Here is a 461373-nt window from a genome sequence, read left to right as displayed (position 1 = left end):
TACACCCGCGGCGCGGACTGCACCGGGCCGCCGTGGTTGATCAGCGCACCGCCGATGACCGCCGGTGCGGCGTTGTGCGGCCTTGGCTTGAGCGGGTGCGTGTCGTGCTGCGGAGTCGCGGCACCGGCTGCCGGAGCGGCGGCACCGGCGGCGACCGTCAGTACCAGGGCGCCGGCACCCACGCAGACCCGGGAGAGGGTCCTGCGGGTGGTGCTACCGCCTCGGCCGAGGAGTTTGAACGACCTGCGTAACATGGATAGGCCTCTCTGCCCACCGACCGGTGGACGCCTGGAGATTGCGCGGCAGCGGAGGGGTCGGCATGGCCGGCTGCGATGCGTCTGCCGGATGCGAACTGCCGCAAGGGGTTGAGCCGGTGGACCGGAAGAACGGCACGGATCGGGAACCCGCCGCCTGTTGGGAGCGCCCACGCGGCATTCGGTCAACGTACCGAGCCGCTCCGCGGGCGTCAGCGGGCGTGAACCACACGATGGGATCAACAACTGTGGTGGAGCCACACCTTGTGCCGGCGCACAGCGCCACGGGTGGTGGACTCGGGGTCCACCGCCGCACAGCGACAGGGCCGGTCGGACCGGCGTGATGCCTGTCCGACCGGCCCTGTCCGGTCGAGTGGGCGAGCCCAGCACGCTGGCGGGCGTGCTCAGTTGACGCTGAGGGCGGTGTCGTCGAGGACGAAGCTGGTGGTGCCGCCGTTGGCGTCGGTCTCGGTGCCGGTGAACTTGAGGGTGACGGTCTGGCCGATGTAGGGCGTGAGGTCGGTGGTGTGCTGGGTGTAGCCGGTGTTGTGGTTGAGGTTGCTGTAGGAGTTCAGGGTGGCGAGGAGGGTGCCGGTGGAGTTGAGGAGTTGGACTGTGAGGGTGTCGGGCGTGGCGGTGCCGGTGTTCTCGGTGGTGTCGGTGTGCAGCCAGTAACTGAGGCTGGCGGTGGTGCAGTTGGCGGGGATGGTGACGCTCTGGGCGAGCGTGTCGGTGTCGGGCTTGCCGTCGCCGTTGAGCCAGGCGGTCCAACTGCCGCTGTGGGCGGGCTCGTCCGCCGTGTCGTTGTTGACGGGGGATTGGCCCAGGGTGGAGGTCTGGGTCCAGGGGGCGGGGTTGGCGCCGTTCTCGAAGCCGGGGTCGGCGAGGAGTTGGGCCGGGGTGCAGGTGTTGGTGCCGCCGCCGCTCGCCGGGCTCCAGTAGTCGCCGGCCATCACCAGGTAGACCAGCGTCTTGATGGTCTCGCCGTAGTAGCCGTCACCGAACGGGTTGGTCGCCAGCTGGTTCCAGATGGCGTCCGTCCAGGCCTGGTCGCCGGCGGCCATCGCGGCCGGGCCGACCGAGTCGCCGGCCTCCTCGGCCTGGTCGCTGGTGCTGAACGGCGTGCAGTTGAGGTTGGTGTGCGGGTAGACGTTCTGCGGGTTGCCGCCCGACTCCTTCTTCAGGCAGGCGGATTCGAGCTTGGCGGTGGTGTACGAGGTCGCCGCGGTGGTGCTGCCGTTGAGCAGCGCGTCGGTGCCCAGGTGCCACGGCACCCGGATGGAGTTGTAGCCGACGATGTTGTCCGGCTGGTCCTCCTGGTAGTTGGCGGGCGCCGGCTTGGGGCTGGTGGTGTCGGCGTTGACGACGAAGTCGGAGAGCAGGCCGTCGCTGGGCGAGTACGAGGCGGTGAACTCGGAGATCACCGCCTCGGTGCGGGTGATCACCTTGTTCCAGTCGTGCGCGGTGTCGTACGCGGCGAAGGCGCGCAGGTGGTCGAGCATCTGGTCGGAGGGCCGGGTGTCGGTGTTCGGGCCGTCGTCCTCACACTTCAAGTGCCCGTCGGGCGCCACGTCATGGGCGTAGAAGTTCGCCAGCCAGGCCTTGGCGTCGGCGGTGTAGCCGCCCCACTGCTTGTCGGCCAGGATCAGGCCGTAGCCGATGTCGAGGTCGCCGTCGGTGGCGCCGTCGGGGGTGCCGCTGCTGTAGTACTTGCAGGTCTTGCCGTCGAGTTGCCACTGCATCAGGCCGTACTGGTCCTCGTGGTCCTTGACCAGTTGCCACAGGCCGTTGAACTCGGTCTGCGCGTTGGCGTCGTAACCGGCCATCAGGGGAACGATGTTCATGCCGTAGCCCTGGCCCTCGGAGACCGGGCCGTTGTTGCTGGCGTCGGAGTCGCCCTTGGTGGAGACGTAGTACTCGTTGGAGGCGCAGCCGTGCACCAGGTAGGTGGACTTCCAGGAGTTGTACTGCTTCTCCACCGCCGCGTCGCGTGCTGACTGCGAGGCGGAGGGCATCACGCCGACCTGGTAGGTGACATGGGCGGGGAACGGTCGCGCCACGCTCGCGGCCTGCGACGGTGTCGCGCTCAGCACGGCGAACGAGAAGGAGACCAGGGCTCCCGCGACCACCGGGATCAGTGGTCTGGTCCAGCTGCTACGGATCTTGCGCACGCGAACTCCTTGTGGGGGGAGCGGACTTCGAGTATTAGTTAGGAAAGCTTCCTTACTTAATGCTGTCAAGAGTGCGCGCGTCGGTGCCGTGCCCTGCTGTTCGCAGCGGCTCTCAGTGTCTCTCGGCGGCTCTCAGCGCTCCTTGAACTCCTCGATGGCCGCCCGGACCGTCTGGCGCATCGCCTCGCTTCCGACGTGCCCGGAGTCCTCGAAGATGTGGAGCCGCGCGTCCGGCCACACCTTCGCCAGTTCCCACGCCGTCTGCACCGGGCTGCCCATGTCGTGGCGGCCGTGCACCAGCACCCCCGGGATCCCGGCCAATCGATGGGCGTTGCGCAGCAGTTGGTCCTCCGCCAGCCACGCGCCGTTGCTGAAGAAGTGGGCGCAGATCCGTACGAACGCAATCTGCGCGTCGACCTCCTGATTGCTGTACATGCCGGGCAGGCCGTTGGGCTCGTCGGAGATGACCGCGTCCTCCCAGGTGAGCCAGTCGGCAGCGGCCTTCTCCCGGATCGCCCGGTCGGGGTTCTCCATCAGCCGCGCGTAGGCCGCAAGCAGGTCGCCGTCCCGCTCCTCCGCGGGGACGCCGTCGCGGAACCGGTCCCACGCTTCGGGGTAGAACCGCCCGGCACCCCGGTAGAGCCAGTCGATCTCGCCGGCGCGCGTCATCGTCACCATCTGGATGATGATCTCGCTGACCCGCTCGGGGTGCTGCTGCGCATAGGCCAGGACGAGAGTCGAGCCCCAGGATGCGCCGTTCAGCAACCACCGTTCGATGCCCAGGTGTTCGCGCAGCCGCTCCATGTCGTCGATCAGGTGCTGCGTGGTGTTGAGACTCATGTCCGCCGCCGGGTCGCTGGCGTGCGGGGTGCTGCGACCGCAGTTGCGCTGGTCGTACTGGATGACACGGTAGCGCTCAGGGTCCCAGGCCGTAATCGGCCGCGACGGCGTGCCCGCCCCCGGGCCGCCGTGGACGTACAGGACGGGCTTGCCTTCCGGGTTGCCGAGCTGCTCGTAGTAGATGCGGTTGCCGTCCCCGGTGTCGAGGATTCCATGACCGTAGGGGCTGGTGGGAGGGTAGGGAGTAGTCATAACCGTCGATCCTAGGGCGCCGGCGTGGTCGAGTACCGTGATTTTCTGCCAACCTGCCTCATGGACACGGGCGTTGAGCTGGGGACTGGTCGACGGGGAGCAGCTGGCTGGTGGCCGCGCCGACCAGGGCGGCGATGCCGGTCTGCAGGGTCAGCCGGGCGTGCGGGCGGAACTTGGGGGAGTGGTTGGCGGGCAGCGCGGCCAGCTTCTCGGCCGCCGTGCTGCCGGGGGTGGCGGCCCACTGCTCGGGGCCGACCATGCCGAGCATCCAGTACGCCGTGCGCACGCCCGCCACGCCGTGCAGCGCGAGTCCGGCCGCACCGAACAGCGGGAAGTCGTCGGTGGCCAGCGCGGGCGGCCAGCCGGTCACCCGCCGGGCGCCGAACGCCTCCTGGTGCGCCGCGCGCACCGCCGCCGTCAGGTCGAGGTCCGGGAGGTTGACCCCGGAGCGGGAGACCACCCGCACCGTCGGCTCCTGCGGGCACCCCGAGGCCGCCGCCTGCCCGTGCACGATCCGCCGCACCGCCGCCGTGACCCGTTCCAGGACGTGCTCCGAGAAGCCCCGGACGGTCACCCGCAGGGTCGCCCGGTCCGGGATGATGTTGGCCTGGCTGCCCGCCTCCAGCGAGCCGACGCTGAGCACCACCTGCTCGGCGGGGCTGGTCTCCTGCGCGACCACCGACTGCAGCCGCAGCACCACCGAGGCCGCCGCCACCACCGGGTCCACCGCGAGATGGGGCGCCGCCGCGTGCCCGCCCCGGCCGTGGATCACCACCTCCAGGGTGACGCTGCCCGCCGTCATCGGGCCCTCGCCGTGCGCCACCATGCCCGCGGGCAGCGGCGCGGTGTGCTGGGCGAGCACCACCGAGGGCGGCTCGAAGCGCTGGTACAGCCCGTCGGCCAGCATCGCCCGCGCGCCCTGCAGGGTCTCCTCGGCGGGCTGGCCCACCACCAGCACCGTGCCGCGCCAGCGCTCGGCGTCGGCCGCCAGTTCGGCCGCCGCGCCGGCCGCGCAGGCCAGGTGGACGTCATGGCCGCAGGCGTGCATCACCGGAACCGTGCGCCCGTCCGGTGTGCGGGCTGTCCGGGTGCTGGCGTACGGCAGTCCGGTGCGCTCCTCGACCGGCAGGGCGTCCAGTTCGGAGCGCAGCATCACCACCGGGCCCGGGCCGTTGCGCAGCACCCCGGCCACGCCGTGGCCGCCGATCCCGCTCTCCACCCGGTAGCCGGCGGCGGTCAGCCACTCGGCCAGCCGGGCGGCGGTGCGTTCCTCACTGCCCGAGAGCTCGGGGTTGCGGTGCAGATCGAGGTAGAGCTCGGCGGCCCGTGCCAGAGCGGGCGAGGGGGCGGGCGAGGGGGCGGGTGGCGGTGCGGAGGTGGTCATCGAGTCGGGCTCCCATCCGGGTGTCAGTTCCGAGCGTCAGTTCCGGGTGTCAGTGAGGTGACAGCGGGAGGCGGCCGGTTCTGCCAGCGCCCTCCCGTACAACTGTGCTGTGGGGCAGACGGGTTCGCACAGTCCTGACCCGCTCCCCGCCGGTGCGACCGCGACGGTCGCGCCGCTCCCCGGTACCTGAAGGAGCTCCCATGGCCGCGCTCAACTCCGACAGCACCCTTGCCTCCCTCGCCCAGGAGATCCTGAACCTGGAGTCGGAGACCTTCGAGATCAGCGACTACTCGGACGCCAGTGAGGTCATGCTCGGCTCGTCGACCAGCTGCTCCAGCACCAGCACCTGCTCGTCGACCACCAGCACCACCAGCTGCACCGCCTGATCCTCCAAGCGGTCGCGCACTGCGGCGGACTCCTGCGGGAGCCCGCCGCAGTGCGTGGTCACGGGAACGGGTGCGGCACCCGCCGCAGCTCCCGCTCCGCCAGGTCCGTCGCCCGCAGGCCGCCGCGCCGCGGGGCCGTGCGCAACCGCGGCATCCCCAGGGCCCGTTGGCGCGACCAGCCGAAGTCGATCGGCAGCAGGCCCGGCACCAGGGTGCACACCGTCCGCAGGCCCAGCCGCCGTTGCTCCGGGGACGTCTGGTCGACCACCACCACGTCGAAGCCGGCCCGGACCAACTCGTCGCGGCAGTACCGCAGATCATCCAGCAGATCGCAGGACTGCGGTCGCTCCTTCAGCCAGCCCGCGTAGAGCTCGTCCAACGGGCGCACCGCGGCGGGCCGCAGGTAGTCCTCGGCATGCCGTGCCATCTCCGGCAGGCCGAACAGCGCGGCGTGGTCGGGCAGTCGGCGCACCAGGTCGAAGTCCTCGGCCATCGCGGCGAGTTCAGACGGCCGCTCGCTCACCTGCCGGGGCAGGTGCGGGAGATAGGTGAGGATCTCCGAGACCGCCGACTCCACCGCGCTCTCCGGGTCGAAGCCGGCGCCGGCCGCGAAGGCCAGCGTCCCCGGGCCGCCGTCACGGCGCACCGCGAGGCCGGTGACCACCGGGATCGCCAGGTCCACCCGGTTGTCGAAGGCGTGCACGTCGTAGCCTTGCAGGGCCGCCCGGTCGACCATCGCCTGCAGCGCGGGCGCGGTGCACGAGGCGAGGTCGATCTCGGTCAGCCGCAGCCCGCCGTACCAGCCGAGCAGGAACGAGTCGCGCTCGATCAGCTCCAGCAGGCCGAACAGGATCGCCTCCTCCAGGCAGCTGCCGATGGCGCAGCCGTTGGAGCACTCGAAGACGAAGTTGTCGGCCGCCAACCCGGCGCTGTAGTAGCAGAGTCGGGCCGGCACCAGGAGCGGGCGCTCGTCGCGCAGTGACCAGCCGCGCACCCACGGGATGGCCCGGTCCGGGTCGAACGGGCTGAGCATCGGGTCCTCGCGGTAGGTCCGCGGCTCGTACAGGCCGCAGTCGCGCGGGTCCACCGCGCCGCCGGCCAGGTTGCGGTACGAATCCACCACCAGCGGTTCGGTGCTGCGGCGGTGGGTGCCCGCGTAGCGCTCCAAGCCCTCCAGGAAGGCGAGTTCGCGACTGCGCCGGAAGGCATTGGCCTGGCCGCTCCAGGTCACGTCGGTCAGTCCGGCGTAGCCGCGCATGAAGACGCTGCCGGCCACCGGCGCGGTGGTCGGCGAGGTGACGTCCGACCAGGTGCCCGCCCCGAGCACTCCGCAGACCGGGTTGGCCAGTGCCTCGGCGGGCAGCGCGTACGACTCCGGGGTGCGCAGGCGGTAGGTGTTCGGCGCCGGCTTGGGGCGCGCGACGAGCGGCAGCACGGGCTGCTCGGGCTGTTCGCCGGTCGGTGCCGCGCAGTGCGGGCAGAGCGGTTCGGGGAGCAGCGGGAACGTCCGGACCTGCAGGCTCTCCAGGTCCAGCCGGGAGACCTGCGCCGTCACCGACCGCGCCCCGCCGAGCAGTTGGTGCAGCGACCAGAGCGCGTCCACCGCGAAGTCGGTGACCACCGGCCAGCCGCCGTCCACCGCCGTCATCGCCAGCCCGGTCTCCAGCGCCTCCCGCTCGGTGCGGCTGCGCAGTCGCTGCCAGCGCATCGCCAGGCAGTTGCCGCAGGCCGCCGCGCCCGGCGCGCCTCCCCACGGTCCCACCAGCACGGCCTGCGCGGTCAGATGGACGGTGGCCCGGGCCCGCAGCAGCGTCCCCGCGCCGCCCAGCACATCGACGTCCCCGAGCGCCACGACCTGCGGTCCGGCGCCGCCTGCCCGCTCCGTGAGCCGGCGCTCCAACAACTCCCGCGCCGCCGCCAGGGGCAGCGGATCCAATGCCACCAGGGTCATGACCGGTTGCTCCAGCGGAAGGACTTGGCGGCCAGCAGCCCGAACAGCGCGGCGAACACGGCCAGTGCCAGGCAGGCCAGCGCCGGACCGCCGAGGCCGCCGCGTCCGCCGAGGGCATCGGTGAGGCCGTCGTCGAACCAGCGCAGCGGCAGCACCCGGGAGAAGGTCTGCAACCAGCCCGGCATCAGGTCGATGGGGTAGAACGCGCCGGAGAGGAAGGCCATCGGGACCATCACGCAGTTGGCGATCGCCGCCACCGCCTCCGGCGTGTTCGCCAGGCCGCCCACCACCAGGCCGATCGCGGTGAACGCCGTGACGCCGAGCAGCAGCACCGGCAGCGCCAGCGGCCAGGAGGAGGAGACGTGCAGGCCGAAGACCGGCAGCAGGGCCACCGCGGTGAACAGCAGGGCCTGGACGATGCCGGTGCCCAGCGCGACCGCGTAGCGCGAGGCGAGCACCGAGGGCAGCGGGGTCGGGGTGCGCCAGATCAGCCGCAGCAGGTCGTCCCGGCGCCAGTGCATCAGGGTGAACGCGACACCGAACAGCGCCGCGTTGCCGATGCCCCAGGCCAGCACGCCGGGGGCGATGTAGTTGATGTAGGCCAGGCCGCCGTTGACCGACTGGCCGTGGAAGATCAGCCCGAAGACGACCAGGAAGAGCAGCGGGAAGGCGAAGGTGAAGAAGACCGAGGTCCGGTCCCGGACGTACGCCAGGTAGGTGGCCTTGGTCATCGCGGCGTAGGCGCTCACGAGCGGTGCTCCGATGCGGTCGTTGCGGTGGTCCGAGCGTCTTGGGTGGTCCCGGCGCTCTCGGTCGTGAGGCGCAGGTAGGCGTCCTCCAGGGTCGCGGTGCGGGTCTGGATCACGTCCATGCCGACCAGCGCGCCCGCGCTGATCAGCACCCGGTTGGCCGACTGGGTCTCGATCACCAACTCGCCGCCTTCGACCGTTACTTGGTCCACCCCCTCGATGCCCCGAGCGTCCTCGACGGAAAGCCGGTCGGCCGGGATGAAGAGCCGGGCCGGGGCGCCCAGCGCCCGGATCAGGTTGCCGGGAGTGTCCAGTGCGGCCACCGAGCCGCGCGTCACGATGGCGACCCGGTCGCAGAGCGCCTCGGCCTCGTCCAGGTGGTGGGTGGTGTAGACGATGGTGCGGCCCTCGCCGCGCAGCGAGCGCAGCACGCCCCAGAGCGAGCGCCGGGCCTGCGGGTCGAGGGCGGCGGTCGGCTCGTCGAGGAAGATCAGGTCGGGCTCGTGGACGAGTGCCGTCGCCAGCGCGAGCCGTTGGCGCTGGCCTCCCGACAGGTTGTCGACCCGGCTGCGGCCCTTGTCCACCAGGTCCACCAGCTCCAGGGCGCGCCGGGCGGCGGCCCGGTCCAGGCCGTAGAGGGCGGCGACGGTCTCCAGGTGCTCGGCGGCGGTCAGCCGGGTGAAGAAGGCCGAGGTCTGGGTCTGCACTCCCAGACGCCGCAGCAGCGCGGTGTTGCGCGGCGACGGGCGCTCGCCCAGCACGGCGACCGTGCCGGTGTCCGCCTGGCGCATCCCGACCATGATCTCCACCAGGGTGGTCTTCCCGGCGCCGTTGGGGCCGAGCACGCCGAAGAACTCGCCTTGCTCGACCGTCAGCGACACCCGGTCCAGCGCCTGGACCTCCCCGTAGCGTTTGGCCACGCCGTCGAGCACCACGGCGGGGCCCGACCTGGTTCCAGCTGGACTCATCCGTGCTCTCCGTTGCTGTTGCTGGTGCGGTTGTGCGTTCGGGATGTGGTGCCGGGCGTGGTGTCGGGCGTGCGGCGGGCCTTGGCGACCAGGCCGACGGCCCACAGCGCCAGCGCCGCCCCGGCCGTCAATGCGGGTGCGTAGCCGGCCAGCTGGGACTCGGCGGCGGGTAGCAACCGGCGGCAGAGCGGGCCGGTGGCGGCGAGCGCGGCCCCGGCCAGGGCGGCGCAGCCGAGCGCGTAGCCGCCGTACACCACACGCAGCCGGACGGGGTAGTCGCTCAGCGCGCCGGTGTCGCGGCGGACCGCCACGCGGGCCAGCCGGGCGGCGAACCGACGGCTGTCGGTGGCCAGTTGGACGCTGCCGACGGCGTGCCCGAGCATCTTGTAGCCGTCCAGTGGGGGCAGCGGCAGCAGGTTGGCCAGGGCCAGCAGGGTGCCGAGCAGCAGCAGCCCCGCGCAGAACGGCCGGGCCTGCGCATGCGCCGGCAGCAGTGCCCAGACCGGGTAGCAGGGCAGCAGGAAGACCAGGTTCATCAGCACGCCCGCACCCGCGGTGGCGATCTGCTCGCGGCGGCGCGCGAAGAACTGGACGTCCTCCACCTCGCAGTAGAGGTAGGTCGTCAGCAGCCGCCAGCGCAGGCCGATCTCGGTGGTCCGTCCGCCGAACGCGCGGCCGACCAGCCCGTGCGCCAGCTCGTGCAGTCCCAGGCTCACCCAGAGCACCGCCCCGGCCGCCGCCAGCGCCACCGGCTGGTGGAAGAGGCGGTCGGTCTCCCGGACGAGCTCGCCGAGTTGTACGACCAGCGCCACCAGCAGCGCGGCCACCAGGGCCAGCAGCGGCACCAGGAACCCCGCCCGGCGGGCGAAGCCGATCGCCTGGTGCAGACGGTCCACCAGCGCGGGCGCGTCGGCGACCAGCCGCACCCGGCCGCTGAGCAGGCTGGACGGGCTGCCCGTTGAGCGTGTCGCCGGGGCCGGCGCGGGCTCTGCCGGACCGCCGCCCGCGAGCAGGCCCCGCGCGTACAGCAGCCGCAGCATCTGCTGCCACTGCGCCTCGCCCAGCCGGACCCGGAACTCGCGGGCGTACAGCTCGCCGATCTCGTCCAGCGTCCGGCTGCCGTCCAGCCGGGCGATGATGAAGTGCTCCTTGACCCCGACCTCGAGGCGGCGCCCGCTGACCGGGTCCTTGAGCAGATGGATCGGGACGGCGCCGCGCAGCAGCGCCCGGCTGATCCGGATCTCGGGGCGGATCCGGGGCCGGTGGCCGAGCACTCCGGTATCGCTCACGGCGCTGCCGCGGTCTGGGAGTTCGGCTGCGGCGAGCGCAGCGCGCGAGCCAGTACATACGAGAGGTACGCCTCGTCGCGAACCGTCACCGACAGCCGGTTGTTGGTCATGTGCAGATAGGGCGAGAGCAGCATCGGCAGTGCCTGCGCCGGGTCGGTGACCGGCAGGTCGCGGGTGCCGTCCCAGGAGCGGAACACCAGCTCGCCGCGTTCGGTGAGCTCCAGCACGCGTTCGCGCAGCTGCAGGCAGTGCATGGCCCAGTCCCGCAGGAAGCTCGGCAGCCGGTCCGTGGCGCCCTCGCCGACGGTGGCCCGGATCACCTGGAAGCGCCGGGGCAGCGAGGTGTCCATGCTGCCGTAGGCGCGGTCGTAGCCGTCCTGGGCGGTGTAGTTGGTTCCCGAAAAGGCGCCGTTCCAGAACTCGTGATAGCGGTCCAGGAAGGCCAGCAACTGCGCCTCCTCGTGCAGGAAGCAGCCGGACATCACCATCATCAGCTGAGCGGCGAGCCCGAGCACCACCGTGCGCAGGTGCACGTTCATGGTGCGGGCCGCCTCGATCACCAGGTCGCTGGAGCGTTGGAAATGCCACTCCGCCAGCGCGATGCCGGCCGGGCCGCCGTACTTGCCGTACTCGGGTTCGTAGGGCTCGATGCTGAAGGTGTTGTTCTCCCGCAGTCGCATCCGGCCGTCCGGGCCCAGCAGTCGGCCGCGGTCCTCCTGCGGGTACTCCAGCTCGAAGAGCGTGTTGTAGAGCTCGGCGAGGAACCCGCCCTTGACCTCGTACAGCGCCGGTCGCCTGCGCAGGAACTCGGCGATCGCCTGCTCGGCGCGCTCGCGCACCTGGTCGGCCGCGGCGGCAGAGCAGGGCTTCAGGCGCAGCCGCAGATGCGGGCCCTCCAGCCAGTAGTTGATGAAGAAGTACCCGGCGAGCAGGCCCTCCTCGGTCAGGGCGTCGACCAGCGGCCGGACGCACTGCAGCAGCATCGGACGCGGGCTGGCGGCGTAGAAGATGTGGAAGGCCGTCCAGTCGCCGGGTGCGGCCTGCTCGGGTGTGGTGTCAGTCATGGCTCCGCTCTCCGCTGGGGGGCGCTGTGTCCGGGGTGATCTCCAGGGCCAGTTCGGCGACATGGCGGCCGCCGGCCGAGCGGACGGACAGCGCGTCCGCGCCCGGAAGCATCTCCTCGAAGACGACGTCGGCCGCCCGGCCCGCGATCAGCCCGTCCAGGGCCAGCAGCGACAGCGGGCTGTCGAAGTCGACGTACTGCGGTTTGGACGTGCCGAACCAGCCGCCGCCCGGGCCGTCCCCGGCCTGCGGGCGGACCCGGGCGAAGACCTGGTCGGGCAACCGGTGCCCGCGCTGCCACCGCCGCCAGCGCAGGAAGCGCTCCGACTCGTCCTCGCCGGGCAGCGCCGCCGGTAGCGTGTCGGATCCGGCGGTCCAGCAACGGCGTTGCAGGATCAGGTCGCCCAGTCGTACCCGGGGGCGGTGGGTGACACCGTCGATGGCGGGCCCGGTCGGCACCCCGCGCCAGACCTCCGGGGTCACCCGGGAGGTGGGCGAGAAGAGCAGCAGGGTACGCGGGATCTCGGGCAGCACCATCGGGACCAGGTAGCCGAGGTAGAGCGGCACCACCTCCCGCTCCAGGCGCCGCGAGCGCAGTACCAGGCGGTCGGCGCCCGGTTCGTGCTCGACATAGAGGTCGTCGAGCTGGATCCGGTCTTCCTCGGGGGCGGTGCTGGTCTCGCCCGGGCAGCAGATCTCGTACCTGGTCAGCCGCGTGTGCAGGTTGAGGTTGGTGGTGGCCGAACCCGCCGTGACCTCCGCGAAGACGGCGCCCGGCGGTTGCAACTCCTCCAGTGAAGAGCGTAGTTCGGCCGGTAGGCCGTGCTCGGAGTCGAAGCAGTGGGTGAAGCGGGTGAACGGGAAGCACAGGCCGCCGTAGGAGCTGTTGAGCACGCCCAGCGGCGCTGTCCCCGGCTGCTCGCCCTCGCGGCGGGCGAGTTGCACGAAGTGGCTGTGCGGGGCGAACCCGCGCCCGAGCGGCGCCAGTTCGGCCGCGACGGCGGCCACCGCCGACTCGTCCAGCACCAGCTCCTCGGCGCTGTCCGGCCGATCCGCCCACAACTGCCGCATCCGCGTCGAGAGTTCGCTGCGGGCCCGGTCCAGTGCGGTGACCTCCGGCATGCCCAGCCAGTTCTCCTCGGCCGGGTAGCCGCCGTCCTGCCCGGTGGCCGGCTTGGTGGCGGTGAACTGGAGGTACTGGTGGAAGATGTCCTCGTGGAAGTCGTGCACCAGTTGGAGCAGGTCCTCGCAGCGGCCGCCCTTGCCGTGGCGGACGAGGAAGAAGCCCTTGAGGGTGAGCCGTTGGGCCAGCGCCACATCGAAGGCGGGCAGGATCCGGGTGAGCGAGCGTAGCGACTCGGCGGCTGGTTCGACCCAGGCGGACGGCAGTTGCACCGGCCCGCCGACCACGTCCTCGTACAGCACGGTCTGCGGCAGGGAGGGCGACTCGGCGCCGAGTTCGCTCTGCAGGGCCAGCAACTCCCGGCGCAGCGAGGCCAGCAGGGCGCGGCGGGTGGGCACGTCGGCGCCCGGGTAGCGGGTGAGGCAGGCGGCTGGGCCCGCCAGCCGCAGCGCGATCCCGTCGGCCCACGGGCACTGCAGCGAGCGCAGCGCCCGCTGGAAGGAGTTCAGCGGGTCGTGGCTGTGCACATCGGTTGCGAGCAGCGGGAGTTGGAGCATGCCAAGATCGATCAGCGCCGTCAGGTAGTGCTCGGCCTCCTCGGTGCTGGCGCCGGCCCGGCCGCTGAGCAGGGCCGACAGCTCGCGGTGGCGGATCAGCGACCGGGTGCGGAACAGCTCCAGCATCTGTTCGAGGGCGTCGCTGAGCCGCAGGAAGAAGAGCCGGTCCTGTGCGGCGTCGAAGCTCACGGCGGCGCTGTCGTCGCCGGCGGTCACCGACCGGCGGACGTAGCGGACCCGCTCCTCGTCCAGCACCCAGCCGGAGGCGAGGGCGACCGGCAGGTCGCGGCGGCGCTCCGGATCGGCGGCGATCAGCTCGGCCAGCCGGGCCAGTACCACCACGTTCAGCCGTGGGTGGCCGGTCGACCGCGTGTCGAACTCGGCGCTGTCGGTGAACGTTCCGGGCGCCACCGTGGTGAAGGTGCTGAACGGGCTGGTCTTGCAGGCCGTCCGGTACAGGTACGACAGCAGCGAGCGCTCCATCTTGCGGGCACGCTTGTCCGGGGCGGTGGAGGGCGCGGCGACGAAGGCGTCGAGCTTGCCCTCCAGCGTCGGCGAGGCCAGCAGCAGGCCGAGATGCAGCTCGTCGCGTCCGGCCAGCTTCCTCAACTCGGCTCGACTGGCGTTGAGTTCCTCGGCGAAGAGCGAGCTGCCGGCCGCCCGCAGCTCGTCCAGTCGGACCCGCGCCTCCAGCCACTGCGCGAGCAGCCCGCCGGCCTGGCCGGTGAGCGGGTCGGTCAGTGTGCCGGTCAGTGTGCCGGCCAACGTGTCGGCCAGCGCCCGCGCCGGGCCGAGTTCGCGCGGCAGCCGGTTGTTGAAGACCTGCCGCCGAAGGGTGAGCAACTGGCGGCGCTGCTGGTCGTCGGTGGCGGCCTTGACCAGTTCGGCGAGCGGATCGCTCAGCCGGGCGCCCAGATCGGCCAGCCGCTCCTCCTCCGTGAGCAGCTCCTGCGCCCAGCGCCGGGAACCCGGGCAGCGCAGCCCGTGCACCGCCTCGATGGGCAGCGCGGCCACCCGCAGCATGAACCGGGGACTCAGCCCGCCGCTACCGCCCATCGCCGGCTCCTTCCGCGTTTGCTGCATCGTGAGAGTCAGCTAGCAGGAAGCTGAAGTCCGCAGGCTGCGGGCGCTCGTGGCCGATCATCATGATCAGCAGCGGCACCTCCGCGGCTCCGTCGAGCGCGGGCCCCTCGCCTTCGAGCCCGAGCTCCTCGATGTAGGAGAGGCAGTCGAAACCGAGGGCGACGCCGCAGCCGAGACCGAGCGCGGACGCGGCGGTGTAGAGCGCCTGCGACACCGCGCCGACGGCGGCGTTCACCAGCCGCAGGCCGCGGTCGCCGACGGCGTCCAGGACGGCGGCGGTGGGCGCGGTGGGGACGATCACCGCGGCGGCCTGCTCCAGGTTGTAGTTGGCCAGGAAGTAGTTGCGCTGCAGGAACCCGCCCTGCTCGCCCGCCCGCAGCAGCCGCAGTGCACCGCTCGCCGCGTCGTAGCCGTAGACCCCGGCGGGAACGCCCGCGACATGGTTGACGAAGACATACAGCCGGGTCGTCGCCGGGCCGTCCGGGCTCTCCACGTCGCTGTCCAGGCGGCCGCCGGCCGCCGCGGCGGCGAGCGCGGCCGCGAGCTGGTCGGCGCCGATCGGCGTGGTGGCGGTGAACCTCCCGAAGCTGCTGCGGCGTTCACGCAGCGCCTGGCGGACGCCGAGCGCCAGCGGCGCGGGCCGGGGCAGCGCCACCAGCTCCCCGGCCGCCGGCGCCGATGGCGACGACGATGGCGACGACGATGGCGACGGTGACGGTGACGGCGATTGCGACGGCGACGGCGACGGCGATTGCGACGGCGACGGCGACGGCGTCAGCGCCTTGGCCACGACGGCGGTCGGCGGCCGCTCGGCCGCGCCCTCCAGCGTCGCCGCGTGGATCCGCTGGACGGTCTCGAAACCGAACACCCGGCGCGAGCGCTCCTGATCGACCAGCCGGACCCGGCCCGCGCCCACGCTGGTACCAGGCCCCAAGCCGGGGCCGCCCTCCCAGCGCAGCGGTACGACAGCGAAGACGCCCTCCTCCTGCGACGACAACCCCAGCAGCCGGCCGAGCCGCTCCTCGTCGAACCAGAGCGCGGGCCCCAGGTGCAGCCCCCGCGCCCGCGCCCAGATCCGCCAGGTCTGCACAAGCGCGCCGATGTCCATCGTGACGACGTGGTACGAGAAGCTGTTGTACTTGAAGGCGTTCTGCCAGAACTTGACGCCCAGCACCAGGAATTGGTCGCTGCTCTGGTGCACCGTGGCGTCGTCGCCCAGCGCCCCCCGCACCTCCGCCGTGACATCCCCGGCCAGCAGCCGCTGCATCGCGTGGTGCGGCGTCGCGTAGTGGTAGACGCCGGGGGTCAGCGGCCCGCTGGGCCCGGCCACCCAGTGGATGCCGATCGGGTAGAGGCCGCCGCCCGAGGCGGTGCCGCGCGACCAGTTGGCGTGGGTGTAGAACGGCAGCGTGCCCAGATCGGAGTTGGCCTGGATGGCCAGCCGGCGGCCGGTCAGCCCGTAGGAGTCCTTGAGCATCCCGCCGAGCAGCGGCAGGGTGAACTCGCCCTCCCCGCGCGGCCCGAACAGCCCCTGCTGCACGGTGGCCGCCGCCGGGCAACCGCCCTCCGGCAGCGGGAAGTACGGCGCGCCGGGGAAGTGCTTGCCCTTCCTGGGCCGGTCCGCCCAGTCGGGGACGAAGTCCGCGGGTTCCATCGGGAATCTGCCCCGGCGCATCACCGCGGTCGCGTACGCGTGGGCATAGCCCATGGTCGGTCCTTTCACCGGAGGGACGGGTCAACGGAGCTGTGGATCAACGGAGCTGTGAGTCAACGGAGTTACGGGAACGGATGCGGAGCCGGGTTGAGCTCCTCCGCGCGCAGATCACGTTCGCGCAGGCCGGCCTCCCGTGGGGCGGTGCGCAGCCGGGGCATCCCGAGCGCGCGCTGGCGGCGGTGGCCGAAGTCGATCGGCAGCAGGCCCGGCACGATCACGCTGGCTGTGTGGAAGCCGAGTTGGCGCTGCTCGGGCATGGTCTGGTCGACCACGACCACGTCGAAGCCCGCGCCGGTCACCGCCTCGACGCAGCGCCGCAGATCCTCCCGCAGGTCGTCGCCCGGGGGGATGGCACCCGCCCCGCGCAGCCGGTCCAGCGGTTGCGGCGGGCGGCCGCGCTCGGCCAGCAGGAAGTCGGCGTACCCGGCCATCTCCGGCAGCCCGTACACCAGCGGGTGGTCGTGCAGCACCTGGATCCGGTCGAAGTCCTCGGCCATCGCCCGCAGCCGCCGCTCCTCGCGCACGGTACGCCCACGCAGGTTGACGGCGTCGGTGGCGATCTCGCAGAGCCCGGCCGCCAGCGCGGCCTCGGGGTCCAGGCTCGCGCCGGCGCCGAAGCAGAGCCGGCCGAGACCCCCGTCGATCCGCTCCGCGACGGCCGTCACCACCGGGATCGGGAAGCTGATCCGGGTGTCGAAGAAGCGCGCGCGGTAGCCGTACATCTCCAGCCGGTCGACCATCGTGCGGGTCTGCGGCCGGGTGCTGGAGCGCGCGTCCAGCTCGGGCAGGTCGAGCATGCCGTACCAGGCGAGCAGGAAGGCGTCGCGCTCGACGGCCTCCATCAGCCCGAAGTAGACAGCTTCCTCCAGGCAGCCGCCGGACGCGCAGCCGTTGGAGCTCTCCTGGACGAACCGGTTCGCCAGCCCGCCGGGGGAGTGGTAGTAGGTGAGGATCTCCGGTACCAGCACCGGCTGCTGGTCGCGCAGCGAGTACCCCCAGACCCAGGGGATCTCGCGGTCCGGCGCGAACGGGGTGATGCCGGGCTCGGCGCGGTAGAAGGTGTCCGCGTAGAGGCCGCAGACCCGCGGGTCGACGGCCGGCCGGCCGCCGAGCCGGTCGAAGGCGGCGACCACCGTGGTGCGCCGGCCCCGGGCCCGCATCCCGGCGAAGCGCTCAAGGCCCTCCAGCAGGCCGACCCGGGTGCTCGTCCGGTAGCTGGCGTCGTGGCCACCCCAGAAGCACTCCCGCAGATAGCTGCCCGAGCGCATGGTGAAGCAGCCGACGGTGGAGGAGGTGGAGGCGGAGAGCAGATCCGGGACGACCGAGGGCCCGAGCATCCCCGCGACCGGGTTGACGAACGCCGCCAACGGCAGCTCGTACTCCTCGATCCCGTGCAGCCGGAACTCCAGCGTCGCGGCCTTCGGCCTGCTGCGCAGGATCAGGCGGGCGGCCTCGGCGCTGTCGTCCTCGCGGCGGTCGCAGCGCGGGCACTCGGCGTCCGGCACCAGCGGGAAGCCGCTGATCCGCAGTGTCTCCAGATCGAGTAACTGGACGCTGGGGAAGGGCTGTTGCCCGGTGTCGCCGCGTTCCTCGCGGGCGGCCAGCAGGGCGGCGACGGCGTCGGCGACGAACGGGACGGCCCACGGCGGGCTGCCCGCCGCGCGGGTGTCGCCGCCTGCCTCCAGGGCCTCGCGCAGCGACCCGGAGCGGACCGCCTGCCAGCGCCGGGCCAGGCAGCGCGGGCAGGCCCGCTGCCCGTCGCCCGGGTGATCCGGGCCGATGATCGCGTGGTGCCCGTAGAGGTGCACCACGCCGGCCCCGGCATCGGCGCCGGCCGCTGTCGGCGTGTCTTGCACTTGCACCGTGAGCTCGTCGCGCGCTCCCAGCATCGACACCTCGGCCCGCAGCTCGCTGCCGAGCCGGGCCAGGCCCTGCGCCAGCTGCCCGGCCAGCGCTTCGCAGGTGTCGGTCCAGGGCCCGGTGAAGCCGGTGGCCGCGAGCGGCGCGCGGTGCCGCGGGAGTGGCTCAGTGAGCACCGGGCGTCCCGTCCGCGAGCAGCACCCGAACGACCTCGATGCGCCCCGCCCGCAGGTCGGCCGCGCCGGCCGGTGCCACCAGGACGTCCCGCCCGGCTGCCCGCAGCCGCTCCAGCACCTCGTGCCGCGCGCTGCCGGTGCCGCTGCCGGTGCCGGAGTCGGCGCCGGAGTCGGTGGTCTCGCCGCTGATGGTGAGCACGGCCGGGTCCAGCTCCAGCAGCAGCGGGTCGCCCGGATCGACGGCGACCTCCCGCTCCCGGCCCAGCTGGCTGCGCCCGAGCAGGTCGCGGACCGCCTCGACTGCGGCCTGACGCATCGTCAATGCGCATCCGATCGCCCAACTGCCCAGCCCGGTGAGCGGATCGACGGTACGGGCCAGCAGCACCGGGAGCGGGTGCCGGGCCTGGTCGCTGCCGCCGAGTCGCAGCAGTTCGAGCTCCAAGCCGAGGTTCTTGGCGGACCGGGTCAGGAAGGTGAGTTCCGCCTCGTCCTGCAGCGAGTCCAGCGAGTCCGACGCATCCAGGGCGTCCAGGGCGACCAGCGCCGTCGGTGCCGTCCCCCGGACGGCCGCGCGCAGTGCGTCGTACGCCAGTGCGGTCCGCAGCCCGCGTGCGGTGGCCGCCTGCCACGTGCCCCCCGCGCCGGTACCGGCGGCGGTGGCCTCGAAGGCCCGGTCCCGGTTGGCCGCGCCGAAGGTGCGCAGCGCGGCGGCGGGCACCAGGACCTCGGTGCCGGTCAGCAGCGAGCGCGCCGTGCACCAGGCGGTCACCTCGGCTGCGGTGCCGGCCGTGCCGCTGGCGGTGCCGAGCGCCGCCGGTGCGACCAGCGGCCATCGTCCGTCCGTCAACTCGGCATCGCCCCAGTGGAATTGGCGAGTGAGTGGAACCACGTGCTCGGCATAGACCTCGGCTGCCCGGTACAGCGCCCGCAGCCGGGCACCCGCCACATGATGCACATCGAACGCGGAGATCTCCCGCCGCACCCCGGGTCCGAGGCCCAGGCCCACGGTGCTGACCTTGAGCGGTGTCTGGTTCCACGCGTCGTCGGCGAAGCGGGTGAACACCCCGGCATGCGGACGGACCAGCACCGCCCGGGCGTCGAGTTCGGCCAGCGCTGCCCGCCCTGGGTCCTCCCCCTCTTCCTCCTCCCCCTCCTCGTACGACACCGACCCCGCTGCCGGTGCGACCTCGGGCTCGGCGCAGCGCGGGCAGCAGGGGTGCGGGAGCAGCGGCTCGGTGACGACATCCAGCGAGTCCAGGTCCTGGATGATCAACTGACCGTCGGTCTCGGCGGGCAGCGCCCCCGTGGTGAGCCGGAAGACCTCGTACCCCAGCAGGTTGCCGAGCATCGCGGCGAGCGGACGGCTCAGCCGCCGGTCGCCGGGGCTCAGCGGTGCGAGCGGCGCGACGCTGCTCCACAGCTCGGCAACCGGGCCGGGCTCGGTGTTGGCCCCCAGCCGCAGCGCGGCGCAGACCCAGCAGCCGTCGGTGTCCGGCGACATCAGCGGGCCGACCACCGCGCGATCGCCGAGCAGCCAGGCCGGCAGCAGCCGCCGTCCGGCGGGGATCCCGGACTCCAGCAGCCGGACGACCTGGCGCGGTCCTGCGCCGCCGCTGGTCACCACGACCAGGTCGAAGCCGTCCAGATCCGCCCAGTCCAGCCCGGCCTCGCCGGCGTCCGGCCCGGTGCCGCCGATCCGACTGAGCGATACCGGGCAGCCGGACTCGACCAGCGAACGCACCTCGGCCTCGACCTCGCCGAAGTCGTTTCCGGTCCGGTCCACCCCCGCGAGCACGCCGACGTCGGCGCAGCCGTTGCGCACCAGGCTCAGCACGCACCAGCGCGCGAGCAGGTCGTCCCCCAGCACGGCCACCCGGGTCTCGCGGTACTGCCCGAAGCGTCTGAGCGCGTCTCCCACATAGTGGTCGACGTAGTCGATCTGCGGCGCGAAGCGCTCCGCGACCTCGGGCGGCAACTCCACCGCCGTCGCCGGCCCGGCATCGCGGGCGAACTCCCGCTTGTAGAGGGCGCGGACGAGCTCGACGACCATCGCCTGCTGCGAGGCGCCGAGCCCCTGGCAGATCTCCTCGACGCTGTGCTGCCCGTTGAGGTGCGGCACGATCAGCGAGGCGAACCGGTATGCGTCCTTGGTCGTGAGGTTGAACCCGCCGTGGGCGTTGTGGAACAGCACCCCGGTCGGTGTCCGGGTGAACAGCACGTCACGCCGGATCCGCGGACGGGTCTGCATGATCTCACCGGTCTGCGCTGCTTCACCGGTCTGTGCTGCCTCACGGCTCTGCGCGGCCTCACGGTTCTGGGCGAGCTCCTGGTACGCGGCCATTTCCCTCACTACCTCTGTCGAACGCAGCGGAGCGGCTGTCTGCCGCCGGGGGAGTCGAAGTTGCTGGGCGAAGCGCGGGGTGTCACGGCTCCGCGGGGCGATCGGCCGGCGCCCGGGCCCGGCTGCCGGCGGCTGCGAGCGTGAAGGCCCGCAGAAGTTCGTGGACGCGGTACCGCCCGTGCGGCACCTCCTCCAGCAGCCCGGCCCGGACCAGGCTCTCCAGCACCAGCGCGCCACTGGCCGGACCGCTCACCCCACCGGCGGCGCCGGTTTCCACGGCGGGCTCGCCCGCCGGCTGCTCCGGTATCGACTCCCCGCGCAGGATCGCGAGTTCGAGGCGCTGGAGGTCAGGGCCGGGGTCGACGCCGAGCTCGTCCAGCAGGTGTTCCTTCACCCTGCGGTACTCGGCCAGCGCCTCGGCCCGTCTGCCGGTCCGGTAGAGCGCCTCGATCAGCTGCTCCCAGAACCGCTCGTGCACGGGGTGCGCGTGGGCGGCGGTCCAGAGCTCGACCAGCACTTCGCGACATCGGCCGAGCGCCAGTTCGATGTCGTAGATCCGCTCGGCGGTGCGCAGCCACTCCTCGGTCAGCCGGGGGACGTCCTCGCGGTGCAGCGACTCGGAGTTGACGTTGCTGAGCACCGGTAACCGCCACAGCGCCAGGGCCGAGCGGAGCAGTTCCAACTCGGCGGCCGGGTCCGGCGCGGCGGCGGCCCGGCTCAGCAGCGCGCGGAACTGCAGCAGGTCCAGGGTCCGTTCGTCGGCCGCCATCCGGTAGCCGCCGGGCACTGCCTCGATGGTGTGACCCGAGATCCCGTACTTGCCGAAGAGCCGGCGAAGTCGCAGGACACAGGTCTGCAGAGCGGCCTTCGCGGTGGCCGGCGTCTCGCTGCCCCAGATCACGCGTTGCAGCGATTCGACGGACACCACGGAGTTGGGATTGACCAGCAGGGCGGCTAACAGCGCGGCCGGCTTGGAGGATTGGAGGACGGCGACCTCGCGGCTGTCCGCGATCGCGAGCAGCCCGAGTACCGTGAAGCGGGCCGGGGTGACATCGTCGGGAATCCCCTCGGCCTCGCCCACATGTGCCTCCCGGTGTCGTACATATGCCGCACGGACCTCGGCGGACTCGACATCGCCCCGCAGGTGGGCGGTTGCCGCCGTCTTGACCTGGCGGCGACAACATCCTTGGGCCCAGAACGTACGGGCTGCCGTTCGGACAAGTCAACGCTGCGGATGGTCATTTCCGTTAACATTGGCCCAAGAACCCGATGATTCCACCCTATTGAGACGCCAGGTCAGCGGAACTCGAGCGTGATTCGAGCGCCACTCCAGCATCCGGGCACGCCGTCTCTCTGCGGTCCGTCCCTCGGGAGTCCGTCTCTCAGCGCTCCGGTGCGGCGCCGTCCAGCGCGGCGGTCAGGCGCGCGAGGACCGCGCCGGCTGCCTCGCGGGTCACCGGGTCGGGGTCGTCCAGGCGGGCGGCGATCAGCTCGGCGGCCGCCGCGATGACCGGGATGGGAAGCACGGCCTCGCGCAGGTGCAGCAGTTGGGCGGCGGCCCGCTCGCCGGGCGTGCTGACGGGGAACTGCGGGATGAGGGCGGTCAGGCCGCGCGGGCCCGGGTGTGCGCTGGTCATCGGGCCATTGTGCAGGTTCCGGACCGGCGCCTCGGCTCCCTCGGTGGTGAGCGCGCCGTGCGAACGGCGGTGTCGGGCAGGCCGGACGAGGCGGCCGCGGCGGGTGGGCACCCGCACGGCCGCCGGGTCGTCCGATCGGGACGGCTGCCTACTTGCCGGATCCCGCCTTGGCGAGCGCCGCGTACAGGCCACGCGACGGGCGCTGGGCGCGGTTGGCCTTGACGAGGCGCTCCAGCAGCGCGCGCACCGCCTTGACGTCACTCTCCGCGCGCCCGAGGGCGACGGTGACCTCGGTGGCCCGCAGGGCTCCGGTGGCCTCGGCGAGGACCTTCAGGGCGTCGTCCGAGACCCTGGTGGCCCGCTTCTCCGCCTTCGCCTCAACCGGCACCGCCACCGCTACGGGTTCCGGAGCCGGCTCCGGCACGGCCGCCGGCGCGGGCTTCGCGGCGGGCGTGGCCCGCTTGCGGCGGACGGGCTGCGCCGCGCGCTGGGCGGGCACCGGAGCCTTCGGGGTGCGCTTCCTGGCCGGCCGGGCGGCGGCCGGCTCGACCGCCGTTTCAGCCACGGCCGTTTCAGCCGCGGCCTGTTCGACCGCGGCCTGCTCAACTGCCGCCGGTTCCCTGGCCGCAGGGATCTCGATGGCCGGCCCGTCCTGCACGAGCGGCGCTGCGGCGAGCGAGCGCAGGCTGCTCAGTGCGCCGCGCACCGCATCCAGACGCTCGGTTACCGCAGCCAACTCCTGTTCCAGCGTGTGCTGTTGACCCTCCAGCCGCGGAAGCTCCGCCTCCAGCAGAGCAACGGTGGATTCGACGCTGCTGTGTGTCCCGAACGTGATCGCCAAGGTGTCCTCGCTTCACTCACGACACGACCACATTTGCGGTCGCCTCCAACGACTGTACGGCTTCTACCCGGTGGACACCGGCCGTTGCCATACGACATCCAATTTTTTCCACATCGGACCGTCGCATCAGCGCACCAAGGACACTCGAAAGAGCTAAACACGCCGACTGTGCGAGAGAAGTCGGCGGATTCGACCTGCTGTTCACACCCAGGTCCGTGGCCAGCTCCTGCCCCTGCCTGTGCCCCTGCCTCCCTTGCTTCCCTGCGACGCGACCGCGGTGCTTCCTACGCCACCAGCACCCCGAACGTGCCCATCGTCCTCGTGCACCGGGGTGATCGACTCCGTCCCGTCGGCCCGGCTCCGCGCAGAACCCCCGCGCTGGACGAGGATGGGGGGAGAGGAGGGGCGAGGAAGGGAACGGTGATGTCGTGACGACTCCGGTTCTGCCGGGTGCGCTGGCCCCGCTGGCGCCGCTGCTGGAGAACTACGGCTATCTGGCCGTGGGGACGCTGGTCTTCCTCGACAACTGCCTGGTGCCGGTGCCGGGACAGACCGTCATGATCGCGGCCGCGGTGTACGCGGGCGCGGGTCGGCTGAGCATCGCGGCGGTCGTCGCAGTCGCCCTCACCGCGGCGATCGCGGGCAACAGCCTGGGCTACCTGATCGGCCGCAGCGGCGGACGGGCCTTCGTCCATCGCTACGGCCGCTACGTCCTGCTCACCCCGGAGCGGTTCGCCAAGGCCGAAGGGTTCTTCCAGCGCAACGGCGGCAAAGTCGTCGTCGTCGCCCGCTTCATCGACGGGCTGCGCCAGACCAGCGGCGCGCTGGCCGGGATCAGCGGCATGCGCTGGCGCAGATTTCTGGCGTTCAACACACTGGGCGCCGTCCTGTGGGTGGGCGTCTGGTCCGGACTCGGCTATGCGGCCGGTACCGACATCGGCCCGATCTACCGGCAGGCCATCCGCTTCCAGGTCTACCTGCTGATCCTGGTCGGTGCGGTCGTCCTGGTGCTGCTGATCCGCTACCTGCTGCGCCGCCGCCGTGCCCCGGAGTGAGGGCGGGGTAGCAGGGGCCGGGTCCGGTGCTCAGGCCTGCCCGGTGTCGAAGCGGCTGACCTTGCCGTCGGAGACGGTGAAATGCCACTTGGTACGCATCTCACCCCAGGTGTCGTTGCGGTAGCGGGCGACCAGCGACCGCCCGTCGGCGCTCTGCGACTCGATGTCCATATGGCCGCGGGAGGCGAAGATCTCGTGGTCCGACCACTGGCCGAGGTCCCGGTCCGCGCCGTCGTCGGACATGGTGGCGTCGGTGGTCAGCGCCCCTTGGAAGGCAGCACGGTCGTTCGCGTTGATGGCGGTGACCAGGGCGCGTACGGCCGGGTCGGACAGCTGGTCGGTGGGGATCACGGGACGCTCCTCGTGGGGTGCAGGGGTTTGGTGCAGGGGTTTGGTGGAGGGGTCTGATCGGGCCGGTGCGGCGAGCTGCTCACGGCCTCAAGCCGTCACCGTACCCGGGCGCCCGACGAGGTGGCGGGACGTCAGTTCCCGGCGTGCCAGGCAGGCTCAACCGCCGCCGCAGGCCGCTGTTACCGTACCGCTGTGCACACCACCATCGATGAGATCGGGCGCTCCGGAGCCAGGCTCGGCGCGTCCGTCGCCGCGCTGAGCGACGCGGACCTGCGCGCGCCCTGCGCGCTGCCCGGCTGGACCCGCGGCCACGTCGTCGCCCACGTGGCCCGCAGTGTCGACGCCTACCTCTGGCTGCTCGCGCTGGCCCGCACTGGTGCGGAGCCGGCGCCGCGCCAGGGCGCCGACGCGATCACCCGGGCCGTCCAGGACGGCGCGGGACGCCCCGCCGCCGAGCTCACCGCCGACCTGGGCAGTCGGCTCGCCCGCCTGGCCGAGGAGTGCGTGGCGATGCCCGCCGACGCCTGGGACACCCTGGTCCCGGCCCTGGCGGGCTGGCTCCACCCGGCCTGGTACACGCTGCACCGCGCCTGGCGCGAGTTCGAGACCCATCACGTCGACCTCGATGTCGGCTACCGCACCGCTGACTGGCCTGCCGAGTACGTGGCGTGGGCTCTGGACGACACCGCCGCCGCGCTGCGGGCACGCGAGTTCCCGGTCGCCCGGATCGAGGCCGTCGACCTCGGCCGGGCCTGGACACTGTCCCCGACCGGCCCGCAGGTCAGCGGCCCAGGTCACGCCGTCCTCGGCTGGCTCAGCGGCCGACTGCCCGACACCGCGCTCGCCGCGGCCTCCGCCGACCGTCTGCTGCCGACGCCGCCCAGCTGGCCGATGCCCCCGTCGCCGGCTTGGACCTGACACCCGAGCTGGACCTGACACCTGACTGGGCCAGACGGCGAGCTGGACCTGACCCCGGCCGGCCCGGGACCCGCGCTCTTCGGCCCGCGCGAGACTGCCATGCCCCCGTAACACGCGTCCATTGACCGCACGCCGCGACCGCGCCAGCATCGGCGCATGACCTCACCGACCTGTTCCGGCAGCCGGTAGCCCCGCCCGCCGCTCGCCGGCGGCGCCCGTGGGCCACCGGCGCCGCTGCCGCCCCCGCCGGAACGTCGACCGAGGACTCGCCGATGCCGCTCGCTCTCATCGCCACGCCCGTACCGCAGGCCGGGCCCGAACAACCCGACGGCGCAGCCGCCGTGCTGCGTGCCGCGCTGCACCGGGGTCCGCTGGCCCGTTCGGCCATCAGCCGGGAGACCGGACTCAGCCCCGCCTCGGTCTCCCGGCACGCCGCCGAACTGCTCGCGCTCGGCCTGGTCCACGAACCGCCGCCGCCGGCCCGCCAGCCGCCCCGGCCCGGCCGTCCCCGGGTGCCGCTGGACATCGACACCGCGCACCACCTGGCTGCCGGCGTGCACATCGCGGCCCCGCGGCTCACCTTCTCGCTCACCGACCTGCGCGGCCGTGTGGTGGCTCAGGAGCAGGGACCGCGCCAGGCCGAGGCGCCGGATGTCCTGCGTGACATCGCGCGCCACCTGCCCGGGTTCCTGGCACGCCATGCGACCGGCCGCTCGGTGCTCGGGCTCGGCGTGGTCACCGGTGGGTGGGTGGATCCGGACGCCGGGACGCTGGTGGAGAACGCCGCCCTCGGCTGGCGCGACGTGCCGCTGCGCGCCGTGCTCGCGCGCCGCATCCGGCTGCCGATCCACATCGACAGCCACGCCCGCGCGCTGGCCCGGGCCGAGACGCTCTTCGGCGCGGCCCGGCACGGCGATCTGGTCCACCTGTTCGTCGGCAACGTCGTGGATGCCGCGATCGCCGCCGGCGGCAGCCTGCTGCGCGGACGCCGCAACCGGGCGGGCGGCATCGCGCACCTGCCGGTGCCTGGCTCGCGACAGGTCTGCCCGTGCGGACGCACCGGCTGCCTGCAGGCCACGGTCTCGGACCGAACCCTTGCCGAACGCGCGGCGCGCGGCCGGATCATCCCCCGCCCGGAGCTGGGCCTGCTGCTCGACGCCGCGCGCGGCGGCGACGCCGACGCGCTGGAGCTGTGCCGCGAACGCCTACGCCTGCTCGCGCACGCCGTGGGGCTGCTGCTGGACATGATCGGACCGGACGTCCTGGTGCTGACCGAAGCCGTCACGACGTACCTGCCCGAACTGCTGGCCGAGTTGCACCACGAACTCGGCCCGGGTGCCGAACAGGTGGTGCTGGCAGGCTCGTTCGGCACTCAGGCGCTGGCCGTCGCGGCCGGTGCGCCGGTGCTCGCCAGTGTGCACCAGGACCCGTTGGCTCTGCGTACCAGCGGGAGTTACTTCCACACCGTCACAAATCATTGCCCACCAGGGCACATCACGGCAGGCTGAACCCATGGACGCACAGCAGAAGGCGATGAACCGGGCAGCCGCAGGCCGGCACCCCGTCAACGCCTTCCGCCTGCACCACTTCGCCGGGCTGGGCTGTTTCCGCCCGTTCAAGTCCCGCTGACAGCGCTCGTGGCCGTTCCGAGCCGCTGACCCGCCCTCCGCCACCACATCTCCGCCACCACCCCTCCGCCACCACCTTTCTGCCACCACCTCTCTGCGACCCCGGAGCCCCTTCAGCATGTCCGCATCCCGCAGGCAACTGCACCTGAACCTCTTCCTGATGGGCGTCGGCCACCATGAGGCCGCCTGGCGCCACCCCCGCACCAACCCCGCAGACCTGGCCGACATCCGCCACTTCCAGCGGCTGGCGGCGACGGCGGAGGCGGCCGCGTTCGACTCGGTCTTCCTCGCCGACGGCGTCGAGGGCCCGAAACCGGGCACCAACGCCTGGGTGAGCCACTTCGAGCCCTTCACCCTGCTCGCCGCACTCGCGGTGAGCACCGAGCGGATCGGCCTGATCGGCACCGTCTCCACCGGCTTCACCGAGCCGTACAACCTGGCCCGGCAGTTCGCCTCGCTGGACCACCTCTCGCGCGGACGAGCGGGCTGGAACATCGTCACCTCGGCCGGCGACCGCGCCGCCCGCAACTTCAACCGCACCGCGAACCAGGAGCACGCGGCCCGCTACCGGCGAGCGGCCGAGTACCTGGAGGTCGCGCAGAGCCTCTGGGACAGCTGGGAGGACGACGCCCTGCTGCTGGACCGGGCCACCGGCACGCTCACCGCACCCGACCGGCTGCACGAGATCGACCACTGGGGTGAGCACTTCCAGGTGCTCGGCCCGCTCAACATCCCTCGCCCGCCGCAGGGTTACCCGCTGCTGGTGCAGGCCGGCTCCTCCGCCGACGGCCGGGGCTTCGCCGCCCGCTTCGCCGAGGCCGTCTTCACCGCCCAGCAGACGCTGGCCGAGGGCCAGTCCTTCTACACCGACCTTAAGCGCCGGGCCGTGGGCTTCGGCCGCGACCCGGACCACATCAAGGTGCTGCCCGGTGTGGTGCCGGTGCTCGGCTCAACCGAGGCCGAGGCAAAGGAGTTGGACCAGGAGCTTGACCAACTGATCAGCCCGGCAAGGGCAGTGGGAACGCTGTCCACGATGCTCGGGGTGGACCTCAGTGAGCACCCGCTGGACCAGCCGCTGCCGCCGCTGCCTCCGGTCACCGTGATCAACGGCGCGAAGAGCCGCTTCGAACTGGTCCGCGACCTGGCCGAACGCGACCGGCTGACGCTGCGTCAGCTCATTGGCCGACTCGGCGGCGGACGAGGCCACCAGGTGGTGGTGGGCACGCCCGAGCAGCTGGCCGACCACATCGAGCTCTGGTTCACCCAGGGCGCGGCGGACGGCTTCAACGTGATGCCGCCGATCCTGCCCGATGGCCTGGAGTTGTTCACCGAGCACGTGGTGCCACTGCTGCGCGAGCGCGGCCTGTTCCGCACCGAGTACGAGGGCGCCACCCTGCGCGAGCACTACGGCCTGCCCCGCCCCGCCAACCGCTACACCACCCACGACGCCAATCGCCGCACCACCACCCCTCACGTCCCCGAAGGAACGCGATGAGACGCGCAAAGCCCCGCCGTGCCCCGCTCGCCGCGACCCTCGCGGCACTGCTCCCGCTGCTCCCGCTGCTCGCGGCCTGTGGTGGCAGCGCCACAGCCGACGGAGCGGCGAAGTCACCTGGCCGGGTGACGCTGCGGATCGGCGACCAGGGCAAGGACTTCCAGACCCTGCTGGCGAGCTCCCACGCCCTGGACGGCGCCGACTACAAGGTGGTGTTCGACCAGTTCAACAGCGGCCCGCTGGTCAACCAGGCCTTTGCGGCCGGCGCGATCGACCTCGGTGTCATGGGCGACACCCCCGCCATCTACGCGGCGGCCGCCGGGCTGCCGGTGGACGTGGTCGCGGCCAGCCACACGGTCGGCGCCGGCTACACCCTGGTGGCCCGCGCGGGATCCGGCATCCACAGCCTGGCCGACCTCAAGGGCCGCAAGGTCGCGTACTCCAAGGGCACCGCCAACCAGGGCTTCCTGATCCAGGCGCTGGCCACCGCGAAGCTCAAGCAGTCGGACATCACCGCGGTCGACGTGCCACTGCAGAACGTCGGCCAGGTGCTGGAGTCCGGCACGGTGGACGCCGCCACCGCCGCCCCGCAGGATCTCGTCAACTACGACGCCGACCACCCCGGCGGGGTCCAGCTGATCAACGGCCGGCAGGTCTCGTCCGGTTACAGCTTCTGGCTGGCCTCGCGCGCCGCACTGGCCAAACCCGCCGAGCGCGCGGCGGCCGAGGACTTCATCGGACGCGTCATCAAGGCCACCAGCTGGTCGACCGCCCACGCCGACGCCTGGATCGCCGCGTACTACGTCGGCGTCGACAAGCAGACACCTGCGGCCGGCACGTTGATCTGGCAGGCCTCCGGCGAGAGCCGCTACGCCGTCCTGGACGGGACCGTCCGCAGCGCCCAGCAGCGCCAGGCCGACCTGTTCCTGGCCAACGGCCTGCTCCCGGCCAAGCTCGACGTCGGCGCCGAGTTCCCGGCCGATGTGGTCAAGGACTTCGGCGCTGTCGTCGCCCCCAACCAGCAGTAACCCACACACCACCAGAAGGGAATTGCCATGACCGAGTCGACCAATGCGACCACCGATGCGACCACGTCGATCACGTCCACCGATGCGACTGGGCTGACCGTACGCCGGGTGGCCGGCCACATCGGCGCCGACATCGAGGGCGTCGACCTGAGCCTCCCCCTGTCGGACGAGAGCGTGGCGCTGATCCGCCAGGCCCTGCACCGCCACAAGGTGGTCTTCTTCCGCGGCCAGACCCTGGACCACGCCACCCAGATCGCCTTCGCCCGCCAGTTTGGCGAACTCACCTACGCCCACCCGCACGACGACACCCCGCCCGAGGAGCACCCCGAGATCTTCACCATCGACCCGCGCCGCTTCGAGGAGCGCTACGGCAAGGACTTCCTCGACGACTACCGCAAGACCCGCTACTCCTACTTCGACGGCTGGCACACCGACGTCACGGCCGCGGTCAACCCGCCCGCCGGCTCGATCCTGCGCGCCGAGCACGTGCCGGAGTTCGGCGGGGACACCCAGTGGACCAACCTGGTCGCGGCGTACGAGGGGCTGTCGGCGCCGGTCCGCGCCTTCGTCGACACGCTGCGCGCCGAGCACCGCTACGGCGGCAGCCGAAGGGTGGGCGGCGACAGCGACTACGCCAAGCGGATCAACGGCAACCTGCTGGTGGCCGTGCACCCGGTGGTGCGGGTGCATCCGGAGACCGGCGAGCGGGCGCTCTTCGTCAATCCGGGGTTCACCAGCCACATCGTGGGTGTCAACGCCCGCGAGAGCAAGCTGATCCTGGAGCTGCTCTACGCGGAGATCACCCGTCCCGAGTACACCGTGCGGCTGCGCTGGGAACCGGGCCAGGTCGCCTTCTGGGACAACCGGGCCACCGCGCACCTGGCCCCGCGCGACCTGGAGCACCTGGACGTCGAACGCCGGTTGCACCGGGTGACTTTGATCGGCGACGTGCCGGTCGGCCCCGACGGGCAGGAGTCGGAGTTGGTCGCCGGGCGCCCGTTCACGGCCGACCACCGGGTCGCCGTCACCTCCTGAGCCCGCCTCCTGGAAGGGAAAACCGTCATGGCGTCCACCACTGTGCCCACTGCTGTGCCCACCGCTGCGGCCCCCGAACTCGCCCCCGGAACGGTCCCCGGCGCCCAGGCGTCCGCGACACTGGTGGACGCCTCGACGCTCAGCCGTTCCTCCCGCTCGGCCCGCTCGGCCCGCTCGGCCCGCTCGGCCCGCTCGGCCCGCTCGGCCCGTCTGTGGATACCGCTGCCGCGCGGCGTGCGGCGGCTGGCCGGCCCGGTCCTGGTCCTGCTGAGCTGGCAGGCGCTGGGCATGCTGGGGCAGATCAATCCGCGAATCCTTGCCACTCCGGGGCAAGTCATCTCTGCTGCCTGGCAGTTGACCAGGGACGGTGAGCTGCAGAGCAACCTGCTGGCCTCGCTGCAGCGGGTGGTCGAGGGTCTGGCCATCGGGGTGAGCCTGGGCGTCCTGCTCGCCGTACTGGCGGGGCTGTTCCGGCTGGGCGAGGATCTGGTCGACTCGACCATGCAGGTCATCCGGGCGCTGCCTGCGCTGGGCCTGCTGCCGCTGGTGATCATCTGGTTCGGAGTGGGCGAGGCGCCGAAGATCGCCCTGGTCGCCTTCGCCACCGCCTGCCCGGTGTATGTGAACACCTATGCCGGCATCCGGGGTGTGGAGAACCGGCTGGTCGAGGCGGGCCGGGTGCTCGGTCTGGGGCGGGCCGGACTGATCCGGCACGTGATCCTTCCCGGCGCGGTGCCCGGCTTCCTGATCGGCCTGCGGTTCGCGCTGACCAGCGCCTGGCTGGTGATGATCATCGCCGAGCAGCTGAACGCGACCAGCGGGATCGGCTATCTGATGAACCAGGCGCAGGCCTGGTACCGCACCGACATCATCGTGCTGGGCCTGCTGATCTACGGCCTGCTCGGCCTGGGGGCGGACGGGTTGGTACGGCTGCTGGAGCGGCGCCTGCTGGTGTGGCGGCGCGGATTCGATGGAGGGTGACAGTGACTGAACTGGCGGTACTGGGCAGGGACATCCGGCGGTCGTTCGACGGGCGCGCGGTGCTGGCGGGGGTCGACCTGGAGATCCGGCGGGGTGAGTTCCTGGCACTGCTGGGCCGAAGCGGCTCCGGCAAGAGCACGCTGCTGCGGGCCATGGCCGGACTTGACCCGGAGTACGACGGCGAACTGCTGGTGCCACGGCGGCGCTCGGTGGTCTTCCAGGACCACCGGCTGCAACCCTGGAAGCGCGTGCTGGACAACGTCGTCCTCGGCCTGCCGAAGCAGGGCGCTTGCCAGGCGGGTCTGACGGCATTGGAGGAGGTGGGCCTGGCCGACCACGCCCGCGCCTGGCCGGTCACCCTCTCCGGCGGCGAGGCCCAACGCGTCTCCCTGGCCCGAGCGCTGGTGCGCGAGCCGGAGCTGCTCCTGCTCGACGAACCCTTCGGCGCCCTGGACGCCCTGACCCGGATCAGGATGTACGCCCTCCTGCGTGACCTCTGCCGCAAGCACCGCCCCGCCGTCCTCCTGGTCACCCACGACGTCGACGAGGCCGTCCTCCTGGCAGACCGCGTCATCGTCCTCACCGACGGCCGCCTCGGCCCACCTCACGAGGTCGCGCTCCCCGCCCCGCGCCCGCGCACCCACCCGGACTTCGCCGCACTGCGCTCCGCACTGCTGGGGGAGCTGGGTGTGCAGGAGGCGGCGGCCACGGCTGTCAGCTGACAGAATCTGCCATCTGGTATCTGCTACCTGTCGACTGTCATCCGTTACCGGTTCGGGCATCGAGCCGGAGGTGACAATCAACTGACCGATATCAGAATCTGTCAGCCGTCAGCCGTCAGCTGCCGGCCAGGTGGTGCTGTCGAGGTGGTCCAGCAGCGAGCGGTCCGCTGCGCGCTGGCGGCGGTCGAGGACGTCGTGTGGGGCGTCATCGATTGCGGTACGCACGCTGTCCAGGAGTTCTTCCAGCGGTCGGGCGTCCTGGCAGTACTCGGGTTCGGGGGCCCAGAAGGTCATGTCGTCCATGGTGGCCCCGCCGTGCTCGCGTGGTCGGCTCACTGGGCCGACCGGGTGAGCGAGCGGCAGGACCGGCGGTCAGCCCTGCTCGGCGGGTCGACCGGCCACTCGCCGTACCAGCTCGGCTGCGGTGTGCCGCATCCGGGCCAGGGCCCGGCGCATCGGGCGAAGAGTCATCGTGGTCAACTCCCTGTCCAGCAGAACATCCAGTCGTGCCATCGCCTCGATCTCCTGCAACCTCTGCCGTTCCTGCGCCGTCAGCGGAGCGCCGTCCATGACCGACATCGCACACCTCCACCCACCAGTCCCTCTCCCCCTCGCCTGCCCGCCGCAGGTGGCCTCCACACCCACCGAATTGCCCTCCAGTGGCGACGGCTCGCCTGGTGCGAAACGCTTCATGGGGAGCCTTTCGGCCAGTGCGGGAGTGCAGACTGCAGTGGTGCTGACTGCGGCAGTGACGCGCGTGGAGGCAGAGGAGAGCGGCCATGCAGAAGATCACCACGTTCCTGTGGTTCGACTCGCAGGCGGAGGATGCGGCGAAACACTACACCTCAGTTTTCGACGACTCCAGGGTTCTCGAGGTGCACCGTTACGGCGAGGCCGGCCCAGGGGAGGCCGGCGCGGTCATGACAGTCGTTTTCGAACTCGCCGGGCAGCGCTTTATCGCGCTCAACGGTGGCCCGCTGTTCACGTTCAGTGAGGCGATCTCGCTCCAGGTCGACTGCGCGGACCAGAACGAGGTCGACGACCTCTGGGCCAAGCTCACCGACGGCGGAGAGGAGGGCCCGTGCGGCTGGCTGAAGGACAGGTTCGGCCTGTCCTGGCAGATCGTGCCCCGGCGGTTGCCCGAGCTGCTCAGTGACCCCGATCCGGTGAAGGCGCAGCGCGTCATGGAGACCATGATGAAGATGAAGAAGATCGACATCCAGGCCCTGGAGGATGCCGGCTAACTAATCCCCGCCGCACCCCGCAGGCCCCCGCAGGCCCCCGCCGACCCCGGGGGCGGGGGCACCGCTGAGCCCGCTCCTACGCCGGCGCGCTACCCGCCGCCGGCGCGCGCAGCGCCAGCCACTCCTGCAGCTCGATCAGATTCCCTTCCGGGTCCTCCAGGTATGCGACCCGTATCCGTTCGCCCATCGGGCCCGGGGCTCGGGTGAACTCCGCTCCCCGCGAGGTGAGTTCGGCGTGGGCGGCGTCGAGGTCGTCCACTCGCAGTACCACCAGCGAGCGGTAGCCCTCCGGCTCCGACCCCAACTGCCCCAGCACGTCGGCCAGCTGCGCCCGATCCTGCAGCGCGATCGCGGCGTGTCCGGTATCGGGACTGAGCTTGGCGTACGGGCCGCTCTCGGCCTCGAACTGCGGCTTGAGCCCGAGCACATCCCGGTAGAAGCGGTAGACGGCGGGGAAGTCGGAGACCAGCAGGCGTATCTGGGTGAGTTCCATGCCGACCTTTCTAGCCCAGTTCTGACTCCGGTTCTGACTCCAGGTCCGATCCGGTTCCGAATCCGGTTCCGGCTCGATCGCGATCTCCGCGCGCCTCGCTGCAGTTCCAACGGCGCACACTCAGTGGCCGGCCAGGTTGAAGGCAGCGCTGGCTATCCCGTACTGGGCGGCGAACGACGCGCCGTTGCGGCTGGTCGGGGTGAGCGAGTAGACGAGGTCGCGGGCCGCGTCCTGGGTGGCGAAGATGCCGCTGCTGTAGCCGGGGCGGCTCCCGGTCTTGCCCCAGAGCACCACACCGTCGGACGGGCTGAACCGCATCAGTCCGGTGCTGAAGCAGGCGTGCCCGGCGGTCGGGCCGAGGTCGCAGTTCGGGTTCTGGAAGTTCGGCACGTCCGGTACCGAGTACAGCTCGGCCTGCTGCGCGGGAGGCAGCAGCCGGCCACGCAGCAGCGCGGTCAGGAAGCGGTCCAGGTCGGGTGCGCTGGAGATCATGCCGCCCTCGGCCCACGGCCACGGGCTCTGCCGGGTGACGTCGACCTGAGTGGTCGAGCCGTCCGGCCGGGTGACGGTCAGGTAGGCGTGCGCGGTCGGGTCCGGCAGCCGGGTGTCGTCGGCGGCCGGGAGCGAGGTGTCGTGGAGCCCGAGCGGGCGCAGGATTCGCGCATTCACCTCCTGCGCGTAGGAGTGGCCGGTGACCTGCTCGACCAGCAGACCGGCCAGGTAGTAGTTGAGGCCGTTGTACTGCTGGGCGGTGCCCGGCTGGAACTGCATCGGCTGGGTGCCGGCCTCGGCCACCACCTGCTGCGGCGTCCAGCCCTCGGCCTTGTGGTCGACGAACCACTGCGCGCTGCCGTCGTCCCCGCCGAGGTCGCCGCCGGTGGGCAGGCCGCTGGTGTGGTTGAGCAACTGACGGACGGTGATCAACGGATAGGAGGCCGGCAGGACACCGGGCAGGTACTGCTGGATGGCGTCGTTCAGGTCCACCCGCTGCTCGGCTGCCAGCTGCAGCACCACGGTGGCGGTGAAGACCTTGGAGATGCTGCCGATCCGGAACCGCCCGTCGGCCGCCACCGGACGGCCGGTAACCAGGTCACCGGTGCCGGAGGTGCCCGACCAGTGGCCGTTCTTGCCGTCCACCAGGACCACCGCGCTGGTGAGTTGAGCGTTCGGCAGGCCGGCGATCGAGGCGCGCAGGGCCTGGGCGTTCGGGGGCGGTAGCGTGCCGGCGGCCTGGGCATCGGTCGCGGCCCCGGCGGTGAGCGCGACCACCAGCGCGCCGATCGCTCCCGCGCCGGCCCAACCGCGTTGGGCGGAACGGCGGTTTACGGCGGTGATGGTCATCTCGGTACTCCCTGGCAGTGGTTCGTGGCCCAGTTGCTGACACCGAGAATTCTGTTGGACCATGCCCGCCCGGCCATCCGGGATCCACCCTGACCGGGCCCTGACCAGGCCCTGAGCCGGCCCTGACACCACCCCTGACGCCGCCTCTGCCCACGCCCCCGAGAACCGGACTGAAGGCGCGCTCGGTCGGGTGTGCTGCGCCCTCCTCCGGTAAGTCGGCGCGGACGTGCTGCGGGTTCCGGCTTGTGCTTGCCGCTGCGTCAACTCATACGGTCATCTCTGTGGCCGGAGAGACTGGCCCGGTGATGGGAGGCCCAGTGATGGGAGGCACGGCGATGGCCTGGTCGATCGCGGATGTGGCCCGGATGTCCGGGGTGACGTCCCGGACGCTGCGGCATTACGACGAGATCGGTCTGCTGCCGCCCGCGTGGATCGGAAGCAACGGGCACCGCTACTACGAGGAGGCCGATCTGCTGCGGCTGCAGCAGATTCTGCTGATGCGGGAGTTGGACCTCGGGTTGCGTGAGATTCAGGCGGTTCTGGACAGCCAGGTCGATCAGCTCGCCGTGCTGCGCGAGCACCATCGGCGGCTTCTGGGCGAGCGGGACCGGCTGGACACGCTCGCTCGTACGGTCGGGCGCACCATCGCCGAACTGGAGGAAGGCAAGGACGGAAACGACATGGCAAAGATCAACAGGCCGGAGAACCTCTTCGAGGGATTCGAGCCCTCCGCTGCGGACGCCGCCCGCGAGGCCGAGGTGCGCGAGCGCTGGCCCGAGGCATGGGAGCAGTCCCGGCAGGCCACCGAGGCGATGACCGCCGAGGACCAGGAGCGGTGGCAGCGTGAGGCGACGGCGCAGATGATCCGCATTGCGGAGTTCATGGTGGCCGGCACACCGGTTGCCGATCCCGCGGTGCAGGCCGAGGTGGACGCCCACTACCGGAGCGTCTGCCGGTTCTGGACCCCGAACGCGGCGGCCTACAAGGGGCTGGGCCAGACCTACGTCGACGACCCGCAGTTCCGTGCGAACTACGACAAGATCACCGACGGACTGGCCGTCTACCAGCGCGATGCGATGGTCGTCTACGCCGACGCCCGGCTGAGCTGACCCACGGGAGCACGAAACGACGAGGGACCCGGCCGCGATGCGGTCGGGTCCCTCGGCTGCCATGGCGGGCGAGCGCGAAGACTAGGTTTGCCGGCGAGTATGTGGGCCTGGTGTCTTGGGGACGCTGCCATGGCAGCTGTCAGCCCGGTTACCGGTTCTGCGCGAAGCCCTGGCTTCGGACGGGTCCGTTGCCGGTAGCATCGCCCGATGCGAATCCTGTTCACGTTCATCGGTGGCAGCGGTCACTTCCGCCCTCTCATCCCCGTGGCCCGAGCAGCTCAAGCCGCAGGTCACACGGTCGCCATTGCCGGTGCGGGCGGGAGGGGGCCCGAGATCGCAGCCGCCGGGTTCACTGCCTTCGCCACGAGCGAGCCGCGCAGACGCGCGGAAGCCGCGGACCGCCGGACGTTGGAGATACCCGATCCGGAAGCGGATGTTCGGCAGCTCGCAGAGGGCTTCGCCCGGCGCGGGGCTCGGCGGCATGCTGCGGCGGTTCTTGAACTTGCCCGTGCGTGGAAGCCCGATGTCCTGGTGCGTGACGAGGTCGACTTCGGCACCGCGATCGCGGCCGAATCGCTCGCACTTCCCTGCGCGACTGTCCTTGTGCTCGCGGCCGGGGGCTTTCTGCGCAAGGAAGTCGTCGCCGAGCCACTGCACGAGCTGCGATCCGCATACGGCCTGCCGCCGGACCCCGAACTCGCCATGCTGGACCGGCACCTGGTTCTGTCGCCGTTCCCGCCGAGCTTCCGAAACCCGCGCTTCCCCTTGCCGGCACGCACCTTCTCGTTCCGACAGACAGCCATCAGTCCAGCTGACGCCACGCCGCGCACGCCCACTGTGTACTTCACCCTCGGCACCGTGAACAACACCACTGACCTGTTCTCCAAGGTCATGGCCGGGCTCCGGGAGCTTCCCGTGAACGTGGTCGTGACCGTCGGTGAGCGCGTCGACCCCGCAGAGCTCGGGCCGCTGCCCGACCACGTCCGGGTCGAACAGTTCGTTCCGCAGGAGCTGCTTCTGCCGCAGTGCGATCTGGTCGTCTCGCACGGAGGCTCCGGCAGCCTCATGGGAGCGCTCGCCCACGGCCTGCCGTCGGTCCTGCTCCCCCTGGGTGCGGACCAGCCGTACAACGCGCAGCGGTGCGTCGAACTCGGTATCGCCCAGGTCCTGGACCCGGTCACTGTCACCTCGGAGGAAGTGCGCATGACGGTATCGGCTGTGCTCGCCGACGGCGCCTACCGCCGCGCCGCCGAGCGGGTCCGAGAGGAGATCAACGCGCTACCGGGAGCCGAGCAGACGATTCCCCTGCTCGAAGGGCTCCACCGATGAACCCAGCAGCGAAGCCGAAGTCCATCGAAGTGAGTGTGCGGAAACTCCGGATAGCCCTGAACCCGCGCTGACTGCCTGCGCGCGTGGAAGGAGGGAGTCCAACGTCGGTGTGTGAAGACTGACTTGGACTCCCTCGCGACCGCACTCCCTGTGATGACCGACGACCTCTCTCTCTCTCTCTCTCTTGAAAATGACGTGCGCTGGCGCGCAACAGCGCAGTTCAGACGGCTTCCTCGTGGGGAGTGACGGTGACGTTGAGGCCGAGGGCGGTGAGTTGCGCGAGCAGGCGTCGGGTCTGGCGTTCCTTGCCGAGCCGGTTGGTGAAGTGGTCGGGGCCGAGATCACGGTAGGGGACGAGGTCGTGCAGGATGTGCCAGGTGGCGACCAGGATGGAGTGCCCGACCGCAAGAGTTGCGCGTTTCGCGCCGCGGTGCGGGACCAACCGCCGGAACTGGGCGCCCAGGTAGGTGCTCTTGCTGCGGGCGGCGCTGGCGCCGGCCATGAACAGGGCGGTCTTGAGCCAGGTGTCGCCGTGACGGGTCCGGCCGCTCAGGCGCTTGCCGGCAGACTCCTTGTTGCCCGGACACATCCCGGCCCAGGACGCGAGGTGTCCGGCGGTGGCGAAGCGGCCCATGTCGACGCCGACCTCGGCGATCAGGACCTGGGCCAGCGTCAGGCTGATGCCGGGAATGGTGATCAGCAGGTCCACCTGCTGCCGCAGTGGCCGCAGCTGCCGGTTGATCTCCTCGCTCAGGCGGATGATCCGGTCGTCGGCCTCGTCAATGGCTCGCAGCATCGCGGCGACCATGAACGCGTGGTGCCCGCTGAAGCTGCCGGTCAACGCCCGGGTCAGCAGCGGGACCTTGCCCTGCAGCTTGCCCAGAGCGAGGTCGGCCAACACGTGCGGGTCGCGTTCCCCCGCCACCAGGGCATCCAGCATGGCCCGTGCCGAGCGCCCCGTGATGTCGCTGACCACGGAGGACAGTTTGATCCCGGTGTCCTCCAGGAACATCGCCAGCCGGTTCACGTCGCGGGCGCGATCACGGACGGTCTCGGTGCGGTATCGGGTCAGATCCCGCAGTTGTCGGATGTCACGAGGGGGCACGAAGCTGGGGCGGACCAGGCCGTACTCGACCAGCCGGCAGATCCACTGACAGTCCTTCACGTCGGTCTTGCGCCCGGGGACGGTCTTGATGTGCTGGGCGTTCAGCAGCCACGGCTCGATCCCCTCGGTCGCCTCCAGCAGGTAGAACAGCGGTTTCCAGTACGACGCCGTCGCCTCCATGCCCAGCCGGGTGACCCTGTTCTCCACGAGCCAGTCCCGCAGCTCCAACAGGCCGTCGTTCATGGTCGAGAACGTGCGGACCTCGTAGCGGGCACGCTTTCCGGTGCCGGGCACCCGAATGCACACCTTGACATCCGCTTTGCTCAGATCGGCGCCCCCGCACCGTTCCTCCAGCACATCCATGCCCGCCCCTGCCTCTCATCCCCAACATCGGTGGCGGTGTCCGTCCATCCGGGGCCACAGGATTCGAAGACTCTCTCTTGCGTGCTCAAGGCAACATCACTGGACTCCTGCACTCGGCCCCCGCGTCCGACTACTCAGCGGGCTCGACGTTCGGCACCAAGGACCATCGACGTCATCCGGACGGACACCGCCCCAAATTTTCCCGGCCACGGGGCGGGACCGAAAGGGCCCGGGATGACTACTCAGGGATTCCCCGCAGCTCGCTCCCTGGCGGCCGACGGTGGGTATCGCCCCACAGCTCGGTGACGCGGAGCGGGTGACGCTGGCGATGGTGCAGGCGATGCTCGGTTTCACCTCCAAGGCCCGCTGGCTGAGGCACGCCGACGCCCACCTGCGTTACCTGTTCCCGTACCTGCTGAAGCAGCCCGGCTACATTGCGCGGTGCTGCGCTAGCCGCCCCAGGGGGTCGGGCGGATCTCGAAGCCCACCAGTCCCTCGGGCTCCTCCTCGTGGACGCGGACACCGGCGACCACGGCCGCGTACGGGCCGCGCCGTGCCCACGTGACCAGCCGCTCGACGGCCGTGGCCTCGCCCTCGAACACGGCCTCGACCGTTCCGTCGGGGAGGTTGCGCACCCAGCCGGCCACGCCGTGCTCCCGCGCCGTGCTCCGGCAGGTGTCACGGAAGTAGACGCCCTGGACTTCGCCGGAGACGATCAGTCGACTGCGGATCATGCCTGCCTCACCGTCAGGTGCTGCGGCGTGCGGCTCACCGTCCGGCCGGCCCTGGCGGCCGCTCGGGCGAAGGCGACGGCGTCCAGGGGAGCCGCACCGCCGAGGTCGTTGTTGAAGTACGCGTACACGTCTGCCTCATCCGACCAGGCCTCGGAGACCCTCGCCACCCAGGTGGCCAGCGACTGCCGACCGTACCGGGGCGGCGGCTGCGCCAGCCCGGCGTGGAAGCGCAGGTAGCCCCAGTCGGCGGTCCGCCACAGCGGGGTGACCGGACGTCCCTGCCGGTCCGCCCAGCAGAGGGCGGCGCCGTGCCGTTCGAGCACGGCTCGGATCTCCGGCACCCACCATGAATCGTGGCGGGGTTCGACCGCCACTCTCACCCCGGCTGGGAAGCAGCTCAGGCAGCCGTCCAGGAGGTCGGCGTCCGCCCGCAGGGTGGGCGGGAGCTGGAGCAGGACCGGTCCGAGCCGCGGGCCCAGCCCCTGGGCGGCCGACAGCAGCCGCTGCACCGGCTCCTGCGGGTCGTGCAGGCGCTTGATGTGCGTGAGATAGCGGCTCGCCTTGACCGCCATCACGAACCCCTCCGGCGTCCGCTCCTGCCAGCCGGCGAAGGTCTCCGCCGTGGGCAGCCGGTAGAAGGAGTTGTTGTTCTCCACCGTGGCGAATCCTTGGGTGTACTCCTCCAGCCAGAGCCGGCGCGGCATCCGCGCCGCGTACAGGACGCCACACCAGTCGTCGTACTGCCAGCCCGAGGTGCCGACATACAGGACCACAACTCCATGGAACCACGGGGCATGCCTGCCCACCGGCGGAGGGCCCTGAGGCAGGTCGTCGCCGTAGGCGCGGGTGTCGTGGAAGGGGGGGGGCTGACTGCGTGCGCTGGCCCGGCCGGTCCGACGGTAGCCAACGCCGGCCCCGCAGCGGCCTCGGGACTTGTCTGACGATGGGACAGCTTGGCTTCCCACTCAGCCCCCTGACGCTTGGCCGAAGCCGAGAGCGAGTCCAAGAGGGCGAGTCAAAAAGAGGTGGTGCCCGCCAGTGCTGCTCCTCTACGCTGTAGAAGTCTTATACGCCGTAGAAGAGCGGAGCGGGCATGTCCCAGGCTGAGCGCAGAACCGATCGATGGCTGATCCTCGCCGTCATCTGCCTCGTGCAACTCGTCGTGGTGCTCGACAACACCATCCTCAACGTCGCGATCCCCTCCCTCGGGCGGGAGTTGGGCGCCACCACCGCACAGGCCCAGTGGGTCGTCGGCGCCTACTCGCTCGCCCAGGCGGGGCTGCTGATCGCGGCCGGCGGGCTCGCCGACCGCTATGGGCGCAAGAAGGTGCAGCTGCTCGGGCTCGCGCTGTTCGGGGTCGGCTCGCTCGGTGCTGCGTTGGCCGGGAGCCCGGGGGAGTTGATCGCGGCGCGCGTGGGGATGGGCGTCGGTGGCAGCCTGCTGCTGGCCACCAGCCTCGCCCTGGTGGTGCGCACCTTCGACCCGGCCGAACAGCCCAAGGCGATCACCGCGCTGACCGCCGTCGCCTCGCTCGGCTTCGCGCTCGGACCGGTGATCGGCGGGCTGCTGCTGGCGAACTTCTGGTGGGGCTCGGTCTTCCTGGTGAACCTGCCGGTCGCCGCGCTGGGCCTGGTGGCGGTCGCCCGGCTCGTCCCGGAGTCCAAGGACCCGCGGGGCGACCGGCCCGACCTGCTCGGCGCGGCGCTGTCGACGGCCGGCCTGGTCGCGCTGGTGTACGCGATCATCCAGGGGCCCGGCACCGGTTGGACCGGGCCGCGCACCCTGCTGACCGGCGGGCTCGGGCTGCTCCTCCTGCTGGCCTTCGCGCTCTGGGAGCGCCGGATCGAGCACCCGCTGCTCGACCTGGGGTTCTTTCGCAACGCCCGTTTCCGTGGCGCGATCTCGGGCGGCGTGCTGGTGAGCTTCGGGATGGGCGGCTCGCTCTTCCTGCTCACCGAGCACCTCCAGTTCGTGCTCGGCTACGGTCCGCTCTCCGCCGGCCTGCGGACGGCCCCGATGGCGCTCACCGTGGTCGTGCTCAACCTCACGGGTACGGGCATGCGCCTGACCATGAAACTCACGCCCCCGGTCGCCGTCGCCGGTGGCCTGGCCCTGCTGGCGGCCGGCCTCGCGGCGATCGCCGAGTTCGGGCACAGCGGCTCCTACCCGGGCATGCTGCTCGGGCTGGTGCTGATGGGTGCGGGGGTGGCCTGCGCGCAGCCCGCGATGGCGGGCGCGGTGATGAGCTCGATCCCGCCGGAGAAGGCCGGCATCGGCTCGGGGCTGATGGGCACGCTCAGCGAGCTCGGCAACTCGCTGGGCGTCGCCGTCCTCGGCGCGGTGCTCACCGGCGGGTTCGCCGCCTCGCTGCCGGCCGGTCTGCCGGCTTCGGCGGCGCGCTCGCTGCCGGACGCGCTCGCCGCTGCCGGACCGTCCGCCGTCGCGCACGTGCGTACTGCCTTCGCCGACAGTCTGACGACCAGTCAACTGATCGGCGCCGTCGCGGTGCTGGTGGGAGGCCTGCTCGCGGGCCGACTGCTCAGCCGGGCCGCCGCGAAGCCACCCGTCCCGAGCCCGGCGCAGTCGGCCGAGTCGACCGCGGGGCCGGTCGCCGGGCCGACCGCCGGGCCGGTCGCCGATCGCGGCTGACCCGCCCTCTACGATCGCTGCACGGCCGGTGCTCCCGGCCGTGCAGCGAGAGCAGAAGGACAGCGCAGATGACCGACACACCCCGCGACCCGAGCGCCAGCATCTGGGTGGCCCCGCCCAAGGGGCGCAAGCGGGGCAGCGCGCCTGCCGGCCTCAGCCGTGAGCGGGTCATCCGCGCCGCGGTCGCGCTGATGGACGCCGAGGGCCTGCCGGCCTTCTCCATGCGCAAGTTGGCGGCCGAGCTGGACGTCACACCGATGTCGGTCTACTGGTACGTCGACACCAAGGACGCCCTGCTCGAACTCGCCCTGGACGAGGTGGTCGGCGAGATCCGCATCCCGCCGCTGGAGGACCACGGCGACTGGCGCCGGCATCTGCGCACGCTCGCTCACGAGTACCGGCACTGCTTCCAACGCCACCCGTGGGCCGGGCAGTTGGTCGGACAGTTCCTGGCCATCGGGCCGAACTCGATGCTCTTCTCCACCAGCGCCGTCGCCGCGGCGACGCGCAGCGGTCTCACCGGTGACCAACTCGGCGGGGCGCTCGGCCTGATCTTCCAGTTCGTGTACGGGTTCGCGCTGGTGGAGGCGCAGTGGTCGCTGCGGGTGCGGGTCTCCGGGCTGGGCGAGGACGAGTTCCAACGGGCCGTCTTCGGGATCGCCGAACAGGCCGACCCCCGGTTCGTGGAGAACACCGACCTGGTGGCGCAGCAGCTGGAGGGCGGCGTCGCCAAGGCCCGCGACCGGCAGTTCGAGGTGGGCCTGGATATCGCGATGGCCGGCATCGACGCCACCCTCGCGCAGTCGCAGTCGCAGTCGCAGTCGCAGTCGCCGGCCTAGGAGTCGGCGTAGGAGTAGGAGTAGGAGCGCGAGTCGCTCAGGCGCGGTACTCCGTGAGGTCGATGCTGTGGATGCTCAGCGGATGGCCGTACGCCGGGTGGACGGTGTCGCGCTCATGCTTCATGCCCAGCTTGCGCATCACGTTCTGCGAGGCGGCGTTGTCCACTCGGCTGACGCTGATCAGGCGGTCGAGGCCGCGGTCCTCCAGCGCGAACTCCATCGCGGCGTGGGCGGCCTCCGAGGCGTAGCCCTGGCCCCAGAACTGGCGGCCGAGCCGCCAGCCGATCTCGATGTCGGGCAGCACCTCGGGCAGGAAGGTGGGCACCGAGAGACCGGTGAACCCGGCCAGCTCGCCCGAGCCCAGCAGCTCGACGGCGAAGAGGCCGAAGCCCTCGTCGTCCCACTCCTCCTCCCACTTCTCGATGGATTCCGCGGTCTGCTCCAGGTCGCGAACCGAGCCGTCGCCGATCCAGCGCATCACGTCGGGGTCAGCGTGGATCTCGGCCATCGCGGCGAGGTCGTGGTCGCTCCAGCGGCGCAGCAGCAGTCGGGGTGTGAGGATCTCGGTCATGCGCCCATCCTAGGCGCGGAAAGTCATCTTTTTTTCGAGGCCAATGTGGACGGCCTTACAAGGACGGGCGGGGGGACGGGCGCGAGGACGGGCGCCCGCCGGGCCGGGTAGCGCCCGCCGAGGCGCTGGCGACCGCGGCGATGCCGATCCACTGCACGGCGGCGAGCCGCTGGTCGAGGAAGAGCAGGCCGACCACGGCACCCAGGGCGGGCTCCAGGCTGGTCAGGATGCCGAAGACGCCCGCGGGCAGCCGCCGGATCGCCTCGAACTGGAAGGAGTACGGCAGCACGCTGGAGAGCACCGCCACCGCCAGGCCGAGCGCCAGCACCCAGGGCTTCAGCAGCGCCGTGCCGCCGGAGGCCAGGCCGAACGGCAGGCTCAGCAGGGCGCCCCAGGTGACGGCGAGCGCGAGCGCGCCCCCGTCGCGTACCCGGTGGGCCAGCCGGGCCGAGACCAGGATGTAGCCGGCCCAGCAGGCTCCGGCCACCGCAGCGAAGCCGAGACCCACGGCGTTCAGGGCGAGCCCGCCGCCGCCCAGGAGCGCCACGCCGGTCAGTGCGAGCAGCGCCCACGCCAGGTCGGCGCCGCGCCGCGAGCCGGCCAGCGCGAGCGCGAAGGGGCCGAGGAACTCGACGGTGGTGGCGGCGCCCAGCGGGAGTCGGGCCACCGCGTTGTAGTAGGTCAGGTGATGGATCGCCAGCAGGGTGCCGGCGGCGGCGATCAGGCCGAGGGTGCCGGGCTCCCGGCGCAGGCCGGTGCCGCGCTCGCGCAGCAGCCCGGGGCGCCAGAGCGCGCAGAGCACGGCCGCCGCCAGGCAGAGCCGCAGGCTCACCACGCCGCCGATGCCGACGGCCGGGTAGAGCCGGGTGGCCAGGGCGGCGCCGCCCTGCAGTCCGCACAGGCCGGCCACCACCAGGCCGCCGGCGGGAGCCCGGCCGAGCGTCCGACTGACCACTCGGCCGACCGCGCCGCCGGCGACCGCGCCGTCGGAGATCACAGCTTTGGCGATCACAGAGTCGCCGACCGCAGCGTCGCCGACCGCAGAGTCGGCGACAGCGGGTCCGGCCGGCTTACGATCGGCTAACTCTCCTGCGGTGCAGGCGAGTTCGACTGAGGTGGTCTCGGGCTGGGAGATTTTGGGATTCCATCCTGAAAGGGGGCCGGAACAGGATGCCTTGACCCCTTCGCTCTCACTGCAGGGTAACGATCTTGTGCATCCCCTGGAAGGAGTGCGAGAAGCCGAGCTGCTCGTCGGGTACCAGGCAGAGCAGCGCGTAGCTGCCGGGCTGCAGGCCGTGGGCCTGGATCGAGGCACTGCGCTCCGGCGAGATGGCGCCGAAACCGGTCGCCGGGCCGGTGAACGGGGAGGCCGGCTGACCGCCTGCCGCGAGCTGCGAGAAGTAGATCCGCAGGTCCTCGTCGGTGGTGCCGGCCGCCACCGGGCGCAGCTGCAGCTCGTGGATCTCCTTGGAGCTGTTGCGCACCAGATAGGCCAGGTGGGCGTGGTCGACAGCCTCGGTCTGGAAGCGCGGACCGGCCGCCTCGTCGTGCTCGATCACCATGCCGTCGTCGTAGCGGACCTGGTTGGCGCTCTGGCCGTTGGTGCCGACCAGGTTCAGCTGCTTGACCACCGGGTGGGTCGGGTCCGCCGCGAAGGCGGTGAGGTCCAGCAGGTAGACGGCGCCCGGTGTGACCTCCTCGGTGAACTGCTCGTGCACGTCGGGCGTCACCAGTGCGCCGCCCAGCGCGTCGGACTCCGTACGGACCGCCCGGATGCCCGCCGCGGCGGTCGTCCCGGTCGGGCTGAACGAGTCGGCGAGGTCGTGCAGCATCTGGTCGACGCTGACGCCGTCGTGCGGGCGCAGCAGTTGGAGCTGGCGGCCGTTCTTGTCGTCGGTGCGGACCCGGAAGCTGACCAGGCCGCCCTGCGCGCTGTCCGGCGCCTGGATGCCGTCGGCGCCCAGGGAGACCTCGATCGGGTGGTCCTCCGGCGAGGTCGCGCCGACCGGGCCCGCGGTGCCGACCGCGGCGGCCAGCGTGAGGGCGGTGACGGCGGCGGCCCGGCTGACGCGGCTGACCAGGTGTTTCGACATGACAGTCCTTTCGACGGGTGATCCCCGGTGGATCCCCCGCCGTGCCCCTGCCGGTGCGGCTTGCGTACAGAAGCGAACCGATTGGGCTACAGCCACTCGTCCTCGTCCGATTCGTACGAAGGGAGCAGCTCGGGCTCGGCGACCCAGCCGGCGCCCAGGACCAGCCGCGAGGTGCGGTGCACGACGAGGAAGCCGAACGGGTGGTCGAAGCGGGCGTCGATCCGGCGCACGCGGTACGGGTAGCGGGGCATCGCGCCCCCACAGGCGACCAGCGAGGTGACCGCCGCCGAGCGGAAGCCGCGGGCACCGAAGGTCGCCGTCATCGCCTGAGCGGCGCACTGCACGGCGAGCGGCGGCGAGGCGCTGATGCCGGGGAAGTGGCCACGCGAGGTGTCGGCCGCCGTCGCCAGTCCGAACAGCGCCGGCTGCCCCAGCAGGTCGACCTCCCCGCTGAGCTGCTCATGGATGCCGGCGGGCAGAGCGGTGGCCCAGCGGGCGGTGAGCGCGTTGACGGCGCGAATGGCGGTACTGCTGGTCATGGGTGCGGGTCTCCGCTCAGAAGCCGATGGCGTTGTGCGGCGCGCGGGGCTGGGCGAACATCGCGGTGGCCCGGGCGAGGGCGCCGCTGACGTGCTCGTGCACCAGGCCGGCGGCGGCGAGTGAACCGAGCGGGGTGGCGCCCAGGTAGGCGGACCCGAGGGTCGCGGCGTCCAGTGAGAGATCGGGCCGCGCGCCGGTCACCGCGCGCGTGCAGTGGGCGCCGTCCGGGCCGCCGTCCAGTACCCAGCAGCCCTCGTTCCAGGGGCAGAAGGGGTCGGTGACCTCGATGACCAGCCTCCGGGACACCTGGTACGTGCGGCCGGCCAGGGCGGCGGGCAGGTCGACCAGGCGCACCCACAGGTCGTCGCTCTGCCGGGTGATCCGCAGCGCCCGCGAGTCGGCGAGCTGCCAGCGCAGCGGCTCGTCGACCGGCCGTTTGGCCGCGACCACGCGCTTGGTCAACTCCAGGGTGGTGAGGAACGACCACAGGTCGGTGTAGGCCCCGGCGGACGCCGCCTCCAGCCGGTCGACCTGGACGGTGCCGGCAGTGGCCGGGTCCGGCGACCACGGGGTGCGGTAGTCGGCGGCGCCGTCGACCCGGCCGGCGGCGTCGTAGTGCAGCAGGAACTGGCTGTCCTGGCTGCCCCGGTGGTCCCAGAAGCCGGGGTACGCGCTGACCTCGCCGATCCGGGTCGCCCGGACCTGGTCGTGCAGCGCAGCGAAGGCGGCCAGGGCGGTGGCGGCGTCCACCAGCTCGATGCGGCCCAACCGGTCCTGCGGGCGGGCGAGTCGGGCGCCCGGGCGGTCCAGCTCCCAGCGGATCGTGTAGGTGGCCGGGCCGAAGCCGTACCGGCCGTAGATGCCACCCGAGCTCGCGCTGAGCGCGGCCAGCGCCTCGCCGCGCTCGCGGCAGTCGTCGAGCATCGCGCGCATCATCGCGGTGAGCAGCCCCTGCCGCCGGTACGTGGGCAGCACGCCGACGCAGGTCACCCCGCCCATCGGCACGGGTCCCGCGCCGGGGACGGTGAGCCGCAGCGAGAGTAGCTGCGAGGTGCCCACCATCCGCCCGTCCGCGTAGGCGGCCTGCGTACGGTCCAGGTCGGTGAACCTGGCGGCTGCAGCGCGCAGTTGGTCCTCGCCGGCGCGGGAGCCGAACGGCGGCGCGACCCCGACTCCCGCGTGCCACGCGGCCGGCTCCGGTTCCCAGTTGGGGGTGCCGGCGTAGGACGGCACGATGCGCAGGAAGTCGACGGTTTCGGCAGCGGTGATGGGTCGGATCTCGGCGTCGGTCACAGCGCCGGTTCTATCAGCCGCCGTCGGGCGCGTCGACGGAGTTTCCGTGCGCGGCCGGCTCGCCAGGCGCCGTCCCGAAGGCGTCGGCGAGGGTGGGTCAGACCGGTGGGACGAGGGTGAAGTAGCGGTCCAGGACGGCCTGGTCGCCCTTGGTCTCCAAGCGGGCGGCGGGGATGCGCTGCCAGAGGAAGAGCATCAGCTCCTCGGCCGGGCCGGCCAACTCCACGTCGCAGGAGCCGGTTTCGCCGTCGGGGCGGGCGTCGGGGCGGGCGTCGAGGTGGACATCGGGGCCGTCGAAGTGCGCCGTCCAGGTGCCGGGGCCGTCGGTACGGCGCAAGCGGATGCGCTCGCCGGAGCCGGGCGGGGCCTGGCGCAGGCTGCGGCGGGCGGGGGCCATCACCTCGAAGGTCTGGGCGATGGCGTCGGCGGCGAGGTCGGGGTCGATCGGCTGGGTGTCGCCGAGCGCGTGCTCGGCGTCCCAGCGGTGGACGGCGGCCTCGATGGCCTGCATCCGCAGCCAGAACCCGGCGCTCTGCTCCGCCGACCAGGTCCACACCGGCTCGCCGGGCGGGGTGCTCGCGAACAGCGCGGCCAACTCCTCGGCGCCCTGCGCGAACCAGTCGGCCAGGCCGGGCGGCACCGGGGCCCGGTTGGGGGCATGCTGCGGGTCCGGCCAGCCCGTGGCGTCGGCGGGGAGGTGGAGGATGGCGAGGTCGGTGCTGTCCGGCGGCTCCTGGAGCCGTCCGCGCAGCACGTGGGCGACGTATCGGTGCACCCCGCCCAGGTGCATGGCCAGGTCGCCGATCGCCCAGCCGGGGCAGGACGGCACCAGCAGGGCCGTCTCGGCGGCGGCCGCCAGGCGGATCGCTGCCTCGAAGGCCAGGACGTCACGACGAAACCGGAGCACGTAATCCATGCGTCCACCTTGCCATCGACGCACCGGGCCCGGCAGCGCATTTCGGCGACTGCTGCGACCAGGGCCCGGACCGGCCCTGGCGGCCGGTCGGCGTGCGGGACGCGTGAACCCCGGCAGAATCGACGTGCGGGGCTGTTCCCAGGGCGCCGCGCTCGCCGATCCGAGAGGACCTGTCATGCCTGAGTTCCACCCGAAGCATGATCACCTGATCGTCAAGCCGATCGAGAACGGCTCGGGGCAGGGGGACGCGGAGACGCGCACGGGGGAGGTGATGGCGGTGGGCCCCGGCCGGCTGCTGGGCGGCGGCAAGCCGCACCCGGTGGACGTCAAGGTCGGCGAGAAGGTCCTCTACAACACCTTCTCCGGCGTGGACTTGGACGTGGACGGCGTTGCCTACGCCGAGATCCCCGAGGACGAGATCCTGGCGGTCACCGCCGAGTAGCCGACCCGACACTACTGCCGTCCCTCACCCGGTGCTCGGGCCGGTCACCCGGTGCTCGGGCCGGTCGGCCGCTGCTCGTTTCCACGCCGCAGCAGGCCGTACGCCCAGCGCTCGTTCAGCCCGGCGAGGAAGCCGACGCTACCCCAGAAGAACCAGGCCTTGATCAGCGCCTGATGCCCGGCTGGGGTCAGCGGTGCGCCGCCGCAGAGGCCGTCCGGCATGGCGGGAGGGGTGAGCAGGGTGAGAATGCCGCCGTTGATCAGCAGAAAGAGCGAGGTGGCCAGCAGCCAACCGACCACCACCCGGTACCAGCCCTCCTGGCGCATGGCCTGTGCCAACGGTCGGTGTCGGGCCTCTGGGCCCTCTGGGCGGGGGCGGCCGCGGTCTCCCGCAGGCCGACGCGCACCACGTACTCCAGAGCCCGGCAGACGTCGACGCGCGTGCGCCGCTCGAAGGCGCGCTGTGCCGCCGTGTGCAGGCGTTCGATCCGGACGAGCTGCTGCGGCTCCGCCTGCCGCAGGCGGACCAGCTCGGGAGCGTCCTCGGGGAGGCCGAGCGCGTCGGCCAACGTCCTCGGCTCGGTTGAGGCAGCCCCCAGAAACCATTCCATGACCAGCTGTGCCCGACCTGCGCGCTGTCCACCCATGTCTGTCCCTGCCCCCTCGGTTCCAGGAGCAGTTGTACCGTCACACAGCCCTCGGGCGGAACCCGGAGCCAGGGGTGTCAGCGTCGGCGGGTCGGATCAGGGCGACTGCGGCAGTTCCTCGCCGTCGTCGAACCGGGACCCCAAGGCGCGGGTGAGCCGGAACACCAACTCACTGGCTGGGCCGGTTGACGCGGATGAGTGTCTGCTGGCCGTTGGCGACGAGCTTGCGCTCACCGCCTGCCTGGACGCTGAGTGAGAATCCGCCAACACTGATGAGACCGAGCCGGGCGCTCACGGGCCGGGTTCGCGCAGGCCGCGCCAGACGGGGTGGCGCAGCCGGCGCTCCGGCCTGGTCCACTCCTGGTACTGCACCTCGGCGCCGAGCACTGGGCGCACCCAGTGCACGACGTCGCCGCGCCGAGGCGGCGGCAGCGTGCCGATGAACGGCATCCGGGCGCTCTCCAGGCGGCGCAGCACGGCGGCCAGCGCCCGGCGCTCGGCCTGGGCGAAGCCGGTGCCGACATTGCCGACGTAGCGCAGGCCGCCGCGCTCGGGCACCCCGCACAGCAGGCTCTTCACCAGCGCGCCGTCCGGGCCGCCGGGGATCCAGCCGCCGATCACGATGTCCACCGTGCGCACGTGCTTGACCTTGATCCAGTCCGCAGTGCGGGTGCCGGGCGTGTAGCGGGACTGCAGCCGCTTGGCGACGACGCCCTCCAGGCCGTGCTCCGCGGTCCAGGCGAAGGCCGCCGCGCCGTCCTGCGTCCAATGCGGCGGCGCCTTGATCCGGGCGCCGCCCAGTTCGAGGCCGGCCAGCAGTTCGCGGCGCCGTACGTAGGGCAGCTGCAGGGTCGGCTCCTCCAGATGCAGGACGTCGAAGACCACGAAGGTCACCGGCCGGGCCCGGGCCAGCCGCTGCACGGCCTCCGGGCGGGTGAGGTGGATGCGCTGCTGCAGCAGCGAGAAGGAGGGGCGGCCCTGCTCGTCCAGCTGGACCAGCTCGCCGTCCAACGTCGTGCGGTCGAGGGGGAGTTCGGCGAGCGCGGCGGCGATCTCCGGGTACCGGCCGGTCAGGTCGCCGCCGTGCCGCCCGCTCAGCCGCACACCCGCGCGGCTGATCCGGGCGATGCACCGGATCCCGTCCCACTTCGCCTCGGCCGCGAACCCGCGGTCCGGCGGGAGCGTGGTGGAGGGGGTCGCGAGCATCGGCTCGACGACGGGCAGGTCCACCGCGTGGTCCATCCGGGGCACCTCTCTTGTTTCAGGTGCTCCCATCGCACCGCGCCAAGGCACCGCGCGCATCCCGGCAGCGGTCGGGCCGTGGCGTGCCGAGCACCAGATAGGCGCCGGCGAGGAGCAGGCAGCCGGCGGCCATCACCATCCACAGCCAGCCCACCCCGGCCCGTGCGAGCAACTGGGTGCCCAGCACGGGAGCGGCGACGCTGGCGATGCCCCAGCTGGTGCCGTACACGGAGAGGTAGCGGGCGCTGGCACCGGGTGGCGCGAGCGCGGCGACGACAGCGAAGGCGCGTCCGAGCAGCAGCAGATCGCCCAGACTCCACAGCACGGTCCAGGCCAGGAAGGCGGGGAGGCTGCGGGCGATCGCGTAGCCGGCCAGGCCGGCCGCCAGCAGGAGGTGCCCGAGGGCGAGGGCGGTGGGTGCCGAGAGCGCGGCGGCCTGCCTCAGCCGTAGCAGCGGTTGCCCCGCGATCACCGTCACGGCGGAGACGGCGAGGACCAGTCCGGTGTCGGAGGCGGGCAGTCCGCGGCGGATCAGGGAGAGCGGCAGCGCGATCATGATCTGCATATAGACCAGTGCGAAGACCGTGCCGCCGGCGAGCATCGCGAGCAGCGCCGGGTCGTGCCAGGCGGACCGGTCGCCCTCGACGGGTTGCTCGCTCTTGACGGGCCGGTCGGCGGGCAGGACGCACTGCACGGTGACCGCGCAGGCCAGGCAGGTCAGCGCGTCGACGACGAAGAGCCAGCGCAGATCCCACCGCCCCAGCCCGGCGGCGATCAGACCGGCGCCCAGCCCGCCGGCGGCCAGCGCGGCGTTGAGCGCGCTGTAGGCGCGGACGTGCTCGGACGGGTCGACGGCATCGGCGATCATCGCCTGGCTCGGCGGCTCGTAGAGCTCGAAGACGAGCCCGAGCAGCACGGCGCAGAGTGCCGCTGTGAGCAGCGAGTGGGCTGCTGCGATGGCGAGTTGGGCGAGTGCGCAGCCGCTGAGGCCGAGCACGATGGTGCGGCGGCGGCCCAGCCGGTCGGCCAGTCGGCCGCCGATCAGCCGGGAAGGGATGGTCGCCAGCCCGAAGCCGGCCGAGACCAGGCCGGCGGTCGCCACGCCGGCGCCGAAGTCGGTGGTGATCAGCACGGTGAGGAAGGGGATGGAGAACGCGCCGAGCCGGTTGACGGCGCGGGCCGCGATCAGCAACCGCACCCGGCCCGGCAGCCGTCGTCCGCCTTCCCCGACCCCGCTCTCCCTGCCCACTGGCCGCGCCTCCGCATTCTGACATCCGTGACTGGCAAAACTGATATCGTCAGTGACGAACGCTAGATCCGAGAGGGGTGACTGGTCAAGTGATGTTCGATAGTCACGTGGCGACGCTGCTGGACGTGGCGGTCGCCCTCGTCAACTCCCTGACGGACGGCGACGAGCGCGGCCGGCCCTACACGGCGCCGCGCGACGCCGACCTGCCGGCCGCACTCGACGCCCTGCTACCCCGCGCGAACGACGCCCGCGCGAACGACACTCCCCGCACGATCGACCAGGGCCAGGCGGCCTACCTCGCCGCCACGGCGCACCGGATGCGTACGGTCTTCGAGGCGGCGAGCGCCGGTCGGATCGGCGAAGCGGCCGCCACGCTCAACGCGCTGCTGGCCGCCACCGGTGCCCGCCCGCGGCTGGACCTCGTCCCGGGCGAGCCCTGGCAGGTCCACTTCCACGGCTCCGACGACTCGCTCGCCATCGGCTGGAGCGCGGGCTGCGCGACCGCGCTCGCGCTGGCGATCGGCAGCGAGCTGGCGGGTCGGCTCGGCGTCTGCCAAGCCGACCGCTGCGACCGGGTGTACGTCGACGGCTCGCGCAACGCCGCCCGCCAGTTCTGCTCGACGGCCTGCCAGAGCCGGACCAAGGCAGCCGCCTTCCGCGCCCGCCAGGCAGCGGCGACGCCCGCCCCCGGCACATAGCGCAGCGCCGACGCCGGCGTTAGCTCGGCCCGAGGGAGCCGCTTGAGCGGCTGTGGTCAGATCAGTCGCTCGCGGATGCCGCCCTCGAAGGCTGCCCACTCAGTCTCGGTGAGCCGGAGGGCCACCAGGTGGGGGTTCTTGGAGTCGCGGACGGCGACGCCGCCGTCCGGCAGGTTGGTGATCTCAACGCAGTCGTTGTTGTCCTGGCTGAGGGGCGACTTGCGCCACTGTGCGCCGGCCAAGTCCACGGCGTATATCTCAATGGCTAGCGCAGGTAGGTGCGCTGCCAGTCGGCCAGCGACATGGTCTGCGCTGCGTCGGCCAGCAGGATGGCAGACGGCAGCTCGAGCTTCGCTCGTGTACTGTCCACCCACTCCTGAGCTGCGGGGTAGCCCTGCTGGAGGTACTCAAGTCCTTGGATCATGCACTCGAGCTTGTCCGCGTCGTGGGCTACCTGGACCTCCAGAGAGTCCCCGTTCTCGTAGTCGCGAACGATGGCGCTGATCCCCTCGGCCACGGCCGGGTAGCTGTCGGCTACCTGATCGGCGGTCACCGCTTCGTTCGACGCGGTCTGGATGTACCGGCGGCCGATCCACGGGATGTCGCCGATGCGAGTCTCCTGGGTGTCGTGGAACGTGCAGAGCAGTGCGACCCGCGCGGGGTCGGCGCCTTCCATCATGGCGAGGACCGCCCCGATCACGGCCGTCCTCCAGGAATGCTCGGCAATCGTCTCGGGATCCTTGACGCCGGCGATCCACCACCCGCTCCGCTTCGCGCGCTTCAGGGCACCTGCCTCCAGGAGGTAGCTGACGGTGCCTTCGGCTTCCTGACGGTCGTTCAACTTTGAATGTCCTTCCTGAAGATCGGCTGGTCAGTCTCAGACCGTAGTGCACGGATTCGAGCTCCTGCCGCGCCTGCGTCGAGCTTCCGTCGGACTTGAGCAGCGTCGCCACCTCCGCTTGGAGAGTCCGACGCAGGTCGGGATCTGCGACCAGGAGACCACGGCGGCGAGAACATCTACCCGCGCGAGATCGAGGAGTTCCTCTACCGGCACCCCGACGTTCTGGACGCCAAGGTGATCGGCGTCCCGGACGAGAAGTACGGCGAGGAGCTGATGGCCTGGATCCGCCAGCGCCCCGGTGCGCCGGAGCTCGCGGCGGAGTCACTGCGGGCCTACTGCGCGGGCAAGTTGGCGCACTACAAGATCCCGCGCAACGTGCACCTGGTGGACGCGCTCCCGATGACGGTGACGGGGCAAGGTGCGCAAGGTCGAGATACGCGAGGAGGCGTTCCGCCTGCTGGGGGAGGGGAGGGGAGTGAACGCGGCACACTGAAGTGACGGATGTGCCGAATCCCCGCCACCGTGCGTACTGGTGACGGGGATTCAGTCCGACGCAGCGCCGGTCAGACGGTCCCGAACTCGCCGGCCTTGACGGCGGCGACGAACGCGGCGAAGGCGCTGGCGGGGAAGACGAGGGCAGGACCGGACGGGTCCTTGGAGTCCCGGACGGGGGTGACCCCGGGGAGGCCGTCGGCTACCTCTACGCACGCGCCGCCTTGCTGGCTGTAGGTCGATTTCCGCCACTTGACGCTGGACATGTCCATACTCACCTAAGTTCCTTCCGAGCAGCGCGAATGAGTTCGAGGGACGCGGTCTCGCACAGCGCGCCCACCTGTAGCCGATGGTAGTTCCTCTCCCAGGTGGTAAGGATGTTGGGATTGCGCTGTGGGTGCCCCTGACCTTCAGACTCCGAGTACCCGATCAGGCTTCGATCAGCAAGCGTCAGCAGGTGTACTGGTAGGGCGAACGGTCGGTCCTCGCCCATGGGGAACGGGGCAACTTGAAGGATCACGCCCGGCCTGCCGGCTTGCTTCTCCAGCTCGGCGAGTTGGCCGTCCATCACGTGACGGCCGCCCACCGTGCGGCGTACGCAACTTTCGTCCAGGACCGCATGTACTAGCGGTGCAGTGGGCAGAGCAAGGCGGCGTTGCCGAGTGAGCAAGTATGCGACTCGTTCATCAGCCTCCTCCTGGGTGATGGTCCCGCGCCTGACCTCAGCGCCCGCCAGTGCCCCCGCGTACTCCGGCGTCTGAAGCAGTCCAGGGATCACGCCCAGTTCGAATACGCGGATCTCTCGGGCCAGCGCTTCCTTTGCGGCGTACTCCTCGAAGCCATCGAGCAGGGATGCACTTCGAACGTCGCGATACCGATCTACGAACTGAGTTCCGATACCGAACGCAGCGTCAGCTTTCTGAGCAAAACGGATGGTTGGAGGTTTCCGGCCAGTTTCAACGGCTGAGATATGCACCGCTGAGTAGTCCATCCGCTCGCTGAGTTGTTCCTGCGTCCAGCCGCGTTCCTCTCGTGCGCTGCGGAGTTGTGCGCCGAAGGCAGCGCGCGGAGACGAGTCCGGGTCGAGCTCCCGACGGTTCATGATCCGCTCTTCCTTCTGTTTTGGGAGGTTGAAGATGTCCCTGACTGTAGAGGACAGTTGGAGCTCCTGGTAGCCGAATAGCTACAGAGAGGAACTGACTCATGTCCATCCTGAGCCGGCATATCCATGCCCAACACCAGCAAGCACGCATCGCAGTAACGAAGTTGACCGCTGCCCTGACTCGTGCAGGGTCGCCGCTTCCATCCGTCGGCATCGACCCAGCGTCCGCCCTGACTGGCACCGTCCTGGTCGACCTCGGTCGGGCCCGGTCGGATGTGGTCATGGCGATCGCCGAACTGATCCTTGAGGGACTGGACGCCCGTGACAAGCAACAGAGTTGAGTCCCAAGAGGCCCGGATGGTCCGCGAGCTCCGCGAAGCCGCGCAGCGGGCCGTCGACGCGCTGGTGGACGCGTTGGAGCTCAACGGCCTGCCGCCGCTGCCCGGTCTGGAGGGGGGAAGGGTCACCCTCCACCCGCGTGGCGTCCACATCGAGATCGGCGGGTGCAATGTGCGCACCGTGCAGGCGATCGCCGATTTTCTCAAGGATCACGCGCGCTGCTCGGGCCGCGTTCTCCCCGGTACGGTCGTCGTGCCCACTGGACTGGCCGAACTGCCCGCTGTGCGAAAGGAATTGAGCGAATGATCAGCACCAGCACCAGCGCCGCCACCCCCGACGACGTCCCCCCGACCGGCTCCTACGTCGTCGACCGCAAGTCGCTGCGCATCCTGGTCGTCATGGACAACCGCCACGGCGAGCTCTACCTCCGCCCACCCGGCGGCGGCATCGAGATCACCCGCACACCGGACCAGATCCGCCCCGCCGACCGCAGCGAAACCCTGCGCGGCCGAGTGGCCAAGGCCAACCTGGACGCCGAACACGGCTGCGCCGGCTGACCGACGCCCCGCACGACGAGCTCCAACTGACGCTGGTAGCACTGTACTTGGCAGGCAAGACGGCCCGAGCGACAGCGGCTTCCATCGAGGTGCACGAGAGGACGCTGAGCTGCTGGTTCGCCAAGTGGGGTGTCCAGACCCGCATTGCCGATGTCTTGGCAGAGAGCAGGCCAGACGCTCTGGCTTGACGCGCCGCGGCGTCCGGCCTGGGGATTGACCTGGCCTGACCCGCGGGCCAGGGCAGCCGTCGGCGTCAGCTCAGCCCGAGGGTGGCCAGTGCGGTGGTCCAGTTCGCGGCGATCGCCTGCTGTGCGGGCGCGAGGTCGACCTGGCCGGCGCAGACCGCGCGCTTGAGCGCGTTCTCCACGCTGTCCTTGCTGTACGAGGTGCCGCCGCCCACGTTGGCGTGCGGCTCCGGCCAGAGGTTCAGGGGCGAGGTGGGGGAGCCGCCCAGCTCCAGCGGTATGAAGTGGTCCTCCTCGTAATCCGACATGTTGGTGTCGCTGTAGCCGTAGGCGATGATGCCCTGGGCCTTCAGCCGGTTGGTGTAGGAGGTCGGCGGGCGCACGGTGGTGGTCCAGCCGGAGACGCAGATGGTCGAGTCGATGGTGCTCTGCGTGACGCTCGGGTTGAGCGCGCCGGGGGTGCAGGTCGGATCGGGGAGCGGCAGGTAGGCCTGCGAGCAGGTCGCCGTCGCCTGCGGCACCCATGTGGCGGCGCGCGCGGTCGCGGCCGGTGCCGTCACCAGGGCGAGCGGTACGGCGGCGAGGGTGACCGCGGCCGCCGTGGTCGTGAGTCTGACGCGCAGTGAACTCATGGTGACTCCAGGGAAGTTGACCGTTTGCTGAATGGGTGTGCCCATGACAGCAGTCAGTCGGTATCCCTAGAAGGGGGTGTGCGGTGAACGTTTGGTGACGCGCGTAGAACGAGCGCGGCGGCGAGCCCGCCCGCAGAACAGGCGGCGTAGTACCGCGGTACCACGCGCAGCCCCCCGAATCCGTCCGCGGTACCGCCGGATCAGCCCCTCCCCGTTCCTACAGTGGAGCTCACGGCGCCGGGCACAGGCAGGCGCAGCTCACCGGAACCGAGGGCCCAGCGATGATCGAGATCAACAGGTTGGTCAAGCGTTACGGCGACAAGACCGCCGTGGACGGCCTGGACTTCACCGTCCACCCCGGCCGGGTGACCGGCTTCCTCGGCCCGAACGGGGCCGGCAAGTCCACCACGATGCGCATGATCGTCGGTCTGGACGCCCCCACCAGCGGCTCGGTCGCCGTCAACGGCCGTCGCTACGCCGAGCACCACGCCCCGCTCCAGGAGGTCGGCGCGCTGCTCGAGGCCAAGTCCATCCACCCCGGCCGCTCGGCCTTCGACCACCTCAACGCGCTCGCGCTGACCCACGGCATCCCGCGCCGCCGGGTCGTCGAGGTGATCGAGCTCGCCGGGCTCGGCCAGGTCGCCCGCAAGCGGGCCGGCGCGTTCTCGCTGGGCATGGGCCAGCGCCTGGGCATCGCCGCGGCGCTGCTCGGCGACCCGCAGACCGTCATGCTCGACGAGCCGGTGAACGGCCTCGACCCCGAGGGCGTGCTGTGGATCCGCAACCTGCTCACCGGGCTCGCCGCCGAGGGCCGCACCGTCTTCGTCTCCTCGCACCTGATGAGCGAGATGGCGCTGACCGCCACCGACCTGATCATCGTCGGCCGCGGCCGGCTGCTCGCCAACACCACCGTGCGGCAGTTCGTGCAGGACGCGGGCGGCAACAGCGTCCGGGTCGCCAGCGCGGACCCCGCCCGGCTGCGCGAGCTGCTGGTCGGCCCGGACGTCGAGATCAGCGGCGAGGCCGGCTCCGAGGTGCTGCAGATCACCGGCCTGACGGCCCGTCAGATCGGTGCGACGGCCGCCGAGCACGCCATCGCCGTCTACGAACTCACCCCGCAGGCCGTCTCCTTGGAGGAGGCCTTCATGGAACTGACCCGCGACAGCGTCGAGTACCACGGCAGCGCCTCCGCCGCCGACCTCTCCGCTGCCACCTCCTCTGTTCGGAGCGCCGTATGAGCACCCTCAGCACCCTCACCGCCCCCGCCGCGCCGGCCACTCGCCCCGCTCTCAAGGTCACCGGGCCGCGCGTGCTGCGCGCCGAGTGGGCCAAGCTCTGGTCGCTGCGATCGACCTGGATCACCCTGAGCGTCGGCGTGCTGCTGCTCGTGCTGGTCGGCACGATCGCCTCCGCCAGCTACTCGCCCGGCCAGGTCGTCGCGCACGGCCCGGCCGCCGACGCCAAGGACGCCGTCGGCTTCGCGCTGGGCGGCATGGGCTTCACCCAGCTCGCGCTCGGGGTGCTCGGCGTGCTGATCACCGCCGGCGAGTACTCCACCGGCATGATCCGCTCGACGCTGGCGGCGGTACCGCGCCGGCTGCCGGTGCTCTGGTCGAAGGCCTCGATCTACGCCGTGGTCGCGCTGGTGCTGGGCACCGCCGGTGCCTTCGCCGCCTTCCTGATCGGCTCCGGCTACCTGCACGGGACGCCGATCGCGCTCACCCTCTCCTCCTCCGGCGTGCTGCGCTGCCTGTTCGGCGCCGGGGCGTACCTGGCCCTGGTGGGCGTCATGGGCGTGGCGCTGGGCGCGCTGCTGCGCTCGGTCGCGGGCGGGATCTCCGTCCTGGTCGTCTCGCTGATGCTGCTGCCCGCGCTGGCGGGCCTGCTGCCCAGCGGCCTCAAGGACGACATCAGCCCGTACCTGCCGGGCAACGCGGGTGACTCGATCTTCGCGCTGACCCACGCGGCGCACACCCTCACCCCGGGCGCGGGCCTGGCCGTCTTCGCCGGCTGGACCGCCCTCGCGCTGGCCGGCGCCGCCTGGCGGCTGCGCCGCAGCGACGTCTGATGCCCAGGACCGACGTCTGATCCTTGCAGAGACAGGGGAGCCCGACCTCCCCGGCCGCCGCCTCCCACCGCCGTACAGTGACGGTGGGGGGCGGCCTCCGACTTTTCGGAACCCTGCGGAACCTTCGGACCTTTCGGAAACCAGGTGCTGCCGACGTGATGACTACGACCGCTCCGGAGCCCGACCCGCTCTGGGTGCACCCGGCGGCCCGCAGCCTGGTCCGCCGCGCCCGGCGCCTGCGCCAGGCCGACCAGGACCACCCGTGGCGCCTGGACGCGCTGCTGGCGGCGGCCGTGCTGATGCTCGGGCTGGGCGATCTGATCCGTGGCGACCAGGGGCTCGTCATCGACAGCGCCCAGTCGCTCCCGACACCCGGCGTCCTCGCGGTGCTGGTGGGCCTGGGCCTGCCGCTGGTGTGGCGCCGCCGGGCCCCCACCGCCGTCTTCGCCGCCGTGCTTGCGGTCTGCACCGTCCAGTGGTCGCTCGGCCTGCTCGTGCACAGCGACCTCGCGCTGCTGATCGCCCTCTACGGCATGGCCCGCTACGCGCCGATGCGCCGGCTGCCGTGGGCCGCCGGCGCCACCTTCGGGGTGCTCGCGCTGGCGGCCTTCCGGGTGAACCTGATCAGCCAACCGCTGGTCGCCCTCTTCTTCCTCTGCGGCACGGCGACCGGTGCGATCGCGCTGGGCCTGGCGGTGCGCATCCGCAAGGCGCAACTCGCCGCGCTGGCCGACCGGGCGACCCGGCTGGAGATCGAGCGCGAGCAGCGCGTCCAACTCGCCACCGTGGCCGAGCGCGCCCGCGTCTCCCGCGAGATGCACGACATCGTCGGCCACAACCTGGCCGTCATCATCGGCCTCGCCGACGGCGGCGCCGCGCTGGCCGCCAGTGACCCCGCGCGCAGCGCCGAGGCCCTGCGGATCATCGCCGGCACCGGTCGGCAGGCTCTGAGCGAACTGCGCCGCACGCTCGGCGCCCTGCGCGAGAGCCCGACCCAGGACGGCGCGGGCGAGCAGATCGAACTGAGCCCGCAGCCGGGGATCGCCGACCTGGACGCGCTGCTGATGCGGATCCGGGCCGCCGGGCCGCACGTCGCCTACCGCACCGCGGGCGACACCGCCGCGCTGCCGCCCGGCGTGCAGCTCGCCGTCTACCGCATCGTGCAGGAGGCGCTGACCAACTCCCTCAAGCACGCCGGTCCGCAGACGAGTGTGCAGGTCAGCGTGCGGGCCGGCGCGCAGGCCGTGCAGGTCAGCGTCCAGGACACCGGACCCGTCGAGGGCCCACCCGCCGGCCGCCGGCTGGGTCATCTCGGGCACCCGCACGGGCACCCGCACCCTCACCCGCACCCGCCCCAGCAGGGGGAGGGGCAGGGGCTGGTCGGCATCCGCGAGCGCGCCGCCCTCTCCGGCGGCACCGCCAGCGCGGGACCGCGCCCGGCGGGCGGCGGCTGGAGCGTACGGGCGGAGCTGCCCCTCCCCGCACCCGCCGCAGCCGCCAGCACCGAAACCCCCAGCGAGGAGGAGCGAGCGTGACCACCGTCCTGATCGTCGACGACCAGCCGCTGCAGCGGTTCGGCTTCCGGATGCTGCTCGACAGCAGCCCGGGCACCACCGTGGTCGGCGAGGCCGACCACGGAGCCGACGCCGTCCGCAAGACCGCCGAGCTGCGCCCCGATGTCGTGCTGATGGACATCCGGATGCCCGGCATGGACGGCATCGAGGCGACCCGCCGGATCGTCGCCGCCGGCGGCCGCTCCCGCGTCCTGGTGCTGACCACCTTCGACCTGGACGAGTACGCGTACGGCGCGCTGCGCGCGGGAGCCAGCGGGTTCCTGCTCAAGGACGCCCTGCCGGACGAGCTGCTCGCCGGAATCCGCGCGGTCGCGGCCGGTGACGCGGTGGTGGCCCCGGCCCTGACCCGCCGGCTGCTCGACACCTTCGCCGACCGCCTGCCGCACGACCAGGCCCGTGCCGCCGCCGACGCCCGCCTCGAGGCCCTCACCGAGCGCGAGCGCGAAGTCCTGGTGGCCGTCGCGGGTGGTCTGACCAACGGGGAGATCGCCGAACGCCTGGTGCTCTCCGAGTCCACCGTCAAGACCCACGTCAGCCGACTCCTCGCCAAGATCGGCGCCCGCGACCGCGTCCAGGCCGTGATCACCGCCTACGACGCGGGCCTGGTCCGCCCCGGGTAGCTGATCCGGCACCCGCTACTACCGGCCGATGTCCTCGTGCCAGAGCTCGGGCCGGGCGGTGATGAAGTCGCGCATCAGGGCGACGCACTCGGCGTCGTCCAGCACGGTGACCTGTACGCCGTGCTCGGCCAGCCAGTCGTGGCCGCCCACGAAGGTCCGGGCCTCGCCCACCACCAGGCGGCCGATGCCGAACTGGCGCACCAGGCCGCTGCAGTACCAGCAGGGCGAGAGCGTGGTCACCATGGTGGTCCGCCGGTAGCCGCGCAGTCGCCCGGCTGCGCGGAAGGCCGCCGTTTCGGCGTGCATGGACGGGTCGTCGTCCTGCACCCGCCGGTTGTGGCCGCGGCCCAGCAGCTCGCCGTCCGGGCCGAAGAGCGCCGCACCGATCGGGATACCGCCCTCGGCCAGGCCGAGCCGGGCCTCCGCCAGCGCCACCGTGAGCATCGCTCTCGTATCAGTCGTCATGCCGCAACTCTCGGCGCAGCGGGGCTCCGGCGCCAGGATGTGGCCTGCTTCACTCGCGAGGGGTGTCCGGATTATCCGGATATAAGCGTGACGTCAGGTGGTGCTGACGCTGGGTCGACAATGTGGTGGGCCTCACGGGTGGTTGGCGGTGACCGCGGCCACATTCGGGGGCCGGGGGTGGGTCGCGGGCCGGTGTTTTCGGGGGTTCGGGGCGTGCTGTACTGCCGGTAACCGGGCGTTGACCTGGGTGTTTGGGTCGAAGTCTTGTGGCCTGTGGGGGGTTTCCGTAGCTTCGTTTGCAGCGGTGAGCAGCACGAGTCGCCGTTACTTCCCCGAACGACACCGCTTTGCGGGCTTGGTTCCGTCTGCCCGCGTCCGGTACTTCCGAGAGGATCCACATGACCTTCCGTAACGAGAACGCCGCCGCCGCTTCTGCCGCCACCACCCCCGCCGCCGGTCGCAAGCGCAACCGCGTGCGGATCGCCGTCCTGGGTGGCGCGCTGGCTGTGCTGCCGGTCGCGGGTCTCGTCACGGCCACCGCCTCGTCGGCCGCGCCGGCGAGCACGTGGGACAAGGTCGCGCAGTGCGAGAGCACCGGGAACTGGAGCATCAACAGCGGCAATGGCTTCTACGGCGGCCTGCAGTTCACCTCCTCCACCTGGGCGGCCTTCGGTGGCACCCAGTTCGCGCCGCAGGCCAACCAGGCCACCGCGGCCCAGCAGATCTCCGTCGGCGAGAAGGTGCTGGCCGCCCAGGGCCCCGGCGCCTGGCCGATCTGCTCGGTCAAGGCCGGCCTCTCCTAAGGCCCCAGAGCTCAAGCCGTAAAAGCGTCGGAGGCACCGCGATCACGCGGTGCCTCCGACGCTTTTGCGCGTACTCGGGCCGACACTCTGGGGCGCGCGGTGTGCGAGTTGTCCCTACCATCGGTCTGAAGCGAAAGTGATCCGCTTGCGCGTAGGAGGCATCGTGGTCACCACCGACCCCCGTCCCGGACCGTCCCTTCCTCGCACCCTGGAGGACGTCCCGGGCTGGTTCTGGCCGCTTGACCAGCAGCTTTTCGGCTGGCTGCTGGCCCGCCAGACCGCTGCCGGGATGTACGGCGACCTGCTGGAGCTGGGCAGCTACCTGGGGCGCAGCGCCATCCTGATAGGCGGCCACCTCCAGACCGGCGAGACCTTCACGATCTGCGATCTGTTCGATTCCGAGGCGCCGGACGGCAGCAACGCCGCCGAGATGTCCATGTCCTACCGCGAGACGCTCACCCGGGTCGCCTTCGAGCGCAACTACCTGGCCTTCCACCCGGCCCTGCCCACCATCGTCCAGGCGCCCACCTCGGTGCTGTCGGACGGCCGGATCGCCGTCGACAGCTGCCGCTTTGTGCACATCGACGCCTCCCACCTCTACGAGCACGTCGCCGCCGACATCCAGACCGCCGCCACCGTGCTGGCCAAGGACGGCATAGTCGTGCTGGACGACTTCCGCTCCCAGCACACCCCGGGCGTGGCCGCGGCCACCTGGGAGGCGGTCTTCCGGCACGGTCTGCGGCCGATCTGCGTCACCGCCGAGAAGCTCTACGGCACCTGGGCCGACCCCGGGCCGCTGCAGCGCGAGCTGCTGGAGCTGGACGGCGACGTCCCGGACTGCAACATGGACGTGGACGTGATAGCCGGGCAGCGGATGGTCCGGCTCTCCGGCCGAGGCATCGCCAAGCTCATGCCGCCCGAGCCCGAGCAGCCGGCGCCCGAGGCCGAGCAGCAGCCCGCGCAGCGCTCGGCGGCCCGGCGACTCGTCCTGGACCTGCTGCCGCCGATCGCCACCCGGGCGGTCCGCCGCCAGTTGCAGCAGCGCCGCGACCGGAGCGGATAGCCGAACGCGGCCGCTCCCGTGGGTACGGGGGCGGCCGCGCGGGTGAGGACTCAGTGCGTGGGGGTCGGGGTGGGCGTGTCGGTCGGCGTGACGGTTGCCGACGGGGTGGGGCAGGACGGGCTCGGCGAGCCGGGCGCCGCGCCGGGGGGTGTCGCCGTGGGTGTCGGGGTCGGGGTCGGGGTGGGCGTGGGGGTCGGCGTCGGCGTCGGGGTGCCCGTGCCGGTGGGCGTCGGGGTCGGCGTCGGGGTGGGGCAGCCGGTCGGCGTGGGCGTCGGCGTGGGCGTCGGCGTCGGCGTCGCGGTGGGTGTGGGGGTCGGCTTGGGGGTCGGAGTGGGCGTGGGGGTCGGCGTCGGCTGCACGGGCCGCGGGGTCGCCGTCGGCGTGGGCGGCGCCACCGGGGTGACCGGAACGGGGACGGTCGTCGGCGCGGTCGTCGGCCCCGGCGTGCCGGGGGTGGCCGGCAGGGGCGGACCGTCCGGCGCGCTGGTGGCACCCGACTGGAAGGTCGCCATCCAGCTCTTCACCGTGCGCAGGTAGTCCTGCGAGTCGTTGTAGCCGAGGATCGCCTGGTCCAGCTGCGCCGGAACGGAGAGATCGCGGCCACTCGAGCACAGGTAGCGCCCGGCGGCCAGCGCCGCGTCGTGGATGTTGTTGGGATCCGCGATGCCGTCGCCGTTGCCGTCGGCGCCCCAGATCGCCCAGGTGGACGGGAGGAACTGCATCGGGCCGACGGCGCGGGCCCACACCGTGCTGCCGTCCCACTTGCCGCCGTCGCTGCTCGGAATCGCGGCCACGCCGTTGCCGTCCAGCACCGGGCCGAGGATCGGCGTGTACGTCGTGCCGTTGGCGTCGACCCGGCCGCCGTCCGCCTGGCCCGACTCCACCTGGCCGATCCCCGCGAGCAGCTGCCACGGCAGGTGGCAGCCGGGCTCGGACACGGCGAGCACGGACTGCGCGTGCAGATACGCCGTGAACACCGTGGCCGGCAGCGAGGCCCCGGAGCCGGTCGGCAGCGTGAGCAAGGGGTCGTTCGGACCCGGAGTTCCCGTCGGGGGGACGGGAACGGTCGGCGGCGGGGTCAGCGCGAGGGTGCCGCCGCCGTCCACCGGCAGCTGGCCGGCCGGCGGGACGGCGGGCGCCATCGCGGTGCCAGGCGTCCCGGCCGGTGTCGGGAGTGCCGCCAAACCCTGGGCGGGGACGGCCGCCTGTGATCCTGTCAGCGCCGCCACGGCAACGAGGGTCATCGCCGCCCCCGCCGTCCGCTTCAGCGCCGCTGCCCGTATTCGCACCATCATCCGCAAGTGTCCCCTCCGATAGCCTGTCTGGACCTGTACGAACCTACGGCATGTCAGTGACGAGTCAACCGACTAAGGGTGGACATTCGCGCCGCCGACCGGCTGGTCCTGCCCCAACGGGCGATCGCGCGGCGGCCGGGCTCGGTTCGTCGCGCCGCAGGCGCTCTTGCGAGAATCGGAGCAGCTCAGGCACCAACCGCCCCCGCAGATCGGAACGAGAACCAGGATGTCCACGGCCCACCCCACCCACCCGCTGGACAATCCGGTGCGCGCCGCACTGACCGGCCCGCACGCCCACTTCGCCCGCCGGCAGGGCCGGTTGCTGAGCTACCCGGCGGACATGACGGCCTTCCTCGGGATGCCCGACCGGCCGCGGGCGGACGACTGGGCCGACGTCGCGGCGCTCCTCGGCCCCGGCGGACACGCCGTGACCCTCGGCGTGTCCGTTCCGCCGCCGGCCGACTGGGAGGCGACGTTCGAGGTCGAAGGCGTGCAGCTGGTGGGCGAGCGCGTGGTCGGCGCGCACGACCCGCACGCGGTGCGGCTCGGGCCGGCCGACGTCCCGGAGATCCTCGCGCTGGTCGAACAGGCCCGCCCCGGGCCGTTCTTCGCGCGCACCATCGAGCTCGGCGACTACCTGGGCATCCGCGAGGGGGGCGCGCTGATCGCGATGGCGGGGGAGCGGTTGCACCCACCGGGCTTCACCGAGATCAGCGCGGTCTGCACCGACCACGCCCACCGCGGCCAGGGCCTGGCCGGTCGACTCATCCGCGCCGTCGCAGCCGGGATCCAGGACCGCGGCGAGACCCCGTTCCTGCACGCCGCCGCCGACAACACCGGCGCGATCGGGCTCTACCAGGCGCTGGGCTTCCGCCTGCGCCGCACGGTCACCTTCCGCGGCGCCCTCGTCCCGCAGCCCTGACGTACGCCCTTGGCGGTGGGATCCGGACGGGTGGTGTTGCCCGGTGGGCTGCTGCGCCGTGCGGGTGGGTGGACCGGCGTCGCCTTTCATGTGAGAGCGCCTCACCTGAGGGCGCTGCGCCGGTCCGCCGGGCCGGCCCGCTGGACGAGGAGCAGGAGAGAGCAGATGGCAGACCGGGACGACCGACGACCCCGCGGAGCGCGCGGAGTGCTGATCCGAGGAGCCCTGCGAGTGACTCTGCGAGGTGCCCTGCGAGCGACGCTGGGCGCGGTGCTGCTGACCGCGGCCGCGCTGCCCGCGTACGGGGCGGCGCCGCGCGCGCTGCCGCCGAGCACGCAGTTCACGCCGCTGACGGCCTCGACGATCACCCGACCCGCGCCGTTCAACGCCTCCGACGGCAAGGTCCACCTCTCCTACGAGCTGTTCACCACCAATGCCCTGGGCCGCCAGACCCCGGTGCGGATCGACAGCATCGAGGTCCAGGACGCGCGGACCAAGCGGGTCATCGGGTCGCTGAGCGGCGACGCGCTGGCCGCGGCCGCCAACCCGATCGGCGTCCCGCTGCCGGGCGAGGGGACGGACGCCGCGCGGCAGGTCGCCGTGCCGGTCGCCGTGCCGGTCGTCGCGAGCTCCGAGCAGTGGGTGATCTGGCTCGACCTGGCGCTCGATCCGGCCGAGGCCGTCCCCGCGGAGCTGGAGCACCACCTGACCGGCGCCGTCCTGGCGCCGTCCGGCCCGGCGGCGTTCGAGGAGACCGTCGCCCGTACGCCGCTCTCGCGTACGGCACCCCTGCAGCTCGACTCGCCGGTGCAGCCGGGGAGTTGGTACGCCAGCGAGAGTTGCTGCGGCAACACCCACCACCGGCGCGGCCTGGCGCCGATCAACGGCGGGCTCTACGTCCCCCAGCGCTTCGCCATCGACTGGTTCCGGGTCGGGGACCACAACCAGACCTGGGAGGGCGATCCGAGCCGACTGGACAGCTACCTGAGCTTCAGGCAGCCGGTGGTCGCCGCGGCCCGCGCCAAGGTGGTGGAGGTGCAGGACGGCCTCGCGGACAACCCGCCGCCGGTCCCGCCGACCGTGCCGCCGATCCAGGACACCGTCGGCAACCACATCACCCTGGAGGTCGCACCGGGCCAGTACCTGCTCTACGCCCACCTGGAGGACGGCAGCCTGACCGTGCACGAGGGCGACCGCGTCGAGCCCGGCCAGATCCTCGGGCTGATCGGCAACAGCGGCAACTCGACCACCCCGCACCTGCACTTCCAGGTGATGACGACCCGCGAGTTCTTCCCGACCGACAGCCCGCCGTACACCTTCCGCTCCTTCGACATCCTGGGCCACGTCGCGCCGCGGATCTGGGACGACAATCTGGGCCTGCGGCCCACCGGAGTGCTGCCCGTCGACGAGTCGCCCTTCGCGGGTCCGCACACGGACGAACTCCCGCTCGACCGCAATGTGATCCGCTTCTGACCGATGTCTGTCCTTCAGCGGCCAGAGACGCGGTCGGCGAGGCGGGCCGCGCGGTCGCTGGTGGGGCTGGCGTTGGCCAGTTCGCGGCGGTCGGCGCCGCGGTAGACGGAGTAGAGGCCGTGGACGCCGATCCAGCGCAGGGGCTCCGGCTCCCAGCGGCGCACGGGGTGGCCGACCCAGGGGAGGGCGGTCAGTTCGGTGGCGCCGCCCTCGCCGGAGTCCGCGAGGACGAGGTCGCGCAGGGTGCGGGCGGCCAGGTTCGCCGCCCCCACCCCGCTGCCGACGTAGCCGCCGGCCCAGCCCAGGCCGGTGGCGCGGTTCAGCTCCACCGCGGCGCACCAGTCGCGCGGGACCCCGAGCACGCCGGACCACGCGTGGTCGATCGCCGCGTCGGCCGTCGCGGGGAAGAAGCGGACCAGGATCTCCCGCAGCGCCCGGATGGTGGCGTCCTGGGTGCGCCCGTCGTTGTCGGTGCGCGAGCCGAAGCGGTACGGGACGCCGCGCCCGCCGATCGCGATCCGGTCGTCGGCGGTGCGCTGGGCGTACATGTAGGCGTGCGCCATGTCGCCGAGGGCCTCGCGGCCCTGCCAGCCGATCGCGTCCCAGACGTGCTGCGGCAGCGGCTCGGTCACGATCATGGAGGAGTTCATCGGCAGCCAGGTCCGCTTCTGGCCCTTGAGCGAGGCGGTGAAGCCCTCGGTGCAGCGCAGCACGTAGGGGGCGCGGACGGTCCCGTGCGCGGTGACCGCGCGCTGCGGGCCGATCTCGGTGACGGTGGTCGACTCGTGGATCCGCACCCCGAGGCCTTCGACGACGCGCGCCAGGCCCTGCAGCAGTTTCACCGGGTGGATCCGGGCGCCGTGCGGGCTCCAGGCGCCGCCGAGGGTGCCGGCGACCTGGATCCGCTGGGCCGACTCGCTCGCGTCCAGCAGCAGCCGGTCGTGCTCGCCGAAGCTGACCTCGGTCCGGTGGAAGGCCTCAAGACGGGCGAGTTGGGCGGGGGTGTAGGCCACCTCCAGCACCCCGCCCTGGTGGACGTCCGCCTCGATGCCCTCCGCGGCGGCGACCTGGACCACCTCGTCCACGGTCCGGTTCATCGCCTGCTGCAGCGCCACGGCGGCCTGGTGGCCGTGCAGCGCGGCGTAGCGGTCGCGGCCGGCGATGCCGTTGTAGAGCCAGCCGCCGTTGCGGCCCGACGCGCCGTAGCCGCAGAACTGCTGCTCCAGCACGGTGATCCGCAGCGAGGGCAGGGCCTTCTTCAGGTAGTACGCCGTCCACAGGCCGGTGTAACCACCGCCGACGATGCACACATCGGCTGTCGCGTCGCCCGGCAGCGCCCCGCGCGGGGTGGGGATGCCGGTCTGCGCGTACCAGAACGCTATGTCGCCGTTGACGGTGGTCATGCTGCCCCTCGGTGCTCAGTTCTCAGTGCTCAGTGCTTGGTGCTTGGTGTTCAACGCATCGGATCTGGTGCATCGGATCCGGTGCGTCAGATCTGGGCGGTGATCTCGCCCGCCACCCGGACGCCCGACGCCACGGCCGCGTTCAGGGTGGCGTTGTCGACGTCGGTGTGCTCGCCGGCGAAGTGGATCCGCCCCTCCTGGACGGCCTCGTAGCCCGCGAACGAGGTGTACTGGCCGACCTTGTAGTAGTGGTAGGCGCCGAGGTGCCACGGGTCGAGGGACCAGTGGTCCTCGTACGCCCGGCCGTTCCAGGCCGCGGTGGTGCCAGGGTAGACCTGCTCGATCTGGCTGAGGAAGCCGTTGACGTCGGCGGTCGGGGCCGGGCCGTGGGCCGCTCCGGTGAGGGTGTTGCGTGCGCCGTCGCCCCCGGGGAAGTTGACGAGCAGGGCCGGTGCGCCCGCCGCGCCGAGGTTCACCGAGCCGTCCCAGGCCGTCTGGTAGCCCAGCGGGCCGGTGTTGGAGACGCCGTTGTAGCCGAGGGCGGGCCAGGTCTTGGTGGTGAGCTGGCTGACCAGCTTGGCGTTCTGGCCCATCCCCTGCTGGTTGATGGCGGTGAGCTTCAGCGCGGACAGACCGGCGCCGGAGAGGTCGACATTGCGCAGCGTGCTGAACGGCAGGGCCAGCACCACGTGGTCGGCGGGAACGCTGACGGTGCTGCCGGCGTGGTCGAAGGTGCAGGTGTAGCTGCCGTCGCTGTTACGGGCCAGCGCGATCAGCTGGTAGCCCTGCTTGACGGTACCGGCCGGCAGCTGTCCGACCATCCCGCTGACCAGTTGGTCGTTGCCGCCGACCAGGTGGTACTTCTCGTCGAAGCCGCTCGCGTTGTCGAAGGTGCTGGAGGCGCCGAGGAAGCCGATCATGCCCAGCGCGGACGACTGCGCGGGCTCACCGCCCGACTGGAGCTGGATGGACTGGATCAGCTGGCCGAGCGAGGAGCTCGCGGGCAGACCGATCTCGGCGAGGTAGTCCAGGCAGGAGAGCTGGTCGAGGCGGGCGGCCTCGGCGGTGTGGCTGTTGTAGCGCGGGGTGCCGATGGCCTGGTAGGAGGCGCTGAAGGCAGCGAACGCCTCGGCGGTCCAGTCGCTCTGCTGCTGGGCCGAGTTGTAGAGCGCGCCGTTGATCCAGGCGGCGTAGCCACCGGAGTTGAGCGCGCCGCCGTTGGCGTACTCGCGCTGCAGGCCGAGGCTGTTCGCCAGGCTCAGCACCGCCGTGTCGGTCGAGCTGATGAACGAGCCGCCGTGCTCGCTCACTTGGCCGCCCGCGAAGAAGCCGCGCAGCGACCAGCAGCGGCCGCCGACGTGACTGGTGTCCGCCTCGTAGACGGTCGCGGCCACCGGCTGGCTCCGGTTCCACAGCTGGTGGGCGCAGCGCAGACCGGCCAGTCCGGCTCCGACCACCACCACCCGGGGCGCCGTCGCGGCGGCGGCCCGGGAGGGGTTGAGCAGCGCGGCGGGTACGGTGGCGGCGGCGATCGCGGCCGCTCCGGCGAGGAGCCGGCGGCGGCTCAACCCGAGCTCGGCCCGCTCGGCCCGCTCGCCGGCCACCTCCGCGACGGGCATCCGGCGCCGGCGAGCCTCGGCGTGGATGGAGAAGACGGCGCGCAGCGGGTCGGGGATGCCCGCCCGGTTGACGGAGCCTGACGGAGTGCGGGCCGAGCGCGAACGTGGGGTGTCGCGGTTCAAGTGGGGCCTCTTCTCGGGCTGGTGGCCGCTGGTGGTCGCCGGTGGGGGCCGGCGCACTGCGGCGTTGCAGGGGAGTGAAGCGCTGGCGCAGCGGTGTTGTCAACACTGTTGCGCCAAGCCGCGAAAACCCGCGAAAAGACATCTCGCCAGCTGACGTGGCGTCAGGTCTCGCGACCGGCTCCCCGTACGGCCTCGGCCCGCCGCTCGATCGCGGTGATCAGCGCCTCCACCCTGGCCTGGAAGATCTGGTCGTGCGTCACCTCGGCCAACTCCTGGCCCAGGCGGGTGATGTTCGGGAACCCCTGGGCGTCGACCAGCCGGTACTCGCGACTCCACGAGGACTCGTCGGCCGCCCGGACCTCCGGATCGAAGAGCAGGTAGGCGGCCCGCTGGCCGACGTAGGCGAGCAGCGAGTCGCCGACCATCCGGTAGTGGACGGCCGCGTCGGCGCCGTCCAGGCCGGCCTCCATGACCGCGCCCAGGATCAGCTCGACGATCCGGAACTCGTTGCCGCGCCTGGTGGTCCGGCTGGCCATGATCGAGCTGACGGCGGGGTACTTGAGCGCGACGGCCAGCGATCCGGCGGCCAGTGCGCGCAGCCGGTCCTGCCAGCCCAGGCCGTCGGGGATGCTGTCGAGCACCTCGCCGAGCGTGCGGTCCGCGACGGAGAGCAGCAGCTCGTCCTTGTCGCGGAAGTGCCGGTAGACGGCGGTCGGATCGGCGCCCAGTTCCTCGCCGAGGCGGCGGACCGTGAAGGCGTCGGCGCTGCCGCGGGCGGCGATGCGCAGGCTCGCCTCGATGATCGCCTCGGGTGTCAGTTGGGCGCCGACGCGCTTGCTGCGGGCGGGTGTTACGGATGCGTTCGACATGGTGCTTCATTCTATCGATGCGGGACCAAGGTTGCGCAACAGTGTTGACAACGCTGTTGCGCTGCCGTTCACTCCTCCTCAACAACACGCCGTGCGGGCTGAGTCCGCCGAGCTGGAGGAACCGTTGATGGCAGATACCGGGCAGCGCGCCGACACCGTCTTCCTGGGGGGCCGGGTCTTCACCGCGACCTCGGCGGCGCCGATCGACGCCGCTGTGGCGATCGGCGGCGGCCGGATCCTGGCCGTCGCCGACGAGGCGGACATCCGGGCGCTGATCGGCGCCGACACCGAGATCGTCGACCTCGCGGGCGGGCTGCTGGTCCCCGGGTTCCAGGACGCGCACGTCCATCCGGCGGTGGCCGGCGTCCAGATGCTGCGCTGCGACCTGTCCGCGCGGCACTCGCTGGAGGGCTACCTCAGCGCGGTCGCCGACTACGCCGCCGCCCACCCCGAGGCCGAGTGGATCTGCGGTGGCGGCTGGTCGATGGACGTCTTCCCCGGCGGCGTCCCCACCCGGGCCATGCTGGACGCGGTCGTGCCGGACCGGCCCGTGCTGCTCACCAACCGCGACGGCCACGGCGCCTGGGTCAACTCGGCCGCGCTGCGCCTGGCGGGCGTGGGCCGGGACACCCCCGACCCCGCGGACGGCCGGATCGAGCGCGAACCGGACGGCAGCCCGATCGGCACCCTCCAGGAGGGCGCCATGGACCTGGTCGCCGCCCATGTCCCGCCCGCGACCGCCGACGAGGCACTGGCCGGTCTGCTCGTCGCCCAGCAGCACCTGTTCTCACTCGGGGTGACCAGCTGGCAGGACGCCATGATCGGCGCCTTCCCCGGCAACCCTGACAACTACGACGTCTACCGGCGCGCGGCCGCCGACGGCTCGCTGCGGGCCCGGGTGGTCGGCGCGCTCTGGTGGGACCGCGAGCGCGGCCTGGAACAGCTCCCCGAGTTGGAGGAGCGCCGCCGGGGCGGACAGCTGGGACGCTTCCGTGCGACCTCGGTGAAGATCATGCAGGACGGCATCGCGGAGAACTTCACCGCGAGCATGCTGGAGCCCTACCTGGACCGCTGCGGCTGCCCCACCGCCAACTCCGGCCTCACCTTCGTCGGTCCCGAGGTGCTGACCGAGGCGGTCTGCGCGCTGGACCGCGCGGGCTTCCAGGTGCACTTCCACGCGCTGGGCGACCGCGCCGTCCGCGAGGCGCTGGACGCGCTGGCCGCGGCGCTGGCGGCCAACGGGCCCAGCGACAACCGCCACCACCTGGCGCACCTGCAGGTGGTCCACCCCGACGACCTCGCACGGTTCGCCCAGGTGGGGGCCGCCGCGAACATCCAGGCGCTGTGGGCCGCGCACGAGCCGCAGATGGACGAGCTGACGATCCCCTTCCTCGGCCCCGAACGCTCGGCCCTGCAGTACCCGTTCGGCGATCTGCAGCGGCTCGGCGCCCGGCTGGTGGCCGGCAGCGACTGGTCGGTGAGCAGCCCCGACCCGCTGTGGGGCATCCACGTCGCGGTCAACCGGGCGGTGCCGGACGCCGGACGCCACGACCACCCGCCGCGCGAGCCGTTCTACCCGCAGCAGGCCCTGACGCTCGCTGAGGCCCTCACCGCGTACACCGCCGGAAGCGCCTGGGTGAACCACCTCGACGAGGTCACCGGGACCATCGAGGCGGGCAAGTACGCGGACCTCGTCGTGCTGGACCGCGACCCCTTCGCGCACCCGGCCGAGGAGATCGGCCTGACCCGGGTGCGCCGGACCTACCTCGACGGGCAAGCGGTCCACACCGCGGCCTTCTGAACTCCCCCCACCCGCGACAGCCCGCTCGCGACACCCCAGGAGTCTCCATGACGAAGTCAAGACCCGTCCCGCGTACCCGTCGCACCCTGGCAGCCGGCGCGCTGGCCGCCGCCGTCCTCGCCACCAGCGCGTGCGCCGGCACCGCCCACCCGGCCGCCGGCGCCGCGTACCAGCTGACGGACGCCACCCCCGCCGCCGCCGGCCCGATCGACTCGTTCACCTGGTCGCTCTTCGGCGAGCCGACCTCGATCGACTACGCCTACTCCTTCGACTTCCCGCCGAACCAGATCCTCGCCAACGTCTGCGAGAGCCTGCTGCGTTGGAACCCGGACCTCACCACCTCCCCGAGTCTGGCCACCTCGTACAGCAACCCGACGCCCACCAGCTGGGTCTACCAGATCCGCCCCGGCGTGCACTTCCACGACGGCACGGTGCTCACCGCCGACGACGTGGTGGCCTCGCTGCGCCGCAACCTGGACCCGGCGGTGGCGGGCGACTGGACCTCCCCGTACCGCAATGTGAAGTCGGTCGACAAGACCGGCCCGCTGCAGGTCACCGTCACGCTCAACACCCCTGATTCCACCTTCAACAAGTACATGGCCGCCAGCCCCGGCACCGTCGAGTCCGCCGCCACCCTGGCCAAGGACGGCAAGAACTACGGCAATCCGGCGGACGGGGTGAACTGCACCGGTCCGTTCGCGTTCTCCTCCTGGACCTCGGGCCAGTCGCTGGTGCTCAAGCGCTTCGACGACTACTGGGACCCGCAGCTCAAGGCCAAGGCCGCCCAGGTGAAGTTCGTCTTCCTCTCCGACCCGACCACCCGGGTCAACGCCTTCCGCACCGGCGAGGTGGACGGCGGCTGGATGGTGCCGCCCGACGCGTACGGGCAGTTGCGCTCCAGCCCGGCCGGCACGCTCTACTTCGGCCAGAACACCACGGTCTCCGACGAGGTGGTCAACAACCTCAAGGGCCCGCTCGGCGACGTCCGGGTGCGCCAGGCACTGCTGATGGCCATCGACCGCAAGGGCATCGTCAAGGCCGGCGCCGGCGGGGTGGGCGAGGTGGCGAACTCGCTGGTGACCGCCAACAACTGGAGCGGCGCGCCGGGCACCGCAGCCGCCGACGCGCTCAAGGCGCTGCCCGCCTACCCCTACGACCCCGCCAAGGCCAAGGCGCTGGCCGCGCAGGCCGGGGTGGCCGGTCAGAAGATCGTGATCGCGACCAGCCCGCTGGACTCGCAGACCACGATCATCACCCAGGCCGTCGCCCAGGCCGCCACCGCGATCGGCCTCAAGCCGGAGATCGACACCATCTCCGCGGACAAGTACACGGCCCTGTTCACCGACCCGGCCGCCCGCCAGGGCATCGACCTCTTCCTCACCTTCTGGTACACCTCGATCACCGACCCGCTGGACATGTACGCCGGGCTGCAGACCGGGGCGTTCAGCAACTACGGCGGCTGGTCGAACCCGCAGTTCGACGCGGCCGTCAACCAGGCCGTCGGTGCCTACGACCCGGCCGCGCACGCCGCGGCCACCGAGCAGGCCCAGCAGACCGCCATGACGCAGCTGCCTTGGCTGCCGCTCTACACCGAGCCGGTCAGCGTCTTCCTCGGCAAGCGGATCACCGGCGTCCGGCCGTCCATCGCCTACCTCTACTACCCGTGGGCCGCCGAGATCGGGGCCAAGGGATGACCGCCGACGTGACGGCCCCCGCGGCGGCGGCCAACGCCGTGACGGCCCGCGCCGTCACCGCGCGGCTGGCCTCGGTCGCCGGGTCGGCGGTGCGCAGACTGCTGGGCATGGCGGCGACCCTGCTGGTCACCTCCTTCCTGGTGTTCTCCTCGCTCTACCTGGCGCCCGGCGACCCGGCGAGCTTCCTGGTGCGCGGGCGCAGCCCCAGCCCGCAGGAACTCGCCGCGATCCGCCACCAGTACGGCTTCGACGACCCGTTCCCGGTGCGCTACTGGCACTGGCTGGACGGCGTGCTGCACGGCGACTTCGGGCGCTCCTACCTCTTCCACCAGAGCGTCTGGGAGGTGCTCTGGTCGCGTCTGCCGGCCACCCTGCTGCTGGTCGGGGTGTCGACGCTGATGATCGCCGTGGTGGGGATCGGCGCCGGGATCGTGGGCGCGCTGCGCAACGGCACCCGGACCGGCTCCGCGGTGCTGCTACTGGTCACGGTCGGGGCGGCGGTGCCCTCGTTCGTCGCCGCGATCATGCTGCGCTCGGTGTTCGGGGTGCGGCTGGGCTGGTTCCCCACCATCGGCAATGGCGCCGGGGTGCTGGACCGGCTGCACCACGTCGTGCTGCCGGCGATCGCGCTCTCGGTGACCTTCATGGCGCTGGTCACCCGGGTGACCCGCTCGGCGATGCTCGACGAACTGCGGCGCGAGCACGTCGAGGTGGCGCTGAGCCGGGGCGTGCCGCGGCCCACGGTGATCCGGCGCCATGTCCTGCGCAACGCGCTGGGCCCGATCACCACGGTCTGCGGGCTGCTGATCTCGGGGATGCTGGTGAGCACCGCGATCGTCGAGACCGCGTTCGGGATGTCCGGGGTGGGATCGCTCCTGGTGCAGTGCGTGGACGAGCTGGACTTCCAGGTGGTCCAGGCGATCGTGCTGCTGGTGGTCGCCGCCTTCGTCGTCGTCAACACCCTGGTGGACCTGGTGTATCCGCTGATCGACCCGCGCGTGCGCACGGCAGGAGGAGCCCGATGAGCGCCACGGACGCTGGTTTGACGGACGCTGCTTCTACGGATGCTGGTTCGACGGACGTTGGTTCGGCGAGCGCTGCTTCGATGGGCGCGCGCCCGGCGCGGCGGCGCGGCCGCGGTCCGCTGGCCTGGCTGCGCCGGGTCGGCGGCGGCCGGCTGGTGCGGCTCTGCGTGCTGGTGCTGGCCGGGTTCGTCCTGGTGGCGCTGCTCGCGCCCTGGCTCGCTCCGCAGGACCCGACCTACGGCGACCTGGGCAACACGCTGGTCGGACCCGGCGCCGGCCACTGGCTCGGTACCGACAACGGCGGCCACGACACCCTCTCGGCGCTGATCGAGGGCACCCGCACCAGCCTGGTCGGACCGCTGGCCGTGGTGATCTTCTCCACCGTCCTCGGCATCGCGGTCGGCCTGTTCGCCGCCTGGCGCGGCGGCTGGGTCGACACCGTGATCGGCCGGGTGCTGGACATCCTCTTCGCCTTCCCGGCGCTGCTGCTGGCGATCCTGGCCGTCGCGCTGTTCGGCAAGGGGCTGACCGCGCCCGTGCTCGCCATGGCGGTGGCCTACCTGCCGTACACCGCGCGGCTGGTGCGCGGCCTGACCGCCCAGGAGAAGGTGCGGCCCTACATCGCCGCCTACCGGGTCCAGGGCCACTCCGCGGTCTTCATCGCACTGCGCCGGCTGCTGCCCACCATCACGCCCACCGTGCTCGCCCAGTCGACGGTGAACTTCGGCTACGCGCTGCTCGACCTGGCCGCGCTGTCGTTCCTGGGGCTCGGCGTGCAGCCGCCCACCCCGGACTGGGGCGCGATGATCAACCAGGGGCAGGTGGCCCTGCTGCAGGGCCAGCCGCTGTCCGCGATCGTTCCGGCGGTCGCCGTCGTGCTGGTCGTGGTCGCCTTCAACGTCGTCGGGGAGCACCTCGGCGACCGGCTCGCGAGGAGAGAGTCCTGATGCCGCCGATCGACCCGCCGATCGACCTGCCGATCGACACGCCGATCGACCCGCTGTTGCTCGCCTACCAGGAGCTGAGCGTCACGCTGCCCGGGATGGCCCGGCCCCTCCTGGACGGCGTCAGCCTGAGCGTCGCCGCCGGGGAGGCCGTCGCCCTGGTCGGCGAGTCCGGCTCCGGCAAGTCGGTGACCGCCCGCGCCGCCCTCGGCCTGCTCCCGGCCGGGGCCGGCACCGGCGGGCAGGTCCGCGTCGACGGCCTGGAGGTGATCGGCGCGGACGCGGCGACGCTGCGCGCGGTGCGCACCGGCAAGGCGGCGATGATCTTCCAGGACCCGCGGGCCGGGATCAACCCGGTGCGCCGGGTCGGCGAGTTCCTCACCGAGGCGCTGCGCGTGGTCGGCGACCGCGGCAGGGCGGCGGCCGAGCTGCGCGCCGTCGAGCTGCTGGACGCTGTCGGCCTGCCTGACCCGCGCCGCCAACTGCGGCAGTACCCGCACCAGTTGTCCGGCGGCATGCTGCAACGCGTGATGATCGCCGGAGCGCTCGCCAGTGATCCGGGGCTGCTGCTCTGCGACGAGCCGACCACCGCGCTGGACGTCACCACCCAGGCCGAGATCATGGCCATCCTGCGCGGGCTGCAACGCGAGCGCGGCCTGGGCCTGCTGCTGATCACCCACGACCTCGACCTCGCCGCCGCCTGCTGCGACCGGATCTACGTGATGTACGCGGGCCGGATCGTGGAGACCGCCACCGCCGCCGACCTGCTCGCCGCACCCCGCCACCCGTACAGCGCCGGCCTGCTCGGCTCGTCCCCGCCGTTGCACGGCGCCCGGGAGCGGCTGCGGCCGATCCCCGGCGCGCCGATGGGCTTGCTGGAGAGCGCTCCCGGCTGCGGCTTCGCACCCCGCTGCCGCTTCGCCCGCCCCGGGCTCTGCGACCGGACGCCGCCGCCGCTCGTCCCGGCCGTGCCCGGCCCGGGCCTGGTGGCCTGCCACCTGGCCGAGGAACTGACCGATGCACTGACCGATGCACTGGCTGCCGAAGCGGCCATCACACCTAAGGAGCAGGTCAGTTGAGCGCCGAACCCGTACCGCTGCTGCAAGCCGTCGGCCTGCGCAAGACCTACCCGACCGGCGGCTCCCCGCTGGTCGCCGTCGACAACCTGTCCTTCGCGCTGTACGCCGGGGGAGCGATCGGGGTGGTCGGCGAGTCCGGCTCGGGCAAGACCACCACCGCGCGGATGCTGGTCGGCCTGGAACGCCCCGACCAGGGCGAGATCCTGGTGCAGGGCGCCCCGCTCGCCGCGCGGGCCCGGGGACGAGCGGCGCGGCTGGCCCGCGCCAAGGCCGTGCAGATCGTCTTCCAGGACCCCTACCTCTCACTGGACGCCCGGATCGCCATCGGCGCGACCCTGGACGACGTGCTGCGCCTGCACGGCTGCTCCGACCGCCCGGCCCGGGCCGCCCGGGTCCGCGAACTGCTCGCCCAGGTCGGCCTGGGCGAGCGCGAAGCGGCCGCGCTGCCCCGCGACCTCTCCGGCGGACAGCGCCAACGGGCGGCGATCGCACGGGCGTTGGCCGTCGACCCGGCCGTCCTGGTGCTGGACGAGGCGGTCTCGGCCCTCGACGTCTCGGTGCAGGCACAAGTCCTCAACGTGCTCTGCGACATCCGCCGCGACACCGGCATCGGCCTGGTCTTCGTCAGCCACGACCTGGCGGTGGTGCGCTACGTCTGCGACGAGGCACTGGTGATGTACCGGGGGCGGACCGTGGAGCACCGCCCGGTCGAGGAGCTGCTCACCGCGCCCGGCGACCCGTACACCCGCCTGCTCCTGGCCTCCCTCCCACACCCGGGCTGGGACCCCGACACCATCGGCACCCGGCGCCGCGACCTCGCCGCGGGCATCTCAGGACCAGCCCTGACGGCGCACCCGCCAAGCCTGCGCCTGGCGGGCGCAGTTACCGGCCGAAGGCGATAAGAAGGCCAGGGCTCTCAGCTGAAGGAGAGCGGACATCGGGGGGACCCTGCTTTCGCCGGTGACGGTCGGACGGGTTGGCGCCCGTTTGGTAACCGACGCCAGCGACGACAGCGAAACGGGCCGTCCGGGTGAGTGCCTTCCGAGTTGCCGGGCACCCTGGGCGGGGAGACGCTCGAATGTGGTGGCTGGAAACCATATCCGGCCCTTCGTCCAGTAAGGGAAGAATATGTCGAAGCTGTTTGCTTCCTGGGTTCCCGGCTATGCGACGGTCCCCCAGGTCATGGGGAGTCCCGGACTGAATTTCAACGGGCAGAACTACACCGACGTCAACGGCTTTCGCGAGGGCTTCGGGGTGACGTTCCATCAGCAGGGCCGCCAGGAGAACTGGTACCACACCCCCATCCCGACGCCGGTCATCGTCGAGGACCGCCGGGCGACTCTGGTTCGCGTCATCGTGCTCTTCAGGCTCCCGGATACCGCCACCCTGAAAAGGGTCAACGTCTGGGACGGTCAGACGGAGATCTTCGCGAACAACGGCCTCTCCATCACCGGGGAGCACAGCCTGACCCTGGATGACGAGAACACCTATGACGTCAATCGCGACGGCATCAGGTTCGGCGTGGGAGTCTCGCTCCTGATTTCGACGATCGAGGACTCCGACATCTTCTTCGGCGGCGGTGGAGGCGACTTCCAGCACGACATCTGAGCTCAGTGAGCGCTCTCCCGGGACGGTACCCGCCGCAGGGTGGCGGGACAGTACGCGCCCGGTCCCCGCGAGGGGGGCCGGGCGCTTCGCCGTCAGCAGTACTGGTCCGGCCTACCCGCGGAGGCGCTGGAGCTCGGTGTCGATGGCCTCCGCCATCAGTTCGCGCGCGTGGTTGAGCGGGAGGCTGCCGCTGAGCCAGCGGACGCTCAGGCCCTCAAGGAGTGCGGTCAGCCGCTCGGCGGAGGCGGCCAGGGTCGCTGCTCCGGCCATCGGGTGGACTCGGCCGAGCAGTTCGGCGGTCTCCTGGACCCAGATGAGGGTGGCCCGGGCCAGGTCCTCCCGCAGTTCGGGGTCGAACACGGCGCTGGCTCGCAGCTCGCCCCAGGCGATGCTGTTCTCCCGTACCGAGGGGGTGTCCTGGAACTCCAGCAGCAGGGTCTGCTCCAGCTCGCCCCGGGCGTCCAGTGGCGCGGCGTCGCTGCTTCGCTCCGTGGTGTAGCGCTCGGCGCGGTCGCTGATGAACTCCAGCGTCGCGCGCAGGATCCCCGTGCGGTCCTTGAAGTGGTAGTAGATCAGCGAGGTCGACACCCCGGCCTCCGCGGCCAACTCCTCCACCCGCAGGCCGCGTACCCCGCGCCGGGCGATCACCCGCGCCGCCGCCTCCATCATTGCCGTTCTGCGATCAGCCACAAGCCGACACCCTACCTGCCGGGCATCGCCCCAGGCCCGGCCCGGGGGCACAGTAGGAGGGTGGGAGGGGAGAGCCGCGGCGAGGACTGCGAGGGAGCCGGCGATGGGCGAGGACGTGATCGAGCTCAGCGCGCTCACCAAGCGCTACGGCCGCACCGTGGGCGTCGAGGGCCTGGACATCGCGGTCGCACGAGGCGAGGTGTTCGGGTTCCTGGGCCCCAACGGCGCGGGCAAGACCACCGCCATCCGCTGCCTGGTCGGCCTGCTGCGCCCGACCGCCGGGCGGGTCCGGGTGCTCGGCCTCGACCCGGTCGCCGACCATCTCCGGCTCGCCCGCTTCCTCGGCTACCTGCCCGGCGAACTGCGCTTCTACCCCGAGCTGACCGGCGCCCAGACCCTGCGGCTGCTGGCGGACCTGCAGGGCGCCCCGGCACCCCGGGGGCCCGAGCTCTGCGAGCGCCTGGCGCTGTCGGCGGCGGACCTGGGACGGACCGTCCGGCAGTACTCGCGCGGTATGAAGCAGAAGCTCGGCCTGGTCCAGGCTCTGCAGCACGACCCCGAGTTGGTGGTCCTGGACGAGCCCACCGAGGGCCTGGACCCCCTTGTCCAGGAGACCTTCTTCGAGCTGCTGGACGAAGCCGCCACCGCGGGGCGCACGGTCCTGCTCTCCAGCCATGTGCTGCCCGAGGTCCAGCGCACCTGCGGGCGGGTGGCGATCGTCCGGGCCGGCCGCCTGGTGACCGTCCAGTCGGTCGCCGCGCTGCGCGAGGCCCGGGCCCGGCGGGTCCGGCTCGGCTTCGCCGACGGCCTGGGCGCGCGCCCGCTCGGCGCCGCCGAGGCCTGGTCGCCGCGCTGGCAGGGCGACCGGGTCACCCTGCTGATACCCCCCGACCAGGTGGTCGCCGCCCTGCGCGGCCTGCTCGCGCTGCCCGTCGCGGACCTCACCGTGCAGGAGGCCGGGCTGGACGAGGCGTTCCTCGATCTCTACCGCACCCCGGTGCGGAAGCCAGCCGGGGAGGCGCAGCCGTGAGGGAGCGCTACCCGCTGCTGTGGCTGGCGCTGCGCCGGCGCCGTCGGATGCTGGTCGCGCTGACCGTCGGCATGGTCGTCTTCGAGGCGCTGATCGTGGTGATCGCCAGGACGGTGCCGCCCGCGCAGCTGTTCCCCGGTGGTGCCCGGACGCCGCCCAGCGCGTTCAAGGCCTTCAGCGGTTCCACCGGCGACGTCTCGATCGCCAGCTACCCCGGCCTGCTGGGCGGCGGCCTGGTCCACCCGTTCTGGATCGCGCTGCAGCTCACCGTGATCGGCTCGCTGGCGGCCGCGGCGGTCGCCGCCGATGTCGAGTCCGGGACCATCGAACTGCTGATGGTGCGTCCGGTCTCCCGCTCCCGCCTGCTGGCCGAGCGGACGGCGGCGCTGCTGCTCGCCTCGCTGCTGCTCACCGCGGCCGCCACCCTCACCGTGGCCGCCGGGGTCGCGCTCTCGCCGCGGCTGCATGCCACCGTGCCGCTCAGCGGGGTGTTCGCGGCGGGTCTGCTGGGCATCGGCTTCGCGTTGAGCTTGGCCGGGCCCTCGCTCGCGGTCTCGGCCGGCGGCCGGCGAAAGGCCCATGTGGTGGGGACGACGGTGGCGATCGGCGCGGTCGGGTTCGCGATCAACTTCATCGCGCTCGCCTGGTCCAAGGCGGCGCCGCTGCGGTTCGTCAGCCCGTTCCACTACTACACGCCCGGTGACGCGCTCGCCCACGGCACGGTGCCCTGGACCTCGTTCGGCGTGCTGGTCGGGGTGGGCGTGGCGGGGATCCTGGCGGCATTCGCCCTGCTCGCCCGCCGCGACCTGGCGCCCTGAGGCGGGCGGGTGAGCGCGGTGAAGGCACTGAGGTGAGCGCGGATGAAGGCACTGAGCTACCAAGGCCCCGGGCGCAGCAGCTGGGGCGAGGCCCCCGACCCGGTCGTCCTGCACCCCGAGGACGCCGTGGTCAGGGTGGCGCTGACCTCGATCTGCGCCATCGACCCGGACATCCTGGGCGGCGGTGTGCCCGAGGTCGCCGCGGGCCGCATCCTCGGTCACGAGGCCGTCGGCACCGTCACCGCGATCGGGCCGGGCGTCCAGCGGGTGGCGCTGGGCGACCGGGTCCTGGTCTCCTGCGTCTGCGCCTGCGGCCGGTGCGCGGCCTGCCGAACACTTGCCTACGGCCGGTGCACCGGGGGTGGCGGCTGGCTGCTGGGCCACCTGATCGACGGCACCCAGGCCGAGTACGTCCGGACGCCCTTCGCCGACGGGTCGCTGCACCGGCTGCCCCGGGGCGTCGGCGACGAGAGCGCGCTGCTGCTCGCGGACCTGCTGCCCACGGCCTTCGAGGTCGGCGTCCGCAGCGGCGGGGTCGGCCCGGGTGACACCGTGCTGGTCGTCGGCGCCGGGCCGACCGGCCTGGCCGCGATCGCCACCGCCCGTCTCTACAGCCCGGGACGGATCATCGCCGTCGACCGTGCGGAGGGTCGGCTGGCCGTCGCCGAACGGATCGGCGCGGACGTGGTCCTGCCGGCCGACCGCGTCGACGCCGAGCGTGTCCGCGCCCTGAGCCCCGACGGGTTCGGCGCCGACGTCGCCATCGAGACCGGTGACCTTCCCGGGGACTGGGCGCTGGGGCTCTGCACGCGCGCGGTGCGCCCCGGCGGCCGGGTCGCGCGCGTCGGACCGCACGGCAGAGTCGCTCCCGGCTACCCAGATCCAGATCCGCGCCGCCCCGACGAGCTCCGGGCCGGTCACCTCACCGTCACCGCCGGCCTCGTCGACACCAGCAGCACCCCGCTGCTCCTGGGCATGCTCGACGCCGGCCGGCTGGACGTCGCGGGCCTGGTCACCCACCGCTTCGCCCTGGACGAGATCGGGCGGGCCTACGAGGTGCTCGCGCATGCCGGAGGAGAGAGCGGAGTGCTGAAGGTCGCGCTGGCCGGCTGAGCTCAGCGACCGCGACCTCGCGTGCGACTCGCTCGCTGCTACTGCGGCTCCAGCACCACCCAGACCTGCCCCGGGTGGAAGTTCAACGGCTGCCCGGCGTAGCTGAAACTGGTGCCGCTGTTCGGGTCGGTCCGCGACCAACTGCCCTGGTACGCCTTGCCGTCCCGGAGGATCGTCGCCGCACCGCTGCCGACAGTCGGCGCGTACGGGGAGAGCACGCCGGGGGAGTCCATGAAGCCGCGCGGGGAGGTGGTCTCGGCCACCTTCTGCACCACGATGGTCGGCGCGCCCATCTGCCCGGCGTCGGTGGTCATGGCCGCCTTGCCGTCCATCGCCACCAGGTACTTGCCCTGCGCGGCGGACCAGGTGAAGGTGAACGAGGCCGCGGGCATCCGCGCGGTGAAGGTGTCGGTCGGCGTTCCGCCCTCCGGCGCCGGGCCGAAGCGGAAGCCGATGTCCTTTGCCGGTGCCGCGTCCGGGAAGTCGTGCAGGATCCCGGAGGGCCGCACATACAGGTTGTACGGCGCTATGTTGTTCGAGCCGCGGAAGTACGAACTGTCCTGCTGGGGCGAGGCGTTGAAGACATCCGCAGCAGCCAGCACCGGCAGGAACCTGGTCAGCGCCCCGGAGTAGGCGAAGTCGACCTTGCCGTACTGCTGGAGGATCGGCAGATCGCTCTCCCGGGCGCTGCGCACCGGGCCGATGGCGTCGCCCGGCGGCAGGTGGTTGGAGTCGTAGACCGCCAGGAAGCGGGAGATGCCGCCCTCCACCTCGATCGCGTAGACCACGGCGGCCGAGTTGACCCCGGTCTGCGGGCGGGCGTTGACGATGTTGTCGATCTTGACTGCGAGGATCCGGCCGGCCTGGCCGGGCAGTCCGGTGAGCGGCGAGACCTGGCTGCCGGTGGATGCGGGCGCCGACGCGGCAGAGGGCGTGGGCGACGGCGTGGGGGGCGATTTCGTGCTCGTGCCGCACGCGCTGACGCCGATGAGCAGCAGCGCGAAGAGTGCGGCCACCGGAGCGGCCGACCTGCGCCGCGAAACTGTCGGCATCCGGGACCACCTCCTGCCTCCGCTCCACTGTAGTTCGCCCGTTCGGCCCAGGCGCGGGCAACCGCCAAATCCGCCGCGCCCCCGCCGCCCCCGCCGCTCTTACCTCGTGATCGCCTTCCCCGCAGCGATTTGTCGGGGGCGGCCCGGCGGACGGGGTGATGGCGCTACGGTGCTGGGATGACACCGGATGAGACGCTGCGGGCCCTGGCCGCGCTGGAAGCGGCCTGGCTGCGCGACGAACGGGCGCTGTCGGCGCTGGCCGAGCGCAGTCCAGGCGAGCTGAGCCTGCCGGTCCTGGTCGCCGCCTACGGGGATCAGATCCTGGACTCCCTGGTCTCACTGGCCTGCGGGATCCGGCCCGCCGACGACAGCGACCCGGAGGGGCAGGCGGCCGCGGAGGAGCGCAAGCAGACCGCCGTCGCCGCCCGGATGACCGCCGTGGTCGGCCGGACCCTGACGACCTGGGCCGCCAGCGCGCCCGAGAGCGCGTCGGGCGACATCGGCCGTGCCGTCATCGACGCGGTCCTCAACTTCACCGCCGGCACCGGTGAGAAGCACGTCCTGCCGTTGCTGGCCGCGCTGCGTTCGAGCGCGCTGAACCGGACCGCGCCATGACGGAACCGGACCGCGCCATGACGGAACCGGACCGCGCCCTGACCGAACCGGACCGGGCCACGGCGCCGGCGTTCGAGGACTTCGTTCGCACCGCGACAGGTCACGCCCCCTACCCCTACCAGGCCCGGCTGGCCGGCGAGGGGCTGCCGGAGCTGCTCGCGGTCCCGACCGGAGCGGGCAAGACCCTTGCCGCCGTGCTGCCCTGGCTCTACCGCCGCCTGGTCGGCGCGCCGCAGCGCACGCCCAGGCGGCTGGTCTACGTCCTGCCGCTGCACAGCGCGGCCGAACAGACGTACGCGCGGGTGGGGGAGTGGCTGGAGCGGCTCGGTCGCGCCGAGGAGGTCGGGCTGCACCTGCTCGCGGGCGGGGTGACGTACGGCGGCGACTGGCGGCGCCGGCCGGAGCGGACGGCGGTGCTGATCGGCAGTCACGACCTGCTGATGAGCCGGGCGTTGATGCGCGGGTACGCCGAGTCGTCGCAGATGGCGCCGGTCACCTTCGGCCTGCTGCACAGTGACACCCAGTGGGTCTTCGACGAGCGGGGGCTGCTCGGCCCGGCGCGGTCCACCGGCGCCCGGCTCCAGCTGCTGCGCGAGCGGCTCGGCACGCCCGCGCCGACCGCCACGATGTGGATGGACTCGACCTCGGGTCCGACCGGGTTGCAGGACCGGCAGGACTCGCAGAACGCGCTCTCCCGGGTGGAGTTGAGCGAGGCGGACCGCCGGGGAGCGATGTCCGGGCGGCTGAACGCGGTGCGCCGGATCCGCAGGCTGGCGATCGACCCCGGGCACTATGTCCAGGGTCTCGCCCAGGCCGTCGACTCGGCGCACCTGCCCGGCACGCGGACCATCGCCGTGCTCAACTCAGTAGAGCGGGCACGGGAGTTGTACCGCGCGCTGCGCGAGGCGACTCCCGGCCGGGAGGTGCTGCTACTTCAGCCGCACGTCCGGGCCGCCGGCCGCCGCGACCTGCCGCCGCAGCAGGCAACGGGCGACCAGATCATCGTCACCACCCGGGCGCTGGAGGCCGGACCCGACCTCTCCAGCCGCACCCTGCTGACCGAACTCGCGCCCTGGAGCTCGATCGTGCAGCGCGCCGGACGCTGCAACCGCTACGGCGAGTACCCCGACGGGGGCGACCTGCTCTGGTGCCGCCCCCCGGACGACACCCGAGCCGTCGACTCCCTGGATGACTCCTCGGTCGAGGACGCCGCGCGCTGGCTCACTCTCCACAACGAACAGGCCGTCACCGCCGCGCAGTTGCAGCAGGCCCCGATCAGCTGCCAGCCGGATGCCGGGCAATCCCTGAGCCAGAGTGACCTGTTGGAGCTCTTCGACACCAACTCCGACGCCCAGCCGACCCGCTGGATCTGCGACCCGGCCGACCACACGGTGCTGATCGCCTGGCGCGACTGGGAGTCCGGCCGGCCGCCGCAGGACGAGGCCGACCCGGCCCGTGACGAGCTCTGCCCGGCTCCGCTCGCCGACGTGCGAGCGCTGCTCGACACCCGGCGCGGCTGGGTACGCGACCAGCTCGACTGGCAGTGGCGGCCCGTGGTGGCCGAGGACCTGCGTCCCGGCGCCGCGCTGCTGCTGGATGCCCGGGACGGCGGCTACCTCCCGGAGGAGGGCTGGGCCCCTGACAGCCGCACGCCCGTCCAGCCGTGCGGTGGTGGCCCGGCCGTGCCGCGGAGCTTCAGCTGCACCGCGTGGGTCAGCCTGGACCAGCACCTGATGGAGACCGAGGAGGAGGCGCGCCGACTCGTCGACGCGCTGCCCGGCCTCGCCCCGGACCAGCAGGAGGCGGTTGCCCGGGCGGCCCGCTACCACGACCTCGGCAAGTGCCACGACGCCTTCCAGGCGATGCTGCGCGGGGGCGGCGGCGACCCGCCGGACGGACTGCTGGCCAAGTCCAAAGGCCCGTACAACACCGGCACCAACAGCCGGCCGTACTTCCGCCATGAGCTGGTCAGCGCGCTGATGCTGCTGCACGGCCAGCACTGGCACAGCAACAAACACTGGCACGGCGAGCAGTTCGATCCCCGGCTGGTGGGCTACCTCGCCGCCGCGCACCACGGCCACGTCCGGATCTCGGCGCGCCCGCGCGGCGACGAGGCGCCGCTGCTGCTCGGCGTGCGCGACGGCGACCGCACCCCGCCGGTCGAGCTCTCCAGCGGCGAGCGCTTCCCCGGTCAGCGCCTGCAGACCACCGTCTTCACCACCGGGGCACCCGGCTCCTGGACCGAGCAGGCACTCGCCCTGCGCGACCGCGCCGACCTCGGACCGTTCCGGCTGGCCTACCTGGAAGCCCTGGTGCGGATCGCCGACTGGCGCTCCAGCGCCCGCCACGACGGCCCGGTCGGCCCGGTCGGCCCGGTTGAGCCCTTGCCATAGCCCCTTTTCGCCGAACCCGCCTCGCTCGTGGCGGCGTTGTGCGAGGCTCGGTGGATGATCACGAAGCTATCGGACGAGGCCGAGACGCTGGCCGCGCAGGCCCTGGAGTGGCTCCTGGGGACCGCCCGGGATACCGGAACCGGCTTGGCCTGGGCCACCAGACCGAGCGAGGACGAGCTCGACCCCACGCTCTACAGCGGGGCTTCGGGCATCGTGGCGGCCCTGCTGGAGGGCCGGCGGCACTTCGGCGACGACCGGTACGGCGACGCCGCGCTGCGCGCCGCCCGAGGCATCGAAGCCGCCGTGGAGGGGTGGGAGCACAGCTCGCTGCACTTCGGGCTGACCGGGATGGCCGTCGCGTTGCACGCCGTCCACGAGCAGCTGGGCGACGCCGCGGCCGGCGCGGCCGCGCGCCGCACCCTGGACCTGGTGCGCTCACGCTTCGACGGGACGCGCTGGGCCGCCCTCTTCGAGCTGATGGGCGGCAACGCCGGTATCGCGCTGGGTGCGCTGGCCGCCGGCGACCTCGAGTTGGCGCTGCTCGCGGTGACGCCCTATCTGCGCACCGCGGAGCCGACGGCGGGCGGCGTGCACTGGGAGATCAAGGTCGGCGAGCCGTCCCGGCTGCACCACATCTCCCACGGCACGCTGGGCATCGTCCACGCCCTGGCCGCCGTCGGACGGGCCGCCGGCCGCCCCGACCTGGTCGACCTCGCGGCGGCCGGCGCCGCGGACGTGGTGTCCCGCGACGAGGCCGGCCCGGCGGGCTTCCTGGTCCCGCACTCCGATCCGCAGGACCGGCCCGAGCTCATCGAGCGCTACAGCTACGGCTGGTGCCACGGCCCGGCCGGTGACGCCCAGGTCTTCCGGCTGCTGCGCGATCTGCCGGTGGGCGAGGCGGCGGCCTGGTCGGCGCTCGCCGACCGCTGCTGGCACACCGTCACCCGCTCCGGCCTGCCGCAGCGGCTGCGCCCCGGCTTCTGGGACAACAGCGGCCGCTGCTGCGGGACGGCGGGCGTGCTGGCGCTGGCCTGCGACCGGCTCGTCGAGCAGGGCGACGGGCGGGAGTTCGCCGACGTCCTGGTCGCCGACCTCAGCGCGCGGGCGACGGTGGACGCCGACGGCGCGCGCTGGTCCAACACCGAGCACCGCAAGACCCCGAGCGAGCTGGAACCGATGCCCGGTTGGGCCATGGGCAACGCCGGCATCGTCCGCGAGCTGCTGCGCTACGCCCGGGCGACCACCGGGCGGGACCCGTCCTACGCGCTCGACTGGCCCGACCACCCGCCCGCGGCGACCGGCAACCCACCCCGCTGAAATCCCGGGAGCGCCCGCGAGGTGCCGGCGAGGTGCCGCCGAGGTGCCCGAGGTGCGCTCCTGCGGTAGCCGCGTTTGACTTCCCTCAGGGCACAGCTGCCCCACCCACCAGCCAGTGGCGAAGGAGCGCGCGATGAGACCCTGCGTCACCGTCGGGGTCGACGGCACGGATGCCAGTCACGACGCCCTCGACTGGGCCGCCGACGAGGCATGGCTGCGCCGGCTGCCGCTGCACGTCGTGCACGCCTGGCCGGGCGAAGCGCAGGACGCGCCGATCGCACCCGGCGCCCGCTCCGCCGCCGACGTCGGCGAGGAGGCCCTGGAGGCGGCGCGCGCCCAGGTGCTGATGCGCCACCCGGACCTGGAGGTCGCCACCCGGCTGGCGGACCGCGCCGCGCGCGAGGCGCTGCTGGACGCGGCGGCCGACACCGACCTGCTGGTGGTCGGCGCCCGGGGCTCGGGCGGCTTCCCCCGGCTGCTGGTCGGCTCTACGGCCCTGCACGTGGCGGCCAACGCGAGCTGCCCGGTGGTCGTCGTGCACGGCTCCGGCTACCAGGAGGCGGCCGGTGGCGTGCTGGTGGGCGTGCACGGTCGGGACGCCGAGGAGGAGGTGCTCTCGTTCGCCTTCCGTGCGGCGGACAGCCGGCAGCTGCCGCTGGAGGCGCTGCACGCCTGGAGCTACCCGCTGGTCAGCGGGCCCGGCCACGCGTTCCCGCCGGTGTACGAGGCCGCTCATGTCGCCGCCGAGCAGAGCCGGCTGCTCGCCGAGGTGCTGGCCGGCTGGTCCGAGCGCCACCCGGGGGTGCCGCTCTCCGAGACGGCTGTCCGGTCCAGCCCGGCGCGGGAGCTGGTCGCGCTGTCGGAGACCCGTCAGCTCCTGGTGGTCGGCCGGCACGGCACACCGCGCGGCCCTCTGCGGCGCCTGGGCTCGGTGAGTCAGGCAGTGGTCCAGCACGCCCAGTGCCCGGTCGCCGTCGTCCCGGTGACCGTTGTGCCGGTGGCCGAAACGTGACCGCCGCCGTCTGGCACGGATCCTCCGGTGGTCCGAAAATAGCCGTGCGAATCAAGCCACCAGGTCCGACGATCCACACATTCAAGTGAGATGAGTCAGGTGTCGAATCCATCCGGAGATTCCGCTGCCACCGGTGTGACGCTCGAACACGGCTCGGGCGCGGGTGAGAAGGGGCTCAAGGCCGGTGCACTGGGGCTGTTCTCCTCGGTGGCGATCGGCATCGCGTCCACCGCCCCGGCCTACAGCCTGGCCGCGACCCTCGGCATCATCGTGGTGGGCGTCGGCCTGCAGGCCCCGATCATCACCATCCTCGCCTTCATCCCGATGCTGCTGATCGCCTACGCCTACAAGGAGTTGAACGCCGCCGACCCCGACTGCGGGACCACCTTCACCTGGGCGGCCCGCGCGTTCGGCCCGCGCACGGGGTGGATGGGCGGCTGGGGCATCATCGTCGCCGACATCATCGTGATGGCGAACCTCGCGCAGATCGCCGGTGTCTACGGCTTCCGACTGCTCGGACTCGACTCGTTGGCCGGCGACAAGACGTGGACCACCCTGGCCGGCGTCGCGTGGATCATCGTGATGACGATCATCTGCTACGTCGGCATCGAGATCTCCGCCGCCCTGCAGCGCTGGCTGCTCTGTGTCGAGGTGGTGATGCTGGTGGTGCTCTCGGTGACGGCGCTGGTCAAGGCCTACAGCAGCAGCGCGCCCGCCACGGCCATCCACATCTCGGCGTCCTGGTTCAACCCCTTCAACGTCGCCTCCGCGAGCGCCTTCACCTCCGGGGTGCTGGCCGCCGTCTTCATCTACTGGGGCTGGGACACGGCCGTCTCCGTCAACGAGGAGACCGCCGACAGCGCCCGCACGCCCGGCCGGGCCGCCGTCATCTCGACCGTCCTGCTGCTGGCCATCTACGCCCTGGTCTCCACCTCGGCGCAGGCCTTCGCGGGCGTCGGCACCAAGGGCATCGGGCTGGCCAACCCGGACAACGCCGGGGACGTGCTGTCCGGGCTCGGCGGCGCCGTCTTCGGTGACAAGGGCCTGGGCTGGTTCCTCACCAAACTGCTCATCTTCATGGTGCTGACCTCCTCCGCGGCCTCCACCCAGACCACCATCCTGCCGACCGCCCGCACCAGCTTCTCGATGGCCGCCCACAAGGCCATCCCCTCCCACTTCGCCCGGGTGGACCGCCGGTTCCTCACCCCCTCCTGGTCGACCGTCGGCATGGGCCTGGTCTCCATCGCCTTCTATGTGATGCTGACGGCGGTCAGCGGCAACGTCCTGGCCGACAGCATCGCCTCGGTCGGGCTCGGCATCGCCTTCTACTACGGTCTGACCGGCTTCACCTGCACCTGGTACTACCGCCGGGTGCTCACCCGAAGCACCCGCGACTTCGTCTTCAAGGGCCTGCTCCCCGGTCTCGGCGGCCTGATGCTGCTCTACTTCTTCTGCTACGCCGCCTTCGACGTGTACGCCGACCCGCACTACGGCGCCACCTCGATCAATCTGCCGGTCTTCGGGGCCACCGGCGGGGTGAGCGTGATCGGCGTCGGGGCGCTGGTGCTCGGCGCCGTGCTGATGCTGATCCAGTGGGCGATCCAGGGCTCCTGGTTCCGCGACCCGGATGTGCCCGTCAGCGCCCACTCCCCGGACGAGGCCTGACGACCCCGCCGCACCCCGCCGCACCGGTCCACCGGAAGCCGGGTAAGTTACCGGGCGATTTCTGTTATCCGGCCCGCTCCCCGGGGTCTTCCAGTGGCGGGGAGCGACGAGCCGGAACGAGCGAGGACTGCGAATGCGGATGCACGGTGCAAGCGATGCGGAGACGGTCGCCGCGGCGCAGGCCGGGGACGCGGCGGCGCGGGAGCGGCTGATCGCGGATCATCTGCCGCTGCTGTACAACGTCGTCGGCCGCGCCCTGGACGGCCATGCGGACGTGGACGACGTGGTGCAGGAGACCATGCTCCGGGTGGTCCACTCGCTGGACGGGCTGCGCGAGCCCTCCTCGTTCCGCTCCTGGCTGGTCGCCGTCGCGATGAACGAGATACGCCGGCGCTGGGCGGCCCGGCAGGCGGCGCCCGTGCCGGGGCTGCAGGAGATGACGGAGGTCACCGATCCGGCCGCCGACTTCGTGGATCTGACGATCCTGCGGCTCGGCCTTTCGGGTCAGCGCCGCGAGGTCGCCGAGGCCACCCGCTGGCTGGACGAGCGCGAGCGCGATCTGCTGGCGCTCTGGTGGCTGGAGGCGAGCGGCGAGCTGACCCGCGCGGAGCTGGCGGCGGCGCTGGACCTCACCCCCCAGCACGCCGCGGTGCGGGTGCAGCGGATGAAGGAGCAGCTGGACACCGCCCGCGCGGTGGTGCGCGCGCTGGCGATGGAGCCGCGGTGCGCGGAGCTGGCGGTGATCACCTCGGGCTGGGACGGGCAGCCGGGCGCGCTGTGGCGCAAGCGCACGGCTCGGCACCTGCGGGGCTGCCCGTACTGCTCGGGGCACTGCAGCGACCTGGTGCCGGTCGAGGGTCTGCTGGCCGGGCTTCCGCTGCTGCTCCCGCCGTCGCACCTGGCCGCGTTCACCCCGACGGCCGCGCAGCTCGCGCTCCCGCACGCGGCCGCCGCCCACCCGGGTGCCGCCGCCCACACCGCGGCTGCCACCCACCCTGGTTCCGTCGGCCACCCCGCGGCTGCCGCCCACCCCGGGGCCCCGGCGCACGGCGCCGGCGTGCCGCGCCCGCGCCGCCGACTCGGCGGTCACCGGCCCGTCCAGCTGGTCGGCGCCGTCGCGCTGTCGGCGGCGGCCGTCCTGGGCGTCGTGCAGCTGCTGCCGAGCACGCCGAGCAAGCTGGGCCCGGTCGTGCCGGACGCCGCCTCGGCCCCGCCGTCCAGCGCGGCCGCCACGCCGTCGCTCCTCCCGCCGCCCGCACCGGCCAGCTCCGCGCCCGCCACGGTCGCTTCACTGCCCAGCGCGCCGGCCGCCGCCACCGCGTCGCCCAGTCGGTCGGCCGCTCCACGCAGTCTCGAACAGCAGCTGATCGACCTGATCAACCTCCAGCGCGGCAAGGCCGGTTGCGGTCCGCTGCGGGTGGACCCACGGTTGCACGCCGCCGCCCAGGGGCACTCCGACGAGATGGCGGCGGACGGCTACTTCGACCATGTGGACCCGCGCGGCGGCCAGGCCGCCGACCGGATGACGGCGGCCGGCTACCCGTGGACCATGTGGGGCGAGAACCTCGACAAGGGCACCAGTTCGCCCGCCGGCGTGGTCAAGGACTGGACGGACGACGCCGTCCACCAGGAGAACATGCTCAACTGCCAGTACGCCGACGCCGGGGTCGGCACCGCCTCCTCCTCGGGCGGCATGCTCTGGACGCTCGACCTGGGCCGCGCCGACTGATCAGCCGTGGTCAGCAACTCCCCTGCGCCGCACAGCTGTTCTCCCAGTCGTGGGCGCCGCTGCGGCGCCTTCCGGTCGACCCGGCGGGGGCCGGCGAGGTGGCGCTGTCGGAGACCAGGCGGAGCACGAAGGCGTCGATCACCGGTCGCGGGTCGGCGCCGACGAAGTTGTCGACCAGCAGGGCGAAGGCGAGCGTGTGCCCGTCCGGGCGCTCGACATAGCCGGCCAGCGTGTCCACGCCCGTCAGCGAGCCGGTCTTCGCGTGCACCCGGCCCTCGGCGGCGGTGCCGCGCAGCCGGTCCTTGAGCGTGCCGCCGACCATCCGGCGGGCGTCGCCGGCCACCGGCAGCGCCTGGTAGAAGGTGGCAGACCAGGGCTGCCGGCGGGCGAACTCCAGGAGGTCGCACAGCCGTTGGGCGGTCAGCAGGTCCTGCCGCGACAGCCCCGAGCCGTCCACCTGGCGGGCCGGGGTGCTCTCCAGGCCGGCGCGCCGCAGGAAGCCCTCGACCTGGTCGAGCCCGGCCGCCCAGCTGCCGGCCCCGGACTTCACCCGGCCGATCTCCTTGACCAGGTGCTCGGCGATGCCGTTGTTGCTGAGCTTGAGGAAGGGCACCATCAGCTCCGAGAGCGGCTGCGAGTCATGGGCGGCCAGCACCACCGCATCGGCACCCGCGACCGCGCCGCTCGCCCCGTCGTGCACCCCGTCGCGCACCGTGACCCCGTGCCGGGCGAGGGCCGCCGCGAAGACCGTGGCGGCGAGCTTCGCCGGGTCCTCGACGGTGACCCACTCCTCGTGCGGACCGCCGCCGGCGGGCAGGCTGCCGCTCAGCACGATCGCGTTGCCGCCCGGCCGCCGGCTGGTCTGCACCGTGTAGTCGCCGCCCGCCGCCCCGGTGGCGACCTGGCCGCCGACCTGCACCGGCGCGTCGGGGGGCGTGAGCCGCACCGTGGCCGGCTGCCCGGGCGACGGGTCGGGGGTCAGGGTGAGGCGTACGGTCCCCGGGTCGTAGTCGGTGTCGGTGGTGAGGGTGAGTGCGGAGATCTGCGGGCTGTAGTAGGCGGCCTGGTCGTCCCACGCCCAGTCGGCGCCGAGCGGGACGTCGTCGTACCGGCTGCTGTCGGCCGCAACCGCCCCCGCCACCGTGGTGATCCCGGCGGCGGCGACCTGCCCGGCCAGGGCGTCCAGGTCGGCCGGCAGCAGGGTGGGGTCGCCGCCGCCGCGCAGCACCAGGTCGCCGTCGAGCTCGCCGCCCGCGCGCGGGCCCGCCGCCAGCACCTGGGTGCTGAACCGGTGGTCGGGGCCGAGCAGTTCGAGCGCGGCCGCCGCCGTGACGGTCTTCAGGGTGGAGGCGGGCAGCACCAGCGCGCCCGGGTCGTGCCGGTAGAGCACCTCGCCGGTGGTGGCGTCGGTGACCAGGCCGGTGACCTCGGCCCCGGTCAGCCGGGGATCGGTCAGCAGCCGGTCCAGGTCCGCGGCCAGCGGCGCCGGGGGAGCGGGCGCCGGCCCGGAGCCGGTCAGCAGCAGGGTGGCCAGGACGGTGGCGAGGACGGCGGCGAGCGGCGCGGCCGGCCGCCGGGGCGCGAGGGGGTGTTGGCTGCTGATCGTGGAGTGTGCATAAGTGTGCTTGAGTGTGCGGGAGTTATCTCCGAGGTTCATGTCCCTGGTGTCCAATTCGGCGATGTTTGACTTGGTTTGACGGTTTGTCGGTGGTTGTGCTTATGCTCGGTCTGCCCGGTGGATGAGGGAGGTGGTCGGGTGTGACGGAGAAGAGGAGGCCGCGCCCGATTGGCTCGCCGTTCGTGGTGGTCGGTCCGAGCGGGGTGACGGTGCGTTATCGCCTCAGGGGGCTGACGGCGGAGGATGAGAGGGTGCTGCGGCTGGTGGGCGAGCATCTGGCGGGTGCGGGTGGTGCGCGGGGGCCGCAAGCTGCTGAACACCCGGCACCACCTCGCCGCCGCCAACCTCACCGAGCCACAGTGGCGGGCCCACTGGCAGGCGGCGCGCTGGTTCCTGTCCGCCGACGGCGAGTCGGGCAAGCGGTACGGCAACGAGACGATCCGCGTCACCCCCGACGGCGAGGTCAGCCTCAAGCTCCCCGCACCGCTCGCCGCCCTGGCCAACGCCGGGCACGGCCGGTACGTCCTCGCGGCGAAGGTCGCGTTCGCGCACCGGGGCGCCGAGTGGGCCGACCGCATCGAGGACAATCGGGCGGTGGCGTACCGCATCCACCACGACGCGGCGCGCGGGCGGTGGTACCTCGACGCCTCCTGGACCCGGCCGGTCGTCCGCACGGTCCCGCTGGAGACGGCCCGCGCGAACGGCATGGTCGGCGTCGACACGAACGCTGACCACTTCGCCGCCTGGCGGTTGGACAAGCACGGCAACCCGGTCGGCGAGCCCCACCGCTTCCCCTACGACCTGTCCGGGTCGGCCGGGCACCGCGACGCCCAGATCCGGCACGCCATCAGCCAGTTGCTGCACTGGGCCAAGCGCTGCGGCGTCAACGCCATCGGCCTGGAGGACCTGGACTTCGCTGCCGAGAAGACCCGCGAGAAGCACGGCCGCAAGAAGCGCTTCCGCCAGCTCATCTCCGCCATCCCCACTGGCAAGCTCAGGGCCCGGCTCGTGTCGATGGCCGCCGAGCTGGGCCTGTCGATCGTCGCGGTCGACCCCGCCTACACCAGCATGTGGGGCGCTCAGCACTGGCAGAAGCCGCTCACGGCCCCACGACGCACCACCACCCGACACGACAGCGCCGCTGTCGCCATCGGACGACGCGCCCTCGGACACCCTCCCCCAGCCTTCGGCCGGGGGTGCCCCCTTCGGCGACGGACAGCACCGCCCCGTGCACACCAGAGCGATGTGCGCGGGCATCGGACCGTCCAGGCCGAACCAGGTGGCCCGGGGCGTGAGGAGACCCGCCACCCCGTCACGGACCGTGCACACGATGTACGCACCCGAACGGGGGCCAAGAGAACGCGGGCGACCAGTCGGGCATCCAACACCGTTCGGGATGCCCGCAGTGATCAGCAGTGGACCCAAGAATCACTCCTGCTCACTTAATTGGAACGGTGCACGGATGCCTCCAGTGGGCGGGCGGACTGCGTCACCACCCTGGCGGCGGCCGGCCGGCGTGCGCGGCGGCGACACGCGGCCGCTGGGGCGTCCTGATGGAATGTCTGAAAGTAGTGCCATGTGTTCATTGAGTGATATTCAGGTGCCTGCAGCCCTGGATTGTCTTGTCATGTGCACGTAAGGTTCCACCCAAGCAAGGCCCGTCAACGGTTTCGATCGAAGGGACTGCCCCATGCTTCGTGTACTTGCCGCGGCCGGTGCGAGCACCGCACTGCTCGCCGCCGCACTGCTGAGCGGCGCCGCCGCACACGCCGCGCCCGCCGACACCACCCCGCCCGGCGGCTTCACCATCGGGCTGGTCAGCCTCAACGGCTCCGGCTGCCCGGCCGGCACCGCGGCGGTCGCCACCTCGCCCGACGCGACGGCCTTCACCGTGACCTACAGCAACTACCTCGCGCAGGTCGGCTCCGGCGCCGGTCCCACCGACTTCCGCAAGAACTGCCAGCTCACCGTCCAGGTGAACGCCCCGCAGGGCTTCACCTACGCCATAGCCGAGGCCGACTACCGCGGCTACGCGTACCTAGCGAGCGGCGCGAGCTCCCAGGAGAAGGCGAGCTACTACTTCCAGGGGCAGCCGCAGACCGCCAGCGCCACCCACTCCTTCGCCGGCCCGCTGGACGACAACTGGCAGGCCACCGACACCACCGGCATCGCCTCGCTGGTCTGGGCCCCCTGCGGCGCGACCCGGGACCTCAACATCAACACCCAGCTGCATGTGAGCGCCGACCCCGCGGACCCGACCGTGACCAGCTTCATGACCATGGACTCCACCGACGGCAGCCTCACCACCATCTACCACCTGGCCTGGGAGCACTGCACTGGCTGACGCCTGACGATACGTCAAGAAGGCCCGGAGAGCCGGATATCGGGCTCTCCGGGCCGACCGCGGTCAGAAGTTCTTCGCGCCGGCGGTGATCGCCTCCCGAATCCGGACGTACGTCCCGCAGCGGCAGATGTTGCGGATCTCGTCGAGGTCGGCGTCGCTGATCTCGTGCCCGGCGGCCCGCGCCTGCTGCACCTTGGCGACCGCGGCCATGATCTGCCCCGGCTGGCAGTAGCCGCACTGCGCGACGTCGTACGCCAGCCAGGCCTCCTGCATCGGGTGCAGGTCCTTGCCCACGGTGGCCGGCAGTCCCTCGATGGTGGTGATCTGGTCGGTGGGCTGCACGGCGCTGACCGGCACCGAGCAGGGGTTGAACGCCTTGCCGTTGATGTGGCTGGTGCAGGCCTGGCAGACGCCGAGACCGCAGCCGTACTTGGGGCCGGTGACGCCGAGGACGTCGCGCAGCACCCAGAGCAGCCGGACGTCGTCCTCGACGTCCACCGAGACCGGTGCGCCGTTCAGGATGAAGGTGTGTTGGGGCACGGTTCTGCTCCTAGTAGGTGCGGGTCAGGCCGTCGACGGGTGACTGCGGGATGGGCGGGGAGGTCGGCAGCGGGTCGAAGGCCAGCGGGGCCGCGTGGTTGACCGGGAAGCTGGTCGGCATGGTCCCGGTGGCCCGGGTGTAGGCGCAGGCCACCGCGGCCATCGCCGCACCGACGGCCAACTCGCCCGCGCCGCCGGGGGTCTCGCCGCTGGGCGGCATCACCACGATCTCCAGCTCGGGCGGCGTGTTCCACTGCCGGGTGTAGAAGTAGTTGTCCCAACTGCCTTCCTGGATCACCCCGTTGCTCAGGTGCAGGCCGGAGGTCAGGGCCAGTGCGATGCCGTCCATGATGCCGCCCATCATCTGCGCCTGCAGACCGAGCGGATTGACCGCGATGCCCGCGTCGACCGCGCAGACCACCTTGGTGACCCGCGGGCCGGTGCAGGCGTCGGGGATCTGCCGTCCGGTGGTGGCCGCGGTGCAGTCGATCTCGACCAGCACGGCGGCGACGCTGTGGTACTCGGGGTGGACGGCGATGCCCTGCGCCGTCCCGGGGGCCATCGTCCGCCCCCAGGAGCCGAGTTGGGCGACCTTGTCGAGGACGGCGCGGGCCCGCGCGTCCTTCAGCGACTGGTGGCGGAACTGGTACGGGTCCTGCCCCAGCGCGTTCGCGAGCTGATCGACCATCAACTCCTGCGCGCAGCGCACGTTGGGCGAGTAGATCCCGCGCATGCTGCCGGTGTTGAAGCCCTTGTCCACCTCGCTCAGCAGCTGGGTGGTCAGCCCGAAGTTGTAGGGCGTCTGCTGGCTCAGCTCGAAGATCGTCTCGGAGAAGCCGATGTCGCCGACCGGCAGTTTGGCCACCAGCGCGGTGATCACCTCGCCCAGGCCGTGGCTGAAGTCGGTGGCCACCGAGGTGTGGCGCTGCTCGAAGCTGAGCACCTGGCCCAGCGCGTAGGTCGCGCGCACCCGGGAGGTGGACATCGGGTGGGTGCGGCCCTGGCGGAACTCGTCGGTGCGATGCCACATCAGCTTCACCGGCTTGCCCATCAGCTGCGAGATCTCGGCGGCCTCCAGGGCCGCGTCGAAGAACAGCTTGCGGCCGAACGAGCCGCCGCCCTGGGTGACATGCACGGTGACGGCGCCCGGCAGCAGCCCGAGCTTGGCGGCGATCGCGCCCTGCGCCACGATCGGCGACTTCAGCGAGGCCCAGATCTCGGCCCGGCCGGGACGCACGTCGGCGATCGCGCAGTTGGGCTCCAGCGCGGTGTTGCTGGCGAAGGCGAAGGTGAAGGTGGTGTCGAGGGTCTGCGCCAGCAGGTTCAGCGGGGGGACGACCAGCGGGAGTTCGGCCGCCTTCAGCTCCTGCGCCACCGTGCTGTCCGAGGAGCCGTCCTCGGTGCCCGGTGCCCAGGTCACCTGGAGGGCGCGCACCGCGTCGATGCACTGCCCGAACGTCGCGGCGCGCACCGCGACGCCGGTGGAGATGGTGGCGATGTCGGTCACGCCCGGCATCGCTCGCACCGCCGCCAGGTTCTGCACGGACAGCGGCGTGCCGTTGACCGTCGGCGGCCGGCACACCATGGTCGGCAGCGCGCCCGGCACCGAGAGGTCCATGGCGAACTGCTTGCGGCCCGTCACGATGTCCAGCGCGTCGATCCGCTGCTGAGCGGTGCCGATCACCTTGAAGTCGGCCTGCTGCTTCAGCGCCACCGAGACCTGCAGCGTGAGTTGGCTCGCCGCGGCCGTCGCCAGCGAGCCGTAGCCGGCGCTCTGCCCGTTCGCCGAGCTGACCACGCCCGCGGAGGTGGTCAGCGTCGAGACGGGCACGCCGAACCGGACGGCTGCCGCCGCCAGCAGTTGCTGACGGGCGATCGCCGCCGCGACGCGGACCGGGGTGTAGGTGGACACGGTGGTGTTCGACGCCCCGGTGAGCTGGTTGAACAGCAGCTCCGGGCGGGCGTCGGCGAGCGTGATCCGCACCTGCGCGAGGGGCAGGTCCAGCTCCTCGGCGATCAGCATCGCGGTGGAGGTGGTGATGCCCTGGCCCACCTCGGCGCGCGGCAGGGCGAAGGTCGCCGTGCCGTCGGTGTTCAGCGCGATGGTGATCAGGCCCGAGGTCGGCAGGGTCGCGTCGGTGAGCATGTCGGTCAGGTCGTACAGCTCGGCCGGCTCCGGCAGTGAGGGGATCGCCGCCGCGGCCGGCGTCGGCGCGAGCACGGCCTCCTCGAACTGCGCGGCCACCACCAGCGTCGGCGCCGCTACCACGTACCCGAGGAAGCGCCGGCGCCCGACCCCGCGCCCGGCGTCCTCGGGCTGCGGCGCCGCCGGATCCTGAGCCTCTATCAACTGTCCTCCTGAAGCAGCATGTACGAATCACCAAAAGCCGACATGATCGCGCCAGCTTAGGGTGCGCCCGCCGCCGCCCTCCAGCCGGGGTTCCGGTCGAAGAGCCATGATCGAGCCGCCCCGGTCGATCGGCTCGCGCACGCCCTACTGACCGGTGGGTAACCTCGGACCTATCCTCTTGTTTCATGGATCTCGTACACGAACGTCTGGGCGACGGACCGCCGTTGCTCCTGCTGCACGGCATCGGACACCGCTGGCAGGGCTGGCGGCCGGTGCTCGACCTGCTGGCCCGCGAACGCGAGGTGATCGCCGTCGACCTGCCCGGTTTCGGGGCGTCGCCACCGCTGCCGCCCGGGATGCCCTACACCATCGACAGCGCGATGGCGGTGCTGTCCGCGTTCCTCCGGTCCATCGGCGTCGAGCGCCCGCACGTGGCGGGCAACTCGCTGGGCGGGCTCTTCGCCCTGCACGCCGCCCACCGGGGGATGGTCTCCTCGACCACCGCGCTCTCCCCGGCCGGCTTTTTCCGCGCGCCCGGATTCGCCTACGCGGCAGGCATGTTGAGTCTGCACCGGTTCGCCGCCCGGACGCCCGAGCCGATCCGCGCCGCACTGGCGACGAGTCCGCACGGCCGCAAGGCCATGTTCGGCGTGATCTATGGACGGCCCGAGCTGCTCGATCCGGACGAACTGCTGCTCGACACCAGGGCGTTGCTCGAAGGGCCGGGCTTCCGCGGGACGCTGCGGGCCGGCTGGTCCGAGCGCGTCTCACATTTCCCCACCGCGATTCCGGCCGACGTTCCGGTCACCATCGCCTGGGGCACGCGGGACCGCCTGCTGCTCAACGCCCAGGCGCGGCGGGCACGCAGACTGCTGCCGACCGCGCGGTTCCTCCCGCTGCCCGGGTGCGGGCACGTGCCGATGGGCGACAACGCGGAGCTGGTGGCTCGGGTCCTGCTGGAGGGCAGCGGCTCGCCGCTGCTCTGATCAAGACCGGTCGGTCCAAGCGTTCCCCCGGTGCGTCAGATCTGCGGTAGGAGGCGGGCGAGCGGCCGGGGGAGCCACCAGTTGAGGCTGCCGAGGAGTTCCATGATCGCGGGGACCAGGACCATCCGGACCAGCGTCGCGTCCAGGAACACGGCGACGGCCAGGCCCAGGCCGAACTCCTTGACCGCGATGTCGGGCGTGGCCAGCACGGAGAGGAAGACGGTCACCATGATGGCCGCGGCCGCGGTGATCACCCGGGCGGTGCGGCCCAGGCCGCGGGCGACGGCCTCGCCGGTGTCGTTGCCCGCGTCGTACTCCTCGCGGATCCGCGAGACCAGGAAGACCTCGTAGTCGGTGGAGAGCCCGAACAGGATCGGGAAGATGAACAGCGGCACCCAGGCGGTGATCGGCGCGCTGGTCGGGAAGCCGAGCAGCGAACCCAGCCACCCCCACTGGACGATCATCACCAGCACGCCGAACGAGGCGCCCACCGACAGCAGCGTCATCACCGCGGCCTTCACCGCGATGGCCACCGACCGCACCAGGACGAGCAGCAGGATCAGCGCGAGCCCGATGACCGCCGCGATCAGGTACGGCAGCCGGGCGGCGACCTCGGAGGCGAAGTCGACGTCCCCGGCGGTCGGACCACCGACGTGCACCACCAGGCCGGTTCCCGTGGTGGCCATCGGGATCACGTCCCCGCGCAGGTGGCCCAGCAGCGTCGGGGTGGCGGCGTCCTGGTGCGCGGTGGTGGGGTAGGCGATGAAGAGCGCCGCCTGCCCGTCCTGGCTGACCTGCACGGGGGTGACCGCCGCGACGCCCGGGGTGGCGGCCACCGCGCCGACGAGCGGCTCCACCGCGCCGACCGAGGAGCCGGGCGGCAGCTCGGTGACCACCACGAAGGGGGCGTTGTACCCGGCGCCGAAGCCCTCGGTGAGGATCCGGTTCGCGGTGTAGCCGCTGGTGTTGTGCGGTTCGGTGCTGTTGTCCTCGAAGCTCAGCCGCATCGAGAAGGCCGGGATGGCGAGCGCGATCATCACACTGGCGCCGATCAGCAGACCGGTCACCGGGCGGCGCTGGATCACCCGGGCCCAGCGCTCGGCCATCGGGCTGCGCGCGCCGGTCCGGCCCAGGTAGGGGAGTTTGAAGCGGTCGATGCCGCGTCCGGCGTAGCCGAGCATCGCGGGCAGCAGCGTGACGGCGGCGATCATCGTCATCAGCACGGTCACCGAGGCGGCCACCGCGGTGGCGTTGAGCAGCTTCTGCTGGACGACGAACAGGCCGAGCATGGCGATCACCACGGTCGCCCCGGCGAAGAGCACCGAGCGCCCGGCCCGGGCGAGCGCCACCACCACCGCCTGCTCGGGCTCGGCGCCCTCGGACAGCGCCTCGCGGTAGCGGGTCACGATGAACAACGCGTAGTCGATGCCGACGCCCAGGCCCAGCAGGGTGGCCACGATCGGACTGAACGAAGGTGCCGGGATCACGTATCCGATCAGGAAGGTGAGGGCCAGTCCGCTGCCGATGCCGAAGAGTGCCGCCAGCATGGTCAGCCCCGTCGCCAGCAGCGAGCCGAAGGCGATCAGCAGCACCAGCATCGCCGCGAGCGCGCCGATCGCGTCCGACTTGCCGCCGTACGGGGTCTCCGCCGTCACCACGTCGGCGCCCGCCAGCGCGAACACCACCCCGGATCCACTGGCCGAACGGGTCTGCGCGATCAGGTGTTTGACCTCGGAGGTGGGCAGCGGGTTGGTGTCCGCCTGGAAGGTGGCGAAGGCGATGGTGCCGTCCTGGGAGATCTGGCCCGGCGTGCTGTAGGGCGAGTGGACGCCGGTGATGTGCGGGGCGGCCGCCAGCTCGGCCACCAGGGCGTCGACGCGCCCGCGCACCGGCGGCGAGGTGACCTGGGTGTCCGCCTGGATCGCCAGCGTGAGCGAACTGCCCTTGCGCTCGGGGAAGTGCTGCTTGATCAGGTTCTGCGCCTGCGCGGACTGCGAACGGCCGCCGGTGAAGTTGTTGTCCGAGGGTGCGGCGAAGCCGAAACCGGTGGCCATCACCACGAGCAGCCCGATCACCCACAGCAGCAGCACCCGACGGCGACGGCGGTAGCAGAGGCGGCCGAACCGGGCGAGAGCCCCCTGGGCGCGGTGGGCTTCCTGGTACGCGGCATCCGAAGTCACCCGCCCGACGGTATGCCCGACGGTAGGTCAGCTCCCGGAGCGGCGCGGTTGAGCGCTCGAATGGGCGAACGCAGCCCTCGACCACCGCGGCCCTCGACCACCGCGCCGTCGACCACCGCGCCGTCGACCACCGCGCCGTCGACCGTCCGAAACGGGCGCTCGCCGTTTCGGACGGCCTGCGGTCACATCTCGCGGAGCTGGGTGAGCCGGATGTTGTTGCCGGACGGGTCGCGGAAGCCGCAGTCGCGACCGTACGGCTGGTCGGTCGGCTCCTCGTTGAACTCGACGCCGCGCGCCGAGAGTTCCGCGTAGGCGGCGTCGCAGTCGTCCGTGGTGAGGAAGACGGTGCCGGCCGCGCCCTTGGCGGTCAGCTCGCGCACCTGCGCCTGGGTCTCGGCGTCGAACACCGGCGGGCCGGGGATCTCCATCAGCACGATGGCCACGTCCTCCTGCCCGGCCGGACCGACCGTGAGCCAGCGGAAGTTCCCCATCTCGGGGATCGTGACATCGGACCTGACCTCCATGCCGACGCTCTTGGTGTAGAAGGCGAGTGCCTCCTCCTGGTCGTGGACCCAGAGCTGGGCGGTGGCAATTCTGATCATCGGATCCTCCAGGTGCATGTTCTCGAGTACGTGGCTCGGTACGTTTTTCGGCGGTACCGTCACGCTATTCCGGAGCCCTGGGCGCCGTCTTCTCGAAACGTGCGGTGTTGCGGCCGCCCGTAGGCGCGCTGCACGCAGCCGGGGATGATCGCGTGCGCGGCGGCCGGCGGGAACGCGGCCCGGTAGGCGGCCGGCGTCAGCCCGTACATCCGCGTGAAACTGGTGGTGAACGACCCCAGACTGCTCAGCCCGACATCGAAGCAGACGGTGGCGATCGGCCGGTCGGTGGTGCGCAGCAGGGTGGCCGCGCGCTCCAGCCGCCGGGTCAGCAGGTAGGCGTGCGGTGACTCTCCGAAGGCCCGTCGGAACTCGCGGCTGAAGTGCGCGCGGGACAGCCCGGCCGCCGCCGCGAGCTCGGCAACCGTGAGCGGCTCGGCGTAGCGGGCGTCGGCGAGGTCCTTGGCGCGCAGCAGATGGCGGGTGGGGGGATGGGCGGCCACGGGACTCAGGGTAGTCAGTCCCGCCCGGCCGCCGCTGCGTGAGCAGCGACGGCCGGGGGAGGAGCGCTGTGGCTCAGCTTCCGCTGTTCCACAAGGGGCCGCCGGTGCAGGTGTACTGGCCGTTGCTGTTGGGCCGGTAGACCACCAGGTTGCCATCGGTCTGGAAGCACACGTAGGCGCCGGGGTTGCCCCAGGTGTGGGAGTTCCACAGGGCGGTGCTGCCCGAGTAGACGACGAAGTTGCCGTCGGTCTGCATGTCCGCCACGGTGGTCCCGGGGTTCGCCGTGCCGCTGTACCAGAGCGCGGCGCCGGTGGGTCCGTAGACCACGAGGTTGCCGTCGTTCTGCATGGCCAGTTCGTAATTGCCGGAGCAGAGGTTGACGCCCTGGCCCAGGCTGCTGCCGGGAGTGAGGGCGATGTCGCCGCTGCTGCCGATGGTGCAGTTGGTGAATGCGTCCGGGTGCACGGCGTTCCGTGCCGCCTGGATGGCCTGCGTGGTGACGGTGAGGACCGGCGCCTTGGTGGATGCGGTCGCGCTGCCCGGGGCGGCGAGAGCTGCCACGGCCACGGCGGCGACCGTGGCGGCGACGCGGGCAGCGGTGAGTGCCTTGCGAAGAGGCATGGTGGTGCCTTTCTGCTCGACGATCGGCCCCCTGCGGGGCCGTCCAAACGATTAGCAGATTCCGGCCAACTCCAGTTGAACGAACGGACGTTCAGCCTCCGACTGGCCTGATGCCGCCGGAGTCTGTCCGTCCGGCCCGTCTTGACGCGGCGCTGTGGCCCTCCGGTGCCCCGGGGCGGTCGTCGACATCGACTTGGCGCTCGTCATCGATGTCGGACACCGCGTGCGCCCCACGATCACTCCGGACGACCCGGATGCTGTCGCGAGCATCATCGCCGAACGTACCGGCAGGTGATCGGACCCCCAGGCACGGGCAGGGGAGCCTTCGTGATGGGGTCGGCGCCGGCTCGACCGCCCCAGCGGCGGCCGAGCCGGCGCCGACCCCTGGACCGTCGGGTCAGCCCATGCTCTTGGCGCCGTCCAGGGATTCGCGGATGATGTCGGCGTGGCCGGCGTGCTGCGCGGTCTCGGCGATGATGTGGATCAGGACCCGGCGGGCCGACCAGCGGGCGTTGGGCTCGAACCACGGGGCCTTCGGCAGTGGCTGAGTCGCGTTCAGGTCGGGCAGGGTGGCGAGCAGCTCGTCGGTGCGGCGGGCTACCTCGGCGTAGTCGGCGAGCACGCCGGCCAGCGTCTCGCCGGGCATCAGTCGGAACTCCTCGCTCCGCCGGGCGAAGTCGGCTTCGGTCATGGTCGCGAAGTCGCCCATCGCCGACGGGCCCTGCACGATGAACTCCGCCCAGCCCCGCTCGACCGAGCTCACGTGCTTGATCAGGCCGCCCAGGCACAGCTCGCTCGCGGTGGTCCGCAGTCCGGCCTGCTCGTCGGTGAGATCGCGGGTGGTGAAGCGCAGGAAGTGCCGGTGCTTGGTCAGCATCGCTGCCAGGTCGGCCCGCTCACCGGCGAGGGCCGAGGTGTCGGTCAGGTCACCGGTCGTCATCGCGTCGTCGGTCATGGTCTTCTGCTCCTTGCGTGTCCTGCTTCGTTGACAAGGATCACGCTAGAGGCCATCTAGGTCAGATTCCGTCCTCGATGGCGACGCTTTCGGGGGACAGCAGCACGGGTGGCTCGTACGGCCGTGCGAGTGACCGTGCCACGGGCCAGGAGCGGCCGGGGGCGGGCGGGTCAGTCGTCGGCGCGGCCGGGGTCGTTCGGGTGGGGTGACAGCGGGGTGACCTCGTCGGTGCGCCAGGCGCGCAGCGGCATGGAGGACAGGACCTCCTCCAGTTGGCCGCCGTCGGCGGCGGCGAAGAGCCCGAGCGTTCGCCACTCGCCCGGTTGGAGCGGCGGTCGCCACAGGCGGAGCAGGTGCCCCTGCGCCGCGAGCTCGCGTGCCCGTGCGGCCTCGCGGGCGCGGATGTCGGCAACGGCTTGCTCGGACGTCCCGTCCGGGACGCGGGTGGTCATCGTGACAAGGTATTCCATGATCAACTCCGGTGTCGGTGACAAGCTGCCGCCTGTGCCCAGTCTCCTCCCCGGGGGCAGCGCGCTCCCGCACCGGCGACTTCCCTGGAGGCAGCTTCGGACTCCCAGGATTCGCGCTGCCGGCCCTGACTCAACCGTGACTTCCTGCACGCTCTCCACCCAATTCCTCCAACGCCAGGGACCACATCCCAAGAACTTGCGGCCGCCAGAGGCACCGGCGGCCCCGGTTCGAGCGGCAGGCTCCGGGGCCGGGATCCCGGGAGGGTGCCCGCTGTAAGGGGTGGCGCGGGGTTTACGGACTGCTACCAGGCGACTCCAGGTCTTGGCAAGAAACCCATGCTCACAGAGGTTTCACCGAATGCCGCTTGGCGCGGACCATGCCACTGGGGAGAATCTGTCGGGTCCATGCCGGGCAACCACAGTTCACTGGGGGGTGACGAACTGGACTGGAGAGCCGCATTGTGAAGTTCCGCGCCAACCACTCCACCGGAGGCGTCGCCACCGAGGCGGCACCGCAGGACGATCGGCCGTCGGCCCCGACCGTCGAGTTGCCCGAGCCCGGGCAGCTGCTGACGGTCCGCGAGATCGCCCTGATCCGAGCGAGCGTGGCCGCAGTCGAGCCGTACGCGGCCGAGTTGCCCAGGTTCTTCTACGCGACGCTGTTCGACCGCTACCCGCAGGTCCGTGAGCTGTTTCCGGTCCAGATGGACGTCCAGCACGACCGGCTGCTGCGCGCACTGCTGCTGATCGTCGAACTCGTCGACGATCCCGAGAACCTGGTGACCTTCTGCACCAATCTCGGCCGCGACCACCGCAAGTTCGGCACGCTGAGCGGCCACTACGCGGCGGTCGGCGAGTGCCTTCTCGCCACCCTGGGGCACTATGCGGGCGAGGCCTGGACCGGCGAGGTCGCCGGCGCGTGGTCGCGGGCCTACAACGCCGCCGCGCAGGCCATGGACCGGGCCGCCGTCGAGGACGCGCAGTACCGCCCCGCCGTCTGGCAGGCCCGCGTCGTCGACCACCGGCGCCACTCCGGGGACCTCGCGGAGATCACGGTGCGGACCGACCAGCCGTACCCGTTCACCGGGGGGCAGTTCGTCAGCATGGAGACCCCCTGGTGGCCCAAGACCTGGCGCTACTACTCCCCGTCCCACGCCCCGCGCCCGGACGGCAGCATCACCTTCCAGGTCAGGGCCGTCACCGGCGGCCGGGTCAGCAACTCCCTGGTCCGCCGAGCCGTCGTCGGTGACGTCCTGCGGCTGGGGGCCCCGCTGGGCGACATGACGCTGGACACCCGGTCGCGACGGGGCGTGGTGTGCGTGGCCGGTGGCACCGGGCTCGCGCCGATCCGGGCGCTGATCGAACAGGCTGCCCTGGACGGCCTGCAGCGGCCCGTCGACCTCTTCGTCGGTGCCCGCAGCCTCGAAGAGCTCTATGCGCTCGACGACCTGTACCAGCTGTCGCAGCGCCACCCGTGGCTCGCCATCCGGGCCGCCGTCGCCGACGAGCAGGCGGCCGGGACCGTCGACGGCGACCAACTGCTCAAGGCGGTGGCCCGTTGCGGGCCCTGGCCGCAGCACGACGCCTACCTCGCCGGACCCGGCCCGCTGATCGTCGCCGCCGCCCGGATCCTGTACCGCGGCGGGATCCCGCTGGAGCGCCTCCACCACGACCCGTTCGTCTCGCTCGACGAGGTGGAGTCCTCGTGACCCAGCCCGCCGCCGGCTCCACCGACGGTCACCAGTCCCGGCTCGGCGCTCACGGCGGCATCCGCTTCGGCTCGGCCGGCGAGCACCGGCTGCAGCAACGGCTCGGCACCGCCGAACGCGCCGCGGAGTTCTACCAGCGCCAGGTGCGTCCGTGCCTGACAGCCCAGATGCAGGCCTTCATCGCCCGCCAGAGCATGGTCTTCCTGTCCACCGCGGACGCCGACGGCGCCTGCGACGCCAGCTTCCGGGCCGGGCCGCCAGGGTTCGTCCTCGTCCTGGACGACCACACGCTGGCCTATCCCGAGTACCGCGGCAACGGGGTCATGGCGAGCGCTGGGAACATCACCGAGAATCCCCATCTCGGCCTGCTCTTCCTCGACTTCACCGGCGACCGGATCGGCCTGCACGTCAACGGCACCGCCCATCTGCGCCCCGACGACGCGCTGCGCACCGCCTACCCGCAGCTGCCGGTCGAGACCGCGCCAGGGCGCCGTACCGAGCTGTGGGTGCACATCTCGGTCGACGAGGCCTACATCCACTGCTCCAAGCACATCCCGCACCTGGAACCGGTGACCCGCGGTGCCCGGCCACTCGCCCATCGGCCCAAGGACGCCGAGTACTTCACCGGTACCGCCACCGAGAGCGGGCCCAGCACCCCGCCGCCCGCCCCGTCAGCCCCGGCGCCGCCGGCCGTCCCGACGCCGGCGGCACCGTCCTGGGGGCGCCGCCCGGCGGCGGTGGCGCGCCAGGGGTGGCGGCAGGTGCTGCGCCGGGACGGCTGAGCCGGCCGACGCGCTCGACTGGTGCTCGCGCTGCCGGGTGGGCCGGTGCGGAGGGACGATGGAGGACACCGACGTGAAAGCGAGACGACGACCGGTGGCCAGCTGGGGCGGGCGGGAAGGAGGGCCTGCGATGAGCACGTCCGATGCGTCCGGTGCGGCCCCTGCGTCCGGGGCCCAGCCCGGACCGACCGAGGTGGCGCCGCCCGAGGCGGTGCCCTCCGAGGTGGTGCCGTCCGAGCCCGGTGGCCTGCTGGACGTGCTGAGCCTGGCCGCCGCGGTGCTGGACGCCGACGGGCGGATCGTGCTGTGGAGCCCGCAGGCCCAGGAGCTGTTCGGCTGGAGCGCCGAGGAGGTGCTGGGCCGGCACGCCGCCGAGGTCCTGGTGGCCGAGCAGCACGTCGGCGCGGTCCTGGAGCTGTTCGTCGAGGTCATGGAGGGCAGCGGAAGCTGGGCGGGGGTCTTCCCCGTGCGGTGCAAGGACGGCCGCATCCGGCCGATGGAGTTCCGCAACATGCGCCTGCAGGACCAGCGCGGCGGCCGCTACGCGCTCGGGATCGCCGCCGACGAGGCCACGCTGCGCGGCGTGGAACGGGACCTGGCGTTGTCGGCCCGCCTGGTGGCCCAGTCCCCGATCGGGCTGGCCGTGCTGACCACCGGCCTGCGCTACGTGCTGGTCAACCCGGCGCTCGAACAGATCAACGGCCTGCCCGCCGACAGGCACCTCGGCCGCACCGCCCGCGAGGCACTGCCGTTCCTGGACGTCGAGGCCATCGAGGCCGCGATGCGCCAGGTCCTGGCCACCGGAAAGGCTCTGGTGGACCAGTTCACCGTCGGCCGCACCCGCGCCGACCCGGACGTCGAGCACGCCTGGCGGGCGTCGTACTACCGGCTCGAGGACCGCACCGGGCGGGTGATCGGCCTGGCGACCTCCGTGGTGGACGTCACCGACCAGCACCGCGCGGCCACCGAGGCGGCCGCGGCCCGGCGCCGGCTCGCCCTCATCGCCCGCGCGACCGTGCGTATCGGTACGACTCTCGATCTCGACCGGACCGCCCGGGAACTCGCCGACTTCGTCGTTCCCGACCTGGCCGACGTCGCCGCGGTGGACGTCCTCGACTCGGTCCTGAACGGACGCCAGGCCGGCTCCGGGCCTGCCGCCACCGCGACGTTCCGCGCCCTGGCGGTCGCGGCGGCCTACCCCACCGACGCCGTCCGGGCCGCCGATCCCACCGGCGAGATCGCCAAGTACGACGCCGACCGCCTGGTCACCCGGTGCGTGACCACCGGCCAGCCGGTCCTGGTGGCGCGCGTCGAGCCGCGCGACCTGCGGCACATCGCCCGCGACGACGAGGCCGCCGCCCTGCTGGCGCAGGCCGGTCTGCACTCGTACCTGGCCGTGCCCCTGATCGCCCGCGGCGAGGTCCTCGGGGTCCTCGACCTCAAACGCACGCACAACCCGCTGCCCTTCGGCGACGACGACGTCGTCCTGGCCGGCGAACTGGCCGCCCGCGCCGCCGTGTGCATCGACAACGCCCGCTGGTACCAGACCCAACGCCATGCCGCCCTGACCCTGCAGCGGCACCTCCTGCCGCACCAGCCACCCCAACCCGTGGGCCTCACCGTCGCCTACCGCTACCAACCCGCGGCGGCAGCCGGGGAGGTGGGCGGTGACTGGTTCGACGCCATCCCGGTGTCCGGCGACGGCACCGCCCTGGTCGTCGGCGACGTCATGGGCAGCGGCATCAACGCCGCCGCCACCATGGGACAACTCCGCACCGCCACCCGCACCTTGGCCGGCCTCGACCTCGACCCCGCCCAAGTGCTCCATCACCTGGACCACATCACCCAGGGCCTGGAAGAGACCATCGCCACCTGCGTCTACGCCGTCTTCGACCCGCACCGGGCACGGATCCGCATCGCCACGGCGGGCCATCTGCCGCCTGTCCTGGTCCGCCCCGGGCGCGCCCCCGTGCTGCTCGACCTGCCCACCAGCGCACCGCTGGGAGTCGGGGGCGTCCCCTTCGAGGCCACCAGCTTCGACCTTGAGCCCGGGGACCGGCTGGTGCTGTACACCGACGGCCTGGTCGAGACCCGCGACCAGCCCATCGACGCCCGCCTGCAGGTCCTCCTCGACCTGCTCGCCGAGCCGCGGCGCCCCCTGGAGGCCACCTGCGACCGGCTGCTGACCGCCCTGCGCCGCCCCGACGACCACGACGACGTCGCTCTGCTCATCGCCGAGGCCGACTCGGGGACGGGCGGCGCTCACTGACGGCCCCACAGCAGGGCGACCGGCCCGTCCTCTCCGGTGGGCCGGTCGCCGCTGGGCTCGTCAGTCCTGGTGTCCCGTCAGTCCCGCTGTCCCGCTAGTTCCGCAGGGAGATGGACCAGATGCCGCGGCCGTGGGTGGCCGCGTAGAGGCGCCCGTCCGGTCCGATCTTGAGCTGGTCGACGGCGACGGCCGGCAGTTCGCTCACACGCTGCCAACCGGTGCGGCCCGGGGCGCGGTAGAGGACGCCGAGGTCGGTGCCCAGCGCCAGTCCGCCGGCCTTGGTGATGACCAGGGAGTCCGCCGGGACGTCCGGCAGGTTGGCGGAGATGTCGGTCCAGTGGGCCCCGGCGTCCTTCGACTCGAAGACGTGGCCGACTCCGGCGCCCGGACCGGCCGTCCACTGGCGGGAGAAGCCGTTGACGGTGAGGAAGACGTGGTCGGCGTCGGCCGGGTCGATGGCCAGCCCGGAGAGGTAGCGGTTGGGGACGGTGGCGTCGACGGGCAGGTTCAGCTGCTGCCAGCCGGTGCCGTCCGCGTTGCCCACCGCGATGCCGCGGGCGAAGCCCACGCTGTCGCACGGTCCGCACCAGGCCGCGTAGACCTTGCCGCCGGAGGCCGCGACCGCGGTGGCGACGTGGCCGGCGCCGAGGTCGAAGGCGCTGCTCCAGGCGCTGGAGCTGCGGATGGCGTAGCCCTGGTTCTGCACCCAGACGTGCCGGCCGCCCGCTATCCAGAGATTGCCGTTCTGCTCGTCGGCGGCCAGCGGTGCGATGAAGCGGGCGCCGGCGCCGGCGAGGGCGTTGTCCGGCGGGGCCACCGAGAAGGTGGTCGCCTTGCTCGGGTCGATCAGGTAACTACCGTCGTTGACGGCGCAGTTCTGGGTGACGTTGATCGCCAGGTAGACGTACTCCTGGGCGATGTTGCAGCCGTTGTCAGGGTCGGTCAGGGTGTCGCCGCCGTCACCGCCGAAGTTGGAGCCCATCACCGTGTCGCGGCCGCGCAGCATCGACTGGCCGTTGTCCTGCAGACCGCCGTTGACCGCGACTCCGCCGAAGTCGAGGTCCGTGCCGACGCCCACCGAGTAGTACTGCAGGGTGTCGATGGTCCCGTCGTTCAGCGAGGTCCAGTCGGTGGCGTGGCCCGAGGCGTCCACCGAGCCGTCCAGCGGGCGGCGGTAGATGCCGCCGTCGTTGCCGGCGAGGACGTACGGCTTGCCGTGGTAGCTGCCGACCGCCAGCGCGTGCTGGTCGGGGTGCGTGGTCTGCGGGCAGCTGCCGCTCTGCTTGGTCGGATCGATGCTCCAGCAGGGGAAGTTGAAGTTCCAGTACGGCCCGACCGTGTTCCAGTTCGAGCCGCCGTCGGAGGTCTCGAAGACCTCCTCCAGACCGGCGTAGACGTGGTCGGGGTTGGTCGGGTCGACCTGCAGCGACTGGTCGTACCAGGACTGGAGGCCCGGCAGATCGCCGGGCATGGTCAGTGCGGAGCCGGACCCGGCGAGCTTCTGGGCGTCTGCGATCCGTGTCCAGGGGCCCAGCGGGGAACCGGACTTGGAGACGAAGATGCCGTCCAGCGCACTGTCCGGATTGCTCGCCTGGAGCGCGGGCGACTGGTCGATGGCGTAGTAGCGCGAGCCGTCGGCCGAGCTGGCGAACGTCACCTCGCCGACGTTCGCGGCATCCGTCGGGAGGTCGCCCAGCGAGCTCAGCCGCTGCCAACTGCCGTCCGCTGCCTTGCTGTAGAAGCCGTTGTAGCTGTCACCGCTGCGCCAACCCACGGCGAGGACCACCTTGGAGGGATCCTTGGGGTCGATCGCGATGTCGTTGGTGATGTTCTTGTACGGGGCGCTCGGGTCATTGGCGAGCGAACCGCCCGGCAGATAGGCCGGGTTGGGGGCGAACTCCAGGGTCCACGGGCCGCGCAGGTCGGTCGTGGAGTGGCTCCAGACGCCCTTGCTGGTGGCGGCCCAGACCGTGTCGCCGCCGAAGCGCAGTTCGTGGATGGTGGTGCTGTCCAGCTCGGCGCCGCCGACCCGGCTGCGCGTGCTGAAGGTGCCGTGCTCGGGGTGGTCGAGTACGTAGACGCCGCTGCCGAGGTAGGCGTCCGAGCTGGTGGTCGCCTCGCCGGTGCCGAGCCAGAGCCGGCCTCGGGCGTCCAGTGCCAGTGCGCCCGTTGCCTGGGTGGGCAGTTGGTCGCTGATCGGCTGCCACTGGCCGCCGCCGACCGAGGAGCGCCAGACGCCGCCGCCGGCGCTGCCGGTGTAGACGTGACCGGAGGCGTCGGCCGCCACGGCCGCCATCCGGCCGGTGACATTGCCCATCCCCGCACTGGAGTTGGAGGAGACGTCGCGGTAGCGGGGGTCGTCGGAGTTGTACGGCAGGCCGGTGAGGTGGTTCCAGTCGCCGCCGGTGTCCGGCAGTGCCTGCATCGCGTTCCAGGCGGCCCCGAAGGCGCCGGGGGCGACGGTGCCGGGGGAGGTGCGGGCCTCGGCGCGCTGGTCCGCGCCCTCCTGGATCTCGTCGGCCTCGCCGCCGCCGTCACCCTTGCTGCTGTCCAACGGCCGTACGGTGGAGCCTGGTTGCGGAGACCCGAGTGGGGGATGCAGTGGGGGATGCAGCGGGGTGGCGCCGGCTGGTGAGCCGACCAGTCCCAGGGTGGCGGCGAGGGCGCAGATCGTGAGCCATCGCCTGGTGCGCAGTGGTGCCGACAACAGAACCTCCCAGTCGTCATTGACCGTTCACGGCGCCGCCGCGGCAAGGGGATCCTGCTCGGCGGCGCCCGGCGAGGGAGACTTGATCACGGTGCGGGCGCGGTCGGAGACCGGTCGGCGAAAGCTTGACCGATTCGTTGTCCAGGGCCTGTCACGCCCTCCATATCAACGGGTCTGGTACGCAGGCAGGTTGTCGGATGTCTCGCCAACAGCGGTCGACGGGCGTACCGTCCGGCTGTGGAGACAGTGGTGTACCGCGTGCCGGCCGCACTGCGGCCGGGTTCCGCGCTGGCGGTGCTGCTTTCGATCGGGCTCGGCGTGCTGCTGGGCCTTAAGCTCTCGGGCGGCAGGCCGCTTGCGGCTGCGCTGGTCGGTGCGCTACTCGGCGGCTTTCTGTTGCTGTACCTGGTGGGCAGTAACACGACGGTGAGCCAACAGGGCTTGCGCACACGGTGGTTCGGGGTGTTCGTCCGCTCCGCCGGCTGGCCCGAGGTGGTCGGCATCACGATCGCCCCGCAGCGGACGCGGGCCGTGCGGGTCGAGCTCCGCCAGGGCCGGCCGCTGTCCCTGGCGATGCTGATGGTCCAGGACCCGGATCTCACGGCCAAGCTCGAACGGATCAAGTCGGCCTGGCAGCTCAACGCCGGTCTGCCGGACGCGGCGCCGAGGGTGCCGGCGCCGAGGGTATTGGCGTCGAGGGTGTTGGCGGAGCGACCCGTGCTGCGCGGCGGGCGGGCGACAGGTCGGCTCAGCGGCTACTGGCAGGGCGCGCTGGGCCTGCTGCTGGCGGCGGTCGTGGTGCTGGGCCTGCTGCCCGGCATCCGGCACGACCGGGCCGACCTGGCGGTGTACCGCTCCAGCCCGCCGTGCGGCTCCCTGGCCGTGGACCCGCCGCACTGCCAGGTCACCGAGACCGTCTCCGTCGATCACGTGGCACCGGGCCGGTCGGGGAACGGCACCGCCGTGTACCTCGACATCCCCGGCTCGGACACCTACGAGTTCACCCTGTCGAAGGACGTCCGGGCACTGGACGCGATCCACCCGGGCGCGGAGCTGACGGGAAGCTGGGTGACCGGTATCGACTGCATGTCGGTCAGCTATCAGGGTGTCGGCTACGACGAGGGGTGTTCGCCGCCGATGGCGTTGGACGATGACTACCGGCTGGTCGGCGTGATGGCGTACCTCGCGCTGTTCTTCGGGCTCTGGTCAGCGGTCATCCTGCGCGGTCGACGGCGCCCCCTCGCGCCGCCGCGCCACTGGATTCTGGCGCTGTTCCTCGCCCAGATCGCAGCGGCGATCGCGGTAGGCGCCGACAGTGGCCCGCTCAGCCAATTCCCGTGGCTCCGCTGGGCGTGGGGCCCGGGCGTCGGCGGGCTCGTCGCCGCCGGGCTGCTCGCCCGACAGCGCCGCTCGTAGTCGGCTGAGCGGTACTCCGGCTCTCCGATCGGGGGTCAACTTCGCGCTCCGGCCCGCTCCCTGCTCCGCTCGCGGGCCCGAAGGGGAGCGGGTGCGGCGGCGGCGCCCGCAGTGCGACCGGCGAGGCGGCAGCCGAGGCAGCCGGGGTGACCCCGGCGCGTCGCGGCGTCGCGGGTGCGCCAGTGGCGGGCGCCGGGAGGACGGGGGCCGGTGGCCTTGCCCCACCCGGCCAGGTGCAGCAGCCAGGCGGCGAGCGCACCGAAGGCGACGATGACCAGGCCGCAGGAGAGCCCCACGGCGTCCCCGGCCGCGAACGCGATGCCCGCGACGGTAGTGCCGGTGACGACCAGGGCGGTTCCGGTCCAGCCGGCGACGGTGTGGCCCAGCAGCAGCTTCACCGGCCACGCGGAGGACGGCCTCCCGAGCAGGACCGGCTGACCGGTCGCCACCGCGCCGGCCGGGCCAGGAGGCGCCCCGGACGGCGCAGCCCGGCGGGCGGGGCGGGGGCGCTGCGTGTGACGGTGAGCGCGTGTCGACCTACTTGTTCCGTCTGGCCCAGTGGGCGTTCCGGCGACGGCGTCTGGTGCTCAGCCTGTGGCTCCTCGCCGCGCTCGCCACGATCGTGGGCTCCGTGGCGAGCGGCGGCAAGACGAACGACAACTTCACCATCCCCGGCACCGAGTCGCAGCAGGTCGCCGACCTGCTCAAGGCGAAGCTGCCGGCCCTGGCCGGCGGTCAGATGCAAGTCGTCTTCGCCACGCACGGGACGGTCAAGGTCACCGATCCCGGGCCGCGGGCCGGGATCGAGGCCGCGACCGCCAACCTTGCCAAGGTGGCGCAGGTGGCCTCGGTCACCGACCCGTTCCGGGCGAAGGCGATCTCCCCGAACGGGTCGGTCGCGCTCGGCCAGGTGCAGTTCACCGCACAGCCCGCGGACGTCAAGGACGCCACGCTCAACGCGGTGCAGGCCGCCGTCACTCCGGCCCGGGGCGCGGGCGTCCAGGTCGAGTACTCCGGCAGTGTCTACCCGGGCTGGCGGGTCGTTCCCTCGGAGCTGCCGGAGATCATCGGCCTGGTCGTCGCGTTCATCATCCTGCTGATCACCTTCGGCGCGCTCGTGGCCGCCGGACTGCCGATCCTGACTGCGGTGATCGGCGTGGTCATCACGCTGACCGGCGTCACCGCCCTCGCCGCGGTCATCACCATCGCCTCCGCCTCGACGACCGTCGCCCTGATGCTGGGCCTGTCCTGCGGCATCGACTACGGCCTGTTCATCCTGTCGCGGCACCGCAACAACCTGATGCAAGGCCGCCCGGTGGAGGAATCGGTCAGCTTGGCCGCGGGTACCGCCGGCAGCTCTGTGGTGTTCGCCGGACTGACCGTCATCATCGCGCTGTGCGGCCTGTCCGTCGTCGGCATCCCCTTCCTCACCGTCATGGGCCTGGCCGCGGCCGCCGCGGTGGCCATCGCGCTGCTGATCTCGCTCACCCTGCTCCCCGCCATGCTCGGCTTCGCGGGGGAGAAGGTCACCAAGTTCATCAACACGCCGCTGCGCCCTGGGCACCACGAGGACGTCGCGGTGACGGCGGCCACCGCGCCGCAGCGGACCTTCGGCGCGGCCTGGGCCCGGTTCGTCGTCCGCTACCGCATCCCGGTCCTGCTCGGCGGGGTCGCCCTGCTCCTGCTGCTCGCGGTGCCGGCCCTGGACGTGCAGCTGGGGCTGCCCAGTGGTTCGTCCAAGCCGACCTCCAACACCTCGCGTCGGGCGTACGACCTGACGACGGCGGCCTTCGGCCCGGGCTTCAACGGCCCGCTCCAGGTCGTCGCGGACGGTGTCGGCTCGCCGGCGGCGGCGCAGGCCATGGCGGCCGTGCTGAGCGGGATCCACGGCGTCGCCGAGACCACCCAACTGGCCTTGTCCAACGGCCTCGCGGTCATCCGCGTCGTGCCCACGACCGGCCCGAGCGACCCGGCCACCGCCGACCTGGTGCACACCCTGCGCGACAACCGGGCCGTGATCGAGGGGACGAGCGGCGCGAAGGTCCTCATCGGCGGCGTCACGGCCTCGAACATCGACGTGTCCGCCAAGCTGTCGGCGGCGCTGCCGGTGTTCCTGGCGGTCGTGGTCGGGCTGGCGTTCATCCTGCTGACGTTCGCGTTCCGGACGATCCTGGTGCCGATCAAGTCGATCATCGGCTTCCTGCTGTCGGTCTCGGCCGCGTTCGGCATGACGGTCGCGCTGTTCCAATGGGGTTGGGGCCAGCAGCTCTTCGGGATCACCAAGGCCGAGACGATCAGCTTCCTGCCGATCATCATGCTCGCCATCATCTTCGGTCTCTCCAGCGACTACGAGGTCTTCGTCGTCTCCCGGATCAAGGAGGACTACACGAAGACCGGTGACGCCCGGGGCGCCGTCCAACGCGGCACCGGCCTGTCGGCGCGCGTGGTGACCGCGGCCGCGCTGATCATGTTCTCCATCTTCGTGGCCTTCATGTTCAGCAAGGACCCGACCATCAAGGCCATCGGCTTCAGCTTCGCGGCGGGCGTCTTCCTCGACGCCTTCGTGGTCCGGCTGACCCTGGTGCCCGCGGTGCTGGCGATCGTCCGCGCGAAGGTCTGGTACCACCCGCAGTGGTTCGCCCGCTACGTCCCCAACCCCGATATCGAGGGCCAGAAGCTGGAACACCAGCTGGCCCGCAAGTGAGGCTGGAGCCTCGTCGTCGGTGCAGGCGAGGCTGGTAGGGTCTGAAAAATGACCACGCCTGACCCTTCGCCGCAGGCGGACGAGCATGCCGACCTGTGGCTTACGCCCGCCGAGTTGGCGTCATGGATGTCGGTGGTCCGCCTGATCACCCGGCTTCCGTGGGCCATCGACGCACAGCTGGTGCGCGATGCGGATCTGAGCATGGTCGAGTACATGACCCTGGCGATGCTGTCCGAGGCTCCGCAGCGGACCCTGCGGATGAGCGTGCTGGCTGAGCACACCAGCTCGTCGCTGTCCCGGCTGTCGCACCTCGTGAAGCGGCTTGAGCGCCGCGGCTATGTCAGGCGCGAGCCGGACGCGGTGGACGGACGCTTCACCAACGCCATCCTGCTGCCTGCCGGCATGAGCAAGCTCGAATCGGCCGCACCCGGGCATGTGGCCTATGTGCGCCACCTGGTGGTGGACAACCTGTCCGGCGAGCGCCTGCGCCGACTCGGCCAGGACGCCGAGCGCATCCTGGGGCGCGTCGACTCGCCCGCACGCTGAACCACGCAGTCCTTGGCCAGTTCTTGGTCGTCTCCTCTGTCCAGCTAATGACTTGAAGGTTAAAGTGATTGAGGACAGGCGCATCGGGTACTCAACCCTCCGACGGCAGGCGGCATCGGCCGCACGAACCAGGAGAACCGAAATGTCACTGGACAACGAGAAGATCATTCGCAACGCCTACCAGGCCGCTGAGGAGCGAGACGTCGCCGGCTGGGTCGCGGCCTTCACCGAGGACGGGACCTTCACGGATATGTCGATCCCGCTCACCTATCGCGGCGCGGAGGAGCTCGGCAAGACGGTCGAGGTCTACGCGAAGGCGTTCCCCGACATGCACCGCGAGCTCGAGCGGTTCTACCTCACCGGCGATATGGTGATCGTGCAGCTTCGGCTGCAGGGCACCCACCTCGGCCCGCTGGAGCTGCCCGCGGGCACCGTCCCCGCGACCGGCAAGCGCATGGACGCGCCGTGCTGCGACGTCTTCGAGCTGGTCGACGGAAAGATCAAGCGCTTCGACTGCTACGCGGAGGGCTCCGTCGTCGCCGCCCAGCTCGGCTTGGCCTGAGCTTGGCCTGAGCGTGGCCTGAGTCTGGACGCATCCGGGAGGTCAGCTTGAACCTTCAAGTCCATGGGTCTAGGATTTGACTTGAAGGTTCAAGCTATGGGAGGTCATCATGACCACCGCGAACACCCTCAGGATCGCCGTGATCCTCGGCAGTACCCGCCCCGGCCGCAACGGCAAGGCGGTGGCGGATTGGATCGTCGACCGCGCGGTCGCCCGCACCGGCGCCGAGTACGAGCTGGTCGACCTCGCCGACTGGCCCCTGCCGCACATGGACGAGCCGCTGCCGCCGTCCATGGGCCAGTACCAGCAGGAGCACACCAAGGACTGGGGTGCCAAGATCGCCGAGTTCGACGGCTATGTCTTCGTCACGCCCGAGTACAACCACTCCATCCCCGGCGTGCTGAAGAACGCACTCGACTTCGCCTACGCCGAGTGGAACAACAAGGCCGCCGCCTTCGTCTCCTACGGCGTCCTGGGCGGCGTCCGTGCCGTCGAGCACCTGCGCAGCATCGCCAGCGCACTCCAACTCGCCCACGTCAACCAGCAGTTGTGCTTCTCGCTGTTCTCCGACTTCGAGGACCTCGCCATCTTCAAGCCCGCAGAGCACCACGACGCCGCGGTGACCAAGCTCTTCGAGCAGCTGGAGGCCTGGACGGCGGCCATGAAGACCCTGCGGACCTGAGGCCACCTCCGGCGGACCACGCGCGCCGAGCGCCGGCTGATGGTCGACTGGAGCGAGACCCGCCCCTGCGCGCCCTGAGCCTGCGGGGCCGCCGCACCGACCGTGGGAGTGTCACCGGATGACGGACGAAGACGCCCCCGGCGCGACCGGCGAGCCGAGCTTCTGGCTGCGGCTGCGGCGGCAGTTGTGGCAGCCGCCGCGTCCCCACGGCGAGCAGCCGAGCGAGCGCGTCGTCGGCCCGCTGGAGCTCTTCTACGACCTGGTGGTGGTCGTGCTGGTCGCACAGGCGGCCCACCACCTCGCGGGCGAGCTCAGTCGGCGCGGCCTGGGGGAGTACGCCGCGGTGTTCGGGCTGGTGTGGATCGCCTGGGTCAACGGGAGCCTGCACCATGAGCTGCACGGCCGCGAGGACGCCCGGGCCCGGAGCACCTTCCTGCTGCAGATCCTGCTCCTCGTCCTGCTGGGGTCCTTCATCCCGGAGGCGGGTGGCGCGCGCGGAGCGGCGTTCGCCGTCACGGCGGGGAGCCTGTTCGCGGTCCTGGCGGTGCTGTGGCTGCTGGCCTCGCGCGGAGACCGGCCCGAGTACCGCCGCTCCACCAGGATCTTCATCACCGGAACCGTCTGCTGCGCCGTCATCCTCGGCACCAGCGCGCTGCTCCCCGCCGCCTCGCGGGTATGGGCGTGGGGGCTGCTGGACGTCGCCTACCTGGTCGGCTTGGCCGCCGTGATCCTCGGGGCGGTGCCGGGCGCGGGCGTCACGCTCACCATCACCGACGCGCTCATCGAACGGTTCGGGCTGCTCATCATCATCGTGTTGGGGGAGACCGTCACCGGTGTGGTGAGCGGGCTCGCGGCCGAGCCGGTCAGTGCGCTCACCATCGCTGTCGCGCTGATCGCCGTCGTGGTCGGATTCGGAGCCTGGTGGACGTACTTCGACTTCGCCGGCCATCGTGAGCCCCGGCGGACCGCGGCCGTCACCGCGCAGTGGATGCTCGCCCATCTGCCGCTCACGGCCGCGGTGGCCGCGATGGGTGCGGCGATGGTGGGTCTCGTCGAGCACGCCCACGCGGCACGCACCGCCGCCGCCACGTCCTGGGTGCTCTGCGGCGGCGCCGCGGTCGTCCTGTGCAGCACGATGCTGGTGGCCGGCGGCCTTGAAGTCTGGCGCAGCAAGCACGAGTTGTACCGCCCGCTGGCGCGCATCTGTGCTGCGGCGGCCGTCGGCTGCCTCGGGCTGGGCGCGGCCCGTCCCGCGCCGATCGTGCTCGGCCTGGTGCTCGTCGTGCTCTTCGGCATCCCGTGGGTTTTCGCCGTCACCCACCGGCTTCGCCGGGCCGACGCCGGCCCCGAACGGTCGGCTGGTTAGGCGCGCCCGCGCGGAGGTCGAGTGCTCCACCCGATCGGGTGGTTTCGCCCGGCCCGGCCGGTGGCAGGCATCTCGCCATGACCATCCGCGACCAGGTCTGCCTGGTGACCGGCGCAGCCAGCGGGATCGGCCGGGCCGTGGCCGTCCGCTTCGCCGCCGAGGGCGCGCGCGTCGTCGCCACCGACCTCGACGGCCCGGGGCTCGACCGGCTTGCCGAGCAGCTGCCGGGGACCACGACGGTGGTCGGCGACGTCTCGCAGGCGCCCGACGTACGGCGGATGGTCGACGCCGCCGTCGAACGGTACGGGCGGCTGGACGTCGCGGTGGCCAACGCGGGAGTGCTCCCGCTGATGGAGATCACCGAGGCGGACGGCGAGGACTTCGACCGGGTCATGGCGGTGGACGGGCGGGGCATGTTCCTCACCTGCAAGTACGCGATCGAGGCGATGACGGCGCACGGCGGTGGGGGCGCGATCGTCTGCATCTCGTCGATCTCCGGCGAGGCCGGGCAGCGCGGGCAGGCGGTGTACGGGCCCGCGAAGTTCGTCGCCTCCGGGCTGACCAAGCACCTCGCCGTCGAGTGGGCCGACCGGGGCATCCGGGTCAACGCCGTCGCCCCCGGCACCATCCGCACGGAGCGGGTCGCCCGGCTCCCTCAGGAGCCGGGCGGCGCCGCGTACTTGGCGGCGATCGAGAAGCTGCACCCGATGGGCCGCCTCGGCGAACCGGCGGAGGTCGCGGCGGCCGTCCTCTTCCTGGCCTCACCCGAGGCGTCGTTCATCACCGGAGCCGTCCTGCCCGTCGACGGCGGCTACCTGGCCCAGTAGGCCGTCACTGGGCGAGGGTGGCGTGCATCTCCCAGACCAGGATCTCCGCCGGTTCGACCGCGGTGACCCTCTGCCCGCCGATCGCGGTGAAGCGCACGGCGTCGCCGGCGGCCAGCGGGCCGACGCCTTCCAGGGCGACGTTGCCGCGCGGGACGAAGAGGTGCACGAAGGGGGCGTCGGGCAGCTCGATGCTCTGGCCGGGTTGCAGGCGGGCCACGTGCAGCGCCGCGTAGCGGTTCTTGATGCGGATCGCGGACGCGCCGTCGTGCTTGTCCATCCCGGAGGCGACCGGGATCAGGGCGCCGGACAGCAGTTCGTTGTCGATTTCGAGCTGTTCGTAGCCGGGTGTGATGCCGCGTTCGTCGGGGACGACCCACATCTGGACGAAGTGGACGGGGTCGGTGTGGGTGTCGGCTCCGCTCAGGCGCCAGGAGTCGTTCTTCTCGGAGTGCAGGATGCCGGTGCCGGCGCTCATGCGCTGGGCGAGTCCTGGGTAGATCACGCCGGAGTGGCCGGTGGAGTCCTGGTGGACCAGGGAGCCCTGCATCACCCAGGTGACGATCTCCATGTCGCGGTGCGGGTGGGTCTCGAAGCCGCTGCCGGGCTTGACGATGTCGTCGTTGTTGACGAGCAGCAGTCCGTGGTGGGTGTTGGCGGGGTCGTAGTGTCCGCCGAAGGAGAAGGAGTGCTTGGAGTCCAGCCAGTCGATCTTCGTGGCGAGGCGCTCGCCGGCCCGGCGGACGTCGATCTGCGGGTGGTTTGCGGCGGTGTTCAACTCGTGTCCTTTCGAGCGGTCCGGGAGCTCTCGCGAAGCCCGGGGGTGCCGCGTGGCACCCTGCACGAGTCAACATAGTTCATTCTTCAACTATTCCGCTGGGTGACCGCTGCCTCCGGGTGACCGCTGCCTCCGGCTCGGGCGCGCCATTCACGGAGCGTGACGCCGCGGGCGGCGCGGAGGGCGCGGCTGAAGACGGCGGCGTGCGGAGCCGGCACGGGTGGTTCAGCCGACTGCTGCCGCATCTGGATGCACTGCCAGGCGGACCGCCAGCGGGCGAGCTCCTCGGCGGACGCGCCGAAGGCGGTGGCCAGCGTCAACACCCGTTGCAGGGGCGGCAGGCGGCTTCGCTGAGGGCTCAGGTCTCCCGAGACGGTGCTACGCGGAAGGCCGGTGCGGCGCTCGAGTTCGCGCAGCGACGGGTTGCCCGACCATGCCTTGAACGCCCGGAGCCGGCGAACGAGCTCCTGCGGGGTGGTGGCGCCGCCCGGCTCGGGCATCGCCGCCAGAGCCTGTTGCGGTAGCCTGCTCGGATCCTCGTCCATGTCCTGCCAGGTCATATACCCAGTCGTGTATCCGGTCATATATCCCCCTTGGGCAGCCGGCTCGATCGGCCGAGCGCGGCGCGTGTGCCGGGGACCAGTCTCATCACTACCGACTCGCCACTCCATGGCGTTTGCCTGGCGTTAGCATGATGCTCTGTTGTCAGGCGCCCGTCAGGGCCGCAGAGTCGGGGGGCCGCTGACGGTGGTACGGGTTCCGAGCATCGGGCCGTTCCCGCCGTCGTCGTTCCCGCGGGGTGATCACCCTTCGGAGGCGATCGATCATGCTGGGGGATTTTGCAACGCTCCTGCGGCAGTACCGGTTATCGGCCGGGTGGACGCAGGAGGGGCTCGCGGAGCGCTCGGGTGTCTCGGCGCATGCGATCAGCGTGCTGGAGTCCGGGCGGCGGCGGCCTCGGCTGTCGTCGGTGGCCCGGCTGGCCACGGCCCTGGGCCTAGACTTCGCCGACCGCGACCGGCTGCTTGCCGCGGCCCGCGGGGAGCAGCAGACGGGCCTGGAACCGCGGACAGGCCTGGCGCCGGACGAACACGTGGTGCCCCGTCTGCTGCCGTACGCCGTCCCGGACTTCACCGGACGGCGCGGCGAGGTGGAACGGCTGCTGGCGCTGGCCGGCGGACCGGGCGGCTCCCAGGCCCGTCCGCTGGTGATCTCGGCCATCGACGGCATGGCCGGTGTCGGCAAGACCGCCTTGGCCGTTCACACCGGGCACAGCCTCACCGGCCGTTATCCCGACGGTCAGCTCTTCGTGGACCTGCACGGCTTCACTCCGGGCCGGCGGCCGCTCGAACCGGCTGCGGCGCTGGAGAGTCTGCTCTGCGCGGTCGGTGTCAGCAAGGCCGCCCTGCCGTCGCGCACCGAGGAACGCGCCCAGCTGTGGCGCAGCCGGGCGGCGGGCAGGCGGTACCTGATCGTGCTGGACAACGCCGTCGACGCCGAGCAGGTCCGCCCGTTGATCCCCGGCAGCCCGCGCTGCCTCACGCTGGTGACGTCCCGTCGGCGGCTGCTTGCACTGGACGGGGCGGTCAGCGTGCCCCTGGACGTGCTCAGCCATGACGAAGCTGTGGAACTGTTCGCCCGGATCGTCGGCCCGGAGCGGGTCGTCGGCCATGCCTGCGCCGTGGACGAAATCGTCGCGCTGTGCGGGAGGCTGCCGCTGGCGCTGCGGATCGCCGGCGCCAGGCTGGCGCACCATCCGGTCTGGACGCCCGTCCAGTTGCTGGAGCGGATCCGGCGGCCCCAGAAGTTATTGACCGAGCTCTCCGACCGTGATCGGAGCGTCGCGGCGGCCTTCGTGGACTCCTACCGCGCCCTCACCCCCGCGCAGCGGCGCGCGTTCCGGCTGGCCGCGCTGCACCCCGGTGAGGACTTCGCGCCGCCCGCCCTCGCCGCTCTGGTCGACGCACCGCCGGCCGAGGCCGAGGAACTCCTGGAGTCGCTGCACGACCACCACCTGCTGATCGAGCACACGGCCTTCCGGTACACCTTCCACGACCTGCTGCGGACCTTCGCGGTCGGGTTGCTCGCACGTGAGGAACCCGAACCCGTCCGGCGCGCCGCGCTCATCCGGCTCTTCGACCACTACCGTCACACCGCCGCCTCGGCGATGGACCAGCTGGCCCCGCTGGAACGCCACCACCGGCCGCAGCCTCCCGCACCCGGCGGCACACCGCTGGTGTTCGCCGACCAGGTGGACGCGGCGCAGTGGCTGGCCCGGGAGCAGGCCAACCTGCTGACCCTCGCCCACCACGCCACCGACGCCGGTCTGCCCCGGTACGCGGCGGACCTGCCGGCCATCCTCTGGCGCCACCTCAAACGCCACATGCCCGCCCAGGAGGCGCTGGTGCTGGGTGCCCGTGCCCTGCGGGCCATCCGGGAGCTCGGCGAGCCGGCCGGCGAGGCGGCCGCGCTGCGGCACCTCGGGCTGGTCCAGTACCAGCTCGGCGACTTCCCGCAGGTACTCGACCTGCTCCGTCAGGCCCTGGAGATCCAGCGCGGAATCGGCAACCGTGCCGGTGAGGCCCACGTGCTGGCCAACCTGGGCCTCGCCCAGACCCGGATGGGGCGCCTGGAGGAGGCGCTCGACCACCTGCAGCGGGCGCTGCGGCTCAGTCGGGACATCCCCGAGCCGGCCGTCGAGGCGATCGCCCTGACCAACCTGGGGCCCACGCTGACCAGGCTCGGACGGTTGCCGGAGGCCTTGGAGTACCACCGTGCGGCGCTGAGGTTCCACCGGCGCGGCGGCAACCGTCTCGGGCAGGCCATTGTGCTCAACCAGTTCGGCGAGTACCAGCAGAGGCTGCACCACCATCCGGAGGCACTCGACCTGTACCAGGAGGCGCTGGACCTGCACCGGGACCTCGGTGACACCTTCGGTCAGGCCGAGTCGCACACCCTGCTCGGCGACGCCCTGCTGGCCATGGACGCTCCGGCGAGCGCCCTCCAGCACTACCGGGCCGCGATCGACCACCTCCCGCACACCGGCGAGCGGTACAACCTCGGGCGCATCCACGTCGGGCTGGCGCGCACCCACCACCGTCTGGGAGACCTCGACGCCGCTCGGGAGCACGCCGAACAGGCCGTCGAGATCCACACCTCGCTGAACATCGCCGAGGCGGACGACGCCCGGGCCCTGCTCGACTCGCTCAGGGAGGGACCCGGACCTCGTCCTGGAGCGTTCGGTGTCAGTTGATCGTGCTCAGACTGACCGGCCTCAGTTCTGCGGGCCGCACTGCTCTGGGCTGGTCGGCCCCCACAGACACGCCTTCAGGAGCATGCCCGGGCCGTCGTATTTCCACGGCGACTCGGAGCCGCTGGTGGTCGGGCCGTATTCCCAGCCGCCGGTGTTCACATTCCTGATGCCGAACTCACAGCCACTGGGGTCGGCGATCGGATCGATCGCCATGTAGTCGTGGCCGCCCTGGAGTTCGATCTTCTCCAGCGCGACGCAGCCGCCGCTGCGGACAGTCCAGGTGCCCTCGGCGGCCTGGGCCGAGGTCGCGCTACCCACCCCGATAACGCCCATCGCCACCACGGCGATCGCGGCAGCCGTGGCACGCTTCTTGGTCTTGCTGAACCGCATGGAACCCTCCAGTACGTCGATTCCCCCCCCGGAGCCGGTGCCCGGGCACACCCCGAAGCTCAGCGCGCGGTGGAACGGAACACAACCGGTCGAGCACAGTCCGGACGACCCCGGACGACCCCGGACGACCCCGGACAGCGCTGGACGACGTCGGACGGCGCCGGACAGCGCCAGGGCGTCCCGCCGCCGAAGTCATCCAGAGCCTCGATTCGCCCGTTGGCGGCAACTAGTATCAACTTGACTGTCCAGGTGCTGCGATGACGCACGGGGGTGTGGATGGAGCTGGAGCTTCGACATCTCCGTGCTCTGTGCGCGCTTGCGGACGCGGGCAGTATGGGCCGGGCCGCGGCCGCGTTGGGGTGCTCGCAGCAGGCGATGAGTACGCAGCTGCGGCGGATCGAACTCCACTTCGGTGAGCCGTTGTTCGAGCGCAACACGGTGGGCGTGCGGCCGACCCGGTACGGGGTGGAGGTGGTCGCCCGGGCCCGCGATGTGCTGGCGCGCGCCGAGGCCGTCGGACGGCCGCCGGCCGGGGAGGCGGCGCCGCGACCGGTGTTGCGGCTGGCGGCCACCAACTCCCCGATCCTGTCCGGCATGGTCGGGCGCGTGCGGGCCGAGCTGCCGGAGCTGGTGCTGGCGGTGAGCAGCGTCTACGCGTCCTCCCAGATCGTCGAACTCCTGGAGGAGGGTGGGCTCGACGCGGCGATCGGTGTGGACTACCCCGGGCTGGAACTGCGGCACTCCGGTGCCGTCGGGCATCGCGGGATCGTCACCGAGCCCACGTTCGTGGCCCTGCCCGCGGGCCACCGGCTGCGGCACCGCGAGGCGGTCGCGCTCGGCGACCTGGCCGAGGACTCGTGGTTCGTCACACCCGACGACGGCGCCGGCTGGCCGGGCGTCTTCTACGCGGCCTGCGGGGCGGTCGGGTTCACCCCGGTGGTGGTGCACGAGTTCCTCGGCGACCGGCTCCAGTTGCTGGACATGATCGCCGAGGGCCTCGGTGTCTCGCTGGTGCAGGCGACGACCCGGCCGATTCCCGGCACCGTCATCAGGCCCCTGATCGGCACGCCCCTGCGGTGCCGCTACCTGCTGGCCTGGAACAGGAGGAGCGTCGCCGACGAGGTCGTCGTGACGCTCTTCGACGCGGCCTGCGCTTCGTATCGGGGCCTGATGGCACGGGCGCCGCACTTCCAGGCCTGGGCGGCACGGCACCACCCCGGGCTGCTTCCGTAAAGGCACTGCCACGGATGTTGTGGCGGGGACATGGCAATCGCTGTGTCCATCCGCATTGTTCGGGCGGATCCGTGGTGAGACGGTGCGTCACATGCCTCGTTCCCCGATCGGCGAGGCGGACCTCCCCCCTCGAAGGAGCAGTGATGCGCCATCGATTCGTCCTGCCCAGGTTCCTGGCCGCAGGCACAGTGACACTCGCCATGCTCGTCGGCCTGTCGACCGCACCGGCCTTCGCCGCGACCGGTGCGCCGACCGCCGTCCGTCTCGCCGCCCGTCCCGCCGTCCGTCCCGTCACCGCCTCGAACCGCCCGGCCGAGCCCGCGCCCACGGGTGCCGTCGTCGGCGGTAGCGACGCGGCCGCGGTCCAGTACGGCCGACTCACAGCCGCCCAACTCCCGCCGCACCGCCCCATGCTGACGCAGCACCAGGCAGGCGCCACGAGCGCGGCGAGCGCGTCGAGGCCCGCCGGCGCGCAGGCCTGCACCCCCGCCGCGTTCGGCGGCCTGAGCGGCTCGGCGCTGGCCGCCTACGTCGAGAACTCGACCACCGACTGCGTCAACTCGCTGTTCACCATCACCGGCAGCAACGCGCAGGAGGTGTTCAAGGAGTCCCAGATGATCCCCGTCGCCCAGGCGTACCAGAGCCTGGCGTCCAGCTACGCCGGCAGCGACTCGGCCGGCATCTGGCAGCTCATCCTCTACCTGCGGGCCGGATACTACGTCCAGTACTACGACTCGACGGATGTCGGCTCCTACGACGCGACGCTGTCGGCGGACGTCCAGAACGCCCTGAACGCCTTCTTCGCCAACTCGCAGAGCACCGACGTCTCCTCGGCCAACGGCGGCATCCTGGGTGACGCCGTGATCCTGACCGACAGCGCCAATCTGCAGGGCGACTACCTGGGCACCTACCAGCGGATACTCAGCGCGTACACCAGTGCGTGGGACGCCGACTACAGCATGGACGCCGTCGTCTACGACGTCTACACCCCGCTGTGGCGCGGACAGTACAACCCCGCCTTTGTCGCCGCGCTGACCGCGAATCCGGCCGTCATCGACGCGCTCGACACCTTCGCGCTCACCCACACCAGCATGCTCGGCGGCACCAACACGTTCATGGTCGCCGACGCCGGCAACGACCTTGCCGCGTATGTCCAGTTCACCGCGCTCCAGGCCAAGGTACGGCCGCTGATGCTGGGCCTGCTGCAGGCCTCGTCCATCTCCGGATCGACCGCCGCCCTGTGGATGTCCGTCGCGCAGCAGGCCAATGGCTTCGATGCGGCCGACTGCTCGTACTACGGCGTCTGCAACCTGGTGGCGCAGGCCACCGCGGCGGCGCTGCCGACCACGCACGCGTGCAGCTCGGAGATCAACATCCTGGCGCAGGCGCTCAGTTCGGCGCAGCTCAGCGCGGCCTGCGGCGAACTCGCCGGCCAGGACGCCTACTTCCAGAACATCGTCAAGGACAGCGGCCCGATCCCGGGCCAGTACAACGACACCGACAACATCGTCGTCTTCGCGAGCTCGCTCGACTACGAGATCTACGCCCCGGTGATCTACGGCGTCACCACCGACAACGGTGGCATCACGCTGTACAACACCCCGTCCACGCCGGGGAACCAGGACTACTCCATCCTGTACCAGGACCCCAGCCCCGACGGCTACACGGACAACATCTGGAACCTCAACTACGAGTACACGCACTTTCTGGACGCCCGCTACGACACCATGGGCACCTGGGCGCAGATGGAGGTGGATCCCAACATCTGGTGGATCGAGGGCATCTCCGGCTACCTGACCTACAGCTACCGCGGCATCACCGACACCGACGCGGTGACCGACGCCGGTGAGCACACCTACCCGCTGAGCACCCTGTGGCAGACCACGTACGCCAACAGCAACGACGACCGGGTCTTCCCCTGGAGCTACCTCGCGGTGCGCTACATGCTCGAACAGCACCCCGCCGACGTGCAGGCGATCCTGGGCGACTACCGGGTCGGCAACTACACCGCCGGCTACGACTACTACACCAACACCATCGGCACCCGGTACGACGCCGACTTCAACACCTGGCTCAACGGCATCGCCGGTGGCACCTCGGGAACGCCGACGGCCGCCTTCAGCGCGGCGGTCGCCGGACTGACGGCGACCTTCACCGACCACTCCACCGAGTCCGGCAGCGGCAGCATCACCGGCTGGTCCTGGAACTTCGGCGACGGAGCGACGGCCACGACGCAGAACCCCTCGCACACCTACGCGGCGGCCGGAACCTACAACGCCACGCTGACCGTGACCGACAGCAACGGCAAGACCTCCAGCGCCGCCGCCCAGTCGGTGACCGTCAGCGGCTCGGGCGGAGTCACCCCCTGCACGGCCGCGAACCCCCAGCAGATGGACCGGAACTGCTCCCGCGCGAACCAGTCGGCGACCGCGGGGAACCTCGACTACCTGTGGATCTATCTGCCCGCCGGGACGACCACCCTGAACGTCAGCACGACCGGCGGCAGCGGGACCGCCTACCTGTACTACGACCCCAGCACCTGGGCCACCAGCACCACGTACACGGCCGAGTCGACCAACTCCGGTACCACCCAGAGCCTCACCGTCACCAACAAGGCCGCGGGCTACCGCTACCTCAGCCTCTACGCCGCCACCGCCTTCAGCGGAGTCACCGTGACCACGCAGTACTGAGCTCCCCGCTGAGCCCTGCTCCCGACCCGCGGCGGCGGGTGGCACCCGACCGGGTGCCACCCGCCGCCGTGCTGTCGTATCCGGTCGACCGCCGAACGGTCTATCAGGAGTGCAGCTCGGGGCCGTCTGTGGACCAAAGCGTCCAAGGTCGCTTCCGTCCAGCCGGAACCCCTTCCGCCCCGTCTGACCTGCGAGGAAAGTAGTACTCGCCAGCAGGGAGAACCGCCCGGCGGGCCACCGGGACCAAGCCCCACCGTGGGGACGCGGAACCGGAGAACACCCACCGTGCCCCACTGCCTTGCCGCTCCTCGCTCCTCGCTTCTTGCTCCTCCCCGCCACAGATGGCTGTTCCTGCAGGCCAGCCATCCAGCCGTCCATGCCCTCGGGCCGGCGGCAGGCCACACCTGATGCAAGACCACCCGACTCACCATCACTGACCAGGAGTTGCACCATCATGTCGCTGACCATTGCCAAGATCAAGAAGTCCGGTATCGCCACCCTGGTCGCCGCCGCCGCCGTCTCCGGACTGACGATCCTGCCGGCGCACGCCGACGCCGGCTCGATCGCCAACACGGCCCTGTCCCAGGTCGGCAACGGCCCCTGCGGCCAGGGCGGTTACCAGGACGGCCTCAACCAGAGCAACCCGTGCAGCTCCTCGGGCACCGAAGCCCACGCCTGGTGCGCCGACTTCGTGGGCTGGGTCTGGGCGCAGAACGGGGTGCAGCACCTCTCGGACCTGACCGACGGGGCGGCCAGCGTCTACGACTACGGCCAGCACTACGGCACGCTGCACAGCTCCCCCCAGGTCGGCGACGCGGTGGTCTACAACTACAACCCCTCCGCCGACTACGCGGACCACGTCGCTCTGGTGACCGCGGTCGGTGGCGGCAGCATCACCGTGGTCGGCGGCAACGAGGGCCATTCCCACGGCTACGTCAACGGCATCGTGCAGAGCGAGTCCACCGGCAGCTACGCCATCGGCGACGCTCCCTGGGGCCAGACCATCAGCGGCTACATCTCCCCGATCACCGCCGCCACCCTCAACGACACCCCGTCGACACTGGCCGCCGGCACCCTGGTCAAGTCCCCCGACAGCGCCACGGTCAAGGTGATCATCGGCGGCGCCGGCATCCCGCTGGCCGGCTCCGACGTCGCGGCCGACGGCTACAACCTCGGCAACATCACCTCGGTCACCGACGCGTCGTTCAACGCCCTGCCCGCCACCCCGCCGGCCGGCACCGTGATCAAGGACGAGTCCGGCAAGAACGCCAGCGTCTACGTGGTGGTCGGCAACTCCGCCCTGCCGATCTCCGGCGCCGAGTTCTCCGCCGACGGCTACAACACCAAGCCCCTGATGGGGGTGCCCACCTCCTGGCTGACCTCCGCCGCCGGCACCGCGCTCTCCTCGGGCACCGTCGTCTACAACCAGTCCGGCACCGACGCCAGCCGCTACGTCATGGTCAGCGGCAAGGCCGTGCCGATCTCCGGCGCCGAGTGGACCGCCGACGGCTACAACACCCGACCGCTGATGGGTGTCCCCGGCACCTGGCTGGCCGGCGCGGCCGCCGCCACCCTGCCGAGCGGCACCGTGGTTCAGGACCAGTCCGGCAAGAGCGCCAGCATCTACGTCATGGTCAGCGGCGCGGCCCTGCCGATCTCCGGCGCCGAGTGGACCGCTGACGGTTACAACACCCGGCCGCTGATGGGTGTCCCCGGCACCTGGCTGGCCGCAGCCGCCACCACCGCCCTGCCGAACGGCACCGTCGTCTACAACGAGAACGGCACCGACGCCGCCCGCTACGTGATGGTCGGCGGCGCGGCCGTGCACATCTCCGCCACCGAGTGGACCGCTAACGGTTACAACACCCGGGCGCTGATGGGCGTCCCCGGCACCTGGCTCGCCGCAGCCGCCACCGCGCTGCCCGCCGACGGCACGCTCGTGCAGGCCCCCGGCGACGTCACCGTCTACCTGGTCACGGCCGGCACCAAGAAGGCCCTGCTCGCCTCGCAGTTCGGCGCCGGCGGCTACAGCTTCTCCGCGGTCGTCCAGGTCCCGTCCGAGCTGATCGCCCAGCTGCCGACCGCCTCCTGATCCACCATCACCGCGGGGTGCGGGCGGACCCACCGCCTCCACCCGCACCCCGCGCCCCGCACCCCATCGACTTCGCGCGACCAGCCCCGCGCAGCCACCCGTGAGGAACCGCCATGTCCAAGAACCACCGCCTGCAGGGCCTGTCGGCCGCCCTCGTCGTCGCAGCCGCCCTCGCCGCGCCCCTGGCCACCGCCGGATCCGCCAGCGCCGCCTCGGTCGCCACCTGGGAGAAGGTCGCGCAGTGTGAGAGCAGCGGCAACTGGAGCATCGACACCGGCAACGGCTACTACGGCGGACTGCAGTTCAGCCTCGGCACCTGGGACGCCTACGGGGGCCAGAGCTACGCCGCCTACCCGAACCAGGCCACCGAGGACCAGCAGATCACCGTCGCCGAGAAGGTCCTCGCCTCCCAGGGGCAGAACGCCTGGCCCACCTGCGGACCCGCCGCGGGCCTGGGCGCCGACACCGCCGTGCCGTTCCCCAGCACTCCCTCCACGCTCGCAACCGGCACCCTGGTCAAGTCCCCCGACAGCAGCACGGTCAAGGTGATCATCGGCGGCTCGGGCGTCGCCGTCGCCGGCTCGGACGTGGCCACCGACCACTACAACCTCTCCGGCGTCGTGACGATCAGCGACGCCACGTTCAACGCGCTGCCCGCCTCCCCCGCCGCCGGCACCGTGGTGATGGACGCCTCCGGCAGCGACAACAGCCGCTACGTCGTGGTGGCCGGCGCCGCCCTGCACATCTCCGCCGCCGAGTGGACCGCTGACGGTTACAACACCCGGCCGCTGATGGGCCTGCCCACCTCCTGGCTCCAGGCGGCGGCCGCCGCTACCCTGCCCACCGGCACTGTCGTCTCCAACCAGTCCGGCACCGACCCGAGTTGTTACGTCATGGTGGACGGCGCCGCCCTGCCGATCTCCGGCGCCGAGTGGGCCGCCGACGGTTACAACACCCGGCCGCTGATGGGTGTCCCCGGCACCTGGCTGGCCGGCGCGGCCGCCACCGCCCTGCCGGACGGCACTGTCCTCTACGACCAGGCCGGCACCTCCGCCACCCGCTACGTGGTGAGCAACAACACCGCCGTGCCGATCACCGCCGCCCAGTGGACCGCCGACGGCTACAACGCCAAGCCCCTGATGGGCGTCCCGGCGTCCTGGCTCGCTGCCCACCCCGCCGGCTGACTCACCGGCACCACCCGCCAGGCCCCCGCCCATCGGGCAGGGGGCCGGCTGCGTTGCGGGTGGCGTCACTGCGGCGTCATGCGGCGTCATGCGGCGTCATGCGGCGTCACTGCGGCGGGAGGTCGGCGCCGAGGGTGTCGGCGAAAGGATCGTCGCACTGCTGCCAGCACTGTTCGCCCATCGAGAGTTCGGTGTCGGTGAGCAGGCAGCTGTTCAGCAGCTCGTGCAGGGCTGGGACGTCGAGGCCGATGCCGGTGAAGGTCAGTTCGCAGCGGCGCTCGCCGTAGTACGGGTCCCAGTACAGGGCGGCCAGCGCGCGGCGCTCCGCCGAGGCGCCCTGCCACTGCTTGCCGTCGTCCTGCTCCGGCAGCCAGCTGCCGGCGGGCTGGAGGAACAGGTGCTCGCCGGCGGACTCCCACCGGTAGATGGAGTGGGGCCGGTTGGCGAGCCAGAGGTGCCCGCGGCCGCGGATGACGCCCGCGCTGATCTCCGCGAGCGCGTCGTGCAGCCGCCTGGCGTGCATCGGGCGCCGGGAGGACCAGCGGGTGGAGCGCACCCCGTACTGCGGCCCGATCGGCTGTCGAGGGGCGGGCAGCGGCCCGTGCCGATCCCAGACGCGGTCGGCGTCGAAGCGGCGGCCGCCGATCACCGCCGAGATGTCGGGGATGGTGAGCGTGCCGGTGAGCGGATCGTGGCAGATGTGGGCCGTCGAGCTGCGCGGGGCGAGGTGGCGCAGCAGGGCGACGGCGCGCGCGGAGGCGGCGGGATCCGGGTCGCTCAGGCTGGCGGTCACCACGGCGTCGGCGCTCTCCAGGTGGTGGGCGGCGGTCTCGGCCAGCGTGCGCTCGTCCTCCGGGCCCAGGGCCAGCCCGTGGGCCCGGAGCCGGTCGCCACTGTCGAGGTCGTCCTGCAGCCGCGAAAGGTCGACGGCGACGGCGACGGTGTCGATGCGTACGTGGTCGGCGAGGGCCTGCCCCCGGGCGTGGCCGTGCGCCAGGCCCAGGGCGACCAGGTCGGCCTGCATGCCCGGCGGGAGCGTGAGCAGCAGGTGCCGGACGCGGCCGCCGCGGGCCAGGCGCAGCAGGACGGGGAGGAGCGCCGAGGGCGGCAGGCGTGGCGAGCAGGGGCGCGATGGCCTCAGCGAGCCGCCGTCCACCGGCCCGGAGCGGTCGTACACCCGCCAGAAGACCGTCCCCCCGCAGGGGGTGGCTCGCACGGCGAGCACCGCGAGACCGGGGATCTCGATGCGTGCCAGGTCGGCGACGCAGTCGCGGACACCGGTGGCGAGGCCGCCGAGCACGCTGACGGGCAGCAGGCCCGGCTTGCCTTGCGAGGCCATCTCACTCCTCCCGAGGTGACGTCAACGCCCGGTGCCGGTGAGCCCGTAGCGGCGCTGGAAGCGCTCGACGCGGCCGGCGGTGTCCACCACGCGGGCGTTGCCGGTGTAGAAGGGGTGGCTGGCGGAGGAGATCTCGACGTCGATCACGGGGTAGGTGCGGCCGTCCTCCCACTCGATGGTGCGGGTGCTGGTGGCGGTGGAGCGGGTGAGGAAGGTGAGGCCGCCGACGTTGTCGCGGAAGACGACGGGGCGGTACTCGGGATGGATGCCGGGCTTCATGGTGACTCTCCTGAGGGGTCTCGGATGGGGGTGGGGTCAGCGCTCTTCGCGGAAGTCCACGTGCTGGCGGACGACCGGGTCGTACTTGCGCAGGACGAGGCGGTCGGGGTCGTTGCGGCGGTTCTTGCGCGTGACGTAGGTGTAGCCGGTGCCTGCGGTCGACCGGAGCTTGATGATCGGGCGCAGTTCGTTGCGGGCCATGGGGGTCCTCTCTGGCGCGTCGGGGTGACGTGAGCCTCACTATAGCGTAATGGTTTTCGTTTTCATCTACCTCTGGCAGCCTTAACGCCTCGCGCTGGCGGCGCTATTCCCTGTGCGGCGCACGACGAAGGCCGCCTCCGTCGAGGGACGGAGGCGGCCGACTGGATCAGTGCGGGGACGGTCAGTACTGCGCGGAGACGGTGACCCCGCTGAACGCGGTGTTGGCGTACAGGCTGATGTAGCGGTAGCCCGCGGTGGTGTTGGTGACGGTGATGCTCTGGTCGTTGCCCGAACCGGTGGACGCCGCCGTCTGGTTGTCGGCGGTGGCCCAGGTGTCGGGGCTGTAGTAGAGGTAGGCGTTACCGGTGCCGCCGGTGGTGGTGACGTTCAGTGTCGTGGTGCCGGCCGGGAGGTAGATGTAGAGGTCGTCCGTGTTGCCGGCCGCGGCCGACTGGTCGAGCAGGGAGCAGTTCTGCCCCAGCTCCCGCGGGTCGCTGCTGGTGCACTGCGGCAGGGTGGGCGGCGGGGTCGGGGTCGAGCAGGCGCCGGCGGCGCAGGCGGTCAGCCAGCTGTTGAAGTCGGCGTCGTAGCGGGTGCCGATGCCGTCGTTGTAGACCGCGTAGCCGCCTGCGTAGTCACCGGCGCGGAACTTGGCGAGCATGTTGTAGACGTCCTGCGGGTGCTGCTCGAACATGTACCGCACCGCGAGGTAGCCCCAGGGGTAGGTGCGCGTGACGTCGCTGTTGTCGTAGGTGCTCTGCCACAGCGTGCTCAGCGCGTAGGTGTGCTTGGCGGCCTCGGCGACCGCCTCGGTGTCGGTCACGCCGCGGTAGGTGTAGGAGACGTACTCGGCCAGGCCCTCGATCCACCACACGTCGGGGACGGTGACCTCGGAGGCGAAGTCGCCCTTGGTGTCGTAGCGCCCGTCGAGGTCGTGGGTGTACTCGTGGTTGAGGTTCCAGATGCCGGCGGGGAAGCCGTCGTCGGCGCTCTTCACGTACATGATGGACATCGGCTGGTTGTTGGGGTCGGTCGGGTCCCCGGTCAGCGTCATGCCGCCGTTGTTGGTGTCGATGTTGTAGAGGACGCCGGCGTAGGTCTCGTAGTCGGTGGGGCTGGCGAAGACGACCAGCTTGACCGTCGACTCGTACTCGCCCGGGATCGGGGTGCCGTTGTCCTTGACCAGGTTGTTGAAGAACGCGTCCTGGTGGATGACGCTGGTGCAGGCGGCGTCCAGGTCGGCGGCGCTCAGCGACTGCGCCAGGATGGTGTGCGCCGCGTCGCAGACGTGGGTGATCGGCAGGGCCGCCGCGGTGAGTTGGGCGACCAGGTTGCAGGTGCCGTAGTCCGAGCAGTTCGCCTGGTCATAGGTGTCGGCCAGGCCGGCGACCCCGACCCAGAGCGGCGCGGTCGGGCCTGTCATCGACGAGACCTTCAGCAGGCCCTGCATCAGCGGCTTCACGGTGGCCTGGAGTGCGGGGTGCTGGATGAAGCGGCTGGTCTCGATCCCGGCGTTGGAGTCCAGGAAGGAGTTGGCGGTGCCCAGCAGGTCGAGGTGGTTGTTCGCGAAGCTGTCGAGCGTGGTGATGATGCTCGGGTCGGCCGTCACCGCGGTCACGAAGTCCGGGTTCTGGTGCCCGCGGAAGAGCGGGGTGTAGACGTTGTTGACGGCGGCGACCATGCTGTCGACGGCGTCGTAGGAGCTGTTGTAGCCGTTCAGCAGCTGCTGGTAGACGCCCAGGTAGCGGGCCTGCTCGTTGGCGCTGTCGGTGAGGGTGACGACATCGCCCAGCACGTCGCCGTTGGACGAGGTGACGTCGCGGGAGTGCGCGTTGGCGAAGAAGGCGTCCAGCCCGCCCTCGGTGGCGGTGGCCAGGGTCGCGTCGTAATTGCCCACCGTGGAGGCGTTGTTGTACTGCACGTAATAGCCGGCTCGCAGGAAGAGAACCAGCTGCCACACACCGGTCGAGTCGTCGCCGGGGTAGCTGGTGGCCGCGCTGCTGAGCGCGTTGGCTATCGCGACCATCTGCGGCTCGGCGAAGGTGTTGGCCGCGTCGGTGCCGGTGACGGTGAAGAGGGTGTTGACGCAGTCGGTGGTCGAACCCTCCACGAACGACACCAGCGCGGATCCGGACCTGCTGCCGAAGTCGGCCGGGGTACAGGACACCGCGGCGGCCGACCGGGTGGCGCTCTTGAGCCGCACACCGGCATGCGAGGCGGGCACCGGCGTCGCGGGCAGCTGCGGGCGGAGCTGGGCTGCGGTCAGTTTGCCGTGCTGCTCGGCGGCCTGGTCGGACCGGGTGGCGGTCCTGCCGAGCGGCGAGAGCGCCCGGGCGGATGTCGCGGCCGCGGGCGCGGTGGCTGCGGGCGACGTCTTCGCGGTGCTGCGCGGCTGGGGGGCCGCCATCGCGGGTGTCGTCAGGCCGGCCAGCGCGACGGCGGCTGCCACGCCGCTCGCCATGAGTCCGGGCAGGGTGGAGCGGTAGCGCATCTCTGCTCCTTCATGGATGGACGCCTCGTGTGGGGGACTGGCTGAGGCGCGAGAGGGACGCTTCCACCCCGCGCGGTCGCATTCAATACGGTGTGACATAGCACCTTGCACGACACCCCATAACATGCCGCAGGTTGACGGCCCGTTATGTTCGCTATGCCCCTGGACGGTGGACGGCCCTACGGCGGGTCTACGCCCCCGACGCCCACGCCTGGAAGTGCGACGACTGGGCGATGAGGTCGTGGTAGGCCGCGGTGGCGCAGCTGAAGAGCGTGTCCGCGACCTCGCCGGCGAAGCCGTCGCAGCGCCAGGCCAGCACATAGCGGGTCCACAGCGGTGTGCCGGTGAGCGGCTTGACCAGGACGTCGGGCATCGGTCGCAGTGTCGCCTGGACGACGGACACCCCGAGGCCGTCGGCGATCATGTTCTGCAGCTGGACCCGGTCACCCAGGAACTCGTGGACGGTCGCCGGAGTGAACCCGGCCGCCGCGCAGGCCTGGTGGAACACGCCAGGCCAGCCGGCGCCGTCGTCCGGGGTCAGGAACCAGGCGTCGTCGGCCAGGTCGGCCAGCGTGACCTCAAGACGGTGGCGCAGGCGGTGGCGTGCGGGCAGGGCGACGAAGCACGGCTCGGTGACGATCGCGCGATGCGTCACGGCGGCCGAGTGCCGCAGCGGCAGGCCGGGGTAGTCCACCGCGATGGCCGCGTCGATCTCGCCCTGCTGCAGGAGTTCGACGATCTCCGCGGACGAGTAGACACTGCTCACCGTGACTGCGAGATCCGGGATCCGGTTCCTCATCCGGGCCACCATGCCGGACAGCACCGGGGAGTTGGTCGCCGCGATCCGCAGGGTCTGCCGCGTCCCGGCCGCGCTCCCGCGCGGGCGGTGCCCGATCGCGTCCGCCCGCGACAGCACGTCGCGGGCCTGCGTCAGCACCTCGACGCCGTACTCCGTCAGCACCACGCCAAAGACCCTGCGCTCGAACAGCGGCTCTCCGAAATAGCCTTCGATCCGCCGGAGTTGAGTGCTCATGGCCGGTTGTGAGTACCCCAGCACCGAGGCGGCCCGCCCCACGCTCCCCGCATCGGCAATCGCACACAGCACCCGTAGGTGTCGCAGTTCCAGCTCCATTCGTGCATTCCTCCCCACCGCACTCTCCTCTCATCCGCTCCGCATGAACAGCTCCAGCGTCAAGGCGGATCTTCAGCATCCTGCCGCCGGGTGCAGCTTCCGGAACGAAACGGCTGCCCCCCGGCCCGGCCTCCTAGATTCGGTCACATCACGCCGGACACCAACACCAACACCGGGGCGTCATGGATATGAACGAGGCTCACCACGCCGCAGCTGGCCGGCGCTCCGCGATCGTCACCGGCGCGTCACGTGGCATCGGCCAGGCGGTGGCCGTGCAGCTGGCCGCCGACGGTTACGACATCGCATTCTGCTACCGCGAACGCGGCGAGGCCGCGCGGGAGACCGAACGCCTGGTGCACGAGCAGGGCGCGGCGTGCTACCACGCGCCGTGCGATGTGGCCGACGGTTCGGCGGTCGAGGCTTTCGTCAAGGCGGCCGAGGCCGAACTCGGGCCGACCCACGCGCTGGTCAACTCCGCCGGCATCGTGCGCGACAGTCCGCTGGTCCTGATGCCGCCGGAGGCCTGGACCGAGGTCATCGACACCAACCTGACCGGGACCTTCAACTTCTGCCGACTGGTCGTGTTCGGCATGATGAAGCGCCGGGAAGGCGTCGTCGTCAACATCTCGTCCGTGGCCGGTGTCCACGGCAACGCCGCGCAGACCAACTACGCCGCCTCGAAGGCCGGTGTGCACGGCCTGAGCAAGTCGTTGGCCAAGGAGGTCGCCAGGAGCGGCATCCGGGTCAATGTCGTCGCGCCCGGCTTCATCGAGACCGACATGACCGCGGGGCTCTCCGACAAGGTCCGGGCCGAGGCGCTGAAGGTCGTCCCGATGCGGAAGTTCGGGACGTCGCAGCAGGTCGCCGACCTGGTCTCGTTCCTGGTCTCCGAACGCGGCGGCTACATCACCGGCCAGGTGATCCAGGTCGACGGCGGGATCGTCCTGTGAGCGTCGCGACGACAGCCGGGCCGAAGGACCGCGCGCTGCCGCTGATCGCGGTCGACGCCTACGAGATCCGCTCCGCCGAGGTGATCACCTCCACCAAGGCCATCCGCGCCGACGACCCCTACCTCGAGGGCCACTACCCCGACTTCACCATCTACCCCGGGGTGTTCGTCATCGAATCGGTGACGCAGACCGTCCGGATCCTCGTCGAGCAGACCCTCCAGAGCGCGCTCGACCTGGAGCTGGCGGCCATCACCTCGGTGCGCTTCAGCAGCCCGATGCTCCCCGGCGACACCCTTCACGTCCGCTGCGAGTGCACCACGGACTTCGACTCCGGCTCCGGTGACGGCCTGCTGAGCGTCAAGGCCGAGTGCCGCACCGCGGCCGGTGAGAGGGCCGCGCAGCTGAAGCTGAAGTTCCGCCTGACGCAAGGGAGTCGATGATGCTGTACGACCACGCACGCATCCGCGGCATCCTTCCGCACCGGCACCCGATCCTGCTGGTCGACACCGTCGAGGAGATCGAGTACCACGCCCGCATCGTGACCACCAAGGCGGTCACCGGCTCCGAGCCCTGCTATGCCGGGATCGCGGAGACCACCGACAGCGGTCGCTATGCCTACCCTCGCTCCCTGATCATCGAGTCCTTCGGCCAGAGCGGGGCGGTGCTGTGGCTGGAGAGCATCCGACGCGACGGCCAGCAGCTCGACGGCAGTCTGATCTTCGCCGCCGCCCGTGACGTCACCTTCCACCGCCAGGCCCGGCCCGGTGACACCCTGCGCCACGTCGCCCACATCGACCAGGTCGTCGGGGACAACGCGTTCCTGCGCGGTCAGACGCTGATCGACGGCGAGGTCGCCGTCGACTACGGGTCCGTCATCGCCGTCGTGCGAAAGACCGACACGCTCGGCAGCTGACCCGTTCGGCACCTGACCGCCGGCGCCCCCAGTCTCCGGCCGCGATCGCGGCCGGCCGCTCCACCCCGCTCAGCACACACCACTGCGTTCCGATGGAGAGAATCATGACCACCAGCGCCGCCAGCGCACACCTCGACGAGCTCCGCGACCTCATTGCCGAGGTGCTGGAGATCGAGCCGGAGGAGATCACCGAGACCGGTTCGTTCGTCGACGACTACGAGGCCGACTCGCTGCGCGCCATCGAGATCCTCGCCCGCATCGAGAAGAAGTACAAGGTCGAGATCCCGCAGGAGGAGCTCGCCAAGATGGAGAACCTGCTGGCGGTCTACGAGACCGTCAAGACCCGCGTCGGCTGGAGCGACTGACATGGTCCGCGTCGTCGTCACCGGCGTCGGGCCTCTGGCCGGCGTCGGAATCGGAGCCGAGAAGTTCGCCGCCGCGCTGAAGGCCGGCCGGCACGCGCTCGCCCCGATCGAGAGCTTCGACCCGGTGGGCTTCCCACACAAGATGGCCGGGGAGTTGCGCGGGTTCGAACCTGAGCACTGGGTGCGGAACATCTCGCCGGAGCAGTGGGGTCCGGCCAGCGTGTTCGCGGCGGCTGCGGCGCGGCTTGCCGTCGACGACGCGGGCATCGACTCCCAGGTGCTGCGTTCCTCGCGCGCGGGCTCCGTGATCGGCACGACCAGCGGCGAGTCGCAGGTCGTCGAGCGCGCCATGAAGCTGTGGATCGACGAAGGCCCGCAGCAGCTGCCCGCCGCGAGGATCGCGCTGACCCCCTCCTACCGCATGGCGGTGGCCGTCAACCGCGAGCTGGGGCTGACCGGAGAGGCCGTCACCCTGGCCACCGCCTGCTCGGCCAGCAACTACGCGATCGGCTACGCCTATGACCTGATCCGCAACGGTGAGGCGGACTACATGCTCGCCGGCGGCGCGGACGCGATGTGCCGCTTCGCCGTCGCGGGCTTCTACCGCCTGGGCGCGCTCACCAAGGAAGCCTGCTCGCCGTTCGACGCCAACCGCTCCGGCATCCTGATCGGCGAGGGCGGCGCGGCGATGTTCCTGGAGTCCTACGACAGTGCCAAGGCCCGCGGCGCGCGCATCTACGCCGAGGTCCTCGGCTACGGCCTGAGCTGCGACGCCTCCCACATGGTCTCGCCGGACTCCGGCTCCATCGCCAACTGCATGCGCCGCGCGCACCGCAACGCCGGGATCAAGCCCGCGGAGATCGACTACATCTCCGCGCACGGCACCGGGACCCCCTCCAACGACACGATGGAGGGCCGCGCGATCCGCGAGGTCTTCGGCGACACCCCGCCGCCGATCAGCTCGATCAAGTCGATGCTCGGCCACACGATGGGCGCGGCCAGCTGCTTCGGGGCGATCGCCTCGGTGCTGGGCATCGCGCAGGGCTTCATCCCGCCCACCATCAACCACACCGAGCTGGAACCCGAACTCGCCGGCTTCGACGTCGTGCCGAACCAGGCGCGCGCCGCCGACCTGCGCATCGTCCAGAACAACGGCTTCGCGTTCGGCGGCAACAACGCCATCACCATCTTCGGGAGAGCCCAATGAGGGAGGTCGCAGTGACCGCCACGAGCACCACCACCGCCTCGGGAGGCGACACCCTGACGAAGTCGGTCCCGCTCGCGGTCACCGGCTGGGGCGTGCTGTCGCCGCTGGGCGTCGGCGCCGAGGAGTTCGCCCCGGCCTGGCGTGAGCGCCGCAGCGGTCTGCGCGATGTCAGCGGGATGTACGAGGGCCCGATGCCGGTCCAGCAGGCCTGCGCGCTGACCGACTTCAGCGTCCGCGACCACCTCGGCCGCAAGGGGACGAGCTTCTTCGACCGCACCACCTCGCTGACCGTGGTGACCTGCGGGCTGGCCCTGAAGGACACCAGCCTGGCGATCGACGACGCCAACCGCGGCGAGGTCGGCATCGTGCTGGGCTCGACCACCGGCGGCGTGCAGTCGCTGTGCGACTTCATCACCGAGACCATCGTCAACGACCCGCCGTACCTGGTGAATCCGATCCTGTTCCCCTACGCGGTGATGAACGGCGCGGCCAGCTCGGCGGCGATCTGGCACCAGCTCAAGGGTGTCAACGCGACGGTCTCGGACGGCCAGGCCTCCTTCCTCGCTGTTCTCAAGTACGCGCGCAATCAGCTCCGCAACGGCTACGTGGAGGCGGTCGTCGCCGGCGCGGTCGAGGAGTTCAGCCCCCACCGGGCCTGGGCGGCCGAGCACCTGCGCGGTGGCCAGGGCGACCGGGTGCCGCTCGGCGAGGGCGCGGCCGCGTTCGTGCTGGAGCCGGCGCACGCGGTGCGTGCCTCCGGACGCACGCCCGACGCGGAGATCCTCGCCGTGGAGACCGGGCTGTACGGCCAGGACATCGATCCGGGCGACGGTCTCGCGGGGTGCATCAGCAGGGCGCTCGGCAGCTGCGGGATCGATCCGGCCGAGGTGCGGATGGTCGCGCCGTCGATCGCCGGCTCGGAGAACCGGGACGCGGTCGAGCGGCGGGGCATCGAGTTCGCGCTCGCGGGCGCCTCGTTCACGGTGCTGCCGGTCAAGGACCTGCTCGGCGAGACGTACAGCGCCTCGGGCGCGTTGCAGCTCGCCGCGGTGCTGGCCGAGCACCGCTGTGACGCCGAGCTGGACGGCGCGGTGTCGATCATCACCTCGGTCACCTCCGAGGGACTGGTCGGCGCCGCGGTGGTCAGGGGGTGGAGCCGCCGTGCCGATCGCGATTAGCGGCTTCGACGTCCTCAGCTGCCTCGGCGACGCCGAGGACACGTTCCAGGCGCTGCTGCGCGGCGACACCGGGGTCAGCCCGCTGCGTCGCGACACCCAGCGGCTGGGAGTCGACCACGCCTACGAGATCGCCGACGATGCCGAGGGCCGCCGCGCGAGTCGGTGGCTGGCCCGGGTCGTCGCCGGCGCGGTGAGTGCCGCCGGACTCGACACCGTTGGCAAGCGGGTGGCGGTCGTCGTCGGTACGGGCCTGCGCGAGCTGCCGGACGCCGAATGGTGGTGGGTCGAGGGTGACGCCCTGACGCTGCCCGAGCTGCACTTCGGCGCGGTGGTGCGCGGCGTGCTGCCCGAGGTCGGCGAGGTCCTGACCATCTCCAACGCCTGCGCCGCGTCCGGCTACGCCTTGGCCGTCGGCGCGGACCTGCTCACCGCCGGGGAGGCCGACGCCGTGGTCGTGGCGGGCTGCGACTCGATCACCGACAGCCTGCTGGCGGTCATCGGTCGCGGCAGCGCGGTCCGCAGCACTGCCGTCCGCCCCTTCGACAGTGACCGGGAGGGCGTGCTGCTCGGCGAGGGCGCGGCGGCGGTAGTCATCGAGCCCGAAGAGGCGGTGCTCGCCGAAGGCCGCGAGGTGCTGGCCCGGCTGCACGGCGTGGGCCTGTCCTGCGACGCCTACCACGAGACCGCGCCGGACCCGGCCGGGATCGCCGCCTGTATGCGCGACGCGCACCGCCGGGCCGGCGTCGTCCCCGCCGAGGTCGACCTGGTCGTCGCGCACGGCACCAGTACCGCCCTCAACGACCCGGCCGAGGCAGCAGCGCTGACCGATGTCTTCGGTGACGCCCTGGGCCACGCTCTGGTGACCGGCATCAAGGGCGCCGTCGGTCACACGTCCGGAGCGGCCGCGCTGATGTCGGTCGTGGTCGCGATCCAGGCGATGCGCGACGGCGTGGTCCCGGCGATCGGCGGCCTGACGCAGCCGATCCCGGAGGCCGAACAGCTCGGCCTGGTCGCCGGAGCGCCGAGAGCGGCGCGACCGCTGGTGGCGCAGATCGACTCGTTCGGATTCGGCGGCGTGAACGCCGTCGCGCTGGTGGGAGTCGCGAGATGAGCGAGCGAAGCGTTTCTGTGCAGTCCTATGCCGTCCACGTCCCCGGCGCCAACGTCTGGGAGACCGGTGGCGCGGCGGTCCCGGGCGAGCCGATGTGCTCGGCCGAGGAGGCCCAGCAAGTCCTCGGTCGCAAGGGCCTGTTGATGAAGGAGCCGGCGACGCGGCTCGCGCTCTGCGCCGTGCACCGCGCGCTCGGGCTGCCCTTGGGCAAGGTCGGCGGGCCGCTGCCACTGGCCGACCGCACCGCCGTCGTCGTCAGCTCCAACCTGGGCAATCTGCGCACGGTGTGCGGCATCGCCGCGGCGGTGGGCCGGGAGGACTACCGGGTGGTCAGCCCGATGGAGACGCCGAACGTGTCGAGCAACGTCATCGCCAGCACGATCGCCGTGCGCTACGGCTTCACCGGCCCGAACGTCATGGTCTGCAACGGCGCCACCTCCGGGCTGGACGCGGTCCGCCTCGGCGCCCGTCTGATCCGCGCCGGGCGCGCCGAGCAGGCGATCGTCGTCGGCGTGGAGCCGGCGGACGAGGTCTCCCAGAGCTTGGTCAAGAGCCGCGACCCGCACACCTACGGCCGCCGCGGCACTCCGACCCTGCGCGCGGCAGCGGCCTGCGTCATCCTCGGCAAGCCCGGCACCCTCGGCAAGCCCGTCCCCTTCGGCAAGCCCGGCACCGGAACGCGCTCGGTGATGCTGGGCGACAGCGGCACGCTGCCGCCGGCCGCGCAGGTGCCGACCGATCACCCGGGCCTGACCTTCGCGCCCTATGGCATCGCCGACGAGTCGGACTCCGTCGTCGACCTCACCGCCCGCCTCGGCGAGACCTACGGCGCGCTCGGCGTCCTGCAGGTCGCGGCCGCCGCGGCGACGATCGGCGCCGGCGGCGTCGACGCCGCCCACGTGGCCTGCGGTGACGCGATCGAGGGCTACACCTGGCTCGACCTCGCCGCCGGGGACGTGCGCGGATGACGGTCGGCGAGGTCGGGTGGCACCAGCTGCAGGTGGTGCACACCCACGGCGAGCACATCGGCCTGCACGCAGCCGGCGACCCGGCCGGCGAGCCGGTCCTGCTGCTGCACGGCCTTGAGGACCACTGGTCGATCTGGGGGCGGCTGGTTCCGTTCCTCGCTCCGGGCCTGCGCTACATCGCGGTCGACCTGCCCTGGCGCAGCGGCGGCGACTACCGCTGGCGCGGTCGTGCGCCGCAGGAGTGGATCGCCGATGTGATCCGAGCTCTGCCGCGGCGTCCGGCGGCGATCGTCGCCCACTCGTTCAGCGCCAACGCCCTGCTGCTCGGCCTGACCGGGGCCGGAGACGGGGACGGGGACGGCCGATCCGAGCTGGCGGCAGACGCCATGGTGCTGATCTCGCCCTTCTACCGGCCCCCGCACGTCCCCATCTCCTGGAACACCTTCGAGCACTCGCGCACGGACTTCCGCGCCACGATGACCGCGGGTCTGCGGATCCGCCTCGGCGAGCGCGCCGAGCGCCTGGAGCCGGACATCTTCGACCGGATGGCCAAGGCGATGCTCGACGGCATCGGTGTCCTGGGCTTCCTGGCCGTCTTCGAGCAGTTCGCCGCCACCTGTGACCTCGACCTCTCCGCCTACCGCGGTCGGACGCTCGTCGTCGCCGGATCCCGCGACCCGGGCATCGCCGGGGAGCGCATCGACTGGCTGCACCGCGCGCTCCCGCGGGCGGTGCTGGACGTCCACCCCGACTACTCCCACTTCTGCCACCTCGACCAGCCGGCGTCGATCGGACTGCTCGTGGCTGACTTCCTGACGAAAGGAACAGAACCCGTGCCGATACTGGACGGCAGCAGCGCCTCCCACCCCGGGCGCCCGCGCTTCGAGGGTGCGAACATCAGCACCTTCATCGGCTTCAAGAACTTCACCGCACTGGCCGAGGACGTCGTCCTGCAGCACCTGCGGGAGCTCGGCTACGGCCCGCAGCACCTGTTCGAGCGCTACGGCCTGGGCACGACCATCGTGCACTCCTCGATGCGGCTGACCGCGACCATGCACTCCGACGACCAGGTCGTCGGAGTGGTGACGCCGGTCGCGGCCAAGCCGGGCCAGGGCGCCGCGTTCGACGTCAAGCTCGCCACCCGCCGCGGCGACGCCGAGGAGCTCGTCAAGCTGCTCAACGGCCGGGTGCGCGTCCAGCTGGTCGCCGAGAAGGACGGCAACCCGGTCGAGCCGGTCCCGGCCGAGCTGGCGCCGTTCGTGGTCGCCGAGGTGACCGGTGACGGCGCCGACGAGCCGCTCGTCGTCGGCGACGCGGCGCAGCTCCCGGCGATCCTGGCCGAGCGCAGCGGGAACTCCTTCCTGTGGACCTGGAAGATCCCCTACTTCGCCTGCCACTACTACACCCGCAACCAGCACCAGACCTACGTCAAGCTGCTGGAGGAGGCGGTCGACCGCTACCTCGAGCACGTCGGTCTGCCGATCACCGACCTGCTCGCGCAGCGCGACTGGATCCCGGTCGTGTCGCGCTCGCGCGTCGACCTGCACGCCGACGCCTTCATGGGCGAGGAACTGCTGATCACCTTCGCGGTGGACGACGTCATCAAGGACACCCTGTTCACCGCCCGGATGGAATGCCGCGTGCTGCGCGGCGACCGTCTCGTCCATGTCGCCTCGGCCACGATCATGCACGGCTACGTGCTGGCCCGCGGTGAGAACGCCTTCGCCGACCTGGTGGTGCTCGACGCGCCGACCCAGGCCGTGCTGCTGGGAGGTCAGGCCTGATGCGCAAGCCCCGTTTCTACTTCTCCTTCCACAGCCCGTTCAGCTGGATGGTGAGCCACCAGCTGGAGCGCCGACTCCCGGGCTGGCACGACGAGTTGGAGTGCCTGCCGTACTTCGAGCCGGACGGGCAGACCTGGGAGACGCTCAATGAGCGCGGCATCGAGATGCACTACGCCGCGATGTCCAAGGCCAAGCACCTCTACATCCTCCAGGACACCAAGCGCCTGAGCGCCAAGTTCGGGCTGTCCATGAAGTGGCCGGTGGACGTCGACCCGTGGTGGGTCCTGCCGCACCACGCCTACCTGGCGGCGCGCCGGATCGGCCAGGGCAAGGAGCTGTACTGGGCGCTGTCGCAGGCCCGTTGGGAGCGCGGCGAGAACATCTGCGAGGTCGACGTCGTGCAGCGGATCGCCGACTCGATCGGCCTGGACGGCGCGGAGATGGTCAAGGCGCCGCACGACGCGGACATCCGCGCCGAGGGCATCGAGGCGATCGACAAGGCCTATATGGACGACGTGTTCGGCGTGCCGTTCCTCAAGATCGGGCCGCACCGCTTCTGGGGCCTTGACCGGGTGGACGACTTCCTGTCCGCGTACGAGCGGGCGCAGGCGACGGCGGCGGCGAAGGAGGCGGCGAAATGAGCGAGACGCCCGTCGAGCAGACCCCGCTGGTCCCTGACCTGGAGGCCGACCCCATGGAAGGCATTCCGCAGGCGCTGCTGGACCTGGTCGGCTCGTACGACCGCGACACGGCCGGCGGTTGCGGCTGATGTCCGCGTCGGCGACCGCAGCCCTGCCGAAGCCCACGCCGGCGGGGGAGGCCCGGACCGCGTGGGCGATCGAGGCCGAGGGCCTCGGCAAGACCTTCGGCACCCGGTCCGTGCTGGAAGGCGTCGACCTGGCGGTCGCGCCGGGGACGGTGTTCGGGCTGCTCGGGCCCAACGGCGCGGGCAAGACCACGACCGTCCGGATGCTGACGACGCTGCTGGTCCCGGACCGGGGCCGGGCCGCGGTCGCCGGGTTCGACGTGGTGCGTGAGGCGACCGAGGTACGGCGGCGGATCGGACTGACCGGTCAGCTGTCGGCGGTCGACGAGCGGCTGACCGGCCGCGAGAACCTGGTCCTGGTCGGTCGGTTGCACCACCTCGGCCGGACCGGGGCCGCGAAGGTGGCGGACGAGCTGCTGGAGCGGTTCGGTCTCGCCGAGGCCGGGCGGCGGGCCAGCGGGACGTACTCGGGCGGCATGCGGCGCAGGCTCGACCTGGCGGCCAGCCTGATCGCCGATCCGCCGGTGCTGTTCCTGGACGAGCCGACGACCGGCCTGGACCTGAGCAGCCGGCTGATCCTCTGGCAGACCATCCGGGAGCAGGTCGCCTCCGGCACCACGGTGCTGCTGACGACGCAGTACCTGGAGGAGGCCGACCAACTCGCCGACCGGATCGCGGTCGTGGACGGCGGCAAGGTCATCGCCGAGGGCACGCCGGAGGAGCTGAAGCGCAAGGTCGGCGGAGAGCGTCTTGAACTGGCCTTCGCCACCGTGCAGGAGGCCGACCAGGCGCACGCCGCCCTCGGCCTTGAGCTGCCGCGGACCGCCGACCGGCTCGGCCTGCACCTGCCGATCGAAGCCGGCCTGCGCACGGTCGGCGAAGTCGCCACCCGGCTCGCCGACCTCGGGCTGCGCCCTGAGGACTTCGCCGTCCGCAAGCCCTCGCTCGATGACGTGTTCCTGGCCCTCACCGGCCGATCCACCACCCCTTAAGCGCGTTGTGAAGGACTGAATACACAGTGACCAGCGCCGTGTTCGACACCGCGGGCGACGCCTACGCGCTCGCCGGCCGGCACATGAAGCACCTGATCCGGGTGCCGCAGAAGCTCCTCGGCACGACGGTGATGCCGATGGCGTACGTGGCGATCTTCGGCTACCTGTTCGGCAGCGTCATCACGGTGCCCGGGGGCAGCTACCGCGAGTACATCATGGCCGGGATCTTCACCCAGATGATGCTCTCCACGGCCGCCAACACCGCGCTCGGCGTGACCGGCGACCTGGGCAACGGCCTGGTGGACCGGTTCCGTTCGCTGCCGATCGCGCGCGGCGCGGTGCTGATCGGCCGCACCACCGCGGATGTGGCGCTGGCCGCGGTCTCGTGCGTGCTGATGGCACTGGTCGGGCTGCTGATCGGCTGGCGGGTGCACCACGGCGTGCTCGAGGCCCTCGCCGGATTCGGCGTCCTGATCGCCTTCGGCTACACGATGACCTGGCTCGGCGCCTTCATGGGCATGGCGTTGCGGACCCCGGAGGCGGTCAACGCGATCGCGTTCCTCATCATCATGCCGCTGACGTTCCTCTCCAACGCCTTCATCCCGCTCGACCACCTCCCGTCCTGGCTGCGCGCGGTGTGCGAGTGGAACCCGATCAGCGTCGTCGCGGCCGCGGTGCGCCAGCTGTTCGGCGACAACGCCGCGGTCACGACCCACCTCGCCTTCCCCGAGCAGCATCCGGTGCTGCTGGCACCGGTGCTGATCCTGCTGATGCTCGCGGTGCTGATCCCGCTCGCGATCCGGGCCGGCCGATCGGCGGTCAACCGGTGAACGCCCTGCACTTGACCGGCGCGCAGTCCGGAATCTGGTTCGCGCAGCGCCTGGACCCGCAGAACCCCGTCTACAACCTCGCCGAGTGCGTGCGCATCGACGGGCCGATGGACGCCGCTGTCCTGGAGCGGGCCCTGCGCCAGGTCGTGGCGGAGACCGACGCGCTGCGGATCCAGCTCGTCGGCGCCGATGACGCCCCGCTCCAGGTCGTCCGCGACACCGTCGACTGGGAGCTCGCCGTCATCGGCGCCATGGACGTCGCCGCCGCCGACAGCTGGATGCACGCCGAGCACACCCGCGCGATCGACCCCCGCACCGACCCGCTGTTCTGCTTCGCCCTCATCAAGATCGCTGATGACCGCCACGTCTGGTACCAGCGCTACCACCACCTGCTCGTCGACGGGCTGAGCATCGCCCTGATCGAACGCCGCGTCGCCGAGCTCTACACCGCCCTCCTGCGCGGAGCGGCAACCGCGCCGGCTGCGTTCGGACCGCTGTCGAGGCTCGTCGAGCTGGAGACGGAGTACCAGCACTCCCCGCGCCACAGCCGTGACCGTCACTACTGGACCGGGCGCTACGCCGATCTGCCCGATGCGCCCGACCTGTCCGGCCGCACGGCCGCGATGCCGTACGAGCTCGTACGGCGCACGGTCGGGCTGGGCTCCGCGCAGGGGCAGCGCCTGCGCGCTCTGGCCCGCGAGGCAGGGGTCGCGTGGCCGGCGGCCATTGTCGCCGCCACCGCGGCCTACCTGAACTGCGCGGCCGGCAGCGACGACGTCCTGCTCGGCCTGCCGGTCGCGGCCCGGCCGGGCCGCGACAGCCGGGAGATCCCCGGCATGGTCTCGAACGTGGTGCCGTTGCGCCTGGCGGTGGACCCCGCGCAGAGCGTCGCCGAACTCGTCGCGGCAGGCGCCCGGGAGCTGCATGCCGTGCTGCGCCACCAGCAGTACCGCTTCGAGGAGCTCTCCAAGGACCTCGGCCTGCCGGGCACCGACCGCCGCCTGCTCGGCCCTCAGCTCAACATCGTGATGCTCGATCAGGTCCTGGACTTCGGCGGGAGCCGGGCCACCGTCGCCAACCTGGCCGGCGGGCCGGTCGAGGACCTGTCCATCGTCGTCGACGCCCGCGCCGGGGACAGCGCCCTCGCCATCGAGTTCGCCGGCAACCCCGGCCGCTACGACGCGCGCGCCCTCGCCGCGCACCAGGACCGGTTCCTGGCCGTACTGGACGGCCTCGCCGACGATCCTGAGCGGCAGGTCGGCCGGGTCGAGGCGGTCATCGGAGCCGAGCGGGAGCAGGTGCTCACCGCCTGGAACGCCACGGCGATCGAGGTCCCCGCGACGACGCTGGCCGAGCTCTTCGAAGCCCAGGCCGAGCGCACCCCGCACCGCACCGCCGTCACCCATGGCGAGAGCGCGCTGACCTACGCCGAACTCAACGCGCGCGCCAACCGGCTGGCCCGCCGGCTGGTCGCCGAAGGCGCGGCGCCCGAGCACTTCGTCGCCGTGACCATGCAACGTTCGGCCGAGATGATCGTCGCGCTGCTCGCCGTCCTGAAGTCCGGTGCCGCCTACCTGCCGATCGATCCCAACTACCCGCGCGATCGCCGGGACTTCATGCTCGCGGACGCCGAACCGGTGCTCTTGCTCGACGACGCGAAAGCGGCCGAGCGGATATCCGGTCTGTCCGACGTGAACCTCACCGACGCCGAGCGCAACGCCCCGCTGCTGCCCGGCCATGCCGCCTATGTCATCTACACGTCCGGCTCGACCGGCACGCCCAAGGGCGTCGTGGTCTCGCACGCCAATGTGGTCAACCTGGCCTGCTGGGCCCACGAGGCCTTCACCGAGCAGCAACTCAGCCGGGTGCTGGCGTCGACCTCGCTCAACTTCGACGTCTCGGTCTTCGAGATGTTCGGCCCGCTGACCTGCGGCGGCAGCATCGACGTCGTGCGCGACCTGCTGGCGCTCACCGAACTGCCGCAGGGCGGTTGGTCGGGCAGCCTGATCAGCGCGGTGCCGTCGGCGTTCGCCGAACTGCTGACCCACGGCGACGTCAAGGCCGCGGCCGATGTCGTGGTGCTGGCCGGCGAGGGCCTGTCGGCGCGCGCCGTCGACGACGTCGCCGCTGCTGTGGACGGCGCCGAGATCGCGAACATCTACGGACCGACCGAGGCGACGGTCTACTCGGCGTTCTGGTTCTCCGAGGGCCAGCGCCCCGCGGCTCCTCCCATCGGGCGTCCCGTCTCCAACGCCCGCGCCTACGTGCTCGACGCGAGTCTGCGCCCGGTGCCGGTCGGCGCGATCGGCGAGCTCTACATCGCCGGGGCCGGGGTGGCGCGCGGATACCTGGGCCGTCGGGGTCTGAGCGCTCAGCGCTTCGTCGCGGATCCGTTCGGCCCGGCCGGCTCGCGCATGTACCGCACCGGCGACACCGTCGCGTGGACCGAGGACGGCCGACTGGTCTGCATCGGGCGCACCGACGACCAGGTGAAGATCCGCGGGTTCCGCATCGAGCTCGGCGAGATCGAGGCGGTGCTGGCCGCGCACGAGGACGTCGCGCAGGTCGCGGTCATCGCGCGCGAGGACCGGCCCGGAGTCAAGCAGCTGGTCGGCTATGTCGTCGCCGCCGCCGGAGCGCGGCCGGAGGCCGCGCGGCTGCGCGCTTATGTCGCCGACCGCCTGCCCGAGTACATGGTCCCGGCCGGGGTACTGGTGCTCGACCGGCTGCCGCTGAACCCGAGCGGCAAGCTCGACCGCCGTGCCCTGCCCGCGCCCGACTACGCCGCCGCGGCGAGCGGCCGCGGACCGCGCACCGAGCTGGAGCGCACGCTGTGCGAGCTGTTCGCGCAGACGCTGCGCGTGCGGGACTTCGGCATCGACGACAACTTCTTCGACGTCGGCGGCGACAGCATCGTCGCGATCCAGCTGGTCAGCCGGGCCCGCGCGGCGGGACTGGTCTTCACCCCGCGTGACGTGTTCGAGGCCAGGACGATCGCCCGCCTGGCCCCGCGCGTCGCCACCGACGGCGCGGGCCGCGTCGTCGAGGACCGGGACGCCGGGATCGGCGAGGTCGAGCCGCTGCCGATCGTGCACTGGCTCGCCCAGCACCTGGCCGACATCGACGGGTTCTGCCAGACCGTCGCGGTCACCGCACCGGCCGGGCTCACGCTCGAAGCGCTCACCCGGGCCTTCGGCGTGGTGCTCGACCACCACGACTCGCTGCGCCTGACCTACTCCGGCGGGCGGCTCGTCGTGCGGGAGCGCGGAACCGTCGATCCCGTGGACGTGGTCACGCGGGTCCACGTCTCTGCTCCCGACATGGACCAGCCAGCTGACGCACAACTGGCCTCGCTGCGTGCCGAGTTGGCGCCGGATCAGGGCCGGATGCTGGCGGCTGCCTGGCTCGACGCGAGCGCCGAGCGGCCGGGGCGGATCCTGCTGGCCGTGCACCACCTGGCGATCGACGGGGTCTCCTGGCGGATCCTGCTGGAGGATCTGGCCGCGGCGCTGGAGGACGAGCCGCTTCAGCCGATCGGCACCTCGCTGCGGACGTGGTCCGCGAGCATGCTCGACGAGGCCCGGTCGCCCACTCGCGTGGGCGAACTGCCGTACTGGCTGGAGGTGCTGTCCACCGAGCAGGCCGCTGCCAGGGACGGCGAGTCCCAGTCCACCACCGTCACGATCTCGGCCGACCTGATCGCGAGCGTCCAGGCGGCGTTCCATGCCGACCCGGACGACGTCCTGCTGACCGCGCTCGGCATGACCTTCGACGCCCCGACGCTGGTAAGTCTGGAGAGCCACGGCCGGCACACAGCCGATGCGTCGGTGGACCTGTCCCGCACCACCGGCTGGTTCACCGCCATGCACCCGGTCCTCCTCGGTGGCAGCCCGCTGAAGCAGGTGAAGGAGCAGTTGCGCGCCGTCCCCGGCGACGGGCTCGGCTACGGGCTGCTGCGGTATCTGAACCCTGAGACGGCCGCGCGGCTCGCCGCGTGCCCGCAGCCGCGGGTCGCCTTCAACTACCTCGGCCGATTCGCCGGCGACGCCGACCAGCCCTGGTCCGTGATCACCATGGGGGCCGGCGACTCGCCTGGTGCGCACGCCCTGGAGATCAATGCCGTGACGATGGACGGACCCGAGGGTGCGATCCTCCGCGCGACCTGGACGGGGGAGAACGCCGTAGCTCTCGCCGACCGCTGGATCCGGGCGCTGACGTCGCTGGCGGAGGCGTCCGGCGGCCACACGCCGTCGGACTTCGAGCTGGTCGCCGTCGAGCAGGCCGAGATCGAGGAACTGGAGCGGCGGTTCCCGGAGTTGGATGAGGTGCTGCCGCTGACACCGTTGCAGGCGGGTCTGCTGTTCCATGCGATGTTCGACGAACAGGACGACGTCTACACGGTCCAGTTCGTCTTCGAGCTGCTGGGCGAGCTCGACGAGTCGCGACTGCGCGCTGCGGTTCAGGCGCTCGTCGACCGGCACCCGAACCTGCGGTCGGCGTTCGTGCACCGTGACGGCGGCGAGCCGGTCCAGGTCGTGCTGCCGGCCGTCGCGGTCGAGTTCACCACGACCACCGACCCGTCCCTGATCGAATCCGAGCGCGCCCGCCGCTTTGATCTGGCGGCGCCCGCCCTGCTGCGCGTCCTGCTGGTGCGCGACACGGCAGAGGGTCACCGCCACCGCCTCGTCCTGACCAACCACCACATCCTGCTCGACGGCTGGTCGATGCCGCTGCTCGCGCAGGAGCTCTTCGCCCTCTACACCGGCGCCGCTCTCCCCGACGTCGCCCCCTACCGCGACTACCTCGCCTGGCGCTCGCGCCAGGACCGCGCCGAGGCCGAGTCCGCCTGGCGGTCGGCCCTGGACGGCCTCGACGAGCCCACGCTCGTCGCGGTGCCGGTCACTCCGGGCGAAGCGGGTGTCGCGGTCCCGAACCGCCTGACGCTGGAGCTGGACGGTGAATCAGTCCAGAACTACGTGCGAGAGCACGGCCTCACGCTCAACACGCTCGTCCAGGGCCTGTGGTCCCTGCTGCTGTCCCGGAGCACCGGCCGCGAGGACGTGGTCTTCGGTACGACGGTGTCCGGACGCCCGGCCGACCTGCCCGGAATCGAGCGCATGATCGGCCTGTTCATCAACACCCTGCCGGTCCGGGTGCGCCTGGACCCCGCCGAGCGGCTCGGCGCGCTGCTGACCCGGATCCAGCAGGAGCAGACCAGCCTGCTCGCGCACCACCACCTCGGCCTGACCGAGATTCAGCGTGCTGTGGGCCAGGGTGAGTTGTTCGACACACTCACCGTTGTCGAGACCTACCCGCTGGACCCCGAGAGCCTCCCCGAGGCGGACGGCCTGCGCGTTGGGGAGATCACTGCCCAGGACGCCACGCACTACCCGCTCTCGCTCATCACGATCCCCGGCTCGACGCTGCGGATGCACCTCGACCACCACCCGGGCCGGGTTCGCGCCGAGGACGCCCAGCTGCTGCTCGGGCAGCTGGAGACGCTCGTGCACACGCTGCTGAGCGGCGAGGATCCGTGCGTCGGGCGGTTGGAGACGCTGACCGCTCCCGAGCGCGGCACTGTTCTGGCCAGCTGGAACGCCACCGCGGCCCAGCTGCCGCTCGGCACGCTCATCGGCCTGATCGAGGAGCAGATCGCCCGGACGCCCGAGGCTGAGGCCGTCGTCTTCGCCGCTGACTCGCTGTCCTACCGTGCGCTCAATGAGCGCGCCAACCGGCTGGCCCGCCTGCTGGTGTCGCGCGGCGCGGGACCGGAGACGCTCGTCGGCCTTGCCCTGCCGCGCTGCACCGAACTCGTCGTCGCGCTGCTCGCCGTCCTGAAGGCGGGTGCGGCCTACCTGCCGATCGACCCGGGCTACCCGCGCGAGCGCATCGACTACGTGCTGGCGGACGCGGCCCCGGTGCTGGTCCTGACCACCGCCGAGACCACCGGCCTGATCGACGGCGGCGAGCAGCTCCGCCTCGACGATCCGGCACTCTCCGCACAGGTGTCGGCCTTCGCGGCCTCGGACCTCACCGACGCCGAGCGCCGGTGCCCGCTGCTGCCGGCGCACCCGGCGTACGTCATCTACACCTCCGGCTCGACCGGCCGGCCCAAGGGCGTGGCCGTCCCGCACGCCGCCATTGTCAACCGCCTGGGCTGGATGCAGTCCGCGTACGGCCTGACCGCCGAGGACCGGGTGCTGCAGAAGACGCCGTCGGGGTTCGACGTGTCGGTGTGGGAGTTCTTCTGGCCGCTGATGACCGGCGCGACGCTGGTCGTCGCCAGGCCCGAAGGCCACAAGGACCCGGCGTACTTGGCCGCGCTGATCAACGAGCAGCGCGTCACGACGATGCACTTCGTGCCGTCGATGCTGCAGGCCTTCCTGCTGGAGCCGAGCGCCGCGACCTGCGTCGGGCTGCGCCGCGTCGTCTGCTCGGGGGAGGCGCTGCCCGTCGAGGCGCAGGCGAGGTTCCACTCGATCTTCGCCTCCGCCGAGCTGCACAACCTCTACGGCCCGACCGAGGCCGCGGTCGACGTGACGTTCTGGCAGTGCGTGCGCGGTGACGAGGGGGTGTCGGTTCCGATCGGGCGACCGGTCGCCAACACCCGGGTCTACGTCCTGGACGGTGCCCTGCGCCCGGTGGCGCCCGGTGTCACCGGCGAGCTGTATCTCGCGGGCGTCCAGCTCGCGCGCGGCTATCTGAACCGCCCGGGCCTCACCGCCGAGCGCTTCGTCGCCGACCCGTACGGACCCGACGGGTCCCGGATGTACCGCACCGGCGACGTTTGCCGGTGGACCGACGAGGGCGTCCTGCTGTACGTCGGACGCTGCGACGACCAGGTGAAGATCCGCGGGTTCCGCATCGAGCTCGGCGAGATCGAGAACGCCGTCACGCGGTTCGCCGCAGTCGGCCAGGCCGCCGTGATCGCGCGCGAGGACCGTCCCGGCGCCAAGAGTCTGGTCGCCTACGTCGTCCCGCGTGCGGGTGGCGCGGTGGACGTCGACGCCCTGCGCGACCACCTGGTCGCCACCCTGCCCGAATACATGGTGCCTTCGGCGATCCTGCCCATCGAGGAGCTGCCGCTGTCGCCGAGCGGCAAGCTCGACCGCCGGGCTCTGCCCGCACCGCGGTATGACGCCGCCTCCGCCGGCCGCGCCGCGAGCACACCGGTCGAGGAGACACTGTGCGCGCTGTTCGCGCAGGTGTTGGGGTTGTCGGCGGTCGGCGTGGACGACAGCTTCTTCGCCCTCGGCGGCGACAGCATCATCTCGATCCAGCTGGTCAGCCGGGCGCGGACGGCCGGGTTCGTCCTGACGCCGCGCGACATCTTCGAGGCCAAGACCGTCGCGCGTCTGGCCGAGCGGGTCGGCCGGGCCGGTGCGGTCATCGTGGAGGAGCCGGACGCGGGGATCGGCGAGGTCGTCCCGCTGCCGATCATGCGGCGGCTGCTGGAGCAGCCCGGGCCGATCGGTGGGTTCTGCCAGACGGTGACGGTGTCGACGCCGAGAGGGCTGAGCGCCGACCGGCTGATAGGCGCTCTCAACACGATAGTCGACCATCACGACGCACTGCGGTTGACATCCTGCGAGGGGCTCCTCGTTGTGCGGGAGCGGGGAACGGTCGCGCTGCGGCTCACCGACGCTGATCCCGCCCAGGAGCTGTCCCCGCAGGACGGCCGGATGCTCGCGGCGAGGTGGGACGGCTCGAAGCTGGAGCTGGCGATCCACCACCTGGCCGTAGACGGGGTGTCGTGGCGGATCCTGCTGCCCGACCTGGCCGCCGCGGTCGCCGGCGAGGCGCTCGCGCCGGTCGGGACGTCGCTGCGCACCTGGGCGTCGCTGCTGGCCGCCGAGGACCGCAGCGGCGAACTCGCGCACTGGCACGACACCCTGGCCGGCCCGCACACCGCCATCGCCGCCCGGGCCGTCGACGAGCGCGACACGGTGGCAACGCTCGAATCGCTGACCGTGGACGTGTCGGCGCAGGTCACCGAGGCCGTGCTGACCACGCTGCCCGAGGCGTACCACGCGAGCGTCGACGACGTACTGCTCACCGCGCTGGCCCTGGCGGTGGGCGAGGACGTGCTCGTCGATCTGGAGGGCCACGGCCGCGAGGAACTCGGCACGCCGACCGATCTGTCGCGGACGGTGGGCTGGTTCACCACGCTGTATCCGGTGCGCCTGGTGCCGGGCTCCAAGGACCCTGACACCGCGCTGAAGAACATCAAGGAACAGCTGCGCGCCGTCCCCGGGCGCGGCCTCGGCTACGGACTGCTGCGCCATCTCGACCCCGAGACCGCCCCGGCCCTGGCCGGACTCCCGGCCGCACAGCTCGGATTCAACTACCTCGGCCGCCTGGGACAAGCCCTGGCGGCAGGTCAGAGCTCCGCTGACGCCTGGTCGCTGAGCGGCAGCATCGGGGGCGGAGCGGATCCGGACCTGCCCGTGCCGCACGCGATCGAGATCAACGCCGTCACCCTCGGACGGCCCGCACGGCCCGACCCTCTCGGCAACCTGGGCCTGGCCGCGCGACCTGTTGACCCGCGAGGAGGTCCGGCGCGTCGCCACGGCCTGGACCGCCGCATTGACCGACCTCGCCGAATGCTCCGGCGGCGGCTACACGCCGTCGGACCTCGACCTGGTCGCCATCACCCAAGACGAGATCGACGAGCTGGCTGACGAGCTCGACACCGAGTGGGGAGACCTGTGATGACCCAGTCCACGACCAGCCGGTCCACGACCAGCCAGTCCACGACGAGGAAGCCACGTTTCGAGGACGTCCTGCCGCTGACTCCCATGCAGTCCGGCATGCTGTTCCACGCGCTGTTCGACGAGGGCACGGACGACGTCTACACCGTCCAGTTCGTGCTGCGCCTTGAGGGCGACCTCGACGTCGAGCTGCTGCGCCGGGCCGCGAAGTCCCTGCTGGAGCGCCATCCGAACCTGCGCGCCGGGTTCCGCCAGCGCAAGAACGGCGAGTCGGTCCAGGTCGTGGCGACCGGTGTCGAGCTGCCGTTCGAGGTCGTCGACCTCACCGGGCACGCCGAGCCGAGCGCCGAGTCGCAGCGCCTGCTGGCCGAGGACCGCGCCACGCGCTTCGACACCCGACGTCCGCCGCTGCTGCGCGCGCTGCTCATCAAGCTCGGCCCCACGACGCATCGCCTGGTGCTGACCAACCACCACATCCTGCTCGACGGCTGGTCGATGCCGCTGGTCGCCCAGGAGCTCTTCGCCCACTACGCGGCCGGTGGCCGCGACACCGCGCTGCCCGCGCTCACGCCGTTCCGCGACTACCTGGCCTGGCTGGGACGCCAGGACCGCCCCGCCGCGCTCGACGCCTGGCGCGCGGCGCTCGACGGCGCCGACGAGGCCACGCTCCTAGGGCCTGTCCTGGCCCCGCCGGACCCGGCGCGCCCGGCCGCGGTGCCCGACCGCCTCACCCTCGAACTCGACGAGGCGGTCTGCGCCGCGGTCCAGCGCTGCACCCGAGAGCGCGGCCTGACCCTCAACACGCTGATCCAGGGTGCGTGGGCCCTGACCGTGTCGCTGATGACCGGCCGCGACGACGTCGTGTTCGGCAGCACGGTGTCCGGGCGCCCGCCGGAGGTGGCCGGCGTCGAGGCGATGGTCGGCCTGTTCATCAACACCCTGCCGGTCCGGGTCCGTCTCGACCCGGCGGAGCCGGTCGGCGGCCTCCTGGAGCGGATCCAGGACGAGCAGTCCCGGCTGCTGGCCCACCAGCACCTGGGCCTGGCCGACATCCAGCGGCTCACCGGGAACGGCGAACTCTTCGACACGCTGACCGTCGTCGAGACCTTCCCGGAAGTCTCCGGCACCCCCGTCGCCGGGCTGAACGTCGCGCTGGAGGAGGCGAACAACGCGACGCACTACCCGCTCACGCTCGTGGTGATGCCCGGCGAGCGGATCCGGGTGCTGCTGGACTACCGCGCCGACCTCATCGGGCGCGAGCAGGCCGAGCGGCTGGCCGGGCGTTTCGAGAGCCTGCTGCGCGCGCTGGTCGCCGACCCGGCGATGCCGGTGGGCCGGCTCGACGTCATGGCCCCGGCCGAGAGAAGACAGGTGCTGCGCGGCTGGAACGACACCTCGGCCGACGTACCGGGCACGACCATGCACGGCCTGTTCGAAGCCAGCGCTGCCGCAACCCCCGACGCGATCGCCCTGACCGGCCACCTCGACACCTTCAGCTACGCCGAGCTCAACGCCGCCGCCAACCGGCTGGCCCGGCTGCTCGTCGAGCGCGGGGCCGGACCCGAGACGGTCGTCGCCCTCGTGCTGCCGCGCTCGACCGACCTGATCGTGGCGCTGCTCGCGGTCCTGAAGTCGGGCGCCGCCTACCTGCCGATCGACCCGACCTACCCGCGGGACCGCATCGATTTCATGATCGAGGACGCGGCGCCGATCCTGCTGATCACCGCGGCCGAGACCGCCGAACTGGCCCCCGCCGGCCGCCAGTTGACCCTCGAACCCACGCTCGCCGCCGACCTGGCCGTGGTCGCGGACACCGACCTCACCGACGCCGACCGCCGCGCGCCGCTGCTGGCCTCGCACCCCGCCTACGTCATCTACACCTCCGGTTCGACCGGGCGTCCCAAGGGCGTGGTGATCACCCACGCCGGGATCCCCGGGTTCGCGGCGGCCGAGCTGGAGCGCTTCGACGTCACCGCGGACAGCAGAGTCCTGCAGTTCGCCTCGGCCAGCTTCGACGCCTCCGTCCTGGAGGTCTGCATGACCTTCGCCGCGGGGGCGTGCCTGTGCGTCCCGGCGCCGGGGACGCTGGCGGGGCAGGACCTGGCCGACGTGCTGGCCGACCTGCGGATCACCCACGCGCTGATCTCCCCGGCGGCGCTGGCCAGCATCGCGGGTGCCGAGCTGCCGCACTTCCGCTCGCTGATCGTCGGCGGCGAGGCGTGCGGCGCCGAGCTGGTGGCGCGCTGGTCCGTGGGGCGCCGCATGGTCAACGCCTACGGCCCGACCGAGGCCACGGTGATGGCCACCACCAGCGATCCGATCGCCGGTGACGGCGTCCCGCCGATCGGGCGGCCGATCGTGAACGCGCGGGTCTACGTCCTCGACGCGAGCCTGCGCCCGCTCCCGGTCGGCGTGGCCGGCGAGCTGTACCTCGCCGGCGCGGGTCTGGCACGCGGCTACCTCGCCCAACCCGGCCTGACCGCCGACCGGTTCGTCGCCGACCCCTATGGGCCTGCCGGCTCGCGGATGTACCGGACCGGCGACCTGGCGCGCTGGACCGAGGACGGCAACCTGGTCTACTGCGGGCGCTCCGACGACCAGGTGAAGATCCGCGGCTTCCGGATCGAGCTCGGTGAGATCGAGACCGCGCTCACCTCGCATGGCGACGTCGCACAGGCGGTCGTCACCGTCCGCGAGGACCGCCCCGGCGTGAAGCGTTTGGCCGCCTACCTGGTGGCCGCCGACGGCGCGAGCGTGGACGTGGCCGCCGTGCGCGAGCACCTCGCCACCCGGCTACCGGAGTACATGGTTCCGTGGGCGATCGAGGTCCTGGACCGGTTCCCGCTGACCCCGGGCGGGAAGATCGACCGGCGCGCGCTGCCGGCGCCGTCGGCGTCGAACGCCAAGCGCGCCGGCCGCGCGCCGTCGACTCCCGTCGAGACGGCGCTGTGCGAGCTCTTCGCGCAGGTGCTCGGACTGTCCCCCAGCCTTCGGCCGGGAGGTGCCCCCCTGGTCGGCGTCGACGACGGCTTCTTCGAACTCGGCGGCGACAGCATCATCTCGATCCAACTGGTCAGCCGGGCCAGGGCGGCCGGGCTGCGGTTCACCCCGCGCGACGTGTTCGAGGCCAAGACGGTCGCGCGCCTGAGCGCCCGGGTGGCGACGCACTCCGCGCCGGTCGCCGAGCAGCATGACGCCGGGATCGGCGAGGTCGACCTGCTGCCGGTGGTGCACTGGCTCGCCGGGCAGGCGGGCCCGGTCGACGGGTTCTGCCAGACCGCCACGGTGCTCACGCCCCCGGGGATCACCGGCGACGTCCTGGTCAAGGCCCTGGCCACTCTGGTGGACCACCATGACGCCCTGCGGCTGCGGCTGACCCGGCCCTCGGACGGGCCCTGGGCGTTGAGCGTGGCGGCTCGGGGCAGCGTGGACGTCGCCTCCGTCGTGGAGCTCGTGGAGCTTGTGGAGACGGTGGCTGCGTCGGCGGCCGAGGACGAAGCGCTGGACACCCTCATCGAGGAGCGCGCCGAGTCCACCCGGGGCCGCCTGGCCCCCGAAGCCGGGGTCATGGTCGCGGCGACCTGGCTCGACGCCGGCCCGCAGCGCTCCGGCCGGCTGCTGATCGCCGCGCACCACCTCGCCGTGGACGGCGTGTCGTGGCGGATCCTGCTGCCCGACCTGGCCGCCGCGGTCGCCGGCGAGGCGCTCGCGCCGGTCGGGACATCGCTGCGCACCTGGGCCAAGCTGCTGACCGAGGAGTCCGCCCAGCGCGTCGGCGAACTCCCGTACTGGCAGCAGACGCTCGCCGGGCCCGGCACCCGTCTCGGCGGTCGCGACCTCGACCCGCTGCGCGACACGGTCGGCTCGGTGCGGTCGCTGGAGATCACGGTCCCCGTGGCGGATCTCCTCACCACCGTCCCGGCGGCGTTCCACGCGGGCGTCGACGACGTCCTGCTGACCGCGCTGGCCCTGGCCGTCGGCGGCGACCTGCTCGTCGACCTCGAAGGCCACGGCCGCGAGGAGATCAGCGCCCCGACCGACCTGGCGCGCACCGTCGGGTGGTTCACCCGGATCCACCCGGTGCGCCTGGCGGCAGGCACCGACCGTCCGGCCGCCGCGCTGAAGCGGATCAAGGAACAGCTTCGCGCGGCCCCCGGCAACGGCCTCGGCTACGGCCTGCTGCGCTATCTCAACCCCGAGACCGCCGCAGCGCTCGCGGACCTGCCGAGCGCCCGCGTCAGCTTCAACTACCTCGGACGGCTGTCGGTCGGCCAGAGCTCCGGCGAGCCGTGGTCGCTGGTCGGCGGCCTCGGCGGCGGCGCGGACGCCGACATGGCGATGCCGCACGCCCTGTCCGTCAACGCCTTCGTGCTCGACGGGGCGGACGGTCCCACGCTGCGGGCCAACTGGTCCTGGCCCGGCGACCTGTTCACCGAGGACCAGGTCCGCGACCTCGCCGAGGCGTGGAGCAGGGCACTGACCGAGCTCGCGCAGGCGGCGCCGCAGGGTGGTCGGACGCCGTCCGATGTGCCGCTGGTGCACGTCACCCAGCAGGACATCGAGGAGCTCGAAGCCCTGGAGCCGGGCCTTGAGGACATCCTGCCGCTGGCGCCGCTGCAGGCGGGCCTGCTGTTCCACGCGCTGTTCGACCAGGACGCGCAGGACATCTACACCGTCCAGATCGTCTTCGACTTCGCCGACCCGGTCGACGCCGACCGGCTGCGCGTCGCCGGCGACGCCCTGCTGCGACGCCACGGCAACCTGCGGACCGCCTTCCGGCGGACGGTGAGCGGCGAGTCGGTGCAGTGCGTGCTGCCGGCCGAGCGAGTGAGCTTTCCCGTGCGGGAAGCCGGCACCGACGACTACGACCGCCTGCTCGAAGAGGACCGGAGCCGGCGCTTCGACCTGGCCGCGCCGCCCATGGTCCGTGCCCTGCTGTCCGGCACCAGGATGGTACTGACCAACCACCACATCCTGCTCGACGGCTGGTCGATGCCGATCCTGGCGCAGGAGTTGTTCGCCCTCTACGAGAGCAACGGCGACGACAGCGCGCTGCCGCCCGTCACCGCCTACGCGGACTACCTGGCCTGGCTCACCCAGCAGGACCCCGCGGCGGCGCACGCCGCCTGGCGCGGCGCACTCGACGGCCTCGACGAGCCCACACTGATCGCCGCTGCGGACGCGACCCGCGCCACGGCGGTGCCCGAGCGCCTGGTCATGCAGCTGACGCCCGAGCGCACGGCAGCCGTTCTCGATCGCGCCCGGGCCCACGGCATCACGCTCAACACCCTTGTCCAGGGCCTGTGGTCGCTGCTGCTGTCGCTGACCACCGGCCGCGACGACGTGGTCTTCGGCGCCACGGTGTCGGGGCGCCCGCCGGAGATCAGTGGCATCGAGGGCATGATCGGCCTGTTCATCAACACTCTGCCGGTGCGCGTGCGACTGGACCACGCCGAGCGCCTGAGTGACCTACTGACCCGCGTCCAGCGCGAGCAGTCCGACCTGATGGCGCACCACCACCTCGGGCTGACCGAGATCCAGCGCGTCACCGGGCACGGCGAGTTGTTCGACACGCTCACCGTCGTGGAGACCTACCCGCTGGACCCTTCGAGCCTTCCGCAGACGGCGCGGCTGCGCACCACCGGCATCGCCGCGATCGACGCCACGCACTATCCGCTGACACTCACCGTCCTCCCCGGCGCCTGCCTGCGGATCCACCTCGACCACGACGCGGCGAGCATCGGCGCGGCGTCGGCCGGTGAGCTGCTCGGCCGCCTGGAGCTGCTGCTCGACCTGTTCACCGACGGGGGCGACCCGGCGGTCGGAGCCGTGGACGTGCTGACCCTCCAGGAGCGGCGGGAACTGCTCGGGCCGTGGACGCCGCACAGCCTGCCGCTGGGGCCGGTGACCGTCACCGAGCGGTTCGCGCAGGTCCTCGCCGATCCGACCGCGGCCGATCGCCCCGCGGTGAGCATCGACGGTGGACGGACGCTCACCTTCCGCGAGCTCGACGACGCCTCCGACCGGCTGGCCCGTCGCCTCGTTCGGCTCGGCGTGGGACCTGAGAACCGGGTCGCCGTGCTCCTTGAACGCTCCGTCGAGCTGATCGTCTCCGTGCTGGCCGTGCTGAAGGCCGGCGGCACCTACCTGCCGCTGGAGGCCCGCTACCCGCAGGACCGGCTGCAGCTGATGGTCGACGAGACCGAAGCGGTCCTCGCGCTGACCGACGCCGGGCTGCTCCAACTCGCCACCAGCCTCGGCACCAAGACCCTCGTAGTCGACCTCGATGATGACGGGGAAGACGTCAACGGCAGCGCCCTGCCCGCCGTGCACCCCGAGCAGCAGGCGTGCGTGATGTACACATCGGGCTCGACCGGACTTCCCAAGGGAGTCGGGCTCACGCATCGCAACATCGCGGAGTTCGTTCACGACAGCTGCTGGCAGAGCGGTAGCCAGGAGCGCGTGCTGTTCCACTCGCCGCATGCCTGGGACGCCTCGGTGCTGGAGTGGTGGCCGCCGCTGCTCAACGCCGGCCAGATCGTCATCGCGCCCCCGGGTGAGCCCGATGTCGCCCTGATCGCCCGTCAGTTGGTCGAGCAGCGGATCACCGGACTGTGGATCACCTCCGGTCTGTTCCGGCTCCTCGCCGAGGAGCAGCCGGAGTGCTTCGCGGGGCTGCGCGAGGTGCGGACCGGCGGTGACGTCGTGCCGGCCGAAGCGGTCCGCCGCGTGCTGGAGGCCTGCCCGGACAGCATCGTCACCGACGGCTACGGCCCGACCGAGACCACGGTCTTCGCGACGCACTACCCGATGCGTGCCGGGGACCGCGTCCCGGACACCGTGCCGATCGGCAGGCCGCTGGACGGGATGCGCGTCTACGTGCTCGACGGCGCGCTGCGTCCTGTCCCGCAGGGCGTCCCGGGTGACGTCTACATCGCCGGCAGCGGCCTGGCCCGCGGGTACTTCGCGCGCCCTGGGATGACCTCGGAGCGCTTCCTCGCCGACCCGTTCGGCGAGCCGGGGACGAGGATGTACCGGACCGGCGACATCGCGCGCCGCGATCCGAACGGCGATCTGGTGTTCGCCGGCCGTGCCGACGACCAGGTCAAGGTCCGTGGATTCCGCATCGAGCTCGGGGAGATCGAGGCCGCGCTGGACCGGCACCCGCGGGTGGCCCGGTCGGCGGTCATCGTGCGCGAGGACCGTCCGGGGGACAAGCGCCTGGTCGCGTACCTCGTCGCCGACGCCGCCGAGCACGCCGAGGACGCCGACGGTGTCGACGCCGCGCAGCTGCGCGAGTACCTCGGCGGCGCCCTCGCGGACTACATGGTCCCGTCGGCTTTCGTGGCCCTGGACGCACTGCCGCTGACCGCGCACGGCAAGCTGGACCGCCGCGCGCTGCCCGCGCCCGACTACACGGGGGACGCGACCTTCCGAGCACCGCGCACCACCGACGAAGCCGCGCTGTGCGAGCTGTTCGCCGAGGTGCTGGGCGTCCCGCAGGTCGGCACCGACGACGACTTCTTCGCCCTCGGCGGCCATTCCCTGCTGGCGACGCGACTGATCAGCAGGATCCGCTCGGTGTGCGGCGCCGAGCTGCCGATCAAGGCGCTGTTCGAAGCACCCACCGTCGCCGGGCTCGCCGCCCGCCTCGGGTCGGCCGACTCGGCGCGCGCGGCGCTGCGTCCGGCCGTACGTCCCGACCCGCTTCCGCTGTCCTACGCGCAGCGCCGCCTGTGGTTCATCGATCGCCTGGAGGGCACCAGCGCCTACAACGTCCCGGTCGCCCTTCGGTTGCGCGGCAGCCTCGACCTGCCCGCGCTCGCCGCGGCCCTGTCGGACGTCGTCGAACGCCACGAGAGCCTGCGCACGGTCTTCCGGGAGATCGACGGAGCTCCGGCCCAGATCGTGCTGCCGCCGGCGCCGATCACCATCCCCTCGATCACCGACGTCGCCGAGGCGCTGTCCGCGCACATCGACCTGGAGCACGACCTGCCGATCCGGCCCTCGCTGCTCCAGGAGGGCCCCGAGGACCACGTCCTGCTGCTGGTGATGCACCACATCGCCACCGACGGCTGGTCGATGGCTCCGCTGGCCCGCGACCTGGCCACCGCCTACCGCAGCCGGCTGGGGCAGGCCCCACTCGGCGGCGCGCCCGACTGGCAGCCGCTGCCGGTCCAGTACGCCGACTACGCGCTGTGGCAGCGTGAGCTGCTCGGCGACGAGTCCGACCCGGAAAGCCTGATCACCCGTCAACTCGCCTACTGGCGCGAGGCCCTGGCCGATGCGCCCGAGCAGCTGGAGCTGCCCACCGACCGGCCGCGTCCGGCCGTCGCCGACTACGCCGGCGGGACGGTGCCGGTCACGATCTCCGCTCAACTGCACAGCCGCGTCACCGAGTTCGCCGGCGCAAGCGGAGCGAGCATCTTCATGGTGGTGCAGGCGGCGCTGGCCGCGACGCTCACCCGCCTCGGCGCCGGCACCGACATCCCGCTCGGTACGCCGATCGCCGGGCGCACCGATGAAGCCCTCGACGATCTGGTCGGGTTCTTCGTCAACACCCTGGTCCTGCGGACCGACACTTCGGCGGACCCCAGCCTGCGCGCGCTCGTCGAACGCGTCCGGCGGACCGACCTGGCGGCCTACGCGCACCAGGACGTGCCGTTCGAGCGGGTGGTCGAGGCGGTCAATCCTGCGCGCTCCACGGCCCGACACCCGCTGTTCCAGGTCGAGTTGGCGTTCCAGAACGCCGCGCGGGCCGAGCTGGAGCTGCCCGGTGTCACCGTGTCGATCGAACCGGTCGACCCCGGCACCTGCAAGTTCGACCTCGCCTTCGACCTGTCGGAGCGGCACACCGCGGCCGGTGAGCCGGACGGCATCGACGGCATGATCCGGTTCCGCCGGGACCTGTTCGACCGCGAGAGTGTCGAGGACCTGCTCACGCGCTTCGTACGGTTCCTCGACGGCGCGCTGGCCGAACCCGAGCGAGCCATCGGCCGGATCGAGATCCTCTCGCCGGACGAGAGCGAGCGGATCATCCGCGGCTGGAACGCCGCCTCGCACACGGTCCGGCCGGAGCTGACCCTCCCCGAGCTGCTCGAAGCCCAGGCCTCGCGCACCCCGGACGCGATCGCGATCGCGGCGCCGGACGCCGTCCTCAGCTACCGCGAACTGCACCGCCGCGCCAACCACTTCGCCAGGGCGCTGATCGCTCGCGGCATCGGTCCCGAGGACGTCGTCGCGCTGGCGATGCCGAAGTCGGCGGAGCTGGTGACCGCGCTGCTGGCCGTGCTGAAGACCGGCGCGGCCTACCTGCCGATCGATCCGACCCTCCCGCAGCAGCGCATCGACTACCTGCTCGACGACGCGCGGCCAGCCCTCGTGCTCACCGGCATCGGCGCCATCCCCGAGGTCGCCTGCACCGACCCGACCGACGCCGACCGCCGAACACCTCTGCTGGCGTCGCACCCCGCCTACATCATCTACACCTCCGGTTCCACCGGTCAGCCGAAGGGCGTCGTGGTGGAGCACCGCAGCGTCGTCGACTACCTGCACTGGACGACCACCGAGTACCGCAGCGCGCGCGGCACGACCCTGCTGCACACGCCGGTCTCCTTCGACCTCACCGTGACCGCGCTCTACACCACGCTGGCTTCGGGCGGCCGGGTCCTGGTCAGCGGGCTGGCGGAGGAGGAGTACGCGGCTGTGCCCGCCGAGCACCGCACGCCCGCGACGTTCCTCAAGTGCACGCCGAGCCATCTGCCGATGCTGGGCGCGCTGCCGGACGACTTCTCGCCGACCGGCGAGCTGCTGGTCGGCGGCGAGGCCCTGACCGGTGAGGCGTTGGCGCTCTGGCGCGAACGCCACCCCGGGGTGACGGTCCTGAACACCTACGGCCCGACCGAGGCGACCGTCAACTGCGCCGAGCACCGCATCGAGCCCGGCACGGTCCTGGCCGCCGGACCGGTTCCGATCGGCCGTCCGCAGGCCAACGCGCGGCTGTACGTGCTCGATGACGCGCTGAACCCGGTGCCGGCGGGAGTGGCGGGGGAGCTGTACCTGGCCGGCGACGGACTGGCACGCGGCTACCTCGGCCGCTTCGCGCTGACCTCCGAGCGCTTCGTCGCGGACCCCTTCGGACCAGTTGGTTCGCGAATGTACCGCAGCGGCGACCTGGCCAAGTGGACCCGCGACGGGCAACTCGTCTACCTCGGCCGGGTCGACGACCAGGTCAAGCTGCGCGGCTTCCGCATCGAGCTCGGCGAGATCCAGTCCGCGATCGCCGACCACCCGGGCGTCGCGTCGGTGTGCGTCATCGTGCGGGAGGACCGGGTCGGCGACAAGAGGCTTGTGGCCTATGTCGTCGGTTCCGATGTCGACGTCGCCGACCTGCGCCGGCGCGCCGCGGATCGGCTGCCCGCGTACATGGTCCCGGCGGCGATCGTCGTCCTGGACGCGCTGCCGCTGAGCGCCAACGGCAAGCTCGACCGCAAGGCCCTGCCCGCGCCGGACTTCGGCACCGACTCCAAGAGCCGCGCACCGCGCACCCCGCAGGAGGAGATCCTCTGCGCCCTGTTCGCCGACGTGCTCGGGCTGTCGACGGTCGGACCCGACGACGACTTCTTCGCGCTCGGCGGACACTCGCTGCTGGCCATGACCGTCGTCAACCGGGTCCGCGACGCCTTCGGCGCCGAACTGCCGCTGCGGGCCGTCTTTGAGACCCCGACCGTCGCAGGGCTCGCCCGGGTCCTGGAGTCGGCCGGCGCGGCGCGCGCGGCGCTGCGCCCGATGCCGCGGCCCGAGCGCATCCCGCTGTCCTTCGCGCAGCGCCGCCTGTGGTTCCTCAACCGGTTCGGTGACACAAGCTCGGCCTACAACATCCCGATGGCGACCCGGCTGCGCGGGCCGCTCGACGCGACCGCGCTGCGACAGGCGCTGCACGACCTCGTCCGTCGCCACGAGAGTCTGCGCACGCTCTTCCCGGAGGCCGACGGCGAGGCGTACCAGCTCGTCCTGGACGCCGACACGCTCGACCTCCCGCTCCCGCTGATCGACCTCGACGCGGCCGATCTTGAGGAGGCGCTGGCGCGCGAGGCGGCCAGGGGCTTCGACCTGACCACCGAAGTGCCGATCCGCACCCACCTGTTCCGGCTCGGCGGCCAGGAAGGCGAGGAGGGCGAGCAGGGCGAGGAGCATGTGCTGCTCGTCGTCTGCCACCACATCGCCGGCGACGGCTGGTCGGCGGCGCCGCTGGCCGCCGGCCTTGAGGCGGCCTACGCGGAGCGCATCGCCGGTCGTGTCCCGGTGGTCGACCCCGCCGCGATCCAGTACGCCGACTACGCGCTGTGGCAGCGGGAAGTCCTCGGCGACGAAGCCGATCCGCAGAGCCCGGTCGCACGTCAGATCGCCTACTGGCGCGAGGCGCTGGCCGCTCTGCCCGCCACTGCGACGCTGCCGCCGGACCTGCAGCGCAGTGCCTCCTCCGCGCACCGAGGCGGCGCGGTCCCGCTGGAGATCCCGGCGGAACTGCACGGGAGGATCACCGCGTTGGCGGCCGAGAACCGCGTCAGCGTCTTCATGCTCGTGCGGGCGGCGCTCGCGGTCCTGCTCAGCCGGGCCGGCGCGGGGACCGACATCCCGATCGGCAGCCCGATCGCCGGACGCGTCGACAGCGCCTTGGACGACCTGGTCGGCTTCTTCGTCAACACCTTGGTGCTGCGCACGGACCTGTCGGGCGATCCCGACTTCCGGACTCTGCTTGGCCGCGTCCGCGCCACCGACCTGGCCGCCTACGCGCACCAGGACCTGCCGTTCGAGCGCCTGGTCGAGATCCTCAACCCGGCTCGGTCGCTCTCTCGCCACCCGCTGTTCCAGGTCGCGCTCACCTTCCAGAGCGACCGGCGCACCCAGCCGTCGCTGGCCGGTCTGGAGGCGGTCGGTGAACCGGTCCGCAGCACCTCGGCGAAGTTCGATCTCTCGGTCAGCGTCCGGGAGAACCGGGACGGGTCCGGCATGGACGGGCAGATCGAGTACGACGCCGACCTCTACGACGCGGTGACCATCGAGCTGCTGTCGGCCCGACTGGTGCGGGTCCTTCAAGCGGTCTGCGCCGATCCTCAGCTGCCCATCGGGGCGCTGGACCTGTTCGTCGACGGTGAGCGCGACATGGTGCTCGGGGCGTGGAGCCCGGCGCCGGCCGTGCGGCCGGTCGCGGCCACCGTCCACGGGCTCTTCGAGGCGCAGGCCGCCCGCACTCCGGATGCCCCGGCGGTGGGTCTTCGGCGACGCCTCGCTGACGTACGCGGAGCTCGACGACGCCGCCAACCGTCTGGCGCACCACCTCCTGAGCGCCGGCAAGGTCCGGCGCGGCGATGTCGTCGGCGTGTACGTCGACCGCGGCGTCGAGCTGATCACCGGTCTGCTCGCCGTCCTCAAGGCCGGCTGCGCCTACACCCTGCTCGACCCCACGCATCCGGCGGAGCGCATCGGAGAGGTTCTGCGGCAGTCGGCTGCCCCGGCCGTCATCAGCACCAGCGCACTGGCCGACGCCCTCGCGGCGCCGGGCGTGGCGGTCATCGCGCTCGACACCGACGCCGAGGCGATCGCGGGCCGCCCCGCGACCTCTCCGGACCTACCGGTCGGTGCCGACGACCTGGCGTGCGTCATGTTCACCTCCGGATCCACCGGCCGCCCGAAGGGGGTCGTCACCCCGCACCGCGCGCTGGTCGGCACGTATGTCGGCCCGGACTACACCGACTTCGGCCCGGAGATGGTCAGCCTGCAGTGCTCGCCGGTGCCCTGGGACGCGTTCGCGCTCGAAGTCTTCTCGGCGATCCTCTTCGGCGGAGTGTGCGTCGTGCAGCCCGGGCAGTCGCCCGAACTGTCGCGCATCGAGGAGCTGTCCGCAGCGCACGGCGTCGTCACGCTCCAGCTGTCGCCGAGCCTGTTCAACGTCATGGTCGACGAGGGATCGCGGGCCTTGAAGTCGGTGCGGCAGGCCATGGTCGGCGGCGAGGCGCTGTCCGTCCCGCACATCGCCAAGTCGATGCTCGAACACCCGGAGCTGGCCCTGCTGAACGGCTACGGGCCGGTCGAGAGCATGGGCTACACCACGACCCGGCATATCACCGAGTCGGACACGGTCCGCGCCTCCATCCCGATCGGCGGCCCGATCGCCAACAAGCGGGTCTATGTGCTCGACGGCGCGCTGCGTCCGGTGCCGCCGGGCATCCCGGGCGAGCTCTACGTCGCCGGCGACGGTCTGGCGTACGGATATCTCGCCCGCCCCGCTCTGACCGCCGAGCGCTTCGTCGCGGATCCGTACGGCGCGCCGGGGTCGCTGATGTACCGCACCGGCGACCTGGCCCGCTGGAGTGCCGGCGGCTTCCTGGAGTTCATCGGCCGCGGCGACCAGCAGGTGAAGATCCGGGGCTTCCGGGTCGAGCCCGGCGAGGTGGAAGCGGTGCTGGCCCGGCATCCGGCGCTGATCCAGGTCGTGGTGCTGGGACGGGAGGACGTGCCGGGGGACAAGCGCCTGGTCGCCTATGCCGTCCCGGCGGCCGACCTCGCCGAGCCGACGGCAGCCGAGTTGCGCGCGCACGTCGCGGCGGTGGTGCCCGACTACATGGTCCCGTCGGCGTTCGTGGTCATGCCGGCGCTGCCGCTGACGCCCAACGGCAAGCTGGACCGAGCTGCTCTGCCGATACCGGCTCGCGCCGCGACCACGGCTGCGACCAGCCGTGCTCCGCGCACCCCGGTCGAGCAGGTACTGTGCCAACTGTTTGCCGAGCTACTGGAGTTGGCGTCGGTCGGCATCGACGACGGGTTCTTCGAGCTCGGCGGGCACTCGCTGCTGGCGACCCGCCTGATCAGCCGCGTGCGCGACACCCTGGGCGCCGAGCTCGCGATCCGCACGCTGTTCGAGGCACCGACCGTCGCCGGGCTCGCGATGCGTCTGGGCGAGCGCGACGAGCGCGACGCGTTCGAGCCGCTGCTCCCGCTGCGCACCGGCAGCGACACCGGGAGGGAGCTGCCGCCGCTGTTCTGCTTCCATCCGGCAGGCGGCTTCGGCTGGTCGTACGCCGGCCTGCTGCGGCACCTGCGCAGCGGGCGACCGGTGTACGCGCTGCAGGCCAAGGGCCTGTCGGGCGAAGGCGAGCTGCCCGGTAGCGTCGCGGACGTCGCGGCCGACTGCCTGGTGATGATCCGCTCGGTGCAGCCCGAAGGGCCGTACCAGCTGCTCGGGTGGTCGTTCGGCGGCCTGGTCGCACATGAGGTCGCGGTCCGGCTGGAGGACGCCGGCGAGGAGGTCGGCTCGCTGACCCTGCTCGACTCCTTCCCCAAGCCCGGAGCCGACCGCGCCGGCGGCCGAGACGTGATGGAGCAGCGGGACTTCCTGGCCGGGATGCTCGATCTGGCCGGCTACGACCCGATCGCGGTCGCGGACGCCGCCGAGGACCCGGAGCGCGTCGCAGAGCTGCTGGGCCGCCAGGGCGGCGTCCTCGCGGGCTTGGACGCCCAGCGGGTCAGCGCCCTGCACCGGGTCTTCGAGAACAACGCGCGCCTGGCCGCGGCCCACGTCCCCGGCGAGTTCCGCGGCGACGCGCTGTTGTTCGTCGCCACCGAGGGCAAGGCCGACGGCGCCCCCGACGCCCTGGCCTGGCGCCCGCACATCGCCGGCGAGATCGCCCGCCACCCCGTCGCCGCCCGGCACGACGACCTGACCAATGCCGAACCGATCGCCGAGATCGGCCGAATCCTCGCGCAGCGACTGCGCGAGAACGACTGAAGGAGAAGGACCATGGCCAACCCGTTCGAGAACCCCGAAGGCAGCTACCTCGTGCTCGTCAACGACGAGGGACAGCACTCGCTGTGGCCCGAGTTCGCCGCCGTCCCGGCCGGCTGGACGGTCGCCCACGGGCCCGGATCCCGCGAGGCCGCCCTGGCCCACGTCGAGGAGAACTGGAGCGACATGCGGCCGACCAGCCTGGTGCGCGCCATGGCAGACGCATCGCGGGCCTGATCCCGCTTCACTACGGAAGGGAGAACGACCTCCATGTCCCTGACCACCGGCGCCGCCACCACCACGGTGCAGCACTACTACGAGCTGGTCGACGCCAATGACATCGACGGCCTGCTCGACCTGTTCACCCCGGACGCCGTCTACCACCGCCCCGGCTACGCCCCGCTGATCGGCCGCGCCGAGCTTGAGCGCTTCTACAGCGCCGATCGCGTCATCGCCCGGGGCACGCACTCGCTGCACACCGTCGTCGCCTGCGACGACGAGGTGGCGGCGCACGGCGAGTTCTCCGGCACCCTGAAGGACGGCAGCCAGGTGACCGTGCGGTTCGCCGACTTCTTCGCGGTGCGCGAGGACGGCCGGTTCGCCCGGCGCGACACCTTCTTCTTCAGCCCGGTGGTGTGACCGCGATGAACCCGATCGCGATGAACCCGATGTGGAACCGCACCCCGCTGCCGCAGACGGCCCGGGCCACCGACGCCGAGATCGCCGAGCGCTGCGCCAGGCCGGCCTTCGGCCAGGTCTTCACCGAGCACCTGGTCTCGCTGCGCTGGTCCGAGGAGCTCGGCTGGCATGACGCGCAGGTGCGCCCGTGGGGTCCGCTGGTCCTGGACCCGGCCACCGTCGGCCTGCACTACGGCCAGGTGGTCTTCGAAGGCCTGAAGGCCTTCCGCCAGGCCGACGGCACGGTCGCCGCCTTCCGCCCGGCCGATCACGCCTGCCGGATGGCCGGCTCGGCGCGCCGCTTCGCGATGCCGGAGCTGCCCGAGGAGCTGTTCGTGCAGGCGGTCCGGGAGCTGCTGGCCGTGGACGAGCCGTGGGTGCCGTCGCATCCGACGCAGAGCCTCTACCTGCGGCCGCTGATGTTCGCCACCGACGTCTCGCTGGCGCTGCGGCCTTCGCGCAGCTACGAGTTCCTGCTGATGGCGTGCGTCACCGACGCGTTCTTCGGAGCGGACGCGCCCTCGGTGTCGGTCTGGATCTGCGAGCAGTACACCCGCGCCGCGCCCGGCGGCACCGGTGAGGCCAAGTGCGCGGGCAACTACGCCCCCGGATACCTCGCGCAGGCCGAGGCGGCCGAGCACAACTGCCAGCAGGTGGTGTGGCTGGACGCCGCCGAGCACCGCTGGGTCGAGGAAATGGGCGGCATGAACCTGTTCTTCGTCTACGGCTCCGGCGCCGAGGCGGTCCTGGTGACGCCGCCGCTGACCGGCACCCTGCTGCCCGGGGTGACCCGCGACTCGCTGCTGACGCTGGCCCGGGAGTTGGGCCTGGCGGTCGAGGAGCGGCGCCTGACCGTCGACCAGTGGCGGGCCGACGCCGAGAGCGGTGCCATGACGGAGACGTTCGCGTGCGGCACCGCGGCGGTGGTGACCCCGGTCGCGCGCGCGGAGTCCTCGGCCGGGTCGTGGACGATCGGCAGCGGCCAGGTCGGGCCGGTGGCCTCCCGGCTGCATGCCGTCCTGGCCGATGTGCAGCGCGGCCGGGTCCCGGACCGCCATGGCTGGCTGGACCGGCTCCCGGCCCCGGCGTCCGAGCCGGCGCCCGGGTCGGCGTCCGGGCAGGCGTCCGTGCATGCCTCCCGTGTGACGGAGGCGTGCTGATGCCTCCTCTGCCGGCCCGGGCCGGATGCGCGGCGCCTCAGCCGGCCGCGCCCGACGCGGATGGCCGCCCCACGGTGGTGCTGACCGGGGTCTCCTCCGATGCGCACACCTGGAACCTGGTGTATCTGCGCCTGCTGCTGGAGGAACTGGGCTGGGAGGTGGTCAATCTCGGCGCCACCACGCCCGATGGCGAGGTCATCGAGGCCTGCCTGCGGCATCGGCCGCAGCTGCTGGTGGTCAGCTCGGTCAACGGGCACGGGCACATCGACGGCGTCCGGTTGATCACGGCGCTGCGCGAGGTCGAGGAGCTGTTCGGGATCCCCGCGGTCATCGGCGGCAAGCTCGGCGTGGCCGGCGAGGTCGGCGCCGACCGGGTGGTGGCGCTGCTGGCAGCCGGCTTCGACGCCGTGTTCCAGGACGGCGTCGACATCGGCTCGTTCACGCACTACCTTTCCGTTCTCGCCGGCGGGCCCCTGGCCGTGACGCGGTGACCACATCGATCGAGGCGCCGGGGCCGTTCGCGGCGTTCGTCGCCGCGGCCCATCGCCGGGGTGAGCTGGTGGTGCAGCCGCGGATGGGCTTCAGCGACCCGGCGGACATGCGGCGCGGGCTGCTCGCGACCCGTGCCGCGCGGGCCACCTCGGTGGGCACGATCACCTTGGACAGCTACACCCGGGTCCGCGACTACGCCAGCGCGCGGACCGCCCTCGCCGACGGCACGCGGCTCAACGGCTACCCGATCGTCAACCACCCGGCCGCGGTGACCCGTGGCGTGCTCGGCGGGCTCGCGGGGCCGGACTTTCCGGTCCAGGTCCGGCACGGCTCGGCGCAGCCCTGCGAGATCATCGAGGCGCTCACCGCCCTGGGTCTGGACGCCACCGAGGGCGGGCCGATCTCCTACTGCCTGCCGTACGGCCGAGTCCCGGTGCGCGACTCGATTCGGGAGTGGTCGCGAGCCTGCCGGCTGTTCCTGCGGCTGCGCGACACCTTCGGGACCGAGCCCCACCTGGAGAGCTTCGGCGGTTGCATGCTCGGCCAGTTGTGTCCGCCGAGCCTGCTGATCGCGATCTCCGTGCTCGAATGCGTGTTCTTCCGCGCGCACGGCCTGCGCAGTGTCTCGCTGAGCTACGCGCAGCAGACGAGCAGGAGCCAGGACCTTGAGGCGCTCGCCGCCCTGCGGGTCCTCGCCGCCGAGTACCTGGGCGACCTGGACTGGCACATCGTGCTGTACACCTACATGGGTGTGTATCCGACCTCCCGGGACGGCGCGCTGCGGCTGCTGTGCGACTCGGCCGAGCTCGCGGTGCGCGGCGACGCGGCCCGGCTCATCGTCAAGACCTCCGCCGAGGCCACCCGGGTGCCGACCGTCGCGGAGAACATCGAGGCGCTGGAACTGGCCGGCGCGGTCGCCGCGGCCTCGCAGCGGCTGCTGCTGGGGCCGGCCGAGCCGGCGACGGAGAGCGGTGTCCTGGCGGAGGCCACTGCCCTGATCGAAGCGGTGCTGAACCTGCACGGCGACGTGGGCCAGGCGCTGGCCCTCGGCGTGGAGCGCGGCTTCCTCGACGTGCCGTACTGCCTGCACCCCGACAACCCCGGCCGCACCCGCAGCCGGATCGAGCCGGACGGGCGGTTGGCCTGGTCCGACACCGGGCACCTGCCCCTGGGCGCGGCGGCTCGACGCTCGCGTTCCGCGCGCCTGGGCAGCATGGAGCTGCTGAGCGCGCTGTCCTGCATGAGAGACCGCTACGACGGGGACGCCGACAGGTGGAGCCTCGTCGGAGGGACAACAGCCCTGCCGGGCGGACGGAGGACCGATGGAGCACGCTGACCAGCCGACCCAGCTCGATCTGCTCATGCCGCAGTGGGATCAACACGAGGTCCATCGGCGGCAGTTCGCGGCGAGCTCGCAGCAGGTGTGGGACGCCCTGTGGGACCTGCGGGTGCGCGACCTGTCGGTCACGACCGCGCTGATGCGCCTGCGCGGCGGTCCGCGCGTGTGGCGCAGCGGCGTCGTGCCGGGCGACGGCGACGCCCGGGTGATGGACTCGATGGCGCCGACCCTGCTGATCGCCGAGGAGCCGCACGAGATGGTGCTGGTCCAGGTCGCCCGCTACGCCGCGATGCGCCCGGCGCAGCCACCGCAGACGGAGTGGACGGCCGAGGAGTTCGCCGCGTACGCCGAGCCCGGTTGGTCGAAGGTGGCGATGAACTTCCGGTTCACCGCCAAGGACGGCGGCACCGAGCTGATCACCGAGACCCGCGTCCTCAGCACCGACGCCGCGACCAAGCGGAGCTTCACGGCCTACTGGCTGGCGATCCGGGCCGGCAGCGGGCTGATCCGCAGAGACATCCTACGAGCCGTCAACAACGCGCTAGTGCCGTAAGTGAGTACGCGCTGTGTCGATGGCGCCACCCTCCGTTAGCCAACTGTTCAGCCTCGACGACGAAGGTGAGCCCATGAACATCGAAGCAGCCAGTGCCGGGAAGCCCGCCACGACCTCCGGGACGCGTCCATCCACCTGGCCCGCCTACGCGGCGTGCGGGTGGGGCCTGATCTTCGCCGGGATCAGCTTCTACTGGGGGTGCGGCGGGCGCGCTCTGCTCGACACCGTCGGCGGGGCGATCGAGCGGAGCGCGCTGGCCGGCGACACCGCCATCTACGTGGCGGTCTGGGTCACCGGGGTGTTGAAACTGGTCGGCGCCGCGCTGGCGCTGGCGCTGCTGCGGCCCTGGGGCCGCCGGCTGCCGCGCCGCGTGGTGCTGTTCTTCGCGTGGATCGCCGCGGTCGGACTGACGCTCTACGGCGGGGTACTGGAAGTGACGAACGTGCTCGCGGCCACCCACGTGGTCAAGCCGTCCACGCCGATCGAGTGGAAGGCCCTGTGGTGGCACCTGTGGGTCTGGGACCTGTCGTTCCTCATCTGGGGGCTCCTGTTCGCCTCGGCGCTGCGACAGTTCCGGCGGGCTCGCTGAGCCCGGCGCCGCGCCTAGGAGGCGGCGGGCAGTAGCCGCAACTGCGCTGCCCGCACGCCGGCTTGGAAGCGCGACGTCGCGTTGATGTCGCGCATGAAGTCCGCGACGTACTTGCGGTAGGTGCGCACCGAGATGCCCAGTTCACGCGCCGCCACGTCGTCCGTCTGCCCCTCGCTGAGCGAGGCGAGGATGAGCCGGGTCTTCTCGCTCTGGCGCGGATCGTCCAGCAGCGATACCGGCAGCAGGGGAGTGGCGGACTCCCAGCTGTGCGAGAACAGCGCGTGCAGCGCGGTGAGGATCACCGGGCTGCGGACGATCAGGGTCTGCCACTGGTCCGGCCCGAACCGGGAGATGAGCAGGCCGGTCTGGCGATCGGCGAGCAGCATCTCGTGCAGCTTCGCCTCGGTGACGCGGGACTCGTTCTGGCCGTCACCGGGGAGCAGTGCGCGGACCCGATGGCGGTCGTCGTTGCCGCGGACCGGGAACAGCACCCGCATCGGCGCGGTGGCTCCGGACGGTGCCCGCAGCGCCTCGGCGGCCGGGCGCAGCGGGCCGCGGGCCATCCGGGCCGGCGAGCCCACGCAGATGAGCTCGCGGCGTGCCTCGCACACCAGTTGTTTGACGGTCAGTGCGGCGGCCTCGTCGCTGTCGGCCAGTTCCAGCTCGGCTCGAACGCCACCGACGTTGCGGTGCTCGGCGAGGGCGTTGTCGATCAGGCTCAGGGCTTCCGAGAGTGCTCGCTCGATCCCGGTGCCGCCCGACGGCTCCGGGTCGGCGGTCGGCGCCGTGATCGCCGTCGGGAGCGCTCTCTCCCTGGCCTCGTCCGCGAGGGCGTTCCCCAGCGTCGTCAGGCCGCTTTCGTGATCGTCGAGGATCGCGCAACACCGGGAGTCGATGAAATCCGCCAGTCTTCGCGATCCTCCGTACAGGTGCTGGTCGGTTGAATCCTGAACTGTGCTACTAGTAGACAGTTTTCTCACAACATCCCTCACGCGCAGACTCCGTAGAACCGGCTCTGAACGGACATCAGTCCGCCAAAAAGCTCGAATGAGCACCACACCGGGCGGAAGCATACGGGTGCGCTTTGAACGTGGCGAGTCCGTTCCCCATCGCCGCCGTTAAGGATCTGCAAGTCCTCCTCGCTAATGGCACACAAGATGGTCCGTGTACGGTTCCTGATGATTTGCTGGGAATGAGACCGACCGGCAAACGTCGCCCCGGCAGGAACCTGCGAGCCGCCGCGACCCGGCCCCTTCGGGGCGTCAGGAACCTGCGAGGCCGCCGAGGTGCCCGGCGCCGCGCGGCTAGCGTCCACCTCGTGGACATCGAGCCGAGTACCGACCTTTCGACGCAGTCCGGTCCTGCGTCCTACGCCCCCGCGTCAGCGCACCGTATGCCGCCGAGCCCGCGCGAGCACCTCGCCTCCCCGATCACCCAGGCCGCGCTGCGGGTGCAGAACACCCTGCTCACCGCGGCCCGCGAGTATCTGGGCGGGCAGGGCTTCACCGAGTTGCTGCTGCCGATCATCGGCCCGGTCACCGACCCCGGCGCGCGCGGTGCCAAGCAGGTGGACGTGGACTACTACGGCCACCGCTACAAGCTGATGACGAGCAGCATCCTGTACAAGCAGGCGGCGCTCACCGCCTTCGACAAGATCTTCTGCGTCGCCCCGAACGTCCGCCTGGAACCGCCGGAGACCGTCGGCACCGGCCGCCACCTGGCCGAGTTCCACCAGCTGGATGTGGAGATCGCCGGCGGCGACCGGGCCGCCGCGATGCGCACCGCGGAAGGCGTGGTCGCCTTCGCGGTCGCCCGGGTGGTCCGGGACCGCAGCGAGGAGCTCGCTCTGCTGGGCCGCGACCCCGACGCCTTCCGACCGCTGGTCGACGGGCCGTTCGGGCGGATCACCCACACCGAGGCGGTCGACACGCTGGTCGAGCTCGACCACCGGCAGAACCCCGATGCCGAGATCGACTGGTCGGGGGAGAAGATCCTGTCGGAGAAGACCGACCGACCGTTCTTCATCACCGACTACCCGAAGGGTTCGCGCGGGTTCTACGACAAGGAAGACCCGCAGCGCCCGGGTGTGTTGAACAACTTCGACCTGATCCTGCCCGAAGGGTTCGGTGAAGTCTCCAGCGGTAGTGAGCGCGAGGCGGACTACAAGCGCATCATCGGACGCATTCGGGAGACCGGGGAGAATCCGGCGAAGTACGAGTGGTATCTCGAGCTGTTGCGGGCCGGGATCCCGGGCAGTGCCGGATTCGGCATCGGCGTCGAGCGACTGACGCGATATGTGACTGGACTGGACCACGCGTGGGAGACGGTGGCATTTCCGAAGCTGCCGGGGGTGGTCGCACCATGACCGGGCTCAGCGCGCCGGGATTTCCGCAGGAGGCCGTGCGGCGCCGGGCCCGGGTGGGCGCGGAGGCGGTGTTTCCGGATCGCGCGGGCTACGGGGCGACGATGTTCGGCCGCTCGTGCTCCCCGGGCCTTTCGGAGGACGTCGCCGACCTGCTCGACGCCGCGCGGTTGGTGCCACCGGTGTTCATGCCGCTGCGCCTTGAGAAGCTCATCGACCTGGGACGCGAGCCGCTGCACACGGACGTCGACCTGCGCAGCACGGTCGGCGGGTTCGAATCCGCGCTGCCGCTGTACGTCTCGGCGTTCGGCTCGACCCGCGTCGCGAGCGGTGACCTCGGCCTGGCGGCGAGCCGTCAGGCGGGGCGCCTGGGGATCCCGATGGTCATCGGCGAGAACATCGTCCTGACCAGCGGCTACCGGGGCGCTGCGGCCCCGGGGCTGCTCGATCGCATCCTCGCCTACGCCCAGGCGTCCGAGTCCGAGGCGGTCGGTGGAGTGGTCGTGCAGCAGAGCACGGACGACGCTGACGCCGAGGTCTGGAACCTCGTTTACAGCGACCCCAGGGTCCAACCGCTGCTCCAGAGCGGGCGGTTGGGCTTTGAACTGAAGACGGGTCAGGGCGCGAAGCCGGGCCTGGGCGGCATGACGCTGCTGGGCGCCGAGGGAGCGGCCCGGGCCTCCTCGCAGTACACGATCGAGTCCGTGTTCGGCGAGTCGGCCGACCAGTTCCTGCGCAGCGGCAGCCCCGGCACCTTCACCGCGGAGATCCTCGCCCGGCAGATCCAGCTGATGCGCAACAACTTCCCGCGGGCCCGGGTCTGGGTGAAGCTGCACCCCGCCCGGGACCTCGCACTCGCCGCCGAGACGGCGTGGCGGGCCGGAGCGGACGCGGTGACGGTCGACGGCGCCGAGAGCGGCACCGGCTGGGCGCCGACGGCGTTCATCCAGCAGGTCGGGCTCCCGCTGGGGGAGTGCTTGCTGGACGCCCGCGCCGAGGGGCGGCCGCTGCTGGCCTCGGGGCGGATGTGGGAGGGCAGTCGCGTCGTGAAGTCGCTGGCACTGGGCGCCCGCGCCGCAGGCCTTGGACGCGCCGCGCTGCTCGCGGTGGACGAGGACCCCGAGGCGGGGTTGGAACGCCTGGTCGAGAGCATCGCGCTCGAACTGCGGCTGCTGATCAGCGCTTTGGGCAAGTACCGGGCAGCGGACGTCTGCGCCGAGGACGTCCGGCTGCCGCGGGGCGTCGGCGACTGCTCAACGCCATGAGGGGACGTCCGCCGGACGACACTTACCGGTAGGAATGAGGTGCCCGCAGCTGCTCGGCGAACGCCCGCGCGGCGGCCAGGTCCCCGACGTTCGGCCGCTGCTTGTTGATACCGCCGACGAGCTTGAAGGGCGTCCAGGTGTCGAACGCCCGGCACGAGAAGCTCCCGTCCACCTCGAAGCCCTTGCCTTCGAGGAGCTGGACCAGGGGGCGGGTGAAAGGCGCCAGCGGTATCTCGGGGAGCCCGCTGGTGGCGAAGGCGAACGCCCGGCCCCGCCTGGTGGGAAGTGCCTTGACGAAGTCGGTCAGGCTGGGGTGGAGCCTGCCGTAGAAGACGCCCGAGCCGAATCCCACGAGCTCGGCGCCGGCCAGCTCCGCCGGCTCGGCCTCCTCGGGGGAGACGACCTTCGCGCCCAGTACCTGGGCCATGGTGTCGGCGACACGACGCGTATTGCCGTGTGAAACGGAGGCGCACACGATGACGGCCTTCATGCTGACGATCCCTTCTCTCGGTTCTGTAGGGAGGACAGCGGAGCGGCGTCAGATGTGACACCACGCGAGTGTGACGGCGGTCACACCGTCGGAGCTGCCAGCTGCCTGCCGGCACGCGGCCCCGTCCTCGAACTCGCCCGCACCGCCGACACCGGCGCGCTCTCGACCATCTTCCTCACCGCCGGCATCGCAGGACTTGCGGTGGCCGTCGAGTTGCCTCTACTGGGCGCCGAGTCGCGAATACTGCCGTGCCCTGAGGCCCACGCCCGTGCCAGGATGCACCGCGTCCCGTGTTCCGCACCCCCGTGGAGCTGCCCTTGCTCGGCGATCGCCGCCCCTTCGCCGCTGTGCTCGCCGCCAACGTCGTCTCCGTCACCGGAAACGCGCTCACCGCGATGGGCGTGTCCGAAGAACTGCGCAGCCGCGTGCTCAGCGCGACAACGGCCTCGACCCTGACGATCACCCCGCTGGGTGGCCTCGCCGCCGGCTTCCTGGTGGACTCGGTCGGTCTGTTCACCACGATGCTGACGTTTGGCGGCGTGTATCTCCTAGCCACGCTGAGCCCCGTGATCTTCCCCGTATGGAGGCAGCTGGACAGCCCCGGCCTGATCCCGCAGGGCTCTGGGACGGAGCTGGGGTAGCACAGCACGACCCGTCGTCTGCCACATGTCTGCTTTTGCCTAGCCTCCGCGTGCAGAGGGACGCCCAGCGCGTCAGCACGGATCCGGCCAGACGCCCCGCTCGGACAGGTGGAGAACGAGGGCGGCGATGTTCCAGGCATCGTCCTCGCCGCGGTGGTGACGGCCTTCGAGCCGCCGCCCGGCGATCTCCAGGGCCTGCGCCATGCCGGGCCGTTTGCGCAGGCCGTAGGCCTCGGTGAAGGCCACCTTGGCGTTGGTGTGGTGCCGGCCGAAGGGATAGGGCGTCCGGGTGTGCTGGCACTGCCGGGTCAACTTCTCGGCCCTGAAGGACCGAGCGTGTCACCCGGTCCTGGAGCTCTGATTGCAAGTCGTACTCGCGGCTGGCTGCCGCGGGTCGCCTGCGTCCTGCGCCGTGCTAGGCGTGTCGCCTGACGGTGCTGGGGCAGTTGACTCTGCCCCGCTGCCACACAGCATCGGCCCTGTGGGCGATGTTGCGGGAGGCGTTGAGGTCCGCGTTCATGACGCTCCCGCAGGAGCGGCACGCGAACCAGGACTGCGACACCCTGTTCGATCGATGGGTGTGCCAACACTGCGAGCACTGGCGGGAGGTGTTGCGGGGGTCCACATGGACCACCGCCACACCCGCACGCCGCGCCTTGTACTCGACGAAGCCGCCGAGCTGGGCGAACGCCCAGGAGTGCAGTCGATACCGCTGGTCCTTCTTGGCCGTAACCCTCTGCCGGATGCCCTTGAGGTCTTCGAGGGCGATCCCGCACGAGGTGCGTTCAGCGGTCGTGACGATGGTCTTGGAGATGCAGTGGTTGGTGTCGGTGGCGAAGCGGGACTCGCGCCGGCGCAGCGCCTTCAGTCGGCGTTTGGCGGATTTGGTGCGTTTGGCCTGCAGGTTGGCGACGGTGGTGCGCATCCGCTTGCGGTAGCGGTCCACCCGGCGCCCGGACATGATCTGGCCGTCGCTGGTGGTCGCGATGTTGACGATCCCCAGGTCCACGCCGATCCAACCGGTCGGCTCGGACACCGGGGGCTCAAGCAGCTCGACGGTGGCGTACAGGAACCACTGGCCGTCCCGCAGCACCAGATCCGACTCGCCCTTACGCGAGGCGAGGAGCTCCAACGCCTGCGGCGAGCACACGAACGGGATGCCCTTGATCCGCCCGGCAACCGTCCAGATGGACACGGTCCGATCGTCCAGGTTCCACGTCAGCATCCGGTCGTCGAACGGCTGCGCCGCGTCCTCGCGAAAGCCGATCGGCTTGGATTCCGCTTTGCGCCGGGACTTGCCCGTCAACTGACCGCTGCGGATGTTCCCCGCGAGCGTCGCGTACGCGTCGCACACCTTCTTGACGGTGCGGACCGCCGCCTGCGCACCGAGGTCGAACTCGGCCTTCAGCCGGTAGTACACCTCATCGTGCAGGTCGTTGCGCCGGACCTTCCCGGTCCGGAACGCGATCTCCGAGGCGAGGCGCGCGCCCCGGTTGCAGGCTCGCAGCGTCGCCGCCATCGCATCCGCGTCATACGCGGACCGGGGCAGCAGCTTCACCTGTGCCACGATCTTCACGCCGAGGACACTAGTAGACCCAAACGGGCCAGCGCAAAACCACGTCCGCGCCCCACCGCACGGCGGTCCGCCTGGCGGCGAAACGCCGCAACTCGCCCTGCCACGCAGGCAATCCAATTCCTCCCTGGCCCGAAGGCCAGGGCCTCCTTGGAGGTAATCCGGTGAACTGGTTGCGGTCGTAGTCGCCCCAACTGGCCCACGGGCGGGACCCGGCGTGGTGCTCGACCGCCAGCAGCCGACACGCCTCGGCGAAGCCGACCCCTCCGTCCACCTCGTCTTGCGTGAGGCCGGTCAAGTCCGTGCAGAACTCGCTGACCGTGGACCGGACGGGACGCACCAGGATCCGATGCCGGGCGAGGCGCTCCGCGGTCGCCAGGTCGACGACGGTCAGCCCGATCTCGATGATCTCGCTGACCGCGCCCGGCGGTTGGCCGCCGGCCCAACAGGTGGCTTCAACATCCACGACGTTCAGGAGGCGCTCGGCCCCGGTGCTGTCCATGGCGGGAAGCGTAGGGACGAGCGGTGGTCGGGGCATCTGGATTTTCCCGCTGTGCCGGGGGCGCGGCGCTGTCGGTGGATCGGCGGGATATCTGATGTGCGGTCACGGTGTCCTCGTTCGAAGCGCAGGGGAGATGGGCCTGGCGAGGAGGGGGGCGGGCGCGCGATGCGACCTACCTGGCGTCGGCCTCCGGCGACGGGGGTGCCAGGTCAAAGTTCGGTAATGATTTTCATCTCGGACTCAATCGAACTGGTTTTGAAAATCGTTACCGTCTAGCGTGAGCGTCGTCCACCGAGGCGGGCCCCTCCACACGGGGTCCGCACCCGGTTGTTGTGCACCAGTCCTGAGGAGTACCCGAAATCATGCGCACCGTCCTGCCCGCCGCTGTCCGCAGACACCCCGCTCGCCTCGCGCTGACCGCGGCCGCGGTCGTCGCCCTCGCGGCCACCAGCGCCTGCTCCACCTCCTCCACGCCGAAGACGAGCGCGTCCGGAGCCTCCGGTTCCAAGACCATCCAGGTGGTGGCGGCGGAGAACTTCTGGGGCAGCATCGCCACCCAGCTCGGCGGCTCGCACGTGAAGGTGTCGAGCATCATCACCAACCCGGACACCGACCCGCACTCCTACGAGCCGACGGCCGCCGACGGCCGCACGATCGCGGGCGCGGACTTCGCGATCACCAACGGGATCGGCTACGACGCGTGGTCGGACAAGCTGCTCGCCGCCAACCCCAACAGCGCCCGCACCGCCCTCAAGGTCGGCGACCTGGTGGGCAAGAAGGAGGGTGACAACCCCCACCAGTGGTACTCGCACGCCAGCGTCTACAAGGTGATCGACCAGATCACCGCCGACTACCAGAAGATAGACCCGGCTGACGCGGCCTACTTCGACACCCAGAAGCAGACCTTCGAGAACCAGACGCTGGCGCAGTACAACCAGCTCGAAACGGACATCAAGACCAAGTACGCCGGCACCCCGATCGGCGCCTCCGAGTCGATCGTCACCCCGCTGGCGGAGAGCGTGGGCCTCAAAATGCTCACCCCCGAGACGTTCCTGGACGCGGAGAGCGAGGGCACCGACCCGACCGCCGCCGACAAGACCCTGATCGACCAGCAGATCGCCACCAAGGCGATCAAGATCTACGTCTTCAACACCCAGAACTCCGACCCGGACGTGGTGGCCCAGGTCAACGCGGCCAAGGCGCAGGGCATCCCGGTCGCCCAGGTCACCGAGACCCTCGCGCCGGCCAGCAGCACCTTCCAGGACTGGCAGGTCAAGGAGCTGCAGGGCATCGAGGACGCACTGAAGGCGGCGACGGGCAAGTGAGCATTCACCCGACCGAGAAGGCTCGAACGGACCAGGACCGCTCCGTCCCCGTCGCCACGTCGCCGGCACCCGGCGCGGAGCCGGTGCTGTCCCTGCGCGGCGCGGCCGTGCGGGTGGGCGGGCGGACCCTCTGGTCGGGTGTCGATCTGACCGTGGGGGCCGGGGAGTTCACCGCCGTGCTGGGCCCCAACGGGGTCGGCAAGTCGACCCTGGTGAAGGTGCTGCTCGGGGTGCTCCCGGCGGCAGCCGGCGAGGTGCGGGTGCTCGGCGGCGCGCCCGGGGCGCACAGCAGCGCAGTGGGGTACCTGCCGCAGCGCCGCAGCTTCGACGCGAGCGTGCGCATCCGCGGGGTGGACGTGGTGCGGCTGGGCCTGGACGGGGATCAGTGGGGGATCCCCGTCCCGGGCCTGGGTCGTGCCAGGCGGCGGGCGGCGGGTGCCCGCGTCGAGGCGGTGATCGAGCTGGTGGGCGCCGCAGCGTACGCGCACCGGCCGATCGGCCAGTGCTCGGGCGGCGAGCAGCAGCGCCTGCTGATCGCCCAGGCGCTGATACGGCGCCCCCAAGTGCTGCTCCTGGACGAACCCTTGGACAGCCTGGACCTGCCCAACCAGAGCGCGATCGCGGCGCTGCTGGGCCGGATCTGCCACCAGGAGCAGGTGGCGGTGGTGATGGTCGCGCACGACGTGAACCCGATACTCCACCACCTGGACCGGGTGGTCTACATCGCCGAGGGCGGCGCCGTCTCCGGCTCGCCGACCGAGGTGATCACCTCCGAGACGCTGACCCGCCTGTACCGCACGCCGGTTGAGGTGCTGCACACCAGTGACGGCCGGCTGGTGGTGGTCGGTCAGCCCGAGGCGCCGGCGCTGCACAGCGACCGCCACGCCGAGCTGGGCCTGGGAGGTGCGGTTCGTGCTGCTGGCATCTGATGCTGCGTCACCCATCTTCTCCTGGAACCTGATTGCGGACTTCCAGGACATCTGCTCCTACCTGTACATGGTGAACGCCTTCCGGGCCGGCCTGGTGGTGTCCGTCGTCTGCGCGGTGGTGGGCTGGTTCATGGTGCTGCGCCGCCAGACGTTCGCCGGGCACACCCTGTCGGTGGCCGCCTTCCCCGGCGCGGCGCTCGCCACGCTGGCCGGATTCAGCCTCACGCTCGGCTACTTCGGCTTCTGCGTCGGAGCGGCGCTGGTCATCGCGGCGCTCGGGCGCAAGGGGCGCGAGAGCGGCGCGGAGGAGTCCGCCGTCACCGGGACGGTGCAGGCGTTCGCCCTGGCCTGCGGCTTCCTCTTCATCAGTCTCTACAAGGGCCTGCTGGAGGGGCCCACCGCCCTGCTGTTCGGCGACTTCCTGGGCATCACCACCGGCCAGGTGCTGGTGCTGGCGATCGCCGGCGTGCTGGTCCTCGCCGTGCTGGCGCTGATCGGCCGGCCGCTGCTGTTCGCCTCGATCGATCCCGAGGTGGCTGCCGGGCGCGGCGTGCCGGTGCGGCTGCTGGGTGCGGTCTTCCTGGTGCTGCTGGGCGCGGCGACCGCCGAGGCCAGCGAGATGACCGGGACGCTGCTGGTCTTCGCGCTGATGGTGATACCCGCCGCCACCGCCCAACAGCTCACCGCCCGGCCTGCGTTGAGCATGCTGCTGGCCGTCCTGCTCGCGCTGGGCGCCTGCTGGGCCGGGCTGGTCGCCGCGTACTACCAGCCCTACCCGCTGGGGTTCTTCGTCACCGGCTTCGCGTTCACCGGCTACGTCCTGGCGCACCTGCTGCGCTGGGCCCGCGAGGCCTGGGGGCGGCGCGCGGCGCCCCCAGGCAGCGCGCTGCCCGCCATCGGAGGCACCGTATGAGTTCCGTGTTCACCCAGCCGTTCTTCCAGCACGCCCTGCTGGCCGGCACGTTCATCGCGCTCGCCTGCGGCCTGGTGGGCTACTTCCTGGTCCTGCGCGCCCAGCTCTTCACCGGCGACGCGCTCAGCCACGTCGCGTTCACCGGTGCGATGGCGGCCCTGGCCGGCGGGTACGACCTGCGGCTCGGCCTGTTCGCCGCCACCATCGGCGTCGGGCTGCTGATCGGCGGGCTCGGGCGACGCGGTCGGCCGGACGACGTGGTGATCGGCAACGTCTTCGCCTGGATCCTCGGCCTGGGCGCGTTCTTCCTGACCATCTACACCACCTCCCGCAGCGGCTCCGGCCAGGGCGGTGCGGGCACCAGCGTGCTCTTCGGCTCGATATTCGGCCTGCACGGTGACCAGACCTCCGTGGCCGTCGCCATCGCGAGCGTCGTCTGCCTGCTGATCCTGCTGATCGCCCGGCCGCTGCTCTTCGCCACCCTGGACGAAGCCGTCGCCGCCGCCCGCGGGGTCCCGGTACGCCTGCTCGGCTTCGGCTTCCTCGCCCTGGTCGGCGCCACCGCCGGTGAGGCCACCCAGGCGGTCGGCTCGCTCCTGCTGCTCGGCCTGCTCGCCGCCCCGGCCGGCGCCGCGATCCGCCTCACCGACCGCCCGTTCCGCGCTCTCGCGCTCTCCGCCGGCCTCGCGGTCGCCGAGATGTGGGGCGGGCTGCTCATCAGCGCGCAGTTCCCGAAGCTGCCGCCGAGCTTCGCCATCATGGCCACCGCAAGCGCGGTCTATGCCGCCACCTTCCTCAAGCGGCCCAGGCGCGCGGGCTCGGCTCCGAACCTCTCTCAGCCTCCGGCCGGGGAGAGGGCCATGACAGCGGCCTGACCGCCAACTCGCAACGGGGGAACACCGTGCACGACACCCACGCCTCCGCGCTCGCGGCGACAGCTGATCGCCGGGCGGTCAACGCGGCCACCACCGCGGTCGACCGCGCCACCGGCCCACCGCCGCCGCCGCCACCGGACGCGGCCGAGATGCTCTGGCGACCGACACCCCAGCGCACCGAAGTCCTCCAAGCACTGGCCGGCTACCAGGAGTTCATCAGTGCCCAGTTACTGCACGCCGGGATGCTGGTGGCCGGCTCGCGGGTGGGTCTGAGCACCGTCTACCGCACGCTCACCGCGCTCGCCGCAGGCGGCCGGGCAGACGTGGTCCGCGACTCCAACGGCGAGCGCCTCTTCCGCTACCGCCCCGATGCCGACCACCGCCACTACCTGCTGTGCCGCCGGTGCGGGATCAGCGTCCCGGTGGACGCCGGCCCGGTCGAGAGCTGGGTCGACACGATCGCACAGACCTCCGGCTTCGCGGACGTCCAGCACACCGTGGAGCTGGCCGGAATCTGTACGGGCTGCGCGGCGGCGCAGGCCGGCAGCTGAACTCCCGGGCCGGGCGCCCGGGCCCGACGGCTGTTGACACGCGGCCTGTCTTCGAGCGGGCGGAGCGGCTACCGTTGCGGACGCGGTGGTGCGGGGCGTGGACGCGTTCCCGCCCCGCCGGCACGCGCGCGCCCGGAGCACGTCGTTCCGGTGGGAGGGGCAGGGGAGTCACGTCGCCATGCAACAGCCGCCGTTACCTGACGAACCGCTGTACCTGGAACCGCGCCTGGAGCCGCTGCTCCGATCGGCCCTGGACTCCACCGGCCTGCTGCACACGCTGGTGGACGCGCTGGGTTCCCCGCTCAACGTCGTGCTCCCCGAGCAACTGGCCGAGAACGTCGCGCGGTTCCGCGCGGTCCACCGACGCCACCACCTCTCGGGAGAGATCTACTTCGCGCACAAGGCGAACCGCTCCAGCGCACTGGTCCGCCAACTCGCCGCGACCGACGCGGGCATCGACGTCGCCTCGGCAGCCGAGCTGCAGCACGCGCTCGGCGCCGGGTTCACCGGCCCCCGGATCATGGCGACCGGCCCCAAGAACCCGGAGTTCCTCTGGCTGGCCGCCCGGGTCGGCGCCACCGTCAACCTCGACTCCCAGGCCGAGCTGGAGCAACTGTCCGCGCTGGTCCGCAAGCAGGGGCTGCCCCGGGTGCCGGTCCTGCTGCGCCTGTCGGGTTTTCGCTCACCGGGCACGGCGGTGCTCAGCCGGCCCAGCCGCTTCGGCACCGACCTCGCCGAGTCGGCCGCGCTGCTCGACGCGGTCGAGCGGCATCAGGACGCCATCGAGCTGACCGGCGCCGCCTACCACCTCGACACCGTCGGCCTGCCGGAGAAGGCGGTCGCGCTGGAGGCCTGCGTCCGCGTGCTGGACGAGTGCCGGCGGCGCGGCCTGCGCCCCGCAGCCGTGGACATCGGCGGCGGCTTCGGCGTCAACTACCTGGCCAGCCAAGCCCAGTGGGAGCGCTACACGACCGAGCTGAGCGAGTCCGTGCTCGGTCGGCGGCCCGCACTGACCTGGCAGCGGCACGGCTACGGGCTGCGCGCGGAGTCGGGCCGGCTGCGCGGCGCGCTGAGCCTCTACCCGGCCCACCGGGCGGTCGCCGCCGACGGCTATCTCGACGAGCTGCTGTCGCTCGACGCGCCCTCGCTCGGCCGCCCGCTCGCCACCTTGCTGCTGGAGAACCTCTACGACCTGCACATCGAGCCCGGCCGTGCGCTGGTCGACCAGTGCGGCGCGGTGCTGGCGAAGGTCGTCGAGGTCCGCCGCACCCCGGCCGGTGAGCCGCTGGTCCGGCTGGACTTGAACGCCGCCGATGTCGGTCTCGAACAGCACGGCGTGCTGATGGATCCGCTGCTCGTCCCGCGTCAGGCCCCGGCGCACGCCCCGGCGCCGACCGGGGCAGGGGGCGCGGTCGGTGTCTACCTGGTCGGAAACCTCTGCCTGGAGAGCGACCTGATCACCCGGCGCCAGGTCTTCCTCCCCGAACTGCCGCGCGCCGGCGACCTGCTGGCCTTCGCCAACACCGCCGGCTACTGCATGGACTTCACCGCGAACCGGGCGATGCGCCAGCCCATCGCCCGCACCGCCGCCCTCTACCGGGAGAGCGGATCCTGGCGGTGGCGGCTTGACGACCAGTACTGGCCCGTCCACGCCCTGGGGGAGACAAGGTGAGATACGACAGCATCACCGAGGCGATCGGCGACACTCCGCTGGTGCGGATCGATGAGCAGGTACACGGCCTGCGGAACATCGACCTGTACGCCAAGTTGGAGATGCTCAACCCGTTCGGCTCGGTGAAGGACCGCGCCGCGTGGCAGATGACCCGCCAGGCGCTGCCCGCCGCCGTCGAGCGCGGGGACACCATCGTCGAACTGTCCAGCGGCAACACGGCCAAGGCGCTCGCGCTGATCGCCGGGATGCACGGGCTGCCCTTCAGGAGCGTGACCAACCGGATGAAGGTGCCGGAGGTCAAGGAGCTGCTCCTGCTGCTCGGTGCCGAGATCGAGGAACTGCCGGGCCAGGCCGAGTGCCTGGACCCGACCGACCCCGACGATCCGCTCACCCGGGTGCACCGGATGCTCTCCGAGGCGGACGGCGGCTACCTACACACCGACCAGTACTACAGCGCGCTCAACACGCAGGCGCACCTGACCGGTACCGGTCCGGAGATCCTGCGCGACCTGGACGGGCGGGCCCCCGACCACTTCATCGCCTGCGTCGGCACGGCCGGTTCGTCCACCGGCGTGGCCGCCGCACTGCGGGCCGGCGATCCCGGGGTCGAGGTGCTCGGGCTGGTCGCCCACAAGTCCGACTTCATCCCGGGCATCCGCACCATCGACGAGGTGCACGAGGTCGGCCTCTTCGACCCGGCCACCTATGACGCGATCGAGTCGGTGACCTCCGACGAGGCGATCGACGGCATGCTCACCCTGATCCGCCGCTGCGGCCTGCTGGCCGGCCCGACCGGCGGCGCCGCGTACTACGGCGCGGTGCGCCATCTGCGCTCTCTGGACGCCGAGTTGACCGGGCGCCGGACCGCCGTCTTCATCGTCTGCGACCGGGTGGAGAGCTATCTGAGCTATATCCGCCGGCGCCGCCCGGAGCTGTTCAACCAGCCGCCGCGCCCCAACTCCGTCGCCACGCTGACCGCCGCCGACCTCGCCGCCGCCCGGGCGGTCGACGTGGAGGCGGCGCGCAAGTGGATCGCCGCCGAGCGCCCGCTGGTGGTCGACCTGCGCGGCCCGTTCGCCTACGCCGCGCTGCACATCGAGGGCTCGATCAACATCGTGGACGAGCTGTTCGACGAACTCCTGCACGGCGGGCTCCCGTTCAGCCGGACCCAACCCGTGCTGCTGGCCTGCCCGGTGGGCGAGAAGTCGCTCGCCTACGCGGCTCTGCTGACCCGGATGGGACACCGCGACGCGCGCAGCCTGGCGGGTGGCGTGGTCGGCTGGCGCGACGCGGGCGCTCCGCTGGTGCGGGACTGATGGGCGAGGCGAACAAGGCGAACGAGACGAGCAACGCGAACGAGACGATCGACGAACTGCGGGACTGGCAGCGCGCGTTGCGTGAGCAGTTCCCGATCGTCGTGGACCACCCCGAGCTGGCCTACCTGGACAGTGCGGCGACCGCGCAGAAGCCGCGGGCCGTGCTCGACGCCGCACGGAACTACCTGACCACCGCCAACGCCAATGCCGGGCGCGGCAGTTACCCGTGGGCCAACCGCACCACCGCGCTGGTGGAACAGGCCCGCAGGCGGGTCGCCCGCTTCCTCGGCGACAGTGCTCCGGACAGCTCGGCGGTGCACTTCACCGGCGGTACGAGCGAGGGCCTGCGCACGGTGGCCAGGGACTGGCTGGCCGAGCAGCTGAGCGACGGGGACGAGATCATCGTGCCGTTCGCCGACCACCAGGCCAATCTGCACCCCTGGTTGGAGGCGCAGCGCCTGCTCGCGGCCCGCGGCACGCGGATCACCGTGCGCGAGCTGCCGTACCAGGCGTCCTCGCACGACTACGATCCGGCGGCCCTCGCCGAGCTGGTCACCGAGCGGACCGCGTTCGTCGCCGCCACGCACGTCCACCACGTCTACGGCGGCGACATGAACGTCCACCGGATCCGCGAGGCGGTCGGACCCCGGGTCCCGGTCTGCCTGGACGCCGCGCAGGCCGTCGGCCACCTGCCGGTGGACGTCGGCCGGCTCGACGTCGACTTCGTGGTCTTCTCCGGCCACAAGGCGATGGCCCTGCCGGGCATCGGCGCCGTCTGGGCGCGCAACGCCCGAGGGCCGAGGTTCGAGCCCGGCGGCTGGGCCGGCACCCCGAACACCAGCGGCATCGTCAGCCTGGTGGCGGCCCTGGACTGGCTGGACGAGGCCGGTGTGCAGCAGATCGAACGCTGGACGGTCGCGCTGGCCGCCTGCCTCACCGAAGGGCTGCGCCACCTGGACCGCTATGAGGTGCTCGGCTGCCAACTGAGCCTGGCCGCGCACTCGCTGGTCCAGCAGCGGCACGGGATCGTGAGCTTCCGGCACCACGGGATCCGGTCCGACGACCTGGGGTTCGTGCTGGCCGACCACGGTCTCCTGGTCCGCGCCGACAGCCTCTGCCAGGCCGGAGCCGCCGCGCGGGAAGGCACGGTCCGGGTGAGCCTGCACGCCTACAACACGCCGGAGGAGATCGACCGCCTGCTCGACGTGCTGCGGAGGAGCTGACGCCGCCTCCGGTGGCAGGACACAGGCAGGACACAGGCCGGGGCGGGCCCCTGACCCATCATTCGAAACGGTTTTCGTTTCCATCTAGAGCTACGATAGGAGCCGAGAGAGCCGGGCCCGGCGAGCCGAGGAGTAGCGATGGGTGTCAGCATGGCGTTGGCCGAGGCCTGGGTGCGCCGTTGGGAGCGCCAGCAGGAGCGGTACGCGGTGGACCGCGAGGAGCGCTTCACGGTGATCGCCGATGTGGTCGAGTCGGTGACCGTGGGCCACCCGGAGCCGCTCCTGGTCGACCTCGGCAGCGGGCCCGGCTCGCTCTCGATGCGGCTGTCCGCCCGCCTGCCGCACGCGCGGATCCTCGCGGTCGACGTCGACCCGCTGCTCCTGGAACTCGGCCGCACCCACGCGCCGGACGCCGCCCGCTATGTCGAGGCGCTGATCGGCGAGGAGGGCTGGCTCGCGGCGCTGGACCTGGATGGGCCGCTGGACGCCGCCGTCTCCACCACGGCCCTGCACTACCCGGAGCCGGATCGGCTGCGCGCGATCTACCGTGAGCTGGCGGCCGTGCTGCGCCCGGGCGGGGTGCTGGTCAACGGGGACCACCTGGCGCCCGCGGACCCGGCGCTCGCCGGCCTCGCCGCGGCCGTCGGCCGCTCCCGCGAGCGGCGCCAGGGCTCGGGCAGCGGCGAGGACTGGGCGAGCTGGTGGGCCGACGCGCGCGAGGTCCCCGAGTTCGCCGACCTGATGGCGGCCCGCGAGCTGCGGCCGGCCCCGGCGAGCGGTGACGGCAACGGCCTGTCGGTGCGCGGGCACGAGGAGCTGCTGCGCGAGGCGGGGTTCCGCGAGGTCGGCACGGTGTGGCGGTGCGGGGACAGCTGCGTCCTGGTGGCGGTGCGCTGACGTGGTGCGGGCCGCGTTGAATTCAGGACGATGAATTCAGGACATCGTGAGCTTCAGTGGGTGCGGTGAGTGCAACACATGCATACATCGCTATATGCTGACCTGTAGATGTTCCGCAGCAGCCATCCCGGAGGCACGCGTGCCGCGGCCGGCATGGCACCAGAGACCAGAAGGAGCGTTCCTCAGATGTCCTCCGCTACGCAGCACGAGACGCACACCGACCACCCGCACACGCACGGCGAAGGCTGTGGTCACGTCGCCATCCCGCACGGCGACCACGTCGACTACGCGCACGACAGCCACATCCACCGGGTGCACGACGGCCACGCGGACGAGTGCGCGGTTGCCGAGCACACGGTGCACGAGGGTCACGAGGGCCACCAGCACGGGGCGCAGTGCGGTCACGTGGCCGTGCCGCACGAGGGCCATGTCGACTACATCCACGACGGGCACCGCCATGCGAGCCACGAGGGGCACTGGGACGACCACTGACGATCACTGACGATCGCGGGAACGTCGGGCGGGTCGGCTCTTCGGGGCCGGCCCGCCCTCGGCGTTCCCGCCAAGAGCGCTCGGCCGTGGAGGGGATGATATCCATTACCAGGTATTAAGGTATGCATATGGCGATGCACCCAGCCCCCAGCGGTCAGCAGGACGAGCCGCACGCCGATCTCCAGGCCGCCAGCGATCTGCTGCGCGCCCTGGCCGCGCCGGTACGCCTGGGCATCGTGCGCGAACTGGCCGGCGGCCGCAGGCGGGTCTACGAGCTCGTCGAAGCCCTCGGCGTGAGTCAGCCCCTGGTCTCGCAGCACCTGAGAGTCCTGCGGACCTCGCGGATCGTCACGGCCCACCGAAGATCCCGCGAGATCGAGTACTCGCTCACGGACGAGCACGTCGCGCACATCGTGCTGGACGCGATCCGGCACGCAGCCGAGCCTGAATCTCCCTGATTGCCCGCGACGCGGTGACACAGCCCCGTCGCCCGGCCGCAACGAGGCGGACCGGGCGGGAGGCGGTACAGCGGGTGTCAGCCGTTCGCGTCGGCCGGGGTCGTCGTGGTGGTGAAGCCCTCGGACTTGTTGGCCGCGATGGCGAAGTCATTGGTGAAGGTCGGACCCAGGTTGACGGAGTCGGTCTTCACGCCGACCAGCTTCTCGGTCGCCAGGACGGTCTTGGGGCCACCGGCCGGCATGATGCCGTCCGGCAGGAACTGGCCCTTGTCCTCGGTGAGCGCGGCGATGTAGTCGTCCTTGGACACCGTGCCGTTCGAGACGTAGGAGGGCGGCAGAGCGCCCGCGATGTCGGCGGCGGAGTGCGTGTCGATCCAGTGCATCGTGGCGACCAGCGCGTCGACCACCTTCTGTGCGGCGTCCTTGTGGGAGCTCACCCAGGCGCTCGTGGCGAGCACGCCCGCCGAGGGCCAGGTGCCGCCCATTGCCTGCTGGGCGCCGGCGGTGGTGGCCAGGTCGACCGCCGAGTAGCCGATCTTCTTCTTCTCCATGGCGACCACCGTCGGCTGGGTGGTCATGACGCAGGCGGTCTTGCCATTCTGCAGGGCGGCGACCGCGGTGGCTCCGGCGCCGACGCCGATCCGGGTGTACTGGCTGGTCTTGAGGTTGTTCTGCCCGGCCAGGAACTGGGTGAGGGTGTCGGTGCCCGAGCCGAGGTCGGTGACGCCGAGGGTCTTGCCGGCCCAGTCGGCGGCCGAGTGGACGCCGCTGTTGGTGGCGCACATCTCGCGCTCGCCCGGTGCCCCGGAGAGGTTGACGATGTCCTCCACCGCCTTGCCCTTCACCTGGAAGTCGATGGTGTGGACGTACCACGCGCCGGCCATGTCGACCTGGCCCGAGGCCATCGCGTCCTCGGCGCCGACGCCGCCGTCGGTCTCGGTGCTGAGCACGACGTTGACGCCGTACTTCTTGTAGAAGCCGAGCTGGTCGGCGAGCTTGTACGGCAGGTAGATCTGCTTGTCGATGCCGCCGACCATCAGTCTGACCGTCGGCACGCCGGCGCTGGCGCTGGAGGCGCCCGTCGAGCCGGAGCAGGCGGTGAGTGCGGCACAGAGGGTGAGGGCGCCGGCCAGTGAGCTGGTGAGAGTCCGCTTGAACATGGGGGTCACGTCCCGTTCGTGGTGGGGGAGTTCGGGTGGTCTGGCAGTGGGGGTGGGGGCGTCAGAGGGCCGCGGCCTCGGACGGCGCCGGCGGGCGCCAGGAGAGCAGCCGCCGCTCCAGCTTGGTGATGAGCCACTCGGCGGTCAGCGCGATGATCGCGATCACGAACATCGTGGCGAACACCCCGTTGGGGTCGAAGCTGTTCTGGGCGGTCTTGATGACCAGCCCCAGACCGCTCTGGGCGCCCAGCACCTCGCCGACGAGCGCGCCGACGATGGCGAATCCGAAGGCGGTGTGCAGGCTGGCGATGATCCAGGTGAGGGCGGAGGGCACAACCACGTGGCGCACGACCTGCAGCGGCGACGCGCCGAGCACCCTCGCGTTGGCGAGGATGTTGCGATCCACCTCCCGCACGCCCTGGAACGCGTTGAAGAAGACCACGAAGAACACCAGCACCGCGGCGAGCAGCACCTTGGGCGTCTGACCGATGCCGAAGGCCACCACGAAGATCGACCCGAGCACGATGCGCGGAATGGCGTTCACGACCTTGATGTACGGCCCGAACACGTCGGCGAGGAACCGGTTCTGGCCCAGCGCGACACCCAGCACGATTCCCGTGACCGAGCCGAGCACGAAGCCGAACAGCGCCTCCCGCAGGGTGGTCTCGATCTGGACCCAGTACGAGCCGAACTCGGTGGCCTGGTCCCCCTGCGAGAAGTAGTCGACCAACCGCCCGGCGATCCCGCTGGGCTGCCCGAAGAAGAAGGGGTCGAGCCACCCCAGCGTGGTGACCAGCTGCCAGCCGCCGACGACCAGCACGGCCACCGCGAGCCGGGCCGCCAGCACCAGCAGCCTGCGCCGCCGGACCGCGCGGACCCCCGCGCCGGTGGCGGCGAGTTCCGCGGCCGGGGCCTTGGCCGCGACCTTGTCGGCAGGTGCCGTGGAGGCACTGCTCATGACTTCTCTCCCGTCGTGCGTGCGTAGGCGCGCTCCACCTCTTCGCGAAGCGACGCCCAGATCTGGTGGTGGAGCTCGAGGAAGCGGGGCATGAAGCGGATGTCCTGCACCGAGCCGCGCGGGCGCGGCAGGTCGATGTCGTAGACGGCCTTCACCGAGCCGGGACCGGAGGTCATGACGACCACGCGGTCGGCGAGGGCGACGGCCTCCTCCAGGTCGTGGGTGATGAAGAGGACCGAGGGCCGCAGCTGCTCCCAGAGGCCGATCAGCTCGTTCGACATGATCGCCTTGGTCTGGACGTCGAGCGCCCCGAACGGCTCGTCCATCAGCAGGATCGACGGTTCGTTGATCAGCGCGGCGGCCATCGCCACCCGCTTGCGCATGCCGCCGGAGAGCTGGTGGGGGTGGTGGTCCTCGAAGCCGGCCAGGCCGACCCGGCGCAGCCAGTCCCGTGCCGAGGTGTGGGCCTGCTTCTTTCCGACGCCGCGGAACATCGGGCCCATCGCCACGTTGCCGAGCACGGTCTTCCAGGGCAGCAGCGCGTCGGCCTGGAACATGAAGCTGATGCCGTCGGTGATGCCGTCCACCTCGCGGCCGCCGACCCGGACCGTGCCCTCGCTCGGCCGGTCCAGGCCGGACACCAGGCCCAGCGTCGTCGACTTCCCGCAGCCGGTCGGCCCGACCACCGCGCAGAACTGGCCCGGCTCGACGTCGAAGGTCACCTCGCTCAGCGCGGTGAAGGCCTCGCCGCTGGGGGACAGGAACCTCTTGGTCACCCCGGATATCTCGATCCGGGCGTCTGCCCGACCGCTGCGGCCGGTGGCCGGGCTCGTCGCGACGTCGTCTCGCACAGCCATCGAATCCGTCTCCTCGTCTGGGACCGAGGCAGTCCGGTGCCGGGCGCCGGGTCTGCCTGCTTGCTGCCTGCTGCTTGTTGCTTGTTGCTTGTTGCTTGTTGCTTACTGCTTCCTGCGCAACCCCCCGTTTGTTTCGGGGGTGTTGCGTGGTGTCCGGACCGTAGGACAGGGCGGCTGGCCGGCGGCAGTCTTGCGAGCATTGCGCGGCTTCATCGCGTTGCTGCGGGTTCTGCTCGTTCTGCGCACCGCCGCAGGGGTGGGCAAACCGGCCGCCACCAGGCACAATCGCCGGGACATGCAGGCGGGCATCGGGGAGCCGGAGCGGTACGGAGGTGGGCCCGATGGCCCGATCGAGCGGGCAGGGCCGGAAGCTCTCGGCGCGGATCCTGGTCAGCCAGCTGGTCATCCTGGCCATCACCAGCGCGATCGGCTTCGTGCTGCTGGCCTACGCGCAGCGGGCTCAGCTGGACCGCGAGTACGAGCAGCGGGCGCTCGCCATCGCCAGGACCGCGGCCGCCGATCCGCAGATCAGCCAGGCCATGGCGGACGGCGGGGGCGGGGACGTCGTGCAGCGGGTGGCCAACCGGATCGAGACCGCCTCCGGCGCGGCCTACGTCGTGGTCATCGACCTCCACGGGATCCGGCACTCCCACCCGCACCCCGACCTGATCGGCAAGGCGGTGAACGAGCCGATCGCCGTGCTGGACGGCCGGTCGTACACCGGGATGGACAACGGCGCGACCGGCCGCTCGGCCAACGCCAAGGCGCCGCTGTACGGGCCGACGGGCACGCTGGCCGGTGAGGTGTCCGTGGGGATCAACGAGCGCGACGTCCTCGGACAGCTTCGCCACGAGCTCTCCAGCTTCGGCCTGTACGCCGCGATCGCGCTGGCGGTCGGCTCCGTCGCCTCCTACGTCCTGGCCCGCCGGCTCAAGCGCTCCACCTTCGGACTGGAACTGGAGGAGATAGCCGGCCTGCTCCAGGACCGCGAGGCGATGCTGCACGGCATCCGGGAGGGCGTCCTGGCCTTCGACCCGCAGGACCGGATCACCGTGGTCAACGACGAGGCCCGCTGCCTGCTCGGGTTCGGCACCGCGCTCGGCTCCCGCCTCGAGGAGCTGCTCCCGGACGGCCGGCTGCGACGGGCCCTGGACGGCACCCTGGAGGGCGCCGACCTCACCGTCCTCACCGACAGCCACTGCCTGGCCGTCAACCGGATGCCGGTCGCGCTGCACGGCCGCGCGCTGGGCGCCGTCGTCACGGTCCGCGACCGCACCGAACTAGTCGGCCTGCTCAGGGAGTTGGACTCGGTCCGCGGCCTCACCGACGCGCTCCGCGCCCAGCAGCACGAGTTCGCCAACCGCCTGCACACGCTGGCCGGCCTGCTGGAACTCGGCGAGCACCAGGCCGCCCTGGACTACGCGGTCGAACTCGGCCGGACCGACCCGCCGATGGCCGCAGAGGTCCGCGACCGGATCGGCAACCCCCTGATGGTGGGGCTGATCGTGGCCAAGACCACGGTGGCAGCCGAGCGGGGAGTGCGGATCGAGCTCACCGATGAGTCCCGGCTCGGTGAGCAGCCCGGCCACCTGCGCCGGCTGCTCACCATCACCGGCAACCTGCTGGACAACGCCGTCGAGGCGGCCCGGGGACACGGCCGGTGCGAGGTGCGGCTCGCGCTGGTCGAGAGCCCCGAGGCGATCACCGTGCGGGTCCAGGACACCGGCCCGGGCATCCCGCCGGGCTCGGCCGAGCGGATCTTCGAGGACGGCTGGTCCACCAGCCCCGACCGCGGCACCGCCCGCCGCGGCCTGGGCCTGGCCCTGGTGCACCGGCTGGTCCAGCGCCACGGCGGAATCATCACCGTGAGCGAGGGCCCGGGGGCGGTCTTCACCGTCCGACTCCCGCTGCCCGACCACGAACCCGCACCTCTCGGCGCCCTCTTCACGGTGCCGCCGCTCATCCCCGAACCTGCGAGCGCCGTACCCGTGAGGCCTGAGCCCGCAAGCCCCGAAACCGCCATCCTGGAGGGCGCGTTGTGATCAGAACCCTGGTGATCGACGACGACTTCCGGGTCAACGCCATCCACTGCGCCTACGTGGGCCGGGTGCCCGGCTTCGAAGTGGTCGGACAGCAGGCCACCGTGGCCGGCTCCGTCGAGGCCGTCCGGTCGCTGCGCCCCGACCTGCTGCTGCTGGACGTCTATCTGCCCGACGGCAGCGGCCTCGACGTGCTGCGCACCCTGACCGCCGACCCGGAGGGCAGCCGGCCCGACGCCCTGGTGATCACGGCGGCCCGCGACGTCGCCTCGGTCCGCGCCGCCATGCAACTCGGCGCCACCGGCTACCTGGTCAAGCCGTTCGGCTTCACCGCGCTCGCCGAACGGCTGGACGGCTACCGCGAGTTGCGGACCCGGATGGCCGCCCTCGACCCGGCCGCCGAGAACGGCCAGGCCGAGGTGGACGCCCTCTTCAGCGCGGTGCGCCCCGCCGCGCTGCCCGCCGTCCCGGCCAAGGGCCACTCGGCGCCGACCCTCTCGGTGGTGCTGGCCGCGGTCCGCGCGGAGCCGGGTGACCTGTCGGCCAGCCAGGTCGCGACCCGGACCGGCGTCTCCCGGGCCACCGCCCAGCGCTACCTCTCCTACCTGGTGCGCGAGGGCCTCGTGAGCCTTGAGCTGCGCTACGGCACCACCGGGCGGCCCGAACACCGCTACCGCTCCACCGCCCGACTCCTCGCCTAGCCTTACGCTGGGCCGGTGTTCTCTCCAGAAGGCCCCTCACTGCGAGACCTGATCGTCCAGGCGCTGTCCTCGGTCGAGCACGGCTACGACCTGCTCGCTCCCCGGTTCGACCACACGCCCTTTCGCACGCCCGACCGCATCCTCGACGCGACCGCCCACGCGCTGCGCCCGCTCGGGCCGTTCGGCCGGGGACTGGACGTGTGCTGCGGGACCGGCGCCGGCCTGCGGGTCCTGGAGACGGTGTGCCAGGGCCGGTCGACGGGCGTCGACTCCAGCGCCGGCATGCTCGCGGAGGCCGGCCGGGCGTACCCGGGCGCGGAGTGGGTCCGCGCCGACGCGCGGGCGCTGCCCTTCGCGGAGGCCTTCGACCTCGCGGTCAGCTTCGGAGCCCTCGGCCACTTCCTGCCCGCCGAGCGGCCCGCGCTCTTCGCCGGGGTGTACCGCGCGCTGCGGCCCGGCGGGCTCTTCGCCGTTCCGGTCGGCGCGCCCCCGCCGATCACCTCGCCCTGGTACTGGGTGCTGGCCGGGTTCGACGCGGCGATGCGGGTACGGAACGCGCTGTGGCGGCCCCCTTTCGTCATGTACTACCGTACCGCCCCGTTGCAGGCGCTGCGCACGGACCTGGCGGCGGCCGGCTTCACCGTGACGACCGAGCCGCTGGAGCTCCTGGGGTGGCGCGAGGACGGCAGCCCGCGGTGCCGGCTGGTGCTGGCGCGCAGGCCGTAGGCGGGTGGGCGGCCCGCCTGCCCGCCTGCCCGCCCGCCCGCCCGCCTGCCCGCCCCGGAAGCTGCGTCCTTCGGTCAGCTCTCGCCCTTTGTGAAGGCGGTGATCGCCTGGGCGATCTCCGCGAGGGGCCCCGGATCCATCAGGCCGTGGTGGGTGGCGTCGAGGTGGCGGTCGATGATGCGGCCCTCGACGTGCGGGGCCCAGGCGCTGGCCGGCGGGGTGCCCTCGCCGCGCTGCCGGGTGGCGGTGAAGAAGAGCACGTCGCCGCGGAAGTGAGCGGGTTCGAAGTCCCGCATCATCGTGACGTGGCGCTCCCAGGCCCCGCCCATGGCGGCGAGATCCTCGGCGGAGAAGGACGAGAACGACCCGTCCACCAGGCTCTGCAGCACCTGCTCCCGGGTGAGCGGCGTACCCTGCGGGCTCGGGCGTTCGACCTGGAACATCTCCAGGAAGACCGCCAGCGTCTCCTGTTCGTCCCGTTCCGTGCCCTTCACGGTGTAGGTCGCGTACGGGTAGGCGTCCAGGATGGCGAGCACGGCCACCTCCTCGCCGAGGCCCTGCAGGTGGCTGGCGATGGCGTGGACCACCAGGCCGCCGAAGGAGTGACCCAACAGGTGGTACGGGCCCGACGGTTGGACCTCGCGGATGAGGGTCACGTAGTCGGCGGCCATCTGCTCGACGGTGTCGGGCAGTTCCTCGGTCCGGGTGAGGCTGCGCGCCTGGAGGGCGTAGAGCGGACGGTCGGGCAGGTAGGGCAGCAGGCGGCTGTAGCCCAGGCCGACGCCGTACCCGGCATGGACGCAGAACAGCGGCGCCAGCGCACCCTCGCGGCGCAGCGGCATCAGCTCGGCGAACTTGTCGCCGAGCTCGGCGCCTGCCCCGAGCCGCTGCGCGAGGCCGGCCACGGTGGGCGCCTCGAAGAGGTCCCGCAGGGCCAGCTCCTCGCCCAGGGTGGTGCGGATGCGGCTGAGCAGGCGGGTGGCGAGGAGGGAGTGGCCGCCGAGGTCGAAGAAGTCGTCGTCGATGCCGACCCGGGGGAGGGCGAGGACTTCGGCGAACAGCGTGGCCAGCACCTCCTGCTGCGGGGTCTGGGCGTCGCGGCCGGTGGTGGTCGTGGTGGTGAGTTCGGGTGCGGGGAGCGCGCGGCGGTCGAGCTTGCCGTTGACGGTGAGGGGGAGGGCGTCCAGCGTGATGATCGCGCTGGGGATCATGTAGGCGGGCAGGGTGGCGGTGAGGTGGGTGCGCAGGGCTGCGGTGTCGAGCGCGCCTGTGGGGACGAGGTAGGCGATGAGGCTCTTGTCGCCGGGGGTGTCCTCGCGGACGATGGCGGCGGCTTGGGCGACGCTGGGGTGGGTGGTCAACGCGGCTTCGATCTCGGTGAGTTCGATGCGGAAGCCGCGGAGTTTGACCTGCTGGTCGGCGCGGCCGGCGTACTCGATCTCGCCGTGGTGGTTCCAGCGGGCGAGGTCGCCGGTGCGGTACATCCGGGTTCCGGGTGCGTCGAAGGGGCAGGCGGTGAAGCGTTCGGCGGTGAGGGCCGGGCGGTCGTAGTAGCCGCGGGCGAGGCCTGCTCCGGTGAGGTAGAGCTCGCCGATGCTGCCCACGGGGACCGGGCGCAGGCTCGTGTCGAGGATGTAGGCGTGCATGTTGTCGAGGGGGCGGCCGATGGGGAGGGGGCCGGGTCGGGTGGTGGCGGTGTGGGTGGTGGCGAAGGTGGTGGTTTCGGTGGGTCCGTAGCCGTTGACGATGGTGAGGTCGGGGCAGGTGGCGTGGAGGCGGGCGACGGCGGTGGGGGAGACGGTGTCACCGCCGGTCCACACCTCGCGCACTGCGCGGAGGCAGCCGGGATCTTCCTCCGTGATCAGGGCGAAGAGGCCGGCGGTGAGCCAGAGGGCGGTGACGTGGTGCTCGGTGATGAGGTGGCGCAGTGTGGTGGGGGTGATGTCGCCGGCGGGGGCGATGACGAGTTGGCGGCCGGTGAGGAGGGGTGTCCAGAGTTCGAGGGTGCTGGCGTCGAAGGAGTGCGGGGAGTGCAGGAGGACGCGGTCCATGGCTGGGCCGGTGAATCGGCGGTCGGTGGCGAGGGCGGTGATGTCGTGGTGGGTGACGGCGACGCCCTTGGGGCGGCCGGTGGAGCCGGAGGTGTACATCACGTACGCCAACTGGGCTGCGTGGCAGGGGATGTCGGGGGTGTCGGCGTGTTCGTCGTGGCCGACGGTGAGGGTGGTGAGGCCCAGTTCTGTGGCTTCGGTCTGTGTGGTGGTGTCGGTGAGGATGAGTTTGGCGCCGGTCTCGGTGACGATGGCCTGGCGATGGGCGAGGGGGTAGCGCGTGTCGAGGGGGATGTAGCAGCCGCCGGCCTTGATGATCGCGAGGAGGGCGATGACCAGGTCGGCGGAGCGTTCCATCAGGACGGCGACCGCGCTCTCGGCGACGGTGCCTTCGGCGATCAGGCGTCGGGCGAGGCCGTTGGCGCGTGCGTCCAACTGCGCGTAGGTCATGGCGGATTCGCCGCAGACGAGCGCCACCGCCTCCGGTGTCCGCCCGACCTGCGCGGCGAACAGCTCGGGCAGCGTGCCCGTGACCGGCGCGACCGCGGTGTCGTTCCACTCGGTCAGGATCCGCCGCCGCTCCACCTCGTCGAGCACCTGGACCGATCCCAGGGTCGTCTGCGGCGCACTCTCCAACGCCCCGACCAGCCCGGCGAGTGCCGTGTGCAGCAGCGTGCAGACCCGTTCGGCGTCGATCGGGGCCAGCGCCTGCGCGGTGAGGACGAACCCGGAACCGAGGTCGTCAATCGACACGGTGAGCGGGTAGTTGGTGCGCTCCCGGCTGTGCAGGACCTCGATGCCCGGCGGCTCCGCGTCGGGAGCGGCCTCCGCGGCCTCGTGGCTGTGCCGGTAGTTGAGCAGCGCGGTGAACAGCGGTGCCGACCCGGCGATGCCACTTGCTTTCTGGACGAGCGACAGCGGAGCGTGCTCGTGCACCAGCAGGTGCGCGAGCTGCCCGCGCATCGCGAGCAGCGCCTGCGCCACCGTCACACCGGCGGTCGGCACCCGTACCGGCAGGGTGTTGATGAACAGCCCCGGCGCCCGGTCGGCGCCGCTGCCACCGCTCATGCGGCCGAACAGGACCGTGCCGAACACCACGTCGTCGCGGTGCGAGGTCGCCGCGACCACGCGGGCCCAGGCCACGTGGAAGACGGCGGCCGCACTCACGCCCTGGCGGCGCGCCTGCTCCCGCACCCGCTCCGCCAGCTCCGCCTCCACGCGCAGCTTGGCCTGCGCCACCGCGCCGGCGTCCCCGTGCACGTCCAACAGGCCGAAGGGCGCGGTGGGTTCGGTGACGTCGCCGAGCAGGTCGGCGAAGAAGCGCTCATGCTCCTCACGGGAGACCCGGAGCCGGGTCTGAGCGACGAAGTCGCGGAAAGGCTTTGGCGCCGGCAACTGGTCCTGCCTGCCGTCCAGCACGGCCTGGATCTCCTCCAGCAGGACCTCCATGGCGGTGTGGTCCGTCGTCAGGTGGTGGCGGGTGAGCAGCATCAGCCAGCGCCCGCTACCAGGCTCCGCCGCGCTGTGTCCGCTGCCCGGCTCCGCCGCGATGTGGGCCCGCAGCAGCGGCGCCCGTCCCAGGTCCATGGACGCGGGGCAGGCGGCGGAGAGTTGGGCCACCGGATCGCTGCCGTCGCCGTCCAACTCGACGAGTTCCACCGGTAGTACAGCTCGGCGGGCGACCACCTGGACGGGCTCGGGCAGGCCCTGCCAGAGCACGGCGGTGCGCAGGACGTCGTGCCGGTCGACCACGTGCTGCAGCGCACCGAGGAAGGCGTCGAGGCGCTGCCGCGAGTCGAAGGTCAGCACGGTCGGCAGTACGTAGACGTCATCGCCGGTGGCGTTCATCAGGTGGTGGAAGAAGATGCCCTCCTGGAGGGGGGCGAGCGGGTAGATGTCGGCGATGTTCGCCGCACCACCCGGGAAGACCGAGACGATCCGGTCGATCTCCTCGGCCGTCAGCTCCACCAGCGGGAGCAGGTCGGGGGTGATCGCCTGGGCGTCGGCGGGGATCAGGTTCGGCGGCACCAGCACCTCGCCGACCGCGGAGGCTGCGGCCAGGCCGGCGACGGTGGGGGAGGTGAAGAGAGCGCGTACGTTGATCTGGACGCCCCGGGTGCGCAGCCGTTCCACCAGCGAGACCGCGAGCAGCGAGTGGCCGCCGAGCTGGAAGAAGTCGTCGTCAAGACCCACCTTCGGCACCCCGAGGACCTGCGCGAACACCTCGCAGAGTGCCTCCTCGCGCAGCGTGGCGGGCGCGCGGTAGAGCGTGCCCGCGACGAAATCCGGTGCGGGCAGCGCCCGTCGGTCCAGCTTCCCGTTCACCAGCAGCGGCAGCGCGTCCAGCACGACGAGCGCCGCCGGCACCATGAAGTCGGGCAGCCTCGCCGCGAGATGGGCGCGGACCGCCGCCGGGTCCAGGTCGCCCGCGGGGACGGCGTAGCCGACCAGCCTCTTGTCCCCGGGAACGTCCTCGCGGACCACGACGGCGGCCTGCGCCACCGCCGGGTGGGCGCTCAACACCGCCTCGACCTCGCCGACCTCGATCCGGTAGCCGCGGATCTTCACCTGGTGGTCGGTGCGGCCCGCGTACTCCAGGCTGCCGTCCGCACGCCAGCGCGCCAGGTCGCCGGTGCGGTACAGCCGGGAGCCCGGGGCCCCGAACGGATCTGCCACGAAGCGCTCCGCCGTCAGGTCGGGGCGGTTCAGGTAGCCGCGCGCCAACTGAACGCCGGAGACGTACAGTTCGCCCGTGGAGCCGGGTGGCACCGGCCGCAGGCCGGCGTCGAGGACGTAGACGCGGGTGTTCCAGGACGGGCGGCCGATCGGCACGGACCCGCCGCCGGTCTCGCCGGCGCAGGCCCACTCGGTGGCCTCCACCGAGGTCTCCGTCGGCCCGTAGAAATTGTGCAGCGACACGCTTGGCAGCGCGTGCGTGAAGCGGTCCCGCAGCTCCGCCGACATCACCTCGCCGCCGCACATCAACGTGCGCAACCCCGTACCCGCCGTAGCCGTAGCCGTAGCCGTAGCCGTCGGCTCGCTCAGGAACGCATGAAGCATCGACGGGACGAAGTGCGCGACCGTCACCCGCTCGCGCCCGATCAGCTCGGCCAGATACCCCGGATCGCGGTGGCCGCCGGGACGCGCCACCACCAGCGTCGCACCCTGCGACAGCGGCCAGAAGACCTCCCAGACCGAGACGTCGAAGCCGAACGGTGTCTTCTGCAGCAGCCGGTCCGAGGCCGTCAGGCCGTAGATGCCCTGCATGCACGCCAGCCGGTTCACGATTCCCGCGTGCGGAACCACGACACCCTTGGGCCGACCCGTCGATCCCGAGGTGAAGATCACATAGGCCGGGTGCTCGGAACGCAATCCGCGGTCCCCGAGATCGTCTGTGTCGTGGCGTGCGGCCTCGGCCTCGGCCATCAGCTCCGGCGTCACCACCACCGACGCGTCCACCTCGCCGAGTACGTAGGCGATGCGCTGCGGCGGGTAGTCCGGGTCCACGGGCAGATACGCGCCACCGGCCTTCACCACCGCGAGGAGCGCCACCACCAGCTCGACCGAGCGCTCCATCAGCACCGGCACCACCGACTCCGGTCCCACCCCGCGCTCTGCGAGCAGGCGGGCCAGGCGGTTGGCGCGGGCGTTCAGCTCGGTGTAGCTCAGCTCGATGTCCTCGAACACCACGGCCACCGCGTCGGGCGTGCGGGCGACCTGCGCCTCGAAGAGCGCCGGCAGTGTGGTCGCGGGGACCTCGTGCGCGGTGTCGTTCCACTCGAGCAGCATCCGGCGCCGCAACTCGGGGTCCAGGACGTCGATCTGCTGCAGCGGGGTGTCGGGTGCGCTCTCCAGGGCGGTGACCAGCCCCTGGAGGGCGGTGTGCGCCAGGGCGCAGACGAGCTCGGGGTCAAGTGGCGCGACCGCGTGGACCGAGAGCCTGAAGTCGGCGCCGAGGTCGTCGATCGCCATGGTGAGCGGGTAGTTGGTGCGGTCGCGACCGTGCCGGACCTCGATCCCCTGCGGCTCGTCCCACTCGGCCTGCTCGCCCTGTCCGACTGCCTCGCCGGTGTGGCCGTGGCGGTAGTTGAGCAGCGCGGTGAAGAGCGGCGCCGGGGCGGTGACGCCGCTGGCCTGCTGGGCGAGCGCGAGGGGGGCGTGCTCGTGGACGAGGAGGTCGGCGAGGCGACCGCGCATGGTGAGGACGGCGTCGCGCACGCTGAGTGTGGTGTTCAGGCGCACGGGGAGGGTGTTGAGGAACAGCCCCGGCACGCGGTCGGCGCCGGCGCCGGCGTTCATCCGGCCGAAGAGCAGGGTGCCGAAGACGACGTCGTCGTGCTGGGAGGTGGCGGCGACGACGCGGGCCCAGGCGACGTGGAAGAGCGTGGCCGGACTGATGCCCAGCGCGCGGGCGCGCTCGCGGAGCCGGGCGGCGAGGTCGGGGTCGAGTGCGAGGGCGGCTTCGGTGATGCGCGTGCCGTCGCCGCGGACGTCCAGCAGGCCGAAGGGGGCGGTGGGTTCGGTGACGTCGCCGAGCAGGTCGGCGAAGAAGCGCTCATGCTCCTCGCGGGAGACGCCGAGGAGTGCCTGGGCGACGAAGTCGCGGAACGGCAGGGGGGTGGGGAGCCGGTCCTGTTCGCCGGCCAGGATCGCCCGGATCTCGGCCAGCAGGACGTCCAGCGCGGTGTGGTCGGTGACCAGGTGGTGGCGCTGGAGCTGGAGGAGCCAGCGTTCGCCTGCTGGACCGGTGGTGGGTTCGGCGGCGATGTGGGCGCGCAGGAGGGGTGCCTGGGTCAGGTCCATCGAGGCCGGGCAGGCGGCGGCGAGTTCGGCTGCGGGGTCCTGGGTGTTGTGGAGCTGGTGTTGCTGGACGGGGAGGGCGGCGTGGCGGGCGACGACCTGGACGGGTTCGGCGAGGCCTTGCCAGAGGACGGCGGTGCGCAGGATGTCGTGGCGGTTGATCACGTGCTGGAGGGCGGCGAGGAAGGTGTCGAGGCGCTCGCGTGAGTCGAAGGTCAGGGCGGTCGGCAGAACATACGGGTCCTGGTCGTCCGTGGCCAGGAGGTGGTGGAAGAAGATGCCTTCCTGGAGGGGGGCGAGGGGGTAGATGTCGGAGATGTTGGGCGCGCCGCCGGGGAAGGTGGAGACGATGCGGTCGAGTTCGTCGGTGGTCAGCTTCGCCAGGGGGAGCATGTCGGGGGTGATCGTGTGGGTGTCGGCGGGGATGAGGTTGGGCGGTACCACTACTTGACCGGCTGTGGTGGTGGTGGCGGCGGTGGTCAGGCCGGCGACGGTGGGTGAGGTGAAGAGGGTGCGGACGTTGATGTGGATGTCGTGGTTGCGCAGGCGTTCGACGAGGGTGACGGCGAGGAGGGAGTGGCCGCCGAGTTCGAAGAAGTCGTCCTCCAGGCCGACTCGGGGGACTGCGAGGACGTCGGCGAAGGTGTCGCAGAGTGTCTGCTCGTGGGGTGTGGAAGGTGCGCGGTAGGCGGTGGTGGTGGTGAGGTCGGGTGCGGGGAGGGCGTGGCGGTCGAGTTTGCCGTTGACGGTGAGGGGGAGTGCGTCGAGGGTGATGATCGTGGCGGGGATCATGTAGTCGGGGAGCGTGGTGGCGAGGTGGGCGCGTAGGGCTGCGGGGTCGAGGTCGTCGGTGGGGACGATGTAGGCGACCAGGCGCTTGTCCCCGGGTGAGTCCTCACGCAACAGGACGGTTGCCTGAGCGACCCCCTCTTGGGAGGTCAACGCGGCTTCGATTTCGGCGAGTTCGATGCGGTAGCCGCGGAGTTTGATCTGGTCGTCGGTGCGGCCGAGGTATTCGAGGTTGCCGTTGGTGCGCCAGCGGGCGAGGTCGCCGGTGCGGTACATGCGGGTGCCGGCCTGGCCGTGGGGGTCGGCGATGAAGCGTTCGGCGGTGAGGGCGGGGCGGTGGAGGTAGCCGCGGGCGAGCTGGGTGCCGGCGATGTAGAGCTCGCCGGCCGTACCCACCGGCACCGGTTGCAGCGTGCTGTCCAGGACGTAGGCGCGGGTGTTCCACATCGGTTTGCCGATGGGGACGGTGTTGGTGGGTTCTTGGTCGGTGCCGAGGGGGTAGTCGGTGCAGCCGACGGTGGCCTCGGTGGGTCCGTAGTGATTGACGATGGCGACGTGGGGGTGGCGTCGTCGCCACTGTGCGAGTTGTGCGGGTTGTGCGGCTTCGCCGCCGACCATGAGTCGGCCGGTGGGGACGTGGGCGTCGGTGAGGGCGTCGAGGTAGGCCAGGCCGCTGGGTGTCGTTTTGAGGAAGGTCAGCGGCTGTCCGGTGAGGGCCTGGGGCAGGTGTTCGTCGAGCGGGGCGACGCGTACTTGGCCGCCGGTGGTGAGTGCGCCGTAGAGGGCGGTGACGCCGGCGTCGAAGGAGATGGAGGCGTGCAGCAGGGTGCTGCCGCTGAGCTCGGGGTAGGCCTTCGCGGCGCGGGTGAGGTAGTTGACGAGCCCGGCGTGGGGGAGGACGACGCCCTTGGGGCGGCCGGTGGAGCCGGAGGTGTAGATGACGTAGGCGGGGTGCTGCGGGGTGGTGGCGGTGGTGAGGTTCTGGCCGCTGTAGCCGGAGGTCGAGGTCTCGTCGATCAGCAGCAGTTGAGTGTGCGTCGGCGTCTCGGCGCGGTCCGCGCAGGAGCTGGTGGTGAGCAGCACCTGCGGCTGGGAGTCGTGGAGGAGGTAGGCGATCCGGTCGGCCGGGTAGTCGGGGTCGACGGGCACGTAGGCGCCGCCGGCCTTGAGGACGGCGAGCAGGGCGACCACCAGGTCGGCGGAACGCTCCAGGAGGACGGCGACCAGGGACTCGGGGCCGACTCCGTGCTCGGTGAGCAGGTGGGCCAGGCGGTTGGCGCGGGTGTTCAGCTCGACGTAGCTGAGGGTGGTGTTGTCGTGGACGACGGCCACCGCGTCGGGCGTGCGAGCCACCTGCGCCTCGAAGAGTGCGGGCAGGGTGGTCGCCGGGACGTGGTGGGCGGTGTCGTTCCACTCGGTCAGGATGCGGTGCCGCTCGGCGCCGTCCAGGACCTCGACGTGCGTGACCGGTCGCTGCGGCTCGGCCAGCACCGCGTGCAGCACCCGCAGCAGGCGCTCGGCGAGCTGCTCGGCCGTCGTGGTGTCGAACAGGTCGGCGGCGAACGTGACCGTGCCACGCAGGCCGGCCGGCGCACCGTCGGAGTCGAAGGACTCGCCGAGGGTGAAAGCCAGGTCGAAGCGGGCTGCCAGCTGACCGGAGGGCACGAGGTCGGCCTGCAGGCCGGGCAGCTCCAGCACCGCCTGGGTGTTGTTCTGGAGGGTGAGCATGACCTGGAAGAGCGGGTGGCGGGCCATCGAGCGGGTGGGGGCGAGTTCTTCGACGAGGCGTTCGAAGGGGATGTCCTGGTGGGCGAAGGCGCCGAGGCCGGACTCGCGGACGCGGTGGAGCAGTTGGGTGAAGGTGGGGTCGCCGGTGAGGTCGGTGCGTAGGACGAGGGTGTTGACGAAGAAGCCGACCAGGTCGTCGAGGGCTTCGTCGGTGCGTCCGGCGACGGGGGTGCCGATGGGGATGTCGGTGCCGGCGCCGAGGCGGGAGAGCAGGGCGGCGAGTGCCGCCTGCAGCACCATGAACACGGTCACGCCTTCGGCTCGGGCGAGCTGCTGGAGGCGCTGGTGCAGCTCGGCGGGCACCGCGAGCTCGACTGTCCCGCCCTGGTGGCCGGCGACTGCCGGTCGCGGTCGGTCGGTCGGGAGGGTGAGTTCTTCCGGCAGCTCGGCCAGGGTGGCGCGCCAGTAGGCGAGTTGCTGCGACAGCACACTGTCCGGGTTCTCCGGCGAGCCGAGCAGCTCGCGCTGCCAGAGCGCGTAGTCCGCGTACTGCACCGGCAGCGGCTCCCACTGCGGCGCCAGGCCCGTCAGGCGGGCGGTGTAGGCAGTGGAGATGTCGCGGGCCAGCGGGCCCATGGACCAGCCGTCACCCGCGATGTGATGCACCACCACCAGGAGGACGTGCTCCTCCGCGCTCTGTGTGAACAGCCAGGCCCGCAGGGGCAGTTCGGTGCTCAGCTGGAATGCCTGTCCGGCTGCCCGAGCCACCGCCCGCTCGTCGAACGCGGCCACTGTCAGCAGTGGACCGGTCGCGTCGGCCCCACGGACGCGCTGGCAGGGCTGTCCGTCGACGGTGGCGACGGTCGTCCGCAGCACCTCGTGCCGGCCCACCACGTCGCACAGGGCGGCCTCAAGCGCCGCTGACTCCAGCGGGCCGGTCAGCCGCAGGCAGAGCGGGATGTTGTAGGTGGCGCTCGGCCCCTCCAACTCGCCGAGGAACCAGAGGCGTTGCTGGGCGAAGGAGACCGGCAGGACGTCCGGGCGCGGGCCCGCCACGAGTGCCGGTCGGCCCTGGTCCGCGCCGTCCAGGCGGTTGGCCAGTTCGGCGACGGTCGGTGCCTCGAAGAGTGCGCGGATCGGCAGTTCGACGTCCAGCGTCGTGCGGATGCGGCTGATCAGACGGGTGGCGAGCAGCGAGTGGCCGCCGAGGTCGAAGAAGCTGTCGTCCACGCTGACCTGCGGCAGGCCCAGCACCTGCGCGAACAGCTCGCAGAGGATCTCCTCGCGCGGGGTGCGCGGGTCGCGGCCGGTTGTCGTGCTGAGGTCGGGTGCAGGCAGCGCGCGGCGGTCGAGCTTGCCGTTGACGGTCAGCGGAAGCGAGTCGAGTGGGACGATCGCGGAGGGGACCGCGTATTCGGGCAGTGTCGCAGCGAGGTGGGCGCGCAGGGCGCTGGTGTCGAGCGCGTCTGCGGGGACGAGGTAGGCGATGAGGCTCTTGTCGCCGGGGGTGTCCTCGCGGACGATGGCGGCGGCTTGGGCGACGCTGGGGTGTGCGGTCAACGCGGCTTCGATCTCGGTGAGTTCGATGCGGAAGCCGCGGAGTTTGACCTGCTGGTCGGCGCGGCCGGCGTACTCGATCTCGCCGTGGTGGTTCCAGCGGGCGAGGTCGCCGGTGCGGTACATCCGGGTTCCGGGTGCGTCGAAGGGGCAGGCGGTGAAGCGTTCGGCGGTGAGGGCCGGGCGGTCGTAGTAGCCGCGGGCGAGGCCTGCTCCGGTGAGGTAGAGCTCGCCGATGCTGCCCACGGGGACCGGGCGCAGGCTCGTGTCGAGGATGTAGGCGTGCATGTTGTCGAGGGGGCGGCCGATGGGGAGGGGTCCGGGTTGGCGGGTGGCGGTGTGGGTGGTGGCGAAGGTGGTGGTTTCGGTGGGTCCGTAGCCGTTGACGATGGTGAGGTCGGGGCAGGTGGCGTGGAGGTGGGCGACGGCGGTGGGGGAGACGGTGTCGCCGCCGGTCCAGACTTCGCGCAGGCCGTGCAGGCATTCGGGGTCCTCTTCGGTGATGAGGGCGAAGAGGCCGGCGGTGAGCCAGAGGGCGGTGACGTGGTGCTCGGTGATGAGGTGGCGCAGTGTGGTGGGGGTGATGTCGCCGGCGGGGGCGATGACGAGTTGGCGGCCGGTGAGGAGGGGTGTCCAGAGTTCGAGGGTGCTGGCGTCGAAGGAGTGCGGGGAGTGCAGGAGGACGCGGTCCATGGCTGGGCCGGTGAATCGGCGGTCGGTGGCGAGGGCGGTGATGTCGTGGTGGGTGACGGCGACGCCCTTGGGGCGGCCGGTGGAGCCGGAGGTGTACATCACGTACGCCAACTGGGCTGCGTGGCAGGGGATGTCGGGGGTGTCGGCGTGTTCGTCGTGGCCGACGGTGAGGGTGGTGAGGCCCAGTTCTGTGGCCTCGGTCTGTGTGGTGGTGTCGGTGAGGATGAGTTTGGCGCCGGTCTCGGTGACGATGGCCTGGCGGTGGCCGAGGGGGTAGCGCGTGTCGAGGGGGATGTAGCAGCCGCCGGCCTTGATGATCGCGAGGAGGGCGATGACCAGGTCGGCGGAGCGTTCCATCAGGACGGCGACCGCGCTCTCGGCGACCGTGCCTTCGGCGATCAGGCGTCGGGCGAGGCCGTTGGCCCGTGCGTCCAACTGCGCGTAGGTCAGGGAGGATTCGCCGCAGACGAGCGCCACCGCCTCCGGTGTCCGCCCGACCTGCGCGGCGAACAGCTCGGGCAGCGTGCCCGTGACCGACGCGACCGCGGTGTCGTTCCACTCGGTCAGGATCCGCCGCCGCTCCACCTCGTCGAGCACCTCGACGGACGAGACCGGCCGGTCCGGCTGCTCCAGCGCGGCCCGCAGCACCCGGACGAAGCGCACGCCCAGCTGCTCGGCCATCTCCAGGTCGAAGAGGTCGAGCGCGAACGTCACGCTCCCGTGCAGCCCGGCCGGTACCCCGTCCGCGCCGGACTCCTCGTGGAAGGTGAAGGCCAGGTCGAATTTGGCGGGGGCCTGCCCCGCGGTCAGCGGCTCGGCCGTCAGGCCTGGCAGGTCCAGCGTCGGCCGGGCGTTGTTCTGCAGGGAGAGCATGACCTGGAAGAGCGGGTGGCGGGCCATCGAGCGGGTGGGGGCGAGTTCTTCGACCAGGCGCTCGAAGGGGACGTCCTGGTGGGCGAACGCCCCGAGACCGGCCTTCCGGACTCGGCCCAGCAGCTCGTTGAAGGACGGGTCGCCGGACAGGTCGGTGCGCAGCACCAGCGTGTTGACGAAGAACCCGATCAACTCGTTGAGCCCGTCGTCCATCCGCCCGGCGACCGCCGTGCCGATCGGGATGTCCGTACCGGCTCCCAGGCGCGACAGCAGCACGGCGAGCGCCGACTGCAGCACCATGAACACCGTGGCTCCCTTGGTGCGTGCCAACTCGACTATCCTGCCGTGCAGTTCGGCGGGGACGGCGAACTCGACCGTGCCGCCCCGGTGGCCGGCCACCGCCGGGCGCTGCCGCACGGCCGGCAGCGCCAGCTCCTCCGGCAGCTCGGCCAGCGTGGCGCGCCAGAAGGCCAGTTGCTCGCAGAGCAGGCTCTCCGGGTCGTCCTCCTCGCCCAGCAGCTCGCGCTGCCAGAGTGCGTAGTCCGCGTACTGGCCCGGCAGTTCCTCCCACTCGGGTGCGCGATCGGACAGCCGGGCCTGGTAGGCGACGGAGACGTCCTGGGCCAGCGGGCCCATCGACCAGCCGTCTCCGGCGATGTGGTGCACCACCAGCAGCAGCACGTGCTCGTCGGTGCTCCGCGAGAACAGCCAGGCCCGAAGCGGCAGTTCGTCCGACAGGTTGAAGACGCAGCGCGAGGCCCCGGCCACCGCCGCGGTGAGCGCCGCCTCGTCGAAGGCGGACGCGTTGACCGCGGTCAGCAGCCGGCCGACCGAGTCCGCCGGCCTGATGTCCTGCCACGGTTGCCCGTCGACCGCCGGGAAGACCGTGCGCAGCACCTCGTGCCGCCCCACCACGTCGCGCAGTGCGGCGTCCAGCACCTGGGCGTCCAGCCTGCCGGTCAGCCGGAGGCAGAGCGGGATGTTGTAGGTGGCGTTCGGCCCCTCCAACTCCGCCAGGAACCAGAGTCGCTGCTGTGCGAATGAAACGGGGATCATGAGGACTCCTTGTGCCCGCGCATCGGCCGGAAGGCGGGCCGTGCTTTCTTGTTCAGCTTGTTGAGTGCATCGAGTCGCTCGGCCACACCGGCGACCGTCGGTGCCTCGAAGAGGGCCTGGAGCGGCAGTTCGACGTTGAGTACCGTGCGGATCCTGCTGACCAGCCGGGTGGCCAGCAGGGAGTGCCCGCCCAGCTCGAAGAAGTTGTCGTCCATCCCGACCTCGGGCACGCCCAGGACCTGCGCGAAGGCCTCGCACAGCTGCTGTTCGCGGGGAGTGGCCGGAGCTCGGTGAGCAACCGTTGAGTTGAGGTCGGGGGCGGGCAGGGCCTTGCGGTCCAGCTTCCCGTTGGAGGTCAGCGGAAGCGCCCGCAGCAGGACGGCCGCCGACGGGACCATGTAGTCGGGCAGCGAGCCGGCCAGGTACTGGCGCAGGTCGTCGACGGTGACCGCCTGATCGGGCTGGGAGGACTGGTCGGCGAGGACGGCGTAGGCGACCAGGCGCTTGTCGCCGGGACGGTCCTCGCGGACGATCACCGCCGCGTCGTTGAGCGCCGGGTGGGCACTCAACACCGCTTCTACCTCGCCGAGTTCGATCCGGAAGCCGCGGATCTTCACCTGGTCGTCAGCCCGTCCGAGGAACTCCAGCTGCCCGTCCGGCGTCCACCGCACCAGGTCCCCGGTGCGGTACATGCGGGCACCGGCCGGGGCGAACGGGTCGGCCACAAAGCGCTGCGCGGTGAGGTCGGGACGGTTCAGGTAGCCGCGCGCCAGTCCGGTCCCGGCCAGGTACAACTCGCCGGCCGTACCCACCGGCACTGGGTGCAGCGCGGCGTCCAGCACGTAGGCGCGGGTGTTGTCCATCGGCCGCCCGATCGGCAGCACCGGTGGCACCGACTCGCTGCTGACCACCGGGACCTGGGTCGCGCAGAGCGTGGTCTCGGTCGGTCCGTAGGTATTGCGGACCACGATGCCGGGGCAGGCGTCCAGCACCCGCCGCACCGCCGTCGCCGGGACGATGTCGCCACCGGTGCCCACCTCGTGGACTCCGGCGAACGCGGACGGGTCGTCCTCCGCGAGCACCCGGAAGAGCCCCGCCGTCAGGTGCAGCTGCGTCAGCCGATGGCGTGCTGTCAGCGAGCGGATCGCCGCGGCGTCGAGCCGGCCCTCCGGGGCCACCACCACCGTGCCACCCGCCGTCAGCGGGACCCACAACTCGTAGGTGGAGGCGTCAAAGGCGTGCGGGGACTGGAAGAGCACGCGCTGCGGCACCGTCTCCTGCCAGCACCGGTCCGAGACCAACTCGACCACGCCGCGGTGGGTGTTGGCGATGCCCTTCGGCACTCCGGTGGAGCCGGAGGTGTACATCACGTACGCCGGCTGGTCGGGCAGGTTCCGCACTGCCAGGTTCTCCGCGCCACCGGTCCCGGTGGCCGCGTCGACCACCAGGACGTCGGCTCCCGCCGCCTCGACACCGCGCACGAACCCGTGCTCACGCGTGACCTCGTCCACCAGCAGCAGCCCGGCGCCCGCGTCCTGGTACACGACGCCCATCCGTGACTCGGGCGCCCGCGCGTCGATCGGCACGTACGCACCACCGGCCTTGAGCACGGCCAGCAACGTGACCACCAGGTCCGCCGAGCGCTCCATCAGCACGGGCACCAGCGTCTCCGGTCCCACCCCGCGCTGCGCGAGCAGGCGGGCCAGGCGGTTGGCGCGGGCGTTCAACTCGGTGTAGCTGAGCCCGACTTCGTTCTGCACCAAGGCCACTGCCTGCGGTGTCCGCACCGCCTGCGTCTCGAACAACTCGGTCAGGCTGACGGCCGGGATGTCGGCGTCGGTGCTGTTCCACGTCCTCAGGAGCGTGTGCCGCTGGGCCTCGGTAAGGACGTCGATCTGCTGGAGTGGGGTGTCGGGTGTGCTCTCCAGGGCGGTGACCAGGCCCTGGAGGGCGGTGTGGGCCAGGGAGCAGACGAGCTCGGGGTCAAGTGGGGTGATCGCCTGGACGGAGATCCTGAAGTCGGCGCCGAGGTCGTCGATCGCCATGGTGAGCGGGTAGTTGGTGCGGTCCTGCCCGTGTTCGGCCTCGACGCCCACCAGGCCGGCGTCCTCGGCGTCGTCGTCCTCGTGGCTGTGGCGGTAGTTGAGCAGCGCGGTGAAGAGCGGCGCCGAGCCACCGATCCCACTGGCCTTCTGGGCGAGTGCGAGCGGGGCGTGCTCGTGGACGAGTAGGTCGGCGAGCCGGCCGCGCATGGTGAGCACCGCAGCTGCGGCGCTGACGCCCGCGGTCGGGAGGCGTACGGGGAGCGTGTTGATGAACAGGCCCGGCACCCGGTCGGCGCCGCTGCCGGCGTTCATCCGGCCGAAGAGCAGGGTGCCGAAGACGACATCGGCACGGTTCGAGGTGACGGCGACGACGCGGGCCCAGGCGACGTGGAAGAGGGTGGCCGGGCTCACGCCCAGCGCACGGGCCTGTTCCCGTATCCGGGCGGCGAGTCCGGGACTCAGCGGGAGCTCGGCCTCGGTCACCCGGCTGCCGTCGCCGCGGACGTCCAGCAGGCCGAAGGGGGCGGTGGGTTCGGTGACGTCGCCGAGCAGGTCGGCGAAGAAGCGCTCATGCTCCTCGCGGGAGACGCCGAGGAGTGCCTGGGCGACGAAGTCGCGGAACGGCAGGGGGGTGGGGAGCCGGTCCTGTTCGCCGGCCAGGATCGCCCGGATCTCGGCCAGCAGGACGTCCAGCGCGGTGTGGTCGGTGACCAGGTGGTGGCGCTGGAGCTGGAGGAGCCAGCGTTCGCCTGCTGGTCCGGTGGTGGGTTCGGCGGCTATGTGGGCGCGCAGGAGGGGTGCCTGGGTCAGGTCCATGGAGGCCGGGCAGGCGGCGGCGAGTTCGGCTGCTGGGTCCTGGGTGCTGTGGAGTTGGTGTTCCTGGACGGGGAGGGCGGCCTGGCGGGCGACGACCTGGACGGGCTCGGCGAGGCCCTGCCAGAGGACGGCGGTGCGCAGGATGTCGTGGCGGTCGATCACGTGCTGGAGGGCGTCGAGGAAGGTGTCCAGGCGCTTGCGTGAGTCGAAGGTGAGCATGGTCGGCATGACGTAGGTGTCGTCGCCGCCCTCGCCGGTGGCCAGGAGGTGGTGGAAGAAGATGCCTTCCTGGAGGGGGGCGAGGGGGTAGATGTCGGCGATGTTGGCGGCGCCGCCGGGGAAGGTGGAGACGATGCGGTCGAGTTCGTCGGTGGTCAGCTTCGCCAGGGGGAGCATGTCGGGGGTGATCGTGTGGGTGTCGGTGGGGATGAGGTTGGGCGGTACCACGACGCCGGTTGGGGCGGTGGCGGTGGTCAGGCCGGCGACGGTGGGTGAGGTGAAGAGGGTGCGGATGTTGATGTGGATGTCGCGGTTGCGCAGGCGTTCGACGAGGGTGACGGCGAGGAGGGAGTGGCCGCCGAGTTCGAAGAAGTCGTCGTCCAGGCCGACTTGGGGGACTGCGAGGACGTCGGCGAAGGTGTCGCAGAGTGTCTGCTCGTGGGGTGTGGAGGGGGCGCGGTAGGCGGTGGTGGTGGTGAGGTCGGGTGCGGGGAGGGCGTGGCGGTCGAGTTTGCCGTTGACGGTGAGGGGGAGTGCGTCGAGGGTGATGATCGCGGCGGGGATCATGTAGTCGGGGAGCGTGGTGGCGAGGTGGGCGCGGACGGCGGTGGCGTCCAGGTCGGCCGCCGGGACGATGTAGCCGACGAGGGTTTTGTTGCCGGGGGTGTCCTCGCGCATGATCACGCTTGCTTGGGCGATGCCCGGCTGTGTGATCAACGCGGCTTCGATTTCGGCGAGTTCGATGCGGTAGCCGCGGAGTTTGATCTGGTCGTCGGTGCGGCCGAGGTATTCGAGGTTGCCGTTGGTGCGCCAGCGGGCGAGGTCGCCGGTGCGGTACATGCGGGTGCCGGCCTGGCCGTGGGGGTCGGCGATGAAGCGTTCGGCGGTGAGGGCGGGGCGGTGGAGGTAGCCGCGGGCGAGCTGGGTGCCGGCGATGTAGAGCTCGCCGGCCGTCCCTGCCGGCACCGGTTGCAGCGTGCTGTCCAGGACGTAGGCGCGGGTGTTCCACATCGGTTTGCCGATGGGGACGGTGTTGGTGGGTTCTTGGTCGGTGCCGAGGGGGTAGTCGGTGCAGCCGACGGTGGCTTCGGTGGGTCCGTAGTGGTTGACGATGGCGACGTGGGGGTGGCGTCGTCGCCACTGTGCGAGTTGTGCGGGTTGTGCGGCTTCGCCGCCGACCATGAGTCGGCCGGTGGGGACGTGGGCGTCGGTGAGGGCGTCGAGGTAGGCCAGGCCGCTGGGTGTTGTTTTGAGGAAGGTCAGCGGCTGTCCGGTGAGGGCCTGGGGCAGGTGTTCGTCGAGTGGGGCGACGCGTACTTGGCCGCCGGTGGTGAGTGCGCCGTAGAGGGCGGTGACGCCGGCGTCGAAGGAGATGGAGGCGTGCAGCAGGGTGCTGCCGCCGAGCTCGGGGTAGGCCTTCGCGGCGCGGGTGAGGTAGTTGACGAGCCCGGCGTGGGGGAGGACGACGCCCTTGGGACGGCCGGTGGAGCCGGAGGTGTAGATGACGTAGGCGGGGTGCTGCGGGGTGGCCGTGGGGGTGGGGTTCTCGCTGCTGTAGGCGGTGGTGGGGGTTTGGTCGATGAGCAGGAGCCCGGTCGGCGGCTGCGTGGTTGCCTGCCGGGCGTGGGTGGTGAGGAGGAGGGCGGGGTGGGAGTCGTTGAGCATGTAGGTGATGCGGTCGGCCGGGTAGTCTGGGTCGATCGGCACGTAGGCGCCGCCGGCCTTGAGGACGGCGAGCAGGGCGACCACCAGGTCGGCGGAACGCTCCAGGAGGACGGCGACCAGGGACTCGGGGCCGACTCCGTGCTCGGTGAGCAGGTGGGCCAGGCGGTTGGCGCGGGTGTTCAGCTCGGCGTAGCTGAGGGTGGTGTTGTCGTGGACGACGGCGACCGCGTCGGGCGTGCGAGCCACCTGCGCCTCGAAGAGTGCGGGCAGGGTGGTCGCTGGGACGTGGTGGGCGGTGTCGTTCCACTCGGTCAGGATGCGGTGCCGCTCGGCGCCGTCCAGGACCTCGACGTGCGTGACCGGTCGCTGCGGCTCGGCCACCACCGCGTGCAGCACCCGCACGAAGCGGTGGGCGAGCCGCTCGGCCGTCGCGGGGTCGAACAGGTCGGCGGCGAACGTCAGCACGCCGCTCAACCCGGTTGGCGCGCCGTCCAGATCGAAGATCTCACTCAGGGTAAAGCCCAGGTCGAACCTGGCCGCCGCCGGACCGGCCGGCAGGGGCGCGGTGTTAAGGCCCGGCAGGTCGACAACCGCCTGGGCGTTGTTCTGCAGCGAGAGCATGATCTGGAAGAGCGGGTGGCGGGCCATGGAGCGGGTGGGGGCGAGTTCTTCGACGAGGCGTTCGAAGGGGATGTCCTGGTGGGCGAAGGCGCCGAGGCCGGTCTCGCGGACGCGGTGGAGCAGTTGGGTGAAGGTGGGGTCGCCGGTGAGGTCGGTGCGTAGGACGAGGGTGTTGACGAAGAAGCCGACCAGGTCGTCGAGGGCTTCGTCGGTGCGTCCGGCGACGGGGGTGCCGATGGGGATGTCGGTGCCGGCGCCGAGGCGGGAGAGCAGGACGGCGAGTGCGGCCTGCAGCACCATGAACACGGTCACGCCTTCGGCTCGGGCGAGCTGCTGGAGGCGCTGGTGCAGCTCGGCGGGCACCGCGAGCTCGACTGTCCCGCCCTGGTGGCCGGCGACCACCGGGCGCGGCCGGTCGGTCGGGAGGGTGAGTTCTTCCGGCAGCTCGGCCAGGGTGGCGCGCCAGTAGGCGAGTTGCTGCGCGAGCACGCTCGTCGGGTTCTCCGGCGAGCCGAGCAGCTCGCGCTGCCAGAGCGCGTAGTCCGCGTACTGCACCGGCAACTGCTCCCACTGTGGCGCCAGGCCGGCCAGGCGGGCCGTGTAGGCGGTGGAGATGTCGCGGGCCAGCGGGCCCATGGACCAGCCGTCACCCGCGATGTGATGCACCACCAGCAGGAGGACATGCTCCTCGCCGCCGAGCTCGAATAGCCAGGCGTGCAACGGGACTTCGGTCCGCAAGTCGAAGGTGTGGGCGGCGCTCCGGGCGATGGCCCGCTCGTCGAGTCCGTCCGTCTTGACCACGGTCAGCAGCGAGCCCAGGGCGTTGGTCGGCAGCACCTGCTGGCGCGGCCGGCCGTCGGTGGCCGGGAAGACCGTGCGCAGCACCTCGTGTCGAGCCATCACGTCGTGCAGGGCCTGGTGCAGGACGTTCGCGTCCAGGGCGCCGGAGAGGCGCAGCCCCAGCGGGATGTTGTAGGTGGCGCTCGGTCCCTCCAACTCGCCGAGGAACCAGAGGCGTTGCTGGGCGAAGGAGACCGGCAGGACGTCCGGGCGCGGGCCCGCCACGAGTGCCGGTCGGCCCTGGTCCGCGCCGTCCAGGCGGTTGGCCAGTTCGGCGACGGTCGGCGCCTCGAAGAGTGCGCGGATCGGCAGTTCGACGTCCAGCGTCGTGCGGATGCGGCTGATCAGGCGGGTGGCGAGCAGGGAGTGGCCGCCGAGGTCGAAGAAGCTGTCGTCGATGCCGACCCTGGGCAGGGCGAGAACCTGGGCGAACAGCTCGCAGAGGATCTCCTCGCGCGGGGTGCGCGGGTCGCGGCCAGCAGTCGGGCTGAGGTCGGGTGCGGGCAGCGCGCGGCGGTCGAGCTTGCCGTTGACGGTCAGCGGGAGCGAGTCGAGTGGGACGATCGCGGAGGGGACCGCGTATTCGGGCAGTGTCGCAGCGAGGTGGGCGCGCAGGGCGCTGGTGTCGAGCGCGCCTGCGGGGACGAGGTAGGCGACGAGGCGCTTGTCGCCGGGGGTGTCCTCGCGGACGATAGCGGCAGCTTGGGCGACGCTGGGGTGAGTGGTCAACGCCGATTCCACTTCGGCGAGTTCGATGCGGAAGCCGCGCAGTTTCACCTGCTGGTCGGCGCGGCCGGCGTACTCGATCTCACCGTTGCGGTTCCACCGGGCCAGGTCGCCGGTGCGGTACATCCGGGACCCAGGAACGTCGAACGGCGCTGCGACGAAGCGTTCGGCGGTGAGTGCGGGGCGGGAGAAGTAGCCGCGCGCCAGCCCGGCGCCGGCGAGGTAGAGCTCGCCAGTGGTGCCGGTGGGGACGGGGTTGAGATGGGCGTCGAGGATGTAGGCGCGCATGTTGTCCAGCGGGTGACCGATCGGCAGCGCCTGCCGGGTATCCGCCACCGGGTGGGCGGTGGCGAAGGTGGTGGTCTCGGTCGGGCCGTAGACGTTCGTCACGGCCGTGCCCGGACAGGCCGCCAGGACCCGCGCCACCGAGGCGGGGGAGACGACGTCACCACCGGTCCACACCTGGTGCAGACCGCGGAAGCATTCGGCGTCCTCCTCTGCGAAGAGAGTGAACAGGCCGATGGTCAGGAAGAGCCAGGTCACCCGGCGCCCGGAGACCACCCGGGCCAGCGAAGCCGCCGTCAGCTCGCCGGCGGGCGCGATGATGATCTGACGGCCCGTCAAGAGTGGTGTCCACAACTCAAAGGTCGAGGCGTCGAAGGAGTGCGGCGAGTGCATCAGCACCCGTTCCAGGCTCTGAGTCGCGAACCGGTGGTCCATCGCCAGGGCGATCACGTCCCGGTGGGCGACCGCGACGCCCTTGGGGCGGCCGGTCGAGCCGGAGGTGTACATCACGTACGCCAACTGGGCTGTGTCGCAGGGGACATCGAGGGCGGCGACGACATCGCAGCGTTCGAGGTCGTCGAGCGTGAGGACCGTGAGGCCCAACTCCGATGCCTGATCCAGCTGTTCGGCATCGGCGAGGACCACCTCGACACCGGTCTCCGCGGTGATCGACTCGCGGTGTGCGAGAGGGTAGCGCGCATCCAGTGGGACGTAGAACCCGCCCGCCTTCACCACTGCGAGGAGTGCGACCACCAGCTCGGCCGAGCGCTCCATCAGCACGGCCACGCCCCGCTCGGCGCAGACTCCGTGGGCAACCAGGCGCCGAGCGAGCCCGTTGGCCCGGGCATCCAGTTCCGCATAGGTCAGCTCGACGCCGTCGGCCACCACGGCGATCGCATCCGGAGTCCGGGCGACCTGGGCTGCGAACAGCTCGGGCAGGGTGCCGGTGGGGATCTCGCGGGTGGTGTCGTTCCACTCGGTCAGGATCTGGTGGCGTTCGGGGGTGTCGAGGATGTCGACGTGGCTGAGGGGCTGGTGCGGTGCGGACAGCACGGACTCTAGGACCCGCAGCAAGCGCTCGACGATCTGCTGAGCGGTCGCTGTGTCGAAGAGGTCGGTTGCGTAGGTGAGGGTGCCGTTGAGGTCGTTGGTGTCGGGGTTGTGGTGGAGGGTGAGGGCGAGGTCGAACTTGGCGGTGGGGTGTCCGGCGGGTATGACGGTTGAGTTGATGCCGGGGAGGTCGAGGGCCGCGTGGGTGGTGTTCTGGAGGGTGAGCATGACCTGGAAGAGCGGGTGGCGGGCCATGGAGCGGGTGGGGGCGAGTTCCTCGACCAGGCGCTCGAACGGGATGTCCTGGTGGGCGAAGGCGCTGAGGCCGGTCTCGCGGACGCGGTGGAGGAGCTGGGTGAAGGTGGGGTTGCCGGTGAGGTCGGTGCGTAGGACGAGGGTGTTGACGAAGAAGCCGACCAGGTGGTCGAGGGCTTCGTCGGTGCGTCCGGCGATGGGGGTGCCGATGGGGATGTCGGTGCCGGCGCCGAGGCGGGAGAGCAGGACGGCGAGTGCCGCCTGCAGGACCATGAAGAGGGTGACGCCCTCGGCCTGCGCCAACGCGGTGAGCTGGGTGTGGAGTTCGCGGGGGATGGTGAGCTCGACGTTGCCGCCGCGGTGGCTGGTGGTTGCGGGGCGGGGGTGGTCGGTCGGGAGGGTGAGCTCTTCGGGGAGCGCGGCCAGGGTGGCGCGCCAGTAGGCGAGTTGCTGTGCGAGCACGCTCGTCGGGTCTTCGGGAGAGCCGAGCAGCTTGCTCTGCCAGAGTGCGTAGTCCGCGTACTGGACCGGCAGGGGCTCCCACTGCGGGGTGTCGCCGGTGAGGCGGGCGGTGTAGGCGGTGGAGATGTCGTGGGCCAGCGGGACCGTGGACCAGCCGTCACCTGCGATGTGATGCAGGACGACCAGCAGTACGTGTTGGTGCCGGTCGGCACTCTGTGTGAACAGCCATGCGTGGAAAGGAAGTTCGCTTGTGAGGTCGAAGGTGTGCCCCGCAGCTCGGGAGACCGCCTGCTCGTCGAACTCGGCCACTGTCAGGCACGAGTCGATCGCCTCGGAGTCGAGGATGCGTTGGTGGGGCTGGCCGTCGACGACGGGGAAGACGGTGCGCAGCACCTCGTGCTGGCGGGCGACGTCACGCAGCGCGTGGCGTAGAGCGTCGACGTTCAGCGGACCGGTGAGTTGGAGGGCGATGGGGATGTTGTAGGTGGCGTTCGGTCCTTCCAGTTCGTTGAGGAACCAGAGGCGCTGCTGGGCGAAGGAGACGGGGAGCAGCTCCGGCCGGGCGCCGTTGGCCAGGAGTGCCGGGCGGCTGCGGTCTGCGCCGTCGAGTCGCTGGGCGAGGGCGGCGACGGTGGGGGCCTCGAAGACGGTGCGGATGGGGAGTTCGACGTTGAGGGCGGTGCGGATGCGGCTGGTGAGGCGGGTGGCGAGGAGGGAGTGGCCGCCGAGGTCGAAGAAGTTGTCGTCGATGCCGACCGCTGGTGTTGCGAGGACTTGGGCGAAGATCTCGCAGAGGATCTCTTCGCGTGGGGTGCGCGGCTCGCGACCGGTCGGCGTGGTGAGGTCGGGTGCGGGGAGAGCACGTCGGTCGAGTTTGCCGTTGACGGTGAGCGGCAGGGCGTCGAGGACGACGATCGCGGTGGGGACCATGTAGTCGGGGAGCAGGGTAGCGAGGTGGGCGCGTACGGCCGCGACGTCGAGCTCGCCTGCGGGCACCGCGTACCCGACGAGCCTCTTGTCCCCGGGACTGTCTTCGCGCAGCAGGACGGTGGCGTGTGCCACCTGCGTGTGCGTGATCAACGCGGCTTCGATCTCGGCGAGTTCGATGCGGAAGCCGCGGAGCTTGACCTGGTCGTCGGTGCGGCCGAGGTATTCGAGGTTTCCGTCGGTGCGCCAGCGCGCGAGGTCGCCGGTGCGGTACATCCGCTCACCGGCCTGGCCGTGGGGGTCGGCGGTGAAGCGCTCGGCCGTCAGCTCGGACCGGTTCAGGTAGCCGCGGGCGAGCTGGATGCCCGCGAGGTACAACTCGCCGGCCACGCCGGCGGGTACGGGCTGAAGAGAGCGGTCGAGCACGTAGACGCGGGTGTTCCAGATGGGTCGCCCGATCGGCACGGACAGGCCGGCGCTGTCGTCGGCGCAGGCCCAGGCGGTGACGTCGACGGAGGCTTCGGTGGGTCCGTAGAGGTTGTGCAGTGGAGTGCCAGGAAGCGCACGCGCGAAGGCGTCGCGCAGCTCGGCCGCGAGTGCCTCGCCGCTGCACATCACCGCGCGCAGCCCGTCGCACTGCGCGGCGGTGGGCTCCGTGAGGAAGGCCTGCAGCATCGACGGCACGAAGTGCGTAACCGTGACCCGCTCACGCCGGATGAGCTCGGCCAGATATCCCGGTTCGCGGTGCCCGCCCGGCCGCGCCACGATCAGGGTGGCGCCTTCGAGCAGGGGCCAGAAGAACTCCCACACCGACACGTCGAACCCGAACGGCGTCTTCTGCAGCACCCGGTCCGAGCCCGTCAGCCCGTATTCGCCCTGCATCCACGCCAGGCGGTTGACGATCCCGGCATGCGGAACCACGACACCCTTCGGCCGACCGGTCGACCCCGACGTGAAGATCACATACGCCGGGTGCTCCGGACGCAGCCCGCACGAGGGGAGGTCATCAGCGCCATAACATGACGCTTCGTCAACGAGCTCACGCGTCACCACCACCGGAGCGTTTGCCTGGTCGAGCACATACGCGATCCGCTCGTCGGGGTAGTCCGGGTCCACCGGCAAGTAAGCGCCGCCCGCCTTCAACACCGAGAGGAGCGCCACGACCAGTTCGACCGAGCGCTCCATCACCACCGGCACCACCGACTCCGGCCGCACCCCCCGCTCAACCAGCAGTCGTGCCAAGCGGTTTGCCCGCGCGTTCAACTCCCCGTAGCCGACCTCGACGCCCTCGAACACCACCGCCACCGCGTCCGGCGTCCGCGCGACCCGCGCCTCGAACAGCTCCGGAAGCGTCCCCGCAGCGACGTCCACCGCCGTGTCGTTCCACTCGGTCAGGATCTGGTGGCGTTCGGGGGTGTCGAGGATGTCGATGTGGCTGAGGGGCTGCTGGGGTGTGGTTGCGGTGGCGTGGAGGAGGCGGAGGAGGCGTTGGGCGATCTGCTGAGCGGTCGTTGTGTCGAAGAGGTCGGTTGCGTAGGTGAGGGTGCCGTTGAGGTCGTTGGTGTCGGGGTTGTGGTGGAGGGTGAGGGCGAGGTCGAACTTGGCGGTGGGGTGTCCGGCGGGTATGACGGTTGAGTTGATGCCGGGGAGGTGGAGGGCTGCGTGGGTGGTGTTCTGGAGGGTGAGCATGACCTGGAATAGCGGGTGGCGGGCCATGGAGCGTGTGGGGGCGAGTTCTTCGACGAGGCGTTCGAAGGGGATGTCCTGGTGGGCGAAGGCGCCGAGGCCGGCTTCGCGGACGCGGTGGAGGAGTTGGGTGAAGGTGGGGTTGCCGGTGAGGTCGGTGCGTAGGACGAGGGTGTTGACGAAGAAGCCGACCAGGTCGTCGAGGGCTTCGTCGGTGCGTCCGGCGATGGGTGTGCCGATGGGGATGTCGGTGCCGGCGCCGAGGCGCGAGAGCAGGGCGGCGAGTGCCGCCTGCAGCACCATGAACACGGTGACGCCTTCGGCTCGGGCGAGCTCCTGGAGGCGCTGGTGCAGCTCGGCGGGAATCGCCAGCTCGATCGAGCCGCCCTGGTGGCCGGCGACTGCCGGGCGCGGTCGGTCGGTCGGGAGGGTGAGTTCTTCCGGCAGCTCGGCCAGGGTGGCGCGCCAGTAGGCGAGTTGCTGCGACAGCACACTGTCCGGGTTCTCCGGCGAGCCGAGCAGCTCGCGCTGCCAGAGCGCGTAGTCCGCGTACTGCACCGGCAGCGGCTCCCACCGCGGCGCCACGCCGGTCAGACGGGCCGTGTAGGCGGTGGAGATGTCGCGGGCCAGCGGGACCGTGGACCAGCCGTCACCGGCGATGTGATGCAGGACGACCAGCAACACGTGCTCGTCCGGTCCCTGCAAGAACAGCCAGGCCCGCAGAGGGAGTTCGGAGGCCGGGTCGAAGGTGTGCGCCGCAGCCCGGGAGACTGCCTCTTCCTCGAACTCGGCCACGGTCAGCGGCGAGTTCACACCCTCGGAGTCGAGGACGTGCTGGTGAGGCTGGCCGTCGACGGCGGGGAATACGGTACGCAGCACCTCGTGGCGACCCACCACATCGCGCAGCGCGGCTTCGAGCGCGGCAGCGTCGATCGCACCGGTGAGTTGGAGGGCGATGGGGATGTTGTAGGTGGCGTTCGGTCCTTCCAGTTCGTTGAGGAACCAGAGGCGCTGCTGGGCGAAGGAGACGGGGAGCAGCTCCGGCCGGGTGCCGCTTGCCAGGAGTGCCGGGCGGCTGCGGTTTGCGCCGTCGAGTCGCTGGGCGAGGCTGGCGGGGGTGGGGGCTTCGAAGACCGTGCGGATGGGGAGTTCGACGTTGAAGGTGGTGCGGATGCGGCTGGTGAGGCGGGTGGCGAGGAGGGAGTGGCCGCCGAGGTCGAAGAAGTTGTCGTCGATCCCGATTCGGGGCAGGCCGAGAACCTGCGCGAAGACCTCGCAGAGCACCTGCTCGTGAGGCGAGGAGGGGGCGCGGTAGGCGATGGTGGTGGTGAGGTCGGGTGCGGGGAGAGCACGTCGGTCGAGTTTGCCGTTGACGGTGAGCGGCAGCGTGTCCAGCACGACGATCGCGGCGGGGACCATGTACTCGGGGAGCAGGGTGGCGAGTTGGGTGCGTACAGCGGTGGTGTCGAGCTCGCCTGCGGGCACCGCGTACCCGACGAGCCTCTTGTCCCCGGGGGTGTCCTCGCGCACGATCACGGTCGCTTGGGTGACTCCCGGTTGTGAGGTCAATGCGGCTTTGATTTCGGCGAGTTCGATGCGGAAGCCGCGGAGTTTGATCTGGTCGTCGGTGCGGCCGAGGTATTCGAGGGTTCCGTCGGTGCGCCAGCGGGCGAGGTCGCCGGTGCGGTACATGCGCTCACCGGCCTGGCCGTGGGGGTCGGCGGTGAAGCGCTCGGCGGTGAGGTCGGGTCGGTTCAGGTAGCCCCGGGCCAGCTGGATGCCCGCGAGGTACAACTCGCCGGCCACACCGACGGGTACCGGTTGCAGGGCGGCGTCCAGCACGTACACCCGCGTGTTCCAGATGGGTCGCCCGATCGGCACGGACAGGCCGGCGGTGTCGTCGGCGCACGCCCAGGCGGTGACGTCGACGGAGGCTTCGGTCGGTCCATAAAGGTTGTGCAGTGGCGTGCCCGGAAGCACGCGCGCGAAGGCGTCGCGCAGCTCGGCGGGGAGTGCCTCGCCGCTGCACATCACCGCCCGCAGCCCGTCGCAGTGCGCGGCAGCGGGCTCCGTGAGAAAGGCCTGGAGCATCGACGGCACGAAGTGCGTGACGGTGACCCGCTCACGCCGGATCAGTTCCGCCAGATACCCCGGTTCGCGGTGCCCGCCCGGTCGGGCGACGACGAGGGTGGCGCCTTCGAGCAGGGGCCAGAAGAACTCCCACACCGACACGTCGAACCCGAAGGGTGTCTTTTGCAGCACCCGGTCCGAGCCCGTCAGCTCGTACTGGCCCTGCATCCACGCCAGGCGGTTGACGATCCCGGCATGCGGAACCGCGACACCCTTCGGCCGACCGGTCGACCCCGACGTGAAGATCACATACGCCGGGTGCTCCGGACGCAGCCCGCACGCGGGGAGGTCATCAGAGTCATAAGCTGATGCTTCGTCAACTAGCGCACGCGTCACCACCACCGGCGCGTCGGCCTGGCCGAGTACGTACGCGATCCGCTCGGCGGGGTAGTCCGGGTCCACGGGCAGGTAAGCGCCGCCTGCCTTCAGGACTGCCAGGAGCGCCACGACCAGTTCGACCGAGCGCTCCATCACCACCGGCACGACCGACTCCGGCCGCACTCCCCGCTCAACCAGCAGTCGTGCCAAGCGGTTTGCCCGCGCGTTCAACTCCCCGTAGCTGACCTCGACGCCCTCGAACACCACCGCCACCGCGTCCGGTGTCCGCGCGACCCGCGCCTCGAACAGCTCCGGCAGCGTCCCCGCAGTGACCTCCACCGCCGTGTCGTTCCACTCGGTCAGGATCCGGTGGCGCTCGGGACTCTCGAGCACGTCGATGCCGTTGACCGGCTGGTGCGGTGCGGACAGCACGGACTCAAGGACCCGCACCAGACGTTCGGCGATCCGCTGAGCCGTTGCCGTGTCGAAGAGGTCGCGCGCGAAGGTGAGGGTTCCGCGCAGCCCGTCCGACGTGCCATCGGCGCCGAAGGCCTCCTCCAGGGTGAGGTCCAGGTCGAACCGTGCCGCCAGCTGTCCCGTGGGGAGGAGGGTGGTCTCAAGGCCGGGGAGGTCGAGGGCCGCCCGGGTGGTGTTCTGGAAGGTGAGCATCACCTGGAAGAGCGGGTGGCGGGCCATCGAGCGGGCCGGGGCCAGCTCCTCGACGAGGCGCTCGAACGGCACCTCCTGGTGGGCGAAGGCCCCCAGCCCGGTCTCGCGGACGCGGCCCAGCAGCTGCGCGAACGTCGGGTCCCCGGACAGGTTGGTGCGCAGCACCAGGGTGTTGACGAAGAAGCCGACCAGGTCGTCAACGGCCTCGTCGGTGCGGCCGGCGATGGGCGTGCCGATCGGGATGTCGGTGCCGGCACCGAGCCGCGACAGCAGGACGGCGAGCGCCGCCTGCAGCACCATGAACACCGTCACGCTCTCGGCGCGGGCGAGTTCGGTCAGACGGCGGTGGAGCTCGACGGGTACGGCGATATCGACGCTTCCGCCGACGTGGCTGGCCACTGCCGGGCGCGGCTTGACGGTCGGCAGCGCGAGCTCCTCCGGCAGGTCGCTCAACGTGGTGCGCCAGTAGGCGAGTTGCCGGGACAGCACGCTGTCGGGATCGTCCTGCGAGCCGAGCAGGTCGCGCTGCCACAGTGCGTAGTCCGCGTACTGCGCGGACAGCGGCTTCCAGGCCGGGGCGTCACCGGAGAGGCGGGCTGCGTACGCGGTGGAGATGTCCCGTGCCAGCGGACCCATCGACCAGCCGTCACCAGCGATGTGATGCACCACCAGGAGCAGCATGTGCTCCGTCGGAGCGAGTGCGAACAGGAGGGCCCGTACGGGCAGTTCGTTGCACAGGTCGAACGGACGGCTCGCCGCCTCGGCCACGGCCTCCGCCAGGGCGAGCTTGTCGAGGTGGTCGGCCTTGACCACGGTCAGCGGCGAGTTCAGGGCGTCGACGTCGAGGATGTGCTGGTGGGGCTGCCCGTCAACGGTCGGGAAGACGGTGCGCAGTACTTCGTGGCGACCCACCACATCGCGCAGCGCGGCTTGGAGTGCGTCGGCATCGACCGCACCGGTGAGTTGGAGGGCGATGGGGAGGTTGTAGGTGGCGTTCGGACCTTCCAGTTCGTTGAGGAACCAGAGGCGCTGCTGGGCGAAGGAGACCGGCAGCAGGCCGGGTCGCGTAGCGGCGGCGAGCAGCGCCGGGCGCCGAGCGCAGGTGTCGTCGAGTCGCTGGGCGAGGGCGGCGACGGTGGGGGCCTCGAAGACGGTGCGGATGGGGAGTTCGACGTTGAGGGTGGTGCGGATGCGGCTGGTGAGGCGGGTGGCGAGGAGGGAGTGGCCGCCGAGGTCGAAGAAGTTGTCGTCGATGCTGACAGCTGGTGCACCGAGGACTTGGGCGAAGATCTCGCAGAGGATCTCCTCGCGTGGGGTGCGCGGGTTGCGACCGGTCGACGCGATGAAGTCGGGTGCGGGGAGAGCACGTCGGTCGAGTTTGCCGTTGACGGTGAGCGGGAGCGCGGCCAGTACGACGATCGCGGCGGGGACCATGTACTCGGGGAGCAGGGTGGCGAGTTGGGCGCGTACGGCGGCGGTGTCGAGCTCGCCCGCGGGCACCACGTACCCGACGAGCCTCTTGTCCCCGGGGCCGTCTTCGCGCAGCAGGACGGTGGCGTGTGCCACCTGCGTGTGCGTGATCAACGCGGCTTCGATCTCGGCGAGTTCGATGCGGAAGCCGCGGAGCTTGACCTGGTCGTCGGTGCGGCCGAGGTATTCGAGGTTTCCGTCGGTGCGCCAGCGCGCGAGGTCGCCGGTGCGGTACATCCGCTCACCCGCAGCGCCATGGGGATCGGCAGTGAAGCGCTCGGCCGTCAGCTCGGACCGGTTCAGGTAGCCGCGAGCGAGCTGGACACCCGCGAGGTACAACTCACCGGCCACACCCACCGGCACCGGTTGCAGCGCGGCATCCAGCACATACACCCGCGTGTTCCAGACCGGGCGGCCGATCGGCACGGACAGGCTGGCGCTGTCGTCCGCGCACGCCCAGGCGGTGACGTCGACAGAGGCTTCGGTCGGTCCATAAAGGTTGTGCAGTGGAGTGCCCGGAAGCGCACGCGCGAAGGCGTCGCGCAGCTCGGCGGGGAGCGCCTCGCCGCTGCACATGACCGCGCGCAGCCCGTCACACCGCGCGGCGGCGGGCTCCGTGAGAAAGGCCTGGAGCATCGACGGCACGAAGTGCGTGACGGTGACCCGCTCGCGCCGGATGAGCTCCGCCAGGTACCCCGGTTCGCGGTGCCCGCCCGGTCGGGCGACGACGAGGGTGGCGCCCTCCAGCAGGGGCCAGAAGAACTCCCACACCGAGACGTCGAATCCGAACGGTGTCTTCTGCAGCACCCGGTCCGAGCCCGTCAGCCCGTATTCGCCCTGCATCCATGCCAGGCGGTTGACGATCCCGGCATGCGGAACCACGACACCCTTCGGCCGACCGGTGGACCCCGACGTGAAGATCACATACGCCGGGTGCTCCGGACGCAGCCCGCACGCGGGGAGGTCATCAGCGCCATAACCTGACGCTTCGTCAACTACCTCATGCGTCACCACCACCGGAGCGTCGGCCTGGCCGAGCACGTACGCGATGCGCTCGTCGGGGTAGTCCGGGTCCACGGGCAGGTACGCGCCGCCTGCCTTCAGGACTGCCAGGAGCGCCACGACCAGTTCGACCGACCGCTCCATCACCACCGGCACGACCGACTCCGGCCGCACCCCCCGCTCAACCAGCAGCCGTGCCAAGCGGTTTGCCTGCGCGTTCAATGCCCGGTAGCCGATCTCGACGCCCTCGAACACCACCGCCACCGCGTCCGGCGTCCGCGCGACCCGCGCCTCGAACAGCTCCGGCAGCGTCCCCGCCGCAACCTCCACCGCCGTGTCGTTCCACCCCTCCAGCACCCGCCGACGCTCCACCTCATCCAGCACCCCGACCTCCGCTAGGGGGCTGTGGGGTGCGGTCTCCAACGCGGTGACCAGGCCCTCGACGGCGGTGCGCGTCAGGCCGCAGAGCAGCTCGGCGTCGACGGGTGCGGCCGCCTGGGCGGCGAGGACGAAGCCGGCGCCGATGTCGTCCACCGCCATGGCCAGCGGGTAGTTGGTGCGCTCGTGGCTGTGCAGGATCTCGACGCCCGGCAGGCCGGTCTCAGGTGCGAGCGTCGGGTTGGAGCCCTGGCTGTGGCGGTAGTTGAGCAGCGAGGTGAAGAGCGGTGCCGCGGCTGCTATGCCGCTGGCCTGCTGCGCGGTGGCCAGCGAGGCGTGCTCGTGGGCGAGGAGGTCGGCGAGCTGGCCGCGCATGGCGAGCACGGCGTCGACCGCGCTCACACCGGCGGTCGGCACCCGCACCGGGAGGGTGTTGATGAAGAGCCCGGGCACCCGGTCCGCGCCCGTGCCGGCGTTCATCCGCCCGAAGAGGACCGTGCCGAAGACGACGTCGTCGCGGTTGGCGGTCGCGGCGACCACGCGCGCCCAGGCGACGTGGAACACGGTGGCCGCGCTCACGCCCAGCCGGCGCGACTGCTCGCGCACCCGGGCGGCGAGTCCGGCCTCCAGGGAGAGCGTGGCCTCGGCGAGCGCGGTGGCCTCCCCGCGCACGTCGAAGAGGCCGAACGGGGCGGTGGGCTCGCTGACATCGCTCAGCAGGTCGGCGAAGTACCGCTGATGCTCCTCGGGGGCGGTGCCAAGGCGGGCCTGGGCGACGAAGTCGCGGAACGGCAGCGGCTCGGGCAGGCTGTCCCGCTGGTCGTCCAGGACGGCCCGGATCTCCGCGAGGAGCACCTCCAGGGTCGTGTGGTCCGTGATCAGGTGGTGGCGGGTGAGCAGCAGCAACCATCGCTCGCTACCGGGCTCGGCTGCGATGTGCGCTCGCAGCAGCGGCGCGCGGGTGAGGTCCATGGACGGACGGCACGCGGCGCTGAGCTGCGCCACCGCATCCACACCAGCGGCGGTGCCGAGGTCGACCTGGTCGACGGGCAGTGCGGCGTGGCGGGCCACGACCTGGACGGGTTCGGGCAGGCCCTCCCAGAGGAAGGCGGTGCGCAGGACGTCGTGGCGGTCCACGACGTGCTGCAGGGCGGCGAGGAACGTGTCGAGGCGGTCGCGCGAGTCGAAGGTCAGCGCGGTCGGCAGGACGTAGATGTCGTCCTCGCCGTCACCGGCGGCCATCAGGTGGTGGAAGAGGATGCCCTCCTGCAGCGGCGCGAGCGGGTAGATGTCCGCGATGTTCGCCGCGCCGCCCGGGAACACCGAGGCGATCCGGTCGATCTGTTCGGCCGTCAGGTCCACCAGGGGCAGCATGTCCGGCGTGATCAGCTGTGCCCCGGCCGGGATCAGGTTGGGCGGCGCCACCGTCTCGCCGGTGGCGGAGGCCAGCGCGAGGCCGGCAGCGGTGGGTGCGGCGAACAGGGCCCGTACGTCCACCCGCACGCCGCGCTCGCGCAACCGCTCCACCAGCGTCACGGCGAGCAGCGAGTGTCCGCCAAGTGCGAAGAAGTCGTCGTCTGCCCCGACCCGCGGCAGGCCGAGGACCTGCGCGAAGACCTCGCAGAGGATCTCCTCACGGGGGGTGCGCGGGTTGCGACCGGTCGACACGATGAAGTCGGGTGCGGGGAGAGCACGTCGGTCGAGCTTGCCGTTGACGGTGAGCGGCAGCGCGGCCAGCACGACGATCGCGGCGGGGACCATGTACTCGGGGAGCAGGGTGGCGAGTTGGGCGCGTACAGCGGTGGTGTCGAGCTCGCCCGCGGGCACCACGTACCCGACGAGCCTCTTGTCCCCAGGGGTGTCCTCGCGCACGATCACGGTCGCTTGGGTGACTCCCGGTTGGGAGGTCAACGCGGTTTCGATTTCGGCGAGTTCGATGCGGTAGCCGCGGAGTTTGATCTGGTCGTCGGTGCGGCCGAGGTATTCGAGGGTTCCGTCGGTGCGCCAGCGGGCGAGGTCGCCGGTGCGGTACATCCGCTCACCCGCAGCGCCATGCGGGTCGGCGGTGAAGCGCTCGGCCGTCAGCTCGGACCGGTTCAGGTAGCCGCGAGCGAGCTGGACACCCGCGAGGTACAACTCACCGGCCACACCCACTGGCACCGGCTGCAGCGCGGCATCCAGCACATACACCCGCGTGTTCCAGATGGGTCGCCCGATCGGCACGGACAGGCCGGCGTTGTCGTCGGCGCACGCCCATGCAGTGACGTCGACAGAGGCTTCGGTCGGACCATAAAGGTTGTGCAGTGGAGTGCCAGGCAGCACGCGCGCGAAGGCGTCACGCAGCTCGGCCGCGAGCGCCTCACCACTGCACATCACCGCGCGCAGCCCGTCGCACTGCGCGGCCGCAGCTTCGGTCAGGAAGGCTTGCAGCATCGACGGCACGAAGTGCGTGACGGTGACCCGCTCGCGCCGGATCAGCTCGGCCAGATGCCCGGGCTCGCGGTGCCCACCCGGCCGCGCCACGACCAGGGTGGCGCCCTCCAGCAGGGGCCAGAAGAACTCCCACACCGACACGTCGAACCCGAACGGCGTCTTCTGCAGCACCCGGTCCGAGCCCGTCAGCCCGTACTCGCCCTGCATCCACGCCAGGCGGTTGACGATCCCGGCATGCGGAACCACGACACCCTTCGGCTGCCCCGTCGACCCCGACGTGAAGATCACATACGCAGGGTGCTCCGGACGCAGCCCACGCCCCGTCAGATCGTCCGCACGGTACTCCGATGCCTCCGCAACGAGCTCACGCGTCACCACCACCGGAGCGTTTGCCTGGCCGAGCACGTACGCGATCCGCTCGGCCGGGTAGTCCGGGTCCACCGGCAGGTAAGCGCCGCCCGCCTTCAACACCGCCAGGAGCGCCACCACCAGTTCGACCGAGCGCTCCATCACCACCGGTACCACCGACTCCGGCCGCACCCCCCGCTCAACCAGCAGTCGTGCCAAGCGGTTTGCCCGCGCGTTCAACTCCCCGTAGCTGACCTCGACGCCCTCGAACACCACCGCCACCGCGTCCGGCGTCCGCGCGACCCGCGCCTCGAACAGCTCCGGCAGCGTCCCCGCCGCAACCTCCACCGCCGTGTCGTTCCAGTCCGCCAGCACCCGCCGACGCTCCACCTCCTCCAGCAGGTCGACACCCGCCAGCGAATGGCCCGGCTCCTCCAACGTCGCCAGGCTCTCCAGCAGCCGGCCGAACCGCTCGGCGTGCTCGACCGCGTCAGCCGCGTCGTACACCGCCGGGTTCGCGTCCACCACCAGCTGCACGCCCGCTCCGGCGACCTGCCGGTCGTAGAGCACGAACGACACGTCCTCGATGGCGCCGTTGGAGAAGTTGTGCGCGGTGCTGGGGAGGCCGGCGAAGCGCAGGTCGTAGTCGAAGGCCATCACGTTGACCGTCGTCCCGAACAACCGGGCGCCGCCGCTGCCCCCGACGAGGTTCAGGTCGCGCTGCAGGTCCTCGTAGCGGTAGCGCTGGTGGCGCAGCGCCTCGCGCATGGCGGTGCCGGCCTGCCGGGTGAGCTCGGCGAGCCCGCAGCCCGGGCGCACCGTCAGCCGGATGGGCAGGACGTTGGCGAGCATGCCGGGGGTGGTGCGCTGCAGGCGGTTGGTGCGGCCGGTCACCGGCAGGCCCAGGACGACGTCCTCGGTGCCGGTCAGGCGGTGGGTGTAGAGGGCGGTCGCGGCCATCACCAGGACGGGCAGGCTGGTCCGCATACCGCGGGCGGCGGCGCGCAGCCGCTGCGCCGTCCGGGGCGGGAGGTCGACGCTGTGGCGGACGGTGGTGTGCGATGCCGGTGCGAAGCGGCCGGCGAGGCTGACCGGCTCCGGTCGGTCGGCGAAGCGCTCCGTCCAGTACCGGCGGTCCTCGGCGAACTTCTCGGAGGCGCGGTAGGCCGCGTCCTCCTCCACCAGCTCCCGGTACGGCGCGAACGGCTCGCCGGTCGGCCGTCCCTCGACCAGCGCGGTGTAGATCTCGGCGACGCGGTTCGCGAGCAGGGAGCCGCTGTAGCCGTCGCCGGCGAGGTGGTGCGCGCGCTGGTACCAGAAGAGCCGCTCGGGTCCGGCCGGGAAGATCGCGACGGTGCAGGTCGGCCCGTGCTCCAGGTCGACCGGACGGGCCAGCTCCGCCCGTATCCACTCCTGCACCGCACCCCAGGGGTCCGACTCGGCGCTCACGTCCCGCACCTGCACGGGCGAGTCCGCGACCGGGGCGACGACCTGTCGCACCTCCCCGCCGCCGCGCGGGAAGCGCAGCCGGAGCATCTGCGCCTCCGCGGTCATCTGCCGCACCGCCGTCTCGAACAGCGCAGCGTCGACCGGGCCGTGGATCTCCAGGCACTCGGCGATCTGGTAGGCCGGGTTCGACGGGTCCAGAAGCTGGGCGAACCATATTCCGGACTGTCCAGCCGTCAGGGGCCACGTGACGGAATGGGTGTCCGACATGTTCAGTGCTCCGGTTCGTCTAGCGCCGGCCGCGCGACTGGCAGCGGCAACGGGGAACCACGCCTCGGCCTTTGACGGCTCGGGGGCGGTCTCTTCGGGTGGGAGAGGATCCAGTGGTTTCAGTGGTTCTGCTGTGGATCATGCTCAGGCGTCACGCTGCCTGAGGCAGAGTCATCTCGGGAGCCCGCTGGGTGAACCAGGGTCAAACTCTCGAACAACTCGCGTGTCCCGCAAGAGACTCAGCGGGCGTTCCAGTGCGGCGTCCGCTTCTCCACGAACGCGCGCGGGCCCTCCAGCGCGTCCTCGCTGTGCATGCGGCGTTCCTCCCACGGGTAGCGGGTCCGGAACGCCTGCTCCAGGGGCGTGGTCGCCGCGGACGCCGCGGCCTCCTTGATCGCGCGGACAGCCAGCGGGCTGCAGCGAAGGATGTCCGCGACCCAGGCGTCCACACAGGCGTCCAGATCCGCGGCCGGCACGACCTCGTTGACCAGGCCCAGTTCGTAGGCGCGGTCGGCGGTCATCGGACGGCCGGTGATCAGGTGGCCCAGGGCGACCCGGTACGGTGCCTGCCGGGCGAGCCGGAAGACACCGCCGGCTCCGGCGATCAGCCCGAGCTTGGCCTCGGGCAGCGCGAAGGTGGCGGTGTCGGCGGCCACCACCACGTCGCAGGCGAGCGCGAGTTCGAAGCCGCCGCCGAAGGCGTGGCCGTTGACCCTGGCGATCACGGGCTTGGCCAGGTCGAAGCGCTCGGTGAGCCGGGGCCAGCCGGGCTTGCCGCGGCTGCCGAAGGTGGAGGGGGTGTTGGTGCCCTCGGCGATCCGGGCGGCGAGCTCCTTGAGGTCCTGCCCGGCGGAGAAGGCGCGGTCCCCGGCGCCGGTGAGGACGGCCAGCCACACCTCGTCGTCGGCCTCGAAGTCGTCCCAGACGCACGCCAGTTCCTCGTGCATCCGCAGGTCCATGGCGTTCAGGCGGTCGGGGCGGTCGAGGGTCACCCGGGCGACGCGGTCGCGCTTCTCGTAGCGGATCCGGGTGAGGTCTGTCAGCTCCATCGGCTCTCCGAACTCCTCGGGGTAGGTGCGCGATTCAGGTACGCGCGATGCACGTACGCGCGATTCAGCTACGGGCGGTGGTGGCGGCCGCCGAGAAGCGGCCCACCTTGCCGATCACGTCCTGGCTGTAGAGGCGCAGCGCCTGCTGCATGGCGAACTCCGCCATGTACTGCTGGAACTGCTCCGGTGGCTCCTCGGCCAGGTTGAGCATCCGGCGGTTGGTGACCACAGCCGGGCTGTCGAGCCGCTCCAGCGACTCGGCCACCGCCTGGTCCATCCGGTCCGGTTCGACGACCTCGTCGACCAGCAGCCGGGCGTCGGGTTCGGCGGCCTGAATGCGCCGTCCCCAGAGCACGACCTGGCGGGAGACGCGGCCGCCGGCCAGCCGGCTGAGCCGCAGGTTCCCCGCGCCGGGCACGATGCCCTCCTGCGCGGCGGGGAGGCTGACGTAGGAGTCGGCCGCGGCGAGCACCCGGTCGAAGACCATGAGCAGTTGGGCACCGCCGCCGATGGCGAAGGTGTCGACGGCCGCCACCCAGGGCTTCTCGATCACCGGGGTGTGCCAGGAGCCGGCGTGCTCGACCCGCAGGCCGCGCAGGATCTTGTTGATGTAGCCGAGCTCGCGGCGCAGCAGGAAGCCGGTCAGGCTGATCTCGCCGCTGTGCAGGCTCTTGAGGTTGATGCCGGCGCTGAAGACCCGTCGGCCGCGGTAGCGGGGGTGGGTCATCTCGCCGCCGCGCAGCACGCAGACCCGCACCTGCGGGTCGAGCAGCGCGAGGTCGACGGCGGTCTCCATGTCCTCGACCTGGCGCTCGTCCTCGGCGTTGAGGCAGTCCGGGCGGCACATGGTCAGGTGGGCCGCGCTGCCGCGGCGCTCCAGCCGGACGGAGCCGAGGTCGAGTTCGCCGGTGCGCTGGAACTCGGGCAGCAGCTGGAGGGCGCGCGCGGTGGGCAGGGCCATCGCATCGATCAGGTGGCGGCCCGAGGCGGGCGAGCGGAGCACCTCGCGCAGGAAGAGGCCTTGGTCGATCTCCAAGTCCTCCTTCGCGGCCTGCGGCCTGCCCTGTTCGGCGGCTGTGCGCTCGGCGTTCGCGAGCAGTCCGGGCCAGCCGGCGGCGGCGCCCGCGACCAGTTCGGGCAGCCGCAGGTCGAGGCGGTGACCGTCGGTCAGGTGCTGGTAGACGGCGTCGCCGTGCAGGCGCAGGAAGCGGCTGCGCACGCTGCGGGCGGCGTTCTTGGCGTCGGTGGCGAGCGCCTGCTGCTCGGGGGTGCGGTCAGCGGGCTCGGGCAGTGCGGCGAGGAGGGTGTCGGCCCGCTCGCCGGCCTCCGCCAGGGTGCGCCGGGCGGCGGCCAGCTCGCTGCCGACCGTCGGGGCGGCCAGGTCGGTGCTGCCTATCGTCCCTGCGGTTGCGAGAGCGGTCACGAGAGCACCTCGGCGGCCGCCCGGCGCAGCATCCGGTCGCAGGCGGCGAGGTGCCGGCCGAGGGCCTCCTCGAAGCCGGTGATAGCGGCGTCGAGCATCAGCTGCCGGCGGATCGCGAGCCCGGCGCCGGCGCCGGCGGTGAGGCTCTCGACGGCGTCCGCGAGGGCGGCCGACGGGTCGTCGGCGACCTGGTCGAGCAGGTGCAGGGCCAGCGCCCGCTCGGCCGGGATCGCGCTGCCGAACAGGACGGCCTGGCGGGTCGCGGCCACGCCGGCCTGGTTGGCGAGCCGGTAGAGGGCCATGCCGGGCCACACGCCGTCGGCGTCGGCGGGCAGCACCAGGCGGGTCGCGGGGTCCGCGATGCGGTGGTCGGTGGCCAGCAGCGCCTCCAGCGCCGTGCCGCCGCAGTCGCCGGTGGCCAGCGCGACCGTGGGCAGGTCGAGGCGCTCCAGGCGGCGCAGCGCACGCTCCCACTTGTTGACCAACGCCAGCGCCAGCGTCGCCGACTGCGCCGACTGCGCCGACTGCGCGGTGGGCGCGCCGCTGACCCGGATGACGAGCGGGGCCTGGGCGCCGCCGTCCTCGGCCCGGTCGCAGAGCGCGTTGAGGGCCTGCACGGTCTCGGGGGACAGCGGCCGGCTGCCGTCGACGAGCAGCGACTCGGTGGTGCGGTTCACGGTGGTGTGGCCTTCCTGCTCGGTTCGGACGCTCTGCTCGGTTCGGACACTCGGCTCGGTTCGGGCGGTCACCAGCGGGCCAGCGCGGTCTCTATGGTGGATCCCGGGCCCATGGTCATCAGCACGCAGTACTCACCCGGCTGCGCCACCTTCTCCTCCAGCAGCCGCTGGTAGGAGAAGAGGAACGAGCCGCTGGAGAGGTTGCCGTAGTCCCGCAGCACGCTGGTGGTGTGGCGCACGTCGTGCCGGGTCAGGCCGAGGTTGACCCCGACGGCGTCGATGACCTTCTTGCCGCCGGAGTGCACCAGCCAGTGGCTGATGTCGCTGCGGCGCAGCCCGGTGCCCGACAGCAGGCGGTCGACGACGAGTTCGGCGTGCGCGCCGACCACGTAGGGCACGTGCGGGTCGAGGTAGAAGCTGAAGCGGTCCTGACCGCCGTCCCAGTCGTAGCGCATGGCGTCGATGGCGTCGGTGATGATGTAGCTGGCGAACTTCAGGAGGTGCGGGCCGCTGTCCCGGCGCAGCGGGAGCGGGGGCTCGCCGGCGATCAGCGCCACGGCGGCGGCGCCGTCGCCGAACAGGCTGTTGACCACGGAGGTGCGCATGGTGCCGTCGAAGACGTAGGCGGCGGAGCAGGCTTCGGCGCAGACCATGACGGCCGGTCGGCCGGGGTTGGCGCGTGCCCAGCCGTTGACGGCGTTGAGCGCGTTGAGACCGGCGTTGCAGCCCATGCCGACCACGTCGAGCCGGCTGGTGTGCGGGTCGATGCCCAACGCGCGGATGACCAGGGCGCTCAGGCCCGGGGTGAGGAATCCGGTGGTGGTGACGCAGCACAGGTACCCGAGGTCGGACAGGTCCGCGCCCGCCTCCTTGAGGCACTCCTGGACCGCGCGCACCGCCATGTCGACGGCCTGGGCCTTGTGCTTGGCGAGCAGTTCGCCCTGGGCCTCCATGACCCGGGTGCCGTCGGGGCCTTCGGGCGGCAGGGTCAGGAATCGGCGCTCGATCGCGCTGTTGAGGAAGACGGATCTCACGCGCGGGTCCTGGATCGCGAAGATGTCCAGGATTTCCTGCTGGGAATAGGAATTCTGCGGAACCGCGGTGCCGACTCCGGCGATCCGGGCCGGTCGGGTCGTGGTGGTCGTCATCGGTACGTCCAACCCCAGCTTCTCGGCTTGCTCCTGCGGAGCGGCGTGCAATCGTTCATCGGTTTTCACAGCCTCCGCACTTCTCGTCGTCCATCAGGTGTGCGACCCGTAACGGATGAAGTCCGCCAACCGGTTCAATCCTTCGTCGATTTCTTTTGGCTGGAGGTGGCTGAAGGAGAGCCGCATGACATTGCGCGGCTGTGCGTCGGCGTAGAAATGGTGCACCGGCGTCCACAGCACCCGGAACTTCTCCGCGCTGAGCTCCAACAGCTCGTCGCCGACCGGGAACGGGACGGTGAGCAGCAGGAAGAACCCGCCGGTGGGCGTGTTCCAGGAGACGCCGGGGGAGCCGCCGAAACGCTCCTCCAGGCCGGCCAGGACATGGGCGAGGTTCGTCCGGTAGTGCGTGGTCTCACGGGAGTTGGCAGCGCGCAGGCTGCAGCCGTGGGCCAGCAGCTTGCCGCCGATGACCGCCTGCGCGATCGGCGAGGTGTTGACGGTCAGCATGCTCTTGATCTTGGCCAACTCGTCGGCCAATGTGCCGCCCGCACCGCCCGTACCGCCCGTACTGCCTGTGCCGCCCGTACCGCCCGTACCGCCCGTGCCGGCCACCCGCTGGTCCGCCACGACGTAGCCGACCCGGGCGCCGGGCAGGCCGGTCTTGGCGAAGGAGCCCAGGTAGACGACCCGGGCGGCGTCGTCCAGGGCCTTGATGGTCGGCGGCCCGGCGGGCGGCTGCTCGCCGAATAGGCCGTACGGGTTGTCCTCCAGGATGAGGAGGTCCTCCTCGGCGGCGATCCGCAGCAGCTGACGCCGGACGGCGAGGCTCAGTCTGATCCCGCTCGGGTTGGCGAAGTCGGGGATGACGTAGAGCGCCCGGGGGTACAGACCCGCCGCCCGGGCACTCCTGACCTGGGCCGACAGGTCCTCCAGATCGATGCCCTCGGACGACTCCGCGACCGGCAGGACCGGCATGTCGACCAGCCGGGCGGCGCCGTGCACCCCGACGTAGCTGGGCGCCACGGCCAGGAGCACGTCCCGGTCGGTGCGGCGCAGCGCGCGCAGCGTCAGGTAGAGCGCCTCCTGGCAGCCGACCGTGACGACCAGGGCCTGCGGATCCGCGCTGATGCCCTCGTCCACCCGCAGGTGCTCGGCGATCAGCTCGTGGATGATGCCCTTGGTGCGCCCGTACTGCAGCAGCGTGCGGCGCACGGCGGCCTCGTCGCCGCCCAGGCGGGTGCTGAGGTGGCGGCGGTAGGTGTCGAAGTACCGGTGGACGTCGTCCAGGTCGAAGAAGCCCTCGAACGGCCGCCCGGCGGCGAGCGAGATGGCATCCGGGAAGCGGTGGGCAATCTCGTTGAGGAAGTTCATCGATTCACTGACCGGTGATGCCAGAGAATCGTGGAGTTCCGACAGTTCCAGTTCCGTGACCACGCTTTGCGCGGGTCGGCCGTTCACCACGGTTGTCCTTCTTGGCTGTTCGGAGTTCAAGGTTTCCCGCTCGGCAGGTCGTCGCTGCAGGCTAACCATATCCATCAGCCGCTGACAACTGAGGCCTCGTCAAAGTGGCAACGACCCCTGGACAGCACGACTATGAAGGGTGAATTCATCTTGCGTTCGCATGATCGCGATCTTTTGTTCCGCCCGGCTGCCCAGGATCTGAACCGCGAGTGCGCCGTGCCGTTACTCCGGCCGAGGGCAGCAGCCAGCAGCAGCCCTGCCGAATTCCACTGCCTCGCACACGGTCTGAATGTGCGTCGTCCAGCGTCGCTCAGCGCGCGTCGCTCAGCGCTTCGGCCCAGGAACTCCAAGTAAGCATAGACAGCCGACAGCTGACCGCTGTTCAGCAGAAGTCGGTTGTTCCGATGAGAGGGACGCAGATGACGTACCCGTTCGAGGACGCCGAGGGCACCCACCACCATGCACGGTGATTCGACCGACGCGTCCCACTACCGCCTTGTGTGCTCCGTCTGCGGGCATCGGCGGGCCGATGACGGCCTGACGCTCGGCTGCCCCGAGCCGCACGAGCCCGGGCTGTGGCAGACCGACTACCAGGCCACCGACTTCACACCCGACGCTGCCCACGGCGGGGTCTTCCGCTACCGCCACTGGCTGCCGGTGCGCCGCACCCTGCCCGACACGGGCCGCACCGCGGTCCACCGCAGCGAGCGGCTGGCCGCCTCGCTCGGGCTGAGCGAGCTGTGGATCGCCTTCAACGGCTACTGGCCCGAGCGCGGCGGCGATCTGACGACGGGTACGTTCAAGGAACTCGAAGCCGCCACCGTGCTGGGCCGGATCCCCGAGGACGCCGGCACGCTGGTGGTCAGCTCCGCCGGCAACACCGCCGTCGCGTTCGCCGAACTCTGCGCGCGCCACGAGGTCCCGGTGGTCATCGTGGTGCCCGCCACCGCTGTCCCGCGCCTGCGCACCCGCACCTTCGGCTCGGAGCTGGTGCGCGTCCTCGCCGTCGAGGGAGCGGACTACGCCGACGCCATCGCCCTCGGCGACGCACTCGCCCGGCTTCCCGGCTTCACCGCCGAGGGCGGCACCAGGAACGTCGGACGGCGTGACGGCCTGGCCACCGTGCTGCTCGCCGCGGTGGAGGCGATGGGCAAGCTGCCCGCGTACTACGTCCAGGCCATCGGCAGCGGGGCCGGCGCCATCGCGGTGCACGAGGCGGCGCTGCGGCTGCGATGTCGGCGTCCCGGTCCGCTGCCGCAGCTGGTGCTGGCGCAGAACGACGCCTACGCGCCGGTCGACCAGGCCTGGCGGACCGGCGAGCGCCCCTGGGAGCGCGGGGTCGAGCAGGAGCAACGCCTGGCCGCCGAGCGGGCGTTCGCGCCGGAACTGACCAACCGTCGGCCGCCCTACGACGTGCGCGGCGGCCTGCGCGACGCGCTGACCCAGAGCGCCGGGCAGGTCTTCACCGCCGGTGCGCGGGCGGCCCTGGCGGCGATGGACACCTTCCGCGAGCAGGAGGGGATCGACATCGAGCCGGCCGCCGGAGTCGCGCTCGCCGCGCTGCAGGAGGCCGTGCGGACGCGGCGGATCGACACCGAGGCACCCGTGCTGCTCAACATCACCGGGGGCGGGCGGGCACGGCTCGCCCGGGACCACGTGCTGACCGGCCATCGGCCGGAGCTGGTGGTGCCGCGCTCGGCCGTCCACGACGCGGCGAGCATCGCCGAGATCGCGGCACTGGTCGCGGCGCCGGGGCTGCGGACCGTCGCGGTCTGAGGCCGGATCAGTCCAGGAGAGAGAACAGCCACCCCGATGACCACCCCGATCACCACCCTTCCGACCACGCTCCTCGCCGAACTCACGGCCGCCGTCGGCGCCCAGGTGCGCGCGGCCGCCGACCCCGAGGAGTGCGCTCGGCGGGTCGCCGACACGCTGGCGCCGTTCCTGCGCCACAGCGACCTGCTGCCGCCCGCCCAGCAGGAGCCCGATCCGGCCGGCTACCGCCAGCACCTCCTGCACGCCGAGCCGGACGGCTCCTTCTCCGTGGTCGCGCTGGTCTGGCTGCCCGGCCAGCAGACCAGGGTTCACGACCACGTCTCCTGGTGCGTGGTCGGCACCCTGCTGGGCGCCGAGGAGGAGACCGTCTACCGCCTGGCGGCGGAGGCCGACCGCACCGTCCTGGTCCCCGTCGCCACCACCGTCCACCCCGCAGGGGCCGTCACCTACGTCGTCCCGCCCGGCGACATCCACCGGGTCTGCAACGCCACCTCCGCCAAGACCGTCTCCCTGCACATCTACGGCCTCGACATCCGCCCGCACGGCACCAGCATCCGCCGCGTCTACGACGAACCGGTGCGGGTACCCACCGGATCGAGCGCGGTGCGGACCCCGGGGCGGTTGCTCGGGATCCCCGCTGACCAGGCAGACTGTCCCGAAACTGCCGACTGAAGAACGGAAGCGCCGTGGCCGGGGGAAAGAAGAAAAAGAAGAGACCGCTGAAGGACGGGACGTTCCGGCCGCCGGTGCCCGGTCCCCGCAGCACCGGCCGCGGGCGGTCCCTGGCGTTGTCCCCAGCCCGGATCCGCCGGTTGAGCATCCTGCTCGCGGTGCTCACCCCGCTGGCGCTGACAGGCCTCGCGGTGCTCGGCGCGGACCCGGACTTCGGGGTTCCCGCCGTGATCATCGGTGTGCTGGTGATGATCGGCTCACTGTTCATGCTCCTGCTGGTGCGCAACAGCGGGTGGTTCCTCTGGCCGGGCGTGCTGCTCCTGCTCGTGCTGGTGGTCCTGCCGCAGCAGGTGTTCACGAGCGAGGTGCTGCACTACCGCGGCGTGCCCGCCGACGTGGTGACCACCGCCGCGCACAGCAGCAAGACCAAGAACGGCGGGCTCAGCTGGACCTGCGACATCCGCCGCGTCGACGGGCTGACCCTGCCGCACGCCAAGCTGTCGGCGTCCGACTGCTCGGGTCAGGACCAGGTCGGCACCACCACGACGGTCCTGGTCGACCCCGACGGCTGGGTCCCCCCGACGTCGGCCGACCAGGACTACTCGGGACTGGGCTACGGCGTCGCCGGAGTCGGCGTCGCGGCCCTGCTATGGGCACTGCTCAGCCTCCGGGCCGGCCGCCTGGCGCTACGACGCCTCGCCGGCAGCTGACGCGGCGTCAGAAACGCGCTAGGGCATCCGCCCGATGCTGCCTTCCAGGGTGAGCAGCAGGTGGCCCAGGGCGCGGGCCAACTCGTTGTTCTGCTCGGCGGTCAGTCCGGCGAGCAGGGCGCGGTCGTTGGCGATCATCACGGGGATCAGCCGGTCGACCAGTTCGCGGCCGCTCGCGGTGAGGGAGAGATGGGTGACCCGCCGGTCCCGCTCGTCGGTGCGACGGGCGATCAGGCCGCGCTTCTCCAGCAGGCGCAGGCGCTTGGTCACGGCGGCGCCGGAGGCGAAGCTCTCGCGGGCGAGTTGGGTGGGGGTGAGCTCGTGGTCGGCGCGGCGGAGCGCTCCGAGGATGTCGAACTCGGGCCGGGTCAGTCCCTCGGCGCCGAGCAGTCCGCTGCTGCTCTGCTGGAGCAGCGCGGCGCAGCGGTTGATCCGGCCGATCACCGCGATCGGGCCGGTGTCGAGGCCCGGATAGGCCCGCTCCCACTGGCGCAGCACGTCCGCGACCGCGTCCTCCACCTGTACTCCTTCTGCTGCCCTGGCCGGCCTTGATCCTATGCGCCGATCGGGCGGGATGCGGGCGGCGGCCTCCGGGTGCCGCGCTGCTGGACCAGCGTCGCGAGCAGTCGGTGGCCCTCCTGCTCGGTGGCGGCAATCCGGTCCTGCGGAAGGGCGCGCTGCCACCACTCCCCGGACGCGGTGTCGGCCGCTTCGCGCAGCTCCACCAGGGCGTGGGACAACGGGGCGTGTGACAACGGGGCGTGGACCTGCGGCGCCGGGGCGGCAGCCTGAGCGGTGGCCATCGCCGCCTGGACAGTGGCGATGGCCCGGTCGAGGCGGGTCGTGGTGCGGCGGTTGGTGACGACGAGACAGGCGGTGAGGCCGGCCAGGGCGCCGATGCAGGTGTCCAACCACCGGTCGGTCACCAGCGTGCCGCTCAGCCGTTGCCCGCCGAACGAGGTCATCAGGAGTGCCATGGGGGTGACGAAGACGCTCGCCAGCCAGTAACTGCGGGCTATCAGCGCCTCCGCGCCGAACTGGCACAGCAGCCCGAGCAGGACCACCGCGAGCTGCCCCGTGCGGGAGAGCGGGAGCAGCGCGGTGAACAGCAGCAGCCCGAGCAGGTTGCCCACCACCCGCTGCAGGGCCCGCTGCCAGGACAGTGCGGCATTGGCCTGGAACACCGAAGCGGCGGTGACCACGGCCCAGTACGGCCGCCCGACTCCCAGGGCCATCGACATCCAGCCCGCCGCCGCGCAGCCCAGGGCCACCCGCAGCCCGATCGGCAGCAGCGGCGAGCCGCCGCGGAAGGAGCGCCAGAGCGCGGGCCTGCCAAGGTCCGTGCCGCGAAGCTCCGCCGACTCCGGCGGGGTGAGGTCGAGCGTCGGCAACGGCCGGCCGCGCCGCAGCTCGCGGGCCCAGCGCTCGCACTGCTCGGCCTCGTACGCTCCACGGCCGTCTGCGGCGCCGTCTGCGCGGCCGTCTGCGGGGCCGCCCGCGGCGAGTGCGGACTCGGCGCGGATCAGCAGGCGCTCCAGCCGGTCCCCGGTGGCGCGGCGCCGGGCCGGGGAGGAGAGCGTAAGCGTGTGCCGGGCGGCGTTCACGGCGCCGGCCAGCACGGTGCGGGCGCGCGGGCGCAGCGCCGCCGCCTCGGTGCGCTGCAGGCGGGCGGCCGCCTCCAGGGCCCGGGCGACGGCGATCCGCTCCGGTCCGAAGGGCCGGACCAGCGCCGGCACCATGCAGACCAGCCAGGCCAGCGCGGCTCCACCCGCGGCGAGCGCGAGGTGCCAAGGGACCTCGCCGAGCCGCTGCGGGACGAAGGCGCAGGTGGCGGTGGTGAAGGTGACGATGATATTGCCGGGCGGCCGATCCGGGCGGCGTCGCAGAGCATCTTGTGGAGCGCGGCAAGGAGGGCGGTCACTGCCACCAGCACCGCGACCGAGTCCGTCACCGCGGCGGCGGTCAGCGCGAGCCCGGTACTGGCGAGGGTGCCGAGTGCGACGAGTCCGAGCGTCCGGGCGCGGGCCCGGTACGGGAGGTTGTGGCCGTACAGCGCGCAGAGTGCGCCGGTCGAGGTGTAGAGCGCCAGGTCGAGGCGGCCGAGCGCGAGCAGGGTGAGGTTCACGGCCGACAGGGTGACGACGGCGCTGGTGGCGGGCTTGTGCCAGATGTCACCGGAGGCGCCTATCCGCAGCGTCCGCAGCAACGGGGTCAGAGGGTCGAGTCGTCGGCGCATGGACGAAGCTTAGCAACTAATTTACTTGTGAAGTAATTTGTTTGAGGTGTGGTGTGGCGGGTCGCGGTCAGACGCCGAGTGCCGACGGGAAGGTGACACCGGTCAGCTGCTCGGAGGCCGTCCACAGCCGCTCGGCGGCGATCGGGTCGCTGGCCGCGGGCGTCCGGCCGACCAGGGTCGGGGCGCCGCGCATCTCGCCGAAGCCGTCGGGGCCGAGGTAGGCGGCGCCGGGCAGGTCCTGGGTGGCGGCGTACAGGGTGGGCAGCGCGCCGGCCGAACTGTCCTGCGCGATCAGCGGGTTGCCGATTGCCATCAGTGCGCGCCGCAGGGCGCTGCTGTCGTGGCCCTGCAGATTGGTCGCGGCATAGCCGGGGTGGGCGGCGAGGGTGCGGACGGGTGAGCCGGCGAGGGTGAGCCGGCGCTGGAGTTCCAGGGTGAACAGCAGGTTGGCCAGCTTGGACTGGGCGTACGCGCGGATCGGGGTGTACTCGCCGGTGAGGTCGAGGTTGTCGAAGTGGATCCGGTTGCCGGGCAGCCGGTGGGCGCCCGAGGCGACCGTGACCACCCGGTCGGTGACGTGCGTGAGCAGCAGGTTGGTCAGCGCGAAGTGGCCGAGGTGGTTGGTGCCGAACTGCGTCTCGAAGCCGTCCTTGGTGCGGGATTGCGGGAGGTTCATCACGCCGGCGTTGTTGATGAGCAGGTCGAGGCCGCCCTGCCAGGAGGCGGCGAACTCGCGCACGGAGGCGAGATCGGCCAGGTCGAGGCGGCGCACTTCGAGGTCGCCCTTGACGGAGCCCACGGACCGGGCGGCGGCCTCGCCGCGCTTGACGTCGCGCACCGCGAGCACGACGTGCGCGCCGGCTCGGGCAAGAGCGGTCACGGTGGCGATGCCCAGGCCGCTGTTGGCTCCGGTGACCACGGCCGTGCGGCCGGTCTGGTCGGGGATGTCGGTTGCGTTCCACTTCGGTGTCTTGGACATGCTCCCAATGTAGGCATCGCCAACAATGGTGTCAACGACAACAATGGTGGCAGTGGAAACACCGCAGTCGGACCGTGGCCCTAGGGTGGTGGTCATGCAGAGTCGCCCGTACCACCATGGAGATCTCCGTGCCGCGCTGCTGGCGCGCGCCGAGGAGACGCTCCGCGAGAAGGGGTCGGGCGCACTGTCGTTGCGCGAGCTGGCCCGCGACCTCGGTGTCAGCCATGCCGCACCCAGCCGGCATTTCAAGGACAAGCAGGCGCTGCTGGACGCGCTGGCGCTGACCGGCTTCGACCGCCTCGGCGCGGCCCTGACCGCGGCCGGCGCCGCAGCCGGCGACTCCTTCGCCGAGCAGCTCGGCGCGTTCGCCCGCGGCTATGTCGACTTCGCCACGGCCAACGCCGTGCTGCTCGACCTGATGTACTCGGTGAAGCACGACCCGGCGGCCTCCGAGGCGCTGATCGCCGCCAGCTGGCGCTGGGCCGAGATGGCCGTCGAGCTGATCGCGCAGGGGCAGCGCAAGGGCGAGGTGCGAGCGGGCGTGCTGGAGGAGATCGGCACACCGGTGTTCGCCACCCTGCACGGCTACGCCGGCCTCGCGGTGGGCGGCCTGCTCCCGGCCGAGGCGGTCGCGACCGGTCTCGACGACGTCATCGCGTACATGCTGCGGGGCTGCGCGCCGGACCGGCCGTAGAACCTCGGTTGTCCGTCAGGCCGCCACGAGCGTGGGCCGCTCCTCGCGGTGCGCCACGGGGCGGGCAGCCGGCAGCTGGTCGGTCGGCGGCACCGCGACCACGGGGCAGCTCGCGTGCGCCAGGACGTAGCGGCTCACCGAACCGTGCAGGACCCGCGCGAGGCCGCGTCGGCCGGCACCGACCATCAGCAGGTCGTCCGGACCGTCGGCGACCCCCGCCAGGACGTGGCCGGCCTCGCCGCGGACGACGATCGGCTCGATCCGCACCCCGGCCGGTCGACCGCCCAGCGCCTCCGTCAGGACGGCGTCGAGCCGGTCGGTGGCGGCCTGCGCCCAGATCTTCGCGAGCGGCGGGCAGGGGTGGGCGCGGTAGGCGGGCTCGCCACCGACGGGAGTCCAGGCCAGCACCGGAACGAGCACCGCGTCACGGCGGGCCGCCTCCTCCAGGGCGCTGCGCAGAACCGCCGCGCTGCCCTTCGATCCGCTGACTCCGACGACGACCCGGGTGGTGTCCTCAGCCATGATGCTTCGCTTCCTTCGATCTGCTGGCTCCCGCCATCGATCCTGTGATTCCTAGGGCTCGATGGCGGAAGTACCGATTGATCTGGTGACCAGATCCCGTTTTTCCCTGAGATCAGTAGAACCCCCGAATCGGCGGAAGCGGCATCCCTTGACGCGTCGGCTACGCGAGGCGTGTCCTTGTTGACGGATCCCATACGCGCCGGGGGCCGGCCCGCCGACCTGACCGGGCGCGCTCTACCCCGACCATTGATGCAGGAAGGAGCCGGTCCGCCATGCGCGTGGTCGCCATCGTCATCGCAGTCGGCTGGGTCGTGTTCTGGCTCTACTGGGTCGCGTCGGCCTTCGGCGTGAAGGCCGGGCGCACCCGTTGGCGCCACGGCGCGGCACTCCGGGTGGCGATCGTGCTGGTCGTCCTTGTTCTCGTGCGGCTGCACGCGGTCAGGACGGCGCTCGCGCCCATCAGGGACCCGGCGCTGCAGGGCATCGGACTGGCCCTGTTCGCCCTGGGGCTGGCGCTGGCCGTGTGGGCGCGGGTGCACATCGGCCGCAACTGGGGGACGCCGATGTCCCAGAAGGCCGATCCGGAGCTGGTGACGACCGGGCCGTACAGCAGCGTGCGCCACCCCATCTACTCCGGCATCCTGCTCGCGATGATCGGCAGCGCGCTGGCGGTCAGCCTGTACTGGCTGGTGGCCCTCGCGCTGGTCGGCCCCTACTTCCTCTACAGCGCGGTGGTGGAGGAGCGCTACATGACCAGGCTCTTCCCGGAGCAGTACCCGGCCTACCAGCGGTCGACCAAGATGCTGATCCCATTCGTCCTCTAATAGGCTTCCGCCGTGACTGACAGCACGCATGGCGTACGCATCAGACCGGGCAGCCTCGCCGACGCACCAGCGGTGCTGGACATGCTCGACTCCGCGGTGGTCTGGATGAACGAGCGCGGCAACACCGAGCAGTGGGGTACGACGCCGTATTCGCAGAAGCCCGGCGGGGTGCAGCGGGTCGAGCGGTACCTGACCGAGAACGCCCCGCACATCGCGGAGTTGGGCGGAACGCCGGCCGGAGCCCTGGTGCTGGACTCCGGGCCCAGCCCTCAGATGCCGATCGCGCCGGCCGAGGAACCCGAGCGGTACGTCCGGCTGCTGGTCACCGACCGGCGGCATGCCGGCCGGGGCATCGGGGCACTGCTGCTGGCCCATGCCGCCGAGGAGGCCCAGCGGGCCGGCGTGGAGCTGCTGCGGGTCGACTGCTGGGCGGGCGGCGGGGGCCACCTGGTCGCGTTCTACGAGCGCAACGGCTTCACGCCCACCGATCGCTTCCTGTCCGGGGCCTGGCCGGGACAGGTGTTGGCCCGCCGGGTCGGCTGACGGCGCAAGCGGGCTCGGCCCCCTTCCCCAGAGGATCCCCAGAGGAGCAACCCGTGGACCTCCCCTACGCCGGTCGCCCCGGTCGCCGCGCCGTCCTGTCCGCGCTGGGAGCGACTGTCACCGCGGCCGCCACCGCCGCTGTCACCGGTCCCTCCACTGCCGCTGCGGTGCCGGTGTCCGCGACCGTCCAGGCGCCCGCCGCCGGTGGCACCGGCAAGCGCCAGATGCGGGGCCTGTGGATCGCCTCACTGGACAACATCGACTGGCCGCAGGACACCGGGCTGGGCGCGGCGCAGCTGCGCGCGGACTTCGTCGCGCTGCTCGACGAGGCGGCGGCTATCGGGTTCAACGCCGTGTTCGTTCAGGTCCGTCCCACCGCTGACGCCCTGTGGCCGTCGCCCTTCGAGCCGTGGTCCGAGTGGCTGACGGGTACCCAGGGCCAGGACCCGGGCTGGGACCCGCTGGCGTTCATGGTCCGGGCGGCCCACGAACGCGGCCTCGCGTTCCACGCCTGGTTCAACCCGTTCCGGGTGTCGCTGCAACCGGACCTCGCCAAGCTGATTTCCAGCCACCCCGCCCGCCGCAACCCGCAGTGGACGGTCGTCTACCGCGGCGAGATCTACTACAACCCCGGGATCCCCGCCGTCCGCGCCTTCGTCCAGCAGGCCATCATGGACGCGGTCCTGCGCTACGACATCGACGGCGTCCACCTCGACGACTACTTCTACCCGTACCCCGACCAGGACGAGTTCCCCGACGACGCCGCCTTCGCCGCCCACGGCCACGGGTTCACCGACCGCGCGGCCTGGCGGCGCGACAACGTCGACCTGATGGTCCAGCAGCTGCGCGACCTCGTGCGCACCGCCCGTCCCGAGGCGGCTTTCGGCATCAGCCCCTTCGGGGTCTGGCGCAACCAGAACACCGACCCGGACGGCTCCGCCACCCAGGCGCTGGAGTCCTACGACGCCCAGTACTGCGACACTCGCGGCTGGGTCCGCAACGGCTGGGTCGACTACATAGCGCCGCAGCTCTACTGGGTCATCGGCTTCAGCATCGCCGACTACGCCGTCCTCGCACCCTGGTGGGCCGAGCAGACCGCCGGCACCGACACCCAGCTCTGGATCGGTCAATCGGCATCCCGCCCCGGCGCCCCCGAACGCCCCGGCGCCTGGCAGGATCCCGCCGAACTCTCCCGCCACCTCGCTCTCAACGCGACCCTCCCGCCCATCGGTGGCGACCTCTTCTTCAGTGCCCAGTCCGTTCACGTCGACCGCATCGGCGCCATCAGGAAGCTGGCCGCCGACCACTGGAGCCACCCCGTGCTCAGCCCGCTGCTGCCCCGCCTGGCACACGCCGCCCCACCCGGCCCACCCACCCTGCGTGTTACCGCCGACCGGCACACCTTGCAGTTCAGTCCGTCCCCTCACCCCGAGCGCCCCCGGCCTTTCCAGTACGCCCTCTACCGCTACGACAGCGACCCCGGAGCGGCACCGGTGCCCGATCCCGCCCGGATGACCGCTCTGCTGCCCGCACTCACCGTCGACCACCACCAACCGCCGTCCACCACACCGGACTCCTGGTACGTCGCCACCGCCATCGACCGCGCAGGACGCGAAAGCCCTACCAGCGCGACCCTGCGCATGCCCACCGCCTGACGGGAGGAGGTGGACATGGCGCTCGCCCTCGCGTGGCGCGTGCGGGTGTGGCGGGTGTCCGCTGAACGGAGGACGGCGCCGAGTGTCCTGCCCGCTCCGGGCGAGTCCGTCCGCACATAGTGCGGCATGACACGCACCAGAGCGGCTCTGGCCCTCGCCGCCGCCACCATGATCGCCACCAGCCTGCCGACCACCGCGGGCGCCGTCGCCCTGTCGGGCGCCGGGCACGGCCCGCAGGCCTGCGTCCGCTCCCCGGAGCCCCACTCCGGACCGGCCAGGACGGTGCTCGACATCGCCCAGCAGGGCAAGGAGCAGTACGGCCTCAACTCGGTGATCCTCAAGGTCACCGTCCGCGGCCACGACCTCGTCACCTCCGCGCTCGGCGAGTCCATGACGGGCGTACCGGCCGAGCCGGACATGCACTTCCGAGCCGGCTCGGTGGGCATCGCCTATATGGGCACGGTGCTGCTGCAGCTGGTGGACGAGCACGTGGTGAGCCTCGACGACCCGATCGCGCGCTGGCTGCCGGACGTGCCGCATGCCGACCGGATCACCCTGCGGATGCTCGGCTCCAGCACCTCGGGCCTGCACGACTACGTCACCGACCCGGCCTTCCTCGCCGAGTTGGAGGCCCACCCGTTCCGCCACTGGACCGACGACGACCTGCTCGCCTACCCCTTCAGCCACCCGCTCTGGTACGAGCCGGGCACCAACTGGAGCTACTCGCACGGCAACTTCGTGCTGCTCGGCGAGGCCCTGGAGCGGATCACCGGCACCCCGCTGGACAAGCTGCTGGAGCAGCGCGTGATGGGCCCGCTCGGGCTGCGCAACACGCAGAACGACTTCACGCCCGAGATCCCGGATCCGGTGCTGCACGCCTTCACCTCGGAGCGCGGCACCTACGAGGAGTCCACCTTCTGGAACCCGTCGTGGACGACCGCGCGCGGCGCCGTGATCACCACCGACATCTGCGACCTGGCCCGCTCGGCGCAGGCCATCGGCACCGGCGAGCTGCTCTCGCCGAGCGGCTTCCGGACCCAGCTGGACCCGGGAACGGTCGGCCTGGGCGGTCCCACCGACACCTGCCCGGCGACGGTGTGCCTCCACAACACCGAGGCGCTGCACTTCGGCCTCACCGTCCTGGTGGAGAACGGCTGGATCATCCAGAACCCGTCCTTCTCCGGATACGCGGCGATCCAGGCCTATCTGCCGAGCAAGCGCCTGGCCATCGCCGTCTCCACCACCAAGGGCCCCGACTCGCCCGACGTCAACACGGCCGAGGCGATCGCCTCGCAGATCGCCGCCGCGTTCGCGCCGGACAACCCGATCCCCGGTCCCACCACCGGCAGCTGACCGGAGCGGAGCATCTTAGACCGACCGGAACGTTGAGGCAGCGGGTGGCGCTGGCCGGCGGCGTTCAGCCGCCGGCCAGCAGCAGGACCAGCCCGGTCAGCACCGCGCCCGCCCCCAGCGCGACGAAGGCGTACTCGATGCCGCGGCGCTCGCGCCCCTGCACCAGCACCTGCCGGGGATCGTCGGGGTCGTAGCGGACCAGGACGTGCCGCCCGTCCACCAGCGGGTGGGAGCGGCTGGAGCAGACGGGGGAGAAGACCTCCATCACCAGACCCTCCCGGGTGGCGAACTGCAGCAGCGGCCGGGACACCCCGGCGCTCTCCGCACGGTCCGCCGGGCGCTCCTTGACCAGCGCCTGCACCGGTATGCCGTCCCGGAGCAGCCGCCGGGTCGCGTTAAGCCCGGTGACCCCGGCGAGGTAGGCGACCAGGCCGCCCACGGCCGCCCACACGGCGGGTACTGCGACGATCGAGAGGCTCATCCTGTCCCCCTTGGCAGCTGTTCCCGATGCCAGTCTGCGCGCAGCACCAGCCCCGGCGCGAGGCCGCCCGCCCAACCTCGCCGTCGCGTTAACGCAAGCCTTCGGCGAGTGGGCCCAGGGCGAGTGCGGGCAGGAAGTTGAGCAGGGCCAGGATCAGCGCGGCGCCGGTGGCCAGTGTCACGAAGTTGATCCCGGAGGCGCGCAGCGTGCCGACCGTCACCACACCCGGCCGCTGCCTACACCCCGCGCGAAGGGCTGTTCCTCGACCTGCTGCGCCGCGGCTTCTCCGCCGAGGACGCCCGCCGCCAGCTGGACACCGCCATCGACTGGGGCCGCTACGCCGAGCTGTTCGACTACGACGCCGGTGACGGCCGGCTCACCCTGGAGCCCGGCGCGCAGGACGCCCTCTGACGCGCGCGGTCGCGGTCAGTTCTGTGCGGGCGCCGCACCGGCGGGGTCGAAGCGGTAGCCGACCTGGCGGACGGTGGCGATGGAGCGGCGGTACTCGGGCCCGAGCTTGCGGCGCAGCCGGGCCACGTAGACGTCGACCGTGCGGGTGTCGCCGAACGGCGGCTGGCCCCCGACCGCGGTCAGCAGCTGGTTGCGGGTGTAGACCCGCCGCGGGTGGGCCACCAGGTGGGCGAGGAGCTCGAACTCGGTGAAGGTGAGGTCCAGCGGTCGGCCCCCCGCGGTGGCCAGTCGAGCCTCCTGGTCGACCACGACGCCGAGCGGCGCGGGGGTCGGCGGGGCCGGCCGGGCCGGTGGGGTCGGCGCAGGGCCGACCAGGTCGCGCTGCGCGTCCACGGAGTGGACCGCGCGGTGCGGGTGGGATGAGCGGGTGTGGGACACCCGCGGGTAGTGCAGTGACACAGTCCTTCTCCTTGCGGATGCCGCGCTGCTGCGAGCCGCGGGAACGTCTGCGACGCTACGCCGGGTCATGATCCGGTCACGCATTCCTGACGCCTTGTTGACTGCGGCAGGCCGTTCACTGACGAAGCCTTGACGACGGGCGTCGCCGTGGAGCGGCCGTGCCGCCCGGGCCCCGCGTTGCGGCCCTGCCAGGATTCCGGGGGACCGTCGGGAGGGTCGGGGAAACCGGGTTCGGGTGTGAAGGACACGTCAAGTTTTCCTGGCACTCCGTCAGAAACTTGTCAGGATGCGAAGAACGTCGCCGGCTGGCCGGTTTGCTGGGCCTGGGTCACCCGATTCCCGCTGTGACACTCGCCCGCGCGCAGAAGGTCCGCCGCATGCCTCTCCTGGCTCCCGCACCTCAGAAGGACGTCACCGTCGATCGCTCACCGCAGCCACCGGTGATCCGGCGCCACCGTGCGGCGAGCGGGCTGTTCGACCCGAAGCAGCTGGTTCGGTCGTTCCCCGAGGCACTGCGCAAGCTGCACCCGCGGGTGATGGCGAAGAACCCGGTGATGTTCGTGGTGGAGGTCGGTTCGGCCCTCACCACGCTGTCGGCGGTCTTCTCGCCGAGTGTCTTCAGCTGGCTGATCAGCATCTGGCTCTGGCTCACCGTGGTGTTCGCCAACCTCGCCGAGGCGGTCGCGGAGGGCCGCGGCAAGGCCCAGGCCGAGTCGCTGCGCAAGGCCAGGACCGGGACGGTGGCCAGAAGGCTGCTGCGCTGGCGGGTCGGTATCGAGCACTGCCCCGAGGAGCTGGTTCCGGCCGAGGAGTTGCGGCTCTACGACTTCGTGGTGGTCGAGGCCGGTGAGACCGTCCCGGGGGACGGTGACGTGGTCGACGGCATCGCGTCCGTCGACGAGTCGGCGATCACCGGTGAGTCGGCCCCGGTGATCCGGGAGGCCGGCGGCGACCGCTGCGCCGTCACCGGCGGCACGCGGGTCCTCTCCGACCGGATCGTCGTACGGATCACCTCCAAGCCCGGCCTGACCTTCATCGACCGGATGATCGCCCTGGTCGAGGGCGCCGAGCGGAGGAAGACCCCCAACGAGATCGCCCTCAACCTGCTGCTGGCCGCCCTGACCGTGGTCTTCATCCTCACCGTGGTCACGCTCCAGCCGTTCGCCGTCTACGCGGGCGCCGAGCAGAGCATCACCGTGCTGGTCGCGCTGCTGGTGGCGCTGATCCCGACAACGATCGGAGCGCTGCTCTCGGCGATCGGGATCGCGGGGATGGACCGGCTGGTGCAGCGCAACGTGCTGGCGATGTCGGGTCGGGCGGTGGAGGCGGCGGGTGATGTGAACACGCTGCTGCTGGACAAGACCGGCACCATCACCTTCGGCAACCGCCAGGCCGTCCGCTTCGTCCCGCTCGACGGCGTTCCGGCCGAGGAACTCGCCGAGGCAGCCCAGCTCTCCAGCCTCGCCGACGAGACCCCGGAGGGCCGCTCGGTCGTGCAACTGGCCAAGGAGCGCTACGCGGTGCCGCCCCGCGCGGAGGGGGAGCTCGGGCACCTGGAGTTCGTCCCGTTCAGCGCGCACAGCAGGATGAGCGGCGTCGACCTCACCTGGCCCGACAGTCCGGCCGTCCTGGTGCGCAAGGGCGCCTCGGCCGCCGTCGCCACCTGGGTGCACGAGCACGGCGGCAAGGTCCCGCCGCAGGCCTTCGAGATCGTCGACGTCATCGCCAAGGGCGGCGGCACCCCGCTGCTGGTCGCCGTGCACGACCGGCACGGCGCCCGGGCGATGGGCGTGATCCAGCTGACCGACGTGGTCAAGGACGGCATCCGCGAGAGGTTCGCCGAGCTGCGCCGGATGGGCATCCGCACGGTCATGGTCACCGGTGACAACCCGCTGACGGCCCGGGCGATCGCGCAGGAGGCGGGCGTGGACGACTTCCTCGCCGAGGCCACGCCCGAGGAGAAGCTGGCGCTGATCAAGAAGGAGCAGGAGGGCGGCAAGCTGGTCGCGATGACCGGCGACGGGACGAACGACGCCCCGGCGCTGGCGCAGGCGGACGTGGGGGTGGCGATGAACACCGGCACCTCGGCCGCCAAGGAGGCCGGCAACATGGTGGACCTGGACTCCAATCCCACCAAGCTGATCGAGATCGTCGAGATCGGCAAGCAACTGCTGATCACCCGAGGTGCGTTGACCACCTTCTCGATCGCCAACGACGTTGCCAAGTACTTCGCGATCATCCCCGCGATGTTCGCCTCCGCCTACCCCGGCCTCGGCGACCTCAACATCATGGCGCTGCACAGCCCTCGGTCCGCGATCACCTCGGCGATCGTCTTCAACGCGCTGATCATCGTCGCACTGATCCCGCTCGCGCTGCGCGGCGTGCGCTACCGGCCCGCCTCCGCCTCCGACCTGCTCCGCCGCAACCTGCGTATCTACGGCCTCGGCGGGCTGATCCTGCCGTTCGTCGGGATCAAACTCATCGACCTGGTCCTGCAGTTCGTTCCGGGCCTCTGATCCGGCCGACTCCGAGCGGGTGAAGGGGGGATGCAGCACACACCTGCTGTCCAACGCCAGCTGAGGCGCTGACACATTTCGGCCAAGTCGTGGTCTCGGGTGTGTGAAGCGGATATCAGTGACGCGTCAAAGTTCCCCATGCGCCCGTATGGAGAGTGTCAGGGATCCGTTGGGGGCCGCGAGCCGCTGCTTTGCTCCTCCTGCCGGCCCGCCGCCGGCGTCGTGCGGAGCCTCGGGGCCACCCACGGCCAGGTCCCTGAAGCAATTGGTGGAGCCCATGCTCGATCTCGTCTTCGTCGGTGTCACGGTCGCCGTGTTCGCCGTCCTCGCGCTGGTGGTGCGGGGGGTGGAGAAGCTGTGAGTGCCGAGAACATCGCAGGTCTCATCGTCGCTGTCGCGCTGGTCGGCTATCTGGTCGTGGCGCTGATCTTCCCGGAGAAGTTCTGACATGGGCTCGACTTTGGCCGGCTGGATGCAGGCCCTTGCACTGGTGGGAGCGCTGGCCCTGTGCTACCGCCCCCTCGGCGACTACATCGCCAAGCTGCTGACGACCGCGAAGCACCTGCGGGTCGAGCGCGGCATCTACAGGACGATCGGGGTGGACGGGGACGCGGATCAGCGTTGGCCGGTGTATCTGCGGTCGGTGCTGGCGTTCTCGCTGGTGTCCGTGCTGTTCCTGTACGGGCTGCAGCGGGTGCAGAACCACCTGATGCTCAACCTCGGCTTCAAGGCCGTGGGGCCGCACGGGGCGTGGAACACCGCGATCTCGTTCGTCACCAACACCAACTGGCAGGACTACGCCGGTGAGGCGACGCTGGGCCACACGGTCCAGATGGTCGGCCTCACCGTGCAGAACTTCGTGTCGGCGGCGGTGGGCATCGCGATCGTGGCGACGCTGATCCGCGGCTTCACGCGCTCCCGCACCGACCGGGTGGGCAACTTCTGGGTGGACCTGACCCGGATCTGCCTGCGGCTGCTGCTGCCGCTGTCGATCGTGTTCGGTCTGGTGCTGGTCGCCAACGGTGTGATCCAGAACTTCCACGGTTTCCACGACCTGGCGACGCTGGGCGGGGACACGCAGTCGATCCCGGGTGGTCCGGTGGCCTCGCAGGAGGTCATCAAGGAGCTGGGCACCAACGGCGGCGGGTTCTTCAACGCCAACTCGGCGCACCCCTTCGAGAACCCGACCGGGTTCACCAACTGGCTGGAGATCTTCCTGCTGCTGGTGATCTCCTTCTCGCTGCCGCGCACCTTCGGCAAGATGGTGGGCGACCACCGCCAGGGCTACGCGATCGTGTCGGTGATGGGCCTGTTCTGGGCCGGGTCGGCGGCGCTGATGACGTTCTTCGAGTCCGGTCACGGCGGTGTGGCGCTGCAGGCGGCCGGTGCGGCGATGGAGGGCAAGGAGGTCCGCTTCGGTATCGCGGCCTCGTCGCTGTTCGCGTCCTCGACGACGCTGACGTCCACCGGTGCGGTGGACGCGGCGCATGACTCGCTGACGCCGGGCGGCGGCGGGGTGGCGATCTTCGACATGATGCTCGGTGAGATCGCTCCCGGCGGTACCGGTTCGGGTCTGTACGGGATGCTGATCCTGGCGATCGTGGCGGTGTTCGTGGCGGGCCTGATGGTCGGTCGTACGCCGGAGTACCTGGGCAAGAAGCTGGGCGGGCGGGAGATGAAGTTCGCCTCGCTCTACATCCTGACCACGCCGGCGATCGTGCTGATCGGCACGGGTGTCGCGATGGCGCTGGGCGGTGAGCGGGCGAACATGCAGGCCTCGGGGCCGCATGGCTTCTCCGAGGTGCTGTATGCGTTCACGTCGGCGGCCAACAACAACGGGTCGGCGTTCGGCGGTCTGACGGTGACCTCCCCGTGGTGGGACACCGCGCTGGGGTTGGCGATGGTCTTCGGGCGGTTCCTGCCGATGATCTTCGTGTTGGCGCTGGCCGGGTCGCTGGCCCGTCAGCAGCCGGTCCCGGCCACCGAGGGCACGCTGCCCACCCACAAGCCCCTGTTCGTCGGTCTGCTGTCGGGCGTCGTCCTGATCGTCGTCGGCCCTCACCTACTTCCCTGCCCTGGCTCTCGGGCCGCTCGCGGAGGGTCTGCACTGATGTCCACCCTTACCACCCCAACTCCCGTAGAACAGAAGCCGGCTGAGCCGCACAGAGTGTCCGGCGGCCTGCTCGATCCCAAACTGATCCTCTCCTCCCTGCCCGACGCGGTGAAGAAGCTCGACCCCCGGGTGATGGTCAAGAACCCGGTCATGTTCGTGGTCGAGGTCGGCTCGGTGGTCACCACCGTGTCGGCGATCGCCAGCCCCAGCGTGTTCGCCTGGGCGATCACCATCTGGCTGTGGCTGACCACGATCTTCGCCAACCTGGCGGAGGCCGTCGCCGAGGGCCGCGGCAAGGCGCAGGCCGAAACCCTGCGCCGCACCAAGACCGACACGATGGCCCGCCGCCTGGTCAACTGGCCCACCAGTCAGGCCGAAGAGGAGGTCTCCGGGACCGCACTGCAGCTCGGCGACCATGTCGTGATCGAGGCCGGCGAGATCATCCCCGGCGACGGCGACGTCGTCGAGGGTGTCGCCTCGATCGATGAGTCGGCGATCACGGGCGAGTCCGCGCCGGTGATCCGCGAGTCGGGCGGTGACCGCTCGGCGGTCACCGGCGGCACCAAGGTGCTGTCCGACCGGATCGTCGTCAAGATCGCCTCGGAGCCCGGCAAGTCCTTCATCGACCGGATGATCGCGCTGGTCGAGGGCGCGGCCCGGCAGAAGACGCCCAACGAGATCGCGCTGAACATCCTGCTGGCCTCGCTGACCATCGTGTTCCTGGTGACGGTGGCGGCGCTGCAGCCGATGGCGACCTTCGCGGGCGCCCCGCAGACCATGGTCGTGCTGGTGGCGCTGATCGTGGCGCTGATCCCCACCACGATCGGCGCGCTGCTCTCCGCGATCGGCATCGCCGGCATGGACCGCCTGGTGCAGCGCAACGTGCTGGCCATGTCGGGCCGCGCGGTCGAGGCCGCCGGCGACGTCAACACCCTGCTGCTCGACAAGACCGGCACCATCACCCTCGGCAACCGCCAGGCCGCCGAGTTCCAGCCCGCCAACGGCGTCGCCGTCGACGAGCTCGCGGATGCCGCGCAGCTGTCCAGCCTCGCGGACGAGACGCCCGAGGGCCGCTCGATCGTGGTGCTCGCCAAGACCGGGTACGGCCTGCGGGCCCGCACCCAGGGCGAGTTGACGCACGCCACCTGGGTCCCCTTCACCGCGCAGACCCGGATGTCCGGCGTCGACCTCGACGAGCCCGAAGGAATCCACTCGGTGCGCAAGGGCGCGGCCGCCTCGGTCGCCACCTGGGTCACCGACAACGGCGGCACCGTCGGAACCGACGTGAGCGCCCTGGTCGACGGGATCTCCGCGGCCGGCGGCACCCCGCTGGTGGTGGCCGCCAAGGCCGGCACCGCACCCGCCCGCGTCCTCGGCGTCATCTACCTCAAGGACGTCGTCAAGGAGGGCATGCGCGAGCGCTTCGACGAGCTGCGCCGGATGGGCATCAAGACCATCATGATCACGGGTGACAACCCGCTGACCGCCAAGGCGATCGCGGACGAGGCGGGCGTGGACGACTTCCTCGCCGAGGCCACGCCCGAGGACAAGATGGCGCTGATCAAGAAGGAGCAGGAGGGTGGCAAGCTCGTCGCGATGACGGGTGACGGCACCAACGACGCCCCGGCGCTGGCGCAGGCCGACGTCGGTGTGGCGATGAACACCGGCACCATGGCGGCCAAGGAGGCCGGCAACATGGTGGACCTCGACTCCAACCCCACCAAGCTGATCGAGATCGTCGAGATCGGCAAGCAGCTCCTGATCACCCGCGGCGCGCTGACCACATTCTCGATCGCCAACGACGTCGCGAAGTACTTCGCGATCATCCCGGCGATGTTCGCCTCCGTCTACCCGGGGCTGAACCACCTGAACATCATGGCGCTGCACAGCCCCAAGTCGGCGATCACCTCGGCGATCATCTTCAACGCACTGGTCATCATCGGCCTCATCCCGCTCGCCCTGCGCGGCGTCAAGTACCGCCCCTCCGACGCCAGTTCCATGCTGCGACGCAACATCCTGATCTACGGCGTCGGCGGCCTGATCGTGCCGTTCGTCGGAATCAAGGCGATCGACCTTATCGTTCAGTTCATTCCCGGCCTGCGCTAAAGACACGGAAGGAGAACCCACCTCATGTCCAAGCCACTGCCCACCTCCATCCGTACGCATCTGAGCGCGCTGCGCCTCCTGCTGGTGATGACCGTGATCCTGGGGGTGCTGTACCCGCTGCTGGTGACCGGCGTCAGCCAGGTCGCGTTCAGCGCCAAGGCCAACGGGTCGATCGTGAAGTCCGCGGACGGCAAGGAGATCGGCTCCAGCCTGCTGGGGCAGAACTACAACCTGCCGAAGAAGACTGCTGCTTCTGGTTCAACAACGGGCAACGACCCCAACGAGCAGGCGCAGCCGGACCCGAAGTGGTTCCAGCCGCGTCCCTCGGCGGCCGGCGCGGGCTACGACCCGCACAGCTCCTCGCCCTCCAACCTGGGCCCCAACGACGCGACGCTGCTGAAGGACGTCAACGACCGCCGGACCGCGGACGCCGCGTTCGACGGCGTCGACCCGGCCACCGTGCCGGCCGACGCGCTGACCGCCTCGGGCTCGGGCCTGGACCCGGACATCTCCCCGGCCTACGCCAAGGAGCAGACCGCCCGGGTCGCCAAGGCCCGCGGCCTGTCCACCGACACGGTGGCCGCGCTGGTCGCCAAGTACACCGACGGCCGTTCGCTGGGCTTCCTCGGCGACCCCGGCGTCAACGTCGTCCTGCTCAACAAGGCACTCAGCGAGACCAAGTGACGATGAGTCACTCAGTCGTCGACTAGGCCGGGCCGACCCGGGTGCGAGGAGTGAATCCCGCACCCGGGTCGTCGCCGCGCGTCCCCGCAACTGCCGTACCGCACCGACCGGTTCCGGTCACCCCGTAGAGAGAGCAAAGTCCATGGCCCGCGATGCGGTGAGCCACGTCCTGATCGTCGACGACGAGCCCCAGATCCTGCGGGTGCTCCGCACCAACTTCCACGCCCGGAACTACACGGTGCACACCGCGGCCACCGGGCAGGAGGCGCTCGATTCGGCCGTACGCGACGTCCCCGACGTTGTCGTGCTGGACCTCGGCCTGCCCGACTTCGACGGGGTGGACATCATCCACGGTCTGCGGTCCTCGATCGCGGCGCCGATCATCGTGCTCTCCGGACGCAGCAGCGTCGAGGAGAAGATCCGCGCCCTGGACGCGGGCGCCGACGACTATCTGACGAAGCCCTTCCTGATGGACGAGCTCTTCGCCCGGCTGCGCGCCGTCCTGCGGCGCCCGGCCCTGGAGGCCCCGGCGTCGCTCACGGTGATCGGCGACCATGTGGTCGATCTCGTGGCGGCCACGGTCACCGGCCCCGCCGGGCCCGTCAGGCTCACCCCCACCGAGTGGAAGATCATCACCCTGCTGCTGGCCAGGCCGGGCCGACTGGTCCCCAGGCAGCAGCTGCTGCTTGAGATCTGGGGACCGGGGCAGGAGGAGCACGGCAACTATCTCCGCGTCTATTTCGCCGGTCTGCGCCGCAAGCTGGAGCGTGACCCGAGGCGCCCCCGGCACCTGATCACCGAACCCGGCGTCGGCTACCGCTACCAGCCGTGACGAGGAGGGCCGCCGATGACGGCGGCCCTCCTCGGCTGTACCTGAGTGCTCAGGGCGCGGGGTCCCAGTGGGCCTCAAGATGACGGGTGCCGTCAGCGGCGGTGACGGTTCGCCAGCTGGCGCGCATCCGGACCGTCCGGCCGGCCGGGCGGACGGTGCGGGAGGCGGCCGTGCCGCCCAGGGCCTGGAGCACGGTGCTGTCGAGGGGGCTGTCGGCCAGCCTCTGCACGACGGCGGACAGCGCCGAGCGGACAGGTTCGAGCACCGCGGCGGCGGCGAGCGGCGGGCGGCGGTGGAAGGCACCGAGAACGGTCACGTGGACCTCACCTTCGTGAAGCGTCGGAGCGACGAAGACGTCCCACGTTAGGCCCGAGCGCCCGTGCGGCAGGCGTTCCTGACGATTCATTGACTGTGCCGGTGCCGTCACTGACGGTGCCTTGACGTCACTCGGTGCGCGCGGGGCTCTGCAGGGTGTCCAGCACGTTGCCGGCCTGGTCCGCGAGGGTCACGGCGACCAGGCGCGCCTCCAGCGAGGGGATCACGCCCGGGGTCGGTTGGAGCATGAACCGGCCGTAGTAGTGGCCGTTGCTGAAGACCCGCAGTTCGACCTCCTCGCCCGGCAGTCCGAGCCGGTCGACGTCCCAGCTCCGGCGGCCCAGGACGACGGAGCCGTCCGGTTCCAGGCGCGGCGGGTGGCCGATCAGCGTGCCGTACTCGAAGCGGCAGCCGCGCAGGTGCAGCAGACCCACGAGCTGCTTCTCCACCTGGTCGATCACCGTGCTGGGGGAGGTGGCGGAGGACTGGGCCAGCCGGGCGGTGTGGTGGATCTGGGCGAGGTAGTCGGCGTCCGTGACGGCGATCACCTGGAGGCGGCGGGCCCGGGCGGCCAGTTGGGAGACCACCAGCCCGACCACCAGCAGCAGGACGGCGGTGGTGATGTCGGCCGACCGGCTGATCGAGAAGTGCTCGTAGGGCTTGGTGAAGAAGAAGTCGAACCACACGGCGGCGGACACGGCCGAGAGCGCTCCGGCCGTCCGGTGTCCGAGCACGGCCGCCGCGACGACCACGACGACCAGGATCAGGGCGACGTTGGTGTTGGCGATGCTGCTGCGGAAGGGCAGCAGGATCGCGCAGACGGCGAGTGGGGCGGCCAGGGCCGCGAGGATCGCGAGCGGGCCCCGGGTGAGGACATGAGGCATGGCGCACCTCCTGCGTTCAGGTGTAGCAGGAGGCGCGCACGGCGGGTGCGGCTCGGACGGTTCTTAACAACTTTCTGGCGGGTGGCGCCGCGGCACGGGCCGGGGGTCGGCCGGGCCGCAAAATACCGCTAGCAGGCGGCTCGGCCGCCCGGGGCCTTCCTACGCTGAGGGTCGGGTCCACGGGGAGGGCGGCTCGCTTGGCCGGTCGCTGGAGCCCGAGCCGGGCCACCCCCGCTACTTCCTGACCGAGCCCGGTCGGCTGATCGGCGAGCGACGCCGAGGGCGACGGTCGCACGGGAGTCGACAAGCGCGCGCATGGGTTCTGTCAAAGGAGGGGTGCCCAGGTGCGCGCCGAGGTCGTCGCAGCGTAGCGTTCGACCGCTGGCAGGTGTTTCGTGCTCGTGAACTGCTTTACGTTCCTTCACCATTGACACCAGGGGGCTCATCGTGACGACATCAGGTCTGTGCCTGCCACCGGCCATCGAGTCGGTGGCGGCCGAGGCAGCGGAGCTGGTCCGCCAACTGGCGGCCGAGGGACACTTGTCGGCCCAGGCGGCTGAGCTTCGTGGTCAGGAGATCGCCGGCGAGCTGGCCGCGACCGGGACCTACCGCCAGAGCGCGCAGGAACTCCTGCTGGGCAGCCGGATCGCCTGGCGGAACAACCCGCAGTGCATCGGCAAGTTCTACTGGAAGGGGCTGGAGGTCCGGGACTGCCGCGAGGTCGCGGCCGGGGGCGGCGACGAGGGCCTCCTGTTCGAGGCGCTGGTGGAGCATCTGCGGCTGGCTTGGAACGGCGGCCGGGTCAGGTTGCTGCTGAGCGTCTTCGCCCCGAGCGAGCCGCAGCGGCCCGGCCCGCGGGTCTGGAACGGCCAGCTCATCCGCTACGCCGGCTACCGGCGCCACGACGGGTCGGTGCTGGGCGACCCCGGGTCGGTGGAGTTCACCGAGGCCGTCCTGCGGCTGGGTTGGCGCGGGCGGGGCACCGAGTACGACGTGCTGCCGCTGGTCGTGCAGTGGCCGGGGCGCGAGCCGAGGTGGTTCGACCTGCCGCCGGACGCGGTGCCCGAGGTGCGGATCAGCCACCCCGACCACCCCTGGTTCGAGCGGCTGGGCCTGCGCTGGCACGGCTTTCCGACGATCTCCGACCAGGTCCTCGAACTGGGCGGCCTGCGCTACCCGTTGGCACCCTTCAGCGCCTGGTACACCTGCACCGAGATCGGCGCCCGCAACCTGTCCGACACCAATCGCTACGACAAACTCCCCGAGGTGGCCCGGGGGATGGGCCTGGACACCGGCCGCGACCGCACCCTGTGGCGGGACCGCGCGCTGCTGGAACTCACCGCGGCCGTGCTGCACTCCTACGACCAGGCCGGGGTGTCCATCATCGACCACCACTTCGCCACCAAGCAGTTCGTGCGGCACGAGGAGCGCGAGCAGAAGAGCGGACGCGGCTGCCCGGCCGACTGGTCCGCCATCGTCCCGGCCACCAGCGGCTCGACCACGCCGATCTGGCAGCGCCGCTACGAACCCACCCGGGTCCGCCCCAACTTCGCGCCCCACCCGGTGCCCTGGGCATCCGGCGCCGCCGGGGACTGAGCGCATCGCCACCGGTCACTGGTCACCGGTTCACTGGCCGGACCGCCGCTGCTCACCCCGCCAGCAGCCGGCCCGGGCCCTCGACCCGGGCCAGCCGCCAGTCACGCGGGCGGTCCCGGCCGGCCGGATCGGTGTCGGTGATCCGCAGCCCGTCGCCCTCGCGGTTCGGCTCGGGCCGCAGGTGGACCCCGACGCGCTGCGGCAGGGTGGAGGCGACGATCTCCCAGCGATCGGCGTGGACCCGGCCGATCGACACCTCGCAGTCCAGCAGCGCGGCCGCCTGCGCACGGTCGGCGCAGCCGCGGACCTGCTCCGCGAGCGGGACCAGCCGGGTGGGCAGCGGCGCTGACCGGTCCCGGGCGTAGCAGAACCAGGAGCCCACCCGGACCAGTACGCCCGCGCAGCCCTCCGCCGGATCGTCCAGCAGCGCGGCCGCCGCCAGGCCGCCCGGTGGCCGGCCGCCAGGTGCCGATGGCCGCTCGACGGGCTCCCAGTGCTCCAGGTAGGCCTCGTGCAGGCCTTCCTCGACCAGCACGCCGTCCGCCCAGTGCAGGGTGCCGGCGTCGGGCAGCGGCGCCGACGGGTGCAGGTCGATCTGACGGACCCAGCTGAACCGGTCGCCGTCCTGCTCCAGCGTGCCGGCGAACGCCTTCTGCTCGCACAGCGCCAGCAACTGCGGGCGGTCCAGCTGCGCCAAGGGTGCCCGCCCGACCACCTCGTCCAGCCCGGGCGGTCTGCGGAGGTCCCCGAAGAGGGCGGGGCCCTGGACCCAGGTGACGGCGCTGACGCGGTCCGTCGACCCGTCGGCCTCGCGGACAAGTGTGCGCCGCCAGACGCCGGGGAGATCCGCGAGTGCGGGGTGCGGTATTGGCATCGCTCCTGCATATCACGGGCGAGGCGGTTCTCGTTATGCGAGTCTCCGTTATGAGAGTCCACTTGCATGATGCGATGGGAGCCGCTTATAGTAATGACAGTTGGCTCTCACGAAGAGAGTCGACCGACATCACCGCAGTCCAGTCGAACGGCAATGGGCCGCTCGCGCCGCCATCCGTAACGACGCTCGTATCGACGAAGGAACCTTCACCATGACTGTCACCGCCCCCACCAGCACCACCCGGACCATCGACCTCCCCAGTGGCCTGAGCCTCACGGTCCAGGAGTTCGGCGAGAACACCGACGGCACGGGGGTGCTGATGCTGCACGGCGGCGCCGGGCCCCGCTCGATGGCCGGGTTCGCCGCCGGGATGTCCCAGCACGCCTACGTGGTCGTCCCGACCCACCCCGGTTTCGAGGGCGCGCCCAGGCCCGAATCGTTCGACTCCGTCGCCGATCTGGCCTCGGCCTACCTGGACCTGCTCGATGCACTCGGCCTGGACGGCGTGCTGGTGGCCGGCAGCTCGGTCGGCGGCTGGATCGCCGCTGAGATGGGCCTGCGCGACAACCGCAGCCGGATCAGCGCGCTGGTCCTGCTCGCCGCGACCGGAATCACGCCCGTGCCCCCGCTGGAGATCGCGAACCCCGCGAACATCGGACCGATCCGCACCGGTGAACTGGCCTTCCACAAGCCGGAGTTCCGGCTGAACCCGGCCACCCTGACCGAAGACCAGAAGGCCGCGATGGGCGCCAACCAGGCCACCCTGGCCGTCTACGCGGGCGACCCGTTCTGCCACGACCCCAAGCTCCAGGGCCGGCTGCACCGCGTCACCGTCCCGGTGCTGGTGCTCGCCGGCGAGCAGGACGGGATCGTCCCGCTGGAGTACGAGCGCGCCCTGGCCGACGCCTTCCCCCGCGCCACCCTCCGCCCCATCCCCGAGGCCGGCCACTTCCCGCACCTCGAGCAGCCCGGAGCCGTCTTCGCGGCCATCGGCGACTTCGTCGACACCGAGGTCAAGCCCGCAGGCTGACCCCACCCAGCAGCCGCGCCCCCTCTCGACCTCCCGAGGACGCATCATGACCGCGTGGCGGACCCGGCCGCTCGGCGCAGGCTGCTCGACTCGCCGTCGGCAGCCAGTCTCGGCGGGCGGAGGGGCCAGCGACGAAGCTCGCAGCGAGGACGGTGAACCGGATCCTGGCGAGTCGTCAGCCGCCGGGAGTCCGGCTGCGGAATCCGTGTTGGGATACTGCACGCCATGGTCATCGTCCTGCACCCACACGACTCCCTTCAGTACGCGCGCCGGTCGGCGGCCGCCAATGCTTGGTTCGGAACGGTCCTGGAGGCCGCACAGGAGGGCGACTGGCGGCTGGACGACATCGAGCGCCGCATCGTCAATGACGTGCTGAACGCGACCTATCCGCTGACCAGCGGAATGCCCCCGTACACTGAGGAGTCCCTGAGGATTCGGGTCCTACGGATCGCGAGCTGGGCCGCAATCCTGCGCCTGGCCGCCGCCGCTGGCGGATGGACACTCTTCCCGGTCACCAACCAGGATCCGGACGGCCTCACCCGGCAGGTCGGCATGGCCGACCTGCTGTCGGCTATCTACACCCTGGCTGAGCAAGGCGAGCAATGGCAGCAGATGATCATGACTGCCGTGCGCGGAAACCTCATACCGCGTGGGCAAAGCGTCGAACAGTGGGCCAGTGAGCACAGCCCCGGGCTCAAGCGGGACCTGGCGAACGCGGAGCATTTCTTCTCCGGACCCGGCTCCCTCGAGGACACCCTGCACGACATCGCCACCGCGCACGCCGGATAGGACCTCAGGATCGGACGCCGGCATGAACCGAACGGAAGCGGCACCCGCATGGGGCGGGCTCGCTTCAGCGCGGCGAGCTCGGCAACGGGATGGTCGTCGACGTTCATGATGCCGGGTTGAGCAGCTTCCAGTGGCCCTCGGAGACGACCTCGATGCTGCCGTCGGTCACCTTGATGGCGGTCTGAGCGTCGATGGCGTAGGCCGGACCCGTTATCTTCGCGGCCCAGCGTTCCGCCTCGGCCATGGTGTTCTCCGGGCACCCCGGGCTGTCGAGGTGGGGGAAGATGGAGAAATCGACGACTCCCAGCGTGCTGTCGTCACCGGTGGGGGGCTTCCAGTCGACGAACTCCTCCCCGATACGGGGAGTCAGGACCATGCTTCCGGCGCTGAGTCCTACGTAGACCGTGTCGTGCAGCGAGGGGAAGAGGTCGGCCAGTCCGGACTCCCGCATCCAGTGGCACAGGTACAGCGCGTCGCCGCCGTTCACCAGCAGGGCGTCTGCCTCTCGGACCCAGGAGACCCAGCGTTCCTTGTCGATGCCGGGCAGTGCGGTGAGCTCCAGCACGCCCACCGACTTCCACCCCAACTCGGTCATGGGACTGGGGGATTGTCCGCTGATGAAACGCCACGGCCCGCCCGGATCCCCGTACGGGCCCCCGTACCCTGCGGTGGGGATGCAGAGGGCGCTGGCCTCGGCTATCGGTTTGCCCAGGAGATCGACCAACGCTGCCAGCACGCTTGCGTTCCTGACACCCGAGTCGGTAAGGAGAAGCTTCATCACCCAACCCTACTCACGTGGGGTTTCGATCAGGGGTTCGATCAGCTCCAGGAGGTTGCCTTCGGGGTCGGCGATGTACGCGTAGCGCATGCCTTCGGTCACCCCGGGCGCGGGGGGTGACACCGGGGGCGGCGCCGCACTCACCGGTCAGACGGGCGAACGCGGTGTCGAGGTCCGGGACTTGAAGCGCGAGATGGGTGAAGGTCTGCACGGCGGTGGCGGCGAAGGGGTCCGCGTACGTGGCAGGGCTCGAACCGGGCCGTTCAACGAACTCCACCCGCTGGCCGCCGCCGTCTCTCAGGAGGACGGCACGGACGCCCGCCTCGGGCAGCTCCAGGCGCTCGTCCACGTGAATGAGCCCGAATGCGTTGCCGTACCAGGCCTCCTGGGCCGTGAGGTCGGCGACCGAAAGGCTGACGTGGTGGAAACGGGCAGGGGTTGTCCGTTTCGCCGCTGAGGAACCGGCCCTGTTCGACATCACCTTCAACGCGGGCCTCGACAAGTCCAGGTTCGACGGGTTGGCGTCGGCCGGCGACGAGGTGGCAGGCCTCCTGCTGCCCGTTGCCCGCCAGTTGGCCCCGGACGCCGACGACGCGTTCGACCTGCTGCTCCGCGTTGCCGCCGCCGCGCACGGCCTCGCCGTGTTCCTTCGCCAGGGCCTGTTCGGCGTGGGAAGCGGAGCCCTCACGGACACGGAGCAGAAGGCTGCACGCACGGCCCGAGCGATCACGCGAGAGCGCGCCGTCTGACCTCCCCGCTCTCTCCGCGACGCTGCGGCCTGCTGCGGTCGACTGCGGGCTGCGGGGGCCTGCGAGGTCAGTCGAGCGCGGTGTCCGCGAGCACCTTGCGCAGGACGTTCCAGGAGAGGTCCGAGAACGTCGTGAACTCCTTCTCCTGGTGGTCGATCTCGTCGATGTAGTGGAAGGTGTCGCGGCCGAGGTCGGCGGCCGTGTACGAGTCCATCGAGAGTTCGTTCTCGTTCAGGTACACGTGGAGGCTGGCCGCGAACTCCGAGGTGTCGCTCATGTAGCGCGGGCCGGTGGGCCCGTTGTCGCCGTCCATCGGGCAGTAGACCTTGTGCACGGCGAACTTGTCGCCGGCCAGCCAGGCGCACTGGCCGGGGGTCAGGGTGACCAGGCCCCGCTTGGGGGAGTCCCAGGCGAGTTTGTCGTAGGCCATCACGTCGAGTTGGCCGGCCAGGCAGTAGACGATTCCGGTGGTGTTGCCGTGCGAGTGGATCGGGGAGTAGTGCTGGGCCGGCCAGATCTCCAGGACCACGGGGGATCCGGCGTCGACAGGTGTGATGCCGAGGTCCCGCACGTAGTCGAACTCCGTGGCCCAGTTGTCGTAGATGCCACGGCCCGTGCAGGCCACGCGAATGTACGGCGGGTGCGTCTTGTCGTCAGCGGCCTTGGCCAGCAGGATCCGGCGCAGCAGGCCGAGCTTGTTGCCGGGCATGTCGTGGGTGGCAGTGCCGGCGGGTTCGAGGTGCTTGCGCATCGCCTCGATCTCCCAGGCGGAGAGCCGGATGTTGACCGCCTTGCGAGCCAGATCCATGATCGCCGGGGGGACCATGAGCTGTCGCGCGTACTCGTCGAAAGACGACGGCTGGGTGATGACCAGCGCCGGGGACAGGCGATCGCCCTGGATCCGCAGCTGGCGATCCCTTCCGGCCAACGCCGAGTCGCCGTACCGATATCCACCGCGAGCCCGCAGATATCCCCCGATGAGTCACTTCGCTGACGAATGCTTCTGCGTGGCTGTCGTCGTCAGCACGCTGGCCGAGTGGTGCCGCCTGGGCCGCGGTGGCCCGCGCGCCCGCGTAGCCGCGTCGCCGCTGTACGGCGGCGTGGTCGATATAGATCGTACATAGAGACTCTTTGCAGAGTTTTGACCGCGGACCGAAAACCCTGGCCGCCTGCAGAAGCTTTCCGCGCGAGCTGCTCGCGAGCTGCTCGCGAACTGCTCGCGAACTGCTCGCGAACTGCTCGCGAACTGCTCGCGGCCGGCCGTGCCGGGCGTGCTCGCCCGCGCCTGCGGCGCTTGTCGCCACCAACCTGACGAACCCGTTAAGGAGCTCCAGGCATGAACACCAGCGACACGGTTGCCCAGCAGCAGGACGCGACCTCGTTGCGTGCCGAGCTGCTCCGCCGCCGCCTGGCCGGCGGACAGGGCGGCGGACGTCGCAAGGGGATCGGCCGCGCGGACCGCACCGCGCCGCTGCCGCTCTCCTTCGGCCAGCAGCAGATGTGGTTCCTCAACCGGATGGACCCGGAGTCCACCGAGTACGGGGTGCCGTTGGTGCTGCGCCTGGCGGGTGAGCTGAACTCCGCTGCGCTGGAGAGTGCTTGGGAGCAGATCGTGGAGCGCCACGAGATCCTGCGCACCCGCTACCTCCTGGTCGGGGGTGAGCCGGCCCAGGTGGTCGACGCGCCTCGGCCGGCCGGGTTGCCGGTGGTGGACCTGACCGTCGTCCCGGCCGAGGCGCTGGACGCCCGGTGGCGCGAGGCGGTCGAGTTGGAGATCGCCAAGCCGTTCGACCTTGAGCAGGAGTGGCCGGTCCGGGCCACCCTGGTCCGCCTCAGCGCCACTGAGCACGTCCTCGCCGTGGTCTTCCACCACATCGCCTGCGACGCCTGGTCGATGCGGGTCTTCGCAGGTGAGCTGGGTGGTTTCTATCGGAGTGCCGTGACCGGCGGGCCCATGACGGCTGAGCCGCTCGCGCTGCAGTACGCGGACTACGCCGCCTGGCAGCGCAAGCACCTCGCCGGTGACACCTTGGAGCGCGAACTCTCCTACTGGCGTGACAAGTTGGACGCCGTCATGCCGCTGGATCTGTCAACCGACCGGCCGCGCCCGGCGGTCCGCAGCTGGGCGGGCGACTCCGTCCCGTTCGCGATCCCGGCCCAGCTGGCTGACCGGGTACGCGAGTTGAGCGCCGAGCAGGGCACCACGCCGTTCACCTTCCTGCTCACCGTCTACCAGCTGATGCTCGGTCGCCACGCCGGCTCCAGCGACATCACGGTCGGCGTCACCGTCTCGGCGCGCAACCGTCCCGAGTTGCAGCAGATCATCGGTTACGGCATCAACACCCTGGCAATCCGTGGACGTTGGAGCGGAGACCCGGCCTTCGCGGAGCTGCTGAAGTCCTCCGCCGGCACGGTGCTGGACGCCCTCGACCACCAGTCCGTCCCGTTTGCCCGTCTGGTGGACGAGCTGCAGCCGCAGCGCGACCTGTCCCGCACGCCGGTCTTTCAGGTCGACTTCGTCCTGCACGAGGACCGCGAGTCGGCCTTCGACCTGCACGGCCTGGAACTGGAGTCGCTGGCCGAGGACCGGATCGCCAAGTTCGACCTCACGCTGAACGTCACACACGCCGCCGAGGGAGCGATGCACGCCCGACTGGGCTTTGCAACCTCGCTGTTCGACCGTGCAACTGTTGAGCGGATGGCCGGGCACATCCTGCAGCTCCTGGAGTCGGTCACCGTCCGGCCGCAGGCTCGGCTCTCGTCCCTGCGGATGCTGCCAGCGGTGGAGGTTGCGCGGCTGATGGGGGAGTGGAACCCGGTGGTTCCGGAGCCGGTGGAGCGTTGCGTGCACGAGGTCTTCGAGGCGCAGGCTGAGCGGACACCGGATGCGGTCGCGGTCGTCTTCGAGGGCGTTGAGCTGACCTACCGCGAGCTGAACGAGCGCGCGAACCGGATCGCGCACCACTTGCGTGAACTGGGTGCGGGGCCGGACCGGTTGGTGGGTGTTTCGCTGGAGCGCGGTCTTGACCTGCTGCCGGCGCTGCTGGGTGTGCTCAAGTCCGGTGCGGCCTACCTGCCGCTGGACCCGGCCAACCCGGTGGAGCGGTTGGGTTACATCCTGGAGGATGCGGGCGCTTCGCTGCTGGTGACGATGTCGGGGCTGGAGAGCGTTCCGGCCGACTACGCGGGGACGCGGGTCCTGCTGGATGCGGACGCGGCTGCGATCGCCGAGCGGTCGAGCGAGAACCCGGCGGTCGTGGGGTCGCCGGAGAACCTGATCTACGTGATCTACACCTCGGGTTCGACGGGTCGGCCCAAGGGTGTGGCGTTGAGCCACGCGAACGTGCTGCGGCTGCTGCGTTCCGCTGATCACAATCTGGCGTTCTCGTCCGAGGACGTGTGGACGCTGTTCCATTCCTACGCGTTCGACGTGTCGGTGTGGGAGATGTGGGGTGCGCTGCTGAACGGTGGCCGTCTGGTGGTGGCGTCGTTCGACACGCTGCGCTCGCCGGATGAGTTCTTGGACCTGTTGGTCGCGGAGCGGGTTTCGGTGCTGTGCCAGACGCCGACGGCGTTCCGTTCGCTGACGGCGCTGGCGGCAGCGGGGGACCCGCGGATCGATGAACTGGGCCTGCGGGCGGTGGTGTTCGCCGGTGAGCGGCTGGAGACCGGGGACCTGCTGCCGTGGACGGACCGGTTGGGCCTGTCGGGTCCGGTGCTGGTGAACATGTACGGCATCACCGAGACGACCGTCCACTCGACGTACCACGAGCTGGGCGAGCTGGACCTGGCCCAGCCCAACCGCAGCTTCGTCGGCCGTCCGCTCTCCGACCTGGCGATCCACCTGCTGGATGAGCAGGGCAACCTGGTGCCGGTCGGCGTGCCCGGGGAGATCTACGTCGGCGGCGCCGGCGTGGCCCGCGGCTACCTGGGCCGCCCCGAGCTGACGGCCGAGCGCTTCGTCCCGGACCCCTTCGGCCCGCCTGGAGCCCGCCTCTACCGCTCCGGCGACCTGGCCCGCCGCCTGGAGGACGGCAGCCTGGAATGCCTGGGCCGCATCGACACCCAGGTCAAGATCCGCGGCTACCGCATCGAACTGGGCGAGATCACCAACCAGCTGCACACCCACACCTCGGTCCGCGACGCCGCCGTCATCGCCCGCGAGGACGTCCCCGGCGACAAGACCCTCGCCGCCTACATCGTCACCACCGAAGACACCTCCCTGGAACCCGCCGAGCTGCGCGCCCACCTGTCGGCCGCGCTGCCGAGCTACATGGTTCCGAGCGCGTTCGTCGCCATCGACCGCATCCCGCTGACCAGCAACGGCAAGCTCGACGCCCGTGCTCTGCCCGCCCCGGGCCGGAGCGCGTACGTCACGGTGGCTCACGTCGCGCCGCGTACGGCAGTCGAGTTGGCGATGGCTGCGGCGTGGGCCGAGGTGCTGCGGATGGACGTCGACCGGGTGGGTGTCCACGACAGCTTCTTCGACCTGGGTGGCGACTCGATCCGCGCGGTGGCGTTGACCGGTGCGTTGCGTGAGGCGGGCTATGGCGTCTCCATTCGGGATGTCTTCGAGTATCGGACGATCGCCAGGCTTGCTGCCAATGCCGGGTTCGCGGGTGAGGCATTCGTGCCGGTCGCGCCGTTCGCACTGATCGGCGCGGAGGACCGGGAGGCGCTGCCGGTTGACGTGGTCGACGCCTACCCGCTCTCGCAGGTGCAGACCGGCATGCTGGTCGAGACGCTGACCAGCGCCGAGCGCGGCACCTACATCAACATCAACTCGTTCCGGATCCCGGACGAGCAGGCGTTCTCGCCGGCCGCGCTGCGGGAGGCGCTGCGGGTGGTCGTACAGCGGCACGACATCCTGCGCACCTCGATGCACCTGGAGGGCTACACACAGCCGTTGCAGCTGGTGCATGCCGACGTCGACGTCCCGGTCACTGTGCACGACCTGTGCGGGATGGGCGAGGAGGACGTCCGGCAGGCGCAGTTGGAGTTCGTCACCGCGCAGCGGGCTGAGCTGTTCGATGTCGCCGCGGCGCCGCTGCTGCGAGTGAGCGTGCACGTGGAGTCCGACGCCGCCTGGCGCCTCACTCTGACCCAGAGCCACGCGATCACCGAGGGCTGGAGCCTCAACTCCCTCACCATGGAACTGCTGGACGCCTACCGCGCGATCCGGGACGGCGTCGCGCCGCCCGAGTACCCGGAACTCGCCGTCCGGTACGCGGACTTCATCGCCGCCGAGTCGGAGTCCCTGGAGAGCGCCGATGACCAGGAGTTCTGGAAGAACATCACCGACCAGCACGCCCCGCTCACCCTCCCCGAGGCCTGGGCCGGCACTGTGACCGAGGCACCGGCCGAGACGCTGCGAGTGGAAGCCGTCCTCGCGGATCTTGAGGAGCAGCTGCGCGCTCTGGCGAGCCGGGCCGGCGCCTCGCTGAAGACCGTGCTGCTTGCGGCGCACCTCAAGGTGATGAGCGCGCTCACCACCGAAACCGCCTTCCACGCCGGCCTGGTCACTCACGGACGACTCGAAGTCCCTGGTGCAGAACGGGTGTTGGGCATGCATCTCAACACCCTGCCGATCCCCTTCCGGCACACCGCCACCACCTGGCTTGAGCTGGTCGAGCAGACCTACGCCAGTGAGACCGCCATCTGGGGCCACCGGCGCCACCCCCTGCCCGCCATTCAGCGCGCGGCGGGAGCGGACCGGCTGATCACCGTTCTGTTCGACTACCACGACTTCCACCAGGTCGATGCTGACAAGATCGACACCACCGGTACCATCGGCGGCGCCCTCAACGAGTTCGCCCTGAACGCCATCGCCCAGAACGGCCGCATCCACCTCACCGCCACCACCCGCACCCTCACCCGCGAAGCAGCCGAGCGGCTGGCGGGCATGTTCCGCCAGGTGCTGGAGTCGATGGCCGCTGATGTGCACGGTGATGCCACGGGTGGTGTGGTGCCGGCGGGGGAGGCCGCGCGCCTGGTGGGGGAGTGGAACCCGGTGGTCGCTGTGCCGGTGGACGGATGCGTGCACCAGGCCTTCGAGGCGCAGGTTGAGCGGACGCCGGATGCGGTTGCGGTCGTGTTCGAGGGCGTGGAGCTGACGTACCGGGAGTTGAACGGGCGGGCGAACCGGATCGCGCATCACCTGCGTGAACTGGGAGCGGGTCCGGACCAGTTGGTGGGTGTTTCGCTGGAGCGCGGTCTTGATCTGCTGCCGGCGCTGCTGGGTGTGCTCAAGTCGGGCGCGGCGTATCTGCCGTTGGACCCGGCGAACCCGGCGGATCGGCTGGGTTACATCCTGGAGGATGCGGGTGCTTCGCTGCTGGTGACGACGTCGGCGGTGGAGAGCGTGCCGGAGCGGTTCGCGGGGACGCGGGTCCTGCTGGATGCGGACGCGGCTGCGATCGCCGAGCGGTCGAGTGAGAACCCGGTCCTGGTGGGGTCACCCGAGAACCTGATCTATGTCATCTACACCTCGGGGTCCACGGGCAAGCCCAAGGGCGTGGGTCTGAGTCATGCGAACGTGCTGCGCCTGTTCGCCTCTACCGAGGGCCAGTTCGGGTTCGGTGCCGGAGATGTGTGGACGCTGTTCCACTCCTACGCGTTCGATTTCTCGGTCTGGGAGATCTGGGGACCGCTGCTGCTCGGCGGCCGCCTGGTGGTCGTCCCCCACACGGTCAGCCGCTCGCCTGCCGCCTTCCTCGATCTGCTGGTGCGCGAGCAGGTCACCGTCCTCAACCAGACGCCGTCCGCGTTCTACCAGCTGATCGACGCCGACCGGGACAGCGACCTGGCGCCCGATGCACTCGCCCTGCGCCATGTCGTCTTCGGCGGCGAGGCCCTCGACCCGCTGCGGCTGCGTCCATGGTTCGACCGCCACACTGTGAACGCGCCGGTGCTGTCGAACATGTACGGCATCACCGAGACCACTGTCCACTCGACCTACCAGGAGCATGGCGCCATCGACCCGGCCGGCTCTGCCCGCAGCCGGATCGGCCGACCGCTCTCGGACCTGGCCGTCCATCTGCTCGATGCGCGAGGGAACTTGGTGCCGGTCGGCGTGCCCGGCGAGATCTACGTCGGCGGCGCCGGTGTGGCGCGCGGCTACCTGGGCCGTCCTGAACTGACGGCGGAGCGTTTCGTGCCGGACCCGTTCGGCCCGGCCGGCTCGCGGCTCTACCGCTCGGGTGACCTGGCTCGTCGTCTGGAGGACGGCAGCCTGGAGTTTCTGGGTCGTATCGACACGCAGGTCAAGATTCGCGGCTACCGCATCGAACTCGGCGAGATCACCAACCAGTTGCGCACCCACGCCTCGGTACGGGATGCGGCGGTGATCGCCCGTGAGGACTCTCCGGGGCACCGGTCGCTGGCCGCGTATGTGGTGCTCGATGGCGGGGCGGTGCTGGAGCCGGCCGAGTTGCGCGCACATCTGGCAGGCTCTCTGCCGGAGTACATGGTTCCCGGCGCCTTTGTGGCGATTGAGCGGATTCCGCTGACCGCCAATGGCAAGTTGGACGTCCGTGCGTTGCCTGCTCCTGGTCGTGATGCCTTTGCCGGTGGTGGGCACGTTGCGCCGCGTACGGTGGTCGAGGTGGCGATGGCCGGGGCATGGGCCGATGTTCTGGGGCTGGAACTGGACGGGATCGGTGTCCACGACAGCTTCTTCGACCTGGGTGGCGACTCGATCCGCGCGGTTGCGCTGGCGGGGGCGTTGCGTGAGGCGGGCTATGGCGTCTCGATTCGGGATGTCTTCGAGTATCGGACGATCGCCCGGCTTGCTGCCAACGCCGGGTTTGCGGGTGAGGCGTTTGTGCCGGTGGCGCCGTTCGCACTGATCGGCGCGGAGGACCGGGCGGCGCTGCCGGCCGGTGTGGTCGACGCCTACCCGCTATCCCAGGTGCAGACCGGGATGCTCGTCGAGACGCTGACCAGCGCCGAGCGGCGTAGCTACCACAACCTCAACTCCTTCCGGATCCCGGACGAGGAGCCGTTCTCGGCCGAGGCCCTGCGGGAGGCGCTGCGGGTGGTCGTGCAGCGGCACGACATCCTGCGCACCTCGATGCACCTGGACGGCTTCTCCCGCCCGCTGCAGATCGTGCACAGCTCGGTGGAGATGCCGCTGACAGTGCACGACCTGCGTGGGATGGACGCCGAGGCCCGCGACCGGGCCGGTGCCGAGTTCGCCGACCAGCAGCGGGCCGACCTCTTCGACCCGGCGGTCGCGCCACTGGTGCGTGCCAGCGTTCACCTGGAGTCGGAGCGGGCCTGGCGGCTGACCTTCACCCAGAGCCACGCGATCACCGAGGGCTGGAGCTACAACTCCATGCTGATGGAGATCCTGGACGCGTACCGCGCCGTCCGCGACGGCGAGCAGCAGCCCGCCTACGACGCGCCGGTCGTGCGCTACGCCGACTACATCGCGGCCGAGTTGGAGTCGTTGGACAGCGCCGAGGACCGGGCGTACTGGAAGGGCGTCACCGACGCCCACGTCCCGTTCACCGTCCCGGAGACCTGGGGCGACCAGGACAGCCCGGCCGAGCGCTACCGCGTCCCCGTCCGCTTCACGGACATCGAGGACGGCCTGCGCGCCCTGGCCACCCAGGCCGGCGCCTCGCTGAAGACCGTGCTGCTCGCGGCGCACCTCAAGGTGCTGAGCTCGCTCACCACCGAGACCGCCTTCCACACCGGCCTGGTGACCCACGGCCGACTCGAAGTCCCGGGCGCCGAAAAGGTCCTGGGCATGCACCTCAACACCCTGCCGATCGGCTTCACCACCGGCTCCGCGCGCACCTGGGTTCAGCTGGTGCAGAACACCTACGCCCGCGAGCTCGAGGCGTGGGGCACCCGCCGGTACCCGCTGCCCGCCATCCAGCGCGACACCGGCAGCCAGCAGCGGCTGATCCCGGTCATGTTCGACTTCATCGACTTCCACCACGTGGACACCGACAAGGTCGACGTCCGGGCGACGCTGATCGACGGCGCCACCGAGTTCGAACTGCACATCTCGGGGACCCCCGACGCCGTCAACATCATCGGTGCCACCAGCGTCGTCAGCCGGGTCAACGCCGAGCGCCTGGCGGGCATGTACCGCCAGGCGCTGGAGTCGATGGCTGCTGATGTGCACGGCGATGCGACGTGTGGTGTGGTGCCGGCGGTGGAGGTTGAGCGGCTGGCGGGGGAGTGGAACCCGGTGGTTCCGGAGCCGGTGGAGCGTTGCGTGCATGAGGTCTTCGAGGCGCGGGCCGCCCGGACGCCGGATGCGGTTGCGGTGGTGTTCGAGGGTGTGGAGCTGTCGTACCGGGAGTTGAACGAGCGGGCGAACCGGATCGCGCACCACTTGCGTGAACTGGGTGCGGGTCCTGACCGGTTGGTGGGTGTTTCGCTGGAGCGCGGGTTGGATCTGCTGCCAGCGTTGCTGGGTGTGCTGAAGTCGGGTGCGGCGTACTTGCCGTTGGACCCGGCGAACCCGGTGGAGCGGTTGGGTTACATCCTGGAGGATGCGGGTGCGTCGCTGCTGGTGACGATGTCGGGGCTGGAGAGTGTGCCGGCGGACTACGCGGGGACGCGGGTGCTGCTGGATGCGGATGCCGCTGTGATCGCGAGCCGCCCGTCGGTCAACCCGGTGCCTGTGGCATCGCCGGAGAACCTGATCTACGTCATCTACACCTCGGGTTCCACGGGCCGCCCCAAGGGCGTGGCGCTCAGCCACGCGAACGTGCTGCGGCTCCTGCTTTCCGCCGACCACGACTTCACCTTCTCGTCCGACGACGTATGGACGCTGTTCCACTCCTACGCCTTCGACGTGTCGGTGTGGGAGATGTGGGGTGCGCTGCTGCACGGCGGCCGTCTGGTGGTGGCGTCGTTCGACACGCTGCGCTCGCCGGATGAGTTCCTGGACCTGCTGGTCGCGGAGCGGGTTTCGGTGCTGTGCCAGACGCCCACCGCGTTCCGTTCGCTGACGGCGCTGGCGGCGGCGGGGGACCCGCGGATCGACGAACTGGGCCTGCGGGCAGTGGTGTTCGCCGGTGAGCGGCTGGAGACCGGGGACCTGCTGCCCTGGACGGACCGGCTGGGCCTGTCGGGCCCGGTGCTGGTGAACATGTACGGCATCACCGAGACCACCGTCCACTCGACGTACCACGAGCTGGGCGAGCTGGACCTGGCCCAGCCCAACCGCAGCTTCGTCGGCCGCCCGCTCTCCGACCTGGCGATCCACCTCCTGGACGAGCAGGGAAACTTGGTGCCGGTCGGCGTGCCCGGAGAGATCTACGTCGGCGGCGCCGGCGTGGCCCGCGGCTACCTGGGCCGCCCCGAGCTGACGGCCGAGCGCTTCGTCCCCGACCCCTTCGGCCCGCCCGGAGCCCGCCTCTACCGCTCCGGCGACCTCGCCCGCCGCCTGGAGGACGGCAGCCTGGAATGCCTGGGACGCATCGACACCCAGGTCAAGATCCGCGGCTACCGCATCGAACTGGGCGAAATCACCAACCAGCTGCGCACCCACACCTCGGTCCGCGACGCCGCCGTCATCGCCCGCGAGGACATCCCCGGCGACAAGACCCTCGCCGCCTACGTGGTCCTCGCCGACGACGCGGCGCTCGACCCGATCGAGCTGCGCGCCCACCTCGCGGCCGCGCTGCCCGACTACATGGTCCCCGGCGCGTTCGTCGCCATCGACCGCATCCCGCTGACCAGCAACGGCAAGCTCGACGCCCGCGCTCTGCCCGCCCCCGACCGGAAGGCGCTGGCGAGCACCCAGCTGGTCGCGCCGCGTACGCCGGTCGAGCAGGACATCGCCCGCGCCTGGGCCGAGGTGCTGCGCATGGACGCCGAGCAGGTCAGCGTCCACGACAGCTTCTTCGACCTCGGCGGCGACTCGATCCGCGCCGTCCGACTGACCGGTGCGCTGCGCGAGTTGGGCCATGTACTGACCATCCGCGACATCTTCGAGCACCGCACCATCGCGCGGCTCGCCCTCTGCGCGGTGCCGGGCTCGGGAGCCACGGCGTTCGTGCCGGTGGCGCCGTTCGAGTTGATCGATGCCACGGACCGGGCGGCGCTGCCGACCGGTGTGGTCGACGCCTACCCGCTCTCCCAGGTGCAGACCGGCATGCTCGTCGAGATGCTGACCAGCGCCGAGCGCGGTACCTACATCAACATCAACTCCTTCCGGATCCCCGACGACCAGGCGTTCTCGCCGGCCGCGCTGGAGGCCGCGCTGCGGGCCGTCGTGCAGCGTCACGACATCCTGCGCACCTCGATGCACCTCGACGGCTACAGCGAGCCACTCCAGCTGGTGCACGCCGAGGTGGACGTCCCCGTCGCGGTCCACGACCTGCGCGGGATGGACGAGGCCACCCAGCGTGAGAGCGAGCTCGCCTGGGCCGGTGCCGAGCGCGCCCGCGGGCTGGACATGGCCTCGGCCCCGCTGCTGCGGGTGACCGTGCACCTGGAGTCCGACGCCGCCTGGCGCCTCACCCTGACCCAGAGCCACGCGATCACCGAGGGCTGGAGCCTCAACTCCCTGACCATGGAGCTGCTGACCGCCTACCGGGCCATCCGGGACGGCGCAGAGCTGCCTGCCCACGAGACTGCGGGCGTGCGCTACGCGGACTTCGTGGCAGCGGAGTTGGTGTCGCTGGAGAGCGAGGAGGACCGGTCCTACTGGAAGGGGATCACCGATGGCCACACGCCGTTCGTCCTGCCGCAGGCTTGGGGGAGCGACGAGGGGGCCGATCCGCTCCGGGTCACGGCCGAGTACGGGGATCTGGAGGACGGGCTGCGCGCGCTGGCACGGCGGGCGGGCGCTTCGCTCAAGACCGTCCTGCTGGCGGCGCACCTGACGGTGCTGAGCTCGCTCACTACCGAGAGCGCCTTCCACACCGGTCTGGTGACCCACGGCCGGCTCGAAGTTCCGGGCGCCGAGCACGTGTTGGGCATGCACTTGAACACCCTGCCGATCGCCTTCAGGGCCGGGTCGGCGACGACCTGGGTCGAGACCGTGCGGCAGGTGTTCGCCCGTGAGACGGAGATCTGGGGTCACCGGCGCCACCCGCTGCCGGCCATCCAGCGCGCCTCGGGTGCGGAGCGACTGATCACCGTCCTGTTCGACTACCTGGACTTCCACCAGGTCGACGACGGCAAGATCGACCGGGCGGGCACGATCGGCGGCGCGGTCAACGAGTTCGCACTCAACGCCATCGCCCAGAACGGCGGCATCCACCTCACCGCTACCACCCGCACCCTCACTCACGAGAGTGCGCAGCGGCTGGCGGCGATGTACCGCACGGTGCTGGAGGCGATGGCCGCCGACCCGGAGGGTTCGGCCCTCGACGGCGCCGTCCCGGCCGCCGAGGAAACCGCTCTGCTGGCTCTGGGAACCGCCCCCTCGGCGGCCGAACAGCCGCTGACGCTGGACCAGTTCGAGGCGCAGGCGGCGGCGACGCCAGGTGCGATCGCGGTCACCTTCGGGGACCAGGAGCTCACCTACGCCGAGCTGGACGAGCGGGCCAACGCCATCGCCCACCAGCTGCTGGCGCTGGGCGCCGGCCCGGACATCCCGGTCGGTGTCCTGCTCACCCGCTCCACGGACCTCATCGCGGGCCTGCTCGCGGCCTGGAAGGCCGGATCCCCGTACCTGCCGCTGGACCCGAAGCTGCCCGCCGAGCGGCTGGCGCACATCCTGGCCGACACCGCCGCTCCGCTGGTGATCACCACCACCGGCCAACTCGGCCTGCTGGCAGGGGTGTTCCAGGGTCGACTGGTCCTGCTGGACGAGCCCCTCGACACCCACCCGGCCACCACCACCCCGGCCCGCAGCACCCAGCCGGACAACCTGGCCTACATCATCTACACCTCCGGCTCGACCGGCACACCCAAGGGCGTGATGGCCCACCACGGCGGCCTGGCCAACTACCTGGCCTTCACCAAGGCCACCTACGCGACCACCCCCGGCGGTGCGCCGCTCTTCTCCCCGATCACCTTCGACCTCGGGATCCCGAACATCTTCACCCCGCTGGTCACCGGTCAGCCGGTGCACCTGCTGGCGCACGACCTGGACACCGCCGACCTCGCGCAGGCGCTCAGTGCCCGCGCGCCGTACAGCTTCATCAAGCTCACCCCCGCCCACCTGGAGCTGCTCACCCACCAGCTGTCCGCCGAGCAGGCGTCCACGCTGGCCGGGCAGGTGATCGCGGCCGGTGACACGTTCACCACCGAACTGGCCGAGCGCTGGCGCACCCTGGCCGGCACAGAGACGGTCCTGGCGACGGAGTACGGTCCGACGGAGATCACCGTCGGCAACTCCGGCCAGGTCGCGACCAGCGAGCTGAGCACGATCCCGCTGGGTGAGCCGATCCCCAACACGGCGATGCACGTCCTGGACGCCTTCGGCGCTCTCGCGCCGGTCGGGGTCCCTGGCGAGGTGCACATCTCCGGTGCCGGTGTGACGCGCGGCTACCTGAACCGTCCCGACCTGACGGCCAAGAAGTTCATCCCCAACCCCTACGGCCCCGCCGGTAGCCGGCTCTACCGCACCGGCGACCTCGCCCGCCGCCTCGCCGACGGCAGCCTGGAGTTCCTGGGCCGCATCGACACCCAGGTCAAGATCAACGGCTACCGCATCGAGCTCGGCGAGATCACCAACCAGCTCCGCCACCTGGACGGCGTCGAGGACGCGGTCGTCATCGCCCGCGACAACACCCTCCTCGCCTACCTCATCGGCACCACCCCCGACACCGTGCGCGAGGACCTCGCCGCCGTCCTGCCCGACTACATGATCCCGAACGCCTTCCTCACCCTCGACCGCATCCCCCTCACCAACAACGGCAAGCTCGACACCAAGGCTCTCCCCACCCCCGGCCGCGACGCGCTGGCGGGCACGGGACGCGCGGCCCCGCGTACGGCCACCGAGCGCCAGTACGCGCAGGTGTGGGCCGACGTCCTGGGCCTGGACGTGGAGACGATCAGCACCGCCGACAGCTTCTTCGACCTCGGCGGCGACTCGATCAGGGCCGTCCGCCTGGCCGGTGCGCTGCGCGAGCACGGCTATGACCTCACCATCCGCGACATCTTCGCCCATCGCACGATCGCCGCGCTGGCCGCCAACACGGTGGCCGGAGCAGCTATCCAGCCGTTCCGCAGCGTCGAGCCGTTCACCCTGATCAGCCCCGAGGACCGAGCGGCCCTGCCGGCCGGCATCGACGACGCCTACCCGCTCTCCCAGATCCAGACCGGCATGCTCGTCGAGATGCTGGCCGACGAGGAGAAGCGCAACTACCTGGACGTCAGCTTCTACCGGATCCCCGACCCGAAGCCCTTCTCACCCGACGCGCTGCGCCGGGCCGCCGACGCGGTCGTCGCCCGCCACGACATCCTGCGCACCTCCACCCATCTGACCGACTACTCCCAGCCGTTGCAGCTTGTCCACACCACCGTCGACATCCCGATCACCACGCAGGACCTGCGTCATCTGGACGAGCAGGGTCAGCTGGAGTTCGGACTCAAGGTCCTCGCCGACGAACGCGCCGCCGGATTCGACATCGCCACGGCTCCGCTGCTGCGCATCAGCGCATACGTCGAGGCCGACGACGCCTGGCGGCTGAGCTTCACGCACTGCCACGCCGTCACCGAGGGCTGGTCCATGCACAGCCTCACGATGGAGCTCCTCGCCGCCTACCGCGCCATCCGCGACGGTGAGCCGCTGCCCGCCTACGATGCCCCCGCCGTCCGCTACGCCGACTACATCGCCGCCGAGTTGGAGTCCCTGGACAGCCCCGAGGACCGGGCCTACTGGCAGCAGATCACCGACACCCACACACCGATCACCCTGCCGCAGGCGTGGGCCGATGCGGACAAGCCACGCGAGGCCCACCGCGCCGAAGTCCGGTACTCCGACATCGAGGACGACCTCCGCGCGCTGGCCGCCCGGGCAGGGGCCTCGCTCAAGAGCGTGTTCCTGGCCGCCCACCTGAAGGTGATGAGCGCCGTCACCACCGACGACGCCTTCCACACCGGCCTGGTGGTGCACGGCCGCCTGGAGGCACCGGGAGCTGAAGGTGTTCTGGGCATGCACCTGAACACCCTGCCCGTTGCGTTCAAGTGCAGTACCATTCCGCGCACTTGGCGGGAGCTGGTCGAGCAGACATTCGCTCGTGAGACGGAGATCTGGGGCCACCGCCGCTACCCACTGCCGTCCGTGCAGCGCGCGGCCGGGGCAGAGCGGTTGATCAGCGTGATCTTCGAATACCTGGACTTCCACCAGATGGACGGTGACCAGGTCGACGTGGAGGCCGAATTCCACGCGGCACCCAACGAGTTCGCGCTGAACGTGTCCGCCATCGGCGGCCGCATCTCCCTTGCCACCGGCACCGATGTGCTCACCCGTGAGGCGGCGACCCGCCTGGCGGCGATGTACCGCACGGTGCTGGCGGCGATGGCCGCCGACGCCGAGGGCGACGCCACCGCCAGCGCCATCCCGGCGGACGAGCAGGCCCGCCTGCTGGCGCTCGGTACGGCTGTGGAGCGGCCGGTGGCGGACCTGGTGATCGACCGGTTCGAGGGTCAGGTCGCGGTGACTCCGGCGGCCGTCGCGGTGGTCTTCGGTGAGCAGCGGATGAGCTACCGGGAGCTCGACGGGCGGGCCAACCGGATCGCCCGTGAGCTCGCGTCGCTGGGCGTGAACGGTCCGGTCGGCATCTACCTGGAGCGCTCGACGGACATGGTGGCGGGTCTGCTGGCGGCGTGGAAGGCGGGGGCGGCGTATCTGCCGCTGGACCCGAAGCTCCCGGCCGAGCGGCTGACGCACATCCTGACCGACACCGCCGCGCAGGTCGTCCTGACGACCTCCGCGCTGGCGTCGACGCTGCCCGAGACGGGGGCGCGGCTGGTGCTGCTGGACACCGTCGACGGCTCGGAGGCGACCGCGCCCAAGCGGTCGATCCACCCGCTGGACGTCGCCTACGTCATCTACACCTCGGGCTCGACCGGTACGCCGAAGGGTGTGCTGGCCCACCACGAGGGCCTGGCGAACTACCTGGCCTTCACCGCCGCGACCTACGCGACGGCTCCCGGTGGTGCGCCGCTGTTCTCGCCGATCACCTTCGACCTCGGCATCCCGAACATCTTCACCCCGCTGGTGACCGGTCAGCCGGTGCACCTGCTGGCGCACGACCTGGACACCGCCGACCTCGGCGCCGCGCTTGCCGCCGGGGCGCCGTACAGCTTCATCAAGCTCACCCCCGCCCACCTGGAGCTGCTCACCCACCAGCTGTCCGCCGAGCAGGCGTCCACGCTGGCCGGGCAGGTGATCGCGGCCGGTGACACGTTCACCACCGATCTCGCCGAGCGCTGGCGCCGGCTCGCGGGCACGGAGACGGTCCTGGCGACGGAGTACGGTCCGACGGAGATCACCGTCGGCAACTCCGGCCAGGTCGCCACGAGCGAGCTGAGCACGATCCCGCTCGGTGAGCCGATCCCCAACACGGCGATGCACGTCCTGGACGCCTTCGGCGCCCTCGCGCCCGTCGGGGTCCCCGGCGAGGTGCACATCTCCGGCGCCGGCGTCACCCGCGGCTACCTGAACCGTCCCGACCTGACGGCCGAGAAGTTCATCCCCAACCCCTACGGCCCCGCCGGATCTCGCCTCTACCGCACCGGCGACCTCGCCCGCCGCCTCGCCGACGGCAGCCTGGAGTTCCTGGGCCGCATCGACACCCAGGTCAAGATCAACGGCTACCGCATCGAACTCGGCGAGATCACCAGCCAGCTCCGCCACCTCGACGGCGTCGAGGACGCGGTCGTCATCGCCCGCGACAACACCCTCCTCGCCTACCTCGTCGGCACCACCCCCGACACCACCCCCGACACCGTGCGCGAGGACCTCGCCGCCGTCCTGCCCGACTACATGATCCCCAGCGCCTTCCTCACCATCGACCGCATCCCCCTCACCAACAACGGCAAGCTCGACACCAAGGCCCTCCCGCTCCCCGGCCACGACGCCTACGCCAGCGCCGAGCACGTCGCCCCCACCACCGACACCGAGAAGCTCTTCGCCGCCGCCTGGGCAGACGTCCTGGGCCTGGACCCCGACACGATCAGCACCGCCGACAGCTTCTTCGACCTCGGCGGCGACTCGATCCGCGCCGTCCGCCTCACCGGCGCCCTGCGCGAGAGCGGGCACAACCTCACCATCCGCGACATCTTCCAGCACCGCACGATCGCCGCCCTGGCCGCCAACAGCACCGCCGGCGACGCCGAGATGCAGCCCTTCCGCAGCGTCGAGCCGTTCACCCTGATCAGCCCCGAGGACCGAGCGGCCCTGCCGGCCGGCATCGACGACGCCTACCCGCTCTCCCAGATCCAGACCGGCATGCTCGTCGAGATGCTCGCGGACACCGAGCGCGGCGGCTACCACCACCTCAACTCCTTCCGGATCCCGGACCCGAAGCCCTTCGCGCCCGACGCCCTGCGCGAGGCGCTTCGGATCGTCGTCGCCCGCCACGACATCCTGCGCAGCTCCCTGCACCTGATGGGCTACCTCCAGCCGCTCCAGCTCGTCCACCACGTCGTCGAGATGCCACTCGCCCTCCATGACCTGCGCGGTCTGGATGCCGATCAACTGGACCGGGCCCGCGCCGACTTCGCCGCGCAGCAGCTGGCCGAACTGTTCGACCCGGCCGTCGCGCCGCTGGTCCGCGCCAGCGTTCACCTGGAGTCGGACCAGGCCTGGCGGTTGACCTTCACCCAGAATCACGCGATCACCGAGGGCTGGAGCTACCACTCCATGCTCATGGAGATCCTGGACGCCTACCAGGCCATCCGGGACGGTGAGCCGCTGCCCGTCTACGACGCCCCCGCTGTCCGCTACGCCGACTACGTCGCCGCCGAGCTCGACTCCCTGGACAGTACCGAGGAGCGAGAGTACTGGCGGAGCGTCACCGACTCCCACGTCCCGTTCACCCTCCCGGAGATCTGGGGCGACCAGGACGGCCCGGTCGAGCGATACCGCCGCCGCGTAGAGTTCGGCGACCTGGACGAGCAGCTGCGCTCCCTGGCCACCCGGGCCGGCGCCTCCCTCAAGACCGTCCTGCTCGCGGCCCACCTCACGGTGCTGAGCGCCCTCACTCCCGAGGAGTCCTTCCACACCGGCCTGGTGACCCACGGCCGACTCGAAGTGCCCGGCGCCGAGCGCGTCATGGGTATGCACCTGAACACCCTGCCGATCGGCTTCACCACCGGCTGCACCACCGGCTCCGGCTCCGCCCGCACCTGGCTCCAGCTGGTGCAGGACACCTACGCCCGCGAGGTCGACGCGTGGAGCCACCGCCGGTACCCGCTGCCCGCGATCCAGCGGGACACCGGCAGCGCGCAGCGGCTGATCTCGGTGATGTTCGACTACACGGACTTCCACCATGTGGACACCGACCGGGTCGACATCGGAGCCAGCATGGTCGACGGTGCCAACGAGTTCCAACTGCACGTCTCCGGTGCGACCGACGGGCTCAGCGTCTTCGGCGCCACCGATACGCTGTCCCATGACTACGCCGAGCGGCTGTGCGGGATGTACCGCCGCGTGCTGGAGTGCATGGCCGCCGACCCGTACGGCTCCGCAGCCGGCGGCGTCCTGCCGGCCGCCGAGCAGGCCCGCGTCCTGCTCGCCGGCAGCGGCACCCGCCAGCCGCAGCCGGTTGAGCTGACCGTCCACGAGGCCTTCCAGCAACGGGCGTTGGCCACGCCGGATGCCATCGCCGTGGTCGCCGGGAGGAACCAGCTGACGTACCGTCAACTGAATGAGAGGGCCAACCGGATCGCGCACCATCTGCGCGCCCTGGGTGCCGGGCCGGAGACGCTGGTCGGGCTCTGCCTGGACCGCGGACCGGACCTGCTGCCCGCGCTGCTCGGTGTTCTCAAGTCCGGTGCGGCGTACGTCTCGTTGGACCCGGCCAACCCGATGGGCCGTCTTGCGCTGATCCTCGCCGACACCAACGCGCCTGTCGTGCTGACCACTTCCGGCCACGCCGCCGAGCTCGCCGAGTTCTGCGACGGCGAACTCGTGGTCCTGGACCGCGAGTCGGACCGCTCGGCGATTGCCGCGCAGCCGTCCACCGACCCGGTGAACTGGACCTCTCCGGCCAACCTGGCCTATGTGCTGTACACCTCCGGCTCGACCGGCACGCCCAAGGGCGCCGCGCTCACCCACGCCAACGTGATGCGCCTGTTCCGCACCTCCGAGCGGGAGTTCACCTTCCGCGAGTCGGACATCTGGGCGATGTTCCACTCCTACGCCTTCGACGTGTCGGTCTGGGAGATGTGGGGTGCGCTGCTGCACGGCGGCCGCCTGGTGGTGATCGCACCCGAGATCGCCCGCTCGCCCGAGGACTTCCTCGACGTGCTGGTCGCCGAGCGGATCACCGTGCTGTGCCAGACCCCCACCGCGTTCCGCGGCCTGGCCGCCCTGGCCAATGACGAGGACGAGAACGAGGCCAATGACGAGGCCAATGACGAGGGCGACCGCCTGGCACGGCTCTCGCTGCGCGCCGTGGTGTTCGCCGGCGAGCGCCTCGACGTGTCCGAACTCCTCCCCTGGGTACGGCGCCTGGGCCTGGAGCAGCCCGCCCTGCTGAACATGTACGGCATCACCGAGACCAGCGTGTACTCGCTGCGGCACGAGCTCGGCGAGCAGGATCTGGGCCGCCCGCTGGCGAGCATCATCGGTACTCCGCTGGGCGACCAGAAGATCCACGTGCTCGACCGGCGCGGCAACCTCGTGCCGGTCGGGGTGCCCGGCGAGATCTACATCGGCGGACCGGCCGTCGCCCGCGGCTACCGCGGCCGCCCGGACCTGACCGCCGAGCGCTTCGTGCCGGACCCGTACGGCGAGCCCGGCGCCCGGCTCTACCGCACCGGCGACCTGGCCCGACTGCTGCCGGACGGGACGCTGGAGTTCCTCGGCCGGATCGACACCCAGGTGAAGATCCGCGGCTACCGCATCGAACTCGGCGAGATCCAGAGCAGGTTGCGCCGCCTGCCGCAGGTCCGCGACGCCGTGGTGATCGCCCGCGAGGACGTCCCCGGCGACAGGACGCTGGCCGCCTACGTGGTGGCCGACGGCGAAAGCGCGCCGGAGGCCGCCGAGTTGCGTGCCGCGCTGGCGGCCGAGCTGCCCGCGTACATGGTCCCGAGCGCCTTCGTGGCCATCGACCGGGTGCCACTGACGCCGAACGGCAAGCTCGACCACCGTGCCCTGCCCGCGCCGGACCGCAACGCGCTCGTGGGCGCCCAGCGGATCGCGCCGCGCAACGCCACCGAGCAGCGCACCGCGCGCGTCTGGGCCGAGATCCTGCAGCGGGACGTGGACCGCGTCGGCGTCGAGGACAACTTCTTCGACCTCGGCGGCCACTCGCTGCTCGCCACCCAGCTGGTCTTCGCGCTGCGCACCGAGTTCGCGGTCGAGCTGCCCCTGAAGGCCCTCTTCGAGTACCCGACGGTCGCCGGGCTGGCCGCCGCGGTGGACCGCTGCCAAGGCGGCGCGCAAGCCGTGCTGGACACCGACGTCGATCCCGCCGACCTGCGGCTCGCCGAGGACATCACCGGCGTCGGTTTCACCGTTCACGCGGGACCGCTGCGCCGGGTCCTGCTGACCGGCGCCACCGGCTTCCTGGGCGCGTACCTGCTGGCGGAGCTGATCCGCAGCACCGACGCGACCGTGGACTGCCTGGTCCGGGCCGGTTCCGACCAGGCGGCCGAGCAGCGGCTGCGCTCGGTGCTGGAGCGGTACGAACTGTGGAGCCCGCAGCTGGCCGCCAGGACCGTCGCGGTCGCCGGCGACCTCGCCCTGCCCCGGTTCGGGCTGACGGACCGGCACTTCGACGAGCTGGCCGCCCGGACGGACGCGGTCTACCACAGTGGGGCCGCCGTCAATGTGACCCAGCCCTACCCGGAGCTGCGGCCCGCCAATGTGGCCGGCACCGAGGAGATCCTGCGGCTGGCCGCACGGTCCGGCCGCGCGGCGGTCCACCACATCTCCACCATCGGGGTCTTCGCCCCCGGCGGCCCGGGCGAGCGGGTGATCACCGAGGAGAGCCCGACCGGCCCCTCGGAGCGGCTGCGCCAGGGCTATCCGCGCAGCAAGTGGGTCGCCGAGCAGCTGGTGCTGGAGGCCGCCCGCCGCGGGCTGGCCACCGCGTGCCACCGGCCCGGCCGGATCAGCGGGGCCGCCTCGACCGGTGCCTGCCAGACGGACGACGCCATCTGGCGGTTCGTCAAGGGCTGCGTGCAGGCGGGAGCGGTGCCGGAGGCCGCCGACGTCCCGCTCGACCTGATCCCGGTCGACTACGTCGCCGCCGCGGTGGTGGCCCTGTCGAGGCGCCTGCCGGCGGACGGCGACACCGGGCCGCTCCACTACACCAGCCCGCACCCGCTGCGGATGGGCGCTGTCGTGGAGCAGTTGCGCGCGGCCGGTTACCCCCTGCGTCCGCTGCCGCTCGGCGAGTGGAGCGCGCTGGTCGCCGCCGACCCCGGCAATGTCGCCTCCCCGCTGCTGGGCGTGGTCGGCGAGGCAGCCTCCGGAGCGGACACCGCGGTGACCCGCTTCGACTCGGGCGGTACGGCCGCGAAGCTGGCCGCCGCCGGGATCAGCTGCCCGCCGGTGGCCGGCGCCCTGCTGGACCGCCAGCTCGCCTGGTTCGCCCGCACGGGCTATCTGCCGCCCGCCACCGCACCGGCGCCTGGCCTGGTGGACGCGTAGCACATGCTGTAGCAGGTCACCGGCGGGTCGGCGGCCTCTCCCGGTCCGGCCGACCCCAGCCGGACCGGGAGCACGCGGTGCGCCGCGGGGTCGACGGGACCGGGAAATCCCGTCGACCCCACGGGAGGCCTTGCCGCTGCCGACCGGTTCGTACGCCGAGCCCAGGGCGGCTGCGGCGGCGAGCAGGTCGGCGAGGGAGCCTCGACCGCCCTTCGTACCGTCCGTGGCAACGGCGAGCAGGTGCTCGGCGTCGTCGCGGGCGATCCGACGGGATCGGTCGGTCGAGGCTCGTCTCGTGTCGTTCAGCGTCGACGTCCCCGGTTGTGTCACACCTTTCCGAAGAATTTTTTTCGTGCGGCCCGAAACCCGTCAGTCCCTCTGAAATTCATCTGAGTTGACTTGCTTGACCGCGTTCCGCCAGCTGGCTACGCTCGCCGCGATCCGCAATCGGCCGGGTCCATCCCCCCACAGGTTCCGCGCCACCACGGCCCGGCCGCCCCCTGCCCGCAGTACCCCTGCGAGCATCGGCCGCGCCGTCGCACGCCCCGTCGACCACCCACATCGAAGGGCATTACCTTGCTGCGCTCGATTCTGCACGCCCCCACCCGGCGCACCTCCGCGAAGACGACCGGCCTCGCCGTCGTATCGGCCGCCGCGCTGGCCGCCGCCGCGCTGCTCGCCGCCGCCCCGGCGGGCGCCCAGGTCCCGGAGACCGCCGGCCACGCCCTGCACACCCGGTCCGCGGCCCCGGCCGCCACCGGCAACAACCTGGCCTACGGCGGCGGCAACATCGTCACCAACCAGAAGGTCTACATCGTGTACTGGGGGAACCAGTGGGGCACCGGCTCCACGGTCACCAACGACCCCTCGGGCGAGGCCGCGCTCCAGCTCTCGTTCTTCCAGCACGCGTACGGCACCGGCGACAGCTGGTCCAACTCCCAGACGCAGTACTGCCAGGGCGTGGCCGTCGGCACCACCCAGTGCAACGGCGCGGGCACCGCGGTGGGCCACCCCTCCTCGAACCCGGTGGCGGGCACCTGGCTGGACAGCTCGATCAAGGCCCCGGCCAAGCCCGGCCAGACGGCGATAGCCGCCGAAGCGGCCAAGGCCGCCGCGCACTTCGGGGTCTCCGGCGACAACGTCCAGATCATCGTGGACGCGGCGCACGGCGTCGTCCCGTCGGGCTTCGGGACCCAGTACTGCGCCTGGCACGACCACACCAGCACCAGCAGCGGCAAGGATCTCCCGTACACCAACATGCCGTACGTCTCCGACGCCGGCACCGGCTGCGGCGCCAACTTCGTGGCCACCGGCAGCAGCGGTGTCAACGGGGCGACCGAGGGCGTCACCATCGTCGGCGGCCACGAGTACGCCGAGACCCTCACCGACCCCGCGCCGAGCAGCGGTTGGGTCGACAGCACGGGCTCCGAGACCGGGGACAAGTGCGCCTGGGTCGCCAGCGGCCAGGGCGCCTCGTCGATCATCACCATGAACGGCGCCAAGTACGCCGTGCAGTCGCTCTGGAGCAACAACTTCAACGGTGGTGCCGGAGGCTGCGTCAGCTCCTACACCAGTGCCACCAACCAGCACTGACGATCCGTCAGGATGGCGCGCCGCTCCCGCGGCGCGCCATCGCGTTCCCCGCCCCCACTTGGAAGGACGCGTGTGTCACCACGCACGGCGCGACGCGGTCGCGTGATGCTGTCGGCCCTGATCGTCGTGCTCGCCGCCGCAGGCTGCTCGACGGCGAAGACGGCGAAGACGGCGACGACGGCGACGACGGCGAGGGCGGCGACGACGGCGTCGGCCCACCCCGCCGCACAGGCGGCCGCGGCATGCCGCCAGCCACCCGAGGCAGTGCTGCCGGGCATGGCCGGCACGCTCACCGAGGCCGACTCCGGCGTCTTCTGCCTGCCACTCGGCAGTCGGCTCGCCGTCTTCCTCACCCCGCCGTCGGGCGATCCGACGTCAGCAGGCCGCTGGAGCGCCGTGGTCAGCTCCAGCCCGCCCGTGCTGACCGACGCCGGTGCCGGGATGCTCACCGCTCCCATCGGCGTCACCCCGGGGATCTTCCAGGGCACGAGGGCGGGCGAAGCCCGGTTGAGCAGCGGTACCGCGGCCGGGAAGACCTGGCAGGTCACCGTCGTGGTGTCGTAGCCGCAGCGGGTCGGGTGCAGGGATAGCGTCCCGTAGACGTCGTGAGCTGAACGGCGGACCAGCACCAGGACTGCGACCAGGACTGCGACCAGACAGGGAAAGCAGATGCGCGTATCAGTCATCGGCTGCGGGCATCTGGGGGCCCCGCACGCCGCCGCCATGGCGGAACTCGGCCACGAGGTGGTCGGCGTCGAGCTGGACCCGGCCAAGGCCGCCCAGCTCGCCACCGGAAAGGCGTGGTTCTACGAGGAGGGCCTGGACGGGCTCCTCGCCCGCCATGTCGCCGGTGGGCGGCTGAGGTTCACCGAGGACATCCGCGAGGCCGCCGAGTTCGCGGACGTCCACTTTCTCGCCGTCGGAACCCCCCTCGCCCAGGGCGGACAGGGCTACGACATGAGCCAGCTGATCGCCGCCTGCCAGGCCCTGGCGCCGCACCTGACGCGACCCAGTCTGATCATCGGCAAGTCCACGGTCACGGTCGGCACCGTCGCCAAGATCACCGAGGTCTTTCAGCGCCTGGCACCGGCCGGCACCGCCGAGGTCTCCTGGAACCCGGAGTTCCTTCGCGAGGGCCACGCGATCGAGGACACCCTGACCCCGGACCGCATCGTCATCGGTCTCACCTCCGAGCGGGCCGAGCGCACCGTGCGCGAGGTGTACGCGCCGATCCTGGCCGGCGGTGTCGAACTGATCGTCACCGATCCGCAGACGGCCGAGATGATCAAGTCTGCGGCGAACTCCTTCCTCGCGATGAAGATCTCCTACATCAATGCGATGAGCGACGTGTGTGCCCTGACCGGGGCCGACGTCAACACGCTCGCCTACGCGCTGGGCGTGGACGCCCGGATCGGCCATGGCGGCATGCGGCCCGGCATCGGATACGGCGGCGGCTGCCTGCCCAAGGACGTGCGGGCCTTCACCCACCGCATCGGCGAACTGGGTGCCCGCAACGCCCACCAGCTGCTTGAGGCCGTCGACGCGGTGAACCGCGCCCGCCCGGTCCAGGCCGCCGACCTGGTGGCCCGGGCGTGCGACGGCACCCTTGCCGGTCGGCGGATCGCCGTCCTCGGCGCGTCCTTCAAGGCCGGCACCGACGACCTGCGCGACTCCCCGGCGCTGAACCTGGCCGAGCTGCTGCACCGTCGCGGCGCCTTGCCGGTGGTCTACGACCCTCAGGCCGGCGAGGCCCTCGCCAGGAGTCACCCCGAGTTCGTCCACGCCACCTCGGCGCTGGACGCGATCCGGGGCGCACAGGCGGTCGTGATCGGTACCGAGTGGCCCCAGTTCACCAAGGACCCCGAACTCCCGGCCGCGGCGGCGCTGCTGGCGGCACGACGGGTGGTCATCGATGTGCGCAACGCCGTCGACACCGAGGTGTGGCAGCGCGCCGGCTGGCAGGTCTGGCAGCTCGGACGCCCCACGAGACACCCCGTCGAATAGCTGCCTCCGCTAGGTGCCTCCGCGCTTAGGGCCTGTCCGGGGACACCGTCGGTAGGCCGAGCAGGTGGCGGTAGCAGTGGTCGATGGCCGCGCACATGGCCGCCGGGTCGAAGGTCGCGCGGACCCGGGCGCGGCCCTGGCGGCCCATCGCGCTCGCCTGCTCGGGGTGGTCGAGGAGCCAGCCGACCGCGCGGGCCAGCGCGGCGGGGTCGCCCGGCGCCGAGAGCAGGCCGGTGGCGCCGGGCTCCACCAGGTCGGGGATGCCGTTGACACAGGTGGCCGCGACCGGACGGGCCGCGGCCAGCGCCTCGGTCAGGGCTCGACCCAGTCCTTCGTAGAGCGAGGCGACGACGAAGACGTCCAGACCCGCGACCAGTCTCGCGGCGTCCGGACGATACCCGACGAGCTGCACCGGCACGCCCAGTTCGGCCGCCAGCCCCCGCACGTCGTCCTCCAGCGGGCCGCCGCCGACCATCACGAACGCGGTGTCGGGGTGCTCGGCGTGCACCGCCGCCGCCATTCTGACGAAGTCCAGCGGTGCCTTCTGCCGGTCGATCCGACCGATCGTGCCGACCAGCGCGACGCTCTCCGGTACGCCCAGCTCCCAGCGGGCGGCCGGGTCGTAGTCGGCGGGGATGTCCTCCAGGTCGACGGCCGAGGGCACCACCCGTACCCGCCCGGGTGGCGCGAGCCGCTGCTCGACCACCTCCCGGGCCAGCTGCGGGGCGACCGCGAGGAAGACGTCCGTGAACCGGCGCGGCAGCCGCTCCAAGCGGCGGTAGAGCGCCCGCCGGCCACGCGGCATCCGGTCGTGGAAGCTGAGGCCGTGGAAGGTGTGGACCACGACCGGCGTCCGGCAGGCGCCGGCGGCGAACCGCCCCAGGAAGCCGCCCTTCGCCGAATGAGTGTGCACGACGGAGAACCGCTCGCGCCGGATCAGCCGGATCAGCCGGCACAGCACCAAGAGGTCGGCCGGGGTGAGCACTTCGCGAAAGCCCGGGATCTCCACGGTCCGCACACCGGCCGCCCGGGCCCGCTCCCACAGGTCGCCACCGGGCACCCCGGCGACCCAGACCTCGTACACCTGCGGATCCATGCCGACGGCCGTCATCAGCGTGTTGCCGCCCGCGCCCGCCCAGAACCGGGTGATCACGTGCAGCACCTTCACCCGGGGTGGGGCGGGCTGGGGCGGCAGCTGCCTGCGGGGGGCAACCAGCGCCGGGGCGGCAGGCCAGCCGGTCATCGTGGCACCGCCGAACCCGTCACGGCCGGCGCGCCGGCCGCCGCCGCACCCACCAGGGCTCCGACCCGCGTCGCGCGCTCGGCCTCGACCATGGCCGCGAGCCCCTCGCGGATCCCCACCCTCGGCCGGTAGCCGAGGTGGCGCCGGGCCAGTGCGGTGTCGGCGGCCGTGTGCCGCACGTCGCCGTCCTGCTCCGGCAGTCGGCGCAGCACCACCGGCGCGGCCAACTCGGAGACGATGTCGATGACCTGGTTCATCGTCACGCACTGGCCCCCGCCCACGTTGGCCACCCCGGTCCACGGGCGCAGCGCGGCCTGCCGCATCACCGTCACCACGTCCCGCACATATGTGAAGTCCCGGGTCTGCAGGCCGTCGCCGTGCAGGGGGAACGGATCGCCCGTGAGTGCGGCCGGGATCAGCCGAGCGAAGGCCATGTCGGGGCGCTGGCGCGGGCCGTAGACGCTGAATAGCCGCAGCGAGACGGTCGGGAGGCCGAAGCAGGTCCGGTAGAGCTCGCACAGGTGCTCGGCGGCCAGCTTGGTGACGCCGTAGGGGGAGACCGGTCGCGGTCGCAGGGTCTCGGCGGTGGGGTAGGCCTCGGCGTCGCCGTAGACCGAGGAGCTGGAGGCGTAGACGAGCTTGCGCAGCCGCGCCCCGCGCGCGGCCTCCAGCACCCGCTGGGTCGCCTGGACGTTCCGCTCCAGGTACTGCGCGAAGTTCTCGCCCCAGGAGGCCCGCACGCCCGGCTGGCCGGCCAGGTGGTAGACCACTTCGGTGGTGGCGAAGAGCTCCGCGAGCGGTATGCCCAGCAGGTCCGCGCGCCGGAAGGCGAAGCGCGGGCGACCGAGCAGGGCGGCGAGGTTGCGCTCCTTGCGCCCGGGGTCGTAGTAGTCGGTCATTGAGTCGACGCCGACCACCTCGTCGCCGCAGCCGAGCAGGTGCTCGCACAGGTGGGACCCGATGAATCCGGCCGCGCCGGTGACCACGGTGCGCATCTCGAACCTCCTTGCCCCCCTGCTGACAGGTGTTCAGTTCTGACAGGTGTTCAGTGAGCTGGTGGGAGCAGGCGCCGCAGCGCGAGCAGGTGCCCGACGGTGCGCAGCACGACGGCCAGGTCGCCCGCGATCGAGGAGGTCGCGAGGTACTCGCTGTCCAGCGCGACCCGCTGCGGCACCAGGACCTCCAGGTAGTACGCCTCCGGATCGGCGACGCCCTGCGGCGCGGCCGCCAGCTCGTTCGCGCGCAGCTGGACCGGCCCGGTCAGGCCGGGGCGGTAGGCGAAGACCCAGCGGCACTGCGGCGGATAGCGGCGGGCCAGCGCGGGAGTCTCCGGACGCGGCCCGACCAGGGTCATGTCGCCTCGCAGCAGGTTGAGCAGCTGCGGGAGCTCGTCGAGGCTGGTAGCGCGCAGCAGCCGGCCCACCCGGGTCACCCGCGGGTCACCGCGACCGGTCACCTCGGGGCCGGTGGCGCCGGCGCGCATGGATCGGAACTTGTACAGGGTGAACAGCCGGCCGCGTTCGCCGACTCGCTGCTGGCGGAAGAGCACCGGGCCGGCGCTGCTCGCGCGCACCACCACGGCGAGCACGAGCAGCAGCGGGGAGAGCAGCAGCAGGGCTGACAGCCCGGTGACGACATCGAGGAACCGGCGGGCCCGGCCGGGCCACCGGGGCTGCGGCTGCGGCTGCGGCTGCGGCGGCTGCGACACGCGAGGGCGGCTGGCCAGGGCCATGGGGCTCAGCTCCCCGCTGCGGGGGCCCGCCGCAGCAGCCAGCGCAGATAGCCCGCGAGGCCGTCGACGGTCTCGCGCAGCTCCGCCCGGCTGCCATGCAGCACGGCCCTGGCCAGCCGGGCGGGCAGTTCGACCGCGAAAGTCAGCACGACCAGCAGTCCGGCCTGGCCGCGCGACCAGTGGCGGCGGGAGTACAGGGTGCGGCTGCGCAGCGAGTAGCTGAGCCGGCGGCCGCGGACCTGGTCGGTGCTGGTGTTCCCGGCGTGGTAGATCCGGGCTTCGCCGAGGTAGTAGGACCGCCAGCCGCACTGCCGGGCCCGCAGTGCCAGGTCCACCTCCTCGTAGTACAGGAAGTAGCGCTGGTCGAAGCCGCCCAGCTGCTCGAACAGCGGGCGCCGGACCAGGTAGAACGCCCCGATCACCTGGTCGACCGGGCCGGAGCGGCGGGTCTCGGCGGGCCCCAGGTGGTGCGGGGGGAAGACGGTCGGCAGCATCCGGTCGAGTCCGGTCATCTTGCCGAAGAGGATGGGCAGGGTCGGGAACCGGGAGCAGGAGATGCCGGGCCGGCCCCGCGCGTCGAGAATCCGGCCGCCCAGGATCCCGACGTCGGCGGCCGCGGGGGTGCTCAGGAACTCGCCGACCGTCCGCAGCGTGTCCGGGTAGAGCTCGGTGTCCGGGTTGAGGAACAGCAGGTAGTCGCCCGTGCGGTGGGCGGCGCCCTGGTTGCAGCCTGCGGCAAAGCCCCGGTTCTCGCGGTTGCGCACGATGCTGAGCGGGAGGGCGGACGGCTCCAGCCGGTCCGCCGAGCGGTCGCGCGAGGCGTTGTCGACCACCACCACCGCACCGACCTCCAGCACCGATCGGTCGGTGCGCTCGATCGAGCGCAGGCAGGCGCGCAGAGCGGGCCCGGTGTTCCAGTTGACGATCACCACGTCGACCGTCGCTGTGCGGGTCCGGTTGGCCGAGGAGACGGTGGTCATGCGACGGCCCTGCCCAGCTCCAGCGAGGCGGTCCACTCCGGCAGCCAGCGCTGGTAGGAGTACTGCCGGCAGGTGACCTGGTGGGCCCGGTCGCCCAGGCGCTCCCGGGTGGCGGCGGAGCAGCCCAGCAGGCCGAGGAGCGCCTCGGCCCACTCGCCCGCGCCCCGCGGCGCGGGCAGGCCGAAGCGGGCCAGGATCTCCGCGTTGACACCGATCGGATCGGCCACCGCGGGCAGGCCGGCAGCGCCGTACTGCAACAGCTTGTAGCCGCACTTGCCCCGGCTGTAGGCGGTGTCCGGGAGCGGCATCAGGCCGACGTCGAGCTCGGCCAACGCGGCGCCCTGGCGGGCCTCGCTCCAGTCGACCCGGTCGACGATGCCCTCCAGGGCGCCGAGTGAGCGGCGGGTGGTGCCGATCAGGGTCAACCGGGCTCCGGTGCGGCGGTGCACCTCGGCCAGTGCGTCCGCGATCAGCAGCAGGTACCGCTCGTTGCCCGGCGAACCGAGCCAGCCGAGCCGGGGCGGGTCGTGCAGCGCGTAGCTGTTCTTGCGGAGGTAACCGGCCGGATCCACGCAGCTGGGGATCATCCGGACGTCGCGGTGGTGCTCGCCGGCCCAGTCGGCGAGCACCGGGCACCCGGCGACCACCCGGTCGGCGCACTGCACGGCGGCCAGTGCCTTGGGGGCCTTGGGGGCCAGCCGCCGCAGCGGCGACCCGTTCCCGTGGTCCCACTGCAAGGCATCGTCGAAGTCGTAGACCGCGAACTCCGCGCGGCTGATCAGCAGGCGTTCCAGGCCGCCACGGCTGAGCGGGGAGGCCTCCCGGTGCAGCAGCAGCCGGCCCGGGCGCGCGGCCGCGATCGCCCGCAGTCGCAGCTCGGCCCTGGCCACGGCGGCCGGTCGGCGGGCCAGTTGAGCCGGCCGGGCGTCGCGCCGGGCCAGGTAGCTGCTGACCACGAAGTCGGTGTCGACCAGGTCCAGCCACTCGAATACCCGCACCCGCGCGCTGCCGGCGCCGCGGCCGTAGGGAGTGATGGCGCAGTGGCTGATGGGAGTGCTCCGCGTGTTCACGACCTTCGCCCGGGTTCGGCAGGCAGACCTTCGCTGACCTGTATGACACTCAGGTAAGAGGAGAACGGCCGTCGGCGGCTCCCGCATTCGGACGAGAATCGCTGTAGCCCGTCCCAGTCGTCCGTCCCTCGACCGCGCCGACCACGGGAGGGCACGTGCCGCTCGCCGACCCGGGTACCGTCCGCCCGCTGCTGGTCTGCCCCCGCTGCCGCTGCGCCCTGGTGGCCGAGCCCACCGCCTTCCGCTGCGCCGCGCCGCACTGCGCGCTGCACCAGGTGGGGTCCTTCCCGGTGATCGGGGGCAGCCCCGTACTGGTCGACTTCGAGCGAAGCGTGCTGCCCCGCCCGACGGCGGGCCGACCGGGCACCGGTCCGCCGCGACCGGCCCTGGAACGCCTGCCACCGCGGCTGCGCGGGCTGTGGCGTCCGGTGAACCGGGTGGCGGTGCGCAACACGGGCCGGCTGCTACGGGCACTGCCAGGACCCGCCCCGACGGTGCTGGTGGTCGGCGGCGCGACGGTCGGCAACGGGACGGCAGCGCTCTACAGCGATCCCCGGATCCGGCTGATCGGCTTCGACATCGCCCCCAGCCCGTGGACGCAGTTCGTGGCCGACGCCCACCAGATCCCGCTGGCCGACCGGAGCGTCGACGCGGTGGTGGTCCAGGCGGTGCTGGAGCACGTGCTGGACCCGGCGCTGGTCGTCGCCGAGATCCACCGGGTGCTCACGGCGGGCGGCCTGGTGTACGCCGAGACGCCGTTCCTGCAACAAGTGCACGCCGGCCCCTACGACTTCACCCGCTTCACCCTGAGCGGCCACCGCTACCTGTTCCGCCGCTTCGCCGAGCTGGACGCCGGTGCCGTCGCGGGACCCGGCACCCAGCTGCTGTGGAGCCTGGACCACCTGGCCCGAGGGCTCACCCGCTCGGCCACCGCGGGTCGGCTGGCGCGCGGGCTGCTGGGCTGGCTGCGGCTGCTGGACGCGGCCGTCCCGCCCCGCTATGCCGAGGACAGCGCCTGCGCCTGCTACTTCCTGGGCCGCAAGCGGGCGGACGGCATGTCACCCGCGCAGATCGTCGAGTACTACCGGGGAGCGCAGCCGCCTGGCTGAGACACCGGCGCTCAGGACCCCGCGGTCCGCAAAAGACGTAGTCAGGCTCCCACCACCGCTGCATCCCCCATCACCGGGCGGTCCGTAGCGTTGGCACCGTCCGAGTCCCAACCGCGCGCGATGCCGCCGGTCGACGGACGGAGGAACCCGATGGACCTGCGCGACTACGCCCGAGTGCTGCGCGAGCGATGGCGTTTCGTTGTCGCCTGCGTGCTCGTCTTTGTCGCCGCCGCGGCCGCCGCGGTCGCCCTGACACCCCGCAGCTACAGCGCGCACGCTCGGCTCTTCGTCGCCACCAGCGACGTGAGCAGCGCCAACGCCTATCAGGGCGGCCTGTTCTCGGAGGAGCGGGTCAAGTCCTACACCCAGATCGTGAACAGCCCGCCGGTCATCGACGGCGTGATCAACGCGCTGCACTTGCATTCCACACCCAGCCAGCTGGCCGGCAAGATCAGTGCGACCGCGCCACTGGACACCGTGCTGGTCGACATCAAGGTGACCGACAGCTCGCCGCAGCAGGCGCAGGCGATCGCCAACGAGACCGCGGTGCAGTTCACCCAGTTCGTGGCCCAGATCGAGCAGACGTCGCCCGGCGGCGGCGCCACGCTGGTGAAGGTCAGCGCGGTCGGCCCGTCCACCGCGCCCACCTCGCCGACCAGCCCGCAGCCCGCGCTGTACTTGGGGATCGGACTGGCCGCCGGGCTCGCCGTGGGCGTCAGCGGCGCCATCCTGCGGGCCTCCCTGGACACCCGGATGAGGACCCGGGACGACGTACGCCGCGAGCTCGGCCTGCCGACGCTGGGCGCGGTGTCGGCCGACCCCGCGCTGCGCGGTCGCTCGCCGGTCGCGGACCCGCGCGGATCGCGCCGGGCGGAGGACCTCGGGCAGCTGCGCACCGCCCTGCGCTACGCCGCCGGCGAGCAGCCGCCGCGCGCGGTCGTGCTGGCGAGCGCGCTGCCGGGCGAGGGCCGCACCACCATGGCGGTCGACCTCGCGCTGAGCTACGCGCAGACCGGCCGCCGGATCGTGCTGGTCGAGAGCGACTTGCGCGAGCCACGGCTCGCCGAGTACCTCGGCCTCGCCTCGCAACCCGGTCTCACCGAGCTGCTCACCGCGGCGGCCACGCCGGGCGAGGCGGTGCAGGACTGGGGCGGCGGGCTGCTCCAGGTCGTCACGGCCGGCGGCCTGCCCGCCGAGCCTGGTGAACTGCTGGCCGGTGCCGACCTGCGCGCTCTGCTGAACGTGCTGCAGGAGCGCGCGGACCTGGTGCTGCTGGACAGCCCGCCCCTGCTGCCGTTCACCGACGCGGCGCTGCTGGCCGCCGAGGCCGGCCACGCGCTGCTGGTGGTCCGCAGCGGCGTGACGCACCAGGCCGGGGCCCGCCGAGCACTGGAGAGCCTGAGGGCGGTGGACACCAGGGTGCTGGGTGCGGTGCTGACCGCGGTACCCCGCAGCCGCACGGAGCGCACCGCGCCGAAGGGCCGTCCGGCACCGGACACCGGGCAGCGGCCGGTGCCCTGGCCCGACGGCTGGAACGGCGCCGCGAGCCGGCGCGCGGGCTCGGGCCCGCTGACGGACGGTGTGCCGGTGGCCGGCGCCCGCAGCCGGCTAGAGCAGCCGCGCGGATAGCGCCGCGGTCGGGTCGGGCAACCCATGTCTCCGCTGTCTCCGCAGTCAGCCGCACTGGTCCTGGGGATCACCGCCCTGCTGGCGCTGATCCCCATCCTGGTCGGGCTGGTCAGGGCCCGCACGGCCCACGACTGGACCCTGACCACCACGCTGGTCCTCGCGGTCGGGATGGCCGGCAGCCTGCCCACCATCGCGGCCGACTTCGCGACCAGCCAGCAGCCCGTGCTGACGGACGCTTTCGGCAACCCCGAGGTGGGACTGCCGGCCGCCGCCTACCGGGTGGACCAGGCCGTCAACGCCGCGCTGCTCCTGGGGTGCGCGGCGTTCCTGGTGCTGCGCTGTGTCAGCGGCCGGGCCCGGATCAACGTCGCACCGCTGATCGCCGCCGCGCTCTGCCTGGTGCTGGCAGTCTCCGACGGCCTGAACGGTCATCAGATCTTCGCCAGCCGCCAGGTGGTGCTGCTGGTGGTGCTGCTGGCGGCGGCGGTCGCCAGACCGGGCCGCTCGGCCCTGCTGGGCGCGGCGATGACCGGCCTGCTGCTCACCGTGCTCAGCGGGGTGCAGGCGCTGGTGGTGGGGACGGGCGCGTTCCGGGACTGCCGCAGTGACAAGTGCGGGGTCCTCGGGGTGCTGTACACCGGAGTGTTCAGCAACGAGAACACCTTCGGTCTGGCCCTGGCGCTCTCGGTGCCGTTCATCTGGCTCGGGCTGCGCGGCCGGATCCGGGTGCTGCTGGCCTGGTACACCGGGCTGGTGGTGCTCGCCACGGGCAGCCGGCAGGCCATCGCCGCCGCAGGCATCGCGCTGCTGCTCCTGGTGCTGCTGCGCCCCCGGCTGCCGGAGGAGTACCCGGCTGGTAGCCGGCGGCCGCTGTCGGCGGGACGCTCGCTGCTGGCCGGGTGCGTGGTCTGCGGGGCCGCCGCCGTCGGCCTGATCCTGCCGTTCCTGAACCTGAGCGCCGACGCGCTCTCCCAGCGGGTCTACTTCTGGGACGTCGCCCGCCAGCAGCTGCCGTCCTCGCCGCTCTACGGCTTCGGCGCCAAGGCCTGGTCCGGCCTCTACCAGTTGGGCGAGATCCCGGTGGCGCTCACCTACTCGGTGCACAACCAGTGGCTCGACGTGCTGTACGCCGGCGGCGTCATCGGGCTGGTCGTCTTCCTCGTCCTGCTCGGTTACCTGCTGCTGCGCGGCGGTGGTGCGGGCCTGGCCGCGGCCGCCTGTGTGCTCGCGCCGGTGCTGGTCGCCTCCTGCCTGGAACGGCCCTGGTCCTTCGGTGTCAACGACTGGCTGAGTTTCACCCTGGTGGCCGCCACGCTGCTTCCGGTGGCAGCCCGCCGCGGCGGGCCATCCGCGCCGTCCGCTCCGGCCGGGCGGACGGGCACGCTCGGCTCCCACGCCGCGAGCGCTCAGGTCAGGGCTCGCGCTGCTCACGGGCGATGAGACGGCCCCCGGCCTCGGCGTTACCCGGCTGCGGTGCGCCGCCTCCCGGGTGTCAGCTCGGCCGGCCGGCGGGCCGCAGGCTGTCGAGCATCTCCTCGAAGCCGCGAAGCAGCGTGCTCAGGCCGATCTCGAAGGCGACATCGCGCAGGTCTGGCGGAGCGTTCAGGAGCGGCTCCAGGCCGGGGGGCAGCCCCTCGGTCGGCAGCGAAGTCGCGCGCGGTGCGCCGAAGTCGAGGGCCGCACCGGCGAGGAAGTACTCAAGGCATTGCACGATCGGTGCCAGCCGATCCTCCGGCCAGCCGGCCTCGCGCAGCAGGGCGAAGGTGTCGGCGTAGCCCTGGAATGCGGCGATGGACTGCGTCGGCCGGGTGACCAGCAGCGGGACCATGTTCGGGTGGGCGGCGAACGCGGCGCGGTAGGCGCGGGCCCAGTTGTCGAGCGCGGCGGTCCACGGGCGGATGGCCGGGTCGAGTTCCATCTCGGCGACGATGAGATCGCAGATCCCGGTGACGATCTCGGCGCGGCTGGAGACGTAGTTGTAGAGCGACGGGCCTTTGACGCCCAGTCGGGCCGCGAGTCGGGTGGTCGACAGGGCTTCGGCGCCCTCCTCGTCGACCAGGGCGAGAGCGGCTTCCATGATCCCGTCCCGGGTCAGCAGGGACCGTGACGGCCTGCCCATCTCGCTCTCCTCTCGCACTGTCGGTCCTGTCCCGCCCCCGTGTTGGGCTGCGGACACGGGCTAGTGTACGTTCTCGATCAGGCAAAACTACTGGCTCTAGTTTTAGGGGGCGCCGGGTGGATGCTGCCTGCTGGTGCCCCGTCATCGGCAGGAGTGGCCGCGGAGGGCGACGTGTCTCCGGGGCTTGGCCGACGGCGGACTTCGGCTACCACGCGTGCGACCCCCTCGACTTGCCGGGAGCCACTGCGGCTTTTTTGCGGTGGACGTTGCCGACGCCATATCTGGCAGGTCCCTGACATTCAGCCTGACATTCAGCGGCCTGCCACCAGCCCCTTGTCCGCCTTTCGCCGAAGGTGACCCTCCGCATGTCCATGCGTACCCTCGCGCTGCCCGCGCTCGCCGCATCCGTTGTGCTCACGCTCAGCGCCTGCGACCCGACCGCGCCGGCCGTGCAGTCCGCCAACCCCTCCAACGCGGCCGCCCAGGCCGCATCCACCGCGATCGACGGTAACCTGTCGGACACGCTGCCGCCCTCGGCAAGCCAGCCGGTGACCCTGGTGACCCCGGCCGCCGACCAGGCGCAGGCCGTAGCACCGGCCCGGTCGGCGACAGCCTCGCCTGTCGGACCGTCGACCGGCCCGACCGGCGCCCACACACCGGCGCCGAACGCGGCGTCGGCCGCTCCGGCCCCGTCCGGGGGGTCCGCCGCGGCCACCACCCCCGACCTCACGTTGGACTCCTACGACCAGAAGAGCGGCAAGGCCGTCCTTGCCGTTGCCGTTGCCGACGCCGGCAAGCCGGGCACCCCCAGCCCGGCCGCCTCGGCCGCGACCACCGCTGCGGTGCGGCCCGGCCAGCTGATCGACAGCCCGCCGTCGGCGGCCGCTCCGCACGGAGCGCTGCTCGCGATCACCGGCGTCACACCGGCCACCGATGGCAAGGTGACCGCCACCACCCGCCCGGCCACCATCTCCGAACTGCTCGGCCAGACCTGGGCCGACATCAAGAGCGCCCTCGACCCGCACAAGATCCAGATCACCCCGAAGCTCAAGGACCTCAAGGCCTCCTACGTCCCGAACCCCGACGGTGGCGACGGCTCCGCCTCGGGCGCCCTGGAGCTGGACGCCAACGACAGCATCCCGCTGCCCGGTGGAGCCACCGCCACACTCAATGGCTCGCTCGAACTCGACCCCAGCGTCGCGTTCTCCTACCACGGCACCTCCGGCATCCTCGGCGCCGATCAAGCCAAGGTCGGCTTCGACCTGGGCGCCCACGCCAACTGGCACCTCACCGCGAGCCTTTCCGGCTCCACCGGCCAGGTGAAGATCCCGATCGCCACGCTCACCGCCACCCCGACGGTGATGGTCGGCACGGTGCCCGTCGTGATCACCCTCAACCTCACCCTCTACGCCGAGGTCAGCGCCGACGGCACCGTCACCGTCGACACCACGCAGCAGGTGGACGGCGACTGGGCCATCCACGCCGACTACACCAAGGCGGGCGGCTGGACCTCGGCGACCGAACCCGTCACCACCAAGGTCTCCCCGGTCAAGGCGAAGTTCACCGGCACCGCCAACGTGCGCAGCGGCCTGGTCGCGGACGGCTCCGTCGCGCTCTACGACAGCCTGGGCGTGAAGGCCACCGTCGAGCCGTACCTGCGGGCGGCGGTGAACGGCGAGGTCGACGTCGACAGCAGCGGCGCCGCCCCGACCGTCACCGGCACGGCCGGTCTCTACGGCGGTCTCGACGTCACGGGAGCCGTGATGGCGCGCATCGCCATCCTCGGCACCCCGCTGCTGGAGAAGGACCTGCCGTTCGCGCAGTACCACAACGAATGGCCCATCATCACCCGCACGGTGGGCAACGCGGCGCCGAACGCCACTGCCACACCGGGTAACTGACGCTGCATCAGATCCACCACCCGGGGCCGGCCACCGCGCCGGCCCCGGCTGCTGCGTGCTCAGCAGCGTGCTCAGCGGATGCGAGGCGGCAGGTCGGCCAGCAGCGACTCCAGTGGGCGCAGCGTCTGGTCCCAGGCCAGCCGCCGCGCCTGCGCGTAGGCCAGGTCGCTGAGCCGTCGCCACCGCGGCTCCTCGGCGAGAGCGGTCACGGCCGACAGGAAGTTCGACTCCGTGTAGGGCACGGACCCGGGCAACTCCTCCAGGTGCCGGCGCCAGGCGGGCACCAGGACCGGCAGCCCGTGCGCGAAGTACTGCAGGTGCTTGGCCGAGAAGCCGTCCCGGCGCAGTTCGTCCTGGGTGCAGGTGACCAGGCCGAGTTGGTACTCGCGCAGCACGTCGGGCTGTCGGGCGTACCCCCGGTAGTTGAGCCCGAGCCGCGGATCCGGCGGCGGGCCCCCGTAGACGTCGATGTGCGGGTAGCGCTCGGCCAGCCGCGAGAGCAGCGGAAGGTCGATGAACCGGGAGCCGAGCGAGCCGAGGTAGACGATCCGCGGCCGGTCCGCGAAACGCGCCCGCTCGGCGGACGGCGTGCAGCCGAAGTTCAGGGTCAGCAGGTTGCGGCCGCTGATGCCGTAGTGCGTGACGGCGTACCGGGCGTAGGAGTCCCAGTGGAAGGCCAGGTGGTCCACCTGTTCGAAGAGCGCGGCCTCCCTCCGGCGGAGCCGGTGGTGCTGACGGACCGTCAGGCGCCCTTCGTAGCGCAGCTCGTCGGCCCAGGGGGTGGGGCAGTCGTACAGGGTGCGGGCCGAGCCGACCGCGGTGAGCGCGCCCGCGTCGTACGGGTCCTCGCAGATGACCAGGTCGAAGGCGTCCAGTGGCAGCGCGCTGCGCAGGATCGCGCGGCGCAGCCGGTGGTCCGCGAGCAGCAGGTAGTACGACAGGAACCGCCGCCCGGTCGGCCACCTGCCGACCAGCAGGGCGCCGGCCGCCTCGGTCGCGTAGAGGGCGAGCCTGCGCGGTGTCGGGGCCGGCAGCCGGGCGCCGAGGCTTCCCCTGGCCGTGGACGCCCGGCTCAGCCGGTAGGTGTCGGCGAGCACGACCTGGTGGCCGCGCTCGCGCAGGAAGCGCTCCACCTGAAGCGGCTTCAGCCGGTTCGCGTAGTCGTCCAGCTGACAGAGGATCAGGACCCGCCGGGGCGCCGCGGTGCTCATCACGACCGCCCCGCCCCGACGGTCGGCCGCGCCGCCGCCTCCCGGGGGAGCATCCGGGCCATCGCGCCCGCCGCGACCGCCAGGCCCGCCAGCACCGGAAGGCCGGCCAGCAGCAGCGGCAGCGTCCCGTGCCAGCCGGTCAGTACGACCGGCAGTTCGCCCGCCAGCGTCACCGTTGCCGCGAGGGCGGCCACCAGACTCCACCGCGCGGACACCCGCCGCTCGCGCGGACCGGTGAACCGGCGGCAGAGCAGCACGAAGTAGGCCGAGCCCGCGACCAACCCGACCGCGGTGGCGGCGACCACCCCGAGCATGCCGAAAGCCAGCGCGAACGGCACGGTGAGCACGGTGTTGACCACGGTCGCGAGCCAGGAGTAGCGGGTCTCCAGCCCGGGGCGGCCGACCGCGCGCACCAGGCAGGTGCGCATCCCGGTGAGCGCCACATGGATGCTGTAGCCCGCCAGCAGTACGGCGGCCACCGCTCCGCTCAGCGCCAGCCCGGGGCCGAGCCAGGCCCGGACCGCGAAGGGCGCGGCGACCGTCGTCACCGCGCCGTAGGTGAGCACCGCGGGCAGCCAGCGGGCCTGCCGCCACTGGTACTCACGCACCGCGCCGGGCAGGCCACTGCGGGCGAAGACCTCGGTGAGCCGGGTGAGCACCGGCGGGAAGGCGTACAGCGGCAGGCTGCGCAGCGCCGCGGCCACCTGGTAGCCGGCCGCGTACATTCCCACGTACCGGACCGGCAGCAGCGCGGCGATCACGAAGGCGTCGATCTCGCCGTTGAGGAAGACGGTGAGGCCGGACAGCTGCATCCGCACGGCGTAGCCGGTGAACTCACGCCGCTCGGCCCGCTCGGGCAGCAGCGGCCGACGGATCGCCAGGTGCCGTGCTCCGAGCAGCAGGCCGGTGACCGCCAGCACCACGAACCGCAGCGCGGTGACGGCCGCCAGCACCGTGAGCGAGCCGGCACCGCCGTGGACCAGCATGAGCACACCGGCCGCGTAGACGGCGCAGGAGCCCAGGGTGGCCCCGGCCAGCGCGCGGAACCGGCCGTGCGCCTGGAGCAGGGAGGCAGCCGAGTCCGAGACCAGGGCGAGGGTGAGCAGCGGACCGAGGAAGCGCAGCACCGCGACGGCCTCGCCGTGCAGCTGGGGCGAGATGTGCAGCAGCCCGACCGCGGGTGCCAGGAGCAGGCAGCCACCGGTGACCAGCGCCCCGAGCGCCAGGAAGAGGGCCAGCGACCCGACCAGCAGCCGACCGGCGCCGGCCCGGTCCGCGTGGGCCCCGCGAAAGGCGTAGAAGCGCGCGAGGGAGGCGCTCACCCCGCCGTCCAGCGAGGTGAGCGTGAAGAGCAGGACCAGGACGAGCGACCACAGGCCGAACCGGTCCAGCCCCAGCCGGCGGATCAGCACGGGCGTCAGCGCGACGTTCACCACCAGTGGGGCGGCCTGCGCGACGGCGCTGTAGCCCGTCCCGGCGAAGAGCCCACCGGCGTAGCCGCCCGAACGGGCGCGCAGCCGGTCGAGGTTCAGCACAACTCTGCCCTCCAACCTGTCCTCGCACCGTACCCCGGGGCCAAAGCACCGAGAGGCCTCGATCCGCACATGGCGTAGCCGAACTCGTCCTGCCACCGGATCCGCGCCGGCCCCGCGCTGCCTAGGTTGCTGAGCGTGGAGACTTCCCAGCAGTGTGCGGCGCGTCCCGCCGACCAGCGTCCCGCCGACCAGCGTCCCGTCGACCAGCGTCCCGCCGACCCGCCGCCCGCGCCCGTCCCGTTCGCCCGGACCGAGATCTGCCCGGAGGCGCGGGAGGCCGCGCAGCGGGTGCTGGCCTCGGGGTGGGTGACCACCGGGCCGCAGAGCGCGCTCTTCGAGCGCGAGTTCGCCGACTGGGTGCGGGCCCGGCACGCGGTGGCGGTGAGCTCCTGCACGGCGGCGATCGAGCTCGCCCTGCGGGCGCTGCGGCTGCCGCGCGGCTCGCTCGTCCTGATACCCGTGCTGACCTTCTGCGGAGCCGCGCAGGCCGTGCTGCACGCGGGCCTGCGCCCGCTGCTGGTGGACGTCGACCCGGTCACCGGCATGCCCTCCCCGGCCACCACCGCCCGCGCGGCGCACGGCAGCGGCCGGCCGCGGGCCATGCTGGTGCTGCACTTCGGCGGGGCGCCCGCGCCACTGGCCGAGCTCGCCGAGGCCGCTGGGCTGCCGCTGGAGCGGGTGGTCGAGGACGCGGCGCACGCACTGGGCACCTACCTGGACGGACGCCCGGTGGGCGCGCAGTCGCGGGCCGCCTGCTTCAGCTTCTACGCCACCAAGAACCTGCCGATCGGCGAGGGCGGCATGGTGACCACCGACGACGGCGAGCTGGCCACCCGGATCCGCCGCGCCAGCCTGCACGGGATGTCGGCCGACGCCTGGCGCCGCAACCTGCCCGGCGGCAGCTGGCGGTACGCGGTCGAGGAGGACGGCCTGAAGGCCAACATGACCGACCTGCAGGCCGCGATCGGCCGCGCGCAGCTGCGCCACCTCGCGGACTGGCAGCGCCGGCGCGAACTCCTCGCCGCCCGCTACACCGCTCGGCTGCGCGAGGTCCCCGGACTCACCCCGCCGACCGTCCCCGCCTCCGGCCGGCACGCCTGGCACCTGTACGTGGTGCGGGTTCGGCCCGCCTTCGGCATGTCCCGCGACGAGCTGGTCGTCAAGCTCGCCGAGCGCGGCATCGGCAGTTCGGTGCACTTCATCCCGCTGCACCGGCTCGGCTACTTCCGTCGCGCCGCCCTGCGCCCCGCGGGCGGGCTGCCCGGCGCTGATCTGCTCTTTCCCCAGCTGCTCTCGCTGCCCCTGCACCCCGGCCTCACCGAGGCCCAGGTCGACCGCGTCTGCGCGGCGCTCGGGCGGCTCGCCGATCCCTCGTCCCTTGGAAGCTGACCCGCCATGACCTGGACCTCCCCTGCCGCCCCGCCCGTGCCCGTACCGCGACCCGACGGCGGCCTGCGCACGCTCATCGTCGGTGCGGGCGAGGCCGGTTGGGCACTGGCCCGCGACCTGCTCCGGGCGCCGGAGTTCGGCCTCCGCCCGGTGGGCTTCCTGGACGACGACCCCGCGAAGGCGGGCAACAGCTGCCTCCCGCTGCTCGGCCCACTGGACCGGACCGAGGAGGTCGTCGCCGCGCACCGGATCGAGGTCGTCGTGGTGGCGATCCCGGGCCTCTCGGCGCAGCGCTTCCAGCAGGTGACCGGCGCCGCGGCGGCCCTCGGGGCGAGCGTTCGCTACCTGCCCTCGTTCATCGCCGCGCTGCGCCGCGACGTGGTCGGCGGCGACCTGCGGGCGCTGGACGTCAATCAGCTGATCGGCCGTCAGGAGGTGCACGTGGTGGGCGCCCAGGCCCGCCGGAGCGTCGCCGGACGGCGGGTCCTGGTGACCGGTGCGGGCGGCTCGATCGGCAGCGAGCTGTGCCGTCAGGTCTACGGCTTCGGTCCCAGTCGGCTCTTCCTGCTCGACCACGACGAGTCGAACCTGCACCGCCTCCAGCTGGAGCTCTTCGGCGCGGCCCTGAACGACGAGGACCTGGTGATCTCCGACATCCGGGACCGCGCCCGGCTTGAGCACGTCTTCGACCGGCTGAGACCCGAGGTGGTCTTCCACGCCGCGGCCCACAAGCACCTGCCGATGCTGGAGCACCATCCGTGTGAAGGCGTGAAGTCGAACGTGCTCGGCACCGACCAGCTGGTCCAGGTCGCGGCGACGTACGGCGTCGAGCGGTTCGTACTGATCTCCACCGACAAGGCCGCCGACCCGATCTCCGTGCTCGGCGCCACCAAGCGGCTGGCCGAGCTGATCGTGCAGGCCCGCCGGGCCGGGCCGACGGTCTTCGCCGCCGTGCGCTTCGGCAATGTGCTGGGCAGCCGCGGTTCGCTGCTGGACGTGCTGGCGGAGCAACTGCGCTCCGGCCGACCGGTGACAGTGACCCATCCGGACATGACGCGCTTCTTCATGACCATCGAGGAGGCCGCCGGACTGGTCCTGGAGGCCGGGCGACTGGCCCGCGGCGGCGAGGTCTTCGTCCTCGACATGGGCGAGCCGGTGCGGATCCTCGACCTGGTCGAGCGGTACGCCCACCAGATGAACGCCGGCCGGCTGCAGATCCGCTTCACCGGGCTGCGGCCGGGCGAGAAGCTCGACGAGACGCTCTTCTCGGTCCACGAGCGCCGACAGCCGACCGCCCACCCGGCCATCTACGCCACGGTCCCGTGCGACGCGCGCGAGCCGTCGGCCGTCGGCCCGCAGCTGCCCTCCCTGTACGCGGCCGCCTGGCGCGACGACGCTACCGAGGTGCGCCGCCGACTGGCCAGGCTGCTGCCCGGCTTCCCCGACCCCGGGCCGGTCCAGGCCGCCGCTGCCTCGGCGGATCAACGGCTGGTGACCGCGGCCCCCTACCCGGACGACTTCTGATGAGGACAAGCCAGCCCAAGGAGCCGCTGCCGCCGCAGGACCGCGCCGCGAAACGGCGCCGCCACCTGCGCCACGTCGTCGTGTCGCTCGTCGCCGTGCTGCTCGGTCTGCTGATGATCGGCGTGGGCACCGTGGAGTGGGGCACCAACCACTACGCGGGCGAGGTACAGCGGATCCCGAACGCGCTGCCGAACCTCCCGGCCGACCAACGCCCCGTCAAACCGCCGGAGGCCGGCAAGTCGCTGACCTTCCTGCTGGTGGGCCTGGACGCCCGCTCGGACCTGCCGACCACCGGCAATGCCGCGGGCGCCCCGCTGTGGACCTACGGCGCCCAGCGCACTGACACGATCATGCTGCTGCACCTGACCTCGGACCGTCACCAGGCCTACCTGGTCTCGATCCCGCGCGACACCTGGGTGCCGATCCCGGGGCACGGAGAGGCGAAGATCAACGCAGCCTTCTCCTGGGGCGGCCCGCCGCTGCTGATCCAGACCGTGGAGCAGTACACCGGCATCCGGATCGACCACTTCGGCGCGATCGACTGGAGTGGCTTCACCTCGCTCACCAACGCGGTCGGTGGCGTGACCATCACCATCCCCGGCAACTCCTACGACCCCGAGCAGAACCGCCACTGGACCGCCGGGACCACCACCATGGACGGGGCGACGGCGCTGGCCTACGTCCGCCAGCGCTATGGGCTGCCGAACGGCGACCTGGACCGGATCGCCCGCCAGCAGAACTTCCTGCGAGCCCTGATGACCAAGGTGGCGGGCCAGATCTCGCTGACCGACCCGTTCGGACTCAGCCGGTTGATGGATGCCACCGCCAAGGCGGTCAGTGTCGACTCGCAGCTCTCCAACAGCGAGCTGCGCGACCTGGCGCTCGGCATGCGCAATCTGGGATCCGGCAACGTGACCTTCGTCGAGCCGCCGCTCGGCGGGTTCATGACCGTGGACGGCCAGGACGCGCTCAGCCTGGACGCGACCAAGGCGCCCGCGCTCTGGAAGGCCGTGAGCACCGACAGGCTGTCCTCCTGGATCGCCCAGTACGGCACCGGAAACCTGCTGCCGAGCACCGTGAAATGAGCGCTGGCCCATCAGTCGAGTCCCACTCAGTCGAGCCCCGACCAGGCGCCGCCCGCCTGATGGACTTCCGTCCGCTCGACACCCGCCTGATGGGCCAGCGCCACGGCCTCCAGCCGCGAGTGCACCCCGAGCTTGTCGAGCACGTTCTGCACGTGGGTGCGCGCGGTGTTGGTGGTCATCCGCAGCCCCCTGGCGATCTCGGTCGTGTCGTCGCCCTCGGTCAGCCGCCGCAGCACCTCGCGCTCGCGTTGGGTGAGCCAGCGCAGCGCCTGGTCGCCGGCCTGGCGCTCGTCGACCCGCCGCTGGGCCTGCGGGGCCAGGGTCGGCTCGATGAAGCGGTCGCCCGACTCCACCGTCCGCAGCGCGCGGTCCAGCAGGTCGAAGCTCTTGTCCTTGCCCAGGTAGCCGACCACGCCGGCCTTTGTCGCGGCGGCCACCGAGCCGGGGTCCATCTCCCGGGAGAGCACGATGATCTTGGTCTGCGGTTCGCGCACGCGGATCTGCGTGATCACGTCCAGGGCCCGTCCGTCCAGCAGTTGCAGATCGACGATGCAGGTGTCGGGGTGGCAGGCCGTCACGGCCCGTAACAGCCCACCGCAGGTGGAGGCGGTGGCCTGGACTCGGTATCCCCGGCCTGACAGGACGAGTGCCAAGGCCTCGGCATGCAGCCGGGAGGCATCGGCGACGACGAGCTTCGCCAGTGGGGGAGTAGCCATGGTGAACGCCTTACGTAGCGGAGAACAGCGCCGCACAACCAGCGAAACAGAGAACGCCGCCGAAGTCCACCGCCGAAGTCCACCGCCGAAGTCCACCGCCGCTGGCCGCACGACGCTTTCGGTGGCAGCCTCAGAAGCATGGCTGGCGAGATCCGCGTCGTGGTGGCAGACCGGCGCCGCTCGGTCGCAGAGGTACTTGCGCTGGGCTTACGACAGGTCGGAATGGTCGGCAGCGCGGTCACCGGAATGAAGGCGGCCTGCCGGGTCGCTGCGGAGCTGCATGCGGACGTCGTGGTCGCGGACATCGGATTGCTGGGCCGGGCGGACTCCCCGCAGGTGCAGTCCCCCTGGCCCAGTCGGCTGTCGGTCCCGCTGATCGTGCTGAGCGACGGCTCCCGAACCGACGATCTCGCCTGCGCCGCCGTCCGGGCCGGCGTGCGCGGCTGGGTACCCAAGGACAGCTCCGTGCAGCACCTGCTGGCCGTCATCCGGGGGGTGCAGCGCGGGGAGACCTGGATCCCGCCTCAGCTGCTCACCCGGGTGCTCGCCGAACTGGTCACGCTACGCGACGGTCTTGAGGAGGACACCGGACGGCTGGCGACCCTCACCACGCGCGAGCGCGAGGTGCTGGGCTGCCTCTCGGCGGGGATGAGCCGGGCGGAGATCGGCCGGCGGCTCTTCCTCTCCACCAACACCGTGCGCACCCACATCCAGAACCTGATGATCAAGCTGGACGTGCACTCCTCGGTGGCCGCCGTGGCGCTGGCCCACCGGGTCGCCCTGCCGAACGCCCTGCCGCCGGTCGACGCGGCCCCGAACGGCAGCGAAGCGTCGGCGTCGCGTTGACGGCCAGCTTTCACGACGGCGAGCTTTCATGATGGCACGCTTTCACGACGGCGATGCGGTGTCATGACGGCGACGCGGTGTCATGACGGGGGCAAGGCGTCACGAGCGCGGCCCGGAGCCGACCAGCGGCCGCAGCGGTCCCGCGCGCAGCCGCTCGACCACAGGCGCGCCGAGCCGCCGACCGGTCCGAACCGTGGCGACAGCCACCAGGATGCCGAGCAGGGCCCCCGCGATCACGTCGTGCGGGTAGTGCGCGCCCACGTAGACACGGGCGAAGGCCATCAGCACCGCGGCCACTGCGGCGATCCACCCGAGCCGGCGGTTCACCAGCAGCAGGGCCGCGGCCGCCGCGAACGCGAAGGTCGCGTGGTTGCTCGGAAAGGCGTAGTCCGAAGGCGCGGGACAGGCCTCCACCTGGAAGTCGTGCGGCAGCGCCCGGCATGGCCGCGGCTCCCTGACGATCTCCTTGATGAGGGCGTCCGCCGCATAGGCCAGCGCCACGCCGAGGATGGCGCTGAGCGCTCCGGCCATGGTCCGTGCATCGGCACGACGGGCACCGAACCAGCCGAGTACCAGCAGCAGACCGAAGAAGAACGCACCGTAGTCGCTCCAGGCGCGCAGCGGCTCGTTCAGCCAGTGGGTGTCGCGGGCGAAGTCGGTGACCGTGGTGTACCAGCCGCCGTCGATCCGGGCGCCGTCGAGCCCCGCGAGGGTCGCGCTCACCGCCGGCCCACTCGGGCTTGGGGACACGTCAGTTGGCGGAACCTCACCGGGACCCCGTCTCCTCCAGCAGGTCCAACAGGTACTGTCCGTAGCCGCTCTTGACCAGCGGTTCGGCGAGCTCGCGCAGCTGTCCGGCGTCGATCAGTCCGGCCCGCCAGGCGGTCTCCTCCAGGCAGCCGACCTTGAACCCCTGACGTTCCTGGACCACTCGGACGAACTCCGCGGCCTGCACCATCGTGGTGAAGGTGCCGGTGTCCAGCCAGGCGGTGCCCCGGTCGAGCAGCGTGACGTTCAGCTCGGCCGCCTCGCGGTAGCTCTCGTTGATCCCGGTGATCTCCAACTCGCCGCGCGCGCTCGGCTTCAGGCCCCGGGCGATCTCCACCACCCGGTTGTCGTAGAAGTAGAGCCCCGGCACCGCGTACCTGGACCTCGGCCGGGCCGGCTTCTCCTCGATCGAGAGCACTGCGCCCGTCGCGTCGAACTCGACCACGCCGTACGCCCGCGGGTCCGCCACCGGGTAGGCGAAGATCCGCCCGCCGGTGATACCGGCGTTGTCGGCAGCGCCATTGGCGCCACTGGCGCCGGTGTAGCGGGCAAGGCGGGTGCCGAGGCCGCTGCCGTGGAAGATGTTGTCGCCGAGGATCAGGGCCACCGGCCCGTCGCCGATGAAGTCGGCACCCAGCAGGAACGCCTGGGCGATCCCCTCCGGCCGCTCCTGGACGGCGTACTCCAGGCGCAGGCCCAGCTGCGAGCCGTCGCCCAGCAGTCGCCGGAACTGCTGGAGGTCCTCGGCGGTGGTGATCACCAGGATCTCGCGGATCCCGGCCATCACGAGAGTGGAGAGCGGGTAGTAGATCATCGGCTTGTCGAACACCGGTAGCAGTTGCTTCGACACCACGCGGGTCAGCGGCCACAGTCGTGATCCGGTGCCACCCGCCAGCACAATTCCTCGCATATGCGCAGACTATGGCGCCAACCCGCACAATTCGCTGAGGCTCAGCAGGCCAGAAAGCTCTCAGGGCCGGCGGTTACCATCCACGGATGAGCAGCACCGGCGAGCCAGGGCAGCCGACACCGTCCCCACCCGCACCGTCCCCACCTGTACAGACGTCACCTGCATCGACGTCGCGGCGGGCGCGCGGCGCGGCGCTCGCGCTGGTCGGGCTCGCCGCCCTGGTGGCCGTCGCGGTCCGCCTGCCGCTGCTGCATCTGCCGTTGGATCCGGACGAGGGCGGCTACGCCTACCTTGCGGCGAAGTGGGCAGGCGGCGCGCGCCTCTACTCGCCCGCCGCCTGGGTCGACCGGCCGCAAGGGCTGATGCTGGTCTTCCGCCTGGTGACCGACCTGTCGTACTCGGCCACGGCGCTGCGGGTCGGCGCGGTGACCGCCGCCGTCGTGCTGACGGCCGGCGCGGCCGGCGCGGCCTGGGCGCTGGCGGGGCGGCGAGCAGCGGTCGTCGCCGGGCTGCTGGTGGCGGTGGTCAGCGCGGGACCGTACGTCGAGGGCTACGAGTTCAACGGCGAGCTGATCGCGTCCGCGGTGGGCACGACGGGCGTCGCGCTGGCCTTCTGGTGGCAGCGACGCGCGGCCGCGGTGCGCTGGCTGGTGCCGGTCGGGGTGATCTGCGGCGTCGCGCCGTTGATGAAGCAGTCCGCGGTGGATCCGCTGGTGGTGCTGGCCGCCGTCGCCGCGACCGCGACCGGGCGGCGGGCCCGGGCGCTGCTCGCGGCGGGCGCCGGCGCGGCGGTCCCGCTGACGGCCGCGGCCGTCCACGGCGCCGTCACCGGCTGGTCCAGCTGGTACTTCGCGGTCGTCGGCTTTCAGACGGCGGTCGCCGCGACCAGCGGACCGGGGTCGCGGCTGGGCCCGGACTATCAGACCTTCCTGCACGTCGCCCCGGACCTGCTCGGCCTGGTCGTGGTCGGCCTGCTCGGCTGCGCGACGATGCTGCGCGCGCCGAACCGTCGCCGGCGCCTACGCCGGTGCGTGCCGCTGCTGCTCTGGCTCGCCGCCGCCCTGGTGGCAGTGCTCGGCGGGCCGTTCGCGCATCCCCACTACTGGGTCCAGGCGATCGCCCCCCTCGCGGTGCTCGCCGCCGTGGCGGTGACCCGGCTGCCGGTGCGCGTGCGTCCGGGCGGCGGCCGCGCACTGGTGTCCGCCGCGCTGGTGACGGCTGCCGTCGCAGGCCCGCTCGCGGTCCAACTCGACCTGGCGGCGAAGACCCCGCAGCAGCGGGTCGCGTCCGTCATCGACGACCAGCGCCTGCTGGTGAACGGGCAGTTGTCGCGCTGGCTGCGCAGCAACACGGCGCCCACCGACACCGTCTTCGCGTTCACCGCCTCCGCCGACCTCTACCTGCTCGCCGACCGTTCCACGGGCTTCCCCTACCTGTGGAACTCGGCGTTCCAGGCCATCCCGTCCGCCGAACCCCGGCTGGCCGACTGGCTCGACGGCGCCTCGGGACCGGGACCGCGCTGGGTGGTCCTCTACGACCCGCCGAGTTCACTGGACCCCTCGGGACGCCTCCAGGGCATCCTGGACCACCGCTACAGCCGGGCCGCCGTCGTCGACGGCGTCACGGTCCTGCGGCGGGACTGAGGACTGACCCCTGGAACCCGTGCTCGGATCCCGCTGCGGCGTTCGGCTCACCCGTGCGGGTGGCGGGGTCGGGCCGTGCGGGTGCGTCCGGGCGCGGGTGCGCTGTGCGGCGCGGGCGGGCCGGTAGGAGCAGCTGGGTCAGCAGTCAGGCGTCCCCGGCCGGTGCGGCCGGTCGGGTGACTGGTGCGTGGGATGCCGCTCTCGCTGAGGCGTAGGCCCTAGCGTGAGCGGGGAACCCTGCCCGTGGCGGTTTCGATCCGGCGGGCCGCACCCCTGAGGAGACCACCGATCATGACCCTCTCGCTGCCGGAGCTCACCGGAGACTACGTACTGGACCCCGCGCACACCCGGATCGGGTTCGTCGCGCGGCACGCCATGGTGACCAAGGTCCGCGGAGCCTTCCTCGAGTTCGAGGGCACCGCCCATCTGGACGGCGCCGATCCGACCCGCTCCAGCGGGCGGGTGACGATCAAGACCGCGAGCATCGACACCGGCAACGAGCAGCGCGACGGTCACCTGCGTACCAACGACTTCCTGGACGCCCCGCAGTACCCGGCCATCACGTTCGTCTCCACCGCGGTCGAGGCCAGCGGAGGCAGCGACTTCCGGGTGACCGGCGATCTGACGATCAAGGAGACCACCCGTCAGATCGCCATCGACTTCGAGTACACCGGCAACGCCGTCGACCCCTACGGCAACCTGCGGGTCGGGCTGGAGGGCTCGGTGACGATCAGCCGCAAGGAGTACGGCATGACGTGGAATGCCGCGTTGGAGGGCGGCGGCGTCCTGGTCAGCGACAAGGTGGTCCTCGAGTTCGACGTGTCCGCGATCAAGCAGAGCTGACCCGGCCCGGCCCTCGGCCCCCCGACCGCCTGCCAGGCGGTCGGGGGGCCGAGGTTCAGCGGGCGGACCAGACCGGACAGTCGACGGAGTGGCGGGTCAGCAGGACGACGGTCCCGCCGTCCAGTACCTCCCGGGTGCGCGTGACCGTGCAGCAGACCGCCGCGGGGGGTGCCGCCAGCAGCTGCCGGGTGGGGGCGCGGGCGTCGTCCCGCTCGTCCCATTCATTCCGCTCGTCCCACTTGTTCCGCTCGTTCCGCTCGGGCATTTCGGTACGCGGCCAGTCGGGCGCCGCGGGCAGCCGCGCCGGCCGGGTGGGGGCAGGTCGACGCACGGCCTGCTCGATGGGTACCCCGAGAGCTCGGGCACGGGCGTGGAGGCGGCGGCGGTCGCGTCGTTCGGACATGCCGCCACCCTGCACCGTCGCACCCCGTCCGCGCCAATGCGGAGCTGTCAGTCCTCCGCGCGCTGGGTGACGGCGGCCTCGGTGCGGTCGCCCAGGAACTCGTACCACCGGCGTTGCAGGCAGCCGTAGCGCGCGTCGGCCTCGACGAGGCCGAGGAACGCGGTGACGGTCTCGGCGAGACGCTGCTGCAGCCCGGGGTCGGTGAGCAGTCCGTCGGCGGTGAAGGCCTGGTGTGCCCGGCCCAGGCTGAACATATCCGGATAGACGCGGGTGCCGAGGTGCTCCAGCGGTACCCGCAGCGCCCACAGCCCGCGGTTCCCGCCGACCAGCGACGGGGAGGCCGAGACCAGCAGCGCGTGCTTGGTCTTGAACGGTTGCGGCTGGACGCGCGAGACCCAGTCGATGGCGTTCTTCAGGGCGCCGGGCATCGAGCCGTTGTACTCGGGGGAGGAGATCACGAACGCGTCGCAGAGCTCCAGCCGGTCGCGCAACGCGAGCGCGCCGTCCGGGATCCCGCCCGCGGCCTCCACGTCGCCGTCGTACAGCGGCATGTCGAACTCGTGCATGGCCGCGAGGTCGACGGCGGCGCCGGCGTCGGCCGCCAAACGGGCCACCAGGGCGGCGAGTCGGGCGTTGGTGGACTCGGCGCGCAGGGCGGCGCCGAGGACCAGGACCCGGAGCGGGCCGGGCTGGGTGGCGTCTGCGGACATGGGTACGTCCCTTCCGGCGGTGGGTGGACCGCCCGGCCGGGGCGGTCTGCCCCACCAGTCTGGTCCCGGTGGCGACGCCGCGCGATCGGATCGGCGCAGGGCGGCGCAGCGGCGGGCCGTGCCGGTGCGGCGAGCGTTGGGCGAAGCGGGTCCGGGTGGCTGGCAGTCCGGGCGAACTGCGCGACGGGGCCCGGTGTGACAGCCGGTTGATCTACAGTTCTCTGGTCGGTCTGCGTCAACTGGTCACCGTCAACTGGTCACCCCAGGAGGAATTGCAAGTCATGGCTGCTGAGACGTTCGAGTTCCAGGTGGAAGCGCGTCAGCTCCTGCAGATGATGATCCATTCGATCTACTCGAACAAGGACGTCTTCCTGCGCGAGCTGGTGTCCAACGCCTCCGATGCACTGGACAAGTTGCGCCTCGAGGCACTGCGGGACGACGCGCTCGGCGCGGACGTCGCCGATCTGCACATCGTCATCGAGACCGACCCCGGGACCCGCACCCTGACGGTGCGGGACAACGGCATCGGCATGTCGCACGACGAGGTGGTCAAGCTCATCGGGACCATCGCCAACTCCGGTACGGCCGCGTTCCTGCGCGAGCTGAAGGAGGCCAAGGAGACGGCCAGCGCCGAGACCCTCATCGGTCGGTTCGGGGTCGGGTTCTACTCCAGCTTCATGGTGGCCGACGAGGTCGAGCTGCTGACCCGGCGCGCCGGCCAGAGCCAGGGCACCCGCTGGACGTCGAGCGGCGAGGGGACCTACACGATCGAGACGGTCGAGGAGGCGCCGCAGGGCACCTCGGTCACGCTCCACCTCAAGCCCGTGGACACCGACGACGGGATGCACGACTACACGTCCCGCTGGAAGATCCGGGAGATCGTCAAGCGCTACTCGGACTTCATCACCTGGCCCGTCCGGATGGCCGCCGAGCCCGCCGAGCCTGACGCGGCCGAGGAGGACGCCGCCCCCGCCGAGCCGGAGACCCTCAATTCCATGAAGGCGCTCTGGGCGCGTTCGCGGGACGAGGTGTCCGACGCCGAGTACCACGAGCTGTACAAGCACATCAGCCACGACTGGATGGATCCGCTGGAGACCATCCGCCTCCAGGCGGAGGGGACCTTCGAGTACCAGGCCCTCCTGTTCATCCCCTCGCACGCGCCGCACGACCTGTTCACCCAGGGCTACCAGCGCGGGGTCCAGCTCTACGTGAAGCGCGTCTTCATCATGGACGACTGCGAGGCGCTGCTGCCCGGCTACCTGCGCTTCGTCAAGGGCGTAGTCGACGCGCAGGACCTGTCGCTCAACGTGTCGCGCGAGATCCTCCAGCAGGACCGCCAGATCCAGATGATGTACCGCCGCCTGGCGAAGAAGGTGCTGTCCGGCGTCAAGGACATGATGACCGGCGCCCCCGAGCGCTACGCCACCTTCTGGCGGGAGTTCGGCCGCGTCGTCAAGGAGGGCCTGCTCAGCGACTTCGAGAACCGCGATGCCATCCTCGCCATCTCCTCGTTCGCCTCGACGCACGACGCGAACGCGACGACCACGCTGAAGAGTTACGTCGAGCGTATGAAGGACGGGCAGGAGCACATCTTCTACCTGACCGGCGAGAACCGGCAGGCCGTCGAGAACTCCCCGCACATGGAGGCGTTCCGGGCCAAGGGCATCGAGGTGCTGCTGCTGACCGACCCGGTCGACGAGGTCTGGGTCAGCGCCGTTCCCGACTTCGACGGCAAGCAGCTGCGCTCCATCGCCAAGGGCGAGGTCGACCTCGGCACGGACGAGGAGAAGAAGCAGGCCGAGACCGAGCGGGAGAAGCAGCAGCAGGAGTACGCCGGGCTGCTCACCCTGCTGACGGACCGGCTGGGCGAGCACGTCAAGGAGGTCCGGCTGTCCTCACGACTGACCGTCTCGCCCGCCTGCGTCGTCTCGGACACGCACGACGTGAGCCCGGCCCTGGAGAGCATGTACCGCGCGATGGGCCAGGAGGTGCCCCAGGTCAAGCGCATCCTGGAGCTCAACGCCGGCCACCCGCTGGTCGCCGGCCTCAACAAGGCGCACGGCGCGGGCGGCGACGAGACCGGCGTCGTCGAGACCGGTGAACTCCTGCACGGCATGGCGCTGCTGGCCGAGGGCGGCGAGCTGACGGATGCCGCACGCTTCATCAAGCTGATGGCGGACCGCCTCGAGCGCAGCCTGTAGGCGCGCGAGCGGCCACAGCCACGGCCACGGCCACCGACGGCAGGACGGGTCCCGAGCGCCCGTTCTGCCGTCTGTCATCTGCGCTCTGATGGGACGTTCGATAGGGGAGCGAGATTTCGTACGATGCCCGGGACGGCGATCGCACGGTCTGAGGGAGGGGGATGGCGTGAAGGTCATCGAGCAGGAACTGGTGACTCCTTGGGAGGCGGTGCTGCTGGAGCCGGTCGGCGGTAGCCGCACCGGGGTCCTGGTGCTGTCGGGGTCGAGCGGGCGGGTGGAGCGGCAGCGGGCGCGGGTGCTGGCCGAGCAGGGCTGTCTCGCGCTGGCGATCCGGTGGTTCGGTGGCGCCGGGCAGGCTGCGGGGATCTGTGAGGTGCCGCTGGAGACGTTCGTGGCGGCGGTGGATCTACTGCGGGCGCGGGGCGCGGAGCGGATCTGCATCCTGGGCACGTCGAAGGGAGCCGAGGCCGCGTTGCTGACGGCGGTGCGTGATCCGCGGGTGGACGTGGTGGTGGCCCTGGCGCCGACCTCGGTGGTGTGGGGGAATGTCGGGCCGGGGCTCGATGGGGAGCAGCGGCCGTACCGCTCGTCGTGGAGCTGGCGCGGGCAGCCGCTGCCGTTCGTCCCGTACGACGACTCCTGGCTGTCGGCCGATCACGGCGACGGGCCGGTGGCGATCCGGGGCTGTTACGAGCAGAGCGAGCGCACCTTCGCCGCCGATCTGGACGCCGCCGCCATCCCCGTGGAGCAGGCACGTGCCGACATCCTGTTGGTGGCAGGGGCCGATGACGAGATGTGGCCCGCCCTGCGGTACGCGCGAGAGCTGGCCGCGCGGCGAGAGGCGGTCGGCGCCCAGGTCGAGGTGATCACCCGCGACGACGCGGGACATCGCCCGCGCCTGCCCGGGGAGGGCCCGGCCGCGCCGTCGACGGTGTACCACTACGGGGGCACGGCCGAGGGCGACGCCCTGCTCGGTGAGGCCGCCTGGGGATCGATCCTCGACCGGCTCGGGTGACAAGTCCCGATCCGCACAGGTGCCGTCACCAGGCGCGGGCCGAGTCCAGCAGGTGGTCGCGAACGCGGGCCAGGTGGGGGTTGGTGGAGGCCCCGGGGCGCTGGACGAGGTAGGCGGTGTTGATCGGCGGGTCCTCCGGTTCGTGCAGGAGCACCAGGGCGCCGGAGGCGAGTTCCGCGCGGCAGAGATAGCTGGGCAGGACGCTGAAACCGGCGCCCGCCGTGACCGCCGCGAGGACTCCGCGCAGGTCCGGGACGGTCACCGCGGCCGGGCAGTTGAGGCGGCGCTCGAAGACGTGCCGCCAGTAGCGGCGGGCGATGGGCAGGTCTTCGGCGTAGCTGATCAGCGGGACGCGGTGCAGCGCGGCGGGCAGGTCGGCGGGCAGGTCGGGGCCGGCGAGGCGTTCGGCCCAGCTGGGCGCGGCGACCAGGACGAACTCCTCGTCGGCGAGCGGCACAGCGGCGAGTGCCCGGCCGCGCGGCCGGTGGGTGGAGACCACCAGGTCGTGCCGGCCGGCTCGGAGCTCCTCCAGGAGCGGCTCGGTCAGACCGGTGGCCAGTCGCAGCCGGACGCCCTCGGCGACCAGCGGCGCCAGCGCGGGCAGCAGGGTCATGCAGAGGAACTCGGCGGGCCCGGCCAGGTGCACCGGTTCCGCCGGGCCGGTGCGCTCCTCGCCGGTGACGGAGGTGGAGAGCGAGACCAGCTGGTCGAGTGGGCCGGAGAGCTGGGTCGCGAGCTCGTCGGCGAACGGCAGTGCGGCGACGCCGCGCGCCTGGCGTTCGAAGAGCTCGCGGCCCAGCCGTCGCTCCAGCGCCCGGATCTGGGCGGTGACTGTGGGCTGCGAGAGGCCGAGCAGCGCAGCGCCCGCGGTGAACGAGCCGGCGCGGTGGACGGCCAGGAAGGTCCGCAGCAGGTTCAGGTCCAACGGGGCAGAGCCGGTGGCGCCGGATCCGGTGGGGCTGGAGCCATTGGCATCCCGATCGCTCATGAGGCCCAGTCTAGGAGTCTGGGAGTCTGCGATGGCTGCGCGACGATGGCCATTCCCGGTGTCCCATCGGATCTTCGATGGCAGCCATCGGCGCTTCCATTGGTGGCTGGTACTTGACTAGGTCTACCTTCGAGCTCATGAAGCACGCTGACGTTCTGGGTCCAGAGCGTCAGGACGTGGAACCACCATCCTTGGAGTGAACTCTCATCATGGTCAAGAAGATCCTTTTCGTGATGACCGGCGTCGACTACTGGACGCTGGCCGACGGCACCAAGCACCCGACCGGCTTCTGGGCCGAGGAAGCCGTCGCCCCGTACGAGGCGTTCAAGGCGGCGGGCCACCAGATCGTCGTCGCCACCCCCGGCGGCGTGATCCCGACCGTCGACCGCGGCAGCCTCGCCCCGCAGGTCAACGGCGGCGAGGAGGGTGCCAAGAAGATCGCGGACGCCCTCGCCTCGATCACCGAGCTCCAGCACCCCGTCAAGCTGGAGGACGTCAGCCTGGACGACTACGACGCGGTCTTCTACCCCGGTGGCCACGGCCCGATGGAGGACCTGGCCGTCAACGCCGACTCCGGTCGGCTGCTGACCCTGGCGCTCAAGTCCGGCATGCCGCTGGGCGTGGTCTGCCACGCTCCCGCCGCGCTGCTGGCCGCCCGCAACGAGGACGGCAGCTCGCCGTTCGCCGGCCGCAGGCTGACCGGCTTCACCAACGCCGAGGAGATCCAGGCCGGTCTGGCCGACAAGGCCAAGTGGCTGCTGCAGGACCGCCTGGTCGAGCTCGGCGCCGACTTCCAGGAGGGCGAGCCCTGGGCCCCGCACGTCGTCGTCGACGGCAACCTGGTCACCGGGCAGAACCCCTCCTCCTCCGCACCGCTCGCAGCAGAGCTGCTCAAGAAGCTGGCCTGATCGCATGCCCGCCGGCCGGCTCGACGAGGTGCTCGACGCCACCTACACCTGCTTGACCAGGTACGGGGTGCGGCGCACCACGATGGACGACATCGCCAGCGAGATGGGCGTGTCGCGGTCGGCGGTCTACCAGTACGTCCGCAGCAAGGACGACGCGTTCCGCCGGCTCGCCGAGCGCCTGCACACCCAGGCGCTCGCGCGGGCCCGGCAGGCCGCCGCGTTCGACGCCCCGGTCGCCGAACGCGTCCGCGCCGTGCTGGAGGCCAAGCTCGACCTGGTCCTGCAACTCGCCGGGGACTCCCCGCACACGGCCGAACTCCTGGACAGCAAGGCCCGGTTGTTCGGCGACATCTGCACCGAGTTCACCGCGCGGCTGCGCTCCCTGCTGGCCGACGTCTTCGCCCAGGCGGGCGTGGAGCAGCCCGAGGACGCGGCCGACATCTGCATCGCGCTGGTCGTGGGCCTGGAGAGCGCGCCCGCCCCCAAGCGCCTCTTCGCCCGCGCGGCGGCCGCACTCCACACCGGACTGTGCGACATCCCGCGAGTTCTCGTGAGCCCCGCTGAGTGACCAGCGGCTCCGCCCGGCCGACCGTGCCGGCGGCGCTTCGTCATCGACCAACGGATTCCGCGTCAGGGGCCCCGAGCGCGTCGGCCACTCCGCCGGCGGGTGCTACAGGTCGGCGAGCCAGGGATGGCCCGGGTGTACGTGGGCGAGTAGCTCGCCTAGGGTCTCGCGCTGAGTCGGGGTCATGTGCGGGACCGTCGCGTCGAAGTCTGTCTGATCCTTTGGGCGGGCGTGCTTGGCCTTGAAGAGCAGGACCAGTTCGGGTACCAGATACGGGATGCCGTCCTGGGTGCGGTGGATGATCTCGCTGTAGGGAAGCCGGATGCTCTCATCGCGTCGGCAGATCCAGGTGTCGCCGTCGTGCGGTTCGCGGAACACGTCGAGCAGGTAGTTGCCGGTGGCCGGATCGCGGAGCCAGGAAATCTATCAGCGACTCCGCCGCGCGGCGGTGTCGGCGCGGCGCGCCCACGGGAGGGTCATTGCGCGGGGTTGCCCGAGGCGGCCGTTACTACTGGGCCCGGCGGGCACCGGTGCGCGCTCGACACCTCACCGAAGTTGCGGAGGCGGCTCGATGGCCGAGGAACCGACCAGCCACGCGCCCGCCTGGACGGCGGGTAGTGCCGAGCTGCGGGTCCAGTTGGGCAGGCTCAGTACTGAGGAGCACCGTCCCGAGCTCGCGCGGATCGACGAGTTGCCCACCCTGGAGATCGCCCGGCTGATGAACGCAGAGGACCAGCTGGTACCGGGCGCAGTGGCCGCCCAACTCCCGTGCATCGCCGCCGCGATCGACGCCATCGCGGAGCGGATGGCCCGCGGCGGGAGGCTCGTCTACGCGGGCGCGGGCACCTCCGGACGCCTCGGCGTCCTCGACGCGAGCGAGTGCCCGCCCACCTTCAACACCGCGCCCGGCCAGGTGCTCGGCCTGATCGCGGGCAGACCGGTCGCCCTGCGCCGCGCCGTCGAGGGGGCCGAGGACGACCGCGCGGCGGCCGCCGCCGACCTCGACCGGATCGGCCTGACCGAGCGGGACAGCGTGGTCGGCGTCTCCGCCTCGGGCCGTACGCCCTATCCGCTCGCCGCCGTCGAGCACGCCCGGGCGCTGGGTGCACTGACCGTCGGGCTCTCCTGCAACGCGGGCTCCGCGCTGGCAGCGGCCGCCGAGCACGGCATCGAGGTGGTGGTCGGCCCGGAACTGCTGGCCGGTTCGACGCGGCTCAAGGCCGGCAGCGCGCAGAAGCTGGTCCTCAACCTGATCTCTACCCTCACGATGATCCGACTCGGTAGGACGTACGGAAACCTGATGGTTGACCTGCGGGCCACGAACGAGAAGCTGCGGGCTCGGGCCCACCGGATCCTGGCGCTGGCCACCGGTGCCGACGACGCGACGATCGAGCGGGCCCTGGCCGCCGCCGACGGCGAGGTGAAGAACGCGCTGCTGATGATCCTCGGCCGGCTCGACGCCCCGACCGCCGCCGCCCGACTCGCCCGCCACCAGGGCCGGTTGCGCAACGCCCTGGCCGACGGGTCCAGCTGACACCGCCGCTCTACGACTGCACGAATACATGACTGCATGACTACACGACGTCCAGCAGAAATCGAGCACCTGTGTCCGACGAGACCCCCCGCACCACGACTCCGCGCACCACGACCGCCGCCGCGACCGCCGCCGCGATCCTCCCGCTGCTCGGAGGCGCCGCGAACATCGCCACCGTCGCCCACTGCATGACCCGCCTGCGCCTGGGCCTGGTCGACCGCGGCCTCGTCCAGCACACCGAACTCCGCTCTCTGCCAGCCGTGTTGGGCCTGGTCGAGGACGACACCTACCAGCTCGTGCTGGGCCCCGGCATCGTGACGCGGGTCGCCGCGGAGCTGTCAGGACTCCTCGAAGCCGACCGCCAACAGCCCCTCCAGGGAGCGGAGTTGACGGACCGAGGCCCCCGGCGGGAGCGCGATGCCACCGCGCTCAAGCGTGCGCTGCGCCGGATCGCCGACGTCTTCGTGCCACTGATCCCGGCCCTGATCGGCTGCGGCGTCGTGGCGGGCGTCAACGGCCTGCTGACCAACCTCGGGCTGGCGCCCGCCCTGGTACCGGCGCTCGGCGCGATCGCGGGCGGGTTCATGTCGCTGATCGCGGTGTTCGTCGGATACAACACGGCCAAGGAGTTCGGCGGAACCCCGATCCTCGGCGGCGCGGTCGCCGCCGTGATCGTCTACCCGGGGGTGGCCGACGTCTCCGTCTTCGGGCAGAAGCTCTCCCCGGGCCAGGGCGGCGTGCTCGGCGCCCTGGTCGCGGCGCTGCTGGCGGTACGGATCGAGCGGCTGTGCCGGCGGCTGCTCCCGCAGGCGCTGGACGTGCTGCTCACCCCGACCCTGACCGTCCTGCTGACCGGTCTGGTGACCCTGTTCGGCCTGCTGCGCCTCGCCGGCGCCGTCGCCAACGAGGTCGGCGAGGCGGCGAGTTGGCTGCTCTCGCACGGCGGGGCGCTGGCCGGGCTGCTGCTCGGCGGGCTCTTCCTGCCGCTGGTGATGCTGGGTCTGCACCAGGCACTGATCCCGATCCACGTCACCCTGATCCAGCAGCAGGGCTACACCCTGCTGCTGCCGATCCTGGCGATGGCCGGCGCCGGCCAGGTCGGCTGCGCGATCGCGGTCTACCTCCGGCTGCACCGCAACAGCTCGATCCGGGCCACCATCAGGTCCGCACTGCCCGCCGGACTCCTGGGCGTGGGCGAGCCGTTGATCTACGGCGTCTCGCTGCCGCTGGGCCGCCCGTTCGTGACGGCCTGTCTGGGCGGCGCGGCGGGCGGCGCGTTCATCGGCCTGTGCAACCAACTCGGCACACCCGTCGGCTCCACCGCCATCGGCCCCTCGGGCTGGGCGCTCGTCCCGCTGCTGAAAGGCACGCACGGCATGGGAGCCGCTGTCGCGGTCTACGCGGGCGGGCTGCTGACGGGCTACCTGGTCGGCTTTCTGGCCACCTACCTCTTCGGCTTCACCCGACCGATGCTCACCGAGCTGAACCCGGAGCCCGGGTGAGCTCGGCCGGCAGGTTTGAGGGTGGAATCGAGGGAGCGCCGGGAGACCGGCGCTCCCTTCGTGTCGTCCGGACCTACCCGAACTGTTCGCCGACAGTTCCCTCCGCAGGACTGCCGATCGCGGCTACCAACCGGTAACGTGCGCTCTCGGCCTGCCGCGTTCGGGGTCGGCCACCCGTCGTACACCGTTCTCCGCCGGCGCCGCCAGGGCCGCCCGCGGTGTGTCAAAAAGGGGGACACTCATGTCCGCGTTCAGTCGCCGCCGCTTCATCGGCGGCGCTTCGGCCACGGCCGCAGGTGCCGCGCTCTCGCTGGCCGGCGGGACCTTCGCGTCGGCCGCCGCCCGGGACGGCGCGCTGGCGGCCACCGTGGCGCGCGCGGTGGCGGTCGGCGGCACGACGCTGGAGCAGGTCGCCACCCCGCTCGGCAGCGGCGGCTACCGGCGGCTGCTCTCCGGTCCGGGCTGGCCGCTGGTGGTGCGCGGCGAGCTGGCCGCCGCGCAGGCCGGCAGAGACGGCCGGCGCACCGGCCTGGCGAGCTTCGTCCAGTTCACCGACCTGCACCTGTGCGACACCGAGTCGCCGATGCGCTTCGAGTACCTGGCCCGCTGGAACGACGCCGCGCACCGCCCGCAGGAGACGCTCACCGTGCGCGGCGCCTCCTCGCTGGTCGAGCGGGTGAACGAGGTGGCGGCCGGCCCGTACACCGGCCTGCCGTTCAGCCTGGTGATGGCCACCGGTGACAACACCGACAACCACGAGCAGCTCGAACTCGACTGGTACCTGACGGTGATGAGCGGCGGTCAGGTGACCCCGAACAGCGGTGACACCAGCCGTTACGAGGGCGTGCAGAACTCCGGCAGCGCCGCCTACTGGAACCCGGAGAGCGCCTTCCAGGACAACTACAAGGCGGTCGGCTTCCCCCAGATCCCGGGCTTCCTGAGCGCTGCCGGCAGCTCGTTCCAGGCACCCGGCCTGAAGACGCCCTGGTACACCACGGTCGGCAACCACGACGACAGCATCGAGGGCACGCTGCCCGACCTGGGCCTGCTGAACTCGCTCTACACCGGCGACCGCAAGATCGAGGGCTGCGACGACGCCGACGCGGCGAAGCTGGCCGGCCTGCTGAAGAGCGACCCGGCCTCCGCCGTGCTGCTGCTCGGCAAGCTGCTGGAGGACGCCGACGCGGTCCGCGAGATCACCCCCGACGCCCGTCGCCAGCCGTTCACCACCAAGCAGTTCGCCCAGGCGCACCTCAACCCGGCCTACACCGGCGCCGGCCCCTACGGCCACGGCTTCACCTCGGATGCCGCCAACAGCGGCAACCTCTACTACACCTTCGAGATCTCGGAGGGTGTCCTCGGTATCAGCCTGGACACCACCAACGCGGCCGGCTTCGCCGACGGCTCGATCGGCACCGCGCAGCTGAACTGGCTGGAGCAGCAGCTGCGGGCCAACAGCGACCACTGGTACGACACCAACGGCAACCTGGTGCGCGGTGGTTCGAGCAGCCGGCTGGTCGTGCTGTTCAGCCACCACACCAGCACCACCATGGGCAACCTGCTGCTCGACCCGCGCCACTTCTTCGAGCTGCGGCACGACGGCAACGCGCTGGTCGCCCTGCTCCAGCGCTACCCGAACGTCCTGGCCTGGGTGAACGGCCACACCCACCAGAACCAGATCACCGCGCACGGCCACGCGGTGCCCGAGCGGGCGTTCTGGGAGATCAACACCGCCTCGCACATCGACTTCCCGCAGCACGCGCGGATCATCGAGGTCACCGACAACGGCGACGGCACCCTCTCGCTCTTCACCACCCTGATCGAGTCCGCCGCGCCCTATGGCACCGCCTTCGACGACACCTCGGACGCGGGCCTGGCCTCGCTCTACCGCGAGCTCTCCTTCAACGACCCGTACGCCACGCCGGGAGTCAAGCTCGGCACCCCGCTGGACCACAACACCGAGCTGCTGCTGGCCAAGCCGGGCCGCTGACCCCGCCGACACCGCCCACCTGCGGGCGGGCCGCACCGCCCTGGTGATGGGGGGAACCAGGGCGGATTCAACTGATCGTCGCAACACCCACCTGGCTGACCATCGGCAACTGACCGTCAGGTCTGTGTCGGGCCTGGCGGATGGCGGCGGCAGCTTGTTGCCTTGGCAACTTGGCAACTTGCTGCCGGGCGTGCACCGTTCCGCGGGCGGCACTCGCCGGACATGATCCTCTTCGACGTACCCATCACCTCGGAGGTCCCGATGTCCGCACCGACCCGTCCAGCCCGTTCTCTGGCGCGCGTGGCCACCCTTGCGGCGATCGCCGTCGTCGCGGGGTTGTGCACTGTCGTGCCGGCGTCCGCCGACACTGGCAATTACTACGGCAACGGTTCCTTGACGGCCATGTCGACCGGGACGGTCGGGACGGGCATCGGTGCGCAACTGACCGGCGACATGATGGTCCAGCGCGCTCGGGACTGGGTGAGCCATCAGGTCATCTACAACCAGGGGAAGTCGTTCGCCGACGCCGAGGTCGGTGGGCCCTACCGCACCGATGACGGCGGTCTGGTCGACATGGCCTGGCAGCTGCCCAGCAGTCCGGCGGTGACCACGCCATCGCCCGGCATCGACTCCGCGCCGTACAGCACCAAGCTGACCAGCTGGTCCCAGCTGCAGCCCGGCGACGCGCTCGCCGTCGCGGGCAAGCACATCAGCCTCTTCGCCGGCTGGACCAACCAGGCGAACGGCGACTTCACCTACATCGCCGAGGAGAACTCCAGCGTCCCGACCGCAGAGTACCCGGCCAACATCCACGACCCCTCGATCGACGGCTACCCGGCGTCGGCCTACGAGCTGCTGCGCTACACCAACCCCCTCCCCGCCATCCCTGCGGACTTCAACGTCACACTGTCGGGCTTCAACCCCGGACAGACCGTCAGCGGCACCGTGCACCTGACCTCCACCCCGACGCAGAGCGACGTCATCGGGGGGCTCAACTACGTCATCTCCGGCCCCAACGGCTACTACAGCGAAGTGCCGGCAGGCCGAGGCGCCAACTACCCCTACGCGCTCAACACCACGCAACTGGCGAACGGCAGCTACACCGTCTCGATGATCGCCAGCGAGACAGACGGCCAGAACCACACGTACGGGGGCGGCTCGTTCATCGTCAGCAACACCACAGCCCCCGGCCCCGGCTACAACGCCGTCCTCGCCAAGAACAGCATCGGGCTCTACAACTGGACCCAGGAAAGCAACCCCGGCATCAAGGCCATCGCCACCAACGGCGGCGTCCAGCTGATGCTGGACAACAGCGGCGTCGTATGGGCCAAGAGCAGCATCGGGCCCTACAACTGGACCCAGGAAAGCGACCCGGTGGTGCAGGCGATCGCGGTCGGCTCCGACGGCACCCAGATGATCCTCGACAACAACGGCACGGTCCTCGCCAAGAACAGTATCGGGCTCTACAACTGGACCCAGGAAAGCGGCCCCGGCATCAAGGCCATCGCCACCAACGGCGGCGTCCAGCTGATGCTGGACAACAGCGGCGTCGTATGGGCCAAGAGCAGCATTGGGCTCTACAACTGGACCCAGGAGAGCGACCCGGTGGTGCAGGCGATCGCGGTCGGCTCCGACGGCACCCAGATGATCCTCGACAACAAGGGCACGGTCCTCGCCAAGAACAGTATCGGGCTCTACAACTGGACCCAGGAAAGCGACCCCGTCGTCACGGCCATCGCGGTCGGTTCCGACGGCACCCAGATGATCCTCGACAACAAGGGCACGGTCCTCGCCAAGAACAGCATCGGGCTCTACAACTGGACCCAGGAGAGCGACCCCGGCATCAAGGCCATCGCCACCAACAGCGGCGTCCAGCTGATCCTGGACAACAACGGCACGGTCTTCGCCAAGAGCAGCATCGGGCTCTACAACTGGACCCAGGAAAGCGACCCCGTCGTCACGGCCATCGCGGTCGGCTCCGACGGCACCCAGATGATCCTCAGCCAGTGACCGCCTCAGCCGCGTACTGAGCCGTTCCGGGCCGGACTCGTCGAGTCCGGCCCGGAAGCTGGATACCGACATGAACTCCGCCGCCCAGATGGCCACTTCGGGTCAGTCGGGGGCCTGTCCAGCCAACGTCTCTGTCCCGTAATCGGCTCTGGCTCACTTCCGGGATGATGTTGGCGATCTTCGCCTGAGTCCGGGGAGTGTGTGGGCAGGGCTCGGCTCACAGGCTCGGCATCAGGTCGGTCAGCTGCAATGCCGTCACGTCTTCAGAGGGGCGCGACAAGTGCAGCGTCGTGTGGAAGTAGCCGTCGGTCTCCTTCCCGTACGGGTCATCGCCGGCCGCGGTCACCGCTTTGACGGCGTATCGCTGTTCGTCCGCGTCTGTGAAGCGTCGTTGCCGGAACGTGTGCGTGGTGGCCTTCTCGGTGACCAGGCCGTATGAGGCCAGGCATGCGGCGATGGACGCGTACGAGGTGGTGCGCAGCACGAAGGCTGCGACCCACACCGGGTCGTGGGCGCAGGTCAGGATCGGTTGGAAGGTGCGGGGGGACAGAAAGGTCGCCCCTCCGGTGATCGTGATCAGACGGGCGTGCCGCGCGGCGCGGAGCAGGGACGGAGAGGGAGGCGCGGTCTCGAGATTCTCGGCGAAGCCTTCGTCCAGCAGGCCGACCTCGCGTGCGTAGGAGATCGCGTTGGTGGCCATGTCGAGTCCGATCACCCGGGCCGGGTCACGGCGCCGACGAGCCGCGTAGTAGCTGCGGTCCCATTCGATCAGTTCGGCTGTGGTCAGCGCGGTGGCCTGCGGTGACGTGTAGTGGGCGTAGAGGTCGTCCAGTGTCACGTCGTGGTTGAGGAGGGCGGCGTTGATGCCGTACGAGCAGCAGATGTCCAGCACGGTCACCGGTTCCGCCGCGCGGGCTGTCCGCCTGCGGGCCGCGACCGCCCGCTGGAAGATGCTCTGTCCGTGATGGGGAGCCTGATATTCCAGCGGGCCCAATGCCCGGAAATAGGCCCGAGGATCTGGCTGATCGTAGATGTCGTCGAACGCTGCCATACCCTCTGGGATGGGGATCGCCGACGCGTGCGAGCCGCTGGCAGCGATGTCCCCATGCCCCTTGTTCCGCCTACCGCTCACGCCGGCTCTCCTCACACAGCTCAGGTCCGCTATCCGGTCTCAAGAGTCGGTGACCCCAGGGCGGTACGGGAAGAAGGCGGGGAAGAAACCAGCCACCCGGCGCAACAGGCCAAGTGAAGATCGCCAACAGCTTCCTTCCGGTGGAGACGTGCGGTATTGCTGTTACTCGCAGTGAGCAGCCCAGTTCATGCCGGAAACCACCCGGTCGTCGTTGCGGACCACGATGAGCTGCGAGCCGGTCGTGCAGGTCGCGTTGGGGGCGATCGGCGGGGAGGAGAGCCAGGTGACGGGCTGGAAGACGGCCTCTCCCGCGCTCAGGACCGTCCCGTGCGCCTGGTCGGTGGCGAAGGCGCCGCTGCCCAGGACTCCGGTGGCCAGCTTGATGAACACGGGCGAGCCGTCGGTCCGCAGATCGGGGCGCCCGTACCGCCCGGCCGGCTCGCCCTGATCGGGGCCGTCAGTGGTGGAAGAGCCTGAGCCGGGTGCGGGCGAGAGTGATCTGATGCTCGCGGCAGGCGGCCTCGACTTCGCCGGACCGGATCGATCCGCCCGGCTCGGCGATGTAGGCGACACCGTGGCGGTGGGCGTGGTCGACATTGTCGCGGAACGGCAACGCGCCGTCCGAGACGAACGCCACCTCTGCCAGGCCGGCGAGCCACCGCGTGCGCTGCTCGTCCGTCAACTCGGGTGCGGGTGTTGACAGGACCGTCGACAGGCGGGTGCGTTCATCCGGGGTGAGGTCGCCCTCGACGAAGCGGATCTGCCAGTTGATCCGGTCCTGGCGCCGGGTGTCCGGCTGGAAGGAGAGTGCCCGGACAGCCGGGTGACGCCGCAGCCACCAGGTGTCGGCCTTCGCGCCGGCCAAGCGCGTGCAGTCCACTCGGGACTGCTGGCCTGCGCCGATCCCCAGAGTCGCCCCACCACGCAGGTAGCACACGGAGTTGGACTGCGTGTAGCGCAGGACCGCCAGGCCCAGCAGGAGGTCCTCCGCTGCCGTGGTCGGCAGTGTGCCGCACACGACATTGTCCAGCAGAGCGGTGGAGAGCGTCACTTCGTCGCGCTGCTGGGACAGCCGCAGGCCGAACACCTCCCGTGTCTCGTGCTGCGGGGGCGTGAACGCCTGGTCTGCTTCCATGACCAGGAAGCGGCCGTTCTTCTTCCTGCTAAGCGTCGCGACGGTGCCGGGAGCGTAGCCGGGGGCGATGATGCCGTCGCAGACCACGCGGGTCAGCAGTTCTGCGAGCTCGGCGTCGACCGGGTGGGAGACGGCGGCGAAGTCGCCGTAGGAGGACTTCGGATCGGCGTCGCGGGCACGCAGGTACGCGCTGGTGAGCGCGCCGACACTGTCGCGGTCGATGCCGTAGAGCTCGGCGGTGACGTCATCGATGGGACCGGCGACCGCCGCGCCGGCGGGCGAGACATGCTTGAAGGAGGCAGCGGCCGGCCGGTTCAGGACTCGGCTCGCCTCCAGCACCAGCTGCCAACTGTTCAGCGCGTCAAGCATGTTGATGTAGGACGGGCTGCCCTGCAGCACCCGGACCGGCCATCGGCCGAGCTCCACCGGTGCGGTACTCGCCACCGCCTGCTGCGGGTTGATTCCATAGCGCAGATCCACGTCATAGCCTCCTGGGTCAGCGGGACATCACTGACGCAGGCGCCCAGGCGGTCGACGCTCACGCGGGAAAACGGCCGCTCCCCGGTGGTTCTCCACCTTCGCCAGTTGCGGCCGGGCACGATGCTACCTCCAGCGCGCACAGAGTTCGACGGTCAAGGGCAGGCGGGATCGGGAAGTGGCTCACCGAGGGGACTCCGTGCAAGGCGTAGGGCTCGCACGCGCGCGGGAGACGAAGTATCCAGAAGGTGATGGGCCCGGGCCCGGCATCGCCGCCGGTACACCAGTGGCGGGTGGACCCGTAGACGCCTCGAGGCCCCTGCGCGAGGACGCGCTGTCGGTGCGCGTGGACATCCCGCGCCTGATGCTGCTGTGGGCCGAGGACGTAGCGGCCAGGATGCAATTCACTCTCGACCCCGAGAAGTTCGGGGGACCGAGGACATCAGCAGACTTCGCCGAAGCCCTGCCGGGCACCCTCATGCTGTATGACTATCTGTCTTTCTTTCGAGGCCTTTCTCCCTCGCTCGGATCCACTTATTCTCTTCGTAGGCGCATCACTTGATGTGGTGTCAACCGTTCGGGAGGGAACTTCATGTTTGTCAAGCGGGCCTGTGTTATCGCGGCCACCTCTGTCCTGCTCGCCGGTCTGGGCGTCACCGCCTCGGCGCAGACCGTCAGCCGCTTCGACGATGGCAGCTTCGAGTACCCGAGGGTGGCGGTCAACAGCTACACGGACCTGTCCGCCGGGCAGACCATCGGACCGTGGACGGTCACGGCGGGGACCGTTGACCTGATCGGCGCCGGCTTCTGGCAGGCGGCGGAGGGCGACCAGTCCGTCGACCTCAACGGCGTCGGTCCCGGTGCGGTGGCGCAGACCTTCACGACCGTCCCCGGTGCGAACTACACCGTCACCTATGCCTTGGCCGGCAACCCCGCCGGGCCCCCGATCCTCAAGACCGGCAGTGCCCTCATCGACGGGCAGGACTTCCAGGACTTCTCCTTCGACACCGCCGGCAAGTCGTTCACGAACATGGGGTACGTCAACCGACAGTTCACCTTCCAGGCCACCAACTCCGCCACCACCATCGGTTTCGCCAGCACAACGCCGAACAGTCCGTTCGGGCCGGTCGTCGACGACGTCCGGATCGAGCGCTGCGCACCCTGCCCGACCTGCAGCAACGGCTGACAGAGCCGGCAGGCTGGGCCCCGATCCTGTGCACGGTGGAGGTGCGGCATGATCGGGTGGTGATGACGAACGGGGAGCGATGATGACCGCGGAGCTGAGATCGGCCGAACTGACGCTGTGTCCCTGGGCGGAGGAGCATGCCGGCCAGCTGGTCGCCGCGGCGGCCGACCCGCTGGTGCGGCAGAACACCTCGATGCGCGTCAGCGACCACGCGCAGGCGCTGAGCTGGATCGCCTGGCAGCAGGAGGAGTGGGCGGCGGGGGAGCGGTACGCCTTCGCGGTGCTGGACACCGCGGGGGAGGTCCTGCTGGGCCATGTGGTGCTCAAGCGTCCGGCCAAGGCGCGCGCCCGGGGCAGCGCCGAGATCGGCTACTGGACCGCCGCACACGCCCGCGGCCGCGCGGTCGCCCCTCGCGCGGTCGAGGCGGTCACCGCGTGGACCCTGGCCGGCCACGCGGGCCCGGGTGTGAGCAGGCTGGAGTTGCTCCACCAGGTCGGTAACGACGCCTCCTGCCGGGTGGCCGAGAAGACCGGCTACCTGCTGGAGTCCGTCATGCCGGCGCACCCTCCGACGTACCCGCAGGACGGCCACCTGCACGTCCGGCTCGCAGAGCGTCAGGGGTGGTTGGCGACTCACTCATACGGGTGAACGTCCGTCTCGGAGCCGGGGAAGTGGGGGAGGCTGTGTCGGCAGCCACAACTCAGGAGGCGGACATGGCGTACCCCACCGATTGCAAGTACACGAAGGACCACGAGTGGATCCAGGCCCAGGGCCGGACAGGCCTGGTCGGTCTGACGGAGCATGCGCAGAAGCAGCTCGGCGACATCGTCTTCGTTGAGATGCCGAAGGTAGGGGACAAGTTCGACGCCGGGGACCCCTTCGGCACCGTGGAGTCGGTGAAGGCGGTGTCTGAGCTCTACATGCCGGTCGCCGGCAAGGTCGTCGAGACCAACGGGCAGCTCGACGAGGCGCCGGAAGACATCAACGACGACGCCCACCACACCTGGATCATCAAGATCGAGATGTCCAACGCCAAGGATCTGGACGGGCTGCTGACCGCCGACCAGTATCAGGCGTACATCGTCGCCGAGGAGTGACGAGGGGTAGCGCCAAGCGGGCCGCGCTCTCGTTCGAGGGCGCGGCCCGCTGCGTAGGTCACTGGCCTTCCGCGGCGCCTGTCGTGGAGAGGTCGACGTTCCAGGTGTGGTTTCCCGCCGCGTTCGCGGCGATCGGCGCGGCCGCCTCCGGGTTCTCCGGGTCGAAGGCCGACGTCAGGGTGTGGGTCACGACGGGACTGGTCCAGCACGGCAGGTTTCTGTTCCAGCTGCCCGTGTTCCGGGCGACCTTCCAGCGGAACGAGATGCTGTAGGACTTCAGCCAGTACCCGGACGTCAGCCTCGCGGTGGTCGAGAAACCGGGGTTGTCCGGGAAGTCGATGCTGTTCTGGCTGTTGTTGATGACGGGATTGGTGTAGTTCGGCCGGTAGGGGCCGTCCTGCATCCACTCGTGCGAGGAGGTCTGGTCGCCCAGGCCGTCCGCCTCGACCAGCTGCGTGTAGGAGTCGGTGACCTCCTGCCAGAAGTGGTAGTTGGTGGCGGCTCGCAGCGGGGCGCCCGCGGGGTTCTTCAACCGGGCCACCTGCTGGAACCCGATGCTCTGGTCGGCGTGGAGCCGCTGGGTCCGCGGGCCTTCGTAGTCGGATTCGAACTCCAGGGTGGGCTTGTTGAGATCGAGATCCGCCGCGTTGGCCTTGGAGCGGGTGCGGCGATGCGGGGGCGGGCTGTTCCCCTTGATCTCCGCCTCGTCCTTGCTGCGCTTGGGCATCCGCTGCACCGCGCCCCCGGCGGCGGGCGGCTTGCCCTCGCCGGGGGTCCACGCGCGGTCGGGGGTGAGCGGGGTGGAGAGGGCGCGGGCGGCGTTGGCCTCCGCCTCGCGCTCGTAGCGGTCGGACGGGTCGGAGACCTTCAGGCCGTCGCCGTTGTCGGTGCCGGCGACCGGCCCTTGGCGCTGCTGGACGACATGGGTGAGCTCGTGCGCCAGGGTGTGCCGGTCGCCGCCGCCTTCGCCGATCACGACGTGGTTGCCGGAGGTGTAGGCCCGGGCGCCGACCTCGGCCGCCGAGGCGCTGGCCGCGCTGCCGGTGTGCAGGCGCACGTCGGAGAAGTCGGCGCCGAGGCGCGACTCCATCTCGCGGCGGGTGGTTCCGTCCAGGGGCCGTCCGGCGGTGCGCAGCACCTGGTGGACCGAGGAGCGCTGGACGGGCTGTGCGTCAGACAGCACCGGGTCGGTGTCGCCGCCGAGCCTGCGCCGTTCTTCCTCGATCATGCGCGCCACCGCGGCGTTCCCCACGGTCCGTTGCAGGGCGAGTGCTCGCGCTGCCTGGGTGGTCTGGGCGGCTTTGGGTGCGGCAGCGTGGTCGGCCCGGCGGGATGGTTCGTGAGCGCGCACGGCGATTGCGTCCCTTCCGTCGATGGTCCTGCCCGCAGCGGTCGGCGCGCTGTGCGGATCTCGTGACGGTCCCGATCGCGCGGCTGACGGCTCTGACTGCGCGCAACGCCGATACGGTACAACGGAGATGGTGATGCGTCAGCCGCCTGCGAGGGCACACTTCGCTGTTCCCAGGGGGCGGGCCGACTGCCCCGCGCGGACAGTCCGGTGGAATTCGGCAGTCCACGGCCTGCTGCCATGCCACATGCTGGCCGTGCGCTGCTACAAACGACTTCTCAAAGTGGTCAGGGTAAAGAGAGGTATTGGCAGGTCCATGGTGTAAGGACAGTGGCAAAGGGGGAGTGGTGACGGCAGGGACGAACCGGTTGGCTTCCCGGGGAGGAGAGGGATGCCCTGTGCGCCGATTCAATGCTTGAGATCACTCATTTCCCCGCTGACGTTGAGCAGTTCGTGGCACTGGGACGCCTGCTTCCCCGAGGCCGGAGTGCCCGGCAGCTGGCAGGTCACGTTCGCCGTCACCGTCTGCCCCTCGGTGACCTCGATGGGGGTGACCCAGTGGTAGTCCTGGTTGCGGAAGGTCTCCAAGGCGATGGTGGTGATCGTCTGATCGCCGAACTTGATGGTCAACAACCCTTGGTCGCCCTGGAAGTTGGCGACGACGATATCGGTGATGCCGAAGACCTTGCCCTGCGGCACCGGGTAGCTGCCCACCGCGGCGCCGGCGCCCGGGGTCTGCACGTCTATCGTGGTGGAGCTCTGCTGGCCGGTGCCGGGGACGGCCGGGCCGGCGCCCGTGCCGGTACCGGTGCCGCTGCTCTGCTGCCCGCCTCCCGGCCGGCTCTGGCCGCCCGTGCCCCCGCCGGCCGAGCCCGCCGGCGTTGCGCCGCCGCCGCCCGGATTGAGTGCCGCGGCTTGCTGGTTGACGGCTTGCGTCGCGGCCTGCCGCGCGGAGCTCTGCACCGCGGGCCGCACCAGGGCGAACCAGGCCAGCAGCAGCGCGATCAGTGCCGCGAGGAGTGCGAGCAGCCACTTCGGAAAGATCGGGAGCTGGACGAAGGTGCCGTGCAGCACCTGACGGCGGTCGGCCGGCTGCGGGCCGGCCTGGTCGTCGGCGCCGCCGTCGTGCTGGAAGGCGACCTCGAAGGGCCAGGCGGCCTGCTTGCCGAACCAGATCAACTTGCGCGTGCGGACCCGCAGTCGGGCCTCGGCGGACTCGCCGGGTTGCAGGAGCAGACGCTCCGGGGCGAACCCGAAGCGCAGCTCCTCGCCGGCCTGAGCGGGGGCGAACGTCACCGTGGTGACCGCGTTGCCCAGGTTATGCGCCGACGTCCGGTAGCGCGCGCGGAGCCAGCCTCGGCGGCGGCGCGGAGCGAGCTCGGCGCGGAGCTCGTGGAACACCGTGACGGTGACCGTGGTCTCCGGGACGGTCACCAGCCCGGGGCGCTCGGTCGGCAGCACCCTGATGCCGAGCGGGAATTCACCCGCCCGGACGTCGGGGGAGCGGGCCGGCGCGAGGCGTACCGTCACCCTCTCGGACGTCCCCGGGTAGAGCGAGACGCGGGCCGGCTCGACCGTCGTCCACGGGGCGCAGTCTCCGACCACCTCCAGCGAGTACGCCTCAACGATGTCCGTGTCGTTGCGTACCGTCAGGGTCGTCGTCGCCACCCCTCCGGGCGACACCGTCAAGGCGGGCAGGCCGAGTTCGGCGGATGTGGTCATGCCGTGACGGTAGGACCGCCGGGCAGCCCGGGGAGAGGGACGTGCGGGCAAGCCGCGGGCACACGTGCTGCCCGTGAGAACAACCCGGTCCTGCCCCGGCCATCGTCAGCACACGCACGTTCATTGGTGCCGCAGAAGGAGAAGGAGCGGATCATGACGTCGATCGAGACAGCACACGAGGCGTTCGTGGCAACGCAGTTGGCCGAAAAGGCGGGCCGGGTGCTGGTGGCGGTGTACGCGGAGGACATCGTCCTGCACACCGGCGTCGTCCAGCAGTTGAGGCAGCGGCCGGAGGTGGAGTTGCTCACGGACGGCGAGGCCGCGCGGGCGCAGGTCTCCCTGGTGGTGGTCGACCGCCTGGACGAGGCCGTGGCGGAGCGGCTGCGCGCGCTACGCCTCAGCACCTCGGGGCGAACCGGGCTGGTGATAGGGCACTTCGAGGTCGGCGGCCTGCAGACCGTCATCGAGTGCGGTGTCACGGCCGTGCTGCGCCGCGCGGATGCCGACCAGGACCGGCTCGTGCATCTCGTCACCGCCCTGGCGAACGACGAGGGGGTGATGCCCGGGGACCTCCTCGCCAGACTGCTCGACCGGGTGGGGAACCTCCAGCGCACGATGCTCGACCCGCGGGGCTTGACCCTGTCGACCCTGTCGGCACGGGAGGCGGAGATGCTCAGGCTGGTCGCCGAGGGCCTGGATACGGGCGAGATAGCCGCTCAGACCTCGTACTCCGAACGCACGGTCAAGAACGTGCTGCACGAGGTCACGACGCGGTTGGGTCTGCGCAACCGGGCCCACGCGGTGGGGTACGCCATGCGCCAGGGCCTGATCTGACACTGCCTCTGACGGCACCTCTGACGCAGCCGGGCCGTGGCGGATTGCCCTGGGGGACACCGGCCGCTTCCCCCGGCTCTGGTATCGGGGCCCTGTCCCCGCCTACCCGGGCCGGGGAGACTGCCGGGAGCAACGCCCTTCTCGGTCTGTGAGGTTGAGCGTGATCGGCGCCCCGGGTACTCCCCGCTCCATCCGGCGGTCGGCGCGAGCGGCCGCCGCCATCCTGCTGTCCCTGGCGGCGGCCGTGGTGGCGCCGGGCAGCGCGAGTTCCGACGGGCGGGAGGCCGGCCCCCTCCCGTCGCCCGCCGGGGTCACGGCGGACGCCGGGCGGATCGTCTTCGCCGGCACGGACCACCGCAGCCTGGCCGGCGTGACCGGTCCGGCGTCCAGCACACCGCTGTTCGGGCCCGGTCCCGCCCACTTCGACGTGGACCCCTCGGCCCGCGGCGGCCTGCTGGTCTTCACCAGCCTGCGGGACGGCCCGCTGCCCCAGGTGTACCTGCGCGACGCGTCCGGCGCGGTGCACAAGCTCACCACCGGTATGGACACCGCCGACCCGACGTTGACCCCGGACGGCCAGTCCGTCGTGTTCGATGCGGCCGAGCCGGGCGGGACCAGCGGGAAGTCCCAGCGGGACCTGTGGCTGGTCAATGCCGACGGCACCGGGCTGCGCAGGCTGACCGACACCACGTCCGACGAGACGAACCCGACGGTCTCGCCGGACGGCCAATGGGTCGCGTACGCGTGCGACGCCGACCCGGCGCACACCCAGCTCTACCTGCTGCCCCTGACGGGCGGCGGCGGATCGAGGCGGATCACCGATGTGACCACCGGCAGCGCCGTCGACCCGGCATGGAACCCGCTGGACGACGCCGCGCACCGCGACCAGCTCGTCTACACCTGGGACCAGGGCGGCCAGGTCGGTCCCCAGCTGCGGCTCACCACCCCCGACGGCACCGGTGACCGGGCGTTCTTCCCCGCGACCGGCGCCGACTGGCAGACCGGATCGGCCGCCTGGCTGCCCGACGGAAGCGGCGTCCTCTTTCTGAGCCCCAACCTGGCCGACGGCACGCTGACGCCGTACGAGAACGTCTACCGCGCTCCGACCTGCTCCTGCACCCCGCCCCAACTGGTGTACGGCGATGACCGGTTGATCCAGACGCCGACCTGGCTCGGCACCCTGAGCGAGGGCGGTCCTGTGGTGGGGGAGACCAGCGCCTCGGCCTCGAACGTGGCCGACCTGGAGGACGTCCTCCCCGGCGGAGCGGACCCGCGCGACCTGGGCGTCAGCGTGCTCAGGGAGGACCCGGCCGCTGACACCGACACCAACCCCGCGGACGACCCGCTGTTCAACCCCCGTCCCGGCTACGACCCGTGGTTCGAGCGGCAGGCCTACACGCCGGACGGCCGGAGCATCGTGGTGACCCGCTTCGAGGACTCGCCCGCCGGCCGCATCGAGCGGATCTGGCTGGCCGGCGCCGACGGTTCCGATCCGCAGCCGATGAACCTCGCCGGGCGCGGGCCGAACGACTGGGACACCGACCCGGCCTTCTCACCGGACGGCAAGCTGATCGCCTTCACCAGGACCTCGCCCGGCGGGGTCGCAGGGGCGTCCGGGCCGGGGCGGATCGTGATCGCGCAGGTGTCGACGGGCGCGATCGTCGGCACCGTCGAGCCGCCGGCCGACCAGCCGGCAGCCTCCGAGGCCGAGCCCTCCTGGTCCCCGGACGGCAGGTCGATCGCCTTCACCAGGACCGAGGTCGTCAACGGCAACGGCGGCAACAAGCACGTGTGGACCGTGCCGGCCGACGCGCTCGACCAGCAGAGCGACCTGAGCCTGACGGCCTGTCCGGGCGCCTGCGACGTCATCGACGACAGCCCCGTCTTCTCGCCGGACGGCCGGAGCATCGCGTTCAACCGCAAGGGCGGCGACGGCGGGGACAACCAGCAGGACGGCATCCTCGTCACCTCGCCGACCGGCGCCGGATGCACGGTGATCCTGCCCGCCGGGCTCAGCCAGGACAAGGGCGCCTGCAAACGCCCGCTGCCCGACACCTCCACCACCGGCCCGTTCCAGCCCCGCGACGTCGCCTGGACGGCGAACGGCGCGCAGCTGGTGCTGACCTCCCGCCGGGCCCTGCCGGCGAACTCGCCGGAGGGACTGTCGGTCTACGACTTCGCGAGCGGCACGCTCACCCCCGTCGACAGCGGGCTGCCGGGGCGACAGAAGGAGCCGAGCATCCAGGAGTCCGTCGACCTGTCGTTGAGCGCGCCGCCCGGCACGCCGCCGATCGTGCCCGGCGCCGGCACGACCGTGGCCGTCACCGTGACCAACCACGGACCCGCGCCCTCGCCGGACACCGTCCTCACGGCGTCCGTACCGGCGGGCGCCCGGCTGGGCGGGCTGACGGCCCCGGTCGGCCAGTGCGACGCCGGAGCCCTGCGCTGCGACCTCGGCACCCTGGCCCCGGGCGCGGTCGTCCAGGTGACCGCCACCGTCATCGGCACGCAGGTCGGCCGGCAGCAGCTCGGCTGGTCCGTCGCCGGGTCGGTGATCGACGCCAACCCCGGCGACAACGCCGCGCAGACGGTCGTCCCCGTGGTGGCCGCGCCGCCCGCCACGCCCCCGCCCCTGACGCCCCCGCCCCCGACGCCCTCGCCTCCGTCGGGGCCCGGGAACCTGAGGCCGGCGCCGCCGAGGGCCGGCCCGGGAGTGTCGATCAGCGCCCAGCCGGATCCCGGCTACGTGGGCGGCCACGTGACCGTCAGCTACACCGTGCGCAACGGCGGCCAGGCGCTCGCCACCGGGCTGCGCCTGTCGCTCGGACTGCCCGCAGGGGTGCCCACCGAGCCGCTGCCCCCCGGCTGCCGGGGCGGAGCCTGCGCGTTGGGCGACCTGCCGCCGGGCGGCAGCGAGGTCGTGCAGGTGGTGCTGTCGCCCACGGCCGCGCTGCAGACCACCCTCACCACGGTCCTGACCACCACCGGCACCGACTCCGCCCCGGGTGGGCATCTGGCGAGCACCCCGCTGCGGATCCTCCAGCCCCGGATCGTCGCGGTGCCGCCGATCGGCAAGCCCGGCTTTGTGACCTCCGTACGCGGCGTGGACTTCCCGCCGGGCGTGCCGGTGGCGTTCAGCTGGCTGCCCGGCATCACCGCCGCCGCGGCGCCCACCTACCCCGCCGCCGACGGGACCTTCGCAGGCCAACTGCTCATCCTCGCCAAGGACGAGACGGGTCCGCGGACCATCACCGCCAGCGGTCCCGGCTTCTCGCCGGTGACCTGCCCCTTCCTGGTGGTGGCCGGCTCCATCGGCCCGCCGCAGGAGGTGGAGCGGCGTTGATCCACGAGGTCGACGAGGCACTGCGGCTGCTGCTCCTGGAGAGCGGCCTGCAGGAGCGCGGGGTCGAGCTGGTCTTCGACTCGCCCACCCGGGAGTGGGCCGCTCGGCGCAACGCTCCGACGGTCAGCGTCTTCCTGTACGCGATCCGCGAGGACGCCGCCCGCCGGCTGAGCGGCGCCGCCGAGGAGCACGACGCGGACGGCCTGGTGGTGGCCTGGCGCAGCGCGCCCCGCTGGTTCGAGCTGGCCTACCTGGTGACCGCGTGGACCAACCGGCCGCAGGACGAGCACCGGTTGCTGTCCGAGGCGCTGCGGTGCCTGACGGCATCGGCCGTGCTGCCCGAGCGGCTGCTCACCGGCAGCCTCGCCCGGCTCGGGCTCACCGTCGGGCTGGACCTCGCCGGGCGCGGCGAGGGCGTGCCGTCGGTGTCCGACGTGTGGTCCGCCCTGGGTGGGGAGTTGAAACCCTCGATCGACCTCAGGGTGCTCGCGCCGCTGCCCGGTGAGCGCAGCCCCGCGGGGCCCCCGGTCACCGAGGGGCTCGTGGTGCGCGCCACCGATACGACGGCGGCGGCCGGTAGTCCCTCCCGGCGACTGCGCTACCGGGAGGGTACGGATCCCGGTCCGGACGGCTTCGCGGCGCCCCGGGAGCGTCCGCTGCCGCCCGGTCGCCGACGGCGCGGCGGGTCGGCGCGATGAGCGTCGACCTCGGGGACGAGCCGGCGGTCATCGCAGCCGACCCTCTGTGGGACCGGCTGCGCCGCGTCGAGCAGCGGGTCAGATGCGCGGTCCGCGAGCGCCGGGCCGTCGATCCGGACCCGGACGACCCGTACCGCGGCCAGTACCTCACGCCGGAGGCGGTGGAGCGGATCCTGGCGGCGTCGGCTGAGGTGGGCGGCGTCGGCGCGGCTGGGGTTGCGGCTGGGGTTGGGGCCACGTCGCGGCTCGAAGCGCTCGCCGACACCTTCGGCCTGCTCCCGGTGGACCTTGAACTCCTGCTCGTGGCGATCGCCCCCGACCTCGACGTCCGGTTCGAGCAGCTCTACGGCTACCTCAACGACGACTTGGCCCAGCGCAGGCCGACCATCGGGCTCGCGCTGGAACTGTGCGGCCTGCCGGCGGCGGGCGCAGGCCGCTTCCGCTTCTCGGCGCAGGCCCCGCTGATCACCGGCGGGCTCCTGGAGATCACCGAGCCGGAGCGCCCGCTGCTCTCCCGGGGCCTGCGCTTACCCGACCGGGTGACGGCCCATCTGCTCGGAGATGACGAACTCGACTGCGCGCTGCGCGGGTTGGTCCGGGTCGGCCGGGCCGCTGCCGGTGCCGCCGGCGCTGGCGCTGCCGCTGCCGGCGACTTCGCGGAGCCGGCGCGCCGCATCCGCGCCGCCGCAGCGAGCGGCAGCGCACTGGTGCAGCTGCTGGACCAGGGCGGCAGCGCCGGCCGACTGGCGGTCGACGCGCTGGCGGGCCTCGTCCGGCGGCCCCTGGTCGTCGACCTCGCCGCGCTCGCGACCCGCCCCCCGGACGCCCCGAACGCCGCGGACGCCGCCGTGCGCGCGCTGGCCAGGGAGGCGCGGCTGAGCGACAGCGGCGTGGTGCTCGGCCCCCTGGACGCCATCGAACCCGAACGCCCCGAGCACGCACGGTTGTTGCGCGAGCTGTGTGCGGAGCTGGCCGACGTTCCGCTGATCGTGCACGGCACCCGCGGCTGGGATCCGGCCTGGGCGCGGGAGAGCCCGGTGGTGATCGTGGTCCCGCCGCTGGACCCGGGGCAGCGCGCCGCGCAGTGGGCGCGCGCGTTGAATGCGTCGCCCGGCCGGGGGGAGGCGCCCGCCGAGCTGAGCGCCGAGCTGGCCGAGGCGGTGGCCCCGTACCGGCTGGACGAGGACCAGGTGGCCAGGGCAGCCGGCGTGGCGGCCCGGACGGCGGCGGCCGAGGGCCGTCCGGTGGGCGCCGACGACCTGCGCGCCGCCGTACGGGCGCAGAACGGAGCGGGACTCGCGCGCCTCGCCCGTCGGATCGAGCCCGCTGTCGGCTGGGACGATCTGGTGCTGCCCGACCCCACCGCGCGCCAGTTGCACGAGCTGGCCCTGCGCGCGATCCACCGCGACCAGGTGCTCGGCCGATGGCGGATGCGGCCGGGCGGCGGGCGGGGGCGCGGGGTGATCGCCCTGTTCGCCGGGGAGTCGGGCACCGGCAAGACGATGTCGGCCGAAGTGATCGCGGCGGAGCTGGGAATGGAGCTGTACGTCGTGGACCTCTCCAGCGTCGTGGACAAGTACATCGGCGAGACGGAGAAGAACCTGGAGCGCATCTTCACCGAGGCGTCGCAGGTGAACGGCGTGCTGCTCTTCGACGAGGCCGACGCGATCTTCGGGAAGCGCTCGCAGGTCAAGGACGCCCACGACCGTCACGCGAACGTGGAGTCGGCGTACCTGCTGCAGCGTATGGAGTCCTTCGACGGGATCGCCGTGCTGACGACGAATCTGCGCTCCAACCTCGACGAGGCGTTCACCCGGCGCCTGGACGTCATCGCGGAGTTCCCGCTGCCGGACGAGGAGCAGCGGCGTGCCCTGTGGGACCGCTGCCTGGGCAAGCGGATCCCCCGCGGCGACGACCTCGACCTGGGGTTCTGCGCGCGCCGCTTCGAGCTCGCGGGCGGCTCGATCCGGGCGTGCGCGGTGACCGCGGCCTACCTGGCCGCCGAGACGGGCCGGCCGCTGAGCATGGCACAGCTGGTGTCCGCCGTGATGGGGGAGTACCGCAAACTCGGCCGCCTGGTCCTGGAGAGCGAGTTCGGGCCTTGGCTGGGCGCCTTCGAGGGCGAGCCGCTCGGCGCCTGACTCGCGCCTGACTCGCGCCGGGCCGCGCCCGCCGGGTACGTGTCGCGATGCCCGCGCGGGGCAGCGTCCCTGCCCCTGGTCCGGGACCCCGGGACATGTCGGGGGAGGCGGCCCCGACCGCAGACTCGGTGGCGACCGACCGCCCACCCGAAGGAGTGAGCATGCCGTCGTACCTCACCCCGGGCGTGTACGTGGAGGAGGTCCAGTCCGGTGCGCGGCCGATCGAGGGAGTCGGCACGGCCGTCGCCGCCCTGGTCGGCTTTGCCGAGACCGGCCCCTTCCACGAGCCAACCCTGGTGACCAACTGGGACCAGTACGTGCAGCGCTTCGGCGGCTTCTCCGAAGGCACGTACCTGCCCCACGCCGTGTACGGCTTCTTCGCCAACGGCGGCGGCTCCGCCTACGTCGTACGGATCGGCGACCCCGGCCGGCAGGCGCCCGGCGCCGGGCCGGACCCCGCCCGTACGGCGCCCGTGCCCAGCGCCGTCGCGGGCTTCCTGTTCTCGGCTCTGCCCGGCGTGGGCGGCGACGTCTCCGTCGAGATCGCCGAGGCCGAGGGGGAGAACGTCCCGGACGACCGGTTCAAGCTCGTGGTCCGCAAGGGCAGCGAGGTGACCGAGACGTACGAGGTCTCAACCCGTAGGAGCACCAAGGGATATGTCGTCACCCAGCTGCGCGAGTCGAAACTCGTCGTGGTCACCGAGCAGCCCGGCAGCGCGCAGAGCCGCCCGGCGCCGCAGCGCCTCGCCCTGGCCGCTGCCCCCACGGCCCCCGCGGCTCCTGCGGCCGCGCCGGTCGCCCCCGCCACCCCCGCACCCCGGGTCGACCCCGCGGAGTACGTGGGAGACGCCTCGGCCCGAACCGGATTCGCGGGCCTCGAGGCGATCGACGAGATCACCATGGTCGCGGTGCCCGACCTGATGAGCGCCTTCCAACGCGGCGACCTCGACGCGGAGGGCGTCAGGACCGTCCAGCTGGCGGTGATGTCGCACTGCGAGCAGATGGGCGACCGGATCGCCGTCCTGGACACCCCGCCGGGCCTGAACGCCCAGCGGGCGCGCACCTGGCGGATGGACGAGGCGGGCTTCGACTCCCGCTACGCCGCCCTGTACTACCCGTGGATCAAGGTGTTCGACCCCGCGAGCGGCCGCAACGTGATGGTCCCCCCGAGCGGGCACGTCGCCGGGGTGTGGGCGCGCAGCGATGCCGAACGCGGCGTGCACAAGGCGCCGGCCAACGAGATCATCCGCGGTGCGGTGGACCTGGAGATCCGCCTCAGCAAGGGCGAGCAGGATCTGCTGAACCCGATCGGCGTCAACTGCGTACGGGCGTTTCCCGGGCGCGGCATCCGGATCTGGGGTGCGCGGACCCTCGCCTCGGACCCCGCGTGGCGCTACCTCAACGTGCGGCGGCTCTTCAACTACCTGGAGGAGTCCATCCTGTTGGGGACCCAGTGGGTGGTGTTCGAGCCCAACGACGACCGGTTGTGGTCCAGCATCCGCCGCAACATCACCGCGTTCCTGACCGAGGAGTGGCGGCGGGGAGCGCTGTTCGGCCAGACCGCGGCGGAGGCCTTCTACGTCAAGTGCGACCGTGACAACAACCCCCCGGAGTCCATCGACCTCGGGCAGGTGGTGTGCGAGATCGGGGTCGCTCCGGTGAAGCCCGCCGAGTTCGTGGTGTTCCGGCTCGCCCAGTTCTCCGACAGCACGAGCCTCGTCAACGAGTGACCAGCAGGGACACCAGCAGGACCGCAGGACCGACGGGACCAGAACACACGCCTCCGGAAGGTGACAGGAAGTCATGGCTGACGGCGATCCGCTCTCCACACATATCTTCGGCCTCCAACTCGGCGGCTACAACGTCGAATCCGTCAAGGAGATCAGCAACCTCACCGTTGATCAGGATGTCGTCGAGTACAAGCAGGTGACCCAGCAGGGCAAGTTGATCGTCCGCAAGCAGCCCGGAGCGCGGCTGCCGGGCGAGGTGACGATCACCCGCGGTCTCGACAAGAGCGGGGCGTTCACGAACTGGATCAAGGAGACCCTCAACAACGGCGCGATCAACACCGCGCGGCAGAACCTCACCATCGAGGTCAAGGACACCACGGGGGCCACTCTGCGGCGCATCCAGCTGATGAACGCCTGGGCCAGCAGGTGGGAGGGCCCCACACTCACCGCGGGTGAGTCGCAGGCCGCGACGGAGACGGTGACCATCGTGTTCGAGGAGATCACGGTCGAGTGACTTCCTCCCCCTCGCGGACGAGGGGGATTCCCCTCAGCCTCGCGGCTGAGCCGCTGCCGCGAGCGCTGCGCTGGGACGACTTCCTGCTTCATCGACGACTGCCCGACCGGAGTGCTCCGTTGAGGTCTTACATCACGGCCGTACCAGCCGCGCGCGGCGGAAGGTCGCCCGCAGTCGACCCGCTCCTGCCGCAGCGCCCACGCCTCGGACCGCGCGGCCAGCGCCATGTTGTAGACCTTCCGCACACACCCGAACGTGCGCGACAGCTCAGCTGCCTGCGCATCGGTCGGGTAGAAGCGGTACCGAAACGCCCGCTTCACGTGGACGGTCCTCATGGATCGCAAAGTAGCACCTCGGTCGTGATCATCTGACAGATGATCACCTTTGCCTGTAAGTGATCCGCCTTGACGGCGAAACGCCTATGCCTGACCAAAGGAAAGGTCTTCAGATGAGGAGACGGATCGGCCTGGGGGAACTCCTGGAGCAGGCACCGGCAGCGGCTGCGGCACCGGCGGCTGCGGCGTCGCAGCAGGGCGCCGCGTCGCAGCGGGGGCGCCAGCCTCGGGAGAGCGAGCTGCGTACGGAGTTCGAGTTCGAGCTTCCGCGCGGGTTCGTGGACGACGAGGGCACGGTGCACCGGCACGGCGCCATGCGGCTGGCCACCGCGCGGGACGAGCTGATGCCCCAGATCGACCAGCGGGTCAAGGAGAACCCGGCGTATCTGAGCGTGGTGCTGCTGAGCCACGTGATCACCAGGCTCGGCACGGTCACCGACGTGCACGCCGGTGTCGTCGAGCGGATGTACGCCACCGATGTCGCGTTCCTCCAGGACTTCTACCAGTGGATCAACAGCGAAGGCCACACGCGCGCCGCGGTGACCTGCCCGCACTGCGAGGGTTCCTTCGAAGTGGACCTCGCCGGTGGGCGCCTGGGGGAATCGTGACGTACGCGACTGCTCGGCTGTATGAGGAGATCGCGTACGTCGCCTACCACTTCCACTGGCAGCGGGAGGACATCCTCGACCTGCCCCACGGCGAGCGCCGGCAGTGGGTACGGGAGATCGCGCGGATCAACACCCGTGTCAACGAAGGCGGTTGAGCGGTATGGGGAGCTGGGGCAGGTTCGCCCGCCGGGGGGCCGGCGGCGCGGCGAGCGGTGGCCGTGCGTCCGGGGGTGTGGGTGTGGGCGCAGGCGGGGGTGCGGGCGGTGGCTGGCGTGCGGTCGCGCCGCTGGCCCCGACCATCGCGGGGGCGGCGGCCGGGGTCAGCGACGGCCTGCGGTTCCGCTCGCGGCTCGCCTCCTGGCGGGACCCGTCGCTGTGCGGGGAACTCGGGCACGCGGTGCTCGGTTCGGCTCCGGTGGGGATCCTGCGGGCGGTGGCGCGGCCGCTCGGTCCGGCGACCTCTGCGGGTGGCGGCGAGCCCGTGATGTCGTACGCCGCTCCACCTGCACCGGTGCCGGCGGCGGCACTTGAGCACGACGGGCCGGTGACGCAGGTGCAGAGGTCCGGAGCCGTACGTCGCCGGCTCCCTGCCACATCGGCCACCGGGGTGGTCCCCGACGTCGGTGCCGCGCCGACTGCGGGGAAGGCCCGACCGCGACGGTCCGGCCTGGTCCGGCCGCGTCCCGTCGGCGAGTCGCTGATTATGGCACCGCGCCCCTGGTCGTCGCCCACGCGCACGGTCGCCGTGATCCCGCCCCTGCCCCTGCCCCCGCGCCCGCCGCGCCGCGTGGAGCGCCCGGATGCCACGTCCACGGGTGCGGCGGCGACGCAGCGGTCCGCCGACGCGGGACAACCCGGGGTTGTGGCAGGGGCGGAGGCGACCGCCGGCGCCGGCCCGGCTGAGACCCCCGCGCCGATCGCTGCTCAGCGCACGGTCGGCGACTCGGGCCCGACCGCTGGCGGCGTGGTCCAGCGCGCTGGCGTGGAAGGCGCCGCATCGGGTCGACCGGTACTCGGAGCGCCGCTGGCCGCACTGCCCGCGAGCGCCTCGCCACAGTTGGCTGCGGACGGCCGACGGCCTGGTCGAGCCCGAGCCGACGACGTGTCAGGTCCCGCGCTCGCACCGATGCCGATCGTCCCCGCACCTTCGCCCGCGCCCGCGCCCTCGCCCTTGGTTCCGCAAGCGGTCGGCTCGGCAGAGATCCTGCCCGGCGGACCGGGCGCGGGACCATCGGCCGCCGCCCCGCAGCCCACCCTGCAGCGGCACGCCGACTCCGCACCCGCGCGCACGCGTGGGGGACTGGGTGCACCGCTCAACGCGCTGCCGCCGACCGCGGGTGTGCCGGGCGGTACCGCCGCATTGCTCGGCAGGCGCGGCGGTGCCGTCCCGCGGGTCACGGACACGGCGGCGAGCGGCGGCACGCAGGACGGGAGCGGATCGGCGCGGGAGCACGGCGCGCCCACGAGCCTCGCGCTGCCGCAGCCTCCCGCACCGCCGCAGCCTCCCGCGCGGACCGGGATGGTGCTGCGCAGCAAAGGCGCTCCCCGCGAAGCCGCCGCGCCGGACGCACCGCACACGCCGGGCAGAACGGGTACCTCGGACTCAACGGCTGTCCAGCGCGCGGTTGATGGCGGAAGCGGCTCCGCCCGGCGCGATGGCGCTGCGCTGACGGTCCCGGTGCGCTCGCCGGTCCCGGGCGGTGGCATCGTGAGGCGTACGACCGAGCCTGTCCACCGCGCGCGAGGGCTGCTCGGCGCGCGCCGGACGGCGTTGGCTCTCGCCGCATCCGCGCCGGTGCCCGCAACGGGTACCGACCGCGCGGCGGCGCCCGCCACACCAGTCGTCAGGCCCGCATGGCGGCAGGTCCCTCCGGCGAGCACCGATAGCCGGTCCGCCACGGACTCGGCAGTGTCCGGGAGTTGGCGGCGTCGGGCCACCGCCGTCCTACGGCTCCCGTGGCGTGGGGAGGCCCGCCGACCCGATGCCTCGCGTTCGGAGCGCCCGGCGAACCCGGTGGAGTCGGTGTTCCCCGGGGGTGCCGGTCAGGACGTGCGACCGTCGCGGTTGGGCGCCACACGTGCGAGGCGTCCGAGCGTGCAGCGCTCCACGTCTGGTGGCCCTCGGCCGACAACGCCGGACGCCCAACCGGAGCTGCTCGCAAGCGCTTTGCGGCCTGCGGCGACTCCCTTGCCGCGCGGGCGACGCGCGGACCGTACGGTGCCACCGGTCGTCGCCACCCCGGACGCCGTGCGTCACCGCGGTACGGCGTCCACGAGCGCCTCGCGCGGCGGGCCCGGTCCGAGTGTGCCCCTGGTACGGCTCGCGCGACCGGGAACAGCGGCAGCCCCGGCGCCGGTCCAGCGGCTTCCGGTTGGCCTCCGGGCCGCGCAGCCGTTTCAGGTGCAGCCGCCGAGCGGCGGCAGCTGGCCGGCGCGCACGGCGGAGGGGGACGTGGTCACACCGGGCGCACTGGCAACACCTGGTACGCCAGGTACGCCAGCTGCGCCGGGTACGGACCGGCTGACGACGCTGCGTCCTCCCGCCGCGCCGACCACCTCCCCATCGCCGCCCTCGCCGTCCCAGTCGTCGGCCGGCACGGCACGGGTGTTGCAGCGCGTGGCCGAGCAGGCGGGGTTGTCCGGGGTGCCGTTGACCGCCGTACCGCCCCGCACGCCGGCCGCCGCCCCGCCCCTGACCGCCGCCGCCTCGCACGCGGAGGCGAGCACCCGATCGCCGACCGAGACTGCCGCGACTGCCGAGACCACCGCCGGCGCCGACATCGACGAACTGGCCCGGCGCCTGATCGAACCCGTCGGCCGGCTGCTGCGCGCCGAACTGCGCAGGGGAAGGGAGCGTGCCGGGCGACCGTACGACGGCCGTCGCTGAGCGGGCAAGGATCGGCGGGCGGGCGACGAAGGCAGGAACGAGCAGGGATGAGCAGCGATGACCGACAACATCTTCGCGACGAGCGTGTTCTTCAGGCTCACGATCGGCGGCAACGACCTCGGGGAGTTCGCGACCTGCGCGGGACTCGGCGCCCAGGTCGAGATCGAGCAGTACGCGGAAGGCGGCAACAACGGCTTCTCCTGGCAACTGCCGGGCCGCATCACCTGGTCGAACATCACGCTGACCCGCGCCGTCACCGCGGACACCACCAAGATCGCCCGCTGGCTGGACGAGATCGTCCGGCGGGTGGAGCCCAAGGACGGCGAAATCGTGGCACTGCGGCCCGACTTGAGCCGCATCGTCAGCTGGCAGGTGCTCGGCATCGTCCCGGTGCGGTGGCAGGGTCCGTCCTTCGACCCCGCGAACTCCGAGGCCGCCGTGGAGACGCTGGAAATCGCACACGCGGGCCTGCGCCCGTCATGACCCACCGGACAACTCTCACGGAAGGAGGTGCGGGAGGATGTCGTCAGCGGTTCCCGCGAGTGTCACCCGGGCCCAACTGACCATCATGGAGCCCCCTTCGACGGTCGGCGCCCAGCCCGGCGGGACGATCGCGACGCTTCCCCTCCAGTTCAACCCGGCGACCCTCGTGCTGAGCAAGTCCACGGAGTGGCGGCGCACGCCGTCCCGGATGGCCGGCCAGTCCGCGCTGCCCGAGTTCGTCGGCAGCGGACCGCGCTCGCTCTCCCTGGAGGTGTTCCTGGACGCGACGGCGACCCACGACGACTCGGTGGAGAAGGCTGTGGAGCAGCTGATGACGGCCTGCGTCCCCACCCCGAGCAGCCTGGCGCACAAGACCCCGGCGAGCCCGTGGATCCGACTGGACTGGGGCGCGTCGAAGACGACCTCGTTCAACGGGGTGCTGACCGCGCTGTCGGTCAGCTACACGCTCTTCGACGTCGACGGCAAGCCGCTGCGGGCCGTCTGCTCGCTCACCATCAAGGAGGCCAGCGTCGATCCGCCGGGCCAGAACCCGACCTCCGGCTCGCTGGAGGCGCGCAGCACCCACCGGGTGATCGCGGGCGACAGCCTGCCACTGCTCGCCTGGCGCGAGTACGGCGACGCGACGGCCTGGCGCACCATCGCCGAGGCCAACGACATCGACGACCCCATGGTGCTCGCCCCCGGCACGGAGCTGATCGTGCCGGGGATCGACGAACTCGCCGAACTCGCCCAGGGCGGGCGCTCATGACCACTCCCGAGGCGCGCGGCGGCCGGTCCTTCGCCGCGGAGCCCGTCGTCGAGGCACCGGGCGAGCTGCCGCCGATCTGGGCGGCGCAGCTGGTCTCCTGCGACATCGACCAGAGTGTCGGCCTGCCCGACACCGCCGTCCTGTCGTTCCGCGACGCGGACCACAAGTTCCTTGCCGCGACGGGCATTTCCATCGGCACCCGGCTGCGGGTCTCGGTGGTCACCCTGCAGGGTCACGCGCAGGTGCGGCTGTTCACCGGCGAGGTGACCGCGCTGGAGCTGGAGGTGGACACGACGGGCACGTTCACCGTCGTACGGGCGTCGGCGATCACCCACCGCCTGATGCGCGGGCGCAGGGTGAAGGCGTTCCGCAACATGACGACCGCGGACATCGTCCGCGAGGTCGCCACGGGCGCCGGGCTGGGCTGCGGCCGCATCGATGCCTTCGCCGTCGTCCACCAGCAGCTCTCCCAAGCCAACGTCTCGGACTGGGAGTTCCTCCAGTACCTGGCGCTGGAGAGCGGCGCGCAGGTGCGTGTCGACGAGGAGGGCCTGCTGGAGTTCGTCAAGCCCGAGCCCGCCTCCGCCGCCCCGCCGCCCACCACCCCGGCCCCGCAGAACCTGATGGTCCTGGAGTACGGCCGCAACCTGCTGGAGCTGCGCAGTGTGCTGACTGGCGTCGCCGGGGCGGACACGGTCGAGGTGCGCGGCTGGGACGTCACCACCAAGAAGGCCCTGGTCGCCACGGAGCCGTCGGTGTCGGCGGCCGACCCGACCGTGCTCCCGGGGCTGAGCCCGTCCGTGGTGACCTCCGCCTTCACCGGTCCCGCCCGGCTGACCGTCGCCGACACCCCGTACCGCACGCAGGCGGAGACGACGGCGGCGGCCGAGTCGCTCGCCGCCTCGGTGGCCGCCGGCTTCGGGGAGGTGGAGGCGGTCGTCGAGGGCAACCCGAGGCTGCGGGCCGGCACACCCGTCGCCCTGGGCAACGTCGGAGCCGCCTTCTCCGGCCGCTACACCGCCACCGCGGTGCGCCATCTCCTGGAGCCGTACCGCGGCTACCGCACCACCGTCGTGGTCAGCGCGGCGCCGGACCGCTCGCTCGCCGGGCTCGTCACCGGGGGCAACGCGCCGTCGCGCGGGCCGCGGATCCAGGGTCTGGCGATCGCCGTGGTCACAGACGTCCGGGAGCCGGGCGAGGCGCAACGCGGTTGGGTTCGGCTGAAGTTCCCCTGGCTGGACGACACTTACGTCTCCGACTGGGTGCGCACGGTGCAGTGGGGAGGCCACGGAGGGGGCGGCGTGTTCAGTCCCGAGGTCAACGACGAGGTACTGGTCGGGTTCGAGCACGGCTCCCTCGACTGCCCCTATGTGCTGGGCGGCCTCTACAACGGCGTCGACCACCCCTCGACGCACGAGGTGCCGCTGGTCGATCCGGCCGCCGGGCGGGTCAACCGCCGCTCGCTGGTGTCCCGTTCGGGCAACCGCCTGGAGCTGCTGGACGTGCCCGGCGGCCCGTCCGGCGTCCGGCTGGCCAGCGGTGACCAGAAGCTGGAGCTGAGGCTGGACGAGCAGCGCGGCGAGATCGTCCTGACCGTCTCGGGCGCTGCGGGGACGGGGAGTTCGGTGCGTCTCTCCTCATCCGGGATCACCCTCGACGCCGGCACGGGAGAGGTGAAGCTGCGCGGCGGATCGGTGACCGTCAACGGCGAGACGGGGGTCACCGTGGACGGCGGCGTGCTGGCGGTGCTCAAGGCCGACCTCATCCGCATCAACTGACAGGCAGAGCAAAGTAACTGACTGATCATCAATTCTGGATGGGAGACCGCAGATGCCCCCCGCAGCCCGGACCGGTGACAGCACCGACCACGGTGGTGTCATCACCCTCGCGCCACCGGGCGCCGTCGCGGTGGAGACCGTGCTGATCGGCGGCCGGCCGGCCGCCGTCGTAGGCAGCCTGCACGCCTGCGTCCCCCATGTGGAGCTCGGGCCCGCCAACCTCGTCATGCCCAGCCTCGCGGCGGCGTCCGGAGGAGTGGTCCTGATCGGCGGGCTGCCCGCGGCCCGCCTGGGGGACGAGACGGCCTGCGGAGCCACCATCGTGACCGGCGCGTTCAACGTGCTGATCGGAGGCATTGCATGAGTGGAGGCGTCGCATGAGTGGAGATGTCGCATGAGCGGGTGCGTTGCATGAGCGGCGGCTTCATCGGCCGCGGCTGGGCGTTCCCGCTCCGGGTGAACGCCACCGGCGGCATCGGCATGGTCGACCGGGACCGGGAGATCGCCGAGGCGATCCGGCTCGTCCTCGGCACCGCTCCCGGAGAGCGGCCGATGCGCCCGGAGTTCGGCTGCGGCATCCACGAATACGTGTTCGCGCCGGGCGACGGCACCACCGCGGGCCGCATTGCGCGCGAGGTGCGCATCGCGCTGGAACGCTGGGAGCCGCGCATCGAGGTCGACGACGTCGTGATCGCCTTCGACACCATCGAGGAGGGAACGCTCTACATCGACGTCCACTACGCCGTGCGGTCCACCAACGACCGCCGCAACCTCGTCTTCCCCTTCTACACCATCCCGGAGTCCCCGGAGTCCCCAGAGGCGTCGGACGGGGGGACGAGCTGATGGCGCTGCCCTCCCCGAACCTGGACGACCGCCGGTTCCAACAACTCGTCGACGAGGCCAAGAGGTACGTCCAGCAGCGCGCGCCGGAGTGGACCGACCACAACGTGTCCGATCCGGGCGTCACCCTCATCGAGACCTTCGCGTACCTGGTGGACCAGCTGCTGTACCGGCTGAACCGGGTGCCGGAGAAGAACTACTCCGCCTTCCTCGACCTGCTGGGCATCCGGCTCTTCCCGCCGGCCGCGGCGACCGCGGAGGTCGACTTCTGGCTGTCGGCGCCGCAACCCGAGACCGTTCTGCTGCGGGCGGGCACCGAGGTCTCCACGCTGCGCACCGAGACCGAGGAGGCGGTGGTGTTCTCCACGGTCGAGGACCTCCCCGTCGTCCCCAGCTCCCTCGACCGGCTGGTCACGGCCTCCGCCTCGGGGCAGCAGAGCGACTGCACGGCACGGCTGGCCGACGGCGTGGACGTGCCGTGCTTTCAAGCGCGTCCGGAGATCGGCGACGCCGTGCTGTTCGCGCTGCCGGCCGTCGTACCGCGCTGCATCCTGGTGGTCAGGCTGGACAGCCGGGTGGAGGGCGTCGGCGTCGATCCGCGCCAGCCGCCACTGGTGTGGGAGGTGTGGGACGGCGCGCGGTGGATCGCCTGCGAGACCGGCTCCGACAGCACCGGAGGCCTCAACAGGCCCGGCGAGGTGGTGGTCTTCGTGCCCGCCGGGCAGGTCGCCTCGGTGGTCGCCGGGCGGCGGGCGGGCTGGCTGCGCTGCCGGGTGACCGCGCCAGAGCCGGGCCAGCCGTTCTACTCCGAGTCCCCCACGATCCGCCGCGCGGAGGTGTTCACCGTCGGCGGCACCGCGACCGTCGGCCACGCCCAGACCGTCACCGACGCACCTCTCGGCACCTCGGAAGGGGTCGCGGGCCAGCGCTTTCGCCTCGCGAGGCAGCCCGTGCTGCTCGACGGCGAGCCGCCGACGGTCGAGGTCTCGGCCGGCGAGGGCTGGCAGCGCTGGACGGCGGTGGAGCACTTCGGCGACTCGGCACCGACCGACCGGCATGTGGTGATCGACGCGACCACGGGGGAGTTCATGTTCCCGCCCGCCGTCCGGGAGCCCGACGGAAGCCTGCGCCCGTTCGGCGCGGTGCCGCCCAAAGGGGCGCGGCTGCGCGTGCCGCACTACCGTACGGGCGGCGGGACCGCCGGTAACGTCGCCCGGGGGACGATCTCGGTGCTGCGCAGCTCGGTCCCGTACGTGGCCAGGGTCGACAACCGCGAGGCGGCCAGGGGCGGGGTCGACGGCGAGACGGTGGAGAACGCCAAACTGCGCGCCCCCCACCTGCTGCGCCTGCAGGAACGCGCCGTCACAGCCGGGGACTTCGAGCTGATCGCCCGGCAGGCCGCCCCTGCGGCGGCCCGGGTCAAGTGCGTGCCGGCCCTGGCCGGGGAGGCGGGCGCGGTGCGCGTGCTCGTGGTCCCCGACGCGGTGGCGGACGACGGCGACCGCCTGCGGCTCGAGCAGCTGATCCCCGGTGAGCAGCTGCTGTCCGCCATCGCGTCGGCCCTCGACGAGCGGCGGCTGATCGGCACCCGGCTGGTCGTGCAACCCCCCGACTACCAGGGGGTGACGGTGGTCGCCCGGCTCGCGACCCGCTCCCCGGACGCCGATCGCGTACGGGAGGCGGCGCTCGCGGCGCTGTTCAGGTATCTCAACCCGCTGCGCGGCGGCGCCGACGGCACGGGCTGGCCGTTCGGCCGGGCGGTCCAGTACGGGGAGGTGTTCGCCGTCCTCCAGCAGGTGGCCGGCGGAGCGGCGGTCGAGGAGCTGCGCCTGTTCCCGGCGGACCCGATCACCGGGCGGCGCGGCGCGCCCGCCGAGCGGGTCGACGTCGCACCGGACGCCCTGGTCTTCTCCCACCAGCACCAGGTCGTGGTCACGTCGGTGGACGCATGAGCCGCTCCGCCGTCCCGGAACTGCCGAGCCGGCACCCGATCGGCGCGCTGCTGCCCGCGCTCTACGCCGACGACGACTTCGCCCAGCGGTTCACCGCCGGTCTGGACACCGTCCTCGCCCCGGTGTTCGCCACTCTGGACAACCTGACCGCCTACTTCCAACCCCGCCTGGCCCCGGCGGACTTCCTCGACTGGCTGGCGTCCTGGGTCGCCGTGGAGACCGACCCGGCCTGGCCGGAGGAGGTGCGTCGGCTGGTGGTCGAGCGGGCGGTGGAACTGCACAGATGGCGCGGCACCCGGCGGGGGCTGCAGGAGCGGCTGCGGCTGATCCTCGGGGTGGGCGCACAGATCGTGGACGGCGGCGGGGTGGCCTGGTCCACAACGCCGGACGCCGCGCTTCCGCCCGCGCCCTCGGGGGAGCTGCTGGTACGGGTCTGGCCCGAGCGCACGGCGGTGGTGGACGAGGAGCAGGTGCTGGCCGTGGTCAGGGCGTCCTGCCCGGTCCACCTCAGTTGCCGGGTGCAGCTCCTGCCCGGTCCGCCCAGCCCGCCCAGCCCGCTCAGTCCGAGTGGGAGAGAGGAGAGCTGACGGATGCGTACGTGCCCCGACTGCGGAGTCGCCAACGGCGACGGGGACGAGTTCTGCGGCAACTGCGGCGCCTACCTCGCCTGGCAGGGGACGTCCACCACGGCGACCCCCACCACCGGCGTGGCACAGCCGCAGCCCGAGCCCGCCCCCGAGACCGCCCCCGAGCCTCCCGCCGACCCGCTGGCGGTGCAGCCTGCCAAGCCCGTCCGGCCACGCCCGGTCGTCCGGCCGTCCGTGATCGACGACGCCCAGGACGGTCCGCCCTGCCCCCGGTGCGGCACCCCCAACCGGCCCGACCGGCGGTTCTGCCGGCGCTGCGCGGCGCCGCTGACCATCGTCGAACCCGCGCCGCCCCTGCCGTGGTGGCGCACCCGCTGGCCGTTCCGGCGCCGCGTGCGCATCGGCGGCTCCGGCAATGCCCTGCGCCGGATCATCGCGCTGCTCGTGGTGGCGGTGCTGGTGCTCGCCGGGGTGCTGTTCTACCCGGCCGGCCGAAATGCCTACGAGGACGTGCTGGACAAGCTCCGCAGCGCCTCGGCCATCACCCCCTCCACGGTCTCGGCGAGCGCCGCAGACGCCGGCCATCCCGCGTCCGCCGCCGTCGACGGCCTCACCAACACCTACTGGGGAGCGCCGCAGGTCGGGGACTCGATCACCTTCACCTTCCACACCCCGATCCGGCTGGTGGACCTCATCATCCACACCGGCTGCTCCACCGATCCGCAGCAGTACCTGCAGCAGGCCCGGCCCACGACGCTGGACCTGCTGGCCACGGCATCGGACGGAAAGGTCCACACCCAGCCCGTGACCCTGAACGACAAGCCGGGCCCGCAGACCGTGGTGACCGGCATCAGCGACGTGCTGCGCCTGACCCTCGTCGTCCGCTCCACGGCCGGAACGGGACCCGGACGCGAAATCGCCCTCGCCGAGGTGGAGTTCTTCAAACGCAGCTGACCCGACACCGGAAAAGCCCGTTGCCGCAGCACCGTTGAAGCCCCCGTGAGACTCCGTCTGTCTCGCAAGGGCTTCAGCGGCTCATAGTTGGTCAGACGCTCCCGAACTCGCCCGCCTTGATCCCAGCAACAAACGCAGCGAACGCGTCAGCGCTGAACACCAGGGCAGGGCCCGCAGGGTCCTTCGAGTCGCGGACAGGCATGACGCCGAGGATGCCGTCAGCAACTTGGACGCACTCGCCCCCTTGGCCGGAGTACGTGCTCGTGCGCCACGTGGCCTTAGTCAACTCCAACTCACCCATGTTCAAGTTCCTCTCTCAGCCTGCGGATCAGTGCCAGCGAAGCAGCTCGGGACAGTGCCTCGACAGCAAGTTGATCGTAGTCGCTGGCCCAACTCTCCACCGTGTCACTATCCCTCTCCAGGTAGCCACGTTGAAGGGTCTCCGTGTAACCAAGCATCACGCGCCCCGGAATGGTGAGGAAAGTGACCGGGTGGTTCAGGGGGTGTGCTTCTGCGAGTGAGTCAGGGGCAATCTGGATGGTCGTTTTGGGTCGGTGGTACAGCTCTTCGAGGTGCCGGAGCTGCCGAGCCATCACGCCACGTCCCCCGATCGGACGGCGCAGGCAGATCTCATCCATGATCGAGTGAAGCGCCGGCGCCGGGGTCCTGGACAAGATCCGCTGGCGGTCCATCAGGAAGCTGACCCGTCCGTCGGCCTGTTCTTGTGTGACCTTGCCGCGCTGGACATGTCCCGACTCCCAGGCCGCCGCGTACTCCTCCGTCTGCAGCAGCCCCGGAATGATCCGGGTCTGAAAGAACCGCAGCGCTGTCGCGTGGCCTTCCTGCGCGGTGTACTCCGGGAAGCCCTCAAGGAACGCCTGGTTCCTGATCGCCTGCCAAAGGATCTGAAAAGTCATCCCAGTGCCGAGTACCGCATCGACCCTCTCGGCGAACTTACGTCCAGGTGACTTCACGGCAGTTTCCAGGCCGGAGACGTGCCCGCCGGAGCATCCCAGCAGCGCACCTAGCTGAGTCTGCGTCAGGCCCCTCTCATTTCGTGATCTGCGGAGTTGGTCCCCAAAGGTCGCGCGCGGGGAGGATGACGGGTCAAGGGGCTTCAAGTTCATTGGTGCTACCTCAACTCACCTTTTGAGTTCCGAGAGTTGCGAAGTCACTCCGCAGTCGAGATGGTAGCCCCACTGGTAGTCGAGCCACTACGGAGAGGAGCGGCTCGTGTCGATCCTAAGTAGACAGATCGCCAAGCAGCGCCACCAAGCAGCAGTTGCAGCAAGGAAGTTGGTCGATACGCTCGGCCGTGCTGGCATCACTCTGCCCTCGGTGTGCATCGACCCGGCGTCGGAGGTGACTGGGTTGGTTCTGGTCGACCTCGGTCGGGTTCGGCCCGATGTGGTCCTGATGCTTGCCGAACTGATCGCCGAAGGACTGAATGCCTGTGACAAACAACAGAGTTGAGACGCAGCATGACCGCATGGCCGGCGATCTTCGCGAAGCTGCGCAGCGGGCTGTGGACTATCTGGTTGACGGGCTTGCGGTCAACGGTCTTCCCGCGCTTCCGGGGCTGGAAGGCGGCCGGGTCACCCTCATGCCCCACGGCATCCATGTGGAAATCGGCGGGGCGAGCGTTCGAACGGTACGGGCGATCGCTGATTTCCTCCACGAACACGCGCACTGCGATGGCCGGGTCATCCCGGGCGAGATCGTGCCCTCTAGGTTGGCCGAACTGCCCACTTTGCGCGGTGAGTTGAGCACATGAGCGCCACCCGGAACGGCGACATCCTGTCAGCTGGCGACTACGTGGTGGACCGCAGGTCAGGTACGGTCCTGGTCGTCATGGAGCGCCGCGCCGGCGTTCTCTACCTCCGTCCGGCCAAGGGCGGTATCGAGATCACCCGAGAGCCCGAACAGGTGCGCCGCGCGGACCGGGCCGAGAGTCTGTCCGGCCGGCTGGCTGGGCTGAACGCCGACAGTCGGCGGAGCGCCGGATGACCAACACACGTGAGATGCCCGACAGCCAAACGAAGGGAACCGCTATGACCGCGATCATGGAGCCGCCAATGAGCGCCGCCCTGGCCGTGCCCCACGTGATCGAGTTGGAGATTACGGGCAAGTGCCAGCTTCAGTGCACGCACTGCTTCGCGGACTCGGGACCGACCGGGACGCACGGCACGATGACGCACGCCGAGTGGTGCGACGTAATCGACCAGGCCGCTGAACTCGGGATCGCTCAGGTCCAGTTGATCGGCGGAGAGCCGACGACGTTCCCCGGCTGGAGGGGCCTCGTCGACCACGCCCTGAGTCGGGGACGCAAGGTCGAGGTCTTCTCCAACCTGTTCCACATGCCCGGGTCGGCCTGGACGGCGGTGTCTCAGCCCGGAGTCACGCTTGCCACCTCGTACTACTCCGTCAATGCGGGTGAGCACGACAAGGTGACGAAGGTGGTGGGAAGCCATCAGCGGACCCGCCAGAACATCGTGGAGGCGGTCAAGCGAGGCATCCCGATTCGGGCCGGAGTCGTCGGCTGCAACGATGGGCAGCTCGAGCGCCTGGCGGTAGAGGAACTCCGCTTGCTTGGTGTCCAACACGTGGCGTTGGACTACGTGCGGGGCGTGGGACGCGCGACCACCCGTGAGCCGAACATCAGCGCACTGTGCGGGAATTGTGGCCGGGGGAGGCTGGCTGTCATGCCGGACGGCGCGGTTTCCCCCTGCGTGCTCGGTCGCTGGCTTCAGCCGGCGAGCATCCTCCAACGCCGACTGGCTGATATCCTCGCCAGCCCGGAGTGGACAGCCACGGTAGCCGGCATCCCCGGAAAGGCACAGAACCACGGTGCCACGGTGGTCACGATGGATTGCCCGCCCAGCGACAGCAACGACTGTAACCCCGCGACCACCGAAGCGTGCGACCCTGCTTACGACTTCACGTTCCAAGCAGGGGGCGCGCCGAACGACAATAGCGACTGCAACCCGAATCAGGCACCGTCCTGCCTTCCGAATTTCTGAAAGGCACACAAGATGGAATGGCACCAGCACGCGGCAGCGCTTGCCGACAGCGTCACCGACCCGGATTCGCGGTGGCGAGACCCTGTTGCCCGCACCCCGCGTCACGAGCTGATCCCTCGGTGGTGGGAGAGGGAGGAGGATGGGTGGTCCCTGCGGGTCGGTGCCGATGACCCGGACCTCTGGGCGAGCCGTGCTTACGGAAACGTCTCAGTCATCACCAGCGTGGGTGGTCAGCACGCCGACCTGGCAAAGCCGGGGGACCGACCGACAGGGGGCATTACGTCGTCTGCGACGCTGACAGGCCTCTCTGTCAAGATGCTCAGGCACGCGCGGATCAACGCCGAACATGACCTGTTGGACGTGGGCACGGGGGCCGGCGGGCTGACCGCGATTGCCGCGCACCGGCTCGGTGACCGGCGAGTGACCAGCGTGGATGTGGACGCATACTTGAGCGAGGCGGCCCAGTCGCGCACTGCCGCCATGGGGCTACGCTCGAATTTCCTGACCCTCGACGTAACCAAGGAGCCGATCCCAGGCTCGTACGATCGGATCGTCTCCACGGTCGCGCTCCGGCCCGTTCCCGTTCCGCTGCTGACAGCTCTCCGGCCGGGCGGACGAATCGTCACCACCATCGCAGGCACGACGCTGATCCTCACGGCGTGGAAGACCGCAGACGGTGGAGCGGTTGGGCACATCGAACGGGACTGGGCCGGTTTCATGGTCACCCGTTCCGGCCCGGACTACCCGCCCGGAATCCCCTTCGACACCGCTCGCGAAGGGGAAGGCGAAGAGGTCACGACAGGCCGGTATCCGGTATCCGATATCCGCGAGGCGTGGGAGGTGTGGTCGTTCCTCACGATTAGCGTGCCCGGGGTGGAGATCGACTTCGAGGAGCGGGCCGGCCGGCGAACGGCCTACCTCGTCCACCCTGACGGTTCGTGGGCACGGGCTACCGCTGAACGGTACGAGCCCCCGACCGTTCACCAGTCCGGCCCCCGCCGACTCTGGACGGACGTCGAGCGCATCCGAACCCGGATGCTGGTCGAAGGCGGCCTGCCCCTCTACGGCAGTGAAGCGCGCGTCACCCCGGAAGGGGAGATCCGTCTGTCACGCGGTGGCTGGTCAACAGCGATCAGCTGAGACCCGCAACCAACCACGGCGTCCGGCCGCAGCGCCTCGGCGATCCCGAGCTGCTCGGCGACCCAGCGCGTGACGGCCGCCAGGTCCCGGACCTCCAGCGGCTTCAGGCCCAAGGGAACGGGGAAATCGCCCGTCGGGACCGGAAAAGCCCGTTGCCGCAGCACCGTTGAAGCAGTGAGAATCAGCCGGTGAACGAGACTCCGCGCGCCGACTTCACCCTCAAGCCCACCCTCACCGGCTCCGGGGTGCGACTGCGCCCCTTCGAGCCGGGCGACGTGGCGGCCCTCGCCCCTGTCTTCGAGGACCGCGAACTGCTGCGCCTGACCGGCAGTGCGAACCACTCCGACGCCCCGCTGCGCCCTCAAGTCCCGGAGAAGTCCGAGCAGTTCCGCCTCTGGCGCAACGCCCAGACCGACCGCCTCGACCTCGCCATCGTGGACCTGGCCACCGAGGCGTGCGTCGGCGAGGTCGTCCTCAATGAGTGGGACGAGGCCAACCGAAGCTGCAACTTCCGTATCCTGCTGATCGCTTCAGGCCAGGGCCGGGGCCTCGGCACCGAGGCCGGCCGCCTCATCCTCGCCCACGGCTTCGAGCAACTCGGCCTGCACCGCATCGCGTTGGAGGTGTACGCCTTCAATCCCCGCGCCCGCCGCGTCTACGAGAAGCTCGGCTTCGTCGCCGAGGGCACCCTGCGGGACGCCCTGCACTACGACGGTCAGTGGGTCGACGCCACCGTCATGTCCATCCTCGCCCCCGACTGGGCCCGCCACCGGGGTCGCCCCTGACCCGTTCGCTGCTCGAACGGTCAACCGGTCAGCCAGCCGGAGGTGTCGAATCAGGCGAGCAGTGTGTCGCGCAGCGCGGTCAGCTCGAACACCCCCGCGTACACCGTGTGTTGCCAGGTCCGCCCGTGGCCCGGCGAGCGCCGGCGGAGCCGGTGGCCCGGCTCCCAGGGCAGCGGCCGGCCGTCCCACACCGGGTAGACGTCCTTCGACGGATCCACCCGGTCGACCTTCTGCGGGCTGAACAGTTCCACAGCCCGCCAGTACCGGACGATCGCAGCCCTGCGCCCGCGCTCTCCACCGGCCATCCCCACGCCCCCTCATCCCAGCCACACCCGGAGAGCAAGCAGCGTACGGGATCACGAACCATCGCGTTCGGCAGCGGCCCGCGCGAACGGCACGCCGCGGGCTACGCGTTCAGCACCGGGCCCTGGGTGAGTTCGAGGGTGGCCGTCGTGGAATTGGTGATGGCCACCTTGTCGGAGCCCTCGTACGGGCCGATCCAGCTTTTCGGCATCGCGGCGCCGTGGTTGTGCACCAGGTTGCCGGTGAACTGTCCGCCGCCGTGGGCGGCGAACTCGGCTGCCGTGAAGCCGTCGAAATGGGCGAAACTCGCCACCGTCGTCGAGCCGTTGAGGTCCAGGACGTTTCCGGTCAGCACCGCGGCCGGGTCGCGGCCGAAGGTGGCGAGGCCGGATCCGAAGTAGACCGCGGTCGTGTTGCTCAGCGCTCGGAAGTAGTTGCCGACCACCTGGATGCCGTGGCCGTGGCAGTCCACCGGGACGACCCGGCACAGGTCGAAGTAGCATCCCTCGATCCGCAGCGTCCACGGGGTGCCCGCCAGGCCGTAGTTGACGTGGCTGGCGCCCTCGGCCGAGGAGAAGTGGCAGTCCATGATGACCCACCCGCCGGCTCCCGCCAGGGTGGGGCCGAGTTCGACACCGTGGTTGTGGCCGTTGACCTGGCAGCCGGTGATCTGGCCGTCGGTGCTGCCGCCGCCGGGGTAGGCCGTGGACAGGCCGTCGGCCAGGACGAACGTGCCGGCGCCGTACGAGGAGCAGTACAGCACCCGGCCGCTCACCGCGAAGGTGTTGGCGGTGCCCGAGGAGAGGAAGCGTACGAAGCCGCCCGTGCCGGTGCCGCCGGTCGGGTAGCCGGCGAAGCCGGGCGCGTCGCAGTAGAGGTCTCGGCAGTTGCGCAGGGTGACGCCGGAGGTGTCGATGATGGTGGCGCCCCAGAGACCGGGGACGGCGGTGGCGCCGGGTGTCGTGCCGAGGAAGCCGAGGCCGTCGATGGTCAGGCCGTGCGGATTCGCGTCGACCACCGTGCCGTTGCCGCTCGTACCGATCGTCAGCAGGGCGGTGGTGGTGGAGTTCAGCGGTGCCAGCACCGACCCGGTGAGGGTGGTAACGGTGGGCCCGTTGGCGCTGTAGAGGTCGGAGCGGCCCAGCAGGCCGCCCACCCCGCCGGGCACCGTCACTCCGGTTGTGCGATAGCAACCACCGCTGGCCGGAGGGAAGTTGACAATGGATCCCTTGACCGCCCCGGCGGCATTGAGGGCGCTCTGGATCGCCTGGGTGTCGTCGGTCTTCCCGTCGCCGACCGCGCCGTACGCCGTGACGTCGAAGATGTTCGCCGTGCCTGTGGTCGCCGCCGGCGTTGCTGCCGCCGCCGGCGATGCCGAGAGCAGGCCGAGCCCGCCGGTCAGGGCTCCGAGTCGCAGGGCGTCCCGTCGCCCGAATCCGTTGCTGCTGGTCACCGTGGTTTCCTTCTGTTGGGATGGGGATGGTGGATGTCCGTGAAGAGTGTCCTGACGCGTCAGGAAGCGCCGAGGTCCTGGGCGAGGCGGCGCAGGTGCGGGCCGTACTCGGGATGCGCGAGCGCGGCGGCGAACTGCGCGGTGAGATAGGCGAGCGGGGTGCCGGTGTCGTACCAGCGGCCCTTGATGACCTGTCCGTAGACGGCGCGGGTGGCGGCGTAGGCGTTGATGGCGTCGGTCAGGTACACCTCGCCCTGCTGGTGCTCGTGCCAGCGCCTGGTCTGCTCGCGGATCTCCTCGACCACGGCGGGGGTGATGACGTATCCGCCGATCACGGCGAACGCCGACGGCGAGTCCTTGGGATCGGGCTTCTCGACCAGGCCGGTGATGCGCATCGATCCGTCGCCGAGATCCTCCTTCACCACCGGGACGCCGTAGCGCAGGGCGTCCGTCGGGTCGTCCATCGGCATCAGGGCCAGCACCGGCGCGTTGGTCGCCTCGTACGCCCTGATCAGCTGCTGCGCCCTGGGCACCTCGGCCACGAAGACGTCGTCCGGCCACAGGACGAGCATCGGCTCGTCGCCGAGGTGGCGCGCCGCGTTCAGGACGGGCGTGCCGTTGCCGTAGGGGCCGTGCTGGTCGAGGTAGGTGATGTGGCCGCGCCGGGAGAGCTCGCCGACCTCCTCCACCGCGTCCGCGTACCCGGACTTGCCGTCCGCGCGCAATCGGGAGACGAGGGAGGGGTTGGGGCGGAAGTGGCGCTGGATCAGGTCCTTGTTGTCGGAGACGACGATGGTGATGTCGGTGACGCCCGAGTCGATGAGCTCACGCACCGTGTGCTCGATCACCGGCCGGTCGCCGATCGGCAGCATCTCCTTCGGCGTCGCCTTCGTCATCGGCAGCAGGCGTGAGCCGAGACCGGCGGCGGGAATGACGGCTCGGCGGATGGTCCTGGTCATGAGGGGTCTCCCGGTGTGTGCGTCAGGTCGGCGACCAGTGCGCGGCGGTCGCGTCGTCGTGGGTCTTGAGGCGTGGCCACACGCGGCCGCTCGGGTCGCCGCGTTCGGCTGCCCGCACCAGCTGGACGAGGCGGGCAGGTCCGTCCCGCTCCAGGAGGCCGGCGACCTGCGGCCAGTCGGCCAGTCGGTAGACGTCCACGTAGTCGCCCGCGCCGTCGCTGAGCAGCGAGACGGCCCGCAGTCCCTTCGCCGTCACCGTCGCGCTGACGGCTTCGGCGGCGCTGCGCGGGTCGGCTCCCGCCACCCAGTAGCCGCCGGGGGTGTTGCGGTAGGTCAACTCGTGGGCGATGTAGGCCCGTCGGGCGACGGCGTGCAGGTTGCCGCCCAGCGGGAGGTGGCTCATCTGCTCGCGCCGGTGCCGGAGTTCGGGGATGCCGTGGAGCCGGCGGTCGCTCACCGCCCTGGTCCGGTCGTGCCGGGTGAGCAGGATCGTGGAGTCGTGCAGGGTCAGGTAGTCGAGGACGTCCTCGCGGCGGCGGACGATCGCCACCGTCGAGGAGGGCGTCGCGGGGTTGCGCAGGTCGCAGCTCGACCGGTGCAGGTCGGCGACCGCCTCGATGGCCCGGGCCAGCAGCTCGGCCGGCGGCTGCTCGGTGGTGAGCAGCGCGCTGAGCAGCCGGCTGCCCAACTGGCGGACGTACCAGTGGACTCCGTGCAGGCAGCCGCTGCCTTCCGCGCTCGGCCCGCCGGCTCCGTCGAGCAGGACGACCACGTCGGGGCCGGTGAGGAGCAGGTCCAGATTCGGGGCGTCGGAGCGGGCGGCCAGCGTGGCCGAGGTGATGTTCATGGGCACCTCCGGAAGCCGTGGTCGGCGGTTCAGCTCAGGTTGCGCAGCGCCGTCAGCGCGGTCTGCGGGTAGGGACCCGCACAGGCGGGGCAGGCCGCGGAGGCCGCGGGATCGTTGAGCCAGTACCCGTCGATGGCGGTGCGCACGGTCCGGGCCGCGCTGTCGATGGTGGCGGCGGTGACGGCGGTTCCCGACGGATTGGTGCTGATCCCGGCGAGCACCTTGACGTGCGGGTTGGCCTGCCGTGCCTGGGCGGTGGCGGCGGAGACGAAGGAGGCGAACAGGGTGGGGTTGTTCTCGGCGCCCTGGGCCTGGATGTCCAGGACGTCGGCGTAGCGCGCGGCCTGCCCGAGCACGCCCAGGCCGAGGAAGGCGCCGAACTTGTCCGTGGTGGTGTCCGGGCTCAGCTTGTTGACCAGGTCCGGGGCCGGCGCCGCGATGAAGAGGAGGTGGTTGCGGTGGACCAGTTCGGCGGCCAGTTGGTCGTAGTGGGCGGGGTCGGCCTGCTCGTCGGCCGGTGTCAGCGACCAGTGCTCGTTGTCGTAGAGCACGGCGCGGATGCGCGGGTCCAGGCTGTGCTTGGCGAAGGCCGACCGGAGCGCGGTGTAGCTGGTGAAGCTGGCGGTGGGCGTGCTGCTCCAGCCCGCGGGGACGGCCCAGGCGTCGGGTCCGGTGAGGACATAGGCGTTGGGCGTGTTGAAGTTCTTCGCGGTGGTGCTGCCCGTGGTGTCCGTCGCCAGCAGCCGGGTGAGGGTGCTGCCGCTGACGATCCATGACGTGCCGGTGGCGCCGGTGCCGGGGGCCGCACTCCCGGGCGGTGGGCTCTGCGGGCCGACGGCCCGGGACGGGGAGCGGCCGCCGCTCCCTCCCAGGGCCAGGTAGGTGACGACGGCGGCCAGCGCGAGGAGTAGTGCCATCGCCGTGATGCTTCGGGTGTTCTTCATCGGTTCCGTGCCTCGTTGTCTGCGGGAGGTGGCCGTTCAGAGCAGGGGAGAGGCCGGTTCAGGCCCCCGGCGCGGGGTCCTCGGTTCTGCGGGGCCGCAGCGCCGAGCGCAGCGCCGGCAGGCGCGTACGCACCGCCAGGGGCAGTCGCACCGGCCGGGTTCCGCAGGCCAGCGTCGATTCCAGCTGGAAGAATCGCTTGAGGAACGTGAACGGCAGCCATAGTGGAATCCACGCCAGCAAGTGTGCCCGCCGGTAGTACAGGATGACGCACAGTCGCGGAATGAGCGCGGGTATCTGGACCAGCACGAAGATCACGGCGAATCGGGCGAGATTGTGCTGCGGCTGCGGCTGGAGCACCCCGTAGAGGACCGCCAGCAGCATCACGAAGAGGTGGATCGGCGAGACCAGCCGGATTCCGGCGCTCCTGGGCAGCTCGAACCAGAACCGCGGGCCGGGCGCGCCCTGGCCGAACGGTGTGTACCGGGCGAAGTTCATCATGCCGCCGAGCCCCCAGCGGAAGCGCTGGACGCGCAGTTGGCCGACCTTGACCGGCACGTCCTCGTAGGAGATCACGTGCGGGTCGAGCACCACGCGCCAGCCCAGTCGGCCGAAGGCGCAGGTGAACTCGGCGTCCTCGCCGAACATCCCGTGCACGAACCCGCCGAAGTCCAGCGCCACTTGGCGGCGGAACGCGCAGAAGGTGCCGGGCACGCACGGCACGGCGTCGACCGTGGTCAGGGTCGCCAGGCAGAGCCCGTAGGTGAACAGCTGCTCCATGGCGCGCATCCGGTCGATCCAGGTGTCGTAGGGCTCCTTGGGCAGCGTCAGCGCGCCGACCACACCGACCCGCGGATCGGAGATGAAGTGCGGGATCGAGTGGGCGAAGGCGTTGGGGTCCACCGCGCAGTCGGCGTCGACCCGGTAGACGAAGTCGGCGGTGCAGCGCGCCAGCGCGAGGTTCAGCGCCTTGGCCTTGCCGGCGTGCGGGCCCTGGATCACCTCGCCGGTGGCGTACCGGTAGTCGGCGATGGCCGCCTCGGCCAGGGCGCGGGTGTCGTCGGTGGAGCCGTCGTCGCACAGCACCGCGTGGACCGGGCCTCCGTAGGCGGCCGCCGCGCGGTCGATGGACGCCAGCAGCCGCTCGATCCCGGCCGCCTCGTTGTAGGCGGGGATGATCACGTTGAGCGCGGGACGCTCGGTGCCCAGGCGCGGTTTGCGGGCCCCCGCCATCCGGACCAGCGCGAGCAGCATGAACATCAGGTCGGTGACCCCGGAGCGCAGGCTGGCCAGGATCAGGAACATCGCGATCGGATGGTCGCCGACCTGGCTCGCCAGCGCCAGCGCGAGCGCGGCGACGATGCTGAGCGAGCCGAGCAGGCAGCACAGCAGGACGAGGTTGTCGCGCCAGTCGCCCCGTCGCAGCGAGGGCAGTTGGGTGATGCGGGGCAGGCGGTAGGTGGTGAAGGTGAGGCGGTAGATCAGGAAGTAGCCGAACGTCGACTGGAGCACCAGGGCCAGCAGTGGCACCGGACCGAGCGGCAGGCCGGCCGCGGCGCCGATCAGCGCGGTGAAGCAGTTGGTGAGGACGGAGAAGGCGACGAACAGCGGTGCGTGGGCCAGGATCATCAGCCGTCGCCCGGGCGTCGTGGGCAGCACGGCGGCGATCGTGACCAGGTAGCCGACGACCGCGGCCGGCAGCAGGGGCGGCAGGCTGTGCGCGTACATCATGGTCAGGTGCGAGTTGCCGTTGGTGGCCGACAGCGTGTCGGCGACCAACGAGCTGTACGCCTGGTCGAGTTGGGGGTGGCGCAGGGCGACGATCAGCGTGCAGACGCACGCGCCGACGACCAGGAAGCTCACCAGGCGCGGCAGCGACGGCCTGCGGACGGGCGGCAGTTGCACGATCTGGCCCGAGCCGCGGTCCGAGTCGTCGAAGGTGCGGGACAGCGGCTGGCGCACGATGAGCAGCATCAGGAGCACATCGGCGGCGAGCAGGGCGATGGTGGTGGGGTGGTACATGGGGTGGTCCCGATTCCCTAACTGTCCTGGCCGGCCAGCCCCCTTGAACGCAGCACCCTGCGTTCAAGGGGAGCGAAGACCAGCAGATTGACCAGGATGCCCACGCACAGGATCAGGATGATCGCGCAGAAGGCCAGGCCCATGTCGCCCGCGTCCTGGGCCTGTTTGAGGAGTCGGCCCAGACCGTGGCCGAGCGCGGGGGAGACGGCGATGATCTCGGCGGCCATCAGCGAGCGCCAGGCGAAGGCCCAGCCCTGCTTGAGTCCGCCGACGTAGCCGACCAGCGCCGCGGGCAGCAGCACATGCCGCACCGACGCCAGCCGGCGGGCGCCCAGATTGCGGCCGACCAGCAGGAACAGCGGCGGCACCTGGTCGAGACCGGAGACCAGTCCGAGCGCGATCGAGGGCACGGCGCCGAGCAGCACCACGCAGTAGAGGGCAGTCGGGGTCACGCCGAAGAACATCACCGCGGGAGGGACCCAGGCCACCGACGGCAGGTTCTGCAGCCCGGCCAGGATCGGCCCGAGCGCGACACGCAGCGGGCGCAGCCGCCCGGTCAGGAGTCCGAGCGGGGTGCCGATCAGCACGGAGGCGGCGAAGCCGAGCAGACCGCGCGAGACGCTCTGGCCGACGCTGGGCCACACGTCGCCCTGCTGGAGTGCGCCGCGCATGCTCTGCCAGACCTGGACGGGTCCGGGCAGCACCCAGTCGGGTTCGACGCGCGCGAGGAAGACCGCCTCCCACACCGCGACCACCAGCAGGACGGCGAGCAGCGGTGGCAGTGCCTTGCGGCGCAGCGAGGCCGCGGCGCCCGCGGGCCTGCGGGCGGGTGTCTCCAGCGCGTCGAGACCGGCTTCCACCAGGTCGCTGTCAGGTGCCCGCATGGCGGCTGATCTCCTCTCGCAGCTGTTCGGTGATCTCGGCGGCCAGTTCGGCCACCGCGGCGTCCTCGATCCGGCGCGGCTGGGGGATGTGCACCGTCCACTGGCCGGCGATCCGGCCGGGGCGGGAGGAGAGCAGGACGACGTGGCGGCCGAGTCGCACCGCCTCGCGGACGTTGTGGGTGACGAAGACGACGGCGCAGCCGGTCTCCTGCCACACCCTGATCAGCTCGTCGTGCAGCACGTCGCGGGTGATCGCGTCGAGCGCCGCGAACGGCTCGTCCATCAGCAGGACCTTGCTCTCCTGGGCCAACGCGCGGGCCAGCGCGACCCGTTGGCGCATCCCGCCGGAGAGTTCGTGGACCGGTCTGTCGCGGGCCCCGGCCAGCCTGACCAGCGCGAGCAGCCGTTCGGCCTCGGCGCGGCGCTCGGCCCGCCGCACGCCGCGCAGCCGCAGCGCGAGTTCGACGTTGCGCCCTGCCGAGAGCCAGGGGAACAGGGCCGCGTCCTGGAACATCAGCGCGGCGTGGCCGCCCGCGACCTCGACCTCGCCGGAGGTGGGCAGGTCGAGGCCGGCGATCAGACTGAGCAGCGTCGACTTGCCGCAGCCAGAGGCACCGATGACGCAGGTGAAGCCCCCCGACGGGACGGTCAGGTCGATGTCCTCGAGCACAGGCGGCTGGACGCCTCCGGGCCTGGGATAGCTCTTGGTGACGCCGCGGAGAACGACAGCGGGCTCGGACGCCGGCTCTGTGGTGGCTGCCGGCGGTGCCGTGCTCGATGCGATGCTCAAGGTCTTGCTCCTTTCCGATGAGGGGGCTCGCAGGTTCAGCGGGGGAGGGCGGGGGAGCCGCGTGCGGCGAGGGCGCGGTCGAGCAGGGTCAGGTCGTACATGCCGGTGACGCTGGTCTTCTGCAGCACGCCGACGGCCACCGCGTGCTGGACCAGGGTCGGCAGCGAGGCGCTGACCGGGTCGTCGGTGAGGCTCAGCTCGCTCCAGGCGCGGGAGAGTTCGGCGGGCTGCAGCGTGGTGCCGGTCAGCGTGCGCAGGGCGGAGCCGGCCGTCTGCTGCGCGGCGGCCGGGTTGGCCGCCACCCAGTCCTGGGTATCGAGTTGGGCGTTGATCAGGGTCTGGACCGTCTGCGGGTGTGCGGTCAGGTAGGAGGTGGCGACGACCAGTTCGGTGGTGGCGAAGCGGCCGTCCGGCCACAGCGACCGCTCGTCCACCAGGACGTGCCCGCCGCCCTCCTCGACCAGGCGCGAGGCCCAGGGCTCGGGCAGCCAGGCGCCGTCGAGGCGGCCGAGCCGGAACTGGTCGAGGGTGGTGGCGTTGCTCTGCGGGACGACGGCGACGTCTCCGCCGCCGTCCGGGTCGGTGCGCAGGCCCTGTTGGCTCAGCCAGTACCGCAGGGCCACGTCCTGGGTGTTGCCCAGCTGCGGGGTCGCCAGGGTCCGGCCCTTGAGCTGGGCGGGTGTCGTGATGCCGGCGCGCACCACCAGCTCCGCGCCGCCGATGGTGGCGCCCGCGACCACGCGCAGGGCCTCGCCGTGGCTGCGCGCGTACGCGTTGAGAGCAGCGGAGGGGCCGACGTAGGCAGCGTCCAGATGGCCGCCGAGCAAGGCGGTCATCTCGTCGGGGCCGGCCTGGAAGACCTGCGGTTCGAGCCGGGTGGACCCGAGGTCGTGGGCGTAGAGGCCTTTGGCGACCCCGATGACGGCACTGGCGTGGGTGATGTCGGCGAAGTAGCCGAGCCGGAGCGTGGCCGCGGGCCCGGCACTGGCGGCCGCCGAGCCCCCGCAGCCGGACAGCGCACCGAGTAAGAGGAATACCATGAGCATGACAATTGGATTTCGACGTGCGGGTTCAGTCGCCATGGCGGGCCGCTCCCACATCCAGGGCGCCGACCATGCCGGCGGTCAGCGTGGACCCGTCCGCCTCGTCCACCAGCAGGAACGAGCCGGTGCGCCGGTTGGTGCGGTAGTCGTCCATCGGCAGGGGGCTCGCCGTGCGCAGCGTGAGGACTCCGATCTCGTTGGCGTGCAGGCTCTCCGGCGCGGCTTCGACGCCCAGGGTGGTGACATCCAGCCGGACGTCCAGGGAGCTGACGACCGCTCGGGTGGTGCTGGTCGCGTGCCGCAGCAGCACCCGGGTGCCGGCGCGCAGCGGCCGGTCGGCGAGGTGGCACACGGTGGCGCGGACGTCCCTGGTGAGCCGCGGCTGCGCGGCAGCCGGCACGATCAGGTCGCCGCGTGAGACGTCCAGGTCCTCCGTCAGGCGAAGGGTGACCGACTGCGGGGCGAGGGCGAAGTCCACATCCCGCTCCCCGAGCCGGTCGATCGCCGCGATGGCGCACTGCCGCCCCGACGGCAGCACCACGACCTGGTCGCCGCGGCGCAGGACGCCGGAGGCCAGTCGGCCCGCGTAGCCGCGGTAGTCCCGGAACTCGCCCGCGTGCTGCGGGCGCAGGACGTACTGGACGGGGAACCGGGCCGGGTGGGTGTCCGGGTCCTCCTCCACGTCCACCTCCTCGAGGTGCTCGAGGAGCGTCGGCCCGCCGTACCAGCTCATCTCCGACGAGGGGGTGACCACGTTGTCCCCGCGCAGGGCGCTGATCGGGATCGGGACGAGTTCGGGCGCCCCCAGCCTGGCCGCGTAGCGGGCGCACTCGTCGGCGATCGCAGTGAAGACCGCCTCGTCGCCGCCGACCAGGTCCATCTTGTTGACGGCCAGGACCATGTGCGGCACCCGCAGCAGAGCGGCGACCGCGACATGGCGCCGGGTCTGCTCGGTGACGCCGTTGCGGGCGTCGACCAGGACCACGGCCAGTTCGGCGGTGGAGGCGCCGGTGACCATGTTGCGGGTGTACTGCACGTGTCCCGGGGTGTCGGCCAGGATGAACCGGCGTCTGGGGGTGGCGAAGTAGCGGTAGGCGACGTCGATGGTGATGCCCTGCTCGCGCTCCGCGCGCAGGCCGTCGGTCAGCAGCGCGAGGTCCGCAGCCGGGAGTCCGCGCTCGCGCGACACCCGCTCCACGGCCGCGAGTTGGTCGGCCAGCACCGCCTGGCAGTCGTGCAGCAGCCGGCCGACCAGGGTCGACTTGCCGTCGTCCACCGACCCCGCGGTGGCCAGCCGCAGCAGCGACACCTCGGGTGCGCCGGCTACGGCTACGGCGCCGTGGCCGGCCGCCGCCGTTCTGTGGTGATGGAGCGTCATCAGAAGTACCCCTCACGCTTGCGGTCTTCCATCGCGGCCTCGGACATCTGGTCGTCCGCCCGGGTCGCGCCCCGCTCGGTGAGCGTCGAGGCGGCGATCTCCAGGATCACCTCGTCGACGGTCAGCGCGTTCGAGTCGACGGCGCCGGTGCAGGACATGTCCCCCACCGTGCGGTAGCGCACCTGGCGCTGCTCCACCAGTTCGTGGGGGCGCGGGCCGCCCCAGTCGCCCGGGGTCAGCCACATGCCCTCGCGCAGGAAGACGCCGCGTTTGTGGGCGAAGTAGATCCCGGGCAGCGCGATGGACTCGCGGGCGATGTACTGCCACACGTCCAGCTCGGTCCAGTTGGACAGCGGGAAGACCCGGACGTGCTCACCGGGGCGCCGGCGCCCGTTGTAGAGCGACCACAGCTCGGGTCGCTGGCGGCGCGGGTCCCAGGCGCCGAACTCGTCGCGCAGCGAGAAGACCCGTTCCTTGGCCCGGGCCTTCTCCTCGTCCCGTCGGCCACCGCCGAACAGGGCGTCGTGCCCGCCCCGGGCGATCGCGTCCAGCAGCGGAACGGTCTGCAGCGGGTTGCGGGTTCCGTCGGGGCGCTCGCGCAGGCGGCCGTCGTCGATGAAGTCCTGGACGCATGCGATCGTCAGCCGCAGTCCGTGTTCGGACACCGTGGCGTCGCGGTGGGCGAGCACCTCGGGGAAGTTGTGGCCGGTGTCCACGTGCAGCAGTCCGAAGGGCACCGGCGCCGGCCAGAAGGCCTTGAGCGCCAGGTGCAGCATCACGATGGAGTCCTTGCCGCCGGAGAACAGCAGCGCGGGCCGTTCGAACTGGGCCGCGCTCTCACGGAAGATGTGCACCGACTCGGACTCCAGCACGTCCAGATGGGAGAGCCGCCGCGTCGGCGGGCTCTCGACGACCGGCGGGGCCGCCCCCTCCTGGCCGCTCATGCGTGCAGACCGCATTCGGTCTTGGCCGCGCCGGCCCAGCGGCCCGAGCGCTGGTCCTGGCCGGGCAACGGGCGCCGCGTGCACGGCTCGCAGCCGATCGAGGTGTACCCGTCCTGGAGCAGCGGATTGACCAGGACGCCGTGGGCGGACTCGTAGGCCGCTACGTCGTCCTGGCTCCAGGCGGCCAGCGGGGAGATCTTCACCATGTCGCGCTTGGCGTCGTAGTCGACCACCCGGATGCGGGCACGGGTCGGCGACTCCGCTCGGCGCATTCCGTTGAGCCAGGCCGTGTACGGTCCTAAGCCCCGGTCGAGCGGCTCGACCTTGCGCAGCGCGCAGCAGAGCTCCGGGTCGCGCTCGTGCAGCCGCGGGCCGTACTGCGCGTCCTGTTCGGCGGTGCTCTGACGGGGTGTCAGCGAGACCAGGTTGACCTGGTACGTCTGCGCCACGGCGTCGCGGGTGCCGATGGTCTCGGCGAAGTGGTACCCGGTGTCCAGGAACAGGACGTCGATCCCGGGGGCGACCGTCTGGGCCAGATGGACCAGGTGGGTGTCCGCCATCGAGGAGGCGAGGACGAGCCCCGCGCCGAAGGTGCGGTGCGCCCAGGAGATGATCTCCTCGGCGCTCGCGTCCGTCAGAGCGGCGTCGGCCTCGTCCGCGAGTGTGCGAAGTCCCGTGTCGGGGGCGAGCGCCGTGGGAACCGATTTCCCGTCGGCGCTATCTCTCACTCCCATAGGAAGTCTTCCTTTCCCTGGCCTGAGTGGGCACCACAGGTATACACCTGAGTGAGCATCACAGGTATACAGCGAACGCGCATTCGACGCCAGCCCCGACCGTGAAATTAACATCGCCGACCAAATCGGTGTAGCCGGCGAATCGGAGGCAGTTAATCCAGTCTGGTTAAGATCCGGTTCAGACTCCCGGCCGGAATTGGTTGATCTTGAATTGGCGGCCGGTCGAATGTCACGGCAAGACCTGTCGAGTGTCATGGCGAGACCCATTGCGATTGAGCCGCGTCCATGCCAAGGTTACCCACGAGTTCGTACTGCACCCCGCCCTCGGTGGGGTACGACTCAGCGTGGAGTGGTGACTTGAGGATTTTGAGTCACGGCTCGTGACTTGTTCTGGACATGCCACGCAGTGTGTGGCATAGTCGCTTGCCCGGCTGCCTACCCCCACCAGGCATGCTGCCCCCTGCGCATCCAGCACATTTCTGGCACACCTTTTCCCGGCCGACCGCCTGCCCTTTTTCGGCGACCGCGCCCGGGCATTTCATGCAGCTATTCTGCACGGTAATTTCCTGCATCCCCCGGCATTTCAGCATGGAGGTGGAGATATGCATGTCCTGGTTCTCGGCGGCGACGGATTCTGCGGGTGGCCGACCGCGCTCTACCTGTCCGATCGAGGTCACGACGTCACCGTCGTCGACAACCTGAGCCGCCGCGCGATCGACCTGGAACTCGAGGTCCAGTCGCTCACGCCCATCCGGCCCATCGGCGAGCGGCTGCGCGCGTGGCGCGAGGTCTCCGGGCGGGAGATCGGCTTCGTACGGCTCGACCTGGCCACCGAGTACGACCGGCTGGCCGCGTTACTGACCGAGCTGCGGCCCGACGCCGTCGTGCACTTCGCCGAACAGCGCGCCGCGCCCTACTCGATGCGCTCCACCCAGACCAAGCGCTACACGGTCGACAACAACGTGCGCGCCACCCACAACCTGCTCGCCGCGCTGGTCGCGACCGGGACCGACGCCGCGCTCGTCCACCTGGGCACCATGGGCGTCTACGGCTACGGCTGGTCCGGCTCCGCCCCGATCCCCGAGGGCTACCTGACCGTCAAGGTCCCCACCCCGACCGGCGATCTGGAACGCGAGATCCTGCACCCGGCCCACCCCGGCTCGGTCTACCACCTGACCAAGACCCTCGACCAGCTGATGTTCTCCTTCTACGCGGCCAACGACCAGGTCCGGATCACCGACCTGCACCAGGGCATCGTCTGGGGCACCCAGACCGAGCAGACGGTCCGCGACGAACGCCTGGTCAACCGCTTCGACTACGACGGCGACTACGGGACGGTCCTCAACCGCTTCCTGATGCAGGCCGCGGTCGGACACCCGCTGACCGTGCACGGCACCGGTGGCCAGACCCGCGCGTTCATCCACATCAGCGACACCGTCCGATGTATCGAGATCGCGCTGGCCAACCCGCCCGCCGCGGGCGAGCGGCCGATGGTCTTCAACCAGGTCACCGAGACCCACCGGGTGCGCGACCTGGCCAAGTTGGTCAGCAGCATGACCGGCGTACCGGTGGCGAACCTGCCCAACCCCCGCCGGGAGGACGACGAGAACGAACTGATCGTCCGCAACGACCGGTTCCTCGGGCTCGGGCTCGAACCCACCACCCTGTCGGACGGCCTGCTCAGCGAGTGCACCGACATCGCCGAGCGCTACCGCTCGCGCGTCGACCTCACCAAGATCATCGCCAGGTCCGTCTGGCGCCCCGGGATGACGATCGCCGACGACCTGGTGACCGAACTGCTCACGCCCCGGCCCGCGGACACCCGCCCCTAACATGTCGGCGCCGGCCCGGCGCGGACATCCCAGCACAGCAGAGACCGCATGGGCGCAGCACGCCGTACGACCCCTCCGCAGACGCCGGCCCACCCCGGGGCCGGCTCCGGACACGGCGCTGCGCCACGACAGGACAGGAGGCACAGATGGCCAAGCCCTCGCGCCCCGTGCGCGGTATGAACGCGGCGCTCGCCAGCGGCGAGGCGGGGGTGGGTGAGATCAGGCCGGCCAGAGCGCCGATGGGCGTCAAGCAACTGGCGGTGGCGGTGAGCGTGGCGCTCGTCGGTTCGGGCATCGGCGTACTGACGTACAACGCGATCGCCTCGCGCCCGGTGAGCTTCAGCGGCGAGGTCGCCCCCGCACACGCCTACTACCTGAACTTTCCCAACACGGCGACGGTGCAGACACTGACCGTGCGCCCCGGCGACCACGTCAAAGCCGGCCAGGTGCTCGCGACCCAGGTGAGCAGTGTGGCGGCGGCGAACCTCGCAGCGGCGCAGGCCGCCGTCGACGCCGACAACGCCCTGCTCACGCAGGACCGGAACCCGCAGACCACCGCGGACCAGATCGCCCAGAACCAGCTCGACGTCGCCAAGGCGCAGGCCGCGACCACCACCGCACAAGGGGCCCTGACGCTCGCTCAGAACGAGGCGCAGAACGCGACCGCCGCCCAGAGCACGGTGGTCACCTCCGATCAGGCGACCCTGGACAACGACACCACGCACTACGCGCTGTACTGCTCCGCGACTCCGGCCGGGCCGACGCCTCCCGCGCCCCCGGCTCCGCCCCCGGCCGCGCTCACCCCCATACCCGCGCCCTCGGCCTCCGCGCCGTCACCCTCCGCCTCCGCCTCCCACTCGACCACCCCCGCCCCGCCCACGGCGGCACCCTCGACCCCGGTCGGCCAGGAGGAGTTCTGCACCAACCTGCAGTCCCAACTCGACAAGGACTCGGCCGCGTTGGCCCAGGCCCAGGCGAGCCTGGGAGCGATCCAGTCCTCCAACCAGGCCCAGGAGCAGCAGGACGCCGGCCGCCTCTCGCAGAGCCAGGTCGTGCTCCAGACAGCCCAGGCCAAGGTCGGCGCCCAGGGCACCGCCCTGACCCCGGCGACCATCGCCCAGGCCCAGTCGCAACTGGCCACAGCCCAGGCCCAACTGGCCTCTGACCAACTGGCGTTGCGGCAGACCTCGATCGTCGCACCGGCGGACGGGGTGGTGGCCGACACCGCGGGAGCCGCGGGTGATGTCGTCGGCCCCGAGGGCGTGCGCACCTACGCGGGTCCCGCGGCGCAGAGCGGCACCCTGGTCAACCAGCAGCCGGGCATCCAGCTGTTCGTCCCCAGCGCCGCCCCCGGCACCGCCTCCAGCACCAGCGAGAACGGCGCCTACTCCGCCGTGGTCACGGTGTACGCCGGACCGCTCAGCGTCACCGCGCAGCTGCCCGAATCCGAGATCACCGCCGTCCACCAGGGCCAGGCCGCCACGCTGAACGTCTCGGCCACCGGTCACACCGTCACCGGTCGGATCAGCCAGATCCTGCTGGACCCGGCCCGCGTGCCCGGCGGGACCTACTACGACGTCACGATCACCACGGATTCCCAGCAGTCCGACCTGCTGGCCGGCATGTCGGTCGATGTGAGCCTGGGATGACCTCCCGGACCACCCCCGGCGGCCGGCCGGTGGCCGCGCCGGTCGCCGGGCACGACCTGAGCCCGTTCCAGCGCGCGACGCTGGCCTATCCCCACCGGCGCTTCCACGCCGTGGTGGAACGGCGCGGCGCCGGGGCGGGCGACCTGCTGCCGGCGGTCCTCGCCGCCCTGGAGGCCATGCCGGTCCTGCGCTGCGCCCTGCTCGACCGGCCGGGCGCACGCGAGGGCCGACAGCAACCGCAGCCCAGTCGCCACCAGTTGAGCCCCGACGGCCGGGGCTGGCGGCTGACCGCCGGCACCCTGGAGGTCAGCGTGGCCGACCTCGCTGACGGCGCCCGCCTCCGCCTCGAAGTGAGCGGCGATCCGCTGTTCGCCGACCGCGCGACGGTGGGGCTGCTGCTCGCCGACATCGAGTCCCGGCTGGCCGGCCGCACGGGCCGCACGGGCCGTACGGGCCGCTGGGGCGACTTCTTCGCCGTCGCTGCCCGGCACCGCGCACTGCTGGACGCCGAGCGGCTGCTCGCCCCGGAACGCCATGGGCGCACCCCGCGGACCCAGTCCACGCCCAGCCCCGCGCTCACCGCCCTGGGCCTGGACGGCCTGACCGCCCGCGGCGAGGGCGTCCGCGTCGAACACCGGGTGGCTGGACCGGGTGCCGACGCCTTCGCGCGCCTCGCGCTGGAGGCGCTGCTGCGCAGGCTGACCGACGACGCCCCGCCGCTGGCCGAGCTGGTCGACATCCGCGGCCTCCTGGGCCCGGTCCGGCAGGCGACCCCGGGCCCGCTCACCCAGGCGGTGCCCCACGTCGCCGGGCCCCGGCTGGAGGCCAGTGCGCGCAGCGAGCTGGCCCGTCGGGCGAGGGAGGCGGCAGCCGGGCGGCCGTCGGTCCTGCGGCCCGCGCTGGCCGAAGGATCCGCCGTCCCGCTCTTCCTGCTGGACCAGGGCGAACTCGCCGTACCGCCGGGCTGGCAGCTGCTGCGCTGGTCCGAACTGCGCGCGGGCGCCGTGCTCCTGAGATCCGTCGCCGACCCCGGCGGCCTGCGGCTGAGCGCCGAGAGCACCAATGCGCGCACGGCCGTGGCCCTGCGGACCCTGCTGGCCATGTGGGCGGCCCTGCTGACGGACATGGTGGCCCACCCGGACCGCCCGCTGCAGCTGCTCTCCGTGCTCCCGAGCAGCGAACTCGACTCGCTCGCAACCCAGTTGACCACGCTCCGGGAGCCCGCCGAGGACCTGTGCACTCGGCTGGCCCGGCTGGCCGACCAGGACCCCGCAGCTCCCGCGCTGCGGGACGGCCGGCAGACCCTCAGCCGCAGCGACCTGCTGGGCCGAGTGGGCGCTCTCGCCCACGAGTTGGGCGGCGGCGCGGCGGGCCAGGTGGTCGCCGTCCTCGCCCGGCCGGGCGCCGGTCTGCTGGCCGGCTACCTGGCAGCCATGTGGCGCGGAGCGGCCTTCCTCCCGCTGTCCCCGGACGAACCGCCGGCAGAGCTGGCCGAGGCGATCCGCCGCTCGGGCGCCACGGTGCTGTTCGCCGGCCCGGACGCCCCGCACGTCGCCGTCCCCGGGCGGACCGCCATCGTGGCGCTGGACGGCGGCGCTGCGGCGCAGGATCCAGGGCGCCCCACACCCGTCCCCGCCCGGGCGGCGGCCTGCCTGCTGCGGACCCCGGGCGCGAGCGGCGGGCCGGAGTTCGTCCGCATCCCGAGAGCCGGCCTCGACAACCACCTGCGCTGGGCCGCCGAGGAGATCCTGGCCGACCACCCGCCGTTTCCGGTGCTGGCCTCTGCGCTCTGCGACGCCAGTCTCAAGCAGCTGCTCGGCCCGCTGTACGCCGGCGGAGCCACCTGGGTCCCCACCGCGCGGCCGCACGAACGCGCCGCGATGGTCGCCGAGTTGAGCACCGCCACCGGCCCGCTCGTGCTCAACTGCCTGCCCAGCTACTGGTCGGAGCTGCTGCACGAGGCCGAGGCACAGGCGCCCCCGTTGGCGCTGTCGGGGGTGGCCCGGCTGCTGCTCGGCGGCGAGGCCCCGGGGCGGGCCCTGCTGCAGCGGACCCGGCAGGCCTTGCCAGCCGCGCAGATCTGGAACCTCTACGGCCCCACCGAGGCGACCGGCACGGCCAGCATGGGCCTGCTGCTGCCGGGCCAGGAGACGCACGTCGGCCACGGCGTCGCCGGAGCCCACGTCGTGGTGGCCGACGCCCTGGGTAACCCGCTGCCGCCCGGGGTCCACGGCGAGGTCTGGCTCACCGGGCCGGGACTGTCCCCGGGCTACCTGCACCCGGCGGCGGACGGCGCCGCCTTCGCCGAACTGCGCCTGGGACAGGCCCGGGTGAGCGCCTACCGCAGCGGGGACCTGGGCGTGATCGGGAGGTCGGGTCAGCTCCAACTGGACGGCCGCCTCGACACCCGCCTTGAAGTCTCCGGTCGATGGATCGAACCCGCGGGCATCGAGCAACTCACCGAGGGCCTCAAGGGAGTTCGCGACGCGCTGGTGGTGACGGACGATCGCGGGCGGGAAGGGGTGCTACGCGTCTTCGTGGTCGGCGAAGCCGAGCCGACCAGGGTGCTGGGCCAGCTGCGGCAACTGCTGCCCGCGCCGCTCACGCCCGCCTCGGTCACGGTCCTCGCGGCCTTCCCGCGCCTCGCGTCGGGAAAGGTCGACCGAGCCGCCCTGCTCGCCTTGACCACAGGCGCTCTGGTCTGACGTTCGCCGTGCCCCTGCACTGCGAGGCGCCGGCGCCGGAGCGGCTGGGACGGCGCTGCGGGGATAGCCTGGAAGCGTCGCTGCGGTGGGTAGTTGAAGCGTGTGCGAGCTCTAGGAGGGTTGTCCCATGGCCACTTCTCAGCCGGCGCCTCCGGCCACCCGTCAAGGCCCCCTGGGGCCGGCCGCGACCGTTACGGTCATCGCGTTACTGGTCGTCTTCCTGGCGGCCCTGGTCGTGCTCGGCGTGATGCGCGGCGACAAGAACTGGGACCGGCTGATCTACCTGCTCTCCGGCCTCGAAGCAGTGGTCTTCGCCGGCGCCGGTGCGCTCTTCGGCACCACCGTGCAGCGGGCCCAGGTCGTGGACGCGAAGCAGGAGGCGGTCGCCGCGCTGGAGCGGGCCGACGCCAGCGAGGGCGATGCGCTGGCCGGCCGTGTACTGCACCGCGGGGTCATGGAGCGAGCGCAGGAGCGGGCCGCCGCCCGACAGCCGTTCTCCGCCGGGATACGGGCGGGCCGCCCCACCGCGTCTGCCATGGCGGGGACCCGCACGGCGGAGACGGACCTGGCAGACCTGGCCCGGCTGGCCCGGACCCTGTTCCCCGACCGGTGAGCAGCACGCCGCCTGAGTGCCCTTGGACCGACCGGCAAGTGGTGGGCGGTCTTATGCGCCGCCGAGGCGGATGGCCTTGATGAGGAGCAGCACGGCGCTGAGCACGAGGTAGCCGCGCAGCGCCAGCATGCCGAGCCGCAGGCCGGGGGACCACTGGACGGGCTTGAGCAGGGCGAGCGGGGGCATCCGCCAGGCCAGTTTCTCGGCCGCGGGCAGCACCGGTCGCGGCGCCGGGACGCCGGAGCGGCGCCGGGCGATCCCCAGCCCGGCGGCCGCCACGGCCAGTGCGACGACGAGGGCGATGGCGAGCCAGACGGTGAGTGCCTTGACATCGATGGTGGGGAAGAGGGTGGTGGTCATCAGGGTGGCGGAGAGCAGAAGCAGGACGGTGATGATCAGCGCGGCGAGGAGGTTGAGCCAGCGGGGGTTGACCCAGGGTCCGAGGACTTCGGCGTCGTTGCAGAGCAGCAGCAGGAAGACGCTGGCCGAGGGGAGAAGGAGTCCGGCCAGTGCCTGGACGGCTTCGGTGATCACGCCCAGCGGTGCGCCGGGGATGAGGACGATGCCGGCGGCCAGCAGCACCATGAGGCTGTAGGAGGCGTAGAACTTCTTGGCCTCGCCGAAGCCGCGGTGCAGCGAGTGGCGCAGGTTGAAGACGTCGCCGAAGGCATAGCTGGTGGCGAGGGTGACGGCGGCGGCGCCGATGATGCTGGCGTCCATCAGGACGATCGCGAACATCACGGCCAGGGCGTGGCTGTGCTGTGCGAGGGCGTGGGCGACGCCGGCGGCGTCGGTGAAGTGGCCCGCGTAGCTCGTGCCGCGTGCGGCGTAGTCGGCGATCATGACCAGGGCGGCGGCGCCGACGACGACCACCAGGGAGCCGATGACGGTGTCGGCGCGCTCGTAGCCGATGAAGCGCGGGGTGATGCGCTTGTCGATGACGTTGGACTGCTGGAAGAACAGTTGCCAGGGCGCGACGGTGGTGCCGACGATGGCGATGATCAGCAGGACGGCGTCGCTGGAGATGCCGCCCTGGATGCCGGGGACGACGAAGTGGTGTGCGGCCTGGCCCCATTGGGGTCCGGACAGCAGGGTGAGGGGGATCAGCAGCAGGCTGACGGCGATGAGGGCGAACATCGCGCGCTCCCAGCGGCGGAAGGAGCCGCTGGCGGTGACGGCGATCAGCAGCAGGGCGGCGGTCGGCACCACCCAGTACTTGGAGGCGCCGAGGTATTCGGCAGCGAGCGAGATGCCGATGAACTCGGTGACGATCGTCAGGAAGTTGAGGACGAAGAGGTCTCCGACGCTGAACCAGCCCCAGAACTTGCCGAACCGTTCGTTGATCAGGCGGGCGTGCCCGACGCCGGTGACCGCTCCGAGGCGGACCACCATCTCCTGGTTGACGATCAGGACGGGGATGAGCAGCAGCAGGACCCAGAGCAGCGAGTAGCCGTAGTTCTGCCCGGCCTGGGCGTAGGTGGCGACGCCGCCGGCGTCGTTGTCGCCGACCATGACGATGATGCCGGGGCCGACGATCGCCAGCAGCGTCAGCAGCCGGGTCTTCAGGCCGGGGCGGTCTTCGGCGTGCCCGACGGAGATGCGGCCGAACGCGCCTTCGATGTCGCCGAGATGGGCTTCGTCCAGCACAGCGCTGGGTCGTGGCGCGGGCTTGGGCTTCGGCGGTGCGGGCGGTGCGGGCGGTGCGGGCGGTGCCGGTGGTGCGGGATTGGGGTTCGGCGGTGCGGGCGGCTGAGGCGGGGGCGTGGCGGGGGCGCTCCGATTGTCCTCCGAGGGATTCTCCGGTGCCGTCATCCGCCGATGTCCGTGACCTGCGCGGGCCCATTGGGAGCGGCCTGGTCGGTGCGGTGGGCGGGGTGCGGGGCGGGTTCGCGGCGGCGCCAGTCCTCGGGGATGACCGTCTCCAGGATGTCGTCGACGGTGATGACGCCCAGGATGCGGTCCTGGTGGTCGACGACGGGGACGGTGAGCAGGTTGTAGTCGGTCATCAGCAGGGCGACGTCCTCGGCATCGGTGTCGGGCAGCACCCGGACCGGTTCGGTGACCATGACCTGCTCAAGGCGGGCGTCCGGATCGGCCTGCAGCAGGGCCACCAGGGTCGCGGTGCCGATCAGCCGGTTACCCTCCGCGACGACGTGCACGCTGGTGAGCGCCTCGGGCTGGAGGGTGCGAGCAGCGCTGACGCGTCCCAGCACCTCGGCGACGGTCGAGCCGGGTGGCGCGGTGAGGATGTCGAGGGCCATCAGCCCGCCGGCGCTGGAGGGGTTGAAGCCCATCAGTGTCATGACCTTGGTGCGCTGGCCGGCGGGCAGCGCGTCGAGCACCGGTTGGCGGCGGTTCTGCGGCAGGTCGTTGATCGCGTCGGCGGCGTCGTCCGCGCGCATCCGCGCCAGGACCGCGGCGATCTGCGCGTCGCTCCGCTCCCGGAGCAGGCGGGTCTGCGAGTCGGGCTCCAACTCCTCGAAGACGTCCGCCTCCAGCTCGGGATCGGCGTGCACGGTCTGCAGGATCTCGCGCGACTCGGTGCGGTTGGCGTCCTCCAGCAGGTCCGCGATGTCGGCCGGCTTGAGCCGGCCCAAGCGCCCGAACGTCCCCCGCACGCGGGCCGACTGGGCATGGCCGATCAGCGGCTCGAAGGACTTCCAGTCCCGCCACTGCGCCTGGGACTCGCCCGCGAAGAAGCCGAACAGCCGGGGCCGGTGCGGGGCGGTGTCCAGGCCGTCGACGACCCACCCGTCCGGGCGCCCGCGCAGTTCGAGGTCGTGGGCCCGTACGAGTTCGACATCGGCGACATCGATGACCCGGTGCCCGAGCACATCCGCGCGCAGCAGCACCTCCCCCTCGCGCCGCTCGAAGGGCCGCAGGTCCACGACCTCGCTGGTCAGTTGGACATGCTCCCCGTCGAAGTCCGCAACCTGCTCGACGGGGAGGAAGACCTCACGCCTACCGACTTCCGAGACGAGGCCGGTGACCACGGGGTAGTCGCGGCCGCGCAGTCGCACGATCACATCGGACAGACGGCCCACCACCTCGCCGGCGCGCCCCACCAGGGGGCGGCGCAGCAGCTGGGACAAAGACACGACACGGTCCACGGTACGAAGCTAGCCCGCCCGCCTCCCCGGCCCGCGAGGCGCACCAGGGCAGGCCCGCCGGATGGCCCGAAGGGCTCAACGCGGACCGGTCAGTGGGATTCGCCGTGGTGGTGGGCGGCGTCGACGAGCACGTGGGCCACGTCGCCCGGCAGCCCGAAATGGTGCTCCAACCACACGGCATCCTGACCGTGGGTGGCGAACACCCACGCGGTCTGCAGGCGGTTCGGGCTCGGCGGGTGCTCCCCGGAGAGCAGCGGAGCCAGCTCCCGCGCGGGGAAGCCCTCCAGGGTCGGCGCGCTGAACCACGCCTCGGTAGTGTCCTGCGCGAGCTGTCGGGGGGCACGCCGGGAATGACTCCGGCGGGTGTAACCGAGTGCTACGAGGATGCCGAGGGCCGCGACCACGGCGCCGATGAGCGCTGCGCCGACCACGGGCCGGTCGTCGGCGGGGGAGAGACCCAGCGCCGCCATGGCCGCGAGAGCGACGATGACGGCGACGATCGCGGCCGTTCCCTCAGCGGAGCTCGGGTGGGGCAGAGCCCTCATGGCGATCCCTCCTCTCCTCCACCGTCCATGGTGGCCCCGATGCCCGTTCAATGCTCTTTTGTCGCGTTTATCGCGGCCTGTCGACGGGCGCTCTCGACCAGGAGGAGGACCACGTCGGTGGGCAGGTCGAGGTGCCGGGCGATCCACCTGCTGTCGTAGCCCTGCCGGACGAAGACCCACGCGGTGTAGAGCGCGTTGAGGCTGGGCGCGTGCGGTTCGAGCACCAGCGGGTGGACGGCCTCGGTGGGGAAGTCCTCCAGGGTGCGGGCGGTGAACCACGGTCCGTCCGTCGTCTGGTCGGCGGGCGCCGCCGTACGTCGGGGGCTTTGCAGCCGCCGCCAGACCACGCCGGCCACCACGAGGACCGCTGCGGTGGCACCGATCAGGGCACCACCGATCGCGGGCCGCTCCTGCATCGGAACCGCGCTCAGGACGACGATCTCCAGCACGCTCACCGTGAGTACGGTGAGCACCGCCGAACCCTCGCGGGTCCGCAGCCGGGGGAGTGCCCTCAAGTGGACCATGACTGGACGATTCCTTTCCTTCCCGTTCCTCTTCCCGTCGGCCCGGCTACCGGGTGGCTGCGGCGCTGACGGCCTTGGGGTTGTTAGCTGCTGGTCGTGGAGTGGGCATAAGTGCGCTTGAGTGTGCGGGAGTTCTCTCGGGAGTCCCATTCCTAGTGTCCAATTCAGTGATGTTTGAAGTGGTTTGACGGTTTGTCGGTGATTGTGCGCATGCTCGGACTGCCCGGTGGATGAGGGAGGTGGTCGGCCCGACCGGGGTGACGGTGCGTGACCGCCTGAAGGGGCTTACGGCGGAGGATGAGAAGGTCCTGCGGTTGGTCGGCGGGCATCTCGGTTCGCTGGCCTCGCGCGATCTGACCGCCCGGTGCGCGGACGGCCTGGGGCACTGCGCCGACAGCTGGGCGGTCCGCAAGCGGGATTTGACCCCCGATTCGTCGTCGCGGTGGGCCGGGTCGATCACGAAGGCGACCCACGACCAGTGGGCGCTGTCGCGCCGGGGGCAGGCCGCACACCTGGACAGCTTGGACACTGGTATCCGCACGCTGCGCCACCGGCTGTCCCTGCCGATCGGGGAGAAGGGCACCAAGCGCGCCCCGGGCGGCTACCGGTCCAAGCATGAGTGGTTCGTCAAGTCCCGCCGCCTGCACGCCCTGGAGGAGCGCCGCGCCGCCGTGGGTGCGGATCGGGAGGCCGGGCGGGTGCGGGTGGTGCGCGGGGGCCGCAAGCTGCTGAACACCCGGCACCACCTCGCCGCCGCCAACCTCACCGAGCCGCAGTGGCGGGCGCGCTGGCAGGCGGCGCGCTGGTTCCTGTCCGCCGACGGGGAGTCGGGCAAGCGGTGGGGGAACGAGACGATCCGCGTCACCCCCGACGGCGCGGTGAGCATCAAGCTGCCCGCACCCCTCGCCGGCCTGGCCAACGCCGGGCACGGCCGGTACGTCCTGACGGCGAGGGTCGCCTTCGCGCACCGGGGCGAGGAATGGCGCGACCGCATCGAGCACAACCGGGCGGTGGCGTACCGCATCCACCTGGACGTTTCCCGTGAGCGGTGGTATCTCGACGCGGCCTGGACCCGGCCGGTCGTCCGCACCGTCCCGCTGGCCACCGCCCGCGCCGCTGGCATGGTCGCCGTGGACACGAACGCCGACCACTTCGCGGCCTGGCACCTGAACCGCGACGGCAACCCCGTCGGCGACCCCCACCGCTTCCCCTACGACCTGTCCGGGTCGGCCTCTCATCGCGACGCCCAGATCCGCCACGCCATCACCCGCCTCCTCCACTGGGCCAAGCGCTGCGGCGTCGACGCCATCGGCTTGGAGAACCTCGACTTCGGCGACGAGAAGACCCGCGAGAAGCACGGCCGCAAGAAGCGCTTTCGCCAGCTCATCTCCGGCATCCCCACCGGGAGGCTCAAGGCACGCCTCGTGTCCATGGCTGCCGAGATGGACCTGTCCATCGTCGCCGCGGACCCGGCTTATACCTCCCAATGGGGTGCGCAGCACTGGCAGAAGCCCATGGCCGCCCCGCACCGCAAGACCACCCGACACGATGCCGCGAGCATCGCGATCGGCAGGCGCGCCCTCGGACACCCTCCCCCAGCCTTCGGCCGGGGGTGCCCCCTTCGGCGACGGACGCAACCGCCCCGTGCACACCAGAGCGATGTGCACGGGCATCGGAGCGTCCAGGTCGAACCAGGTGCCCGGGGGCGTGAGGAAACCCGCCACCCAGCCACGGACCGTGCACACGATGCACCCGCCCGAGCAGGGACAACGAGAACGCGGGCGACCAGTCGGGCATCCACCACCGTTCGGGATGCACGCAGTGACCAGCAGTGGGCCAACGACCCACTCCTGCCTACTTAATTGGAACGGTAGTACAGGGTCATCTCTGCCTCCGTACGGGTGCGTGGGTTCGGGGGGCGTTCAGTTGCTGCCGTGCCAGCCGGCTTCGATGCGGTGGCTGCCGTCGGGGCCGGTGACGGTGCGCCAGTGGGCGTGCAGCTGAACCGCCTTGCGGGCAGGGGCGGTTGTGCGCTCGGGAGCGGGGGTGTCGAGGAGGCGGAGGATGCTGTGGTCGAGGGGGTTGTCGCTGATCCTGCGCGGGAAGGCGGTCAGGAAGGCGCGCAGGCCGCCCCGGGCATGGGTGGCGGGGAACGGGCTGCGGGACTGGAACGCGGCGAAAACGGACATGGGAACGTCACCTCCGGGGAGCGGCGTGCGGTTGGGGTGCGCGGGAGGGTCAGGGCGCGGGTTCGAGGAACTCCAGCAGGTTGCCGACCGGGTCCTGGCTGTAGAAGCGGCGGCTCGGAGGGAGGGAGTCGTCCCAGACGACCGGGGCTCCGTGTGCGGCGACGCGTTCGGCGAGGGTGTCGATGCCGCTGACGCGCAGTCCCGGGTGGGCTTTGGTGGTAGGGCGGAAGTGGTCCTCGATGCCGAGGAAGAGCTGGACGCGGCCGTCGTCGGCGGCGAACCAACAGCCACCGCGGCTGGAGAGTTGGGGCGGCTTGGGGATTTCGGTCATGCCGAGTGCGCCGGTGTAGAAGGCACGCAGCGCGTCCTCGCTGCCGGGGGGCGCGGTGAGCTGGACGTGATCGAGTGAGACGAGCACGGGAGTGTCGCCTTTCGGGTCGAAGGGCTGGTGGGCCAGGCCTGCGGTGGTGGTTGCGGCTCAGAGACTCAGCGGCGCGGGGGCATGGTGCCCGGGCCGTCCGGGCCTGAGCTCTCGGCCTGCTTGGCGATGCCGGCGGTGGCTGACGCGGGCAGGTCGAGATGCTGGGCAAGCCACTCGGGGCGGTGGCCCTGGAGGGCCAGCAGGTAGGCGGCGTGCACCCGGGCGTCGTAGGCGACGTCGGGTGAGGTGGTGGCTGCGAAGTCGCGGGCGTCCATGAGGTAGAGCCGGGAGATCCCGTCGTGCAGGGTCAGGCGGAGGCAGCCGCGGGCCGTGGGCGCGGGTGCTCGGTCGGCTTGCGACGCTGCCGGCGTCGGCTGTGCGGTGGTGTGCCGCGCGGGGAGTGCGTCTCTACGGCGGATCGTCCGCAGCAGCCGGGAGAGGCCCAAGCCGGTGTTGGTGGTCTCGCGCGTCGTGGTGCGCGGCCGCCGAGCGGTCTGGTTGAACGTCAGGCTGGTGATGGTGAACCCCCTGGAGTGCCAAGGCTGTTGCCACGGCTGTTGGGAGGCACGCGCAGCGTTCGGACGCCCCGGTCGACTCGGTTGGGACCGTCCGAGTCGAGGTGGGGCGAACCGCGGGCATGGCGCAGAGGCCGACCGTGTGGGAACGGGTCAGCGCGTGCCGGAGTGAAGCGAGGACAAGCGGACGGGGGGCCGTTTGTGGCCCGGACTACTGCAACTCGAATCCATGTCTCTCGCCTCCTTCCGGCCGGGACGCACAGCGGTGCGCCGAATCGACACGGCAAGGAGCGGACCGGCCCGAATGGCCGGCTCACCCCAACTCGTCAGAGCTTTGGCACGTCACGGCGTGATCCCTGCTGCCTCAGCGAGCGGGAAGCCACTTGGGATCAACCCTTAGGTCGGGAAGATCTGTCCTGATCCGGAGCGTCTCTCGACGGGTGGGATCAGTGGCCTGTGTCCATGACGACGCCTCACCGAACGAGGTGCCTTCTTAAAACCCACATCGACTATAGACCGCCGATCGGGTTGCGCAACCCCCGCGCAGGTCGATCCTGACACTTCTCTGACAGTCGGGTGCCCTTCCGGGCGCCGCGGATTCCGGCCTGGTCAGAAGCCTGATCGTGTCAGTTGCCCAGGCCTCGCAGCTGCGAAAAGAAGGTGAAAGGGCGGACTTGACAGGCAGTCAACGAGGAGGGCCATACTGTGCGACGTGACACCTCGTTCGGTGAGGCGTCTGCACGGATACAGGCCACTGACCCGACGACGTCGAGAGACGCCCAGGGTCAGGACAGGTCTCCTCGGATTAAGGGGTGACCCCAAGTGGCTTCCCGCTCGCGCAAGTTGCGGGCGGGATCACGCCGTGCAGTGTCGAAACTCTTACGTGAGGGGTGTCCGCCAAGAGCAGCCCGTGGCCGAGCCTGGTCCTGTGCTGCCCGGGGGCCCCGGCTGCCCGCCGGGGGTCGGTCCGGCCTGCTCGCACGTCCTTCACCTTCACCCGTAGCCGTCCCGGACCCGCTCCGCGGACGCCGCGGGTGCGGATGCGGGTGCGGGTGCGGTTCACGCTGCGCTCAAGGCTGCTGCCACCACCTGCCCCGGCCCCGACCCTTCGACGTGCCCGAGTACGGGCGTGTCTTCAGCCTGCCTGCAGGCATTTCGCAGGAGGAGATTCGACATGGCCTTCAACAGCACCCGTTCCGCCCCAGGGCACGGCCCCGATGACCCGGTGGCCGGCGCCCCGGCCACCTCGGCGGTGATGGACAGCGCGCACGTCGGCGACATCGTCGGCGCGCTGGGCACGATCAAGGCCACGCCCGGTTGATCTTCGAGCGCTTCGGCAGGTTCTGGGGCGCCTTCTCCGTCGGTGACCTGTTCCTGGTCAACTCCCTCACCATCGTCACCGAGTTCATCGGCGTCGCACTCGCACTCAACTACTTCGGCATCCCCAAGTACGTCTCGGTGCCACTGGCTGCGGTCCTGCTCTTCGCCGTCGTGGCCGGTGGGTCCTTCCGCCGCTGGGAGCGCTTCCTGTTCGCGCTGATCGCGCTGAACATCGTCATGCTCCCGATGGCCCTGATGTCGCACCCCAAGGTGGGCGAGACCGCGGCCGGTTTCGTCCCGCAGTTCCCCGGCGGCCTCAACTCCACGCTCCTGCTGATCATCGTCGCCATCGTCGGCACCACCGTCGCGCCCTGGCAGCTGTTCTTCCAGCAGTCCAACGTGGTCGACAAGCGCATCACCCCGCGCTGGATCCGCTACGAGCGCGCCGACCTGTGGATCGGCATCGCCGTCGTCATGATCGGCGGCGTCGCGATCATGGCCACCTCCGCGTTCGTCTTCAAGAACACCGACCTGTTCGGCCAGTTCGCCGACGCGGGAGCCGTCGCCGACGGCCTCAAGACCCACGGCAGCCACGCGCTGGGCTCGCTCTTCGCGATCGTCCTGCTCGACGCCGCGCTCGTCGGCGCCAACGCCGTCAGCCTCGCCACCACCTATACCCTCGGCGACACCCTCAAGAAGCGCCACTCCCTGCACTGGAAGCCTTCCGAAGCCCCGATCTTCTACGTCGGCTAGCCCATCCTGATCGGCATCTCGGCCACCATCATGCTCGTCTCCGACGCGCACCTGCAGGGCCTGATCACCCAGGGCGTCCAGGCGCTGGCCGGCGTCCTTCTCCCCTCCGCCACCGTCTTCCTGGTCCTGCTCTGCAACGACCGTGCGGTGCTGGGGCCTTGGGTCAACACCGTCAAGCAGAACATCGTCGCCGGCGTCATCGTCTGGGTGCTGGTCCTGCTCTCGCTGGCTCTGACCGCCGCGACCGTCTTCCCCGGCCTGACCACCGCCCAGCTGGAGACCGGCTTCGCCGTCGGCGCCGGCATCGGGCTGCTCGGCGGCACGTGCGTCGCCCTGCGCTCCCGCAGCTCCGCCAACGCGGCAGCCGAGGCGGCGTTCGCCGCAGTCGACCTGACCGATATCGACCTGACCAATATCGAGCGGCTCGACACCGCACCGCTGACGCGCGCCGAGCGCAAGGACCTGCTGGAGGCCGACCGGATGGCCTGGCGGACTCCGGCTCTCGAGACCCTGCCCAAGCCGCAGTTCTCCCCGCTGCGCAAGGCCGGCCTGCTCACCCTGCGCGGCTACCTGCTGATCGCCGTGATCCTGGTGATCGTCAAGGTCGTCCAGCTGTACACGGGCTGACCACGACGGCCTGACGTAACAGGCTTTGACGGTAACGGGCTTTTTTGACGGTAGCGGACTGGGGCGTGGCGGGCGTGAGGGGGCCGCCACGCCCCAGGCTCGTACTCGCTCCGCGTTGGGAGGCTATCCATGCCGACGACATCCGCTCGGCGCCCTTGCCCTGAACAGCGGGTGCTCGTCCTGGTGGGCTTCAACGGCAGCCCGCGAGGAGACCGGGCACTCGCCTACGCCGCCGGCCACGCCGCACGCACGGGAGCCGATCTGCTGCTCCTGGCCGCGGACGAGGACCCCGCACTGTGGCCCACCCACGTCCGGCGGCGCGATCAACGGGTCCAGGCACTGCTGCGACAGGCCGAAGCCGTACTCGCGGGACTGGACGTCCGGTGGCGGATGCAGATCAGCGATGCCGCTCCGAGCGCGGCCCTGCGCGACTGCGCGCGCCGGTGCCACGCCGACCTGATCGTCGTCGGCGCCTCCACGGCCCGCTGGCGTCGCCTGCTCTCCCACCGGGTGGGCGCCGCGCTCGCCCGCGATGCCCCGGCGCCGATCCTCGTCGTGCCCTGATCGGCAGATCTCAAGCACGGTGCCATCCGGTCGGCTTGACAGAGTGTCATGGATGGCCGACAGTAACTAATGTAAATGGATGTCATTTTCGTTAGGAGTTCGAGCGCCGTGAAGGTTGCGTTCGTGGGGAAGGGCGGCAGCGGCAAGACCACGCTCTCCGCGCTGTTCGCCCGCAGGTTGGCCGCCGACGGCGGGACCGTGGTGGCGGTGGACGCCGACATCAACCAGCATCTCGGGGTCGCCCTGGGGCTGGACGAAGACGAGGCCGCGCGGTTGCCGGGCATGGGCGGCCGCCTCACCGAGATCAAGGAGTACCTGCGCGGCACCAATCCGCTGATCCGGTCGGTCGCTGCCATGGTCAAGACGACGCCGCCCGGTCGCGGCTCGCGCCTCCTGCGGCCCGGCGGCGGCGATCCGATCCACCGGGAGCTGGCGCGCGAGGTGGCGGGTGTGCGGCTGATGGCGGCCGGTGCCTTCACCGAGGAGGATCTAGGTGTCGCCTGCTACCACTCCAAGGTGGGCGCGGTGGAGCTGTATCTGAACCACCTGGTCGACCTGCCCGGCGAGTACGTGGTCGTCGACATGACGGCCGGCGCCGACTCCTTCGCCTCGGGCATGTTCACCCGCTTCGACCTGACCTTCATCGTGGCCGAGCCCACCCGCCAGGGAGTGTCCGTCTACCGGCAGTACCGCGACTACGCGGCCGAGCACCAGGTGGCGCTCGCCGTGGTCGGCAACAAGGTCACCGGGCCCGCCGATGTGGACTTCCTGCGCGAGCAGGTCGGGGGCGACCTGCTGGTCTGCCTGGAGCACTCGCCCTACGTCCGTGCGCTGGAGCAGGGGCGGTACGCCGAGTTGAACCGGCTGGAGCCCGCGAACCTGGCCGCCCTGGACCGGCTGCGCGCGGCGGTGGACGCCCGGCCGCAGGACTGGGAGGCCTTCCAGTCCCAGGCCGTGGCCTTTCATCTGAAGAACGCGACGGCCTGGGCGAACCGGGCCACCGGCGAGGATCTGGGCGCCCAGGTCGACCCGGGCTTCGTCCACGGCCCGACCGCCCTTTCCGCATCCCTTGTCCATCAGCCCCGCCAGGAATGGAACTCGAATGTCGCTTGATGTCTCCCCGGCTCTGCTGGCCCGCGCCGAGCGTGGAGAGGTCGACGAATCCGACTTCGTCGACACCGTCCGCACCTCCCTGCCGTACGCGTACCAGCTGATCGCCGGGCTCAGCACCGAACTGGCCGCAGGAGAAGCGCCGTTCGCCGACAACACCACGCCGCCGCCGTCGGAGGCCGAGCGCGGCCAGTTGCTGCGCGCGCTGGCCAGCGACGCCATCCGGGGCAGTCTGGAACGCCACTTCGGGGTGCGCCTGGCCTTTATGAACTGCCACCGGGTCGCCGCCTTCCGGCCGGGCTGCGAGCAGGACGAGCCGTACCGGAAGTTCACCTCGGTCCGTTCCCAACTGCTCAACCAGTCACCGGAGTTCAGGGACTGCTGAGTTCTGACGGATCCGTGGACGGCCGGCGGGCGGACCCGATCCGCGCCGGAGCGTTCCTGCTCGCCGCCCAGTTCCCGGGGCAGGGGCACGCGGAGGTGCTGGGCCGGACGGTGGACGCCGCGGTCGCCGCCGAAGCGGCCGGGCTCGACAGCGTCTGGCTGGCCGAACACCACTTCGTGCCGTACGGGATCTGCCCGTCGGCGACGACGCTCGCCGCGCTGGTCCTCGGCCGCACCCGCCGGATCGGCGTGGGCACCGCGGTCAGCGTGCTGCCCACGACGCACCCGGTCGCGCTGGGGGAGCAGGCGGCGCTGCTCCATCTCACGTCCGGCGGCAGATTCACGCTCGGCGTGGGGCGCGGCGGCCCGTGGATCGACCTGGAGGTCTTCGCCGCGGGCGTGCGGGCGTACGAGCAGGGCTACCCCGAGTCGCTGGACCTGCTGCTGCGCTGGCTGCGCGACTCCCGGGTGGGCGCCGACGGACCGTGCTACTCCTTCCCCGAGGTCGACGTGGTGCCCCGTGCGACGCAGGGCCCGCCGGTGCTGCTCGCCTGCACGTCGCCCGGCAGCGTGCGGCTGGCCGCCGAGCGCGGACTGCCGATGCTGCTCGGGATGCACTGCGACGACGGCGAGAAGCGCGAAATGGCCGCCGCCTACCGGGAGGCCGCACGCGGCGCCGGTCGCACCGCTGAGCAGATCGCCCGGGCCGAGCGCGAGCACGTCGCAGCCGGGCTGGTGCAGATCGCGGACAGCGCCGCCGAGGCCCGCCGGGTGCTGATGGAGTCGATGCCGGGCTGGTTGCGGATCGGCCTTGGCGCGCATCGCACGGTGGACGGGCGGCCGAGACCGCTGCGCGATCCGGACGGGTATGCGGCGCTGCTCTGCGACCTGCACGCGGTCGGCACGCCCGCGCAGTGCGCCGACCGGCTGGCCGCGACGGCGGAGCGCACCGGTATCCGGCGCTTCGCGCTGCTGGTCGAGGGCGCCGGGGGCCGTCGGCGCACGCTGCGCAACGTCGCCCGGCTCGGCGCCGAGGTGCTGCCGCTACTGGGTTGAGGTGCGTAGACCGACCGGCCTCCAGGCGTGAGTCCGACTATAGCGTAATGGTTTTCGTTTTCATCTAGTGTAGTGTCAGGCCCAACGCTTCGCGGCAGCGGTGCTGTTCCCGTGTGTCGCCGCGTTCGCTGCCGCTTTCCTCCTGCCATTCGGAGTCGCCATGTCCGCCCACTGCCAACTCACCGGCCGCAAGCCCGGGTTCGGCAACGCCATCTCGCACTCGCACCGCCGCACCCGGCGCCGCTTCGACCCCAACATCCAGACCAAGCGCTACTGGTTGCCGAGCGAGCGCCGCTTCGTCCAGCTGACGCTCAGCACCAAGGGCATCAAGACCGTCGACAAGCTCGGCATCGAGAAGACCGTCGCCCGGCTGCGGGCCCGTGGGGAGAAGGTCTGATGGCCAAGCGCAGCAAGATCGCCAAGAACGACCAGCGCCGGACCGTCGTCGCCAGGTACGCCGAGCGCCGCGCCGAACTCAAGCGCCTGATCGCCTCGCCCGCCACCTCGGCCGAGGAACGCCTCGCCGCCCAGGCTGAGTTGCAGCGCCAGCCGCGCGACGCCAGCGCCACCCGGGTCCGCAACCGCGACGCCGTCGACGGCCGCCCGCGGGGCTACCTGCGCGCCTTCGGGCTGTCCCGTATCAGCGTGCGCAACCAGGCCCACGCCGGATTCCTCCCCGGCGTGCGCAAGTCCAGCTGGTAGCAGCCGGCTCCATCAGCCGGTCGCGCCCCGTGCCGCGTGGGCTCTCCCGGGCCGTGCGGCCCGGGGCGCGACCCCCAGCCAGACCGTCAGCACGCCAGAACGCCAGATCGTCAGAAAGGAAGACCCGTGTCCCAACCCAGCCTGCTGCCCGTGGTGGTGGTCGGCGGCCTCCACGAGGCCGAGCGCCGTCAGGCCGTCCTGGAGCTGCTCGCCGACTGCGAGGGCGCGGTGGTGCTGCACCACGACCTGAACCGCGCGGGAGAGGGGCGGGTGTACCGGGGGGTTTGGGACACGTCGGGCCCGCTGGGCGACGCCCACCTGCCGCTCACCAACGACTGCCCGTGCTGCGCCCTGCGCGAGGACCTGCTGCCCGAACTGCGGAAGATCGCCGAGGCCGGCCACCACCGCCTGGCGGTGGTGGAGTTGTGGGGTGGCAGCGACCCTCATCCGCTGGTCGAGGTGATCGCGGGCGGCGAGGTCGGCGACCGCTGCATGCACGAGGTGGTGGAGGTGGTGGGCGTGATCACCGCCGTGGACCCGCTCAGGGTCGTCCCCGAACTCTCGGTGTCGGACGAGCTCTCCGAGCACCACCTCCACACCAGCGCCGACGACGATCGCACGCTGGCCGAAGCGCTCGCCCACCAGATCGAGTACGCGAACGTGCTGGCCGTCAGCGTCCCTCGGGAAGCCGCCGGCAGCGAGGAGTTGCACGCCGGTCTTGCCATGCTGCGCCAACTGCGCCCGACCGCACGGGCGGTGCGGCTGGGCACCGGCACGCTCGCCGCCGCCGCGCTCGCAGGCTTCGACGTGGAGGACGCCCGCGACCGGGTCAACCCGGCGCTGGCCCTGCTGCCCCAGACCGCCGACGAGGCGGGCGTCGCCACCCTGGTCTGGGAGCGGCGCCAACCGCTGCACCCCGGCCGTCTGTACGAGGCGCTGGACCAGCTCGTTCCGGCCGCCCAGCGCAGCCGGGGGCGCTTCTGGCTCGCCAACCGCCCTGACCTGATGCTCGCCTGGGACGCGGCCGGCGCCAACCTGGCGGTCGAGGAGTGCGGCCCCTGGCTGGCCACCCTCCCCGACGCGGCCTGGGAGCTCTACCCGCCCGCGCGCCGGGCGGCAGCGGCGCTCGACTGGGATCCCGTCCACGGAGACCGGGTGCAGCAACTGAGCTTCACCGCAGAGGGGTTGGACGTGGACGGGATCACCGAGCTGCTCGACTCCTGCCTGCTCACGGAGGCCGAGCTGGCCGCCGGGGAGCCCGGCTGGAAGGCCCTGCCGGACGCTTTCGAGGAGCTGCTCGACCCGGTCTGCTGAACCCGTCCCCCCGCCGCTGGCGAGAACCTGAAAGAGAGTGCCGACCATGACCAAGATCGCCCCGGCCCGCAAGGACCGCAAGCCTCGCGCCAACCCCCTGCACGAGGCCCGCATCACCTACATCGACTACAAGGACACCAATCTGCTGCGGAAGTTCATCTCCGACCGCGGCAAGATCCGCAGCCGCCGCGTCACCCGGCTCACCGTCCAGCAGCAGCGCGCGATGGCCACGGCTATCAAGAACGCCCGCGAGATGGCGCTGCTGCCGTACGGCTCCGGCGTCACGTCCCCCGTGAAGGCCGGCCGGTGAGCGGCAGGCTCCCGGTCACTGTGCTGTCCGGGTTCCTCGGCGCGGGAAAGACCACGCTGCTCAACCACCTGCTGAACAACCGCGACGGCCTGCGGGTCGCGGTCATCGTCAACGACATGAGCGAGATCAACATCGATGCGGCGCTGGTCCGCGAGGGCGGGGGAGCGCTCTCGCGGACCGAGGAGCGGCTGGTCGAGATGACCAACGGCTGCATCTGCTGCACCCTGCGCGACGACCTGCTGGAGGAGGTTGACCGCCTCGCGCGGGCCGGTCGCTTCGACTACCTGCTGATCGAGTCCAGCGGCATCTCCGAGCCGATGCCGGTCGCCGCGACCTTCGCCTTCGCCCGCGACGACGGCGCCATGCTGGGCGATGTCGCCCGCCTGGACACCATGGTCACCGTGGTCGACGCCGCCAACTTCCTGCCCGAACTGCGCGGCGGCGACGAGCTGACGGCCCGCGGGCTCGACCAGTACGAGGACGACGAGCGCACCGTCAGCGACCTGCTGATGGACCAGGTGGAGTTCGCCGATGTTCTCGTCCTCAACAAGACCGACCTGGTCAGCGCGGACGAGGCCGACCGCCTGGCCGCAGCGCTCAGCCGCCTCAATCCCGCCGCCCGGATCGTGCGCGCCACCGAGGGACGCGTGCCGCCCGCCGAACTCCTCGGCACCGGGCTGTTCGACCTGACCAAGGCCCAGGAGGCCCCGGGCTGGGTGGCCGAACTCAACGGCGACCATGTGCCGGAGACCGAGGAGTACGGCATCAGCAGCCTGGTCTTCCGCGCCGAACGGCCGTTCCATCCGGGCCGGCTCTGGGAGTTCATCAGCGGACGCCTCGACACGGGGGAGTTCGGCACGGTCCTGCGCTCCAAGGGCTTCTTCTGGCTGGCCTCCCGACCCGCCGTCACCGGCCTGTGGTCCCAGGCGGGATCCGTCGCCCGGTTCGAGCCCTCGGGCATGCGCGCGACCCGCAGCGCCGGGCCGCTGCCGCCCGGCCTGAGCGATGCGACGAGCCTGCCCGGCCTGACCAGCCTGGGCGACGTGACCGGCCTGGGCGATGAGCAGGCGCACGGCGGCCAGGAGCTGGTCTTCATCGGCACCGCGCTGCGCAAGGACGCCCTGCACGCCGCGCTCACCGGCTGCCTGCTGGACGGCGCCGAGCAGGCAGCCGGCCCACACGCCTGGACGACGTTCGAGGACCCGTTCCCGGAGTGGGACGACTACGGCCTCCAGGACGAGCACGACCACGACCACGACAACGACCACGAGCACGACCACGACCACGACCACGATCACGACTACGCCCACGCATAGCCCATTACTCCGAGGAGGAACCTCGCATGGCCGTACCCAAGCGCAAGATGTCCCGCAGCAACACCAGGCACCGCCGCGCCCAGTGGAAGGCGACCGCCCCCCAGTTGGTGCCGATCACCGTTGACGGCCGTGAGCAGCTCGTGCCGCAGAACCTGGTCCGCGCGTACGAGCGGGGCCTGCTGGTCCTCAAGCCCTGAAACGCCGGTCCGCTGCGCGACCCTCAGCCCGCGGCTGAGGGTCGCGCAGCGGTCAGCAGGTCCGCCCGACTACCCTCCGTGCATCCTTGGCGACGCACGGCAAGACCTTAGCTGCACCATGATCCAACGGCAAATATTCCTTGACAGGCATATAACCGCACAGGGATACTCGTGAGTGTGACATCGGTCTTCGAAGTGCTCGCCGAACCGCGGCGCCGCCGCATACTCGATCTCGTGCGCGACGGCGAGCGGTCGGTGGGCGAGCTCGCGGCCGAACTGGCGGCGAGTCAGCCCTCCGTCTCCAAGCACCTGCGCGTCCTGCGCGAAGCCGGACTCGTCGAGGTGCGCGTCGCGGAGCAGCGCCGGCTCTACCGCTTGCGACCAGGACCGCTGCTCGAACTCGACAGCTGGCTCGCCCCGTACCGCGCGGCCTGGGGCACCAGCCTGGACCAGCTCGAACGTCACCTCGACCAGATGGACGAGCACGAGCACCCCTGAACCCACAGGAGATCCTGATGACCGGCATCGGCAGCCTTGAGCAGAGCCGCGACCGCTGGCGCCTGCGCCTCACCCGCCAACTCCCGTACCCTCCCGAGAAGGTCTGGCGGGCCATCACCGAACGCGAGCACCTGGCGGCCTGGTTCCCGCACATCGTCACGGGCGACTGGACGGTCGGCAGTACGCTGACCTTCGCCGACCCGGAGGGCCGCGGGCCCGACTTCAAGGGCGATGTGCTGGCCTACCAGCCGCCCTCACTACTGGAGTTCCAGTGGGGGCCGGACGTGATCCGGCTGGAGGTCACCCCGAACGACGGCGGCTGCACACTCGTCCTGCTGGACACCTTCGACGAGCGCGGCAAGGCCGCCCGCGACGGCGCCGGCTGGCACGAATGCCTCGACCTCCTCGCCGTCCACCTCGACGGCCGCTCCGAGCCCTGGACCCCGGGCCAGAAGTGGGCCGAGATCCACCCCCGCTACGTCGCGGCCCTCGGGCCCGAAGCCAGCACCATCGGCCCCCCACCCGGCTGGGAGCCCAAGCCGTAGCAGGCCCAGGCGGCCAGCCGAAGAGCAGAAGGGTCAGCCGGCCGGGCCGGTGACCAGCGTGATCGTTGCGCTCTGCTGGGTTCCGCCGGTGTCGATCCACTGGACTGTCACGGTGTGGCCGGGCTTCTGGCCGGTCATCAGGGTGGTCAGTGCGTCCGGACCGTTGACGGCCTGCCCGTTGACGGCGGTGATCTCGTCGCCTTCGGTGAGTCCCGCCTGGGCGGCCGGGGAGCCTGCGATGACGCCCGCTATCGACACGCCACCGGTGCCGGTGCCGGCCCCCGGAATCGAGGGTGAACCGGTGGCGACCTCCACGCCGATGAACGCCGTCGGACCCACGTGCACGTCCGTGCTGGCCTTGCCCGCCTCGATCTGCTTGGCCACCGGCAGCGCTGTGTTGATGGGGATGGCGAAGGCTTGCGCCGCGGACTGCTGCTGCGGGTCGTTGGTCGTGGCGCCGGCGGTGTCGATGCCGATGACCGCGCCGGTGGAGTCCACCAGCGCACCGCCCGAGTCGCCCGGCTGGACGTCGGCGTCCACCTGGATCATCCCGGTCAACTGCTCGGTGGTGCCGCTTCCCTGGTCGCTGGCGGCGATCGACTGGTCGAGTCCGGTCACGTTGCCCTGGGCCGCCGACGGCGTCTGATCGGTGCCGCCGGCGTTGCCGATGGCCGTCACCGCCGTGCCCAGCGCGACCTTGGAGGAGTTGCCCAGATTCGCCGTCGCCAGTGCGGAGGCGTCCTTCAGCTGGAGGACCGCCAGGTCGCCGGTGCGGTCGTAACCGACGACGGTCGCCGTGTAGGTGCGGCCGTTGCCTACGTCGGTCGCGGTGACCGAGGAGGCGCCGTCGATCACGTGGTTGTTGGTGAGCACCTCGCCGGTGGTGGTGAGTACGATGCCGGTCCCTGCGGCCTGCCCGCCCTGGTAGCCGAGCGTGACGTTGATGTCCACCAGGCTCGGGTCCACCTTGGCGGCGACATCGCCGGCCGAGCCACCGGCGGTGGAGGTGGAGGTGGAGGTGAACGGCGCCGCCTCGCCGGACGACCGCCAGGCGCGGTCGATCCCGACGCCCGCCGCTGCGGCCACCAGCACCGCGGCCAGTAGCGCCAGGTAGACGCGCCCCCCGCGCCGCCGTGGTGGTGGCGGATAGCCGTAGCCGTACGGCACGGGGCCCGGCGGATACGGGGGCATCGGCGGAGTGGCGGACCCGAACGGCTGGTGCGGGGGCTGGTGCGGGTGCGGCGGCGGGCCGGGGACCCGGGTATCCGGGTCCGGCGGCGGGCCCCAGCCGGTGGACGGGCCGTGCTGGCCCCTGCTGTCGGTGCCCCCGGACGGGAGCGGTGTCCCTGGTTCCTGATTTCCGCTCATGACGGCCCCATCAGACGTTCTCGGCGCGGACACCCCACGAGCCTGCGGCCCCGGCGGGCCGAGTTGGTGCCTGCTTCCTCCATGGTGCGAGCCTTTGGCGTGAATCCGTGTGAACGCTGGATGAGCTTCTTCTTTAATGCGGATTCCCGGTGCACGGCGGGTGACGTGGTCGGCGCAGTATGTGACGCAGGTCACCTGGAAAGGGTGACAGGGTGTTGTCGCGGACGGCTGCGACAGTCGACGCATGACGAAGACAGACGAGGACTGCCTCGCCGAAACCCTGGCATTCAACGATCAGTTCGAGGCCGCCGCCGCGAGCCGTCCACCTCGCGGGCAGGCGCCGGGCGCAGCCGTACTGGCCCTCCTGCGGCGCAACCGGCTCGGCGGCGACACGCCGCCGGTGCGACTGCCGCAGGGCCAGGACCGCGTCATCGCGGGCGGGGTCAAGGTCCGGGTGTTCGTGCCGGATCACGTGGACGGCGTGTACCTCCACATCCACGGCGGCGGCTGGGCGTTCGGCTCCGCGGACGGGCAGGACGAGAGGCTGTGGCGGACTGCCGTGCAGGCCCGGCTGGCCGTGGTGAGCGTGGACTACCGCCTGGCGCCGGAGCACCCGTTCCCCGCCGGACCCGACGACTGCGAAGCGGCCGCCCGCTGGCTACTCGGCGTCGTCGCCGGCGCGATGCACGGCTTCACGCTGTTCCCGTTGGCCATCACCGAGCGCGAACTGCAGCGTGAGCGCGAGTTCCTGGCCACCGCGTGACGGTAGCGTCAGCCGCATGAATCGCACTGCTCGGCTCTATGCGCTGGTGGAAGAGCTGCGCGCGGCGGCGCCGCGGCCGTTGACGGTCGCGGCGCTCGCCGCGCGGTTCGAGGTCGCCGCGCGCACGGTGCAACGCGACCTTCAGGCACTGCTGGAGGCCGGTGTCCCGGTGCGGGCCACCCCAGGGCGAGGCGGGGGCTGGTCGATCGACCCGGCGATGACGCTCCCCCCGATCCGTTTCACCGCCGACGAAGCCTCGGCGCTGGTCGCCGCGCTCGCCGTGGCCGATTCCTCGGCCCCCTACGCCGGTGCGGCCCGCACGGCATCCCAGAAGATAGCGGCCTCGATGACCGGTCCCGCCTCGGTGGCGGCCCAGGAACTCGCCGCACGGATCGTCGCGCTGCCGGCGCGGACCGAGGAGTCGGTCCGCGTCGCGGTGGAACAGGCGCTCAGCAACGGCACGGTGCTGCAGCTGCGCTACGTCGACGCGGCTGGACGGGAGAGCGAGCGCGTGGTCGAACCGGCCGGACTGCTCACCGCCGACGGCCGGTGGTACCTCATCGCCTGGTGCCGCACCCGGCGGGCCGGTCGGGGCTTCCGGCTGGACCGGATCACCGCGGCGGCTGCGACCGGTGAGCAGGCGCAGCCCCACGACCTGGCCGACCTGCTGCGCGGCTCGGCCGCCGCCGGTGCGGTGCGGCCCACCGCGCTGGCTTCACTCGCGCCCCCACGATGAGGTGCGCGCGGCGTGTCAGCGGTGGGAGGTGAACGGGCCGACCGTGCCGTGGGTGAGGGGTTCGCCGAGGTCGGTCCCGGTGTCGTCGACGGTGTAGCCGAGGGTGTGGTGGACGGCTACGACGCCGTCGACCGAGCGGCAGAGCCGTTCGACGACCGGGATCAGGCTCTTCTGTTCGACGCGGCCGGCCAGGGTGACAACGCCCTCGTGCACGGCGACCTGGACTGCGGTGGGGGTCAGCCAGAGGGTCTCGCCGATGACGTCGTGGATGATCTCCTCGTGGATGGCCGCGTCGTGGCGCAGGAAGAGCCGCAGCAGGTCGCTCCTGCTGACGATGCCGACCAGCCGTCCGGTCTCGTCGACCACGGGCATGCGCTTGACCCTCTTGCGGTCCATCACCCGGGCCGCCTCGACGATGCTCCACTCGGGGCGGGCGGAGACGGCGGGGCTGGTCATCAGCGCGCCGGCGGTCGCGGCCTCGGCGCGGGGCCGCTCGTCCGGGCTCGACTGAGCCGAGGCGCCGTGGCCTGCGGGGTCCGGCTGGAGGGCCTCGCTGCGGAGCAGGTCCATCTCGGAGACCATCCCGAGCGGGCGGTCCCGGTCGTCGACGACGGGGACCGCGGTGACGTCGTTGCGGTGGAACAGTCCGGCGACCTCCTTGAAAGGGGTGTCGGGCCGGGCGGTGACGACCCCCTGGGTCATCACGTCGTGGACGGTGCGGTGCTGCATGGCCCTCACGCCTCCTGGGTGTGGATCCCTGCCGAGGGCGTGATCGCCCTCCTTCTCCTTCTCCCAGACTGCGCCCATATCACCGCTCTGGAACAGCGCCGATCGGTACCAGCCGCAGGCTACTCGGCGAGCAGGACGGCGACGCCGGTGACCCGGCCGGCCGCGAGGTCCGCCAGCGCGGTGTCGGCCCGACTCATGGCGTAGCGCTGCACATGCACGGCGGGGCGGTGCCGGGCGGCTTCGGCCAGGTAGGCGTGACCGTCTTCGCGGGTGTTGGCGGTGACGCTGCGCAGCGTGCGCTCCTGGAACAGGTGCCGCTGGTAGTTCAGGCGGGGGATGTCGGTGAGGTGGATGCCGGCCACGGCGAGTGTGCCGCCCCGGTCCAGGGCGGCCAGCGCGACGGGGACCAGGTCGCCGACCGGGGCGAACAGGATCGCCGCGTCGAGGGGCTCGGGCGGGCCGTCGTACGCGCTCCGGGCCGAGGCCGCGCCGAGCTCCAGGGCGAGGCGCTGGGCCTCCTCGGCCCGGGTGAGGACGTGCACGGTGGCGCCGCGGGAGAGCGCGAGCTGGGCGGTCAGGTGCGCGGAGGCGCCGAAGCCGTAGATGCCCAGGCGGCCACCGGGCGGCAGGTCGGCGCGTTGCAGCGCGCGGTAGCCGATGATGCCGGCGCACAGCAGCGGGGCGAGGTCCTCGTCGGCCGGGCCTTCGGGCAGCGGGTAGGCGAACCGGGCGTCCACCAGCGTGTGTCCGGCGTAGCCGCCGTGGATGTCCCAGCCGGTGTAGCGGGAGTAGGGGCAGAGGTTCTCACGGCCTGCGCGGCAGTAGCGGCACGCGCCGCAGGTGCGGGCCAGCCAGGCCGCTCCGACCCGGTCGCCCGGGACGAACCGCGCGACCTCGGAGCCCGCCTGCAGCACCCGGCCCACGATCTGGTGGCCGGGGGTGCAGCGGGGTGTGCGCGGCGCCAGGTCGCCTTCGGCCAGGTGGAGATCGGTGCGGCACACGCCGCAGGCCGCGACCTCGACCAGGATCTCCCACGGCCCGGGTGCCCCGATCGGCCGCTCCACGCGGCGCAGCGGGGACGAGTCGAGCGGGCCGGGCCGCTCGACCACCCAGGCGGTCGTGCTGGACGTCTCGTGCCGGGACATCGCCATTCTCCGACCCTTCCCAAGGCTCTCAGGGGCTCAGGGTGGCTCGCACCGCCGGTGTGAGGTTCTCCACGATCTGCGCCGGGGTGAGGGTGGTGACGGCGGGCAGGCGGAGCAGGTAGCGGGTGACGGCCAGGCCCAGCAGCTGGGAGGCGAGCAGGCCGCCGACCCGGGCGGTGGTCTCGGGGCCGAGGGCGACGGCCAGGGCGGGCGCCACCTGGCGGGCGAAGATCTCGTGCAGCCGTTGGGCGGCGCGCTCGTTGGTGATGCCGGAGCGGAGCAGGACGAGCAGGGTGTCGTCGGCCGGCGCGCTCTCCCACCGGTCGAGGAAGTGCTGTACCAGCACCCGCGGGAGCTCCTCGGCCGGTACCGCGGTCAGGTCCGGCATGCGTAGGTCGATGGCGAGGGCGGCGTCGAAGAGCCCCTCCTTGCTGCCGAAGTACCGCATCACCATGGACGGGTCGATCCCCGCGTCAGCGGCCACGGCCCGGATGGTGGTCCGCTCGTACCCCTGCGCGGCGAACCGGTCGCGGGCGCTGCGCAGGATCGCCGCCTTGGTGGCCTCGGCTGATCGGCGCGGGCCCGGCTCGCTGATCGTCGTGCCGCTGCTTGCCACGGCGCCGCTCGTCACTGCGCTGCTTGCCACAGCACCGCTCGTCACGGCGCCGCTCGTCATGCCACTGCTCGTCATGCCACCAAGTGTAGGCCAACGCTTGTTGACAGGCGCGACCATTCTCGCCACCATTGTCAACAAGCGTTGGCCAACAAGCGTTGGCTGCATTCAAAGGGGGCATCACCATGACCAGTGCCGAACTCCCCGCCACCACTCGCGTCGCCATCGTCGGCGGCGGACCGGTCGGCCTCACCCTGGCCGTCACCCTCGCGGAGGCGGGCATCGACTTCGTGCTGCTGGACCGGCTGACCGAGGGCGCCAACACCTCCCGCGCCGCGGTGGTGCACGCCCGCACCCTGGAGGTGCTGGAGCAGATCGGCGTGGCCGAGCAGCTGATCGCCACCGGCCTGACCCTGGACCACTTCTCGGTCCGCGACGGCGCCCGCCTGTTGCTGCGCGTCCCGTTCGCCGGCCTGCCGACCAGGTACCCGCACGTCCTGCTCACGCCGCAGTACGAGACCGAGCAGGTGCTGCTGGCCCGGCTGCGGGCGCTGGGCGGGGACCTGCACCAGCCCTACGAGGTCACGGGCGTGGCGCAGGACGCCACCGGGGTCACCCTCACCATGGCCACCGGCGAGCAGCTGCGCGCCGACTACGCGGTGGGCGCGGACGGGATGCACAGCGTGGTCCGGGAGGCGGCGGGCATCGGGTTCACCGGCTCCGCCTACGCGCAGTCCTTCGTGCTCGCCGACGTGCGGATGGACTGGGCACCGGGTCCGTCGGAGGTCGCGCTGGCCTTCGGCGAGGCGGGGATCTTCGTGGTCGCCCCGCTGCCGCGCGATCGCTACCGGATCGTCGCGATCGTGGACGAGGCGCCGGCCGAGCCCGACCTCGCCTATGTGCAGCGGCTGTTGGACGAGCGGGCGCCGGGCCAGGCCCGGGTGAACGAGCTGATCTGGTCGTCCCGGTTCCGGATCCACCACCGAGTCGCCGATCGCTACCGGGCCGGGCGACTCCTCCTCGCCGGGGACGCCGCCCATGTGCACAGCCCGGCCGGCGGGCAGGGCATGAACACCGGGATTCAGGACGCGTACGCCCTCGGCCGGGCCTTCGCCACCGACACCCTGGACGGCTACGAGGCCCAGCGCCGCCCGGTGGCGGTGCGGGTGGTGGCCTTCACCGACCGGTTGACCCGGATCGCCACCGCCACCGGTCCGCGCCGCCGGCTGCGCAACCTCGTGCTGCCGCTGCTGGGCCACATCCCCGCCTTCCGGATGCGGCTGGCCCGCGAGCTGGCCGAGCTGGATTACCGTTGAGCCGGCGCTGCTTCGTACCAGGCCACCAGCGAGGACGCGGCCGCGTACAGGGTTCCGTCCAGGTAGGCGGTGCCGATGGTCCCGTCGCTGAACCGCTCCCCGCGCACCACGGCCGTCGCCGCCCGCACGGCGTCGCCGGGGCGGTACGTCTCCTCCCAGCTCAGTGGCGGGAGCGGGAAGGCGGTCCAGTGGTACAGCGGGGTCACCGCCCCCACACTCGACAGCGCCTCGCAGACCGGCCGGGCCAGCGCTTCGACGTCGGCCAGACTGAGAAAGTTCATCCGCGCACTCTACTGTCGCCGCCGCGGAGCTCTCTTCGAGCCGTGCCACTCCGCCGAATCCGGCGGACCGCAATGCCCACCGTCCGGGCTGTGCCGGGCACTTGGTAAGGTCGCGAGCCATGACCGCCTCAGAGCCGACCATCCTCGCCACCTCTGGTGGTCACCGCCCCGGAGATCGCACGATGGTGGCCTTCGACGCCCTCGTGCACCATGCCGTCGACCTGTCCGGATCCCACGGACGCCGACCGCGGGTGATGTACGTCGGTACGGCGATCGGCGACGCCGAGCACTTCACCGCACGCATGACCGAGGCTGCCCGGGTCGCCGGTTTCGACCTGACGCCGCTGCACCTCTTCCCCATGCCGAACCTCGACGACATCGAGGGCGCGGTCCTCGACCAGGACGTCGTCTGGGTCATGGGCGGTTCGGTCGCCAATCTGCTGGCGGTGTGGCGCGTCCACGGGCTCGACGCGATCTTCCGCCGCGCCTGGGAGGCCGGTGTCGTGCTCAGCGGCGTCAGCGCGGGCTCGATCTGCTGGTTCCAGGGCGGCCCCACCGACTCCTTCGGGCGCGAGCTGCGGCCGCTCACCAACGCACTCGGTCTCCTTCCCTACGGCAACGGTGTCCACTACGACAGCGACCAGGGGCGCCGTCCGCTGGTGCACCGGCTCGTCGCGGATGGCACCCTGCCCGTCACGCACTGCTCCGACGACGGGGTGGGCCTGGTCTACCACGGGACCGAGCTCGTCGAGGCTGTCACGGAGAGGGCGGGCAAGGGCGCCTACGTCGTCGTACGCGAGGGCGACTCGGCGGTCGAGGAGCGCCTCGAACCGCGCCGGCTGCCGACGCCGCGTCGCTAGGAGCCGCCCACTGCGGGCTGTGGGCGGGTGCGGGGGGTGAGGGTGCTCACAGCGGCTTCGGGGTCTACGACGGCGCATAGTTGATCGTCTTTTCCAGCGGCTCGACGGGCGGGTGGCGACGGGGTGTGCGGGGTGGCTCGGGTGCGTGAGGCGGGGCGTGGCGGGGGATCGGGGCCTGCGAGAGCCCCAAAAAATGTCCGAAATGATCCGAATTGAAAGGTTTGGATCGTGATCGGGCCCTGGATCGGGGATGCCCAGATCCGGGCGGAATTCGATGTTTACTACGACCTGGCGTCGTAATTGGGGGTCTTGGCGGGCGGCGGGCGGCCCGCTAACAATGGCGTAGTCGCCAGACGCCGCAGCAACCTGTCACGCTGCGGCGCCCGTTCAGGCCCTCGCACTCCATGAGGTGCCCGCGCCCCGTCCCGACCCCCTCGGCCCTGTCCGGCCGACGGTTCAGGCGGACGGGAGCGCAGCCAACCGATTGAGGCTTTCTTCCCCATGCGAATTTTCTCCACCCGTATGCGTACCTCGGCTGCCCTGCTCGCCACCGCCGCCGGAATCGCCGGCCTGGCCGGCCTGGCCGCGCCCGCCGCCAACGCCGCGACCCCCGCCACCTCCGCGCAGGCCATCGCCGCGCAGATCGTCCCGGCCGGCCAGCTGGCCTCGTTCGAGCAGATCGTCTCGCACGAGAGCAGCTGGAACGTCTCCGCCACCAACGCCTCCTCCGGCGCGTACGGCCTGGTCCAGGCCCTGCCCGGCTCCAAGATGGCCTCCGCCGGGGCCGACTGGAAGACCAACCCCGCCACCCAGATCAAGTGGGGCCTGAGCTACATGGACTCCCGCTACGGCAGCCCGAACGCCGCCTGGGCGTTCTGGCAGACCCACCACTGGTACTAAGCCGACCAGCCCCACCACCCTGAACCAGCCCCCTGACCCACCCAAGGGGGCACCCCCGGCGAGGCCGACCCCGAAAGCGGTCCGGCCTCGCCTCCCCGCCAAGCCACTTCCGCAGCGCCCCGGGCGCCGGACAGGGCATCCCGGGGCGGGGGGAAGGAGGGGGCCCGACGCGCGACCGCGCGCCGGGCCCCCTCTCTTTGCGTTCCCGCTGTGGACGGTCCCCCGGTGGACGGCCGGCTCACTGTGGCGGCGTGCCCCCGGTCAGCACCCAGCGCATGTCCAGGAAGCCGCTCTGCTGTTCTGTCAGCTGACCCGCCTTCACCTGCTGATAGGTGATCCAGGTGTTCACCAGTCGCGGCGAGTCGCTGCTGGGCAGCATCGCGCCCCAGCTGAGCGGGGGTGTCACGCCCCCGGTGTCGAGCGTGTCCCCGCTGTCCAGCTGGTCGCGCAGCGACTTCGCGGTCAGCGGCGTGCCGGCGTCCTGGAGGTGTTGGGTGGCCTGCAGGAAGACCTGGTAGGCGACCCAGGTGGTCTGCACCGCGAGGTCCGAGGGGTCGATCCGGTTGTCGCCGCCCACCATGGCGCGCAGCGCGTCCCAGGCGTGCGAGGAGGTGGGCGGGTACCAGCCGGCCACGTACGCGTTGTCCAACGGGCCGCCGGCGGCGCCCTGGGAGCCGACGACGGACTGCGGGACGCTGCCGATCAGCGCGCCCAGCAGCGTGTGCTGGGGGGCCAACTTCCGGTACGCGTCGAGCAGTTTCGCACTCTGCGCGGGGGCGAGCGCGTCACTCGCGCAGGTGCCCGGCTGGTCGTCGCCGAGCGCCTTGCGGGCCGCGTCGGCGTAGTCGGGCGACTGCTCGCTGACCCGGACGTCCACCAGCTTGACCCCGTCCGGTCGCAGCGCGCTGCCGAGGTATCCGGTGAGCGTGTCGCCGGCCTCGGTGTCCGGGCGGACCAGCGCGATCGTCCGGCACCCGGCCGCGACCAGCTGGCGGCCGTTGCCGGCGATCAGCGTCGGGGTGCCGCCGGCCACCGGGTAGGAGAGCGGGCTGCTGAACTCGGCGGCGGAGAGGCCGTATCCGCCGATGTAGGGGATCCTGGCCTCCTCCAGGCCGGGCAGCAGACTGTCGCTGTTCAGGCTGTAGGAGCCGATGACGGCGATCACCTTGGCGTCCACCGCCTGCCGCACGCAGGCGGTGCCGCCGTCCACCGTGTTGTGCTCGTTGCAGGTGATCACCCGCAGGTGGTGCCCGTTCAGCCCGCCCTTGGCGTTCACGCTCTGGCCGATGACCTCCGCCAGCGCGGTCACCCCGGGCCGGTCGAAGGCGCCGGTGCCGGACGGGGACCACGTCATCACCGCGTAGTCGGCGGCGGCACTCGCCGAGCCACCGCAGGCGGAGGTGGCGAGCAGCGCGGGGAGGAGGGCGATCGCCGCGATCGCGCTTCCTGGCCGGGTCCAGCTGGTCATGAGGGTGCCTTCCTCGAACTGCCGCGCAGATGGATCGGCTCAGCAAATCCGGCACGGCACAAGGAGGGAGATACGGGGACTGAACGTCAGGAGGACGACTCGGTAACAGCGGATGAGTTCGGCGCCCACCTGCTCCCGGGCGGTCGCACCCTTGACGGGTTCTCCGCGTTCTGCGTTTCGTATACCGCACAGGTGTTCAGCCGCCATCGTCCGCACGTCGTCCCCACGTCGTCCGCACCCACCTCACTGAGGACCGCGCATGAACCCGTTGGACCGCCGTCACTTCCTGGTCGCCGCCTCCACCGCCGCCGCACTCGCCGCGACCTCCGCGCTGCCCGGAACCGCGCAGGCGGCACCGGCAGGCCCTGCCCCGGCCCCGACTCCAGCCCCGGGCGACCACACCCAGCAGGACTACGCCGACGTCCTGGACCTTCACGGCGTCCCCGCCGTCGCCTACCCCGGGGACGCGAACGACGACAACCCCATCACCGTCTTCGCCGACCTGGGCGCCTGGCACGCCTACGCCCTGCCCACCGTCGAGGACACCGCCGCGCACGGCGGATTCACCGGCCCCCTCTACATCGCCCAGGAGTACCCCTGGTGGCTGAGCAGCGGGTTCAGCCGGATCGAGGTCCGCGAAGACGGCCGGCTGCTCGGCCTCTGCGCCGGTGCGCCGCCGCGGCTGACCTCCCTGCCCGGCCTGCTGCGCCAGGACTACGACCTCGGCGCCGGGCTGACGCTGCGTCTGGACCTCTGCTTCGCCGGCAACCGCAGTGCCCTCGTCCGTGCCCGGCTGACCAACACCGCCGCCGCGCCGCGCACCCTCGCCGTCTCCTGGAGCGGCACGCTGCTGCGCCCCACCGAGCAGCCGCAGCACGCCGCGCCCGCGCTCGGCGCGACCGGCACCGGCGTCGCCGTGGACTTCGCGCGGGTCCGGGAGGTCTGGGACTACCTGACCGACGGCACGGAACGCTTCGAGATCACCCACGCGAGCGAGGTCCGCAGCACCGTGGACGGCGACTCCTACCGCACCGTGCTCACAGCGCCGCTCACCCTCGCCCCGGGCAGCACCCGAAGCCTGGACTGGGCCGAGACCTACACGTTCACCGCCGCCGAGCGCACCCGCGAGGCCGCCACCGTCGACCACGCGCTGACCGCCCCCGACGCCGTCCAAGCGGCGGGCGTCGCCCGCTGGCACGGCTACCTCGACCGCGCGACCGAGGGCGTCCCCGCCGACCGGCGCCGACTCGCCGTCAAATGCGTGCAGACGCTGATCACCAACTGGCGCAGCCCGGCCGGCCGGATCCGCCACGACGCGATCACCCCCTCCCTCTCCAACAACTGGTTCAACGGGGTCTGGGCCTGGGACACCTGGAAGCAGGCGGTGGGCACGGCCCGCTTCGCGCCGGAGCTCGCCGCCGCGCAGATCCGCTCGATGTTCGACTACCAGATCCAGCCCGACTCGCCGACCCGTCCGCAGGACGCCGGGATGATCCCCGACTGCATCTTCTACAACGACCCGAGCACCGGAGGCGGCAACTGGAACGAGCGCAACTCCAAGCCGCCGCTGGCCTCCTGGGCGGTCTGGGAGGTCTACCGGCGTGGCGGGGACGGTGCCTTCCTGTGCGAGCTCTACCCGAAGCTGACCGCCTACCAGGACTGGTGGTACCGCAACCGGGACCACGCCCATGACGGCCTGGCCGAGTACGGCGCCACGGTGGACCCCGGCAACGCCAGTGCCGAGGACTGCCGTCAGGCCGCCGCCTGGGAGAGCGGGATGGACAACGCCCCGCGCTTCGACGCCGCACTCGGGGCGGCCGTGGTCCCCAACCGGGCCGCCGACGGCACCCTGCTCGGCTACTCGCTGACCCAGCACTCCGTGGACCTCAACGCCTACCTCGCCGCGGACAAGCGCCACCTCGCCACCATCGCGCAGACCCTCGGCGACCGGACGGCCGCGACGCGGCTGCGCGCGGCGGCGGACGGCGTGGACAGCGCCGTCCGCGCGAGCATGTACGACCAGGCCACGGGCTGGTTCTACGACACCGACCTGGCCACCGGCGCCCGGCTGACCGCTCGGGGCCGCGGAATCGAGGGCGTCATCCCACTCTGGTCGGGCACCGCGACACCCGCCCAGGCCGCCACCGTGCGCGCCCGCCTGCTCGACCCCGCCGAGTTCGGCACCCGGCTGCCCTTCCCGACCGTCTCCGCGAGCTCCCCGTACTTCGACCCGGAGGGCTACTGGCGCGGCCTGGTCTGGCTGGACCAGGCGTACTTCGCGCTGGAGGGCCTGCGCGGCTACGGCTTCACCGCCGATGCCCGCGACCTCACCGCCCGCCTGCTCGCCGTCGCCTCCGGGCTCACCCGGGACGTCCCCTTGTCGGAGAACTACAATCCGCTGACCGGAGCCGCCCGCAATTCCCCGAACTTCAGCTGGTCCGCCGCGCTGCTGCTGCCCCTGCTACGGGGATGAGCTCGCGACCGCACCGATCGACACGTCACGGAGCAACGATGGAACAGCTGGAGCTTCGTCATCTGCGGTTGGTCTGTGCGATCGCCGACACCGGTGGCCTGCGCCGCGCGGCGGCTCTCCTGGGCTACTCGCAGCCTGCCGTGAGTACCCAACTCCAGCGGATCGAGGGCTATTTCGGCGGGGAGCTGTTCCTCCGCAGCCGGGCCGGGGCGGTCCCGACGCCGTTCGGGGTGGAGGTCGTCGCCCAGGCTCGTGACGTGCTCGCCCAGGTGGACGCCATCGGTCGGCGCCCGGCCGGGGACGCCGCCGGGGCCGGCCGGGTCCTGCGGCTGGCCGCGACCAACACCCCGATCCTGTCCGGTCTGGTCGCCCGGATCCGCAAGGCGCTGCCGGATCTGGCGCTGACGGTCAGTTCGGTCTATTCCTCGGCGGAGATCGTCGAGCTCCTGGAGGCCGGTGAACTGGACGCCGCGATCGGAACGGACTATCCCGGAAGGGAGTTGCAGCACTCCGACGCGGTCGCGCATCGCGGGATCGTCACCGAGCCGTCGTTCGTGGCGCTGCCCGCGGACCATCGGCTGGCCCACCGGATCGAGGTCTCGCTGTCCGAACTGGCCGAGGACGCCTGGTTCGTGACACCCGACGACGGCGCCGGCTGGCCCGAGGTCTTCTATGTGGCCTGTCAGGCCGCCGGATTCCACCCGGGCACCGTGCACCAGTTCCTCGGTGACCAGCGCCAGTTGCAGGACCTGGTGGCCGCCGGGCTGGGCGTCGCGGTCGTGCAGGCGACCTTTCCTCCCTCCGTCGGCGTGGTGGTCAAACCCCTGACCGGCAGGCCGGTTTGGTGCCGCTATGTGCTGGCCTGGCAGCTGGGCGGGGTGGCCGATGAGATCGTCGGGACCGTGCACCGGTGCGCGACCGCGGCCTACCGCGACCTCTCCGTCCAGGTGCCGCACCTCCAGCCGTGGTCCGCGCGGAAGTTCAGAGCGCCTCGCCCCTGATCGGCTATCACCGCTCACGGCGTTATCACCGCTCACACGAGGTGCTATCACGCAGTGCGTTGTCAGCGGCCAGGGTCAGTGAGATGTTACATGTCACGTCTCACCCACCCCACTCTTCCGAGGCGTACCCCCACGTCGCTCAGGAGCATTGATGCGCCATCGATTCGCCCTGCCCAGATTCCTGGCCGCCACGGTGGCGGCCGGCATAGCAACGGCCGGTCTGCTGGCTCCGCCGTCGTTCGCCGCAACCGGCCCGAAGTCCCCGACCAGCGCTCCCGCCAGCACCGCGACCGCGCCCGCGACCGCGCCCCAGGCGTCGGCACCGCTCGGCGCCAACACCGGCCCGTCCACGCAGGCCGACGTCCGCGGCCAGCGGCTCGACCCCGCCAAGCAGCCCCCGGTCAGCCCGGCGACGGCGTCGAAGCCCGCCGTGCCCCCGAAGCCCGCGGCGCACTCGAAGCCCGCGGCCCTCGCGGCGGCGCAGTCCTGCACGGCCGTCGACTTCGGCAGCCGGTCCGGATCCGCGCTGGCCGCCTACGTCCAGTCCTCCACCATGGACTGCGTCAACTCGCTGTTCACCCTCACCGGTTCCGACGCGCACAGCGTCTTCGACGAAGCGCAGATGGTCACCGTGGCCAACGCCTTCAAGAGCGCCTCCGCCGCCTACCCCGGCGACAACTCCACCAACGTGTGGCAGCTCGAGCTCTTCCTGCGCGCCGGCTACTACGTTCAGTTCTACCACCCCACCGACGTCGGGACGTACGGTCCGACCCTGGCGACGGCCATCGAGGGAGCCCTGGACGCCTTCGTGGCATCCCCGCACTTCATGGACGTCAGCGCGGCCAACGGCGGCGTCGTGGGCGACGCCATCGTCCTGACGGACAGTGCCAACGAGCAGGCCCGCTATCTGAGCACCTACAAGCAGGTGCTCAACGCCTACAACAGCTCCTACGACGCGTACGCCAGCATGGACGCGGCCGTCAACGACGTCTTCACCCCGATCTTCCGCGGCCACCAGAACCCCGCGTTCATCACGGCGGTCACCGCCGACCCGAGCATCATCGACACACTGAACGCGTTCGCGCTGAACCACCAGTCCGCCTTGAGCGGGTCCTCGTCCTACCTGGACTCCAACGCGGGCACCGAAACCGCCCGCTTCCTGGACACGGCCGCGCTGCAGGCCAAGGTCCGTCCCCTGGTGAAGGGGCTGCTGGGCGCCTCGGCGATCACCGGTACGTCGGCGCCACTGTGGGTCGGGGTCGGTGGGATGACCGCCTCCTACGACCAGGCCCAGTGCTCGTACTACGGCACCTGCAACTTCGCGGCCCAGCTCAGCGCGGCCTCACTGCCGACCACGACGGCCTGCGGTCCGACGATCACCCTGCTGACGCAGGCGCTCACCGCCTCGGACCTGACGGCCGTCTGCACGAGCCTGCAGAGCGAGATCCCGTACTTCCAGAACCTGGACAAGGTCACCAGCCCGATCCCCGGCCAGTACGAGACGCACGTCCGACTCGCCATCTTCGCGAGCTCCAGGGACTACCAGACCTACTCCAGCTGGATCTTCGGCAACAGCACCAACAACGGCGGCGAGACGCTGTCCGGGAACATCACCGACCCCACCAACCAGCCCGTCTCCATCCAGTACCAGTGGCCCGCGGACAACGGCTTCCCGGCGCGGGTCTGGAACCTCAACCACGAGTTCACGCACCTGATGCAGGGCGCCTACGACATGAAGGGCACCTTCGCCACGGAGATCACCGTGCCGGACATCTGGTGGATCGAGGGCCAGGCCGAGTACGTCTCCTACAGCTACCGCGGTGTGACCGACACCGACGCTGTCACCCAAGCCAGCCAGCACACGTACAACCTCAGCACGCTCTTCCAGAGCACGTACGACAACTCCGACCAGACCCGCACCTACCCGTGGGGCTACCTCGCGGTGCGGTACATGTTCGAGAAGCACCCCGCGGACATCAGCAACATGCTCAGCCACTTCCGCACCGGTGACTACGCGGGCGGCTACGCCGTCTACCACAGCATCGGCACCGCCTACGACGCCGACTTCAACGCCTGGCTCGACGCGCTCGCCAACGTCGGCGCGAACGGCCCCTCGACCCCCTGCACCGACCCCGACACCCGCGCGATGGGCCAGAACTGCTACCGCACCAACGAGTCGGCCACCGCCGGCAACGACGACAGTCTCTTCGTCTTCGTGCCGGCCGGCACCTCCACGCTGACCATCAGCACCAGCGGCGGCACCGGTAACGCGGACCTGTACTACAACCCCGCCACCTGGGCCTCGCCCACCGCGTACACGGCCGAGTCGACCAACTCCGGCACCGGCCAGAGCATCAGCGTCACCAGCACCAACGCGACCGCCGGATTCCGCTACATCGACCTGCACGCCGCCACCGCGTTCAGCGGGGTCACCGTGAGCACGCGCTATGTGTTCGGTAGCGGGGGCGGGAGCCTGCCCGCGTGCACGGCCACCGACACCCGTGCGATGGGCCAGAACTGCTCGCGCGCCAACGAGTCGGCCACCGCCGGGAACAGCGACTACTTCTTCGTCTACCTGCCGGCCGGCACCTCGACGCTGACCGTCAGCGCCGGCGGCGGCACCGGTAACGCGGACCTGTACTACAACCCCACCACCTGGGCCAGCCCCACCGCGTACACGGCCGAGTCGACCAACCCCGGCAACTTCCAGACCATCACCGTCACCAACACCACTGCCGGATACCGCTACATCTCCTTGTACGCCGCCACCGACTTCAGTGGAGTCACGGTGTCCACGCAGTACTGACGCCGCATCGGCTGCATCTGCATCTGCTTCGGCCGGGAGGGGAGGCGAGGACGCCTCCCCTCCCGGCCGCCTCAGCCCCCTCAGCCGCCGTAACGCCGCTGCCTTGCGGCGAAGCTGCGGACGGCGCGCAGGAAGTCGATTTCGCGGAACGCGGGCCAGTAGGCCTCGCAGAAGTACAGCTCCGAGTAGGCGCTCTGCCAGAGCAGGAAGTTCGACAGCCGCTGTTCGCCACTGGTGCGGATGACCAGGTCCGGGTCGGGCTGCCCGGCGGTGTACAGGTGCGGTGCGATGTCGTCGACGGTCAGGGTGTCGGCGACATCGGTCAGTGACTCGCCGGCTTCGGCCCGCACGTACATCAGCTCCCGCAAGGCGTCGATGACCTCCTGTCGGCCGCCGTAGCCGACGGCGAGGGTGACGTGGGCTCCGGTGGTACAGGTGCGGGTGGCCTCGACCGCCTCCTTGAGCGCCCGGGCCGTGCTGTCGGGCAGGGCGTCGGGCATTCCGGCGAGGTGCACCTGCCAGCGGGCGTCCGGCCGGGTGAGCCGGTCGGCCACGACCTGTTCGATGAGCTGCATCAGGAAGGCGACCTCGGCGTCGCCCCGGCGCTGCAGGTTCTCGGTCGAGCAGAGGAAGACGGTGATGTGCTTGATTCCCAGGGCTTCGCACCAGGACAGCACCTCCTCGACGTGCTCGGCGCCGACTTTGTGGCCGAGGCTGGGGTTGGCCATGCCCATCTGCCGGGCCCAGCGGCGGTTGCCATCCATGATCAGCCCGACGTGCCTGGGCAGCGGGCCTGCCGTGACCTGGCGGCGCAGACGGCGGGTGTAGAGAGTACGGAGCAGATCAGGCATCAGAACCGTCCAGACAGTCTGCAGCTCAGCGAGCTGACGTCAGGTCGCGCAGGTCGCGCAGGGTGCCCGCGCACACGGCCGTCAGCAGCAGCAGGGCCACGCCGACGGTGGCGGCGAGCAGATGGAAGCCGCCACCGGCCACGGAGACGCCGAGGATGGTCGCGCCCCCGGTCGCACTGGCGGCGGCCAGTGTCCACACGCCGAGGCGGAGCCGTCCAGGGTGCGGCGGCACGACCGCGTCCGCGCCGACGCCGGTGAAGATCCGGGGGATCTGGATCGCACCCAGTCCCAGGGCGATCCACCAGCCCGCCACCACGGCGGTCCGCAGCGTGGGCGGCGAGGCCGCCGCGTCGACGCCACCGTGGACGACGACCACCATGCTCGTGCCGAGCACCGTCGGCGCGGCGAGGCGCCGAACCGCCCAGCGCAGCAGTGTGATTGCGGCGCCCAGGCTCGGCCGGGGCCTGGGCGCGACGAGCGCGATCCCGAGCAGCAGCAGGGTGGTGCAGCCGTGCATGATGCCGCTGCGGACGCCGTAGGCAGGCAGCGGGCCGCCCTGCTCGGCCACCAGATGACTGAGGAGCCAGGCGGCGAGGGCGACTGTGATGCCCATGGTCGCCACCCGCCGCTGCCGCTGGGCCGGGGAGTCGGCAGGCCAGAGCGCCGGGTGCAGCCACATGTCGGCGATGCCCGCGATCAGGTTGGGCCACGACTTCCAGCCCGCGCCCCGGGCTTCCTCCTCCACCATGGCACCCCAGCGCTCGCGGAAGGCGTCCGGGTAGAGCCTGACCAGGCTCCGGGCGACGACGCTCACGCCGGGTTCACCCCCAGGCTGCGCAGCCCGGCGTTCGCCACCCGCGCCATCGTTCGCAGTTCGCGCTCCAGCACCTCACGGCCCACAGGCGTCAGCCGTACCGGGCGCTGGCGCCCCTGCCCGTCGAGCGGCTCGATCAACTGCTTCGACTCCAGCCGGGTCAGCGCCCCGTACAGGCTGCCGGGCCCCAATCGCTCCCCGGTCAGCTCCTCGATCGCCGCGTTGATCGCGTATCCGTGCAGTGGTCCGTCGGCCAGCGCGCAAAGCACCAGCGTCTGGGCATCGTTGGCTTGCATGCCGTTCCTCCTGTTCTGACGCAGCACCATACTACGCGTCATGAAGTACGCACCACGTAGTACGTGGCGTGTACTGTCGTCGCCATGCGAGAGAATGTGACGCATCATCAAATCGACGTCCTGCCGGTCGGACACGCGGCGCGACCGGCCGCAGCCACGGCGCTGTCGACCTCCCTCGCGGGCGCCGGCCTGTTCACGGCGTTCGCCTACGTCACGACGCAGGTGCACGCCGTGCGAGCGGGCAGCCCCTGGCAGGGCGACCCGTACGACACGGTCGTCACCTTCACGATGTTCTTTGTCCCGCTGCTCGGTGCGCTCGGCTCGGTGCGGGCGCTGCTGTGTCGCCGCGACGAACAACTGCCGCTGTACCGGGTCGAGCAGCTGCTTCGGGCCGCGCTGGTCTGCACGCTGCTCGTCGCGGTCACGGCCGCCACCGACTGGTCGGCCGTGGCCGCACGCGCAGACCGCAAGGCTTGGAACGGCGGCACGCCCTGGCTGATCGGCTCGTTGCTGCCGCTCACCGGCGTGGCGGTCGCGGGCCTCCTGCTGCACCGGCGGACGGTCCGTCTGCTGCCGGGCGCAACTGGCGCAGTCCGCCGCCGATCGGACGGCGACTGGCTTGACGACATCGTGCCCCTGGTGCCCCTGGTGAACCTGGTCGCCGCACGCCACCCGCGCGCGGGGCGCGGGCTCGCCACCCGGATTCGCTGGAGCGGCACGATCGGCTTCGTCCGCCGCCGTTTCACCGCGCTTGCCGCAGTGGCCGGCCTCACCGCCGGCCTCCTGGTCGCCACGGGGCTGGCAACCGGTGAGGGCTGGCCCGGACCGCTGCTCTTCGCCGTCGAGGCCATCGTTTTCGCGGGCGGCGCTTTCGCCTTCGCCATGATCTGCAACAGCGTCCTGCGGCTCACCGCGCCCGAAGCCGCGCCCGAAGCCGCGTCAGGAACGCGACGTGCGACACGGATCGCCGCCACCGCAGCGGCGGTTGCCCTGCCGGTCTCGTTGGCGCTGCGGGACACCATGTGGCGGGTACTGGGGCTTGGAGGTCAGGTCGACTCTGTCGGCCGGTTGGCGGTCATCACGCTCGTCAGCGCACTGCTCACAGGGGCGGTCGCCTTCGGCGGGGCCATGCTCGCAACCGCGGAGTGATGGTGCCGGTCGACTTCCCGAAGGTTCCGATCGTCATCGGACCATGACGCCCGTTCAGGTGCCCGGCCGCAGAAAGCGGGTGACGGCAGCGGCCTCCGCGTTGACCAGGGCTTGGACCTGCGACGGCAGGGGCTCGAACGCGTCCACCTGGATGACACGGCCGCCATCGCGACGGCCCCACGTACCGACGGCCAGGCCGTCCGCGACCACCGTGGGGCGGATGACGCCACCGCCCGGCCAGACCCTGCCGAGGTGGGCGGCGGGAACGGAGAACTCCCTGCCGCGGTAACCGACCAGGTAGTTGTCGTAGGCGGGCAGCATCCGCACATCCCGGCTACCCGACCTCCTGCGAGGCTCTTCCACCTGCTCGGTCAGCACGCTCAACGCGCCCGACGCGCCGTACCCGGTGATCGAGCCGCTCTGCGCCAGAGCCTTCCAGGCCTTGCGGGCCACGGTAAGCGGCAGACCCGACCAGGCGGCGAAGTCGTCCACCCCCACGGGCCCGTGAGCGCGCAGGTAGTGGCGGGCGAGCTCGGCGACGGCCGTCTCCTCCTCCCACCCGGAGCCCCCGGCGGTGGCGGCCGGCAGCCAGTCTTCGAGCAGCGTGTACGTGGCCTCACCACCGCGCCGGGGGCCGTGGCAGAGGACTCCGGTGAGTGCGGCGTGGCGGATCAGGTGGATCGGCGCCTGCCCCGTCGGCTCAATGCCGATCGTGGTCAGATGCTCCGTCAGTTCGGTACGGGTGAGCGGTCCGTGGGTGGCAAGGGCACGCCGGGCAAGCCGGTCGGCGCGCTCACGCAGGCCGTCCTCCAGGCCGAGCTGCTGGTAGCGCCGGCTGGTTGCGGCGAGGATGCGGGGAGCGAGCAGCCGCAGCACCCAGCGGGCGTGCGAGCTGGGGATCGTGTGCAGAGTGCCCCGCATGAACCAGCCGCGGACGATGCTCCGCTCATCCTCGTACGCCGCACGGATGTTCTCCGCGCTGATGTTCCGCCCCCGCACCCGGATACCCAGGTCCGCCGCGGCGGCGTCCTGCGCCTGGACGGCGAAGACGCGACGCACGACCGCCTCGGCGGTGGCCTCCCTGACCCCCTCGGCCAGCGCCTGCGCCCGGGCCCGCATCCGGCGGATCTGCTCCGGCGTCAGCATCGGATGCACCGTCCGACCGGCGGCGTCAGGCGGCGGCTGGGCGGAGGACATCGGCGAGCTCGGCGGGGGCGGACAGCATGGCGACAGTCTGCCGCTCGCCGCGCCGCCGGAGCGGAACCACGCCTCGGCGAGTCCGGACTTGTAGCGCGCGACGGTGACGACCTTCGCCGAGGCGATGATGCCCGGGGAGGAGGTGAGGTGTGTTCCAGGCCGAGCAGGCTGCTGATCACCTCATGCCAGGCAGGCTCTGCAACTCGCTGACTCTGAACATGCGGGCGAGGAGTACGAAGAGGGCGAGCATGACTCCGCCTCCGGCTGCAAGGGCGATAAGGGGCCCCCATGTTGGCGCCGACGTCGCTGTGGTGAGCATGTGTGTGGCAGCCCAACCGGCAAGCCCGGCGGCCGCCGCGGCTGCGGTCAACTTCCCGTACGTACGACTCAGCCGCTTGCCGTCGAGGCGGCCCGCCATCCGGCTACGAAGACGCTGAGCGGTGATCAGAAGGCCGATGCTGTAGGACACACCGTAGGCGGCTGCCATCCCGGTCACGGCCCACCGGGTCGGGAGCAGGAAGTGGCAGGTGGTGGCCAAGGCGATGTTGAAGGCCGCGATCCACACCGCCATCCAGAACGGGGTTCGTGCGTCCTCGAAGGCGTAGAAGCCGCGTAGGAGAAGGAACTGGGCGGAGAAGGGGATCAGGCCGAGGGCGAGTGCCTGCAGCATGTGGCCCATCGGCCGGGTGGATGAGGGGTCCGCAGCGCCGTGGGCGAAGAGCAGGGTGGTGATCTGCGGGCCGAAAAGGAGGAAGAAGAATGCGGAGGGGACGATCACGACGCCGGTGACGCGAAGGGCACGGGAGAGATCATCGCGGACGGCGTCCAGCCGTTGCTCGGCCCCCGCCCGGCTCAGGCGTGGCAGCAGCGCGGTGATCAGCGAGACGGTGACGATCGACTGCGGGAGGGTCCAGATGGTCTGCGCGTAGGAGTAGGCGGTGTTGCCCACGCCGGCTTGAGGCAGTGCGAGGTCCGCGGCGTTGGCGTAGTGGGTCACTACCATGAGGGCGGCCTGGTTGGCCAGGACGAACAGCAGCGTCCAGCGTGCGGCGCTCACGCTTTTGCGGAGGCCCACGCCCCGCCAGTCGAAGCGAGGTCGCCAGCGGAAGCCCGTCTCCCGGAGGTACGGGACCAGCGCGAATGCCTGCAGGGCGATGCCGATCGTCGTCCCGATGCCTAGTAGCCGAACCTGGGCGGGCGTCACCTCCTGGACGCTGTCGGGCACGGTCAACAGCCCCAGATAGAGACCGAACAGAGTGATCAGTACGACGTTGTTCAGCACCGGCGTCCAGGTGACAGCCCCGAACTTCTCCCTGACGTTGAGGAGTTGGCCCAGGACCGTGGACAGCCCGTAGAAGAATATCTGCGGCAGCAGAAAGCGGGCGAAGACCACGGTCAGCTGGAACGCCGCGTGGGTGGCGGGTGAGTCAGGCAGATAGAGACCGACGATCTGCGGCGCGGCCAGCACCGCCGCCACCGTGCCCACCCCCAGCACGCAGAGCACCAGGGTCATCAGGCGCTGCTCGTGCGCACGCCCGCCGTCCGCGTGCTCCATACGTGCCCGCACCAACTGCGGTACGAATGCCGCGTTGAGCGCTCCGCCGATCAGCAGCGCGTAGAGACTCATGGGCACCGTGTTCGCCGTGTTGTACGTGGTCGCCACCAGTGCGGGCCCCAGTGCGGCACCCTGCAGGACCAGGCGTATCAGCCCCGTGGCTCGCGAAGCCACCGTGCCCAGCGCCATCAGTGCGGACGAGCGCGCCAGCCCACCCGAGCCTTGGCGCGACCGGCGAGCCGCATGGCGCCCCCGCCGCTGCTTTCCGACTGTCCCTGTTCCCGGAGAGCCCTCCACACGATTCACCATCTGCCCAATGTAGGGCGAGAGAGCACTCGACTTTCGACGATTCAGCCATCGCCTGGCTTCTCCTGGCTCCGGGGCCCCTCACGGCTTTGCGGGTTGCCAGGGCTGTTGCGCCGGCTGTTGCGCCTCCTGTGTGAGATCGCGGTGTGAGAGGCAACACGCTTGTCCGAAGACCTGCTTCGGCGGGGTTGCCCGTGTCTATGGTGTCGACCATGAGTACACACTTTGACGTCGTGGTCCTCGGAGCCGGACCGGGCGGGTACACCGCGGCGATCCGCGCCACCCAGCTGGGACTGCGCGCCGCGGTCATCGAAGAGAAGTACTGGGGCGGGGTGTGCCTCAACGTCGGCTGCATCCCCTCGAAGGCGCTGCTGCGCAACGCGGAGCTCGCGCACATCTTCACCCACGAGGCGAAGACCTTCGGGATCCGGGTCACGGGCGAGGTCAGCTTCGACTACCGGGAGGCGTACCTGCGCAGCCGCAAGGTCGCCGAGGGCCGGGTCGCCGGTGTGCACTACCTGATGAAGAAGAACGGCATCACCGAGTACGACGGCCGGGGCACCTTCGTCGACGACCGGACCCTGCAGGTGGCGCTGCGGTCGGGAGGCACCGAGACGGTGACGTTCGACCACTGCATCGTCGCGGCCGGGGCCACCACCCGGCTGCTGCCGGGCACGGCGCTGAGCGACCGCGTGGTCACCTACGAGGAGCAGATCCTCGCCGACTCGCTGCCGCAGAGCGTCGTGATCGCCGGGGCCGGGGCGATCGGCGTCGAGTTCGCGTATGTGCTGCACAACTACGGGGTGAAGGTCACGATCGTCGAGTTCCTGGACCGGGTCGTGCCACTGGAGGACGTCGAGATCTCCACCGAACTGGCCAAGCGCTACCGCCGGTTGGGCATCGAGGTCCTCACCTCCACCCGGGTGGAGTCCATCGACGACAGCGACCCCGCCGCCAAGGTGCGGGTCACCGTCTCGCGCGACGGGCAGCAGCGGGTGCTGGAGGCGGACAAGGTCCTGCAGGCCATCGGCTTCGCGCCGCGCGTCACCGGATACGGACTGGAGCGCACCGGTGTCGCCCTGACCGAGCGCGGCGCGATCGCCGTCGACGGCCGCGGTCGCACCAACGTGCCGCACATCTTCGCGATCGGCGACGTGACGGCGCAGCTGATGCTGGCTCACGCGGCCGAGGCCATGGCGGTGATCGCCGCCGAGACCATCGCCGGGGCCGAGACCATGGAGCTCGACTTCGCGATGATCCCGCGTGCCACCTACTGTCAGCCGCAGATCGCCAGCTTCGGCTGGACCGAGGCGCAGGCACGCGACAAGGGCTTCGACGTCAAGGTGGTGAAGTTTCCCTTCACCGCGAACGGCAAGGCCCACGGCCTGGGCGACCCGGTCGGCTTCGTGAAGGTGATCAGCGACGGCACTCACGGTGAACTCCTCGGCGCGCACCTCATCGGGCCCGAGGTCACCGAGCTGCTGCCGGAACTGACCCTGGCCCAGCAATGGGACCTGACGGTGCATGAGGTGGCGCGCAACGTGCACGCCCACCCGACGCTGGGCGAGGCTGTCAAGGAAGCCATCCACGGCCTCGCCGGGCACATGATCAATTTTTGACCGGAGCGACCGGAGTGACCGGCCGGCGCCACCTGGTGGTGTGGCAAACTGTGCCGATCTTCGATGCCGGGAGCTGATCCGTCCGTGTCCGTTTTCACCAGGCGCCGCACAGTCCGGCTCTCGAACCACCACATGGCCGACAGCCCGTTCGGGCCGATACGGATCAGCCATGACAGCTGGCCCTCCGTCATCGCACTCGTGCAGGGGGAGGGCATGCCGGCCGTCACGGTCCGGCCCGGTCGTGACAACGGCGGCGGCATGAGCGTCAACGGCCGGCGGGTGACCACGAGCCACCGGACGGGTCGACGCTGGGACCCCCGCCGGGCGGCGCGGACCCGCACCGCCCTGGTGGGCGACCGGGGCTACGAGCTGAGGCCGACCGGGGTGTGCCGGTCACAGATCCTGCGAAACGGCACACCCGTCGCCGAGGCGCGCGGTACCCTGCTCTCGTACTCTCCCTTTCACGAGATCCCCGGCATCGACGCCAGGCTGACGTGGTCGCCCGGCGTCGACCCCACCGACGTCGCGATCGGCCAGGCGATGGTGGTCGCCTTCGGCGCCGGCGCCCCGGGCGCGCTGACCACACTGGCCTTCTTCTGGCTCGACTTCATCAACTGACGTACGGGCTGCGGGGCTTGTCACATCGGTTGTTTCCGTGAGGAGCCGGACGTCACCCATCTGCGAGGCCTGACGCGCCAACAGCTGGCCCGCCTGGGAACATTGGACTTCATAGCGGCCGAGGAGAACGCCGTGTTCCTCGGCCCTCCGGGTCTGAACAGGGAGATATCCGCATGAGCTGGAACCCCTACGAGCTTCTTCCCCCAGCGGCCTCCTTCTCGCTGACCAGCAGCGACCTGCGGGAGGGGGAGAAGCTGGCGATGCCGCAGGTCAGCGGCGTCCTCGGGGCCGGCGGCCAGGACATCTCCCCGCAGCTCAGCTGGAGCGGCTTCCCGTCGGGGACGAAGAGCTTCGTGGTCACCAACTACGACCCCGACGCGCCCACGGCCAGCGGTTTCTGGCACTGGGCCGTGGTGAACATTCCCGCGGACGTCACCCAGTTGCCCGCCGGCGCCGGCGACTCGTCCGGATCGGGCCTTCCGCGGGGCGCCTTCCAGCTCCCGAACGACGCCAGGACGGCAGACTACGTCGGCGCCGCACCGCCGAAGGGCCACGGTAAGCACCGCTACATCTTCGCGGTCCTCGCCCTCGACGTCGAGACCGTCGAGATCGACAGGGAGGCCACGCCCGCCTACCTGATGTTCAACCTCTTCGACCGCACCCTCGGACGCGCCTTCCTGACAGGCTGGTACGAGCGGTAGGCAGTAGCCCCTGCCTCCCACCAGGCGGGCTCACCGCAAGATGTCGGCCTCCCGTACGCGGTGGAGGTGGATGAGGACGTCGAAGGACGGACCGATCGGGACGTTGTCGAGCGGGCACGGGTATGCGGTGCCGATCTGGCGGGTGGGGCGGGCGGTGCCCAGCCAGGCGCGGGCCGCGGCCGGGGCGCTGCGGGTGTCGAGGAAGTAGTCGGGATAGCGGACCTGGTCGAGGACGTACTCGTTGCTGCCGGGAGCGGCCGCGTCCACCGTGAACTTCTTCCACGCGCCGTCGAGGCTCTTGTCCTCCGACAGGAACGAGCCCTGGTCGAAGGTGGTTCCGATGGCGAGGTAGGCCTTGCCGAGCGTCTCGCGCAGGAACGCGCCCTGCAGCTTCGCGTACATCTCGGGCTCGGCGGTCACATATCCGACATGCTGGTCGTGTGCCGACAGCAGCATCCGGTGACCGGTGTGCCGCTGCCACCAGGTGATGTTGTCGGCCATCAGCCGGTCGCGGTCGAGCTCCGCGGCGGCCACCGCCCTGGGGTCGTCGAAGTCGGTGGCGAGGAACGCGGCGGTCTGCGCGATGGACCGGGCGTGCTGCACCGTCCACTCGAACTCCTCACCTCCCGCGCCCGGTTGGCCCTGCAGCAGCTCAAAGGCCTGCTGGGCGTTGGCCGCCAGCCGCTGCCGCTTCGCCAGCGGTTCGCCCAGGTAGACGAAGACGTCGTCGAGGGGGCGCAGGCCGGTGTAGAGCTCGGTGAAGCGCGCCAGCAGCTGCGGGTGCTGCCGGCTGACGTAGCCGGTGACCCGCTCGAAGAAGTCGTCTCCCATCCTGGGAGCTGCGACGTCATCGCCCATGAAGTGGACCCGGTGGCCGGGTCGGCGTCGGTTGTGGTCCCGCATCCACTCGACGAGGTGCAGGAACTCCTCGCGCCCGAACGGCGATCCGCCCAGCGCCTCCTTCACGACCTGGCGCGCGTCCCCTCGGCCGCTCTGGACGTACTCGTCGAGCAGCAGTCCCGACGGCCAGCCGATCTCCAGGGCGAAGGTGGTGAAGCCCTTCTCCTCGACGAGGTACCGGAAGACCCGCTCCTTCAGGGTGAAGAACTCGTGCGACCCGTGCGTGGCCTCGCCCAGGCCCACCACCGTGGCGTCCCCGATCATCGCGCCCAGGGGTCGCAGGTCGGCCGTGTCCGGCCCCGGTTCCGTCGACCGCAGCGGGTGGGCCGCCCGCTCGAGGGCGCGGAGCGGGTCCTGGCCATCACGCGTCGCCGGGGCCTTCTGGTCCGCGTACGCCGGCGTGGGAGCGAGCAGTGCCCCCACCGTGGCCGCAGCCGCCATCAGGAGCGGGCGTCGCCCTATCGTCGTCTTCTCGGTCATGCCGATCAATCACTCCTCGACTCGAACGGCCGGCCGGTGTCGGTGATGGACTGGGGATCGGCCCGGGCCGACCCCCAGTCCATCACCCGGCCGGCGCCTTCCCGTCCGAGCGCAGGACGAGATCGCGGAGGGGACCGTGGTCCCCCCACGGCCCCCGGACCAGGACCCTGCTCCCGGTCCGGTCCGGTCCGGTCCGGTCCGATTCAAGGAGTGCTGGGGCGGGTCTCGGTCCAGTCGACCATCAGACGTCGTTCGGCGAAGAACCACTCGCCTTCGCGCTTGACGAACTGGTCCAGGTAGCGGATGGACGCGATCATGATCGTGCGCTCGGCATCCGCGCCGTAGGAGACGTGGTGGGCCAGGCAGTAGCTCTCGCCGCTCGCGCGGTCGCCGTCGAGTGTCACGGTGCTCTGGCCGTTGAAGTGGGTGGTGGCCCGGTAGGCGTTCAGGTTGTCGAAGACCGGCGCGAGGGCTTCGCGCCCGTGCAGTTCCTGGGTCGGCTCGGACGCGGAGGCGTCCATGAAGACCAGGATGCGAGGAGATCCGCATCCTGTGCGACCAGAGCGACGGCGACCACGTCGCAGGCCTGACCCAGTGGACCGAGGCGCACAACTACACCGACTACCTCGCCTGGCGCACCGCGCACGGCTTCACCGCCACCTTCGAAGCCATGCTCGTCCGCCCCTTGGTGATCCACTACTACGACGAGATCTACCAGGGCCAGGGCATCGCAGCGCGCTGAACGCTGGGGAGTGGTCGGCTCAGATGCAGACCGGCGGGAACGGTCGGTTCACAGGGGAGATTCAGCGCGGAATGCCGGACGGGCCGTCACCGTTGTTCTGGTGACGGCCCGTTGCGGTCGGGGTGTTCATGCGGTCAGGTCGGTCAGGGCCTGGTGCGCGCGCCGGATGGTGCGTTCGGCGCGGTCCCTGAGTCGGATCGCGTGGACGATGCGGTGCTTCTCGGCTTCCCGCAGGCGCTCGTCGATCGTGGCCCGCGCGGTATCGAGCTGGTAGGTCATGGTGTATTCCCCCTGGTCACGGGTGGTCCGTCGGCATCACCGTGATGCCGGTCCCGGAGGCCGCCCTCATGTCTCATATTCTACACCCAAACGCATCCAGGGCCTTGCATTTTTCCCTCGGTTCGGCGAACAGCCTGTAAATCGAAGGCTTTTTGCCGCCTGGGGCCGACTCCCGCGAGCGTGTACAGCCGCGGCGCCGGCGCGAGGGCAGCCAGCAGTGCCGGGCAGCAGTGCCGGGCCCCTTTCGTTGTAGTCGCCATACGCGGGCCGTGGCGGCGGTACGGTCGCAGGGTCGAGCGTGTGAGTGAGGGGGCGGGGATGCTGGAAGAGGCGTTGGCGGCGTTGGCCACGGCGGGCGGCACCGCGGTGGTTCAGGCCGCAGGGACCGACGCGTGGAGCGGATTGCGTTCACGGGTGGCCCGGTTGTTCGGCCGTGGGGACGGGCAGCGCGAGCAGGCGGAGCTGGAACGGCTCGATCAGACGGCCAACGCTCTGGAGGTGGTCGGCCCGGGCGAGGCGGAGCGGGTGCGGATCCGTCAGGAGACGTCCTGGCAGACCCGCTTCGAAGTCCTGCTGGAGAGTCTGACCGCCGACGAACGCGACCAGGTGGCCGCTGAGCTTCGGGCGCTGCTGAAGGAGGAGGCTCCGCGCGGGCGGGCGGATGCGGGCGGGGTGTCGGGCAACATCTTCCACGGTCCCGCCGCGATCCAGCTCGGCGGCGGTGACCAGAACAATCATTTTGGATCGGGGGCCTGACCGACCCGACCGACCCGACCGGCGCGAGCCCCGTGGGGGGCGGCCGGTTCAGACCGAGGGGGCCGGCGTGGCAGTCGATTCGGGTTTTGTGTAGAGGACTTCGCGGGCCTGCTCCGCGGCGCGGAGCATGGTCTCGCTGATGAAGTCGCTGAAGCGGGCGATGTTCTCCAGGCGGGCGGCGGCCGGACTGTCGCGGCCGAGGATGCCGACGCCCTGCCGCGCGGTCTCGGCGACCTGGGCGATGCCGTGGGCGCTGGCGATCGTCGACTGGTACCAGACGTCGTCGTCGACGAAGTAGCGTTCGCGGCGGCGTTCGTCGCGTTCCCGGCGGATCAGGCCCTGGCCTTCGAGGAACGCGATCGCCTTGGAGACGGACGCCGGGCTGACCTCGAGGCGCTGGACGAGTTCGGACGCGGTGAGGCTGCCCGCGTCGGCGACGAAGAGACAGGTCAGCACCCGAGCCGTCATCCTGGGCAGGCCCTGGTGCATCAGGAGGGTGGTGAACGCCTCCTCGTACTCGCGCACGGCCTCGTCGTCGCGCCCGCCCTGGCCGTGCGCCGGCGCCGCCTGCCCCCGGGGTGGGGTGTGCTTGCGCCGATGGGCGCGACGCTCGGTGGCGCGGTGGGCCAGATCGGCGCGGTAGGCGGTGGGGCCGCCGTTGCGCATCACCTCACGCGTGATCGTCGAGGTCGGGCGGTCGAGGCGTCGGGCGATCTCGGCGTAGGCGAGGCTGTCGGCCAGCCCCAGCGCGATCTGCTGGCGCTCCTGCTGGGTGAGCCTGCCTCCCGGCATCGCGATCTCCTTTGCTGATCCCTCGTGAGGATCACTCATGAGGATCATTCGTGGCGGTCCATGATCCCCCACTATAGCGTTCACTTCTCACCCATTGCAATGATCAGAGCAGTCGGCATTGCGTTGCTCTCACAGCCATTGCAACACTTTCCCTGCCTCTACCTGCATAGATGCTGATTCTATGCAACGGACATGTTGTCTGGATCTGGAAAGCAACGTAGCGTTTCTAGGGTCAGAAACAACGAACGAGCACAGGAGAGCACGATGCAGAAGTTCGAGACCCCCGCCCCGATCTCCGCCGTCCTGGACATCCCCGCCGGACGCATCCAGTTCATCGCCGCAGACCGCGCCGACACCACCGTCGAGGTCCTGCCCTCCGATGCAGCCAAGAGCCGCGACATCAAGGCCGCTGAGCAGACCACCGTCGTCTACGCCGACGGCGTCCTGCGGATCACGGCCGCAGCCCCCGGCAACCAGCTGCTCGGCCCCTCCGGATCCCTGGAGGTCACCGTCCAACTGCCCGCCGGCTCCCGCATCGAGGCCAAGACCGCCAGCGCCGAGCTCCGCGGCGTCGGCCGCCTCGGCGACGTCGCCTTCGAGGGCGCGTACCGGCAGATCAAGATCGACGAGGCCGCGAGCCTCCGCCTCACCGCGGTCGACGGCGACGTCGAGATCGGTCGGCTGGGCGGCCCCGCGGAGATCAGCACCGCAAGGGGCGACATCCGGATCGCCGAGGCCGTGCGCGGCACGGTCGTGCTCCGCACACAGTCCGGCGACATCACGGTCGGCGCCGCCGCCGGCGTCTCGGCCGCCCTGGACGCCGGCACCGGCTACGGCCGCATCAGCAACGCCCTCAAGAACGACGGCACCGTCGAACTCGACATCCGCGCCACCACCTCCCACGGCGACATCACCGCCCGCAGTCTCTGAACGAGCGGCACCAGGACGGCCCGGCCGGGCCCACCGCGATCGAGATCCCGTCGGTCGTCGCCGACGACCCGGCCGGCCGGCCGTCCATCCGTCCAACCGTCCGTCCAATCCCAACGGGGGCCTGCGATCCACGAGCAGGGCCTGCAGAAGCCGTACACGACGCCTCACACGAACACGAGCAGGTGGGAACAGAACATGACGAAGAACAGCACGTCGTCCTCGACTGGTTCGAAGACCGACTCGAAGTGGACCGGCATGGTGCCGGTCGACGACACGGCCCTGGCCGTCACCGACACCGGCGGTCCCGGCATCCCGGTGGTCTACCTCAACGGCCAGTTCGCCACTCAGGGCTACTGGCGGCGGGTTATCGCCGAACTGGGCTCGGAGTGGCGGCACATCACCTACGACGAGCGGGGTCGCGGCACGAAGTCGAAGCGTTCGGCGGACTACTCCTTCGAGGCCGCCGTCCGGGATGTCGATGCCGTCCTCGCGGCCAGGGGTGTGGACCGGGCGGTGGTGGTGGGCTGGTCCTACGGGGCGTTCATCGGGGCGCACTGGGCCAACCGGAATCCGGAGCGTGCCCTGGGCGCGGTCATGGTCGACGGCGCGTACCCGTACGACTGGCTGGACGAGGCGATGGAGCAGCGGATCCGGAAGCTGTTCCGGCGGATGGGCTGGTTCACGCCGCTGCTGCGCCCGACCGGCCTCACCCCGCGGCTGACTGCCGACCAGCAGGCCGACAGCAACATCGAGCTCGGCAGGATCTCCCGCGAGCGCGAGTTGGGCCCCGTGCTGGACGGCATCGCCGTCCCGCTGCGGTATGTGGTCGCTTCGGGATCGTCCCTCGGAAGCCGCGGTGACGAGCAGGAACGGATCCGTACCAGCCTCGATGCGGTGACCGCCCGCAACCCGAACATCGAGATCAGCGCGAAGGTCGCCAGCAACCACGGTGCGATCCTCAAGAGGGACTTCCCGGCCATCGCGGAGGCCGTACGCGAGGTCGCCGCCCTCGACCAGGGCCGCCGGGGCTGAAAACCTGGCAGGAACAGCGCCAGAAATCGGGTGCGACCGAACTGTCTCCCCAACACGTCCATTCCGGCTGAGCGGCCGTCGCACGCCGGGTGTGCCCGGTGGTCCGGCCGCCGGTCCGTCCATCTCCGGGCGGTCCGCTGACTACTGACGGAGTGTGAGACCCCTTGCCCCAGCAATCCTCTTCCCCCGCCGCCCGGCGGCTTCGGGCCGGCCGGCTGGCCGCCGTCGCGGCCGCCGCCACCCTGGTCGCCACGGGCGTGGCGGCACCGGCTGCCGAGGCCGCGGGCCCGGGCCGCACCGAGCTGCCGTCGGGGATGCCCAGCGCGGGTCCGGGCGGAAGCGTCGACACCGGTGCGGCACCGGGCAATTGGGGACTGTCGCTGCGGGTCTACCTGGCCGGAAAGGACCCGGTCGGCATGGTCAGGGCCGCACAGCGGGTGTCCGACCCGGCCGGGCGCGACTACGCCCACTATCTGACGCCCGCCCAGTTCGACCAGCGCTACGGCACCACCCCGGCGCAGGCGGCGAAGGTCAGCGACTGGCTCAGCGGCTTCGGCATGCACGTCACGCCCGGCGCCAACGCCCACTACCTGACGGTCACCGCGACCGTGGATCAGGTGCAGCAGGCCTTCGCCACCTCGCTGCACGCCTACGCCTACGGAGCCGGGCAGCCTCCCCGGATGCTCTTCCCGACGGGCGGGATCTCGGTGCCGGCCGCGCTCGGCCACGACATCAGCACGGTGCTCGGCCTCGACGACTTCCACCCCGCCATTCCGGACACCCCTGCCCCGGCGGCACCCCAGCCGGCGGCACCCCTGCCCACGGCACCCCGGACCACGGCATCCCGGGCAGCAGCACCTCGGACTGCCGCGGCTGCGGCTGCGGCTGCGGCCCCGGCCCCGGCCTCGGCCCCGGCCCCGGCCTCGGCCCCGGCCTCGGCCCCGGCCACGCCGCCCTGCTCGCAGTGGTGGGGCCAGAACAGCTCGCCGATCCCGCCGGTCAACGGCCGCACCAGCGCCATCGACGCGGTCTGCGGTTACACCCCGCAGCAGCTGCGCGACGCCTACGGGGTGACCAACAGCCAGTACACCGGCAAGGGCCGCACGGTGGCCGTCGTGCTGGACGGCGCGCTGCCCACCATGGAGGCCGACGCCGACACGTTCTTCGCCGTGCACGGCGTGCCGGGCTTCGCCCCCGGCCAGTACAGCGAGAACTTCGGCCCGAACTTCGCCGCCTCCTGCCGCGGCAACTCCGACGCGCCGGAGGAGCCGCTGGACGTGGAGACGCTCCACATCGCCGCGCCGGACGCCAAGGTGGTCTACGTCGGCGCCGACTGCGACATGAGCGGCGGCTACGGCGGCGGCAGCCTGCCCTTCCTGGACGCCCACACCCGGATCGTGGACCAGCACCTCGCGGACGTGGTGACCGACTCGTTCCCCACCCGGGAGGACGGCGACTCGCCCGCCACCGTGGCGGCCTGGGACCAGATGTTCCAGCAGGGCGCACTGGAGGGCGTCGGCTTCGACTACTCCTCCGGCGACGCCGGTGACGGCGCGTCCGGGGAGGACGCGGGCTCCCCGCGCAACGTGAGCTTCCCGGCTTCCGACCAGTGGGCGACCTCCGTCGGGGGCACCACGCTGGAGATCGGCAAGAACGGCCAGGTGGCCGGCGAACTCGGCTGGGGCAACAACGCGGCGCAGATCAACCCGCAGGGCACCGGGTACCTGACCCCGCCGCCCGGACAGTTCTTCATGGGCTCGGGCGGTGGACCCAGCAACCTGGTCAGCGAGCCCTGGTACCAGAAGAACGTGGTCCCCTCGACCCTGGCGACCAATGCGGGCACCGAGTCGGCCCGCCGAGTGCAGCCGGACATCGCCGCCGACGGTGACCGCGCCACCGGTTGGCTGATCGGCTTCACCACCCCGGGCGGCGCCTACCACGAGGAGATCGGGGCCGGCACCAGCGGCTCCTCCCCGCTGATCGCCGCGCTGGAAGCCGACGCGGCCCAGGCCTCCGGCCATGCCCTCGGCTTCGCCAACCCGCTGATCTACAAGCTGCGCAACACCCCTGCGATCCGCGACATCGTGCCGGCCCCGGCCGGTCAGGAGCCCTGGGCGGTGACCTTCCTGCCGAGCTGGGACGACCCGAACGCCTTCAACACCTACCTGACCCAGTTCGACCAGGACGGCTCGCTGAAGACCGCACCCGGCTACGACGACGTGACCGGCGTCGGCTCGGCAACCGCGGACTTCGTACGCTTCTTCGCTCGATACTGACAGTCCAACTCATCGGGTTGAGGCTGCCGTTCGACCTCCACCCAGGATCCGGATGAGCGGACAGGGTTGCCCTTCGTCTCGGCCAGGCTTCCGCCGCAACGAGACGAAGGGCAACCCCGTTGTGCCCCTGGCGTCGAGAGACTCGCCTCGCCGGACGCCGTGCCGAACGGGCGCGCGGGGCACTCTGGACGGCATATGCCGATGGGCGATATATATATATCCGTATGACAGAACGCTCCATGCAGGAGCCGACGTACGCTCTCCCGGCCGACCGGCGTCTGAGCAGCATCCGTCCGACGGCCAGGGGGGCCCTCGCATGAACACCGGCACTACTGGCACCACCAGCACCACGGGCACCACTTCGCGGGGACTGCGGCTGGCCCTGCGGGTCTACCCCGCCGCCTACCGCGCCGAGTGCGGTGAGGAGATCACCGCCGTCCACACGGACGCCACCGCGGGCGCCGGCCGACTGGCCACCGCCCGCGAGACCGCCGGCGTCGCCGCGTACGGCCTGCGGGTCCGCACCGGCCTCACCGCGAGCGGCACCGCCGGACGCCTGCTCGCCACCACAGCCCCACTGGCCGCCGCCATGGCACTGGGCCAACAGCTGCCCGTCCTGTGGCACCTCCCGCAGAGCTGGCAGACGGCCCTGCCCACGGCCGAGTCGCCCACCAACCTCCGCCCCGAGGTGGTCGCTTCGGCCTTCCCGGGCGCGCTCTGGCTGCTGGTCGTGGCGGCCCTGCTGCTCCGCAGGTGGACCACCGCCCGGACCCTGGCCGCCCTGGCCGCGCTGGCTGCCATCGCCCAGTGGTTCGTCCAGGAGCAGGTGACGGGGACGTTGATGCCGGGCATGCCGCCGGACTACCTCCTCCTGATCATGTCGGCCGGAGAGGGCGTCCTGTGGTCCCTGCTGGTCTTCGCCGCACCAGGCGACCTGCTGGACAGCACGATCGCACGCCGACCGCGGGCCGCCGTCCCGCCCGCCCTGATACTGGGCGCGAGCCTCCTGCTGCCCGACGTGGGCCGGCTCGCCATAACTCCCGCGACCGTAGTGGCGGTGTTCGGGGCCGGCATCCCGCTGGCCCTGCTCTCGCTCGCATCCCTGCACCGGGGCCGGCTGCTGCCCGCCGCGGCCGGCCTGGTCGCCCTCCCGCTGGCCCTCAACCTCGGCCTCCCCTACTACGCGTTCTTCTCCTGGTACAGCGACCAGTTCGGCAACCTCGGCCTGCTCGCCGACTACCTCCTCGCCGTCACCCTGGTCACCCTGCTGACAGCAGCCGCCGTCCGGGTCCTCAGGCCCACCCCTGAAGCCCCAAGCCTCCTCGTCGCGGAGTAGCCCCACCCGACAAGAGCTTGAGTCCGTGCGTACGGGATGCGTCAAGATCTCCGGCAGTGGCAACCAGCTGGGCTGGAACAACTGTCAATCTCATGGAGATCACTGATACATCGTCGGGGAGCTCTGGCAGCAGGTCCTGCCGGACTCGGGGCGCGGCATCGTCGCAGGACGACGTCCCGCAGGCACACCGTCTGCGCCCGCGTCCGACCGACCATCACCTGAGGGAACGTTCGTGACACAGCTGCTCATTGAAGAGAACTTCCAGCACCTCGACGGCCAGGACCTGGTGTCGCTGATCGAGGCTCTCGCCGAGCTCGGCCTCAACGCCGAGCCCACCCAGCCCCGCACGGTGACCCGAGGCGACGACTGGGCGCTCGTCCTGCACTGGCTCAGGGACGACATCGGGCAGATCACCGAGGATGCCGTGGCGGCGGCGCTCGTCACGGCCGTGACCGAGGTGCTGGGCCAGGTGCACTCGGTCGGGGCCGGTGGGACCAGCGTGCGGGGCCGCGCAGTGCCGCTGCGCATCGATATCCGCGGACGCGCCGGGGAGCTGATCAAGTCCATCGCGATGCCGGGTGTCGAGGCGCACCCGGCGGCCGCGCCGTGGTGGCGCGGGCGGCACACCGCGGCCGCCGACGGCGTGCCGCGCCTGCTCCCGTCGGTTCCCGCGACTGAGGGGTAGCGGAGCCCGCCCAGTGTGGGGGACGGCAAATTTTACTTTTCAACCTTAATATCGATGCCATGCGCCCGGTTTGATCTACGAATCGGAGGTGTGCGAGGCTGTCTCTGGCACGCCGTTACCGCCAGGTAACTCACCGTGCCAGTCTTGCGCGGACGCCTGCGGGGGAGCAGCGGGCGTCGCGCGCCACAGCCGGAGACCGCACACGGGGGCACTGCGTGCGAGCCGTCCGGCCGGCGGCCCCGGTGCTCACCGGACGGGCCGTCCATCCGACCTGGAAAGCGTGGAGTGCGATGCGAAATCGTGGTGTCGATGTGGCGAGCTTGCGCAGCGAGCTCGAAGACCTCTGGGAGCGACGGGACGAGGTCTCGCTGGAGTCCGCCGAGGCGGTGGCCGCCGTCGACGTGGCGATCGACCTGCTGGACACCGGTCGCGTGCGGGTGGCCGAGCTGGTGGACGGTCAGGTCGTGGTGCACGAGTGGCTGAAGAACGCGATCCTCCTGCTCTACAAGCAGGCATCGCCGCAGATCTCGCAGTTCGGCCCCTTCCAGTGCGCCGACAAGATCCCGCTGAAGGCCCGGATCGACGGCTCCGGGGTCCAGGTGTCGCCGGGTGCGGTGATCCGGCGGGGCAGCTACCAGGAGCCCGGCGTCGTGGTGATGCCGAGTCACCTCGGCATCGGCTCGTACGTCGGCGAGGGCACCCTGGTGGACTCCTGGGTCGGCATCGGCTCGTGCGCCCAGATCGGCCGGAACGTCCACCTGTCCGGTGGGGTCGGGCTGGGCGGCATGATCGAGCCTCCCATGGCCAAACCGGTGGTGATCGAGGACGACGCCTTCATCGGCGCCCGTTCGATGGTCTACAGCGGGGCCCGGGTCGGCGAGGGCGCGCTGCTGGGCGCCGGAGCCCTGCTGACCGACACGATTCCGGTGATCGACGCGGCCACCGGCGAGGAGCTCAGCCGCGGTGAGGTGCCGCCGTGGACGGTTGCCGTCCCCGCCAGCCGTCCGCGCGAGTTCGACGGCGGAACCTTCGGCCTGCCCTGCCTGCTGGTGATCAAGCACCTCAAGAAGGGCGAGCGGCACGACAAGGCCAAGCTCAACGACGCGGTGCGCAGCAACCCGCCGGTCATTCTCTGACTGACCTGACCCTGGGCGCCGCCCGTCCCCCCGTCTCCTGACGACTTCCCAAGGAACCCTCACCATGCCCGCGCCTGCCACCGGCATCATCCCGCTGCTGGCCCGTCACCCCGAACTCGGGGAGCTGCGGTCCCGCCTGACGGCCTTTCTGGACACCCATCTGCCCGCGCCGGTCCGCGAGGACGACCCCCGGCCCGACTGGCTCGCCCTGCGGGCTGCCGCCTCGGCCGCCGGGCTCACCGGCATCGACGTCGCCTTCCCTGACGTTCCGGACGAGGGGCCGGGCGTCACCGGGCGGGTGGCCCAGGGCATGGCCATGTTCCTCGCCGGGCAACGCGATTGCGACGCCCGCGAGCTCTTCAGTACCGGACACGCCGCCATGCCGCTGCGCTACGGCTCGCCCGCTCTCGCCCGTCACACCCGCGAACAGGTCGTCACGGCAGGCAAGTTGGTGGGCGTCGCGGCCAGCGAGCCGCACTCGGGATCGGACCTGCGGGGCTTTCGCACCGTCCTGGTCGACCACGGCGACCACTTCACGCTGTCGGGCTCCAAGGGCCTGCTCAGTAGGGTCGAAGAGGCCTACGGCTTCGTCGTCTTCTGCAAACTCGTCGACCGGCAGGACGTCGGCCGGGTCGACCTGCGGACCGTACCGCTCTCCGCGGTCTGGGTCCCGATGGACGCCACGGGCGTGCTCACCGAGACCACCGATCCGCTGGGCATGCGCGGCTGGAGCTTCGGCCATCTGCACTTCGTCGACACCCGGTTGGACAAGGACTTCCTTCTCGGCGAACCCGGCGACGGCCGCCGGATCTTCGACGCGCACTTCTCCGCCTGGCGGTTGATGATGTCCCTGGTCTGCCTCGGCGCCGCCGCGGCAGCGATCCAGGAGTCCGCGGCCCGCACCCGCAGCCGCACCGTCGGGCGGATGCCGCTGGCCGGCATCCCCTCCGTCGTCGCCCGACTGGGCACCGCCGCCGCCGAGGTCGAGGCCGCCACGGCCTGGTGCTTCGCACTCCTGGAGCGCATCGACCAGGGCGAGAGCGACATCGCCGCCTGCTCGGCCGCCAAGGCACTGGCCACCGACGCCGCCTACCGCGCCGTCGACCTCGCCCTCCAACTGCACGGCAGCGAGGGCTACACCCGGCAGACCCCGATGGAGAAGCGACTGCGCGACATCCGGGGGCTGCGCATCGCCGACGGCCCCAACGACACGCTCTACAGCGTGCTGGCCCACTCCCTGCTGATCGAGCAGCAGCGGGCCGAGGACGCCCAACTCCTCGCCCATCACTGAACCGAGGCACCAAGGAACCGCACATGCCAGCCACTGCGCCCACCCGCACCGAAGTCACCGAAGTCACCGAAATCCTGGAGGTGTTGGGAGCCGCGCCCGACCGGGAGGTACTGCTCCACCACGGACGGGCCACCACCGCCGGGGAGCTTCGCGACCTCACCCACCGCCTGGCGCGGGCCCTGCGCGCCCAGGGCATCGACCGCCACCACACCGTCACGCTGCTGAGCGCCAACCTGCCGGAGGTCATCGCCGCACGCTACGCCGCCAACCTGGTCGGCTGCCGGGTCAACCAGCTCTACGGCAAGCTGCCGGCCCAGACGCAGGCCGTCATGGTCCGCGATGTCGAGACGCACGCGCTGATCGTCGATCCCCACCATGCGGGCCGGGCCGCCGAAATCACCGAGACGGCCCCCGTCGGGGCCGTCCTGGTTCTCGGCCCCAGCGCGGTGGGGACCGACCTGCTGGCGCTGGCCGCCGCCCAGCCGGCCGACCCGTTCCCGAGCCGGGCCCGGTCGACGGACGTACGGACCATCCGCCACTCCGGCGGCACCACCGGCCACTCCAAGGGGATATGCATCGGCTACGGGCAGGTCCGCCGGTTCGGCCCCGACCTGGACGGTGACCCGTCGCACCCGCCGCGGCTGCTGGTCTGCACCACCCTCGCCCACGCTGCCGGACAGCTGACCGACAAGGTGCTGCGGGCCGGCGGCAGTGCGGTCCTGCTGGACGACTTCGACGCGGGCACCGTCCTGGCGGCGATCGAACAAGAACGCATCACCGACGTGTTCCTGATGCCGCCGCTGCTCTACCAGTTGCTGGATCACCCACGGTCCGAGCACACCGACACCAGCAGCCTGCGCCGCCTCACCTATGGCGGCTGCCAGGCATCACCGGCCCGGCTCACCGACGCGATCCGGCGTTTCGGCCCGGTGCTGGTGCAGCTCTACGGGCAGCACGAGGCAGGCATCGTCAGCGTCCTCGACGCCGCTGACCACGATCCGAGCCGCCCCGAACGGCTGCGTTCGGTCGGCCGGATCGCGCCCGGCTACCGGGTGGCGATCCGCGACGAGTCGGGCCGGGACCTGCCGGCCGGTGCGCGCGGCGAGCTCTGCGTCAGCTCGGACAGCCTGATGCTGGGCTACTGGAAGCAGCCTGAGCTGACCGCCGAGGTCCTCAAGGACGGCTGGCTGCGGACCGGCGACCTCGGCTACCTGGACGACGAGGGCTACCTCTACATCGTCGACCGGCTGAAGGACCTGATCAACACCGGTGGCGGCCATGTGTACACCTCCGAGGTCGAGGACCTGCTCAACTCCCACCCCGAGGTCCGCCAGAGCGCGGTCTTCGGCGTCCCCGACGGCAACCAGGTGGAACGCGTCCACGCCGTCGTCGTGCCCGCCCCGGGCGCACGGCCCGACGAGGACGAGCTCCGCAGCCTGGTCCGCACCCGGCGAGGCCCCCTCCACGAACCGGCGCACATCGCCTTCCTCCCCGCACTCCCGCTCACCGACGCCGGCAAACCCGACAAGAAACTCCTCCGCCGGCAAGCAGCCACCCGGTAGCAGCTCCCATGGGCGACTCGCCAATGGAGTTGTCTCCTGGGGGCCGTGATGGTCTGGATCGCGGGTGGAGCTCGCCGAGTCGTGCATGGTCGTGCCGGCGGCCGGGGTGACGACTGGCGGAGCCTCCCTCGCCCACCTCGACCTGGCCCTCTCCCTGGTCCACGACCACAGCCCGGCACTCGCCGAGCTCACCGCCGGCTATCTGGTCGTGGACTCCCTTCCCAGCCAAGCGAGTTACGCGATCCCTGCCCACCTGGCCCGGACCGATCCGCTCGTCGGCGCCCTCGAACGCCACCTACGGGACCGTCTCGACCGCCCGTTCTGCCTCGCCGACGCGGCCAGCGCGCTCGGCGTCAGCAAGCGCACCCTCCAGCGCACGGTACAGCGGGCGCTCGGCATTCCACCGGTCCGCTTCGCCCAACGGATCCGGCTCGACCACGCGGTACACCTGTTGCGCACCACCGACCTCTCGGTGGAGGTGGTCGCCGCCACGTCGGTTACGAGAACGGCATCACGCTCACCACACTGATAAACAACCGCCTCGGCACCACGCCGGGGCTCCTGCGGGGCCGACCCGCAGGGGTTGGCGGGCCACCATGAGCACCCCGTCGCGCGGACTTTGAGCTCGACGCTGATGGCGGCGGGTGGAGGCGGCAGCTGGGTGATGGATGCGCGGGCGCCGAGAAACAGTCACCCCGCTGCGGATCCCGCACTCTGCAAGCCCGGGGCGCAAGTCCTGCGACGGGTCGGCCGCCACAGACGATCCGCTCGTGCATGCGGACAGGGCGGCGATGGGGTGGTGGGCGTTGGTGATGACCAGCAGGTCGTTGTCACAGGTGAGTTGCGCGATGGTGGCAAGCTCGTCGGGTGAGGACCATGCCGGTCGGGTTGTCCTGGGTGTTGAGCAACAGGAGGCAAGTGCGCGGGGTGATCGCGGCGCGCAGCGCTGGAAGGACGGCGGACGGAGCGTCAGGGGACTCGGGTGGCGCCGGTCATGGCGATGCAGGCCGCGTAGGAGTCGTAGAACGGCTCGAAGGCGGTCACCTCCTCGCCGCGTTCGAGGAGGGCGGCGGCGCGATCCTCGGTGGTGACCGGGAGCTCGATGTCGGGGTCATAGCTGAGGCCGTAGAAGCGCTGCGGGTGCTCGGGCCGTGGTGGCCCAGGGCTGAGACCATCCTGTCCAGTCCATCCAGCCTGCGGTTGAGCAGCGGCCGCCCACCCATGTGCACTCCATCCATCTGATTTCAGAGCCGTCGCCCCAGTTGTGGATGGCTGAGGCGATGCCTACTGCTGGCTTCATCCCATGCACTCGCTGGCGGGTCGCGCGCTATTCGCCATGTCCGAAGCGTTGCGTCAGCTGACAAGCTGTCGGAACCTCTCGAACAATGTCCTGAACTCGGAGGGCTGAGGGCTGCCTTCTGGTCCCTCGCCAGTGGGCTGGTCATTGACGGGCTGTGATGCCATTTTTTCCTCGTTGACCAGCGCCCGAAGATCTTCGTCGTCCAGCGCGAGTACGAATCCCCTCGAGGCCAAAGCCACGTCTCGGCAGCGCGCGATGAATAGTGGCTTATCCTGGAGCGAGCGGCAGAGGATGAGGCCGACTTGCCCTCGCAAATGGGAGAATCGCCCGGTGATCTGATCGAGTTCTGGATTTCCGAGGTCCGCCTTGTAGTTCTTGCACTCGACGAATACGTAGGAGCACTGATGGCGTTGCCGCTGAAGCCATCCGAAGAATCCCGAGTCGGCCATGTTTGTATAGGTAATGTCGACTCGCTTTCGCCCTTGATCGATTGGGAACTCGATAACAGGCTGGGATAGCGCTGGATAGAACAGGGCTGAAAGGAGGGACTCTACTGCCCTGTGGTACGCAGATGCACCTTCAGGTCCCGGAGGTATGGTCAGCACTTCGTGCAGCAGAGCGTCGAGGTCGATTCTTGGTGTCTGCGTCGCTGCACTGATTTGGTCGTGCGTCAGTGGCTTCGACGGATTCAGGCGCTTGCCCTCTTTGTATGACTGAAATACTTCCGGGCGCGCGAACGAGTGGCTCGCAATTATCTCCTTCCCGCCGCCGTATTCCTGCTCGACATCCTTCTTCTGTACGACCTTCTGGCCATCCTTGAGGGTCTTGACCAGTTTGCTGCCAGGCTTATCCAGCTCCTCGCTCTGCATGGCTGGAGCCAGGTAATTCCGAAAGTACTCCTCCTTGGTGAGGTGCAGGTCGTACCTGACGATGACCTTGGGAACGAGTAGCAGCGGGTTGCCGTCCGCAATAGGAAGGCGCGTAAATGTTCCATCCCATTCCCGACGAAAGGGATCCCAAGCTAGACCACTGTAAACACCCTCCTCCAGTGGGATGCCGTACATGAGTGCGACTGACTGAGTGTAGGTCACGAGCATGCCGCGAATAACATTGGTAGTGAGGTCGGAGACGATATCTTTCCCGACTCCCTCGATGAAGAGCGCAGTGTCTTCGAGATCCTCAAGCATCCCCGTCTTGGCTGCTCGGCTAAGCGTCAGATTATTGCAGAGCTTCTGAATCAGATACGGCCCCAGGCCGCGTCCTCGAGATTTTCCCTTCGAAAGTCCAAAATGAGTCTCGTTCGGCTCTTGGAGTCGAATAAGGAGATTCTTGACTCTGTCCTGATCGTCGTTATTGATAGCGTCAAGAACGCTATCGAAGAATGTGCTCAGCATGTTCAGACACTGTGTCGCCCACTCGTCTGAGAGATTCTTTATGGCGCTCGGGTCGATGTATACCGGAGTGTCCTCGGTGATGTCGATATCGACAAAGTCCAGCGCGGGCTGCGTCCGTCCGAGGTTGTAATACTCCGATACGCGCATGGTTCCCCCAGATGTCTGGCCGGCCGAGCGGTGCCAGCCAACGTCCTACCCAGCCGCCGACCGGCGCATGCCCGTGACGTGGCGCGGGCTAAGCAGCATCCGACCGAACAGGTGCGCTACTGGGGTAGGTCGCCGAAGTGCTGCGGCCTCGCCCCGAGCTCCCAGCCCTCCAGTTGGGAGGCAGGGCTGCGGGGCGGTGGCTGCCAGTCAGGATCGCAGGCGTTCGCACCACCGCTTGAGTTCGTGTAGGTGGGTGTGAACGGCATCGAGGCCACCTGCTGTCCTGCAGTCGGTGGGCCTCGCAACTTGAGTGGGGCTGCGGGGGAGGGCCGGGCGTGGAGACTGGGCCGGCATAGCTGTGGCCGGCGATCCTCTGACTCTGCGAAACCCGCAAGTTGATCACTGGTCAGATGGGCCCTGGTCGTAGTGGGCGGGGACCTTGAGAGCGTATCCGCTGGCCGAAAGACGTGTTACGACCTCACGCACCTCCTGTATGACCTCGAGCACTGGAGTGATAATCTCCCCATCGGCTAGTTGTCGCTCGCACTTGGCTAGAAGGACTGGCCACAGCAGCTGAGCGAGTTCGACTTTGGGGTCACCGAGGCGCATCTTTCCCAGTGGAATCTTGATGTCCTGATGCTTTTCTCGTGCTTCGGAGAGATGCGCTCGAAGCTCCTGCTCCCAGGAGTCTCGTTCCGCACCTCGTTCCTTGCGCTCGGCGATTGTTCTGATCTGAGGCACTAGCTCGTCATCTGTGAAGTTGGCGAGTTCGTACTTATCTTCACCCCAGACGCGCACCCGGACGAGGAAGTCAAGATCCTCTTGTGATATATCAGCTCCCTGCCACTGAACCTCTTCGCGAATGGCATTCTGCAGCTTTCTAGTTTCATCTGAACGCCGCGCTTCGGTTGCCCACTTGTTCTCAGCATCCATTGCCACCACAAGCGCCGTAGGGGTGGCGTCCAGCAGCCAGCAGCTCTGCAAGCGTCTCCCGATGCGTGGTGAGATGTTATATCGAGCAATCAGCAAAGGGCTGATCTTCGATCCCTTGGTGCGTTGCACTCTGACGTGCTCTGTCCGGCCGAGACCAAACTCCGCCAATAGCCGAGGTATGTGATAAAGCTCGGTCTCGCCCTCGACCAGCAGCAGAACCCGAGGATGAGGTGACAGGCCAAAGCTGCCGAGTGCTCGCTCCAGTGATTCTGCGTCATCGTGTCGAGCGGAAAGGCGATCGTGAAGAGGTGTCCAAGCGTTCAAGCCTGAAATATCGGGCAATGATGCGAGCTGGCCCGTTGCCGCCAGATCCTCATGGGCTCGCAGGAGGATCTCAGCGGCGATCCGGTGCCACATGCAGTCGAGCGGCACCCCCCTCAGTTCGGACCATCCCGTGTAGCTCGCATGACGCAGCAGAGGAAGCCACGCCTTCAGCGGGTCCCTCATGTGAGCCAAGGTGAGAAGTCGCTCCGCTTGTTCTAGTAGATCAACTTTAGTAAATCCTGCAAGCTGGAGCAGCTCAGATACGTCAGATGATGATCGGAATCGCCATAGATCCTCACTCGATGTGCCAGGTGGGACGCTAGACGTTCCCAGGATTCCGGGTAGATACCGAGGTGCCAGAGCCGCGAGGGCTTGGGCTCTTGATCGCTTTCTTGGCATGCGAGCGTGGTAATTGTGCGCAAATCCTTGTCGAATGAACTCAAGTTCATTAAGTGCATCCGAAAAATCTAGTATCTGCCATTCGGAGTAGGCGAAGCCATTCCACCATTCATGTACGCCCTGATTGTCGGGTCGCTGGTAGGGCCAGGTCGCAGAGTAGCCCTCATTGAGAGGGTCGCGAACTTTCCCCTCCAAGGCTGCTTCAAGCACCCAGCCTCTTGTATTAGTTCCGAGAAATTTGGCATGAGCGAGGATTCTCCGGCCTTCCGATGGAGTATCGCTGACCCGGTAGAGTGGAAGGAGTAGCCGTCTGCTGTGAAGTTCCTGGAGGAGTGTCAGATCGATGTCGTAGCCTCGAAGTGTCGCAGCCTTTATCAGGCCATCAGTATCCAGCAGGTGATCCGCTTGAGTGAACGAGAAGGGGAGGGTTAGCAGGGCGAGCGATGAGCATGGGGAGGCTGCTTCTGCCACTTCTGATGAGGTCATATGGTGAGCCTAAGGGGTGGCTTGGGCGCTTACATTCCCCAGGCGGCGAACGCGGCCCAGTGGAATGGCGAGGCGAAGGGGCGGCCGTCACGCATCCCGCTTGCCGTCGCTCGGGGGAGGCGGCGCAGCCAGGCGCGCGACCAAAGCAGGGCTTCCACCGGGGGACACCGCTCGAGGTTGACCGGCCCGGTGGCCGTGGCGAGCACCGGCATCTCCCGAAGACTGTCGTCCCCATCCTCACCAGCCTGCGGTTCGGCAGTGACCCGGCGCAAGTAGCCTGCTGGCTCCCTTGGGCTTTGCTGTCCTCAGCTTGTCAGCAAATGGGTAGGCGAACAGGTCTTGTCCAGGAAGCCGCCGGACTGGTGTTGCCACAGCTTGGCGTAGGCGCCGTCCGCGGTGAGGAGTTCCTGGTGGGTGCCCTGTTCGAGGATCCGGCCGCGGTCGAGGACGACGAGCCGGTCCATCGTGGCGACGGTGCTCAGCCTGTGCGCCACGACGAGGGCCGTGCGCCCCTCCATGAGTCGCCACAGGGCCTCCTGGACCAGGACCTCGCTCTCGGAGTCCAGGGCGCTGGTCGCCTCGTCCAGCAGCAGGATGGGTGCGTCGCGCAGGATCGCGCGGGCGAGGGCGACCCGTTGGCGCTGTCCGCCGGAGAGTTTGACGCCGCGCTCGCCCACCATGGTGTCGAAGCCGTCCGGCAGCGCGTCGGCGAACTCGGTGACGTGCGCTGCCTCTGCCGCCCGGCGGATCTCGGCGTCGGTGGCGTCCGGCCGGGCGAATGCGATGTTCTCGCGCAGCGTGCGGTGGAACATCGCCGGATCCTGCGGCACGTAGGCGATCTGGCCGCGCAGGTCGGCCTGGCGCAGCCTGCTGATGTCCTGACCCCCGATCAGGATGCGACCGGCGTCGATGTCCGTCATCCGCAGCAGCAGCCGGGTGAGCGTGGTCTTGCCCCCGCCGGACCGGCCGACGAGGCCGATCTTGGCCCCGCTGGGCACGGCCAGGTCGAGGCCCTCGAAGATCGGCTCGGCGCCGGCGTGGGCGAAGGTCACCTGCTCGAAGTGGACGTCGGCGGCCCGCAACCGCAGCGGTTCCGGCGAGGCCGGGTCGCGTACGGTCGGCGGCGTCAGCAGCAGCTCGGTGAACTGCGCGGCCTCCGTCATCGAGCTCTCCAGCCGGCGGTAGATCTGGCTGAACTCGAACATGATCCGCGTCGCGCTGCTGTAGTACGTGAAGGCGACGATCACCGCCTCCACGCCGTGCCGGCCCCCGCCGAGCGTGACCGCGAGCAGCAGGCCCAGTGCGTTCGTCAGCACGGACATCGGCGCGACCAGCGTGTCGATGCGCAGGTTGTTGTAGTCCCAGGAACGCAGCGTCAGTTGGCGCGACCATGCGACGCGGGAGCGGTGCTCGGCGGCCTCGCGCTCCTCGGCCGCGAACGCCCGGACGGTGTCCATGTTCACGAGGCTGTCGGCGACGTGGCCGGCCACCCGGGCGACCGCCTCCTCGCGCTGGTCCACCAGTTGCTGGCGGCGCCGGATCAGGGGCGTCACGCACGCGGCGGTCAGCCCGATCATCGCCAGCAGTCCGACGACGAGCAGCGGTTGGTACTGCCACAGCACCACAGATCCGAACAGCAGGGGCACGAAGTTGGCCACGACTGAGAAAGTCAGCGTGTCCACGAAGTCCTCGAAGCGCGAGGCGAAGCTCAGGACCCGTTTGGTCAGCGATCCGGCGAAGTTGTCGTGGAAGAACGCGGAGTCCTTGGCGAACAGCTCGTCCATCCCGATCACGTACAGGTGCTCGATGCCGCGGGCTTCAAGGCGGTTGATGCAGTGCAGGCCGAGGCGCCACAAGGTCTCCGCGACCAGCAGGGAACCGGCGAAGGCCAGTACGTAGGGCAGCATGGTGCCGATACCGACATGGGCATCGGCGGCGATGCGACCGACGAGCTTGGCGACGATCAGTGGCGCGATGTAGGCGATGCCGATGTTGCCCAGCGCGGGCAGCAGCATGGCCGGCAGTGCCAGCCGCGGCGATCGGGCCAACTCCCGTCCGTAGGAGCGAAGTGCGAGGAGCATCGAGGTCCGGCCGGTCGAGCCCTGAGGTGATTCAGACGATCCCATCCCAACCTCGGGTTCTCGTGCGGCGGTATGCGAGGAAGCCAGGAGCCGAAGTCTTCCGCGCGGGCGGCCGAGGAGTCCAAGCGTTTTTCGCCGCGGCCGAGACGCCGCACGGACCGGGCTGGGAATCGTCACTCTTTTGGGTGAGCCGTCGAGCAGATGGATTGCATACGCGTATCCGTACTGGGTGGAGCTCTTCTGACACCGGCTTTGCAGAAACGGCCCGTCCGACTTCTCGGACGGGCCGTTTCGACAAAGCCGAATTCCGGGTCGGCTGAGGTCAGATCAGGCCCTGGGCGAGCATCGCGTCCGCGACCCGCTCGAAGCCGGCGATGTTGGCGCCGGTGACGTAGTCCCCGGGCGCGCCGTAGCGGGCGGCGGTCTCGAAGCAGGTGTTGTGGATGTCGCGCATGATGCCCGCGAGGCGGTCCTCGACCTGGGCGAACGACCAGACGTCGCGTCCGGCGTTCTGCGCCATCTCCAGGCCGCTGGTGGCGACGCCGCCGGCGTTGGCGGCCTTGCCCGGGCCGAACGCGACACCGGCCTCCTGGAAGATGCGCACCGCCTCGGGCGTGGTGGGCATGTTCGCCCCCTCCGAGACGGCCTTGACGCCGTTGCGCACCAGGGTGGCCGCAGCCTCGGCGCCCAGCTCGTTCTGGGTGGCGGAGGGCAGGGCGACGTCGGCGGCGACGTCCCACACGCTGCCGCCGGCGACATAACGGGCGGAGCCGCCGCGGCGCTCGGCGTAGTCGCTGACGCGGCCGCGCTCGACCTCCTTGATCTGCTTGAGCAGAGCGACGTCTATGCCCTTGTCGTCCACGACGTAGCCCTGCGAGTCGGAGGCCGTGATCACGTTCGCGCCCAGCTCCTGGGCCTTCTCGATCGAGTAGATCGCGACGTTGCCGGAGCCGGAGACGACGACCGTCTGGCCGTCCAGGTCCTCGCCGCGCTTCTTCAGCATCTCGGCGGTGAACAGCACGTTGCCGTAGCCGGTGGCCTCCGTCCGGGCCTGCGAGCCGCCCCAGGCCAGGCCCTTGCCGGTCAGCACGCCGGCCTCCCAGCGGTTGGTGATCCGGCGGTACTGGCCGAACATGAAGCCGATCTCGCGGCCGCCGACACCGATGTCACCGGCCGGCACGTCGGTGTGCTCACCCAGGTGCCGATAGAGCTCGGTCATGAACGACTGGCAGAAGCGCATCACTTCGTTGTCGGTGCGGCCGCGCGGGTCGAAGTCGCTGCCGCCCTTGCCGCCGCCGATGTTCAGACCGGTCAAGGCGTTCTTGAAGATCTGCTCGAAGCCGAGGAACTTCACGATGCCGAGGTTCACCGACGGGTGGAAGCGCAGCCCGCCCTTGTACGGGCCGAGCACGCTGTTGAACTCGACCCGGAAGCCGCGGTTGACCTGGACGACGCCTGCGTCGTCCATCCACGGCACCCGGAACATGACCTGCCGCTCCGGCTCGACGATCCGCTCGATCAGCTTGGCCTGCGCGTACTCCGGGCGCGCCGCGAGCACCGGCGCGAGGCTGTCCAGTACCTCGCGCGCCGCCTGGTGGAACTCGGATTCACCGGGATTGCGCCGGCGGATCTCCGCATAGACGGTCTCCACGGAGCTGCTTTCGATGGTGCGTGCCGACATGGGATCGGTTCCTTTCCGGAGGGCCGTGACGGAGCACCGTAGTGTCACATTTTGTTGAAGCTATCTCAATATCCAAGGCAACTCGTCTCATGGGGTGGCCGGTTCGCCGGCCGTGACGTGCAGCAGGACGTACCCGTCCTGGACGGTGACCCGGTGGGTCTGCAACGGCGTCTTGGCCGGCAGGCAGGTCGGCCGCCCGGTGCGCAGGTCGAACGAGGCCGCGTGCAGCGGGCATTCGACGAAGCAGCCCTCCAGCCAGCCGTCGGCGAGCGAGGCGTCCTGGTGGGTGCAGGTGTCGTCGACGGCGTAGACGACACCGTCGGCGTTGAAGAGGGCGACCGGTGCCGGTACACCGTCGGTCACCCGGAGCGCCTCGCCCGGGGGCAGGTCTTCGATCCGGCACACCGTGATCATGGGAACCTCCCGCGTATCGTATGACGCAACACGATTCGTCATTCGCAACATGGTTTCGACCCTCCGGGGCCCTGTCAAGAGGGCATACTGTTGCGTTATGAGCAACAGTCAGACGGAATCCCCGGTTCAGTCCGTTGACCGGGCGGTGACCATCCTGGAGATCCTGGCTCGCCGGGGGGAGACGGGCGTCACCGAGATAGCAACGGAGCTGGGCGTGCACAAGTCGACGGCGTTCCGGCTCGCCGCCGCCCTGGAGATGCGCGGGCTCGTCGAGCAGTCGGGCGAGCGCGGCAAGTACCGCCTGGGCCTGGGTCTGATCCGGCTCGCCGGCGCCGCGACGGTCCGGATGGACCTGTCCCAGCAGAGCCGGCCGATCTGCGAGCGGCTGGCCGTCGAGGTCGCGGAGACGATCAACCTGGCGATCCTGGACGGCGACGCGGCCGTCAACATCGACCAGGTCTTCGGGCCGTCCGCTCTCACCACGCACAACTGGATCGGCCAGCGGACGGCCCTGCACGCCACCTCCAGCGGGAAGGTGCTGCTGGCCCACCTGCCCGGCGAGGTGCTGAGGAGCAGGCTGGCCGCCCCGCTGGAGCGGTTCACGCCGCTCACGGTGACCGACGCCGATGCCCTGCTGGAGCAGTTGGAGCAGGTCCGTACGCAGGGCTTCGCCTGCTGCGTCGAGGAGTTGGAGCCGGGCCTGAACGCGGTCGCGGCCCCGGTCCTCGCGCAGAACGGTCAGGTGGTGGCCGCCATCAGCGCCTCGGGTCCCTCCTTCCGGCTGACCGAGGGCCGGATCCCGGAGGTGGCCGCCGCGGTGCGGTCCGCGGCCGATCAGGTCTCGGCCCGGCTCGGCTACCTCCGCCTGGGGTGAGCGGTGTCCCGCTCGGTTACTGCGGTGCGCCGCCCCGGCGGTAGCGCAGGTAGAGCAGCCCGCCGATCGCCGCGATCGCGGCGGTGAACACGATGGCGCCCCACTGGTAGTACCAGTGGTCGCTGCCGTAGACGGCGGCCCGCGGCCACGCCAGGTTGACGGTCATCGCCACGCCGTAGAGCACGGCCACGATGTTCACCATGAGCCCCCAGCGGCCCATGCCGAAGTACGGGCCGTGGTCCGCCCGGGGCCACTGGCCGCGCAGGCGCTGCAGCAGCATCGGGGCGGTGACCAGCAGGTAGGGGATGTAGAAGAGCAGGATGGCGACCGAGGTGAGGATGTAGAAGACCCGCTGGTTGCCGATGTTGACGAGCAGCAGGGCGATGGTCAGCACACCGGTGATGACGGCGGGCAGCACCGGCGTGCCGGACCTGGGGGAGACCTTGGCGATCGAGGCGCCGAAGGGAAGGCGTCCGTCGCGGGCCATCGAGAAGAGCAGGCGGATGGCGGCCGTCTGCACGGCGAGGCAGCAGACCGTGATGGCGATCGCCGAGCAGACCAGGAAGACGTCTCCGAGGCCGCTGCCGAGCGTGCTCTTGATCAGGTAGGGCATGCCGAGCGTGCCGAGTTCCTGCGCCTTGATGTTCCCGACCGCCATCATGCCGACGAGCATCAGCACTCCGCCCGCGAGGAAGGCGGCGGTGAGCGCGCGCAGGATGGCGCGGGGAGCGTGCCGGCGCGGATCCCTGGTCTCCTCGGCCAGCGAGCCGGCGGTGTCGAAGCCGTAGAAGACGTACGCGCTCATGATCGAGGCCACCAGGAAGGCCCCGAGGTAGCCCCAGGAGTGGCCGGCCCCGGTGCCCTGGGTCTGCAGGACGACCTGCGGACCGCGCTTGATGTGCACGGCCAGCATGATGATGAGCAGGGTGACGCCGATCAGTTCGACCGCGACGCCGAAGTTGTTGATCTTCGCCATCAGCCGGACGCCGATGATGTTGACGATCGTGGTGAAGACGATCAGGCCCAGGGCGAGCAGGATCGCGTTCTTGGCACCGTTGGGCGTCGCGGTCTGCCCGGCGTCGCCGGCGCCGCCGACGATCTCGAAGGCTAGCGAGACCTGCGGCAGGATGATCTGGTAGGCGACCGCCACGGCGGCCGCGGTGACCACCGCCCCCACGGTCATGATCCAGCCGGACATCCACGAGACGGCCGGCCGCGCTATCTGCTTGGACCACTGGTAGACGGAGCCGGCCAGCGGGAACTGGCCCGCCATCTCGGCGAAGCAGAGGGCCACCGCGCCCTGGCCGATGAAGACCAGCGGCCAGGTCCAGATGAAGGCCGGGCCGCCGGAGGCGAACCCGAAGCCGAAGAGCTGGAAGACGCCGGTCATGATCGAGATGTAGCTGAAGCCGGCGGCGAAGCTGGAGAAGGAGCCGAGCGAACGCTCCAGCTCCTGGGGGTAGCCGAAGCGGGCGAGGTCGGCGGTGTCGTCGCCGAGTGGGGGAGCGGTGCTGGTTCTGCTGGACATTCCCGGATTGCGCAAGGTCGCTCCAGAGGCAGGCAGGCAGGCAGGGGCGTGGGGGAGGCGTGCCAGGTCAGCCGGCGAACCAGTGCTGGGCGGCAGGGCTGACGGTGCGCCAGATGTGCTTGGTCTCCTGGTACTCGCGCAGCCCGGACGGCCCGAGTTCGCGGCCGGTGCCGGACTGCTTGAACCCACCCCATTCGGCCTGCGGCACGTACGGGTGGTAGTCGTTGATCCAGACTGTGCCCAGGCGCAGCCGGGTCGCTACTCGCTCGCCGCGTTCGGCGTCCTGGGTCCACACCGCGCCGGCCAGACCGTACGGGGTGTCGTTGGCCAGGGCCACCACCTCGTCCTCCTGGTCGAAGAGTTCGACAGTGAGGACGGGGCCGAACACCTCCTCGCGCACCACCGTCATGCCGGCGTGGCAGCCGTCGAGCACGGTGGGTCGCAGGAAGAAGCCCGCCTGCAGCTCCGGCTCGGCGGGCCGGCCGCCGCCGGCGCGCAGCACCGCGCCCTCGGCGAGAGCGCCCGCGAGCAGGCGCTCGACCTTCTCCCGGTGTTCCGCGGAGACCAGCGGACCGGTCTCGGTGCCCTTCTCCAGCCCGCTGCCGAGCCGGATGAGGTCGGCTCGGCGGGCCAGCTCGGCGGTGAACTCGGCGTGCAGGCTTCGGTGCAGCAGCAGTCGCGAGCCGGCGGAGCAGACCTGGCCGGAGTGCAGGAAGGCGGCGGTGAGCGCGAAGTCGACCGCGGCGTCCAGATCGGCGTCGGCGAAGATGATGTTGGGGTTCTTGCCGCCGAGTTCCAGCGCGACCTTCTTGACGGTGTCGGCCGCCGCCCGCATCACCGAGCGGCCGGTGGCGAGACCGCCGGTGAAGGAGACCAGGTCCACCGCGGGGTGCTCGGCCAGCGCGGCACCGATGGCGCCGCCGCCCAGGACCAGGTTCGCTGTGCCGCTGGGCGCGCCGGCCCGCTCCAACTGCCGCTGGAGCAGCCGGAAGAGACGGATCGTGGTGAGCGGGGTGACCTCGCTGGGCTTGGCCACCACGGTGTTGCCGGCGGCCAGGGCCGGGGCGAGCTTCCAGCAGATCTGCAGCAGCGGGTAGTTCCACGGTGTGATCAGCGCGCAGACGCCCACCGGCTCGTGCACCACGCGGCTGACCGCGCCGGGCCGTCCGGTGTCGACCGTGCGGCTCGCGTCGGCGGCCGACAGCTCCGCGTAGTAGCGCAGCACGGCCGTGGCGTCGTCGACGTCGGTGCGGCTCTCCGAGAGGGTCTTGCCCGTGTCGAGCGTTTCCAGCAGGGCCAGTTCCTCGCGGTGCTCCTGGAGTGCGTCGGCGGTTGCCGTCAGGACGCCCGCGCGGTGGGCGGCCGGGGCGTGGGCCCAGGAGCCCTCGTCGAAGGCCGCCCGGGCGGCGCGTACGGCCCGGTCCACGTCGGCGGCTGACGCTTCGGCGACCAGCGCCAGTGTGGACGCGTCGAAGGGGTTGACGACGGCTCGCTGCCGGCCGTCCTCGGCCGGCGTCCAGCCGCCGTCGATCAGCAGACAGGCTGGGTCACTAGTCAGGGGCACAGGCCGCCGCCTCTCGATGAGTTGCGCGATACGAGACGTCTGTCTTCATGCGCAACTTGTGCGGCGAGTATGAAAGGGCCTCAAATCCCTGTCAAGGGGGTGGTTTCCCGGACAGGGGCGACCACCGGTGGCGGGCTCTTGACAGCTCGCAGGGTGAGGTCGAGTCTGTTTCTCATCGCGCAGTCGGATGCGCCATATGCAACATGGGCCATATGCAACTCCCTGAGGGGATGGATGCTTTGACAGTCCAACCGAAAGTCGTGATCGTCGGTGCCGGGATCGTCGGCTGCGCGCTGAGCGACGAACTCACCGCGCGCGGCTGGACCGACGTCACCGTGCTGGAGCAGGGCCCCCTCTTCGCCACCGGCGGATCGAGTTCGCACGCACCCGGTCTGGTGTTCCAGACCAACTCCTCCAAGACCATGACCGAGTTCGCGTCCTACACCGTCCGCAAGTACGCGGAACTGAACCTCGACGGCGAGTGGTGCTTCCGGCAGGTCGGTGGGCTCGAGGTGGCCACCACCGAGCAGCGGCTCGCCGAGCTGACCCGCAAGCACGGGCTGGCCGCCTCCTGGGGAGTGGCGGGCGCGCTGCTCGAGCCCGAGCAGTGCGCCGCCCTGCACCCGCTGCTCGACGCTGGCCGGCTGCTCGGCGGTTTCCATGTGCCCACCGACGGTCTGGCCAAGGCCGTGCGCGCCGGCGAGGCCCAGGCCCGGCGGGCGATCGAGCGCGGTGCCCGCTTCCTGCCCCACCACACCGTCACCGGGATCGAGTCGGCGGGTGGCCGGGTCACCGCCGTCGCCACCGACCGGGGCAGCTTCCCCGCCGACGTGGTCGTCTCCTGCGCCGGCTTCTGGGGGCCGAAGATCGGCCGGATGGCCGGGCTCACCGTCCCGTTGGTCCCGCTGGCCCACCAGTACGCCAGGACCACCCCGCTCCCCGCGCTGGCCGGCCACAACTCCGAGGCGCTGGAGGCCTCCAAGCCGATCCTGCGCCACCAGGACCGCGACCTCTACTACCGCGAGCACGGCGACCGGATCGGCATCGGCTCCTACGCCCACCGCCCGATGCCCGTTGACCTGGACGACCTCCCGGGCGCGCCCGGGATGCCCTCGATGCTGCCGTTCACCGCAGCGGACTTCGAGCCGGCCTGGGCCGACTCGCAGCAGCTCCTGCCCGCGCTCGCCCGGGCCGAGGTGGCGGAGGGCTTCAACGGCATCTTCTCCTTCACCACCGACGGCTTCCCACTGATGGGGCAGTCGCCGCAGCTGCGCGGCTTCTGGGTCGCCGAGGCCGTGTGGGTGACCCACTCCGGGGGCGTGGCCAAGGCGATGGCCGAGTGGCTGGTCGAGGGCACGCCGCGCACCGACGTGCACGAGTGCGACCTGAACCGCTTCGAGCCGGTGCAGCTCGCCCCCTCCTACGTGCACCAGCGCAGCTGCCAGAACTTCGTCGAGGTCTACGACATCATCCACCCCCTGCAGCCCATGCGGGAGCCGCGCCCGCTGCGGGTCAGCCCCTTCCACGCCCGCCAGCGCGAACTCGGGGCCTCCTTCCTCGAGGCCGCCGGCTGGGAGCGGCCGCACTGGTACGAGGCCAACGCCGCGCTGGCCGAGGTGGCTTCGATCCCCGGACGCGGTGCGTGGGCCTCGCGCTACTGGTCCCCGATCGCGGGCGCCGAGGCGCTGGCCACCCGCGAGCGCGTGGCGATGTACGACATGACCCCGCTCAAGCGGCTGGAGGTCACCGGTCCGGGATCGCTCGCGTTGCTGCAGTACCTGACCACCAATCAGCTCGACAAACCGGTCGGCTCCGTCACCTACACCCTGCTGCTGGACGAGACCGGCGGCGTACGCAGCGACCTGACGGTGGCCCGGCTCGGCGAAGGGTGCTTCCAGCTCGGCGCCAACGGCAACCTCGACCTCGACTGGCTCACCCGCCAGCTGCCCGACGACGGTTCGGTCCAGGTCCGCGACATCACCGCAGGCACCTGCTGCATCGGCCTCTGGGGCCCGCGCGCCCGCGACCTGCTCCAGCCGCTCACCGGCACGGACTTCTCGCACCGGGGCTTCGGCTACTTCAAGGCGAAGCAGGCCTACGTCGGCAACGTGCCGGTCACCGCGATGCGGCTGTCCTACGTCGGCGAACTCGGCTGGGAGCTGTACACCACCGCCGACTGCGGCCCCCAGCTGTGGGACACCCTGTGGGCCGCCGGGCAGCCGCTCGGCGTCCTCGCCGCCGGCCGCAGCGCCTTCAACAGCCTGCGCCTGGAGAAGGGTTACCGGTCCTGGGGCACCGACCTGACGGCAGAGCACAACCCCTTCGAGGCGGGACTCGGCTTCGCCGTCCGGATGGACAAGGGCGACTTCCTCGGTCGGCGGGCGCTGCTCGGCGTCGGCGAGGAGACGGTGTCACGCCGACTGGTCTGCCTGCTGCTCGACGATCCGCAGGCCGTGGTCATGGGCAAGGAACCGGTGTACGTGGAGGGCGTCCCCGCCGGGTACGTCACCAGCGCCGCCTACGGGTACAGCATCGGCGCCTCCGTCGCCTACGCCTGGCTGCCGCGGTCCGCCGCCGGCCCCGGCACCCGGGTGAGCGTCGAGTACTTCGGCGAGCGGCTGCCCGCGACCGTCGCCGAGGAGCCG

363 protein-coding genes, 12 pseudogenes and 3 riboswitches (2 of these 378 only partly in view) are annotated in these 461373 nt (G+C 71.4%); of the genes and pseudogenes, 215 read left to right on the top strand and 160 right to left on the bottom strand.

Going from position 1 to position 461373, the window contains the following annotated elements:
* From P3T34_RS04755 to P3T34_RS04740, 4 genes are all read right to left on the bottom strand, one after another.
* On the bottom strand, window positions 1-254 hold the start of the coding sequence (locus tag P3T34_RS04755; protein WP_280664707.1) for a hypothetical protein. Its footprint begins 1099 nt before the window's first position; the window shows 254 of its 1353 coding nt (coding positions 1-254); the start codon lies at window positions 252-254; its stop codon lies off the left edge, out of view.
* 404 nt (window positions 255-658) lie between these two features.
* The gene (locus P3T34_RS04750) at window positions 659-2425 is read right to left on the bottom strand and encodes a glycosyl hydrolase family 8 (protein ID WP_280664706.1); all 1767 of its coding nucleotides are present in this window, start codon (window positions 2423-2425) and stop codon (window positions 659-661) included.
* Between the two features lie 132 nt (window positions 2426-2557).
* Window positions 2558-3517: a prolyl aminopeptidase gene (gene pip / locus P3T34_RS04745; RefSeq protein WP_280664705.1), complete on the bottom strand. Its 960-nt coding sequence runs from the start codon at window positions 3515-3517 to the stop codon at window positions 2558-2560.
* Window positions 3518-3575: 58 nt separating this feature from the next.
* Window positions 3576-4901 (bottom strand): amidohydrolase, encoded by a 1326-nt coding sequence (locus P3T34_RS04740; RefSeq protein WP_280664704.1) that lies wholly within the window; start codon window positions 4899-4901, stop codon window positions 3576-3578.
* Window positions 4902-5101: 200 nt separating this feature from the next.
* On the opposite strand from P3T34_RS04740, the gene P3T34_RS04735 reads away from it, so the two are divergent.
* Window positions 5102-5287 (top strand): thiazolylpeptide-type bacteriocin, encoded by a 186-nt coding sequence (locus tag P3T34_RS04735; protein ID WP_280664703.1) that lies wholly within the window; start codon window positions 5102-5104, stop codon window positions 5285-5287.
* Window positions 5288-5345: 58 nt separating this feature from the next.
* Here P3T34_RS04735 and P3T34_RS04730 read toward each other — a convergent pair whose 3' ends face one another.
* The 12 genes and pseudogenes from P3T34_RS04730 to P3T34_RS04675 all read right to left on the bottom strand — a co-directional run bounded on the left by P3T34_RS04730 (window position 5346) and on the right by P3T34_RS04675 (window position 22638).
* Window positions 5346-7238, bottom strand: coding sequence for a TOMM precursor leader peptide-binding protein (locus P3T34_RS04730; protein WP_280664702.1), 1893 nt, complete (start codon window positions 7236-7238; stop codon window positions 5346-5348).
* Window positions 7235-7987: an ABC transporter permease gene (locus P3T34_RS04725; protein ID WP_280664701.1), complete on the bottom strand. Its 753-nt coding sequence runs from the start codon at window positions 7985-7987 to the stop codon at window positions 7235-7237. Before P3T34_RS04725 ends, P3T34_RS04730 begins: the two co-directional genes overlap by 4 nt.
* Complete coding sequence (locus tag P3T34_RS04720; RefSeq protein WP_280664700.1) at window positions 7984-8955, bottom strand: ABC transporter ATP-binding protein; 972 nt, start codon at window positions 8953-8955, stop codon at window positions 7984-7986. The genes P3T34_RS04725 and P3T34_RS04720 overlap by 4 nt, the downstream gene beginning before the upstream one ends.
* Window positions 8952-10244, bottom strand: a complete 1293-nt coding sequence (locus tag P3T34_RS04715; protein ID WP_280664699.1) for a peptidase M50 — start codon at window positions 10242-10244, stop codon at window positions 8952-8954. Before P3T34_RS04715 ends, P3T34_RS04720 begins: the two co-directional genes overlap by 4 nt.
* Window positions 10241-11308, bottom strand: a complete 1068-nt coding sequence (locus P3T34_RS04710) for a lantibiotic dehydratase C-terminal domain-containing protein (protein WP_280664698.1) — start codon at window positions 11306-11308, stop codon at window positions 10241-10243. The genes P3T34_RS04715 and P3T34_RS04710 overlap by 4 nt, the downstream gene beginning before the upstream one ends.
* The gene (locus P3T34_RS04705) at window positions 11301-14042 is read right to left on the bottom strand and encodes a lantibiotic dehydratase (protein ID WP_280664697.1); all 2742 of its coding nucleotides are present in this window, start codon (window positions 14040-14042) and stop codon (window positions 11301-11303) included. The genes P3T34_RS04710 and P3T34_RS04705 overlap by 8 nt, the downstream gene beginning before the upstream one ends.
* A complete protein-coding gene (locus P3T34_RS04700; protein WP_280664696.1) occupies window positions 14032-15777 on the bottom strand; it encodes a nitroreductase family protein in 1746 nt (581 codons plus the stop codon). The genes P3T34_RS04705 and P3T34_RS04700 overlap by 11 nt, the downstream gene beginning before the upstream one ends.
* Window positions 15778-15845: 68 nt before the next feature.
* Window positions 15846-17672 carry a TOMM precursor leader peptide-binding protein gene (locus tag P3T34_RS04695; protein ID WP_280671830.1) on the bottom strand — a complete coding sequence of 609 codons (1827 nt, stop codon included), beginning with the start codon at window positions 17670-17672 and terminating at the stop codon, window positions 15846-15848.
* Between the two features lie 136 nt (window positions 17673-17808).
* Window positions 17809-20160, bottom strand: coding sequence for a TOMM precursor leader peptide-binding protein (locus P3T34_RS04690; RefSeq protein ID WP_280664695.1), 2352 nt, complete (start codon window positions 20158-20160; stop codon window positions 17809-17811).
* A 304-nt stretch (window positions 20161-20464) separates the two neighbouring features.
* Window positions 20465-21241, bottom strand: a pseudogene (locus P3T34_RS04685) (AfsR/SARP family transcriptional regulator); the annotation flags it as partial.
* Between the two features lie 301 nt (window positions 21242-21542).
* Window positions 21543-21797 carry a hypothetical protein gene (locus P3T34_RS04680; RefSeq protein ID WP_280664694.1) on the bottom strand — a complete coding sequence of 85 codons (255 nt, stop codon included), beginning with the start codon at window positions 21795-21797 and terminating at the stop codon, window positions 21543-21545.
* A 148-nt stretch (window positions 21798-21945) separates the two neighbouring features.
* A complete protein-coding gene (locus tag P3T34_RS04675) occupies window positions 21946-22638 on the bottom strand; it encodes a prephenate dehydrogenase (RefSeq protein ID WP_280664693.1) in 693 nt (230 codons plus the stop codon).
* Window positions 22639-23066: 428 nt separating this feature from the next.
* On the opposite strand from P3T34_RS04675, the gene P3T34_RS04670 reads away from it, so the two are divergent.
* Window positions 23067-23693, top strand: a complete 627-nt coding sequence (locus P3T34_RS04670; RefSeq protein ID WP_280664692.1) for a DedA family protein — start codon at window positions 23067-23069, stop codon at window positions 23691-23693.
* A gap of 30 nt (window positions 23694-23723) precedes the next feature.
* Here the strand turns inward: P3T34_RS04670 and P3T34_RS04665 are convergent, their stop codons facing one another.
* Complete coding sequence (locus tag P3T34_RS04665) at window positions 23724-24044, bottom strand: nuclear transport factor 2 family protein (protein ID WP_280664691.1); 321 nt, start codon at window positions 24042-24044, stop codon at window positions 23724-23726.
* A gap of 192 nt (window positions 24045-24236) precedes the next feature.
* On the opposite strand from P3T34_RS04665, the gene P3T34_RS04660 reads away from it, so the two are divergent.
* The 7 genes from P3T34_RS04660 (at window position 24237) to P3T34_RS04630 (ending at window position 31851) form a co-directional block, all read left to right on the top strand.
* Window positions 24237-24962 carry a maleylpyruvate isomerase family mycothiol-dependent enzyme gene (locus P3T34_RS04660; RefSeq protein ID WP_280664690.1) on the top strand — a complete coding sequence of 242 codons (726 nt, stop codon included), beginning with the start codon at window positions 24237-24239 and terminating at the stop codon, window positions 24960-24962.
* Window positions 24963-25234: 272 nt separating this feature from the next.
* The gene (locus P3T34_RS04655) at window positions 25235-26470 is read left to right on the top strand and encodes an ROK family transcriptional regulator (protein ID WP_280664689.1); all 1236 of its coding nucleotides are present in this window, start codon (window positions 25235-25237) and stop codon (window positions 26468-26470) included.
* Window positions 26471-26708: 238 nt separating this feature from the next.
* The gene (locus tag P3T34_RS04650; protein WP_280664688.1) at window positions 26709-28085 is read left to right on the top strand and encodes an LLM class flavin-dependent oxidoreductase; all 1377 of its coding nucleotides are present in this window, start codon (window positions 26709-26711) and stop codon (window positions 28083-28085) included.
* Window positions 28082-29113, top strand: a complete 1032-nt coding sequence (locus tag P3T34_RS04645; protein WP_280664687.1) for an ABC transporter substrate-binding protein — start codon at window positions 28082-28084, stop codon at window positions 29111-29113. Before P3T34_RS04650 ends, P3T34_RS04645 begins: the two co-directional genes overlap by 4 nt.
* A 27-nt stretch (window positions 29114-29140) precedes the next feature.
* On the top strand, window positions 29141-30148 hold the full coding sequence (locus P3T34_RS04640; protein WP_280664686.1) for a TauD/TfdA family dioxygenase: 1008 nt from the start codon (window positions 29141-29143) through the stop codon (window positions 30146-30148).
* Between the two features lie 27 nt (window positions 30149-30175).
* On the top strand, window positions 30176-31129 hold the full coding sequence (locus tag P3T34_RS04635; RefSeq protein WP_280664685.1) for an ABC transporter permease: 954 nt from the start codon (window positions 30176-30178) through the stop codon (window positions 31127-31129).
* A 2-nt stretch (window positions 31130-31131) separates the two neighbouring features.
* A complete protein-coding gene (locus tag P3T34_RS04630; RefSeq protein WP_280664684.1) occupies window positions 31132-31851 on the top strand; it encodes an ABC transporter ATP-binding protein in 720 nt (239 codons plus the stop codon).
* 108 nt (window positions 31852-31959) lie between these two features.
* On the opposite strand, the gene P3T34_RS04625 is transcribed toward P3T34_RS04630, so the two are convergent.
* Together P3T34_RS04625 and P3T34_RS04620 are read right to left on the bottom strand one after the other, a co-directional pair.
* The gene (locus P3T34_RS04625; protein ID WP_280664683.1) at window positions 31960-32187 is read right to left on the bottom strand and encodes a hypothetical protein; all 228 of its coding nucleotides are present in this window, start codon (window positions 32185-32187) and stop codon (window positions 31960-31962) included.
* A gap of 36 nt (window positions 32188-32223) precedes the next feature.
* Window positions 32224-32430: a hypothetical protein gene (locus P3T34_RS04620; RefSeq protein WP_280664682.1), complete on the bottom strand. Its 207-nt coding sequence runs from the start codon at window positions 32428-32430 to the stop codon at window positions 32224-32226.
* 200 nt (window positions 32431-32630) lie between these two features.
* On the opposite strand from P3T34_RS04620, the gene P3T34_RS04615 reads away from it, so the two are divergent.
* A complete protein-coding gene (locus P3T34_RS04615; protein WP_280664681.1) occupies window positions 32631-33095 on the top strand; it encodes a VOC family protein in 465 nt (154 codons plus the stop codon).
* A 76-nt stretch (window positions 33096-33171) separates the two neighbouring features.
* Here P3T34_RS04615 and P3T34_RS04610 read toward each other — a convergent pair whose 3' ends face one another.
* Complete coding sequence (locus P3T34_RS04610; RefSeq protein ID WP_280664680.1) at window positions 33172-33588, bottom strand: VOC family protein; 417 nt, start codon at window positions 33586-33588, stop codon at window positions 33172-33174.
* A 120-nt stretch (window positions 33589-33708) separates the two neighbouring features.
* Window positions 33709-34929, bottom strand: coding sequence for a serine hydrolase domain-containing protein (locus P3T34_RS04605; protein WP_280664679.1), 1221 nt, complete (start codon window positions 34927-34929; stop codon window positions 33709-33711).
* A 335-nt stretch (window positions 34930-35264) separates the two neighbouring features.
* Between P3T34_RS04605 and P3T34_RS04600 the strand changes: the two genes are divergently transcribed.
* A complete protein-coding gene (locus P3T34_RS04600) occupies window positions 35265-36038 on the top strand; it encodes a MerR family transcriptional regulator (protein ID WP_280671827.1) in 774 nt (257 codons plus the stop codon).
* Window positions 36039-36245: 207 nt separating this feature from the next.
* The gene (locus tag P3T34_RS04595) at window positions 36246-37367 is read left to right on the top strand and encodes a glycosyltransferase (RefSeq protein WP_280664678.1); all 1122 of its coding nucleotides are present in this window, start codon (window positions 36246-36248) and stop codon (window positions 37365-37367) included.
* Between the two features lie 220 nt (window positions 37368-37587).
* On the opposite strand, the gene P3T34_RS04590 is transcribed toward P3T34_RS04595, so the two are convergent.
* On the bottom strand, window positions 37588-38835 hold the full coding sequence (locus tag P3T34_RS04590) for an IS110 family transposase (RefSeq protein WP_280664677.1): 1248 nt from the start codon (window positions 38833-38835) through the stop codon (window positions 37588-37590).
* Between the two features lie 280 nt (window positions 38836-39115).
* Here P3T34_RS04590 and P3T34_RS04585 point away from each other — a divergent pair.
* A pseudogene (locus tag P3T34_RS04585) lies at window positions 39116-39268 on the top strand (IS982 family transposase); the annotation flags it as partial.
* Window positions 39269-39284: 16 nt separating this feature from the next.
* On the opposite strand, the gene P3T34_RS04580 reads toward P3T34_RS04585, so the two are convergent.
* Complete coding sequence (locus P3T34_RS04580) at window positions 39285-39569, bottom strand: acylphosphatase (protein ID WP_280664676.1); 285 nt, start codon at window positions 39567-39569, stop codon at window positions 39285-39287.
* Window positions 39566-40342: a DUF72 domain-containing protein gene (locus tag P3T34_RS04575; RefSeq protein WP_280664675.1), complete on the bottom strand. Its 777-nt coding sequence runs from the start codon at window positions 40340-40342 to the stop codon at window positions 39566-39568. Before P3T34_RS04575 ends, P3T34_RS04580 begins: the two co-directional genes overlap by 4 nt.
* Before the next feature lie 320 nt (window positions 40343-40662).
* Here P3T34_RS04575 and P3T34_RS04570 point away from each other — a divergent pair, with 320 nt between their 5' ends.
* Window positions 40663-42219, top strand: a complete 1557-nt coding sequence (locus tag P3T34_RS04570; protein WP_280664674.1) for an MFS transporter — start codon at window positions 40663-40665, stop codon at window positions 42217-42219.
* A gap of 68 nt (window positions 42220-42287) precedes the next feature.
* Complete coding sequence (locus P3T34_RS04565) at window positions 42288-43058, top strand: TetR/AcrR family transcriptional regulator (RefSeq protein WP_280664673.1); 771 nt, start codon at window positions 42288-42290, stop codon at window positions 43056-43058.
* A 37-nt stretch (window positions 43059-43095) separates the two neighbouring features.
* Here the strand turns inward: P3T34_RS04565 and P3T34_RS04560 are convergent, their stop codons facing one another.
* The 6 genes from P3T34_RS04560 to P3T34_RS04535 form a co-directional block, all read right to left on the bottom strand.
* Window positions 43096-43629, bottom strand: coding sequence for a GNAT family N-acetyltransferase (locus P3T34_RS04560; RefSeq protein ID WP_280664672.1), 534 nt, complete (start codon window positions 43627-43629; stop codon window positions 43096-43098).
* A 55-nt stretch (window positions 43630-43684) separates the two neighbouring features.
* Window positions 43685-44641, bottom strand: a complete 957-nt coding sequence (locus tag P3T34_RS04555) for an EamA family transporter (protein ID WP_280664671.1) — start codon at window positions 44639-44641, stop codon at window positions 43685-43687.
* A gap of 178 nt (window positions 44642-44819) precedes the next feature.
* Window positions 44820-45722 carry a hypothetical protein gene (locus P3T34_RS04550; RefSeq protein WP_280664670.1) on the bottom strand — a complete coding sequence of 301 codons (903 nt, stop codon included), beginning with the start codon at window positions 45720-45722 and terminating at the stop codon, window positions 44820-44822.
* Between the two features lie 86 nt (window positions 45723-45808).
* Window positions 45809-46261: a hypothetical protein gene (locus tag P3T34_RS04545; protein WP_348534620.1), complete on the bottom strand. Its 453-nt coding sequence runs from the start codon at window positions 46259-46261 to the stop codon at window positions 45809-45811.
* Window positions 46262-46277: 16 nt separating this feature from the next.
* Window positions 46278-47555 carry a GNAT family N-acetyltransferase gene (locus P3T34_RS04540; RefSeq protein ID WP_280664669.1) on the bottom strand — a complete coding sequence of 426 codons (1278 nt, stop codon included), beginning with the start codon at window positions 47553-47555 and terminating at the stop codon, window positions 46278-46280.
* A gap of 97 nt (window positions 47556-47652) precedes the next feature.
* Window positions 47653-48471 carry a maleylpyruvate isomerase family mycothiol-dependent enzyme gene (locus P3T34_RS04535; protein ID WP_280664668.1) on the bottom strand — a complete coding sequence of 273 codons (819 nt, stop codon included), beginning with the start codon at window positions 48469-48471 and terminating at the stop codon, window positions 47653-47655.
* Between the two features lie 175 nt (window positions 48472-48646).
* On the opposite strand from P3T34_RS04535, the gene P3T34_RS04530 reads away from it, so the two are divergent.
* Window positions 48647-48913 carry a hypothetical protein gene (locus tag P3T34_RS04530; RefSeq protein WP_280664667.1) on the top strand — a complete coding sequence of 89 codons (267 nt, stop codon included), beginning with the start codon at window positions 48647-48649 and terminating at the stop codon, window positions 48911-48913.
* Between the two features lie 44 nt (window positions 48914-48957).
* On the opposite strand, the gene P3T34_RS04525 is transcribed toward P3T34_RS04530, so the two are convergent.
* From P3T34_RS04525 to P3T34_RS04515, 3 genes are all read right to left on the bottom strand, one after another.
* Window positions 48958-49251: a hypothetical protein gene (locus tag P3T34_RS04525; protein ID WP_280664666.1), complete on the bottom strand. Its 294-nt coding sequence runs from the start codon at window positions 49249-49251 to the stop codon at window positions 48958-48960.
* Between the two features lie 599 nt (window positions 49252-49850).
* Window positions 49851-50801: a non-homologous end-joining DNA ligase gene (ligD, locus tag P3T34_RS04520; protein WP_280664665.1), complete on the bottom strand. Its 951-nt coding sequence runs from the start codon at window positions 50799-50801 to the stop codon at window positions 49851-49853.
* Window positions 50802-50820: 19 nt separating this feature from the next.
* Window positions 50821-52050 carry an MFS transporter gene (locus P3T34_RS04515; protein WP_280664664.1) on the bottom strand — a complete coding sequence of 410 codons (1230 nt, stop codon included), beginning with the start codon at window positions 52048-52050 and terminating at the stop codon, window positions 50821-50823.
* Between the two features lie 92 nt (window positions 52051-52142).
* Here P3T34_RS04515 and P3T34_RS04510 point away from each other — a divergent pair, with 92 nt between their 5' ends.
* Window positions 52143-52748: a CGNR zinc finger domain-containing protein gene (locus P3T34_RS04510; protein ID WP_280664663.1), complete on the top strand. Its 606-nt coding sequence runs from the start codon at window positions 52143-52145 to the stop codon at window positions 52746-52748.
* A gap of 56 nt (window positions 52749-52804) precedes the next feature.
* Here P3T34_RS04510 and P3T34_RS04505 read toward each other — a convergent pair whose 3' ends face one another.
* Both P3T34_RS04505 and P3T34_RS04500 read right to left on the bottom strand, forming a co-directional pair.
* Window positions 52805-52996 carry a DUF397 domain-containing protein gene (locus P3T34_RS04505; RefSeq protein WP_348534619.1) on the bottom strand — a complete coding sequence of 64 codons (192 nt, stop codon included), beginning with the start codon at window positions 52994-52996 and terminating at the stop codon, window positions 52805-52807.
* A 17-nt stretch (window positions 52997-53013) separates the two neighbouring features.
* On the bottom strand, window positions 53014-53589 hold the full coding sequence (locus P3T34_RS04500) for an HD domain-containing protein (protein ID WP_280664661.1): 576 nt from the start codon (window positions 53587-53589) through the stop codon (window positions 53014-53016).
* Between the two features lie 234 nt (window positions 53590-53823).
* Between P3T34_RS04500 and P3T34_RS04495 the strand changes: the two genes are divergently transcribed.
* Window positions 53824-54087 carry a hypothetical protein gene (locus P3T34_RS04495; protein ID WP_348534618.1) on the top strand — a complete coding sequence of 88 codons (264 nt, stop codon included), beginning with the start codon at window positions 53824-53826 and terminating at the stop codon, window positions 54085-54087.
* Window positions 54088-54152: 65 nt separating this feature from the next.
* Here P3T34_RS04495 and P3T34_RS04490 read toward each other — a convergent pair whose 3' ends face one another.
* Together P3T34_RS04490 and P3T34_RS04485 are read right to left on the bottom strand one after the other, a co-directional pair.
* On the bottom strand, window positions 54153-54353 hold the full coding sequence (locus P3T34_RS04490) for a DUF397 domain-containing protein (RefSeq protein WP_280671826.1): 201 nt from the start codon (window positions 54351-54353) through the stop codon (window positions 54153-54155).
* A 2-nt stretch (window positions 54354-54355) separates the two neighbouring features.
* Window positions 54356-55183, bottom strand: coding sequence for a helix-turn-helix transcriptional regulator (locus tag P3T34_RS04485; RefSeq protein WP_280664660.1), 828 nt, complete (start codon window positions 55181-55183; stop codon window positions 54356-54358).
* Between the two features lie 101 nt (window positions 55184-55284).
* Here P3T34_RS04485 and P3T34_RS04480 point away from each other — a divergent pair, with 101 nt between their 5' ends.
* The 3 genes from P3T34_RS04480 to P3T34_RS04470 are packed head-to-tail and all read left to right on the top strand — an operon-like array spanning window position 55285 to window position 56079.
* Window positions 55285-55524 (top strand): hypothetical protein, encoded by a 240-nt coding sequence (locus P3T34_RS04480; protein ID WP_280664659.1) that lies wholly within the window; start codon window positions 55285-55287, stop codon window positions 55522-55524.
* A gap of 16 nt (window positions 55525-55540) precedes the next feature.
* Window positions 55541-55828 carry a hypothetical protein gene (locus P3T34_RS04475; RefSeq protein WP_280664658.1) on the top strand — a complete coding sequence of 96 codons (288 nt, stop codon included), beginning with the start codon at window positions 55541-55543 and terminating at the stop codon, window positions 55826-55828.
* Window positions 55825-56079, top strand: a complete 255-nt coding sequence (locus tag P3T34_RS04470; RefSeq protein WP_280664657.1) for a hypothetical protein — start codon at window positions 55825-55827, stop codon at window positions 56077-56079. The genes P3T34_RS04475 and P3T34_RS04470 overlap by 4 nt, the downstream gene beginning before the upstream one ends.
* A 253-nt stretch (window positions 56080-56332) precedes the next feature.
* On the opposite strand, the gene P3T34_RS04465 is transcribed toward P3T34_RS04470, so the two are convergent.
* Entirely contained in the window at window positions 56333-56896 is a 564-nt protein-coding gene (locus P3T34_RS04465; RefSeq protein ID WP_280664656.1) for a hypothetical protein, read from the bottom strand.
* A gap of 281 nt (window positions 56897-57177) precedes the next feature.
* Between P3T34_RS04465 and P3T34_RS04460 the strand changes: the two genes are divergently transcribed.
* From P3T34_RS04460 to P3T34_RS04445, 4 genes are all read left to right on the top strand, one after another.
* A complete protein-coding gene (locus tag P3T34_RS04460) occupies window positions 57178-58134 on the top strand; it encodes an ATP-binding cassette domain-containing protein (RefSeq protein WP_280664655.1) in 957 nt (318 codons plus the stop codon).
* The gene (locus P3T34_RS04455) at window positions 58131-58964 is read left to right on the top strand and encodes an ABC transporter permease (RefSeq protein ID WP_280664654.1); all 834 of its coding nucleotides are present in this window, start codon (window positions 58131-58133) and stop codon (window positions 58962-58964) included. The genes P3T34_RS04460 and P3T34_RS04455 overlap by 4 nt, the downstream gene beginning before the upstream one ends.
* A 158-nt stretch (window positions 58965-59122) precedes the next feature.
* On the top strand, window positions 59123-60499 hold the full coding sequence (locus tag P3T34_RS04450; protein ID WP_280664653.1) for a histidine kinase: 1377 nt from the start codon (window positions 59123-59125) through the stop codon (window positions 60497-60499).
* The gene (locus P3T34_RS04445) at window positions 60496-61158 is read left to right on the top strand and encodes a response regulator transcription factor (protein ID WP_280664652.1); all 663 of its coding nucleotides are present in this window, start codon (window positions 60496-60498) and stop codon (window positions 61156-61158) included. The genes P3T34_RS04450 and P3T34_RS04445 overlap by 4 nt, the downstream gene beginning before the upstream one ends.
* A gap of 18 nt (window positions 61159-61176) precedes the next feature.
* Here the strand turns inward: P3T34_RS04445 and P3T34_RS04440 are convergent, their stop codons facing one another.
* On the bottom strand, window positions 61177-61623 hold the full coding sequence (locus P3T34_RS04440; protein ID WP_280664651.1) for a nucleoside deaminase: 447 nt from the start codon (window positions 61621-61623) through the stop codon (window positions 61177-61179).
* A 398-nt stretch (window positions 61624-62021) separates the two neighbouring features.
* Between P3T34_RS04440 and P3T34_RS04435 the strand changes: the two genes are divergently transcribed.
* Both P3T34_RS04435 and P3T34_RS04430 read left to right on the top strand, forming a co-directional pair.
* Entirely contained in the window at window positions 62022-62426 is a 405-nt protein-coding gene (locus tag P3T34_RS04435) for a transglycosylase family protein (protein ID WP_280664650.1), read from the top strand.
* A gap of 163 nt (window positions 62427-62589) precedes the next feature.
* The gene (locus P3T34_RS04430) at window positions 62590-63489 is read left to right on the top strand and encodes a class I SAM-dependent methyltransferase (protein WP_280664649.1); all 900 of its coding nucleotides are present in this window, start codon (window positions 62590-62592) and stop codon (window positions 63487-63489) included.
* Between the two features lie 50 nt (window positions 63490-63539).
* Here P3T34_RS04430 and P3T34_RS04425 read toward each other — a convergent pair whose 3' ends face one another.
* A complete protein-coding gene (locus tag P3T34_RS04425; RefSeq protein ID WP_280664648.1) occupies window positions 63540-64733 on the bottom strand; it encodes a lytic transglycosylase domain-containing protein in 1194 nt (397 codons plus the stop codon).
* Window positions 64734-65010: 277 nt separating this feature from the next.
* On the opposite strand from P3T34_RS04425, the gene P3T34_RS04420 reads away from it, so the two are divergent.
* Together P3T34_RS04420 and P3T34_RS04415 are read left to right on the top strand one after the other, a co-directional pair.
* Window positions 65011-65706, top strand: coding sequence for a GNAT family N-acetyltransferase (locus tag P3T34_RS04420; RefSeq protein WP_280664647.1), 696 nt, complete (start codon window positions 65011-65013; stop codon window positions 65704-65706).
* Window positions 65707-65937: 231 nt separating this feature from the next.
* Window positions 65938-67179 carry a M23 family metallopeptidase gene (locus P3T34_RS04415; RefSeq protein ID WP_280664646.1) on the top strand — a complete coding sequence of 414 codons (1242 nt, stop codon included), beginning with the start codon at window positions 65938-65940 and terminating at the stop codon, window positions 67177-67179.
* A 14-nt stretch (window positions 67180-67193) separates the two neighbouring features.
* Here the strand turns inward: P3T34_RS04415 and P3T34_RS04410 are convergent, their stop codons facing one another.
* The 3 genes from P3T34_RS04410 to P3T34_RS04400 form a co-directional block, all read right to left on the bottom strand.
* A complete protein-coding gene (locus P3T34_RS04410) occupies window positions 67194-68582 on the bottom strand; it encodes an FAD-dependent oxidoreductase (protein ID WP_280664645.1) in 1389 nt (462 codons plus the stop codon).
* A gap of 86 nt (window positions 68583-68668) precedes the next feature.
* Window positions 68669-70324: an NAD(P)/FAD-dependent oxidoreductase gene (locus tag P3T34_RS04405; protein WP_280664644.1), complete on the bottom strand. Its 1656-nt coding sequence runs from the start codon at window positions 70322-70324 to the stop codon at window positions 68669-68671.
* Window positions 70325-70485: 161 nt separating this feature from the next.
* Window positions 70486-71193 carry a TetR/AcrR family transcriptional regulator gene (locus P3T34_RS04400; RefSeq protein ID WP_280664643.1) on the bottom strand — a complete coding sequence of 236 codons (708 nt, stop codon included), beginning with the start codon at window positions 71191-71193 and terminating at the stop codon, window positions 70486-70488.
* A 127-nt stretch (window positions 71194-71320) separates the two neighbouring features.
* Here P3T34_RS04400 and P3T34_RS04395 point away from each other — a divergent pair, with 127 nt between their 5' ends.
* The 7 genes from P3T34_RS04395 (at window position 71321) to P3T34_RS04365 (ending at window position 79344) form a co-directional block, all read left to right on the top strand.
* The gene (locus tag P3T34_RS04395; RefSeq protein WP_280664642.1) at window positions 71321-72994 is read left to right on the top strand and encodes an amidohydrolase; all 1674 of its coding nucleotides are present in this window, start codon (window positions 71321-71323) and stop codon (window positions 72992-72994) included.
* Window positions 72995-73041: 47 nt separating this feature from the next.
* Window positions 73042-74688, top strand: coding sequence for an ABC transporter substrate-binding protein (locus P3T34_RS04390; protein WP_280664641.1), 1647 nt, complete (start codon window positions 73042-73044; stop codon window positions 74686-74688).
* Window positions 74685-75713, top strand: a complete 1029-nt coding sequence (locus tag P3T34_RS04385; RefSeq protein WP_280664640.1) for an ABC transporter permease — start codon at window positions 74685-74687, stop codon at window positions 75711-75713. Before P3T34_RS04390 ends, P3T34_RS04385 begins: the two co-directional genes overlap by 4 nt.
* 80 nt (window positions 75714-75793) lie before the next feature.
* On the top strand, window positions 75794-76660 hold the full coding sequence (locus P3T34_RS04380; protein WP_280664639.1) for an ABC transporter permease: 867 nt from the start codon (window positions 75794-75796) through the stop codon (window positions 76658-76660).
* A 95-nt stretch (window positions 76661-76755) separates the two neighbouring features.
* Window positions 76756-77736: an ABC transporter ATP-binding protein gene (locus P3T34_RS04375; RefSeq protein ID WP_280671824.1), complete on the top strand. Its 981-nt coding sequence runs from the start codon at window positions 76756-76758 to the stop codon at window positions 77734-77736.
* The gene (locus P3T34_RS04370; RefSeq protein ID WP_280664638.1) at window positions 77733-78638 is read left to right on the top strand and encodes an ATP-binding cassette domain-containing protein; all 906 of its coding nucleotides are present in this window, start codon (window positions 77733-77735) and stop codon (window positions 78636-78638) included. Before P3T34_RS04375 ends, P3T34_RS04370 begins: the two co-directional genes overlap by 4 nt.
* Before the next feature lie 226 nt (window positions 78639-78864).
* Window positions 78865-79344, top strand: a complete 480-nt coding sequence (locus P3T34_RS04365; RefSeq protein WP_280664637.1) for a DUF6623 family protein — start codon at window positions 78865-78867, stop codon at window positions 79342-79344.
* 111 nt (window positions 79345-79455) lie between these two features.
* On the opposite strand, the gene P3T34_RS04360 is transcribed toward P3T34_RS04365, so the two are convergent.
* The gene (locus tag P3T34_RS04360; RefSeq protein ID WP_280664636.1) at window positions 79456-80034 is read right to left on the bottom strand and encodes a TetR/AcrR family transcriptional regulator; all 579 of its coding nucleotides are present in this window, start codon (window positions 80032-80034) and stop codon (window positions 79456-79458) included.
* A 103-nt stretch (window positions 80035-80137) separates the two neighbouring features.
* On the opposite strand from P3T34_RS04360, the gene P3T34_RS04355 reads away from it, so the two are divergent.
* The 3 genes from P3T34_RS04355 to P3T34_RS04345 are packed head-to-tail and all read left to right on the top strand — an operon-like array spanning window position 80138 to window position 82995.
* Window positions 80138-81064, top strand: coding sequence for an ATP-binding cassette domain-containing protein (locus P3T34_RS04355; protein WP_280664635.1), 927 nt, complete (start codon window positions 80138-80140; stop codon window positions 81062-81064).
* Complete coding sequence (locus tag P3T34_RS04350; protein WP_280664634.1) at window positions 81061-81882, top strand: ABC transporter permease subunit; 822 nt, start codon at window positions 81061-81063, stop codon at window positions 81880-81882. The genes P3T34_RS04355 and P3T34_RS04350 overlap by 4 nt, the downstream gene beginning before the upstream one ends.
* Window positions 81883-81924: 42 nt before the next feature.
* Window positions 81925-82995, top strand: coding sequence for an alcohol dehydrogenase catalytic domain-containing protein (locus P3T34_RS04345; protein ID WP_280664633.1), 1071 nt, complete (start codon window positions 81925-81927; stop codon window positions 82993-82995).
* A gap of 38 nt (window positions 82996-83033) precedes the next feature.
* Here P3T34_RS04345 and P3T34_RS04340 read toward each other — a convergent pair whose 3' ends face one another.
* Window positions 83034-84047, bottom strand: a complete 1014-nt coding sequence (locus P3T34_RS04340; RefSeq protein WP_280664632.1) for a DUF3048 domain-containing protein — start codon at window positions 84045-84047, stop codon at window positions 83034-83036.
* Window positions 84048-84224: 177 nt separating this feature from the next.
* On the opposite strand from P3T34_RS04340, the gene P3T34_RS04335 reads away from it, so the two are divergent.
* From P3T34_RS04335 to P3T34_RS04310, 6 genes are all read left to right on the top strand, one after another.
* The gene (locus P3T34_RS04335) at window positions 84225-84662 is read left to right on the top strand and encodes a hypothetical protein (protein WP_280664631.1); all 438 of its coding nucleotides are present in this window, start codon (window positions 84225-84227) and stop codon (window positions 84660-84662) included.
* A 17-nt stretch (window positions 84663-84679) separates the two neighbouring features.
* Window positions 84680-87055 carry a CRISPR-associated endonuclease Cas3'' gene (locus P3T34_RS04330; protein WP_280664630.1) on the top strand — a complete coding sequence of 792 codons (2376 nt, stop codon included), beginning with the start codon at window positions 84680-84682 and terminating at the stop codon, window positions 87053-87055.
* A gap of 54 nt (window positions 87056-87109) precedes the next feature.
* Window positions 87110-88372, top strand: a complete 1263-nt coding sequence (locus P3T34_RS04325; protein ID WP_280664629.1) for a lanthionine synthetase LanC family protein — start codon at window positions 87110-87112, stop codon at window positions 88370-88372.
* A gap of 133 nt (window positions 88373-88505) precedes the next feature.
* Complete coding sequence (locus tag P3T34_RS04320) at window positions 88506-89384, top strand: universal stress protein (RefSeq protein ID WP_280664628.1); 879 nt, start codon at window positions 88506-88508, stop codon at window positions 89382-89384.
* Between the two features lie 135 nt (window positions 89385-89519).
* Entirely contained in the window at window positions 89520-91049 is a 1530-nt protein-coding gene (locus P3T34_RS04315; protein ID WP_280664627.1) for an APC family permease, read from the top strand.
* 139 nt (window positions 91050-91188) lie between these two features.
* Window positions 91189-92778 carry a sigma-70 family RNA polymerase sigma factor gene (locus P3T34_RS04310; protein ID WP_280664626.1) on the top strand — a complete coding sequence of 530 codons (1590 nt, stop codon included), beginning with the start codon at window positions 91189-91191 and terminating at the stop codon, window positions 92776-92778.
* A gap of 10 nt (window positions 92779-92788) precedes the next feature.
* On the opposite strand, the gene dacB is transcribed toward P3T34_RS04310, so the two are convergent.
* The gene (gene dacB, locus P3T34_RS04305; protein WP_280664625.1) at window positions 92789-94435 is read right to left on the bottom strand and encodes a D-alanyl-D-alanine carboxypeptidase/D-alanyl-D-alanine-endopeptidase; all 1647 of its coding nucleotides are present in this window, start codon (window positions 94433-94435) and stop codon (window positions 92789-92791) included.
* A 101-nt stretch (window positions 94436-94536) separates the two neighbouring features.
* Between dacB and P3T34_RS04300 the strand changes: the two are divergent.
* Together P3T34_RS04300 and P3T34_RS04295 are read left to right on the top strand one after the other, a co-directional pair.
* A pseudogene (locus P3T34_RS04300) lies at window positions 94537-95842 on the top strand (IS200/IS605 family accessory protein TnpB-related protein).
* Between the two features lie 244 nt (window positions 95843-96086).
* Complete coding sequence (locus P3T34_RS04295) at window positions 96087-96740, top strand: DUF4360 domain-containing protein (RefSeq protein WP_280664624.1); 654 nt, start codon at window positions 96087-96089, stop codon at window positions 96738-96740.
* 63 nt (window positions 96741-96803) lie between these two features.
* Here P3T34_RS04295 and P3T34_RS04290 read toward each other — a convergent pair whose 3' ends face one another.
* Entirely contained in the window at window positions 96804-97280 is a 477-nt protein-coding gene (locus P3T34_RS04290; protein ID WP_280664623.1) for a 2Fe-2S iron-sulfur cluster-binding protein, read from the bottom strand.
* A gap of 10 nt (window positions 97281-97290) precedes the next feature.
* Window positions 97291-99627, bottom strand: coding sequence for a molybdopterin cofactor-binding domain-containing protein (locus tag P3T34_RS04285; RefSeq protein WP_280671822.1), 2337 nt, complete (start codon window positions 99625-99627; stop codon window positions 97291-97293).
* Between the two features lie 188 nt (window positions 99628-99815).
* On the opposite strand from P3T34_RS04285, the gene P3T34_RS04280 reads away from it, so the two are divergent.
* Window positions 99816-100616 (top strand): alpha/beta fold hydrolase, encoded by an 801-nt coding sequence (locus P3T34_RS04280; RefSeq protein ID WP_280664622.1) that lies wholly within the window; start codon window positions 99816-99818, stop codon window positions 100614-100616.
* Window positions 100617-100651: 35 nt separating this feature from the next.
* On the opposite strand, the gene P3T34_RS04275 is transcribed toward P3T34_RS04280, so the two are convergent.
* The 6 genes from P3T34_RS04275 to P3T34_RS04250 form a co-directional block, all read right to left on the bottom strand.
* Entirely contained in the window at window positions 100652-102796 is a 2145-nt protein-coding gene (locus P3T34_RS04275; protein ID WP_280664621.1) for an MMPL family transporter, read from the bottom strand.
* A 182-nt stretch (window positions 102797-102978) separates the two neighbouring features.
* Window positions 102979-103398 (bottom strand): VOC family protein, encoded by a 420-nt coding sequence (locus tag P3T34_RS04270; RefSeq protein WP_280664620.1) that lies wholly within the window; start codon window positions 103396-103398, stop codon window positions 102979-102981.
* Between the two features lie 59 nt (window positions 103399-103457).
* Window positions 103458-103898 (bottom strand): AraC family transcriptional regulator, encoded by a 441-nt coding sequence (locus P3T34_RS04265; RefSeq protein WP_280664619.1) that lies wholly within the window; start codon window positions 103896-103898, stop codon window positions 103458-103460.
* Between the two features lie 73 nt (window positions 103899-103971).
* A complete protein-coding gene (locus tag P3T34_RS04260) occupies window positions 103972-104520 on the bottom strand; it encodes a hypothetical protein (RefSeq protein ID WP_280664618.1) in 549 nt (182 codons plus the stop codon).
* 397 nt (window positions 104521-104917) lie between these two features.
* A complete protein-coding gene (locus P3T34_RS04255; RefSeq protein ID WP_280664617.1) occupies window positions 104918-105475 on the bottom strand; it encodes a DinB family protein in 558 nt (185 codons plus the stop codon).
* A gap of 170 nt (window positions 105476-105645) precedes the next feature.
* A complete protein-coding gene (locus P3T34_RS04250) occupies window positions 105646-105948 on the bottom strand; it encodes a muconolactone Delta-isomerase family protein (protein ID WP_280671820.1) in 303 nt (100 codons plus the stop codon).
* 458 nt (window positions 105949-106406) lie between these two features.
* Between P3T34_RS04250 and P3T34_RS04245 the strand changes: the two genes are divergently transcribed.
* The 3 genes from P3T34_RS04245 (at window position 106407) to P3T34_RS04235 (ending at window position 110705) form a co-directional block, all read left to right on the top strand.
* Complete coding sequence (locus P3T34_RS04245; RefSeq protein WP_280664616.1) at window positions 106407-107654, top strand: globin domain-containing protein; 1248 nt, start codon at window positions 106407-106409, stop codon at window positions 107652-107654.
* 59 nt (window positions 107655-107713) lie between these two features.
* On the top strand, window positions 107714-108436 hold the full coding sequence (locus P3T34_RS04240) for a pyridoxamine 5'-phosphate oxidase family protein (RefSeq protein WP_280671818.1): 723 nt from the start codon (window positions 107714-107716) through the stop codon (window positions 108434-108436).
* A 130-nt stretch (window positions 108437-108566) separates the two neighbouring features.
* Window positions 108567-110705 (top strand): SpoIIE family protein phosphatase, encoded by a 2139-nt coding sequence (locus P3T34_RS04235; RefSeq protein WP_280664615.1) that lies wholly within the window; start codon window positions 108567-108569, stop codon window positions 110703-110705.
* Between the two features lie 94 nt (window positions 110706-110799).
* Here the strand turns inward: P3T34_RS04235 and P3T34_RS04230 are convergent, their stop codons facing one another.
* Complete coding sequence (locus P3T34_RS04230) at window positions 110800-113412, bottom strand: glycosyl hydrolase (protein WP_280664614.1); 2613 nt, start codon at window positions 113410-113412, stop codon at window positions 110800-110802.
* Between the two features lie 237 nt (window positions 113413-113649).
* Here P3T34_RS04230 and P3T34_RS04225 point away from each other — a divergent pair, with 237 nt between their 5' ends.
* Window positions 113650-114828, top strand: a complete 1179-nt coding sequence (locus P3T34_RS04225; RefSeq protein WP_280664613.1) for a hypothetical protein — start codon at window positions 113650-113652, stop codon at window positions 114826-114828.
* A 35-nt stretch (window positions 114829-114863) separates the two neighbouring features.
* On the opposite strand, the gene P3T34_RS04220 is transcribed toward P3T34_RS04225, so the two are convergent.
* Entirely contained in the window at window positions 114864-115226 is a 363-nt protein-coding gene (locus tag P3T34_RS04220) for an HGxxPAAW family protein (protein WP_280664612.1), read from the bottom strand.
* Between the two features lie 131 nt (window positions 115227-115357).
* Between P3T34_RS04220 and P3T34_RS04215 the strand changes: the two genes are divergently transcribed.
* From P3T34_RS04215 to P3T34_RS04190, 6 genes are all read left to right on the top strand, one after another.
* The gene (locus tag P3T34_RS04215) at window positions 115358-117532 is read left to right on the top strand and encodes an MMPL family transporter (protein WP_280664611.1); all 2175 of its coding nucleotides are present in this window, start codon (window positions 115358-115360) and stop codon (window positions 117530-117532) included.
* Between the two features lie 48 nt (window positions 117533-117580).
* The gene (locus tag P3T34_RS04210) at window positions 117581-118078 is read left to right on the top strand and encodes a MarR family winged helix-turn-helix transcriptional regulator (RefSeq protein WP_280664610.1); all 498 of its coding nucleotides are present in this window, start codon (window positions 117581-117583) and stop codon (window positions 118076-118078) included.
* Window positions 118079-118220: 142 nt separating this feature from the next.
* The gene (locus tag P3T34_RS04205) at window positions 118221-118640 is read left to right on the top strand and encodes a nuclear transport factor 2 family protein (protein ID WP_280664609.1); all 420 of its coding nucleotides are present in this window, start codon (window positions 118221-118223) and stop codon (window positions 118638-118640) included.
* A 109-nt stretch (window positions 118641-118749) separates the two neighbouring features.
* Window positions 118750-119322: an NAD(P)H-dependent oxidoreductase gene (locus P3T34_RS04200; RefSeq protein ID WP_280664608.1), complete on the top strand. Its 573-nt coding sequence runs from the start codon at window positions 118750-118752 to the stop codon at window positions 119320-119322.
* A gap of 118 nt (window positions 119323-119440) precedes the next feature.
* On the top strand, window positions 119441-120688 hold the full coding sequence (locus tag P3T34_RS04195; RefSeq protein WP_280664607.1) for a low temperature requirement protein A: 1248 nt from the start codon (window positions 119441-119443) through the stop codon (window positions 120686-120688).
* A gap of 77 nt (window positions 120689-120765) precedes the next feature.
* Entirely contained in the window at window positions 120766-121515 is a 750-nt protein-coding gene (locus tag P3T34_RS04190; protein WP_280664606.1) for an SDR family NAD(P)-dependent oxidoreductase, read from the top strand.
* Between the two features lie 4 nt (window positions 121516-121519).
* Here P3T34_RS04190 and P3T34_RS04185 read toward each other — a convergent pair whose 3' ends face one another.
* Both P3T34_RS04185 and P3T34_RS04180 read right to left on the bottom strand, forming a co-directional pair.
* A complete protein-coding gene (locus P3T34_RS04185) occupies window positions 121520-122290 on the bottom strand; it encodes a pirin-like bicupin family protein (protein ID WP_280664605.1) in 771 nt (256 codons plus the stop codon).
* Window positions 122291-122376: 86 nt separating this feature from the next.
* The gene (locus tag P3T34_RS04180; RefSeq protein ID WP_280664604.1) at window positions 122377-122850 is read right to left on the bottom strand and encodes a helix-turn-helix transcriptional regulator; all 474 of its coding nucleotides are present in this window, start codon (window positions 122848-122850) and stop codon (window positions 122377-122379) included.
* A 266-nt stretch (window positions 122851-123116) separates the two neighbouring features.
* Between P3T34_RS04180 and P3T34_RS04175 the strand changes: the two genes are divergently transcribed.
* Window positions 123117-125543 (top strand): tetratricopeptide repeat protein, encoded by a 2427-nt coding sequence (locus P3T34_RS04175; RefSeq protein ID WP_280664603.1) that lies wholly within the window; start codon window positions 123117-123119, stop codon window positions 125541-125543.
* A gap of 21 nt (window positions 125544-125564) precedes the next feature.
* On the opposite strand, the gene P3T34_RS04170 is transcribed toward P3T34_RS04175, so the two are convergent.
* Window positions 125565-125933 carry a hypothetical protein gene (locus P3T34_RS04170; protein ID WP_280664602.1) on the bottom strand — a complete coding sequence of 123 codons (369 nt, stop codon included), beginning with the start codon at window positions 125931-125933 and terminating at the stop codon, window positions 125565-125567.
* Window positions 125934-126209: 276 nt separating this feature from the next.
* Between P3T34_RS04170 and P3T34_RS04165 the strand changes: the two genes are divergently transcribed.
* The 4 genes from P3T34_RS04165 (at window position 126210) to P3T34_RS04150 (ending at window position 133132) form a co-directional block, all read left to right on the top strand.
* A complete protein-coding gene (locus P3T34_RS04165) occupies window positions 126210-127166 on the top strand; it encodes a LysR family transcriptional regulator (protein WP_280664601.1) in 957 nt (318 codons plus the stop codon).
* A 143-nt stretch (window positions 127167-127309) separates the two neighbouring features.
* Window positions 127310-129856 carry a collagenase gene (locus tag P3T34_RS04160; RefSeq protein ID WP_280664600.1) on the top strand — a complete coding sequence of 849 codons (2547 nt, stop codon included), beginning with the start codon at window positions 127310-127312 and terminating at the stop codon, window positions 129854-129856.
* 454 nt (window positions 129857-130310) lie between these two features.
* Entirely contained in the window at window positions 130311-131948 is a 1638-nt protein-coding gene (locus tag P3T34_RS04155) for a CHAP domain-containing protein (RefSeq protein ID WP_280664599.1), read from the top strand.
* Between the two features lie 113 nt (window positions 131949-132061).
* Complete coding sequence (locus tag P3T34_RS04150; protein ID WP_280664598.1) at window positions 132062-133132, top strand: transglycosylase family protein; 1071 nt, start codon at window positions 132062-132064, stop codon at window positions 133130-133132.
* Between the two features lie 106 nt (window positions 133133-133238).
* Here the strand turns inward: P3T34_RS04150 and P3T34_RS04145 are convergent, their stop codons facing one another.
* The 5 genes from P3T34_RS04145 to P3T34_RS04125 all read right to left on the bottom strand — a co-directional run bounded on the left by P3T34_RS04145 (window position 133239) and on the right by P3T34_RS04125 (window position 138574).
* Complete coding sequence (locus tag P3T34_RS04145) at window positions 133239-134471, bottom strand: GTP-binding protein (protein ID WP_280664597.1); 1233 nt, start codon at window positions 134469-134471, stop codon at window positions 133239-133241.
* A 21-nt stretch (window positions 134472-134492) separates the two neighbouring features.
* Window positions 134493-134750, bottom strand: a complete 258-nt coding sequence (locus tag P3T34_RS04140; RefSeq protein WP_280664596.1) for a type B 50S ribosomal protein L31 — start codon at window positions 134748-134750, stop codon at window positions 134493-134495.
* A gap of 36 nt (window positions 134751-134786) precedes the next feature.
* The gene (gene rpmG, locus P3T34_RS04135) at window positions 134787-134951 is read right to left on the bottom strand and encodes a 50S ribosomal protein L33 (protein ID WP_030461239.1); all 165 of its coding nucleotides are present in this window, start codon (window positions 134949-134951) and stop codon (window positions 134787-134789) included.
* A 181-nt stretch (window positions 134952-135132) separates the two neighbouring features.
* The gene (locus tag P3T34_RS04130) at window positions 135133-137442 is read right to left on the bottom strand and encodes a collagenase (protein WP_280664595.1); all 2310 of its coding nucleotides are present in this window, start codon (window positions 137440-137442) and stop codon (window positions 135133-135135) included.
* Window positions 137443-137632: 190 nt separating this feature from the next.
* Window positions 137633-138574, bottom strand: coding sequence for a LysR family transcriptional regulator (locus P3T34_RS04125; RefSeq protein ID WP_280664594.1), 942 nt, complete (start codon window positions 138572-138574; stop codon window positions 137633-137635).
* Window positions 138575-138762: 188 nt separating this feature from the next.
* Between P3T34_RS04125 and fabG the strand changes: the two genes are divergently transcribed.
* The 23 genes from fabG to P3T34_RS04010 all read left to right on the top strand — a co-directional run bounded on the left by fabG (window position 138763) and on the right by P3T34_RS04010 (window position 177945).
* Entirely contained in the window at window positions 138763-139524 is a 762-nt protein-coding gene (fabG, locus tag P3T34_RS04120) for a 3-oxoacyl-[acyl-carrier-protein] reductase (protein ID WP_280664593.1), read from the top strand.
* Window positions 139521-139964 (top strand): hypothetical protein, encoded by a 444-nt coding sequence (locus tag P3T34_RS04115; RefSeq protein WP_280664592.1) that lies wholly within the window; start codon window positions 139521-139523, stop codon window positions 139962-139964. Before fabG ends, P3T34_RS04115 begins: the two co-directional genes overlap by 4 nt.
* Entirely contained in the window at window positions 139964-140437 is a 474-nt protein-coding gene (locus tag P3T34_RS04110) for a beta-hydroxyacyl-ACP dehydratase (RefSeq protein ID WP_280664591.1), read from the top strand. The genes P3T34_RS04115 and P3T34_RS04110 overlap by 1 nt, the downstream gene beginning before the upstream one ends.
* Window positions 140438-140541: 104 nt before the next feature.
* Complete coding sequence (locus tag P3T34_RS04105; RefSeq protein WP_280664590.1) at window positions 140542-140802, top strand: acyl carrier protein; 261 nt, start codon at window positions 140542-140544, stop codon at window positions 140800-140802.
* Window position 140803: 1 nt separating this feature from the next.
* A complete protein-coding gene (locus tag P3T34_RS04100) occupies window positions 140804-142009 on the top strand; it encodes a beta-ketoacyl-[acyl-carrier-protein] synthase family protein (protein ID WP_280664589.1) in 1206 nt (401 codons plus the stop codon).
* Window positions 142010-142020: 11 nt separating this feature from the next.
* Window positions 142021-143187, top strand: coding sequence for a beta-ketoacyl synthase N-terminal-like domain-containing protein (locus tag P3T34_RS04095; protein ID WP_280664588.1), 1167 nt, complete (start codon window positions 142021-142023; stop codon window positions 143185-143187).
* Entirely contained in the window at window positions 143171-144298 is a 1128-nt protein-coding gene (locus tag P3T34_RS04090) for a beta-ketoacyl synthase N-terminal-like domain-containing protein (protein ID WP_280664587.1), read from the top strand. Before P3T34_RS04095 ends, P3T34_RS04090 begins: the two co-directional genes overlap by 17 nt.
* Window positions 144295-145266 (top strand): beta-ketoacyl synthase N-terminal-like domain-containing protein, encoded by a 972-nt coding sequence (locus tag P3T34_RS04085; protein ID WP_280664586.1) that lies wholly within the window; start codon window positions 144295-144297, stop codon window positions 145264-145266. The genes P3T34_RS04090 and P3T34_RS04085 overlap by 4 nt, the downstream gene beginning before the upstream one ends.
* A complete protein-coding gene (locus P3T34_RS04080; RefSeq protein WP_280664585.1) occupies window positions 145263-147050 on the top strand; it encodes an alpha/beta fold hydrolase in 1788 nt (595 codons plus the stop codon). The genes P3T34_RS04085 and P3T34_RS04080 overlap by 4 nt, the downstream gene beginning before the upstream one ends.
* Window positions 147050-147691: a DsbA family protein gene (locus P3T34_RS04075; protein ID WP_280664584.1), complete on the top strand. Its 642-nt coding sequence runs from the start codon at window positions 147050-147052 to the stop codon at window positions 147689-147691. The genes P3T34_RS04080 and P3T34_RS04075 overlap by 1 nt, the downstream gene beginning before the upstream one ends.
* Entirely contained in the window at window positions 147688-147819 is a 132-nt protein-coding gene (locus P3T34_RS04070; RefSeq protein ID WP_280664583.1) for a hypothetical protein, read from the top strand. Before P3T34_RS04075 ends, P3T34_RS04070 begins: the two co-directional genes overlap by 4 nt.
* Window positions 147819-148808 carry an ATP-binding cassette domain-containing protein gene (locus P3T34_RS04065; RefSeq protein ID WP_280664582.1) on the top strand — a complete coding sequence of 330 codons (990 nt, stop codon included), beginning with the start codon at window positions 147819-147821 and terminating at the stop codon, window positions 148806-148808. The genes P3T34_RS04070 and P3T34_RS04065 overlap by 1 nt, the downstream gene beginning before the upstream one ends.
* A 26-nt stretch (window positions 148809-148834) precedes the next feature.
* Window positions 148835-149638, top strand: a complete 804-nt coding sequence (locus P3T34_RS04060) for an ABC transporter permease (RefSeq protein WP_280664581.1) — start codon at window positions 148835-148837, stop codon at window positions 149636-149638.
* The gene (locus tag P3T34_RS04055; RefSeq protein ID WP_280664580.1) at window positions 149635-158319 is read left to right on the top strand and encodes a non-ribosomal peptide synthetase; all 8685 of its coding nucleotides are present in this window, start codon (window positions 149635-149637) and stop codon (window positions 158317-158319) included. Before P3T34_RS04060 ends, P3T34_RS04055 begins: the two co-directional genes overlap by 4 nt.
* A 30-nt stretch (window positions 158320-158349) precedes the next feature.
* Window positions 158350-172518: a non-ribosomal peptide synthetase gene (locus P3T34_RS04050; RefSeq protein WP_280664579.1), complete on the top strand. Its 14169-nt coding sequence runs from the start codon at window positions 158350-158352 to the stop codon at window positions 172516-172518.
* Window positions 172436-173137, top strand: a complete 702-nt coding sequence (locus tag P3T34_RS04045) for a thioesterase domain-containing protein (RefSeq protein ID WP_280671816.1) — start codon at window positions 172436-172438, stop codon at window positions 173135-173137. Before P3T34_RS04050 ends, P3T34_RS04045 begins: the two co-directional genes overlap by 83 nt.
* A 12-nt stretch (window positions 173138-173149) precedes the next feature.
* Entirely contained in the window at window positions 173150-173371 is a 222-nt protein-coding gene (locus P3T34_RS04040) for an MbtH family protein (protein WP_280664578.1), read from the top strand.
* A gap of 33 nt (window positions 173372-173404) precedes the next feature.
* Window positions 173405-173773 carry a nuclear transport factor 2 family protein gene (locus P3T34_RS04035; protein ID WP_280664577.1) on the top strand — a complete coding sequence of 123 codons (369 nt, stop codon included), beginning with the start codon at window positions 173405-173407 and terminating at the stop codon, window positions 173771-173773.
* 5 nt (window positions 173774-173778) lie between these two features.
* On the top strand, window positions 173779-174972 hold the full coding sequence (locus tag P3T34_RS04030; RefSeq protein WP_280671814.1) for a branched-chain amino acid aminotransferase: 1194 nt from the start codon (window positions 173779-173781) through the stop codon (window positions 174970-174972).
* Window positions 174972-175463 (top strand): cobalamin-dependent protein, encoded by a 492-nt coding sequence (locus P3T34_RS04025; RefSeq protein WP_280664576.1) that lies wholly within the window; start codon window positions 174972-174974, stop codon window positions 175461-175463. Before P3T34_RS04030 ends, P3T34_RS04025 begins: the two co-directional genes overlap by 1 nt.
* A complete protein-coding gene (locus tag P3T34_RS04020; RefSeq protein ID WP_280664575.1) occupies window positions 175460-176800 on the top strand; it encodes a methylaspartate mutase in 1341 nt (446 codons plus the stop codon). The genes P3T34_RS04025 and P3T34_RS04020 overlap by 4 nt, the downstream gene beginning before the upstream one ends.
* Window positions 176787-177356, top strand: a complete 570-nt coding sequence (locus P3T34_RS04015; RefSeq protein ID WP_280664574.1) for a hypothetical protein — start codon at window positions 176787-176789, stop codon at window positions 177354-177356. Before P3T34_RS04020 ends, P3T34_RS04015 begins: the two co-directional genes overlap by 14 nt.
* 73 nt (window positions 177357-177429) lie before the next feature.
* Window positions 177430-177945, top strand: a complete 516-nt coding sequence (locus P3T34_RS04010) for a DUF3995 domain-containing protein (RefSeq protein ID WP_280664573.1) — start codon at window positions 177430-177432, stop codon at window positions 177943-177945.
* Window positions 177946-177959: 14 nt separating this feature from the next.
* Here P3T34_RS04010 and P3T34_RS04005 read toward each other — a convergent pair whose 3' ends face one another.
* On the bottom strand, window positions 177960-178937 hold the full coding sequence (locus P3T34_RS04005) for a hypothetical protein (RefSeq protein WP_280664572.1): 978 nt from the start codon (window positions 178935-178937) through the stop codon (window positions 177960-177962).
* Window positions 178938-179263: 326 nt separating this feature from the next.
* Between P3T34_RS04005 and P3T34_RS04000 the strand changes: the two genes are divergently transcribed.
* Window positions 179264-180310 carry an asparagine synthetase A gene (locus tag P3T34_RS04000; protein WP_348534616.1) on the top strand — a complete coding sequence of 349 codons (1047 nt, stop codon included), beginning with the start codon at window positions 179264-179266 and terminating at the stop codon, window positions 180308-180310.
* Window positions 180307-181572 carry a glutamate synthase-related protein gene (locus tag P3T34_RS03995; RefSeq protein WP_280664571.1) on the top strand — a complete coding sequence of 422 codons (1266 nt, stop codon included), beginning with the start codon at window positions 180307-180309 and terminating at the stop codon, window positions 181570-181572. Before P3T34_RS04000 ends, P3T34_RS03995 begins: the two co-directional genes overlap by 4 nt.
* 22 nt (window positions 181573-181594) lie before the next feature.
* Here P3T34_RS03995 and P3T34_RS03990 read toward each other — a convergent pair whose 3' ends face one another.
* Entirely contained in the window at window positions 181595-182062 is a 468-nt protein-coding gene (locus P3T34_RS03990) for a flavodoxin family protein (protein ID WP_280664570.1), read from the bottom strand.
* A 290-nt stretch (window positions 182063-182352) separates the two neighbouring features.
* Between P3T34_RS03990 and P3T34_RS03985 the strand changes: the two genes are divergently transcribed.
* Window positions 182353-182703 (top strand): hypothetical protein, encoded by a 351-nt coding sequence (locus tag P3T34_RS03985; protein ID WP_280664569.1) that lies wholly within the window; start codon window positions 182353-182355, stop codon window positions 182701-182703.
* A gap of 72 nt (window positions 182704-182775) precedes the next feature.
* Here the strand turns inward: P3T34_RS03985 and P3T34_RS03980 are convergent.
* The 3 genes and pseudogenes from P3T34_RS03980 to P3T34_RS03970 form a co-directional block, all read right to left on the bottom strand.
* A pseudogene (locus P3T34_RS03980) lies at window positions 182776-183018 on the bottom strand (DNA polymerase III); the annotation flags it as partial.
* 100 nt (window positions 183019-183118) lie between these two features.
* On the bottom strand, window positions 183119-184279 hold the full coding sequence (locus tag P3T34_RS03975) for a transposase (protein ID WP_280664568.1): 1161 nt from the start codon (window positions 184277-184279) through the stop codon (window positions 183119-183121).
* Between the two features lie 10 nt (window positions 184280-184289).
* The gene (locus tag P3T34_RS03970; RefSeq protein WP_280664567.1) at window positions 184290-184778 is read right to left on the bottom strand and encodes a 3'-5' exonuclease; all 489 of its coding nucleotides are present in this window, start codon (window positions 184776-184778) and stop codon (window positions 184290-184292) included.
* Between the two features lie 362 nt (window positions 184779-185140).
* Here P3T34_RS03970 and P3T34_RS03965 point away from each other — a divergent pair, with 362 nt between their 5' ends.
* The 11 genes from P3T34_RS03965 (at window position 185141) to P3T34_RS03915 (ending at window position 195429) form a co-directional block, all read left to right on the top strand.
* Window positions 185141-186103: a zinc ABC transporter substrate-binding protein gene (locus P3T34_RS03965; protein WP_280664566.1), complete on the top strand. Its 963-nt coding sequence runs from the start codon at window positions 185141-185143 to the stop codon at window positions 186101-186103.
* Window positions 186100-187032: a metal ABC transporter ATP-binding protein gene (locus P3T34_RS03960; RefSeq protein WP_280664565.1), complete on the top strand. Its 933-nt coding sequence runs from the start codon at window positions 186100-186102 to the stop codon at window positions 187030-187032. The genes P3T34_RS03965 and P3T34_RS03960 overlap by 4 nt, the downstream gene beginning before the upstream one ends.
* A complete protein-coding gene (locus P3T34_RS03955) occupies window positions 187016-187945 on the top strand; it encodes a metal ABC transporter permease (protein ID WP_280664564.1) in 930 nt (309 codons plus the stop codon). The genes P3T34_RS03960 and P3T34_RS03955 overlap by 17 nt, the downstream gene beginning before the upstream one ends.
* On the top strand, window positions 187942-188820 hold the full coding sequence (locus P3T34_RS03950) for a metal ABC transporter permease (RefSeq protein WP_280664563.1): 879 nt from the start codon (window positions 187942-187944) through the stop codon (window positions 188818-188820). Before P3T34_RS03955 ends, P3T34_RS03950 begins: the two co-directional genes overlap by 4 nt.
* A gap of 26 nt (window positions 188821-188846) precedes the next feature.
* Complete coding sequence (locus P3T34_RS03945) at window positions 188847-189371, top strand: Fur family transcriptional regulator (protein WP_280664562.1); 525 nt, start codon at window positions 188847-188849, stop codon at window positions 189369-189371.
* 178 nt (window positions 189372-189549) lie between these two features.
* Window positions 189550-191043, top strand: coding sequence for a Y4yA family PLP-dependent enzyme (locus P3T34_RS03940; protein ID WP_280664561.1), 1494 nt, complete (start codon window positions 189550-189552; stop codon window positions 191041-191043).
* Window positions 191040-192359, top strand: a complete 1320-nt coding sequence (locus tag P3T34_RS03935) for a pyridoxal-phosphate dependent enzyme (RefSeq protein ID WP_280664560.1) — start codon at window positions 191040-191042, stop codon at window positions 192357-192359. Before P3T34_RS03940 ends, P3T34_RS03935 begins: the two co-directional genes overlap by 4 nt.
* Complete coding sequence (locus P3T34_RS03930; RefSeq protein WP_280664559.1) at window positions 192359-193582, top strand: aminotransferase class V-fold PLP-dependent enzyme; 1224 nt, start codon at window positions 192359-192361, stop codon at window positions 193580-193582. Before P3T34_RS03935 ends, P3T34_RS03930 begins: the two co-directional genes overlap by 1 nt.
* A 138-nt stretch (window positions 193583-193720) precedes the next feature.
* On the top strand, window positions 193721-194479 hold the full coding sequence (locus P3T34_RS03925; RefSeq protein WP_280664558.1) for a class I SAM-dependent methyltransferase: 759 nt from the start codon (window positions 193721-193723) through the stop codon (window positions 194477-194479).
* Between the two features lie 186 nt (window positions 194480-194665).
* Window positions 194666-194971, top strand: coding sequence for a hypothetical protein (locus tag P3T34_RS03920; RefSeq protein ID WP_280664557.1), 306 nt, complete (start codon window positions 194666-194668; stop codon window positions 194969-194971).
* Window positions 194972-195099: 128 nt separating this feature from the next.
* Window positions 195100-195429, top strand: a complete 330-nt coding sequence (locus P3T34_RS03915; protein WP_280664556.1) for a metalloregulator ArsR/SmtB family transcription factor — start codon at window positions 195100-195102, stop codon at window positions 195427-195429.
* 77 nt (window positions 195430-195506) lie between these two features.
* Here the strand turns inward: P3T34_RS03915 and P3T34_RS03910 are convergent, their stop codons facing one another.
* From P3T34_RS03910 to P3T34_RS03900, 3 genes are all read right to left on the bottom strand, one after another.
* Window positions 195507-196589 carry an ABC transporter substrate-binding protein gene (locus tag P3T34_RS03910; RefSeq protein WP_280671810.1) on the bottom strand — a complete coding sequence of 361 codons (1083 nt, stop codon included), beginning with the start codon at window positions 196587-196589 and terminating at the stop codon, window positions 195507-195509.
* Between the two features lie 61 nt (window positions 196590-196650).
* The gene (locus tag P3T34_RS03905; protein WP_280664555.1) at window positions 196651-197547 is read right to left on the bottom strand and encodes an ABC transporter permease; all 897 of its coding nucleotides are present in this window, start codon (window positions 197545-197547) and stop codon (window positions 196651-196653) included.
* Entirely contained in the window at window positions 197544-198404 is an 861-nt protein-coding gene (locus tag P3T34_RS03900; RefSeq protein WP_280664554.1) for an ABC transporter ATP-binding protein, read from the bottom strand. Before P3T34_RS03900 ends, P3T34_RS03905 begins: the two co-directional genes overlap by 4 nt.
* A gap of 341 nt (window positions 198405-198745) precedes the next feature.
* Between P3T34_RS03900 and P3T34_RS03895 the strand changes: the two genes are divergently transcribed.
* The 3 genes from P3T34_RS03895 to P3T34_RS03885 are packed head-to-tail and all read left to right on the top strand — an operon-like array spanning window position 198746 to window position 201870.
* Window positions 198746-200446 carry a sensor histidine kinase gene (locus P3T34_RS03895; protein WP_280664553.1) on the top strand — a complete coding sequence of 567 codons (1701 nt, stop codon included), beginning with the start codon at window positions 198746-198748 and terminating at the stop codon, window positions 200444-200446.
* Entirely contained in the window at window positions 200443-201144 is a 702-nt protein-coding gene (locus P3T34_RS03890) for a response regulator (protein ID WP_280664552.1), read from the top strand. Before P3T34_RS03895 ends, P3T34_RS03890 begins: the two co-directional genes overlap by 4 nt.
* Window positions 201145-201159: 15 nt before the next feature.
* Complete coding sequence (locus tag P3T34_RS03885; protein WP_280664551.1) at window positions 201160-201870, top strand: class I SAM-dependent methyltransferase; 711 nt, start codon at window positions 201160-201162, stop codon at window positions 201868-201870.
* Window positions 201871-201944: 74 nt separating this feature from the next.
* On the opposite strand, the gene P3T34_RS03880 is transcribed toward P3T34_RS03885, so the two are convergent.
* The 7 genes from P3T34_RS03880 to P3T34_RS03850 form a co-directional block, all read right to left on the bottom strand.
* Window positions 201945-215417: a non-ribosomal peptide synthetase gene (locus P3T34_RS03880; protein ID WP_280664550.1), complete on the bottom strand. Its 13473-nt coding sequence runs from the start codon at window positions 215415-215417 to the stop codon at window positions 201945-201947.
* The gene (locus P3T34_RS03875; protein ID WP_280671808.1) at window positions 215414-237592 is read right to left on the bottom strand and encodes a non-ribosomal peptide synthase/polyketide synthase; all 22179 of its coding nucleotides are present in this window, start codon (window positions 237590-237592) and stop codon (window positions 215414-215416) included. Before P3T34_RS03875 ends, P3T34_RS03880 begins: the two co-directional genes overlap by 4 nt.
* A 125-nt stretch (window positions 237593-237717) precedes the next feature.
* The gene (gene dpgD, locus P3T34_RS03870; protein WP_280664549.1) at window positions 237718-238527 is read right to left on the bottom strand and encodes an enoyl-CoA-hydratase DpgD; all 810 of its coding nucleotides are present in this window, start codon (window positions 238525-238527) and stop codon (window positions 237718-237720) included.
* A 64-nt stretch (window positions 238528-238591) separates the two neighbouring features.
* Window positions 238592-239881: a (3,5-dihydroxyphenyl)acetyl-CoA 1,2-dioxygenase DpgC gene (gene dpgC, locus P3T34_RS03865; protein ID WP_280671806.1), complete on the bottom strand. Its 1290-nt coding sequence runs from the start codon at window positions 239879-239881 to the stop codon at window positions 238592-238594.
* 65 nt (window positions 239882-239946) lie between these two features.
* Entirely contained in the window at window positions 239947-240627 is a 681-nt protein-coding gene (dpgB, locus tag P3T34_RS03860) for an enoyl-CoA-hydratase DpgB (RefSeq protein WP_280664548.1), read from the bottom strand.
* Between the two features lie 68 nt (window positions 240628-240695).
* Complete coding sequence (gene dpgA / locus P3T34_RS03855) at window positions 240696-241775, bottom strand: 3,5-dihydroxyphenylacetyl-CoA synthase DpgA (RefSeq protein WP_280664547.1); 1080 nt, start codon at window positions 241773-241775, stop codon at window positions 240696-240698.
* 93 nt (window positions 241776-241868) lie between these two features.
* Window positions 241869-243146, bottom strand: coding sequence for a PLP-dependent aminotransferase family protein (locus tag P3T34_RS03850; protein ID WP_280664546.1), 1278 nt, complete (start codon window positions 243144-243146; stop codon window positions 241869-241871).
* A 549-nt stretch (window positions 243147-243695) separates the two neighbouring features.
* Between P3T34_RS03850 and P3T34_RS03845 the strand changes: the two genes are divergently transcribed.
* The 3 genes from P3T34_RS03845 to P3T34_RS03835 all read left to right on the top strand — a co-directional run bounded on the left by P3T34_RS03845 (window position 243696) and on the right by P3T34_RS03835 (window position 246394).
* Window positions 243696-245012, top strand: coding sequence for a cysteate synthase (locus P3T34_RS03845; RefSeq protein ID WP_280664545.1), 1317 nt, complete (start codon window positions 243696-243698; stop codon window positions 245010-245012).
* Window positions 245013-245048: 36 nt separating this feature from the next.
* The gene (locus tag P3T34_RS03840; protein WP_280664544.1) at window positions 245049-245684 is read left to right on the top strand and encodes a cysteine dioxygenase family protein; all 636 of its coding nucleotides are present in this window, start codon (window positions 245049-245051) and stop codon (window positions 245682-245684) included.
* A gap of 140 nt (window positions 245685-245824) precedes the next feature.
* Entirely contained in the window at window positions 245825-246394 is a 570-nt protein-coding gene (locus tag P3T34_RS03835; protein WP_280664543.1) for a hypothetical protein, read from the top strand.
* Between the two features lie 18 nt (window positions 246395-246412).
* On the opposite strand, the gene P3T34_RS03830 is transcribed toward P3T34_RS03835, so the two are convergent.
* The 4 genes from P3T34_RS03830 to P3T34_RS03820 all read right to left on the bottom strand — a co-directional run bounded on the left by P3T34_RS03830 (window position 246413) and on the right by P3T34_RS03820 (window position 249609).
* Entirely contained in the window at window positions 246413-246913 is a 501-nt protein-coding gene (locus tag P3T34_RS03830; RefSeq protein WP_280664542.1) for a MarR family transcriptional regulator, read from the bottom strand.
* A 35-nt stretch (window positions 246914-246948) separates the two neighbouring features.
* Complete coding sequence (locus tag P3T34_RS39855; protein ID WP_348534748.1) at window positions 246949-247629, bottom strand: FUSC family protein; 681 nt, start codon at window positions 247627-247629, stop codon at window positions 246949-246951.
* A 365-nt stretch (window positions 247630-247994) separates the two neighbouring features.
* The gene (locus tag P3T34_RS39850; protein ID WP_348534614.1) at window positions 247995-248630 is read right to left on the bottom strand and encodes a hypothetical protein; all 636 of its coding nucleotides are present in this window, start codon (window positions 248628-248630) and stop codon (window positions 247995-247997) included.
* Window positions 248631-248697: 67 nt separating this feature from the next.
* The gene (locus P3T34_RS03820) at window positions 248698-249609 is read right to left on the bottom strand and encodes an oxidoreductase (RefSeq protein ID WP_280664541.1); all 912 of its coding nucleotides are present in this window, start codon (window positions 249607-249609) and stop codon (window positions 248698-248700) included.
* Window positions 249610-249703: 94 nt separating this feature from the next.
* On the opposite strand from P3T34_RS03820, the gene P3T34_RS03815 reads away from it, so the two are divergent.
* Window positions 249704-250303: a TetR/AcrR family transcriptional regulator gene (locus tag P3T34_RS03815; protein WP_280664540.1), complete on the top strand. Its 600-nt coding sequence runs from the start codon at window positions 249704-249706 to the stop codon at window positions 250301-250303.
* A 15-nt stretch (window positions 250304-250318) separates the two neighbouring features.
* Here P3T34_RS03815 and P3T34_RS03810 read toward each other — a convergent pair whose 3' ends face one another.
* On the bottom strand, window positions 250319-250825 hold the full coding sequence (locus P3T34_RS03810; RefSeq protein WP_280664539.1) for a universal stress protein: 507 nt from the start codon (window positions 250823-250825) through the stop codon (window positions 250319-250321).
* 272 nt (window positions 250826-251097) lie between these two features.
* On the opposite strand from P3T34_RS03810, the gene P3T34_RS03805 reads away from it, so the two are divergent.
* The 4 genes from P3T34_RS03805 to P3T34_RS03790 all read left to right on the top strand — a co-directional run bounded on the left by P3T34_RS03805 (window position 251098) and on the right by P3T34_RS03790 (window position 255200).
* On the top strand, window positions 251098-251649 hold the full coding sequence (locus P3T34_RS03805) for an isoprenylcysteine carboxylmethyltransferase family protein (RefSeq protein WP_280664538.1): 552 nt from the start codon (window positions 251098-251100) through the stop codon (window positions 251647-251649).
* Between the two features lie 12 nt (window positions 251650-251661).
* The gene (locus tag P3T34_RS03800) at window positions 251662-252192 is read left to right on the top strand and encodes a GNAT family N-acetyltransferase (RefSeq protein ID WP_280664537.1); all 531 of its coding nucleotides are present in this window, start codon (window positions 251662-251664) and stop codon (window positions 252190-252192) included.
* A gap of 53 nt (window positions 252193-252245) precedes the next feature.
* Window positions 252246-253847 carry a family 10 glycosylhydrolase gene (locus tag P3T34_RS03795; protein ID WP_280664536.1) on the top strand — a complete coding sequence of 534 codons (1602 nt, stop codon included), beginning with the start codon at window positions 252246-252248 and terminating at the stop codon, window positions 253845-253847.
* A 126-nt stretch (window positions 253848-253973) separates the two neighbouring features.
* Entirely contained in the window at window positions 253974-255200 is a 1227-nt protein-coding gene (locus P3T34_RS03790) for a serine hydrolase domain-containing protein (protein WP_280664535.1), read from the top strand.
* 64 nt (window positions 255201-255264) lie between these two features.
* Here P3T34_RS03790 and P3T34_RS03785 read toward each other — a convergent pair whose 3' ends face one another.
* Both P3T34_RS03785 and P3T34_RS03780 read right to left on the bottom strand, forming a co-directional pair.
* Window positions 255265-255681: a DUF3592 domain-containing protein gene (locus P3T34_RS03785; RefSeq protein WP_280664534.1), complete on the bottom strand. Its 417-nt coding sequence runs from the start codon at window positions 255679-255681 to the stop codon at window positions 255265-255267.
* Window positions 255682-255769: 88 nt separating this feature from the next.
* Window positions 255770-255904, bottom strand: coding sequence for a potassium-transporting ATPase subunit KdpA (locus P3T34_RS03780; RefSeq protein ID WP_280664533.1), 135 nt, complete (start codon window positions 255902-255904; stop codon window positions 255770-255772).
* Between the two features lie 32 nt (window positions 255905-255936).
* Between P3T34_RS03780 and P3T34_RS03775 the strand changes: the two genes are divergently transcribed.
* A complete protein-coding gene (locus P3T34_RS03775) occupies window positions 255937-256092 on the top strand; it encodes an AAA-associated domain-containing protein (RefSeq protein ID WP_280671804.1) in 156 nt (51 codons plus the stop codon).
* Window positions 256093-256107: 15 nt separating this feature from the next.
* Here P3T34_RS03775 and P3T34_RS03770 read toward each other — a convergent pair.
* Window positions 256108-256365 (bottom strand): annotated as a pseudogene (locus P3T34_RS03770) (helix-turn-helix domain-containing protein); the annotation flags it as partial.
* A 563-nt stretch (window positions 256366-256928) separates the two neighbouring features.
* Between P3T34_RS03770 and kdpB (P3T34_RS03765) the strand changes: the two are divergent.
* The 6 genes and pseudogenes from kdpB (P3T34_RS03765) (at window position 256929) to P3T34_RS03740 (ending at window position 264802) form a co-directional block, all read left to right on the top strand.
* Window positions 256929-259067, top strand: coding sequence for a potassium-transporting ATPase subunit KdpB (kdpB, locus tag P3T34_RS03765; protein ID WP_280664532.1), 2139 nt, complete (start codon window positions 256929-256931; stop codon window positions 259065-259067).
* Window positions 259068-259424: 357 nt separating this feature from the next.
* The gene (kdpF, locus tag P3T34_RS03760) at window positions 259425-259514 is read left to right on the top strand and encodes a K(+)-transporting ATPase subunit F (RefSeq protein ID WP_037971201.1); all 90 of its coding nucleotides are present in this window, start codon (window positions 259425-259427) and stop codon (window positions 259512-259514) included.
* Between the two features lies 1 nt (window position 259515).
* Window positions 259516-261178: pseudogene (gene kdpA, locus P3T34_RS03755) on the top strand (potassium-transporting ATPase subunit KdpA).
* Window positions 261178-263286, top strand: coding sequence for a potassium-transporting ATPase subunit KdpB (gene kdpB, locus P3T34_RS03750; RefSeq protein WP_280664531.1), 2109 nt, complete (start codon window positions 261178-261180; stop codon window positions 263284-263286). Before kdpA ends, kdpB (P3T34_RS03750) begins: the two are co-directional and overlap by 1 nt.
* Before the next feature lie 24 nt (window positions 263287-263310).
* Window positions 263311-263970 (top strand): potassium-transporting ATPase subunit C, encoded by a 660-nt coding sequence (locus P3T34_RS03745; protein WP_280664530.1) that lies wholly within the window; start codon window positions 263311-263313, stop codon window positions 263968-263970.
* 157 nt (window positions 263971-264127) lie between these two features.
* The gene (locus tag P3T34_RS03740; protein WP_280671802.1) at window positions 264128-264802 is read left to right on the top strand and encodes a response regulator; all 675 of its coding nucleotides are present in this window, start codon (window positions 264128-264130) and stop codon (window positions 264800-264802) included.
* A 49-nt stretch (window positions 264803-264851) separates the two neighbouring features.
* Here P3T34_RS03740 and P3T34_RS03735 read toward each other — a convergent pair whose 3' ends face one another.
* Together P3T34_RS03735 and P3T34_RS03730 are read right to left on the bottom strand one after the other, a co-directional pair.
* Window positions 264852-265118, bottom strand: a complete 267-nt coding sequence (locus P3T34_RS03735) for a hypothetical protein (protein WP_280664529.1) — start codon at window positions 265116-265118, stop codon at window positions 264852-264854.
* Between the two features lie 127 nt (window positions 265119-265245).
* Complete coding sequence (locus P3T34_RS03730) at window positions 265246-266001, bottom strand: DUF4118 domain-containing protein (protein WP_280664528.1); 756 nt, start codon at window positions 265999-266001, stop codon at window positions 265246-265248.
* Between the two features lie 447 nt (window positions 266002-266448).
* Between P3T34_RS03730 and P3T34_RS03725 the strand changes: the two genes are divergently transcribed.
* Window positions 266449-267597, top strand: a complete 1149-nt coding sequence (locus P3T34_RS03725; RefSeq protein ID WP_280664527.1) for a nitric oxide synthase oxygenase — start codon at window positions 266449-266451, stop codon at window positions 267595-267597.
* A 52-nt stretch (window positions 267598-267649) separates the two neighbouring features.
* On the opposite strand, the gene P3T34_RS03720 is transcribed toward P3T34_RS03725, so the two are convergent.
* A complete protein-coding gene (locus P3T34_RS03720; RefSeq protein ID WP_280664526.1) occupies window positions 267650-268471 on the bottom strand; it encodes a hypothetical protein in 822 nt (273 codons plus the stop codon).
* A 211-nt stretch (window positions 268472-268682) separates the two neighbouring features.
* Between P3T34_RS03720 and P3T34_RS03715 the strand changes: the two genes are divergently transcribed.
* Both P3T34_RS03715 and P3T34_RS03710 read left to right on the top strand, forming a co-directional pair.
* Complete coding sequence (locus P3T34_RS03715; RefSeq protein WP_280664525.1) at window positions 268683-269501, top strand: alpha/beta hydrolase; 819 nt, start codon at window positions 268683-268685, stop codon at window positions 269499-269501.
* A gap of 225 nt (window positions 269502-269726) precedes the next feature.
* Window positions 269727-270290, top strand: coding sequence for a hypothetical protein (locus P3T34_RS03710; RefSeq protein ID WP_280664524.1), 564 nt, complete (start codon window positions 269727-269729; stop codon window positions 270288-270290).
* Window positions 270291-270393: 103 nt separating this feature from the next.
* Here P3T34_RS03710 and P3T34_RS03705 read toward each other — a convergent pair whose 3' ends face one another.
* The 3 genes and pseudogenes from P3T34_RS03705 to P3T34_RS39845 form a co-directional block, all read right to left on the bottom strand.
* A complete protein-coding gene (locus P3T34_RS03705) occupies window positions 270394-271068 on the bottom strand; it encodes a Type 1 glutamine amidotransferase-like domain-containing protein (protein ID WP_280664523.1) in 675 nt (224 codons plus the stop codon).
* Between the two features lie 9 nt (window positions 271069-271077).
* Window positions 271078-271170 (bottom strand): VOC family protein, encoded by a 93-nt coding sequence (locus P3T34_RS03700; RefSeq protein WP_280664522.1) that lies wholly within the window; start codon window positions 271168-271170, stop codon window positions 271078-271080.
* A gap of 97 nt (window positions 271171-271267) precedes the next feature.
* Window positions 271268-271546, bottom strand: a pseudogene (locus tag P3T34_RS39845) (VOC family protein); the annotation flags it as partial.
* Between P3T34_RS39845 and P3T34_RS03695 the strand changes: the two are divergent.
* Window positions 271461-271817 carry a WHG domain-containing protein gene (locus tag P3T34_RS03695; RefSeq protein ID WP_348534612.1) on the top strand — a complete coding sequence of 119 codons (357 nt, stop codon included), beginning with the start codon at window positions 271461-271463 and terminating at the stop codon, window positions 271815-271817. The pseudogene P3T34_RS39845 and the gene P3T34_RS03695 sit on opposite strands and share 86 nt — an antisense overlap.
* Window positions 271818-271884: 67 nt before the next feature.
* Here the strand turns inward: P3T34_RS03695 and P3T34_RS03690 are convergent, their stop codons facing one another.
* Window positions 271885-272745, bottom strand: a complete 861-nt coding sequence (locus tag P3T34_RS03690) for a hypothetical protein (RefSeq protein ID WP_280664520.1) — start codon at window positions 272743-272745, stop codon at window positions 271885-271887.
* A 408-nt stretch (window positions 272746-273153) separates the two neighbouring features.
* Here P3T34_RS03690 and P3T34_RS03685 point away from each other — a divergent pair, with 408 nt between their 5' ends.
* The 4 genes from P3T34_RS03685 (at window position 273154) to P3T34_RS03670 (ending at window position 297168) form a co-directional block, all read left to right on the top strand.
* Entirely contained in the window at window positions 273154-293571 is a 20418-nt protein-coding gene (locus P3T34_RS03685; protein WP_280664519.1) for a non-ribosomal peptide synthetase, read from the top strand.
* 576 nt (window positions 293572-294147) lie between these two features.
* Complete coding sequence (locus P3T34_RS03680) at window positions 294148-295164, top strand: hypothetical protein (protein WP_280664518.1); 1017 nt, start codon at window positions 294148-294150, stop codon at window positions 295162-295164.
* 105 nt (window positions 295165-295269) lie between these two features.
* Complete coding sequence (locus P3T34_RS03675; protein ID WP_280664517.1) at window positions 295270-295728, top strand: hypothetical protein; 459 nt, start codon at window positions 295270-295272, stop codon at window positions 295726-295728.
* 105 nt (window positions 295729-295833) lie between these two features.
* On the top strand, window positions 295834-297168 hold the full coding sequence (locus P3T34_RS03670) for a UDP-glucose/GDP-mannose dehydrogenase family protein (protein WP_280664516.1): 1335 nt from the start codon (window positions 295834-295836) through the stop codon (window positions 297166-297168).
* Window positions 297169-297193: 25 nt separating this feature from the next.
* Here the strand turns inward: P3T34_RS03670 and P3T34_RS03665 are convergent, their stop codons facing one another.
* The 5 genes from P3T34_RS03665 to P3T34_RS03645 are packed head-to-tail and all read right to left on the bottom strand — an operon-like array spanning window position 297194 to window position 302193.
* A complete protein-coding gene (locus P3T34_RS03665) occupies window positions 297194-298411 on the bottom strand; it encodes a glycosyltransferase (protein WP_280664515.1) in 1218 nt (405 codons plus the stop codon).
* Window positions 298408-299406 (bottom strand): NAD-dependent epimerase/dehydratase family protein, encoded by a 999-nt coding sequence (locus P3T34_RS03660; RefSeq protein WP_280664514.1) that lies wholly within the window; start codon window positions 299404-299406, stop codon window positions 298408-298410. The genes P3T34_RS03665 and P3T34_RS03660 overlap by 4 nt, the downstream gene beginning before the upstream one ends.
* 50 nt (window positions 299407-299456) lie before the next feature.
* Window positions 299457-300143: a sugar transferase gene (locus P3T34_RS03655; protein ID WP_280664513.1), complete on the bottom strand. Its 687-nt coding sequence runs from the start codon at window positions 300141-300143 to the stop codon at window positions 299457-299459.
* A gap of 5 nt (window positions 300144-300148) precedes the next feature.
* The gene (locus P3T34_RS03650; protein ID WP_280664512.1) at window positions 300149-301123 is read right to left on the bottom strand and encodes a glycosyltransferase family 2 protein; all 975 of its coding nucleotides are present in this window, start codon (window positions 301121-301123) and stop codon (window positions 300149-300151) included.
* Window positions 301120-302193, bottom strand: a complete 1074-nt coding sequence (locus P3T34_RS03645) for a glycosyltransferase (protein ID WP_280664511.1) — start codon at window positions 302191-302193, stop codon at window positions 301120-301122. The genes P3T34_RS03650 and P3T34_RS03645 overlap by 4 nt, the downstream gene beginning before the upstream one ends.
* Window positions 302194-302348: 155 nt before the next feature.
* Between P3T34_RS03645 and P3T34_RS03640 the strand changes: the two genes are divergently transcribed.
* The 3 genes from P3T34_RS03640 to P3T34_RS03630 all read left to right on the top strand — a co-directional run bounded on the left by P3T34_RS03640 (window position 302349) and on the right by P3T34_RS03630 (window position 306371).
* A complete protein-coding gene (locus P3T34_RS03640; protein ID WP_280664510.1) occupies window positions 302349-303302 on the top strand; it encodes a class I SAM-dependent methyltransferase in 954 nt (317 codons plus the stop codon).
* A gap of 150 nt (window positions 303303-303452) precedes the next feature.
* Window positions 303453-304931, top strand: coding sequence for a polysaccharide biosynthesis tyrosine autokinase (locus P3T34_RS03635; protein ID WP_280664509.1), 1479 nt, complete (start codon window positions 303453-303455; stop codon window positions 304929-304931).
* Between the two features lie 24 nt (window positions 304932-304955).
* Window positions 304956-306371 (top strand): O-antigen ligase family protein, encoded by a 1416-nt coding sequence (locus P3T34_RS03630; protein WP_280664508.1) that lies wholly within the window; start codon window positions 304956-304958, stop codon window positions 306369-306371.
* A gap of 52 nt (window positions 306372-306423) precedes the next feature.
* On the opposite strand, the gene P3T34_RS03625 is transcribed toward P3T34_RS03630, so the two are convergent.
* A complete protein-coding gene (locus tag P3T34_RS03625) occupies window positions 306424-307050 on the bottom strand; it encodes a TetR/AcrR family transcriptional regulator C-terminal domain-containing protein (RefSeq protein WP_280664507.1) in 627 nt (208 codons plus the stop codon).
* 365 nt (window positions 307051-307415) lie between these two features.
* On the opposite strand from P3T34_RS03625, the gene P3T34_RS03620 reads away from it, so the two are divergent.
* Window positions 307416-308951 (top strand): hypothetical protein, encoded by a 1536-nt coding sequence (locus P3T34_RS03620; RefSeq protein WP_280664506.1) that lies wholly within the window; start codon window positions 307416-307418, stop codon window positions 308949-308951.
* A 71-nt stretch (window positions 308952-309022) separates the two neighbouring features.
* Here the strand turns inward: P3T34_RS03620 and P3T34_RS03615 are convergent, their stop codons facing one another.
* A complete protein-coding gene (locus tag P3T34_RS03615; protein WP_280664505.1) occupies window positions 309023-310162 on the bottom strand; it encodes a hypothetical protein in 1140 nt (379 codons plus the stop codon).
* Window positions 310162-311697: a polysaccharide biosynthesis C-terminal domain-containing protein gene (locus tag P3T34_RS03610; protein WP_280664504.1), complete on the bottom strand. Its 1536-nt coding sequence runs from the start codon at window positions 311695-311697 to the stop codon at window positions 310162-310164. The genes P3T34_RS03615 and P3T34_RS03610 overlap by 1 nt, the downstream gene beginning before the upstream one ends.
* Window positions 311698-311832: 135 nt before the next feature.
* Between P3T34_RS03610 and P3T34_RS03605 the strand changes: the two genes are divergently transcribed.
* Genes P3T34_RS03605 through P3T34_RS03595 form a run of 3 tightly spaced genes read left to right on the top strand, consistent with a single transcriptional unit; the run spans window position 311833 to window position 315695 of the window.
* The gene (locus tag P3T34_RS03605) at window positions 311833-313086 is read left to right on the top strand and encodes a DegT/DnrJ/EryC1/StrS family aminotransferase (protein ID WP_280664503.1); all 1254 of its coding nucleotides are present in this window, start codon (window positions 311833-311835) and stop codon (window positions 313084-313086) included.
* Between the two features lie 6 nt (window positions 313087-313092).
* Window positions 313093-314610 (top strand): nucleoside-diphosphate sugar epimerase/dehydratase, encoded by a 1518-nt coding sequence (locus tag P3T34_RS03600; protein WP_280664502.1) that lies wholly within the window; start codon window positions 313093-313095, stop codon window positions 314608-314610.
* Window positions 314610-315695: an LCP family protein gene (locus P3T34_RS03595; protein ID WP_280664501.1), complete on the top strand. Its 1086-nt coding sequence runs from the start codon at window positions 314610-314612 to the stop codon at window positions 315693-315695. Before P3T34_RS03600 ends, P3T34_RS03595 begins: the two co-directional genes overlap by 1 nt.
* A 26-nt stretch (window positions 315696-315721) precedes the next feature.
* Here the strand turns inward: P3T34_RS03595 and P3T34_RS03590 are convergent, their stop codons facing one another.
* On the bottom strand, window positions 315722-316411 hold the full coding sequence (locus tag P3T34_RS03590; protein WP_280664500.1) for a response regulator transcription factor: 690 nt from the start codon (window positions 316409-316411) through the stop codon (window positions 315722-315724).
* Between the two features lie 138 nt (window positions 316412-316549).
* Between P3T34_RS03590 and P3T34_RS03585 the strand changes: the two genes are divergently transcribed.
* Window positions 316550-317257 carry a response regulator transcription factor gene (locus P3T34_RS03585; protein WP_280664499.1) on the top strand — a complete coding sequence of 236 codons (708 nt, stop codon included), beginning with the start codon at window positions 316550-316552 and terminating at the stop codon, window positions 317255-317257.
* A gap of 99 nt (window positions 317258-317356) precedes the next feature.
* On the opposite strand, the gene P3T34_RS03580 is transcribed toward P3T34_RS03585, so the two are convergent.
* Both P3T34_RS03580 and rfbA read right to left on the bottom strand, forming a co-directional pair.
* Complete coding sequence (locus P3T34_RS03580; protein WP_280664498.1) at window positions 317357-317980, bottom strand: phosphatase PAP2 family protein; 624 nt, start codon at window positions 317978-317980, stop codon at window positions 317357-317359.
* A gap of 43 nt (window positions 317981-318023) precedes the next feature.
* Window positions 318024-318935, bottom strand: a complete 912-nt coding sequence (gene rfbA, locus P3T34_RS03575) for a glucose-1-phosphate thymidylyltransferase RfbA (RefSeq protein WP_280664497.1) — start codon at window positions 318933-318935, stop codon at window positions 318024-318026.
* An 86-nt stretch (window positions 318936-319021) separates the two neighbouring features.
* On the opposite strand from rfbA, the gene P3T34_RS03570 reads away from it, so the two are divergent.
* Together P3T34_RS03570 and P3T34_RS03565 are read left to right on the top strand one after the other, a co-directional pair.
* The gene (locus P3T34_RS03570; RefSeq protein WP_280664496.1) at window positions 319022-320578 is read left to right on the top strand and encodes a hypothetical protein; all 1557 of its coding nucleotides are present in this window, start codon (window positions 319022-319024) and stop codon (window positions 320576-320578) included.
* Window positions 320579-320869: 291 nt separating this feature from the next.
* Window positions 320870-321421 carry a YceI family protein gene (locus P3T34_RS03565; RefSeq protein ID WP_280664495.1) on the top strand — a complete coding sequence of 184 codons (552 nt, stop codon included), beginning with the start codon at window positions 320870-320872 and terminating at the stop codon, window positions 321419-321421.
* Between the two features lie 55 nt (window positions 321422-321476).
* On the opposite strand, the gene P3T34_RS03560 is transcribed toward P3T34_RS03565, so the two are convergent.
* A complete protein-coding gene (locus tag P3T34_RS03560; protein ID WP_280664494.1) occupies window positions 321477-321824 on the bottom strand; it encodes a hypothetical protein in 348 nt (115 codons plus the stop codon).
* A gap of 47 nt (window positions 321825-321871) precedes the next feature.
* Entirely contained in the window at window positions 321872-322534 is a 663-nt protein-coding gene (locus tag P3T34_RS03555; RefSeq protein WP_280664493.1) for an NAD(P)H-dependent oxidoreductase, read from the bottom strand.
* Between the two features lie 281 nt (window positions 322535-322815).
* On the opposite strand from P3T34_RS03555, the gene htpG reads away from it, so the two are divergent.
* Both htpG and P3T34_RS03545 read left to right on the top strand, forming a co-directional pair.
* Window positions 322816-324735 (top strand): molecular chaperone HtpG, encoded by a 1920-nt coding sequence (htpG, locus tag P3T34_RS03550; RefSeq protein WP_280664492.1) that lies wholly within the window; start codon window positions 322816-322818, stop codon window positions 324733-324735.
* A 166-nt stretch (window positions 324736-324901) separates the two neighbouring features.
* On the top strand, window positions 324902-325750 hold the full coding sequence (locus P3T34_RS03545) for an acyl-CoA thioester hydrolase/BAAT C-terminal domain-containing protein (RefSeq protein WP_280664491.1): 849 nt from the start codon (window positions 324902-324904) through the stop codon (window positions 325748-325750).
* A 25-nt stretch (window positions 325751-325775) separates the two neighbouring features.
* Here the strand turns inward: P3T34_RS03545 and P3T34_RS03540 are convergent, their stop codons facing one another.
* Window positions 325776-326738 (bottom strand): LysR family transcriptional regulator, encoded by a 963-nt coding sequence (locus P3T34_RS03540; RefSeq protein WP_280664490.1) that lies wholly within the window; start codon window positions 326736-326738, stop codon window positions 325776-325778.
* Between the two features lie 209 nt (window positions 326739-326947).
* Here P3T34_RS03540 and P3T34_RS03535 point away from each other — a divergent pair, with 209 nt between their 5' ends.
* On the top strand, window positions 326948-327646 hold the full coding sequence (locus P3T34_RS03535) for a type 1 glutamine amidotransferase domain-containing protein (protein WP_280664489.1): 699 nt from the start codon (window positions 326948-326950) through the stop codon (window positions 327644-327646).
* A 4-nt stretch (window positions 327647-327650) separates the two neighbouring features.
* Window positions 327651-328214, top strand: coding sequence for a helix-turn-helix domain-containing protein (locus tag P3T34_RS03530; RefSeq protein WP_280664488.1), 564 nt, complete (start codon window positions 327651-327653; stop codon window positions 328212-328214).
* Window positions 328215-328316: 102 nt separating this feature from the next.
* Here the strand turns inward: P3T34_RS03530 and P3T34_RS03525 are convergent.
* Window positions 328317-328631 (bottom strand): annotated as a pseudogene (locus P3T34_RS03525) (hypothetical protein); the annotation flags it as partial.
* 151 nt (window positions 328632-328782) lie between these two features.
* On the opposite strand from P3T34_RS03525, the gene murQ reads away from it, so the two are divergent.
* The 4 genes from murQ (at window position 328783) to P3T34_RS03505 (ending at window position 335247) form a co-directional block, all read left to right on the top strand.
* Window positions 328783-329745, top strand: a complete 963-nt coding sequence (murQ, locus tag P3T34_RS03520) for an N-acetylmuramic acid 6-phosphate etherase (RefSeq protein WP_280664487.1) — start codon at window positions 328783-328785, stop codon at window positions 329743-329745.
* Between the two features lie 71 nt (window positions 329746-329816).
* Complete coding sequence (locus P3T34_RS03515) at window positions 329817-331247, top strand: PTS transporter subunit EIIC (RefSeq protein WP_280664486.1); 1431 nt, start codon at window positions 329817-329819, stop codon at window positions 331245-331247.
* Between the two features lie 241 nt (window positions 331248-331488).
* A complete protein-coding gene (locus P3T34_RS03510) occupies window positions 331489-333237 on the top strand; it encodes a TIGR03767 family metallophosphoesterase (protein ID WP_280664485.1) in 1749 nt (582 codons plus the stop codon).
* 300 nt (window positions 333238-333537) lie between these two features.
* Window positions 333538-335247, top strand: a complete 1710-nt coding sequence (locus tag P3T34_RS03505) for a hypothetical protein (protein ID WP_280664484.1) — start codon at window positions 333538-333540, stop codon at window positions 335245-335247.
* 217 nt (window positions 335248-335464) lie between these two features.
* On the opposite strand, the gene P3T34_RS03500 is transcribed toward P3T34_RS03505, so the two are convergent.
* From P3T34_RS03500 to P3T34_RS03490, 3 genes are all read right to left on the bottom strand, one after another.
* On the bottom strand, window positions 335465-336298 hold the full coding sequence (locus P3T34_RS03500) for a hypothetical protein (RefSeq protein ID WP_280664483.1): 834 nt from the start codon (window positions 336296-336298) through the stop codon (window positions 335465-335467).
* 243 nt (window positions 336299-336541) lie between these two features.
* Window positions 336542-336769: a hypothetical protein gene (locus P3T34_RS03495; protein WP_280664482.1), complete on the bottom strand. Its 228-nt coding sequence runs from the start codon at window positions 336767-336769 to the stop codon at window positions 336542-336544.
* Window positions 336770-336836: 67 nt separating this feature from the next.
* Entirely contained in the window at window positions 336837-337994 is a 1158-nt protein-coding gene (locus P3T34_RS03490; protein WP_280664481.1) for a phosphoribosylaminoimidazolecarboxamide formyltransferase, read from the bottom strand.
* 34 nt (window positions 337995-338028) lie between these two features.
* Window positions 338029-338113: riboswitch (ZMP/ZTP riboswitch) on the bottom strand.
* Window positions 338114-338331: 218 nt separating this feature from the next.
* Between P3T34_RS03490 and P3T34_RS03485 the strand changes: the two genes are divergently transcribed.
* The 4 genes from P3T34_RS03485 to gcvH all read left to right on the top strand — a co-directional run bounded on the left by P3T34_RS03485 (window position 338332) and on the right by gcvH (window position 340275).
* Entirely contained in the window at window positions 338332-338553 is a 222-nt protein-coding gene (locus P3T34_RS03485) for a hypothetical protein (protein WP_280664480.1), read from the top strand.
* 30 nt (window positions 338554-338583) lie between these two features.
* The gene (locus P3T34_RS03480; RefSeq protein ID WP_280664479.1) at window positions 338584-339177 is read left to right on the top strand and encodes a choice-of-anchor C family protein; all 594 of its coding nucleotides are present in this window, start codon (window positions 338584-338586) and stop codon (window positions 339175-339177) included.
* Window positions 339178-339259: 82 nt separating this feature from the next.
* Window positions 339260-339826 (top strand): GNAT family N-acetyltransferase, encoded by a 567-nt coding sequence (locus P3T34_RS03475; protein ID WP_280664478.1) that lies wholly within the window; start codon window positions 339260-339262, stop codon window positions 339824-339826.
* Between the two features lie 65 nt (window positions 339827-339891).
* Window positions 339892-340275 (top strand): glycine cleavage system protein GcvH, encoded by a 384-nt coding sequence (gcvH, locus tag P3T34_RS03470; protein WP_280664477.1) that lies wholly within the window; start codon window positions 339892-339894, stop codon window positions 340273-340275.
* A gap of 58 nt (window positions 340276-340333) precedes the next feature.
* On the opposite strand, the gene P3T34_RS03465 is transcribed toward gcvH, so the two are convergent.
* Together P3T34_RS03465 and P3T34_RS03460 are read right to left on the bottom strand one after the other, a co-directional pair.
* Window positions 340334-341503, bottom strand: a complete 1170-nt coding sequence (locus tag P3T34_RS03465; protein ID WP_280664476.1) for a DUF4157 domain-containing protein — start codon at window positions 341501-341503, stop codon at window positions 340334-340336.
* A gap of 528 nt (window positions 341504-342031) precedes the next feature.
* Window positions 342032-343345, bottom strand: coding sequence for a hydrolytic protein (locus P3T34_RS03460; RefSeq protein ID WP_280664475.1), 1314 nt, complete (start codon window positions 343343-343345; stop codon window positions 342032-342034).
* Between the two features lie 153 nt (window positions 343346-343498).
* Between P3T34_RS03460 and P3T34_RS03455 the strand changes: the two genes are divergently transcribed.
* From P3T34_RS03455 to P3T34_RS03430, 6 genes are all read left to right on the top strand, one after another.
* Window positions 343499-344179 carry a LuxR C-terminal-related transcriptional regulator gene (locus P3T34_RS03455; RefSeq protein WP_280664474.1) on the top strand — a complete coding sequence of 227 codons (681 nt, stop codon included), beginning with the start codon at window positions 343499-343501 and terminating at the stop codon, window positions 344177-344179.
* A gap of 160 nt (window positions 344180-344339) precedes the next feature.
* The gene (locus tag P3T34_RS03450) at window positions 344340-347522 is read left to right on the top strand and encodes a hypothetical protein (protein ID WP_280664473.1); all 3183 of its coding nucleotides are present in this window, start codon (window positions 344340-344342) and stop codon (window positions 347520-347522) included.
* On the top strand, window positions 347519-348220 hold the full coding sequence (locus P3T34_RS03445) for a DUF4255 domain-containing protein (RefSeq protein WP_280664472.1): 702 nt from the start codon (window positions 347519-347521) through the stop codon (window positions 348218-348220). Before P3T34_RS03450 ends, P3T34_RS03445 begins: the two co-directional genes overlap by 4 nt.
* Window positions 348217-350361, top strand: a complete 2145-nt coding sequence (locus tag P3T34_RS03440) for an ATP-binding protein (protein WP_280664471.1) — start codon at window positions 348217-348219, stop codon at window positions 350359-350361. Before P3T34_RS03445 ends, P3T34_RS03440 begins: the two co-directional genes overlap by 4 nt.
* A 161-nt stretch (window positions 350362-350522) precedes the next feature.
* Entirely contained in the window at window positions 350523-352091 is a 1569-nt protein-coding gene (locus P3T34_RS03435; protein ID WP_280664470.1) for a phage tail sheath subtilisin-like domain-containing protein, read from the top strand.
* A 73-nt stretch (window positions 352092-352164) separates the two neighbouring features.
* Window positions 352165-352605, top strand: a complete 441-nt coding sequence (locus tag P3T34_RS03430; protein ID WP_280664469.1) for a phage tail protein — start codon at window positions 352165-352167, stop codon at window positions 352603-352605.
* A 173-nt stretch (window positions 352606-352778) separates the two neighbouring features.
* Here the strand turns inward: P3T34_RS03430 and P3T34_RS03425 are convergent.
* Window positions 352779-352940 (bottom strand): annotated as a pseudogene (locus tag P3T34_RS03425) (helix-turn-helix domain-containing protein); the annotation flags it as partial.
* 113 nt (window positions 352941-353053) lie between these two features.
* Between P3T34_RS03425 and P3T34_RS03420 the strand changes: the two are divergent.
* The 11 genes from P3T34_RS03420 to P3T34_RS03370 all read left to right on the top strand — a co-directional run bounded on the left by P3T34_RS03420 (window position 353054) and on the right by P3T34_RS03370 (window position 363798).
* Window positions 353054-353548: a hypothetical protein gene (locus P3T34_RS03420; protein ID WP_280664468.1), complete on the top strand. Its 495-nt coding sequence runs from the start codon at window positions 353054-353056 to the stop codon at window positions 353546-353548.
* A complete protein-coding gene (locus tag P3T34_RS03415; RefSeq protein ID WP_280664467.1) occupies window positions 353545-353703 on the top strand; it encodes a DUF6760 family protein in 159 nt (52 codons plus the stop codon). Before P3T34_RS03420 ends, P3T34_RS03415 begins: the two co-directional genes overlap by 4 nt.
* A 2462-nt stretch (window positions 353704-356165) precedes the next feature.
* Window positions 356166-356435, top strand: coding sequence for a hypothetical protein (locus tag P3T34_RS03410; protein WP_280664466.1), 270 nt, complete (start codon window positions 356166-356168; stop codon window positions 356433-356435).
* Window positions 356436-356492: 57 nt separating this feature from the next.
* The gene (locus P3T34_RS03405) at window positions 356493-356918 is read left to right on the top strand and encodes a phage tail protein (protein ID WP_280664465.1); all 426 of its coding nucleotides are present in this window, start codon (window positions 356493-356495) and stop codon (window positions 356916-356918) included.
* 37 nt (window positions 356919-356955) lie between these two features.
* On the top strand, window positions 356956-357687 hold the full coding sequence (locus P3T34_RS03400; RefSeq protein WP_280664464.1) for a LysM peptidoglycan-binding domain-containing protein: 732 nt from the start codon (window positions 356956-356958) through the stop codon (window positions 357685-357687).
* Window positions 357684-359465 carry a VgrG-related protein gene (locus P3T34_RS03395; RefSeq protein WP_280664463.1) on the top strand — a complete coding sequence of 594 codons (1782 nt, stop codon included), beginning with the start codon at window positions 357684-357686 and terminating at the stop codon, window positions 359463-359465. The genes P3T34_RS03400 and P3T34_RS03395 overlap by 4 nt, the downstream gene beginning before the upstream one ends.
* Window positions 359466-359517: 52 nt before the next feature.
* On the top strand, window positions 359518-359829 hold the full coding sequence (locus tag P3T34_RS03390; protein ID WP_280664462.1) for a PAAR domain-containing protein: 312 nt from the start codon (window positions 359518-359520) through the stop codon (window positions 359827-359829).
* Between the two features lie 47 nt (window positions 359830-359876).
* Window positions 359877-360308 carry a GPW/gp25 family protein gene (locus P3T34_RS03385; protein ID WP_280664461.1) on the top strand — a complete coding sequence of 144 codons (432 nt, stop codon included), beginning with the start codon at window positions 359877-359879 and terminating at the stop codon, window positions 360306-360308.
* Window positions 360308-362257 carry a putative baseplate assembly protein gene (locus tag P3T34_RS03380; RefSeq protein ID WP_280664460.1) on the top strand — a complete coding sequence of 650 codons (1950 nt, stop codon included), beginning with the start codon at window positions 360308-360310 and terminating at the stop codon, window positions 362255-362257. Before P3T34_RS03385 ends, P3T34_RS03380 begins: the two co-directional genes overlap by 1 nt.
* Window positions 362254-362844 carry a phage tail protein gene (locus tag P3T34_RS03375; RefSeq protein ID WP_280664459.1) on the top strand — a complete coding sequence of 197 codons (591 nt, stop codon included), beginning with the start codon at window positions 362254-362256 and terminating at the stop codon, window positions 362842-362844. Before P3T34_RS03380 ends, P3T34_RS03375 begins: the two co-directional genes overlap by 4 nt.
* A gap of 3 nt (window positions 362845-362847) precedes the next feature.
* Complete coding sequence (locus P3T34_RS03370; protein WP_280664458.1) at window positions 362848-363798, top strand: zinc-ribbon domain-containing protein; 951 nt, start codon at window positions 362848-362850, stop codon at window positions 363796-363798.
* Window positions 363799-363889: 91 nt separating this feature from the next.
* Here the strand turns inward: P3T34_RS03370 and P3T34_RS03365 are convergent, their stop codons facing one another.
* Together P3T34_RS03365 and P3T34_RS03360 are read right to left on the bottom strand one after the other, a co-directional pair.
* Window positions 363890-364099, bottom strand: a complete 210-nt coding sequence (locus P3T34_RS03365; RefSeq protein WP_280664457.1) for a DUF397 domain-containing protein — start codon at window positions 364097-364099, stop codon at window positions 363890-363892.
* Window positions 364092-364715 (bottom strand): DUF5753 domain-containing protein, encoded by a 624-nt coding sequence (locus P3T34_RS03360; RefSeq protein WP_280664456.1) that lies wholly within the window; start codon window positions 364713-364715, stop codon window positions 364092-364094. The genes P3T34_RS03365 and P3T34_RS03360 overlap by 8 nt, the downstream gene beginning before the upstream one ends.
* 316 nt (window positions 364716-365031) lie before the next feature.
* Here P3T34_RS03360 and P3T34_RS03355 point away from each other — a divergent pair, with 316 nt between their 5' ends.
* The 6 genes from P3T34_RS03355 to P3T34_RS03330 all read left to right on the top strand — a co-directional run bounded on the left by P3T34_RS03355 (window position 365032) and on the right by P3T34_RS03330 (window position 368743).
* Window positions 365032-365271, top strand: a complete 240-nt coding sequence (locus P3T34_RS03355) for a hypothetical protein (protein ID WP_280664455.1) — start codon at window positions 365032-365034, stop codon at window positions 365269-365271.
* Between the two features lie 16 nt (window positions 365272-365287).
* On the top strand, window positions 365288-365572 hold the full coding sequence (locus P3T34_RS03350; protein WP_280664454.1) for a hypothetical protein: 285 nt from the start codon (window positions 365288-365290) through the stop codon (window positions 365570-365572).
* The gene (locus tag P3T34_RS03345; protein ID WP_280664453.1) at window positions 365569-365805 is read left to right on the top strand and encodes a hypothetical protein; all 237 of its coding nucleotides are present in this window, start codon (window positions 365569-365571) and stop codon (window positions 365803-365805) included. The genes P3T34_RS03350 and P3T34_RS03345 overlap by 4 nt, the downstream gene beginning before the upstream one ends.
* 44 nt (window positions 365806-365849) lie before the next feature.
* A complete protein-coding gene (locus tag P3T34_RS03340; RefSeq protein ID WP_280664452.1) occupies window positions 365850-366818 on the top strand; it encodes a radical SAM protein in 969 nt (322 codons plus the stop codon).
* A 12-nt stretch (window positions 366819-366830) separates the two neighbouring features.
* The gene (locus P3T34_RS03335; protein ID WP_280664451.1) at window positions 366831-367958 is read left to right on the top strand and encodes a methyltransferase domain-containing protein; all 1128 of its coding nucleotides are present in this window, start codon (window positions 366831-366833) and stop codon (window positions 367956-367958) included.
* A 188-nt stretch (window positions 367959-368146) separates the two neighbouring features.
* Window positions 368147-368743: a GNAT family protein gene (locus tag P3T34_RS03330; protein WP_280664450.1), complete on the top strand. Its 597-nt coding sequence runs from the start codon at window positions 368147-368149 to the stop codon at window positions 368741-368743.
* Between the two features lie 50 nt (window positions 368744-368793).
* On the opposite strand, the gene P3T34_RS03325 is transcribed toward P3T34_RS03330, so the two are convergent.
* The 12 genes from P3T34_RS03325 to P3T34_RS03270 all read right to left on the bottom strand — a co-directional run bounded on the left by P3T34_RS03325 (window position 368794) and on the right by P3T34_RS03270 (window position 381042).
* Window positions 368794-368994, bottom strand: coding sequence for a hypothetical protein (locus P3T34_RS03325; RefSeq protein WP_280664449.1), 201 nt, complete (start codon window positions 368992-368994; stop codon window positions 368794-368796).
* Between the two features lie 155 nt (window positions 368995-369149).
* On the bottom strand, window positions 369150-370499 hold the full coding sequence (locus P3T34_RS03320) for a glycosyl hydrolase family 28-related protein (RefSeq protein ID WP_280664448.1): 1350 nt from the start codon (window positions 370497-370499) through the stop codon (window positions 369150-369152).
* A 59-nt stretch (window positions 370500-370558) separates the two neighbouring features.
* Entirely contained in the window at window positions 370559-371458 is a 900-nt protein-coding gene (locus P3T34_RS03315) for a UTP--glucose-1-phosphate uridylyltransferase (RefSeq protein WP_280664447.1), read from the bottom strand.
* Window positions 371459-371480: 22 nt separating this feature from the next.
* The gene (locus P3T34_RS03310; RefSeq protein ID WP_280664446.1) at window positions 371481-372305 is read right to left on the bottom strand and encodes a protein phosphatase 2C domain-containing protein; all 825 of its coding nucleotides are present in this window, start codon (window positions 372303-372305) and stop codon (window positions 371481-371483) included.
* Window positions 372306-372334: 29 nt separating this feature from the next.
* Window positions 372335-373249: a hypothetical protein gene (locus P3T34_RS03305; RefSeq protein ID WP_280664445.1), complete on the bottom strand. Its 915-nt coding sequence runs from the start codon at window positions 373247-373249 to the stop codon at window positions 372335-372337.
* Between the two features lie 58 nt (window positions 373250-373307).
* Window positions 373308-375269, bottom strand: coding sequence for a glycosyltransferase family 2 protein (locus P3T34_RS03300; RefSeq protein WP_280664444.1), 1962 nt, complete (start codon window positions 375267-375269; stop codon window positions 373308-373310).
* 17 nt (window positions 375270-375286) lie between these two features.
* A complete protein-coding gene (locus P3T34_RS03295) occupies window positions 375287-376153 on the bottom strand; it encodes an ABC transporter permease (RefSeq protein ID WP_280664443.1) in 867 nt (288 codons plus the stop codon).
* A complete protein-coding gene (locus P3T34_RS03290) occupies window positions 376140-376937 on the bottom strand; it encodes an ABC transporter ATP-binding protein (protein WP_280671800.1) in 798 nt (265 codons plus the stop codon). Before P3T34_RS03290 ends, P3T34_RS03295 begins: the two co-directional genes overlap by 14 nt.
* 41 nt (window positions 376938-376978) lie before the next feature.
* The gene (locus P3T34_RS03285) at window positions 376979-377983 is read right to left on the bottom strand and encodes an ABC transporter substrate-binding protein (RefSeq protein ID WP_280664442.1); all 1005 of its coding nucleotides are present in this window, start codon (window positions 377981-377983) and stop codon (window positions 376979-376981) included.
* A gap of 31 nt (window positions 377984-378014) precedes the next feature.
* Entirely contained in the window at window positions 378015-379364 is a 1350-nt protein-coding gene (locus P3T34_RS03280) for a GTP-binding protein (RefSeq protein ID WP_280664441.1), read from the bottom strand.
* Window positions 379364-380308: a sulfate adenylyltransferase subunit CysD gene (gene cysD / locus P3T34_RS03275; protein WP_280664440.1), complete on the bottom strand. Its 945-nt coding sequence runs from the start codon at window positions 380306-380308 to the stop codon at window positions 379364-379366. Before cysD ends, P3T34_RS03280 begins: the two co-directional genes overlap by 1 nt.
* Entirely contained in the window at window positions 380305-381042 is a 738-nt protein-coding gene (locus P3T34_RS03270; protein WP_280664439.1) for a phosphoadenylyl-sulfate reductase, read from the bottom strand. The genes cysD and P3T34_RS03270 overlap by 4 nt, the downstream gene beginning before the upstream one ends.
* Before the next feature lie 602 nt (window positions 381043-381644).
* On the opposite strand from P3T34_RS03270, the gene P3T34_RS03265 reads away from it, so the two are divergent.
* From P3T34_RS03265 to P3T34_RS03250, 4 genes are all read left to right on the top strand, one after another.
* Window positions 381645-382874: an NAD-dependent epimerase/dehydratase family protein gene (locus P3T34_RS03265; protein WP_280664438.1), complete on the top strand. Its 1230-nt coding sequence runs from the start codon at window positions 381645-381647 to the stop codon at window positions 382872-382874.
* A gap of 146 nt (window positions 382875-383020) precedes the next feature.
* A complete protein-coding gene (locus P3T34_RS03260; RefSeq protein ID WP_280664437.1) occupies window positions 383021-384523 on the top strand; it encodes an HlyD family efflux transporter periplasmic adaptor subunit in 1503 nt (500 codons plus the stop codon).
* Window positions 384520-387228, top strand: coding sequence for an AMP-binding protein (locus P3T34_RS03255; RefSeq protein WP_280664436.1), 2709 nt, complete (start codon window positions 384520-384522; stop codon window positions 387226-387228). Before P3T34_RS03260 ends, P3T34_RS03255 begins: the two co-directional genes overlap by 4 nt.
* Before the next feature lie 127 nt (window positions 387229-387355).
* Window positions 387356-387841, top strand: a complete 486-nt coding sequence (locus P3T34_RS03250; protein ID WP_280664435.1) for a hypothetical protein — start codon at window positions 387356-387358, stop codon at window positions 387839-387841.
* A gap of 51 nt (window positions 387842-387892) precedes the next feature.
* Here the strand turns inward: P3T34_RS03250 and P3T34_RS03245 are convergent, their stop codons facing one another.
* From P3T34_RS03245 to P3T34_RS03230, 4 genes are all read right to left on the bottom strand, one after another.
* Window positions 387893-389488: an Nramp family divalent metal transporter gene (locus P3T34_RS03245; protein WP_280664434.1), complete on the bottom strand. Its 1596-nt coding sequence runs from the start codon at window positions 389486-389488 to the stop codon at window positions 387893-387895.
* A 161-nt stretch (window positions 389489-389649) separates the two neighbouring features.
* On the bottom strand, window positions 389650-390939 hold the full coding sequence (locus tag P3T34_RS03240; RefSeq protein ID WP_280664433.1) for a CBS domain-containing protein: 1290 nt from the start codon (window positions 390937-390939) through the stop codon (window positions 389650-389652).
* Between the two features lie 101 nt (window positions 390940-391040).
* Window positions 391041-391496: a hypothetical protein gene (locus tag P3T34_RS03235; RefSeq protein WP_280664432.1), complete on the bottom strand. Its 456-nt coding sequence runs from the start codon at window positions 391494-391496 to the stop codon at window positions 391041-391043.
* Window positions 391497-391543: 47 nt separating this feature from the next.
* Window positions 391544-392020: a hypothetical protein gene (locus P3T34_RS03230; RefSeq protein ID WP_280664431.1), complete on the bottom strand. Its 477-nt coding sequence runs from the start codon at window positions 392018-392020 to the stop codon at window positions 391544-391546.
* 230 nt (window positions 392021-392250) lie between these two features.
* Between P3T34_RS03230 and P3T34_RS03225 the strand changes: the two genes are divergently transcribed.
* On the top strand, window positions 392251-393882 hold the full coding sequence (locus P3T34_RS03225; RefSeq protein ID WP_280664430.1) for a transposase: 1632 nt from the start codon (window positions 392251-392253) through the stop codon (window positions 393880-393882).
* 60 nt (window positions 393883-393942) lie between these two features.
* Here P3T34_RS03225 and P3T34_RS03220 read toward each other — a convergent pair whose 3' ends face one another.
* The 3 genes from P3T34_RS03220 to P3T34_RS03210 form a co-directional block, all read right to left on the bottom strand.
* The gene (locus P3T34_RS03220; RefSeq protein ID WP_280664429.1) at window positions 393943-394209 is read right to left on the bottom strand and encodes a hypothetical protein; all 267 of its coding nucleotides are present in this window, start codon (window positions 394207-394209) and stop codon (window positions 393943-393945) included.
* Between the two features lie 49 nt (window positions 394210-394258).
* On the bottom strand, window positions 394259-394627 hold the full coding sequence (locus P3T34_RS03215; RefSeq protein ID WP_280664428.1) for a VOC family protein: 369 nt from the start codon (window positions 394625-394627) through the stop codon (window positions 394259-394261).
* Between the two features lie 68 nt (window positions 394628-394695).
* Entirely contained in the window at window positions 394696-395076 is a 381-nt protein-coding gene (locus P3T34_RS03210) for a hypothetical protein (RefSeq protein WP_280664427.1), read from the bottom strand.
* Window positions 395077-395455: 379 nt separating this feature from the next.
* A riboswitch (M-box (ykoK) riboswitch) is annotated at window positions 395456-395637 on the bottom strand.
* 220 nt (window positions 395638-395857) lie between these two features.
* Window positions 395858-396042, top strand: a riboswitch (M-box (ykoK) riboswitch).
* A gap of 277 nt (window positions 396043-396319) precedes the next feature.
* On the opposite strand from P3T34_RS03210, the gene P3T34_RS03205 reads away from it, so the two are divergent.
* The 15 genes from P3T34_RS03205 (at window position 396320) to P3T34_RS03135 (ending at window position 405841) form a co-directional block, all read left to right on the top strand.
* Entirely contained in the window at window positions 396320-396466 is a 147-nt protein-coding gene (locus P3T34_RS03205; protein ID WP_280664426.1) for a hypothetical protein, read from the top strand.
* Window positions 396463-397218: a divalent metal cation transporter gene (locus P3T34_RS03200; protein WP_280664425.1), complete on the top strand. Its 756-nt coding sequence runs from the start codon at window positions 396463-396465 to the stop codon at window positions 397216-397218. The genes P3T34_RS03205 and P3T34_RS03200 overlap by 4 nt, the downstream gene beginning before the upstream one ends.
* A 30-nt stretch (window positions 397219-397248) precedes the next feature.
* Complete coding sequence (locus P3T34_RS03195; protein ID WP_280664424.1) at window positions 397249-397845, top strand: hypothetical protein; 597 nt, start codon at window positions 397249-397251, stop codon at window positions 397843-397845.
* 129 nt (window positions 397846-397974) lie between these two features.
* On the top strand, window positions 397975-398409 hold the full coding sequence (locus P3T34_RS03190) for a universal stress protein (RefSeq protein ID WP_280664423.1): 435 nt from the start codon (window positions 397975-397977) through the stop codon (window positions 398407-398409).
* Between the two features lie 108 nt (window positions 398410-398517).
* A complete protein-coding gene (locus P3T34_RS03185) occupies window positions 398518-399522 on the top strand; it encodes an ATP-binding protein (protein ID WP_280664422.1) in 1005 nt (334 codons plus the stop codon).
* A complete protein-coding gene (locus P3T34_RS03180) occupies window positions 399512-399904 on the top strand; it encodes an SCO5389 family protein (protein WP_280664421.1) in 393 nt (130 codons plus the stop codon). Before P3T34_RS03185 ends, P3T34_RS03180 begins: the two co-directional genes overlap by 11 nt.
* Window positions 399905-399942: 38 nt before the next feature.
* Complete coding sequence (locus P3T34_RS03175; RefSeq protein WP_280671798.1) at window positions 399943-400959, top strand: LLM class flavin-dependent oxidoreductase; 1017 nt, start codon at window positions 399943-399945, stop codon at window positions 400957-400959.
* A gap of 160 nt (window positions 400960-401119) precedes the next feature.
* Window positions 401120-401356, top strand: coding sequence for a 50S ribosomal protein L28 (rpmB, locus tag P3T34_RS03170; protein WP_280664420.1), 237 nt, complete (start codon window positions 401120-401122; stop codon window positions 401354-401356).
* A complete protein-coding gene (gene rpsN, locus P3T34_RS03165) occupies window positions 401356-401661 on the top strand; it encodes a 30S ribosomal protein S14 (protein WP_280664419.1) in 306 nt (101 codons plus the stop codon). The genes rpmB and rpsN overlap by 1 nt, the downstream gene beginning before the upstream one ends.
* 126 nt (window positions 401662-401787) lie before the next feature.
* On the top strand, window positions 401788-402975 hold the full coding sequence (locus P3T34_RS03160) for a GTP-binding protein (protein WP_280664418.1): 1188 nt from the start codon (window positions 401788-401790) through the stop codon (window positions 402973-402975).
* 46 nt (window positions 402976-403021) lie between these two features.
* The gene (gene rpsR / locus P3T34_RS03155; protein ID WP_280664417.1) at window positions 403022-403285 is read left to right on the top strand and encodes a 30S ribosomal protein S18; all 264 of its coding nucleotides are present in this window, start codon (window positions 403022-403024) and stop codon (window positions 403283-403285) included.
* Window positions 403282-404601, top strand: a complete 1320-nt coding sequence (locus P3T34_RS03150) for a GTP-binding protein (protein ID WP_280664416.1) — start codon at window positions 403282-403284, stop codon at window positions 404599-404601. Before rpsR ends, P3T34_RS03150 begins: the two co-directional genes overlap by 4 nt.
* Before the next feature lie 26 nt (window positions 404602-404627).
* The gene (gene rpmF / locus P3T34_RS03145) at window positions 404628-404798 is read left to right on the top strand and encodes a 50S ribosomal protein L32 (RefSeq protein WP_280664415.1); all 171 of its coding nucleotides are present in this window, start codon (window positions 404628-404630) and stop codon (window positions 404796-404798) included.
* A 171-nt stretch (window positions 404799-404969) separates the two neighbouring features.
* Window positions 404970-405296 (top strand): metalloregulator ArsR/SmtB family transcription factor, encoded by a 327-nt coding sequence (locus P3T34_RS03140; RefSeq protein WP_348534611.1) that lies wholly within the window; start codon window positions 404970-404972, stop codon window positions 405294-405296.
* Window positions 405297-405313: 17 nt separating this feature from the next.
* Window positions 405314-405841 carry an SRPBCC family protein gene (locus tag P3T34_RS03135; protein ID WP_280664414.1) on the top strand — a complete coding sequence of 176 codons (528 nt, stop codon included), beginning with the start codon at window positions 405314-405316 and terminating at the stop codon, window positions 405839-405841.
* A gap of 33 nt (window positions 405842-405874) precedes the next feature.
* On the opposite strand, the gene P3T34_RS03130 is transcribed toward P3T34_RS03135, so the two are convergent.
* The gene (locus P3T34_RS03130) at window positions 405875-407032 is read right to left on the bottom strand and encodes a trypsin-like peptidase domain-containing protein (protein WP_280664413.1); all 1158 of its coding nucleotides are present in this window, start codon (window positions 407030-407032) and stop codon (window positions 405875-405877) included.
* A gap of 421 nt (window positions 407033-407453) precedes the next feature.
* Here P3T34_RS03130 and P3T34_RS03125 point away from each other — a divergent pair, with 421 nt between their 5' ends.
* On the top strand, window positions 407454-407972 hold the full coding sequence (locus P3T34_RS03125; RefSeq protein ID WP_280664412.1) for an alpha/beta hydrolase: 519 nt from the start codon (window positions 407454-407456) through the stop codon (window positions 407970-407972).
* A 16-nt stretch (window positions 407973-407988) separates the two neighbouring features.
* Window positions 407989-408708: a YafY family protein gene (locus tag P3T34_RS03120; protein WP_280664411.1), complete on the top strand. Its 720-nt coding sequence runs from the start codon at window positions 407989-407991 to the stop codon at window positions 408706-408708.
* A gap of 15 nt (window positions 408709-408723) precedes the next feature.
* On the opposite strand, the gene P3T34_RS03115 is transcribed toward P3T34_RS03120, so the two are convergent.
* The 3 genes from P3T34_RS03115 to P3T34_RS03105 form a co-directional block, all read right to left on the bottom strand.
* Window positions 408724-409437 (bottom strand): CBS domain-containing protein, encoded by a 714-nt coding sequence (locus P3T34_RS03115; protein ID WP_280664410.1) that lies wholly within the window; start codon window positions 409435-409437, stop codon window positions 408724-408726.
* A 119-nt stretch (window positions 409438-409556) separates the two neighbouring features.
* Window positions 409557-410582 carry a zinc-dependent alcohol dehydrogenase family protein gene (locus P3T34_RS03110; protein ID WP_280664409.1) on the bottom strand — a complete coding sequence of 342 codons (1026 nt, stop codon included), beginning with the start codon at window positions 410580-410582 and terminating at the stop codon, window positions 409557-409559.
* Window positions 410583-410610: 28 nt separating this feature from the next.
* Window positions 410611-411273, bottom strand: a complete 663-nt coding sequence (locus tag P3T34_RS03105) for a TetR family transcriptional regulator (protein ID WP_280664408.1) — start codon at window positions 411271-411273, stop codon at window positions 410611-410613.
* Window positions 411274-411380: 107 nt separating this feature from the next.
* Here P3T34_RS03105 and P3T34_RS03100 point away from each other — a divergent pair, with 107 nt between their 5' ends.
* Window positions 411381-412511 carry an FAD-dependent monooxygenase gene (locus tag P3T34_RS03100; protein WP_280664407.1) on the top strand — a complete coding sequence of 377 codons (1131 nt, stop codon included), beginning with the start codon at window positions 411381-411383 and terminating at the stop codon, window positions 412509-412511.
* Here the strand turns inward: P3T34_RS03100 and P3T34_RS03095 are convergent.
* Window positions 412502-412792 carry a DUF6508 domain-containing protein gene (locus P3T34_RS03095; RefSeq protein WP_280664406.1) on the bottom strand — a complete coding sequence of 97 codons (291 nt, stop codon included), beginning with the start codon at window positions 412790-412792 and terminating at the stop codon, window positions 412502-412504. The genes P3T34_RS03100 and P3T34_RS03095 overlap by 10 nt on opposite strands.
* 119 nt (window positions 412793-412911) lie before the next feature.
* Between P3T34_RS03095 and P3T34_RS03090 the strand changes: the two genes are divergently transcribed.
* Together P3T34_RS03090 and P3T34_RS03085 are read left to right on the top strand one after the other, a co-directional pair.
* Complete coding sequence (locus P3T34_RS03090; protein ID WP_280664405.1) at window positions 412912-413652, top strand: peptidase E; 741 nt, start codon at window positions 412912-412914, stop codon at window positions 413650-413652.
* Window positions 413653-414174: 522 nt separating this feature from the next.
* Window positions 414175-414552 (top strand): transglycosylase SLT domain-containing protein, encoded by a 378-nt coding sequence (locus tag P3T34_RS03085; RefSeq protein WP_280664404.1) that lies wholly within the window; start codon window positions 414175-414177, stop codon window positions 414550-414552.
* A 238-nt stretch (window positions 414553-414790) separates the two neighbouring features.
* Here P3T34_RS03085 and P3T34_RS03080 read toward each other — a convergent pair whose 3' ends face one another.
* Window positions 414791-416020, bottom strand: a complete 1230-nt coding sequence (locus tag P3T34_RS03080; RefSeq protein WP_280664403.1) for an ABC transporter substrate-binding protein — start codon at window positions 416018-416020, stop codon at window positions 414791-414793.
* A gap of 259 nt (window positions 416021-416279) precedes the next feature.
* On the opposite strand from P3T34_RS03080, the gene P3T34_RS03075 reads away from it, so the two are divergent.
* The 3 genes from P3T34_RS03075 (at window position 416280) to P3T34_RS03065 (ending at window position 422300) form a co-directional block, all read left to right on the top strand.
* Window positions 416280-418493 (top strand): trehalase family glycosidase, encoded by a 2214-nt coding sequence (locus tag P3T34_RS03075; RefSeq protein ID WP_280664402.1) that lies wholly within the window; start codon window positions 416280-416282, stop codon window positions 418491-418493.
* A 38-nt stretch (window positions 418494-418531) separates the two neighbouring features.
* The gene (locus P3T34_RS03070) at window positions 418532-419494 is read left to right on the top strand and encodes a LysR family transcriptional regulator (RefSeq protein WP_280664401.1); all 963 of its coding nucleotides are present in this window, start codon (window positions 418532-418534) and stop codon (window positions 419492-419494) included.
* Window positions 419495-419645: 151 nt separating this feature from the next.
* A complete protein-coding gene (locus tag P3T34_RS03065; protein WP_280664400.1) occupies window positions 419646-422300 on the top strand; it encodes a M9 family metallopeptidase in 2655 nt (884 codons plus the stop codon).
* Window positions 422301-422380: 80 nt separating this feature from the next.
* Here P3T34_RS03065 and uppS read toward each other — a convergent pair whose 3' ends face one another.
* Genes uppS through P3T34_RS03050 form a run of 3 tightly spaced genes read right to left on the bottom strand, consistent with a single transcriptional unit; the run spans window position 422381 to window position 424261 of the window.
* Window positions 422381-423151 (bottom strand): polyprenyl diphosphate synthase, encoded by a 771-nt coding sequence (uppS, locus tag P3T34_RS03060; RefSeq protein ID WP_280664399.1) that lies wholly within the window; start codon window positions 423149-423151, stop codon window positions 422381-422383.
* Between the two features lie 25 nt (window positions 423152-423176).
* Complete coding sequence (locus tag P3T34_RS03055) at window positions 423177-423965, bottom strand: hypothetical protein (RefSeq protein WP_280664398.1); 789 nt, start codon at window positions 423963-423965, stop codon at window positions 423177-423179.
* A complete protein-coding gene (locus P3T34_RS03050) occupies window positions 423962-424261 on the bottom strand; it encodes a helix-turn-helix transcriptional regulator (protein ID WP_280664397.1) in 300 nt (99 codons plus the stop codon). Before P3T34_RS03050 ends, P3T34_RS03055 begins: the two co-directional genes overlap by 4 nt.
* A gap of 84 nt (window positions 424262-424345) precedes the next feature.
* Here P3T34_RS03050 and P3T34_RS03045 point away from each other — a divergent pair, with 84 nt between their 5' ends.
* The gene (locus tag P3T34_RS03045) at window positions 424346-425410 is read left to right on the top strand and encodes a hypothetical protein (RefSeq protein WP_280664396.1); all 1065 of its coding nucleotides are present in this window, start codon (window positions 424346-424348) and stop codon (window positions 425408-425410) included.
* Window positions 425411-425464: 54 nt separating this feature from the next.
* Here the strand turns inward: P3T34_RS03045 and P3T34_RS03040 are convergent, their stop codons facing one another.
* Window positions 425465-426556 carry a winged helix DNA-binding domain-containing protein gene (locus tag P3T34_RS03040; RefSeq protein ID WP_280664395.1) on the bottom strand — a complete coding sequence of 364 codons (1092 nt, stop codon included), beginning with the start codon at window positions 426554-426556 and terminating at the stop codon, window positions 425465-425467.
* 226 nt (window positions 426557-426782) lie between these two features.
* Window positions 426783-428471: a murein biosynthesis integral membrane protein MurJ gene (gene murJ / locus P3T34_RS03035; RefSeq protein WP_280664394.1), complete on the bottom strand. Its 1689-nt coding sequence runs from the start codon at window positions 428469-428471 to the stop codon at window positions 426783-426785.
* Between the two features lie 209 nt (window positions 428472-428680).
* Here murJ and lpdA point away from each other — a divergent pair, with 209 nt between their 5' ends.
* The 3 genes from lpdA to P3T34_RS03020 all read left to right on the top strand — a co-directional run bounded on the left by lpdA (window position 428681) and on the right by P3T34_RS03020 (window position 431406).
* A complete protein-coding gene (gene lpdA / locus P3T34_RS03030; protein WP_280664393.1) occupies window positions 428681-430087 on the top strand; it encodes a dihydrolipoyl dehydrogenase in 1407 nt (468 codons plus the stop codon).
* A gap of 132 nt (window positions 430088-430219) precedes the next feature.
* The gene (locus P3T34_RS03025; protein ID WP_280664392.1) at window positions 430220-430705 is read left to right on the top strand and encodes a hypothetical protein; all 486 of its coding nucleotides are present in this window, start codon (window positions 430220-430222) and stop codon (window positions 430703-430705) included.
* A 173-nt stretch (window positions 430706-430878) separates the two neighbouring features.
* Window positions 430879-431406 (top strand): YbhB/YbcL family Raf kinase inhibitor-like protein, encoded by a 528-nt coding sequence (locus P3T34_RS03020; protein ID WP_280664391.1) that lies wholly within the window; start codon window positions 430879-430881, stop codon window positions 431404-431406.
* 30 nt (window positions 431407-431436) lie between these two features.
* Here the strand turns inward: P3T34_RS03020 and P3T34_RS03015 are convergent, their stop codons facing one another.
* The 3 genes from P3T34_RS03015 to P3T34_RS03005 form a co-directional block, all read right to left on the bottom strand.
* Complete coding sequence (locus tag P3T34_RS03015; protein ID WP_280664390.1) at window positions 431437-432786, bottom strand: erythromycin esterase family protein; 1350 nt, start codon at window positions 432784-432786, stop codon at window positions 431437-431439.
* A gap of 203 nt (window positions 432787-432989) precedes the next feature.
* On the bottom strand, window positions 432990-433307 hold the full coding sequence (locus P3T34_RS03010; RefSeq protein WP_280664389.1) for a nuclear transport factor 2 family protein: 318 nt from the start codon (window positions 433305-433307) through the stop codon (window positions 432990-432992).
* 347 nt (window positions 433308-433654) lie between these two features.
* Complete coding sequence (locus P3T34_RS03005; RefSeq protein ID WP_280664388.1) at window positions 433655-433807, bottom strand: hypothetical protein; 153 nt, start codon at window positions 433805-433807, stop codon at window positions 433655-433657.
* Window positions 433808-434125: 318 nt separating this feature from the next.
* On the opposite strand from P3T34_RS03005, the gene P3T34_RS03000 reads away from it, so the two are divergent.
* Window positions 434126-434563 carry a hypothetical protein gene (locus tag P3T34_RS03000; protein WP_280664387.1) on the top strand — a complete coding sequence of 146 codons (438 nt, stop codon included), beginning with the start codon at window positions 434126-434128 and terminating at the stop codon, window positions 434561-434563.
* A gap of 48 nt (window positions 434564-434611) precedes the next feature.
* Here P3T34_RS03000 and P3T34_RS02995 read toward each other — a convergent pair.
* Both P3T34_RS02995 and P3T34_RS02990 read right to left on the bottom strand, forming a co-directional pair.
* Window positions 434612-435031: pseudogene (locus P3T34_RS02995) on the bottom strand (MarR family transcriptional regulator); the annotation flags it as partial.
* Between the two features lie 120 nt (window positions 435032-435151).
* Window positions 435152-435355, bottom strand: a pseudogene (locus P3T34_RS02990) (helix-turn-helix domain-containing protein); the annotation flags it as partial.
* 264 nt (window positions 435356-435619) lie between these two features.
* Here P3T34_RS02990 and P3T34_RS02985 point away from each other — a divergent pair.
* The 9 genes from P3T34_RS02985 to P3T34_RS02945 all read left to right on the top strand — a co-directional run bounded on the left by P3T34_RS02985 (window position 435620) and on the right by P3T34_RS02945 (window position 446132).
* The gene (locus P3T34_RS02985) at window positions 435620-436285 is read left to right on the top strand and encodes a DUF4097 family beta strand repeat-containing protein (protein ID WP_280664386.1); all 666 of its coding nucleotides are present in this window, start codon (window positions 435620-435622) and stop codon (window positions 436283-436285) included.
* Between the two features lie 195 nt (window positions 436286-436480).
* On the top strand, window positions 436481-437317 hold the full coding sequence (locus tag P3T34_RS02980) for an alpha/beta fold hydrolase (RefSeq protein WP_280664385.1): 837 nt from the start codon (window positions 436481-436483) through the stop codon (window positions 437315-437317).
* A 164-nt stretch (window positions 437318-437481) separates the two neighbouring features.
* On the top strand, window positions 437482-439593 hold the full coding sequence (locus tag P3T34_RS02975; protein ID WP_280664384.1) for a S53 family peptidase: 2112 nt from the start codon (window positions 437482-437484) through the stop codon (window positions 439591-439593).
* Window positions 439594-439909: 316 nt separating this feature from the next.
* Window positions 439910-440929, top strand: coding sequence for a hypothetical protein (locus P3T34_RS02970; RefSeq protein WP_280664383.1), 1020 nt, complete (start codon window positions 439910-439912; stop codon window positions 440927-440929).
* Between the two features lie 232 nt (window positions 440930-441161).
* Window positions 441162-441614 carry a hypothetical protein gene (locus P3T34_RS02965; protein WP_280664382.1) on the top strand — a complete coding sequence of 151 codons (453 nt, stop codon included), beginning with the start codon at window positions 441162-441164 and terminating at the stop codon, window positions 441612-441614.
* A 290-nt stretch (window positions 441615-441904) separates the two neighbouring features.
* Window positions 441905-442750: a 2,3,4,5-tetrahydropyridine-2,6-dicarboxylate N-succinyltransferase gene (locus tag P3T34_RS02960; protein WP_280664381.1), complete on the top strand. Its 846-nt coding sequence runs from the start codon at window positions 441905-441907 to the stop codon at window positions 442748-442750.
* 64 nt (window positions 442751-442814) lie between these two features.
* Entirely contained in the window at window positions 442815-444041 is a 1227-nt protein-coding gene (locus P3T34_RS02955; protein WP_280664380.1) for an acyl-CoA dehydrogenase, read from the top strand.
* A gap of 23 nt (window positions 444042-444064) precedes the next feature.
* The gene (locus tag P3T34_RS02950) at window positions 444065-445603 is read left to right on the top strand and encodes an AMP-binding protein (protein WP_280664379.1); all 1539 of its coding nucleotides are present in this window, start codon (window positions 444065-444067) and stop codon (window positions 445601-445603) included.
* Between the two features lie 64 nt (window positions 445604-445667).
* Window positions 445668-446132: a helix-turn-helix domain-containing protein gene (locus P3T34_RS02945; protein ID WP_280664378.1), complete on the top strand. Its 465-nt coding sequence runs from the start codon at window positions 445668-445670 to the stop codon at window positions 446130-446132.
* Window positions 446133-446408: 276 nt separating this feature from the next.
* Here P3T34_RS02945 and P3T34_RS02940 read toward each other — a convergent pair.
* The 6 genes and pseudogenes from P3T34_RS02940 to P3T34_RS02915 form a co-directional block, all read right to left on the bottom strand.
* Window positions 446409-446749 (bottom strand): annotated as a pseudogene (locus tag P3T34_RS02940) (aminotransferase class I/II-fold pyridoxal phosphate-dependent enzyme); the annotation flags it as partial.
* 207 nt (window positions 446750-446956) lie between these two features.
* On the bottom strand, window positions 446957-448444 hold the full coding sequence (locus P3T34_RS02935) for a hypothetical protein (protein WP_280664377.1): 1488 nt from the start codon (window positions 448442-448444) through the stop codon (window positions 446957-446959).
* A 399-nt stretch (window positions 448445-448843) separates the two neighbouring features.
* Window positions 448844-449884, bottom strand: coding sequence for a hypothetical protein (locus P3T34_RS02930; RefSeq protein ID WP_280664376.1), 1041 nt, complete (start codon window positions 449882-449884; stop codon window positions 448844-448846).
* A gap of 1007 nt (window positions 449885-450891) precedes the next feature.
* Complete coding sequence (locus P3T34_RS02925) at window positions 450892-452667, bottom strand: ABC transporter ATP-binding protein (RefSeq protein WP_280664375.1); 1776 nt, start codon at window positions 452665-452667, stop codon at window positions 450892-450894.
* Window positions 452668-452989: 322 nt separating this feature from the next.
* Window positions 452990-454348: an NADP-specific glutamate dehydrogenase gene (gdhA, locus tag P3T34_RS02920; RefSeq protein WP_280664374.1), complete on the bottom strand. Its 1359-nt coding sequence runs from the start codon at window positions 454346-454348 to the stop codon at window positions 452990-452992.
* A gap of 87 nt (window positions 454349-454435) precedes the next feature.
* Window positions 454436-454762, bottom strand: a complete 327-nt coding sequence (locus P3T34_RS02915; RefSeq protein ID WP_280664373.1) for a bifunctional 3-phenylpropionate/cinnamic acid dioxygenase ferredoxin subunit — start codon at window positions 454760-454762, stop codon at window positions 454436-454438.
* Window positions 454763-454859: 97 nt separating this feature from the next.
* Here P3T34_RS02915 and P3T34_RS02910 point away from each other — a divergent pair, with 97 nt between their 5' ends.
* Entirely contained in the window at window positions 454860-455636 is a 777-nt protein-coding gene (locus tag P3T34_RS02910) for an IclR family transcriptional regulator (RefSeq protein WP_280664372.1), read from the top strand.
* A gap of 16 nt (window positions 455637-455652) precedes the next feature.
* Here P3T34_RS02910 and P3T34_RS02905 read toward each other — a convergent pair whose 3' ends face one another.
* Window positions 455653-457164, bottom strand: coding sequence for an amino acid permease (locus P3T34_RS02905; RefSeq protein ID WP_280664371.1), 1512 nt, complete (start codon window positions 457162-457164; stop codon window positions 455653-455655).
* A gap of 67 nt (window positions 457165-457231) precedes the next feature.
* On the bottom strand, window positions 457232-458728 hold the full coding sequence (locus P3T34_RS02900) for an aldehyde dehydrogenase family protein (RefSeq protein ID WP_280664370.1): 1497 nt from the start codon (window positions 458726-458728) through the stop codon (window positions 457232-457234).
* Window positions 458729-458967: 239 nt separating this feature from the next.
* Here P3T34_RS02900 and P3T34_RS02895 point away from each other — a divergent pair, with 239 nt between their 5' ends.
* Window positions 458968-461373, top strand: the 5' portion of a protein-coding gene (locus tag P3T34_RS02895; protein WP_280664369.1) for an FAD-dependent oxidoreductase. It continues 36 nt past the right edge of the window; 2406 of the gene's 2442 nt are visible here — the first part of the coding sequence; it begins with the start codon at window positions 458968-458970; the stop codon falls past the right edge of the window.

The sequence above is a fragment of the Kitasatospora sp. MAP12-44 genome, from assembly GCF_029892095.1.
GTDB lineage: Bacteria > Actinomycetota > Actinomycetes > Streptomycetales > Streptomycetaceae > Kitasatospora.
This window is presented reverse-complemented; position numbering and strand designations above follow the sequence as displayed.

What these genes read in the sequence shown, in the direction of transcription:
- P3T34_RS03785 (WP_280664534.1), bottom strand. Translation starts at nt 255,681, where the DNA reads ATGAGCCTCTCGATCGTCGCAGTACCCGCCGTGTGGGCGGCCGTGGGC.
- P3T34_RS04425 (WP_280664648.1), bottom strand. Translation starts at nt 64,733, where the DNA reads ATGACCCTCGTTGCCGTGGCGGCGCTGACAGGATCACAGGCGGCCGTC.
- P3T34_RS03475 (WP_280664478.1), top strand. Translation starts at nt 339,260, where the DNA reads ATGACCGCGGAGCTGAGATCGGCCGAACTGACGCTGTGTCCCTGGGCG.
- P3T34_RS03620 (WP_280664506.1), top strand. Translation starts at nt 307,416, where the DNA reads ATGTCCATGCGTACCCTCGCGCTGCCCGCGCTCGCCGCATCCGTTGTG.
- P3T34_RS03715 (WP_280664525.1), top strand. Translation starts at nt 268,683, where the DNA reads ATGACTGTCACCGCCCCCACCAGCACCACCCGGACCATCGACCTCCCC.
- P3T34_RS02970 (WP_280664383.1), top strand. Translation starts at nt 439,910, where the DNA reads ATGAACACCGGCACTACTGGCACCACCAGCACCACGGGCACCACTTCG.
- P3T34_RS04420 (WP_280664647.1), top strand. Translation starts at nt 65,011, where the DNA reads ATGTCCACGGCCCACCCCACCCACCCGCTGGACAATCCGGTGCGCGCC.
- rpmF (WP_280664415.1), top strand. Translation starts at nt 404,628, where the DNA reads ATGGCCGTACCCAAGCGCAAGATGTCCCGCAGCAACACCAGGCACCGC.
- P3T34_RS03720 (WP_280664526.1), bottom strand. Translation starts at nt 268,471, where the DNA reads ATGCCAATACCGCACCCCGCACTCGCGGATCTCCCCGGCGTCTGGCGG.
- P3T34_RS04460 (WP_280664655.1), top strand. Translation starts at nt 57,178, where the DNA reads ATGATCGAGATCAACAGGTTGGTCAAGCGTTACGGCGACAAGACCGCC.
- P3T34_RS03705 (WP_280664523.1), bottom strand. Translation starts at nt 271,068, where the DNA reads ATGAAGCTTCTCCTTACCGACTCGGGTGTCAGGAACGCAAGCGTGCTG.
- P3T34_RS03390 (WP_280664462.1), top strand. Translation starts at nt 359,518, where the DNA reads ATGCCCCCCGCAGCCCGGACCGGTGACAGCACCGACCACGGTGGTGTC.
- P3T34_RS03455 (WP_280664474.1), top strand. Translation starts at nt 343,499, where the DNA reads ATGACGTCGATCGAGACAGCACACGAGGCGTTCGTGGCAACGCAGTTG.
- P3T34_RS03020 (WP_280664391.1), top strand. Translation starts at nt 430,879, where the DNA reads ATGAGCTGGAACCCCTACGAGCTTCTTCCCCCAGCGGCCTCCTTCTCG.
- P3T34_RS03625 (WP_280664507.1), bottom strand. Translation starts at nt 307,050, where the DNA reads ATGGGCAGGCCGTCACGGTCCCTGCTGACCCGGGACGGGATCATGGAA.
- P3T34_RS02980 (WP_280664385.1), top strand. Translation starts at nt 436,481, where the DNA reads ATGACGAAGAACAGCACGTCGTCCTCGACTGGTTCGAAGACCGACTCG.
- pip (WP_280664705.1), bottom strand. Translation starts at nt 3,517, where the DNA reads ATGACTACTCCCTACCCTCCCACCAGCCCCTACGGTCATGGAATCCTC.
- P3T34_RS04655 (WP_280664689.1), top strand. Translation starts at nt 25,235, where the DNA reads ATGCCGCTCGCTCTCATCGCCACGCCCGTACCGCAGGCCGGGCCCGAA.
- P3T34_RS03675 (WP_280664517.1), top strand. Translation starts at nt 295,270, where the DNA reads ATGCTGTCGGCCCTGATCGTCGTGCTCGCCGCCGCAGGCTGCTCGACG.
- P3T34_RS03915 (WP_280664556.1), top strand. Translation starts at nt 195,100, where the DNA reads ATGGCGATGCACCCAGCCCCCAGCGGTCAGCAGGACGAGCCGCACGCC.
- P3T34_RS03005 (WP_280664388.1), bottom strand. Translation starts at nt 433,807, where the DNA reads ATGACCTACCAGCTCGATACCGCGCGGGCCACGATCGACGAGCGCCTG.
- P3T34_RS04535 (WP_280664668.1), bottom strand. Translation starts at nt 48,471, where the DNA reads ATGGATTACGTGCTCCGGTTTCGTCGTGACGTCCTGGCCTTCGAGGCA.
- P3T34_RS04700 (WP_280664696.1), bottom strand. Translation starts at nt 15,777, where the DNA reads ATGGGCTATGCCCACGCGTACGCGACCGCGGTGATGCGCCGGGGCAGA.
- P3T34_RS04280 (WP_280664622.1), top strand. Translation starts at nt 99,816, where the DNA reads ATGGATCTCGTACACGAACGTCTGGGCGACGGACCGCCGTTGCTCCTG.
- P3T34_RS04480 (WP_280664659.1), top strand. Translation starts at nt 55,285, where the DNA reads ATGTCCATCCTGAGCCGGCATATCCATGCCCAACACCAGCAAGCACGC.
- P3T34_RS02955 (WP_280664380.1), top strand. Translation starts at nt 442,815, where the DNA reads ATGCCCGCGCCTGCCACCGGCATCATCCCGCTGCTGGCCCGTCACCCC.
- P3T34_RS03025 (WP_280664392.1), top strand. Translation starts at nt 430,220, where the DNA reads ATGGCCGACAGCCCGTTCGGGCCGATACGGATCAGCCATGACAGCTGG.
- P3T34_RS04325 (WP_280664629.1), top strand. Translation starts at nt 87,110, where the DNA reads ATGATCACGAAGCTATCGGACGAGGCCGAGACGCTGGCCGCGCAGGCC.
- P3T34_RS03220 (WP_280664429.1), bottom strand. Translation starts at nt 394,209, where the DNA reads ATGTCCGTTTTCGCCGCGTTCCAGTCCCGCAGCCCGTTCCCCGCCACC.
- P3T34_RS03660 (WP_280664514.1), bottom strand. Translation starts at nt 299,406, where the DNA reads ATGCGCACCGTGGTCACCGGCGCGGCCGGATTCATCGGGTCCCACCTG.
- dpgD (WP_280664549.1), bottom strand. Translation starts at nt 238,527, where the DNA reads ATGGAGCTGACAGACCTCACCCGGATCCGCTACGAGAAGCGCGACCGC.
- P3T34_RS04510 (WP_280664663.1), top strand. Translation starts at nt 52,143, where the DNA reads ATGTTCGATAGTCACGTGGCGACGCTGCTGGACGTGGCGGTCGCCCTC.
- P3T34_RS03500 (WP_280664483.1), bottom strand. Translation starts at nt 336,298, where the DNA reads ATGGCAGCGTTCGACGACATCTACGATCAGCCAGATCCTCGGGCCTAT.
- P3T34_RS03460 (WP_280664475.1), bottom strand. Translation starts at nt 343,345, where the DNA reads ATGACCACATCCGCCGAACTCGGCCTGCCCGCCTTGACGGTGTCGCCC.
- P3T34_RS03255 (WP_280664436.1), top strand. Translation starts at nt 384,520, where the DNA reads ATGACCTCCCGGACCACCCCCGGCGGCCGGCCGGTGGCCGCGCCGGTC.
- P3T34_RS03085 (WP_280664404.1), top strand. Translation starts at nt 414,175, where the DNA reads ATGCGTACCTCGGCTGCCCTGCTCGCCACCGCCGCCGGAATCGCCGGC.
- rpmG (WP_030461239.1), bottom strand. Translation starts at nt 134,951, where the DNA reads ATGGCCCGCAACGAACTGCGCCCGATCATCAAGCTCCGGTCGACCGCA.
- P3T34_RS03095 (WP_280664406.1), bottom strand. Translation starts at nt 412,792, where the DNA reads ATGAACTTTCTCAGTCTGGCCGACGTCGAAGCGCTGGCCCGGCCGGTC.
- P3T34_RS02925 (WP_280664375.1), bottom strand. Translation starts at nt 452,667, where the DNA reads ATGCTCCTCGCACTTCGCTCCTACGGACGGGAGTTGGCCCGATCGCCG.
- P3T34_RS04395 (WP_280664642.1), top strand. Translation starts at nt 71,321, where the DNA reads ATGGCAGATACCGGGCAGCGCGCCGACACCGTCTTCCTGGGGGGCCGG.
- P3T34_RS03635 (WP_280664509.1), top strand. Translation starts at nt 303,453, where the DNA reads ATGGACCTGCGCGACTACGCCCGAGTGCTGCGCGAGCGATGGCGTTTC.
- P3T34_RS03250 (WP_280664435.1), top strand. Translation starts at nt 387,356, where the DNA reads ATGGCCACTTCTCAGCCGGCGCCTCCGGCCACCCGTCAAGGCCCCCTG.
- P3T34_RS04160 (WP_280664600.1), top strand. Translation starts at nt 127,310, where the DNA reads ATGCGCCATCGATTCGTCCTGCCCAGGTTCCTGGCCGCAGGCACAGTG.
- P3T34_RS04375 (WP_280671824.1), top strand. Translation starts at nt 76,756, where the DNA reads ATGGCCCGGCCCCTCCTGGACGGCGTCAGCCTGAGCGTCGCCGCCGGG.
- P3T34_RS03970 (WP_280664567.1), bottom strand. Translation starts at nt 184,778, where the DNA reads ATGGACAGCACCGGGGCCGAGCGCCTCCTGAACGTCGTGGATGTTGAA.
- P3T34_RS04180 (WP_280664604.1), bottom strand. Translation starts at nt 122,850, where the DNA reads ATGACCTGGCAGGACATGGACGAGGATCCGAGCAGGCTACCGCAACAG.
- P3T34_RS03815 (WP_280664540.1), top strand. Translation starts at nt 249,704, where the DNA reads ATGCAGAGTCGCCCGTACCACCATGGAGATCTCCGTGCCGCGCTGCTG.
- P3T34_RS04705 (WP_280664697.1), bottom strand. Translation starts at nt 14,042, where the DNA reads ATGGGCGGTAGCGGCGGGCTGAGTCCCCGGTTCATGCTGCGGGTGGCC.
- P3T34_RS04590 (WP_280664677.1), bottom strand. Translation starts at nt 38,835, where the DNA reads ATGGATGTGCTGGAGGAACGGTGCGGGGGCGCCGATCTGAGCAAAGCG.
- P3T34_RS03730 (WP_280664528.1), bottom strand. Translation starts at nt 266,001, where the DNA reads ATGCCTCATGTCCTCACCCGGGGCCCGCTCGCGATCCTCGCGGCCCTG.
- P3T34_RS03925 (WP_280664558.1), top strand. Translation starts at nt 193,721, where the DNA reads ATGGGTGTCAGCATGGCGTTGGCCGAGGCCTGGGTGCGCCGTTGGGAG.
- P3T34_RS03370 (WP_280664458.1), top strand. Translation starts at nt 362,848, where the DNA reads ATGCGTACGTGCCCCGACTGCGGAGTCGCCAACGGCGACGGGGACGAG.
- P3T34_RS04015 (WP_280664574.1), top strand. Translation starts at nt 176,787, where the DNA reads ATGGAGCACGCTGACCAGCCGACCCAGCTCGATCTGCTCATGCCGCAG.
- P3T34_RS03840 (WP_280664544.1), top strand. Translation starts at nt 245,049, where the DNA reads ATGACCACCCCGATCACCACCCTTCCGACCACGCTCCTCGCCGAACTC.
- P3T34_RS04605 (WP_280664679.1), bottom strand. Translation starts at nt 34,929, where the DNA reads ATGACCATCACCGCCGTAAACCGCCGTTCCGCCCAACGCGGTTGGGCC.
- P3T34_RS03900 (WP_280664554.1), bottom strand. Translation starts at nt 198,404, where the DNA reads ATGGCTGTGCGAGACGACGTCGCGACGAGCCCGGCCACCGGCCGCAGC.
- P3T34_RS04475 (WP_280664658.1), top strand. Translation starts at nt 55,541, where the DNA reads ATGGTCCGCGAGCTCCGCGAAGCCGCGCAGCGGGCCGTCGACGCGCTG.
- dacB (WP_280664625.1), bottom strand. Translation starts at nt 94,435, where the DNA reads ATGAACCTCGGAGATAACTCCCGCACACTCAAGCACACTTATGCACAC.
- P3T34_RS03590 (WP_280664500.1), bottom strand. Translation starts at nt 316,411, where the DNA reads ATGGCTACTCCCCCACTGGCGAAGCTCGTCGTCGCCGATGCCTCCCGG.
- P3T34_RS03195 (WP_280664424.1), top strand. Translation starts at nt 397,249, where the DNA reads ATGCTCGTCTCCGACGCGCACCTGCAGGGCCTGATCACCCAGGGCGTC.
- P3T34_RS04100 (WP_280664589.1), top strand. Translation starts at nt 140,804, where the DNA reads ATGGTCCGCGTCGTCGTCACCGGCGTCGGGCCTCTGGCCGGCGTCGGA.
- P3T34_RS03965 (WP_280664566.1), top strand. Translation starts at nt 185,141, where the DNA reads ATGCGCACCGTCCTGCCCGCCGCTGTCCGCAGACACCCCGCTCGCCTC.
- P3T34_RS03300 (WP_280664444.1), bottom strand. Translation starts at nt 375,269, where the DNA reads ATGTACCACCCCACCACCATCGCCCTGCTCGCCGCCGATGTGCTCCTG.
- P3T34_RS04600 (WP_280671827.1), top strand. Translation starts at nt 35,265, where the DNA reads ATGGCCTGGTCGATCGCGGATGTGGCCCGGATGTCCGGGGTGACGTCC.
- P3T34_RS04455 (WP_280664654.1), top strand. Translation starts at nt 58,131, where the DNA reads ATGAGCACCCTCAGCACCCTCACCGCCCCCGCCGCGCCGGCCACTCGC.
- P3T34_RS03305 (WP_280664445.1), bottom strand. Translation starts at nt 373,249, where the DNA reads ATGAAGAACACCCGAAGCATCACGGCGATGGCACTACTCCTCGCGCTG.
- P3T34_RS04440 (WP_280664651.1), bottom strand. Translation starts at nt 61,623, where the DNA reads ATGACGACTGATACGAGAGCGATGCTCACGGTGGCGCTGGCGGAGGCC.
- P3T34_RS03000 (WP_280664387.1), top strand. Translation starts at nt 434,126, where the DNA reads ATGCTGGAAGAGGCGTTGGCGGCGTTGGCCACGGCGGGCGGCACCGCG.
- P3T34_RS04140 (WP_280664596.1), bottom strand. Translation starts at nt 134,750, where the DNA reads ATGAAGCCCGGCATCCATCCCGAGTACCGCCCCGTCGTCTTCCGCGAC.
- murJ (WP_280664394.1), bottom strand. Translation starts at nt 428,471, where the DNA reads ATGGTGAATCGTGTGGAGGGCTCTCCGGGAACAGGGACAGTCGGAAAG.
- lpdA (WP_280664393.1), top strand. Translation starts at nt 428,681, where the DNA reads ATGAGTACACACTTTGACGTCGTGGTCCTCGGAGCCGGACCGGGCGGG.
- P3T34_RS02960 (WP_280664381.1), top strand. Translation starts at nt 441,905, where the DNA reads ATGCGAAATCGTGGTGTCGATGTGGCGAGCTTGCGCAGCGAGCTCGAA.
- P3T34_RS03585 (WP_280664499.1), top strand. Translation starts at nt 316,550, where the DNA reads ATGGCTGGCGAGATCCGCGTCGTGGTGGCAGACCGGCGCCGCTCGGTC.
- P3T34_RS04295 (WP_280664624.1), top strand. Translation starts at nt 96,087, where the DNA reads ATGCTTCGTGTACTTGCCGCGGCCGGTGCGAGCACCGCACTGCTCGCC.
- P3T34_RS04640 (WP_280664686.1), top strand. Translation starts at nt 29,141, where the DNA reads ATGACCGAGTCGACCAATGCGACCACCGATGCGACCACGTCGATCACG.
- P3T34_RS03265 (WP_280664438.1), top strand. Translation starts at nt 381,645, where the DNA reads ATGCATGTCCTGGTTCTCGGCGGCGACGGATTCTGCGGGTGGCCGACC.
- P3T34_RS04465 (WP_280664656.1), bottom strand. Translation starts at nt 56,896, where the DNA reads ATGAGTTCACTGCGCGTCAGACTCACGACCACGGCGGCCGCGGTCACC.
- P3T34_RS03845 (WP_280664545.1), top strand. Translation starts at nt 243,696, where the DNA reads ATGCACGGTGATTCGACCGACGCGTCCCACTACCGCCTTGTGTGCTCC.
- P3T34_RS04340 (WP_280664632.1), bottom strand. Translation starts at nt 84,047, where the DNA reads ATGCCGACAGTTTCGCGGCGCAGGTCGGCCGCTCCGGTGGCCGCACTC.
- gcvH (WP_280664477.1), top strand. Translation starts at nt 339,892, where the DNA reads ATGGCGTACCCCACCGATTGCAAGTACACGAAGGACCACGAGTGGATC.
- P3T34_RS04595 (WP_280664678.1), top strand. Translation starts at nt 36,246, where the DNA reads ATGCGAATCCTGTTCACGTTCATCGGTGGCAGCGGTCACTTCCGCCCT.
- P3T34_RS03075 (WP_280664402.1), top strand. Translation starts at nt 416,280, where the DNA reads ATGAACCCGTTGGACCGCCGTCACTTCCTGGTCGCCGCCTCCACCGCC.
- P3T34_RS02950 (WP_280664379.1), top strand. Translation starts at nt 444,065, where the DNA reads ATGCCAGCCACTGCGCCCACCCGCACCGAAGTCACCGAAGTCACCGAA.
- P3T34_RS03540 (WP_280664490.1), bottom strand. Translation starts at nt 326,738, where the DNA reads ATGAGCGATCGGGATGCCAATGGCTCCAGCCCCACCGGATCCGGCGCC.
- P3T34_RS03940 (WP_280664561.1), top strand. Translation starts at nt 189,550, where the DNA reads ATGCAACAGCCGCCGTTACCTGACGAACCGCTGTACCTGGAACCGCGC.
- P3T34_RS03560 (WP_280664494.1), bottom strand. Translation starts at nt 321,824, where the DNA reads ATGTCCGAACGACGCGACCGCCGCCGCCTCCACGCCCGTGCCCGAGCT.
- P3T34_RS04205 (WP_280664609.1), top strand. Translation starts at nt 118,221, where the DNA reads ATGTCACTGGACAACGAGAAGATCATTCGCAACGCCTACCAGGCCGCT.
- P3T34_RS03285 (WP_280664442.1), bottom strand. Translation starts at nt 377,983, where the DNA reads ATGGTATTCCTCTTACTCGGTGCGCTGTCCGGCTGCGGGGGCTCGGCG.
- P3T34_RS04355 (WP_280664635.1), top strand. Translation starts at nt 80,138, where the DNA reads ATGGGCGAGGACGTGATCGAGCTCAGCGCGCTCACCAAGCGCTACGGC.
- P3T34_RS03570 (WP_280664496.1), top strand. Translation starts at nt 319,022, where the DNA reads ATGAGCAGCACCGGCGAGCCAGGGCAGCCGACACCGTCCCCACCCGCA.
- P3T34_RS04680 (WP_280664694.1), bottom strand. Translation starts at nt 21,797, where the DNA reads ATGACCAGCGCACACCCGGGCCCGCGCGGCCTGACCGCCCTCATCCCG.
- P3T34_RS03225 (WP_280664430.1), top strand. Translation starts at nt 392,251, where the DNA reads ATGAGGGAGGTGGTCGGCCCGACCGGGGTGACGGTGCGTGACCGCCTG.
- P3T34_RS03465 (WP_280664476.1), bottom strand. Translation starts at nt 341,503, where the DNA reads ATGATCGAGGAAGAACGGCGCAGGCTCGGCGGCGACACCGACCCGGTG.
- P3T34_RS03480 (WP_280664479.1), top strand. Translation starts at nt 338,584, where the DNA reads ATGTTTGTCAAGCGGGCCTGTGTTATCGCGGCCACCTCTGTCCTGCTC.
- P3T34_RS04365 (WP_280664637.1), top strand. Translation starts at nt 78,865, where the DNA reads ATGTCGAAGCTGTTTGCTTCCTGGGTTCCCGGCTATGCGACGGTCCCC.
- P3T34_RS03850 (WP_280664546.1), bottom strand. Translation starts at nt 243,146, where the DNA reads ATGAACTTCCTCAACGAGATTGCCCACCGCTTCCCGGATGCCATCTCG.
- P3T34_RS03395 (WP_280664463.1), top strand. Translation starts at nt 357,684, where the DNA reads ATGACCACTCCCGAGGCGCGCGGCGGCCGGTCCTTCGCCGCGGAGCCC.
- P3T34_RS04400 (WP_280664643.1), bottom strand. Translation starts at nt 71,193, where the DNA reads ATGTCGAACGCATCCGTAACACCCGCCCGCAGCAAGCGCGTCGGCGCC.
- P3T34_RS03990 (WP_280664570.1), bottom strand. Translation starts at nt 182,062, where the DNA reads ATGAAGGCCGTCATCGTGTGCGCCTCCGTTTCACACGGCAATACGCGT.
- P3T34_RS03930 (WP_280664559.1), top strand. Translation starts at nt 192,359, where the DNA reads ATGGGCGAGGCGAACAAGGCGAACGAGACGAGCAACGCGAACGAGACG.
- P3T34_RS03125 (WP_280664412.1), top strand. Translation starts at nt 407,454, where the DNA reads ATGACGAAGACAGACGAGGACTGCCTCGCCGAAACCCTGGCATTCAAC.
- P3T34_RS04650 (WP_280664688.1), top strand. Translation starts at nt 26,709, where the DNA reads ATGTCCGCATCCCGCAGGCAACTGCACCTGAACCTCTTCCTGATGGGC.
- P3T34_RS03435 (WP_280664470.1), top strand. Translation starts at nt 350,523, where the DNA reads ATGCCGTCGTACCTCACCCCGGGCGTGTACGTGGAGGAGGTCCAGTCC.
- rfbA (WP_280664497.1), bottom strand. Translation starts at nt 318,935, where the DNA reads ATGCGAGGAATTGTGCTGGCGGGTGGCACCGGATCACGACTGTGGCCG.
- P3T34_RS04080 (WP_280664585.1), top strand. Translation starts at nt 145,263, where the DNA reads ATGACGGTCGGCGAGGTCGGGTGGCACCAGCTGCAGGTGGTGCACACC.
- P3T34_RS03880 (WP_280664550.1), bottom strand. Translation starts at nt 215,417, where the DNA reads ATGATCCCCGTTTCATTCGCACAGCAGCGACTCTGGTTCCTGGCGGAG.
- P3T34_RS02905 (WP_280664371.1), bottom strand. Translation starts at nt 457,164, where the DNA reads ATGTCCAGCAGAACCAGCACCGCTCCCCCACTCGGCGACGACACCGCC.
- murQ (WP_280664487.1), top strand. Translation starts at nt 328,783, where the DNA reads ATGGCCGAGGAACCGACCAGCCACGCGCCCGCCTGGACGGCGGGTAGT.
- P3T34_RS03295 (WP_280664443.1), bottom strand. Translation starts at nt 376,153, where the DNA reads ATGCGGGCACCTGACAGCGACCTGGTGGAAGCCGGTCTCGACGCGCTG.
- P3T34_RS02985 (WP_280664386.1), top strand. Translation starts at nt 435,620, where the DNA reads ATGCAGAAGTTCGAGACCCCCGCCCCGATCTCCGCCGTCCTGGACATC.
- P3T34_RS03995 (WP_280664571.1), top strand. Translation starts at nt 180,307, where the DNA reads ATGACCGGGCTCAGCGCGCCGGGATTTCCGCAGGAGGCCGTGCGGCGC.
- P3T34_RS04025 (WP_280664576.1), top strand. Translation starts at nt 174,972, where the DNA reads ATGCCTCCTCTGCCGGCCCGGGCCGGATGCGCGGCGCCTCAGCCGGCC.
- P3T34_RS04040 (WP_280664578.1), top strand. Translation starts at nt 173,150, where the DNA reads ATGGCCAACCCGTTCGAGAACCCCGAAGGCAGCTACCTCGTGCTCGTC.
- P3T34_RS04485 (WP_280664660.1), bottom strand. Translation starts at nt 55,183, where the DNA reads ATGAACCGTCGGGAGCTCGACCCGGACTCGTCTCCGCGCGCTGCCTTC.
- P3T34_RS04065 (WP_280664582.1), top strand. Translation starts at nt 147,819, where the DNA reads ATGTCCGCGTCGGCGACCGCAGCCCTGCCGAAGCCCACGCCGGCGGGG.
- P3T34_RS02915 (WP_280664373.1), bottom strand. Translation starts at nt 454,762, where the DNA reads ATGATCACGGTGTGCCGGATCGAAGACCTGCCCCCGGGCGAGGCGCTC.
- P3T34_RS03065 (WP_280664400.1), top strand. Translation starts at nt 419,646, where the DNA reads ATGCGCCATCGATTCGCCCTGCCCAGATTCCTGGCCGCCACGGTGGCG.
- P3T34_RS03385 (WP_280664461.1), top strand. Translation starts at nt 359,877, where the DNA reads ATGAGCGGCGGCTTCATCGGCCGCGGCTGGGCGTTCCCGCTCCGGGTG.
- P3T34_RS04735 (WP_280664703.1), top strand. Translation starts at nt 5,102, where the DNA reads ATGGCCGCGCTCAACTCCGACAGCACCCTTGCCTCCCTCGCCCAGGAG.
- P3T34_RS03110 (WP_280664409.1), bottom strand. Translation starts at nt 410,582, where the DNA reads ATGTCCCGGCACGAGACGTCCAGCACGACCGCCTGGGTGGTCGAGCGG.
- P3T34_RS03365 (WP_280664457.1), bottom strand. Translation starts at nt 364,099, where the DNA reads ATGGGTGAGTTGGAGTTGACTAAGGCCACGTGGCGCACGAGCACGTAC.
- rpsR (WP_280664417.1), top strand. Translation starts at nt 403,022, where the DNA reads ATGACCAAGATCGCCCCGGCCCGCAAGGACCGCAAGCCTCGCGCCAAC.
- P3T34_RS04710 (WP_280664698.1), bottom strand. Translation starts at nt 11,308, where the DNA reads ATGACTGACACCACACCCGAGCAGGCCGCACCCGGCGACTGGACGGCC.
- P3T34_RS03405 (WP_280664465.1), top strand. Translation starts at nt 356,493, where the DNA reads ATGACCGACAACATCTTCGCGACGAGCGTGTTCTTCAGGCTCACGATC.
- P3T34_RS04165 (WP_280664601.1), top strand. Translation starts at nt 126,210, where the DNA reads ATGGAGCTGGAGCTTCGACATCTCCGTGCTCTGTGCGCGCTTGCGGAC.
- P3T34_RS03340 (WP_280664452.1), top strand. Translation starts at nt 365,850, where the DNA reads ATGACCGCGATCATGGAGCCGCCAATGAGCGCCGCCCTGGCCGTGCCC.
- P3T34_RS03950 (WP_280664563.1), top strand. Translation starts at nt 187,942, where the DNA reads ATGAGTTCCGTGTTCACCCAGCCGTTCTTCCAGCACGCCCTGCTGGCC.
- P3T34_RS03650 (WP_280664512.1), bottom strand. Translation starts at nt 301,123, where the DNA reads ATGACCACCGTCTCCTCGGCCAACCGGACCCGCACAGCGACGGTCGAC.
- P3T34_RS04560 (WP_280664672.1), bottom strand. Translation starts at nt 43,629, where the DNA reads ATGACCGAGATCCTCACACCCCGACTGCTGCTGCGCCGCTGGAGCGAC.
- P3T34_RS03040 (WP_280664395.1), bottom strand. Translation starts at nt 426,556, where the DNA reads ATGCTGACGCCGGAGCAGATCCGCCGGATGCGGGCCCGGGCGCAGGCG.
- P3T34_RS03050 (WP_280664397.1), bottom strand. Translation starts at nt 424,261, where the DNA reads ATGCAAGCCAACGATGCCCAGACGCTGGTGCTTTGCGCGCTGGCCGAC.
- P3T34_RS39850 (WP_348534614.1), bottom strand. Translation starts at nt 248,630, where the DNA reads ATGCGCCGACGACTCGACCCTCTGACCCCGTTGCTGCGGACGCTGCGG.
- P3T34_RS04615 (WP_280664681.1), top strand. Translation starts at nt 32,631, where the DNA reads ATGCAGAAGATCACCACGTTCCTGTGGTTCGACTCGCAGGCGGAGGAT.
- P3T34_RS04010 (WP_280664573.1), top strand. Translation starts at nt 177,430, where the DNA reads ATGAACATCGAAGCAGCCAGTGCCGGGAAGCCCGCCACGACCTCCGGG.
- P3T34_RS03350 (WP_280664454.1), top strand. Translation starts at nt 365,288, where the DNA reads ATGGCCGGCGATCTTCGCGAAGCTGCGCAGCGGGCTGTGGACTATCTG.
- kdpB (WP_280664531.1), top strand. Translation starts at nt 261,178, where the DNA reads ATGTCCACCCTTACCACCCCAACTCCCGTAGAACAGAAGCCGGCTGAG.
- P3T34_RS04435 (WP_280664650.1), top strand. Translation starts at nt 62,022, where the DNA reads ATGACCTTCCGTAACGAGAACGCCGCCGCCGCTTCTGCCGCCACCACC.
- P3T34_RS04145 (WP_280664597.1), bottom strand. Translation starts at nt 134,471, where the DNA reads ATGGCCTCGCAAGGCAAGCCGGGCCTGCTGCCCGTCAGCGTGCTCGGC.
- P3T34_RS04345 (WP_280664633.1), top strand. Translation starts at nt 81,925, where the DNA reads ATGAAGGCACTGAGCTACCAAGGCCCCGGGCGCAGCAGCTGGGGCGAG.
- P3T34_RS04410 (WP_280664645.1), bottom strand. Translation starts at nt 68,582, where the DNA reads ATGACCACCGTCAACGGCGACATAGCGTTCTGGTACGCGCAGACCGGC.
- P3T34_RS03120 (WP_280664411.1), top strand. Translation starts at nt 407,989, where the DNA reads ATGAATCGCACTGCTCGGCTCTATGCGCTGGTGGAAGAGCTGCGCGCG.
- P3T34_RS04255 (WP_280664617.1), bottom strand. Translation starts at nt 105,475, where the DNA reads ATGACCGACGACGCGATGACGACCGGTGACCTGACCGACACCTCGGCC.
- P3T34_RS04200 (WP_280664608.1), top strand. Translation starts at nt 118,750, where the DNA reads ATGACCACCGCGAACACCCTCAGGATCGCCGTGATCCTCGGCAGTACC.
- P3T34_RS02935 (WP_280664377.1), bottom strand. Translation starts at nt 448,444, where the DNA reads ATGCGCGTATCGGAGTATTACAACCTCGGACGGACGCAGCCCGCGCTG.
- P3T34_RS03015 (WP_280664390.1), bottom strand. Translation starts at nt 432,786, where the DNA reads ATGACCGAGAAGACGACGATAGGGCGACGCCCGCTCCTGATGGCGGCT.
- P3T34_RS03710 (WP_280664524.1), top strand. Translation starts at nt 269,727, where the DNA reads ATGGTCATCGTCCTGCACCCACACGACTCCCTTCAGTACGCGCGCCGG.
- rpsN (WP_280664419.1), top strand. Translation starts at nt 401,356, where the DNA reads ATGGCCAAGCGCAGCAAGATCGCCAAGAACGACCAGCGCCGGACCGTC.
- P3T34_RS03070 (WP_280664401.1), top strand. Translation starts at nt 418,532, where the DNA reads ATGGAACAGCTGGAGCTTCGTCATCTGCGGTTGGTCTGTGCGATCGCC.
- P3T34_RS02930 (WP_280664376.1), bottom strand. Translation starts at nt 449,884, where the DNA reads ATGAGGGACCCGCTGAAGGCGTGGCTTCCTCTGCTGCGTCATGCGAGC.
- P3T34_RS04620 (WP_280664682.1), bottom strand. Translation starts at nt 32,430, where the DNA reads ATGTCGGTCATGGACGGCGCTCCGCTGACGGCGCAGGAACGGCAGAGG.
- P3T34_RS04330 (WP_280664630.1), top strand. Translation starts at nt 84,680, where the DNA reads ATGACGGAACCGGACCGCGCCCTGACCGAACCGGACCGGGCCACGGCG.
- P3T34_RS04635 (WP_280664685.1), top strand. Translation starts at nt 30,176, where the DNA reads ATGGCGTCCACCACTGTGCCCACTGCTGTGCCCACCGCTGCGGCCCCC.
- P3T34_RS03315 (WP_280664447.1), bottom strand. Translation starts at nt 371,458, where the DNA reads ATGACCAGGACCATCCGCCGAGCCGTCATTCCCGCCGCCGGTCTCGGC.
- P3T34_RS04335 (WP_280664631.1), top strand. Translation starts at nt 84,225, where the DNA reads ATGACACCGGATGAGACGCTGCGGGCCCTGGCCGCGCTGGAAGCGGCC.
- P3T34_RS04450 (WP_280664653.1), top strand. Translation starts at nt 59,123, where the DNA reads ATGACTACGACCGCTCCGGAGCCCGACCCGCTCTGGGTGCACCCGGCG.
- P3T34_RS04610 (WP_280664680.1), bottom strand. Translation starts at nt 33,588, where the DNA reads ATGGAACTCACCCAGATACGCCTGCTGGTCTCCGACTTCCCCGCCGTC.
- P3T34_RS04030 (WP_280671814.1), top strand. Translation starts at nt 173,779, where the DNA reads ATGAACCCGATCGCGATGAACCCGATGTGGAACCGCACCCCGCTGCCG.
- P3T34_RS03555 (WP_280664493.1), bottom strand. Translation starts at nt 322,534, where the DNA reads ATGTCCGCAGACGCCACCCAGCCCGGCCCGCTCCGGGTCCTGGTCCTC.
- ligD (WP_280664665.1), bottom strand. Translation starts at nt 50,801, where the DNA reads ATGGACCACGCGGTGGACCTGCCCGTCGTCGAGCCGATGCTCGCGACC.
- P3T34_RS03280 (WP_280664441.1), bottom strand. Translation starts at nt 379,364, where the DNA reads ATGACGCTCCATCACCACAGAACGGCGGCGGCCGGCCACGGCGCCGTA.
- dpgA (WP_280664547.1), bottom strand. Translation starts at nt 241,775, where the DNA reads ATGACGACCACCACGACCCGACCGGCCCGGATCGCCGGAGTCGGCACC.
- P3T34_RS04110 (WP_280664591.1), top strand. Translation starts at nt 139,964, where the DNA reads ATGCTGTACGACCACGCACGCATCCGCGGCATCCTTCCGCACCGGCAC.
- P3T34_RS03905 (WP_280664555.1), bottom strand. Translation starts at nt 197,547, where the DNA reads ATGAGCAGTGCCTCCACGGCACCTGCCGACAAGGTCGCGGCCAAGGCC.
- P3T34_RS03010 (WP_280664389.1), bottom strand. Translation starts at nt 433,307, where the DNA reads ATGGACGCCTCCGCGTCCGAGCCGACCCAGGAACTGCACGGGCGCGAA.
- cysD (WP_280664440.1), bottom strand. Translation starts at nt 380,308, where the DNA reads ATGAGCGGCCAGGAGGGGGCGGCCCCGCCGGTCGTCGAGAGCCCGCCG.
- P3T34_RS03510 (WP_280664485.1), top strand. Translation starts at nt 331,489, where the DNA reads ATGTCCGCGTTCAGTCGCCGCCGCTTCATCGGCGGCGCTTCGGCCACG.
- P3T34_RS03440 (WP_280664471.1), top strand. Translation starts at nt 348,217, where the DNA reads ATGAGCGTCGACCTCGGGGACGAGCCGGCGGTCATCGCAGCCGACCCT.
- gdhA (WP_280664374.1), bottom strand. Translation starts at nt 454,348, where the DNA reads ATGTCGGCACGCACCATCGAAAGCAGCTCCGTGGAGACCGTCTATGCG.
- P3T34_RS03090 (WP_280664405.1), top strand. Translation starts at nt 412,912, where the DNA reads ATGACCGCCTCAGAGCCGACCATCCTCGCCACCTCTGGTGGTCACCGC.
- P3T34_RS04270 (WP_280664620.1), bottom strand. Translation starts at nt 103,398, where the DNA reads ATGATCAGAATTGCCACCGCCCAGCTCTGGGTCCACGACCAGGAGGAG.
- P3T34_RS04390 (WP_280664641.1), top strand. Translation starts at nt 73,042, where the DNA reads ATGACGAAGTCAAGACCCGTCCCGCGTACCCGTCGCACCCTGGCAGCC.
- P3T34_RS04155 (WP_280664599.1), top strand. Translation starts at nt 130,311, where the DNA reads ATGTCGCTGACCATTGCCAAGATCAAGAAGTCCGGTATCGCCACCCTG.
- P3T34_RS03685 (WP_280664519.1), top strand. Translation starts at nt 273,154, where the DNA reads ATGAACACCAGCGACACGGTTGCCCAGCAGCAGGACGCGACCTCGTTG.
- P3T34_RS03310 (WP_280664446.1), bottom strand. Translation starts at nt 372,305, where the DNA reads ATGAACATCACCTCGGCCACGCTGGCCGCCCGCTCCGACGCCCCGAAT.
- kdpB (WP_280664532.1), top strand. Translation starts at nt 256,929, where the DNA reads ATGCCTCTCCTGGCTCCCGCACCTCAGAAGGACGTCACCGTCGATCGC.
- P3T34_RS04550 (WP_280664670.1), bottom strand. Translation starts at nt 45,722, where the DNA reads ATGTCGAAACACCTGGTCAGCCGCGTCAGCCGGGCCGCCGCCGTCACC.
- P3T34_RS03045 (WP_280664396.1), top strand. Translation starts at nt 424,346, where the DNA reads ATGCGAGAGAATGTGACGCATCATCAAATCGACGTCCTGCCGGTCGGA.
- P3T34_RS03190 (WP_280664423.1), top strand. Translation starts at nt 397,975, where the DNA reads ATGCCGACGACATCCGCTCGGCGCCCTTGCCCTGAACAGCGGGTGCTC.
- P3T34_RS03105 (WP_280664408.1), bottom strand. Translation starts at nt 411,273, where the DNA reads ATGACGAGCAGTGGCATGACGAGCGGCGCCGTGACGAGCGGTGCTGTG.
- P3T34_RS03565 (WP_280664495.1), top strand. Translation starts at nt 320,870, where the DNA reads ATGACCCTCTCGCTGCCGGAGCTCACCGGAGACTACGTACTGGACCCC.
- P3T34_RS03345 (WP_280664453.1), top strand. Translation starts at nt 365,569, where the DNA reads ATGAGCGCCACCCGGAACGGCGACATCCTGTCAGCTGGCGACTACGTG.
- P3T34_RS03805 (WP_280664538.1), top strand. Translation starts at nt 251,098, where the DNA reads ATGCGCGTGGTCGCCATCGTCATCGCAGTCGGCTGGGTCGTGTTCTGG.
- P3T34_RS03615 (WP_280664505.1), bottom strand. Translation starts at nt 310,162, where the DNA reads ATGAGCACCGCGGCGCCCCGGCGGGTCCTGATCCTCTGTCAGCTGGAC.
- P3T34_RS03810 (WP_280664539.1), bottom strand. Translation starts at nt 250,825, where the DNA reads ATGGCTGAGGACACCACCCGGGTCGTCGTCGGAGTCAGCGGATCGAAG.
- P3T34_RS04050 (WP_280664579.1), top strand. Translation starts at nt 158,350, where the DNA reads ATGACCCAGTCCACGACCAGCCGGTCCACGACCAGCCAGTCCACGACG.
- P3T34_RS03230 (WP_280664431.1), bottom strand. Translation starts at nt 392,020, where the DNA reads ATGGTCCACTTGAGGGCACTCCCCCGGCTGCGGACCCGCGAGGGTTCG.
- P3T34_RS04490 (WP_280671826.1), bottom strand. Translation starts at nt 54,353, where the DNA reads ATGGACATGTCCAGCGTCAAGTGGCGGAAATCGACCTACAGCCAGCAA.
- P3T34_RS04105 (WP_280664590.1), top strand. Translation starts at nt 140,542, where the DNA reads ATGACCACCAGCGCCGCCAGCGCACACCTCGACGAGCTCCGCGACCTC.
- P3T34_RS04260 (WP_280664618.1), bottom strand. Translation starts at nt 104,520, where the DNA reads ATGCCTCTTCGCAAGGCACTCACCGCTGCCCGCGTCGCCGCCACGGTC.
- P3T34_RS04170 (WP_280664602.1), bottom strand. Translation starts at nt 125,933, where the DNA reads ATGCGGTTCAGCAAGACCAAGAAGCGTGCCACGGCTGCCGCGATCGCC.
- P3T34_RS04645 (WP_280664687.1), top strand. Translation starts at nt 28,082, where the DNA reads ATGAGACGCGCAAAGCCCCGCCGTGCCCCGCTCGCCGCGACCCTCGCG.
- htpG (WP_280664492.1), top strand. Translation starts at nt 322,816, where the DNA reads ATGGCTGCTGAGACGTTCGAGTTCCAGGTGGAAGCGCGTCAGCTCCTG.
- P3T34_RS03400 (WP_280664464.1), top strand. Translation starts at nt 356,956, where the DNA reads ATGTCGTCAGCGGTTCCCGCGAGTGTCACCCGGGCCCAACTGACCATC.
- P3T34_RS04740 (WP_280664704.1), bottom strand. Translation starts at nt 4,901, where the DNA reads ATGACCACCTCCGCACCGCCACCCGCCCCCTCGCCCGCCCCCTCGCCC.
- P3T34_RS03920 (WP_280664557.1), top strand. Translation starts at nt 194,666, where the DNA reads ATGTCCTCCGCTACGCAGCACGAGACGCACACCGACCACCCGCACACG.
- P3T34_RS04720 (WP_280664700.1), bottom strand. Translation starts at nt 8,955, where the DNA reads ATGAGTCCAGCTGGAACCAGGTCGGGCCCCGCCGTGGTGCTCGACGGC.
- P3T34_RS03895 (WP_280664553.1), top strand. Translation starts at nt 198,746, where the DNA reads ATGGCCCGATCGAGCGGGCAGGGCCGGAAGCTCTCGGCGCGGATCCTG.
- P3T34_RS03595 (WP_280664501.1), top strand. Translation starts at nt 314,610, where the DNA reads ATGAGGACAAGCCAGCCCAAGGAGCCGCTGCCGCCGCAGGACCGCGCC.
- P3T34_RS04125 (WP_280664594.1), bottom strand. Translation starts at nt 138,574, where the DNA reads ATGGAGCTGGAACTGCGACACCTACGGGTGCTGTGTGCGATTGCCGAT.
- P3T34_RS03535 (WP_280664489.1), top strand. Translation starts at nt 326,948, where the DNA reads ATGGTCAAGAAGATCCTTTTCGTGATGACCGGCGTCGACTACTGGACG.
- P3T34_RS03360 (WP_280664456.1), bottom strand. Translation starts at nt 364,715, where the DNA reads ATGACTTTTCAGATCCTTTGGCAGGCGATCAGGAACCAGGCGTTCCTT.
- P3T34_RS04075 (WP_280664584.1), top strand. Translation starts at nt 147,050, where the DNA reads ATGCGCAAGCCCCGTTTCTACTTCTCCTTCCACAGCCCGTTCAGCTGG.
- uppS (WP_280664399.1), bottom strand. Translation starts at nt 423,151, where the DNA reads ATGCCTGATCTGCTCCGTACTCTCTACACCCGCCGTCTGCGCCGCCAG.
- P3T34_RS03080 (WP_280664403.1), bottom strand. Translation starts at nt 416,020, where the DNA reads ATGACCAGCTGGACCCGGCCAGGAAGCGCGATCGCGGCGATCGCCCTC.
- P3T34_RS03260 (WP_280664437.1), top strand. Translation starts at nt 383,021, where the DNA reads ATGGCCAAGCCCTCGCGCCCCGTGCGCGGTATGAACGCGGCGCTCGCC.
- P3T34_RS03115 (WP_280664410.1), bottom strand. Translation starts at nt 409,437, where the DNA reads ATGCAGCACCGCACCGTCCACGACGTGATGACCCAGGGGGTCGTCACC.
- P3T34_RS03180 (WP_280664421.1), top strand. Translation starts at nt 399,512, where the DNA reads ATGTCGCTTGATGTCTCCCCGGCTCTGCTGGCCCGCGCCGAGCGTGGA.
- P3T34_RS04235 (WP_280664615.1), top strand. Translation starts at nt 108,567, where the DNA reads ATGAGCACGTCCGATGCGTCCGGTGCGGCCCCTGCGTCCGGGGCCCAG.
- P3T34_RS04085 (WP_280664586.1), top strand. Translation starts at nt 144,295, where the DNA reads ATGAGCGAGCGAAGCGTTTCTGTGCAGTCCTATGCCGTCCACGTCCCC.
- P3T34_RS04530 (WP_280664667.1), top strand. Translation starts at nt 48,647, where the DNA reads ATGCCTGAGTTCCACCCGAAGCATGATCACCTGATCGTCAAGCCGATC.
- fabG (WP_280664593.1), top strand. Translation starts at nt 138,763, where the DNA reads ATGAACGAGGCTCACCACGCCGCAGCTGGCCGGCGCTCCGCGATCGTC.
- P3T34_RS04320 (WP_280664628.1), top strand. Translation starts at nt 88,506, where the DNA reads ATGAGACCCTGCGTCACCGTCGGGGTCGACGGCACGGATGCCAGTCAC.
- P3T34_RS03380 (WP_280664460.1), top strand. Translation starts at nt 360,308, where the DNA reads ATGGCGCTGCCCTCCCCGAACCTGGACGACCGCCGGTTCCAACAACTC.
- P3T34_RS04210 (WP_280664610.1), top strand. Translation starts at nt 117,581, where the DNA reads ATGACCACGCCTGACCCTTCGCCGCAGGCGGACGAGCATGCCGACCTG.
- P3T34_RS04385 (WP_280664640.1), top strand. Translation starts at nt 74,685, where the DNA reads ATGACCGCCGACGTGACGGCCCCCGCGGCGGCGGCCAACGCCGTGACG.
- P3T34_RS04565 (WP_280664673.1), top strand. Translation starts at nt 42,288, where the DNA reads ATGACCGACACACCCCGCGACCCGAGCGCCAGCATCTGGGTGGCCCCG.
- P3T34_RS03135 (WP_280664414.1), top strand. Translation starts at nt 405,314, where the DNA reads ATGACCGGCATCGGCAGCCTTGAGCAGAGCCGCGACCGCTGGCGCCTG.
- P3T34_RS04130 (WP_280664595.1), bottom strand. Translation starts at nt 137,442, where the DNA reads ATGCGCTACCGCTCCACCCTGCCCGGACTCATGGCGAGCGGCGTGGCA.
- P3T34_RS03600 (WP_280664502.1), top strand. Translation starts at nt 313,093, where the DNA reads ATGACCTGGACCTCCCCTGCCGCCCCGCCCGTGCCCGTACCGCGACCC.
- P3T34_RS03655 (WP_280664513.1), bottom strand. Translation starts at nt 300,143, where the DNA reads ATGGCCCTGGCCAGCCGCCCTCGCGTGTCGCAGCCGCCGCAGCCGCAG.
- P3T34_RS04730 (WP_280664702.1), bottom strand. Translation starts at nt 7,238, where the DNA reads ATGACCCTGGTGGCATTGGATCCGCTGCCCCTGGCGGCGGCGCGGGAG.
- P3T34_RS04695 (WP_280671830.1), bottom strand. Translation starts at nt 17,672, where the DNA reads ATGCTGGGAGCGCGCGACGAGCTCACGGTGCAAGTGCAAGACACGCCG.
- P3T34_RS03630 (WP_280664508.1), top strand. Translation starts at nt 304,956, where the DNA reads ATGTCTCCGCTGTCTCCGCAGTCAGCCGCACTGGTCCTGGGGATCACC.
- P3T34_RS03375 (WP_280664459.1), top strand. Translation starts at nt 362,254, where the DNA reads ATGAGCCGCTCCGCCGTCCCGGAACTGCCGAGCCGGCACCCGATCGGC.
- P3T34_RS03670 (WP_280664516.1), top strand. Translation starts at nt 295,834, where the DNA reads ATGCGCGTATCAGTCATCGGCTGCGGGCATCTGGGGGCCCCGCACGCC.
- P3T34_RS04580 (WP_280664676.1), bottom strand. Translation starts at nt 39,569, where the DNA reads ATGATCCGCAGTCGACTGATCGTCTCCGGCGAAGTCCAGGGCGTCTAC.
- P3T34_RS04070 (WP_280664583.1), top strand. Translation starts at nt 147,688, where the DNA reads ATGAGCGAGACGCCCGTCGAGCAGACCCCGCTGGTCCCTGACCTGGAG.
- P3T34_RS03530 (WP_280664488.1), top strand. Translation starts at nt 327,651, where the DNA reads ATGCCCGCCGGCCGGCTCGACGAGGTGCTCGACGCCACCTACACCTGC.
- P3T34_RS02910 (WP_280664372.1), top strand. Translation starts at nt 454,860, where the DNA reads ATGAGCAACAGTCAGACGGAATCCCCGGTTCAGTCCGTTGACCGGGCG.
- P3T34_RS04310 (WP_280664626.1), top strand. Translation starts at nt 91,189, where the DNA reads ATGCACGGTGCAAGCGATGCGGAGACGGTCGCCGCGGCGCAGGCCGGG.
- P3T34_RS03205 (WP_280664426.1), top strand. Translation starts at nt 396,320, where the DNA reads ATGGCCTTCAACAGCACCCGTTCCGCCCCAGGGCACGGCCCCGATGAC.
- P3T34_RS03790 (WP_280664535.1), top strand. Translation starts at nt 253,974, where the DNA reads ATGACACGCACCAGAGCGGCTCTGGCCCTCGCCGCCGCCACCATGATC.
- P3T34_RS04150 (WP_280664598.1), top strand. Translation starts at nt 132,062, where the DNA reads ATGTCCAAGAACCACCGCCTGCAGGGCCTGTCGGCCGCCCTCGTCGTC.
- P3T34_RS04470 (WP_280664657.1), top strand. Translation starts at nt 55,825, where the DNA reads ATGATCAGCACCAGCACCAGCGCCGCCACCCCCGACGACGTCCCCCCG.
- P3T34_RS03420 (WP_280664468.1), top strand. Translation starts at nt 353,054, where the DNA reads ATGAGGAGACGGATCGGCCTGGGGGAACTCCTGGAGCAGGCACCGGCA.
- P3T34_RS03745 (WP_280664530.1), top strand. Translation starts at nt 263,311, where the DNA reads ATGTCCAAGCCACTGCCCACCTCCATCCGTACGCATCTGAGCGCGCTG.
- P3T34_RS03665 (WP_280664515.1), bottom strand. Translation starts at nt 298,411, where the DNA reads ATGACCGGCTGGCCTGCCGCCCCGGCGCTGGTTGCCCCCCGCAGGCAG.
- P3T34_RS04380 (WP_280664639.1), top strand. Translation starts at nt 75,794, where the DNA reads ATGGGCGCGCGCCCGGCGCGGCGGCGCGGCCGCGGTCCGCTGGCCTGG.
- P3T34_RS03335 (WP_280664451.1), top strand. Translation starts at nt 366,831, where the DNA reads ATGGAATGGCACCAGCACGCGGCAGCGCTTGCCGACAGCGTCACCGAC.
- P3T34_RS04570 (WP_280664674.1), top strand. Translation starts at nt 40,663, where the DNA reads ATGTCCCAGGCTGAGCGCAGAACCGATCGATGGCTGATCCTCGCCGTC.
- P3T34_RS04035 (WP_280664577.1), top strand. Translation starts at nt 173,405, where the DNA reads ATGTCCCTGACCACCGGCGCCGCCACCACCACGGTGCAGCACTACTAC.
- rpmB (WP_280664420.1), top strand. Translation starts at nt 401,120, where the DNA reads ATGTCCGCCCACTGCCAACTCACCGGCCGCAAGCCCGGGTTCGGCAAC.
- P3T34_RS04690 (WP_280664695.1), bottom strand. Translation starts at nt 20,160, where the DNA reads ATGGCCGCGTACCAGGAGCTCGCCCAGAACCGTGAGGCCGCGCAGAGC.
- P3T34_RS04545 (WP_348534620.1), bottom strand. Translation starts at nt 46,261, where the DNA reads ATGACCAGCAGTACCGCCATTCGCGCCGTCAACGCGCTCACCGCCCGC.
- P3T34_RS03100 (WP_280664407.1), top strand. Translation starts at nt 411,381, where the DNA reads ATGACCAGTGCCGAACTCCCCGCCACCACTCGCGTCGCCATCGTCGGC.
- P3T34_RS03910 (WP_280671810.1), bottom strand. Translation starts at nt 196,589, where the DNA reads ATGTTCAAGCGGACTCTCACCAGCTCACTGGCCGGCGCCCTCACCCTC.
- P3T34_RS04175 (WP_280664603.1), top strand. Translation starts at nt 123,117, where the DNA reads ATGCTGGGGGATTTTGCAACGCTCCTGCGGCAGTACCGGTTATCGGCC.
- P3T34_RS39855 (WP_348534748.1), bottom strand. Translation starts at nt 247,629, where the DNA reads ATGGCCCTGGGAGTCGGGCGGCCGTACTGGGCCGTGGTCACCGCCGCT.
- P3T34_RS03235 (WP_280664432.1), bottom strand. Translation starts at nt 391,496, where the DNA reads ATGAGGGCTCTGCCCCACCCGAGCTCCGCTGAGGGAACGGCCGCGATC.
- P3T34_RS03820 (WP_280664541.1), bottom strand. Translation starts at nt 249,609, where the DNA reads ATGTCCAAGACACCGAAGTGGAACGCAACCGACATCCCCGACCAGACC.
- P3T34_RS04195 (WP_280664607.1), top strand. Translation starts at nt 119,441, where the DNA reads ATGACGGACGAAGACGCCCCCGGCGCGACCGGCGAGCCGAGCTTCTGG.
- P3T34_RS03430 (WP_280664469.1), top strand. Translation starts at nt 352,165, where the DNA reads ATGGCTGACGGCGATCCGCTCTCCACACATATCTTCGGCCTCCAACTC.
- P3T34_RS04190 (WP_280664606.1), top strand. Translation starts at nt 120,766, where the DNA reads ATGACCATCCGCGACCAGGTCTGCCTGGTGACCGGCGCAGCCAGCGGG.
- P3T34_RS03270 (WP_280664439.1), bottom strand. Translation starts at nt 381,042, where the DNA reads ATGGGAGTGAGAGATAGCGCCGACGGGAAATCGGTTCCCACGGCGCTC.
- P3T34_RS03130 (WP_280664413.1), bottom strand. Translation starts at nt 407,032, where the DNA reads ATGCCCCCGTATCCGCCGGGCCCCGTGCCGTACGGCTACGGCTATCCG.